This window comes from Bacillus sp. 0909A, assembly GCF_036765115.1.
Lineage (GTDB): Bacteria > Bacillota > Bacilli > Bacillales > Bacillaceae > Bacillus > Bacillus mojavensis.
Genome location: NZ_JBAIZU010000001.1, coordinates 571,241 through 956,605 on the forward strand (window position 1 = coordinate 571,241; position 385,365 = coordinate 956,605).

414 protein-coding genes, 1 tRNA gene, 2 other RNA genes, 9 pseudogenes and 4 riboswitches (1 of these 430 running past the window's edge) are annotated in these 385,365 nt (G+C 42.5%); of the genes and pseudogenes, 328 read left to right on the forward strand and 98 right to left on the reverse strand.

The genetic code is table 11. From position 1 onward, the window contains the following. From V6D42_RS03065 to spo0A, 8 genes are all read left to right on the forward strand, one after another. Positions 1–56: the final stretch of an exodeoxyribonuclease VII small subunit gene (locus V6D42_RS03065; RefSeq protein WP_010334887.1), read on the forward strand. Its footprint begins 199 nt before the window's first position; the window shows 56 of its 255 coding nt (coding positions 200–255); its start codon lies beyond the left edge, outside the window; its stop codon occupies positions 54–56. Continuing rightward, complete coding sequence (locus V6D42_RS03070) at positions 46–936, forward strand: polyprenyl synthetase family protein (protein ID WP_010334886.1); 891 nt, start codon at positions 46–48, stop codon at positions 934–936. The genes V6D42_RS03065 and V6D42_RS03070 overlap by 11 nt, the downstream gene beginning before the upstream one ends. Before the next feature lie 178 nt (positions 937–1,114). Next, positions 1,115–3,016 (forward strand): 1-deoxy-D-xylulose-5-phosphate synthase, encoded by a 1,902-nt coding sequence (dxs, locus tag V6D42_RS03075; RefSeq protein ID WP_284559274.1) that lies wholly within the window; start codon positions 1,115–1,117, stop codon positions 3,014–3,016. After that, positions 3,013–3,858 (forward strand): TlyA family RNA methyltransferase, encoded by an 846-nt coding sequence (locus V6D42_RS03080; protein ID WP_333512331.1) that lies wholly within the window; start codon positions 3,013–3,015, stop codon positions 3,856–3,858. The genes dxs and V6D42_RS03080 overlap by 4 nt, the downstream gene beginning before the upstream one ends. A gap of 96 nt (positions 3,859–3,954) precedes the next feature. After that, entirely contained in the window at positions 3,955–4,404 is a 450-nt protein-coding gene (gene argR / locus V6D42_RS03085) for an arginine repressor ArgR (RefSeq protein WP_010334883.1), read from the forward strand. Between the two features lie 35 nt (positions 4,405–4,439). Continuing rightward, a complete protein-coding gene (gene recN, locus V6D42_RS03090) occupies positions 4,440–6,170 on the forward strand; it encodes a DNA repair protein RecN (RefSeq protein WP_333512332.1) in 1,731 nt (576 codons plus the stop codon). A 359-nt stretch (positions 6,171–6,529) separates the two neighbouring features. After that, a complete protein-coding gene (spoIVB, locus tag V6D42_RS03095) occupies positions 6,530–7,807 on the forward strand; it encodes a SpoIVB peptidase (RefSeq protein ID WP_333512333.1) in 1,278 nt (425 codons plus the stop codon). A 275-nt stretch (positions 7,808–8,082) separates the two neighbouring features. Beyond that, the gene (gene spo0A / locus V6D42_RS03100; RefSeq protein WP_333512334.1) at positions 8,083–8,886 is read left to right on the forward strand and encodes a sporulation transcription factor Spo0A; all 804 of its coding nucleotides are present in this window, start codon (positions 8,083–8,085) and stop codon (positions 8,884–8,886) included. A gap of 580 nt (positions 8,887–9,466) precedes the next feature. Here the strand turns inward: spo0A and V6D42_RS03105 are convergent. Together V6D42_RS03105 and V6D42_RS03110 are read right to left on the reverse strand one after the other, a co-directional pair. Continuing rightward, positions 9,467–10,585 (reverse strand): NADH-dependent flavin oxidoreductase, encoded by a 1,119-nt coding sequence (locus V6D42_RS03105; RefSeq protein ID WP_333512335.1) that lies wholly within the window; start codon positions 10,583–10,585, stop codon positions 9,467–9,469. A gap of 72 nt (positions 10,586–10,657) precedes the next feature. Beyond that, positions 10,658–10,792: a hypothetical protein gene (locus V6D42_RS03110; RefSeq protein WP_333512336.1), complete on the reverse strand. Its 135-nt coding sequence runs from the start codon at positions 10,790–10,792 to the stop codon at positions 10,658–10,660. Between the two features lie 328 nt (positions 10,793–11,120). Between V6D42_RS03110 and V6D42_RS03115 the strand changes: the two genes are divergently transcribed. The 9 genes from V6D42_RS03115 to prpB all read left to right on the forward strand — a co-directional run bounded on the left by V6D42_RS03115 (position 11,121) and on the right by prpB (position 19,765). Next, positions 11,121–11,414 (forward strand): hypothetical protein, encoded by a 294-nt coding sequence (locus V6D42_RS03115; protein WP_333512337.1) that lies wholly within the window; start codon positions 11,121–11,123, stop codon positions 11,412–11,414. 22 nt (positions 11,415–11,436) lie between these two features. Further along, a complete protein-coding gene (locus V6D42_RS03120) occupies positions 11,437–12,057 on the forward strand; it encodes an N-acetylmuramoyl-L-alanine amidase family protein (protein WP_333512338.1) in 621 nt (206 codons plus the stop codon). A gap of 89 nt (positions 12,058–12,146) precedes the next feature. Further along, a complete protein-coding gene (locus tag V6D42_RS03125; protein WP_333512339.1) occupies positions 12,147–12,890 on the forward strand; it encodes a glycerophosphodiester phosphodiesterase in 744 nt (247 codons plus the stop codon). Positions 12,891–13,012: 122 nt separating this feature from the next. Beyond that, positions 13,013–14,194: an acetyl-CoA C-acetyltransferase gene (locus V6D42_RS03130; protein ID WP_333512340.1), complete on the forward strand. Its 1,182-nt coding sequence runs from the start codon at positions 13,013–13,015 to the stop codon at positions 14,192–14,194. 25 nt (positions 14,195–14,219) lie between these two features. After that, positions 14,220–15,086, forward strand: a complete 867-nt coding sequence (locus V6D42_RS03135; RefSeq protein WP_333512341.1) for a 3-hydroxybutyryl-CoA dehydrogenase — start codon at positions 14,220–14,222, stop codon at positions 15,084–15,086. A gap of 28 nt (positions 15,087–15,114) precedes the next feature. Further along, positions 15,115–16,254, forward strand: a complete 1,140-nt coding sequence (locus tag V6D42_RS03140; RefSeq protein WP_333512342.1) for an acyl-CoA dehydrogenase — start codon at positions 15,115–15,117, stop codon at positions 16,252–16,254. Between the two features lie 31 nt (positions 16,255–16,285). Next, positions 16,286–17,410, forward strand: a complete 1,125-nt coding sequence (mmgD, locus tag V6D42_RS03145; protein WP_326202967.1) for a citrate synthase — start codon at positions 16,286–16,288, stop codon at positions 17,408–17,410. A 14-nt stretch (positions 17,411–17,424) separates the two neighbouring features. Beyond that, complete coding sequence (locus V6D42_RS03150) at positions 17,425–18,843, forward strand: bifunctional 2-methylcitrate dehydratase/aconitate hydratase (RefSeq protein ID WP_326202965.1); 1,419 nt, start codon at positions 17,425–17,427, stop codon at positions 18,841–18,843. 16 nt (positions 18,844–18,859) lie between these two features. After that, positions 18,860–19,765, forward strand: coding sequence for a methylisocitrate lyase (prpB, locus tag V6D42_RS03155; protein WP_333512343.1), 906 nt, complete (start codon positions 18,860–18,862; stop codon positions 19,763–19,765). Between the two features lie 35 nt (positions 19,766–19,800). On the opposite strand, the gene V6D42_RS03160 is transcribed toward prpB, so the two are convergent. Beyond that, the gene (locus tag V6D42_RS03160; RefSeq protein ID WP_010334868.1) at positions 19,801–20,043 is read right to left on the reverse strand and encodes a DUF2627 domain-containing protein; all 243 of its coding nucleotides are present in this window, start codon (positions 20,041–20,043) and stop codon (positions 19,801–19,803) included. 151 nt (positions 20,044–20,194) lie between these two features. On the opposite strand from V6D42_RS03160, the gene V6D42_RS03165 reads away from it, so the two are divergent. The 8 genes from V6D42_RS03165 (at position 20,195) to V6D42_RS03200 (ending at position 30,250) form a co-directional block, all read left to right on the forward strand. Further along, positions 20,195–22,273 carry a sigma 54-interacting transcriptional regulator gene (locus V6D42_RS03165; RefSeq protein ID WP_333512344.1) on the forward strand — a complete coding sequence of 693 codons (2,079 nt, stop codon included), beginning with the start codon at positions 20,195–20,197 and terminating at the stop codon, positions 22,271–22,273. A gap of 124 nt (positions 22,274–22,397) precedes the next feature. Then, positions 22,398–23,297, forward strand: a complete 900-nt coding sequence (gene yqiS / locus V6D42_RS03170) for a phosphate butyryltransferase (RefSeq protein ID WP_333512345.1) — start codon at positions 22,398–22,400, stop codon at positions 23,295–23,297. An 11-nt stretch (positions 23,298–23,308) separates the two neighbouring features. Then, positions 23,309–24,403 carry a branched-chain amino acid dehydrogenase gene (gene bcd / locus V6D42_RS03175; protein WP_024121987.1) on the forward strand — a complete coding sequence of 365 codons (1,095 nt, stop codon included), beginning with the start codon at positions 23,309–23,311 and terminating at the stop codon, positions 24,401–24,403. Positions 24,404–24,426: 23 nt separating this feature from the next. After that, complete coding sequence (buk, locus tag V6D42_RS03180; protein ID WP_326332421.1) at positions 24,427–25,512, forward strand: butyrate kinase; 1,086 nt, start codon at positions 24,427–24,429, stop codon at positions 25,510–25,512. Between the two features lie 15 nt (positions 25,513–25,527). Further along, entirely contained in the window at positions 25,528–26,952 is a 1,425-nt protein-coding gene (lpdA, locus tag V6D42_RS03185) for a dihydrolipoyl dehydrogenase (protein WP_333512346.1), read from the forward strand. Positions 26,953–26,973: 21 nt separating this feature from the next. Then, a complete protein-coding gene (gene bfmBAA / locus V6D42_RS03190; protein WP_024121984.1) occupies positions 26,974–27,966 on the forward strand; it encodes a 3-methyl-2-oxobutanoate dehydrogenase subunit alpha in 993 nt (330 codons plus the stop codon). Positions 27,967–27,979: 13 nt separating this feature from the next. Beyond that, positions 27,980–28,963 (forward strand): 3-methyl-2-oxobutanoate dehydrogenase subunit beta, encoded by a 984-nt coding sequence (gene bfmBAB / locus V6D42_RS03195; RefSeq protein ID WP_333512347.1) that lies wholly within the window; start codon positions 27,980–27,982, stop codon positions 28,961–28,963. A gap of 21 nt (positions 28,964–28,984) precedes the next feature. Then, complete coding sequence (locus tag V6D42_RS03200) at positions 28,985–30,250, forward strand: dihydrolipoamide acetyltransferase family protein (protein ID WP_333512348.1); 1,266 nt, start codon at positions 28,985–28,987, stop codon at positions 30,248–30,250. Positions 30,251–30,308: 58 nt separating this feature from the next. Here V6D42_RS03200 and V6D42_RS03205 read toward each other — a convergent pair whose 3' ends face one another. The 3 genes from V6D42_RS03205 to V6D42_RS03215 form a co-directional block, all read right to left on the reverse strand. Beyond that, entirely contained in the window at positions 30,309–31,145 is an 837-nt protein-coding gene (locus V6D42_RS03205) for a MerR family transcriptional regulator (protein ID WP_333512349.1), read from the reverse strand. Between the two features lie 69 nt (positions 31,146–31,214). Then, entirely contained in the window at positions 31,215–32,387 is a 1,173-nt protein-coding gene (bmr, locus tag V6D42_RS03210) for a multidrug efflux MFS transporter Bmr (RefSeq protein WP_333512350.1), read from the reverse strand. Between the two features lie 122 nt (positions 32,388–32,509). Further along, positions 32,510–33,403 (reverse strand): YegS/Rv2252/BmrU family lipid kinase, encoded by an 894-nt coding sequence (locus tag V6D42_RS03215; RefSeq protein ID WP_333512351.1) that lies wholly within the window; start codon positions 33,401–33,403, stop codon positions 32,510–32,512. 161 nt (positions 33,404–33,564) lie between these two features. On the opposite strand from V6D42_RS03215, the gene brxB reads away from it, so the two are divergent. The 6 genes from brxB (at position 33,565) to V6D42_RS03245 (ending at position 38,113) form a co-directional block, all read left to right on the forward strand. Continuing rightward, complete coding sequence (brxB, locus tag V6D42_RS03220; RefSeq protein WP_024121978.1) at positions 33,565–34,002, forward strand: bacilliredoxin BrxB; 438 nt, start codon at positions 33,565–33,567, stop codon at positions 34,000–34,002. 266 nt (positions 34,003–34,268) lie between these two features. After that, a complete protein-coding gene (gene artP, locus V6D42_RS03225; protein ID WP_010334857.1) occupies positions 34,269–35,036 on the forward strand; it encodes an arginine ABC transporter substrate-binding protein ArtP in 768 nt (255 codons plus the stop codon). Between the two features lie 80 nt (positions 35,037–35,116). After that, positions 35,117–35,776 carry an arginine ABC transporter permease ArtQ gene (gene artQ / locus V6D42_RS03230; RefSeq protein WP_014664528.1) on the forward strand — a complete coding sequence of 220 codons (660 nt, stop codon included), beginning with the start codon at positions 35,117–35,119 and terminating at the stop codon, positions 35,774–35,776. Next, a complete protein-coding gene (artR, locus tag V6D42_RS03235) occupies positions 35,769–36,491 on the forward strand; it encodes an arginine ABC transporter ATP-binding protein ArtR (RefSeq protein ID WP_333512352.1) in 723 nt (240 codons plus the stop codon). Before artQ ends, artR begins: the two co-directional genes overlap by 8 nt. A gap of 71 nt (positions 36,492–36,562) precedes the next feature. Then, positions 36,563–37,531, forward strand: a complete 969-nt coding sequence (locus tag V6D42_RS03240; protein ID WP_333512353.1) for an aromatic acid exporter family protein — start codon at positions 36,563–36,565, stop codon at positions 37,529–37,531. A gap of 51 nt (positions 37,532–37,582) precedes the next feature. Beyond that, positions 37,583–38,113: a L,D-transpeptidase gene (locus V6D42_RS03245; protein WP_333512354.1), complete on the forward strand. Its 531-nt coding sequence runs from the start codon at positions 37,583–37,585 to the stop codon at positions 38,111–38,113. A gap of 19 nt (positions 38,114–38,132) precedes the next feature. Here the strand turns inward: V6D42_RS03245 and prli42 are convergent, their stop codons facing one another. Then, positions 38,133–38,225: a stressosome-associated protein Prli42 gene (gene prli42 / locus V6D42_RS03250; protein ID WP_003226489.1), complete on the reverse strand. Its 93-nt coding sequence runs from the start codon at positions 38,223–38,225 to the stop codon at positions 38,133–38,135. Between the two features lie 89 nt (positions 38,226–38,314). On the opposite strand from prli42, the gene mce reads away from it, so the two are divergent. The 3 genes from mce to V6D42_RS03265 are packed head-to-tail and all read left to right on the forward strand — an operon-like array spanning position 38,315 to position 41,386. After that, positions 38,315–38,737 carry a methylmalonyl-CoA epimerase gene (gene mce / locus V6D42_RS03255; RefSeq protein WP_333512355.1) on the forward strand — a complete coding sequence of 141 codons (423 nt, stop codon included), beginning with the start codon at positions 38,315–38,317 and terminating at the stop codon, positions 38,735–38,737. After that, the gene (locus tag V6D42_RS03260; RefSeq protein WP_333512577.1) at positions 38,730–40,253 is read left to right on the forward strand and encodes an acyl-CoA carboxylase subunit beta; all 1,524 of its coding nucleotides are present in this window, start codon (positions 38,730–38,732) and stop codon (positions 40,251–40,253) included. Before mce ends, V6D42_RS03260 begins: the two co-directional genes overlap by 8 nt. 17 nt (positions 40,254–40,270) lie before the next feature. Further along, positions 40,271–41,386 carry a tripeptidase T gene (locus tag V6D42_RS03265; protein WP_024121972.1) on the forward strand — a complete coding sequence of 372 codons (1,116 nt, stop codon included), beginning with the start codon at positions 40,271–40,273 and terminating at the stop codon, positions 41,384–41,386. 49 nt (positions 41,387–41,435) lie between these two features. Here the strand turns inward: V6D42_RS03265 and V6D42_RS03270 are convergent, their stop codons facing one another. The 3 genes from V6D42_RS03270 to mifM all read right to left on the reverse strand — a co-directional run bounded on the left by V6D42_RS03270 (position 41,436) and on the right by mifM (position 43,435). Continuing rightward, positions 41,436–42,164: a YqjF family protein gene (locus V6D42_RS03270; RefSeq protein ID WP_333512356.1), complete on the reverse strand. Its 729-nt coding sequence runs from the start codon at positions 42,162–42,164 to the stop codon at positions 41,436–41,438. Between the two features lie 126 nt (positions 42,165–42,290). Next, the gene (locus V6D42_RS03275; RefSeq protein ID WP_268449525.1) at positions 42,291–43,118 is read right to left on the reverse strand and encodes a membrane protein insertase YidC; all 828 of its coding nucleotides are present in this window, start codon (positions 43,116–43,118) and stop codon (positions 42,291–42,293) included. Between the two features lie 29 nt (positions 43,119–43,147). After that, positions 43,148–43,435, reverse strand: coding sequence for a membrane protein insertion/folding monitor MifM (gene mifM / locus V6D42_RS03280; RefSeq protein ID WP_081638334.1), 288 nt, complete (start codon positions 43,433–43,435; stop codon positions 43,148–43,150). A gap of 72 nt (positions 43,436–43,507) precedes the next feature. Between mifM and V6D42_RS03285 the strand changes: the two genes are divergently transcribed. The 3 genes from V6D42_RS03285 to V6D42_RS03295 all read left to right on the forward strand — a co-directional run bounded on the left by V6D42_RS03285 (position 43,508) and on the right by V6D42_RS03295 (position 47,019). Beyond that, the gene (locus V6D42_RS03285) at positions 43,508–44,752 is read left to right on the forward strand and encodes a DNA polymerase IV (RefSeq protein ID WP_333512357.1); all 1,245 of its coding nucleotides are present in this window, start codon (positions 43,508–43,510) and stop codon (positions 44,750–44,752) included. Between the two features lie 109 nt (positions 44,753–44,861). Next, entirely contained in the window at positions 44,862–46,271 is a 1,410-nt protein-coding gene (gene gndA, locus V6D42_RS03290) for an NADP-dependent phosphogluconate dehydrogenase (protein WP_268449524.1), read from the forward strand. 67 nt (positions 46,272–46,338) lie between these two features. Beyond that, the gene (locus V6D42_RS03295; protein ID WP_333512358.1) at positions 46,339–47,019 is read left to right on the forward strand and encodes a DUF3885 domain-containing protein; all 681 of its coding nucleotides are present in this window, start codon (positions 46,339–46,341) and stop codon (positions 47,017–47,019) included. 32 nt (positions 47,020–47,051) lie between these two features. Here the strand turns inward: V6D42_RS03295 and zwf are convergent, their stop codons facing one another. Continuing rightward, positions 47,052–48,521: a glucose-6-phosphate dehydrogenase gene (zwf, locus tag V6D42_RS03300; protein ID WP_010334843.1), complete on the reverse strand. Its 1,470-nt coding sequence runs from the start codon at positions 48,519–48,521 to the stop codon at positions 47,052–47,054. Positions 48,522–48,745: 224 nt separating this feature from the next. On the opposite strand from zwf, the gene rnz reads away from it, so the two are divergent. Then, positions 48,746–49,669, forward strand: coding sequence for a ribonuclease Z (gene rnz, locus V6D42_RS03305; protein ID WP_333512359.1), 924 nt, complete (start codon positions 48,746–48,748; stop codon positions 49,667–49,669). 74 nt (positions 49,670–49,743) lie between these two features. Continuing rightward, complete coding sequence (gene rpmG, locus V6D42_RS03310; protein WP_003226511.1) at positions 49,744–49,893, forward strand: 50S ribosomal protein L33; 150 nt, start codon at positions 49,744–49,746, stop codon at positions 49,891–49,893. Positions 49,894–49,926: 33 nt separating this feature from the next. Here the strand turns inward: rpmG and V6D42_RS03315 are convergent, their stop codons facing one another. After that, on the reverse strand, positions 49,927–50,697 hold the full coding sequence (locus tag V6D42_RS03315) for an alpha/beta fold hydrolase (RefSeq protein WP_333512360.1): 771 nt from the start codon (positions 50,695–50,697) through the stop codon (positions 49,927–49,929). A 119-nt stretch (positions 50,698–50,816) separates the two neighbouring features. After that, on the reverse strand, positions 50,817–51,833 hold the full coding sequence (namA, locus tag V6D42_RS03320) for an NADPH dehydrogenase NamA (protein ID WP_106020066.1): 1,017 nt from the start codon (positions 51,831–51,833) through the stop codon (positions 50,817–50,819). A gap of 170 nt (positions 51,834–52,003) precedes the next feature. Here namA and V6D42_RS03325 point away from each other — a divergent pair, with 170 nt between their 5' ends. After that, complete coding sequence (locus tag V6D42_RS03325; protein ID WP_333512361.1) at positions 52,004–53,635, forward strand: M20/M25/M40 family metallo-hydrolase; 1,632 nt, start codon at positions 52,004–52,006, stop codon at positions 53,633–53,635. Positions 53,636–53,681: 46 nt separating this feature from the next. Here V6D42_RS03325 and proC (V6D42_RS03330) read toward each other — a convergent pair whose 3' ends face one another. After that, complete coding sequence (gene proC / locus V6D42_RS03330; RefSeq protein WP_333512362.1) at positions 53,682–54,518, reverse strand: pyrroline-5-carboxylate reductase; 837 nt, start codon at positions 54,516–54,518, stop codon at positions 53,682–53,684. Positions 54,519–54,920: 402 nt separating this feature from the next. Here proC (V6D42_RS03330) and V6D42_RS03335 point away from each other — a divergent pair, with 402 nt between their 5' ends. The 5 genes from V6D42_RS03335 (at position 54,921) to V6D42_RS03355 (ending at position 59,545) form a co-directional block, all read left to right on the forward strand. Further along, positions 54,921–55,880, forward strand: a complete 960-nt coding sequence (locus V6D42_RS03335) for an MBL fold metallo-hydrolase (protein ID WP_333512363.1) — start codon at positions 54,921–54,923, stop codon at positions 55,878–55,880. Between the two features lie 5 nt (positions 55,881–55,885). Continuing rightward, a complete protein-coding gene (locus tag V6D42_RS03340; RefSeq protein ID WP_333512364.1) occupies positions 55,886–56,665 on the forward strand; it encodes an SDR family oxidoreductase in 780 nt (259 codons plus the stop codon). A 92-nt stretch (positions 56,666–56,757) separates the two neighbouring features. Continuing rightward, positions 56,758–58,110, forward strand: coding sequence for a D-serine ammonia-lyase (dsdA, locus tag V6D42_RS03345; protein WP_333512365.1), 1,353 nt, complete (start codon positions 56,758–56,760; stop codon positions 58,108–58,110). A gap of 83 nt (positions 58,111–58,193) precedes the next feature. After that, positions 58,194–59,153, forward strand: a complete 960-nt coding sequence (gene coaA, locus V6D42_RS03350) for a type I pantothenate kinase (RefSeq protein WP_024121956.1) — start codon at positions 58,194–58,196, stop codon at positions 59,151–59,153. 5 nt (positions 59,154–59,158) lie between these two features. After that, complete coding sequence (locus V6D42_RS03355) at positions 59,159–59,545, forward strand: VOC family protein (protein WP_333512578.1); 387 nt, start codon at positions 59,159–59,161, stop codon at positions 59,543–59,545. Here the strand turns inward: V6D42_RS03355 and V6D42_RS03360 are convergent. The 3 genes from V6D42_RS03360 to V6D42_RS03370 all read right to left on the reverse strand — a co-directional run bounded on the left by V6D42_RS03360 (position 59,542) and on the right by V6D42_RS03370 (position 61,711). Then, positions 59,542–59,703, reverse strand: a complete 162-nt coding sequence (locus tag V6D42_RS03360; protein WP_333512366.1) for a hypothetical protein — start codon at positions 59,701–59,703, stop codon at positions 59,542–59,544. The two genes, V6D42_RS03355 and V6D42_RS03360, sit on opposite strands and share 4 nt — an antisense overlap. A 54-nt stretch (positions 59,704–59,757) precedes the next feature. Further along, positions 59,758–60,987: an MDR family MFS transporter gene (locus tag V6D42_RS03365; RefSeq protein WP_333512367.1), complete on the reverse strand. Its 1,230-nt coding sequence runs from the start codon at positions 60,985–60,987 to the stop codon at positions 59,758–59,760. A 517-nt stretch (positions 60,988–61,504) separates the two neighbouring features. Next, positions 61,505–61,711, reverse strand: coding sequence for a YqzH family protein (locus V6D42_RS03370; protein ID WP_010334838.1), 207 nt, complete (start codon positions 61,709–61,711; stop codon positions 61,505–61,507). Between the two features lie 167 nt (positions 61,712–61,878). Between V6D42_RS03370 and V6D42_RS03375 the strand changes: the two genes are divergently transcribed. From V6D42_RS03375 to V6D42_RS03405, 7 genes and pseudogenes are all read left to right on the forward strand, one after another. Further along, a complete protein-coding gene (locus tag V6D42_RS03375; protein WP_333512368.1) occupies positions 61,879–63,117 on the forward strand; it encodes a DNA polymerase IV in 1,239 nt (412 codons plus the stop codon). After that, entirely contained in the window at positions 63,114–63,452 is a 339-nt protein-coding gene (locus tag V6D42_RS03380) for a YolD-like family protein (protein ID WP_333512369.1), read from the forward strand. Before V6D42_RS03375 ends, V6D42_RS03380 begins: the two co-directional genes overlap by 4 nt. A gap of 189 nt (positions 63,453–63,641) precedes the next feature. Then, a complete protein-coding gene (locus V6D42_RS03385; RefSeq protein ID WP_333512370.1) occupies positions 63,642–64,112 on the forward strand; it encodes a GNAT family N-acetyltransferase in 471 nt (156 codons plus the stop codon). Positions 64,113–64,124: 12 nt separating this feature from the next. Further along, positions 64,125–64,482: pseudogene (locus V6D42_RS03390) on the forward strand (antibiotic biosynthesis monooxygenase family protein). Further along, complete coding sequence (locus V6D42_RS03395; RefSeq protein ID WP_333512371.1) at positions 64,460–65,491, forward strand: bifunctional GNAT family N-acetyltransferase/GrpB family protein; 1,032 nt, start codon at positions 64,460–64,462, stop codon at positions 65,489–65,491. Before V6D42_RS03390 ends, V6D42_RS03395 begins: the two are co-directional and overlap by 23 nt. Continuing rightward, positions 65,488–65,811 (forward strand): iron-sulfur cluster biosynthesis family protein, encoded by a 324-nt coding sequence (locus V6D42_RS03400; protein WP_024121945.1) that lies wholly within the window; start codon positions 65,488–65,490, stop codon positions 65,809–65,811. The genes V6D42_RS03395 and V6D42_RS03400 overlap by 4 nt, the downstream gene beginning before the upstream one ends. A gap of 13 nt (positions 65,812–65,824) precedes the next feature. Then, complete coding sequence (locus tag V6D42_RS03405; RefSeq protein WP_010334822.1) at positions 65,825–66,064, forward strand: YqkC family protein; 240 nt, start codon at positions 65,825–65,827, stop codon at positions 66,062–66,064. 33 nt (positions 66,065–66,097) lie between these two features. Here the strand turns inward: V6D42_RS03405 and V6D42_RS03410 are convergent, their stop codons facing one another. Beyond that, positions 66,098–67,003, reverse strand: a complete 906-nt coding sequence (locus V6D42_RS03410; protein ID WP_333512372.1) for an alpha/beta hydrolase — start codon at positions 67,001–67,003, stop codon at positions 66,098–66,100. A gap of 171 nt (positions 67,004–67,174) precedes the next feature. Between V6D42_RS03410 and V6D42_RS03415 the strand changes: the two genes are divergently transcribed. After that, positions 67,175–67,399, forward strand: coding sequence for a YqkE family protein (locus V6D42_RS03415; protein WP_010334821.1), 225 nt, complete (start codon positions 67,175–67,177; stop codon positions 67,397–67,399). A gap of 29 nt (positions 67,400–67,428) precedes the next feature. Here the strand turns inward: V6D42_RS03415 and V6D42_RS03420 are convergent, their stop codons facing one another. Then, positions 67,429–68,349, reverse strand: coding sequence for an aldo/keto reductase (locus V6D42_RS03420; protein ID WP_333512373.1), 921 nt, complete (start codon positions 68,347–68,349; stop codon positions 67,429–67,431). Positions 68,350–68,411: 62 nt separating this feature from the next. After that, entirely contained in the window at positions 68,412–68,534 is a 123-nt protein-coding gene (mciZ, locus tag V6D42_RS03425) for a Z-ring formation inhibitor MciZ (RefSeq protein ID WP_010334819.1), read from the reverse strand. Between the two features lie 73 nt (positions 68,535–68,607). Between mciZ and nudF the strand changes: the two genes are divergently transcribed. Beyond that, the gene (nudF, locus tag V6D42_RS03430) at positions 68,608–69,165 is read left to right on the forward strand and encodes an ADP-ribose pyrophosphatase (protein WP_326202917.1); all 558 of its coding nucleotides are present in this window, start codon (positions 68,608–68,610) and stop codon (positions 69,163–69,165) included. After that, complete coding sequence (locus V6D42_RS03435; RefSeq protein WP_333512374.1) at positions 69,162–70,325, forward strand: TIGR00375 family protein; 1,164 nt, start codon at positions 69,162–69,164, stop codon at positions 70,323–70,325. The genes nudF and V6D42_RS03435 overlap by 4 nt, the downstream gene beginning before the upstream one ends. A 7-nt stretch (positions 70,326–70,332) precedes the next feature. On the opposite strand, the gene V6D42_RS03440 is transcribed toward V6D42_RS03435, so the two are convergent. After that, complete coding sequence (locus V6D42_RS03440; RefSeq protein ID WP_229146985.1) at positions 70,333–70,677, reverse strand: helix-turn-helix domain-containing protein; 345 nt, start codon at positions 70,675–70,677, stop codon at positions 70,333–70,335. A 182-nt stretch (positions 70,678–70,859) separates the two neighbouring features. Between V6D42_RS03440 and ansA the strand changes: the two genes are divergently transcribed. From ansA to lysA, 23 genes are all read left to right on the forward strand, one after another. After that, positions 70,860–71,849, forward strand: a complete 990-nt coding sequence (gene ansA / locus V6D42_RS03445) for an asparaginase (protein WP_229146986.1) — start codon at positions 70,860–70,862, stop codon at positions 71,847–71,849. Positions 71,850–71,895: 46 nt separating this feature from the next. Next, the gene (gene aspA / locus V6D42_RS03450; RefSeq protein WP_010334814.1) at positions 71,896–73,323 is read left to right on the forward strand and encodes an aspartate ammonia-lyase; all 1,428 of its coding nucleotides are present in this window, start codon (positions 71,896–71,898) and stop codon (positions 73,321–73,323) included. Positions 73,324–73,464: 141 nt separating this feature from the next. Further along, positions 73,465–74,871 carry a malate-H+/Na+-lactate antiporter MleN gene (gene mleN, locus V6D42_RS03455; RefSeq protein ID WP_333512375.1) on the forward strand — a complete coding sequence of 469 codons (1,407 nt, stop codon included), beginning with the start codon at positions 73,465–73,467 and terminating at the stop codon, positions 74,869–74,871. 15 nt (positions 74,872–74,886) lie between these two features. After that, entirely contained in the window at positions 74,887–76,209 is a 1,323-nt protein-coding gene (locus V6D42_RS03460) for an NAD-dependent malic enzyme (protein WP_326202910.1), read from the forward strand. A 102-nt stretch (positions 76,210–76,311) separates the two neighbouring features. After that, the gene (locus V6D42_RS03465; protein WP_168748162.1) at positions 76,312–76,533 is read left to right on the forward strand and encodes a hypothetical protein; all 222 of its coding nucleotides are present in this window, start codon (positions 76,312–76,314) and stop codon (positions 76,531–76,533) included. 97 nt (positions 76,534–76,630) lie between these two features. Continuing rightward, positions 76,631–77,275 carry a stage II sporulation protein M gene (gene spoIIM / locus V6D42_RS03470; RefSeq protein WP_010334810.1) on the forward strand — a complete coding sequence of 215 codons (645 nt, stop codon included), beginning with the start codon at positions 76,631–76,633 and terminating at the stop codon, positions 77,273–77,275. Between the two features lie 112 nt (positions 77,276–77,387). Continuing rightward, positions 77,388–77,837, forward strand: coding sequence for a ferric iron uptake transcriptional regulator (gene fur, locus V6D42_RS03475; RefSeq protein ID WP_198098380.1), 450 nt, complete (start codon positions 77,388–77,390; stop codon positions 77,835–77,837). A 124-nt stretch (positions 77,838–77,961) separates the two neighbouring features. Next, positions 77,962–78,189: a YqzK family protein gene (locus V6D42_RS03480; protein ID WP_010334808.1), complete on the forward strand. Its 228-nt coding sequence runs from the start codon at positions 77,962–77,964 to the stop codon at positions 78,187–78,189. A gap of 7 nt (positions 78,190–78,196) precedes the next feature. Further along, positions 78,197–79,087, forward strand: a complete 891-nt coding sequence (gene xerD, locus V6D42_RS03485) for a site-specific tyrosine recombinase XerD (protein ID WP_333512376.1) — start codon at positions 78,197–78,199, stop codon at positions 79,085–79,087. Between the two features lie 160 nt (positions 79,088–79,247). After that, positions 79,248–80,432 carry a phosphopentomutase gene (gene deoB / locus V6D42_RS03490; protein ID WP_333512377.1) on the forward strand — a complete coding sequence of 395 codons (1,185 nt, stop codon included), beginning with the start codon at positions 79,248–79,250 and terminating at the stop codon, positions 80,430–80,432. A 12-nt stretch (positions 80,433–80,444) separates the two neighbouring features. Beyond that, positions 80,445–81,260, forward strand: a complete 816-nt coding sequence (locus tag V6D42_RS03495; RefSeq protein WP_029441353.1) for a purine nucleoside phosphorylase I, inosine and guanosine-specific — start codon at positions 80,445–80,447, stop codon at positions 81,258–81,260. 155 nt (positions 81,261–81,415) lie between these two features. Further along, entirely contained in the window at positions 81,416–82,585 is a 1,170-nt protein-coding gene (locus V6D42_RS03500; RefSeq protein ID WP_333512378.1) for a D-alanyl-D-alanine carboxypeptidase family protein, read from the forward strand. 95 nt (positions 82,586–82,680) lie between these two features. Then, positions 82,681–83,034 carry an anti-sigma F factor antagonist gene (spoIIAA, locus tag V6D42_RS03505; RefSeq protein ID WP_333512379.1) on the forward strand — a complete coding sequence of 118 codons (354 nt, stop codon included), beginning with the start codon at positions 82,681–82,683 and terminating at the stop codon, positions 83,032–83,034. Next, entirely contained in the window at positions 83,031–83,471 is a 441-nt protein-coding gene (spoIIAB, locus tag V6D42_RS03510; protein ID WP_010334803.1) for an anti-sigma F factor, read from the forward strand. Before spoIIAA ends, spoIIAB begins: the two co-directional genes overlap by 4 nt. Positions 83,472–83,482: 11 nt before the next feature. Further along, entirely contained in the window at positions 83,483–84,250 is a 768-nt protein-coding gene (gene sigF / locus V6D42_RS03515; RefSeq protein ID WP_010334802.1) for an RNA polymerase sporulation sigma factor SigF, read from the forward strand. A gap of 127 nt (positions 84,251–84,377) precedes the next feature. Beyond that, positions 84,378–84,998: a stage V sporulation protein SpoVAA gene (gene spoVAA, locus V6D42_RS03520; protein ID WP_229147001.1), complete on the forward strand. Its 621-nt coding sequence runs from the start codon at positions 84,378–84,380 to the stop codon at positions 84,996–84,998. Further along, positions 84,988–85,413 (forward strand): stage V sporulation protein SpoVAB, encoded by a 426-nt coding sequence (spoVAB, locus tag V6D42_RS03525; protein ID WP_010334800.1) that lies wholly within the window; start codon positions 84,988–84,990, stop codon positions 85,411–85,413. Before spoVAA ends, spoVAB begins: the two co-directional genes overlap by 11 nt. Before the next feature lie 12 nt (positions 85,414–85,425). Continuing rightward, positions 85,426–85,878: a stage V sporulation protein AC gene (gene spoVAC, locus V6D42_RS03530; RefSeq protein WP_010334799.1), complete on the forward strand. Its 453-nt coding sequence runs from the start codon at positions 85,426–85,428 to the stop codon at positions 85,876–85,878. Between the two features lie 12 nt (positions 85,879–85,890). After that, positions 85,891–86,907, forward strand: a complete 1,017-nt coding sequence (gene spoVAD, locus V6D42_RS03535) for a stage V sporulation protein AD (protein ID WP_010334798.1) — start codon at positions 85,891–85,893, stop codon at positions 86,905–86,907. Continuing rightward, positions 86,908–87,258, forward strand: coding sequence for a stage V sporulation protein AE (gene spoVAE / locus V6D42_RS03540; protein WP_003230467.1), 351 nt, complete (start codon positions 86,908–86,910; stop codon positions 87,256–87,258). Between the two features lie 7 nt (positions 87,259–87,265). Then, positions 87,266–87,883 carry a stage V sporulation protein AE gene (locus V6D42_RS03545; RefSeq protein ID WP_333512380.1) on the forward strand — a complete coding sequence of 206 codons (618 nt, stop codon included), beginning with the start codon at positions 87,266–87,268 and terminating at the stop codon, positions 87,881–87,883. Next, positions 87,828–89,315: a spore germination protein SpoVAF gene (gene spoVAF, locus V6D42_RS03550; RefSeq protein ID WP_010334796.1), complete on the forward strand. Its 1,488-nt coding sequence runs from the start codon at positions 87,828–87,830 to the stop codon at positions 89,313–89,315. The genes V6D42_RS03545 and spoVAF overlap by 56 nt, the downstream gene beginning before the upstream one ends. A 106-nt stretch (positions 89,316–89,421) precedes the next feature. Next, positions 89,422–90,741, forward strand: coding sequence for a diaminopimelate decarboxylase (gene lysA / locus V6D42_RS03555; protein ID WP_333512579.1), 1,320 nt, complete (start codon positions 89,422–89,424; stop codon positions 90,739–90,741). Positions 90,742–90,767: 26 nt separating this feature from the next. Here the strand turns inward: lysA and V6D42_RS03560 are convergent, their stop codons facing one another. Beyond that, positions 90,768–91,640 (reverse strand): DUF1002 domain-containing protein, encoded by an 873-nt coding sequence (locus V6D42_RS03560; protein WP_326129891.1) that lies wholly within the window; start codon positions 91,638–91,640, stop codon positions 90,768–90,770. Positions 91,641–91,899: 259 nt separating this feature from the next. On the opposite strand from V6D42_RS03560, the gene V6D42_RS03565 reads away from it, so the two are divergent. The 9 genes from V6D42_RS03565 (at position 91,900) to ribT (ending at position 98,527) form a co-directional block, all read left to right on the forward strand. Next, positions 91,900–92,331 carry a peptidylprolyl isomerase gene (locus V6D42_RS03565; protein WP_003223931.1) on the forward strand — a complete coding sequence of 144 codons (432 nt, stop codon included), beginning with the start codon at positions 91,900–91,902 and terminating at the stop codon, positions 92,329–92,331. Between the two features lie 367 nt (positions 92,332–92,698). After that, complete coding sequence (locus tag V6D42_RS03570; RefSeq protein WP_333512381.1) at positions 92,699–92,905, forward strand: zinc ribbon domain-containing protein; 207 nt, start codon at positions 92,699–92,701, stop codon at positions 92,903–92,905. A 155-nt stretch (positions 92,906–93,060) separates the two neighbouring features. Then, entirely contained in the window at positions 93,061–93,615 is a 555-nt protein-coding gene (sipS, locus tag V6D42_RS03575) for a signal peptidase I sipS (protein ID WP_333512382.1), read from the forward strand. A 238-nt stretch (positions 93,616–93,853) separates the two neighbouring features. Next, complete coding sequence (locus tag V6D42_RS03580) at positions 93,854–94,198, forward strand: hypothetical protein (protein WP_333512383.1); 345 nt, start codon at positions 93,854–93,856, stop codon at positions 94,196–94,198. 118 nt (positions 94,199–94,316) lie between these two features. After that, positions 94,317–94,462: riboswitch (FMN riboswitch) on the forward strand. Positions 94,463–94,590: 128 nt separating this feature from the next. Next, the gene (gene ribD, locus V6D42_RS03585) at positions 94,591–95,676 is read left to right on the forward strand and encodes a bifunctional diaminohydroxyphosphoribosylaminopyrimidine deaminase/5-amino-6-(5-phosphoribosylamino)uracil reductase RibD (RefSeq protein ID WP_333512384.1); all 1,086 of its coding nucleotides are present in this window, start codon (positions 94,591–94,593) and stop codon (positions 95,674–95,676) included. Positions 95,677–95,686: 10 nt separating this feature from the next. After that, positions 95,687–96,334, forward strand: a complete 648-nt coding sequence (ribE, locus tag V6D42_RS03590) for a riboflavin synthase subunit alpha (protein ID WP_333512385.1) — start codon at positions 95,687–95,689, stop codon at positions 96,332–96,334. A 14-nt stretch (positions 96,335–96,348) separates the two neighbouring features. Further along, entirely contained in the window at positions 96,349–97,545 is a 1,197-nt protein-coding gene (locus tag V6D42_RS03595) for a bifunctional 3,4-dihydroxy-2-butanone-4-phosphate synthase/GTP cyclohydrolase II (protein WP_168748151.1), read from the forward strand. 32 nt (positions 97,546–97,577) lie between these two features. Further along, complete coding sequence (gene ribH, locus V6D42_RS03600) at positions 97,578–98,042, forward strand: 6,7-dimethyl-8-ribityllumazine synthase (RefSeq protein WP_003223915.1); 465 nt, start codon at positions 97,578–97,580, stop codon at positions 98,040–98,042. Between the two features lie 110 nt (positions 98,043–98,152). Next, positions 98,153–98,527 carry a GNAT family N-acetyltransferase RibT gene (ribT, locus tag V6D42_RS03605; protein WP_003223910.1) on the forward strand — a complete coding sequence of 125 codons (375 nt, stop codon included), beginning with the start codon at positions 98,153–98,155 and terminating at the stop codon, positions 98,525–98,527. A gap of 13 nt (positions 98,528–98,540) precedes the next feature. On the opposite strand, the gene V6D42_RS03610 is transcribed toward ribT, so the two are convergent. Continuing rightward, positions 98,541–99,065: a DUF309 domain-containing protein gene (locus V6D42_RS03610; RefSeq protein ID WP_333512386.1), complete on the reverse strand. Its 525-nt coding sequence runs from the start codon at positions 99,063–99,065 to the stop codon at positions 98,541–98,543. Positions 99,066–99,152: 87 nt separating this feature from the next. After that, positions 99,153–99,242: a YjcZ family sporulation protein gene (locus V6D42_RS03615; RefSeq protein WP_032731254.1), complete on the reverse strand. Its 90-nt coding sequence runs from the start codon at positions 99,240–99,242 to the stop codon at positions 99,153–99,155. A 215-nt stretch (positions 99,243–99,457) separates the two neighbouring features. Here V6D42_RS03615 and scpA point away from each other — a divergent pair, with 215 nt between their 5' ends. From scpA to aroD, 15 genes are all read left to right on the forward strand, one after another. Then, positions 99,458–100,213, forward strand: coding sequence for a segregation/condensation protein A (gene scpA / locus V6D42_RS03620; protein ID WP_326129896.1), 756 nt, complete (start codon positions 99,458–99,460; stop codon positions 100,211–100,213). Beyond that, the gene (scpB, locus tag V6D42_RS03625) at positions 100,203–100,796 is read left to right on the forward strand and encodes an SMC-Scp complex subunit ScpB (protein WP_333512387.1); all 594 of its coding nucleotides are present in this window, start codon (positions 100,203–100,205) and stop codon (positions 100,794–100,796) included. The genes scpA and scpB overlap by 11 nt, the downstream gene beginning before the upstream one ends. A gap of 57 nt (positions 100,797–100,853) precedes the next feature. After that, positions 100,854–101,393, forward strand: a complete 540-nt coding sequence (locus V6D42_RS03630) for a YpuI family protein (protein WP_010334784.1) — start codon at positions 100,854–100,856, stop codon at positions 101,391–101,393. Between the two features lie 120 nt (positions 101,394–101,513). After that, the gene (locus V6D42_RS03635) at positions 101,514–102,662 is read left to right on the forward strand and encodes a D-alanyl-D-alanine carboxypeptidase family protein (RefSeq protein ID WP_333512388.1); all 1,149 of its coding nucleotides are present in this window, start codon (positions 101,514–101,516) and stop codon (positions 102,660–102,662) included. Next, a complete protein-coding gene (spmA, locus tag V6D42_RS03640) occupies positions 102,650–103,240 on the forward strand; it encodes a spore maturation protein SpmA (protein WP_333512389.1) in 591 nt (196 codons plus the stop codon). The genes V6D42_RS03635 and spmA overlap by 13 nt, the downstream gene beginning before the upstream one ends. A 4-nt stretch (positions 103,241–103,244) precedes the next feature. Continuing rightward, on the forward strand, positions 103,245–103,781 hold the full coding sequence (gene spmB / locus V6D42_RS03645) for a spore maturation protein SpmB (RefSeq protein WP_010334782.1): 537 nt from the start codon (positions 103,245–103,247) through the stop codon (positions 103,779–103,781). 91 nt (positions 103,782–103,872) lie between these two features. Next, entirely contained in the window at positions 103,873–104,607 is a 735-nt protein-coding gene (rluB, locus tag V6D42_RS03650; protein WP_010334781.1) for a 23S rRNA pseudouridine(2605) synthase RluB, read from the forward strand. 93 nt (positions 104,608–104,700) lie between these two features. Further along, a complete protein-coding gene (gene resA / locus V6D42_RS03655) occupies positions 104,701–105,240 on the forward strand; it encodes a thiol-disulfide oxidoreductase ResA (RefSeq protein ID WP_010334780.1) in 540 nt (179 codons plus the stop codon). After that, entirely contained in the window at positions 105,237–106,865 is a 1,629-nt protein-coding gene (gene resB / locus V6D42_RS03660) for a cytochrome c biogenesis protein ResB (protein WP_168748148.1), read from the forward strand. Before resA ends, resB begins: the two co-directional genes overlap by 4 nt. A gap of 19 nt (positions 106,866–106,884) precedes the next feature. Then, on the forward strand, positions 106,885–108,060 hold the full coding sequence (ccsB, locus tag V6D42_RS03665) for a c-type cytochrome biogenesis protein CcsB (protein WP_333512390.1): 1,176 nt from the start codon (positions 106,885–106,887) through the stop codon (positions 108,058–108,060). A gap of 82 nt (positions 108,061–108,142) precedes the next feature. Then, entirely contained in the window at positions 108,143–108,865 is a 723-nt protein-coding gene (gene resD / locus V6D42_RS03670; RefSeq protein WP_010334777.1) for a DNA-binding response regulator ResD, read from the forward strand. Then, a complete protein-coding gene (gene resE, locus V6D42_RS03675; protein WP_333512391.1) occupies positions 108,862–110,628 on the forward strand; it encodes a sensor histidine kinase ResE in 1,767 nt (588 codons plus the stop codon). The genes resD and resE overlap by 4 nt, the downstream gene beginning before the upstream one ends. A 190-nt stretch (positions 110,629–110,818) precedes the next feature. Continuing rightward, positions 110,819–111,403, forward strand: coding sequence for an RNA polymerase sigma factor SigX (sigX, locus tag V6D42_RS03680; RefSeq protein WP_268445971.1), 585 nt, complete (start codon positions 110,819–110,821; stop codon positions 111,401–111,403). Next, the gene (locus V6D42_RS03685) at positions 111,339–112,436 is read left to right on the forward strand and encodes a sigma-X negative effector (protein ID WP_333512392.1); all 1,098 of its coding nucleotides are present in this window, start codon (positions 111,339–111,341) and stop codon (positions 112,434–112,436) included. The genes sigX and V6D42_RS03685 overlap by 65 nt, the downstream gene beginning before the upstream one ends. Before the next feature lie 102 nt (positions 112,437–112,538). Then, complete coding sequence (aroD, locus tag V6D42_RS03690; protein WP_333512393.1) at positions 112,539–113,300, forward strand: type I 3-dehydroquinate dehydratase; 762 nt, start codon at positions 112,539–112,541, stop codon at positions 113,298–113,300. 53 nt (positions 113,301–113,353) lie between these two features. Here aroD and serA read toward each other — a convergent pair whose 3' ends face one another. Then, positions 113,354–114,931 carry a phosphoglycerate dehydrogenase gene (gene serA / locus V6D42_RS03695; RefSeq protein WP_333512394.1) on the reverse strand — a complete coding sequence of 526 codons (1,578 nt, stop codon included), beginning with the start codon at positions 114,929–114,931 and terminating at the stop codon, positions 113,354–113,356. A 206-nt stretch (positions 114,932–115,137) separates the two neighbouring features. Continuing rightward, a riboswitch (FMN riboswitch) is annotated at positions 115,138–115,272 on the forward strand. 155 nt (positions 115,273–115,427) lie between these two features. Here serA and fmnP point away from each other — a divergent pair. After that, positions 115,428–116,000 carry a riboflavin transporter FmnP gene (gene fmnP, locus V6D42_RS03700; RefSeq protein WP_229147036.1) on the forward strand — a complete coding sequence of 191 codons (573 nt, stop codon included), beginning with the start codon at positions 115,428–115,430 and terminating at the stop codon, positions 115,998–116,000. 39 nt (positions 116,001–116,039) lie between these two features. Here the strand turns inward: fmnP and V6D42_RS03705 are convergent, their stop codons facing one another. After that, positions 116,040–116,288 carry a ferredoxin gene (locus V6D42_RS03705; RefSeq protein WP_003225461.1) on the reverse strand — a complete coding sequence of 83 codons (249 nt, stop codon included), beginning with the start codon at positions 116,286–116,288 and terminating at the stop codon, positions 116,040–116,042. A 265-nt stretch (positions 116,289–116,553) separates the two neighbouring features. On the opposite strand from V6D42_RS03705, the gene V6D42_RS03710 reads away from it, so the two are divergent. From V6D42_RS03710 to fni, 17 genes are all read left to right on the forward strand, one after another. Then, positions 116,554–117,612, forward strand: a complete 1,059-nt coding sequence (locus tag V6D42_RS03710) for a helix-turn-helix domain-containing protein (protein ID WP_333512395.1) — start codon at positions 116,554–116,556, stop codon at positions 117,610–117,612. Continuing rightward, entirely contained in the window at positions 117,605–119,095 is a 1,491-nt protein-coding gene (locus tag V6D42_RS03715; protein ID WP_333512396.1) for a RecQ family ATP-dependent DNA helicase, read from the forward strand. Before V6D42_RS03710 ends, V6D42_RS03715 begins: the two co-directional genes overlap by 8 nt. A 14-nt stretch (positions 119,096–119,109) precedes the next feature. Continuing rightward, positions 119,110–119,691, forward strand: coding sequence for a CPBP family intramembrane glutamic endopeptidase (locus V6D42_RS03720; protein ID WP_333512397.1), 582 nt, complete (start codon positions 119,110–119,112; stop codon positions 119,689–119,691). Beyond that, positions 119,675–120,415, forward strand: coding sequence for a LysM peptidoglycan-binding domain-containing protein (locus V6D42_RS03725; RefSeq protein WP_333512398.1), 741 nt, complete (start codon positions 119,675–119,677; stop codon positions 120,413–120,415). The genes V6D42_RS03720 and V6D42_RS03725 overlap by 17 nt, the downstream gene beginning before the upstream one ends. Positions 120,416–120,479: 64 nt before the next feature. Next, positions 120,480–120,923 (forward strand): YpbF family protein, encoded by a 444-nt coding sequence (locus V6D42_RS03730; RefSeq protein WP_333512399.1) that lies wholly within the window; start codon positions 120,480–120,482, stop codon positions 120,921–120,923. Positions 120,924–121,008: 85 nt separating this feature from the next. Further along, positions 121,009–121,788 carry a metallophosphoesterase gene (locus V6D42_RS03735; protein ID WP_333512400.1) on the forward strand — a complete coding sequence of 260 codons (780 nt, stop codon included), beginning with the start codon at positions 121,009–121,011 and terminating at the stop codon, positions 121,786–121,788. 151 nt (positions 121,789–121,939) lie between these two features. Continuing rightward, on the forward strand, positions 121,940–122,524 hold the full coding sequence (locus V6D42_RS03740) for a genetic competence negative regulator (RefSeq protein WP_188323102.1): 585 nt from the start codon (positions 121,940–121,942) through the stop codon (positions 122,522–122,524). Between the two features lie 156 nt (positions 122,525–122,680). Beyond that, complete coding sequence (gudB, locus tag V6D42_RS03745; RefSeq protein WP_010334764.1) at positions 122,681–123,955, forward strand: NAD-specific glutamate dehydrogenase; 1,275 nt, start codon at positions 122,681–122,683, stop codon at positions 123,953–123,955. A gap of 109 nt (positions 123,956–124,064) precedes the next feature. Next, a complete protein-coding gene (locus tag V6D42_RS03750) occupies positions 124,065–125,039 on the forward strand; it encodes a YpdA family putative bacillithiol disulfide reductase (RefSeq protein WP_333512580.1) in 975 nt (324 codons plus the stop codon). A 120-nt stretch (positions 125,040–125,159) separates the two neighbouring features. Then, the gene (prsW, locus tag V6D42_RS03755) at positions 125,160–125,816 is read left to right on the forward strand and encodes a glutamic-type intramembrane protease PrsW (RefSeq protein ID WP_229147044.1); all 657 of its coding nucleotides are present in this window, start codon (positions 125,160–125,162) and stop codon (positions 125,814–125,816) included. Positions 125,817–125,960: 144 nt separating this feature from the next. After that, positions 125,961–126,872, forward strand: a complete 912-nt coding sequence (gene sleB / locus V6D42_RS03760; protein WP_333512401.1) for a spore cortex-lytic enzyme — start codon at positions 125,961–125,963, stop codon at positions 126,870–126,872. Between the two features lie 36 nt (positions 126,873–126,908). Next, a complete protein-coding gene (ypeB, locus tag V6D42_RS03765; RefSeq protein WP_029441349.1) occupies positions 126,909–128,261 on the forward strand; it encodes a germination protein YpeB in 1,353 nt (450 codons plus the stop codon). A gap of 93 nt (positions 128,262–128,354) precedes the next feature. Beyond that, a complete protein-coding gene (locus V6D42_RS03770; RefSeq protein WP_333512402.1) occupies positions 128,355–129,011 on the forward strand; it encodes a flagellar brake protein in 657 nt (218 codons plus the stop codon). Between the two features lie 44 nt (positions 129,012–129,055). Further along, entirely contained in the window at positions 129,056–129,232 is a 177-nt protein-coding gene (locus V6D42_RS03775; RefSeq protein ID WP_010334758.1) for a YpfB family protein, read from the forward strand. Between the two features lie 78 nt (positions 129,233–129,310). Next, the gene (gene cmk, locus V6D42_RS03780; RefSeq protein ID WP_010334757.1) at positions 129,311–129,985 is read left to right on the forward strand and encodes a (d)CMP kinase; all 675 of its coding nucleotides are present in this window, start codon (positions 129,311–129,313) and stop codon (positions 129,983–129,985) included. Positions 129,986–130,221: 236 nt separating this feature from the next. After that, positions 130,222–131,370 carry a 30S ribosomal protein S1 gene (rpsA, locus tag V6D42_RS03785; RefSeq protein WP_333512403.1) on the forward strand — a complete coding sequence of 383 codons (1,149 nt, stop codon included), beginning with the start codon at positions 130,222–130,224 and terminating at the stop codon, positions 131,368–131,370. A 12-nt stretch (positions 131,371–131,382) separates the two neighbouring features. Continuing rightward, positions 131,383–132,432 (forward strand): type 2 isopentenyl-diphosphate Delta-isomerase, encoded by a 1,050-nt coding sequence (fni, locus tag V6D42_RS03790; RefSeq protein WP_333512404.1) that lies wholly within the window; start codon positions 131,383–131,385, stop codon positions 132,430–132,432. Positions 132,433–132,481: 49 nt separating this feature from the next. Here fni and V6D42_RS03795 read toward each other — a convergent pair whose 3' ends face one another. Then, positions 132,482–132,613 (reverse strand): YpzI family protein, encoded by a 132-nt coding sequence (locus V6D42_RS03795; protein WP_333512405.1) that lies wholly within the window; start codon positions 132,611–132,613, stop codon positions 132,482–132,484. A 77-nt stretch (positions 132,614–132,690) separates the two neighbouring features. Here V6D42_RS03795 and V6D42_RS03800 point away from each other — a divergent pair, with 77 nt between their 5' ends. The 36 genes from V6D42_RS03800 to ypjB all read left to right on the forward strand — a co-directional run bounded on the left by V6D42_RS03800 (position 132,691) and on the right by ypjB (position 164,502). Beyond that, complete coding sequence (locus V6D42_RS03800; protein WP_333512406.1) at positions 132,691–133,293, forward strand: YphA family membrane protein; 603 nt, start codon at positions 132,691–132,693, stop codon at positions 133,291–133,293. After that, complete coding sequence (locus tag V6D42_RS03805) at positions 133,290–134,183, forward strand: YIEGIA family protein (RefSeq protein WP_010334752.1); 894 nt, start codon at positions 133,290–133,292, stop codon at positions 134,181–134,183. The genes V6D42_RS03800 and V6D42_RS03805 overlap by 4 nt, the downstream gene beginning before the upstream one ends. Next, positions 134,180–134,374 carry a capping complex subunit for YIEGIA gene (locus V6D42_RS03810; protein ID WP_010334751.1) on the forward strand — a complete coding sequence of 65 codons (195 nt, stop codon included), beginning with the start codon at positions 134,180–134,182 and terminating at the stop codon, positions 134,372–134,374. Before V6D42_RS03805 ends, V6D42_RS03810 begins: the two co-directional genes overlap by 4 nt. A gap of 151 nt (positions 134,375–134,525) precedes the next feature. After that, positions 134,526–135,836: a ribosome biogenesis GTPase Der gene (gene der, locus V6D42_RS03815; RefSeq protein ID WP_010334750.1), complete on the forward strand. Its 1,311-nt coding sequence runs from the start codon at positions 134,526–134,528 to the stop codon at positions 135,834–135,836. Between the two features lie 17 nt (positions 135,837–135,853). Next, on the forward strand, positions 135,854–136,891 hold the full coding sequence (locus tag V6D42_RS03820) for an NAD(P)H-dependent glycerol-3-phosphate dehydrogenase (RefSeq protein ID WP_333512407.1): 1,038 nt from the start codon (positions 135,854–135,856) through the stop codon (positions 136,889–136,891). Positions 136,892–137,227: 336 nt separating this feature from the next. Beyond that, the gene (locus V6D42_RS03825; protein WP_333512408.1) at positions 137,228–137,431 is read left to right on the forward strand and encodes a DUF2768 domain-containing protein; all 204 of its coding nucleotides are present in this window, start codon (positions 137,228–137,230) and stop codon (positions 137,429–137,431) included. A 21-nt stretch (positions 137,432–137,452) separates the two neighbouring features. Beyond that, complete coding sequence (locus V6D42_RS03830; RefSeq protein ID WP_333512409.1) at positions 137,453–138,187, forward strand: hypothetical protein; 735 nt, start codon at positions 137,453–137,455, stop codon at positions 138,185–138,187. Between the two features lie 182 nt (positions 138,188–138,369). Then, positions 138,370–139,848, forward strand: coding sequence for a stage IV sporulation protein A (spoIVA, locus tag V6D42_RS03835; RefSeq protein WP_010334746.1), 1,479 nt, complete (start codon positions 138,370–138,372; stop codon positions 139,846–139,848). A 370-nt stretch (positions 139,849–140,218) separates the two neighbouring features. Then, entirely contained in the window at positions 140,219–140,497 is a 279-nt protein-coding gene (hbs, locus tag V6D42_RS03840; protein WP_003153447.1) for a non-specific DNA-binding protein Hbs, read from the forward strand. A gap of 174 nt (positions 140,498–140,671) precedes the next feature. Further along, the gene (gene folE, locus V6D42_RS03845) at positions 140,672–141,244 is read left to right on the forward strand and encodes a GTP cyclohydrolase I FolE (protein ID WP_010334745.1); all 573 of its coding nucleotides are present in this window, start codon (positions 140,672–140,674) and stop codon (positions 141,242–141,244) included. A gap of 21 nt (positions 141,245–141,265) precedes the next feature. Next, on the forward strand, positions 141,266–141,493 hold the full coding sequence (gene mtrB, locus V6D42_RS03850; RefSeq protein WP_024121871.1) for a trp RNA-binding attenuation protein MtrB: 228 nt from the start codon (positions 141,266–141,268) through the stop codon (positions 141,491–141,493). A 166-nt stretch (positions 141,494–141,659) separates the two neighbouring features. Beyond that, positions 141,660–142,415 carry a heptaprenyl diphosphate synthase component 1 gene (hepS, locus tag V6D42_RS03855; protein WP_168748135.1) on the forward strand — a complete coding sequence of 252 codons (756 nt, stop codon included), beginning with the start codon at positions 141,660–141,662 and terminating at the stop codon, positions 142,413–142,415. A gap of 5 nt (positions 142,416–142,420) precedes the next feature. Next, a complete protein-coding gene (menG, locus tag V6D42_RS03860; RefSeq protein ID WP_333512410.1) occupies positions 142,421–143,122 on the forward strand; it encodes a demethylmenaquinone methyltransferase in 702 nt (233 codons plus the stop codon). Positions 143,123–143,146: 24 nt separating this feature from the next. Next, a complete protein-coding gene (hepT, locus tag V6D42_RS03865) occupies positions 143,147–144,109 on the forward strand; it encodes a heptaprenyl diphosphate synthase component II (protein WP_333512411.1) in 963 nt (320 codons plus the stop codon). A gap of 115 nt (positions 144,110–144,224) precedes the next feature. Beyond that, positions 144,225–144,674 (forward strand): nucleoside-diphosphate kinase, encoded by a 450-nt coding sequence (gene ndk / locus V6D42_RS03870; RefSeq protein ID WP_333512412.1) that lies wholly within the window; start codon positions 144,225–144,227, stop codon positions 144,672–144,674. Positions 144,675–144,899: 225 nt separating this feature from the next. Then, positions 144,900–145,670 (forward strand): protein-glutamate O-methyltransferase CheR, encoded by a 771-nt coding sequence (gene cheR / locus V6D42_RS03875; RefSeq protein ID WP_333512413.1) that lies wholly within the window; start codon positions 144,900–144,902, stop codon positions 145,668–145,670. 74 nt (positions 145,671–145,744) lie between these two features. Beyond that, a complete protein-coding gene (gene aroC, locus V6D42_RS03880) occupies positions 145,745–146,917 on the forward strand; it encodes a chorismate synthase (RefSeq protein ID WP_168748133.1) in 1,173 nt (390 codons plus the stop codon). Further along, on the forward strand, positions 146,917–148,005 hold the full coding sequence (gene aroB, locus V6D42_RS03885; RefSeq protein WP_333512414.1) for a 3-dehydroquinate synthase: 1,089 nt from the start codon (positions 146,917–146,919) through the stop codon (positions 148,003–148,005). Before aroC ends, aroB begins: the two co-directional genes overlap by 1 nt. After that, positions 148,002–148,385 carry a chorismate mutase gene (gene aroH, locus V6D42_RS03890; RefSeq protein ID WP_333512415.1) on the forward strand — a complete coding sequence of 128 codons (384 nt, stop codon included), beginning with the start codon at positions 148,002–148,004 and terminating at the stop codon, positions 148,383–148,385. The genes aroB and aroH overlap by 4 nt, the downstream gene beginning before the upstream one ends. Before the next feature lie 217 nt (positions 148,386–148,602). Then, positions 148,603–150,150: an anthranilate synthase component I gene (gene trpE, locus V6D42_RS03895; protein WP_333512416.1), complete on the forward strand. Its 1,548-nt coding sequence runs from the start codon at positions 148,603–148,605 to the stop codon at positions 150,148–150,150. After that, positions 150,122–151,138: an anthranilate phosphoribosyltransferase gene (trpD, locus tag V6D42_RS03900; RefSeq protein WP_333512417.1), complete on the forward strand. Its 1,017-nt coding sequence runs from the start codon at positions 150,122–150,124 to the stop codon at positions 151,136–151,138. The genes trpE and trpD overlap by 29 nt, the downstream gene beginning before the upstream one ends. Then, positions 151,131–151,883, forward strand: a complete 753-nt coding sequence (trpC, locus tag V6D42_RS03905; protein ID WP_333512418.1) for an indole-3-glycerol phosphate synthase TrpC — start codon at positions 151,131–151,133, stop codon at positions 151,881–151,883. The genes trpD and trpC overlap by 8 nt, the downstream gene beginning before the upstream one ends. 4 nt (positions 151,884–151,887) lie before the next feature. Continuing rightward, a complete protein-coding gene (locus tag V6D42_RS03910) occupies positions 151,888–152,541 on the forward strand; it encodes a phosphoribosylanthranilate isomerase (protein WP_333512419.1) in 654 nt (217 codons plus the stop codon). Next, complete coding sequence (gene trpB, locus V6D42_RS03915; RefSeq protein WP_333512420.1) at positions 152,522–153,724, forward strand: tryptophan synthase subunit beta; 1,203 nt, start codon at positions 152,522–152,524, stop codon at positions 153,722–153,724. Before V6D42_RS03910 ends, trpB begins: the two co-directional genes overlap by 20 nt. Beyond that, complete coding sequence (gene trpA, locus V6D42_RS03920) at positions 153,717–154,520, forward strand: tryptophan synthase subunit alpha (protein ID WP_333512421.1); 804 nt, start codon at positions 153,717–153,719, stop codon at positions 154,518–154,520. Before trpB ends, trpA begins: the two co-directional genes overlap by 8 nt. Before the next feature lie 11 nt (positions 154,521–154,531). Further along, positions 154,532–155,614: a histidinol-phosphate transaminase gene (hisC, locus tag V6D42_RS03925; RefSeq protein WP_333512422.1), complete on the forward strand. Its 1,083-nt coding sequence runs from the start codon at positions 154,532–154,534 to the stop codon at positions 155,612–155,614. A 48-nt stretch (positions 155,615–155,662) separates the two neighbouring features. Beyond that, a complete protein-coding gene (locus tag V6D42_RS03930) occupies positions 155,663–156,778 on the forward strand; it encodes a prephenate dehydrogenase (RefSeq protein WP_333512423.1) in 1,116 nt (371 codons plus the stop codon). 11 nt (positions 156,779–156,789) lie between these two features. Further along, a complete protein-coding gene (gene aroA, locus V6D42_RS03935) occupies positions 156,790–158,076 on the forward strand; it encodes a 3-phosphoshikimate 1-carboxyvinyltransferase (protein ID WP_333512424.1) in 1,287 nt (428 codons plus the stop codon). Positions 158,077–158,427: 351 nt separating this feature from the next. Then, positions 158,428–159,699 carry a tetratricopeptide repeat protein gene (locus V6D42_RS03940; protein WP_333512425.1) on the forward strand — a complete coding sequence of 424 codons (1,272 nt, stop codon included), beginning with the start codon at positions 158,428–158,430 and terminating at the stop codon, positions 159,697–159,699. 69 nt (positions 159,700–159,768) lie between these two features. Then, on the forward strand, positions 159,769–160,308 hold the full coding sequence (locus V6D42_RS03945) for a ReoY family proteolytic degradation factor (RefSeq protein WP_003225551.1): 540 nt from the start codon (positions 159,769–159,771) through the stop codon (positions 160,306–160,308). A gap of 58 nt (positions 160,309–160,366) precedes the next feature. Further along, a complete protein-coding gene (locus V6D42_RS03950) occupies positions 160,367–160,813 on the forward strand; it encodes a YpiF family protein (protein WP_333512426.1) in 447 nt (148 codons plus the stop codon). Positions 160,814–160,954: 141 nt separating this feature from the next. Beyond that, entirely contained in the window at positions 160,955–161,458 is a 504-nt protein-coding gene (locus V6D42_RS03955; protein WP_010334725.1) for a ubiquinol-cytochrome c reductase iron-sulfur subunit, read from the forward strand. Position 161,459: 1 nt separating this feature from the next. Further along, the gene (qcrB, locus tag V6D42_RS03960) at positions 161,460–162,134 is read left to right on the forward strand and encodes a menaquinol-cytochrome c reductase cytochrome b subunit (protein WP_003225560.1); all 675 of its coding nucleotides are present in this window, start codon (positions 161,460–161,462) and stop codon (positions 162,132–162,134) included. Between the two features lie 32 nt (positions 162,135–162,166). Continuing rightward, positions 162,167–162,934, forward strand: a complete 768-nt coding sequence (locus V6D42_RS03965; RefSeq protein ID WP_010334724.1) for a menaquinol-cytochrome c reductase cytochrome b/c subunit — start codon at positions 162,167–162,169, stop codon at positions 162,932–162,934. 111 nt (positions 162,935–163,045) lie between these two features. Continuing rightward, positions 163,046–163,639, forward strand: coding sequence for a DUF1405 domain-containing protein (locus V6D42_RS03970; RefSeq protein ID WP_333512427.1), 594 nt, complete (start codon positions 163,046–163,048; stop codon positions 163,637–163,639). 68 nt (positions 163,640–163,707) lie between these two features. Beyond that, positions 163,708–164,502: a sporulation protein YpjB gene (ypjB, locus tag V6D42_RS03975; protein ID WP_333512428.1), complete on the forward strand. Its 795-nt coding sequence runs from the start codon at positions 163,708–163,710 to the stop codon at positions 164,500–164,502. Between the two features lie 43 nt (positions 164,503–164,545). On the opposite strand, the gene V6D42_RS03980 is transcribed toward ypjB, so the two are convergent. Beyond that, a complete protein-coding gene (locus V6D42_RS03980; RefSeq protein ID WP_333512429.1) occupies positions 164,546–165,418 on the reverse strand; it encodes a YitT family protein in 873 nt (290 codons plus the stop codon). Between the two features lie 139 nt (positions 165,419–165,557). On the opposite strand from V6D42_RS03980, the gene V6D42_RS03985 reads away from it, so the two are divergent. The 18 genes from V6D42_RS03985 to V6D42_RS04070 all read left to right on the forward strand — a co-directional run bounded on the left by V6D42_RS03985 (position 165,558) and on the right by V6D42_RS04070 (position 181,785). Continuing rightward, positions 165,558–165,893, forward strand: a complete 336-nt coding sequence (locus V6D42_RS03985; protein WP_004398044.1) for a nucleotide pyrophosphohydrolase — start codon at positions 165,558–165,560, stop codon at positions 165,891–165,893. A gap of 11 nt (positions 165,894–165,904) precedes the next feature. After that, positions 165,905–166,708 carry a 4-hydroxy-tetrahydrodipicolinate reductase gene (gene dapB, locus V6D42_RS03990; RefSeq protein WP_168748117.1) on the forward strand — a complete coding sequence of 268 codons (804 nt, stop codon included), beginning with the start codon at positions 165,905–165,907 and terminating at the stop codon, positions 166,706–166,708. A gap of 15 nt (positions 166,709–166,723) precedes the next feature. Beyond that, positions 166,724–167,137, forward strand: coding sequence for a methylglyoxal synthase (mgsA, locus tag V6D42_RS03995; protein ID WP_322008677.1), 414 nt, complete (start codon positions 166,724–166,726; stop codon positions 167,135–167,137). Next, positions 167,130–167,840 carry a bacillithiol biosynthesis deacetylase BshB1 gene (gene bshB1 / locus V6D42_RS04000; protein WP_029441339.1) on the forward strand — a complete coding sequence of 237 codons (711 nt, stop codon included), beginning with the start codon at positions 167,130–167,132 and terminating at the stop codon, positions 167,838–167,840. The genes mgsA and bshB1 overlap by 8 nt, the downstream gene beginning before the upstream one ends. After that, complete coding sequence (gene bshA, locus V6D42_RS04005) at positions 167,837–168,970, forward strand: N-acetyl-alpha-D-glucosaminyl L-malate synthase BshA (RefSeq protein WP_333512430.1); 1,134 nt, start codon at positions 167,837–167,839, stop codon at positions 168,968–168,970. The genes bshB1 and bshA overlap by 4 nt, the downstream gene beginning before the upstream one ends. A gap of 4 nt (positions 168,971–168,974) precedes the next feature. Further along, entirely contained in the window at positions 168,975–170,168 is a 1,194-nt protein-coding gene (locus V6D42_RS04010; RefSeq protein WP_333512431.1) for a CCA tRNA nucleotidyltransferase, read from the forward strand. After that, a complete protein-coding gene (locus tag V6D42_RS04015) occupies positions 170,153–171,136 on the forward strand; it encodes a biotin--[acetyl-CoA-carboxylase] ligase (protein ID WP_168748113.1) in 984 nt (327 codons plus the stop codon). The genes V6D42_RS04010 and V6D42_RS04015 overlap by 16 nt, the downstream gene beginning before the upstream one ends. 240 nt (positions 171,137–171,376) lie before the next feature. Then, on the forward strand, positions 171,377–172,210 hold the full coding sequence (gene panB, locus V6D42_RS04020; protein WP_333512432.1) for a 3-methyl-2-oxobutanoate hydroxymethyltransferase: 834 nt from the start codon (positions 171,377–171,379) through the stop codon (positions 172,208–172,210). Between the two features lies 1 nt (position 172,211). Then, a complete protein-coding gene (panC, locus tag V6D42_RS04025) occupies positions 172,212–173,072 on the forward strand; it encodes a pantoate--beta-alanine ligase (protein WP_229147097.1) in 861 nt (286 codons plus the stop codon). A gap of 2 nt (positions 173,073–173,074) precedes the next feature. Then, positions 173,075–173,458, forward strand: a complete 384-nt coding sequence (gene panD / locus V6D42_RS04030) for an aspartate 1-decarboxylase (protein WP_333512581.1) — start codon at positions 173,075–173,077, stop codon at positions 173,456–173,458. Positions 173,459–173,583: 125 nt separating this feature from the next. Then, the gene (gene dinG, locus V6D42_RS04035) at positions 173,584–176,379 is read left to right on the forward strand and encodes an ATP-dependent DNA helicase DinG (protein ID WP_333512433.1); all 2,796 of its coding nucleotides are present in this window, start codon (positions 173,584–173,586) and stop codon (positions 176,377–176,379) included. A gap of 141 nt (positions 176,380–176,520) precedes the next feature. Continuing rightward, positions 176,521–176,691, forward strand: a complete 171-nt coding sequence (locus V6D42_RS04040) for a YpmA family protein (protein WP_003225588.1) — start codon at positions 176,521–176,523, stop codon at positions 176,689–176,691. An 8-nt stretch (positions 176,692–176,699) separates the two neighbouring features. Next, complete coding sequence (gene tseB / locus V6D42_RS04045; protein ID WP_010334712.1) at positions 176,700–177,185, forward strand: cell wall elongation/penicillin-binding protein regulator TseB; 486 nt, start codon at positions 176,700–176,702, stop codon at positions 177,183–177,185. A gap of 22 nt (positions 177,186–177,207) precedes the next feature. Beyond that, entirely contained in the window at positions 177,208–178,389 is a 1,182-nt protein-coding gene (gene aspB / locus V6D42_RS04050; RefSeq protein WP_010334711.1) for an aspartate transaminase AspB, read from the forward strand. Positions 178,390–178,529: 140 nt separating this feature from the next. Continuing rightward, a complete protein-coding gene (asnS, locus tag V6D42_RS04055) occupies positions 178,530–179,822 on the forward strand; it encodes an asparagine--tRNA ligase (RefSeq protein WP_229147101.1) in 1,293 nt (430 codons plus the stop codon). 95 nt (positions 179,823–179,917) lie between these two features. Continuing rightward, positions 179,918–180,616: a DNA replication protein DnaD gene (dnaD, locus tag V6D42_RS04060; RefSeq protein WP_333512434.1), complete on the forward strand. Its 699-nt coding sequence runs from the start codon at positions 179,918–179,920 to the stop codon at positions 180,614–180,616. A gap of 18 nt (positions 180,617–180,634) precedes the next feature. Continuing rightward, positions 180,635–181,294 carry an endonuclease III gene (nth, locus tag V6D42_RS04065; protein ID WP_010334708.1) on the forward strand — a complete coding sequence of 220 codons (660 nt, stop codon included), beginning with the start codon at positions 180,635–180,637 and terminating at the stop codon, positions 181,292–181,294. Further along, positions 181,291–181,785, forward strand: coding sequence for a YpoC family protein (locus V6D42_RS04070; RefSeq protein ID WP_229147106.1), 495 nt, complete (start codon positions 181,291–181,293; stop codon positions 181,783–181,785). Before nth ends, V6D42_RS04070 begins: the two co-directional genes overlap by 4 nt. Before the next feature lie 73 nt (positions 181,786–181,858). Here V6D42_RS04070 and V6D42_RS04075 read toward each other — a convergent pair whose 3' ends face one another. Together V6D42_RS04075 and recU are read right to left on the reverse strand one after the other, a co-directional pair. Further along, positions 181,859–184,600: a PBP1A family penicillin-binding protein gene (locus tag V6D42_RS04075; RefSeq protein WP_333512435.1), complete on the reverse strand. Its 2,742-nt coding sequence runs from the start codon at positions 184,598–184,600 to the stop codon at positions 181,859–181,861. Between the two features lie 21 nt (positions 184,601–184,621). Beyond that, entirely contained in the window at positions 184,622–185,242 is a 621-nt protein-coding gene (gene recU, locus V6D42_RS04080; protein WP_333512436.1) for a Holliday junction resolvase RecU, read from the reverse strand. 40 nt (positions 185,243–185,282) lie between these two features. On the opposite strand from recU, the gene V6D42_RS04085 reads away from it, so the two are divergent. Continuing rightward, positions 185,283–186,245, forward strand: a complete 963-nt coding sequence (locus V6D42_RS04085; RefSeq protein WP_333512437.1) for a DUF2515 domain-containing protein — start codon at positions 185,283–185,285, stop codon at positions 186,243–186,245. 25 nt (positions 186,246–186,270) lie between these two features. Here V6D42_RS04085 and sspM read toward each other — a convergent pair whose 3' ends face one another. Then, on the reverse strand, positions 186,271–186,375 hold the full coding sequence (gene sspM / locus V6D42_RS04090) for an acid-soluble spore protein SspM (RefSeq protein ID WP_010334703.1): 105 nt from the start codon (positions 186,373–186,375) through the stop codon (positions 186,271–186,273). 197 nt (positions 186,376–186,572) lie between these two features. Between sspM and V6D42_RS04095 the strand changes: the two genes are divergently transcribed. Both V6D42_RS04095 and V6D42_RS04100 read left to right on the forward strand, forming a co-directional pair. Continuing rightward, a complete protein-coding gene (locus V6D42_RS04095; protein ID WP_333512438.1) occupies positions 186,573–186,818 on the forward strand; it encodes a DUF5446 family protein in 246 nt (81 codons plus the stop codon). A gap of 45 nt (positions 186,819–186,863) precedes the next feature. Continuing rightward, positions 186,864–187,235, forward strand: coding sequence for a YppE family protein (locus V6D42_RS04100; protein WP_333512439.1), 372 nt, complete (start codon positions 186,864–186,866; stop codon positions 187,233–187,235). Between the two features lie 35 nt (positions 187,236–187,270). Here the strand turns inward: V6D42_RS04100 and V6D42_RS04105 are convergent, their stop codons facing one another. Then, positions 187,271–187,459 carry a YppF family protein gene (locus V6D42_RS04105; protein ID WP_010334700.1) on the reverse strand — a complete coding sequence of 63 codons (189 nt, stop codon included), beginning with the start codon at positions 187,457–187,459 and terminating at the stop codon, positions 187,271–187,273. Positions 187,460–187,646: 187 nt separating this feature from the next. On the opposite strand from V6D42_RS04105, the gene V6D42_RS04110 reads away from it, so the two are divergent. Further along, complete coding sequence (locus V6D42_RS04110; RefSeq protein ID WP_326196007.1) at positions 187,647–188,021, forward strand: YppG family protein; 375 nt, start codon at positions 187,647–187,649, stop codon at positions 188,019–188,021. 21 nt (positions 188,022–188,042) lie between these two features. On the opposite strand, the gene V6D42_RS04115 is transcribed toward V6D42_RS04110, so the two are convergent. Beyond that, complete coding sequence (locus V6D42_RS04115; protein WP_333512440.1) at positions 188,043–188,462, reverse strand: Hsp20/alpha crystallin family protein; 420 nt, start codon at positions 188,460–188,462, stop codon at positions 188,043–188,045. 136 nt (positions 188,463–188,598) lie between these two features. Here V6D42_RS04115 and V6D42_RS04120 point away from each other — a divergent pair, with 136 nt between their 5' ends. The 9 genes from V6D42_RS04120 (at position 188,599) to V6D42_RS04160 (ending at position 195,968) form a co-directional block, all read left to right on the forward strand. Beyond that, complete coding sequence (locus V6D42_RS04120) at positions 188,599–189,105, forward strand: PTS sugar transporter subunit IIA (protein WP_333512441.1); 507 nt, start codon at positions 188,599–188,601, stop codon at positions 189,103–189,105. A 104-nt stretch (positions 189,106–189,209) separates the two neighbouring features. Beyond that, positions 189,210–191,459, forward strand: coding sequence for an ATP-dependent helicase MrfA (mrfA, locus tag V6D42_RS04125; protein ID WP_333512442.1), 2,250 nt, complete (start codon positions 189,210–189,212; stop codon positions 191,457–191,459). A 16-nt stretch (positions 191,460–191,475) separates the two neighbouring features. After that, the gene (locus tag V6D42_RS04130; protein WP_333512443.1) at positions 191,476–192,717 is read left to right on the forward strand and encodes a ribonuclease H-like domain-containing protein; all 1,242 of its coding nucleotides are present in this window, start codon (positions 191,476–191,478) and stop codon (positions 192,715–192,717) included. A gap of 100 nt (positions 192,718–192,817) precedes the next feature. After that, a complete protein-coding gene (locus V6D42_RS04135) occupies positions 192,818–192,946 on the forward strand; it encodes a hypothetical protein (RefSeq protein WP_003230707.1) in 129 nt (42 codons plus the stop codon). A gap of 84 nt (positions 192,947–193,030) precedes the next feature. Further along, complete coding sequence (gene cotD / locus V6D42_RS04140) at positions 193,031–193,258, forward strand: spore coat protein CotD (RefSeq protein ID WP_010334694.1); 228 nt, start codon at positions 193,031–193,033, stop codon at positions 193,256–193,258. Positions 193,259–193,345: 87 nt separating this feature from the next. Next, positions 193,346–193,891, forward strand: coding sequence for a DUF1273 domain-containing protein (locus V6D42_RS04145; RefSeq protein WP_326330185.1), 546 nt, complete (start codon positions 193,346–193,348; stop codon positions 193,889–193,891). A 78-nt stretch (positions 193,892–193,969) separates the two neighbouring features. Beyond that, complete coding sequence (gpsB, locus tag V6D42_RS04150; protein WP_010334692.1) at positions 193,970–194,266, forward strand: cell division regulator GpsB; 297 nt, start codon at positions 193,970–193,972, stop codon at positions 194,264–194,266. A 66-nt stretch (positions 194,267–194,332) separates the two neighbouring features. Then, an RNA gene (gene rnpB, locus V6D42_RS04155) (RNase P RNA component class B) lies at positions 194,333–194,714 on the forward strand. A gap of 96 nt (positions 194,715–194,810) precedes the next feature. After that, entirely contained in the window at positions 194,811–195,968 is a 1,158-nt protein-coding gene (locus V6D42_RS04160; RefSeq protein ID WP_168748100.1) for a THUMP domain-containing class I SAM-dependent RNA methyltransferase, read from the forward strand. A 52-nt stretch (positions 195,969–196,020) separates the two neighbouring features. Here V6D42_RS04160 and V6D42_RS04165 read toward each other — a convergent pair whose 3' ends face one another. Then, positions 196,021–196,173: a YpzG family protein gene (locus V6D42_RS04165; RefSeq protein WP_003153548.1), complete on the reverse strand. Its 153-nt coding sequence runs from the start codon at positions 196,171–196,173 to the stop codon at positions 196,021–196,023. Positions 196,174–196,334: 161 nt separating this feature from the next. Here V6D42_RS04165 and V6D42_RS04170 point away from each other — a divergent pair, with 161 nt between their 5' ends. Together V6D42_RS04170 and V6D42_RS04175 are read left to right on the forward strand one after the other, a co-directional pair. Continuing rightward, a complete protein-coding gene (locus V6D42_RS04170) occupies positions 196,335–196,532 on the forward strand; it encodes a hypothetical protein (RefSeq protein ID WP_026014731.1) in 198 nt (65 codons plus the stop codon). A 102-nt stretch (positions 196,533–196,634) separates the two neighbouring features. Then, positions 196,635–198,560: an ATP-dependent DNA helicase gene (locus V6D42_RS04175; RefSeq protein ID WP_333512444.1), complete on the forward strand. Its 1,926-nt coding sequence runs from the start codon at positions 196,635–196,637 to the stop codon at positions 198,558–198,560. A 45-nt stretch (positions 198,561–198,605) separates the two neighbouring features. Here V6D42_RS04175 and kduD read toward each other — a convergent pair whose 3' ends face one another. Next, complete coding sequence (gene kduD / locus V6D42_RS04180) at positions 198,606–199,370, reverse strand: 2-dehydro-3-deoxy-D-gluconate 5-dehydrogenase KduD (protein WP_333512445.1); 765 nt, start codon at positions 199,368–199,370, stop codon at positions 198,606–198,608. Between the two features lies 1 nt (position 199,371). Further along, positions 199,372–200,199 carry a 5-dehydro-4-deoxy-D-glucuronate isomerase gene (kduI, locus tag V6D42_RS04185; RefSeq protein WP_326196011.1) on the reverse strand — a complete coding sequence of 276 codons (828 nt, stop codon included), beginning with the start codon at positions 200,197–200,199 and terminating at the stop codon, positions 199,372–199,374. A 222-nt stretch (positions 200,200–200,421) separates the two neighbouring features. On the opposite strand from kduI, the gene V6D42_RS04190 reads away from it, so the two are divergent. From V6D42_RS04190 to V6D42_RS04255, 14 genes are all read left to right on the forward strand, one after another. Beyond that, the gene (locus V6D42_RS04190) at positions 200,422–201,441 is read left to right on the forward strand and encodes a LacI family DNA-binding transcriptional regulator (RefSeq protein WP_333512446.1); all 1,020 of its coding nucleotides are present in this window, start codon (positions 200,422–200,424) and stop codon (positions 201,439–201,441) included. Between the two features lie 34 nt (positions 201,442–201,475). Then, the gene (kdgK, locus tag V6D42_RS04195; protein ID WP_333512447.1) at positions 201,476–202,450 is read left to right on the forward strand and encodes a 2-dehydro-3-deoxygluconokinase; all 975 of its coding nucleotides are present in this window, start codon (positions 201,476–201,478) and stop codon (positions 202,448–202,450) included. 1 nt (position 202,451) lies between these two features. Beyond that, entirely contained in the window at positions 202,452–203,042 is a 591-nt protein-coding gene (gene eda / locus V6D42_RS04200; RefSeq protein ID WP_333512448.1) for a bifunctional 4-hydroxy-2-oxoglutarate aldolase/2-dehydro-3-deoxy-phosphogluconate aldolase, read from the forward strand. A 49-nt stretch (positions 203,043–203,091) separates the two neighbouring features. Next, positions 203,092–204,084 carry a 2-keto-3-deoxygluconate transporter gene (kdgT, locus tag V6D42_RS04205; protein ID WP_333512449.1) on the forward strand — a complete coding sequence of 331 codons (993 nt, stop codon included), beginning with the start codon at positions 203,092–203,094 and terminating at the stop codon, positions 204,082–204,084. A gap of 112 nt (positions 204,085–204,196) precedes the next feature. Then, positions 204,197–205,702: a carboxypeptidase M32 gene (locus V6D42_RS04210; RefSeq protein WP_333512450.1), complete on the forward strand. Its 1,506-nt coding sequence runs from the start codon at positions 204,197–204,199 to the stop codon at positions 205,700–205,702. 144 nt (positions 205,703–205,846) lie between these two features. After that, a riboswitch (purine riboswitch) is annotated at positions 205,847–205,946 on the forward strand. A gap of 92 nt (positions 205,947–206,038) precedes the next feature. Beyond that, entirely contained in the window at positions 206,039–206,623 is a 585-nt protein-coding gene (xpt, locus tag V6D42_RS04215; protein WP_333512451.1) for a xanthine phosphoribosyltransferase, read from the forward strand. After that, positions 206,620–207,936: a xanthine permease PbuX gene (pbuX, locus tag V6D42_RS04220; protein WP_333512452.1), complete on the forward strand. Its 1,317-nt coding sequence runs from the start codon at positions 206,620–206,622 to the stop codon at positions 207,934–207,936. The genes xpt and pbuX overlap by 4 nt, the downstream gene beginning before the upstream one ends. Before the next feature lie 72 nt (positions 207,937–208,008). Next, positions 208,009–209,106 carry a type III polyketide synthase gene (locus V6D42_RS04225; RefSeq protein ID WP_333512453.1) on the forward strand — a complete coding sequence of 366 codons (1,098 nt, stop codon included), beginning with the start codon at positions 208,009–208,011 and terminating at the stop codon, positions 209,104–209,106. A gap of 3 nt (positions 209,107–209,109) precedes the next feature. Then, positions 209,110–209,616 carry an isoprenylcysteine carboxyl methyltransferase family protein gene (locus V6D42_RS04230; RefSeq protein WP_333512454.1) on the forward strand — a complete coding sequence of 169 codons (507 nt, stop codon included), beginning with the start codon at positions 209,110–209,112 and terminating at the stop codon, positions 209,614–209,616. Positions 209,617–209,686: 70 nt separating this feature from the next. Further along, entirely contained in the window at positions 209,687–209,776 is a 90-nt protein-coding gene (gene fbpC / locus V6D42_RS04235; protein ID WP_333512455.1) for a Fur-regulated basic protein FbpC, read from the forward strand. Between the two features lie 176 nt (positions 209,777–209,952). Then, the gene (locus tag V6D42_RS04240) at positions 209,953–213,534 is read left to right on the forward strand and encodes a dynamin family protein (protein WP_333512456.1); all 3,582 of its coding nucleotides are present in this window, start codon (positions 209,953–209,955) and stop codon (positions 213,532–213,534) included. 64 nt (positions 213,535–213,598) lie between these two features. Beyond that, positions 213,599–213,856 (forward strand): YpbS family protein, encoded by a 258-nt coding sequence (locus tag V6D42_RS04245; protein WP_257987562.1) that lies wholly within the window; start codon positions 213,599–213,601, stop codon positions 213,854–213,856. A 74-nt stretch (positions 213,857–213,930) separates the two neighbouring features. Further along, complete coding sequence (locus tag V6D42_RS04250; RefSeq protein ID WP_003230761.1) at positions 213,931–214,077, forward strand: hypothetical protein; 147 nt, start codon at positions 213,931–213,933, stop codon at positions 214,075–214,077. A 102-nt stretch (positions 214,078–214,179) separates the two neighbouring features. Beyond that, complete coding sequence (locus V6D42_RS04255; protein WP_333512457.1) at positions 214,180–215,067, forward strand: 5'-3' exonuclease; 888 nt, start codon at positions 214,180–214,182, stop codon at positions 215,065–215,067. Between the two features lie 8 nt (positions 215,068–215,075). On the opposite strand, the gene sspL is transcribed toward V6D42_RS04255, so the two are convergent. The 3 genes from sspL to V6D42_RS04270 are packed head-to-tail and all read right to left on the reverse strand — an operon-like array spanning position 215,076 to position 216,333. Beyond that, a complete protein-coding gene (gene sspL / locus V6D42_RS04260; protein WP_010334670.1) occupies positions 215,076–215,204 on the reverse strand; it encodes a small, acid-soluble spore protein L in 129 nt (42 codons plus the stop codon). Between the two features lie 41 nt (positions 215,205–215,245). Next, positions 215,246–215,644, reverse strand: a complete 399-nt coding sequence (locus V6D42_RS04265) for an RNase H family protein (RefSeq protein WP_333512458.1) — start codon at positions 215,642–215,644, stop codon at positions 215,246–215,248. Beyond that, the gene (locus V6D42_RS04270) at positions 215,644–216,333 is read right to left on the reverse strand and encodes a queuosine precursor transporter (protein WP_024121804.1); all 690 of its coding nucleotides are present in this window, start codon (positions 216,331–216,333) and stop codon (positions 215,644–215,646) included. The genes V6D42_RS04265 and V6D42_RS04270 overlap by 1 nt, the downstream gene beginning before the upstream one ends. An 82-nt stretch (positions 216,334–216,415) precedes the next feature. Here V6D42_RS04270 and V6D42_RS04275 point away from each other — a divergent pair, with 82 nt between their 5' ends. Both V6D42_RS04275 and V6D42_RS04280 read left to right on the forward strand, forming a co-directional pair. Further along, positions 216,416–217,096: a ribonuclease H family protein gene (locus tag V6D42_RS04275; protein ID WP_333512459.1), complete on the forward strand. Its 681-nt coding sequence runs from the start codon at positions 216,416–216,418 to the stop codon at positions 217,094–217,096. Next, positions 217,089–217,271 (forward strand): zinc-finger domain-containing protein, encoded by a 183-nt coding sequence (locus V6D42_RS04280; protein ID WP_010334665.1) that lies wholly within the window; start codon positions 217,089–217,091, stop codon positions 217,269–217,271. Before V6D42_RS04275 ends, V6D42_RS04280 begins: the two co-directional genes overlap by 8 nt. 26 nt (positions 217,272–217,297) lie before the next feature. Here V6D42_RS04280 and V6D42_RS04285 read toward each other — a convergent pair whose 3' ends face one another. Continuing rightward, a complete protein-coding gene (locus V6D42_RS04285; RefSeq protein WP_044155453.1) occupies positions 217,298–217,567 on the reverse strand; it encodes a DUF2564 family protein in 270 nt (89 codons plus the stop codon). 157 nt (positions 217,568–217,724) lie between these two features. On the opposite strand from V6D42_RS04285, the gene degR reads away from it, so the two are divergent. Further along, the gene (gene degR / locus V6D42_RS04290; RefSeq protein WP_010334663.1) at positions 217,725–217,907 is read left to right on the forward strand and encodes a transcriptional regulator DegR; all 183 of its coding nucleotides are present in this window, start codon (positions 217,725–217,727) and stop codon (positions 217,905–217,907) included. A gap of 43 nt (positions 217,908–217,950) precedes the next feature. Here the strand turns inward: degR and cspD are convergent, their stop codons facing one another. The 4 genes from cspD to metA form a co-directional block, all read right to left on the reverse strand. Next, complete coding sequence (gene cspD, locus V6D42_RS04295) at positions 217,951–218,151, reverse strand: cold-shock protein CspD (RefSeq protein ID WP_003230776.1); 201 nt, start codon at positions 218,149–218,151, stop codon at positions 217,951–217,953. A 15-nt stretch (positions 218,152–218,166) separates the two neighbouring features. Further along, entirely contained in the window at positions 218,167–218,322 is a 156-nt protein-coding gene (locus tag V6D42_RS04300; RefSeq protein WP_157722699.1) for a hypothetical protein, read from the reverse strand. Between the two features lie 76 nt (positions 218,323–218,398). Next, the gene (locus V6D42_RS04305) at positions 218,399–219,547 is read right to left on the reverse strand and encodes a diglucosyl diacylglycerol synthase (protein ID WP_333512460.1); all 1,149 of its coding nucleotides are present in this window, start codon (positions 219,545–219,547) and stop codon (positions 218,399–218,401) included. Positions 219,548–219,777: 230 nt separating this feature from the next. Further along, on the reverse strand, positions 219,778–220,683 hold the full coding sequence (gene metA, locus V6D42_RS04310) for a homoserine O-acetyltransferase MetA (protein WP_010334661.1): 906 nt from the start codon (positions 220,681–220,683) through the stop codon (positions 219,778–219,780). Between the two features lie 380 nt (positions 220,684–221,063). On the opposite strand from metA, the gene V6D42_RS04315 reads away from it, so the two are divergent. From V6D42_RS04315 to V6D42_RS04365, 11 genes are all read left to right on the forward strand, one after another. Then, positions 221,064–221,546, forward strand: a complete 483-nt coding sequence (locus tag V6D42_RS04315) for a glutathione peroxidase (RefSeq protein WP_010334659.1) — start codon at positions 221,064–221,066, stop codon at positions 221,544–221,546. 31 nt (positions 221,547–221,577) lie between these two features. Then, positions 221,578–222,183: an HD domain-containing protein gene (locus V6D42_RS04320; protein ID WP_333512582.1), complete on the forward strand. Its 606-nt coding sequence runs from the start codon at positions 221,578–221,580 to the stop codon at positions 222,181–222,183. A 59-nt stretch (positions 222,184–222,242) separates the two neighbouring features. Beyond that, positions 222,243–223,373 carry a conserved virulence factor C family protein gene (locus V6D42_RS04325; protein WP_333512461.1) on the forward strand — a complete coding sequence of 377 codons (1,131 nt, stop codon included), beginning with the start codon at positions 222,243–222,245 and terminating at the stop codon, positions 223,371–223,373. A gap of 291 nt (positions 223,374–223,664) precedes the next feature. Further along, a complete protein-coding gene (ilvD, locus tag V6D42_RS04330; protein ID WP_333512462.1) occupies positions 223,665–225,341 on the forward strand; it encodes a dihydroxy-acid dehydratase in 1,677 nt (558 codons plus the stop codon). A gap of 104 nt (positions 225,342–225,445) precedes the next feature. Next, on the forward strand, positions 225,446–225,880 hold the full coding sequence (brxA, locus tag V6D42_RS04335) for a bacilliredoxin BrxA (protein ID WP_257987565.1): 435 nt from the start codon (positions 225,446–225,448) through the stop codon (positions 225,878–225,880). A gap of 39 nt (positions 225,881–225,919) precedes the next feature. Then, complete coding sequence (locus V6D42_RS04340) at positions 225,920–226,705, forward strand: class I SAM-dependent methyltransferase (RefSeq protein ID WP_333512463.1); 786 nt, start codon at positions 225,920–225,922, stop codon at positions 226,703–226,705. Between the two features lie 259 nt (positions 226,706–226,964). Beyond that, positions 226,965–227,579: a YpjP family protein gene (locus V6D42_RS04345; protein ID WP_101864405.1), complete on the forward strand. Its 615-nt coding sequence runs from the start codon at positions 226,965–226,967 to the stop codon at positions 227,577–227,579. 17 nt (positions 227,580–227,596) lie between these two features. Continuing rightward, entirely contained in the window at positions 227,597–228,130 is a 534-nt protein-coding gene (locus V6D42_RS04350) for a phosphatidylglycerophosphatase A family protein (RefSeq protein ID WP_003230797.1), read from the forward strand. Positions 228,131–228,215: 85 nt separating this feature from the next. Further along, a complete protein-coding gene (locus V6D42_RS04355; RefSeq protein ID WP_010334650.1) occupies positions 228,216–229,010 on the forward strand; it encodes a thymidylate synthase in 795 nt (264 codons plus the stop codon). Further along, complete coding sequence (dfrA, locus tag V6D42_RS04360) at positions 229,007–229,516, forward strand: dihydrofolate reductase DfrA (RefSeq protein WP_326231562.1); 510 nt, start codon at positions 229,007–229,009, stop codon at positions 229,514–229,516. Before V6D42_RS04355 ends, dfrA begins: the two co-directional genes overlap by 4 nt. Continuing rightward, on the forward strand, positions 229,517–230,137 hold the full coding sequence (locus V6D42_RS04365) for a 1-acyl-sn-glycerol-3-phosphate acyltransferase (RefSeq protein ID WP_333512464.1): 621 nt from the start codon (positions 229,517–229,519) through the stop codon (positions 230,135–230,137). It abuts the gene before it with no gap. A 32-nt stretch (positions 230,138–230,169) separates the two neighbouring features. On the opposite strand, the gene trhA is transcribed toward V6D42_RS04365, so the two are convergent. Both trhA and V6D42_RS04375 read right to left on the reverse strand, forming a co-directional pair. After that, positions 230,170–230,811 carry a PAQR family membrane homeostasis protein TrhA gene (trhA, locus tag V6D42_RS04370; RefSeq protein WP_010334646.1) on the reverse strand — a complete coding sequence of 214 codons (642 nt, stop codon included), beginning with the start codon at positions 230,809–230,811 and terminating at the stop codon, positions 230,170–230,172. A 23-nt stretch (positions 230,812–230,834) separates the two neighbouring features. Next, entirely contained in the window at positions 230,835–231,839 is a 1,005-nt protein-coding gene (locus V6D42_RS04375; RefSeq protein WP_333512465.1) for a sigma 54-interacting transcriptional regulator, read from the reverse strand. A gap of 223 nt (positions 231,840–232,062) precedes the next feature. Between V6D42_RS04375 and ilvA the strand changes: the two genes are divergently transcribed. From ilvA to V6D42_RS04410, 7 genes are all read left to right on the forward strand, one after another. After that, the gene (ilvA, locus tag V6D42_RS04380) at positions 232,063–233,331 is read left to right on the forward strand and encodes a threonine ammonia-lyase IlvA (RefSeq protein WP_333512466.1); all 1,269 of its coding nucleotides are present in this window, start codon (positions 232,063–232,065) and stop codon (positions 233,329–233,331) included. Between the two features lie 90 nt (positions 233,332–233,421). Beyond that, positions 233,422–233,673 (forward strand): DUF2535 family protein, encoded by a 252-nt coding sequence (locus V6D42_RS04385; RefSeq protein WP_333512467.1) that lies wholly within the window; start codon positions 233,422–233,424, stop codon positions 233,671–233,673. 157 nt (positions 233,674–233,830) lie between these two features. Beyond that, positions 233,831–234,412, forward strand: a complete 582-nt coding sequence (locus tag V6D42_RS04390) for an SCO family protein (RefSeq protein WP_326227340.1) — start codon at positions 233,831–233,833, stop codon at positions 234,410–234,412. A gap of 77 nt (positions 234,413–234,489) precedes the next feature. Further along, positions 234,490–235,257 carry an SGNH/GDSL hydrolase family protein gene (locus tag V6D42_RS04395; RefSeq protein WP_333512468.1) on the forward strand — a complete coding sequence of 256 codons (768 nt, stop codon included), beginning with the start codon at positions 234,490–234,492 and terminating at the stop codon, positions 235,255–235,257. A gap of 9 nt (positions 235,258–235,266) precedes the next feature. After that, positions 235,267–235,830, forward strand: a complete 564-nt coding sequence (locus tag V6D42_RS04400) for a YpmS family protein (protein ID WP_326193552.1) — start codon at positions 235,267–235,269, stop codon at positions 235,828–235,830. A gap of 11 nt (positions 235,831–235,841) precedes the next feature. Beyond that, positions 235,842–236,036, forward strand: coding sequence for a protein YpmT (gene ypmT, locus V6D42_RS04405; RefSeq protein ID WP_044155479.1), 195 nt, complete (start codon positions 235,842–235,844; stop codon positions 236,034–236,036). A gap of 72 nt (positions 236,037–236,108) precedes the next feature. After that, a complete protein-coding gene (locus V6D42_RS04410; RefSeq protein ID WP_333512469.1) occupies positions 236,109–237,446 on the forward strand; it encodes an MATE family efflux transporter in 1,338 nt (445 codons plus the stop codon). A 49-nt stretch (positions 237,447–237,495) separates the two neighbouring features. Here V6D42_RS04410 and V6D42_RS04415 read toward each other — a convergent pair whose 3' ends face one another. After that, positions 237,496–237,921: a MarR family transcriptional regulator gene (locus V6D42_RS04415; RefSeq protein WP_024121778.1), complete on the reverse strand. Its 426-nt coding sequence runs from the start codon at positions 237,919–237,921 to the stop codon at positions 237,496–237,498. 133 nt (positions 237,922–238,054) lie between these two features. Between V6D42_RS04415 and msrA the strand changes: the two genes are divergently transcribed. Together msrA and msrB are read left to right on the forward strand one after the other, a co-directional pair. Further along, positions 238,055–238,588, forward strand: a complete 534-nt coding sequence (msrA, locus tag V6D42_RS04420) for a peptide-methionine (S)-S-oxide reductase MsrA (protein WP_333512470.1) — start codon at positions 238,055–238,057, stop codon at positions 238,586–238,588. Continuing rightward, a complete protein-coding gene (gene msrB, locus V6D42_RS04425; protein WP_333512471.1) occupies positions 238,589–239,023 on the forward strand; it encodes a peptide-methionine (R)-S-oxide reductase MsrB in 435 nt (144 codons plus the stop codon). Positions 239,024–239,046: 23 nt separating this feature from the next. Here msrB and V6D42_RS04430 read toward each other — a convergent pair whose 3' ends face one another. After that, positions 239,047–239,217 carry a hypothetical protein gene (locus tag V6D42_RS04430; protein ID WP_333512472.1) on the reverse strand — a complete coding sequence of 57 codons (171 nt, stop codon included), beginning with the start codon at positions 239,215–239,217 and terminating at the stop codon, positions 239,047–239,049. A 359-nt stretch (positions 239,218–239,576) separates the two neighbouring features. Between V6D42_RS04430 and V6D42_RS04435 the strand changes: the two genes are divergently transcribed. Continuing rightward, on the forward strand, positions 239,577–240,725 hold the full coding sequence (locus tag V6D42_RS04435) for a phytase (RefSeq protein WP_333512473.1): 1,149 nt from the start codon (positions 239,577–239,579) through the stop codon (positions 240,723–240,725). Positions 240,726–240,792: 67 nt separating this feature from the next. Here the strand turns inward: V6D42_RS04435 and V6D42_RS04440 are convergent, their stop codons facing one another. Further along, positions 240,793–241,746 (reverse strand): CgeB family protein, encoded by a 954-nt coding sequence (locus V6D42_RS04440; RefSeq protein ID WP_229147174.1) that lies wholly within the window; start codon positions 241,744–241,746, stop codon positions 240,793–240,795. A 6-nt stretch (positions 241,747–241,752) separates the two neighbouring features. After that, complete coding sequence (gene cgeA / locus V6D42_RS04445) at positions 241,753–242,154, reverse strand: spore crust protein CgeA (protein WP_229147179.1); 402 nt, start codon at positions 242,152–242,154, stop codon at positions 241,753–241,755. Positions 242,155–242,362: 208 nt separating this feature from the next. On the opposite strand from cgeA, the gene cgeC reads away from it, so the two are divergent. The 13 genes from cgeC to V6D42_RS04510 all read left to right on the forward strand — a co-directional run bounded on the left by cgeC (position 242,363) and on the right by V6D42_RS04510 (position 252,813). Further along, positions 242,363–242,668 (forward strand): spore maturation protein CgeC, encoded by a 306-nt coding sequence (gene cgeC, locus V6D42_RS04450; RefSeq protein ID WP_229147180.1) that lies wholly within the window; start codon positions 242,363–242,365, stop codon positions 242,666–242,668. Between the two features lie 65 nt (positions 242,669–242,733). After that, complete coding sequence (locus V6D42_RS04455; RefSeq protein WP_333512474.1) at positions 242,734–244,014, forward strand: glycosyltransferase family 2 protein; 1,281 nt, start codon at positions 242,734–242,736, stop codon at positions 244,012–244,014. A gap of 28 nt (positions 244,015–244,042) precedes the next feature. Then, positions 244,043–244,822, forward strand: a complete 780-nt coding sequence (locus V6D42_RS04460) for a GNAT family N-acetyltransferase (RefSeq protein ID WP_333512475.1) — start codon at positions 244,043–244,045, stop codon at positions 244,820–244,822. Positions 244,823–244,901: 79 nt separating this feature from the next. Continuing rightward, positions 244,902–245,018: a YjcZ family sporulation protein gene (locus V6D42_RS04465; RefSeq protein WP_010334627.1), complete on the forward strand. Its 117-nt coding sequence runs from the start codon at positions 244,902–244,904 to the stop codon at positions 245,016–245,018. A 133-nt stretch (positions 245,019–245,151) separates the two neighbouring features. Continuing rightward, the gene (locus tag V6D42_RS04470; RefSeq protein WP_333512476.1) at positions 245,152–246,474 is read left to right on the forward strand and encodes an aspartate aminotransferase family protein; all 1,323 of its coding nucleotides are present in this window, start codon (positions 245,152–245,154) and stop codon (positions 246,472–246,474) included. Between the two features lie 18 nt (positions 246,475–246,492). Further along, a complete protein-coding gene (locus V6D42_RS04475) occupies positions 246,493–247,182 on the forward strand; it encodes a CoA transferase subunit A (protein ID WP_333512477.1) in 690 nt (229 codons plus the stop codon). Beyond that, the gene (locus V6D42_RS04480; protein WP_333512478.1) at positions 247,167–247,820 is read left to right on the forward strand and encodes a 3-oxoacid CoA-transferase subunit B; all 654 of its coding nucleotides are present in this window, start codon (positions 247,167–247,169) and stop codon (positions 247,818–247,820) included. The genes V6D42_RS04475 and V6D42_RS04480 overlap by 16 nt, the downstream gene beginning before the upstream one ends. 9 nt (positions 247,821–247,829) lie before the next feature. Continuing rightward, a complete protein-coding gene (locus V6D42_RS04485) occupies positions 247,830–249,140 on the forward strand; it encodes a peptidase (protein WP_333512479.1) in 1,311 nt (436 codons plus the stop codon). Continuing rightward, positions 249,118–249,945: a putative beta-lysine N-acetyltransferase gene (gene ablB, locus V6D42_RS04490; protein ID WP_333512480.1), complete on the forward strand. Its 828-nt coding sequence runs from the start codon at positions 249,118–249,120 to the stop codon at positions 249,943–249,945. The genes V6D42_RS04485 and ablB overlap by 23 nt, the downstream gene beginning before the upstream one ends. Before the next feature lie 32 nt (positions 249,946–249,977). Continuing rightward, entirely contained in the window at positions 249,978–251,393 is a 1,416-nt protein-coding gene (gene ablA, locus V6D42_RS04495) for a lysine 2,3-aminomutase (RefSeq protein ID WP_333512481.1), read from the forward strand. After that, positions 251,390–251,668, forward strand: coding sequence for a YokU family protein (locus V6D42_RS04500; protein WP_268448818.1), 279 nt, complete (start codon positions 251,390–251,392; stop codon positions 251,666–251,668). The genes ablA and V6D42_RS04500 overlap by 4 nt, the downstream gene beginning before the upstream one ends. Before the next feature lie 86 nt (positions 251,669–251,754). Beyond that, on the forward strand, positions 251,755–251,979 hold the full coding sequence (locus V6D42_RS04505) for a YozE family protein (RefSeq protein WP_010334616.1): 225 nt from the start codon (positions 251,755–251,757) through the stop codon (positions 251,977–251,979). A gap of 153 nt (positions 251,980–252,132) precedes the next feature. After that, positions 252,133–252,813, forward strand: a complete 681-nt coding sequence (locus V6D42_RS04510; RefSeq protein WP_010334614.1) for a hypothetical protein — start codon at positions 252,133–252,135, stop codon at positions 252,811–252,813. On the opposite strand, the gene V6D42_RS04515 is transcribed toward V6D42_RS04510, so the two are convergent. Continuing rightward, positions 252,810–252,953: a hypothetical protein gene (locus V6D42_RS04515; RefSeq protein WP_010334613.1), complete on the reverse strand. Its 144-nt coding sequence runs from the start codon at positions 252,951–252,953 to the stop codon at positions 252,810–252,812. The two genes, V6D42_RS04510 and V6D42_RS04515, sit on opposite strands and share 4 nt — an antisense overlap. A 121-nt stretch (positions 252,954–253,074) precedes the next feature. Here V6D42_RS04515 and V6D42_RS04520 point away from each other — a divergent pair, with 121 nt between their 5' ends. The 3 genes from V6D42_RS04520 (at position 253,075) to yodL (ending at position 254,313) form a co-directional block, all read left to right on the forward strand. Beyond that, positions 253,075–253,251: a YozD family protein gene (locus tag V6D42_RS04520; RefSeq protein WP_010334612.1), complete on the forward strand. Its 177-nt coding sequence runs from the start codon at positions 253,075–253,077 to the stop codon at positions 253,249–253,251. 76 nt (positions 253,252–253,327) lie between these two features. Further along, on the forward strand, positions 253,328–253,939 hold the full coding sequence (locus tag V6D42_RS04525) for a phosphatase PAP2 family protein (protein ID WP_333512482.1): 612 nt from the start codon (positions 253,328–253,330) through the stop codon (positions 253,937–253,939). A gap of 59 nt (positions 253,940–253,998) precedes the next feature. Continuing rightward, on the forward strand, positions 253,999–254,313 hold the full coding sequence (gene yodL, locus V6D42_RS04530; protein WP_333512483.1) for a shape determination protein YodL: 315 nt from the start codon (positions 253,999–254,001) through the stop codon (positions 254,311–254,313). Between the two features lie 37 nt (positions 254,314–254,350). Here the strand turns inward: yodL and V6D42_RS04535 are convergent, their stop codons facing one another. Next, entirely contained in the window at positions 254,351–254,476 is a 126-nt protein-coding gene (locus tag V6D42_RS04535; protein WP_003241588.1) for a hypothetical protein, read from the reverse strand. 202 nt (positions 254,477–254,678) lie between these two features. Here V6D42_RS04535 and deoD point away from each other — a divergent pair, with 202 nt between their 5' ends. Beyond that, positions 254,679–255,380, forward strand: a complete 702-nt coding sequence (gene deoD, locus V6D42_RS04540; RefSeq protein ID WP_010334610.1) for a purine-nucleoside phosphorylase — start codon at positions 254,679–254,681, stop codon at positions 255,378–255,380. A gap of 83 nt (positions 255,381–255,463) precedes the next feature. Beyond that, the gene (locus V6D42_RS04545; protein WP_268446093.1) at positions 255,464–256,285 is read left to right on the forward strand and encodes a M15 family metallopeptidase; all 822 of its coding nucleotides are present in this window, start codon (positions 255,464–255,466) and stop codon (positions 256,283–256,285) included. A gap of 41 nt (positions 256,286–256,326) precedes the next feature. On the opposite strand, the gene V6D42_RS04550 is transcribed toward V6D42_RS04545, so the two are convergent. Together V6D42_RS04550 and V6D42_RS04555 are read right to left on the reverse strand one after the other, a co-directional pair. After that, on the reverse strand, positions 256,327–256,587 hold the full coding sequence (locus V6D42_RS04550) for a hypothetical protein (RefSeq protein WP_229147209.1): 261 nt from the start codon (positions 256,585–256,587) through the stop codon (positions 256,327–256,329). Positions 256,588–256,673: 86 nt separating this feature from the next. Continuing rightward, positions 256,674–257,375, reverse strand: a complete 702-nt coding sequence (locus V6D42_RS04555; RefSeq protein WP_333512484.1) for a class I SAM-dependent methyltransferase — start codon at positions 257,373–257,375, stop codon at positions 256,674–256,676. Positions 257,376–257,528: 153 nt separating this feature from the next. Here V6D42_RS04555 and ctpA point away from each other — a divergent pair, with 153 nt between their 5' ends. Further along, entirely contained in the window at positions 257,529–258,929 is a 1,401-nt protein-coding gene (ctpA, locus tag V6D42_RS04560; RefSeq protein ID WP_333512485.1) for a carboxy-terminal processing protease CtpA, read from the forward strand. 33 nt (positions 258,930–258,962) lie between these two features. Here ctpA and V6D42_RS04565 read toward each other — a convergent pair whose 3' ends face one another. Further along, positions 258,963–260,453 (reverse strand): sodium:solute symporter family protein, encoded by a 1,491-nt coding sequence (locus tag V6D42_RS04565; RefSeq protein WP_333512583.1) that lies wholly within the window; start codon positions 260,451–260,453, stop codon positions 258,963–258,965. Further along, on the reverse strand, positions 260,453–260,653 hold the full coding sequence (locus tag V6D42_RS04570) for a DUF3311 domain-containing protein (protein ID WP_333512486.1): 201 nt from the start codon (positions 260,651–260,653) through the stop codon (positions 260,453–260,455). The genes V6D42_RS04565 and V6D42_RS04570 overlap by 1 nt, the downstream gene beginning before the upstream one ends. 184 nt (positions 260,654–260,837) lie before the next feature. On the opposite strand from V6D42_RS04570, the gene V6D42_RS04575 reads away from it, so the two are divergent. After that, positions 260,838–261,749, forward strand: a complete 912-nt coding sequence (locus V6D42_RS04575; RefSeq protein ID WP_333512487.1) for a ring-cleaving dioxygenase — start codon at positions 260,838–260,840, stop codon at positions 261,747–261,749. A gap of 11 nt (positions 261,750–261,760) precedes the next feature. Then, complete coding sequence (locus V6D42_RS04580; RefSeq protein ID WP_333512488.1) at positions 261,761–262,363, forward strand: alpha/beta hydrolase; 603 nt, start codon at positions 261,761–261,763, stop codon at positions 262,361–262,363. Between the two features lie 45 nt (positions 262,364–262,408). Here the strand turns inward: V6D42_RS04580 and V6D42_RS04585 are convergent, their stop codons facing one another. Next, positions 262,409–263,017: a nitroreductase family protein gene (locus V6D42_RS04585; RefSeq protein WP_010334602.1), complete on the reverse strand. Its 609-nt coding sequence runs from the start codon at positions 263,015–263,017 to the stop codon at positions 262,409–262,411. A gap of 129 nt (positions 263,018–263,146) precedes the next feature. Here V6D42_RS04585 and yodB point away from each other — a divergent pair, with 129 nt between their 5' ends. Next, the gene (gene yodB, locus V6D42_RS04590; protein ID WP_333512489.1) at positions 263,147–263,485 is read left to right on the forward strand and encodes a transcriptional regulator YodB; all 339 of its coding nucleotides are present in this window, start codon (positions 263,147–263,149) and stop codon (positions 263,483–263,485) included. 525 nt (positions 263,486–264,010) lie between these two features. Here the strand turns inward: yodB and V6D42_RS04595 are convergent. Further along, positions 264,011–264,400 carry a tautomerase family protein gene (locus V6D42_RS04595; RefSeq protein ID WP_268446035.1) on the reverse strand — a complete coding sequence of 130 codons (390 nt, stop codon included), beginning with the start codon at positions 264,398–264,400 and terminating at the stop codon, positions 264,011–264,013. Between the two features lie 331 nt (positions 264,401–264,731). Here V6D42_RS04595 and V6D42_RS04600 point away from each other — a divergent pair. Together V6D42_RS04600 and V6D42_RS04605 are read left to right on the forward strand one after the other, a co-directional pair. Then, positions 264,732–264,897, forward strand: a pseudogene (locus V6D42_RS04600) (GntT/GntP/DsdX family permease); the annotation flags it as partial. Positions 264,898–265,040: 143 nt separating this feature from the next. Beyond that, on the forward strand, positions 265,041–265,271 hold the full coding sequence (locus V6D42_RS04605) for a hypothetical protein (protein ID WP_268451236.1): 231 nt from the start codon (positions 265,041–265,043) through the stop codon (positions 265,269–265,271). Positions 265,272–265,303: 32 nt separating this feature from the next. Here the strand turns inward: V6D42_RS04605 and V6D42_RS04610 are convergent, their stop codons facing one another. Beyond that, complete coding sequence (locus tag V6D42_RS04610; RefSeq protein WP_333512490.1) at positions 265,304–265,759, reverse strand: Hsp20/alpha crystallin family protein; 456 nt, start codon at positions 265,757–265,759, stop codon at positions 265,304–265,306. 99 nt (positions 265,760–265,858) lie between these two features. Here V6D42_RS04610 and rarD point away from each other — a divergent pair, with 99 nt between their 5' ends. The 4 genes from rarD (at position 265,859) to bshB2 (ending at position 268,140) form a co-directional block, all read left to right on the forward strand. Further along, positions 265,859–266,755 (forward strand): EamA family transporter RarD, encoded by an 897-nt coding sequence (rarD, locus tag V6D42_RS04615; RefSeq protein WP_333512491.1) that lies wholly within the window; start codon positions 265,859–265,861, stop codon positions 266,753–266,755. Positions 266,756–266,829: 74 nt separating this feature from the next. Beyond that, a complete protein-coding gene (locus tag V6D42_RS04620; RefSeq protein ID WP_333512492.1) occupies positions 266,830–267,108 on the forward strand; it encodes a hypothetical protein in 279 nt (92 codons plus the stop codon). After that, a complete protein-coding gene (locus tag V6D42_RS04625) occupies positions 267,105–267,455 on the forward strand; it encodes a YojF family protein (protein ID WP_010334594.1) in 351 nt (116 codons plus the stop codon). Before V6D42_RS04620 ends, V6D42_RS04625 begins: the two co-directional genes overlap by 4 nt. Before the next feature lie 19 nt (positions 267,456–267,474). Beyond that, positions 267,475–268,140 (forward strand): bacillithiol biosynthesis deacetylase BshB2, encoded by a 666-nt coding sequence (bshB2, locus tag V6D42_RS04630; protein WP_010334592.1) that lies wholly within the window; start codon positions 267,475–267,477, stop codon positions 268,138–268,140. 27 nt (positions 268,141–268,167) lie between these two features. On the opposite strand, the gene V6D42_RS04635 is transcribed toward bshB2, so the two are convergent. Together V6D42_RS04635 and V6D42_RS04640 are read right to left on the reverse strand one after the other, a co-directional pair. Continuing rightward, a complete protein-coding gene (locus V6D42_RS04635; protein WP_333512493.1) occupies positions 268,168–269,016 on the reverse strand; it encodes an STAS domain-containing protein in 849 nt (282 codons plus the stop codon). Between the two features lie 14 nt (positions 269,017–269,030). Beyond that, positions 269,031–270,389 carry an MATE family efflux transporter gene (locus tag V6D42_RS04640; protein WP_333512494.1) on the reverse strand — a complete coding sequence of 453 codons (1,359 nt, stop codon included), beginning with the start codon at positions 270,387–270,389 and terminating at the stop codon, positions 269,031–269,033. 275 nt (positions 270,390–270,664) lie between these two features. On the opposite strand from V6D42_RS04640, the gene cdaS reads away from it, so the two are divergent. From cdaS to odhB, 8 genes are all read left to right on the forward strand, one after another. Beyond that, entirely contained in the window at positions 270,665–271,279 is a 615-nt protein-coding gene (cdaS, locus tag V6D42_RS04645; protein ID WP_326193519.1) for a sporulation-specific diadenylate cyclase CdaS, read from the forward strand. 244 nt (positions 271,280–271,523) lie between these two features. Further along, the gene (locus V6D42_RS04650) at positions 271,524–272,741 is read left to right on the forward strand and encodes a macrolide family glycosyltransferase (protein WP_333512495.1); all 1,218 of its coding nucleotides are present in this window, start codon (positions 271,524–271,526) and stop codon (positions 272,739–272,741) included. A gap of 397 nt (positions 272,742–273,138) precedes the next feature. After that, positions 273,139–274,374: a C40 family peptidase gene (locus V6D42_RS04655; RefSeq protein ID WP_333512496.1), complete on the forward strand. Its 1,236-nt coding sequence runs from the start codon at positions 273,139–273,141 to the stop codon at positions 274,372–274,374. Positions 274,375–274,517: 143 nt separating this feature from the next. Next, positions 274,518–275,108 (forward strand): superoxide dismutase family protein, encoded by a 591-nt coding sequence (locus V6D42_RS04660; RefSeq protein ID WP_333512497.1) that lies wholly within the window; start codon positions 274,518–274,520, stop codon positions 275,106–275,108. Between the two features lie 86 nt (positions 275,109–275,194). Beyond that, a complete protein-coding gene (locus V6D42_RS04665) occupies positions 275,195–276,085 on the forward strand; it encodes an AAA family ATPase (protein WP_010334584.1) in 891 nt (296 codons plus the stop codon). A 10-nt stretch (positions 276,086–276,095) separates the two neighbouring features. Then, positions 276,096–278,012, forward strand: coding sequence for a vWA domain-containing protein (locus V6D42_RS04670; RefSeq protein WP_333512498.1), 1,917 nt, complete (start codon positions 276,096–276,098; stop codon positions 278,010–278,012). Between the two features lie 228 nt (positions 278,013–278,240). Then, a complete protein-coding gene (sucA, locus tag V6D42_RS04675; RefSeq protein WP_333512499.1) occupies positions 278,241–281,075 on the forward strand; it encodes a 2-oxoglutarate dehydrogenase E1 component in 2,835 nt (944 codons plus the stop codon). 15 nt (positions 281,076–281,090) lie between these two features. Continuing rightward, on the forward strand, positions 281,091–282,347 hold the full coding sequence (odhB, locus tag V6D42_RS04680; protein WP_010334582.1) for a 2-oxoglutarate dehydrogenase complex dihydrolipoyllysine-residue succinyltransferase: 1,257 nt from the start codon (positions 281,091–281,093) through the stop codon (positions 282,345–282,347). Positions 282,348–282,403: 56 nt separating this feature from the next. On the opposite strand, the gene V6D42_RS04685 is transcribed toward odhB, so the two are convergent. Next, positions 282,404–283,369: a bile acid:sodium symporter family protein gene (locus tag V6D42_RS04685; protein WP_333512500.1), complete on the reverse strand. Its 966-nt coding sequence runs from the start codon at positions 283,367–283,369 to the stop codon at positions 282,404–282,406. A 240-nt stretch (positions 283,370–283,609) separates the two neighbouring features. Here V6D42_RS04685 and V6D42_RS04690 point away from each other — a divergent pair, with 240 nt between their 5' ends. Further along, positions 283,610–284,947 carry a sodium-dependent transporter gene (locus V6D42_RS04690; protein ID WP_333512501.1) on the forward strand — a complete coding sequence of 446 codons (1,338 nt, stop codon included), beginning with the start codon at positions 283,610–283,612 and terminating at the stop codon, positions 284,945–284,947. A gap of 31 nt (positions 284,948–284,978) precedes the next feature. Here V6D42_RS04690 and V6D42_RS04695 read toward each other — a convergent pair whose 3' ends face one another. The 3 genes from V6D42_RS04695 to dhaS form a co-directional block, all read right to left on the reverse strand. Further along, a complete protein-coding gene (locus tag V6D42_RS04695) occupies positions 284,979–285,824 on the reverse strand; it encodes a superoxide dismutase (protein WP_333512502.1) in 846 nt (281 codons plus the stop codon). Next, positions 285,814–287,712: a terpene cyclase/mutase family protein gene (locus V6D42_RS04700; protein ID WP_333512503.1), complete on the reverse strand. Its 1,899-nt coding sequence runs from the start codon at positions 287,710–287,712 to the stop codon at positions 285,814–285,816. The genes V6D42_RS04695 and V6D42_RS04700 overlap by 11 nt, the downstream gene beginning before the upstream one ends. A gap of 99 nt (positions 287,713–287,811) precedes the next feature. Beyond that, entirely contained in the window at positions 287,812–289,299 is a 1,488-nt protein-coding gene (gene dhaS, locus V6D42_RS04705; RefSeq protein ID WP_333512504.1) for an aldehyde dehydrogenase DhaS, read from the reverse strand. Between the two features lie 228 nt (positions 289,300–289,527). Between dhaS and V6D42_RS04710 the strand changes: the two genes are divergently transcribed. From V6D42_RS04710 to V6D42_RS04750, 9 genes are all read left to right on the forward strand, one after another. Then, positions 289,528–289,731 carry a DUF6501 family protein gene (locus V6D42_RS04710; protein WP_010334577.1) on the forward strand — a complete coding sequence of 68 codons (204 nt, stop codon included), beginning with the start codon at positions 289,528–289,530 and terminating at the stop codon, positions 289,729–289,731. 415 nt (positions 289,732–290,146) lie between these two features. Further along, positions 290,147–290,491, forward strand: coding sequence for a PH domain-containing protein (locus tag V6D42_RS04715; protein WP_229147240.1), 345 nt, complete (start codon positions 290,147–290,149; stop codon positions 290,489–290,491). A 123-nt stretch (positions 290,492–290,614) separates the two neighbouring features. Further along, positions 290,615–291,106 (forward strand): TraR/DksA family transcriptional regulator, encoded by a 492-nt coding sequence (locus V6D42_RS04720; RefSeq protein ID WP_333512505.1) that lies wholly within the window; start codon positions 290,615–290,617, stop codon positions 291,104–291,106. A 150-nt stretch (positions 291,107–291,256) separates the two neighbouring features. Beyond that, positions 291,257–291,883, forward strand: coding sequence for an FMN-dependent NADH-azoreductase AzoJ (gene azoJ, locus V6D42_RS04725; RefSeq protein WP_326130043.1), 627 nt, complete (start codon positions 291,257–291,259; stop codon positions 291,881–291,883). Positions 291,884–292,114: 231 nt separating this feature from the next. Next, positions 292,115–292,301: non-coding RNA, 6S RNA (gene ssrS, locus V6D42_RS04730), on the forward strand. 143 nt (positions 292,302–292,444) lie between these two features. After that, the gene (gene recQ / locus V6D42_RS04735) at positions 292,445–294,232 is read left to right on the forward strand and encodes a DNA helicase RecQ (protein WP_333512506.1); all 1,788 of its coding nucleotides are present in this window, start codon (positions 292,445–292,447) and stop codon (positions 294,230–294,232) included. 236 nt (positions 294,233–294,468) lie between these two features. Next, on the forward strand, positions 294,469–295,332 hold the full coding sequence (locus V6D42_RS04740) for a LysM peptidoglycan-binding and 3D domain-containing protein (protein WP_229147245.1): 864 nt from the start codon (positions 294,469–294,471) through the stop codon (positions 295,330–295,332). 349 nt (positions 295,333–295,681) lie between these two features. Then, entirely contained in the window at positions 295,682–295,834 is a 153-nt protein-coding gene (locus V6D42_RS04745; RefSeq protein WP_333512507.1) for a hypothetical protein, read from the forward strand. Beyond that, positions 295,831–296,004: a hypothetical protein gene (locus V6D42_RS04750; RefSeq protein ID WP_229147249.1), complete on the forward strand. Its 174-nt coding sequence runs from the start codon at positions 295,831–295,833 to the stop codon at positions 296,002–296,004. Before V6D42_RS04745 ends, V6D42_RS04750 begins: the two co-directional genes overlap by 4 nt. A gap of 723 nt (positions 296,005–296,727) precedes the next feature. On the opposite strand, the pseudogene V6D42_RS04755 reads toward V6D42_RS04750, so the two are convergent. The 6 genes and pseudogenes from V6D42_RS04755 to V6D42_RS04780 form a co-directional block, all read right to left on the reverse strand. Further along, positions 296,728–296,959: pseudogene (locus V6D42_RS04755) on the reverse strand (hypothetical protein); the annotation flags it as partial. Between the two features lie 60 nt (positions 296,960–297,019). Next, a complete protein-coding gene (gene desR / locus V6D42_RS04760; RefSeq protein ID WP_333512508.1) occupies positions 297,020–297,619 on the reverse strand; it encodes a two-component system response regulator DesR in 600 nt (199 codons plus the stop codon). Positions 297,620–297,637: 18 nt separating this feature from the next. Further along, entirely contained in the window at positions 297,638–298,750 is a 1,113-nt protein-coding gene (locus V6D42_RS04765) for a sensor histidine kinase (protein WP_333512509.1), read from the reverse strand. A gap of 119 nt (positions 298,751–298,869) precedes the next feature. Continuing rightward, a complete protein-coding gene (desE, locus tag V6D42_RS04770) occupies positions 298,870–299,928 on the reverse strand; it encodes a fatty acid desaturase DesE (RefSeq protein WP_333512510.1) in 1,059 nt (352 codons plus the stop codon). 156 nt (positions 299,929–300,084) lie between these two features. Then, on the reverse strand, positions 300,085–301,062 hold the full coding sequence (locus V6D42_RS04775) for a S66 family peptidase (protein ID WP_333512511.1): 978 nt from the start codon (positions 301,060–301,062) through the stop codon (positions 300,085–300,087). 64 nt (positions 301,063–301,126) lie between these two features. Next, the gene (locus V6D42_RS04780) at positions 301,127–301,624 is read right to left on the reverse strand and encodes a hypothetical protein (RefSeq protein ID WP_333512512.1); all 498 of its coding nucleotides are present in this window, start codon (positions 301,622–301,624) and stop codon (positions 301,127–301,129) included. A gap of 170 nt (positions 301,625–301,794) precedes the next feature. On the opposite strand from V6D42_RS04780, the gene V6D42_RS04785 reads away from it, so the two are divergent. Continuing rightward, a complete protein-coding gene (locus tag V6D42_RS04785; RefSeq protein ID WP_333512513.1) occupies positions 301,795–302,577 on the forward strand; it encodes a VLRF1 family aeRF1-type release factor in 783 nt (260 codons plus the stop codon). A gap of 137 nt (positions 302,578–302,714) precedes the next feature. Continuing rightward, entirely contained in the window at positions 302,715–303,251 is a 537-nt protein-coding gene (locus tag V6D42_RS04790; protein ID WP_003231280.1) for a DUF420 domain-containing protein, read from the forward strand. A 92-nt stretch (positions 303,252–303,343) separates the two neighbouring features. Here the strand turns inward: V6D42_RS04790 and V6D42_RS04795 are convergent, their stop codons facing one another. Next, positions 303,344–304,018: a lysozyme family protein gene (locus V6D42_RS04795; protein WP_024121708.1), complete on the reverse strand. Its 675-nt coding sequence runs from the start codon at positions 304,016–304,018 to the stop codon at positions 303,344–303,346. A 191-nt stretch (positions 304,019–304,209) separates the two neighbouring features. Here V6D42_RS04795 and czrA point away from each other — a divergent pair, with 191 nt between their 5' ends. Further along, positions 304,210–304,542, forward strand: coding sequence for a Zn(II)-responsive metalloregulatory transcriptional repressor CzrA (gene czrA / locus V6D42_RS04800; RefSeq protein WP_333512514.1), 333 nt, complete (start codon positions 304,210–304,212; stop codon positions 304,540–304,542). A 30-nt stretch (positions 304,543–304,572) separates the two neighbouring features. Here czrA and V6D42_RS04805 read toward each other — a convergent pair whose 3' ends face one another. Continuing rightward, positions 304,573–305,115: a kinase gene (locus V6D42_RS04805; RefSeq protein WP_333512515.1), complete on the reverse strand. Its 543-nt coding sequence runs from the start codon at positions 305,113–305,115 to the stop codon at positions 304,573–304,575. 205 nt (positions 305,116–305,320) lie between these two features. On the opposite strand from V6D42_RS04805, the gene V6D42_RS04810 reads away from it, so the two are divergent. From V6D42_RS04810 to V6D42_RS04865, 12 genes and pseudogenes are all read left to right on the forward strand, one after another. Further along, on the forward strand, positions 305,321–306,259 hold the full coding sequence (locus V6D42_RS04810) for a helix-turn-helix transcriptional regulator (protein ID WP_333512516.1): 939 nt from the start codon (positions 305,321–305,323) through the stop codon (positions 306,257–306,259). A gap of 53 nt (positions 306,260–306,312) precedes the next feature. Next, positions 306,313–306,798 (forward strand): GyrI-like domain-containing protein, encoded by a 486-nt coding sequence (locus V6D42_RS04815; protein WP_333512517.1) that lies wholly within the window; start codon positions 306,313–306,315, stop codon positions 306,796–306,798. 76 nt (positions 306,799–306,874) lie between these two features. Next, positions 306,875–307,579 carry an MBL fold metallo-hydrolase gene (locus V6D42_RS04820; RefSeq protein ID WP_333512518.1) on the forward strand — a complete coding sequence of 235 codons (705 nt, stop codon included), beginning with the start codon at positions 306,875–306,877 and terminating at the stop codon, positions 307,577–307,579. 2 nt (positions 307,580–307,581) lie between these two features. Next, complete coding sequence (locus V6D42_RS04825; protein WP_333512519.1) at positions 307,582–308,157, forward strand: TetR/AcrR family transcriptional regulator; 576 nt, start codon at positions 307,582–307,584, stop codon at positions 308,155–308,157. 78 nt (positions 308,158–308,235) lie between these two features. Beyond that, positions 308,236–308,966, forward strand: a pseudogene (locus tag V6D42_RS04830) (GNAT family N-acetyltransferase). Next, on the forward strand, positions 308,966–309,688 hold the full coding sequence (locus tag V6D42_RS04835; protein WP_333512520.1) for a helix-turn-helix domain-containing protein: 723 nt from the start codon (positions 308,966–308,968) through the stop codon (positions 309,686–309,688). Before V6D42_RS04830 ends, V6D42_RS04835 begins: the two are co-directional and overlap by 1 nt. Before the next feature lie 62 nt (positions 309,689–309,750). Then, positions 309,751–310,083 carry a chaperone CsaA gene (gene csaA, locus V6D42_RS04840; protein ID WP_010334556.1) on the forward strand — a complete coding sequence of 111 codons (333 nt, stop codon included), beginning with the start codon at positions 309,751–309,753 and terminating at the stop codon, positions 310,081–310,083. Positions 310,084–311,020: 937 nt separating this feature from the next. After that, positions 311,021–311,506 (forward strand): hypothetical protein, encoded by a 486-nt coding sequence (locus V6D42_RS04845; protein WP_333512521.1) that lies wholly within the window; start codon positions 311,021–311,023, stop codon positions 311,504–311,506. 278 nt (positions 311,507–311,784) lie between these two features. Then, positions 311,785–312,039, forward strand: coding sequence for a SunI/YnzG family protein (locus V6D42_RS04850; RefSeq protein ID WP_333512522.1), 255 nt, complete (start codon positions 311,785–311,787; stop codon positions 312,037–312,039). Between the two features lie 67 nt (positions 312,040–312,106). Continuing rightward, positions 312,107–312,664, forward strand: coding sequence for an SMI1/KNR4 family protein (locus V6D42_RS04855; RefSeq protein ID WP_333512523.1), 558 nt, complete (start codon positions 312,107–312,109; stop codon positions 312,662–312,664). A gap of 94 nt (positions 312,665–312,758) precedes the next feature. Next, the gene (locus tag V6D42_RS04860) at positions 312,759–314,645 is read left to right on the forward strand and encodes a T7SS effector LXG polymorphic toxin (protein WP_333512524.1); all 1,887 of its coding nucleotides are present in this window, start codon (positions 312,759–312,761) and stop codon (positions 314,643–314,645) included. Positions 314,646–314,657: 12 nt separating this feature from the next. Continuing rightward, on the forward strand, positions 314,658–315,116 hold the full coding sequence (locus V6D42_RS04865) for a YrhA family protein (protein WP_333512525.1): 459 nt from the start codon (positions 314,658–314,660) through the stop codon (positions 315,114–315,116). Between the two features lie 307 nt (positions 315,117–315,423). Here V6D42_RS04865 and bsrG read toward each other — a convergent pair. Next, a pseudogene (gene bsrG, locus V6D42_RS04870) lies at positions 315,424–315,539 on the reverse strand (type I toxin-antitoxin system toxin BsrG). 227 nt (positions 315,540–315,766) lie between these two features. On the opposite strand from bsrG, the gene V6D42_RS04875 reads away from it, so the two are divergent. The 3 genes and pseudogenes from V6D42_RS04875 to V6D42_RS04885 form a co-directional block, all read left to right on the forward strand. Beyond that, on the forward strand, positions 315,767–316,234 hold the full coding sequence (locus V6D42_RS04875; RefSeq protein WP_333512526.1) for a DUF4879 domain-containing protein: 468 nt from the start codon (positions 315,767–315,769) through the stop codon (positions 316,232–316,234). Positions 316,235–316,239: 5 nt separating this feature from the next. Next, positions 316,240–316,599, forward strand: coding sequence for a hypothetical protein (locus tag V6D42_RS04880; protein ID WP_010334537.1), 360 nt, complete (start codon positions 316,240–316,242; stop codon positions 316,597–316,599). A gap of 67 nt (positions 316,600–316,666) precedes the next feature. Beyond that, positions 316,667–316,921 (forward strand): annotated as a pseudogene (locus V6D42_RS04885) (UV damage repair protein UvrX); the annotation flags it as partial. 166 nt (positions 316,922–317,087) lie between these two features. Here the strand turns inward: V6D42_RS04885 and V6D42_RS04890 are convergent. The 4 genes from V6D42_RS04890 to V6D42_RS20310 form a co-directional block, all read right to left on the reverse strand. Further along, positions 317,088–318,248, reverse strand: a complete 1,161-nt coding sequence (locus V6D42_RS04890) for a Rap family tetratricopeptide repeat protein (RefSeq protein WP_333512527.1) — start codon at positions 318,246–318,248, stop codon at positions 317,088–317,090. Positions 318,249–318,404: 156 nt separating this feature from the next. Then, entirely contained in the window at positions 318,405–318,524 is a 120-nt protein-coding gene (locus V6D42_RS04895; RefSeq protein ID WP_333512528.1) for a phage holin, read from the reverse strand. Positions 318,525–319,339: 815 nt separating this feature from the next. After that, the gene (locus tag V6D42_RS04900; RefSeq protein ID WP_333512529.1) at positions 319,340–319,714 is read right to left on the reverse strand and encodes a YoqO family protein; all 375 of its coding nucleotides are present in this window, start codon (positions 319,712–319,714) and stop codon (positions 319,340–319,342) included. Between the two features lie 477 nt (positions 319,715–320,191). Then, positions 320,192–320,470 carry an ATP-dependent DNA ligase gene (locus V6D42_RS20310; RefSeq protein ID WP_411803444.1) on the reverse strand — a complete coding sequence of 93 codons (279 nt, stop codon included), beginning with the start codon at positions 320,468–320,470 and terminating at the stop codon, positions 320,192–320,194. Positions 320,471–320,829: 359 nt separating this feature from the next. On the opposite strand from V6D42_RS20310, the gene V6D42_RS04915 reads away from it, so the two are divergent. After that, a complete protein-coding gene (locus V6D42_RS04915; RefSeq protein ID WP_326202644.1) occupies positions 320,830–321,471 on the forward strand; it encodes a glycoside hydrolase family 11 protein in 642 nt (213 codons plus the stop codon). A gap of 794 nt (positions 321,472–322,265) precedes the next feature. On the opposite strand, the gene V6D42_RS04920 is transcribed toward V6D42_RS04915, so the two are convergent. Together V6D42_RS04920 and V6D42_RS04925 are read right to left on the reverse strand one after the other, a co-directional pair. Further along, entirely contained in the window at positions 322,266–322,505 is a 240-nt protein-coding gene (locus tag V6D42_RS04920) for a hypothetical protein (protein WP_326202642.1), read from the reverse strand. Positions 322,506–322,686: 181 nt separating this feature from the next. After that, the gene (locus V6D42_RS04925; protein ID WP_326202640.1) at positions 322,687–323,190 is read right to left on the reverse strand and encodes a DinB family protein; all 504 of its coding nucleotides are present in this window, start codon (positions 323,188–323,190) and stop codon (positions 322,687–322,689) included. 310 nt (positions 323,191–323,500) lie between these two features. On the opposite strand from V6D42_RS04925, the gene V6D42_RS04930 reads away from it, so the two are divergent. Both V6D42_RS04930 and V6D42_RS04935 read left to right on the forward strand, forming a co-directional pair. Beyond that, on the forward strand, positions 323,501–324,121 hold the full coding sequence (locus tag V6D42_RS04930) for a lytic polysaccharide monooxygenase auxiliary activity family 9 protein (protein WP_333512584.1): 621 nt from the start codon (positions 323,501–323,503) through the stop codon (positions 324,119–324,121). Positions 324,122–324,604: 483 nt separating this feature from the next. Further along, positions 324,605–325,000, forward strand: coding sequence for a UPF0715 family protein (locus V6D42_RS04935; RefSeq protein WP_333512530.1), 396 nt, complete (start codon positions 324,605–324,607; stop codon positions 324,998–325,000). 12 nt (positions 325,001–325,012) lie between these two features. Here the strand turns inward: V6D42_RS04935 and V6D42_RS04940 are convergent, their stop codons facing one another. After that, positions 325,013–325,243, reverse strand: coding sequence for a hypothetical protein (locus V6D42_RS04940; protein ID WP_333512531.1), 231 nt, complete (start codon positions 325,241–325,243; stop codon positions 325,013–325,015). A 541-nt stretch (positions 325,244–325,784) separates the two neighbouring features. Here V6D42_RS04940 and V6D42_RS04945 point away from each other — a divergent pair. The 3 genes from V6D42_RS04945 to xynB all read left to right on the forward strand — a co-directional run bounded on the left by V6D42_RS04945 (position 325,785) and on the right by xynB (position 329,736). Next, positions 325,785–326,066, forward strand: coding sequence for a permease (locus V6D42_RS04945; RefSeq protein WP_333512532.1), 282 nt, complete (start codon positions 325,785–325,787; stop codon positions 326,064–326,066). A gap of 635 nt (positions 326,067–326,701) precedes the next feature. Next, complete coding sequence (locus V6D42_RS04950) at positions 326,702–328,093, forward strand: MFS transporter (protein ID WP_326202634.1); 1,392 nt, start codon at positions 326,702–326,704, stop codon at positions 328,091–328,093. Between the two features lie 41 nt (positions 328,094–328,134). Next, positions 328,135–329,736, forward strand: coding sequence for a xylan 1,4-beta-xylosidase (gene xynB / locus V6D42_RS04955; protein WP_333512533.1), 1,602 nt, complete (start codon positions 328,135–328,137; stop codon positions 329,734–329,736). Positions 329,737–329,838: 102 nt separating this feature from the next. Here the strand turns inward: xynB and xylR are convergent, their stop codons facing one another. Continuing rightward, positions 329,839–330,993, reverse strand: a complete 1,155-nt coding sequence (gene xylR / locus V6D42_RS04960) for a transcriptional repressor XylR (RefSeq protein ID WP_333512534.1) — start codon at positions 330,991–330,993, stop codon at positions 329,839–329,841. Positions 330,994–331,253: 260 nt separating this feature from the next. On the opposite strand from xylR, the gene xylA reads away from it, so the two are divergent. Beyond that, positions 331,254–332,591: a xylose isomerase gene (gene xylA / locus V6D42_RS04965; protein WP_333512535.1), complete on the forward strand. Its 1,338-nt coding sequence runs from the start codon at positions 331,254–331,256 to the stop codon at positions 332,589–332,591. 158 nt (positions 332,592–332,749) lie between these two features. Then, entirely contained in the window at positions 332,750–334,252 is a 1,503-nt protein-coding gene (gene xylB / locus V6D42_RS04970) for a xylulokinase (RefSeq protein WP_333512536.1), read from the forward strand. A 348-nt stretch (positions 334,253–334,600) separates the two neighbouring features. Here the strand turns inward: xylB and V6D42_RS04975 are convergent, their stop codons facing one another. Both V6D42_RS04975 and V6D42_RS04980 read right to left on the reverse strand, forming a co-directional pair. After that, positions 334,601–336,040, reverse strand: a complete 1,440-nt coding sequence (locus V6D42_RS04975) for a flavin monoamine oxidase family protein (RefSeq protein WP_333512537.1) — start codon at positions 336,038–336,040, stop codon at positions 334,601–334,603. 78 nt (positions 336,041–336,118) lie between these two features. Continuing rightward, complete coding sequence (locus V6D42_RS04980) at positions 336,119–336,730, reverse strand: thermonuclease family protein (protein ID WP_326202622.1); 612 nt, start codon at positions 336,728–336,730, stop codon at positions 336,119–336,121. A 532-nt stretch (positions 336,731–337,262) separates the two neighbouring features. Between V6D42_RS04980 and V6D42_RS04985 the strand changes: the two genes are divergently transcribed. The 4 genes and pseudogenes from V6D42_RS04985 (at position 337,263) to V6D42_RS05000 (ending at position 341,019) form a co-directional block, all read left to right on the forward strand. Beyond that, positions 337,263–338,678: a sugar porter family MFS transporter gene (locus V6D42_RS04985; RefSeq protein ID WP_326202620.1), complete on the forward strand. Its 1,416-nt coding sequence runs from the start codon at positions 337,263–337,265 to the stop codon at positions 338,676–338,678. A 350-nt stretch (positions 338,679–339,028) separates the two neighbouring features. After that, a pseudogene (locus tag V6D42_RS04990) lies at positions 339,029–339,573 on the forward strand (delta-aminolevulinic acid dehydratase). Between the two features lie 191 nt (positions 339,574–339,764). Then, positions 339,765–340,244, forward strand: a pseudogene (locus V6D42_RS04995) (hypothetical protein). A 295-nt stretch (positions 340,245–340,539) separates the two neighbouring features. After that, complete coding sequence (locus tag V6D42_RS05000) at positions 340,540–341,019, forward strand: DUF4944 domain-containing protein (protein WP_333512538.1); 480 nt, start codon at positions 340,540–340,542, stop codon at positions 341,017–341,019. A 153-nt stretch (positions 341,020–341,172) separates the two neighbouring features. Here the strand turns inward: V6D42_RS05000 and V6D42_RS05005 are convergent, their stop codons facing one another. After that, entirely contained in the window at positions 341,173–341,529 is a 357-nt protein-coding gene (locus V6D42_RS05005; protein WP_333512539.1) for a YoqO family protein, read from the reverse strand. Between the two features lie 283 nt (positions 341,530–341,812). Here V6D42_RS05005 and V6D42_RS05010 point away from each other — a divergent pair, with 283 nt between their 5' ends. Further along, positions 341,813–342,169 carry a DUF3221 domain-containing protein gene (locus V6D42_RS05010; RefSeq protein ID WP_326202612.1) on the forward strand — a complete coding sequence of 119 codons (357 nt, stop codon included), beginning with the start codon at positions 341,813–341,815 and terminating at the stop codon, positions 342,167–342,169. Between the two features lie 112 nt (positions 342,170–342,281). Here the strand turns inward: V6D42_RS05010 and V6D42_RS05015 are convergent, their stop codons facing one another. Both V6D42_RS05015 and V6D42_RS05020 read right to left on the reverse strand, forming a co-directional pair. Continuing rightward, on the reverse strand, positions 342,282–342,827 hold the full coding sequence (locus V6D42_RS05015; protein WP_333512540.1) for a hypothetical protein: 546 nt from the start codon (positions 342,825–342,827) through the stop codon (positions 342,282–342,284). Positions 342,828–343,065: 238 nt separating this feature from the next. Next, entirely contained in the window at positions 343,066–343,659 is a 594-nt protein-coding gene (locus tag V6D42_RS05020; RefSeq protein ID WP_333512541.1) for a VanZ family protein, read from the reverse strand. A gap of 947 nt (positions 343,660–344,606) precedes the next feature. Between V6D42_RS05020 and V6D42_RS05025 the strand changes: the two are divergent. Further along, positions 344,607–345,379: pseudogene (locus V6D42_RS05025) on the forward strand (acetoin reductase). A gap of 280 nt (positions 345,380–345,659) precedes the next feature. On the opposite strand, the gene V6D42_RS05030 reads toward V6D42_RS05025, so the two are convergent. Continuing rightward, the gene (locus V6D42_RS05030) at positions 345,660–346,670 is read right to left on the reverse strand and encodes a polysaccharide lyase family 1 protein (protein ID WP_442893192.1); all 1,011 of its coding nucleotides are present in this window, start codon (positions 346,668–346,670) and stop codon (positions 345,660–345,662) included. 194 nt (positions 346,671–346,864) lie between these two features. Between V6D42_RS05030 and V6D42_RS05035 the strand changes: the two genes are divergently transcribed. Continuing rightward, on the forward strand, positions 346,865–347,536 hold the full coding sequence (locus V6D42_RS05035) for a YoaK family protein (protein WP_333512543.1): 672 nt from the start codon (positions 346,865–346,867) through the stop codon (positions 347,534–347,536). A 261-nt stretch (positions 347,537–347,797) separates the two neighbouring features. After that, positions 347,798–348,496 carry an expansin EXLX1 family cellulose-binding protein gene (locus tag V6D42_RS05040; protein WP_333512544.1) on the forward strand — a complete coding sequence of 233 codons (699 nt, stop codon included), beginning with the start codon at positions 347,798–347,800 and terminating at the stop codon, positions 348,494–348,496. 336 nt (positions 348,497–348,832) lie between these two features. Here the strand turns inward: V6D42_RS05040 and V6D42_RS05045 are convergent, their stop codons facing one another. Then, positions 348,833–349,129 (reverse strand): hypothetical protein, encoded by a 297-nt coding sequence (locus V6D42_RS05045; protein WP_333512545.1) that lies wholly within the window; start codon positions 349,127–349,129, stop codon positions 348,833–348,835. A 110-nt stretch (positions 349,130–349,239) separates the two neighbouring features. Then, positions 349,240–351,282 (reverse strand): molybdopterin oxidoreductase family protein, encoded by a 2,043-nt coding sequence (locus V6D42_RS05050; RefSeq protein WP_333512546.1) that lies wholly within the window; start codon positions 351,280–351,282, stop codon positions 349,240–349,242. A 148-nt stretch (positions 351,283–351,430) separates the two neighbouring features. Further along, positions 351,431–351,522, forward strand: a riboswitch (SAM riboswitch). A 97-nt stretch (positions 351,523–351,619) separates the two neighbouring features. On the opposite strand from V6D42_RS05050, the gene V6D42_RS05055 reads away from it, so the two are divergent. The 7 genes from V6D42_RS05055 to V6D42_RS05085 all read left to right on the forward strand — a co-directional run bounded on the left by V6D42_RS05055 (position 351,620) and on the right by V6D42_RS05085 (position 359,167). Further along, positions 351,620–352,642, forward strand: coding sequence for a 2-hydroxyacid dehydrogenase (locus V6D42_RS05055; RefSeq protein ID WP_106021701.1), 1,023 nt, complete (start codon positions 351,620–351,622; stop codon positions 352,640–352,642). An 18-nt stretch (positions 352,643–352,660) separates the two neighbouring features. Next, positions 352,661–354,139, forward strand: a complete 1,479-nt coding sequence (locus V6D42_RS05060; RefSeq protein WP_333512547.1) for an FGGY-family carbohydrate kinase — start codon at positions 352,661–352,663, stop codon at positions 354,137–354,139. 93 nt (positions 354,140–354,232) lie between these two features. Beyond that, positions 354,233–355,477 (forward strand): MFS transporter, encoded by a 1,245-nt coding sequence (locus tag V6D42_RS05065; protein WP_333512548.1) that lies wholly within the window; start codon positions 354,233–354,235, stop codon positions 355,475–355,477. Between the two features lie 447 nt (positions 355,478–355,924). Continuing rightward, positions 355,925–356,476, forward strand: a complete 552-nt coding sequence (locus V6D42_RS05070; RefSeq protein ID WP_333512549.1) for a MarR family winged helix-turn-helix transcriptional regulator — start codon at positions 355,925–355,927, stop codon at positions 356,474–356,476. 12 nt (positions 356,477–356,488) lie between these two features. Then, positions 356,489–357,427, forward strand: coding sequence for an ABC transporter ATP-binding protein (locus V6D42_RS05075; protein ID WP_333512550.1), 939 nt, complete (start codon positions 356,489–356,491; stop codon positions 357,425–357,427). A 10-nt stretch (positions 357,428–357,437) separates the two neighbouring features. Beyond that, positions 357,438–358,184, forward strand: a complete 747-nt coding sequence (locus tag V6D42_RS05080; RefSeq protein WP_333512551.1) for an ABC transporter permease — start codon at positions 357,438–357,440, stop codon at positions 358,182–358,184. After that, positions 358,178–359,167: an ABC transporter permease gene (locus tag V6D42_RS05085; protein ID WP_333512552.1), complete on the forward strand. Its 990-nt coding sequence runs from the start codon at positions 358,178–358,180 to the stop codon at positions 359,165–359,167. The genes V6D42_RS05080 and V6D42_RS05085 overlap by 7 nt, the downstream gene beginning before the upstream one ends. Positions 359,168–359,379: 212 nt before the next feature. On the opposite strand, the gene V6D42_RS05090 is transcribed toward V6D42_RS05085, so the two are convergent. The 3 genes from V6D42_RS05090 to V6D42_RS05100 all read right to left on the reverse strand — a co-directional run bounded on the left by V6D42_RS05090 (position 359,380) and on the right by V6D42_RS05100 (position 361,104). Then, positions 359,380–359,907 carry a GNAT family N-acetyltransferase gene (locus tag V6D42_RS05090; protein WP_333512553.1) on the reverse strand — a complete coding sequence of 176 codons (528 nt, stop codon included), beginning with the start codon at positions 359,905–359,907 and terminating at the stop codon, positions 359,380–359,382. 57 nt (positions 359,908–359,964) lie between these two features. Then, entirely contained in the window at positions 359,965–360,729 is a 765-nt protein-coding gene (locus tag V6D42_RS05095; RefSeq protein ID WP_333512554.1) for a hypothetical protein, read from the reverse strand. A 69-nt stretch (positions 360,730–360,798) separates the two neighbouring features. Then, positions 360,799–361,104 (reverse strand): DUF948 domain-containing protein, encoded by a 306-nt coding sequence (locus V6D42_RS05100; protein ID WP_333512555.1) that lies wholly within the window; start codon positions 361,102–361,104, stop codon positions 360,799–360,801. A gap of 149 nt (positions 361,105–361,253) precedes the next feature. On the opposite strand from V6D42_RS05100, the gene V6D42_RS05105 reads away from it, so the two are divergent. Continuing rightward, the gene (locus tag V6D42_RS05105) at positions 361,254–361,970 is read left to right on the forward strand and encodes a 3-ketoacyl-ACP reductase (RefSeq protein WP_333512556.1); all 717 of its coding nucleotides are present in this window, start codon (positions 361,254–361,256) and stop codon (positions 361,968–361,970) included. A gap of 30 nt (positions 361,971–362,000) precedes the next feature. Here the strand turns inward: V6D42_RS05105 and V6D42_RS05110 are convergent, their stop codons facing one another. After that, a complete protein-coding gene (locus V6D42_RS05110; protein WP_333512557.1) occupies positions 362,001–363,218 on the reverse strand; it encodes a cytochrome P450 in 1,218 nt (405 codons plus the stop codon). Positions 363,219–363,519: 301 nt separating this feature from the next. Between V6D42_RS05110 and rtp the strand changes: the two genes are divergently transcribed. The 3 genes from rtp (at position 363,520) to proB (ending at position 366,044) form a co-directional block, all read left to right on the forward strand. Then, positions 363,520–363,888: a replication termination protein gene (gene rtp, locus V6D42_RS05115; RefSeq protein WP_010334473.1), complete on the forward strand. Its 369-nt coding sequence runs from the start codon at positions 363,520–363,522 to the stop codon at positions 363,886–363,888. 146 nt (positions 363,889–364,034) lie between these two features. After that, positions 364,035–364,913 (forward strand): pyrroline-5-carboxylate reductase, encoded by an 879-nt coding sequence (gene proC, locus V6D42_RS05120; protein WP_168749441.1) that lies wholly within the window; start codon positions 364,035–364,037, stop codon positions 364,911–364,913. 15 nt (positions 364,914–364,928) lie between these two features. Beyond that, the gene (proB, locus tag V6D42_RS05125) at positions 364,929–366,044 is read left to right on the forward strand and encodes a glutamate 5-kinase (protein WP_333512558.1); all 1,116 of its coding nucleotides are present in this window, start codon (positions 364,929–364,931) and stop codon (positions 366,042–366,044) included. 57 nt (positions 366,045–366,101) lie between these two features. On the opposite strand, the gene gltC is transcribed toward proB, so the two are convergent. After that, entirely contained in the window at positions 366,102–367,004 is a 903-nt protein-coding gene (gene gltC, locus V6D42_RS05130) for a glutamate biosynthesis transcriptional regulator GltC (protein WP_333512559.1), read from the reverse strand. Between the two features lie 146 nt (positions 367,005–367,150). Here gltC and gltB point away from each other — a divergent pair, with 146 nt between their 5' ends. Beyond that, on the forward strand, positions 367,151–371,713 hold the full coding sequence (gene gltB / locus V6D42_RS05135) for a glutamate synthase large subunit (RefSeq protein WP_333512560.1): 4,563 nt from the start codon (positions 367,151–367,153) through the stop codon (positions 371,711–371,713). Between the two features lie 16 nt (positions 371,714–371,729). Then, positions 371,730–373,211 carry a glutamate synthase small subunit gene (gene gltD / locus V6D42_RS05140; RefSeq protein ID WP_268449356.1) on the forward strand — a complete coding sequence of 494 codons (1,482 nt, stop codon included), beginning with the start codon at positions 371,730–371,732 and terminating at the stop codon, positions 373,209–373,211. Between the two features lie 56 nt (positions 373,212–373,267). On the opposite strand, the gene V6D42_RS05145 is transcribed toward gltD, so the two are convergent. Continuing rightward, complete coding sequence (locus tag V6D42_RS05145) at positions 373,268–374,257, reverse strand: zinc-binding dehydrogenase (protein ID WP_333512561.1); 990 nt, start codon at positions 374,255–374,257, stop codon at positions 373,268–373,270. Positions 374,258–374,384: 127 nt separating this feature from the next. Between V6D42_RS05145 and V6D42_RS05150 the strand changes: the two genes are divergently transcribed. Further along, positions 374,385–375,254 carry a LysR family transcriptional regulator gene (locus V6D42_RS05150; RefSeq protein ID WP_333512562.1) on the forward strand — a complete coding sequence of 290 codons (870 nt, stop codon included), beginning with the start codon at positions 374,385–374,387 and terminating at the stop codon, positions 375,252–375,254. Positions 375,255–375,516: 262 nt separating this feature from the next. Here the strand turns inward: V6D42_RS05150 and ggt are convergent, their stop codons facing one another. Continuing rightward, positions 375,517–377,280 carry a gamma-glutamyltransferase gene (gene ggt / locus V6D42_RS05155; protein ID WP_333512563.1) on the reverse strand — a complete coding sequence of 588 codons (1,764 nt, stop codon included), beginning with the start codon at positions 377,278–377,280 and terminating at the stop codon, positions 375,517–375,519. 190 nt (positions 377,281–377,470) lie between these two features. On the opposite strand from ggt, the gene V6D42_RS05160 reads away from it, so the two are divergent. From V6D42_RS05160 to V6D42_RS05170, 3 genes are all read left to right on the forward strand, one after another. After that, the gene (locus V6D42_RS05160) at positions 377,471–377,701 is read left to right on the forward strand and encodes an excisionase family DNA-binding protein (protein ID WP_326203303.1); all 231 of its coding nucleotides are present in this window, start codon (positions 377,471–377,473) and stop codon (positions 377,699–377,701) included. A gap of 315 nt (positions 377,702–378,016) precedes the next feature. Continuing rightward, positions 378,017–378,562, forward strand: a complete 546-nt coding sequence (locus V6D42_RS05165) for a site-specific integrase (protein ID WP_168747981.1) — start codon at positions 378,017–378,019, stop codon at positions 378,560–378,562. A 54-nt stretch (positions 378,563–378,616) separates the two neighbouring features. Continuing rightward, a tRNA-Arg gene (locus tag V6D42_RS05170) sits at positions 378,617–378,689 on the forward strand. A gap of 90 nt (positions 378,690–378,779) precedes the next feature. Here V6D42_RS05170 and V6D42_RS05175 read toward each other — a convergent pair. Further along, positions 378,780–379,325, reverse strand: coding sequence for an IseA DL-endopeptidase inhibitor family protein (locus V6D42_RS05175; RefSeq protein ID WP_268472527.1), 546 nt, complete (start codon positions 379,323–379,325; stop codon positions 378,780–378,782). A gap of 291 nt (positions 379,326–379,616) precedes the next feature. On the opposite strand from V6D42_RS05175, the gene V6D42_RS05180 reads away from it, so the two are divergent. The 4 genes from V6D42_RS05180 to V6D42_RS05195 all read left to right on the forward strand — a co-directional run. Next, entirely contained in the window at positions 379,617–381,008 is a 1,392-nt protein-coding gene (locus V6D42_RS05180; RefSeq protein ID WP_333512564.1) for an MATE family efflux transporter, read from the forward strand. 138 nt (positions 381,009–381,146) lie between these two features. Next, positions 381,147–382,121, forward strand: a complete 975-nt coding sequence (gene galM, locus V6D42_RS05185; RefSeq protein ID WP_333512565.1) for an aldose 1-epimerase — start codon at positions 381,147–381,149, stop codon at positions 382,119–382,121. Between the two features lie 25 nt (positions 382,122–382,146). Then, entirely contained in the window at positions 382,147–383,622 is a 1,476-nt protein-coding gene (gene dacB / locus V6D42_RS05190) for a D-alanyl-D-alanine carboxypeptidase/D-alanyl-D-alanine endopeptidase (RefSeq protein ID WP_333512566.1), read from the forward strand. Between the two features lie 377 nt (positions 383,623–383,999). After that, the coding region (locus tag V6D42_RS05195) for a condensation domain-containing protein (protein ID WP_333512567.1) at positions 384,000–385,365 on the forward strand (1,366 nt) is incomplete at its 3' end.

Here is a 385,365-nt window from a genome sequence, read left to right on the forward strand (position 1 = left end):
AAGACGGCGAACTGGCACCTTTTAGTGTTCAGGAGGAAGACGAAGGTGACAAATAAATTAGCTAGCTTTCTGGCGGAGCGTAAAAAAGCGGTTGAAGAACAGCTCTTTGTATATACAGAAAACCTTAATATCCCGGATTCATTAAAAAAATCTATGCTGTATTCCCTTGAGGCCGGAGGAAAGCGGCTGCGGCCTCTCATCGTGCTGGCGGTTTTGAATGCATACGGAAAAAGTGAAAAAGACGGTATCCCAGTCGGGTGCGCTGTTGAAATGATTCACACGTATTCCTTAATTCATGATGATCTGCCTTGCATGGACGATGATGATCTGCGCCGCGGAAAACCGACAAACCATAAAGTATTTGGTGAAGCCACGGCTGTTTTAGCGGGAGACGGGCTGCTTACGGAAAGCTTTAAGCTGATTACGTCCCATGTGTCAGACGAGGTATCTGCAGAGAAGCGACTTCGTCTTGTGAATGAACTGATTTCAGCGGCGGGAACCGAGGGCATGGTCGGGGGGCAGATCGCCGATATGGAAGCAGAAAACCGTCAGGTCACGCTTGAAGAACTTGAATCTATTCATGAACGGAAAACAGCCAAACTGCTCGGTTTTGGCGTCATCGCCGGCGCTATTTTGGCGGATGCGCCTGAGGAAGAAATTGAAACATTGCGCGCCTTCAGCAGCCACATTGGAATCGGTTTTCAAATCAGAGACGACATTTTAGATGTAGAAGGCAGTGAAGAGAAAATCGGCAAACGTGTCGGCTCGGATACAACGAACGAAAAATCAACGTATCCGTCACTTCTGTCACTGGAAGGGGCCAAAAAGAAATTGGACGGTCACATAGAAGAAGCAAAGCGCTTGATTGGCGGTCTCTCCCTTCAAAAAGACCTTTTGTATGAGCTATGTGATTTAATTGCGGCAAGAGACCACTAAAACGATCCTTATTTGAAGCGGCTGCACGAGATATGGTAAAATGTAAGCAGTTTCGATGAAAAAACAAAAGGAAGAGCGCGTTTGTCTTTTTTTATGCCTGAGAAATGATCTGAGTTCAGCTCGGCATTTAAGACATATATCAATGCAGAAATTCATGCTGAAAGTGAGTTGATCCGCTTTGGATCTTTTATCAATACAGGACCCGTCGTTTTTAAAAAACATGTCCATTGATGAATTAGAGAAATTAAGTGATGAAATCCGTCAGTTTCTGATTACGACTTTATCGGCTTCTGGCGGACACATTGGCCCTAATTTGGGTGTTGTTGAGCTTACCGTTGCATTGCATAAGGAATTTAACAGCCCGAAAGACAAGTTTTTGTGGGATGTAGGTCATCAGTCTTATGTCCATAAGCTGCTGACGGGCCGCGGAAAAGAATTTGAGACCCTTCGACAATATAAAGGGCTTTGCGGATTCCCGAAGCGGAGCGAAAGCGAACATGACGTATGGGAAACTGGGCACAGCTCAACTTCCTTGTCAGGTGCGATGGGGATGGCGGCCGCTCGCGATATTAAAGGAACGGATGAGTTTATCATTCCGATTATCGGTGACGGTGCGCTGACCGGCGGAATGGCGCTTGAAGCGCTGAACCATATCGGTGACGAGAAAAAAGACATGATTGTTATCCTCAACGATAATGAAATGAGTATCGCTCCGAACGTCGGCGCTATTCATTCCATGCTCGGACGTCTGCGAACAGCCGGGAAATACCAATGGGTGAAAGATGAGCTTGAATACCTGTTTAAGAAGATACCGGCTGTTGGGGGCAAGCTTGCCGCTACGGCAGAACGTGTCAAAGACAGCCTGAAGTATATGCTTGTCTCAGGCATGTTTTTCGAGGAACTCGGATTTACTTATTTAGGCCCGGTGGACGGACATTCTTATCATGAGCTGATTGAAAATCTTCAATACGCTAAAAAAACCAAAGGCCCTGTCCTGCTGCATGTGATCACCAAAAAAGGAAAAGGGTACAAACCTGCTGAAACCGATACGACCGGTACGTGGCATGGAACCGGCCCATATAAAATTAATACAGGTGACTTTGTAAAACCAAAAGCCGCAGCGCCTGCATGGAGCAGCCTTGTCAGCGGCACAGTACAACGAATGGCACGTGAGGACGGGCGAATTGTGGCGATAACACCGGCAATGCCTGTGGGTTCGAAGCTTGAAGGCTTTGCGCAGGAGTTTCCTGACCGAATGTTCGACGTCGGCATTGCAGAGCAGCATGCGGCTACAATGGCAGCCGCTATGGCATTACAAGGCATGAAGCCGTTTTTGGCTATCTATTCAACCTTCCTGCAGCGTGCATATGACCAGGTTGTTCATGACATCTGCCGTCAAAACGCCAATGTGTTTATTGGAATCGACCGCGCCGGATTAGTCGGTGCAGATGGAGAGACGCATCAAGGCGTATTTGATATCGCGTTTATGCGCCACATTCCAAATGTGGTCTTAATGATGCCAAAGGATGAAAATGAAGGGCAGCATATGGTTCATACAGCGCTGAGCTATGACGGCGGTCCGATCGCTATGCGTTTTCCGCGCGGAAACGGCCTCGGCGTCAAAATGGATGAACAGCTTAAAACGATTCCAATCGGCACGTGGGAGGTGCTGCGTCCGGGTAACGACGCGGTCATCTTAACATTTGGAACAACAATTGAAATGGCGCTTGAAGCTGCTGAAGAGCTGCAAAAAGAAGGCCTTTCCGTACGTGTCGTCAATGCGCGATTCATTAAGCCGATTGATGAAAAGATGATGAAGGACATACTAAATGAAGGCTTGCCGATTCTAACGATTGAAGAAGCGGTCTTAGAAGGCGGATTTGGAAGCGCGGTTTTAGAATTCGCTCATGACCAGGGGATGTACCATATGCCGATTGACAGAATGGGCATACCGGATCGATTTATAGAACATGGAAGCGTAACGGCGCTTCTTGAAGAAATAGGATTAACGAAACAGCAGGTGGCTGACCGAATTCGATTGCTGGCACCGCCCAAGACACATAAAGGAATTGGATCATGACGGCTAAGAAAGAACGATTAGATGTATTATTAGTGGAAAGAGGGCTTGCGGAAACGCGGGAAAAAGCGAAACGAGCCATTATGGCAGGAATTGTGTATTCGAATGAAAACCGCTTGGACAAGCCTGGTGAAAAAATTGACCGCGAGCTTCCGTTGACCATCAAAGGAAACCCGCTGAAATATGTGAGCAGAGGCGGCTTAAAGCTTGAAAAAGCATTGAAAGAATTTCCTGTCTCTGTTCAGGAGAAAGTTATGATTGATATCGGTTCCTCCACCGGCGGCTTTACGGACTGTGCTCTGCAAAACGGCGCAAAACAGTCTTACGCGGTGGATGTGGGCTACAATCAGCTTGCATGGAAGCTAAGACAGGACGAACGCGTCGTTGTGATGGAACGCACGAATTTTCGTTATGCGACTCCGGCAGACTTCACAAAGGGCATGCCGGAGTTTGCTACGATTGATGTATCCTTTATTTCACTTCGGCTGATCCTGCCAGTTTTAAAAACATTGCTTGTACCAGGCAGCGATTGTATTGCGCTTGTCAAGCCTCAGTTTGAAGCAGGCCGGGAATCCGTCGGCAAAAAAGGCATTGTCAGAGATCCGAAGGTGCATGAAGATGTTGTGCGGCGTATGGTCAGTTTTTCGGCTAGCGAGGGCTATATCTGCAAAGGCCTGTCATTTTCTCCAATTACGGGAGGAGACGGAAATATTGAATTTCTCCTTCATTTGCAGTGGCCGGGTGAAGGTCAAGAAGGCGCAGGCTTGCCTGAGGAGGAAATCAGCCGCATAGTGGAAGAAGCACATAGGACGTTAAAAGAAAAAAAAGCAGATGTACCGGAATAATAGGGCGCTATTATTCCTTTTTTCTGCATTCATGTACTTTTTGCGGAGAATCATATACCATATAAGAACAGATAAGCTGGAAATAGAGGTGCTTACATGAACAAAGGCCAGAGGCATATCAAAATCAGAGAAATCATTACAAGCAATGAAATCGAAACCCAAGATGAATTGGTTGACATGCTGAAGCAGGATGGATACAAGGTCACACAAGCCACGGTTTCGCGCGATATTAAAGAGCTTCACCTTGTGAAGGTGCCGACAAATAATGGCTCATATAAATACAGCCTACCGGCGGACCAGCGTTTCAATCCGCTGTCTAAGCTGAAACGGTCACTGATGGATGCTTTTGTGAAAATAGATTCAGCAAGCCATATGATTGTGCTGAAAACCATGCCGGGCAATGCCCAGGCAATCGGAGCGCTGATGGACAATCTGGACTGGGACGAAATTATGGGGACCATTTGCGGAGATGACACCATTTTAATTATTTGCCGGACTCCTGAAGATACCGACGGCGTAAAAAGCCGGCTCCTAGAGCTGCTGTAAAGGAAATCTAACAAAGATAAGAGGTGTAATGCTGTTTGTTAGCTGAATTATCGATTAAAAACTTTGCCATTATTGAGGAACTGACGGTTTCTTTTGAACGCGGGCTTACGGTTTTAACAGGAGAAACCGGAGCCGGCAAATCCATCATCATAGATGCCATTTCTCTTTTAGTCGGTGGCCGCGGCTCATCTGAATTTGTCAGGTATGGAGAAACAAAAGCCGAGCTTGAAGGGCTGTTTCAGTTAGACAGCGGCCATCCCGTTTTTGACGTTTGTGCTGAACAGGGGATTGACGTTTCAGATGAAATGATCGTCATGAGAAGGGATATCAGCACGAACGGGAAAAGCGTATGCCGGGTAAATGGCAAACTTGTAACGATTGCGTCGCTTAGAGAAATCGGCAGGCTTTTATTAGATATTCACGGGCAGCACGATAACCAGCTGTTAATGGAGGACGAAAATCATCTTCAGCTATTGGACAAGTTTGCGGGAGCCGAAGTGGAAAGCGCACTTCAAGCGTATCAGGAAGGTTATCAGCGCTACATGAAGCTGCTTAAAAAGTTGAAGCAGCTTTCTGAAAGTGAGCAGGAAATGGCGCACCGGCTTGATTTGATTCAATTTCAGCTTGAAGAAATTGAGTCAGCAAAGCTCGAACTGAACGAAGATGAGCAGCTGCAAGAAGAGCGCCAGCAAATTTCAAATTTCGAGAAAATATTTGAATCACTGCAAAATGCTTATAACGCGCTGCGCAGCGAGCAGGGCGGTCTGGACTGGGTCGGAATGGCGTCGTCTCAGCTTGAAGATTTATCCGATATTAACGAACCGCTGCAAAAACTTTCTGAGAGTGTTTCGAACTCTTACTATCTGCTAGAGGACGCTACATTTCAGATGAGAAATATGCTGGATGAGCTAGAATATGACCCGGAACGATTGAATTTTATTGAGGCGCGTCTTAATGAGATAAAGCAGCTAAAGCGGAAATACGGGGCAACCGTTGAGGATATTTTAGAATATGCTTCTAAAATTGAAGAAGAGATTGATCAAATTGAAAACAGAGACAGCCATCTTCAAAGCCTGAAGCAGGAGCTCGATTCGGTTGGTAAAGATGTTGCAGTAGAAGCGGCAAACGTTTCACGAATTCGAAAAACATGGGCGAAAAAGCTGGCTGACGAAATCCATCGTGAACTGAAAAGCTTATATATGGAAAAGTCGACTTTCGATACGGAGTTTAAGGTCAGAACAGCAACCCGCGGTGAGGAAGCGCCTGTCGTAAACGGACAGGCTGTTCAGCTCACTGAACAAGGGATTGATCTGGTGAAGTTTTTGATTTCCACCAATACGGGGGAGCCGCTGAAATCTCTTTCTAAAGTCGCTTCCGGCGGAGAGCTGTCAAGGGTCATGCTTGCCATTAAAAGCATTTTTTCCTCACAGCAGGACGTTACCTCGATTATATTTGACGAGGTAGATACAGGCGTAAGCGGCAGGGTCGCTCAGGCTATTGCTGAAAAGATTCACAAAGTATCGATGGGATCACAAGTGCTTTGCATTACGCACCTGCCTCAGGTGGCAGCCATGGCCGATACCCATCTTTACATTGCGAAAGAATTAAAAGACGGAAGAACGACGACGCGTGTAAAGCCGCTGACTAAACAAGAGAAGGTGGCGGAAATCGGGCGCATGATAGCAGGAGTCGAAGTCACAGACTTAACAAAACGCCATGCGAAAGAGCTGTTAAAACAAGCGGATCAAGTCAAAACAACTGGGTAAGCTGCGCAATATACGCAGCAGCTTCAGCGTGCTGACAAACCCTCAATCGTTGTCAAGTCTAAGCGTCGGTGCTCACGAATGACAGTACCCTCCCTTTCTAGACTTCAAGGGTTTTCAATCACGCTGAAAGGATGACAAAAGTTTAAAACTTTATTCGATTTTAAAACTTTTGTCAACAGTCTTAAGCTGCGCATATGCGCAGCTTATTTTTTTTGTATACTCATCCATTCGTTCATCAGTATATCCAATGTTTTTCTTTATATGACAGTTATAAATAAGGGCTGAGAAGGCAAAAGTAATGATGTAGCAGCAATTCATAAAGAAGGTGTGGGGTAGGAGCGAGGAGAGTGAAGTAGTGAATGCCGGATAACATCAGAAAAGCAATAGGTTTAATTCTCCTTGTTTCGTTATTAAGTGTAGGTTTATGCAAACCATTAAAAGAGTATTTACTGATTCCAACGCAAATGAGAGTATTTGAAACCCAAACACAAGCGATTGAAACGAGTTTATCTGTAAACGCCCAGGAAAAATCATCAGAAGCGTTTACAGTAGAGAAAGACCCGCATGAAATCAAAGTCACAGGCAAAAAATCAGGCCAGTCAGAATTAGTATATGATCTTGTCGGATTTCCAATCAAAAAAACAAAAGTGCAAGTTCTGCCGGATTTAAAAGTCATACCGGGCGGGCAATCGATCGGTGTCAAACTTCATTCCGTGGGAGTGCTTGTCGTCGGATTTCATCAAATTAACACAAGCGAAGGGAAAAAATCCCCTGGTGAATCGGCAGGTATTACAGCAGGCGACATTATTATTGAGATGAATGGACAGAAAATTGAAAAAATGAATGATGTTGCCCCGTTTATTCAAAAAGCGGGAAAAACCGGAGAGTCTCTTGATTTGCTGATCAAACGTGATAAACAGAAGATCAAAACAAAGCTGATTCCTCAAAAGGATGAAGCTGAAGGCAAATACCGAATCGGTTTATATATCAGGGATTCTGCCGCGGGTATCGGCACAATGACCTTTTATGAGCCGAAAACAAAAAAATACGGAGCGCTTGGCCACGTGATCTCCGATATGGATACGAAAAAACCAATTGTCGTGGAAGATGGAGAAATCGTCAAATCGACTGTGACATCAATTGAAAAAGGGACAGGCGGAAATCCTGGAGAAAAACTGGCGCGATTTTCCTCTGAACGCAAAACGATCGGGGACATTAACAGAAACAGCCCATTTGGTATCTTCGGCACGCTGCATCAGCCGATTAAAAACAAAATCTCAGACAAGGCGCTGCCGGTTGCTTTTTCAAATGAAGTGAAAAAAGGGCCTGCTGAAATCTTAACGGTCATTGATGATGATAAGGTAGAAAAATTTGATATCGAAATCGTCAGCACGACACCGCAAAAGTTTCCGGCTACAAAAGGAATGGTCTTAAAAATTACCGATCCAAGACTGCTCAAGGAAACAGGCGGCATTGTACAAGGCATGAGCGGAAGTCCAATCATTCAAAATGGAAAGGTCGTCGGGGCCGTCACCCATGTGTTTGTCAACGACCCGACAAGCGGCTACGGCGTGCATATTGAATGGATGCTGTCTGAAGCAGGAATCGATATTTACGGAAAAGAAAAAGCAAGCTAACTGCCGGAATTCCGGCAGTTTTTTTGCTTTTCTCCCTCTTCACTTCTCATCATACATACGTTAAAATGAACAAAAGAAGATTTTTCGACAAATTCACGTTTCCTTATTTGTCAAATTTCATTTTTAGTCGAAAAACAGAGAAAAACATAGAATAACGAAGATATGCCACTATTATTGTTAGTTATGATTTTTTTTAGAGGGTATATAGCGGTTTTGTCGAATGTAAACATGTAGCAAGGTGGAATCCTGTTAACTACATTTGGGGAGGAAGAAACGTGGAGAAAATTAAAGTTTGTGTTGCTGACGATAATCGAGAGCTGGTAAGCCTGTTGAGTGAATATATAGAAGGACAGGAAGACATGGAAGTCATCGGAGTTGCTTATAACGGACAGGAATGCCTGTCGCTATTTAAAGAAAAAGATCCTGATGTGCTCGTCTTGGATATTATTATGCCGCATTTGGACGGACTTGCTGTTTTAGAGCGCCTGAGAGAATCAGATCTGAAAAAACAACCTAACGTCATCATGCTGACAGCCTTCGGACAGGAAGATGTCACGAAAAAGGCCGTCGATTTAGGAGCTTCCTACTTTATTCTCAAACCGTTTGATATGGAAAACCTTGTCGGCCATATTCGCCAGGTCAGCGGAAATGCCAGCAGTGTGACGCATCGCGCGCCGTCATCACAAAGCAGCTATATACGCAGCAGCCAGCCTGAACCAAAAAGGAAAAATCTCGACGCGAGCATCACAAGCATTATCCATGAAATTGGCGTCCCTGCACATATTAAAGGATATCTCTATCTGCGTGAAGCGATCTCAATGGTGTATAACGACATCGAACTGCTCGGCAGTATTACAAAAGTCCTCTATCCGGACATCGCCAAAAAATTCAATACAACCGCTAGCCGTGTAGAAAGAGCGATCCGCCACGCGATTGAAGTGGCATGGAGCAGAGGGAATATTGATTCCATTTCCTCATTGTTCGGTTATACAGTCAGCATGACGAAGGCTAAGCCGACCAACTCAGAGTTCATTGCGATGGTTGCGGATAAGCTGAGATTAGAACATAAGGCTTCTTAAGCATGATCAGTAAAAGCACTTAAATCAAACGTCTTTTATTTATTGGTTTCCACTGATAAATAGGAGGCGTTTTATTTTTGGATAAATCTGTTATAATAAATGCGGAAGATTGATGAATATTTGTTTATACGCTTGGAGTGATCGAAAATGCGTGAAACGTACGGGCTGCTAATCGCTATATTTATTCTTTCGCTTTGTGTCAATTCAAACATCGTTGTGGAGTCACACAAAATAGGCATGCTGATTGACTTCATTTCATTTGCTGCTATGGTCGTATGTATATTCGTTGGTTGGACCATGAGAAACAGAAAGGCAAAAACGGATTGAAACCCTTTACGCTGGATGTTCGTAGGATAAAGAGCAATTGAAGGATAAAGGAGACATACGCATGAAAAAGAGAAAAAAGAAAAACAGAAAAAGTGACGGACTGCTGTTTGATTTTCTAACCGAAGGAATTGGTCAGCTTCTCATTTTGCCGTTTAAATATTTGCACAAACTATTCGATTGACGAAAAGGACCCTTTCCTAAGGGTCTTTTTTTATAAAAAAGACTGCCGAAATATTCCGGCAGTCACATCAAATTAATCTTTATAAGGAACCCATCCAGGTGTGTTCACAATCGCTTGCCATAGCGGCTCGGGCAAGTGATATTTTTCTTTGTCTGTGCCTTTTATCACAGTTTCAATTTGTTTTTCGCGTCCTTCTTTTACTTTTACAGCCCAATCAGGATCAACTAAAATTTCACGCCCCATCGCCACAAGCGGGATATCGTTTTCAATCACAGCAAGCGCGTCATCAGCAGAATGGATGGAACCAACAGCAATCAGCGGCACCTTGTGTCCGACACGTTCCTTCAATAAGTCCATACGTGTACGTGTTGGGTCTGCGCCGCGGCGCGCTTTGGAGTTGACGTCCATCAATGAAATATGGAGGTAATCCAGTTCTTTTTCTACTAAGGCATCAACTAGCGTGAAGGTTTCTGTCATTGTCAGTCCCGGTGTATCTGGCTCTTCCGGAGACAGACGGTAGCCGACTAAAAATGCACCCTTCGCGTGATCAGCAATTGCTTGTTTCACCTCATCCACAATAGCAAGCGGGAAGGCTAATCGTTTCTCGTCGCTTCCTCCCCAGCGGTCTGTGCGCTGATTTGTTTTTGGAGAATAAAACTGCTGAATCAAGTAGCCGTTTGCACCGTGAATTTCGACACCGTCAAATCCGGCTTCAATGGCACGTCTTGTCGCTTCTCCAAAAGCCTTCACAATGTTTTCAACCTTTGCCTCTGTCAATGCACGGGCAATTTGTTTACCGCTATCAGACACGTCACTTGGCGCGACAACATCCTGATTCGGTACAAGCTCAGGAGGACATTCAATTCCGCCGTGATGAATTTGCACAATCGCTTTTGACCCTTGTGCTTGAATGGCTTGCGCTAATCTTTTTAGCCCGGCAATATTTGAGTCGTCATGGATGGCTGGCTGTCCGGGAAATGCTTTTCCATCAGGCGTGACGTTTGCGCATGCTGTAATCACCATTCCCATTTCTTTTGAACGGGGGATGATGTAGTCCAGCTCCGCTTCAGAAATCGTGCCGTCCTCGTTGGAAGAATAATGGGTCATTGGAGCAACCGCGATCCGGTTGTCAATCGTAACGCCGCTTCGAAATGTAAATGGTTCAAAGAGAGGTTTGTACTTTGGATTCATAAAATCATCTTCTTTCGTTTGGATTCGCACATATTCTAGCCTATATGTAAAATTTGATGCAATCAATCTGCTTCACCGGCTGAATATCTTGATTGCCGAATGTGGTTTTCTTCGCTCTTTTTCGGGGCTCTTGTAGCCGCCTTTGATTTGATGGCCAATGGAGCAAGTGATGACCGCCGCGGCTAGCAGCAGAACGAATTTTTTCATGAGCTGTATCTTCTTTCTGTAAAGTAAATATTCTTTAAAAGCTTACGCCTGTCCAACTCTTCCGTCAAACCATCTGCTCACTGTACTCATCAATTTTTTAAAAATGAATAAAAAGTTGCTTCTTTTCCGCTAATTTTTTCTAAAATACAGCTCTTTTAGAGACATCTTCATAGACAGATCCGCTTGCTTTCTTTCTAACAACAGGAAATCAGCAGGTCAGATAGCCCTTTTGAAAATCATGGAAACGTCGTGCCGGCTTTCGAGCCAGCTTTACAAATCCGACATTCTGGTCAAAGATAAAAGCCAAACATCAGGAAGAGGTGATCATGTGAAACAAACTGGCCTATTTCTGTTAACTGTGCTGCTGCTTTCCGGATGCAGTATTGCAAGCGCAGGTGATTCAGTCCCAAAGTTTACAGAAGAGGGAAAATACATTGGTTCGGCTGATCCTCATACAATCGCCGTTTCCCTTAACGGAGACGAAACCATGATACAAGTTCCAAGGGACAAACGCGACGATTGTGAGAACCTGCCAGATCACACAAATGTCCAGGTGAAATATACAAAAAAAGAAAACGGAACCTTACAGCTGGAAGATATTCAGCTGCAAAAGAACTCGTAATGACAGACCGGAGGGAGAAATGTTGAGAATGTTATGGAGGAGTTTAGCGATATGCGGATTGGCTTTTATGCTCGCACCCTGTGCACAAGCGGCAGAGCCGATAGCAGGGAAAACGGTATATATTGATGCCGGTCATGGCGGCAAAGACAGCGGGGCAGTCGGAAACGGGCTGTTAGAGAAAAATATTAATGTGGCTGTCTCCGGTCATGTTGTGGACAAGCTGAAAGCGGAAGGAGCAAATCCTGTCGCTACAAGGACGGATGATCATTTTCTGACCCTGGAGGAAAGAGTGGCAAAAGCAAGTGCAAACCATGCTGATCTTTTTGTCAGTATTCATGTGAATTCGGGCGTTTCCTCTGCTTCAGGCACGGAAACGTACTTTCAGTCTGATTATGAAGCGGAAAACAGTCAGCGGCTGGCATCAGATATTCAGTCAGAGCTGGTATCATCCTTGCAAACAAGAGACAGGGGTGTGAAAGAATCAGATTTTTATGTCATTACATATTCAAAAATGCCGAGCGTGCTGGCTGAGCTTGGATTTATTACAAACAGCTCTGATGCGGACAAGCTTGGGAGTGAAGAATATCAAAAAAAAGCTGCTGACGCGATCGTCGCCGGAATCGATTCTTATTACGCACAGTAGTCAGAGTACAAAAACACTTCATTCTAGAGTGACAAGGCCTAAATCAGTATAATAGAGAAAACGGGCAACTTTAGGCTTGAGGTGAAACAATGACAAAGATTTTTGCCCATCGGGGGGCATCAGGTCATTATCCCGAAAATACAATGATTGCATTTGAAAAAGGGATTGAAAACGGAGCGGATGGAATTGAGCTTGATGTTCAGCTGACAAAAGACGGACATATTGTCGTTATTCATGATGAAAGGCTCGACCGGACGACATCCTTAAAAGGTTTCGTAAAGGACACGATGTACGATGTTTTGAAAACCGCTGATGCGGCTGCCGGTCATCAACAAACAGTCGGCGATGTAAGGGTGCCGCTGCTTGAAGACGTGCTCTCGTGGGCGGAAAAAAAGGATTTTCTGATTAACATTGAATTGAAAAATAGCGTGATCCGCTATGAAGGAATGGAAGAAAAAGTGCTTGAGGCAGTAAAGCGATTTAAAATAGAAGAAAGAACGATTCTGTCCACATTTAACCATGAAAGCTTAGCGTTATGCGGCCGGCTGGCACCCCATATTGAGCGGGCGGTACTGACCTCAGATGTGTTATATCAGGCTGATCAATATGTAAAATCCATTCCGGCAGCCGGCTACCACCCAAAGCTGCATAGCCCGGCGGTAACGGATGAAGTGCTGCAGCAAATGCGGAACAGCTCGATTAAGGTAAGGCCTTATACAGTCAATCGGCCAGACGATATGGAGCATCTGATGAAAATGGGAGCAGACGGCATTTTCACAGATTTTCCTGAGCGGGCTGCTGCCATCGCTAAGAAATTGAATAGAAGAAATTAGTTTTCAAGAAGGCTGCCGGTGCAGCCTTCTTTTTCATTCATTCATACCTGTTTCAAAGCATACATTCATAGAAGACACCCAGAAATGTAAGCGCTGTCTATCTTTTGATTTGAGGTGAAACCATGAGGAAAACAGTCATTGTAAGTGCCGCAAGAACCCCGTTTGGCAAATTTGGAGGTGCGTTAAAAGAAGTAAAAGCTGCTGAACTCGGGGGCGCTGCTATGAAAGAGGCGTTAAAGCGTGCCGGAGTCTCTGGAGATCAGGCGGAAGGCGCCATCATGGGTATGGTTGTCCAAGCCGGTGCGGGCCAGATACCTTCCCGGCAAGCTGCCCGTATAGCCGGACTCCCTTGGAGTGTGCCATCGGAAACACTGAATAAAGTTTGCGCCTCCGGCCTTCGCGCTGTCACTCTATGTGACCAAATGATTCGGGCGCGTGATGCGGACATTCTTGTTGCCGGAGGCATGGAGAGCATGAGCAATATTCCGTATGCTGTTCCCGCTGGCCGCTGGGGGGCACGGATGGGTAACGGGGAGCTGAGGGATTTAATGGTTTACGACGGATTAATGTGCGCTTTTGATGAAGTGCACATGGCCGTTCACGGAAATACGGCGGCCAAGGAATATGGCATTTCACGTAAAGAGCAGGATGAATGGGCCCTTCGAAGTCATAAGCGGTCGGCTGCTGCGGTCGATGAAGGAAAGTTTGATGAAGAAATTGTTCCTGTCAGCTGGCTTGGCAGGAAAGGAAAAACAAACATTGTTGACAAAGATGAAGCGATTCGCCGCGATACCACTCTCGATCAGCTTGCGAAACTTTCTCCGATTTATTCGAGTGACGGATCCATTACAGCCGGCAATGCGCCGGGAGTCAACGACGGAGCGGGAGCATTTGTATTAATGTCAGAGGAAAAAGCCGCTGAACTTGGAAAGCGTCCTCTTGCAACCATTCTTGGTTTTTCAACAGCCGGAATGCAAGCGCATGAGCTTGCGGCGGCTCCGGGATACGCAATAAAAAAGCTGCTGAAAAAGACCGGCTTTACATTACAGGATATTGACCTTTTTGAAGTGAATGAAGCATTTGCTTCTGTTGTATTAACATGTGAAAAAATCGTTGGGTTTGATCTTGAACAAGTAAACGTCAATGGCGGAGCAATTGCACTGGGCCACCCGATCGGTGCTAGCGGTGCGAGAATTTTGATGACACTTGTGTACGAATTAAAGCGCCGGGGAGGTGGACTGGGGATTGCTGCTATTTGCAGCGGAGCGGCTCAGGGAGACGCTGTCTTGGTTCAAGTTCATTAAAACATTGACGGAGAAGGGGATTTGAATGGAAATCAAACATATCATGGTAGCCGGCGCCGGACAGATGGGAAGCGGAATTGCCCAAACAGCGGCTGAAGCCGGCTTTTATGTGCGGCTGTATGATTTGAATCCTGAGGCAGCGGAAACGGGGTTTCAGCACATAAAAAAGCATTTGACCCGTGATGCTGAAAAAGGAAGAAAGACGGAAGCAGAAGTGAAGGCTGTTATCAGCCGTATTTCGATTTCTCCGGCGCTGGAGGAGGCGCAGCATGCGGATGTTGTGATTGAAGCAATTGCAGAAAGCATGCCGGCAAAAACTAAATTGTTCAAAAACCTTGATCATATTTGCCCGGCTCATACGCTTTTGGCCAGCAATACGTCCTCCTTGCCTATAACAGAAATTGCAGCCGTCACAAACCGTCCTGAACATGTCATTGGCATGCATTTTATGAACCCCGTCCCTGTGATGAAACTGGTTGAAGTCATTCGCGGCCTGGCGACATCAGATGAAACTGCGTTAGCCATTACGGCATTAGCGGAAAAAATGGGCAAAACGCCGGTCGAAGTCAATGATTTTCCCGGATTTGTCTCCAACCGTGTGCTTTTGCCAATGATTAATGAAGCCATCTATTGCCTTTATGAGGGGGTAGCTGAGCCAGACGCAATAGACCAGGTCATGAAACTTGGTATGAATCACCCGATGGGGCCGCTTAAATTAGCTGATTTTATCGGGCTGGATACATGTTTGTCGATTATGGAAGTCCTTCACTCCGGGCTTGGTGACTCCAAGTACCGCCCTTGCCCGCTGCTTCGTAAGTACGTCAAAGCAGGGTGGCTCGGCAAAAAGAGCGGACGCGGCTTTTATCATTACGGCGAGGAGAAGAATACCTGAAGTCAATTCCAACCCGGGGGTGGCCAAGTTGCATTTAACCCAAGAGCAAGTCATGATGCGAAAGATGGTGCGTGATTTTGCCCGAAAAGAAATTGCTCCTGCTGCGGAGGTCATGGAGAAAACAGATGAATTTCCATTTCAGCTAATGAAGAAAATGGGTGAACACGGCTTGATGGGAATACCAGTGCCGGAACAATATGGCGGCGCTGGAGCGGACGTTGTTTCTTATATTTTGGCCATTCATGAGATTTCTAAAATCAGCGCGGCGGTAGGTGTCATTCTTTCGGTTCATTCCTCAGTGGGCACAAATCCGATTTTGTACTTCGGAAACGAAGAGCAAAAAGTGAAATATGTACCGAAACTCGCCTCAGGAAACTATTTGGGTGCATTTGCGCTGACTGAGCCTTACTCTGGATCGGATGCCGGGAGCCTACGGACCACAGCAATCAAAAAGAACGGCAAATATATTTTAAACGGATCAAAAATCTTCATAACGAACGGGGGTGCCGCTGACCTCTATATTACGTTTGCTTTAACTGCCCCAGGCCAAAACAGGAACGGGATTTCGGCTTTTATCGTTGAAAAGAACACACCTGGTTTTACAGTCGGCAAAAAAGAAAGAAAGCTGGGGCTTCACGGTTCCAACACAACAGAGCTGATATTTGAAAATGCGGAAGTGCCGGAAGAGAATTTACTGGGCCAGGAGGGGGATGGATTTAAAATCGCGATGGCGAACCTGAATGTGGGGCGCATCGGCATTGCAGCACAAGCGCTGGGAATCGCAGAGGCTGCCCTGGAATATGCGGTTGCTTATGCGAAACAGCGTGTCCAATTCAACAGGCCTATCGCAGCCAATCAAGGCATATCGTTTAAGCTCGCCGATATGGCGACAAGAGCAGAGGCGGCAAGGCACCTTGTCTATCATGCGGCAGATCTCCATAACCGCGGCCTGGCCTGCGGAAAGGAAGCGTCCATGGCTAAACAATTTGCTTCCGATTCAGCAGTGAAAGCTGCACTTGAGGCAGTCCAGATTTATGGAGGATATGGTTATATGAAGGATTATCCGGTCGAACGGCTGCTTAGGGACGCAAAGGTAACACAAATTTATGAAGGCACAAATGAAATTCAAAGACTCATTATTTCCAAGCACCTGCTTGGCACAATCTGACAGATAATAACGCAAAGCGGAGGTTGAGGATATGGATGGTAAACAGCATTTTTCTCCAGGTCTTGACGGGGTCGTCGCGGCAGAAACGAATATTTCTTATCTTGACACACAGTATAGTCAGATATTGATTCGAGGCTATGAGTTAATAGATCTTTCAAAAACCAAAAGCTATCTTGAACTGGTGCATCTATTGCTGGAGGGGAGGCTGCCGGCTGACAATGAAACGGAAACGGTCAAAAGGAAGGTCAACAGCGCTTCAAACCTGCCGGCTGACATTGTCCGTCTGCTTGAGCTGCTGCCTGAACATACTCATCCGATGGATAGTCTGCGAACCGGGGTGTCAGCTCTTGCCGGCTACGACCGCAAAATTGACGATCGATCGCCTTCTGCAAACAAGGAGCGCGCCTATCAGCTTTTAGGAAAAATGCCTGCTCTCACAGCAAGCAGCTATAGAATGATAAATGAAGGAAAACCGATTTCCCCGCTTCAGCACCTATCCTACAGCGCGAATTTCTTATACATGATGACGGGAAAAATACCATCCGCATTGGAAGAGCGGATCTTTGACCGTTCACTTATCCTGTACAGCGAGCATGAGATGCCAAATTCAACCTTTACGGCCAGGGTGATCGCCTCAACACAATCAGATCTTTATGGCGCATTGACAGGAGCCGTAGCATCCTTGAAGGGAAATCTACATGGAGGCGCAAACGAAGCGGTCATGTATATGCTCTTAGAGGCAAAAACAACGCCTGATTTTGAACAAATCCTGTTATCAAAACTGAGAAAAAAAGAAAAAATCATGGGCTTCGGCCACCGGGTGTACATGAAAAAAATGGACCCGAGAGCGCTTATGATGAAAGAAGCGCTTCAGCAACTTTGCGATCAAGCCGGCGATCATCGCTTATACGAAATGTGTGAAGCGGGGGAGCAGCTGATGGAGCGGGAAAAAGGGCTTTATCCAAATTTAGATTATTATGCCGCCCCGGTGTATTGGATGCTTGGCATACCAATTCCATTGTATACGCCTGTTTTTTTCAGTGCGAGAACGGCAGGCTTATGCGCACATGTGATGGAACAGCATTCCAATAACCGCTTGTTCCGCCCTCGTGTCCGCTATACCGGCCCGCGATATGAGAACAAATCCAAATCATGAAAGGAATTGGTCGAATGTTGAAAACGGATCATGTTATTGAAGAAATAACAGACTATGTGCTTGAGAAAGAGATTACGAGTTCAGAAGCGTTTACAACGGCAGGTCACGTTTTGCTTGATACACTCGGCTGCGGGATTTTAGCGCTCCGCTATCCCGAATGCACCAAGCTGCTCGGCCCGATTGTTCCCGGAACCCTTGTGCCAAACGGAAGCAGAGTGCCGGGAACGTCATATGTTCTTGATCCTGTACGGGCAGCATTTAACATAGGGTGTATGATCCGCTGGCTTGATTACAACGATACGTGGCTTGCTGCGGAGTGGGGGCATCCGTCAGATAATTTGGGCGGCATTCTTGCGGCGGCTGATTATGTATCAAGAGTGAGGCTGTCTGAAGGAAAAGAGCCATTAACGGTCCGTGACATCCTTGAAGCGATGATTAAGGCTCACGAAATTCAAGGTGTGCTGGCGTTAGAAAACAGCTTAAACCGAGTCGGTCTAGATCATGTTTTGTTTGTCAAGGTGGCAACGACGGCTGTAGCCGCAAAGCTGCTGGGCGGTGGAAGGGAAGAAATCAATCATGCGCTTTCGAATGCTTGGATTGACAATGCAGCCTTGAGGACATACCGGCATGCACCTAATACAGGCTCGCGCAAATCGTGGGCCGCAGGAGATGCGACCAGCAGGGGCGTTCATCTCGCACTGATGGCGTTAAAAGGCGAAATGGGTTATCCGACAGCTTTGACCGCTCCGGGCTGGGGCTTTCAAGACGTATTATTCAATAAGAAAGAGATCAAGCTCGCCCGCCCGCTTGACGCTTATGTCATGGAAAATGTGCTGTTCAAAGTCTCTTATCCTGCGGAATTCCACGCCCAGACAGCGGCAGAGTGTGCCGTCATTCTTCATCCGCAGGTCAAAGACCGTATCGATGAAATTGACCGTGTTGTCATCAGAACGCATGAATCAGCTATTCGCATCATTGATAAAAAAGGCCCTCTGCATAATCCGGCGGATCGCGATCATTGTCTGCAGTACATCACAGCGATCGGTTTAATATTCGGTGATATCACTGCTCAGCATTATGAGGCAGATACGGCAAGTGATCCAAGAATAGATAAGCTTCGAGAAAAAATGGAAGTAACTGAAAACAAAGCATATACTGAAGATTACCTCAAACCAGATAAACGCTCCATTTCAAATGCCGTGCAGATTCATTTTAAAGACGGAACGAGTACAGAGAGGGTTGAATGTGAATTTCCGCTGGGGCATCGTTTTCGAAGAGATGAGGCTGTGCCAAAATTGTTAGAAAAGTTTTCTGCGAATCTCAAAACCCATTTTTCTGAGAAACAGCAAAACCATATTTATAAGAACTGCACCAGTTATGAAACATTGCAAACCATGCGTGTAAACGATTTTGTCGATATGTTCTGTATGTAAAAGGAGGACTCGCATCATGTCTTGGATCGTCAATAAGCAATCGTCACAAGAAGAGCTTGCTGAACGCTTCCGTAAACTGATGTGTGCGCCGGAAATATTGCAAATTCCCGGTGCGCATGACGGGATGGCCGCATTGCTTGCGAAGGAGGCCGGTTTTTCTGCCTTATACTTATCGGGTGCGGCTTATACGGCCAGCAGGGGGCTGCCTGATCTCGGAATTGTCACGTCGGCAGAAATGGCCGAACGGGCAAAAGATATTATCCGCGCAACAGACCTGCCTTTGCTCGTTGATATCGATACGGGCTTTGGCGGGGGATTAAACGCTGCCCGCACCGCCCGCGAGATGCTGGAGGCAAGAGTGGCAGCTGTGCAAATAGAGGATCAGCAGCTTCCGAAAAAATGCGGACATTTGAATGGCAAACAGCTTGTTCCGGCTCAGGAATTGGCGCAAAAAATAAAAGCCATCAAACAAGCGGCGCCATCACTTGTCATTGTCGCTCGTACAGATGCAAGGGCGCAGGAAGGACTTGCATCCGCAATAAAACGCGCTTCAGCTTACATTGAGGCGGGAGCGGATGCAATTTTCCCGGAAGCGCTTCAAACGGAAAATGAATTTCGCGAGTTTGCTGAACAGATCCCTGTCCCGCTTCTTGCCAATATGACGGAGTTTGGGAAAACGCCGTATTATCATGCTGATGAATTTGCTGCTATGGGGTTTCAGATGGTGATCTATCCTGTCACCACGCTCAGAGCTGCAGCAAAGGCTTATGAACGGATGTTTAGCCTGATAAGGGAGCGCGGGTCGCAAAAAGAAGGGCTTGATGATATGCAGACACGTAAGGAACTGTATGAAACGATTTCTTATTATGATTATGAAGCGCTGGACAAAACGATTGCCAAGACTGTCTTGCCTGATGAATAGTGCGAACAAAAAAGTCGGAGCACGCTCCGGCTTTTTTACATCTTTTGTTTTCTGAATCGCGGACTGACTTGATTGCGTTTTCTGTCTCTGTACAAGATGAACCCGGCCAGCACATACAGGCCGAAAACAAAAAAGATAAATCCTGATAAACCTTGGAGCCAAAGAGAAGAAAACGGCTTAACCGTATGGCCGAAAAGCATATCTCTCATCAGTTTAATGCCCATAGCGGAAATGGCGCCGGGGAGCACTAAAATCAAAAGCGCAAAAAGTCGGCTCATGTTCAGAAAACCCCTTTATGTTTCATTTCCTTTATTGTCCAGCGGAAAAAATATTTTGTCAAGAGAAGAAAACGTGGTAACATAGGGTTGTGCAAATTATTGCAACGGAAAAAACAGGTATGCAAATTTTTTCATACAAAGGGGTATCGGGATGCAGAAGGTACTGATCGTAGGTGCCGGTAAAAGGGGAACGGCGTTATTACAAATTCTCATTAAAACAGCCATCATAGACATTATTGCCGTGGTTGACAAAAACCCCGAAGCGCCGGGATTAAAAGAAGCAAAACATTATGGAATTGCCGTTTCATCTGATTGGAAACCATACATACAACAAAAGCCGGATATCGTCATTCATACAACGGGTGATCAAGCTGTACTTGACGAACTCCTTCAGGAAAAGCATGAGCAGACCATTGTTATGCCGGGAAAGATGGCTTATATTGTGTTTCAGCTCATGGAAGAAAAACAGCAGCTGATTCAAATGTTAAAAGAACAAACCTACAAACATGACAGGATCTTTAATTCCACTCATGACGGGATGATTTTTATTGATATCAATGAAGAGATCATTCTGTTTAATCATATGGCTGAAAAAATGGTAGGGAAAAAACGCGAGGAAGTCATTGGGCGCCCGATCAAAGAAGTCATCCCGAGCACTAAGATGCCTCGGATTTTAAAAACAAGAGAGCCTGAATACAATCAAAAGCAACTTTTGGGTGAAAATTTGCAAATTGTAACAACCAGGCTGCCGATCATTGATGAAGGCGGACGTCTGCTCGGAGCACTCTGTGTATTTAAGGATATTACAGATGCGGTCGAGCTGGCGGAGGAAGTGACAAATTTAAAACAGGTGCGCACGATGCTGGAGGCGATTATACAATCCTCTGATGAGGCGATTTCTGTCGTTGATGAAAATGGCATTGGCCTGTTGATCAATAAAGCATACACAAAAATGACGGGACTTTCTGAAAAAGAAGTCATCGGCAAGCCGGCGAGCACTGATATTTCTGAAGGAGAAAGCATGCATTTAAAGGTGCTTGAGACAAGACGCCCAGTGCGCGGCGTCAGAATGAAGGTCGGCCCGAATGAAAAAGAGGTCATCGTCAATGTAGCGCCGGTGATTGTGGATGGCATTTTAAAAGGAAGTGTCGGCGTGATCCATGACGTGTCAGAAATTAAAATGCTGACCGCAGAGCTTAACAGGGCCAGACAGATTATCCGCACGCTCGAAGCGAAATATACCTTCGACGACATTATCGGCAAAAGTGAGCAAATGCTGGTTGCGCTTGAGCAGGCGAAGCTCGGAGCGAAAACGCCGGCAACGATTTTGCTGCGCGGAGAATCGGGCACTGGAAAAGAACTGTTTGCCCATGCCATCCATAACGAAAGCGACAGGAAATACAATAAATTCATCCGCGTAAACTGCGCCGCTCTTTCAGAGAATCTTCTGGAATCGGAACTGTTTGGCTACGAGGAAGGCGCGTTTTCGGGAGCGAAGCGCGGCGGCAAGAAGGGCTTATTTGAAGAAGCCAATAACGGCAGTATTTTCTTAGACGAAATCGGCGAGCTGACGCAAAATATGCAGGCGAAACTGCTGCGCGTTCTTCAAGAAAAAGAGATCGTCAGAGTGGGAGGCACGAAAGCAATCCCTGTTAATGTGAGAATTATTGCAGCCACAAATGTAAATATCGAAAAAGCAATGGCGGATGGAACGTTCCGTGAAGATCTGTATTACCGTATTAATCGTTATCCCATCTCTATTCCCCCATTGCGTCAGCGGATTGAAGACATTAAAGCACTCAGTGAAAGGCTCATTCAAAAAATTAACCGGGATTACGGCCGGAATGTAAAGGGACTGACGCAGCAGGCTTTGCGGGCTTTGTCGGCTTACCATTGGCCGGGGAATGTCCGCGAGCTGGAAAATGTCCTTGGACGAGCAATGATTTTTCTGAAGCCGCACATGGAATGGATTGAAAAAGAGCATTTGCCTGTATTTGAAATAGAACAAAAAGAAAGCAGCGCAGAACAGGGAGCCGGTTTTGATTTTCCTGACATCGAAGGCGAAAAGCTGTCTACAGCCGTTGAAAAATTTGAGGCTCACTTGATTCAGCAAACGCTAGAAAAGCATCATTTTAACCGTACGAAAACAGCGAAAGCTCTCGGCGTCAGCATTCGAAATTTATATTACAAAATGGATAAATACGGCCTTGCAAATGAAGGCATGCAATAATTTGCAGAATAAGCGCAAACGTCTGCACGAATCTTTCTTCGCATCCATCATGACAGCATCGCACCGAGCTGGCATAGAACTTGCATAATAAAAAGCGGAGTCGAGACAAGAAAGGTGGTAACTGATGAAGCTGAAAGATTTGATCGGCAAAGCGTCGATGTACAAAAACAAGACCATTGCGGTTGCTCATGCTGAGGATGAGGAAGTGATCCGGGCTGTGAAACTGGCAGCTGAGCATTTGTCCGTCCGTTTTTTATTAGTGGGCGACAGCAAAAAACTGAACGACTTGACATCATCCATGCAAGGGCATCAAGTGGAAATCATTCATGCCAATACGCCGGAGGAATCAGCCAAGCTAGCGGTTCGCGCTGTTCATCAAAAAACGGCAGACGTATTAATGAAAGGGAATGTGCCGACGTCAGTTTTGCTTAAAGCGGTATTAAACAAACAGGAAGGGCTGCGGAAATCCCGTGTCCTTTCTCATGTGGCCGTGTTTGATATTCCCGGTTTTGAGAGACTGATGTTTGTGACAGATTCGGCTATGAACATCGCCCCTTCGCTGGAGGAGCTCCAGCAGATTCTTCAAAATGCTGTTCATGTCGCGCGTGCAGTAGGAAACAATATGCCAAAAGCGGCTGCCCTTGCAGCGGTAGAAACGGTAAATCCGAAAATGGAAGCGACGGTCAATGCAGCTGCTCTCGCCCAAATGTATAAAAGAGGGCAGATTAAAGGGTGCGTTGTAGATGGTCCGCTTGCCTTGGATAATGCAGTATCGCAAATCGCCGCGGCTCAAAAAAAGATTTCGGGAGACGTAGCGGGCAGCGCCGATATTCTTCTCGTTCCTTCGATTGAAGCGGGAAATATTTTATATAAATCATTGATTTATTTTGCGAAAGCACACGTGGCGGCTGTCATTACGGGAGCCAAAGCGCCGATTGCATTAACGAGCAGAGCGGATTCCGCTGAAAACAAACTGTATTCGATCGCGCTGGCATTATGCGCATCTGAAGAATACACACTTTAGGAGGAACTGATATGGAACTGTTTAAATATATGGAGCAATACGATTATGAGCAATTGGTTTTCTGCCAAGACGAACAATCAGGATTAAAAGCAATTATCGCAATTCATGATACGACGCTGGGACCTGCACTTGGCGGAACGAGAATGTGGACATATGAAAATGAAGAAGCTGCAATTGAGGACGCACTCAGACTTGCAAGAGGCATGACCTATAAAAACGCGGCGGCAGGCTTAAACCTGGGAGGCGGAAAAACGGTCATCATCGGCGATCCGCGCAAGGATAAAAATGAAGAAATGTTCCGCGCGTTCGGCCGCTATATTCAAGGGCTTAACGGCAGATATATTACGGCTGAGGATGTCGGCACAACGGTTGAGGATATGGATATCATTCATGATGAAACAGATTTTGTCACAGGTATTTCCCCTGCATTCGGCTCTTCAGGAAATCCGTCTCCTGTTACGGCTTACGGAGTGTATAAAGGCATGAAGGCTGCCGCTAAAGCTGCATTCGGCACAGACTCTCTTGAAGGAAAAACCATCGCTGTACAGGGTGTTGGCAACGTGGCTTACAATCTATGCCGCCACCTTCATGAAGAAGGAGCAAGCTTAATCGTTACGGATATCAACAAGCAATCAGTTGAACGTGCGGTACAAGATTTTGGTGCACGTGCAGTTGATCCAGAAGATATTTATTCACAAAACTGCGATATTTATGCGCCGTGTGCTCTTGGTGCAACCATCAATGACGATACTATTAAGCAGCTGAAAGCAAAAGTGATTGCAGGCGCGGCTAACAATCAGCTGAAAGAAACTCGCCACGGCGATCAAATTCACGAAATGGGCATTGTGTACGCACCGGACTACGTCATCAACGCGGGCGGCGTTATCAATGTGGCGGATGAGCTTTACGGCTATAATGCGGAACGTGCATTGAAAAAGGTTGAGGGCATTTACGCTAATATTGAACGTGTCCTTGACATTTCCCAGCGTGACGGCATTCCGACGTATTTAGCGGCTGACCGCTTGGCTGAAGAGCGAATTGAACGCAATCGCCGCTCAAGAAGCCAGTTTTTGCAAAACGGCCACCATATATTAAGCAGACGCTAAGAAATTGATCTGGAGGTTTTGAAATGCTACATGATGAAAAACGCATTCTCACCATTAATCCAGGCTCAACTTCGACGAAAATCGGTGTTTTTCATAATGAACGCAGTATTTTTGAAAAAACACTGAGACACAACATAGAAGAGCTGCAGCAGTTCGACCATATTATTGACCAGTATGAGTTTCGAAAAAAGCATATCCTCGAAACGCTTCATGAACAAGGCATTAATATCTCGAAATTTGATGCTGTCTGTGCCAGAGGCGGTCTTCTCCGCCCGATAGAAGGCGGGACATATGAAGTGAATGACGACATGATTGAGGATTTGAAAAGCGGTTATGCCGGACAGCATGCCTCCAATTTAGGAGGCATTATCGCAAGAGAAATTGCTGACGGTCTCAACATTCCATCTTATATTGTGGATCCTGTTGTAGTTGACGAAATGTCAGAGCTCGCTAAAATTTCAGGCATGCCTGAAATTGAACGGAAAAGCATTTTTCATGCTTTAAATCAAAAAGCTGTCGCCCGTAAGGCGGCAGCCTCTCTTGGCAAACGATATGAGCATATGAAAATGATTATTACTCACATGGGCGGCGGCATTACAATAGGGGTGCATGATCGGGGCCGGGTGGTGGATGTCAACAACGGCCTTCACGGAGAGGGGCCGTTCAGTCCTGAACGCGCAGGAACAGTGCCTGCGGGGGATCTCGTCAATTTATGCTTTTCAGGAAAATATACAAAAGAAGAAATGATGAAAAAACTGGTCGGAACCGGCGGGCTCTCCGGTTATCTCGGTACAAATGATGCTGTGAAAGTTGAACAAATGATTCAGGGGGGCGATGAAAAAGCCCGTTTAATTTTTGATGCCATGGCGTATCAGGTAGCGAAGGAAATCGGAGCAGCAAGCGCCGTATTAAAAGGCGAAGTCGAGGCCATTGTTCTGACAGGAGGTCTGGCTTACGGCAAAAGCTTTGTTTCCAGCATCAGCTCATACATAGATTGGATTTCGGACGTTTTGGTTTATCCGGGAGAAAACGAACTGCAATCTCTGGCCCAAGGGGCGCTCAGGGTATTGCAGGGCGAAGAGCAATCCAAACAATATCGCATTGAATAGACAGGAGTGAGTCAAATGGCAACTGAGTATGATGTAGTCATTCTGGGCGGCGGTACAGGCGGTTATGTCGCGGCGATCAGAGCGGCGCAGCTCGGCTTAAAAACAGCCGTTGTAGAAAAAGAAAAGCTTGGCGGAACATGCCTGCATAAAGGCTGTATTCCGAGTAAAGCGCTGCTTAGAAGCGCAGAAGTGTACCGGACAGCCCGTGAAGCCGATCAATTCGGAGTCGAAACGTCCGGCGTGTCCCTCAACTTTGAAAAGGTGCAGCACCGTAAGCAGGCGGTTGTTGATAAGCTTGCAGCGGGCGTCAATCATTTAATGAAAAAAGGAAAAATCGACGTGTACGACGGATATGGGCGCATCCTTGGACCGTCTATTTTCTCTCCGCTGCCGGGAACCATTTCTGTTGAACGGGGAAATGGCGAAGAAAATGACATGCTGATCCCGAAGCAGGTCATTATTGCTACAGGCTCAAGGCCGAGAATGCTTCCGGGTCTGGAAGCGGACGGAGAGTTTGTTCTAACCTCGGATGAAGCGCTCCAAATGGAGGAGCTTCCAAAATCGATGATCATCGTCGGCGGAGGAGTTATTGGAATCGAATGGGCATCCATGCTTCATGACTTTGGCGTAAATGTAACGGTTATCGAATATGCGGACCGGATATTGCCGACTGAAGACCAGGACATGTCAAAAGAAATGCAAAGCCTTCTTAAGAAAAAAGGAATTCAGTTTGTCACAGGAGCTAAAGTGCTGCCTGATACGTTGAAAAAATCGTCAGGTGACATCAGCATACAGGCGGAAAAAGACGGAGAAACCGCCACTTATACAGCGGAAAAAATGCTTGTTTCCATTGGCAGACAGGCAAATATCGAAGGCATCGGTTTGGAAAACACCGATGTTGTCACTGAAAATGGCGTCATCTCTGTTAACGGCAGCTGCCAAACGAAAGAATCTCATATTTATGCGATCGGGGATGTCATCGGGGGCCTTCAGCTTGCCCACGTGGCGTCACATGAAGGAATCCTTGCAGTGGAGCATATCGCCGGCCTTAATCCGCACCCGCTTGACCCGGCACTTGTACCGAAGTGCATCTATTCCAGCCCGGAAGCAGCTAGTGTGGGTTTAACGGAAGAAGAGGCAAAGGCGAAGGGATTCGATGTCAAAATAGGAAAGTTCCCATTTATGGCGATCGGAAAAGCACTTGTGTACGGGGAAAGCGATGGCTTCGTAAAAATCATAGCTGATCGTGCCACAGATGATATTCTCGGGGTGCATATGATAGGCCCGCATGTCACTGACATGATATCAGAGGCAGGTCTTGCAAAAGTGCTGGATGCGACGCCGTGGGAGGTCGGGCAAACGATCCACCCGCACCCGACGCTGTCTGAAGCGATTGGAGAAGCAGCGCTTGCTGCAGATGGCAAAGCCATTCATTTTTAAAAGCATAAAGGAGGCGCTTGAATGAGTACAAACCGACATCAAGCATTAGGGCTGACTGATCAGGAAGCCGTTGATATGTATAGAACCATGCTGTTAGCAAGAAAAATCGATGAAAGAATGTGGCTGTTAAACCGCTCTGGTAAAATCCCGTTTGTTATCTCTTGTCAAGGACAGGAAGCAGCACAAGTAGGAGCAGCTTTCGCCCTTGACCGTGAAACAGATTACGTGTTGCCTTACTATAGAGACATGGGTGTCGTGCTCGCGTTTGGCATGACCGCGAAGGACTTAATGATGTCCGGGTTTGCCAAAGCAGCAGATCCAAACTCAGGTGGCCGCCAAATGCCGGGGCATTTTGGTCAAAAGGAAAACCGGATCGTGACGGGGTCTTCTCCGGTAACAACGCAAGTGCCGCATGCGGTCGGCATAGCGCTAGCTGGACGCATGGAGAAAAAAGACATTGCGGCTTTTGTCACATTTGGAGAAGGATCTTCAAACCAAGGCGATTTCCATGAAGGGGCAAACTTTGCCGCTGTTCATAAGCTTCCGGTTATTTTTATGTGTGAAAACAACAAATACGCGATTTCGGTCCCTTACGATAAGCAAGTGGCCTGTGAAAATATTTCAGATCGTGCCGTAGGCTATGGAATGCCTGGTGTAACGGTGAATGGAAACGATCCGCTCGAAGTTTATCAAGCTGTGAAAGAAGCGCGTGAACGGGCGCGCAGAGGAGAAGGCCCTACCTTAATTGAGACGATTTCTTACCGCCTGACACCGCATTCCAGCGATGACGACGACAGCAGCTACAGAGGCCGTGAAGAAGTAGAGGAAGCGAAAAAAAGTGATCCCCTGTTTACTTATCAAGCTTACTTAAAGGAAATAGGCCTGCTGACTGAAGAGATAGAACAAACCATGCTGGACGAAATCATGGCAATCATAAACGAGGCGACAGATGAAGCAGAGAACGCTCCTTATGCAGCTCCTGAGTCAGCGCTCGATTATGTGTATGCGAAGTAGGGAGGAAGTACAAATGTCAGTAATGTCATATATTGATGCGATCAATTTGGCGATGAAAGAAGAAATGGAACGAGATTCACGTGTCTTCGTTCTTGGGGAAGATGTAGGAAAAAAAGGCGGTGTATTTAAAGCCACAGCTGGCCTGTACGAACAATTTGGAGAAGAGCGTGTCATGGATACGCCGCTTGCTGAATCAGCGATCGCCGGAGTCGGTATAGGAGCTGCTATGTACGGCATGAGGCCGATTGCCGAAATGCAGTTTGCTGATTTTATTATGCCGGCGGTAAACCAGATTATATCCGAGGCTGCTAAAGTCCGCTACCGCAGCAACAATGACTGGAGCTGCCCGATCGTTGTCAGAGCGCCGTACGGTGGCGGCGTGCACGGAGCGCTTTATCATTCTCAATCAGTCGAAGCAATTTTCGCCAATCAGCCTGGACTGAAAATTGTGATGCCTTCAACGCCGTATGACGCGAAAGGACTCTTAAAAGCCGCAATTCGTGATGAAGATCCGGTGCTGTTTTTTGAGCACAAACGCGCGTACCGTCTGATCAAAGGCGAGGTTCCGGCAGATGATTATGTACTTCCTATCGGCAAGGCTGATGTAAAAAGGGAAGGCGACGACATCACGGTGATCACATACGGGCTTTGTGTCCACTTTGCTTTACAGGCTGCAGAACGTCTCGAAAAAGACGGCATTTCTGTACATGTGGTGGATTTAAGAACGGTATACCCGCTTGATCAAGAAGCGATCATCGAAGCCGCATCCAAAACCGGAAAGGTCCTTTTGGTCACAGAAGATACAAAAGAGGGCAGTATCATGAGTGAGGTGGCTGCCATTATATCCGAGCATTGTCTGTTCGACTTAGACGCGCCGATCAAACGGCTTGCAGGTCCTGATATTCCGGCTATGCCTTATGCGCCGACAATGGAAAAATACTTTATGGTCAACCCTGATAAAGTAGAAGCGGCGATGAGAGAATTAGCGGAGTTTTAAAGACGTAAGGAGGATACGATCATGGCAATAGAACAAATGACGATGCCGCAGCTTGGCGAAAGCGTAACGGAGGGCACGATCAGCAAATGGCTCATCGCCCCTGGAGATAAAGTGAACAAATACGATCCGATTGCAGAAGTCATGACAGATAAGGTAAACGCAGAGGTTCCGTCCTCTTTTACCGGTACAATAACAGAGCTTGTGGGAGAAGAAGGCCAGACCCTGCAAGTCGGAGAAATTATTTGCAAAATCGAAACAGAAGGCGCAAAGCCGGCTGAACAAAAACAAGATCAGACCGAAGCGCCAACTGCCGGGCAAGCAGCTCCTGAAAACCGCACCGAAGCAGACAGTCAGGCCAATAAGAAACGTTTGTCTCCAGCCGTACTTCGTTTGGCCGGAGAGCATGGCATTGACCTTGAGCAAGTAACAGGAACGGGCGCCGGCGGAAGGATCACGAGAAAAGATATTCAGCGTATCATTGATTCAGGCGGCGTTTCAGAACAGACTCAGGAGCCAAAAGCAGCAGCTCCTGCACCAGCGCAAAAACAGGAGACGAAAGAAGACGTTTCTCATCCTGTTTCAGCAGCCGGAGATAAAGAAATTCCTGTCACAGCTGTTAGAAAAGCGATCGCTTCAAATATGAAACGAAGCAAAACAGAAATTCCTCACGCTTGGACGATGATGGAAGTCGATGTCACAAACATGGTGGCATACCGAAACAGTATAAAAGATTCCTTCAAAAAAACAGAAGGCTTTAATTTAACTTTTTTCGCCTTTTTCGTAAAAGCGGTCGCTCAGGCGTTAAAAGAATTCCCGCAAATGAACAGCATGTGGGCGGGGGACAAAATCATTCAGAAAAAAGATATCAATATTTCAATCGCGGTTGCCACGGAAGATTCTTTATTTGTTCCGGTGATCAAAAATGCTGATGAAAAAACGATTAAAGGCATTGCGAGAGAAATTACCGACCTTGCCAAAAAGGTAAGAGACGGAAAACTGTCAGCAGACGATATGCAGGGAGGAACGTTTACCGTCAACAATACAGGTTCGTTCGGATCTGTTCAGTCGATGGGAATCATCAATTATCCTCAGGCTGCGATTCTTCAAGTGGAATCGATCGTCAAACGCCCGGTTGTTATGGATCATGGCATGATTGCTGTCAGAGACATGGTCAATCTGTGCCTGTCTTTAGATCACAGAGTGCTTGATGGCCTCGTGTGCGGAAGATTCCTGGCACGTGTCAAAGAAATTTTAGAATCGATAGATGAGAAAACAACTGTCTACTAAACACAGAAAGAGCATTTTTTGAACGAAACTTCAAAAAATGCTCTTTTTCTATGTACCATTATTCTGCGATTCGGATTTTCATTTCAACCCGATATTCTTCTTGTTTTTTCGGAGAATAATGAATCGGTATGATTAACTCGTAAACATCACTGATAACCGTTAATTGACGGTCCGTGATATACTTGATCAGCTTTTGTAAGTTGAGAAAATAATGCTCTGGCGAGAAATTATAAGCGATACAAACATATTTGCCTTTTGGTATTGTTGTGATTTCCATATCCGGCGTAATCGCAGAAATTTGTTTATTCGTTAAGACAGGCGTGAAAATATGACGGTAAGTCATTTCATCAATGTTGTTGTATGGCTGAAACGAGAAAGTAGCACCGTAGCTATTGTTCGAAAAACCATCGGCTGATTCGATAAATGTTTTTAGTTTGCTGTATGAGGCGTTGAGCACGTTTTCAGGCCCAATTCCCTCTGCCTCTGTCTGTATAATCCGTATTTCTTCCTCATCTAGAACAAACACCTCACCAAGCGCAGGATATTTCATCTGCCGTTTCATTCGCTTTTTCACCAGAGAAATGGTCTGCTCCAATGTTGATAAAAAATCTAATTTCTCCCTGATTTGCTTTTCCTGCTCTGTATAAAAAGCAAATAGTTCCTCCATCTCTAATTCCTGTGCCTTTTTCATCTCTTCTAAAGGTGTGCCAATATATTTTAATGATTTGATCAAATCAAGATGATAGAGCTGGGAGTCTGTATAATAGCGGTAGTTCGTATCCGGGTCGACGTAGGCGGGTTTAAATAAATCAATCTTGTCGTAGTAACGAAGCGCTTTGATCGACACATTTGCCAGTTTTGAAACTTCTCCAATTGAGTAAAACGAGTCCTTCATGCCATCCCCCCTTATGATCAGTATAATGAAAAAGCGCATCCTTTGCAGTACACAAAGAATACGCTACTTTTACATGCTGGCTTTGATATGGGCAGGGGCTTTCCAGGCAATGGTCAGCGCAATGCCTATGGCTAATGCTACTGTTGCAAAATAGAATGGATAGTTTAAGTCAATATCGAATAGCATGCCCCCTATGATGGGGCCGAACACATTGCCGATGCTGGTAAACATTGAATTCATCCCGCCGGCAAATCCCTGTTCATTTCCCGCAATTTTTGACAGATAGGTTGTTACCGCCGGGCGCATAAGATCGAATCCGACAAATACAGTGAAGGTAACTAATAAAATCGCAGCATATGAATTTACGATGGTCAGCAAAAACACAAGACTTGTTGAGAGAATTAAGCTGTAGCGGATTAAACGGATTTCCCCAAACCACCTTGTGAAGCGGTCGAATAAGACGACTTGCGTGATGGCTCCGACAATTGCTCCCCCAGTAATCAAAATGGCAATGTCACTGGCCGTAAATCCGAATTTATGATCAACGAATAACGCAAATAAAGATTCAAATGATGCTAATCCAAAAGACGATATTAAAATGATGAGAAAAGCAATGAAATACATAGGTGCAAAAATCCGTTTGAATAATCCTGTATTTTGACCCTCTATTTTCTCATTCTCAGGATTTCGCTCCGGTTCCCGTAGCGTTAGCATCGATAAAATTGCTGCTATTAACGCAAAGGCTGCCGCAAAGTAGAAAGGCAGACGGGAATGGATTTCCGCTAAAAATCCGCCAATGCCGGGTCCGATAATAAAACCTGTCGAAATAGCGGCTGACATATAGCCGAGCGCTTTCGGCCGTGTTTTAACAGTAGTGATATCAGCGATAAAAGCCGTGACTCCGGGCATAATGAAGGCAGCACTGATACCGCCAAGCATACGGGATATAAATAAAATGTCAACTGATTTTCCGATGCCGAACAAAAACTCCGAAACACTAAAAAACAGCAGACCAATCACGATCATAATTTTACGTCCAAAGCGGTCAACCCAGCGTCCGGCGATTGGTGAAACAATAAGCTGTGTAACCGCGAAACACGCAACCATATAGCCGACTGCGGTACCGGATAAATGCAATTCATTCATAATCGCGGGCGTTACCGGAATCACAAGCCCGATCCCTAAAAAAGCAATGAATAAATTGGTTAATAATATAGCTAATGTGATGTTCTGTTTCCTCATGTAACTTCCCCTTTTTACGAAAGTGTATCCCTTATACTGTAAGACCTCCTCTTAGGGGAGAGTCAACGGATTTCTTTCTATGAAGCTGTTCGCTCTATATAAAGTCCTTTACCAGCGGACAGTTAAACATTGCGGGGAATAAGCATGTCAATGTGCTGTGGAAGGACTTGAATTACAGCGGGTGTATGTGTATACACTTCTCCATCTGTATCAGCCTTTTTGACGGTGTCTGTTTCAATTTCGACGCGAGAGGCCTGAACATAGGACAGCTCTCCGGTGAACCGCTCTATTGAACCCTGTTCCATATTCATCAGCTCGCGCAAAGCGGAGAGGTTGGTGCTGCGGCAAATGAGGATATCGAGTAATCCGTCACTTATACTGGCCTCCGGCAGGGGAATTCGATTCGTTCCGATGTATTGTCCGTTCATGACAAGCAGCATAACGGCTTCATCTTTTATCTCTTGCCCATCGATTGTCAATGAAATAGGAAAGGACTCAGCTGATGAGACGGTACGTAACGCGCTTGTAAAATAGCTGATTTTTCCTAATAACGCTTTTTCCGTTTCGTTAATTTGATTCGATGTTTCTGCGATCAGGCCGATCCCCCAGAAATTTAAAAAATAACGATCGTTCATCTGGCATACATCAACCTTGGATTTTTTTCCTGAGACGAGTGCTTCGGCTGCCTTTGCAAGATGTTGAGGAATGCCCAGCACTCTTGAAAAGTCATTGCACGTTCCGCCGGGCAAAATACCGATAGACGGCTTTTTTTCTAACGAACTGATGCCATTGATGCATTGATGGACTGTACCGTCGCCGCCGAGAATAAAGACAGTTTCGACAGAATCATCTATCGATCGGCAAAAATGATAAGCATCGTCTTTTTTCTTTGTCTGTTTAATGATGACCTCATCTAACGATTGTGATAAAACTGGCACAACAGCTCCTAATGCTTTTTCTATATTTTTGTTGCCGGCGTTTCCGTTATGAATAAGTAAAGCTTTCCGGTGGCTCATAAAAAACTGCTCCTTTATTTATACATCTGATTATATAATTCCCTTATCTTGTAAGGAGTAAACGAAAAGCAAAAAATCCTCCGATATAAGCGGTGGCATTTGCCGATAAGGCGGTTTCCTTGCTATCATAAGAACAGATGATGAAAAAGGAGAGGTCTTCATTGAACATGGACTTTAATTTATTTATGAATGATGTTGTCCGCCAAGCGAGACAAGAAATTACGGCTGCCGGATATACCGAGCTGAAAACAGCTGAAGAGGTGGACGAGGCACTTACGAAAAAAGGAACGACGCTTGTCATGGTCAACTCTGTCTGCGGATGCGCGGGCGGGATTGCAAGACCGGCTGCATACCATTCCGTTCATTATGACAAAAGACCTGACCAGCTCGTGACTGTGTTTGCGGGACAGGATAAAGAAGCGACGGCAAGAGCACGCGAATATTTCGAAGGATACCCGCCATCTTCTCCGTCATTTGCTATTTTAAAAGACGGAAAAATCATGAAAATGGTGGAGCGTCATGAAATTGAAGGCCATGAGCCGATGGCAGTTGTCTCAAAACTGCAGGAAGCCTTCGAGGAATATTGCGAAGAAGTATAAGATAAAACCCCGGATGCCCGAGCGGCACGGGGTTTTTTTGTGTATAAAATTCCAAGTCATGATGAATAAATATTAGAGTTTATTCAATGGACACACTATAAAAGATGTCCTTTTACTTAGTGATAGGAGAAGATTTTGCTGGAAAAATAAGCTTCGAGATAATTTTTAAAAATAGTATTGCATAAAAATAAGAAAGTGTTTAAAATACAAATTAACGAATAAATATTCAAATATGATAAAAGTAATGAATATGGGGGAAATGGATCATGAAAAAATGGCTCTTATTACTGGTAGCTGCGTGCATCACCTTTGCACTATCTGCTTGCGGCTCAAGCAATTCAGGTTCAGAAAGCGGGAAGAAAAAAATAATTATGGGAACTTCGGCGGATTACAAACCGTTTGAATATAAAGATGGCGATAACATTGTCGGTTTTGATGTAGATTTGGCAAAGGCCCTTGCAAAGAAAACCGGCTACGAAATTGAAGTGCAGGATATGGACTTCAACAGCTTAATTACAGCACTGAAATCAAAACAGGTTGATTTGGTTTTGTCAGGAATGACACCGACGCCTGATCGTAAAAAACAAGTTGATTTTTCTGATGTATATTACACAGCGAATCATATGATTGTCAGCAAAAAAGACAGCGGCATTAAGTCTTTAAAAGATCTGAAAGGGAAAACAGTCGGCGTTCAGCTTGGCTCCATTCAAGAAGAGAAGGGGAAAGAGCTTTCACCGGAATATAATTTTAAAACGGAAGACCGCAACAGAATTTCTGATTTGGTGCAGGAAATCAAATCTGACCGCTTTGACGCTGCGATTATCGAAGACATGGTGGCAGAAGGGTATTTCAAATCAAATGATGACCTGCAGGGCTTCGTAATTCCTGATGCGAAAGCGGAGGAAGCCGGTTCAGCGATTGCTTTCAGAAAAGACAGTGAACTGACGGACAAATTCAATAAAGCCCTCAAAGAAATGCAAGATAATGGAGAGCTCGATAAATTGAAGAAAAAGTGGTTCACTGGCGAGAAGTAAAAAAAGCGGCTCAACTTTTTCGTTGAGCCTTTTTATTGAATAGGAAATTCTTTTTCCTGTAAGAAAAGGAGACAAAGGCTATGAATTTGGATTTTTCAGCAACGATCCCCCAAATTCCTTTTATATTAGAAGGCTTAGCAATCACATTAAAAATTGTTGTTGTATCTGCTATTATCGGACTTATATTAGGGATTGTGCTAAGCTTATGCAAGATCAGCACGTTCCGCCCGCTGATCTGGATTGCTGATTTTTACACATCAGTTTTTCGCGGCACGCCTTTAGTGCTGCAGCTTATGATTGTTTATTTCGGGCTCCCGCAGCTGCTCGGCTTTCAAATTGACCAGTTTTGGGCGGCGGTTGTCGCATTGTCACTGAATTCCGCTGCTTATGTATCGGAAATTATCAGAGCGGGAATCAATGCCATTGATAAAGGACAAAAAGAGGCTGCTGTCGCACTGGGTGTTCCCTACGGCAAAATGATGAAGGATCTGCTTTTGCCGCAGGCCTTCAAAAATATATCACCTGCCATTGTAAATGAATTAATTACGTTAACAAAAGAATCGGCGATTGTTACCGTTATTGGTCTTGGTGATGTCATGAGACGCGCGTATCAAGCGGGCGCCGCCACGTACAATTACCTTGAGCCGCTCATTATCGCCGGATTGATTTATTATGTGCTTGTCCTTATTTTAACGTTTATCGGCAAGGCTGTAGAAAGGAAGCTGAAATCCAATGATTAAGGTTGAAAAGCTGTCAAAATCATTTGGGAAACAAGAAGTATTAAAAAACATTTCAACAAACATCGCTGAAGGTGAGGTTGTTGCCGTCATCGGCCCTTCAGGCTCAGGCAAATCCACATTTCTTCGCTGTTTGAATCTTTTGGAGAAGCCTAACGGCGGAACCATCACAATAAAAGACAAAGAGATTACGCAGCCGAAAACCAATACATTAAAGGTACGGGAAAACATTGGAATGGTATTTCAGCATTTTCATCTTTTTCCGCACAAAACGGTTCTCGAAAATATCATGTACGCGCCTGTAAATGTCAAGAAAGAATCAAAGCAGACTGCACAAGAAAAAGCCGAGGAACTGCTGCGTAAAGTCGGGTTGTTTGAAAAGCGAAATGACTATCCAAACCGTTTATCCGGCGGACAAAAGCAGCGTGTTGCCATCGCCCGTGCTTTGGCAATGAATCCGGAAATCATGCTGTTCGACGAGCCGACATCCGCGCTTGACCCTGAAATGGTCAAAGAAGTCCTCCAGGTCATGAAAGAACTGGTTGAAACCGGTATGACTATGGTGATTGTTACTCACGAAATGGGCTTTGCAAAAGAAGTGGCCGACCGCGTGTTATTTATGGATGAAGGGATGATTGTCGAGGACGGCAATCCGAAAGAATTTTTTCTTTCGCCAAAATCCAAAAGAGCGCAGGACTTTTTAGAAAAAATATTATAGAATATAGGGAAAAAGAAGAAGGCTTGTGCTTCTTCTTTTTTGTTGAAGAAACAAATAGAATGGAGTCCGACATGTTTAAAATTGGTTACCGCACAATAAAGACCGCACTTGGAACAGCTTTGGCTATTTATATAAGCCAGCTTTTACATCTGCAAAACTTCGCATCAGCAGGAATCATCACCATTTTGTGCATACAAATCACACAAAAACGGTCGCTTCAAGCGTCATGGGCCCGATTTGCAGCATGCTGTCTGGCAATTCTCTTTTCCTATCTCTTTTTCGAACTGATTGGCTATGATCCGTTTGTCATTGGATTGCTTTTGCTGATTTTCATCCCGACAACAGTTGTTTTAAAAATAAACGAAGGAATCGTCACCAGCTCAGTTATTATCCTTCATCTGTATATGTCCGGCGGCATTACGCCCCAATTCATCTGGAATGAAGTCCAGTTAATTACGGTCGGAATTGGCGTTGCTCTTTTAATGAATCTGTATATGCCGAGCCTTGACCGGAAGCTAATCGCCTATCGAAAAAAGATAGAGGACAATTTTGCTGTCATTTTCGCAGAAATCGAACGGTATTTGTTAACTGGTGAGCAAGATTGGACAGGAAAAGAAATTCCGGAAACACACCAGTTAATCACTGAAGCCAAAAACCTGGCGTACCGAGATGTACAAAACCATATTCTGCGCCACGAAAATCAGCACTATCATTATTTTAAAATGAGAGAAAAACAATTTGAAATCATCGAACGCCTTCTCCCTAAAGTGACATCGATTTCCATTACGGTGGATCAGGGAAAAATGATTGCCGAATTTCTTTGTGATCTGCGGGAAGCAATCCACCCGGGAAATACAGCCTACAAGTTTTTGAAAAGACTTGCTGATATGAGAAAAGAATTCGAGGAGATGCCGCTTCCTGCGACGAGAGAAGAATTTGAAGCAAGAGCCGCACTTTTTCATCTTCTGGGGGAAATGGAGCAATATTTGGTGATCAAAAGTTATTTCAAAGGAATCAAAGTAGAAAAATCGCTCGCTTAACTCGCATGAGCTCATCCTACATTGGTCAACCTAATGGAAAAGGAGGAGCTTATGCGTTTTTTCTTATGTTCAATATTTATGATTATTTCTCCGATATGGCCTCTTGGCGAAAATCCACTTCCAGGTGACCCATATGTCATCGTCAACAAGAAAACAAATGAGCTTGCTCTCATCATCGACAACAAAATTGAAGGCGTTTATCGTGTGGCAACCGGAAAGTCGGATGATTTGACGCCTGAGGGAGAATTTTCGATTACAGTAAAAGCGGTGAATCCTTATTACAGAAAGAAAAATATTGAAGGCGGAGCTTCTGAGAACCCGCTTGGGACAAGGTGGATTGGGTTTGATGCGAGAAGGACAGACGGCCGGATCTACGGAATTCACGGGACAAACCGGGAAGAATCTATCGGTCAATTTGTATCTAACGGCTGTATACGTATGCATAACGATGACGTTGTTCATCTGTTTCAAGAGATTCCGGTGGGGACGAGAGTGCTGATCACGAAAGACTCCCGGTCTTTTGAGGAGATAGCCATTGAGCATAAAGCCCTGATAAAAAAGCAGGTTGTTCCCGTTCAATAGGCCGCCTGCTTTTTTATCATTATAAAAACATAACGATTCCTGAGAGTACTGTTGAAAGAATAAAAACTCCCAAAATCACGATTAAAACGCTTTTCATCAGTTTTTGAGACATATTTTCACTCCTTAGACAATCTGATTATATTTTAACGTGTTTTGTATGGGCGGACAAGCGATATCTATTGCCGGAAAGCAGGGATGTAAATGACCGGACTTGACCATATTGGGATTGCCGTTTATTCCATAAACAAGGCCAGAGCTTTTTATGAAGATGTATTGGGATTACCGTTTCTTCATCAAGAAACGGTTGAAGAGCAAAAGGTGACCATTGCTCTTTTCCAAGCGGGAGGCGTTTATTTGGAACTGATCGAGCCGTTAACACCTGACAGCCCTGTCCGTACATTTTTAGATAAAAAAGGAGAGGGGCTGCACCATGTTGCGTTTCTATGCAGCGGCTTAACAGATCAGCTTCAAGCATTATCAAACCGGCAAATTGATGTAATAGACAGGAAGCCGAGACAGGGAGCAAACGGGAAACAGATCGCGTTTATTTCTCCGCGGGAAACAAACGGCGTGCTTGTCGAGCTCTGTGAACCGAAAGGAGATCAAGACATTGAACATGAATGAGCATATCGGTCATCTATACAATAGGCGCAAACAGGCGGAAGAAGGCGGGGGACATGCGAAGCAAGCTGAACAGCGGAAAAAGGGAAAGCTCACAGCGCGGGAAAGGATCGCCTATCTCTTGGATGAGGATAGTTTTATCGAATTATATCCCTTCATGGAGAGCCGAAGCTTAACAAGGGAGCAGCGTATACTGGGAGATGGAGTCGTGACGGGCTACGGTACGATTGACGGCCGCTCTGTATATGTGTTTGCGCAGGATTTTACCGTATTCGGCGGGGCGCTTGGCGAAACCCATGCGAAAAAAATTACCTCTCTTATGGATCTTGCAGCAAAAAATAAAGCCCCGATAATCGGGCTGAACGACTCAGGTGGTGCGAGAATTCAAGAGGGTGTGGTATCATTAGATGGATACGGTCACATATTTTACCGAAACGTCTTATATTCCGGAGTCATTCCGCAAATCTCGGTTATATTAGGGCCGTGCGCTGGAGGCGCTGTGTACTCTCCGGCACTTACTGATTTTATTTTTATGGCAGAACAGACGGGCCGAATGTTTATTACCGGCCCAAAGGTCATTGAAAAAGTAACAGGAGAACAGGTTGATGCGGAGAGCTTAGGGGGAGCGGGAATACATAATGCCGTCAGCGGAAATGCCCACTTTTCCGGAAAAACGGAAGAGGAGGTTCTGGCAGGAGTGAAAAAGCTGCTGTCTTATTTGCCGCTCGACAAACAGGTATCACCGCCTTCATCTGTGGATGAGGCCTCCAGCTCGTTAATAAACCGCCTCGTGCCGGCTGACAGCACAAAGCCGTATGATGTTCGGGCGGTGATTCAGGAATTGGCTGATCCACAGTCTTTTTTTGAGATTCAGCCGTATTTTGCGAAAAATATCGTCATCGGATTTGCAAAGCTCGGCCAAAAAACGATCGGAATTGTGGCAAACCAGCCGAAACATTTAGCAGGAAGCCTGACGATTGACGCGGCTGATAAAGCAGCGAGATTTATCCGGTTTTGTGACGCCTTTGACATCCCGCTTTTAACTGTCGAAGATGTACCGGGGTTTTTGCCTGGCATTCAGCAGGAGCATAACGGCATTATCAGGCACGGAGCCAAATTGCTGTTTGCTTATGCAGAAGCGACGGTTCCCAAAGTAACGCTCATCATCAGAAAAGCGTATGGCGGGTCGTATGTCGCCATGAACAGCAAATCCATCGGAGCGGATCTCGTGTTTGCTTGGCCAAATGCCGAAATCGCAGTGATGGGTGCTGAGGGGGCGGCATCTATTTTGTATGATAAAGATATTGAAGCGTCAGCTGACCCGCAAAAGACAAAACGCGAAAAAACAGCTGAATACAAAAAACAAAACGCCAGCCCTTACAAAGCGGCGGCATGCGGAATGGTCGATGACATCATTTTGCCGGAAGAATCAAGGAAAAGACTCATCCAAGCTTTTCACATGCTTGCACATAAGACTGAAGAGAGACCGAAAAAAAAGCACGGTAACATACCGCTTTAACATGGAGGGACTTACAAATGGTGAATGAAAAACGCCTGCTGGAAGAATTTTTAGAGCTTGTTCAAATCGATTCAGAAACGAAGCACGAAGCTGAAATCTGCAAAGTGCTGAAACAAAAATTTTCTGATTTAGGTGTAGACGTCAAAGAAGACGATACAATGGGTATCACTGGCCACGGTGCAGGAAACCTGATCTGCACATTAAAAGGAACGAAAAAGACAGATACAATTTATTTTACATCTCATATGGACACAGTCGTACCCGGAAACGGCGTAAAACCGGTTGTTGAGGATGGATATGTTAAAACAGACGGCACAACAATTTTAGGCGCCGATGACAAAGCCGGATTGGCTGCCATGTTTGAAGCAATTAAAGTGCTCAAAGAAGAAAACATTGAGCACGGCACGATTGAATTCATCATCACAGTAGGTGAAGAATCAGGTCTTATCGGGGCAAAGGCGCTTGACCGTTCCATGATAACAGCATCCTACGGTTATGCTCTTGATTCAGACGGAAAAGTCGGCAATATCATTGTTGCGGCACCGACTCAGGCGAAGGTAAGAGCGGCGATTTACGGTAAAACTGCACACGCTGGAGTTGAACCAGAAAAAGGGATATCAGCGATTACAATCGCAAGCAAGGCCATTTCAAAAATGCCTTTGGGCCGCATCGATGAAGAAACAACAGCAAACATCGGCCGATTTGAAGGCGGCACACAAACAAACATTGTGTGCGACGAAGTTCACATTCTCGCTGAAGCGCGTTCTTTAGTTCCTGAAAAAATGGAAGCGCAGGTTCAAAAAATGAAAGCTGCTTTTGAAGAGGCAGCGGCTGATATGGGCGGACGTGCAGAAGTCGAAATCGAAGTCATGTATCCAGGTTTTAAATATCAAGATGGCGACCAAGTCGTTGAAATCGCGAAAAAAGCGGCAGCGAAAATCGGACGCACGAGCGAGCTGCAAACGAGCGGCGGCGGAAGCGACGCAAACGTAATTGCAGGCCACGGCATCCCAACGGTCAATCTTGCTGTCGGGTATGAGCAAATTCATACGAAGAACGAAAAAATGCCGATTGAAGAGCTGGTGAAAACAGCAGAAATGGTTGTTGCCATTATTGAAGAAGCAGCAAAATAATGAAGAAAAACCCGAGTGCGGATCTGGCATTCGGGTTTTTTCCTGACAGTCAGCGCCATTGTCGAAGCGGCCAAAATAATACATCTTGTTTTTTGGCATAATGAAGCAGCGGTTCTGAGTCTGGTAAAGTGATTTCGTGAGCATCAGCCACTGTATTGGTTGAGAACTGGGCCTCGGCTCTTTGAAGAAGCCAAGGGTGATGGTGAATGTCCTCATAATAGAGCTTGTCACGATGGGTGGTATAGAGTCTGTATCGCTCCGTCAGCCAGTAATCAAGCGAATCCTCTTGCGCTGTAAAAGGCGCAGAGAGTGGCCGGTACGTGGCACCGAATTCTGCTTTTCCAGCGTCTCTCCGTTTGCTTTTATATTCCATAGCATCCCCATTTTTTTCGGCTTTCATATCGGCGTAAAAATAAGGCAAATGAAAGAAAGTCCGTGCACCTTGAACTGCGAGCCGATGATCAGCATCTAAGCTAAAGAAATAAATGCCCGGCTTGCCTTTATAGGTGACATAAGTGCGCAGGTTAAGCTCTGGAAAGGACTGGGCTCCAGGAATAGGTGGGAGAAAACGCGCGCGAAGGTTTGTGAGCATAAAGGGAAGCATGCTTACCCAAGCTTGTCCGTTATATGTATCTATGTCCAATATGGCCGGAATTTTAGCTCGAAGGGTAGAGTCATCAACAGGCCAATGAGCAAATAAGACATCATTCCATGTTTGTTTCATGATCCAGATTCCTTCAGGCACAGCAATATTTTTTTGTTGAGAGCGTTCTGTCATGACACCAGCTCCTTTCATTTGGATGTGAGTAAAGGTATTCCCGATTTTCTTCTTTTTAAACGAATGCAGGTTCTTGAAAGTGACGGAAATAAAAAACAACTCCGAACAAAAGTCGGAGTTGTTTTTTTATTTCACCGGTTCTGTAAGAGCGGCTGTTTTTTTCTGTTTATGGTGTGTCATCTGAAGTACGACGTTTTGCACTGTCAAGAACAGTCCGCTGGTGAACCAGTACAGCGGAAGGGCCGCAGGAACATTAAGCGAGAAAATCGTCATCATCACAGGGAAGATAAACACCATTAGTTTTGCAGATTGCTGCGCTGCAGGATTTTGCGGTACAGCGGAATATTTCGCGCTCAGCTTTTGTGCGACATAGGCTTGGACAAAATACATAATCCCTGCACTAAGGGACACGAGAATATCAGATTGCCCTAAGCTGAACCATAGAAACGAGTGTGATGCAATTTCAGGTGTTGAGCGAATCGCGTAATAAAACCCAATCATAATCGGAAACTGAATCAGCATTGGAAGACAGCCCATCGCAAGCGGGTTGATTTTATGCTCCTGATACAGCTTCATCATTTCCATTTGCAGTTCTTTCTGCTTTTCCGGGTCCTTTGTCTTTTTAATTTTGGCTTGAATGCTGTCTACTTGCGGTTTAATGACTGCCATTTTTTCTTGGAACACACGCTGTTTTTTAAACTGATTGACAAACAAAGGCAGTACCACCACGCGCACAATAATGGTTACCAGAATGATAGACAACCCGTATTCTCCGTGAAACAGTCCGGCAACGCCTTTCAGCAGCGAGGAAAACGGCTCGATTAAATAGTCGTGGAAAAAACCGACGTTACCGAGACCTCCCACCTGATTTGTTGCAGCAAAAGCTGCATTCCCAGAGCATAATACGATCAAAAAGGCCCCTACAGCCAAAAGTTTCTGATATGTTTTTAACAATTTGTTCTCCTCCTTTTTATAAATGCGGTTTATAAAAGAAGGGAACTGACGTCTTCATCATCATTTACAGGTGAATTCATGCGGAAGACTTTACGTATCCAAGTAGTAATGCGATGATATATAATAATAAGAAAGTCTGTTCGGTTTATTCGAAAGACCGTCTGATGTTCATCTGTTCGTTTTGATTTCCACTGCTCGCCGGCACGGCACTCTCGCAAGAGAAAAGCGATCCCGATGGCGGTCAGAGCCGGAAGAATAATTGTGAAAAAATCGACTAAGAATAAAACGTCATTTATCGACTCCACAAACATTGTCATCACATCCATTCAATACCTTCATTTTACTATATGTACAAGCCGTTGTCTAATGAACAGAAAGGAGATATGTTTATGCCGGGGAAGGGCCGAATTATTTTCCATATTGATATGAACAGTTTCTATGCATCGGTGGAAATGGCATATGACCCGGCTCTCCGAGGAAAGCCGGTTGCAGTTGCCGGAAACGTCAAAGAACGAAAAGGCATCGTCGTCACATGCAGCTACGAAGCAAGGGCGCACGGCGTGAAAACAACTATGCCGGTTTGGGAAGCAAAACGCAACTGTCCTAATCTCATCGTCCTTCCGCCGAACTTTGACCGCTACAGAAGCTCTTCAAGAGCGATGTTCAGCATCCTTCGTGAATATACAGATTTGGTGGAGCCTGTATCTATCGACGAAGGCTATATGGATATGACGGATACACCATACAGCCGCAATGCCTATGAGACGGCAAAAGAAATACAAAGCAGACTGCAGAAAGAGCTGCTGCTTCCGTCAAGCATCGGAATTGCCCCGAATAAATTTCTCGCTAAAATGGCATCCGATATGAAAAAACCGCTTGGGATCACCATCCTGAGAAAAAGAGAAGTGCCTGATATCCTTTGGCCTCTCCCAGTTGGAGAAATGCATGGCGTAGGTAAAAAGACGGCGGAAAAACTGAACGGGCTTAGTATTGTTACGATTGGAGATTTAGCGGCCGCTGACGAACACTCGCTAAAACGGCTGCTCGGCATCAACGGGCCCCGTCTCAAAAATAAAGCGAACGGCATTCACCATTCTCCTGTTGATCCGGAGCGCATTTATGAATTTAAAAGCGTAGGCAATTCATCCACACTTTCTCATGATTCTGCCGATGAGGATGAGCTGTTAGCTGTTTTTCGAAAACTGTCCGCATCCGTTAGCGACCGTTTGCAGCGTAAGGAAGTAATGGCTTCAAAGCTGTTTATTATGATCAGATATGCGGACTGGAAAACCATTACAAGAAGCATCACACTGAAGAATCCGATAGATCAAAAAAACGAGATATATAATGAAGCAGAACATCTCTTCTTGAAGCATTGGAACAAAAATCCAATCAGGCTGCTCGGCATTACCGGAACGGATTTGGTAGAAAAAGAGCAGGCCTATAAGCAACTCGATTTGTTCAGCTTTACAGAGGATGCGAAGGATGAACCGATTCAGCAGATGATGGAAAAACTGAATGAAAAGTACGGCTCCAAGCTGATCAGAAAAGGTGCAAAGGTTAAAAAAGACGAGAGCAAAACAAGCGGGACAAGCTTTAATAAAGATTTTTTTCAAGATGAAAAGAAAAGGTGAATGTCTTGAAATAAGGGGGTGAAGTATGGTAATTTCAATAGTATAAATATCATTTTATTTTAATGTAAATTTTAAAATGGTTAAACGTTTGCAGAAGGGACGTTAGAATATGTCAAAACAACAAATCGGAGTTATCGGACTTGCGGTAATGGGTAAAAATCTGGCTTTAAATATTGAAAGCCGAGGATTTTCTGTTTCTGTTTACAACAGATCAAGCAGCAAAACCGAGGAATTTTTGCAGGAGGCTGAAGGCAAAAACGTTGTCGGCACCTACAGCATTGAAGAATTTGTTCAATCCTTGGAAACACCGCGCAAAATTTTGTTAATGGTTAAAGCGGGAACTGCTACAGATGCGACAATTCAATCTCTTCTTCCTCACTTAGAGAAGGACGATATTTTAATTGACGGCGGAAATACATACTATAAAGATACACAGCGCCGAAACAAAGAGCTTGCTGAAAGCGGCATTCATTTTATCGGCACAGGCGTTTCAGGCGGAGAAGAAGGAGCGCTTAAAGGGCCTTCTATCATGCCTGGCGGGCAAAAAGAAGCTCATGAACTTGTGAAGCCGATTCTTGAAGCAATTTCTGCAAAAGTTGACGGTGAAGCGTGTACGACATATATCGGTCCGGACGGTGCCGGCCATTATGTAAAAATGGTGCACAATGGTATTGAATACGGGGATATGCAGCTGATCTCTGAATCTTATTTCATCCTGAAACAGGTACTCGGCCTTTCAGCTGATGAGCTTCATGAAGTATTTGCTGAATGGAATAAAGGTGAGCTTGACAGCTACCTGATCGAGATTACTGCTGATATCTTCACGAAAAAAGATGAAGAAACAGGCAAACCGCTTGTTGACGTGATTCTTGATAAAGCGGGTCAAAAAGGAACAGGAAAATGGACAAGCCAAAGTGCACTTGACTTAGGGGTTCCGCTTCCGATTATCACTGAATCTGTATTCGCACGTTTTATTTCAGCGATGAAGGATGAGCGTGTGAAAGCAAGCAACCTTCTTTCAGGACCTGAAGTGAAGCCTGTTACAGAAAATAAAGAAGAGCTGATCGAAGCCGTCAGAAAAGCGCTGTTCATGAGCAAAATCTGTTCTTACGCCCAAGGATTTGCCCAAATGAAAGCTGCTTCTGAAGAATACAACTGGGATCTCAATTACGGTGAAATCGCTATGATCTTCCGCGGCGGTTGCATTATCCGTGCGGCTTTCCTGCAGAAAATCAAAGAAGCTTACGACCGTGATCCTGAGCTTGACAACCTGCTGCTTGACAGCCACTTCAAGAACATTGCAGAAAGCTACCAAGGAGCGCTTCGCCAAGTGATTTCACTTGCAGTTGCTCAAGGTGTGCCGGTACCTTCATTCTCAAGCGCACTAGCTTATTATGACAGCTATCGCACAGCCGTGCTGCCTGCAAACTTGATCCAAGCGCAGCGTGACTACTTCGGCGCCCATACTTATGAACGCACAGACAAAGACGGTGTCTTCCATACGGAATGGATGAAATAATAATGTGAAAATCCCGCAGCCTGACAGCTGCGGGATTTTTTTGAAATAGAGTGCGGGGAACGAAAGGATGTATGTTTTGCCTGTAAATGAGTATGTACTTGAAAATTTTCCTGGTTTACGACTTACACCTCCTTTGTTTTATAACTGGCAGATCGGCATCCGGTTTGAAATAGGCGTAGGATATAATGTGAATGCTGCTTATCTACACAGCCCTTATATAGATAACGCATATAAGAGAGCTGTCACTTTATTTAAGTCTCTACATGCCGATGATGATGATATATTTGTTATAGCTGATGCTGTTGGTGGTTTTGGAGGAGGAAGGGGATATAAGAGTAAATTACATCTTTTCTCACGGTACATTCGAGAAAAAGCTGTGTTGAAAAAACTGCAGCACATTGCTGTCTCTTATACTTGTTCTGATGATGATGATAAAACGCATAGATTTTTTCTGAGGTGTAAAGCTGGTGATGTAAGATATATTCCAATGTTGAGAGCGATATGTAATCAAGATATGGGGATAAAACCAAGCATTTCTCAAGATATTTACTTTATCAATATAAAAAAGAGAACCATTTTTCATCTTTATGATGATCGAGGCTGCGATATTTTAGCTGCTGCAGCTGAAACAATACGGGATATGTATGAAACATATAACAGTTGGATATTAGATTACGACAGAGAGAAAATCAATCGTCATTTTGAGCCGCTTAGAGGCAGAGAGTTTAATACATCAATAAAAGGCTGAAAATGCTTTACAAGCACTTTCAGCCTTTTTCTTTATATATTCCACCAATGCAAGCCGTCTTTCGCCAAAAGATCATCTGATTCTTTTGGACCCATAGAACCTGCTTCGTAGTTTGGCGATAGGGTTTTGTTGGCTGCCCATGTTTCAGAAATGGAATCGACAAAGCTCCAAGAAAGGGCCACTTCATCCCAGTGTGCGAAGTTCGTCGCATCGCCAAGAAGACAGTCGTGAATCAATTTTTCATATGCTTCAGGAGTGTTCAGCTCGTCATTGCAATTGCTGCAGTAATCCAGTTTGATTGGCTGCGCGTGTGCTGCTCCTCCGAGTTTTTTAGCGTTTAAGTACAGTGTAATGCCTTCGTCAGGCTGAATATGAATGACGAGTAGGTTCGGATTCATGTTGTTTTCATTGCCGTAGTACAGGTTCATCGGAATGTCCTTAAATTGAACGACAATTTTTGTAGACTTTTCTTTCATTCGTTTCCCAGTACGAATGTAGAATGGAACACCAGCCCATCTGAAGTTGTCGATCAGAAGCTTTCCAGAAACAAAGGTTTCTGTATTTGAGTCAGGAGCGACGTTATCTTCATCTGTATAAGCAGGGACTGGCAGACCGTCAATTTCACCGGCTTGATATTGTCCGCGCACAAAATACTCATCCACTTCGTCTTTTGCAATAGGGCGGAGGGCTCTCAGCACCTTCACTTTCTCGCTGCGAATTTCTTCTGTGTTCAGTTTAATCGGCGGCTCCATTGCGAGAAGCGCAACCATTTGCATAATATGGTTTTGGACCATGTCGCGAAGGGCGCCTGATTTTTCATAATATCTAGCACGGTCTTCAACACCAAGTGATTCGCTTGATGTGATTTGGATATTTGAGATGTAGCGATTTGTCCATAGCGGTTCGAAAATCGCATTGGCAAATCGAATGACCTCAATATTTTGCACCATTTGTTTTCCTAAGTAGTGATCGATTCTGTAAATTTGATCTTCTGTAAATGCTTCACGAATTTCTTGATTTAATGCTTGCGCGCTCGGCAAGTCATGGCCAAATGGCTTTTCAATCACAAGGCGGGACCAGCCTGTAGTTGCTGTAACACCTTCTGATTTTAATGTCTTTGCAATTGTTCCAAAAAATTCAGGAGCCATTGCCAAGTAGAACATTCTGTTGTTCGGGATTTGATATGTATCTTCCAGCTGGTTGAGCAGTACGTTAAGCTCTTGATAAGAACCAGGGTTTGTCACGTCAAACGGGTGATAATAGAAATGAGACGTGAAGTCATCTATATGTTTATCAGCAGCTGAGGAAATAGATGTTTTGACGGTTTGGCGAAGATCCTCATTGGACCAAGGTCTTCTTCCGACTCCTACAACTGCAAACTCTTCTCCAATTTGTCCATTTTTATATAAACGGTGAATGGACGGATAAAGTTTTCGTTTTGCCAAATCTCCCGTTGCACCGAATATGACAATTACTGCTTTTGGTTGTTGGTTTGTTTTCACTAAAAGTACCTCACTTTATTCGAAGCTTTATTTTAGTACCCCGTATATTTCCTTCATTTTAAATCTAAAATTCAACGAAAGCAAACATTTAAGCCCCTTTTTTTACAGAATGGCGCAAAAATATTTCTAGAACGAAAGGATTGCCCGAATCAGAGGCGAGATTCACATTTTACGCCTGATCCTGTATTCTTGTAGGTAACTAGTTCTAGTAGGAGGAAGGAAATGTGGAATTACTTTTTTTAGGGACGGGAGCCGGAATTCCCGCTAAGTCGAGAAACGTGACATCGATCGCATTAAAGCTGCTTGAAGAAAGGCGATCTGTATGGCTGTTTGACTGCGGGGAAGCCACACAGCATCAAATTTTACATACATCAATTAAACCTCGAAAAATAGAAAAAATCTTCATTACTCACATGCACGGCGATCATGTATACGGTCTTCCAGGGCTTCTTGGCAGCCGTTCTTTTCAGGGCGGTGAGGACGAGCTGACGGTTTACGGACCGAAAGGCATCAAAGCGTTTATTGAAACAAGTCTTGCCGTCACGAAAACTCACCTAACATATCCGCTTGTGATACAAGAGATTGAAGAGGGAGCCGTATTTGAGGACGATCAGTTTATCGTCACAGCTGTATCCGCGATTCATGGTGTAGAAGCCTTCGGGTACCGCGTACAAGAAAAAGATGTGCCTGGTTCTTTAAAGGCGGCGTTATTAAAGGAAATGAGTATTCCGCCTGGACCTGTATATTCGAAAATAAAAAAAGGTGAAATCGTGACGCTTGAAGACGGACGCACCATAAATGGGGAGGATTTTCTGGAGCCTCCTAAAAAGGGGAGAGCTGTCGTGTTTTCCGGGGATACGAGAGTGAGCGATAAGATAAAAGAGCTTGCGCGGGACTGTGATGTGCTAGTGCATGAAGCCACCTTTGCTAAGGATGATGTAAAGCTTGCTTTTGATTATTTTCACAGTACAACAGAACAAGCAGCTGTAACAGCAAAAGAAGCTGGGGCGAAGCAGCTCATCTTAACTCATATCAGCGCAAGATATCAGGGAGAGGCATCTCTGGAGCTTCAGAAAGAAGCGGCAGCTGTTTTTCCGAACAGCATCACGGCTTATGATTTCTTAGAGGTACAAGTTCCAAGAGGCTGAGAAGGTGTTTGACAATCTGTTATTAAGCTGTATAATAAAACGTAATCATTACGCTTTATAAGGAGATGTTAAACATGAGAGTAAATGTTACTTTGGCTTGCACTGAAACAGGGGACAGAAACTACATCACAACCAAAAATAAACGCACAAATCCTGATCGTTTAGAGCTGAAAAAATATTCACCGCGGTTAAAAAAATATACCCTTCATCGCGAAACAAAATAATAAAAAACCCGGCTGCTGAGCCGGGTTTTTTGTTTAATTGACTGCCTGGTACAGCGGTGCGGCCTGCTGGCAGGCCGCACACCATACATCATAAATCGCCAGATGGACGATATGAGGTTCATCATGATGAATGTTATGTGAGCTGTTTTTTGCTTGTATCCAGCCGCTTTGATCGGATAGGGCCAAAATGCTGCTATGCAGGTTTCTCCAGTCCACTTCAGCAGAGGCGAATTTCTCAGTGCGTTCACCTGATGACAGGACAATAAGCGGCATGTTTCCTAAATGGACTTGCTGCTGTTTGACCTGCTGCAGGCTTTTCAAAAATTCAGCATATGTCTCCTCGAGCATCATCTGCTTTCTGTATGCTGTATGCATTTCTTCAGGAATAAATGTAAAGCTGCCAGTGCCGTCATCTCCTAAAGCGGGATCAAGGAGCACCATGCCGATAATATCCTCTCGGTTTTTACAGGCCCATAAACTGCTGATAACCGATCCGTATGAATGGGAAACAACCAGATAAGGAGGTCTTATACCTGCTGCCTTAAGCAAGCTTTCTAATTCTCTCACTTTTTGGTTGGCTGTTCGTTCTGCCTTGCTTTGTCCGCTTTTCCCAATACCCGCTCTATCATATGTGAATATGCCAAATTCGCCATCAATGTCCGCTGTTAATGGTTTCCACGTCTCTGAAGAAGTGCCGTAGCCGGCTTCAAAAACAATGGTTACACCGCTAAATCCTTTTCGGTGTTTTGTATGAAATTCACAACCGTCAACCATATAGGTCCTTTCGATCCATGCTGCATTCATTGGAGTCATCTCCTCTAATTGGTTCTAATAGGGAGACGGAGAACGTCAGCTGATCGTTTCTCCAAAAATAAAAAAAGAGATATCCGGCGGCGGAGCCGCGGATATCTCGAATCTCAAGATTACCAGCCTCTTTCGTATTGAACAGGGGCTTGAATATCTGTATTGAGCTGTTTTGCGGCAGTTCTTGCAAAGTAAGGATCGCGTAATAGCTCTCTGCCGATAAAGATGAGGTCTGCACGGTTATTTTGAAGAATTTCTTCAGCCATTGAACCATTTGTAATCATTCCGACAGCACCAGTCGCCATATCAGCCTGTTCGCGGATTTTCTCGGCAAAGCTGACCTGATAGCCAGGGAATACGTTAATGTCTGCATGAACAAGGGCACCTGAGCTGCAGTCAATTAAGTCAACGCCCTGCTCCTTCATCCATTTTGCAAAACCGATATGATCAGCGATGTCTAAGCCTTTGTCTGTATAGTCAGAAGCCGATACACGGACAAATAAAGGACCATCCCACACTTGATTGACTTCATCAATGATTTCTCTTAAGAAACGGTACCGGTTTTCTGGTGAGCCGCCGTATTCATCTGTGCGATGGTTAGAAAGCGGAGATAAAAATTCATGAATTAAGTACCCGTGTGCCGCATGAATCTCAATCACATCAAAGCCTGCTTCTTTTGCACGGGCTGCTGCTTGTTTGAACTCCTGCACGGTCTCTTTCACTTTTTCAGTTGTCATTTCAACCGGTGTGCTGGATTGCTCGTCAAACGCAATCGCAGACGGAGCGAAAATATCTCCTTCAAGCTCTGCTTTACGTCCTGCGTGGGCAAGCTGAATTCCGATTTTTGAGCCTTGCGCTTTTACCTGCTCAGTCAGCTTTGCAAAACCTTCGATATGCTCGTCGCTCCATATCCCTAAATCTTGGTCTGTGATGCGTCCTTGAGGATTAACCGCTGATGCTTCTACAATAATCAATCCGACCTGGCCGACTGCGCGTGTTATGTAGTGAGCCATGTGGAACGGCTGTAATTTTCCGTCCTTTTCGTGAGAAGAGTACATGCACATTGGTGACATCACAATGCGGTTTTTTAACGTTACATCTTTAATCGTAATAGGTGTGAATAATTTTCTGGCCATTTCTTTCGCCTCCCGTAAGGTTTTTAGAGGTTGATTATAACAAGTCATTTCTTTCCCGTCATATAAACTGCTCAAACGATCCGATTTTGTCAAACATTTCTGTATAATAGACAAGGGATCATGTTATTTTTTAGGATCGAAGCGTTTTTATACATAGGAGGGCGGAAATGATGAATTGGCAGACTAAGGATAATTTGCTTACCCTTTTAACTTCGCTTGTCCAGTACAAAAGTGTCACTGGTTCGAAAGGGGAAGCCGCACTTGCGGAATATCTTTATTATCTTTTAAAGGACAAGCCTTATTTTCAAAATAACCCTGATCATGTCACACTCCATCCAATGGAAGACGGCAGAACGTTTCTGACGGCGCTTGTCAAAAAGAAAGGTGTCAAACAGACAGTGCTATTGCTGAGCCATTTTGATGTCGTGGACATAGAGGACTACGGCGAATTCAAGCATATGGCCTGTAAGCCGGCTGAGCTTTTAAACTCCTTTTTGGAGAAAAAAGAGTTGCTTCCTGAACACGTGAGAACAGACGCGGAAAGCGGCGACTGGCTGTTTGGAAGAGGCACGATGGATATGAAAGCGGGGCTTGCTGTTCAGCTGTCGATGCTTGAGCGGGCAATGAATGGTCATTTTGATGGGAATGTCCTTTTGATTACGGTTCCTGACGAGGAAGTGAATTCAAGAGGTATGATCGAAGCCGTTCCTGCACTGAAAGAAATCGAGCATAAATATCATCTTACATACACTGCTTGTTTGAATAGCGAACCGATGTTTGAAAAATTTCCGGGCGACCAGCGGCAATATGTGTATACGGGAAGCATTGGCAAGGTTCTCGCAGGATTTTTCTGCAAAGGGATAGAAACGCATGTTGGAGAGCCGTTTTCCGGTTTAAATGCAAATTTAATGGTTTCCGAGATCAATCGTCTGCTGGAGCTGAACGTGAATTACTGCGAAATGGCTGACGGGGAAGTCACCCCGCCGCCGGTAAATTTAATGCAAAAGGACTTGAAAGAGGCATATTCCGTCCAAACACCGCATACAGCCGTTACGTTATTTAATGTGCTGACAATGGAGCGCTCCGCGAGTGAGCTGCATGACATGCTGAAAAAAACCGCAGAGCAGGCGGCAGAGGAGGTTTCAAACCATATTCAGCAGAAAACACGTGATTTTCAGAAGTTTGAGCCATTTCATCTCATTGAACGAACTGTCACTGTTTTTACGTTTGATGAGCTTCTTGCACGTGCGAAAAGTCGTGTCGGAAGCTCGGAAACAGAACGGGTGCTGAATTTCACCTATGCAAACAGGGGAGATCTTGGAGACAGGGATTTTTCGACTAAAATTGTATCAGAGCTCGCTGCGCTGTGTAAGGAAGATGCGCCGCTCATTGTTCTCTTTTATAGCCCTCCGTTTTATCCGGCAGTGTCATCAAAAAACGATCAGGTAATCAAGAATACTGCCGGCAAGCTCATTCAATATGCAGCTGATAGGTACGGCATTGCTTTACGGGAGGTTCAGTATTTCCCAGGGCTCTCGGATTTGAGCTATCTTCAGCTGGAAAAACAGGATGTTGGTGCATACACAAGCAATATGCCGCTCTTTAACAGGGGTTATTCACTTCCAAGCAGGGACGATAAGGCGCTGTATGTTCCAGTATTAAATGTCGGCCCGTCTGGAAAAGACCCGCATAAATGGACGGAACGACTGTATGTGCCTTATTCCTTTGAGGTGCTTCCCGACTTGCTTTCCTTTACAATCTCTGCATTATTAAAACAATCAGAAGCTGCCAGCGAGTCTTAGGATAAAAGAAAACAGAAAGCGCATTTCTTCTGTCTTATGTTTTTCTCTAAAAATGCTTCTCTAAGGCAGCTCCGGCAAATTGCTCTTTGATTTCAGCGCTTCGTTTGGCCGTTTCTTCAATACAATGAATGATTGCTTCTTCAAAGCGGGCCTCCGTTAAAGCGCGAAGGCCTGCCTCTGTTGTTCCCCCAGGGCTCGTAATCTCCTTGCGCAGCTGCGCCGGCTGTTTTCCGCTTTGGCGAAGCATATCTGTCGCGCCTGCCATTGTCTGCAGGATCAGTTTTTTTGCGGTTTCCTCATCTAAACCGACCTTTTGCGCCGCTTTTTCCATCGCTTCAATATAGCGATACAGGTAAGCGGGGCCACTGCCTGCTATCGCGGTAACGGCATCAAGGTGCTGCTCCTCAACCAATGTGGCCTCACCGATTGTTTCTAGCAATGCTTTAGCCGCCGTGATATCGTCTTGGCTTGCTTCAGCGCTTACGGAAAATCCGGTTGCTGATTTTCTGATGGCAGCGGAAGTATTCGGCATCACCCGTATGACAGCAAGCTTTCTGCCGAAATAATGCTGAATGGTTTCGATGGTAAGGCCTGCAAGCACAGAGATGACAAGCTGATCCTTCATATAAGGACGAATGCTGTCAATGCTCTCTGCCGCATCCTTAGGCTTAAAAGCGAGAACGACGATATCAGTTTGTGTGAAAAATTCGCTCTTATCCCTGCATGGTCGCACGCCGTACAATTCCTTTAATTCATTGAGTCTTTCTTCATTTGACCTGTTTGTAATATAAATATTTTCAGGTTTTGTAATGCCGCTTTGCAAAAAGCCGTTGATCATAGCTTCAGCCATGGACCCGGCGCCGACAAATCCTATCTTTTTCATGGGTATCCTCCTTCTATCAGAACAACAAAAAACCTTTTCATCACGTAAAGGACGAAAAGGTTCGCGGTACCACCCTCATTAGCACAACTTGTGCCCAGCTCAAATCCCGTAACGCGGGAAACGTTTAGGTTTTCCTAACCGCTCTGAGGGCAGGTTCTACAAACAAGCGGGCCGCGATACCTTTCAGCCTGGGGATATCGCTCTCTCTGGCCATTGCCTGTATACTATTCCTCGTCATAGCGTTCCAATGGTTCTCATTTTAGTTGTTGTTCATTATGCAATGGGGGACAAGCTAATGTCAATAGCTTTTTCAAAAAGGGCAGTTCTCATACGGCAATAATGACACAAGACCGAGAAAAAGCTAAAATATGAGTAATGAATGAAGACAAGGAGCAAAAAAGAATGACAACTGCAGATATCATTCTGATTCGCGTCCCGACACCGTTTGCCGTCGGTGATGTCATCGTTTACTTAGTAAAAGGTGATGCGCTGACACTAATCGATTGTGGACCGAAAACCAAAGAGGCGGCTGCAGCCCTAAAAGAGCAGCTTGCCGCTGTACATATAGAAATGTCAGATATAGAGCAGATCGTGCTGACTCACCATCACGCGGATCATGCAGGGTTGCTTGATGTTTTTTCTGATGACATTAAAGTGATTGGACATCCGTTTAACGAACCATATATCAGCAGAGATAAGGCATTTATGGAGTGGCAAAAACATTTTTTTCAAAAGCTGCTGCCTGAGTTAGGCGTTCCATTTGATGATGTGAAAGCAGAAAGGCTTATCCGGTCGGCGTACGCATTTTCCTGTACAAGATCCTTGACCCAAACGGTGACGGAAGGGATGAAAATTGACGGGATGGAGGACTGGACTGTTCTGGAGATGCCCGGACATGCAGAGTCGCATATTGTTCTCTTTCATGAAAAGACCGGAAGAATGCTTGGCGGTGATGTGCTGCTGGCGAACAGCTCGTCTAACCCGATTCTTGAAGCGCCAAAAACGGGAAAAAAAAGAACGAAGCCTTTATTGGATTATCAGCGGTCGCTGCGGAGGCTGTCTGAACTTGCCCCGAACACAGTGTTTCCCGGTCATGGCGAGACGATTAGCAATGTACGAGCGCTGATCAAGAAGCGGTTTGACAAGCAGAGCAGCCGGACCAAGGATGTGCGTCACATGCTGTCGGAAAAACCGCTCACCGCTTTTCAGGTCTGTCAGCAGCTCTTTCCTGCCGTTTATGAAAAAGAGTTGTTTTTAACGATGTCAGAAACGGTTGGACATCTTGATATATTGGCGGCCGAAGCAGGCATCACGTCATATTGGGATGGAAATACCGCATATTTTAGAGCAATAGAGAGGTGAACAGGGTGAAAAATATAGCTGGCAAGCGTATTTGGATTACAGGTGCTTCAGGAGGGCTTGGAGAAAGAATCGCTTATTTATGTGCGGCTGAAGGAGCCCATGTTTTGCTGTCGGCAAGACGTGAGGATCGTTTGAAGGAAATCAAAAGAAAAATGACCGAGGAATGGAGCGGACAGTGTGATATTTTTCCTCTGGATGTCTCCCGTCTTGAAGATATCACCCTGGTCCGTGATCAGATCGGTCCGGTTGATGTGCTGATCAATAATGCTGGCTTTGGTATTTTTGAAACGGTTTTAGATTCGACCCTAGATGAAATGAAATCAATGTTTGATGTCAATGTTTTCGGTCTGATTGCCTGTACAAAAGCTGTTCTTCCGCATATGCTTGAGCAAAAAAGCGGACATATCATTAATATTGCCTCTCAAGCAGGGAAAATTGCTACGCCGAAATCCAGCCTTTATTCAGCGACAAAACATGCTGTGCTCGGCTATTCAAACGCTTTGCGTATGGAACTGGCGGGCACGGGCGTCTATGTGACGACAGTCAATCCAGGGCCGATTCAGACTGACTTTTTTTCTATCGCTGATAAAAGCGGTGACTATGCCAAAAATGTCGGACGCTGGATGCTTGACCCAGATGATGTGGCAGCGCAAATCACGTCTGCCATTATGACGAACAAACGTGAAATCAATCTTCCTCGTTTGATGAATGCCGGCACAAAGCTATATCAGGTGTTTCCAGCACTTGTGGAAAAGCTGGCTGGACGGGTGCTCATGAAAAAATAAGCATGGAACTGCCTGTGTGAGACGCCTTTTGGTGTGTTTGCAGGCAGTTTTTTATAAAGATATATAGTTGTTAAAGGAAGGAGAAATAGCTGATGTCAATAAATCAAGAAACTCTGCGTGACCTGATAAAAGATCCATTTATTCAGAAACTGATTGATGCCCGACCGGTATTCTGGGCTAATCCCAGCAAGAAAGAGGGGATGGTATTACAAGCGGCTGGGTGGGAATGTGAAATAGACGAGGCGGACAAAAGACTTCGGCGCTTTGCTCCTTATATTGCAGAGGCATTTCCGGAAACAAAAGCTGCCGAAGGGATGATTGAATCGCCGCTTTTTGAAATACGCCATATGAAAAAGAAGCTGGAGGAAGTGTATGGCGAAACGTTTCCGGGGAGATGGCTTTTAAAGTGCGATCATGAGCTTCCGATATCGGGATCGATTAAAGCCCGTGGCGGTATTTATGAAGTGCTGAAGCATGCGGAGGAGCTGGCGCTTCAAGAAGGAATGCTTAAGGAAACAGATGATTATCGCGTCTTGCACGAAGAGCGGTTTACTTCATTTTTCTCCCGCTATTCCATTGCTGTCGGCTCAACAGGAAATCTTGGTTTAAGCATTGGCATCATTGGCGCCAAACTAGGCTTTCGCGTGACGGTGCATATGTCCTCCGACGCTAAACAGTGGAAGAAGGATTTACTTCGTAAAAAGGGTGTCACTGTAATTGAGTACGAATCAGATTACAGTGAAGCGGTTAAAGAAGGACGGCGGCAGGCGGAACAAGACCCATTCTGTTATTTTATTGATGATGAACATTCCCGTCATCTGTTCCTAGGATATGCGGCAGCGGCCAGTCGTTTAAAAACGCAGCTCAGCTTTATGAATATCGAGCCTGGTCCTGAAACACCGCTGTTTGTGTATTTGCCTTGCGGAGTCGGCGGAGGGCCGGGCGGTGTGGCATTTGGACTGAAGCTCCTGTACGGAAATCATGTCCATGTATTTTTCGGGGAGCCAACCCATTCACCGTCTATGCTCTTAGGTCTATATTCAGGCCTGCATGATCAGATCTCTGTACAGGATATCGGCTTGGATAATGTAACGGCTGCTGACGGGCTTGCCGTTGGGCGCCCGTCAGGATTTGTCGGCAATCTGATAGAACCTTTGCTGAGCGGCTGTTATACTACCGAAGACGAAACGCTGTATGCCTTGCTTCATTTGCTGGCTTTATCTGAAAATAAGCATTTAGAGCCGTCAGCGCTTGCCGGCATGTTCGGACCTGTTCAGCTGTTTTTAGCGGAAACCGGGAAACACTACATGTCTGAAAATGATCTGCGGCACAGCATGAAAAATGCCGTACATGTCGTCTGGGGAACGGGAGGCAGTATGGTTCCGAAAGAAGAAATGGCTGCATATAACCGTATCGGTGCTGACTTGTTAAAAAAGATAAATTAAAAAAATAAGCAGACAGTAGGAATGTTTTCCGTTACAATCTTTGTAAGCGTTTGTTTAAAGCTACAGAGAGTCAGGTGTAAACAGTGAAAAATAAAGAGCTTAATTTACATACTTTATATACACAGCACAGCCGGCAGTCTTGGTCAGGATTTGGAGGCCATTTATCGATTGCTGTTTCTGAAGAAGAGGCAAAAGCTGTTGAAGGGCTGAATGATCATTTATCCGTAGAAGAAGTGGAGACGATCTATATTCCGCTTGTTCGTCTGCTTCATTTGCATGTCAAGTCCGCTGCCGAACGAAATAAGCATGTGAATGTTTTCTTGAAGCACCCTCATTCAGCCAAAATTCCGTTTATCATTGGTATTGCCGGCAGTGTCGCAGTCGGGAAAAGCACGACAGCGCGGATTTTGCAGAAGCTGCTTTCACGTTTGCCGGATCGGCCCAAGGTCAGTCTGATCACGACAGACGGCTTTTTATTTCCTACAGCTGAGCTGAAGAAGAAAAACTTGCTGTCAAGAAAAGGATTTCCTGAAAGCTATGATGTGAAAGCGCTTCTCGAATTTTTGAATGACGTAAAGTCAGGAAAAGAAAGAGTAAAGGCCCCGGTCTATTCTCATTTAACCTATGACCGTGAGGAAGGTGTGTTTGAGGTTGTAGAACAGGCTGATATCGTGATCATCGAAGGAATTAATGTTCTTCAGTCGCCGACCTTGGAGGATGACCGGGAAAACCCCCGCATCTTTGTTTCCGATTTCTTTGATTTTTCAATTTACGTAGATGCGGACGAAAGCCGGATTCTTACCTGGTATTTAGAGCGTTTCCGCCTTCTTAGGGAAACGGCCTTTCAAAATCCGGACTCGTATTTTCATAAATTTAAAGACCTGTCTGACCAGGAGGCTGACGAGATGGCCACCTCGATTTGGGAGAGTGTCAACCGCCCTAATTTATATGAAAATATTTTGCCGACTAAATTCAGGTCAGATTTAATATTGCGAAAGGGAGACCGGCATAAGGTAGAAGAAGTGTTAGTGAGAAGGGTGTGATCATGATGCACCATATTGAGCTGTATGTCTCCGATTTGGAAGCGTCTAAGCGGTTTTGGGGATGGTTTTTAGCAGAGCTTGGCTATGAAGAGTTTCAAAAGTGGAGTTCCGGCATCAGCTGGAAGAAAGATCACTTTTACCTTGTGATTGTTCAGGTAAAAGAAGAATATCTAGAGCCGAAATATCACAGGTGCCGTGTCGGGCTGAACCATCTCGCGTTTCATGCCGAATCCAGGCTACAAGTCGACCTGATGACTGAAAAATTGATGGCAAAAGGCTATCGTGTGCTGTACCGAGATCGGCATCCTTTTGCCGGGGGAGACGGGCATTATGCAGTCTATTGTGAGGACCCTGACCGGATCAAGGTAGAGCTCGTTGCCCCAAGCGGTTAATCGTTTTGGTCTTCGGACATGCTGTTAAGCTTTTTTTCGATTCGGTCCAGCTGTGCTTTACGGTTTTTCGCATATTTAGAGCCGATTATAGCCGCCGAGATAATAGCGGCAATCATGAAAAACACGATCAGCTGAAAGATGAAATCACCTATATTCATATTTTCATCACCTCGTTTTTGCGGGAGAGAGCGATTCTCTCCCGTCTTCTTGTGTTAAAGCGGCTTCCCCAGTCCGGGTTGCTGCTCAGTGATTCCCGCTTTCATCCTCCGATAGGCAAACGCTAAAAACGGCAGGCCAAGCAGGGTAATGCCGCTAAGGACAGAAAAAATGGAACTTGGATGCCCGGCGCCAAATGTATCGATACATAAGCCGCCTGCCCAAGGGCCAATCACATTCCCAAACTGCGAAAAGCCGATCGCTCCGAAATACGTTCCTTTTAATCCGGGTTTTGCAATCTGGTCTACAAACAAATCCATCATACAGAATAAGAGCACTTCTCCAATTGTAAATGCAACCACAATGATAACAAGTGAAGAAACGCCGTGTGACATGGTAAGGATCATCATGCTGGCGCTGATCATGATATTGCCGAGCATCAGGGAGCAAAGCGGTGAAAACCGTTTACCAAGGTGGACGATGGGAAACTGTGTTGCCAAAACAACAATTGCGTTTAATGTCAGCATCAAGCCGTACAATTTTGTCCCATTTTCGATAAAAGGATTTTGCGCCATATATTGCGGGAATGTAGAGCTGAACTGCGAATAGCCGAAGGTGCATAGTGTAATGCCGATAAGAGCAACTGTAAAAAGACGATCCTTTTGCGTTACCATAAACGCTTCCCGAACGTTCATATTTCTGGATTGTTCTAATGTCGCGGGTGGATGCTTTTTAAATTGGATGGCAAGGATCACACCGTACATCCCATAAATCACCGCGGGCACCAAAAAAGGAGCGGTAGATTGTGATGAACCGAAGTACAGACCGAGCACAGGGCCGAAGACAACGCCGATATTAATGGCTGCATACCGTAAATTAAAAACCAGTAATCTTGTTTTTTCTGCTGTCATATCTGACAGCAAAGCTTTTGAAGCAGGTTCAAACAGTGATTTACAAAGTCCGTTTAACGCATTTACCACAAAAAATACCCAGAGGTGAGAAGCGGCCGCAAACCCTGCAAACACCAGCATCCAGCCGAAAATGGATACAAGCATCATGTTCTTTCTGCCGAATTTGTCCGAGATATATCCGCCATAAAAGCTTGCAATGATGCCGACTGATGAGCTCGCCGCAATGACAAGCCCCGCATAGGATGCTGATGCGCCTTGGACAGCTGTTAAATAAATTGCTAAAAACGGAATGCTCATCGATGTTGCCATTCTGCCGAAAATGGTTCCGATAATAATTGTCCAGCTGATTGGGTGGATATTTTTCCATGTCTTCATGTTTATTGTTCTCTCCTGTTAGTAAGATCTTTTTCTATCATACATGAAAAAATTTCCTTATCCAACGGAGGATTAAATATTTTTACTTACCGGTTTATATGGGAGTGTTATGTGTGCGCAGGATTGACCTTTGTTTTTGATGGATCATGTTTCACGTTGACAATGGCGTTTAGCCGTTGAAGAGGAAGTTGAAGTACTCGGATCTTTTTGTCCGGTGCTTATATCTGACCATGAAGTGTAATTCTCATTGAGCAGAAATGCCTGTCCAGTTTAAAGACATGAGGAATGCGGGAGAGCAATCGGATTTCGTTTAAAGACGTTGACTCATCAGGCTGTAGCTCATATCGGCAGGGTTCCTGAAATGCTGGGTGAGACCGGGCATCAGATTAAAGACTATGCTGATGGGTCTGAGCGTCCGTATATGAGAAGGGGCGCTTCCCCTTGATATCAGTCGCGTCCCTTCTGGCCATACTAAAACAGATACACGAAAATTCTCCAACAATGAAGGTGCATGATACTAAGAAAACAGCCCTTGGTTTGTGACGTAGTCATAAATGATATCCTCTATATGCGCATGCAGGTCCTCGTCTGGATCTTCATTTTGTCTTTCCTCTAAGGCAGCTTTCAGGCTTTGTTTTTCATACGGGCTTAACGGATCAATGGCAACATTTCGGCCGTATTGGCGCAATGCCTGTCCCAACATTTTTTCGACAAATTTCTCCATATTGACTCTCCTATCTTTATGGCTCGCTTTCATTCTACTAAATGTTTTTCTTCTCTCAAACCCTTGCATCATATTTTCTGTCAGACAAGAATCATTTACCAGTATAAACCGAACGTATTTTCGCATATAATAGCAGAAGCGAACATAAGTTCTTTTTAGAGGTGTGTATGATGAAAGAAAAAGTGATTTTTCTCGTTGACATGCAATCGTTTTATGCATCTGTAGAGAAAGCGGAAAATCCACATTTGAAAAACCAGCCGGTGATTGTTTCGGGTGATCCGGAAAGGAGGGGCGGAGTTGTATTGGCTGCATGCCCGCTGGCGAAGCAAAAAGGGGTAGCCAATGCCTCACGCCTGTGGGAAGCGCAGGAAAAATGCCCTGAAGCGATTGTGCTTCGGCCTCGTATGCAGCGGTATATTGATGTATCACTGCAAATCACCGCCATTTTAGAGGAATATACAGATCTTGTGGAGCCCTATTCCATTGACGAGCAGTTCATGGATATCACAGGCAGCCAGAAGCTGTTTGGAGCGCCCGAGGAAATTGCCAAAAGCATTCAAGACAGAATTATGCGGGAGGTCGGCATTTATGCCCGGGTCGGAATCGGCCCTAATAAAGCGCTCGCCAAGATCGCGTGTGACAATTTTGCCAAAAAGAATAAGAACGGTATTTTTACGTTAACGAAAGAAAATATGAAAACCGAGATGTGGCCGCTTCCGGTAGGGAGTATGTTTGGCGTTGGGAGCCGAATGAAACATCATTTAAATCGAATGGGCATCAGCACGATCGGCGGGCTTGCGGTTTTTCCGCTCGAGCTTTTAAAAAAGAAATGGGGCATTAACGGACACGTGCTGTGGATGACGGCGAACGGAATCGACTATTCTCCTGTGTCAACGGCATCGCTGGACGGACAAAAAGCGATTGGCCACAGAATGACACTCCCGAGAGACTATGAACACTTTGACAAAGAAATAAAAGTCGTTCTGCTGGAGCTAAGTGAAGAGGTGTGCAGGCGAAGCCGAAACGCCGGGATGATGGGGCAGACGGTTTCGGTGAGCTGCAGGGGGGCTGACTTTGATTTGCCGACCGGCTTCAACCGGCAAGTGAAGCTGGCAGAACCGACCAATTCTACGCAGGATGTGTACCAGGCTGTATGCAGACTGTTTCTCAAGTTTTGGGACGGGAAGCCTGTCCGCCGCCTCGGGGTCAACCTCTCTCAGCTTTCATCTGATGAAGTATGGCAGCTCAATTTATTTCAGGATTATGCAAAGAAGATGAGCCTCGGCTATGTGATGGACGGGATTAAAAGCCGGTTCGGCGACACGGCGATCATCAGGGCGGCCTCACTGACAGCTGCAGGCCAGGCGTATGAACGCGCGGCTAAAATAGGAGGGCATTATAAATGAATGAGCATTTAAAAAGAGGCAATCTGCTGTGGGAAGGAAGCCGGATGTTTCTGCCTGAACATAAACAAAGCCTGCTTGAGAGAAAACGCCATAAACAGAAGCTGCAAAAGCCGATCCTTGATTCGGATAAGCTGGAGGAGATGAACCAAACGCTTTGCACTGCGATGGAATTTACTCAGGATATCACTGTCAGCTGCTTTCAGGATGGCGAAATTGTCACCTGCAGCGGGAAAATCTGCCGCTATGAGGAGTTTGAAAAGACAGTGTGGATCAAAGGAGACGCCGGCAAGCTCTGTAAGCTAAGACTTGATCAGGTGCTTGATATTTTTCTGTGAATGTTCTCCCTCCCGGCGGCTGGAGGGGGAGAACTAGATATGAAAAATAGCAAACGTGTTCCCTCAGCAGTCTGAAAACGTATGATACAGAAAAGAAGGCATTTACAATTCCAGTCAGGCAAAATATAATTTTTATATTGTGAGATAAAAAAAAGACATTCGTTTTGCCAGACGGAGGGAGAAATCGTAATGGATATTCGAACAATCACGTCTTCAGATTTTGAAATGGTAACGTCTGTGATGAATGAATGGTGGGGCGGCAGGCAGCTGAAAGAAAAACTCCCGCGATTATTTTTTGAACATTTTCAGGACACCAGCTTTATTACACATGAACAAAACAGCATGACTGGATTTTTAATCGGATTTCAATCGCAATCAGATCCTGTAACGGCATACATCCATTTTTCCGGTGTGCATCCGGATTTCAGAAAAATGCAAATTGGAAAACAATTATACGATGTGTTTATTGAAACGGTTAAGCAGAGGGGATGCACCCGGGTAAAGTGCGTCACATCCCCGGTAAATAAGGTGTCAATCGCATATCATACAAGACTGGGGTTTGAGATTGAAAAAGGCAGCAAAACAGTAAATGGCATCTCAGTATTTGCAAATTACGATGGACCGGGCCAAGACAGGGTGCTTTTTGTGAAAAACATTTGAGGAGGAACCGCTATGGATTTTTTGTCAAAAACACCTGAGACTCCTTATTATGCTGTTATCTTTTCTTCTGTCAAAAGTGAAAATGACGAAGCATATGGAGAAACAGCAGAGCGGATGGTTTCGCTTGCGGCGAGCCAGCCGGGATTTTTAGGTGTGGAAAGCGTTCGCGAAGCGGATGGAACTGGCATCACAGTTTCCTATTGGGAGAGTATGGACGCAATCAATCATTGGAGGCATCACACCGAACACCAAGCAGCGAAAGAAAAAGGAAAAAGCGTGTGGTATGAATCGTATGCGGTCCGCGTCGCCAAAGTCGAAAAGCAGCGGCTGTTTTCAGGAGAAAACAAATGATTGCATTTCTTCAGCATAAGGAAGAGGCTGTATCACGTGAGATTATTGACGTTCAAAAGCCAGCTTATGTAAAAGAAGCGGAGCTTATCGGTTTTGACGGAATCCCTGCTTTACACGAAAAAGCTGAGGATATCAGAGCCTCTCAGGAGCGATTTGCGGGATTCCGGGAAGACGGGAAACTGCTCGGCGTCATTTCATACGAGAAGTTTATGCACGAGCTGACCATTTGCAGACTTGTTGTGCATCCCGACGGTTTCAGAAAAGGCATCGGACGAGCACTCGTGCAATTTGTTATTGATCAGAACGAAGACGCTGAAAAAATCGAGGTAGTAACAGCCGAGAAAAACAACCCGGCCGTGTCGCTGTATACGCAGGCAGGATTTGAAAAGACGAAAACCGTCAAAGCGTCAGAGGGGCTTTTTCTGTCAGTCTTTCATCTCTATCCGAAAAGAAAAGTTGAAGTCGCTCACTACAATGAAGAATGGGCAAGACTGTTCAGTGAGGAAAAAGATCGTCTGAAGCTTGTGCTCGGCCCGGAGATCATTGACGTGTATCATGTCGGAAGCACATCGATACCAAATATGGCGGCAAAGCCGGTCATTGATATCCTGATTGCAGTAAAGGATATCGCGGCCGTAAACCAATATGATTCGAAAATGACGGAGCTCGGCTATACGCCAAAAGGAGAAAACGGCATTATTGGCAGACGCTATTTCCAAAAGGGCGGAAATATGCGTACCCATCATGTCCATATCTATGAGGGAGGGCATCCTGCTATTGAAAGGCATTTGATGTTCAGAGATTATCTCACAGCTCATCCGGAAACAGCGAAGGAATACGCCGCGCTCAAAAAACAGCTGGCGGCCCAGTATCCGGACAATATCAAGCGGTACATACAGGGAAAAACCGATTGGATCAAGGCTGCAGAAGAAAAAGCGAAGCGGTGGAAAAAAGGCAGAAACAATGCGAACGGACGCGTGGTGTGCTACAATAGCGAAAATGAAAAAAACGGGGGTTTCACCTTATGAACATTCATGTGACAGATGCAGCAAAACAGGCACTGCAGCAGGCGCTTGACGCCAACCCGGGAAAAAAGGCGCAGCTCCGTTATGACGCTGAAGGATGCGGCTGCGCAGTAAGCGGTGTACCGACCATCTGGGTGACAGAGGAATTAGCGGGACAGTGTGAGCAGCTGGAAACGAACGGCATTCCGCTATATATCCAGTCGTCGCAAAAAGTGTTTTTTGACGATCAAATGACAATCGATTACAATGAGAAAGCCAAAACGCTGGCGCTGAAAAGTCCGGCTCAAATGCTCAGTCCAAGAATGAGCATATTAGTAAAGTAGGGAGACACGAAACGTGGAACAAAAGCTGAAGTCAATTAAGAATACAGCACAGAATAAAACGTGGGTATCCTTTCTGAACAAAAACCATCCCTACACCCTGCTGCACTGGTCAATCGGAGGAGCGGAATCCGTCAAGAAGGATGTTTGGCTTTTGCAGGATGAAATGACATTTGAAGCGCAGGAGTTTACTACGATAGACCTTGCGATTGAATGGATCAGTGAACATATGGATGGCATCACCGACGTTTTATGATGGAAAAGCGAAAGGCTAGGGGCCTTTCGCTTTTTACGTTATTTTGTCTAAAAAGGCTTGCACGTTTTTTCGATACGTGCCCCGATTTTTTGTATACGACATGGCGTGTTCTCCAGCTTCAGCAATATAGAGTTCCTTTGGACCGGGCTTTTTTTTATAAAGCCGCTCGGTTGCAGAAACAGGAATATAATCATCGTGCCTGCTGTGAATAAAGAGAACCGGCTTTTCGATCGTATCGATGACAGCAAGCGGGGATACATCGCGTGCGCGGTAGCCGTCCCTGAACCGCAAAAAGGAGTCGGCAATGGGGAGGATCGGCCAGGAAGGCAGCCGGTATTCCGCTTTTAGACGATACGCAAGCTGTTCCTCAAAGCTTGCAAACGGGCAATCGGCAATATAAAAATCAGCGCCATCGTCAGGATGTGCCCCTGCATACAGCAGGGCAGTCACTGCTCCCATTGATTCACCGTGGATTCCGACCAATCCGCGTTTACCGATTTTGTCTTTGACCCATTTGACGATCTCGTTTAAATCATCCTTTTCATAAAAACCATAGCTTGTAGTCTTTCCGCCGCTTTGTCCGTGCCGGCGATGATCGTAAATCACCACATTCCAGCCGAGATCAAGAAATAAATCCATATATTTGAGAGAGTTCAATATATTCACGGTCACGCCGTGGCAGATGATCATTGTTTTTGAGGTATCGTGTGGTGCAACATAGTAGCCTCTTATGTCATATCCGTAAGCCGATGGAATCACAAAAGCCGTTTTCTCCATGCGTTCAAACGATTCAAATACATCATGCCCGTCATCTGTTTCTCTTTTCTTTATCTCTTCGTCGGTTTTTTTCTTTATGAACATAATGATATTTGTAAAACAAATACCGATAGCAGCTACAGCTGCCAAGACAGCGCCGACAGCTAAAAGGAATCTTTTCAAAAGACACAGCACCTTTCAACTCTATTATGAATAACCTTCTAGCATCATTATACCTAAACACTGCTGAGCCGTCAGAAAAATATGACAGCGTTTTTATGAAGAGAGTCTTCTTGTTCAGCCTGAATCTCCATGATAAACTGGCTTCAAAACAAAAACACGGGGGAAGCGAGCATGAAAAAACAAAAATCTGCTGACAAACACCAGTTAAAGGACGATCTTCAATCCGATATAAAAGAAAAGCTGATGCAGATGAAAAGCCAATTGAAGGATGAGGATGAGAAGAGACAGGAAAGAAAGAAAGCGGAACAGATCAGAAAGAAAAAGGAGATCGAAAAAAACAAAAGCTTTGAACAGCTCCTTAATGAAAGCCAGCTCGATTGGCATCAATACAAATAAACCAGCACCCGGTCAGGTGCTGGTTTCCTTTATGAACGGTGCGCTTCGTAAACGTCTTGTTTCGTATAGAATTGGAGCGCTTTGATTTCCTGCTCGCTTAAACGCCGCGCGTTTGCAGCCTGAACGTTTTCCTTCAGTTGCGTTAACTTGCTGGCACCGGTGATTACTGAGGCCACTGCCGGCTGCGCTAAAAGATACTGCAGCGACATTTCCGTCATGGTGAGGTCTGGAGCAACGCCGGACATTGACTTACGGGCCTCTGCCAATTCTTCATAGGAATATGATAAGTACCCGTTTTGTTTCATGGTCTCCGAAGCTTGTTCAAGCGGTTTCTCAGTCAGCAGCCCTTTAGCGACCGGCCCCCTTGCCACGACACTGATCTGATGTTCCTCTAAAAGCGGGAGCCATTCCTCCGGCCGTCTGTCAAACAGGCTGAATTGCATCATAATGCTGACGATATTTGATTTTTTCACATATTCTTTAATGACGTTCGGGCGAATAGAAGAAATTCCATAATAACGAATGACACCTTCTTGTTTTAATTCTTCAAATGCCTCAATCGTTTCGTCAATGTTGTCTTCTATTGTGCCACCGTGAAGCTGATACAGATCAATATAATCCGTTTTCAGACGTGCTAAGCTCTTTTTCACTGCCTCTTTTATGTAAGCTTTTGAAGGGTCCCAATACCAGCCGTCATTTTTGTCACTCCACCGGTTTCCGGCTTTTGTGGCCAAAATGATGTCCTGGCGTCTGTTTTGAATCGCTTTGCCGACGATTTCTTCATTGCGGCCGCGATCATACAAATCAGCTGTGTCTAAATAGTTGATGCCAAGCTCAATGGCTTCATCAAGGATCGACAGCGCTTTATTTGTTTCGGTTCCAAGGGACATACAGCCAAGTCCGACTTCGCTTATTTCTAAATCAGATGAACCTAGTTTGCGCTTTCTCATGTGCACACTCCTTTTTTAGGCTTTGTAATGACCGTAATATAAAGGAGCGGAGTTTTCAACTTTTACGGCTCGGAAATCCAATCTTTCACATACCTGAATGTGCGCCCGTATTCCTTGAGCTTCGCCCGCACCTCCCAGGCTTTCCCCACTAAAACGACGCCCTTTTGCATACGGTATACTTTCATAATGGAGCCCCCTTTTCCCTAGTATGATAAAATGTATGGGGCATGATATAGAGACAGAACGGGAGATGAAGAAATGAAACACTTAGAAGAAAAAACAATTGCTAAAGAACAGATTTTTTCGGGTAAAGTTATTGATCTTTATGTAGAGGACGTCGAGCTCCCTAACGGAAAAACGAGTAAACGCGAAATTGTAAAACACCCTGGTGCGGTAGCGGTGCTGGCTGTCACAGACGAAGGGAAAATCATAATGGTGAAACAATTCCGGAAGCCCCTGGAACGGACGATCGTTGAAATACCGGCCGGAAAGCTGGAAAAAGGAGAAGAGCCGGAGTATACGGCGCTTCGGGAGCTGGAAGAAGAAACAGGATACACAGCGAAAAAGCTGACTAAAATGACAGCATTCTATACATCGCCCGGCTTTGCTGATGAAATAGTCCACGTTTTTCTTGCGGAAGAGCTGGCTGTGCTTGAAGAAAAACGGGAACTAGATGAGGACGAGTTTGTTGAAGTGATGGAGGTGACGCTTGAAGACGCACTAAAGCTTGTTGAGTCGCGCGAGGTTTACGACGCGAAGACAGCCTATGCGATTCAATATCTTCAGCTGAAAGAAGCGCTGCAAGCATCAAAATGAAAAAGATTTACGCGGATTTACACATCCATATCGGTCGGACCTATACAGGAAGGGCTGTCAAAATAACAGGTGCAAAAACGCTGACGCTGGACCGGATTCTGGTTGAGGCCAGTGAATATAAAGGGATTGAACTTCTCGGAATTATTGACTGCCATTCCCCGGAAGTCATAATAGAGCTTGAGGAAGGCATTGCTTCAGGCAGGTATCACGAGCTTGAGGGCGGCGGAGTCCGTTATCGCAGCACAACTCTTTTATTGGGAAGCGAGCTGGAGATTTACGATGAAGCATGCAGCGGGCCGATTCATGTGCTTGCTTTTATGCCGACACTTACTGATATGAAACAATTTTCAGCCTGGCTTTCAGAACGGATGAAAAACATTCATTTAAGTTCACAGCGGATATACGAAACAGGCTTGAATCTTCAAAAAAAAGTAAAAGAAATGGGCGGATTGTTTATCCCCGCCCATATTTTCACGCCCCACAAAAGCTTGTACGGAAAAGGCGTTAAGTCAACTTTAACTGAGGTTTTTGATTCTTCTATGATAGATGCTGTCGAGCTTGGTTTAAGCTGTGACACGCCTATGGCTTCACGGGTATCTGAATTGAATAAATATTCATTTTTAACAAATTCTGATGCGCATTCCTTAGGGAAGATCGGCAGAGAATATAATGAACTATATGTGGCCTCAGCTGATTTTTCTGAGTTCGCTCTCGCATTAAAGGGACAGGATAACAGGAAAATTACCGCAAATTACGGATTAGATCCGCTGTTGGGGAAGTATTATCAAACGGCTTGTGAAGTATGCGGAGAGCGTACTGAGAGCGGGGCAACGGCGTGCGCGGAATGCGGAAGTGCCAGATTGACAAAGGGTGTCAGCGAAAGGCTGTGCGAGCTGAGTGATCAGTCTGGAACGGGCATAGCGCGTCCTAGATATGTCCACCAGATTCCGCTGCAATTTGTGCCGGGTGTCGGACCGAAAACCCTGGACAAGCTAAAAACGGCCTTTGGTACAGAAATGGCTGTTCTTCATGAGACTTCAGAGGAAGATCTGGCTCGGGTTGTTCCGCCGAAAACCGCCGCTCTTATTGTGAAAGCGAGGTCAGGAAAGCTTGAACTGAAAGCCGGAGGAGGAGGAACCTACGGGAAAGTTAAGTCTTAAGTGAAAATTAACTCAGTTCCTCCTGAACTTTTCTCTTTGTCCGGATAAAGGTGATCAGCTGTATTATTTCGTCTTCAGACAGCGGCTTGCCGTCAACAGCAATGTCAAGGCTGCTCCACGTGGTCAATTCAATGGTCTGAGGAGCAGTTTGCTTTTGCTTTGTGCGGCCTAAGAGATCATCGCAGGTTGTATCAAAAAGGTCTGCCAGCATTGCCAGGGCCTCAAGCGAAGGGCGGCGGTAGCCTGACTCGTATCCCGCGTATGTGCTTTTTGCGATACCCAGGAGGTCAGCCGTATATTGAAGCGACCAATTTTTCTTTTTTCTCAATTCAGTTAAACGATCTAAATTCATGGACTTCCGCTCCTTTTTCAACTTGAGCTGATTATATCATATAGGTATTCGGAAGTGTACGCGAATTGAATAATAATGTCTTGCGTATTTTATTTTCCGTGTCTATAATTGCATTAAAAGTATGCGAAAAGCGAATGCCTTCTCGCAAACCCATCTTTAGATATAGTGAAGAGGTGTATGGTATGAAAAAATTATTGATGTTGACAACTGGGGGAACGATCGCTTCAGTTGAAGGGGAAAACGGGCTTGCCCCGGGGGTGAAGGCTGACGAGTTGTTAAGTTACGTATCAAAACTTGATAACGATTACACGATGGAAACCCAATCGCTTATGAATATAGACAGCACCAATATGCAGCCTGAATACTGGGTGGAGATAGCGGAAGCTGTTAAGCAAAATTATGATGCCTATGACGGGTTTGTTATTACTCATGGTACAGATACAATGGCCTATACATCTGCCGCATTATCTTATATGTTGCAGCATGCTAAAAAGCCGATTGTAATTACAGGCTCGCAAATTCCAATTACCTTTCAAAAAACAGACGCCAAAAAAAATATTACAGATGCCATTCGCTTTGCCTGTGAAGGCGTAGGTGGGGTTTACGTTGTGTTTGACGGCAGAGTCATCCAGGGAACACGTGCGATCAAGTTAAGAACGAAAAGCTATGACGCGTTTGAAAGCATCAATTATCCATATATCGCTTTTATTACAGAAGACGGGATTGAATACAACAAACAAGTAACGGAACCTGAGAACGACGCCTTCACAGTTGACACTTCACTATGCACAGATGTTTGTCTGCTCAAGCTGCATCCGGGCTTAAAGCCGGAAATGCTGGACGCTCTGAAAAGCATGTACAAAGGAATTGTCATCGAAAGTTATGGCAGTGGAGGCGTACCGTTTGAAGGCAGAGACATTTTGTCCAAAGTTAATGAACTGATTGACAGCGGCATTGTTGTCGTCATTACGACTCAATGCTTGGAAGAAGGCGAAGATATGAGCATTTACGAAGTCGGCCGCAGAGTCAATCAGGACTTAATTATCCGCTCTAGAAACATGAATACAGAAGCAATCGTTCCGAAATTAATGTGGGCACTGGGCCAATCCTCAGATTTGCCGATCGTGAAAAGAATTATGGAAACACCGATTGCCGATGACGTTGTCCTGTAAATTTCGCTAAAACCATAACCATTATAGAGAAAGTAGGTTAAAGATTATGTTAAACGGCCAAAAAGAATACCGGGTGGAAAAAGATTTCCTTGGAGAAAAACAAATTGAAGCAGATGTCTATTACGGCATCCAAACGCTGCGTGCTTCAGAAAACTTTCCGATTACGGGATATAAAATCCATGAAGAAATGATTAACGCGCTGGCAATTGTAAAAAAAGCTGCCGCACTTGCAAACATGGATGTAAAACGGCTGTATGAAGGAATTGGCCAAGCTATCGTACAAGCCGCTGACGAGATTCTGGAAGGCAAGTGGCACGACCAGTTTATCGTCGATCCGATTCAAGGCGGCGCTGGTACATCCATGAACATGAATGCGAACGAGGTCATCGGAAATCGCGCGCTTGAAATCATGGGTCATAAAAAGGGAGAATACATCCACTTAAGCCCGAACACACACGTTAATATGTCACAATCAACAAACGATGTATTTCCGACAGCCATTCATATTTCCACACTGAATCTGCTGGAAAAACTGCTGAAGACGATGGAAGACATGCATGGTGTGTTTAAACAAAAAGCCCAGGAATTTGATTCTGTTATTAAGATGGGACGGACTCACCTTCAAGATGCTGTTCCGATTCGCCTCGGCCAGGAATTTGAAGCATACAGCCGTGTTCTTGAGCGTGATATTAAACGGATTAAACAATCCCGGCAGCACCTGTATGAAGTCAACATGGGCGCTACTGCAGTCGGCACAGGACTGAACGCCGATCCTGAATATATCAAACAAGTTGTTAAACATCTTGCTGATATTAGCGGACTGCCTCTTGTCGGCGCTGACCATCTTGTCGATGCAACGCAAAATACAGACGCTTACACAGAGGTTTCTGCATCATTAAAAGTCTGCATGATGAACATGTCGAAGATCGCAAACGACCTTCGTTTAATGGCATCGGGACCGCGCGCCGGACTTGCGGAAATTTCTCTGCCTGCCCGCCAGCCGGGATCATCCATCATGCCGGGTAAAGTTAATCCGGTTATGGCGGAGCTCATTAACCAAATTGCGTTCCAGGTGATTGGAAACGATAATACCATCTGCCTAGCTTCAGAAGCAGGCCAGCTTGAATTAAACGTTATGGAGCCAGTGCTTGTCTTTAATCTGCTGCAATCGATCAGCATCATGAACAATGGTTTCCGTTCCTTCACTGACTATTGCTTGAAAGGCATTGAAGCTAATGAAAAACGCTTGAAGCAATACGTAGAAAAAAGCGCTGGAGTTATTACCGCTGTGAATCCGCATCTTGGTTATGAAGCGGCTGCCCGAATCGCCAGGGAAGCGATTATGACAGGCCAATCCGTCCGTGATCTTTGCCTTCAGCATGATGTGCTGACAGAAGAAGAATTGGATATCATTTTAAATCCATACGAGATGACAAAGCCAGGAATTGCTGGAAAAGAGCTATTAGAAAAATAAAATTTAAACAAAATGCAGCTTATTCATCTCTGAATTGCCGGGTGAATAAGCTGTTTACAAGCATAGGGATGAGGAAGTATAGTATACGTGTTGCACTATTTATTGAAAGCGTTTTAGCTTTTTCATTAAGGGGGACTTCTTTTGAAGGATGTAAGATTGCCAACACTATTTGAAATTATTATCGTACTAGGAGTATTTTTAGCACTTGTTATGTCGTTTACAGTCTTTTTAGACTTGCCGATACAGCTTGCACTGTTTATTTCCTGGTTTATTGCAATGATTCTAGGAGTCAGACTGGGTTATTCTTATAAAGACTTGCAGAATGCGATTCTTAGCGGAATATCAAACGGTCTCGAAGCCGTTCTGATTCTCGTTTCAGTCGGAGCACTCATCGGAACATGGATCGCCGGAGGCGTGGTGCCGACGTTGATTTATTATGGATTAGAATTTATTCACCCTAGTATCTTTTTACTGGCAACGTTAATTATTTGTTCTATTATGTCTGTGGCAACGGGAACGTCATGGGGAACAGTTGGAACAGCCGGCATCGCCATGATTGCAATTGGTGAAGGCCTTGGAATCCCGCTTCCTCTTGTAGCAGGAGCCATTCTTTCCGGAGCTTACTTCGGGGACAAGCTGTCACCTTTGTCTGACAGTACAGTCCTGGCTTCTTCATTATCAAAAGTAGATGTATTGGCTCACGTCAGAGCGATGCTTTATTTATCAATACCAGCATATGTAATTACGGCTATTCTCTTTACAGCTGTTGGATTTATGTACGGCGGGAAAAATATTGACCTCGACAAAGTTGAATTTTTGAAATCTTCTTTGCAGAATACATTTGACATTCATATTTGGATGCTGGTTCCGGCTGTTGTCGTTATCGTCTTATTAGCGATGAAAAAGCCGTCTATGCCGGTTATTGTAATTGGTGCATTGCTTGGCGCTGTCTGGGCTGCTGTTTTCCAAGGCATGAATTTCGCGGATGCGATTGCAACAGCGTACAACGGCTTCTCTATTAAAACAGATGTTGAATTTTTAAACGGCCTCTTAAACCGCGGAGGCATCGTAGGCATGCTCGGTTCTCTCGTCGTGATTATTTTTGGCCTAGGCTTTGGTGGGTTGCTTGAGAAGCTAGGTGTGTTAAAAGTCATTGTTTCATTGTTTGAAAAAAAATTGACATCAGCAGGCAATGTGACATTATCTACGCTGATTGTAGCATTTTTGGCAAACATCTTCGGGTGTGCCATGTATGTATCTCTTATTTTGACACCGAAGATTATGGAAGACAGCTATGACCGCTTGCATCTGGACAGAAGAGTTCTATCCCGTAATTCAGAGGTCGGAGGAACTTTGACTTCGGGTATGGTACCTTGGTCTGATAACGGCATTTACATGGCCGGGATTTTAGGAGTTTCTACCTTCTCTTATCTGCCGTTTATGTGGCTCAGTTTTGTCGCAATAGGTCTTGCCATTATCTACGGTTATACAGGAAAATGTATATGGTATACGAAAAATGAAACAGCTCAAGCTGAAAAACTAGGCTAAGAGGAGGATCACTGAATGATAGCAAAACACATGATTCGGACACTGATGATAGAAACGCCTTCGGTTCCCGGAAATCTTGGAAGAGTGGCTACAGCAATCGGCCTTCTGGGCGGAGACATTGGTGATGTGGAGACGGTAAAAGTCGGACCCAATTACACGATGCGCAATATTACTGTACAAGTGGAAAATGAAGAACAGCTTCAGGAAGTGATCATGGCTGTGCAGGCTCTTGGCGAAGGGATCAGACTTCACACGGTGTCTGATGAAGTCCTGTCTGCCCATGAAGGCGGAAAAATCCAAATGAAAAGCAAAATGCCAATTCGTTCGCTGGCAGAGCTCGGGCGCGTCTATACTCCTGGGGTAGCAGACGTCTGCAGACTGATCGAGAAAGAACCTGAAAAGGCTGATATCTACACGACAATCAGCAACTCGGTCGCAATTGTAACCGATGGAACAGCGATTCTCGGTCTTGGAAACATCGGCTCTGTGGCGGGAATGCCTGTTATGGAAGGAAAGGCAGCGTTGTTTGATCAGCTTGCAGGGATTAGCGGTATCCCGATCTTGCTGGATACAAGTGATCCTGAAGAAATCATCAATACGGTAAAACATATTTCACCAGGATTTAACGGCATCCTGCTTGAGGATATCGGGTCACCGCATTGCTTCGAAATTGAAGATCGCCTAAAAGAGGAACTCAGTATCCCTGTCATGCACGATGATCAGCATGGAACAGCTGTCGTTACGCTGGCAGCTGCCATTTCGGCATGTAAAAGCGCGGGCGTTGACTTAAAAGAAGCAAAAGTGGGGCAGATCGGCCTCGGCGCAGCGGGCGTAGCCATCTGCCGGATGTTTATGGCTTACGGCGTCAAAGCTGTATGTGGTACAGACAAATCAGAGGCAGCGATGAGTCGTCTTGAGCAATACGGCGGACAGACAGCTGCCAGCATTGAAGAGTTAATGGAAACATGTGATATTGTCATTGCCACAACAGGAGTTCCTGGTTTAATTAAACCTGAATTCGTAAGATCTGGCCAGGTCATATTGGCATTATCCAATCCGAAGCCGGAAATTGAGCCTGAGGCTGCTTTACAGGCCGGCGCGGCGTATGCAGCTGACGGGCGTTCTGTGAATAATGTGCTTGGCTTCCCGGGTATATTCAGAGGGGCACTGAATGCCAAAAGCAAGGAGATCAATCACGATATGCTTGTGGCGGCAGCAGAGGCCATTGCAGCCTGCACAAAGCCAGGCGATGTGGTTCCACAGCCGCTGGATTCAAAGGTCCATCACGAAGTGACAGCCGCCGTTGAACGCGCCGCTCTTACAGCGGTCAAACATTAAAATGAAACAGCACCTGGCATGACAGGTGCTGTTTTTTTAAAACATTTTAATAACATCTTCCATTTGCGATAATGAATCAAAATGAAACAGGGAGTGATCAACATGGCAAAAAGCCGAGCGAAAAGAAAACGGGAGCATTTGCTTAGAAACAGTGGACGGGACGCCTTATTATCAAGAGGCAGTTCTCCATCCTTCAGCACTCATGAAAGAATGACAAAAAGCAAACAAGACATATTGAATAAAAGAAAGCATAAACACAAAAATCCTTATGATCAAAATGCATTTGATGATAGGGATTTTTTTATGTCCGAAACAGCCGCCTAGCAATCTCTATCGTTTCTTTTTGAAAAAGAGCATGTTTTTCCGTTTCTTTCATACAATCTATTAAATCAAATCAATAGAGCGGGCGGGAGGAAACGATATGCGGAAAATTTCTTATAAGGACATGTTTCTCGGACATGTAAAGGATCATCTCTCACTTTATATATTTGTGTCTGTCCTGTTTTTCATGGGTGTGATTTTTGGCGCTATCATTGTCAACAGCATGACGATCAGCCAGAAAGAAGATTTATATTATTATTTAAGCCAATTTTTTGGACAGCTATCAGACGGAAAACAGGCTAGCTCATCCGATATGTTTTGGCAAAGTATTTTTCATAATGTAAAGTATTTAGGGCTGATGTGGATTTTAGGAATTTCTGTGATTGGCATGCCTATCATTTTCATTATGATTTTTCTAAAAGGAATTGTCGTCGGATTTACTGTGGGGTTTCTCGTCAACCAGATGGGAATCAGCGGTTTTTTCTTATCCTTTGTCTCGGTTTTGCCGCAAAATGTGCTGCTTATTCCGGCTTACCTCATTATGGGCACCTGTGCGATTGCCTTTTCTTTAAAGCTGATCAGGCAGCTGTTTGTCAAACGAAGTCTGCATGATGCGCCGATCCAGTGGTTCGGGCGATATGCCATTGTTCTCCTGATCATTTTATTTTTAGCGCTGATCTCGTCTCTCTTTGAAGCATACATGTCGCCAGTTTTGATGGAAAAGCTGACATCGCGACTTTTTTAAAAACATTATTAAAAGAAAATCATTTTATTTATCAGTTTATAATAATTATAGTTGGAACTCCGCGCTTATTTTGTTATAATGAGTCATGGAATGCGGCGTAGGAGGGAAAGACATGGAAAACCGTATTGATCGAATTAAGAAACAGTTGCACTCATCCAGCTACAAACTTACGCCTCAGCGTGAAGCGACAGTAAGAGTGCTGCTTGAAAACGAAGAAGACCATTTAAGCGCAGAAGATGTATACCTCCTCGTAAAAGAGAAATCTCCTGAGATCGGTCTCGCAACAGTATACCGTACGCTTGAATTACTAACTGAATTAAAAGTCGTTGATAAAATTAACTTTGGAGACGGCGTATCCCGTTACGATCTTCGTAAGGAGGGTGCAGCTCACTTTCATCACCACTTGGTGTGCATGGAGTGCGGAGCCGTTGATGAAATTGAAGAAGATTTGCTTGAAGACGTAGAAGAAGTCATTGAACGTGATTGGAAATTTAAGATTAAAGATCATAGATTGACGTTTCACGGCATTTGCCACCGCTGCAACGGAAACGAAACGGAATAGTCGATGCCGGGCTCGAACCTTTTCTCTTGGGGAAAGGGTTTTTTGCTGTTTCGACGTATAAATCCTTTCTGGTTTGGCATATGGTTTAAATAACAGGAACCATAGAGAAAGGATCGATTGGGACATGGGAAGATTCCTAAAAACGGCTGTTGACACATTGAAGGTTTTTATACTGTTCACAGGTTTTACCGCTCTCTTCTATTATGCTATGATATGGGTAAATCAAGAGTATGAAAACTATCATCGGTACGATAAACCGGAAGGCTCTGCTGTAAAAGTTGTTGAAATGGATGCAGAAGAAAAAGGCGGATGGTTCGACCGGTTAATCTTTTTTTACCAAAACGGGGAGTAGATCTAGAGTGAAAGATCAAATAAAGGATTTCATCCACTACGTCATGGTAGAGAGAGGGCTTTCTCAAAATACGGTCGTATCCTATGAGCGTGACTTGAAAAGCTATTCTCTTTATTTAACAGAAACCCTTCATGTCAACAATTGGAACGATGCGACCCGTATACATATTATCCAATATTTGAAGCACTTGAAGGAGTCGGGGAAATCCGGAAAGACTTCAGCGCGGCATTTAGCATCGATTCGCTCTTTTCATCAATTTTTGCTTAGGGAAAAGGTGACGGACAAAGACCCTTCCGTACATATCGAAACACAAAAAACGGAACGGGTGCTTCCAAAGGTGCTGGCGCTGAACGAGGTTGAGCGGCTATTGGACACGCCTAAGCTTACGAGCCCTATGGGCTATCGGGATAAAGCAATGCTGGAGCTCCTTTATGCCACAGGTATCCGAGTCAGTGAAATGATTGAATTGAAAACGACGGATGTCCATTTGTCAATGGGATTTGTCCGTTGCTTCGGAAAAGGGAGGAAAGAGCGGATTGTGCCGATCGGTGAAACCGCTGCTTCTGCTATTGAAGAATATATGACGAAAGCCCGCGGGAAACTGCTAAAGAACAAAGTGTCTGACGCTCTCTTTTTAAATCATCACGGAAAGCAGATCAGCCGCCAGGGGTTTTGGAAAAATCTGAAGAAAATCGCGCTCGAAGCCGGAATCAAAAAAGAGCTCACCCCGCATACACTCAGGCATTCCTTTGCAACGCATTTGCTTGAAAACGGGGCTGATTTAAGAGCGGTGCAGGAAATGCTGGGCCATGCGGATATATCTACCACGCAAATCTATACGCATGTGACGAAAACAAGGCTGAAGGATGTGTACAAGCAGTACCATCCGCGTGCCTAGCCGCAGCAGGCTGCGGCTTTTTTCTTTAGGACCGACAGAAAATAATGAAGTTTCTCATTATTTTCAAATGCATTGTCAACGGGAATGAAAACGGTTTATACTTGAGTTGTCAGACCTCTAGGAGATACAATAGACGTATAGAAAAAAAGGAGGCTTTAGGATGCCTGCATACAAATATAATCGTGTGTTTTTAATCGTAATGGATTCAGTCGGAATTGGCGAAGCGCCAGATGCCGCCGACTTTAATGACGTAGGCGCCAATACGCTCGGGCATATTGCTGAGCACATGAACGGACTACATATGCCGAATATGGCAAAACTCGGCCTTGGTCTTATTGGTGATATCAAGGGCGTTGAAAAAACAGAACAGCCGCTCGCGTACTATGGAAAAATGCAAGAAGCGTCAAACGGCAAAGATACAATGACAGGCCATTGGGAGATCATGGGCTTATACATTGATAAACCGTTTAAAGTGTTCCCGGAAGGCTTTCCTGATGAGCTGCTTCAGGAGCTGGAAAAAAGATCGGGCCGCAAAATTATCGGAAACAAGCCGGCTTCTGGCACAGCTATTTTGGATGAACTCGGTGAAGAGCATATGGAGACAGGCGCTTTAATTGTGTACACTTCAGCTGACTCTGTACTGCAAATTGCCGCTCACGAAGAAGTCGTTCCGCTTGAAGAACTGTACAGCATTTGTGAAACGGCGAGAGAACTGACGCTTGATCCGAAATATATGGTAGGCCGCATAATCGCACGGCCGTTCGTGGGCGAGCCGGGACATTTCAAACGGACGCCAAACCGCCACGACTATGCGCTTAAGCCGTTTGACCGCACTGTAATGAATGAATTGAAAGACAGCGGCTTAGATGTCATTTCAATCGGAAAAATCTCTGATATTTATGATGGTGAAGGAATTACGTCTTCCCGCAGAACGGTATCCAATATGGACGGAATGGACAAAGTGGTTGACACGCTCGGAGAAGACTTTACGGGTCTGAGCTTTGCAAACCTTGTTGATTTTGACGCCTTATACGGCCATCGCCGTGATCCGGAAGGCTACGGACGAGCGCTTGAAGAATTTGATGCTCGTCTTCCGGAAGTATTCGAAAAAATGAAAGAAGATGATCTGCTAATCATTACAGCCGACCACGGCAATGATCCGATTCATCACGGAACAGACCATACACGCGAGTATGTGCCGATTCTTGCATACAGCAAAAAACATAAGAAAGCGCAAATACTGCCGCTTGCAGATACATTTGCTGATATCGGTGCAACCATCGCGGATAATTTCCAAACAAAAAAACCGAAATATGGTAAAAGCTTTTTATCTTTATTACAATAGGGGGACTGTTTCTTGAAAGACAGAATCGAACGCGCAGCCGCTTTTATTAAGCAAAACTTGCCTGAATCACCAAAGATCGGCCTTATTCTAGGCTCAGGTCTTGGTATTTTGGCTGATGAAATCGAAAATCCTGTTAAGTTAAAATATGAGGATATCCCGGAATTCCCGGTATCAACGGTTGAGGGACACGCCGGACAGCTAGTGCTTGGCACACTTGAGGGAGTTAGTGTCATCGCCATGCAGGGCCGCTTTCATTTCTATGAAGGCTATTCAATGGAAAAAGTCACTTTTCCTGTTCGCGTCATGAAAGCGCTTGGTGTTGAGGCTTTGATCGTGACAAATGCGGCAGGGGGCGTAAACACTGAGTTCCGTGCGGGAGACTTAATGATCATTACAGACCACATCAACTTTATGGGGACAAACCCATTAATCGGGCCAAACGAAGCAGACTTCGGCGCCAGATTTCCTGATATGTCGTCAGCCTATGATAAAGATCTTTCCAGCCTGGCTGAAAAAATGGCGAAAGACCTTAACATTCCAATTCAAAAAGGTGTGTATACTGCTGTGACAGGTCCTTCCTACGAAACACCGGCAGAAGTGCGCTTTTTAAGAACGATGGGCTCTGATGCAGTCGGCATGTCTACCGTACCGGAAGTAATTGTGGCAAACCATGCGGGTCTCCGTGTACTCGGCATTTCCTGCATTTCAAACGCAGCAGCCGGAATTTTGGATCAGCCTTTATCTCACGATGAAGTCATGGAAGTGACAGAAAAGGTGAAAGCCGGATTCTTGCAGCTTGTGAAAGCGGTAGTTGCTAAGTACGAATAAAAATGAAGTCCAAAAAAGATAAGAAGACAGCTGTTTCTAATTGAAACAGCTGTTTTTTTATGTCGAAAAAGTCCCGAAACATTTTCCAACAGTGGTGTATAAAACCATTCAGCTTGGAAAAAATAAAAAGGATTATGAAATGGAGGGCTTTTGAGATGAAACGTCTTTTATCCACTTTGTTGATTGGTATGATGCTGCTTACTTTTGCACCGTCCGCATTTGCAAAACAAGACGGAAAACATACATCGGAGCTTGCTCATGAAGCCAAGTCTGCGGTGCTGATAGAACGTGATACTGGTAAAGTGCTTTACAACAAGAACAGCCGTGAGAGACTGGCGCCTGCAAGTATGACAAAAATTATGACGATGCTTTTAATCATGGAAGCCTTAGACGAAGGAAAAATCAAAATGAGTGATAAGGTCCGTACGAGCGAACATGCGGCTTCAATGGGCGGATCACAGATTTTTCTTGAACCCGGGGAAGAAATGACTGTTAAAGAAATGCTTAAGGGAATTGCGATCGCATCTGGAAATGACGCATCTGTAGCGATGGCAGAATTTATTTCAGGCTCCGAGGATGAATTTGTGAAAAAAATGAACAAAAAAGCGAAAGAGCTGGGATTAAAAGATACATCCTTTAAAAACCCGACCGGCTTGACCGAGGAAGGGCATTACAGCTCGGCTTATGACATGGCAATTATGGCTAAGGAATTATTGAAATATGAATCAATCACCAAGTTTACAGGTACGTATGAGGATTATTTACGTGAAAACACAGATAAAAAGTTTTGGTTAGTGAATACAAATCGGCTTATCAAATTTTATCCTGGTGTAGATGGCGTAAAAACCGGCTATACAGGAGAAGCGAAATACTGCCTGACTGCTTCGGCTAAAAAAGGGAACATGCGGGCGATTGCCGTTGTATTCGGGGCAAGCACGCCAAAGGAAAGAAATGCGCAAGTTACAAAGATGCTTGATTATGCTTTTAGCCAATATGAGACACATCCTTTATACAAGCGAAATGAAACGGTAGCAAAAGCAAAGGTCAAAAAAGGGAAACAAAAAGTGATAGAACTCACCACTTCTGAGCCGATTTCCGTATTGACGAAAAAAGGCGAGGATATGAAACATGTGAAAAAAGAAATTAAAATGAACAACAATGTAAGCGCTCCGGTTCAAAAAGGCCAAGAGCTTGGCACGCTGGTGCTGAAAAAGGATGGAAACGTGCTTGCAGAAAGTCCTGTCGTTGCTAAAGATGATATGGAAAAAGCCGGATACTTAACGTTTTTAAAAAGGGCGATGGGAGATTGGACAAAATTTAAGTAATTATGCCGAATGATCACTAGTTTTGTCATGGTGAAGGAATTCATTCCCCCGAAATCGAAACACTCATTATCCGATCATATCAAGGAGGAATGAGCATGAGCCTTGGAATTGACATGCATGTCAAAGAATCAGTGCTTTGTATTCGATTAACAGGCGAACTCGATCACCATACGGCTGAAACGCTGAAACAAAAAGTAACGGAATCATTGGAAAAGGATGATATTCGTCATATCGTGCTGAATCTGGAGGACCTTTCCTTTATGGACAGCTCGGGGCTTGGCGTTATTTTAGGCAGATACAAACAAATTAAGCAAATTGGCGGGGAAATGGTCGTTTGCACCATCTCTCCGGCAGTGAAACGGCTGTTTGATATGTCTGGCCTGTTTAAAATTATTCGCTTTGAACAATCTGAGCAGCAGGCACTGCTCACACTAGGGGTGGCATCATGAAAAATGAAATGCACCTTGAATTTTCCGCCCTCAGCCAAAATGAATCGTTTGCGCGTGTGACAGTTGCTTCATTTATCGCACAGCTTGACCCGACCATGGATGAACTCACCGAGATCAAAACTGTGGTGTCAGAAGCGGTGACGAACGCCATCATCCATGGTTATGAAGAAAATGGCGATGGAAAAGTATATATTTCGGTGACGCTGGAAGATCATGTCGTATATATGACCATCCGTGATGAAGGGCTCGGCATTACAGATCTGGAAGAAGCCCGCCAGCCTTTATTCACGACAAAGCCTGAGCTGGAGCGTTCTGGAATGGGCTTTACCATTATGGAAAACTTCATGGATGATGTCAGTATCGATTCATCACCCGAAATGGGGACGACGATTCGCTTAACAAAGCACTTATCAAAAAGCAAAGCGCTTTGTAATTAAGGAGATTTGTTATGGATGTGGAGGTTAAGAAAAACGGTAAGAACGCTCAGCTGAAGGACCATGAAGTAAAAGAATTAATCAAACAGAGCCAAGATGGCGACCAGCAGGCAAGAGACCTCCTCATAGAAAAAAACATGCGTCTTGTTTGGTCTGTCGTACAGCGGTTTTTAAACAGAGGATATGAGCCTGATGACCTCTTTCAGATTGGCTGCATCGGGCTGTTAAAATCTGTTGATAAATTTGATTTAACCTATGATGTGCGGTTCTCGACATATGCAGTGCCAATGATTATCGGCGAAATCCAGCGTTTTATCCGTGATGACGGAACTGTCAAGGTGTCAAGATCATTAAAAGAGCTTGGCAACAAAATCCGCCGAGCGAAAGATGAACTTTCAAAAACACTGGGCAGGGTGCCGACCGTACAGGAAATCGCCGAACATTTGGAAATTGAAGCTGAAGATGTCGTGCTTGCCCAAGAGGCAGTAAGAGCTCCGTCTTCGATTCATGAGACAGTTTATGAAAATGACGGAGATCCAATTACCCTTCTTGACCAAATCGCTGATCACTCAGAAGAGAAATGGTTTGACAAAATTGCGCTGAAAGAGGCTATAAGCGATTTAGAAGAAAGAGAAAAATTGATCGTCTATCTTCGGTATTATAAAGATCAGACGCAATCAGAAGTTGCTGAGCGGCTGGGGATATCCCAGGTGCAGGTATCCAGGCTTGAAAAGAAAATATTAAAGCAGATCAAGGTTCAAATGGATCATACGGAAAGCTAGTCTGTCACTGCAGGCTGGCTTTTTGTTTTGCGAAAGTGTGGTAATTTATGGTCTTTTCAAGCGGATGAATGAGAACAAAATCGAACCACATACTACATATATAACCACCGAAAGATGGTGATCAATGATGGAACGACGACTATTTATCAGGCTTCGCCACCGAGTTTTGGCACATCCGGGGGATATTATAACGGTCGGGGATGCCGCGCAAATAGAAGGGCAGCATCAGCTGAAAAAGAAACTCTCGGCTATGCCGCTTTATCAGGTGAGCGAAAAAGATAAAAATATCGTAATTCTGGATATCATAAAAGTGCTCAAAGCCATTCATCAGCAGGATCCCACACTTGATGTTCAAACTGTGGGCGGAGCTGAAACCATTGTTGAAATTCAATATCAGAAACGGCACATATCAACTGTTCTTTTTATTGGTGTCTGGCTGCTGCTGTTTATCGGATCGTGCCTTGCCATCATGAATTTCCATGAGGATGTCAGCATGGGGGATGTTCATATTGCGCTGTATGAAATCATAACCGGAGAGCGGAATGACTATCCATATTTACTTCAAATCCCTTACAGCATCGGTTTGGGACTGGGGATGATCGTGTTTTTTAACCACATTTTTAAAAAGCGCCTTAATGAAGAGCCCAGCCCGCTGGAGGTTGAAATGTTTAACTATCAGCTTGATCTCGATCAATATGTGGCCATGCATGAAAATGAAGAAACAATAAAGGACCTGCATGATCGTTAGTGTATTGTTCATCATTTTTGTCGGGCTCGGCGGAGGCATCACGGTCGGGGCAGGTTTCGTGGCTTTTTTAACCGTGATGGGAATCATTCCGCGTCTGATGCAGCTCACCAAAACGATGAGATTTGTTCAAGCTTATGAAGCGGCTGTTATTCTCGGTGCGGTTTGCGGGGGATGGGAAACACTGCATATGCACCATCTCTTTTTATCAAAATGGCTTGCCGTACCAGTCGGGCTGTTGGCCGGAGTATTTGTCGGGATGCTTGCAGCCGCGTTGACAGAAGTGTTAAATGTCCTGCCGATCTTGGCTAAACGAATCGGCCTCAGAAGTAAAATCATTATTCTATTAATGGCCATTGTCATTGGAAAAATCGCGGGATCTTTATTTCATTGGCTGTATTTTATTCATCATCCATAAGGAGGTTTCAATATGACAAACATAAAAGAAAACTACAAATCAAAAGTAAAAACATATCAGCCAAAGCCGCCTTACGTATGGAACTGTGTAAAAGCCTTTCTTGTAGGCGGTTTGATTTGCATGATCGGGCAAGGTCTGCAGAATTTTTATATCCATTTTTTTAATTTTAACGAAAAAACGGCAGGAAACCCTACAGCAGCGACGCTGATTCTATTGTCAGCATTGCTTACCGGCTTAGGTATTTATGACAGAATCGGCCAGTTTGCAGGCGCAGGATCAGCTGTACCTGTCACCGGCTTTGCCAACAGTATGGCAAGCGCGGCTCTTGAGTATAAAAGCGAAGGTTTAGTATTGGGAGTAGCGACAAACATGTTTAAACTGGCGGGAAACGTCATCGTATTCGGTGTTGTGGCTGCTTACATCGTCGGAATGATTCGGTTTGCTTTTGAGAAACTGATGTCATAGGAGGAGAAAGAAATGAAATTAACAGGAAAGCAAACCTGGGTGTTTGAGCATCCCTTATTTGTCAATGCAGCGGGAACAGCAGTAGGGCCTAAGGAAAAAGACGGTCCGCTCGGGTCTTTATATGATAAAACCTATGACGACATGCACTGTAATCAAAAAAGCTGGGAAATGGCTGAAAGGCAGCTAATGGAGGACGCCATTAATACGGCGCTGCAAAAAAACAATTTGAAAAAAGATGATATTGATCTTTTGCTTGCAGGCGATCTGTTGAATCAAAATGTCACAGCCAACTATGTGGCAAGGCATCTAAAAATTCCGTTTCTTTGCATGTTTGGCGCATGCTCAACATCAATGGAAACAGTTGCTGTTGCATCTGCCTTAGTCGACGGCGGATTTGCAAATCGGGCGATTGCTGCTACAAGCAGTCACAATGCCACGGCCGAAAGACAGTTCCGCTATCCGACGGAATACGGCGGGCAAAAACCGGATACTGCGACATCTACTGTAACTGGAAGCGGTGCGGTTGTCATCAGTCAAACACCAAGCGATATTCAAATTACAAGTGCAACTGTAGGGAAGGTGGCTGACTTAGGTATTACCGACCCGTTTGATATGGGATCAGCCATGGCTCCTGCTGCTGCTGATACCATTAAACAGCACTTTCAAGACATGAACCGCACAGCAGACGACTACGATCTGATCCTGACAGGAGACCTTTCCGGCGTCGGATCTCCTATTGTGAAAGATATCTTGAAAGAAGAGGGATATCCGGTCGGCACTAAACATGATGATTGCGGGCTTCTAATTTATACACCTGACCAGCAGGTGTTTGCCGGAGGAAGCGGATGCGCTTGTTCCGCGGTTGTAACCTACTCACATATTTTCAAGCAGCTACAAGAAGGAAAATTAAACCGTGTTTTCGTAGTAGCAACCGGGGCGCTGTTAAGTCCGACCATGATCCAGCAAAAACAAACCATTCCGACCATCGCACACGGGGTTGTATTTGAACGCGCAGGAGGTGCATCTTAAGTGGACTATCTTTTGGCTTTTGTTTGCGGAGGCGCTATTTGTATTGTCGGGCAGCTGCTGCTGGACATATTTAAATTGACGCCTGCCCACGTTATGACATCCTTTGTCGTCATCGGGGCGATTTTAGATGGATTTGGCATTTACGATAAATTTATTGAGTTTGCTGGAGGAGGCGCCACGGTTCCGATTGTCAGCTTTGGACACAGCCTTCTGCACGGTGCCATGCACCAAGCGCATATACACGGATTTATCGGAATCGGTATGGGGATATTCGAGCTGACATCTGCCGGTATCTCAGCAGCCATTCTATTCGCCTTTATCGTTGCTGTTATTTTTAAACCGAAAGGATAATGCCTAGATGACGACAAAACGCAAGGTCATTCTGGTAACAGACGGAGATGTGTATGCCGCTAAAACAATTGAATACGCCGCAAGAAGAGTTGGAGGGAGATGTATTTCTCAATCAAAAGGCAATCCCTCCACCCGCAGCGGTGCCGAGCTTGTCAGGCTGATTACATCAGCGCCGTATGACCCTGTATTTGTCATGTTTGACGACTCCGGCCTTCAAGGAGAGGGACCGGGAGAAACCGCTCTGACCTATGTGGCCACCCATCCGGCAATTGAAGTGCTCGGTGTGATTGCGGTAGCGTCTAAAACCCATCAGGCTGAGTGGACCAGGGTTGACGTAAGCATTGACCGCAATGGAGAGATAACAGAATACGGCGTGGATAAAATCGGAGAGAGGGAATTTGATGAACACAGAATGAACGGGGATACGGTTTATTGCCTTGATAAACTTGATCTGCCGCTTATCGTCGGTATCGGGGATATTGGCAAAATGGGCAGGAAAGACGATATCTCGAAAGGGTCGCCAATCACCATGAAAGCGGTCGAGTTTATTTTAGAAAGGAGCGGGTATCATGCCGGACAAAAAGGAAGAGAAAATCCGGGTTTACCGGAATCCAGACAAAAATGAAGCTTATTTTAAAAATCGCGTCGGAATGGGTATCAGCTATGATGTAGGTGTACGCAAGCTTACCATTTTAGACAGAGAAGTTCAGCTGTACTATTTGAATGGATTATGTGACACTGCCTTTATCATTCACTTAATGAGAGAGCTTGTTGCGATTAACAACCGGACAGGAAAAGAGGACCCTGAAGAGCTGGTCGATATCGTTGAAAACAGGCTGCTCAACGCTCAGGTCGAAAAAGTAAAAACGCTGGATGAAACCACGGACCAAGTGCTGTCCGGGTTAGTCGCAGTCATTGTCGAAGATGCAGGATTTGCTTTTATCATAGATGTCAGAAGCTATCCGGGAAGAAATCCGGAAGAACCGGATACGGAAAAGGTCGTCAGGGGGGCCAGAGACGGATTTGTTGAAAATATCGTCGTCAATACAGCGCTTCTCAGAAGACGGATCAGGGACGAACGCCTTCGTGTCAAAATGACAAAGGTTGGCGAGCGTTCAAAAACGGATTTGAGCATTTGTTATATAGAAGACATTGCAGATCCGGATCTGGTTGATATCGTGGAAAAAGAAATTGCCGCCATTGATGTAGACGGATTAACAATGGCAGACAAAACAGTCGAAGAGTTTATTATCAAACAAAGCTACAACCCGTTTCCGCTCGTCCGTTATACAGAAAGGCCCGATGTGGCGGCCAATCATGTACTTGAAGGCCATGTCGTGATTATAGTAGATACATCGCCGAGTGTAATTATAACGCCGACAACCTTATTCCATCATGTTCAGCATGCTGAGGAATACAGACAGGCTCCTTCTGTGGGAACCTTCTTAAGATGGGTGCGATTTTTCGGCATTCTTGCTTCTACTTTATTTCTTCCCATCTGGTTCCTCTTTGTTCTTCAACCGGAACTGCTGCCAGAGAATCTAAAATTTATCGGATTGAATAAAGATATGCACATCCCGATCATTCTGCAGATTTTCTTAGCTGATTTAGGAATTGAGTTTCTCAGAATGGCGGCTATTCACACACCAACCGCTTTATCTACCGCAATGGGATTAATTGCCGCGGTTCTAATCGGGCAAATTGCCATTGATGTGGGGCTGTTCTCTCCTGAAGTCATACTGTATGTCTCGCTTGCCGCTATCGGAACCTTTACAACACCAAGCTATGAATTAAGTCTGGCAAATAAAATGGCCCGTCTTACACTTATGATATTAGTGGCGCTCTTTCATGTAAAAGGGCTCGTTATAGGATTTACTGTACTAATTATTGCCATGGCCAGCATAAAATCCCTTCAAACTCCATACTTATGGCCGCTCATTCCGTTTAACGGAAAGGCGCTGTGGCAGGTGCTGATTCGCACGGCGAAACCTGGTGCGAATGTAAGACCAAGCATTGTTCACCCAAGAAATCGCTTAAGGCAGCCTACCAATTCATAATCGCATTGAAACTGGCTGAAGAGTATGATAATGTATGTCTTAATTATGAAAGGACGGTCCATAAAGCTGTCCTTTTCACCCATAAGCGGAGAAAGAGGGAATGACATTGTTCTTACACGGCACTAGCAGACAAAATCAACATGGGCATTTGGAAATTGGAGGTGTGGACGCTCTCTATTTAGCTGAAACATACGGCACGCCTCTTTACGTATATGATGTGGCTTTAATACGTGAGCGTGCTAAAAGCTTTAAGCAGGCATTTACAACTGCAGGGCTGACAGCGCAGGTCGCGTATGCGAGCAAGGCATTCTCTTCTGTTGCGATGATTCAGCTTGCTGAGGAAGAAGGGCTTTCCTTAGATGTCGTGTCTGGAGGAGAACTTTACACAGCTGTTGCAGCGGGATTCCCGGCGGAGCGCATCCACTTTCACGGAAATAACAAAAGCAGGGAAGAACTGAGAATGGCACTTGAACACCGTATCGGCTGCATTGTGGTTGATAATTTCTATGAAATCTCGCTTCTTGAAGACCTGTGCAAAGAAACTGGCTACTCAATCGATGTTCTCCTGCGGATCACCCCCGGGGTAGAAGCACATACGCATGACTACATTACAACGGGACAGGAAGATTCAAAGTTTGGTTTTGACCTTCATAACGGACAAACTGAACAGGCGATTGAACAGGTTTTACAGTCAGAACACATTCAACTGTTGGGGGTTCATTGCCATATCGGTTCACAAATTTTTGATACAGCCGGTTTCGTGCTAGCGGCAGAAAAAATCTTCAAGAAACTTGACGAATGGAGAGAATCTTACTCATTTGTTTCAAAGGTACTGAACCTTGGGGGCGGTTTTGGCATTCGTTACACGGAAGAAGATGAACCGCTTCATCCCACTGAATATGTAGAAAAAATTATCGAAGCTGTCAAAACTAATGCAGCCCGCTATGGATTTGACATACCGGAAATTTGGATCGAACCGGGCCGCTCGCTTGTAGGAGACGCAGGGACAACACTTTATACAGTCGGTTCCCAAAAAGAAGTGCCGGGTGTCCGGCAGTATGTAGCTGTTGACGGAGGAATGAACGACAATATCCGTCCGGCTCTTTATCAGGCAAAATATGAAGCCGTTACAGCTAACCGTATCGGAGAAGCGCACGATAAAACGGTATCGATTGCCGGCAAATGCTGTGAAAGCGGAGATATGCTCATTTGGGATATTGACCTGCCGGAAGTAAAAGAAGGAGATCTGCTGGCTGTTTTTTGTACAGGTGCGTATGGCTACAGCATGGCCAATAATTATAATAGAATTCCAAGGCCGGCCGTTGTATTTGTAGAAAACGGAGAGGCACATTTAGTCGTAAAACGAGAAACGTACGAGGATGTTGTGAAACTGGATCTGCCATTTAAAACGAGTGTGAAGCAATAAAAAAGCGCCGGAAATTCGGCGCTTTTTTATTTGAATATAGAAACAATCGCATTCCAGATGGAAACGAAGAAATCAATGACTTTCTGGATAAAGTTCTTGCCTTCATCCGAGTCTAAAAATTTACTAATCTTATCTTTCGCTTTATCAAGCTGGTCACCGACCTGTCCCCAGTCGATATCAACATTTTTCATTTTATTGAACAAGGATACAAGCTGATCCTTTTGGCTGTCTGTCAGTGTGACGTTTAAATCGGAAGCCGCATCATCTACTTTTTTCTCAATATCGGCTTTATTGTCAGGCACACCGTTTTTAGCAAACTCTTCTTTTATTTTTGCAATCAGCGCAGCCGCATTTTCGTCACCGATCTTGTCACCAAGCTCTGAGGTCGTCACAAGCTCTTGGTTGGCGACTTGCTTAACGTCTTCAGAAATCGCTTCGTCAGAAGAAACTTCATATGCTTTAATCAAGCCTGTCAAAGCCGCAGTACCGGACACTTCAAACGGAGCGGTAACATAAACCTTCGCGTCCTTAACGCCGGCTGTCATCAAGGCATTGAGGTACATTTCATCCGTAATGCCGCTGATATTATGTGTCTCAACATTCAATCCAGAGCCTTTTTTGGCAATGGTAATAGACGATGACGAAATCGCTCTTGAGCCAATTTGCGCGCTCGGTATATATTTTCCTAAATATTCGTGTTCTTCCTTATTGGTCACGGTTACGGTTGTGGCATTATCAGGGACATTCATTTCATCAAGCACTTTTTGCTTATTTGATTCTGACAAATCTGCGCCAAGCGTCACGATGACATCTCCGACTGCGGCATCCGCGAGACTGACTTTCGGAATCGTCAGCAGCAAAACGGCCGCTGCCAGCATTCCAATCCATATTTTTTTCAAAGCAGTTGACCTCCTTCATTTCACAAGCAACAGTTAAAAGCTGCTTTGCGAGGACCTGAATCATGATGAAAAATACAGTTCCGATAGGTTAGACGGAAATAGAGAGGTTCAGGTTTCATTTTTATTTTGGAGAAAAGCCGGGAGAGTCGTTTTCCCAAAAAAGGTGTGGTATAATAGCCGCGACAAGGAGAGACAAGCCATAATAGATGATACATAAATCTCTCCTTTGAAAATTAAAACAAAGAAAGTGGGCATACAATTGAAAACAGGTTACTTTTTATTAGAAGACGGCAACAAAATTGAATTTGAACTTTATCCGGAAGCAGCACCGGGTACAGTTGCAAACTTTGAAAAGCTTGCAAACGAAGGATTTTACGACGGCCTTACATTCCACCGAGTCATTCCAGGCTTCGTCAGCCAAGGCGGATGCCCGCACGGTACTGGCACAGGCGGTCCCGGATACACAATCAAATGTGAAACAGAAGGAAACCCGCACACACATGAAGCGGGCGCACTCTCTATGGCACACGCAGGAAAAGATACTGGCGGCAGCCAATTTTTCATCGTCCATGAGCCACAGCCTCATTTAAACGGTGTTCACACAGTATTCGGCAAAGTAACAAGCGGTTTAGAATTCGCGAAAAACATGTCTAACGGTGACGTGATGAAAGAAGTTCGCGTAGAAGGCTAATAGGCAGACAGCAAGCTCCCCGATATGAGGGAGCTTTTTCTTTTCGCTTACAGCCTGATCTGGTTGTGACAGGAAACAAACAGACGTTTTCAAGGGTACCGGGATTACAAGGTAGATATAGAAGGCATTGAGAGATTTGAGTTGAATCCTATAGCTATGTTTCGATTGATTGTAAATCATAACTGTGTTCAATCACCAAAACACTGATTTTGATACGCTCAAATAGGTAGAGCATTCCTTGTCGTTCAGATATCACCCATGGGGAAAATTTAAACAAATTTTAAAGTTGACATGTTTCATCCCAAAAGGCACTTGTAGTAAAATGAAATAATATCAATGTTATTTTTTTGAAAAGGGGCTACGTTTGATGAACAACAAGGGCTGTATAAAATGCGGAAGCACTGAAGCTGGCCAAAAAGAAATTGCCACAAACGGAACCGGATTGTCAAAGTTGTTTGATGTGCAGCATAACCGTTTTCTCGTTGTCTACTGCAAGAAATGCGGATATTCGGAGTTTTATAATAAAGAAACTTCAACTGCCGGCAATATATTGGATTTGTTCTTTGGAGGCTGATTGATTCTTCTTCCGATTTCATAAGGAAATGGGAACAAATTGATTTTGGCAGGAGAATGAATAGATGTGAAAATTCGCTTCAATGGTCCTAATGGGATTTCTTATCAATTCGTGATAACATAAATTGAAGACCGTTGTTTATTGGAGGAAATCAGTTGAAATCGGAAAACGTTTCTAGGAAAAAATCAATATTTGAATGGGCCAAAGCGATTATTATCGCAGTTGTTCTGGCATTACTCATCCGCAATTTTATTTTTGCGCCGTATGTCGTTGATGGTGAGTCCATGGAGCCTACCCTTCATGACCATGAAAGGGTTTTTGTCAATATGACAGTCAAGTACATAGGCGAGTTTAAGAGAGGGGATATCATCGTGCTAAACGGGGATGATGTCCACTATGTCAAGCGGTTGATCGGCCTGCCCGGGGACACAGTCGAAATGAAAAACGACCAGCTTTATATCAATGGAAAAAAAGTGGCTGAGCCTTATTTGAAGGCAAATAAAAAGCAAGCAAAAGAAAAAGGATATGACCACCTAACTGATGATTTCGGCCCGATCAAAGTGCCTGATAACAAGTATTTTGTTATGGGGGATAACCGCCGAAATTCAATGGACAGCCGAAACGGGCTTGGACTCTTTACGAAAAAACAAATTGCGGGTACGTCAAAGTTTGTTTTCTTCCCATTTAGCGACATTCGTAAAACCAACTAAGTATAAGCAGTTTCCTGAAAAGGAACTGCTTTTTTTATTCTTTTTCTCATGCATCCCCTAAAACCAGAACATAAATTCGTATATCTATAGAAAAGAAATTTTTGAAGAAATGTGAAACATATTCCCGTTATGCATCGTTATATTAATAATTTACGAGAATTTACGGTTTTTTATTCATGAAAAAAAGGAATAACTCATATGAATGAATAGATTCATATTGGCTGGAGGTTTTTTTAAAATGGGAAGAATAAAAACCAAGATTACCATTCTGTTAGTACTTCTGGTTTTACTTGCAGGGGGTTATATGTACATAAATGATGTGGAACTGAAGGACGTTCCGACAGCGATTGGACAAACCTTGTCCTCCGAAGAAGAAGAGTATACAATCCAAGAATATCAAGTGACAAAAATTGACGGAACAGAATATCATGGAGAAGCAGATAACGGCACGAAGATCATCTTCAACGGAAAAAAATTAAATCAAGATTTGTCTGATATAAAAGAAGGCGATAAGATCAAGGCGTACTTCAGCAAAACAAAGCGGATCGACGGTTTAATCAAGGTTGCAAAAATAAATGATTAACTAAAAAACACCTTTCGAACGATGGGTGTTTTTTCGATTTCTCAAATTGTAAGTTTATTTCATTGCGTACTTAAGAAAGGACCGCTATAATAGCCATTAAGGACAAATGAATAAAGATTGTATCCTTCGGGGCAGGGTGGAAATCCCGACCGGCGGTAGTAAAGCGACATGCGCTTTAGAGCCCGTGACCCGTGTGCATATGTACGCGGTGGATTCAGTTTAAGCTGAAGCCGACAGTGAAAGTCTGGATGGGAGAAGGATGAAGAACCGCTATGCAAAATGTATCAACATGCATAGTGTTATTTCCTATTGCGTAAAATACCTAAAGCCCCGAATTTTTCTAAATTCGGGGCTTTTTTGACGGTAAATGAATAAAGAAGGGAGGGAAACAGATGGAAGAGTATTATATGAAACTGGCGTTAGATCTTGCGAAGCAGGGTGAAGGACAGACCGAATCGAATCCGCTCGTGGGCGCTGTTGTGGTGAAAGACGGACAGATTGTCGGGATGGGCGCGCATTTAAAATACGGCGAAGCTCACGCAGAAGTCCATGCTATCCATATGGCAGGCGCACATGCAAAAGGCGCTGATATTTATGTCACCCTTGAACCATGCAGCCATTACGGAAAAACACCGCCTTGTGCCGAACTGATTATCAAGTCCGGGATAAAGAGAGTATTTGTCGCAATGAGAGATCCTAACCCGCTTGTGGCCGGACGGGGAATCAGCATGATAGAAGAAGCCGGCATCGAAGTAAAGGAAGGCATTCTAGCAGATCAGGCGGAACAGCTGAATGAAAAATTTCTGCATTTTATGAGGACAGGCCTCCCTTACGTCACATTAAAAGCTGCCGCAAGCCTAGACGGAAAGACAGCGACCAGTACGGGTGACAGCAAATGGATCACATCAGAAGCTGCAAGACAGGATGCTCAGCAATACAGGAAATCACATCAAAGCATTTTGGTCGGAGCAGGCACTGTGAAAGCTGACAATCCAAGCTTAACCTGCAGGCTGCCGGATGTTTCAAAACAGCCGGTCAGGGTGATACTTGATAACGAACTTTCGATTCCCGATGACGCAAATGTGATTTGCGATCAGGCAGCGCCGACTTGGATTTTCACAACAACACATGCTGATGAGGACAAGAAAAAACGGTTTTCCGCTTGTGGAGTGAAAATATTTACTCTGGAAACAGAACGTATACAAATTCCCGATGTGCTGAAAATCCTTGCAGAAGAAGGCATCATGTCGGTGTATGTGGAAGGCGGGTCAGCTGTTCACGGAAGCTTCGTCAAAGCAGGCTGTTTTCAAGAAATCATCTTCTATTTTGCCCCTAAATTAATCGGAGGAACGCTTGCTCCCAGCTTAATCTCCGGTGAAGGTTTTCAATCAATGAAAGATGTCCCCTTATTACAATTCACAGATATAACCCAAATTGGCCGTGATATCAAACTGACGGCAAAACCGAAAAACGAGTAGGATGGTGACCATGTTTACAGGAATTATAGAAGAAACAGGCACAATCGAATCCATGAGAAAAGCAGGCTCCTCTATGGCCTTAACAATTAAATGCTCAAAAATATTAGAGGATGTTCACTTGGGCGACAGCATTGCAGTGAATGGCATTTGTCTGACTGTTACTGATTTCACGAAAAGCCAATTCACGGTTGATGTCATGCCTGAAACAGTCAAAGCAACGTCGCTGAACGATTTATCAAAAGGCAGCAAAGTGAATTTGGAAAGAGCGATGGCGGCAAACGGGCGATTTGGAGGCCATTTCGTTTCAGGACATGTTGACGGAACCGCAGAAATCACCCGTATTGAAGAAAAAAGCAACGCAGTTTACTATGATTTGAAAATGGATCCGTCATTAACAAAAACGTTGGTTCTAAAGGGATCTATTACAGTTGACGGTGTGAGCTTAACCATTTTCGGGCTGACAGATGATACGGTGACAATTTCTTTAATACCGCACACCATCAGCGAAACGATTTTTTCCGAAAAAACGATCGGCTCCAAAGTGAATATCGAATGCGATATGATCGGAAAATATATGTATCGATTTTTGCATAAAGCCAATGAAAATAAGAACCAACAAACCATAACAAAAGCCTTCTTAAGCGAAAACGGCTTTTAGAGAGGAAGATTAGCATGTTTCATCCGATAGAAGAGGCATTAGACGCTTTAAAAAAAGGCGAAGTCATCATTGTTGTTGATGATGAAGACAGAGAAAATGAAGGAGACTTTGTGGCTCTTGCGGAGCATGCGACTCCTGAAGTGATTAACTTTATGGCGACGCACGGAAGAGGGCTGATTTGCACGCCTCTCAGTGAGGAAATCGCTGACAGGCTCGATCTTCATCCTATGGTTGAGCACAATACAGATTCCCACCACACTGCTTTTACAGTAAGCATTGACCACCGTAAGACAAAAACGGGAATCAGCGCACAGGAAAGATCATTTACTGTCAAAGCTTTGCTGGACAGCGGTTCAGTGCCAGCAGATTTTCAGCGTCCGGGGCACATTTTTCCCCTGATTGCGAAAAAGGGAGGTGTTCTGAAAAGAGCGGGCCATACAGAAGCGGCAGTCGATCTTGCTGAAGCTTGCGGTTCTCAGGGAGCAGGCGTCATTTGCGAAATTATGAATGAAGACGGAACGATGGCAAGGGTACCTGAGCTGATAGAAATTGCGAAAAAGCATCAATTAAAAATGATCACCATTAAAGATTTAATTGAGTACCGCTACAACTTGACAACACTTGTAGAGCGGGAAGTCGATATTACCTTGCCTACTGATTTTGGCACATTTAAGGTGTACGGATACACAAATGAGATCGACGGAAAAGAGCATGTCGCATTTGTGATGGGAGATGTGCCGTTTAATGAAGAACCAGTATTGGTCCGGGTTCATTCAGAGTGTCTCACAGGTGATGTGTTTGGGTCTCATCGCTGTGACTGCGGCCCGCAGCTTCACGCTGCGCTGACGCAAATTGCCGCAGAAGGCCGGGGAGTGCTTTTGTATCTCCGCCAAGAAGGCCGGGGCATCGGTCTGATCAATAAGTTAAAAGCCTATAAGCTTCAGGAAGAAGGATATGACACCGTAGAAGCTAATGAAGCGCTTGGCTTTTTGCCTGATTTGCGCAATTACGGCATTGGTGCTCAAATTTTACGCGATCTCGGCGTGCGGAATATGAAGCTTTTGACGAATAATCCGCGGAAAATTGCCGGACTTGAAGGTTACGGGCTCAGTATTACAGAAAGAGTGCCGCTTCAAATGGAGGCCAAAGAGCATAACAAAAAATATTTGCAAACAAAGATGAACAAACTAGGTCATTTACTTCATTTCTAATAACAAAAATCACAAAAAAGGATGGGAATCATATGAATATCATACAAGGAAATTTAGTTGGTACAGGTCTTAAAATCGGAATCGTCGTAGGTAGATTTAATGATTTTATTACAAGCAAGCTGCTGAGCGGTGCAGAAGATGCTTTGCTCAGACACGGCGTGGATACAAACGATATTGATGTGGCTTGGGTTCCGGGCGCATTTGAAATTCCTTTCGCCGCTAAAAAAATGGCGGAAACAAAAAAATATGACGCCATTATTACACTCGGCACTGTCATCAGAGGCGCAACGACTCATTATGATTATGTCTGCAACGAAGCCGCAAAAGGCATCGCGCAAGCAGCGAACACAACAGGCGTACCAGTGATCTTTGGAATTGTCACTACGGAAAACATTGAGCAGGCCATTGAACGGGCTGGAACAAAAGCGGGCAACAAGGGCGTAGATTGTGCTGTTTCTGCCATAGAAATGGCAAATTTAAACCGTTCATTTGAATAATTTGCTGAAAACAGTTTAAAAATATGGCGAAAATGATATAATGTGAGAAAACGGATCACCTATACTTTTCCGTTTGATAGAACTGGACATTAGGATATAGAGGGGTTTTTATGTTAATTCGTTATAAAAAATCGTTTGAAAAGATTGCGATGGGACTTCTTTCATTTATGCCGAATGAAAAAGATCTTAAGCAGCTTCAGCAGACAATTAAGGACTACGAAACGGATACAGACCGCCAGCTCTTTCTTTGGAAAGAGGACGAGGATATCGTCGGAGCAATCGGAGTTGAAAAAAAGGATTCCGAGGTTGAAATCCGGCATATCAGTGTGAATCCTTCTCATCGCCATCAAGGAATCGGAAAACAGATGATGGATGCTTTAAAGCATTTATTCAAAACGCAGGTACTGGTTCCGAATGAATTAACGCAGAGCTTTTTCGAACGCTGTCAAGGTCAGCAGGATCAAGACATTTCATACAATAATTAAGCAGAGGCTGTTATCAGCCTCTGCTTTTTTTTCTTCGCTCAATTTCTTTCTCGCGTTCACGGATGACATCAGTCCGATCCCGCAAACGATGTTTATGAATAAGAAATCTATCGGTGAGTGTGCTGGGCTGCCCCCATGTGTAAGCTTTTCGCTTGCATTCAATGCGGCATGCTTCCTCCAGCCTCTCATCTTTAATTGGCAGCATGATGCTTTTATAGGAAGATCCCAGTTCAATTTGTTCGTAAACCGACTGTATAAGCTCCAGTAAACGGGTATGATCAAGCCCCAAATCTTCCACCGCTTGTTTTTCCGCTTGAAGAATCCGTATGCTGTTTGCCAGCAATTTTTTGGCTCCGGCTGTATTCTGTCTTCTATGATGATACAAAGCAACAGCAAGCTGGATAAAGCCGACCCAATGTATTTTTCGTTTGTTCGGAGGATCTTCCTTCCAATATTCTTCTAGTATTTCATGGCATTCAAAATAATCTCGTGTTGCGTGAAATTCAACGAGATAATCGATATAAGCTTTCGGGTACAAGATGCTTCCTCCTTTTAATCCGCCTTTAGTGTAACACAGGACAGATGAAAGGAAAAAACAGCGCATTGGATCCGCTCTTTTTTAGTTCTAGCAAATCCAAGCAGCACCTACGATAATTAACAGAATAAACAAAACGACAATTAAAGCAAAACTGCCGCTGAAGCACTTTTCTCCCATGAACATTCAGCCTCCTTTGTTATGGTCTACGCGAGCATCCTATGTACACCTGCCCTTTTTTGTGTAGGCGGATATCTTGTTATTTTGAATATTCAGCACAAATCTCTTGAAGTACAGGAAATGAAATAGTATTGGACGAGAGCTTTTTGGTGGCTTATACTAAAGGGTAGCCAGTTTATCCGGCAATGAGAGTGATACTTGAAAATGGTGAGATGATGGAAGAATATCAAGTAAAAATTGATACGTTTGAAGGCCCATTGGACCTGCTGCTTCATTTAATCAATCGTCTTGAAATTGACATATATGATATACCCGTGGCGAAGATTACTGAACAATATTTATTATATGTACATACGATGCGTGTGCTTGAGCTTGATATCGCCAGCGAGTATTTGGTGATGGCTGCAACACTGCTCAGTATCAAAAGCAGAATGCTGCTCCCGAAGCAAGAGGAAGAGCTGTTTGAGGATGAATTGCTTGAGGAAGAAGATCCCCGGGAGGAACTGATTGAAAAGCTGATTGAGTATAGAAAATATAAAGACGCGGCGAAGGAATTAAAGGAACGGGAAGAAGAAAGACAAAAATCATTTACGAAACCGCCGAGTGATTTGAGCGAATATGCAAAAGAAGTGAAACAATCGGAGCAAAAGCTGTCAGTCACGGTATACGATATGATTGGCGCTTTTCAAAAAGTGCTGAAGCGAAAAAAAATAACAAGGCCGATGGAAACAACAATTACAAGACAGGAAATACCAATCGAAGACAGAATGAATGAAATCGTCCACAGCCTGAAATCAAAAGGGAAAAGAATCAACTTTATGGATCTTTTTTCATATGAGCAAAAAGAACATTTAGTTGTCACGTTCCTGGCAGTTTTAGAACTGATGAAAAATCAGCTGATTTTGATTGAGCAGGAGCGGAATTTTTCAGATATTTACATTATGGGGAGTGAATCCATTCATGGGGCTTGATATCGTGAATTGGAAAGCTATAGTGGAAGCCCTTCTATATGCGGCAGGCGATGAAGGACTGACCAAAAAACAGCTGTTAACAGTGCTTGAAATAGAAGAGCCTGAACTGAACACCATTATGGCGGATGTGGCAGACGAATACCGACATGATACAAGAGGTATTGAACTTATTGAATATGCAGATACGTACATGCTTTCCACCAAAAAGGACTTTGCGCCGTACTTGAAAAAACTGATCGAAGTACCGTCGAAAGGCCTTTCCCAAGCATCTTTGGAGGTGCTGGCGATTGTTTCATATAAACAGCCGATCACAAGAGCGGAAATTGAAGATATCAGAGGTGTGAAATCAGAAAGAATTTTACACAGCCTTGTCGCCAAGGCGCTGCTGTGTGAAGTCGGGCGCGCTGACGGTCCGGGACGGGCCATTTTATACGGCACGACGCCGACTTTTCTTGAGCAATTCGGCTTAAAAACGCTGGAAGAGCTTCCGCCGCTGCCTGAGAATGCGGAAGATGACGTTCTTCAAGAAGAAGCGGATTTATTCTTTGAAAACTTTAACCAAACCTTTGAAGATATAAAATAGAGAAATAATGAATCGCGTTTTTTCATCAACATAAGATATAAGGAAGAAGTAGCTATCATGAAAGAAGCAAAATGTGAGAGACAAAGACATGAGGGGAAGATACCAAACGAAATGGGACATTCGATTGTGCGAGTGCAGACTCAAAAAACAGGCGAATTCTTATCAATGGTTGTCAATACCGTTAATGATTATTTAAATCAAACCACGCTGGCGTCTATGCAGGCTGAATTGCCTGTTGAAGAGGCTTATTGCTGTGATGTGCTGAGCACGCTGAGAAGAATGACAGTATTTTGTGAAGGAGGCGCTGAAGCATGCCGCCGCCTCCTTATACAAGAGCCTTTTCAGGAAACCAGAGCGGAAAAAACACTTTACAATGTATATCATCAATGCATTGAAGAGTTCTTTATGCCAAAGAAAGACACCTGGTGTGAAAACAGCCGGGCGTCATATACCGGAGTCAGCGCAATTGAGTTCTACCATGCTGTTCCGCAGTCTCTGGAGCAATTATTATTGCCGCTGAGCGCAGCGTTTCTGAAGATGAGGGAAGAATTGGCTCATTACGAAGCGTCCGGATCTAGCATGGCATCAATCAGATAACACTTACTCTCCTTTTACGGGAGAGTTTTTTTATGTTTGCAGGCCAAGACACAATTGTTATTCATAACTGATGGACATGCGCATAAACTTGTACAAACCACCACAAGGACGTGAACAAACATGCGCATTTTTAAAAAAGCTGTATTAATCGTCATTATTTCTTTTCTATTTGCAAATGTAAATGTGAACACAGCCCATGCAGCTATAAATGTCAGTGCGAAGAGCGCGATTGTCATTGACGGCACATCAGGAAGAGTGTTATTTGCCAAGGACGAGCATGAAAAAAGGCGAATTGCCAGTATTACAAAGATCATGACCGCTGTTCTCGCCATTGAATCAGGAAAAATGGAAGAAACCGTGACTGTTTCTGCAAATGCGGTCAGAACAGAGGGCTCGGCCATTTATTTAACCGAAGGGCAAAAAGTAAAATTAAAGGACCTTGTGTATGGCCTGATGCTGAGATCCGGGAACGATGCTGCTGTTGCGATCGCTGAGTATGTCGGGGGAAGCCTCGATGGATTTGTCTATATGATGAACCAAAAAGCAGAGCAAATCGGTATGGAGAATACCCGTTTTCAAAACCCGCACGGATTGGACGACCATGAAAATCACTACTCATCAGCGTATGACATGGCTATTTTAACGAAATACGCCATGAAGCTCAAAGACTATCAAACCATCTCCGGTACAAAAGTATACAAAGCAGAAACAATGGAAAGCGTGTGGAAAAACAAAAATAAATTGCTGACGATGCTGTATCCATACAGTACAGGGGGGAAAACAGGCTATACCAAGCTTGCAAAACGCACACTGGTTTCAACCGCTTCAAAGGACGGCGTTGATCTGATAGCCGTGACCATTAATGACCCTGACGATTGGGATGATCATATGAATATGTTTAACTATGTATTTAAGCATTTTCAAACATATTTAATCGCAAAAAAAGGAGACATTCCGAAGCTCAAAGGTACATTTTATGAGTCCAAAGCTTTCATCAAACGAGACATCACCTATTTGCTTACCGAAGAAGAAAAAGAAGATGTCAAAATTAACACTACGCTGCTCAAACCGAAAAAAGCCTGGGAAAAGGATGCTTCAAAAATTCCGGATATTGTAGGACATATGAAAGTCATGTTCAATGATGAAACCATTGCAAAAGTGCCGATCTATTACGAAAACGAACGAAATCAAAAACCGAAAAAAAAGTTTTTTGAAACATTTAAATCAATTTTTCTGAATGCGGCTGGCGGGGCAAAATGGTCAATATAATCTGGGTCAGCTTAACTGTGATCGGGCTAGTATTTGCGATGTGCAATGGAACGCTGCAGGATGTAAATGAGGCGGTGTTTAAAGGAGCCAAAGAAGCCGTCACAATCTCATTTGGACTTATGAGCGTGCTTGTTTTTTGGCTGGGTTTAATGAAAATAGCTGAACAGTCAGGATTGCTGGATATTTTCAGCCGTATGTGCAGACCTTTTATTTCTAAGCTGTTCCCTGACATACCGCCGGATCATCCCGCAATGGGCTACATTTTATCAAATCTCATGGCGAATTTCTTCGGCCTGGGGAATGCGGCCACACCTCTTGGCATTAAAGCAATGGAGCAAATGAAAAAACTGAATGGAAATCGTTCGGAAGCGAGCCGTTCCATGATCACTTTTTTGGCTGTTAATACTTCCTGCATTACTCTCATCCCGACAACGGTTATCGCCGTGAGAATGGCCTATTCCTCCAAAACGCCGACAGATGTCGTCGGACCGAGCATTTTGGCGACACTCATTTCTGGAATCGGCGCCATTATTATTGACCGGTATTTTTATTACCGCCGTAAAAAGAAGGAGAGGTAAGCCGATGGAAATTATCAACTGGCTGTCTTTAGCCATGATCCCTATCATTATTGCCGGCATTCTTCTTTATGGAACAATCAAAAAGGTGCCGACATATGAATCCTTTGTTGAAGGCGGAAAAGAAGGAATTGAGATCGCATTTTCGATTATCCCTTACTTAGTCGGGATGCTTGTTGCAATTACCGTTTTCAGATCATCAGGCGCGCTTGACTTTTTTATGGATCTTTTAAAGCCGGCCTTTTCGGCCATCGGCATACCGGCTGAGGTGGTTCCGCTTGCGCTGATCCGTCCGATCTCCGGTACGGCTGCTCTGGGAATGACGACCGATTTAATTGCAGTTTATGGACCGGACTCCTTTATTGGCAGGCTGGCATCGGTGATGCAGGGGTCAACGGATACAACACTTTATGTGCTGACTGTGTATTTCGGAGCGGTCGGCATTAAAAAAATGGGTGATGCGTTAAAGGTAGGACTTCTTGCTGATTTAATCGGTGTAGTTGCATCTATCATCATCGTTACGTTATTATTTGGGAGCGCCTGAAAATGGCGTTTTTTTAGATAAAGCATGCGAAATCTGAAAAAGCTTGTTTGTTTAGGTTGAAAAAAGTAAGATAATACTTGAGGTGAAAGACATGGAAAGACTGCAAAAAGTAATTGCTCACGCCGGAGTTGCATCGCGCAGAAAGGCAGAAGAGCTGATTAAAGAAGGAAAAGTAAAGGTGAACGGCAAAGTAATAACAGAGCTTGGTGTTAAAGTAACCGGTTCTGATCAGATTGAAGTAAACGGTTTGAAGGTGGAACGTGAAGAGCCTGTTTATTTTCTTCTATATAAACCAAGAGGCGTGATTTCCGCAGCGGAAGATGACAAAGGGCGCAAAGTCGTGACTGACTTTTTAAGAGAAGTGCCGCAGCGCATTTATCCGGTCGGACGTCTGGATTACGATACTAGCGGTCTTTTGCTTTTAACCAATGACGGCGAGTTTGCCAACAAGCTGATGCATCCTAAATATGAAATAAACAAAACATATGTAGCAAAGGTAAAAGGCATACCGTCTAAAGAGCTGATCAGAAAGCTGGAGCGCGGCATTATGCTGGAAGAAGGCAAAACAGCGCCTGCCAAAGCGAAGCTGCTTTCATTGGATAAGAGAAAACAAACAAGCATTATACAGCTGACCATCCATGAAGGACGGAACAGGCAAGTGCGCCGCATGTTTGAAGCGATTGGACATGAAGTAATCAAGCTGAAGCGGGAAGAATACGCATTTTTAAATCTGAGAGGCTTAAATACGGGAGACGCAAGAGAGCTCACGCCGCATGAAGTCAAAAGACTCAGAGCGCTAGCGGAACACGGTAAAAACGCTTTCTAAGTTTCACATAACCTTCAAAAAGTTAGAAATGTGAAATGAATGTGCAATGATATAATTGAATGGATCTGCAATAGGGGAAGGGGGCAGTGGACAATGAAGAAAAAAAGGCGTTTATTCATTCGGACAGGCATCCTTCTCATTTTGATCTGCGCGCTGGCCTATACAATATACAATGCTGTATTTGCCGACAAAGAGAGCATATCTGAAGGATCCGAGGCACCGAATTTTGTCCTTGAAGATACGAATGGGGAACGTATTGAACTGAGTGACTTAAAAGGAAAAGGTGTTTTTTTGAATTTCTGGGGCACCTGGTGTGAGCCGTGCAAAAAAGAATTTCCTTATATGGCGAACCAATACAAATATTTTCAAGACCAAGGCGTTGAAATTGTCGCGGTGAATGTTGGGGAGTCAAAGATAGCAGTACATAATTTTATGAAATCCTACGGAGTGAATTTTCCGGTTGTCCTGGATACAGATCGTCAGGTGCTTGATGCCTATGGCGTATCTCCGCTTCCGACAACCTTTTTAATCAATCCGGAAGGAAAAGTTGTCAAGGTGGTGACCGGCACTATGACAGAAAGCATGATCCATGACTATATGAATCTGATAAAACCCGGAGCGACCTCGGGATGAAACAGGTAAAATGTGAATGCGGACATATCAACCCGGTCGGAACCGTTTTATGTGAATCATGCGGCAGGGCGCTTCAGGAAACACAGCCCCCGCTTGCCGATATGAGATACGATGGAAGTGCTAGACGCTCACAAACCTATAACAAAACGATCATTGATAAAATATGGAACTTCTTTTCTTCGGTTAAGGTCGGAATATGGCTTATCGTCATAACCCTTGCAGCATCAGCATTCGGGACTATTTTTCCTCAAGAAGCCTATTTGCCCCCCGGTGCTCAGGCTGATACATATTATAAAGAACAATACGGCACGTTCGGCCAGCTTTATTATTTACTCGGGCTCCATCATTTATATGGATCTTGGTGGTATTTGCTGCTGATTGCCTCTATCGGCATTTCTCTTGTCATCTGCAGCCTTGACCGCGTGATTCCCCTGTACAGAGCATTGAAAAATCAGGGTGTCAGGAGAAGCCCTGTTTTCTTAAAAAGGCAGAGGCTGTTCAGTAAAACCGAGACCGAGCTCAACAAGGAAGAAAAAGAAAAGATTGTCACTCTCTTAAAGAAAAAGCGTTATAGAATCAGAGAAAAAGAGGGCAGCATTCTGGCGGAAAAAGGACGTTTTTCCCGCTGGGGTCCGTATGTTAATCACATAGGATTAATCATTTTCCTGATTGGCGCAATGCTAAGATTTGTGCCGGGCATGTACATCGATGAAACGCTCTGGGTCAGAGAAGGCGAAACTGCGGCAATTCCAGGCACAGACGGAAGATATTATTTGAAAAACAATCAATTCAGCGTAGAGACTTATAACAGCGAGACAGAAAAAAAGGTGTTCGCTGATGCCATTGACAGAGTCGGAAGCGGAAAGGTCGCGAAAAACTTTCAAACAGACGCAGTTCTCTATAAACGGGAAGGCAAAATTGTCTATGGAGAGAAGCCGAAGCTGAAAAAAGTAAAAGAAGAAGATATTCGTGTGAATCAGCCGCTGCGCTTTGATTCGTTTTCTGTTTATCAGGTGGATTATAAAGAGAATCAGCTTGATCAGATGGTGTTTCAGCTGATTGACAAAAAATCAAAAAAATCCTTTGGGAGCTTAAAGATCAACCTATTGGATCCAGATTCGGTTTATGATCTTGGCAACGGTTACAAAGTTGAGGTCGCCAGCTACCTTCCTGACTTCTATTTTAATCAGGACGGAGAGCCGAGCACAAAAACAAAAATCCCAAACAATCCGGCTTTTGTTTTTAATATCATAACGCCAGATAAGCCAAAAGGCGAAAAAAGCTTTGTGGCCATTCAAGAAACAATTGAAGGATCGGGCAGTAATAAGTACAAGTTAAAATTTGACCATGTCGAAACGAAAAACATAACCGGTCTGACAGTCAGAAAAGATCTGACGCTTTGGGTGCTTGCCATCGGCGGAGCCATTTTTATGATTGGCGTCATTCAAGGCATGTACTGGCAACACCGCAGAATCTGGCTGCATACACAGGATGGTGCAGTCATGGTTGCCGGCCATACCAATAAAAACTGGTACGGACTAAAGCAGGATTTAACATTTGTTTTAGCCGAAACGGGGCTGACTGAACCAGCAGACCAAAAAGAATTAATGAAAACACAGAAATAGGCGAAAAGGGAGTGGTGTCATGGCAGAGCTGAGCGGAAATTTTCTTTATGCGGCCTTTCTCGTGTATTTAATCGCGGTCCCAATTTTCGGAGGGGCCATACGCGGAAGGAAAAATAAAAAAGACAGGGCAAACCGGTGGGCGACGATCGGGATTACCCTTTCGATTATCGGTTTTCTCTGCCACCTGGGCTATTTTATGACAAGGTGGGCTGCCAGCGGCCATGCGCCTGTCAGCAATATGTTTGAATTTACAACAGCCTTTGGCATGATGCTTGTGCTTGCGTTTATTATCCTTTATTTTATCTATCAATTGCCTTCATTAGGTCTGTTTACACTATCGATCGCTTTATTGCTAATTGCTTACGCCAGCATGTTTCCGACGGACATTTCGCCTTTAATTCCGTCATTGCAGAGCAATTGGCTGTATATTCACGTAACCACGGCCGCGCTGGGGCAAGCGATACTCGCCATCAGTTTTGTCGCAGGTGTCATTTTTCTATTGAAGCATGTTGACCAGACAAAACCAAGTAAAAAAACCTTTTGGCTTGAAGCTATCATGTTTATTATGGTGACGGCAGTTGCCTTTATTGTGATAACATCTGTGTTTCGTTTTGCCGGCTATGAAGCTGAGTTTAACTGGGTGGATAAGAATAAGGAAAAAAGCGTGATGGTCTATGAAATGCCCGCACTTGTAGGCCCGCATGAGGGTAAGCTTATCACCGAGGGGAAAATGCAGCCTATTGCAGAGCTTCCGGCCCTTTTCTCAGGCAGAAAGGTAAACACGGTGATTTGGTCATTTGGAGCTGGACTCCTTTTGTATGGGGCGCTTCGCCTGATCGTCAGAAAAAGAATCAGTGCTTGTTTACATCCTCTGGTGAAAAACGTGAATCTTGATCTGGTGGATGAGGTTGGCTACAGGGCCGTTTCCATCGGTTTTCCGATTTTTACACTCGGCGCACTGATCTTTGCTATGATTTGGGCTCAGCTTGCTTGGACGAGATTTTGGGGCTGGGACCCGAAGGAAGTATGGGCGCTGATCACGTTTTTGTTTTACGCCGCATATTTGCATCTAAGGCTGTCAAGAGGATGGCACGGAGAGAAATCAGCATGGCTGGCCGTCATTGGTTTTGCCATCATTATGTTCAATTTAATATTCGTGAATCTTGTGCTAGCCGGACTTCATTCTTATGCATAGTCGATAACAAAGCGATACAGTTCTCAAACGTTCTCACGATTTGATAAAATGAAAGTAACAGAAGGAAAGCAGGGGGAAAACGATGGACCAAACCAATGAAACCAAAATATTAGTAGTTGATGACGAAGCCAGAATTCGCCGCCTTTTAAAAATGTATCTTGAACGTGAAAATTATGTGATTGAAGAAGCGGAAAATGGTGATGAAGCTATTGCCAAAGGCCTCGAAACTAATTATGACTTAATTTTGCTTGACCTTATGATGCCTGGCACAGACGGAATTGAGGTCTGCCGACAAATTCGCGAAAAGAAAGCTACACCAATTATCATGCTGACCGCTAAAGGAGAAGAAGCAAACCGGGTGCAGGGGTTTGAATCGGGAACAGATGACTACATTGTCAAACCCTTTAGTCCGAGAGAAGTTGTTCTGCGGGTAAAAGCGCTTCTGAGAAGGGCATCTCAAAACTCTTATTTCAATGCGAATACGCCGACGAAAAACGTGCTGGTGTTTTCTCATCTGTCAATCGATCATGATGCCCATCGGGTAACTGCAGACGGAACTGAAGTGAGCTTAACACCGAAAGAGTATGAGCTCCTTTACTTCTTAGCGAAAACGCCTGACAAAGTGTATGATCGGGAAAAGCTTCTCAAGGAAGTGTGGCAGTATGAATTTTTTGGCGATCTGCGTACAGTAGACACACACGTCAAACGTCTCCGTGAAAAACTCAATAAAGTATCACCGGGAGCTGCCAAAAAAATCGTCACTGTATGGGGCGTCGGTTATAAATTCGAGGTAGGCGCTGAATGAAATTTTGGAAAAGCGTAGTAGGCAAGCTGTGGGCTACGATCCTTTCGCTTGTCCTGATCGTATTATTTATTTTAACGGTTCTTTTACTCGAATTTATCGAAAATTATCATGTGGAAGAAGCCGAAAATGATTTAACCCAGCTTGCAAATAAAGTCGCAGTCATCTTAGAAAAACACGAGGATCAGGCGCTGGCAAGGTCAATCACTTGGGAGCTTGCTGATAACTTAACAAGCATTGCAATTATACAGGATGAGAAAAAGTACTGGTATTCGCCAAACGATAAAAATCGGCTTTCATCTATCACGCTTGAACAAATACAGCAGGACAAGGATTTACATCAGGCTCTGGACAACCATAAAAAAGTCAGTAAACGAACGGGCCTGAGTGGCAGAGACACGGATAATGAACGCCTAATTGTGGGTGTTCCGTATGAAAAAGACGGAAAAAAAGGCATGGTCTTTTTATCTCAGTCTTTGCTTGCCGTCAAAGATACAACAAAACACACGACCCGTTATATATTTCTTGCCGCAGGCATTGCAATTGTGCTGACCACATTTTTTGCTTTCTTTTTATCAAGCAGGGTCACGTATCCGCTTCGAAAAATGAGAGAGGGCGCACAGGATTTGGCAAAGGGCAAGTTTGACACGAAAATCCCGATTTTAACCCAGGATGAAATCGGTGAGCTGGCAACCGCCTTTAATCAAATGGGACGGCAGCTTAACTTTCATATCAATGCGCTCAACCAAGAAAAAGAACAGCTTTCAAACATATTAAGCAGTATGGCTGACGGAGTGATTACCATCAATATCGACGGCACGATTCTCGTGACAAACCCGCCGGCTGAACGTTTTCTGCAGGCTTGGTATTATGAGCAGAATATGAATATTAAAGAAGGCGACAATCTTCCGCCAGAAGCAAAAGAACTGTTCCAAAACGCTGTCAGCACTGAAAAAGAACAAATGATTGAAATGACGCTGCAGGGCAGATCATGGGTGCTGCTGATGTCGCCGCTGTATGCCGAATCTCATGTCAGAGGCGCGGTTGCCGTTCTTCGAGATATGACCGAAGAACGCCGCCTTGATAAATTGCGTGAGGACTTTATCGCAAATGTCAGCCATGAATTAAGAACGCCGATCTCCATGCTTCAAGGGTACAGTGAAGCCATTGTCGATGACATTGCGAGCTCCGAAGAAGACCGAAAAGAGATTGCTCAAATTATATATGACGAGTCGCTGCGGATGGGCCGTCTTGTCAACGATTTGCTTGATTTAGCCCGAATGGAATCAGGCCATACTGGATTGCATTATGAACAAATCAATCTTAATGAATTTATAGAAAAGATCATGCGTAAATTTTCCGGCGTTGCCAAAGAAAAAAATATTTCTTTGCATCAGGACATTTCTCTCACTGAAGAGGAATTGATGTTTGATGAAGATAAGATGGAGCAGGTGTTTACTAATTTAATTGATAACGCGCTGCGTCATACTCAATCAGGCGGCAATGTGTCCATCTCCGTTCATACCGTTAAGGATGGAGTAAAAATAGACGTCAAAGATTCAGGCTCCGGGATACCGGAAGAGGATCTGCCATTCATTTTTGAGCGATTCTATAAAGCAGATAAAGCACGGACAAGGGGCAGAGCAGGAACCGGACTGGGACTGGCTATTGTAAAAAATATTGTAGAAGCTCACAACGGTACCATTACAGTGCACAGCCGGATGGACAAAGGAACGACGTTTACGTTTTATATTCCGACAAAATGATAAAGTCGAGTCTGAATTTGCCGAAGAATCTTGTTCCATAAGAAACACCCGCTGACCTAAGCGGGTGTTTTCTTAATAAAATTTAAGGATATGTTAATATAAATTCCCTTCCAAATTCCAGTTTCTCGTAATATAGTTGTAATGTAACTTTTAAGCTATTATTACGACTAAAGGAACGGAGGGGTTTCCTATGGAAGAAACCTTTCAAGTGTTATATAAAACATACCATCAAGATTTATACCAATTTTTATTTTATATGGTAAAGGATAAAAGCCAGGCTGAAGACCTTCTTCAAGAGGTTTATATTCGTGTATTAAATTCATATCATACGTTTGAAGGAAGAAGCAGTGAAAAAACATGGCTTTTGTCGATTGCACGCCATGTGGCGATAGACTGGTTCCGTAAGCAGCAGACAATCAGACAGCGTGTACTCGGCACATTTGATTGGGATACACAGGATGTCAGAGATCAGCAATTGCTTCCGGACGAACTCGCGGTTCAACATGAAAATGTCCGGGAAATTTATGCTGCGCTTGATCAATGTACGATCGATCAAAGAGCTGTGATTATCTTACGGTTTATACAGGGATATTCAATACAGGAAACAGCCAATGCTCTGCGCTTCTCGGAAAGCAAAGTAAAAACGACCCAACACAGAGGGCTCAAGGTACTTCGGAAACATATGGAGCTTTTGAGGGAGGAGCTAATGGATGATGAAGTCAGATTGGAACGAAGAACAGATAAAGGAGTTGTTAAGTCAACTGCCGGCAGTTAAAGACCATCGTTCTCCGCAAGACATATACAAGCGGCTGTCGATGGTAAAACGGAAGAAAAAGCCCCCTGTAAAATGGATTGGCCCCGTATGTGCAGCAGCTGCTGCAGTTTATATCGCTTTCATTATTTCTCCTCATTTCTTTGATCAGGCAGAGCCTCAAAAAGAAGCGGTTAAAGAAAACGCTATAACGAAAACTGAGACAGCAGACAGTCAAAAAGCTGCACCGTTGCTGGATCATACTTCGTTTGTTGTTTCTGAAAAGGAACAGAGCAATTATATAACTGTAGCGTTTGCCGATGCCGATACGTCCACAATCGTACCCATCAGCATTAAAAAAACAAACTCAAACCAAAACATACAGGATGTCCTGTTTGCCAGTGACCAATCAGGCTATCTTGATCACGCCGTCACCATTCCATCCTTGATGGATGAAGTGAAAGTAACGGAGAAACAGAAAGAACTAAGAATACAAGTTAACGAGAACATTGAGGTTGATTCTCTAAAAGACGCTAAACTATTAAAAAAATTGCTGAAAGAAACAATGAAATGGAGCCCATATGAGAGAGTCAAGTTTTCAACCGATCAAAACGGGGCTGGTGCAAAAGTTGGCTCCTATGGCACTTTGACTGAAATTCCTGTTCACACACAGACGAACAAAGCTTACTATTTGTATCACAATGAAGACGGACAAGACTTTCTTGTTCCCACTGAAAAAACGTTTCAAACAATAAAAGAAGCGTTTAAGGAAATGGAAACAAACAGTAAACCGGATACAGAACCTGTTATTCACGCAGGTGATATCAAATCAATAACAGAAAAACATAAACATTTATATATTCACTTCTCAAAAAACTCGGCAGTCGAGGATTCAATCACCGGTATTTTAATGCTTGAGGGACTTCTTTTAACAGCAAAGGAATTTGGATTTACAAAAGTGACTTTTACAGAAACTAGATCAAATAAAATTGGAAAATATGATGTTTCAGATCCCATACCGGTACCCGCTGCCCCCAATCCGATTTCTTTAAACTGAAAAAGCCTTTGGGCTTTTTTGTTTTTAGATATAATAGGAATTTTCACAAAATAAGTGTAAGTGTATAATAGAATAAGTGAGGTTTGAAAGGATTTGAGATAAGTGAACACGCTAACAATTAAAGGAGTTTCCATCGGTGAAGGGATGCCGAAAATCATCGTTCCGCTGATGGATAAAACAGAAAAGCAAATTTTAAAAGAAGCAGAAGCTGTAAAATTACTGGATCCAGATATTGTCGAGTGGCGAGTCGATGGATTTGAAAAAGCAGACGACAGTGAAGCAGTCATAAAGATGATCTCAAAGCTGCGAGAGTCTTTGAGAGACAAGCTGTTTCTATTTACATTCAGATCGCATAAAGAAGGCGGGAGCACAGAAATGGATGTAAGTTCCTATATCGCTTTGCTGGAAACGGCTATCCGCACAAAAGATATAGACCTTATCGATATTGAACTATTTTCAGGAGAGGCGAACGTGAAAGCGCTAGTATCTTTAGCGGGAGAAAACGGTGTCCATGTAATTATGTCTAATCATGACTTTCAGAAAACACCTGCAAAGGACGAGATCATTTCTCGGCTTCGAAAAATGCAGGAGTTAGGAGCGCATATTCCGAAAATAGCTGTAATGCCGAAGGATACAGGTGATCTTTTAACCTTGCTTGATGCGACATATACCATGAAGACAAAATATGCGGACCGCCCGATGATCACAATGTCAATGGCGGGTACAGGATTGGTCAGCAGGCTGAGCGGTGAAATATTTGGATCAGCTTGCACATTCGGCGCAGGAGAAGAGGCTTCAGCACCTGGGCAAATACCAGTATCCGAGCTGAGAAACGTGTTAGAAGTACTGCACAAACATACATAAACAGAAACCGTTAAAAGCAAAAAAACTCAAGCTGCAAAGCTTGAGTTTTTTCATTATGGAAGATCAATAAGTTTTACAGACACAATATCAGGAACATCTGTTAGTTCTTTCACAATTTTATCTTCTAAATGTCTGTCAAAAGAAAGCATCATGATGGCTTCTCCGCCTTTTTCTTTACGGCCAACCTGCATGGTTGCAATATTAATATCGTTATCTCCGAGAATGCGTCCCACTCGGCCGATGACCCCCGTCGTATCCTGATGCTGGATATAAACCAGGTGGCCTGTTGGATAAAAGTCGATATTAAACCCGTTGATTTCGACAATGCGTTCTCCGAAATGAGGGATATAGGTAGCTGTAACGGTAAAGGTGCTGCGGTCTCCTGTCACTTTTACGCTAATGCAATTATCGTATCCAGATTCAGAAGTGGAAATCTTTTCACTAAAGCTAATGCCGCGTTCTTTTGCGACACCGCCCGCATTTACTTCGTTAACTGTTGAGTCAACGCGTGGTTTTAAGAAGCCTGACAGAAGGCTTTTTGTAATAAACGATGTTTCAAGTTTAGCAATTGTGCCTTCATATTGAATCGCGACATCCTGTACCGGCTCTTTCATGCATTGTGATACGAGGCTGCCGATTTTTCCTGCGATTTGGTGGTACGGCTTAATTTTAGCGAATTCATCTTTTGTCATGGCAGGCAGGTTAATGGCTGACATAACAGGAAGACCTTTTGCGAACTGCAGTACTTCTTCTGATACTTGCGCTGCAACATTCAGCTGCGCTTCTTTTGTCGATGCCCCTAGGTGAGGAGTGGCAATCACCAACGGGTGGTCGACGAGTTTATTATCAACCGGCGGTTCAACTTCAAAAACGTCAAGCGCCGCACCGGCAACATGGCCGCTTTCTAAAGCTTCAAGAAGAGCTGCCTCATCGATAATGCCGCCACGTGCACAGTTAATTAAGCGAACACCTTTTTTCGTTTTTGCAATCGTTTCTTTGTTTAATAAGCCTTTTGTTTCTTTTGTTAACGGCGTGTGCACAGTGATGATATCTGCGCTTTCCAAAACTTCTTCGAACGTACGGCTGTTGACACCGATTTTTTTCGCTCTTTCTTCTGTTAAGAAAGGATCAAAAACGTGCACGGTCATACCGAAGGCTCTCGCACGCTGTGCAATTTCGCTTCCGATTCTGCCTAATCCTACAATTCCAAGTGTTTTGCCGTAAAGTTCCGAACCGACATATGCTGTGCGGTTCCATTCTCTGGATTTTACAGAGATATTGGCCTGAGGGATGTGTCTCATTAAAGACGAGATCATCGCGAATGTGTGCTCAGCTGTGGAAATTGTGTTTCCGTTTGGCGCATTAATAACAATAACCCCATGTTTCGTCGCTTCGTCAATGTCAATATTATCCACACCGACACCGGCTCTTCCGACGATTTTCAAAGAAGTCATTTTTTGGAAAAGGCCTTCTGTTACTTTTGTCGCGCTTCGCACCAATAGAGCATCAAAGGTATGTAATTCATCCTCTGCATCTGCTACGTTTTTTTGGACGATTTCAATAAAGTCTGATTCAATAAGTGGCTGTAGGCCGTCGTTGCTCATTTTGTCTGAGACCAATACTCGAAACATCGTAAGATTTCCTCCTAAATTGACAAACTAAATATCTGATAATTTAACATATTCTCAATAGAGTGTCAATGTGTATTGACGCAGTAAAGGATAAAAGGAAAGTGAGGAATTGACCAGTTTTAGAGACTTTTGGCGATATTTTTAATTTGAAGCAATTATCTATACAACCAATCATTTATCGTTTATAATGGAACCAAATTCATATGATCAATCTTCGGGGCAGGGTGAAATTCCCTACCGGCGGTGATGAGCAATGGCTCTAAGCCCGCGAGCTGTTTTTGACAGCAGGATTCGGTGTGATTCCGAAGCCGACAGTATAGTCTGGATGGGAGAAGATGGAGGTTCAGCAGCGTTTTGAAAGAAAGGTTTTCAAACGTTTCTTTACCAAGCCAATTTTTAAAACCCCGCTTTTATATCATAGAGCGGTTTTTTTATTGGCTGGAAAAAGAACCTTTCCGCTTTTCGAGTAAGATGTGGTCGAAAAGGAGAGAGCAAATTGAAAGTAAAAAAATTAGTCGTGATCAGCATGCTGAGCAGCATTGCATTTGTATTGATGCTGTTAAATTTTCCGTTTCCGGGGCTTCCTGATTATTTAAAAATTGATTTCAGTGATGTCCCTGCCATTATTGCGATTCTTATATACGGACCTTTAGCGGGTATTGCCGTTGAAGCGATAAAAAATGTTCTTCAATATATCATTCAGGGGAGCATGGCTGGAGTGCCTGTAGGACAAATTGCAAATTTCATTGCCGGAACACTCTTTATATTGCCGACTGCTTTCTTATTTAAAAAGCTGAACTCAGCAAAAGGCCTGACAGTGAGTCTTCTGCTTGGAACTGCAGCTATGACGGTGCTGATGAGCATTCTCAATTATGTTCTGATTCTTCCGGCCTACACATGGTTTTTACACTCCCCGGCATTGTCCGACAGTGCGCTGAAAACAGCGGTTGTAGCTGGTATCCTGCCGTTTAACCTCATAAAAGGCATTGTCATTACGATTGTGTTCACACTTATCTTTATCAAGCTTAAACCGTGGATTGAACAGCAAAGAAGCGCGCATATTCATTAAATAAAAAAAGCTCCCGCAGGGGAGCTTTTTCGATTACTTCTATTCAAATTTAAGCGGGTCGCCCTCAAATGGCTCATCCGCCACTTTGATGGAATCAGTAGGGCATCCTTCAAAAGCGTCAATCATATCTTCTTCCAGTACTTCAGGAACTTCGACAACGCCTTTATTTTCGTCAAGCGTTACGAACGCGATGCCTTCATCATCGTAATCGTAAATGTCTGGTGCAGCCGCTCCGCAAGCGCCGCATGCAATGCATGTATCTTTGTCTACGATTGTGTACTTTGCCATGAATAAAACCTCCCAGATTGTTCTTGGTGGAACAAATGGATCAATCTTTATATTTAATCAATTTAACACCTATTCCTCTTACTTATTGTAATGATGTTGATGCCACATTTCAACAGAAAAATGATTGAGAATGCTTATCACATAAGGGGTTATCTACATAACATCCCCCCTAATGATGACTTTAAACGTCGATTTATGTTTAAAATCTGTTAAAATAAAAAGAGCAAACCAACGATTTTTGTCAGGTAGAATGTGGGTGGATAGGTTGTCATTAGATTACTTTGATATTATGGTTCTCGATTGCCTTTCTAAAATAAACGGGGAACGGACAGGAAGTGCCGTTTTTCACCTATTTAAAGGAAAAAGATCGTCACAAACCATTCAAGATGCCGGCTTATTTCAGACTGCAAGATATTTTGGAATGGCTCCGCAATGTTCAAGAAGCGACATATCAGGATCACTTCGCAAGCTTGAACAGCAGTCATTTCTGGAACCAATGTCAGAATCAGATACATACAGAGTGACTATAAGAGGCGAAAGCATGTTGAGGCAGGCGCTGAGTGAACGGCCTTGGCCAGCCCATTGCCACGGCGCTTATTTTCAGCAGGCCGCAAGCGTGCTCTGGAAAAGACTTTCCCTTCTCGTACAGGTATTGTCAAATAAGCAGCACAGCAGCAGACAGTATATTCCCGTCACAAAAGATCATAAGACGCTTCACTGGGTCAAGCGATACATGCATATGCAGAAGGATCATGAAAAACTGGCAAGGGGCTTGCAGGAAATGCTGGAGGATCATTTGCAAAGGCTTGACGAGAAAGCCGCTCTTATCTTTGTCTACTCATTAACTTCATATAATAGGATCGGTTATACGAGCAGGCAGCTTGCTGACAATCTGAAAGAAGACGAGTGGTACGTGTATGTCTTGTTTTGGGCTGCGGTACATTATTTTATTCATTCCTTGCCGCAATGTGAAGATTCTATACTAAAGGATCTTCTTTCAGATGTGCATCTGGAGAATGCACTGACTGAGTCTACGAGAAAAACATGGCAGATGGTCAGAAAAGGGATACCGATTCAGCGAATTGCTGAAATCAGAAAGCTGAAAACTGCCACAATTGAAGATCATATCGTCGAAATTTCTCTTCATGAGCAGACTTTTGTGATTGATGAATATATTTCGGCTGAGGATCAGCTCCACATTGCTGAGTTCGCCAAACGCATGCGGACAAACAAGATTAAACAAATTCGAGAAGGCCTAGAGCAGCGGTTCAGCTACTTTCAAATCAGGCTGGCATTGGCAAAGCAGGTGAAACAGTATGACTAAGTTACAGCAAGTGTTATATCAGTTTTTTGGTTTTCATTCCTTTAAAAAAGGACAGGAGGACATCATCAGAAGCGTTCTCAGCGGAAAGGATACCATTGCAATGCTTCCGACAGGGGGAGGGAAGTCTCTTTGCTACCAGTTGCCCGGTTACATGCTTGACGGTATGATATTAATCGTTTCTCCTTTGCTTTCTTTAATGGAGGATCAGGTGCAGCAGCTGAAAGCGCGGGGAGAAAAACGGGCTGCCGCTTTGAATAGTATGCTCGGCAGGCAGGAAAGACAATTCGTTTTAGAGCATATCCATCGGTACAAATTTTTGTATCTGTCACCCGAAGCTTTGCAGTCGTCATATGTTTTGGAAAAATTAAAGAGCGTTCCGATCAGTCTCTTCGTTATTGATGAAGCGCATTGTATATCGGAGTGGGGACATGATTTTAGGCCGGATTATTCAAAGCTTGGACAGCTGAGAAAAACACTTGGGCATCCGCCGGTGCTTGCTCTGACGGCTACGGCGACGAAAGATACGCTGCATGATGTCATGAATTTGCTTGAACTGCATCATGCCGAACGGCATCTTAACTCGGTTAACCGGCCGAATATTGCACTCAAAGTTGAAAATACTGCGGATACTGCCGAAAAAATAGATAGGGTCATTCAGCTGGTTGAAAACCTGCAAGGTCCGGGAATTGTCTATTGTCCGACAAGGAAATGGGCAGAGGAATTAGCGGAGGAAATAAAAAACAAAACAAGCAGCAGGGTTGATTATTACCATGGGGGTATGGATTCTGGCGACAGAATGTTAATTCAGCAGCAATTTATCAATAACCAGCTTGATGTCATTTGCTGTACAAATGCGTTTGGAATGGGTGTTGATAAATCAGATATCAAATATGTCATACATTTTTATCTCCCGCAGACGGCTGAAGCTTTTATGCAGGAAATCGGCAGAGCAGGGCGTGACGGAAAACCGAGTGTCAGCATTTTGCTCAGAGCGCCTGGAGATTTCGAATTGCAAGAGCAGATTATCCAAATGGAGAGTCTTGCGGATGGAGAAATTGCCAATGTTATTCGCGTGCTGGAAGAAACGGAAGAACGGGATGAAAGAAAACTGCGCGAATTATTCATGCAATATGGTATCACAGAGACGCAGTCGCGCATGATCATCCATCTCTTTATGCAGGGGAAAACATCAATTGATCTGATCAAGCGGGAAATCACGTATCGCATGGAGCTGAAACTTGAAAAAATGCGCCACGTGGCAGCTTTGCTTCATCGTGATGGCTGCTTAAGACAATCGTTGTTAGCCTATTTTGATGAAACATACGAGCCCGATAAAGGAAGCATGCCATGCTGTTCACATTGCGGTTTTGATCTCTCGCTGTATGAACAAAAAGAGGAGCGCGTCCAAATAGCACCATTAGACGACTGGAGATCGGAATTGCACCGTATATTCAGTCTAGAGACTGTAGGTGAGCCGAACTGAAACAGCAAAGGGATTTGATCCAGCATCTGTCTGACCGTGATATACTAAAGCAGTTATACATGACACAGCTTCTGGTCATCATGGTGTCCGCTGCTGCCGTTTTGTTCTTTTTTCAGGATATAAGTGATTTTTTCAGCCTCTGGCATATTAGAGATGCAAGAATCATTTGGTATGGTGTTTCTCTTGCAGTTATTGTCGTTTTAGCCGACATGGCAATCATGAAATGGTGTCCGTCTCATTTATATGATGACGGCGGAATCAATAAAAAATTATTCAGTAAAAGGCCAATCCCTCATATTATATTTTTAACGCTTCTAATTTCTTTCGCTGAAGAAATGTTATTTAGGGGAGTGCTGCAGACCCATATTGGTTTATGGGCGGCCAGTCTTGTTTTTGCTGTTCTTCATTTTCGGTATTTGACAAAATGGCTGCTATTCATCATGGTGACGGCAATCAGCTTTTTGCTTGGACTGATTTATGAATGGACCGGTAATTTATTTGTTCCGGTAACGGCGCATTTTATTATTGATGCCGTGTTTGCCTGTCAGATTCGTTTTGAACATGTTAGGAGGGATACACATGACGAACATGTCTAGAGTTGAGAGAAGAAAAGCTCAGAATCTTTATGAAGACCATAATGCCGCATTGGCAGACGACCTTTTCAAAGAGGATGAAGAAAGCCTTCCGACAAGACAATCTGTAAAAAATCAAAGAGAGAAGAAAAAAAAGCAAGGCAAAACAAGAACGCCGTTATTTACCACTCTCGCGGTACTGTTTGTATTTGTGCCGGTTATCGTCTTTGTCGCCTTATTTTATCTAATGAAAAGCCATCCAGGAAATCCCGATGATTATGAAGATGTATTTATAGACAGCAGTCAGAGTAAATACGAGGTGGTCCAAAAACCAGAGGCCAAAAAAGAAACGCAAGAGACAGTTCTGCGCGAAGAGTCAAAAAAAAAATCTGAAAACAAAAAGACAGAGAAACAAACAGAAGCAACAACTGATAAGAAGCAGCCTGCTGTAGCGGAAAAAGAGGACACAGCAAACAAACAGGAAGCAAAAAGCGCGGCTGCTTCCCCTTCCCCAGAAAAAACAGTCCAAAAAGAGCAGGAACAAATACCGCAGCAGTCTGAACCAGTTCAAGAAACCGAGGCGGAACATATTGTGAAGCACACCGTTCAAAAGAAAGAAACGCTGTACCGCATTTCCATGAAATATTATAAAAGCAGATCAGGAGAAGAAAAGATCCGTGCCTATAATCATTTGAACGGAAATGACGTTTATACCGGGCAAATTTTGGACATCCCTTTGACTTATTAGCGGGCATCTTTTTGCTCGCAGACTCATATATTGTAGCAATGAATAGGGACAAGGTGTGAAGCGTATGGAATCCTTATGGAACCAGCTGGACCGATTTACGGATGCGCCGACCAAACAGATGCTACAGGCGTTGGTAAAACGAAAACAAAAATACGAAAACTATGCTGCGCAATGCCGCAGGTGGCGGTGGACCTCACTCATTTGCCTGGGCTTATTATGTCTTTTAATGATGATCAAAAGCCCGGCGCCTCAGCTCATTCTTCAAGAAATACTCAGCCATACCTTTTATTTATTTTGGATGATGGCAACTGCTTTTGCATACTGCACTTCATATTATTTTAAGAAAAAAGAAGAAAAAGCCGAGGGTGATTTCCATAAACTGAGATGTGAAATTATTCAGAAAAGTACTGATCTCTGGCCGCAGCCTGATAAATGGAAGGCGCGAGAATCTGTTTTTCAATTGATGAAGCACCAATATGATATTAATCTATATTTTGAAAGTAAATAAAATGGGGCGTTTTCTCAAACGATAGAAACGTCTTTTTTTTATTGTCCGTCTTATTATTAAGTTCTAAAAGAATGGAGAGTTTTTTATGAAGCGATCAATGAAAATTGCGGGTGCATTAGCGATTGCGGCAGCGGCAATGACGGCAAAGATGTATTCAGTGGCAAAAGGCAATCATCTAAAAAACCATACATTTACGTTATCAAAAATGAAGGGGAAGCTGCCTCTAACGATTTTTTTTATATCTGATATTCACAAACGTATTGTTGATCACGGTCTTTTAGAGGAAGCGCAGGGCCATAAGCCGGAGCTGGTTATAATTGGCGGTGATTTAGCTGAAGGCGGGGTGTCCTGCGCGAGAATTGAGGAGAACGTCAGAAGGCTTGCGGGTTTGGGAGTCCCTGTCATGTTTGTATGGGGAAACAATGATTATGAGGTCAGTCAGCGTGAACTGTATACTATTTTTAAGGCGTACCGTATTATTACGCTTCGAAATGAATCGGTTCCTTTTACCTATAACGGACATACCATCAACATAGCCGGAGTGGATGACATCAGGATGGAGATGGATGATTACGAAGAAGCAATTAAAGAAATTGACGGGAACCAGTTGAACGTTCTGGTTTGTCATAACCCTGAGATTCATCAGCAAATCAATGAAAATGATGGTATTGATGTGATATTCAGCGGACATACCCATGGCGGTCAGATTCGATTTGGAAAATTCGGCCCTTATGAGCTTGGTACAACTGGTTTTGTTAAAAATGCTGCATACCTCATCAGCAACGGGTACGGCACAACAAAAGTGCCCCTTCGTTTAGGGGCGGAGCCTGAGGCACACATCGTGACACTTGCAGCACCTGAATGACATCCTTAAAGAGTGTGTCCATAAAAAACTGCATTGTGCTTGTCTTACTAGTGAACTCAGTGTAAACTGATAACAATTAAGAACCTATGACTCATCATCTCATATAATGTGTTATATGATTTGTGTGCAAGTAGAGGCAGGAGGGAACGTTATGCGGCTTGAGCGTCTGAATTACAATAAGATTAAAATCTTTTTGACCCTCGATGATTTGACCGATCGTGGATTAACAAAAGAAGACCTCTGGAAGGACTCATTTAAAGTCCACCAGTTATTTAAAGATATGATGAATGAAGCAAATACAGAGCTCGGCTTTGAAGCGAATGGACCGATTGCAGTGGAAGTGTATTCTCTCCAAGCACAAGGGATGGTTGTGATCGTAACAAAGAACCAAGAAGCGGATTCAGAAGAAGATGAGTATGATGATGATTACATCGAAATGCAAGTCAAGCTTGACGAAAGCGCGGACATCATATATCAATTCCATTCCTTTGAAGATATCATTCAGCTTTCTGAAAGCTTACAGCGGATCGGTATCACGGGAGGGACTGTCTATCACTATGAAGGACATTACTTTCTAAGCCTAGAAGACTTGGGATCACAGACTGCCGAGGGTGTTGTGGCGGTCCTGGCTGAATACGGCAATCCAACAACATTAACGATTTATCGCTTACAAGAGTATGGTAAGCTCATTATGGACGGAAATGCTGTAGAGACAATCCAAACTCATTTTTCATAAGAATGGAAGAAAAACTGCTGTTTTTTACAGCGGTTTTTTTTGTTAAAAAACATGGAAAAACATAACGTTTATCCTATGCATAGATCATATGAAGGTGTATACTATTCTCTGAAAGGGAGCATGTGAGAAACAGAAGATTCTAGGAGGTTAACTCAAATGGCAGCCGATCGAAACACCGGTCATACAGAAGAGGACAAACTTGATGTTTTAAAATCAACTCAAACCGTAATACATAAGGCTCTGGAAAAATTGGGATATCCTGAAGAAGTATACGAATTGTTAAAAGAGCCGATGAGATTATTAACGGTAAAAATACCAGTTCGTATGGACGACGGTTCAGTCAAAATTTTTACGGGTTATCGTGCCCAGCACAATGACTCTGTCGGTCCGACAAAAGGCGGGATACGTTTTCACCCCAACGTAACTGAAAAAGAGGTGAAGGCACTTTCCATTTGGATGAGTTTAAAATGCGGTATCATTGATCTTCCATATGGCGGTGGTAAAGGCGGAATTGTTTGTGATCCAAGGGATATGTCGTTTAGAGAGCTGGAGCGTCTAAGCAGGGGGTATGTCAGAGCTATCAGCCAAATTGTCGGTCCGACGAAAGACGTGCCGGCACCGGATGTATTTACAAACTCACAAATCATGGCTTGGATGATGGATGAGTATTCAAGAATTGATGAATTTAATTCGCCTGGGTTCATTACAGGCAAACCGCTTGTGCTTGGCGGATCTCACGGGAGAGAATCAGCGACAGCAAAAGGTGTAACCATCTGCATAAAAGAAGCGGCGAAGAAAAAAGGCATCGATATTGAAGGTGCGCGAGTCGTCGTTCAAGGCTTCGGAAACGCCGGAAGCTATTTGGCGAAATTTATGCATGATGCAGGGGCAAAGGTTGTCGGCATATCCGATGCTTACGGCGGACTGTATGACCCTGAAGGCCTGGATATTGATTACTTACTCGACCGCCGTGACAGTTTTGGCACAGTGACGAAGCTTTTCAACGATACCATTACGAACCAAGAGCTGCTGGAACTGGATTGTGATATTTTAGTTCCTGCCGCGATTGAAAACCAAATTACAGAAGAAAATGCCCATAATATACAGGCGAAAATCGTCGTTGAAGCAGCTAACGGGCCAACTACGCTTGAAGGAACAAAAATTCTTTCAGACCGTGACATTCTGCTTGTTCCCGATGTACTGGCAAGCGCGGGAGGCGTAACGGTTTCTTATTTTGAATGGGTTCAGAATAACCAGGGCTTCTACTGGAGCGAGGAAGAAGTAGAAGAGAAATTAGAAAAAATGATGGTAAAATCATTCAACAATATATATGAAATGGCCAACAACCGAAGAATCGACATGAGACTTGCCGCTTATATGGTAGGCGTGCGTAAAATGGCGGAAGCTTCGCGCTTTAGAGGCTGGATATAAGTTGATGATTTGCATAAAAAATAAAAATCTCCTATGATAAAATAGGAGATTTTTTTATTTGGAAATAGAAAAATGTGAATCGAATGCCCAATCGCAGGAGTTGACGGAAATGATTGAAGAAAAAGCAATAATTATTGGCGGAGGTCCTTGCGGATTATCTGCGGCCATTCACCTAAAACAAATTGGCATTGATGCCCTCGTCATTGAAAAAGGCAATGTCGTTAACAGTATTTACAATTATCCAACGCATCAAACCTTTTTCAGCTCAAGTGAAAAGCTTGAAATTGGTGACGTGGCATTTATTACCGAAAACAGAAAGCCTGTCAGAATTCAGGCTTTGTCGTACTATAGGGAAGTCGTGAAGCGGAAAAAGATCCGTGTGAATGCATTTGAAATGGTGCAAAAAGTGACAAAAGCAGAAAACAATACATTTGTTATCGAAACGTCAAAAGAGACGTATTCAACGCCATACTGCATCATTGCCACAGGCTATTATGATCATCCAAACTATATGAATGTACCCGGTGAGGACCTGCCGAAAGTATTCCATTATTTTAAAGAAGGACATCCGTATTTCGATAAAGACGTCGTCGTTATCGGCGGGAAAAATTCAAGTGTAGATGCTGCGCTTGAACTCGTAAAATCAGGAGCGCGTGTCACCGTTTTATATAGGGGCAATGAATACTCTTCAAGCATTAAGCCATGGATTCTGCCAGAATTCGAATCCTTAGTAAGAAACGGTACAATCCGAATGGAATTTGGCGCTCGTGTAGAAAAAATCACTGAAGATGAAGTCGTTTTCCGCTCCGGCCAGCAGGAGCTGATTACCATTAAAAACGACTTCGTATTTGCCATGACGGGATATCATCCTGATCATCAATTTTTGAAAAGAATCGGTGTGAAAATCGATGAGGAATCAGGGCGTCCGTTTTTTAATGAAGAAACGATGGAAACCAATGTAGAGGGCGTTTTTATTGCCGGGGTCATCGCTGCCGGAAACAATGCAAATGAAATATTTATTGAAAACGGAAGATTTCACGGCGGCCATATCGCAAAAGAAATTGCAAAAAGAGAAGATCAGTGAGAAGAGGAGAGCATATGAAGGATTCGTATGCTCTTTTTGTTTTTTTAAAATCAGACAGATGTAAATTCATACACAACATGGTAGGATAGACATAGGAATATAAAGGAAAGAGGTTGCCTGATGTTTGCAATCATCTCTGCAGGAATTGCTCCCGGCATCGCGCTGTTAAGTTATTTTTATTTAAAAGATCAGTATGATAATGAACCTGTACATATGGTGCTTCGCTCATTTTTTCTTGGGGTTGTTCTTGTATTTCCCACTATGTTTATCCAGTATGTACTTGAAAAGGAGAATGTGGGAGGCGGAAGCTTTTTTGTTTCTTTTTTGTCTTCTGGCTTTTTGGAGGAATCATTGAAATGGTTTATTTTAATGATCAGTGTTTATCCGCACGCCCACTTTGATGAGCATTATGACGGAATTGTATACGGTGCAAGTGTATCGCTCGGTTTTGCGACACTCGAAAATATTCTTTATTTAATCGGTCATGGTGTGGAGCATGCGTTTGTCAGAGCGCTGCTGCCCGTTTCATGCCATGCCTTAATTGGAGTGATTATGGGGTTTTACCTCGGAAAAGCGCGTTTCTCAGCTGATAAAGCACGTATGAAATGGCTTCTCCTTTCGTTGGTCCTGCCATCACTTTTACATGGATCGTATGACTTTATCCTGACAGCCCTCAGCAACTGGGTCTACTACATGCTTCCATTTATGTTATTTTTATGGTGGTTTGGTTTACGAAAAGCAAAAAAAGCCCGTTCTGTCAATATGATGCAGATATAGGAAAGCCGCACAGCCAAAGTGCGGCTTTTTGATTTGTTGAAATTTTTAAGCTGTGAGGGATAAGAAGGAAAGAGTGTATAAAAATAACCTCGTTACAGAAAATACGTTTACACTCAAAAATTTTGCTGTAGGAGGCTTGAAAAGATGAAGTCCAAAGGATCGATTATGGCATGTCTCATCTTATTTTCCTTTATAATTACGACGTTTATCAATACTGAAACAATTTCAGCCTTTTCTAATCAAGTCATTCAAAGAGGGGCAACAGGGGACGATGTGATCGAGCTGCAGGCGCGTCTTCAATATAACGGATATTATAATGGAAAAATTGATGGGGTTTATGGATGGGGGACATACTGGGCAGTGCGGAACTTTCAGGATCAATTCGGCTTAAAAGAGGTGGACGGCCTGGTCGGAGCCCAAACCAAACAGACCTTGATATCTAAGTCTAAATATTACCGTGAATATGTCATGGAGCAGCTTCAAAAAGGAAATACATTCACGCATTACGGAAAAATACCGCTGAAATACCAAACGAAACCGTCAAAAACAGCGACTCAAAAAGCAAGGCAGCAAGCAGAGACGCGACAGAAACAGCCTGCTGAAAAAATAACACAGCAGCCGCAAGCGAATAAACAGCAAAACAACACGCCTGCAAAAACAAAAAAACAGGATGCGGTTGCAGCTAACATGCCGGGCGGTTTTTCCAATAATGATATTCGGCTGCTTTCTCAAGCGGTTTACGGGGAAGCGCGTGGCGAGCCGTACGAGGGACAGGTTGCGATTGCAGCAGTTATCTTGAACCGTTTAAACAGTCCGTTATTTCCGAATTCAGTAGCGGGTGTTATTTTTGAACCGCTTGCTTTTACAGCGGTGGCTGACGGACAAATTTATATGCAGCCGAACGAAACAGCAAAAGAAGCAGTATTAGACGCCATCAATGGCTGGGACCCGTCCGAGGAAGCGCTGTATTATTTTAATCCGGATACAGCTACAAGCGCGTGGATTTGGGGACGCCCGCAGATTAAGAGAATCGGTAAACACATTTTCTGTGAGTAGCAGGACATAAGAAAGCATAAAAATGAGGTGTGATAAATGATCAGAGGTATTTTAATCGCAGTGCTCGGTATTGCAATTGTCGGTACTAGTTACTGGGGATACAAAGAGCACCAGGAAAAAGACGCTGTCCTTCTTCATGCTGAAAATAACTATCAGCGGGCGTTTCATGAGCTCACCTATCAGGTAGACCAGCTGCATGATAAAATTGGCGCAACGCTTGCCATGAACAGTAAAAAATCACTGTCCCCCGCATTGATAGATGTTTGGAGAATTACATCAGAAGCCCATAACAGTGTCAGTCAGCTGCCGCTTACATTAATGCCGTTTAACAAAACGGAAGAGCTGTTATCCAAGATCGGGGATTTCAGCTACAAAACGTCAATCAGAGATTTGGATCAAAAACCGCTTGATGAAAAAGAGTATACTTCGCTAAATAAGCTTTATCAGCAGTCAGAAGATATCCAAAATGAATTGCGCCACGTTCAGCACCTTGTCATGAGCAAGAATTTGCGCTGGATGGATGTAGAGATGGCGCTGGCCTCTGATGAAAAACAGAGTGATAACACGATCATCAACAGCTTTAAAACGGTTGAAAAAAATGTCGGATCCTTCTCCTCAGGAACAGATCTTGGCCCTAGCTTCACCAGCACCAAAAAAGAAGAGAAAGGTTTTGCCCATCTGAAGGGGAAAGAAATTTCTGCACAGGAAGCCAAACAAATTGCCCAACGCTTTGCACCAGATGACAATTATGCAATCAAAGTGATAAAGAGCGGGAAAAAAACAAACCGAGACGTCTACAGTATCAGTATGAAAGATCCTGATCATAAAGCAGCGATATATATGGATATTACAAAAAAAGGCGGACACCCGGTTTATTTAATCCAGAACAGAGAAGTGAAAGATCAAAAAATCAGCTTGAATGATGGTTCGAATCGAGCCCTTGCTTTTCTAAAGAAAAATGGATATGAAACAAAAGATCTGGAAATCGATGAAAGCGCGCAATACGATAAAATCGGTGTATTCTCATATGTTCCAATAGAAAATAATATCAGGATGTATCCAGAAGCCATCCGTATGAAAGTTGCCTTGGATGACGGCGAGGTTGTCGGCTTTTCAGCACGCGATTTCTTAACATCCCACAGAAAAAGAGACATACCAAAGCCGGTTATTTCTGAACAAGATGCAAAAGCAAAATTAAACAAAAATGTAGAAGTGAGAGAAACAAGGCTTGCTGTGATCACAAATGAATTAGGCCAGGAAGTATTGTGCTATGAAATGCTGGGTACGATTGAAAATGATACATTCAGAATGTATATAAATGCTAATGACGGAACGGAAGAGAAGGTTGAAAAACTAAAAAATGCCGAACCTATATATAAAGACCTATAAAAACTAGGAGGAAAGGACTAAAAGTCTTTTCCTTTTTTCCATTACATGATTTAATAAAAAAGTGAATATATTGAATGCGAAAGAGTGAAGTCAATGATAGAAATTGGGGATACTGTACACTTAGAATACATAGAAGAAAATCAATTAAAAATAGCAAAGAGCAAAGCTGTGAGCATAGAAAACGGAGAGCTCCTGATCGCATATCCAGTTGATGTACACACAGGAAGGACCGTGATGTTACATCACGATACTGAAGTAACGGTAGAGTTTGTCGGTAAAGACGAAGTGCCTTACCGCTTCTCAAGCCGCATGAAGGGAAAAGTGAAGGACAAGCTTCAAATGATCTGCCTAGAATTGCCTCCCCGTGAAAAAATGAAACGAATTCAGCGCCGGCAATATGTAAGAACTGACGCGGTATTGGATGTGCTGGTCGAGCCGGCAGATGAAAAAGACAAGTTTCATACACTCTCGTACAATATCAGCGCTGGCGGTATCGCATTGATTTTGACAGGCGGCTATTCTTTTCAGCACGGGGATGCGCTGCGCCTTTTCATCAGCCTTCAGGAAGAGGAGAAAATGCATCAAGTAGAGGCTGCCGCGGTTGTCAGACGCGTTTTTGATGATTCAAAAACCGGCAAACGTAAAATGACCTTGGAGTATTCGGAGATTTCAGCAGGTGACCAGCAGCTCCTTCTTCAGTATTGCATTCGCCGCCAGTTAAACAAGAGAAGGAAGGCACGATTGGAATAAACATCGGCAAACACTTCCATACTATTTGTAATGGAGGTGGGCCGATGAAGACCTTTGAACGGCTGCTGCTCAAATTATTGTTCATTCAGGCAGTGATTTTAGTTGGTATCCAGTTTCTTTTTCACTATCAGCATATTGAACCTTATGTCTCAAAAGTGATTCAATATGAAGGGGTTGATAAAATGGAGGTTAATGATTGGGTAGAAACCATCAAACATTAATTATTCAGGAATTTTTCACCCTTTTTCATAAAGTTCATGATACAATCCATAGAGGAGAAAAGAGCAAGGAGAGGAATTATGGAAAAGAAATTATCGATTGCGATCGACGGCCCGGCTGCTGCGGGGAAAAGCACCGTTGCCAAAATTGTGGCTGAGAAAAAATCGTACATATATATTGATACGGGAGCGATGTATCGGGCCATTACGTATGTGGCTTTACAAGAAAAAGTTGATTTGACAGATGAGGCAAAATTGGCTGAGCTGTTAAAGCAAACAGATATTGAGCTGATCACAACCAAAGAAGGACAAAAGGTGCTTGTCAACGGCACAGATGTGACTGAGGACATCAGAAAAGACGAAGTCAGCAATCAGGTCTCAATTGCTGCCAAGCACAGAAGCGTCAGGGAAGAAATGGTAAAACGCCAGCAGCAGCTCGGCGAAAAAGGCGGCGTTGTCATGGATGGACGTGATATCGGAACTCACGTACTCCCAAATGCTGAAGTGAAAATCTTTCTTTTGGCGTCTGTTGAAGAGAGAGCGAAGCGCCGTTATGAAGAAAATGTAAAAAAAGGCTACGATGTCAACTATGAAACATTAATTGAGGAAATTGCAAGAAGAGATAAACTCGATTCAGAGCGAGAAGTTTCTCCGCTTCGAAAAGCAGATGACGCGCTTGAAATCGACACGACTTCTCTCTCCATTCAGGAAGTTGCTGAAAAAATTCTTGATGTAGTGGAGCAAAAGTCCCGCTGATACCGGCGGAGGCCACTTTTTTTGAATTTTTCAACAAAGAAAGAATGTTATTGCTTGACAAACCTGTCCTTTTATTAGAAGTTAATACTAATAAAACTTTTTATTGATCATTCAAAATCTTTTTTGGATGATTCTTTAATACATATTCGGCTAAAAGCGAACATGTATGATACGTGTTCAGCTTTCAAACCGTTTTTAATTAAGCTGTGTAGGTTTGGACCAAGGAGGTTATTCAAATGACAGAGGAAATGAATCAAATTGATGTTCAAGTGCCAGAGGTTGGAGATGTAGTAAAAGGGATTGTGACAAAGGTAGAGGACAAGCATGTCGATGTTGAAATTATCAATGTCAAACAGTCCGGTATTATTCCAATCAGTGAATTATCAAGTCTTCATGTAGAGAAAGCATCGGATGTCGTAAAAGTAGACGATGAGCTTGACCTGAAAGTAACAAAAGTGGAAGACGATGCTTTGATTTTATCTAAACGTGCTGTTGATGCAGACCGCGCTTGGGAAGACCTTGAGAAAAAATTTGAAACAAAAGAAGTGTTTGAAGCTGAAGTAAAAGATGTCGTAAAAGGCGGTCTTGTCGTTGATATCGGCGTTCGAGGCTTTATTCCGGCATCACTTGTAGAAGCGCATTTTGTAGAAGATTTTACTGACTATAAAGGAAAAACACTGTCTCTGCTCGTAGTAGAGCTTGACCGTGATAAAAACCGTGTCATCCTTTCACACCGTGCGGTTGTTGAAAGTGAGCAAGCAAATCAAAAACAAGACCTTCTTCAGTCACTAGAGGTTGGAAGTGTACTCGATGGTAAAGTGCAACGTCTGACTGACTTTGGCGCGTTTGTTGATATCGGCGGTATCGACGGGCTTGTGCACATTTCACAGCTTTCCCACTCCCACGTTGAAAAGCCGTCTGATGTTGTGGAAGAGGGACAGGAAGTAAAAGTGAAAGTATTATCGGTTGACCGGGATAATGAGCGTATTTCTCTATCTATTAAAGAAACGCTGCCTGGACCTTGGAGCCAAGTTGGGGAGAAAGTTAAACCGGGTGATGTGCTTGAAGGAAAGGTTCAGCGCCTCGTGAGCTTCGGTGCGTTTGTTGAAATTCTTCCTGGCGTGGAGGGTCTCGTTCATATTTCTCAAATTTCTAATAAACACATCGGCACGCCGCATGAAGTTCTTGAAGAAGGACAGACTGTAAAAGTGAAGGTTCTTGATGTGAATGAAAATGAAGAGCGCATTTCATTAAGCATGCGTGAGCTTGAAGAAACGCCGAAAGCCGATCAAGAGGATTACCGCCAATATCAGGCGAAGGAAGAAACAAGCATGGGCTTCCAGCTTGGAGATCTAATCGGAGATAAGCTTAATAAACTAAAATAATTGGTGATAAACGTGACTCGAGCAGAACGGAAAAGAGAACACATCAATCATGCCCTGTCTACCGGCCAAAAGCGGGAGACGGGTCTTGATGATATTACGTTTGTTCATGTCAGTCTGCCCGATCTTGCATTAGAACAAGTAGATATTTCCACAAAAATCGGCGAACTTTCAAGCAGTTCGCCGATTTTTATCAATGCAATGACTGGCGGCGGCGGAGAACTTACATATGAAATTAATAAGGCGCTTGCTAGAGCAGCTCGAATAGCTGGTATCCCTCTGGCTGTCGGCTCGCAAATGTCGGCGTTAAAAGACCCGTCTGAACGCTATTCGTATGAAATCGTCCGAAAGGAAAATCCGAATGGGCTGATTTTTGCCAATCTCGGAAGCGAGGCGACAGCCCGTCAGGCGAAGGAAGCTGTCGAAATGATTGAGGCGGACGCGCTGCAGATTCACCTGAATGTCATTCAGGAAATTGTCATGCCAGAAGGCGACAGAAGCTTTAGCGGAGCTCTTTCCCGTATTGAACAAATCTGCAGCGAAGTCAAAGTGCCTGTCATAATAAAAGAAGTAGGCTTCGGAATGAGCAAAGAATCAGCAAAAAAGCTGTATGAGGCAGGTGCGGCAGCTGTTGATATCGGCGGTTACGGAGGGACAAATTTCTCGAAAATAGAAAACCTCCGAAGACAGCGGCAGATCACCTTTTTCAACTCATGGGGTATTTCAACAGCAGCGAGCCTGGCGGAAATCCGCTCTGAGTTTCCCGATAAACCAATGATGGCGTCTGGCGGCCTTCAAAATGCGCTTGATGCTGCGAAGGCGATAGCTCTTGGGGCTTCCTGTACAGGAATGGCAGGGCACTTCTTAAAGGCGCTGACTGAAAAAGGCGAAGAAGGGCTGCTAGAAGAGATTCAGCTGATCCTAGAAGAATTAAAAATGATTATGACTGTGCTCGGCACCAGAACAATTTCTGATTTACAAAAGGCTCCTCTTGTCATAAAAGGTGAGACTCATCACTGGCTGACAGAGAGAGGCATTCATACTTCCAATTACAATGTGCGTTGATAGTTGGATAAGGAAAGCCCAAAACCGTGTGAGTTTTGGGCTTTTTGTATTATGATTTACGCTTTTTAAATTTACCGTTTTGTTCAAGGCTGGTAGCTCCGTCATCGTGAATCGATTGGTCTCGGTCTGATTCCACTCTGCCAGAAGCCTTGAGTTTTTTCTCCTGTCTGTCTTTTCCCATGATCATTCTCCTTTACGTGAGGCGGCTTGTTTAAAAAAAGTGTTTAGACTCCATACTGGGAGTATGGAGGAAGCGATATGGAACAATTTTATTATTATTGGTCAATGTGGTTTTTGTGGGTACTGACAACCTTTATTTTTGGAAAGACGAAAAGGCGATTTGCCGTCTCATTATTTATTTTGACTAATATCATCTTAAGCATACATCACTTTACTTTATATTTTTCACTGAATGCGGCATACGTGATGTTTTTCGTTTGCGGGTGCGTCTATGCCGGATATTTCGGGATGTATAAACAATTTCGCTATATCATGGTGCACCTGACGCTTGTGTCCGGGTATGCGTTTGTGTATCTTTTTGCATTATATGATCCGGTTTGGTTCATCATAAAACCTGAGTGGGCCGTTGTTGTATTATGTGTGCTTTTGACTGCTTCTGTTGAAAGGGATTTTCAGAAGCAGCTTGCCTTATATGTCCTTGGAATGTGCCAAGGCGAACTAGTGTATTCTTTTGTCATTCAACAATTGGCAGGGCATACGGCTGTTGGAGGTTTTCAATGGCTCAACGCATGCTCTGCAGGGATGATATTGCTGTTTGGTATATCAAAATATGAACAGCTTGCCAGTCAAATTGGCCATAGAGGCAAAAGATCAAACAAAGGAGCTACTAAAATGTCATGAGCGATTACATCTATCCGATTATTGCGGGGGTCGTAGCAGGAGTCGCCACAAGGCTGTATATGCTGAAAACAGATTACCGCCAGTATCCAACCTATATTCATGGTAAAGTCATTCATATTGCACTTGGGCTTATTGCAGCAGGGTTAGGGGCAATTATTATGCCTGCGTTATTGCAGGAGGAGTTTACGGCCATCACGTTTTTGACTCTTGCAGCCACTCAATTCAGAGATGTCAGAAATATGGAGCGGAATACGCTAACACAAATGGATTCATACGAACTTGTTTCAAGAGGAAGCACTTATATTGAAGGAATCGCCATTGCGTTTGAAAGCAGAAATTATATCGTAATCTTTACTGCTCTATTGACAACATCGGCGTACGTGTTTTTCTCAATCTGGGTTGCTGTTATAACCGCTGTTGTTTGTTTTTTGTTGGCAATGAAATTTATGTCCGGCAGTGTATTGAAAGATATTGTGGATATCGAGTACATAGAGCCTCACTTTGAAGGGCCAGGTCTTTTTGTTGATAATATTTATATGATGAACATTGGACTTCCAGAGAAACAGGAGCTGATTTTAAAGCATGGCATGGGGTTTATTTTAACACCTAAAAATTTTAATTCAGCTGCAACCATTGCCAACCTGGGTCAGCGTCAGGCCATATTATTTGATGTTTCCAATGTGCTGGGAGTGTATCGTGACTCAGGGGAGCCGTCCCTGACGCCTATTGCGAAACGGGATCTTAATGATGGAAGAGTGGGTGTTTTTGTCCTGCCGCAAATTCATCACCCGGATACAGCTGTTCAGATTATCAGCAATGTTCCGACCTTGGAAAATGCAATCAGAATGCCTACGGAATTTATCAAAAAACAGGATAAGGTGATAGGATGAGTGAATCGCTGACGAAAGTGATTTTGTCTGTCATCACAACAAACCGGAACCGGGCTTCGGGAGGGACACCTATCTTTTTTTGTGATGACCAAAAAGAGATGGAACTTTTCGCTAAAAACCTTGAGGCGATCCTTGACGGAATTGCCCATAGAATTGGGGAAGATGTCTATTTGATCGTGAAACATTTTTAAATAGTTGTGATCCCAGTAAAAACTGATATAATAAATGAGTTAAGCCCTTCCTCTGAAGGGTTTCTTTTCATAAAAGTGAATGAGATGATTTAAATAACCGGTTGAGAATTTATGTAAAAATGAAAGCGGCTGGATCGAAAGGAAGGGTACTATGGGTAAACCTGTCGTAGCCATTGTCGGGAGACCGAATGTAGGAAAATCCACAATCTTTAATCGGATTGCGGGAGAAAGAATTTCAATAGTAGAAGATACCCCTGGTGTGACAAGGGATCGGATATACAGCTCCGCTGAATGGCTGAATTATGATTTTAATTTGATTGATACGGGCGGTATTGATATCGGTGATGAGCCGTTTCTAACACAGATACGCGAGCAGGCCGAAATCGCCATGGATGAAGCGGACGTCATTATTTTTATGGTGAATGGCCGTGAAGGTGTGACAGCTGCTGATGAAGAAGTAGCGAAAATTTTGTACCGCACGAAAAAGCCTGTTGTTTTAGCGGTAAATAAACTGGATAACACAGAAATGAGAGCGAATATTTATGATTTTTATTCGTTGGGCTTTGGTGAACCTTATCCGGTTTCAGGAACACACGGGCTGGGACTCGGTGATTTATTGGATGCTGCAGCGGAGCATTTCAAAAACATCCCTGAAACAAAATACGATGATGAAGTCGTTCAATTTTGCCTAATCGGACGCCCGAATGTAGGGAAGTCTTCTCTGGTAAACGCGATTCTTGGCGAAGATCGTGTCATTGTGAGCAACGTGGCGGGAACGACTAGAGATGCCGTTGATACAACATTTACTTATAACCAGCAGGATTTTGTCATTGTAGACACTGCCGGCATGAGGAAAAAAGGTAAAGTATATGAAACGACTGAAAAGTACAGCGTGCTGCGGGCGCTGAAAGCCATCGACCGCTCTGAAGTTGTTGCGGTGGTGCTTGACGGTGAGGAAGGCATTATCGAACAGGACAAGCGCATTGCGGGATACGCACATGAAGCAGGCAAGGCTGTCGTAATCGTAGTGAATAAATGGGATGCTGTTGATAAAGATGAGAGCACGATGAAAGAATTTGAACAAAATATCCGCGATCATTTTCAATTTCTTGACTATGCACCGATTCTGTTCATGTCAGCATTAACGACAAAACGAATTCATACGCTAATGCCTGCAATCATTAAAGCGAGTGAAAATCACTCACTTCGTGTCCAGACGAATGTCTTAAATGACATCATTATGGATGCTGTAGCAATGAACCCGACACCAACTCATAACGGGTCGCGCTTGAAAATTTATTATGCGACTCAAGTTGCGGTGAAGCCGCCGAGTTTTGTTGTGTTTGTAAACGATCCGGAACTGATGCATTTTTCATACGAACGATTTTTAGAAAACCGAATCAGAGACGCGTTCGGTTTTGAGGGTACACCAATCAAAATATTTGCAAGAGCTAGAAAATAAAAAGGTGTGAAGCAAATATGAAAAGAGTCACAATGCTTGGAGCGGGAAGCTGGGGAACGGCACTGGCTTTAGTGTTAGCTGATAACAACCATGATGTGAGAATGTGGGGGCATCGTGGGGAGCTGATCCAACAAATAAATGATCTGCACGAAAATAAGGATTATTTGCCGGATGTCAAGCTTCCTGAATCGATTCAGGCAACAACGGAAATCGGGGAGGCTGTTTCAGACGCAGATTTCATCATAGTTGCTGTTCCAACCAAAGCGATTCGGGAAGTGTTGAGACAGGCAGTGCCTTTTATGACCAAAAAAGCAGTCTTTGTTCATGTGAGTAAGGGGATAGAGCCGGATTCACTCCTGCGCATTTCTGAAATTATGGAAATTGAGCTCCCGAGTGATGTCAGAAAGGACATTGTTGTGCTCTCCGGGCCGAGCCATGCTGAAGAAGTGGGACTCCGGCATCCGACAACCGTCACTTCCTCTTCAAAGAGCATGCAGGCTGCAGAAGAGGTGCAGGATCTATTTATAAATCACAATTTTCGGGTGTACACAAATCCTGATATTATCGGTGTAGAAATCGGAGGCGCCCTAAAAAATATTATCGCCCTTGCTGCTGGCATCACAGACGGCTTAGGATACGGCGATAATGCCAAGGCTGCTTTGATTACGCGTGGTCTTGCTGAAATTGCGAGACTCGGCACAAAAATGGGCGGGAATCCGCTAACGTTTTCCGGTTTGACAGGTGTCGGCGACCTGATTGTTACGTGCACAAGTGTTCACTCCAGAAACTGGCGTGCCGGCAATTTACTCGGAAAAGGGTACAAGCTTGAGGACGTTCTTGAAGAAATGGGAATGGTCGTTGAGGGAGTGCGCACGACAAAAGCGGCTTACCAGCTTTCAGAAAAATATCAGGTGCAAATGCCGATTACAGAAGCCCTCCATGAAGTCCTATTTAATGGACAAAAGGTAGAAACCGCTGTTGAATCCTTAATGGCGAGAGGGAAAACCCACGAGATGGAGGACTTGGTGAATACATTTGATAACCAAGTAAAATAAAAGTGGCAACGGAATAAAAGTCCGCATATTCTAATTGCACGAAAGCCCGAAACACAGAAGAATACCCAGACCTTGGGATCTCCTGAAACATTTTGCCGATTTAGGCAAGAGAGGATGCATCTGTATGCAACGTCGCATACTATAGCATCGAAGTCCAAGAGAGTGTTTCTTAAACGTAGGTGAATATAGTCAACTTGACTGAAGCAAAGTCCCCCTCTTTGCTTCAGTTTTTTTATTCTATCAAAGGATGGAAAATCTGGTTGATCTTTTCAAGCCCTGTATATTAAAATAAAATATAACGCTTACAAAACAAATGTCGGAGGGGGCACGATTTATTTGAGTCTGGCATTGATCAAGATGTGGTTTGCTCTTGGTTCCATGGGGCTGATGTTTTTGGCCGTAGCATGCATCTATTTAAGCCGTTTTAAATGCCAAAACCGTTTTCTGAAGATTGCGGTTTCATCGTTTGCTTACATGTGTGTATTGATTTCAGGGATTATTGTATTTGTGGTGGTATTCAGCGGCCCTGTTAATGAATAAAGCTGTAAAAGGAAGTGCTGTATGGTTAAACTGAAGTGCGCTATGATTTTTGTAGCAGTGATTTTCTTATCAGGATGTTTATATCCACATGAGCGGAAAAGCAGTGTACAAGCCATTCCATATCAGGACCAATTAAAGCTGGTTCAATCTGCCGTTGATGAATTTCAAAAGGCAAACGGAGGACTGCTACCGATTCAAACAAAAGATATGTCTACACCGCTTTATCAAAAATATCCGATAGATTTTAACCGTTTAGCGCCGAGATATATGGCCGAACCTCCAAGCACGGCATATGAAAGCGGCGGAGACTATCAATACGTGCTTGTCGATGTAGAGGACAATCCGACTGTTAAACTGATTGATGTAAAGATGGCGGAAAAAATACGTGATATCAAATTGCGCGTTCAAATGTACCGCCAAGAACATAAATATCCGCCATATCAGGATGTATTAGCGCGGGACTTGTTTACACTTGATGGGAAAAAACTAGGGGAGGCTGACTCTCTTTCTGTCACAAGCCCAATCTCAGGAAATTCCCTGCCGCTTATGATTGACGGAGACGGAGAAATTTATGCTGACTATCGGACAGAGCTCGTTTCCTGTCTCAAAAAAAGCAAAAAAACGTTTAAACCCGGCACGGAAATACAGGACATGATATGGGAAGAGACGCCTTTCGTCCCCGCATTTTCAGTGAAATATACCGTTAATGACAAACAAGAACCTGTTTTTTTAGAAAATGATATAAAAAAGGAATGAACCTTTCTCCCTTGCATACAAATAGGGAGAAAGGTTTTCTTATACTTTAATAGATTAAGGATGGAAAATTTTCTAAAGATGTCATATTGAAATAGGACAACGTCATACACATATAGTGTCCTGTGTTTGATTGAAAAAGGTTAATAAAATTGATAAGGATAGGAAGTCCGGGAGGGGATCACTTGGAAAAGGTCGATATTTTCAAGGATATCGCTGAACGAACAGGAGGCGATATATACTTAGGAGTCGTTGGTGCTGTCCGTACAGGGAAATCCACGTTTATTAAGAAATTTATGGAGCTTGTGGTGCTCCCGAATATCAGCAATGAAGCAGACCGGGCACGTGCGCAGGATGAACTGCCGCAAAGCGCAGCCGGAAAAACGATTATGACTACAGAGCCTAAGTTTGTTCCGAATCAGGCGATGTCTGTTCATGTATCAGACGGACTCGATGTCAATATAAGATTAGTAGATTGTGTAGGCTACACAGTGCCGGGTGCAAAAGGATACGAGGATGAAAACGGCCCGCGGATGATTAATACGCCTTGGTACGAAGAACCAATCCCGTTCCATGAGGCTGCTGAAATCGGAACGCGGAAGGTGATTCAAGAGCATTCGACCATCGGAGTGGTCATTACGACAGACGGCACGATTGGTGATATCGCTAGAAGTGACTATATAGAGGCAGAAGAAAGAGTCATTGAAGAGCTGAAAGAAGTCGGAAAACCCTTTATTATGGTCATTAACTCAGTAAAACCGTATCACCCGGAAACAGAGGCGATGCGCCAGGATTTAAGCGAGAAATACGATATCCCTGTTTTGGCAATGAGTGTAGAGAGTATGCGGGAAAACGATGTACTCAATGTTCTCAGAGAGGCTCTTTATGAGTTTCCGGTGCTTGAAGTAAATGTCAATCTCCCAAGCTGGGTCATGGTGCTGAAAGAAAACCATTGGCTTCGCGAGAGCTATCAGGAGTCAGTAAAAGAAACTGTTAAGGATATAAAACGGCTCCGTGATGTCGACAGGGTTGTCGGTCAATTCAGCGAGTTTGAGTTCATTGAAAGTGCCGGATTAGCAGGGATTGAGCTCGGCCAAGGGGTTGCAGAAATTGATTTGTATGCGCCGGACCATTTATATGATCAAATCTTAAAAGAAGTGGTAGGCGTTGAAATCAGGGGCAGAGACCACTTGCTTGAGTTGATGCAGGATTTTGCCCATGCGAAAACGGAATATGACCAGGTGTCTGACGCCTTAAAAATGGTCAAACAGACGGGATACGGCATTGCAGCGCCTGCTTTAACTGACATGAGTCTGGATGAGCCGGAAATTATACGGCAAGGCTCCAGGTTTGGCGTGAGATTGAAGGCTGTCGCACCGTCAATCCATATGATCAAAGTGGATGTCGAAAGCGAATTCGCGCCGATTATCGGAACTGAAAAACAAAGCGAGGAACTGGTACGCTACTTAATGCAGGACTTTGAGGATGATCCGCTTTCAATTTGGAACTCTGACATTTTTGGTAGATCACTCAGCTCTATTGTGAGAGAAGGGATTCAGGCAAAGCTGTCACTGATGCCTGAAAACGCACGATACAAATTAAAAGAAACATTAGAAAGAATCATAAACGAAGGATCAGGCGGCTTAATCGCCATTATCCTGTAATGCGGGAAGACCTCTTTATAGAATAGGAGGTCTTTTTTCTTTGCTCTTAATATTGGAAAAGGATCAAGGAATAGGATGAAAAAAGGAAAAAAAGGAATATTTGTTCGGTAAATCACGTTAAATCCTTGACGAGCAAGGGATTGACGCTTTAAAATGCTTGATATGGCTTTTTATATGTGTTACTCTACATACAGAAATTCTTCACTCTGATGGACAAACCTTCCTTGGAGTGCAGTTTTTCTTAAAAGCCGTTTAATTGTCTTTCTCTTGCTTGTCTGATTTTTTTCTCAGGCAGGTTTAGAATCAGACTGAACTGTGAAGAAATGATAATAAACGAACTGAGTATTCCTTTTGGGAGGAGGTGAAAGGCATGAACAAAACAGAACTTATTAATGCGGTTGCGGAAGCAAGCGAATTGTCTAAAAAAGACGCGACAAAAGCAGTTGACTCTGTTTTTGATACGATCTTAGATGCACTTAAAAACGGTGATAAAATCCAACTGATCGGTTTTGGTAACTTCGAGGTGCGTGAACGTTCTGCACGTAAAGGACGCAACCCTCAAACAGGTGAAGAAATCGAAATTCCAGCAAGCAAAGTACCTGCTTTCAAACCAGGTAAAGCGCTTAAAGACGCAGTTGCCGGAAAATAATTGTGAATATAGATCGTGTATGCATCTAGCTTACATACACTATATTTCTTCACAGAAAAGCCCCTTCTTAAGGGGCTTTTCATTTTTTAGGAGCGTGTGCATTCACTTTGCTTTTAGCGGGGCATATGTGCTAGAATCGAAATTAAATGTATTCATTGGTGGAGGACACAGAACATGAAAGAAGTTAATAAAGAACAAATCGAACAAGCGGTTCGTCAAATTTTAGAAGCGATCGGAGAGGACCCAAACAGAGAAGGGCTTCTAGACACTCCGAAACGAGTCGCAAAGATGTATGCCGAAGTATTCTCCGGCTTGAATGAAGATCCTAAAGAACATTTCCAGACTATCTTCGGGGAAGACCATGAAGAGCTTGTTCTTGTAAAAGATATCGCGTTTCATTCTATGTGTGAGCATCACCTTGTTCCTTTTTACGGAAAAGCACATGTTGCATATATACCGCGGGGCGGAAAAGTCACAGGGCTCAGCAAATTGGCGCGTGCCGTTGAGGCAGTTGCAAAGCGCCCGCAGCTTCAGGAGCGCATCACTTCTACAATTGCAGAAAGCATCGTAGAAACGCTTGATCCACATGGCGTAATGGTTGTTGTTGAAGCGGAACATATGTGCATGACAATGCGGGGCGTAAGAAAGCCGGGCGCCAAAACAGTCACTTCAGCTGTCAGAGGCATTTTCAAAGATGATGCTGCTGCACGTTCAGAAGTATTGGAACATATTAAACGCCAGGACTAATAAAGATAGAGGGTGCTATAAATGAACGAAAAGCATTCAAGCGATTTTGTCGTCATTAAAGCAATTGAGGATGGAGTGAATGTGATCGGCCTGACAAGGGGAACGGACACTAAGTTTCATCATTCCGAAAAACTCGACAAGGGAGAAGTGATCATTGCTCAGTTTACAGAGCATACTTCTGCCATTAAAGTCAGAGGAGAGGCGCTCATTCAAACCGCATACGGAGAAATGAAAAGCGAAAAAAAATAAGCTGGCTGTCCCCGCTGTTTTCAAAGCAAATGCTCTCAAACAGCGGGCGGATACAGCCAATTTGTTTTTTTTATGCTATAATGATACCTGCGTAATCTTATGACAAAATAAAACTCATACATATGATTTAGAAATAAATGTGAATTCGGGGACAAGGGTGATATTTTTGCAAGACATCTACGGAACTTTAGCCAATCTAAACACGAAAATAAAACAAAAGCTGTCTCATCCCTATTTAGCGAAGCATATTTCTGCGCCTAAGATTGATGAGGATAAGCTTCTTCTTTTTCATGCATTATTTGAGGAAGCCGACATAAAACACAATGACAGAGAAAACTATATTGTAACAGCGATGCTTGTACAAAGCGCCCTTGATACCCATGATGAAGTAACGACAGCCAGAGTCATAAAACGAGACGAAAACAAGAACCGCCAATTGACTGTTCTTGCAGGCGATTATTTCAGCGGACTGTACTATTCATTACTCTCTGAAATGAAGGATATCTATATGATTAGAACGCTCGCTACAGCAATTAAAGAAATCAATGAACATAAAATTCGTCTGTATGATCGATCCATAAAAGACGAACACCATTTTTTTGAAAGTGTCGGCATCGTTGAATCTGCTTTATTCCATCGGGTGTCTGAACATTTCAATCTCCCGCGCTGGAAGAAGCTATCGAGTGATTTTTTTGTATATAAGCGGCTTATGAACGGAAATGATACATTTTTAGATGTGCTCGGCAGTGTTATACAGCTGGGGAAAACAAAAGAAGAGATGCTGGAAGAGTGTCTTAAAAAAGCAAAGAACAGCATTGAGTCACTTCTACCTCTAAGCTCACCTATTCAACATATTTTATTAAACCGCCTGAAAACAATCAGCCAAGATCAAACTTATCATCAGAAAGTGGAAGAAGGGTAACCATTATGCAGGACTCAAAAGAACAGCGGGTACACGGAGTATTTGAAAAAATATATAAAAACTACGACCAAATGAACTCTGTCATCAGTTTTCAGCAGCACAAAAAATGGCGTGATAAAACAATGCGCATTATGGGTGTCAAAGAAGGCGCCAAAGCTCTCGATGTTTGCTGCGGAACAGCCGACTGGACGATTGCTCTTGCAAAAGCAGCCGGTAAAACCGGTGAGATAAAGGGTTTGGATTTCAGCGAAAACATGCTGAGCGTCGGCAAACAGAAAGTAAAAGACGGCGGTTTCAGTCAAATCGAACTGCTGCACGGAAATGCAATGGAGCTCCCTTTTGATGATAATACATTTGATTATGTAACAATTGGTTTCGGACTGCGTAATGTACCTGATTATTTGACTGTACTGAAAGAAATGAGACGTGTGGTGAAGCCTGGCGGACAAGTGGTATGCCTGGAAACCTCACAGCCTGAAATGCTTGGATTTAAACAGGCTTATTTTATGTACTTTAAGTATATTATGCCGTTTTTCGGGAAGCTGTTTGCAAAAAGCTATAAAGAATATTCATGGCTCCAAGAGTCAGCCAGAGAATTCCCTGGTATGAAGGAACTGGCAGGCCTGTTTGAAGAGGCGGGTCTGAAAAATGTCAAATATCATTCGTTTACTGGCGGAGTCGCTGCCACGCATATCGGATGGAAATGAAAACACAGATGTTGGGTGAATGATATGAAATTTAAAATGGCCTACTCTTTTTTAAATGACGATATTGATGTAATTGAAAGGGAGCTTGAACAAACCGTACGCTCCGATTATCCGCTTTTGAGCGAGGCGGGTCTTCATCTATTGCAGGCAGGAGGCAAACGGATTCGGCCTGTCTTCGTTCTGCTTTCCGGCATGTTTGGCGATTACGATATCAATAAGATTAAATATGTGGCTGTCACTCTGGAAATGATTCATATGGCATCGTTGGTTCATGATGATGTTATTGACGATGCGGAGCTTCGCAGAGGAAAGCCGACGATCAAAGCAAAATGGGATAACCGGATTGCGATGTATACAGGCGATTATATGCTTGCCGGGTCTCTTGAAATGATGACGAGAATTAATGAGCCGAAAGCTCACCGGATTTTGTCGCAGACCATTGTTGAAGTGTGTCTTGGAGAGATTGAACAAATCAAAGACAAATACAACATGGAACAAAATCTCAGAACATACCTGCGGCGCATAAAAAGAAAAACTGCGCTTCTTATCGCTGTCAGCTGCCAGCTAGGGGCTATTGCGTCCGGAGCTGAAGAAAAGATTCATAAGGCGCTCTACTGGTTTGGATATTATGTCGGGATGTCTTATCAAATCATTGATGATATTCTTGATTTTACTTCAACTGAAGAAGAACTGGGTAAACCGGTTGGAGGCGATTTGCTTCAAGGAAATGTTACATTGCCTGTCCTATATGCATTAAAAAACCCAGCTTTAAAGAATCAGCTTAAGTTAATTAACAGCGAGACGACACAAGAACAGCTTGCGCCTATTATTGAAGGAATCAAAAAAACAGATGCAATTGAAGCATCAATGGCAGTAAGCGAGATGTATTTGCAAAAAGCTTTCCAAAAGCTTAACACGCTTCCGAGAGGGCGTGCGCGTTCTTCTCTTGCAGCCATCGCAAAATATATCGGCAAAAGAAAATTTTAAATTTTTGTAGATATTAAGAAATTTCTCCGCCCCGGATTGATTAATTATCTGAAAGATGTTACGATTTCGGTGTGCAATGTGAAAGCCTATACATACATATGATGGGGTGGAGAATGTGATGGAAAAGACTTTTATCATGGTGAAACCGGACGGTGTCCAACGGCAGCTGATCGGGGAGATTTTATCTAGATTCGAACGTAAGGGCTTACAACTAGCTGGCGCAAAGCTGATGAGAGTAACGGAACAAATGGCTGAGAAACACTACGCTGAACATCAAGGGAAGCCTTTCTTTGGAGAACTTGTTGAGTTTATTACTTCCGGACCTGTTTTTGCGATGGTGTGGGAAGGCGAAAATGTCGTTGAAGTGACCAGGCAGCTGATTGGAAAAACAAACCCTAAAGAAGCATTGCCAGGCACCATTCGCGGGGATTTCGGCATGTTTGTCGGAAAAAATATTATCCACGGCTCTGATTCTCTTGAAAGCGCTGAGCGTGAGATTCATATTTTCTTTACGGATGAAGAGTTAGTATCATATCAACAACTCATGACAGGCTGGATCTATTAATCATTGCTGAAAAAGCCGAAACTGGCATATACATACCGCTGGTTTCGGCTTTTTTGTAAAGGTTTACATTGACTTGAATATATAGCTAAACGGCATGGGGCCAACCATGTCTTTACCAATTATCTGAAATCAGCTGAAAAGCTGATTTTTTTATTTGAAACAATACAATTTCCTGATAAAACAAGCTATACTAGGACAAAAGACAGCGAGACTAGGAGAGAAGAGATGGATACATACAGCGTATTTACAACCAAATGGAAGCAATTAACCGGAGTTGATTTAACTTTATACAAAGAAGCGCAAATGAAGAGAAGGCTGACATCCCTTTATGAGAAAAAAGGTTTTCAAAGCTTTAAGGATTTTGCAGCGGCATTAGAAAAGGATCAAGTGCTTTTAAATGAAACGTTAGACAGAATGACGATTAATGTTTCAGAATTTTATCGTAATTATAAAAGATGGGAAGTTCTTGAAACGGCTATTTTGCCTTTAATCAAACATTCGCAGCCTTTAAAAATATGGAGCGCGGCATGCTCTACAGGGGAGGAGCCGTATACGCTCGCAATGATTTTAGATCAGCAGAAAGGGCTCCCGGGCTATCAGATTTTGGCCACTGATATAGATGATAAAGCATTGGAAAAAGCGAAAAAAGGCGTGTATCAGGAGCGGTCTTTGCAAGAAGTGCCGTCTTCTGTGAAGGATCGTTATTTTATTCAAAACACTGATAAGAGCTATGAAGTGAAACATGACATAAAGAAGAACATTAGGTTTCAAAAACATAATTTGCTTGCGGATCGCTACGAGCAAGACTTTGATTTAATTGTGTGCCGCAATGTTTTTATTTATTTTACAGAAAGCGCAAAGGAAGAGCTGTACTTAAAAATGGCACATAGCTTAAAAAAGAATGGGGTTCTCTTTGTCGGCAGCACAGAGCAGATTTTTAATCCTGAGAAATTCGGTCTTTCTCCCGCGGATACATTCTTTTATCAAAAAAGATAGACTGACTTTTTACCGAAAAATATGTTATAGTAGTTTTACTTAAAAGCGTTAATGCGATGAAGGGAGAAGAAGTCATGAGATATTTAACAGCCGGTGAATCACACGGCCCCCAATTGACAACTATTATTGAAGGTGTGCCTGCGGGGCTTTACATAACTGAGGAAGATATCAACTTTGAGCTTGCCAGACGCCAGAAAGGCCATGGCCGCGGACGCCGCATGCAGATCGAAAAGGACCAGGCGAAAATTATGAGCGGGGTGCGCCATGCCCGCACACTTGGTTCACCAATTGCTCTTGTGGTAGAAAATAACGATTGGAAACACTGGACTAAAATTATGGGTGCGGCTCCGATTACTGAAGAAGAAGAAAAGGAAATGAAACGCCAAATTTCCAGACCTAGACCGGGACACGCTGATTTAAACGGTGCGATTAAATATAACCACCGTGATATGAGAAATGTGCTTGAGCGCTCTTCAGCACGTGAAACGACCGTAAGAGTGGCAGCAGGCGCTGTCGCTAAAAAGATCCTTTCTGAACTTGGCATTAAGGTAGCGGGCCACGTATTACAGATCGGGGCAGTTAAGGCTGAAAAAACGGAATATACTTCAATTGATGACTTGAAGCGTGTGACTGAAGAGTCTCCTGTCAGATGCTACGATGAAGAAGCAGGCAAAAAAATGATGGATGCCATTGACGAAGCGAAGGCAAACGGAGATTCCATCGGCGGAATTGTGGAAGTGATTGTTGAAGGAATGCCGGTGGGCGTGGGCAGCTATGTTCATTATGACCGTAAACTGGACAGCAAGCTTGCTGCGGCAGTACTATCTATTAATGCATTTAAAGGTGTGGAATTCGGCATCGGTTTTGAAGCGGCCGGGAGAAATGGAAGCGAGGTTCATGACGAGATCATTTGGGACGAAGAAAAAGGATATACTCGTGCTACGAACAGACTTGGCGGATTGGAAGGCGGCATGACGACAGGAATGCCAATCGTTGTCCGCGGAGTCATGAAGCCGATTCCGACATTATATAAACCGCTGAAAAGTGTGGATATTGAAACGAAAGAACCGTTTTCTGCAAGCATTGAACGTTCAGACAGCTGCGCAGTGCCAGCGGCAAGTGTAGTGGCGGAAGCTGCTGTTGCATGGGAAATTGCCAACGCTGTTGTTGAACAATTCGGTCTTGACCAAATTGACCGCATTAGAGAAAACGTGGAGAATATGAGAAAACTGTCGAGGGAATTTTAATGAGAACACTGCATGTTCAAACCGCTTCCTCTTCGTATCCTGTATTTATCGGACAAGGAATCAGAAAAAAGGCTTGCGAACTATTAAACTCGCTAAACAGGCCATTCACACGCATTATGCTTGTTACCGATGAAGAAGTGGATCGCCTGTACGGTGATGAAATGCTTCATCTGCTGGAAGAAAAATGGCCTGTCAAAAAAGTGACGGTGCCGAGCGGAGAGCAGGCGAAATCAATGGATATGTATACGAAACTGCAGAGTGAAGCGATTCGATTTCATATGGATCGCTCCTCATGCATCATCGCTTTTGGAGGCGGTGTTGTAGGAGATCTTGCTGGATTTGTGGCTGCCACATTTATGCGCGGCATTGATTTCATTCAAATGCCTACAACGCTTTTGGCGCATGACAGCGCGGTCGGAGGAAAAGTAGCGGTAAACCATCCGCTTGGGAAAAATATGATCGGCGCATTTTATCAGCCAAAAGCCGTGCTCTACGATACGGACTTCCTCCGTTCCCTTCCGGAAAAAGAGCTTCGGTCTGGGATGGCAGAGGTGATTAAACATGCTTTTATTTATGACAGAGCATTCCTGAAAGACCTGCTGGACATTCACTCACTGAACGATATGACCAGCGAGCAACTGAATGATATGATTTTTAAAGGCATTTCGATTAAAGCGTCTGTCGTTCAGCAGGATGAAAAGGAAGAAGGAATCAGAGCCTTTCTTAACTTTGGGCATACGCTTGGCCACGCAGTTGAGGCGGAGTATGGCTACGGACAGATCACCCACGGGGATGCGGTAGCACTCGGTATGCAGTTTGCTTTATATATAAGTGAACAGGAAGCCGGCTGTGAAATGGACAGAAATCGTTTAGTCAGCTGGTTTAAGAACCTGGGCTATCCAAGCCGCATAAAAAAAGAAACGGCAACTTCCGTGCTATTAGACCGTATGATGAATGATAAAAAAACCCGCGGCGGTATGATCCAATTCATCGTTCTCAAAGAGTTAGGAAAAGTCGCCGACCATACGTTTTCGAGAGATGAACTTGAGAGCTGGCTGAACAAATGGCGAATGGAGGAGACATCATGATGATTCGTGGAATTCGCGGAGCAACTACAGTAGAACAGGACACTGAAGAAGAAATTTTACAAAAAACCAAACAGCTGTTAGAGAAAATGATAGAAGAAAACCAAACAAAGCCTGAAGATGTTGTTCAAATGCTTCTATCGGCGACACCTGACCTGCACTCTGTTTTTCCGGCAAAAGCTGTGCGCGAGCTTTCTGGCTGGCAGTATGTACCGGTGACATGCATGCAGGAAATGGATGTTACTGGCGGGCTGAAAAAATGTATAAGGGTCATGATGACTGTTCAGACTGATGTTCCTCAGAATCAAATCAGACATGTCTATTTGGAAAAAGCGGTCGTATTAAGACCCGATTTATCATTGACAAAAAATAATGAATTGTAATACGATAAGAACAGCTTAGAAATACACAAGAGTGTGTATAAAGCTTAGTGAATGAGTTGAGTTAGAGAATAGGGTAGCAGAGAATGAGTCTAGTTGAGCTGAGACATGTATGTTTATTCTACCCAAAAGAAGCCTTTCTTTTGGGTTTTATTTGTTATATCTTGATTTTTCCTCTCATGCCTTCTTCTCATTCTCCTTGCCATAAGGAGTGAGAGCAATGAATTTCCAATCAAACATTTCTGCATTTTTAGAGGACAGCATGTCCTACCGCACCATACCGATTGTGGAGACATTCACAGTTGACACACTAACACCTATCCAAATGATCGAGCAGCTGGACAGGAAGATCACTTACCTTCTAGAAAGCAAGGATGACACATCAAATTGGTCCAGATATTCGTTCATCGGCCTTCAGCCATTTCTCACGATCAAAGAACAGCAAAATGATTTTACTGCTCAAGATGAGAATGGCAGATCCCTTTACAATGGAAAAGAATTGAAAGAGGTCCTGGATTGGATGACTGCAGCATACAAAATCAAAACGCCAGAGCTTGCCATTCCCTTTGTCGGCGGAGCTGTCGGGTATTTAAGCTATGATATGATTCCCATAATTGAACCTTCTGTTCCTCGCCACAGAAAGGAAACGGAATTTGAAAAGTGTATGCTGTTTGTTTGCAGCACATTAATCGCTTATGATCATGAAACAAAAAACGTCCACTTTATTCAGTATGCCAGATTGAATGGACAAGAAACTGAAGCTGAAAAAATTGCTGTGTTCAATAAAAATCATCGAGAGCTCCAAGGCCTCATTGATAAGATGATGGATCAAAAAAACATCCAAGAACTGTTTCTTTCATCTGAATCATATAAGACACCTAGTTTCGATACAGTATCTTCAAACTACGAAAAAACAGCGTTTATGGCAGATGTAGAAAAGATCAAAGAATATATAAAAGCAGGCGACATCTTTCAAGGTGTTCTGTCACAAAAATTTGAGATTCCGATAACAGCAGATTCCTTCGAATTGTACAGAGTGCTGCGAATCGTCAATCCCTCGCCCTATATGTACTATATAAAACTCCCGGACAGAGAGATTGTCGGCAGCTCTCCAGAACGGTTAATCCACGTTCAAGACGGGCATTTGGAAATCCATCCGATTGCCGGAACAAGAAAAAGAGGCGCAGACAAAGAGGAAGATGAAAAACTCAAAATTGAGCTCATGAAAGATGAGAAAGAAAAAGCAGAGCATTATATGCTCGTTGATCTAGCTCGAAACGATATCGGCAGAGTGGCGGAGTATGGATCGGTTGCTGTGCCGGAGTTCACAAAGATCGTTTCATTTTCACATGTCATGCACATCATTTCAGTCGTCACAGGAAGGCTGAAAGAGGGCGTTCACCCTGTCGATGCGCTAATGTCGGCTTTTCCCGCGGGAACTTTAACCGGGGCCCCAAAAATCCGTGCCATGCAGCTTTTAAATGAATTGGAGCCGACACCGAGGGAGACATACGGCGGCTGCATCGCCTACATCGGATTTGACGGGAATATCGACTCCTGTATTACGATCCGCACCATGAGCGTGAAAAACGGCGTGGCATCGATACAGGCTGGAGCAGGTATTGTTGCTGATTCTGTGCCGGAAGCCGAATATGAGGAAAGCTGCAGCAAAGCGGGCGCGCTGCTGAAAACAATTCATATTGCTGAAGACATGTTTCGTAGCAAGGGGGATGAAGCGGATGAACCAATTTCTGCAAACGTGCGTTGACGGAAAGACACTTACTGCGGTTGAAGCAGAAGCGCTTATGAATATGATGATGACAGCAGAAATGACTGCTTCTGAAATGGGCGGTATATTGTCAATCCTGGCTCATCGGGGCGAAACTGCAGAAGAACTGGCGGGCTTTGTGAAGGCCATGCGGACACATGCCCTTACGGTAGACGGACTTCCTGATGTGGTTGACACATGCGGAACAGGCGGTGACGGCATCTCTACCTTTAACATTTCAACGGCATCGGCAATCGTTGCTTCAGCAGCAGGAGCTAAAATTGCTAAGCACGGCAATCGCTCCGTATCTTCTAAAAGCGGAAGCGCCGACGTTCTTGAAGAGCTTGGGATTCCAATCCAAACCACACCTGAAGAAGTCAGAGTCAGCATTGAAACAAATAACATGGGATTTCTCTTTGCGCCGCTTTATCATTCGTCCATGAAACATGTAGCGGGCACAAGGAAAGAGCTAGGATTCAGAACGATTTTTAATCTGCTCGGACCGCTCAGCAATCCTTTGCAGGCGAAGCGTCAGGTGATCGGTGTCTATTCTGCTGAAAAAGCGGGATTGATGGCAAGCGCACTGGAAATGTTTCAGCCAAAGCATGTACTATTCGCAGCAAGCCGTGACGGTTTAGATGAGCTTTCGGTTACATCACCGACCGATGTGATTGAAATAAAGGATGGAGAACGCCGGGAATATACAGTTTCACCCGAAGAGTTCGGCTTCAAAATTGGCAGACTTGAAGATATACAGGTCCAGTCACCGAAAGAAAGCGCTCATTTGATTCAGAATATTTTTGAAAATAAAAGCAACCAATCAGCTTTATATATTACAGCCTTTAATGCCGGCGCTGCGATATACACGGCGGGTATTGCCGAAACACTGAAAGAAGGAACGGAGCTTGCGTTAGAAACGATTACAAGCGGAGGTGCCGCAGCGCAGCTCGACAGACTGAAACAGAAAGAGGAAGAGATCTATGCTTGAAAACATCATCAATCAAAAAAAAGAAGAAGTCAAAACTCTTATCCTGCCAGAAGAACAGCCTTTTGAAAAACGGTCTTTTAAAGAGGCGCTGGCAGACGCGAACCGTTTTATCGGATTGATTGCTGAAGTCAAAAAAGCGTCGCCGTCAAAAGGGCTCATTAAAGAAGATTTTGTTCCGGAACGGATTGCGAGAGACTATGAAGCTGCGCAGGCAGACGCGCTTTCTGTTTTAACTGACTTTCCGTTTTTTCAAGGGAAAAACAGGTATTTATCAGACGTAAAGCGCGCTGTTTCGATTCCTGTGCTAAGAAAAGATTTTATTATTGATTCTATTCAAGTGGAGGAATCAAAGAGAATCGGAGCAGATGCCATATTGTTAATCGGCGAGGTGCTTGATCCCCTACAGCTTCACGAGTTGTATCTCGAAGCAAAGGTAAAGGAAATGGACGTGTTAGTTGAGGTTCATGATCAAACGACGCTTGAACAAATAGTAAAGGTATTCACCCCAGATATTCTCGGTATTAATAATCGAAACTTAAAAACGTTTGAAACTTCACTCGAACAGACGAAACAGATTGCATCCCTCGTTCCGAAAGAATGCTTGCTTGTCAGTGAAAGCGGCATTGGTACTTTAGAACATTTAACATTTGTCAAGGAACATGGAGCCCGAGCTGTTCTGATTGGTGAGTCATTGATGAGACAACATTCACAGCAAAAAGCAATCCATGCTTTGTATGGGGAGTGAAGAAATGAAAAAACCGGCATTAAAGTATTGCGGTATACGGTCACTGCAGGATCTGCGGCTTGCAGCGGATTCACAGGCAGATTATCTGGGCTTTATTTTTGCTGACAGTAAACGAAAAGTTTCCACTGCAGATGTGAAAAAGTGGCTGAGCCAGGTTCGCACCGGAAAACAGATTGTCGGCGTTTTTGTGAATGAAACGATGGGAACGATTGCCCATATAGCATACGAATTGCAACTAGACGTCATCCAGCTTCACGGTGATGAGACACCGAAGGATGCTGAAGCCCTTCGCCTCCTGACACATTGTGAAATATGGAAGGCGCTCCATCATAACTGCACAGCAATTCAGGATATGGACCGCTTTATCGATTGTGTAGACGGTTTTTTGATTGACTCATCTGTAAAAGGTGCAAGAGGCGGGACTGGAGTGGCTTTTGCTTGGGAGTGTGTGCCGGAATATCAGCAGAAAGCTGAACAAACGGGGAAACGGTGCTTCATCGCAGGCGGTGTGAATCCCGACACAATCGCAGACTTATTGAAATGGAAACCGGGCGGAGTCGATCTTGCCAGCGGAATAGAAAAGAACGGACAAAAAGATGTCAAACTGATTAGGCTCTTAGAAGAAAGGATGAAACAGTATGTATCCATATCCAAATGAAATAGGCAGATACGGCGATTTTGGCGGGAAATTTGTTCCGGAAACTCTTATGCAGCCGTTAGAAGAAATTGAAAAAGCATTTAAGGAAATAAAGGATGATCCCGCTTTTCGGGAAGAATATCATAAGCTGTTAGCGGAATATTCCGGCAGGCCGACCGCATTAACATATGCCGATCGAGTCACAGAGCATTTAGGCGGCGCTAAAATTTATTTGAAAAGAGAAGATTTAAACCATACAGGTTCTCATAAAATCAACAATGCTTTAGGCCAGGCGTTGCTTGCGAAAAAAATGGGCAAAGCGAAAATCATTGCAGAAACAGGTGCCGGGCAGCACGGGGTAGCCGCCGCGACAGTTGCTGCAAAGTTTGGTTTTTCCTGCATTGTATTTATGGGTGAGGAGGATGTCGCCCGCCAGTCTCTGAACGTATTCCGAATGAAGCTTCTTGGAGCAGAGGTTGTGCCGGTTACAAGCGGAAACGGGACACTGAAGGATGCGACAAATGAGGCCATCCGCTATTGGGTTCAGCATTGTCAGGATCATTTTTACATGATCGGTTCGGTTGTCGGACCACACCCTTATCCGCAAATTGTCAGGGAATTTCAAAAAATGATCGGAGAGGAAGCGAAGGATCAGCTGCAAAATATTGAGGGAACGCTGCCTGATAAAGTCGTTGCCTGCGTAGGCGGCGGAAGTAATGCGATAGGCATGTTTCAGGCATTTTTAGATGAAGATGTTGAACTGATCGGTGCTGAAGCGGCAGGGAAAGGAATTGATACCCCGCTTCATGCCGCTACCATTACGAAAGGAACCATAGGCGTGATTCACGGTTCGCTCACTTACCTCATTCAAGACGGGTACGGTCAAATTATTGAACCTTATTCAATTTCAGCAGGGCTTGACTATCCGGGAATTGGTCCGGAGCACGCCTATTTGCATAAAAGCGGCCGTGTCACATACGATAGCATAACTGATGAAGAAGCAGTAGATGCGTTAAAACTATTGTCAGAAAAAGAAGGTATCTTACCAGCGATCGAATCTGCTCATGCATTAGCGAAGGCATTCAAAATCGCAAAAGAGATGGACCGTGATCAAACTATCCTCGTCTGTTTATCAGGAAGAGGAGATAAGGATGTCAACACATTAATGAACGTATTGGAAGATGAGGTGAAAGCGGATGTTTAACATAGACCAGGACCAGTCGAAAAAACTGTTTATCCCGTTTATTACAGCAGGTGATCCGTTGCCAGAAGTTTCAATCGAACTGGCTAAGTCTCTCCAAAAAGCAGGAGCCACGGCACTTGAGATTGGTGTAGCATACTCAGATCCGCTGGCAGACGGCCCGGTGATTCAGCGAGCTTCAAAACGGGCGCTTGATAATGGGATGAATATTGTAAAGGCGATTGAATTAGGCGGAAAAATGAAAAAAAGTGGCGTCAATATTCCTATTATCCTCTTTACGTATTATAATCCTGTGTTACAATTGAACAAAGAATACTTTTTCGCTTTACTGCGGGAAAATCATATAGACGGCCTGCTTGTTCCGGATCTGCCTTTAGAAGAAAGCGCCAGCCTTCAAGCGGAATGCAAAACCCACGAGGTAACGTATATTTCTTTAGTTGCACCGACAAGCGAAAGCCGTTTGAAAACCATTATTGAACAAGCCGAGGGCTTCGTCTACTGTGTATCTTCGTTAGGTGTGACCGGTGTCCGAAATGAGTTCAATTCATCAGCTTATCCATTTATCCGGACAGTGAAGAATTTCAGCTCTGTGCCGGTTGCTGTAGGGTTTGGTATTTCCAGCCGCGAGCAGGTGGTCAAGATGAATGAAATCTGTGACGGTGTCGTAGTTGGAAGTGCGCTCGTCAAAAAAATAGAAGAATTAAAGGATCGGCTCATCAGCATTGAGACGAGAGATCGTGCAGTGCAGGAGTTTGAAGATTACGCGAAGATGTTTGGCGGTTTGTACAGTTTAAAATGAGGTGACTGGATTTGCGTATCAAAGAACATTTAAAACAACTGAAGCCTTATCAGCCGGGTAAACCAATTGAAGCAGTAAAAGCTGAATATGGTTTGGATAAAGTCGTGAAGCTTGCATCAAACGAAAATCCGTATGGCTGTTCGGAAGCTGCAAAAGAGGCGCTTCATCATGAAATTCAACAGCTTGCGTTATATCCTGATGGATATAGCGCCGCTTTGCGGACAAGGCTTAGTGAGCACCTCAATGTCAGCGAAACATCACTTATTTTCGGCAATGGTTCAGATGAAATCATCCAAATTTTATGCCGGGCTTTTTTAAACGACAAAACAAACACGATTGCAGCAGCCCCGACTTTTCCGCAATATAAGCATAATGCGGTGATTGAAGGTGCTGAAGTTCGTGAAATCGCCCTTCGTGCTGACGGCTCTCATGATTTAGACGGGATGCTTGAAGCGATTGACGAACAGACTCAAGTTGTTTGGATTTGCAGCCCGAACAATCCGACTGGCACTTATACAGCTGAAGGAGAATTGATTTCATTTCTGGAGCGTGTTCCTTCTCGTGTCCTCGTTGTTCTTGACGAAGCATATTATGAATATGTAACAGCTGAGGATTACCCGGAAAGCATACCGCTTTTGAATACGTATCCCAATCTTATGATATTGCGCACGTTTTCAAAGGCTTACGGTCTGGCGGCGCTTAGAGTTGGATACGGCATTGCTGACGAAAAATTGATCCGCCAAATAGAGCCGGCCAGAGAACCATTTAACACCAGCCGTCTTGGGCAGGCAGCAGCGATTGCAGCGCTTGATGATCAAGAATTTATCGCCTCTTGCACCGAGAAAAATCAAGCAGGCCTTCAGCAGTATTATGATTTTGCGAAAACCCACGGATTAAAGTGCTACCCTTCACAGACAAACTTTGTTTTAATAGACTTTAACCGCCCGTCTGATGAATTGTTTCAGGCATTGCTGCAAAAAGGTTATATAGTCCGATCAGGAAATGCATTAGGATTCCCGACTTCACTCCGGATTACGATCGGGACGAAAGAGCAAAACGAGGAAATTCTCGCAACTTTAGCTGAAATTTTATAAGAGGTGATCAAGTATCACCTCTTTAGTCTATGAATCAGGTGATGACGAATGAATCAAATCAAAGATACAATATTGTTCGCCGGTCTCGGATTGATAGGCGGTTCTATTGCGTTAGCCATCAAAAAAAAACATCCGGAAAAACGCATTATTGGGGTCGACATTTCAGATGAGCAGGTGGTGGCTGCTTTAAAATTAGGTGTGATAGATGAGAGTGCTGATTCGTTTATTGACGGCGCGAAAAAAGCTGCAACCATTATTATCGCCACACCCGTTGCGCAAACGCTGCTTATGCTTGATGAACTGGCTCATTCAGGAATTAAGCATCCGCTTTTGATTACTGACGTAGGAAGCACAAAGCAAAAAGTGGTTCATTACGCCGATCAAGTGCTGCCTGCCGGCTACCAATTTGTCGGAGGGCATCCGATGGCAGGCTCGCATAAATCAGGAGTTGCTGCCGCAAAGGAATTTTTGTTTGAAAATGCGTTTTATATTTTAACCCCAGGCCATAAAACGGCCAGACAAGCAGTCGATCAGTTAAAACATTTGCTGCAAGGGACGAATGCCCAATTTGTAGAAATGTCGCCTGAAGAGCATGATGGCGTTACGAGCGTGATCAGTCATTTTCCGCATATTGTTGCAGCCAGTCTTGTGCATCAGACCCATCACTCGGAAGAGCTATATCCGCTTGTAAAGCGGTTTGCAGCCGGCGGTTTTCGGGATATTACCCGGATTGCATCAAGCAGTCCTGCAATGTGGCGTGATATACTTTTACATAATAAAGATAAGATTTTAGATCGTTTTGATGAGTGGACTCGTGAAATTGAAACGATCCGGACATATGTAGAGCATGGGGATGCGGAAAAACTATTCAATTATTTTAAAACGGCAAAGGACTACCGTGACGGACTGCCTCTCCGGCAGAAGGGCGCAATACCGGCATTTTATGATTTATACGTAGACGTGCCGGATCATCCTGGTGTAATTTCTGAGATAACGGCTATACTTGCTGCGGAACGCATCAGTATAACGAATATCCGCATAATTGAAACGAGAGAAGATATTAACGGGATTTTAAGGATCAGTTTTCAATCCGATGATGACCGCAAACGGGCCGAACAGTGCATAGAAGCCCGGGCGGAATATGAAACTTTTTATGCTGATTGAGGTGGAGAACAATGAAAAGAGAAAAGGTACAGGCGTTAAACGGAGAAATACATATACCCGGTGATAAATCCATTTCTCACCGCTCTGTTATGTTTGGTGCGCTTGCGAAAGGCACAACAACTGTTAAAAATTTTCTGCCGGGTGCGGACTGTCTGAGCACCATCGATTGCTTTAGGAAGATGGGTGTTCAAATTGAGCGTAACGGCAGTGATGTAGTCATTCACGGGAAAGGGATTGATTCCCTGCGTGAGCCAGAAAGCCTGTTAGACGTCGGTAATTCAGGCACAACGATTCGTCTGATGCTCGGGATCCTTGCGGGCCGTCCTTTTTACAGCGCGGTAGCTGGGGATGAAAGCATTGCGAAGCGTCCAATGAAACGTGTAACAGAGCCCCTGAAACAAATGGGCGCTAAAATTGACGGCAGAGCCGGCGGAGAATTCACACCGCTATCAGTAAGCGGCGGTACATTAAAAGGCATTGACTATGTATCACCTGTGGCAAGCGCGCAAATTAAATCAGCTGTTTTGCTTGCCGGGTTGCAGGCTGAGGGGACTACCACCGTCACCGAGCCTCATAAATCCAGAGATCATACTGAACGGATGCTGTCTGCTTTCGGAGTGAAACTGGCAGAGGACAAGACAAGTGTTTCCATAAAAGGCGGCCAGCAGCTTACGGCTGCAGATATTTTTGTTCCCGGAGATATTTCTTCAGCGGCGTTTTTCCTTGCAGCTGGCGCAATGATTCCAAACAGCAGAATTATACTGAAAAACGTTGGGTTAAATCCGACTCGGACCGGTATCATCGACGTGCTTCAAAACATGGGGGCAAAGCTTGAAATTATACCATCTGTTGACGAAAGCGCAGAGTCCTATGGAGATTTGATCATTGAAACGTCATCTCTTAAAGCGGTTGAAATTGGCGGAGATATTATTCCGCGCTTGATTGATGAGATACCTATCATTGCGCTCCTAGCGACTCAGGCGGATGGAACAACAGTCATTAAGGATGCCGCAGAGCTTAAAGTGAAAGAAACGAACCGTATCGACACAGTTGTTTCAGAGCTTCGAAAGCTCGGTGCTGAGATTGAACCGACCGAAGACGGGATGAAGGTATACGGCAAACAAACTCTAAAAGGCGGCGCGAAAGTATCCAGTCATGGAGATCATCGGATCGGCATGATGCTGGGTATAGCTTCCTGTTTAACAGAAGAGCCGATTGAGATCGGACAGACCGACGCCATACATGTGTCATATCCAAACTTTTTTGATCATTTAAATAAGCTTTCAAACAAATCCTGAAGTTTATGCTTCAGGATTTGTTGTGCGAGTTGTTTATCAGTCATAAACTGAAGGAAAAAAACATAGCCTGTCTTATAGAGGAATATAAAAATTCAAAAGAGGGAGGGGGCTTTACTTACAAGTCGGCAGGTCAAGGGCTGCTTTACTGTAATAGAGGGCTATCTTCCTTTTTTTATTTGCTATCGCAGGATCTTTTGATAAACTAATAAGACTCAGAAATTCCTTGACGTACAGTGTAAGCATCTTATTTGCCGAGGGCTTTTCACCTGAATTATGATAGGATTAACCCCTGAACAAATAAGACTTTTATGTATGGTTGATGTTGTTAGGAAAAGAAAGGACCGGTCCGATTTGAATACATTAATTCAAGAAGCCATAAAATTAGTTGAAGCAGGAGAAACAGAAAAGGGACTCAACACCCTCTCGAAGGCCGAAAAACAGCTACATGATGAAGATAAAGCCATCGCAGCACAGCTTTATTACGAGTGGGGAAATGTAGAGAAAGCGATCTCACTGATCAGTGATTTGCATGATCTATACCCGAATGAAACAGAACTGACGAATTTTTATGCTGAACTTTTAATAGATATTGACGAAGAAGAAAAAGCGCTGGCTGTGCTGGAAACGATCCCGGAATCAGACCCATCATATCCGGAAAGCCTGCTGCTCATGGCTGATCTTTATCAGATGCAGGGGCTGTTCGAAGTAAGTGAGCAAAAGCTTTTACAGGCAAAGTCTATTCTTGAAAATGAACCAATCATTGATTTTGCGTTAGGCGAGCTTTACTTTACGCAAGGAGCCTATGCAAAAGCTGTTCAATATTTTAAAAGAACGGCTGGGGAGCAGAGTGAGATCGGAGGCGTTAATGTCCACCAAAGGCTGGCAGAATCGCTAAGTGCATCAGGAGATTTTGAGGAGGCCATTCCGTGGTATGAAAAAGCTGTAGATGAGAATCCTGACCCTAATACAATTTTCGGCTATGGATTTACAGCCTCACAGGCCGGACTGATCAAAACGGCTATTAAACAGCTGTCCGATTTAAAAGAGCTTGATCCATCCTATTCATCACTTTATATGCCGCTTTCAAAAAGCTATGAGGCTGAAGGGATGTATGAAGAGGCATTAAAAACAGCAAAAGAGGGTATCAGATATGATGAATATAACAAAGAGCTTTTCCTCTATGCCGCAAAGATGGCGTTAAAAATCGGGAAATCAGAAGACGGGAAACAACTTCTTCAGGAAGCGCTTGCTCTTGATCCTGGCTTCGTCGAAGCACTTCATACTCTTCTTGCTGTGTATCATAAGGAAGAGGATTATGAGAAAATTATTGATCTGATTCAAGAGGTGCGCGGCTACGGGGAAGAAGATCCGAAATACAACTGGTATCTGGCCAGTGCTTACACCGAATTAGAGCAGTATGAAGAAGCAAAACAATCCTTTGAAGCTGCTTTTCTTCACTATCGTGAGGACAGAGATTTCTTATACGAATACGCAACCTTTTTATTAGAAGAAGGCCTTCAACAAGAAGCGCTGCCGCTATTGAAAAAGGTACTCGAAATAGACGGAGCAAATGAAGAGCTGGAAGAAATAATCTTGCGGATCGAGGATGAATTTTCGAGATAAGCAGGAATTTTAACCGCTTATGTGGAACATATAAGTATAGATTATACGATCGATAGAGGAGGGAATTACATGCAGACCCCTGTTTCTGTCAATGAGAAAAAGGATTTTATCCGCTGGTTTTTAAACCATTATCAGCTAAAACGCAGAGAATGCGTATGGATCTTGAACTACTTAATGAGCCACGATTCTTTAATGGAAAAGGTTCATTTTGTGGAGCAGGCAGAATTTTGCCCGAGAGGCATTATAATGTCAACACATTGTGTTGAAGAAGTTCCGTTTCGGTTTTATAAAGAGAATGTCATGACAACCGACGCGGAAAAATCTTTTCATGATATTAGATTAAATAAACAGCAGGATTTGTTTATCCAGCTTAATTTCCGTTCAGCCTACAGTTCTCCTGAGTATGCGGCGGTGCTGGAGTCCAACCCTCACATTCCGAAGGATCTGTTTGAAAACAAAAAAGATCAGGGGCTGGCTGAACAAATCCTGGAGCACGCCATTTCTACATTCCAAAGAGAAAAATTATTAAAAGACATTGACGATGCGCTTGATCGTCATGATAAAGAAGCATTTGAACAATTATCGCGCCAATTGAATCAGCTCACATAACATGACCAGCCTTGCAGCGTAATGCAAGGCTTGTTGTCGTAAAAAGGGGAGAACGATGATGAGGTGGAAAATGCCTGATGCCAAGGACTACTTACAATCTAAAGATTACATTGATACCGCTGTCATACCATTAATTAACATTAAAATGGGGAGCCAATTAAAAATAGCGGCAGAGAGAGGCGAATTTACGCAGCTTCTTGCGGAAGAATTGGAAAGGCAGTTAAAAGGACGGGTATATTTATTGCCTGCTTATACATATGTTGATAGAAATGAAAATACCGTTCAAGGGCTGAAAGATTTACAGGAGGAGGTCAAATCAGATTTTCAGCATGTTCTACTGCTGACAGCTGATGATCATTGGAGAAGCGAAGAGTCATTAGGGAAAATTATTGTTGCGCCTTCTGTACCGTTAGAGCACTTAAATGATTCCCTAAAAAGAAAAATATTAGATGAACGCACAGCTGAAATTTTGAACGTTTTGTTACAGTTATGGAACGCTTCGTAAAAACACTTACATTTCCTCATAAACAATATTTTGGCTATATTGACCTTGCTGAGAGATTCATATATTATGAGGGTGTCTAGAGTTATGAAATATTTTCTATTTTAGTCAGTTTGCAGGGTTGACCTTGAGGGGGGAGAAGAGATGGGCGGAAGACATGATATATCGAGACGTCAATTTTTAAATTATACGCTAACAGGCGTAGGGGGGTTTATGGCGGCTAGTATGCTCATGCCTATGGTTCGCTTTGCACTCGACCCGGTATTAAAATCGACAGGAAAGCAGGACATGGTTCAGGTTGTCAGCGTAGATGAGCTGACGAAAGAGCCGCAGCGCTTTGATTTCAAAATTAATCAAGTCGATGCCTGGTATGAGTCGGAAGAATCGAGATCAGCTTGGGTTTTCAAAAATGGGGATGAGATTGTAGCACTTTCACCAATTTGTAAGCATTTGGGGTGTACGGTGAACTGGAACAGCGATCCTAAAAATCCGAATAAATTTTTCTGTCCTTGCCACTACGGACTCTATGAAAAAGACGGCACCAATGTCCCGGGCACGCCGCCGCTTGCGCCTCTTGATCATTACGAGCAAGAAGTTAAAGACGGCTTCCTGTATCTTGGAAAAGCAAAGCCTAAGGGGGAAGGGTGACATGCTGAACAAAATTTATGACTGGGTAGATGAACGGCTTGATATTACACCGATGTGGAGGGATATTGCCGATCACGAAGTGCCGGAACATGTGAATCCCGCCCATCATTTCTCTGCGTTTGTGTACTGCTTTGGGGGACTGACGTTTTTTGTAACCGTTATCCAAGTGTTGTCCGGGATGTTTTTAACGATGTATTATGTGCCTGATATTAAAAATGCTTGGGAATCGGTATATTATTTGCAAAATGAAGTCGCATTCGGCCAGATTGTCAGGGGGATGCACCATTGGGGCGCCAGCTTGGTCATTGTGATGATGTTTTTACATACGCTAAGGGTCTTTTTCCAAGGGGCGTATAAAAAGCCGCGGGAACTGAACTGGATAGTCGGTGTGTTAATCTTTTTTGTTATGCTCGGGCTTGGGTTTACAGGCTACTTGCTTCCTTGGGATATGAAGGCTCTGTTTGCCACAAAAGTTGGACTGCAGATCGCTGAAGCCACTCCTTTAATCGGGACGCAAGTCAAAACACTCCTGGCAGGGCATCCGGATATTGTAGGCGCCCAAACACTGACTAGGTTTTTTGCGATCCATGTATTCTTTCTTCCTGCCGCATTGTTTGGATTGATGGCCGCACACTTTATTATGATCCGCAAGCAGGGAATTTCAGGACCGCTTTAAACTTGATCTGCGAATAAAAGGGAGGGGATGACATGCACCGGGGCAAAGGGATGAAATTTGTAGGAGACTCAAGGATACCGGCTGAGAAAAAGCCGAATATACCGAAGGATTACTCAGAGTATCCCGGTAAAACAGAAGCCTTCTGGCCAAATTTCTTATTAAAGGAATGGATGGTCGGAGCTGTCTTTCTGATCGGTTTTCTTGTTTTGACGATAGTACACCAGCCGCCTTTGGAGCGGATGGCGGACCCGACTGATACAGGTTATATTCCGCTGCCGGACTGGTATTTTCTTTTCTTATATCAGCTTTTGAAATATGAATACGCCGCTGGGAGCTTTACGGTGGTCGGCGCTATGATTATGCCGGGGATCGCCTTTGGTGCTCTGCTTTTGGCGCCATTTCTCGACAGAGGAACGGAAAGAAGGCCTTGGAAGCGTCCTGTGGCTGTGGGGATGATGCTCTTGGCAATTTCCGCGGCTGTATTTTTGACTTGGCAGTCCGTAGCCACTCACGATTGGGCAAAGGCGGAGGAGCAGGGGAAAATCACAAAAGAAGCGGATATCGATACCAGTGCCGAAGGATATAAAATTTTTCAGGAGCAGGGCTGTATTTCATGTCACGGGGATAATCTTCAAGGCGGAGCGGCTGGGCCTTCATTGGTAGACACCGGACTGAAGCCGGAAGAAATCAAAAAGATCGCTGTTGAAGGAAAAGGCCAAATGCCGGCAGGTGTGTTCAAAGGAAATGATAAGCAGCTTGAAGAACTTGCGAAATTCATTTCCGAAACAACTGCAAAATAACGTATTGTGAATTGCGAAATGGAAGGATATACTTTTATTATCAAAAGCTGACCAGGCGTCAGCTTTTTTATATGGACATATTATTTTTACAGGACTGAGAGTTGATTTGATGTGAAATGGTTTCAATATGTATTAGGACAGCGAACGATGCTTATTCTTGTCTTAGCCATCAATTTTCTGGGGACGGTTTACGGCTACTATTGGTACTTGCCTCAGCTTTTGGAGACGCCGGCCCGCTTCCTCATCTTTGTTCCGGACAGTCCGACAGCAACGTTTTTCTTCTTGTTTGTGCTGCTGGCCTTTCTCATGAAGCGGAATGCTCCGCTTTTTGAAGCGCTTGCGTTAGTCACGCTCGTGAAATATGGCTTGTGGGCGGTCGTCATGAATATTCTCGTGCTGGCTGTAACGGGGGATTTGCCATGGGAAGGCTATATGCTGATTGCCTCGCATTTTGCTATGGCTGTCCAAGGAGTGCTGTACAGCCCGTATTTTCGGTTTTCATTATGGCATCTTGTTATTGCTGCGGTCTGGACGCTTCATAATGATGTCATTGATTACCTGTTTGGGATGATGCCTCAATACTCCATGCTTTCTGAATATATGACTGACATAGGGTATGGAACGTTTTGGCTGAGCATCTTTTCAATCGGGCTTGCCTTCTATCTTGTCATATCGAAAAAGCAAACAAAGCTTCCACTCACGTAAAGACAATCTTGGTCTATCCTTGTCCTTTCCTTCATATTCTGTAAGGAGAGAGAGTGGGAGGGACCTGCATGAAACGAAAGCTGACGATCTGTTTGTTGATTGCTCTTATTTTTTATAATGGGAATGCCAAGGCTGAAGAGCGGGGAAGCCTCAAGGAATTGAATGATTTATCCGATACGGTTTTTCAAATGACCCGCCAATCGAAATATGAAGAGGCGCTACAAGTCTTATCGTATTTTGAAAAAACATTAAAATCCGCTGAAAAACAGAAGCAAGACAGCATGTTAACCGGAGCCCAAATTCGCCAAATTACTTTGGGCTATAACGATATGGTACGGAGTTTAAAACAGGCTGATGCATCAGACACACAAAAGCTCAGAGCAGCCGCACAGTTCAGAATGCTGATGGATGCTGTTGACAATCAGTCTGATCCCCTTTGGGGGTCACTGGAGAAGCCGATTATGGAGGTCTTTGCCGCACTTAAGCAGGATGTCCAAAAAAATGAAAGTACGAGCTTTCATGAAAAGTGGAATGAATTTATCAGCTTGTATGATTTGATTTATCCAAGTCTTACAATCGATATATCAGAAGATCAGCTTGATACAGTCGGAAAACATATTGCAGTGATCGAGCAAGAGGGATTTCAGCAAATGACCGAGAGTACGAAGCTTGAAAGGCTATCCCTACTCCAGAACGACCTGAAGAGTGTATTTGACAGGGTGGAAGAGGATGATGCAGATCCGTCTTTGTTATGGGTGATGATCACTACAGGAGGTATCATCATTACTGCACTTACTTATGTCGGTTACAAAAAATACAGAGCGGAAAAAAAGAAACTGAAAAAACGGGATTATCCAAAATGAGTAAGAGGGGCGGCGGCAGCCGCCTTTTGTCATCCAAAAAACATTAGCGCGGGAGCGGATTTTTATTTTCATCAAGTGTAAATCCTTCTCCAAGCACATCGTGTACATCGCTGACCGCGACAAAGGCATGAGGATCAATGGAGTTAATCACACTTTTTAGCATGACCAGTTCATTTTTCGGCACTACACAATACAGTACGTCTAGATCCTCTTTCGTGTAGGATCCCTGTCCTTTCAAAATGGTAACACCCCGTTCCATTTCCTCAAGAATCTTCTTCTGAATCTGGTCGTTTTTCGATGAGATAATTGTTGCACCTTTAGCTGCATACCCGCCTTCCTGAGTAAAATCAATCAGTCTTGCCGCCACAAATACGGCAACCAATGTATACATGGCTTCTTTGTAAGAGAGATAGGTAAGCAATGATAAAATGATCACGCAAGCATCAAAAGCAAACATCGTTCTGCCCATTGGTATCCCAAAATACTTATTGATCAAACGGGCAATGATATCAACCCCGCCCGTCGTCCCGCCGTACTTAAAAATAATGCCTAAGCCGGCTCCAATGAATACGCCGGCAAATAAAGCGGCAAGCGCAAGATCATGCTGAAGGGGCATATGTATTTCATATCGCTGAAAAATGCTGAGGAATAAAGACAGTGCTACAGTACCGACTAGTGTGTATACAAACATCGTCCTGCCCAGCAAACGCCAGCCGATAAAAAAGATCGGGATATTCAAAACCAGGTTTGAAATAGAAGGACTAATATGGAAAAGGGCATAAAGCAATAGTGTAATACCCGTAAATCCACCCTCTGCCAGATTGTTTTGCATATTAAAATGAACCAGGCCAAATGAAAAAATTGCTGCACCGATTAAAATAAAAATTATGTTTTTTAATCTAATTTCTCCAAGCATCACACAAAACCCCTTTTCCTTCCATTAGATAGCGTTTATATTATAGTGGATGCAAAAGAAAACAGCAAACGTGCTTAAACATTTGTCAAACGTATCCGAATTAGCTAACATGTAAGAGGATGATAGGAGGTTTCGTGCAGTGAGTGATAAAACAATGAAAGATATACAGGCTGAGGTGGACCGCTATATCGGCCAATTTAAAGAAGGATATTTCAGCCCGCTTGCCATGATGGCAAGATTAACCGAAGAACTGGGCGAGCTAGCAAGAGAAGTCAATCATCGTTATGGAGAAAAACCAAAAAAAGCGACTGAAGATGATAAAAGCATGGAAGAGGAAATGGGCGATGTGCTGTTTGTATTGGTTTGTTTAGCCAATTCTCTTGATATTTCATTGGAGGAAGCCCACGACCGAGTCATGCATAAATTTAATACTAGAGATAAAGACCGCTGGACAAGAAAAGAAGAAGGAAAGTAGAGGAGATCAAGATGTCAAACGAAACAATTAAAGTAGTCATTGCAGGACCGCGGGGAAGAATGGGGCAAGAAGCTGTTAAATTGGCTGAAAAAACACCTCATTTTGACCTGGTCGGAGCAGTAGACCATACATACGATCAGCGCAAATTATCTGATGTGATGGCTGTGGAGTCTGATGCTCTTATTTACACAGATATCCATGCCTGCTTTACAGAAACAACACCAGATGTATTAATTGATTTAACAACACCCGAAATCGGCAAAGTACATACAAAAGTTGCATTAGAACACGGTGTCCGTCCTGTAGTGGGCACTACCGGTTTCTCTGAAGCTGATTTGAAAGAACTTACAACTCTTACAGAAGAAAAAGGGATCGGGGCTATCATCGCTCCAAACTTTGCATTGGGTGCGGTACTCATGATGAAATTCTCAAAAATGGCTGCCAACTACTTCGATGATGTTGAGATTATTGAGCTGCACCATGATCAGAAGCTTGACGCGCCAAGCGGAACGGCTCTCAAAACAGCGGAAATGATTTCTGAAGTTCGAAAAGAAAAACAGCAAGGGCATCCAGATGAAAAAGAAATCCTACCAGGAGCAAGAGGTGCGGAGCTAAACGGAATCCGTCTGCACAGTGTTCGTCTTCCAGGGTTGATCGCCCATCAGGAAGTGATGTTCGGCATGGACGGCCAAACGCTTCAGATCCGTCACGATTCTTATAACCGTGCTTCCTTCATGTCCGGTGTAAAACTGTCTGTAGAACAAGTCATGAAGATTGATCAGCTTGTGTACGGATTGGAGAATATCATTGATTAGACAGGGGGATAAATGATGAAAATTGCTTTGATCGCGCATGACAAGAAAAAACAGGATATGATCCAATTTACCACCGCTTATCAAGAGATTTTAAGTCATCATGATCTATATGCAACGGGAACAACGGGATTGAAAATTCAAGAGGCGACCGGCCTTAAAATTCAGCGTTTTCAATCCGGCCCTTTAGGTGGAGACCAGCAAATCGGCGCGTTAATTGCCGCTAACGCACTTGACCTGGTTATCTTTTTGCGCGACCCGCTGACCGCACAGCCGCATGAACCGGATGTCTCGGCATTAATCCGTTTATGTGATGTTTATTCGATTCCGCTTGCCACCAATATGGGAACTGCAGAAATTCTTGTTCGCACACTAGATGAAGGCGTTTTTGAATTCCGCAATCTTCTTCGGGGAGAAGAACCTCATGTATAATGCTGACGTTCTTGCTTTTGGCGCTCATAGTGATGATGTCGAGATCGGTATGGGCGGTACAATAGCAAAGTTTGTCAAACAGGGAAAAAAAGCTGTGATATGCGATTTGACTGAAGCTGAGTTATCATCGAACGGAACAGTCAGTTTGCGAAAAGAAGAAGCGGCCGAAGCAGCCCGTATATTAGGTGTGGACAAAAGAATTCAGTTGACGCTCCCTGACCGCGGGCTGATGAAGAGTGATGATGCGATTCGGGCGATTGTCACAATCATTAGAACCTGCCGGCCGAAAGCGGTGTTTATGCCATATAAAAAGGATCGTCATCCGGATCACGGCAATGCTGCAGCACTGGTTGAAGAAGCGATCTTTTCAGCAGGAATTCATAAATATAAGGATGAAAACAGCCTGCCTGCGCATAAAGTAAGTAAGGTCTACTATTATATGATAAATGGTTTTCATCAGCCTGATTTTGTTATTGATATCTCGGATACAATTGAGGATAAAAAGAAAAGCCTCAATGCCTACAAAAGCCAATTTGTACCGTCACAGAATTCTGTTTCAACACCATTGACGAATGGTTATATCGAGATCGTTGAAGCAAGAGAAAAGCTGTACGGCAAAGAAGCGGGTGTAGGGTACGCCGAGGGCTTCTTTTCCAATCGAATGCTGATGCTGGATCATGATGTGCTTGGGGGCGAACAATGAAAAAACTAAAAATAGGCATTACATGCTATCCGAGCGTCGGCGGCTCAGGTATCATTGCGACAGAACTCGGGAAACAGCTTGCTGAAAAGGGACATGAAATCCATTTTATAACATCAAGCATCCCGTTCAGATTAAATACATACCATCCTAATATTCACTTTCATGAAGTTGAAGTAAACCAATATGCCGTTTTTAAATATCCGCCGTATGATTTAACATTGGCAAGCAAGATCGCTGAGGTTGCAGAACGGGAGAATTTAGACATCATCCACGCGCACTACGCTCTGCCGCATGCGGTTTGCGCTTATCTCGCAAAGCAGATGCTGAAACGGAATATCGGCATCGTGACAACTTTGCATGGAACGGATATTACAGTATTAGGCTACGACCCCTCTTTAAAAGATCTTATCCGTTTTGCGATAGAGGCTTCAGACAGGGTGACAGCAGTCTCATCAGCCCTTGCTGCTGAAACGTACGATTTAATTAAGCCGAAGAAAAAAATAGAAACGATTTATAATTTCATAGATGAACGTGTCTATCTTAAGAAAAACACAGCGGCCATTAAAGAGAAACATGGCATACTGCCGAATGAAAAAGTCGTGATCCATGTGTCCAACTTCAGAAAGGTCAAACGTGTGCAGGATGTCATCCATGTGTTTCGCAATATAGCCGGCAAAACAAAAGCAAAACTGCTCTTAGTCGGAGACGGCCCTGAAAAATCAGTCGCCTGTGAGCTTGTCAGAAAATACGGGCTGGAAAAACAAGTGCTGATGCTTGGGAATCAAGACCGTGTAGAGGAGCTTTATTCAATCAGTGATTTGAAGCTGCTGCTGTCTGAAAAAGAGAGTTTCGGCCTTGTCCTGCTTGAAGCGATGGCATGCGGAGTACCTTGCATCGGAACGAATATTGGCGGTATCCCTGAAGTGATAAAAAACAATGTGAGCGGGTTTTTGGTGGATGTCGGCGATGTCGAAGCCGCTTCAGCCAAAGCGGTTCGCATTTTAGAAGACGAACAGCTGAGCAAGCAGTTTACCGAAGCGGCCATGGAAATGCTCAATAATGAATTTTCGTCACAAAAGATTGTCAGCCAGTATGAACAGATATATGCCGATTTAGCAGAACCGGAGTGATGACATGGAACAAGATTTTATCAAAGCACTTCCCGTGCTCCGCACATTAATTGAAGCAGGCCACCAAGCTTACTTTGTCGGAGGCGCAGTTCGTGACAGCTATATGAAACGAACAATTGGAGATGTCGATATTGCGACAGATGCGGCACCGGGCCAAGTAGAACAGCTTTTTAAGCGGACGGTTGATGTCGGCAAAGAGCATGGGACAATTATCGTGCTCTGGGAAGATGATACCTATGAAGTCACTACATTCCGGACTGAATCAGATTATGAAGATTACAGAAGGCCGTCAGAAGTACACTTTATTACATCATTAGAAGAGGATTTAAAACGCAGGGATTTAACGATTAATGCGATGGCTATGACAGCTGACGGCCAAGTTCTTGATTATTTTGGCGGAAAGAAAGACATTGATCAGCAGCTGATTCGAACGGTTGGAAAACCGGAAGACCGGTTTCAGGAGGATGCGCTTCGCATGCTGAGAGCGGTGCGATTTATGAGCCAGCTCGGATTTACGCTTTCGAAAGAAACAGAAGAAGCGATCATAAAAGAGAAAACACTTCTGTCACATGTATCAGTCGAACGGAAAACAATAGAGTTCGAGAAGCTTTTACTGGGAAAAGCGTCCCGAGAGGCCATTCAAATGCTTGTACATACGGGGCTTTATAAAGAACTGCCCGGTTTTTATCACAAACGAGAGAACCTGCTTACGTCGAGCGAGTTTCCGTTTTCTTTTCTCACTTCTCGTGAGGAACTGTGGGCAGCGCTTTTGATTGATCTTCAGATAGAATTGAAAGATGCGATGCTTTTCCTGAAAGCCTGGAAGCTCCCTGGAAAAGTGATGAAGGAAGCCGCTCACATTGCCGACACGTTTGGCCAGAGCCTTGACGCTATGTCTATGTACAAGGCTGGTGAAAAAGCGCTTTTATCCGCGGTCAAAATATCAATGCTCCGGCAAACCAAGCAGCTGAACGGTGAGAGACTGAAGGAAGTCCGAGAAGCTTATCAAAGCCTGCCCATCAAAAGCTTGAAGGATCTTGCCATCACAGGGCGGGATTTACTTGCACTGCGAAACCAGCCCGCTGGAAAATGGGTGTCTGAAGAATTACAGCGGATAGAGCAGGCTGTTGTAACGGGAAAGCTCTCCAATCAGAAGAAACACATAGAGGAGTGGCTGAAGACATGCGATCAACCTTAAGAAACGATCTTATAGAATTATTTTCTCAGGCCGGAAGCGAGTTTATTTCCGGCCAAAAAATCAGTGATGCTCTCGGATGTTCGAGAACAGCTGTATGGAAGCATATTGAGGAGCTTCGCAAAGAAGGCTATGAAGTGGAAGCTGTCAGAAGAAAAGGGTATCGGCTCATCAAAAAGCCTGGAAAACTCAGTGAAAGTGAAATTCGGTTTGGGCTAAAAACAGAAGTGATGGGGCAGCATCTTTTTTATCATGACGTCCTTTCATCCACTCAAAAAAAGGCTCATGAGCTTGCTAATGATAACGCGCCGGAGGGCACTCTCGTTGTCGCGGATAAACAAACAGCCGGCAGAGGGAGGATGTCAAGGGTGTGGCATTCTCAAGAAGGAACAGGCATCTGGATGAGTCTGATTTTGCGTCCAGACATTCCGCTTCAAAAAACACCGCAGCTTACGCTTCTTGCTGCGGTAGCTGTTGTGCAAGGAATAGAGGAGGCAACAGGTCTTCAAACGGATATTAAATGGCCTAATGATATATTAATACACGGAAAAAAAGCAGTTGGCATTTTAACTGAAATGCAGGCGGAAGAAGACCGTGTCCGTTCAGTCATTATAGGTACAGGCATAAACGTTAATCAAGAGGCCGACGATTTTCCCGAGGAACTTAAGGAAATCGCGACGAGCCTTAGCTTGGCAGCCGGGGAAAAAATAGATCGGGCGAGCGTTATGCAGCATATTTTGCTTTCTTTTGAAAAACGGTACCGCGACTATTTGACGCATGGTTTCACGCCAATTAAGCTTCTGTGGGAAAGCTATGCGCTTGGAATCGGCAGTGAATTAAGAGCAAGAACGCTAAACGGAACATTTTATGGGAAAGCCTTAGGAATAGACGAAGAGGGTGTTCTTCTTTTAGAAACGAAGGAAGGCATAAAAAAAATCTATTCGGCAGATATCGAAATGAGTTCATTGTAGTTGGTACAACCCTGTTGATTTTGATATACTTCCATTGGGCAGTATCGCCTGCGAACTGCACCTATTCATAAAAAATAGATAGACATTGCAGCAGTCTGCCTTGATCCAAAAAGGACTGGGACAGAGGGATGAAACTCGCCGAACTTTAGAAAGTGAAGAATCCTTCTCGTGTAGCGGAAGGTTTTTTGGCTTGGATAAGAAACGGCAGCTCATCTCCTCTAAAAATGAGGAGGAGAAAAAGTGAAAACAAAACTTGATTTCTTAAAAATGAAAGAGAATGAAGAACCGATTGTCATGCTGACGGCTTACGATTATCCGGCAGCCAAGCTTGCTGAACAAGCGGGAGTGGATATGATTTTAGTCGGCGATTCATTAGGAATGGTCGTGCTAGGCCTTGATTCAACTGTCGGCGTGACAGTTGCGGATATGATCCATCATACGAAAGCGGTCAAAAGAGGTGCGCCAAATACATTTATCGTAACCGACATGCCGTTTATGTCCTACCACTTGTCTAAAGAGGATACGCTGAAAAATGCCACAGCTATCGTTCAGGAAAGCGGAGCTGACGCGCTGAAGCTGGAGGGCGGTGAAGGGGTGTTTGAATCCATCCGCGCCTTGACGCTCGGTGGCATTCCTGTTGTGAGTCATTTAGGGCTGACACCTCAATCAGTCGGTGTATTAGGCGGATATAAAGTCCAGGGCAAAGATGAACAAAGCGCAAAGAAATTAATAGAAGACAGTATAAAATGTGAGGAAGCGGGAGCCATGATGCTTGTGCTTGAATGTGTGCCTGCAGAACTCACGGCAAAAATCGCAGAGACATTAACCATCCCTGTCATTGGAATTGGAGCTGGTGTAAAAGCGGACGGACAGGTTCTTGTTTATCATGATATTATCGGTCATGGTGTTGTTAGAACACCTAAATTTGTGAAACAATATACGCAAATTGACGGCACAATAGAAACAGCAATCAGTGGATATGTCCATGATGTAAGACGTCGTGCCTTCCCTGAACAAAAGCATTCCTTCCAGATGAATCAGTCAGTCTTGGAAGGCTTGTACGGAGGAAAATAAGATGAAGCAGATTACAGATATCTCACAGCTGAAAGAAATCATTACACAATATCATTCAGAAGGCAAAACAATCGGATTTGTTCCGACGATGGGATTTCTTCATGAAGGGCATTTAACCTTGGCAGACAAAGCCAGACAAGAAAATGACGCCGTCGTCATGAGTATTTTTGTAAATCCGACGCAATTCGGTCCCGGTGAGGATTTTGAAGCGTATCCGCGCGATCTGGAACGTGATGCCGCTCATGCGGAAAACATCGGCGTTGATATTCTTTTCACTCCTGATGCCCGTGACATGTATCCCGGTGAAAAAAATGTAACGATACATGTTGAGAGACGTACAGATGTTTTATGCGGGCGTTCAAGAGAAGGACATTTTGACGGAGTTGCCATCGTGCTCACGAAGCTGTTCAACCTTGTTAAACCGACACGCGCTTATTTTGGTTTAAAGGATGCACAGCAGGTGGCAGTTGTTGATGGTTTAATCAGTGATTTCTTCATGGATATTGAACTGGTTGCTGTAGATACGGTCAGAGAGAAAGACGGGTTAGCTAAAAGCTCCCGGAATGTGTATTTAACGGCTGAGGAAAGAAGAGAAGCACCTAAGCTTTACCAAGCCCTTCAGACGAGTGCCGAGCTGATCAGAGCAGGTGAGAGAAATCCTGAAGCGGTCATCAAAGCTGCAAAAGACATCATTGAAACGACAAGCGGCAACATTGATTATGTTGAGCTTTATTCCTATCCGGAGCTTGAGCCTGTGAACAAGGTGGAAGGAAAGATTATTCTGGCTGTAGCAGTTGCATTTTCAAAAGCGCGTTTAATAGACAATATCATTATTGATATTCGAGAAATGGAGAGAATATAATGATGTATCGCACGATGATGAGCGGAAAGCTTCATAGGGCAACGGTTACCGAAGCAAATCTTAACTATGTGGGCAGCATTACAATTGATGAAGATCTGATTGATGCGGTAGGAATGCTTCCTAATGAAAAAGTGCAAATTGTGAATAATAACAATGGAGCACGCCTGGAAACGTACATTATTCCCGGTCAGCGCGGGAGCGGAGTCATCTGTTTAAACGGAGCTGCTGCACGCCTTGTACAGAAAGGCGATAAGGTGATTATTATTTCCTACAAAATGATGTCTGATCAAGATGCGGCAAAACATCAGCCGAAAGTTGCCGTTTTGAATGACCAAAACAAAATTGAACAAATGCTTGGACAAGAACCTGCCAGCACCATTTTGTAGATAAACCGCCCCCTTTACCGGGGGTTTTCTTTTAAGATTTTCAGCGTAAAACGGTTTTGCCGCTCCATTTCCGTACAAAACGTGTTACACTTTTGTCGTATGCAAGAATTGAGGTGTCCATTTTAATGAAAAAGCAACGGTTCGTTGTTATAGATGTAGAAACAACAGGGAATTCGCCAAAAAAGGGCGATAAAATCATTCAAATTGCAGCGGTTGTAATTGAAAATGGACAAATTACTGAGCGGTTTTCAAAATATATTAATCCAAATAAATCAATTCCGGTTTTTATTGAACAGCTTACGGGAATCACAAATCAAATGGTAGAGGATCAGCCGCCGTTTGAAGCAGTGGCTGAAGAAGTGTTTCATTTGCTTGACGGCGCTTACTTTGTCGCACACAATATCCATTTTGACCTCGGGTTTGTGAAGCATGAGTTGCATAAAGCGGGTTTCCAGCTTCCAGATTGTGAAGTGCTGGATACTGTCGAGCTCTCCCGTATCGCATTTCCGGGATTTGAGGGATATAAGCTGACTGAATTAAGCGAAGAGCTTCAGCTGCGGCATGATCAGCCGCATCGAGCTGACAGCGACGCTGAAGTCACAGGACTTATTTTTTTGGAAATTCTTGAAAAGCTTAGGCGGCTTCCTTATCCGACATTAAAGCAGTTAAGAAGGCTGTCACAGCATTTTATCAGTGATCTGACGCATTTGTTAGATATGTTCATTTATGAAAACAGACATACAGATATGCCAGGCTATACGCGTTTTTCCTCTTTTTCTGTCAGAGAACCTGAACCAGAGATTGAACATCTCAAGGAAGATGAAGCATTTCTATTTGAGATTGAAAATTGGACAGCTGGAAATGAAAAAGCGCTCTCTGAGTTTATGCCCCATTACGAAAAAAGGGAAGGCCAGATGCTGATGATGAAAGAAGTGGCTGAGGCCTTTGCCAATCGTGAACATGCGCTGATTGAAGCTGCTCCGGGCATCGGAAAAACAATCGGCTACCTGATTCCGGCTGCACTTTTTGCTAAGAAGTCAAAAAAGCCAGTCGTCATCAGCACGTATTCAACTCTTCTTCAGCAGCAGATTTTGACGAAGGATTTGCCGATCATCAAAGATATGTTCCCTTTTTCGGTGACTGCGGCTATTTTAAAAGGGCAATCGCATTATTTGTGCCTTTATAAGTTTGAGCAGGTGCTTCATGAAGAAGACGATAACTATGATGCCGTTTTGACAAAAGCCCAGCTTCTTGTTTGGCTGACAGAGACAAACACGGGAGATGTAGCAGAACTGAATTTGCCGTCAGGCGGAAAGCTGCTGTGGGACAGATTGGCATACGACGATCAATCTTATAAACGGAATCAGAAGGATCAAGTGATCGGTTTTTATGAACGGGCCAAACAAAGTGCCATGCGGTCTGATCTGGTGATTACGAATCATTCTCTTCTGCTTACCGATGAGGCAAGCAGAAAAAAAAGACTCCCGGATAGCGGGACTTTTGTTATTGATGAAGCACACCATTTTGAACGTGCCGCAAGCGAACATTTAGGAAAAAGAGCAACTTACATAGAACTGCATACAAAATTGAGCAGAATCGGAACGCTGAAAGAGCAGGGACTGCTGAAAAAAATGAGACAGCTTTTTCAGCGCCACAGCCTTCCGGTGGATTCATTTTTTGAAGTGGAGGAGTGGCTCCAGCATATTCAGGCTGAAAGTGATGCTTTTTTCAGCTCTGTGCATTCTTTTGTCAAACGAAGAAAACCTAAAGAAGACTTAAACCGTCTTGTCTTTAACGTGAACAAAAAAACTCACGATAAAGGATGGCCCCTATTAACAGACGGAGCGGAAAGGCTCTGCTCTATGCTGGCGCATTTGCAGCAGCTTTTTGAGGCCCAAAAGGTTCTGATGGAAGAACATCTGACGTTCATGAAAAGCAAAAATGCTTTCTTGGCTGATGAATATAATAGAAGCATGAATGATTTGGGGGAGTACGCACAGACTCTCAATCAGCTGTTCTTTGGCTCAGATGACCATGAAGCGGTTTGGATTGAAATAGATGCTAAAGGTGCGAAAAATGCCGTAGCTATATATGCACAGCCGCTGGAACCGGGCGAGCTTCTTGCTGATCAGTTTTTTGCCCGGAAAAACAGTGTTGTTCTTACATCTGCAACTCTAACGATAGAAAATTCGTTCCAATTTATCATTGAGCGTTTGGGGTTAAGCGACTTTTTCCCCCGCACAATGAGGATCGCGTCTCCTTTTTTTTACGATGAGCGGATGCAGGTAATGATTCCAAAAGAAATAAAATCGATTCAAGATACGGGCCAGACTGAATTTATACAGGATACCGCACGCTATATCGAACTGATGGCAAAAGAACAACAGCCGAAAATCCTTGTGCTGTTTACGTCTCATGACATGCTGAAAAAAGTGCATCAGGAACTAAAGCCCGCCATGAGTGTTTCCGGCATTCAGCTTCTGGCTCAGGGCTTAACCGGCGGCAGTCCGGGAAAACTGATGAAAACGTTCAAAACAGCAAATCAGGCCATCTTGCTTGGAACGAATCATTTTTGGGAAGGCGTTGATTTCCCTGGCGATGAGCTGACGACAGTGATCATCGTAAGACTTCCTTTCCGGGCTCCGGATCATCCGCTGCACGCTGCAAAATGTGAGCTGGCGAGAAAAAAAGGGCGCAATCCGTTTCAAACGGTCTCACTGCCGGAAGCGGTGCTGACGTTCAGACAAGGAGTTGGACGCTTGCTCCGGACAGCTGGAGACAAAGGAACGATTGTCATATTAGACAGACGGGTCAAAACAGCTGGTTACGGGCGCCTGTTTCTTGATGCTCTGCCGACATCCGCAATATCTGAAGTGACTGACAGTGAGATTGAAGCTTATGTTTCCGGGAAAAGTGAATAAAAGCCGCATAAAGCGGCTTTCCGGTGTGGGAGTAGGACGTGTTTTATTTGTTAAAGCGGTTTTCCGCTCTGTGGTACTAGTATGGCGCGTCCTGAAAAGGAGTATGACTAACAATATTTGTTCAATTTGGAGGATGAAAAAATGGAAAGCAAAATCGAAATTCTTTCAACAATTAATGTAGAGCATTCGGATGACCTTTATAAAATTGTAGACACGCTGAATCGGACACTGAAAAGAGATAATCTGATGTTCGGTCTTGCACTTGATGAAGAAAACAAAAACCAAGCCGTTTTTACCATTTATCGTACGTAGGTGAGAAGATGAGAAAAAAAGCATTAATATTTACCGCCATATTTGGTATTATTTTTTTAGCAGTACTTCTTGTCTCGGCAAGCATTTATAAATCAGCCATGGCACAAAAGGAAAAGGGGCATGAAGCAGCAGCTGCTGAAGCGAAAAAAGAAACCGACCTCACCAGCGTTGATCAAGTCGAAACATTTGTCGGAAAAGAAAAATATTATATCGTAAAGGGAACCGACAAAAAAGGCATCAAATTATATGTGTGGGTTCCTGCTGATAAAAAAGCAAAAATTCTCTCAAAAGAAGCAAAAGAGGGGATCACCGAGGACAAAGCGGCGAAAATCATACAAGATGAAGGCCTGGTTTCAAAGCAAAAAGAGGTTCACCTGGCAAGAGAAGGGAACGTTCTGCTTTGGGAAGTAACGTACTTAGACAAAGAAGGACAATACAGTTTAAGTTATGTGGACTTTACAACTGGAAAGATTCTCAAAAATATCACGCCTTAAGACGAATTAGGGGGAGTTCAAGTTGAAACTGGCAAAAAGAGTATCCGCATTAACACCGTCTACAACACTGGCAATTACAGCGAAAGCGAAAGAATTGAAAGCGGCAGGCCATGATGTCATCGGCCTCGGAGCGGGTGAACCCGACTTCAATACACCGCAGCACATTATTGATGCAGCTGTACGCTCAATGAACGAAGGACATACGAAATATACGCCTTCAGGCGGCTTGGCTGAATTAAAGAACAGCATTGCAGAGAAATTTAAACGTGACCAGAATATTGAATACAAACCGTCTGAACTGATTGTCTGTACTGGTGCCAAACATGCACTGTATACCCTTTTCCAAGTGATTTTGGATGAAGGAGACGAAGTGATTATTCCAACGCCGTACTGGGTAAGCTATCCAGAACAGGTGAAACTTGCTGGCGGTCAGCCTGTTTATGTAGAAGGACTTGAGGAAAATCACTTTAAGATTTCTCCTGAGCAGCTGAAAAAAGCGATCACAGAAAAAACAAAAGCAATCGTTATTAATTCACCAAGCAATCCGACTGGCGTTATGTATACGGAAGAAGAGCTGGCTGCGCTTGGCGAAGTGTGCCTTGATCATGACATCCTGATCGTATCTGACGAAATTTATGAAAAACTTACATACGGCGGCAAGAAACACGTTTCCATCGCCCAGCTGTCTGACAGATTGAAAGAGCAAACGATCGTCATCAACGGCGTATCAAAATCACACAGCATGACAGGCTGGAGAATCGGTTATGCGGCTGGAGCAGAAGAGATCATCAAAGCGATGACAAACCTTGCAAGCCACAGCACGTCAAATCCGACATCTGTCGCACAATACGGAGCGATTGCCGCATACAACGGACCTTCTGAGCCAATGGAAGAGATGAGAAAAGCATTTGAGCATAGGTTAAACACGATTTATGATCAACTCGTTGAAATCCCGGGCTTCAGCTGCGTGAAGCCGGAAGGTGCTTTTTACTTATTTCCGAATGCAAAAAAAGCAGCTCAAACATGCGGTTTCAAAGATGTAGATGAATTTGTCAAGGCGCTTCTTGAAGAAGAAAAAGTCGCGATTGTTCCTGGCTCCGGATTCGGCTCTCCTGATAATGTCCGGTTGTCCTACGCAACATCCTTAGACCTTCTTGAAAAAGCGGTGGAACGAATCAAACGTTTTGTAGAAAAACATAGCTAACAGATCAGAAAGCGGCTGACAAAAAGCCGCTTTTTATCTGCATTGACCCGGTCAGTTAAGACCGGGTATAATAAAGTGATGATAAAAGAGTTCGCGGGGCAAAAGCTTCCGAATGTCTTCTTGTTTTGGAGGGAAATATTTTGAAAACAACAATCAACCAAGTGTACAAGCACGTAGGTGAGGAAGTAACGATCGGAGCTTGGGTAGCTAATAAGCGTTCAAGCGGGAAAATCGCGTTTTTACAGCTGAGAGACGGTACTGGTTTTATTCAAGGTGTCGTTGTAAAAGCGGAGGTTGAAGAAAGCATTTTCCAAACGGCTAAATCTGTGACGCAGGAAACGTCACTGTATATAAAAGGAATTGTCAAAGAGGACGAGCGTTCTCCGCTTGGTTATGAATTAGCTGTGACAGATATTGAAGTCATTCACGAAGCGACTGATTATCCAATTACGCCTAAGGAACACGGTACGGAATTTTTGATGGATCACAGACATTTATGGCTTCGTTCAAAGCGCCAGCATGCGATCATGAAAATCCGCAATGAAATCATTCGTGCGACTTACGAATTCTTTAATAACGAAGGCTTCGTAAAAGTAGATCCGCCGATTTTGACTGGAAGCGCGCCTGAAGGAACAACTGAGCTCTTTGCGACAAAATACTTCGATGAAGATGCTTACCTGTCTCAAAGCGGACAGCTGTACATGGAAGCTGCGGCGATGGCATTAGGAAAAGTATTCTCCTTCGGACCGACGTTCAGAGCAGAAAAATCGAAAACAAAACGTCACTTAATCGAATTCTGGATGATCGAACCGGAAATGGCGTTTGTAGAATTTGAAGAAAATCTTCAAGTACAGGAAAATTACGTGTCATTCATCGTGCAATCAGTTCTTAAGAATTGCAAAATTGAATTAAACACGCTAGGAAGAGACACGTCAAAACTTGAGCAAATCAAAGCGCCATTCCCAAGAATCACGTATGACGAAGCGATTGACTTTCTGAAAGAAAAAGGCTTTGACGATATCGAGTGGGGAGACGATTTTGGAGCACCTCATGAAACAGCGATTGCAGAGCACTATGACAAGCCTGTTTTCATCACTCGCTATCCGACGTCCTTAAAACCGTTCTATATGCAGCCGGCGTCTGACCGTGAAGATGTAGTGCTTTGCGCAGATCTGATCGCGCCTGAAGGCTACGGAGAAATTATCGGCGGTTCTGAACGGATTCACGATATGGAACTTTTGGAAGCGCGTCTTAAAGAACATGGCCTGGATTCTGACGCATATAAATGGTATGCTGAACTTAGAAAATATGGATCAGTTCCACATTCCGGATTCGGCCTTGGATTAGAGCGTACAGTCGCTTGGATCAGCGGAGCGCCTCACGTGCGTGAAACAATTCCGTTCCCAAGACTGTTGAACCGTCTGTATCCGTAATACATGTAAATGAAACAAGAAAAAAGAGTCTCCTGCAAGGGAGACTTTTTACAGTAAAGGGGAAAACACTATCCTTTACAGTAAGAGGTGTAACGATGAAAAAACAGCAATTTATTGATATGCAGGAGATGGGGATGTCGACGATCCCCAATCTTCTGCTGACCCATTATAAACAGCTTGGACTTAATGAAACAGAACTGATTCTGCTGTTGAAAATCAAAATGCATTTAGAAAAGGGATCTTATTTTCCCACACCGCATGAACTGCAGGAAGGCATGACGATTTCTGTTGAAGAATGCACAAACAGATTGCGTATGTTTATTCAAAAGGGATTTCTGTTTATTGAGGAAGGCGAAGACCAAAACGGAATCAAGTTTGAGAAATATTCACTCCAGCCTTTATGGGGCAAGCTCTATGAGTATATAGAACTTGCACAGAATCAAACACAAGAAAGAAGAGCAGAAGGGGAACAAAAAAGCCTTTATACGATTTTTGAAGAAGAGTTTGCTAGGCCATTATCTCCTTTAGAGTGTGAAACACTGGCCATTTGGCAGGATCAGGATCAGCATGATGCACAGCTGATTAAACACGCTTTAAAAGAGGCTGTATTATCAGGAAAACTCAGCTTTCGCTACATTGACCGGATTTTATTTGAATGGAAGAAAAACGGGCTGAAAACAGTGGAGCAGGCCAAAATCCACAGCCGAAAATTCCGGCGTGTTCAAACAAAACAGAATGAGCCGCAAAAAGAGTATAAGAGGCAGGTTCCTTTTTACAATTGGCTTGAACAATAAAGTGAAAAGGTGACAATCGTGTTAAATCTAAAACAAATTGAATTCTGTTTAGAGAAGATAGGCGACATGTTTCCCCACGCGGAGTGTGAACTTGTTCATTCCAATCCTTTTGAATTAGTGGTGGCAGTCGCATTATCTGCGCAATGTACAGACGCACTTGTAAACAGGGTGACCAAAACATTATTTCAAAAATATAAACGGCCGGAAGACTATTTATCTGTTTCTCTGGAAGAGCTCCAGCAGGATATCAAATCAATCGGTTTGTACCGTAATAAAGCAAAAAATATTCAAAAGCTGAGCAAAATGATTATTGAAGATTATGGCGGAGAAGTACCGAAGGACCGTGATGAGCTAGTGAAACTCCCAGGAGTTGGCCGGAAGACTGCCAATGTTGTCGTATCTGTTGCCTTTGGCGTACCAGCCATTGCAGTGGATACCCACGTCGAGAGGGTCAGCAAGCGTCTGGGCATCTGCCGGTGGAAGGATTCTGTGCTGGAAGTCGAAAAGACGCTGATGCGCAAGGTACCTAAAGAAGATTGGTCCGTTACTCATCATCGGCTCATATTCTTCGGAAGATATCATTGTAAGGCACAATCGCCGCGCTGTGCGGAATGTCCATTGCTTTCTCTGTGCAGAGAAGGGCAGAAGAGAGATAAAAAAGGGCTGGTGAAACGATGACGGCAGCGAATGAATTGTTAGCTTCTTATGAGCAATATTTGCGCAGTCTAGGCCACATTGACTTCACCGATATCAAGGAAGCATTAAGGGTCAATCCTTTGTATTTTGACTTCTCTGAGACCACGCAAGACATATTGCCGTGGGAAAACAGCGCCAAGTACGTTCCGTATCTATTTCAAGTGTGGGAAGAAACAAAAGAATCACTTCTCCCCGTATTTCAAACAAGAAAGTCCAGATGCGATCAAAACGACATGCTTAAAGGGATTGTATGTTTACTTGTTTCGTTTCATTGGACAGCGGGTGAGCGGGTAATGTCGCTGAATTGGTCAGAACTGACAAAAAAATCATTTCCGGCTAAGCCGATTAATTGGGCTGAACGAGTGGAGTTTATTCTGCTGAAGCCGACCCAATATCATTGCTTTATCCAGCTAGATGAACTTTTTACAGAAATGAAAAAGCATTTTTATAAGCATCACGCGATGAAACGATAAAACCTCCCCTAAAAAGGGAGGTTTTATTGTGCAGAAAAAAGCCATCACCTTTAAAAGGGTGATGGCTTTGTCTTTAATTCGTTTTTTCAGTTGATGATGAATTCGTTTGTGTATTGCCAGATGTATTTGTTTTGTTTTTATCTGTATCCGTTCCTGTTGAATCGTCTGTTGAGTCACCATCTGACGCATCTTCTTCTTTGCGGCCATTGTTATTGTTGCTGTTATCGTTAGATGGGTCTTGGTTGCTGTTGTCAGACGGGTTGGTGTTCGTGTTGTCTTGTTTTTTGTCTTGATCGTTTGTTGAATCATCTGTCTGATCTTGATCTTTCTGACTGTCATCTGTTTGAGAATCATCAGTTTGTGTATCATCCTGAGTCTTCTCATCATCTTGATTTTCACCATCCGTTTGCTGCTGGTCTTTTTTATCTTCATCCTCTTCGGCTTTCGGCACTTCATAGGATGTCGACGCTGAACTTTTGCCATCATCACTGACGGCTGTCACTTCGAATTTGTATACAGAGCCTGGCTGCACGCCCGAAATGACTGCCTCTTTTGCAGAGCTGTTTTGAATTTCAGAGTAGTTGCCGCCATCAACAGATTGCTTAACAGCAAAGGTCGCATCTCCGTCGTAATTCCAGCTTAATGTCAATGATTGATTATCTTTATCATATTTCACACTTAAACCAGACAGTTTTGCTGTTTCTTCTTTTTCTTCTTTCTCATATGTTTTAGAAACAGTAGTAGGAGTCGTACCTTTTACAAAATACTCTGTGAGCTTTTTATCGCTTGGCGTATTTGGCCCTGCCAGTTTTGCCGGGTTAGAGCCTTTTTCTACAGTGGCTTCCACTACGCTGTCAGGCTTCTCAAATGATCCGCTTCCGTCATCGACATCGGCAATAAGCTGGGCGAATATGCGCTTTGCAACTTTTTGTTCTTCAGCTGAAAGTGATTTCTTTCCAGCTTCGTTTTCTCCCATACCTGTCCAGACGGCTGCTGTATATTGCGGTGTGTAACCGACAAACCAAGAATCTCGGGCACCGCCGCTTGCGATATTGTACCTTTGGACTTCATTTTCATCAAAGTTGGTTGTTCCTGTTTTTCCAGCCACTTCCACTCCGGGTACTTGTGCAAGCTGTCCAGTACCTGTATTAACAGCTGTTTTCAGCATATCTGTAATCATAAACGCAGTATAATCACTCATTGCTGACTTTGATTTCGGTGTTAAGTCAAGCTTCGTACCATCGTTAAATTCAATAGACTTTACAAAATGTGGTGAATTATATGTTCCGTTATTTCCAAACGCGCTGTATGCGCCAGCCATTTTTAGAGGAGAAACACCATCGTCTCCACCAAAACCGCCAATTGAATAGGCCTCTGATACATTATCTTTTGTTAACCCAAGTCCAAGCCCATTTGCAAAGTCTACAGCAGTATCTTTACCAGCTGCCTGGAATGCTTTTAAAGCTGGTATATTTCTAGATTGTGCAAGGGCGTAACGTATAGACATAAGCCCTGGATATTTACGGTCCCAATCACGGATTGGTTTTCCATTAGAATACGTATAAGCTGAGTCATCAATTTGTTCGTACGTAGACCATTTTTTGTTTTCAATAACTGGACCGTAGTCTAAAATCGGTTTTATGGTCGAACCAGGCTGTGCCTTAGTTTGAGTTGCATAGTTAAAGCCTCCGACAGGCTGATTGCGTCCGGCACCAATCGCGCGGACTTCTCCGGTTTTTGTATCGAGAAGCGTTACACCGCCCTGCATGCCTTCAGTAAATCCGACAGTGTCTCCGTCCATTAATTCATTAAGTTTGTCTTGTGCTTTTGTATCTAGTGTTGTATAGATCTTTAATCCGTCAGCAGATGGATCGACATCAGATTTTTCATCTATTTCTTTCATGACTTCATCGACAAACGCACTGTATTTGTTTGAATTTGTTTTTTCATATTCCTTCTGTGAAACAACGCCTTCGTCTTTCATCGCCACTTTTTTGGCTTTAGTATATTCAGAATCAGAAATAAATCCTTGCTTTTTCATCAGGCTGAGTACAATGTTCCGTCTTTTTTCCGCTTTATCAGGGTTTTTAACCGGATTGTACGCTGTCGGACTCTGCGGCATACCCGCAAGTGTCGCAGCCTGTTCCACTGTCAATTTGCTTAAATCAGTGACGCCGAAAAATTCTTCCGCCGCTTTTCCGATTCCGTAGGCTCTAGGAGAAAAATAAATTCGGTTTAAATACATTTCTAAAATTTCATCTTTAGAATAATTACGTTCCAGCTGTATAGAAAGCCAGACTTCCTGCACCTTCCGTTTTAGCGTTTTCTGATGTGACAGAAGGGAGTTCTTGACGACCTGCTGGGTGATGGTACTTCCGCCTTCAGCTCCGAAGCCGTCTTTAAAGTTGGCGACTAAGGCGCCTCCGATACGGACAGGGTCAATCCCGTGGTGTTCGTAAAAACGTGCGTCCTCTGTCGCGATAAAGGCTTCTTTTACGACATCAGGTATTTCATCTATCGAGACGTAGGTACGCTTTTCGGCACCGACTTCTGCGACTTCTTTTCCGTTTTTATCATAAATTGTCGATGAATAAGGCGTCTTCAATTTGTTTTCGTCCAGTGATGGCGCATCAGAAACCATGACGGCAAATGTTACAGCACCGCCAACTACGCCTAAAACAAACAGAATGAGTAAAGTGAATAGCGTCTTTTTAAACAATCCGCCTTTTTTTCGTTTCTTGCCTTTTTTCGGTGAAGGGCTCGACTTGCTGTTCGCTTTACGTCGAGCTTCACGACTCGTAAATTGATCTGACATAACATCTCAACCTTTCGTTAATCAACCTTTCGCACTTGATGATGGCGAAAAATAAAGCTGCTCAATAATACTAATATAATCAATTCTTGGCGCGTATCCAAGAGAAATCGGATAAGCTGCTTCCTCTAACTCATCTTTTCGAATGGATTTTCTGCCGTTTTTTTCTTTTCTTTCCCAGAAATAAAACAGCTTATCGGCTTCTAAAAAATAAACCTGGCCGAAAGCGGATATAATAACAAAACAAATACCGTCTTGAGCCGTTACCTGCTTCATATGCTCAATTTGATGGTCATGAAAATTCTGCAGGGGGAAAGAGGTTGTGTTTTTTGTCTCTTTCGCCTCAAAGTCAATGTACCGCCCTTTGTAAATTCCGTTATAATCTGTTGTCGATGATTGTTTAAAATAGGCTTCTTTTATGACTGCAGCGCTTCTTTTTGGATAATGGACGTTTACAATTTGAACAGGTGTCGGCTTTTTGTGTATCACGGCAATTTGGTTTGTCAGATAATACTTATTCGTTTCGTTTAAGTCATCTTCGAGGGTCATTCCGCGATTACTGTAAGATGGCGCTCTTTTATGACTGCTTTGGGATGAAACCGGATGTTTCGGCTGAAACGTTTTTCCGTTAGGATACCGAATCACTTTCTCATCCTCCTTATTAAACTATTAGTGACGGAAGTGAATGAACGTGCAAGAACAACAGGCCATCAGAAAACTTCTTCGCCGGATTGAGCGGCAGACGGCAGTCAAAAACGCCGATAATATTTCAAGAACGAATGCTTATAAAGCATTCTATGACCGTCATCCGGAAATTAAATGGTCGCTCTTAGCTTCCTTCGTTTCACGCAATGCCGGCTGGTCAATGACTGATTTAAAGGGCAGTCTGTTTCAGCTTGGTCTGCGTGAGTCACAGCAAAGGTGGTTCTTTTTGGCCTATGAGAGAGCGAATTGGCTCATCTTTTCAGATGCTTATCCGCAACTTCTTTTGTACCACTGGTCTGTAAAAATCGGGAAGCCCCTGTTCAGCTATCTGCAATTGTTTGGCGTATCACAATTTATGACAAAAGAGTGGACCCGTTTTTGGCATGAACGAAACACGGAGCGGCTCATGTATGCTCTCATTATAAATGAACAAAACACTATCCAAACACCTATTATACAAAATCCTTCGTTCAAAAAGAACGTTTTTGGCACGATTCCTTTTTATTTAAGTGACTGGTTTCATTTTAACACCGTTATTTTTCCATCTTCAGACGGCATTCTTTACGGGGTGTCGGCCAAGCGTTTTTCTAAAACCGAGGAGAGGATTAAGCTCGGTAAACAGTTGTCACAATTGCTGTTCTGCCCGGAACTGTTTTCTTCTTTTTATGATTTTTTGCACACAGTGCCGCATACGGGCTCCCGTTTTGATATGGAAAAAATGATAGGAATTACAAAAAGAACATCTCCTATGCTGAGGACATGCTACCCTGAATTAACTCACTCATTAGACGGAAAGAAAACAGATTGGTTTCATGGAAAGATAAAGAAAGGCTTCTTTGCGCGTGAGGCATTGCCGCAGCAGATAGAATTGACTGACTGGTATGTAAACAAAAAACGTCAGCTGCATGCGCTTTTTGCAGTGGAGCATTGGCTGAAAAAATAAAAGAAGCAAGGAATTTCCTTGCTTCTTACGTAGAAGGACGGTTCGGGCCGCCTAGTTTTTTATCTAAAGAATCAACTGCTTTTGATTCAGTCTTTTTTTGCTGGCCGGCTTTTTTCGGTCTGGATTTCATACGGCACCTCCTCACAAGTATCGTGTGCATTAAGCGTGAGGATCATACAATTTTTGCGTGTCTTTTTGTCGAAAACTTCAGCTTTTCGTGGAATACCTGTTTGTTTGGCGATTTGCTTCTAGTTTTGTCATGGGGAAGGATTGCGCTGTACGAGCAAAGAATTTAACCGGGAGAGAAGAGTAAAGGGAGGAACACAAATGTCCGGTTACGTAAGCAAGACAGATATTCTCCGAATGCTTTCTGATATAGAAACTGAATTAAACTGTGCTGAACAGAGCCTTAGCCGTTCTATAGATGTATTCGAGGCTGAAATGCGTGAAACGGAGGACGAACGTTTAACTGTTCTGGAAGAAGAAATCATGGATCTTCATATATGTATAAACGAGCTGTACCGATCTCCTCAAGAGAGGTATGCTGTGGACAAGGTATATCGCATCGGCTGAATTTATGAGAAAAATCTGGTACGATAAGCTTTGAGGTGAAGGATGTTGCAACCACAAACACTGCTGAAACTTACCGAACAGATGATTGAAGCCGCTGAGAAAGGTGCTGCACGTTATCAGGAAGGGAAAGAACATAATCATTCGTACGATTTTTATGAAACGATTAAGCCTGCTGTCGAGGAAAATGATTCTCTGGCAGCTCACTGGGCGGAAGGGGCGCTTGAATTTATAAAAGCACGCCGCCCGAAATACGTGCATGCTGAGCAAATAGAGACTGCAAAGGATAATTTCCTGGAATTGATTCTTCAGTCATATGTTCATCATATTCATAAAAAGCGATTCAAAGACATCACTGAATCAGTCGTTTACACATTGCAGACAGTGAAGGATGAAATTGCAAGAGAAGACAGCCAATAAAGGCTGTCTTCATTTTTATTATAGGGGGCCGGGCGTTAATTCAGCTCATATGCCGGGCTTTCTGCTCCATTTGCTTCCAGAACCTTCATACTGTTACGAAAATCAGTTGCATTGAGGTGTCCTTGAATATAGAGGAACTTGGCAAAGTCCATCAGTTTATTCACACAGTCTGTTTCATATTTCTTCATTTCTGCAAAACGTTTGCTTAAGTATGATACGTTCATTATGGTGCATCCCCTCTCATCTGTATTGAAAATATGGTATCATAATGATTCGACTTTTTTCTGTTTTTAAAAAATTTAAACTTTCGACACAATTTGACAAACACGCTTAATGGCATCAGACACAAACAATAGAAATCATTCATACATATAGAGGAGAGAAATATGTTGAGTCTAGGGGGAATTCGCAATGGAAAGAAGACCTCAAAACAATCCTCGGCAATTGGGTTATTATTATCCTCAGCAAATGCAGGGATATTATCACCAGAATGCGCCTGTTCATTCTGAACCATACGTTCCGCAGCATTACGGACAACAGGAGTTTTATCAGCCGTATATTCCGCCTCAGTCTATGCCTATGCAGCCGCCTGTATTTCCTAATCCTTATCCTATCGCAAGACCGAATCAGCAGCAACCTTCACAGGTTCAAAGTATTATGTCACAATTCAAAAAAGCGAACGGGCAGTTTGACTTTAATAAAATGATGGATACAACAGGCCAAGTTATGAGTGCCATGAATCAAGTTGGCTCATTAATAAAGGGGTTTACCAGCTTTTTTAAATAAGAGAAGCATGAATGAATCAAATCATTCATGCTTATTTTTTGGGAAGAAAAGCGTCATTGTCTGCTCACTCCATGACGTTTCCATTTGTTCCTGATGCACTTCGTAAGGCAGCTGTACGGTTCTTGTCATGCTTGTTAATGTGGAGGCGTTTTGCTCCTTCTGTTTTTCCTGAAGCGTTACATGGAGGTACCGGGACTTAATGTCGATGAGAATCTCGCCGTCTCGAAACGTTGCTGGAATTGTGATATCGACATACAGACCCTCATCACTTTCTCTGACGTCTATCGTTGTCTGTACATCTTTGAAACTAGAGTCGATCAGGTTTTGGAAACCATGTAAAAGATTTGCTAATGCAGACGATTGAAACAGATGGTCCATTGCTTGATTGATGATCTCTTCTTTCTTAGACAATTCATTCTTTTCGTCATCTTTAAAATCCAAATGAGCCACCGCCTTTTTTAATCAGACTATGCGTTTGTGCCAGATGTTGTTATAAATTGAAGCGAAATTGAAAGTGTGGTTAAATAGGTGGTGAATGAAGGGATAACGGTTGATGAATTGGAAGGGAGATAACACATTGCTGAAAAAATTATTCGGAATGGGAAAATCAGAGGAAAAAAGTACGGAAGAGGTCATCTATTCTCCGGCAGATGGGACGGTAATGGATCTCACAGATGTGCCGGACCCTGTTTTTTCACAAAAAATGATGGGCGAAGGAATTGCAGTTGAACCCTCTAATGGTGAAATTGTATCACCTGTTGAAGGTGAAGTGATTCAGCTGTTTCATACAAAACACGCTGTGGGCATCCGGGCACGTTCGGGAATCGAGCTGTTAATTCACGTCGGTTTAGAAACCGTAAATATGAACGGAGAAGGATTTACCGCTCATATTAAAGAAGGTGACAAAGTAAAGGTCGGCGACCCGCTCATCACGTGTGATTTGGAGTTAATAAAAGAAAAAGCGAGCAGCACAGTCATCCCTATCGTTATTATGAATGGGGAAGCTGTGGAAACAATAGAGCCAGCAGGTGAAAAGGCTGCACACAAAGGCGAAACAAAGCTGCTCACCATAAAAGCGAAATAAGCAGGGCGGATGCCTTGCTTTTTTGTTGTCCGATTGTATAAAATTTGCACCTAGCCATGCAAACAAATATTCGGTAAACTGTACTTGACAAAGAGGTGTAAAGAATGAAAAAGAAATCACTGACTGAACTCATTTCTGAATTGAAAGGAAATGAAAACGTTGTGAACTGGCATGAAATTGAGCCTCGTGAAGCAAGGACAAGACCGATGCCTGAACGTATAGATGAGAGAATCAAGACAGCCCTTGCTAAAAGGGGAATTGATGCCTTATATACCCACCAATATTCCGCTTTTCAATTTGTACAAAAAGGTGAAAGTATTGTAACTGTAACGCCTACGGCATCCGGAAAAACATTATGCTACAACCTGCCTGTCCTGCAATCTATCGCCGAGGACGATACAAATCGGGCATTATATTTATTTCCTACTAAAGCGCTGGCCCAGGACCAAAAAAGTGAGCTCAATGAAATCATTGATGAGATGGGCATTGATATTAATAGTTTTACATATGACGGAGATACATCTCCAGCGATCAGACAAAAGGTCAGAAAAGCAGGGCACATTGTGATTACAAACCCTGATATGCTCCACTCGGCTATTCTTCCGCATCATACAAAATGGGTGAGTCTGTTTGAAAACCTTAAATATATTGTGATAGACGAGCTGCACACGTATCGCGGTGTATTTGGAAGCCATGTCGCAAATGTAATCCGCCGGCTGAAACGGATCTGCCGGTTTTATGGTAGTGACCCAATCTTTATTTGTACCTCAGCGACGATCGCGAATCCGAAGGAATTGGGAGAGCAGCTGACCGGAAACTCAATGAGGCTGGTCGATGACAACGGAGCGCCAAGTGGACGGAAGCACTTTGTGTTTTATAATCCGCCAATTGTTAATCAGCCGCTTAATATCAGAAAAAGCGCAACTGTAGAAGTAAACGAGCTGGCGAAAGAGTTCCTGAAGAACAAAGTGCAGACCATTGTATTTGCCAGAAGCAGAGTGCGGGTGGAAATTATTTTAAGCCATATTCAGGAACTGGTGAAAAAAAAGATCGGGGCAAAGTCTATCAGAGGCTATCGGGGAGGATATCTTCCAAAAGAACGAAGAGAAATTGAAAGAGGGCTGCGAGAAGGTGAAATTCTTGGGGTTGTCAGCACAAATGCGCTGGAGCTCGGGGTTGATATCGGTCAGTTGCAGGTCTGTATCATGACCGGTTATCCCGGAAGTGTGGCAAGTGCGTGGCAGCAGGCGGGAAGAGCCGGAAGAAGACACGGTGAGTCCTTGATTGTCATGGTGGCTAATTCAACACCGATTGACCAGTATATTGTGCGCCATCCTGAATACTTTTTTGACCGTTCGCCGGAATCGGCAAGAATCAACCCGGAGAATCTAATTATTTTAGTTGATCACTTAAAATGCGCTTCTTATGAGCTTCCTTTCAAAGTCGATGAAGAGTTTGGACCGCTGGACGTCAGTGATATTCTCGAGTACCTTCAGGAAGAAGGTGTTCTGCACCGCAATGGGGAACGTTATCACTGGGCAAACGAATCGTTTCCTGCTTCAAATATCAGTCTGCGTTCGGCTTCACAAGAAAATGTGGTCATTGTCGATCAGACGGATATTGCGAATGTGAGAATCATCGGTGAAATGGATCGGTTTAGTGCGATGACACTTCTTCATGATGAAGCGATCTATTTGCATGAAGGCGTGCAATTCCAAGTGGAAAAGCTTGATTGGGATCATAAAAAAGCTTATGTCAGAAGAGTTGATGTGGAGTATTACACAGATGCCAATCTGGCAGTCCAGCTGAAGGTGCTGGAAATTGACAAAACAAAAGAGAGGGGCCATACATCCTTACATTACGGCGATGTTACGGTAAATGCTTTGCCGACTATTTTTAAAAAGATTAAGATGACTACTTTTGAAAATATCGGTTCAGGCCCTATTCATTTACCGGAAGAAGAACTGCACACGAGTGCGGCTTGGCTTGAAATCAAAACCATTGATGAAGACATTGGAGAAAAGACACTCGAACAGCTGCTTCTCGGCATATCGAATGTTTTGCAGCATATTGTCCCTGTGTATATTATGTGTGACCGAAATGATGTCCATGTCGTTTCGCAAATCAAAGCTGCCCATACCGGTTTGCCAACGGTATTTTTGTATGACCATTATCCGGGCGGAATCGGCTTGGCAGAGGAAGTCTTTAAACGGTTTGCTGACATTAATGAAGCGGCTAAGCGGCTGATAAAACAATGTCCTTGTCATGATGGCTGTCCGTCTTGTATAGGTACTGAAATAGAAGGAATAAAAGCCAAGGAACGAATTTTGCAGCTATTGGATCAAATGTCGTAAGGAAAGGAGGTTAGGCATGTCGTTAAAAGGAAAACTTCAGCGTATGAAAAAGCATATGGTGCTGGAGGAAGCAGAACACAAGATAGAAGAGAATGGGCCTTCAGGCATTCGCTCTGATATACCGTTTCTTAAAGAGTGGGAGGCTTATGGCGTGAAGCCTTTCTTCTTTGAGGATGAATACTGTCTGATCAGGGAAGTGGAATATCCGCTCTCCCATCGGCACGGACATTACTGTTTTTCCGAGCTGGATGAAGTCATCGGACTATGGAACAAGAGCAGCCTCTCGCATACATTATCTGCAAAAGGATATGAAAACAATAGCCTCTTTTTCTTTGATACAGAAACAACAGGTCTTGGCGGGGGAGCCGGCAATACGATTTTTTTGCTCGGCCATGCAAGGGTATATAAAGATCGAGTGGCGGTCAAACAGCATCTTCTGCCGAAACCGGGGAATGAAGTCGCCTTGTATCAGAGCTTTTTAAGCGAGGTTGATATTACGTCACTTGTAACCTACAACGGAAAAGCTTTTGATTGGCCGCAGGTAAAAACAAGGCATACGTTGATTCGTGACAGGCTCCCGAAGCTTCCGGAATTCGGGCATTTTGACCTCTTGCATGGGGCAAGGCGTTTGTGGAAGCACAAAATGGAACGCGTGTCGCTTAGCTCAGTTGAAAAAGAAGAACTCGGCGTAAGCAGAAAAGAAGACACCCCGGGCTATTTGGCGCCGATGTTGTACTTTCATTTTATTAAGGCACAGGAACCGGATCTTTTAAAGGGTGTGCTGCACCATAATGAAATGGATGTGCTGTCGTTAATTTCACTGTACATTCATATGTCAAAGAAAATTCTTTCCGCTGCTGATGCGCCAAAAGAGCATGATGAAGCTTACGCAATGGCCAAATGGTTTATGGCCCATAAGGAAACAGACCAAGCAGTCAATCAGCTGGAAAGACTTAAAGAAAAGTCATTTGAAAATAAAGACAGAGCCCTTTTGGATTTATCATTGCTGTACAAAAAACAAAACCGCCTAGAAGACGCAGTCCTGCTTTGGGAGAAACTATCCCATTCTCAGCACCAAAAATGCAGGTACACTTCAGCGATAGAGCTTGCCAAATATTTTGAGCATAGAAAAAAGGAATTCGGGAAAGCTTTACATACAGCTGAACAATTACTTGCCGATGAGGCGTTCTTATCAGAAAAAGAAACGGAAAATCTGCGTGTGAGAATTGCCCGTTTGAAGAGGAAATATTCCTCGTAAATATTCCCCGGGAAAGCGCATAAGACGACTTCTTTCGCCATGAAATTTTTTTGCTGGATTCACAACGATTTTGTTGTAGAATACCGGCGAATCCTGTAAAATGACGTTAGTTATTTTTAAAGGGAGAGTTGGTATGTATAAGGGAGTTTTTTATTTGTTCTTCGTCGTTGTTTTTTTGATTGCTTTCGTATTTTCAAACTTTAAAGACAGCCTAATCGCACACTTTTAAAATAGGTCTTTGCATTAGAACATGTACCCCCTATTTTTCATAGCTTAGTATTGTAATAAAGTTTATGGAAAGGGGATTAAAATTATGCATCACTGCAGACCGCACATGATGGCGCCGATTGTCCATCCTACTCATTGCTGTGAACACCATACGTTTTCAAATACAATCGTGCCGCACATTCACCCACAGCACACAACAAACGTAAATCACCAGCATTTCCAGCACGTTCACTACTTTCCACACACTTTCTCAAATGTTGATCCGGCTACGCATCAGCATTTTCAAGCAGGAAAACCTTGCTGCGACTACTAGTATGAAAACGTGCAGCTTGATGGTGTAACAACGCAGCACATCAAATGGGGCCCAATGGGAGCCCCATTTTTTAAAGCAGGTGAAATGATGAAGGTATTAGCAATTACAGGATATAAACCGTTTGAACTGGGGATATTTAAACAGGATGACAAGGCGCTGTATTACATAAAAAAAGCCATTAAGAACCGGCTGATTGCTTTTTTGGATGAAGGATTAGAATGGATTTTAATTTCAGGGCAGCTCGGAACGGAACTCTGGTCGGCCGAAGCTGCATATGATTTGCAGGAAGAATACCCTGACTTAAAGGTTGCTGTTATCACACCATTTTACGAGCAGGAAAAGAACTGGAAAGAGCCGAATAAGGAACTGTATGAAGCTGTCTTGGCCCAGGCGGACTACGAGGCAAGCCTGACTCACCGTCCTTATGAAAGCCCGCTGCAATTTAAACAAAAAAATCAGTTCTTCATTGATAAGTCTGACGCGCTTATGCTTTTATATGACCCGGAAATGGATGGTTCCCCAAAGTATATGCTTGAGACAGCTGAAAAAAGACGCGAACAGGATGGCTATCCGATCTACTTTATCACCATGGATGATCTGAGAGTGACAGTAGAGGAAGACAGCTATTCATAACAAAGAAAGAGAAATTTGACAATCGTATAGATTTCTGAAAAAATATAAGATGATGATTCACGATACGAGGTGAAAAAGATGCTTGCTGATAAAGTAAAGCTTTCTGCGAAAGACATTTTAGAAAAAGAATTTAAAACAGGCGTTAGAGGTTACAAACAAGAAGACGTTGACAAATTTTTAGATATGATCATTAAGGATTATGAAACCTTCCATCAAGAAATTGAAGAACTGCAACAGGAAAATCTGCAGCTGAAAAAACAGCTTGAAGAAGCCAGCAAAAAACAGCCAGTGCAATCAAACACAACGAACTTTGATATCTTAAAACGGCTGTCTAACTTAGAAAAGCATGTTTTTGGCAGCAAGCTTTATGATTGATCTGCGCTAGTAATAAATGGCGCTTGTAAATTCCAATCAGTTGTTATATAATAATTCATGTTCTTAACGTTCGGGTAATCGCTGCAGATCTTGAATCTGTAGAGGAAAGTCCATGCTCGCACGGTGCTGAGATGCCCGTAGTGTTCGTGCCTAGCGAAGTCATAAGCTAGGGCAGCCTTGATAGGCTGACGGCAGGAAAAAAGCCTACGTCCTTTGGATATGGCTGAGTATCCTTGAAAGTGCCACAGTGACGAAGTCTCACTAGAAATGGTGAGAGTGGAACGCGGTAAACCCCTCGAGCGAGAAACCCAAATTTTGGTAGGGGAACCTTCTTGACGGAATTCAACGGAGAGAAGGACAGAATGCTTTCTGTAGATAGATGATTGCCGCCTGAGTACGAGGTGATGAGCCGATTGCAGTACGACGGAACAAAACATGGCTTACAGAACGTTAGATCACTTAAATTAAATGATGAAATCAAGCTCTCCCGTCTAAGGAGAGCTTTTATCTTGATGAGAAAAGTTTTAAAAGACAGGGTGATACGATGAAGAAGTATACACTAATTGCAACAGCGCCGATGGGAATTGAAGCTGTAGTTGCAAAAGAAGTTCGTGACTTAGGATATGAATGCAAGGTTGATAACGGAAAAATTATTTTTGAAGGTGATGCGCTTGCGATTTGCCGTGCGAATCTTTGGCTGAGAACGGCGGACCGCGTAAAGGTTCAAGTTGCTACATTTAAAGCGAAAACATTTGATGAGCTGTTTGAAAAAACGAAAGCGGTTAATTGGCGCTCATTTATACCGGAGAACGGGAAATTCCCTGTCATCGGTAAATCCGTTAAATCAACACTTGCAAGCGTTCCCGACTGTCAGCGGATCGTTAAAAAAGCGATTGTTGAAAAGCTCAAGCTGCAGTCCGGCAAAGCCAATGACTGGATTGAAGAAACAGGCGCCGAATATAAAGTGGAAATTTCTTTATTGAAAGATCAGGCGGTTATCACACTTGATACGTCAGGGACAGGCCTCCACAAACGGGGATACCGTGTGGATCAGGGAGGCGCACCCATTAAAGAAACGCTTGCTGCCGCTTTGGTGCAATTAACAAATTGGACTCCGGACCGTCCATTTGTCGATCCTTTTTGCGGTTCCGGAACGATCGCGATTGAAGCCGCATTAATCGGCCAAAATATTGCTCCGGGATTTAACCGCGATTTTGTCTCAGAGGATTGGGAGTGGATCGGTAAAGATCTGTGGGACAAAGCACGGCTTGAAGTCGAAGAAAAGGCAAACTATGATCAGCCGCTTACGATTTTCGCCAGTGACGTAGATCATCGCATGGTGCAAATTGCGAAAGAAAATGCGGAGGAAGCGGGACTGAGCGAATTAATCGAATTTAAACAATTGCAGGTAAAGGACTTCACTACAAAACTTGAGTTTGGCGTGATTGTCGGAAACCCGCCGTACGGAGAGCGTCTCGGAGAGAAAAAAGCTGTGGAACAGATGTACAAAGAAATGGGACAGGCGTTCGAACCGCTTGATACGTGGTCTGTGTATATGCTGACTTCAAATGAAAATTTTGAGGAAGCATATGGAAGAAAAGCGACGAAGAAACGAAAGCTCTTTAATGGATTTATTAAAACGGATTACTATCAGTATTGGTCTAAAGTGAGACCTCAGCGTAAAAAAACGGAACACGCATAAAAAGAAGACGCATTCAGAGCGTCTTCTTTCATCTTTCAGCCATATTCTATCGTTACCAACGGTGCGCTTTCGCGTTACTTCTTAATATAATGTTGGTTTGGGACATTTCGGTGTGACCGTTTACTTGAGACTTAGAACGTTTAGGCCGCGTCCAATTGTGATGAAACAGTTCAGAATGCTGATCTAATCGGTCTTTATAACTCATGTCAACATCACTCCCTGATAGAATATTGTTGATAAGACGGATAGTCCATGACGGATTATCGGTTGTAGTTTGTGCACATTTCAGTGATAACATGCGGAAAGCATGTATATAAAATGAAAAGTTCGCATACAATGATGATTATTTCAATTAGAGGTGATCTCATGCTGAACAGCGAACATTTTAATCTCATTCAAAGAGCGCTTGACGCAACCGCAAACGAGCTGAAGGAGCTCAGCAGAGCTGATGATGCGTCTCCGTCTGTGATTTCACATGCGCAAAATAATTTAGAAAAAGCGGTAGAACATATTCATTCAACAGACCATCCTTTTTTATCCTCGCATGTGATCAACCGAAAGTAATTCACAAAAAGCTTGGCACTGCCAAGTTTTTTTATTGTATTCAGCAGCGGGAAATGATAATATTGATGGTCTGAATGCCGAATAGTTGGGGGTTGGAACTGGGTGACAACATCACGTTTGCCTTTTTCTTTAACGAAAACAAAGAATTTTTATGAAGAATTGAACAATTGGATTGGTGACGTGTTTTACGATATTCTTCCCGAAAAAGGGTTTGATCTTCGAGATGAGCAGGTGTTCATGGCTTTTCAGCTGGAACGGGCGTTTAAAGAGAAAAAAGTCATGTTTGCCGAAGCCGGAGTTGGAACGGGGAAAACACTTGTTTACCTTCTTTTTGCGATCAGCTATGCAAGATATGTCGGAAAACCGGCCATTATCGCTTGTGCTGATGAAACGTTAATCGAACAGCTCGTGAAAAAAGAGGGAGACATTTCGAAACTGGCTGACCATTTGGATCTAAAGATTGATACAAGGCTATCGAAATCACATGAGCAGTATCTATGCTTGAAAAAGCTAGAAAAAACAATGCAGCGATCTGATGATGAAAAGTGGCTTGATCTTTATGAAGCTTTACCGTCATTTGTCCATGAGTCACAGGCCATGCAGCGGTTCTATCCGTATGGCGACCGAAAGCAATACGCAAACCTTTCAAATGAAGAATGGTCGCAAGTAAGCTACGACTCGTTTCAAGATTGCCTGACATGTGATATGAGACATAGATGCGGCTTGACGCTATCAAGAGATTATTATCGCAAGTCAACAGACTTGATCATTTGTTCCCATGATTTCTATATGGAACATGTATGGACGGAAGAATCGCGCAAGCGGGAGGGACAGCTGCCGCTGCTGCCTGATCATAGTGCGGTTGTATTTGATGAAGGGCATCTGTTAGAGTTTGCCGCGCAAAAAGCGTTAACCTACAGAGTCAAGCAATCAACTCTCGAATTATTTTTAGAACGTTTGCTTCAAAACGACATCAGAGAAGAATTTGCTGAATTGATAGAAGATGCACTTGCTGCAAACGACGAGTTTTTCTATGTTCTTTCCGAAGAATCAAGAGAAGTTGCCGGGTCGCACCGTTTGGAAATAAAGAATGATCAGCGTGTCAAAAAAGCGGCGGACGAGCTGTGCCGTTTGCTTGATAAAATTGGTGAAGCACTCGTATTTGAGTCAGAAATGTACACCATTGATCAATACGAGCTTTCAGTCGTTGAGGAATATGTAGAGCAAATGGCGTATTCACTATCTTTATATCAAAAGGATGCGATCAGCTGGCTGGAGCAAAAGGAAGCGGAATCCACTTTTGTCGTGATGCCGAGAACAGTAGCAGAAGTGCTTGGCGAGAAAGTGTTTTCAAAGAAAATTCCGTATATCTTTTCTTCTGCAACGCTGTCAGAAGGCGGTTCGTTTGACTACATTGCGGACAGTCTGGGAATTCACGATTACTTATCGTTAACGGTTGATTCTCCTTATGACTATGACGAACAAATGACCGTTACTCTTTATGGGAAAACAGAAATGAGCGCTGAACAAAAAACAGCTCAAACAATAGAGACAATTAAGCACTATAAAGGCAGAACGCTGGTGCTCTTCCCGTCTTTTGAGGAATTAAACGAGTTTAAGGAGCTCGCAGCTGCTTGGGAGCTGCCGTATCCGATTTACTTTGAAGGCGACGAGGAAATCAGCAGCTTAGTAGAGAAATTCCAAGGTGAAGAGGAGACAGTTTTATGTTCAGTTCACCTATGGGAAGGGCTTGATATTCCTGGTGATGCACTGAAGAATGTCACGATCTGGTCATTGCCGTTTCCGCCTCATGACCCTGTATTTACAGCAAAACGCAATAGCGCGAGAAAAGACCCATTTGAAGAGGTTGACCTTCCGTATATGCTGTTGCGAGTGCGACAGGGGATTGGCCGTCTGATTCGTTCAAATCAAGACAGCGGCTCGATTCATATTTATGCGGGCGGAGAAAATGAACGCATCATTGATGAGGTGAAAAAGGTTTTGCCTGTTGAACCGCATAGGATGTAATCGCGAAAAAGCTGATGATCTATGATCATCAGCTTTTTCTTTTGGTCAGCGGGCAAGCCAGCCGCCGTCTACTGCTAAAATATGTCCATTGATATAATCAGATGCGCGAGACGCCAGGAAAACAGCCGTCCCACCGATATCATCAGCTTTGCCCCAGCGGCCGGCTGGAATCCTTTTTAAAATGTCTTCATTTCGCTTTTCATCATCCCGGATAGGCTGTGTATTGGCAGTTGATATATAGCCAGGCGCTATCGCGTTAACTTGTACGCCGGATGCGGCCCATTCATTTGCAAACGATTTTGTTAAACCAGCAACGGCATGCTTGCTTGCTGTATAAGCCGGAACAAGAATACCGCCTTGAAAAGAGAGAAGAGAGGCAATATTGATAACCTTCCCATGGCCTCTTTTCAGCATGTGTTTGCCGGCAAGCTGTGTCAGGATAAACAAGCTGTTTAGGTTCACATTCAGCACGTTATGCCAATTTTCTTCAGCGAATGTGTCCGCTTTTTCCCGGTGAATAATGCCGGCGTTATTGACAAGGATGTCAATTTGCTGTGCTTCAAACAGTTCAGCCGCTGTATCCTTTATTGCATCAGGCTTGCTCATATCCAATGTAAAGGAAGTGAATGTACGGCCTTCTTGTTCCACAAGCTGCTGTGTTTCTGAGAGGCTGCTTTTATGTGATGTGCCGATAATATCAGCACCTGCGCCTGCCAGCGCTTTGGCGATTCCTTGGCCAATTCCCGTACCCGGTCCTGTCACCAGTGCCGTTTTTCCTTCTAATGAAAATGCCTCTTGCAGATAACTCATCTTATTTCAGCCCATCCATCGGCACAAGATCCATGTCCGTAAATGTGTAGTTTTCACCAGCCATTGCCCACACAAAACTGTAGTTAGATGTTCCTGCGCCAGAATGAATGGACCAGGCAGGAGAAAGGACAGCCTGTTCATTTCCGACAACAAGGTGGCGTGTTTCATCTGGCTGACCCATGAAGTGAAAGACCTTTGAATCCTTCTCAAGATCAAGATAGAGATAAGCCTCCATCCGGCGATCATGAACGTGTGCCGGCATGGTGTTCCAGTTATTGTTTTCGTCTAGCATTGTGATTCCCATCATCAGCTGACAGCTTTGAATGCCATCTTGATGAATGACTTTGTACAGGCTTCTAACATTTGATGCTGCTGCGTCGCCGAGCCGGTCCGGTGTCAGTTCAGAAAGAGCGGCTTTTTGCGTCGGATAGCTTTGATGCGCGCCCGAGGAGACGAAGTAAAACTTTGCTGTTTCTCCGTTCAGGCTTTTAAATGATACATCCCGATTGCCCATCCCGATATATAGAAAATCCTTTGTTTGAAGCACATATTCATCATCGCCGACTTTAACCGCACCAGGCTGGCCGACGTTAATAATACCGATTTCACGCCGTTCCAGAAAAAAGTCAGTTTTAAGAAAGTCTCCGGCATCAAGCTTCAGTTCGCTCTGTCCGGGTGCTGCACCGCCGATCACAACGCGGTCTTCATGGGAGTAATACATGGTCAGCTTATTTTCCGTAAATAACGTGTCCATTAAAAAATGACTGCGAAGCTCCTCGGTTGTAAAGCGTTTTACTTGTTCAGGGTGTACAGAATAACGGTTTTCCATTGGATTTCCCCCTTGGTTAGGATTTCGGCATCACTTGAATGAAAATATTTTGGTAACGGTTTCAAAGAAAATTTTAGGATAAATAGAGAAAAGAGTCAACGTAAATTTTGTGAATAAGCACATTATTAAAAAAATACTTTTCAATTTTTTAAAATATGGTATTCTTGTGTTGTAACGGTTTTGAAATCGGTTTCAAATATAAGACGATACAGGAGCACTTGAATGAAAAAGAAAACAGCAGGCCATATCACCATCAAAGACGTAGCTGAATTTGCAGGAGTATCAAAATCAACCGTTTCTCGTTATATCAACGGGAAAATTGACGCGATTTCTCCTGAAAAGGTAAAAAACATAAAAAAAGCAATCGCTGAATTGAATTATCGGCCGAGTAAGATGGCACAAGGTTTGAAAATAAAAAAAAGCAAATTAATCGGATTTGTTGTAGCCGACATTACAAATCCCTTTTCAGTCGCAGCATTTAGGGGCGTTGAAGAGGTTTGTGATCAATATGGCTACAGCATAATGGTGTGCAACACTGATAACAGTCCTGAAAAAGAACGGGAAATGCTGCTAAAGCTCGAAGCGCATTCTGTAGAAGGGCTGATTTTAAATGCAACGGGGGAAAACAAGGATATTTTATATTCCTTTGCCGAACATCAGGTTCCGACAGTATTAATTGACCGCAAATTGCTGGATCTAAAATTGGATACGGTAACGACTGACAACAGAAGGATAACAGAAGAGATTCTCCAGCAGATTTACAGCAAAGGGTACACAGATGTCGCACTGTTTACCGAACCGATTGCATCCATCAGCCCCCGGGCGGAGAGAGCGGCTGTTTATCAGGAGATTGCCGCGGTGCGAAATGTGGATGGAATTAGGCGAATGTATGAAATTGATGTCAAAGACAAGAAGCAGCTTGAGAAGGCACTGCGCTCTTTTATCAACGAGATGCCTGATCAAAGAAAAGCGATTCTTGCTTTAAATGGCTTGATTATGCTGAAGATTATCAGCTGTATGGAAGAAATAGGGCTGCGCATTCCCCAAGATATAGGGATTGCCGGATTCGATGATACGGAATGGTATAAACTCATCGGTCCGGGCATTACAACGATCGCCCAGCCGTCACATGATATGGGCAAGACGGCGATGGAACGCGTATTAAAAAGGATTGAAGGTGACAAGGGAGCGCCTCAAACCATCGAATTAGAGGCAAAAGTCATCATGAGAAAGTCACTTTAATCCAAGGTGCCCTCAACGAAGGGGAGGTTGGGAAATGAAGCTTGATGCAGTTACTTTCGGCGAATCGATGGCCATGTTTTATGCAAATGAGTATGGAGGCCTTCATGAAGCTTCCACATTCTCAAAAGGACTGGCCGGGGCAGAAAGCAATGTGGCTTGCGGTCTGGCCAGACTTGGCTTCCAAATGGGCTGGATGAGTAAAGTCGGCAATGATCAGCTCGGAACATTTATTCTTCAAGAGCTGAAAAAAGAGGGAGTGGATGTGTCTCACGTGATCCGGTCTCAGGATGGCAATCCAACCGGGCTGCTGCTGAAGTCCAAAGTGAAAGAAGGCGATCCTGAGGTAACGTATTACAGGAAGAACTCAGCTGCAAGCACTTTAACAGCTGCTGAATACCCAAGAGACTATTTTCAAAGCGCAGGCCATCTGCATGTTACCGGTATTCCCCCGGCTTTGTCTGCCGATATGAAAGACTTCACCTATTATGTGATGAAAGACATGAAACAGGCTGGAAAAACCATCTCATTAGATCCTAACCTAAGACCCGCTCTTTGGCCTGATCAAGCAACAATGGCACATACGATTAATGATTTGGCGGGGCTTTCGGATTGGTTCCTCCCTGGAATCGCAGAGGGAGAGCTATTGACTGGCGAAAAAACGCCTGAAGGCATTGCGGATTTTTATCTTGAAAAAGGTGTAAGCTTTGTCGCCGTTAAACTTGGAAAAGAAGGCGCTTACTTTAAATCAAAGGAAAGTGAAGGATATACAGAGGGCTGCCGGGTTGATCAGGTCGTTGACACAGTCGGTGCCGGAGACGGATTTGCTGTCGGCGTCATCAGTGGAATTCTTGATGGCTTGCCGTACAAGGATGCAGTGCAAAGGGGGAATGCGATCGGCGCATTGCAAGTTCAGGCACCGGGGGACATGGACGGTTTGCCGACAAGGGAAAAACTAGCCGCATTTTTATCTGCTCAAAGAACAGTTCACCATAAGAAAGGGGATTGTTAATATGGATGCCAATGTAGTAGAAAACCGTCTGAAAGAAGCCAGGCTGATTGCAGTCATTCGTTCAAAGGATAAACAGCAGGCCTGTCAGCAGATTGAGAGTTTAATCAATAAAGGGATTCGAGCGATCGAAGTCACTTATACGACACCTGGAGCTTCTGCTATTATAGAGTCCTACAGGAATCGGGATGATGTCTTAATCGGAGCGGGCACGGTCATCACTGCGCAGCAGGCGGGAGAAGCTGCGGAAGCAGGAGCACAATTTATTGTCAGTCCGGGTTTTTCAACAGATCTTGCTGAACACCTATCGTTTGTGAAGACGCATTATATCCCTGGCGTATTGACACCGAGCGAAATTATGGAAGCGCTGACATGCGGATTTACTACATTAAAGCTGTTTCCAAGCGGTGTATTCGGCATCCCTTTTATGAAAAATTTAGCGGGCCCTTTTCCTCAGGTTACTTTTATACCGACTGGCGGAATCCATCCGTCTGAGGTTCCGGAATGGCTCAAGGCAGGAGCTGGTGCCGTCGGAGTCGGAAGCCAGCTGGAAAGCTGTTCAAAAGAGGATTTACAGGCTGTTTTCCAAGTGTAGCTACATAAGGGGTATTGTTTTTCCATAACCGGAGGATGGGAGAATATATATGAAAATCAAAGCGACAATTGAACGGGTACCTGGCGGAATGATGATTATTCCGCTGTTTCTGGGAGCAGCGCTCAATACGTTTGCGCCTGGAACAGCAGAGTTCTTTGGAGGGTTTACCGGCGCGCTTATTACAGGAACCCTTCCGATACTAGGCGTTTTTATCTTTTGCGTTGGAGCGACGATTGATTTCCGTTCCTCAGGCTATATTGCAAGAAAAGGGATTACCTTATTATTGGGAAAGGTCGGGTTTGCGGCACTGCTTGGTGTGATTGCAGCTCAATTTATACCCGATGAAGGCATACAATCCGGGTTTTTTGCAGGTCTTTCTGTTCTAGCTATTGTTGCAGTGATGAATGAAACCAACGGCGGCCTCTATTTGGCGCTCATGAATCATATGGGCAGAAAAGAAGATGCCGGCGCATTCGCGTTTATCAGTACAGAATCTGGGCCTTTTATGACCATGGTTACGTTCGGTGTCACCGGACTGGCTGCTTTTCCTTGGGAAACGCTGGCAGCAACAGTCATTCCGTTTTTGCTCGGCTGCATTCTTGGAAATCTTGATCATGATCTCAGAGATTTATTCAGCAAGGTTGTGCCGGCAATCATTCCGTTTTTTGCATTTTCACTTGGCAACACTTTAAATTTTGGAATGCTGATTCAGTCAGGGCTATTAGGCATTTTGATCGGTGTATCTGTTGTCATCTTATCCGGCGGTTCCTTGTTTTTGCTTGATCGTTTCATTGCCCGGGGAGACGGTGTCGCGGGAGTGGCAGCTTCATCAACAGCGGGAGCGGCTGTCGCTGTGCCATACGCATTAGCGGAAGCGAATTCTGCGTTTGCCCCTGTAGCTGAATCTGCAACTGCAATCATTGCGACAAGCGTCATTGTCACCTCTTTGTTAACACCTCTGGCTACAGTTTGGGTGGATAAAAAAATGAATGCGAAAAAACGAAAAACACCGCCGCCCAAAAATCAAATGACAATACATTGAGTGATGAAGGCTGCCGTCAACTAGACCGGCAGCCTTTTATACAAACAATTTGACTTTCAAACACCCTTCCAGTAGCCTGTAATGGAACGGCTAGAATAGGGAGGGAATGGATATGGAGATACATACATACGAAAAGGAATTTTTTGATCTTTTAAAGAGAATCTCACATTATAGTGAAGCGGTCGCCTTAATGCATTGGGACTCCAGAACAGGCGCCCCGAAAAATGGCTCAGAGGACCGTGCTGAAAGCATCGGTCAGCTTTCAACAGATATATTCAATATTCAGACATCAGATCGAATGAAGGAGCTTATTGATGGGCTTTATGAACGGTTTGATGATTTGTCTGAAGATACGAAAAAGGCTGTAGAGCTGGCGAAAAAAGAGTATGAAGAAAACAAAAAAATTCCTGAAGCAGAATATAGGGAATATGTTATTCTTTGTTCTAAGGCTGAGACGGCGTGGGAGGAAGCGAAAGGAAAATCTGATTTCAGCTTGTTTGCCCCTTATTTGGAGGAACTGATCGAATACAATAAACGATTTATTGAATATTGGGGTTATGAAGAGCATCCTTATAATGCATTGCTTGATTTGTTTGAACCGGGTGTGACGGTCAAGGTGCTTGATCAGCTGTTTTCTGAACTGAAAGAAGCGATCATTCCTCTTATAAAACAAGTGTCAGCCTCAGGGAATAAGCCGAATACAAGCTTTATCAATGAAGTGTTCCCTAAGGAAAAACAAAAAGAACTCAGCCTTTATTTCCTGCAAGAGCTCGGCTACGATTTTGACGGCGGAAGGCTCGATGAAACCGTTCATCCATTTGCGACGACAATGAACCGCGGGGATGTTCGGGTGACGACGAGATACGATGAAAAAGATTTCCGGACGGCTATTTTTGGAACAATTCATGAATGCGGTCACGCGATCTACGAGCAAAATATTGACGAAGCGCTGAGCGGGACGAATTTATCAGATGGTGCTTCAATGGGAATCCATGAATCTCAATCACTATTTTACGAGAATTTTATTGGACGCAATAAGCATTTCTGGACACCATACTATCAGAAAATACAAGAAGCGTCTCCTGAACAGTTCCGCAATATATCGCTTGATGATTTTGTTAGGGCTGTCAACGAATCAAAACCTTCATTAATCAGAGTTGAAGCGGATGAATTGACGTATCCTTTGCATATTATTATTCGTTATGAAATAGAAAAAGCGATTTTCAGCAATGAAGTATCTGTGGAAGAACTGCCTACCCTTTGGAATCAAAAATATCAGGATTATTTAGGTATTACTCCTTCTGAGGATGCAGAGGGAATCCTGCAAGATGTTCACTGGGCGGGTGGAGATTTTGGCTACTTCCCATCGTATGCACTTGGTTATATGTATGCAGCGCAGCTGAAACATAAAATGCTCGATGATCTGCCTGAATTTGATACTCTCTTGGAAAGAGGGGAGTTTCATCCGATTAAACAATGGCTGACGGAAAAAGTCCACATTCACGGAAAACGGAAAAAGCCATTAGACATTATTAAAGAAGCAACAGGTGAAGAGCTGAATGTACGTTACCTGATTGATTATTTGCAAAATAAATACTCAAATCTGTATTTATCTTAATGAAAAAGCCTGGCGTCTCAAACGTCAGGCTAATTTATTATCGAAATATTCATAAAAAACGAATGATCTTTTCGAAAAAAGAATTAAAGTTCGGGAATTTTTATTTTTCATCTATGCAAGAGGTTGGAATCTTGATATAATTTGTAACAATATGATAGGAACACTCATATAATCGCGTGGATATGGCACGCAAGTTTCTACCGGGCACCGTAAATGTCCGACTATGAGTGAGCAATGAGACCGGATTTGTACGGTTTTTTGTTATTTCAGCATTGCTTGCTCTTAGTTTTTGAGCGGGTAATGCTTTTTTTATTATCTGAACGGAGGTATGACAGGATGGAAGCACTGAAACGAAAAATAGAAGATGAGGGCGTCGTTTTATCAGATCAGGTATTGAAAGTGGATGCTTTTTTAAATCATCAAATTGATCCGCTGCTCATGAAGAAAATCGGTGACGAGTTTGCCGCCAGATTTGAGAAAGACGGAGTAACAAAAATTGTTACAATTGAATCATCTGGAATTGCTCCGGCCGTAATGGCTGGTTTACAAATGGGTGTGCCAGTCGTATTCGCGAGAAAACATAAGTCTTTAACGCTCACTGACAATTTGCTGACATCGTCTGTATATTCCTTTACGAAGCAAACAGAAAGCCAAATCGCAGTATCAGGAAATCATCTGTCAGATCAGGATCACGTTTTGATTATCGATGACTTTTTGGCAAATGGACAAGCAGCACTTGGACTGGCATCGATCGTAAAGCAAGCTGGAGCTTCTGTCGCGGGACTTGGCATTGTCATTGAAAAATCTTTTCAGCCGGGAAGAGAAGAGCTTGTGAAGCTTGGCTATCGGGTGGAATCTTTGGCGAGAATTGATTCTTTAGCAGAAGGAAAAGTCTCTTTTGTACAGGAGGTTCGTTCATGAAAAACGGATTCGGCAAAACGCTGTCACTAGGGATCCAGCATGTGCTCGCCATGTACGCAGGCGCCATTGTCGTTCCCCTGATTGTGGGGAAGGCGATGGGGCTGACGGCGGAGCAGCTGACCTACTTGGTGTCGATTGATATTTTTATGTGCGGTGTAGCTACACTTCTTCAAGTTTGGAGCAATCGGTTTTTCGGCATCGGACTTCCAGTTGTGCTTGGCTGCACATTTACCGCTGTGTCACCAATGATTGCGATAGGCTCCGAATATGGGGTTTCCGCTGTTTATGGAAGTATTATCGCCTCAGGTATTCTTGTGATTCTCATTTCGTTTTTCTTTGGAAAGCTCGTCTCGTTTTTCCCGCCTGTTGTTACAGGTTCTGTCGTTACCATCATTGGTATTACACTTATGCCGGTGGCCATGAATAATATAGCCGGCGGGGAAGGCAGTCCGGACTTCGGTGATCTTTCTAATCTTGCTCTCGCTTTGATCGTTTTAAGCATCATCGTGCTTCTATACCGTTTTACAACAGGATTTATCAAGTCCATCTCCATTTTGATCGGGATTTTGATTGGGACATTTATCGCGTATTTTATGGGGAAAGTTCAATTTGATAATGTCTCAGACGCGGCCTTTGTTCAAATGATTCAGCCGTTTTATTTCGGCGCACCGTCTTTTCATGCGGCCCCTATCATTACAATGTCCATCGTCGCCATCGTCAGCCTTGTGGAGTCAACGGGCGTGTATTTTGCTTTAGGCGATCTGACCAACCGCCGTCTGTCAGAAAAGGACTTATCCAGAGGATATCGTGCAGAGGGACTGGCTGTTTTGCTGGGCGGTATATTTAACGCATTTCCTTACACTGCTTTTTCTCAAAATGTCGGACTTGTCCAGCTGACAGGAATCAAGAAAAATGCAGTGATTGTGGTGACTGGCATGCTTCTAATGACTTTTGGCCTGTTTCCCAAAATCGCTGCTTTTACGACAATCATTCCATCTGCCGTGTTAGGCGGAGCGATGGTTGCCATGTTTGGAATGGTCATTGCTTATGGCATCAAAATGCTCAGCCGAATTGATTTTGCAAAGCAGGAAAACCTGCTGATCGTTGCCTGCTCAGTTGGGCTAGGTCTCGGTGTGACAGTTGTGCCGGACATTTTTAAACAGCTTCCAAGTGCCTTAACGCTTCTCACAACAAACGGCATTGTTGCCGGCAGCTTTACAGCTGTTGTCTTGAATATGATATATAATAAGTTTTCGAAAACTGAAAAAACAGAACAGAAAGCTGATGTCAATCAGCAAAAAACAGCAGTGTAAACTCCGCTACGGCGGAGTTTTTTGCATATAAAAAAGAAAGTTGCGGCACAATGTATGCTAAGAGGTGATCATATGGCATTTGTTTTGTCGATCGGAACAAGTCTTCCTGAGAATGATGTGGATCAAGAAAAGGCGGCGGAGTTTGCCAGATATATGTTTCAGCATTCCTTTAAAGACATAGAACGGCTGTTAACCTCCTTTAAAAATGGGCAGATTGAGTCTAGACAATTTGTGAGACCGATTAAATGGTATAAAGAAGGGCACAGCTTCGAAGAAAAAAATCAAATTTATATAGAGGAAACACTCAGGCATAGCGTCAGGGCTGTTCAAACGTGTCTCGCAAATGCAGCCTATCTTCAAGAACCCATTCCTTATGAAAAAGTGGATGCTGTTTTTTTCGTCTCCAGCACGGGCCTTTCCACACCAAGCATCGAGGCGCGGCTGATGAATGAACTCCCGCTTTCTCCTTATACGAAGCGAATTCCGCTTTGGGGACTCGGCTGTGCAGGAGGGGCGAGCGGACTTGCGCGCGCTGCTGAGTACTGTAAAGCGTATCCGGAGGCTTTTGTTCTTGTCATTGCCGCTGAGCTGTGCAGTCTGACATTTCAGCCAGAAGATAAAACGAAAAGCAATTTGATCGGCACTTCACTGTTTGGCGACGGAATTGCAGCGGCATTATTATGCGGTGAGAAGGCGGATCGCCGGCTGACAAAGCTGCAGCTTTTGCCGAATATATCGGATTCGCAATCTGTATTGATGAAACAATCTGAAGATGTTATGGGCTGGGACTTTACCGACCATGGTTTCAAAGTCATTTTTTCAAGAGATATTCCGACTTTGGTTGAAAAATGGCTGAAAACAAATGTCCAGGATTTTTTGAATGGACATCAGCTTTCATTCAGCGATATTACGGTCTTTCTGGCTCATCCAGGAGGAAAAAAGGTCATTGATGCATACATTAACTGTCTTGAACTGTCACCTGAGCAGCTTGCGTCTTCGCAAACCATCCTGAAAAAACACGGAAATATGTCATCAGCCACCATTCTGTATGTGATCGACCACCACCTGCAGAACGGAAGCAAAAAGGAAGCAGAACGGGGGCTGATCGGTGCATTGGGGCCGGGATTTTCATCAGAATTGCTGCTGTTCAGCTGGGAAAAGGGGGCATAAATCATGTTTTGGATGTTGATCACTGTGCTCACTGCTCAAAGGATAGCAGAAATGGCTGTGGCAAGACGAAACGAACAAAAGGTGAAAAAACAAGGAGCGATAGAATGCGGAGAGGGACATTATCCGTATATCATCACCATACACATTCTTTTTTTTCTGTCTTTAATTACGGAAGTATTGCTGCTGCACAAACAGCCTTCAAGCTGGTGGTCAGGCATAGCAGCGGCTATATTGGCAGTACAGGCGATTCGATATTGGGCGCTTTGTTCCTTAGGCGCATACTGGAATACAAAAATTCTTGTTGTACCGGGTGTTGAACTTGTCAAGAAAGGGCCTTACAAATGGCTGAAGCACCCAAACTATACGGTTGTCGTATTAGAAATCATCCTGATCCCGCTCTTGTATCAAGCATATTTCACCATGAGTCTGTTTTCACTTATAAATGCCGTTATGCTGTTTGTCAGAATACGTGCAGAGGACCAGGCATTACGAGAATATGCAGCAAAATAGAGATTGAATATCATTCTCATCCATGTTAGAATGAAGATGAAAAAGATTCTCAATCAGGATGGTGAAGCAAATGACAATGCTGTTTTTGTTTGGGGCGGTTTGTACATATAGTGTATTAATTGGTTTTGTATTGAAAGGAATCTCTAATAAATCTGTTTAAAGAATCTGGAACTTGTAAAAGTTGCAGATTTTCTTTTATAGAAGCTGCCGTATTCGGCAGCTTTTTTCTGTTCTCTTAAAGAAATTTGGATCATTCTTGTGTAAAATGGAAGTGAGATGTATTCAGATCTTTCAAAAAAGATTCATAATTGAAACGGCACAAAGGGGTTCAGACTTATGACAGAACGCAGCAGACAAGAACTTTTGTACAAAACTGGGGTACTTTATGAACAAATGGTTGAAAACCAGGATGAAAAAAGAGCGGCAAAACTGGCTTCAGTTGTTGAGAAGGCCGCAGATGATGAAATTTATATCGCGTTTACAGGGCATTATTCAGCAGGGAAATCATCACTGTTAAATTTCTTGTTAATGGAAAATATTCTGCCGACAAGTCCAATTCCGACCAGCGCTAATCTTGTTGTGATCAGAAATGGAGAAAAGCGTGTTCGCCTTCATACAACAGACGGAGCGTGTGCGGAGCTGGAGGGTGCCTATCATAAAGACAAGGTGCAGCAATATTGCAAGGATGGGGAGCAGATTGAAACTGTAGAAATTTTTGACCGGTATACTGAAGTCGAACCAGGAGTTGCGTATATTGATACCCCCGGTATTGACTCAACAGATGAGGCTCATTTTTTATCGGCGGCATCTATTCTTCACCAGGCAGATGCGCTGTTCTACGTGGTTCACTATAACCATGTCCATTCTGAGGAAAATGTACTGTTTCTGAGGTCAATTAAAGATAGCATTCCGAATATATATTTTATCGTTAATCAAATTGACAGACATGATGAGACCGAGACACGCTTTGAAGATTACAAGGCGCAAGTGGAGGCGATGCTTTGTCAAGAAGGAATTCCAGAGGATGCACTCTTTTTCACGTCGGTGACGGAACCGAATCACCCATTCAATCAAATCGGTATCCTGCGAAAAAAGTTAAAAAGAATCGAACAGCAGTCAAAAAGACATTTGCCTTCCATTACTGAACAAAAAGTACAGAATTTATTGAGAGAGCACACAGAGATGCTTATGAAAGAGGATACGGAAAATCCAAGTTCTGGAGAACAGCTTGAAAAGCAAGCACGACTGGTCGATTCCCTGCAGTTTCAATTAGCCGAAGCAGCAAATAAACCAATTGAGGCAGAAAGCACGATGCAGAAGGAAGTCAATCGAATTTTAAAAAACGCTAATTTGACGCCTTTTGAAATGCGTGAATTGGCAGCAGCTTACTTAGAATCACGTGAACCCTCTTTTAAGACTGGGTTTTTCTTTTCAAAAGCAAAGACTGCACAGGAAAGAGAAAAAAGGAGAAATGAGTTTTTCTCTGATATACAAAAAAGAACGGAAGCGGAAGCGGATTGGCATATCATAGATATCTTACATAAGCTCGCCAAGGGATTTGGTATTCAATCAGCTGAAAGTGAAAAGCTGATCCAGGCTTATCGCACGCCGCTTCATGTTGATATCATTGAACGCGCAGTCAAACAAGGTGCAGCCTTTTCTTCTGAATATGTCTTGCAATATACAAAAGATTTGGCAGAGCTGATCCGTAAAGAGGCGAAAGTTGAAGCATCAGACATCATCAAGACACTTACCGCCACGGTAAAACAGAGCAGATCCATAGAACAGGAAACGATCAATAGCCGTCTCACACAAGAATCAGAAAAGCTGGCTTGTCTTCAAAAACAGGCCAGTCATGAACAACATGCCCGTGAGAAAGCCGGCCGCATGTGGGCGATCTGGGAAGAGGCGTCTGCAAGCCCAATAAACATAGATCCGGACTGGTTTAGAAAGAAGAAAAAAAAGGTCAAAGCTCCAGAACAGAAACAAAGCCAAGCACAGTTTATACAGCAGCAGACCCAAAAAATAGAAATAAAAAGCGGGAAAGAGCTGCCGCTTCAAGATCAGATAAAACGCTTTTACACACTGTCGGATCTATTGGGCGAATATCGTATGCTGTCAAAGCAAATCTCAGCTTTTCGTGAAAGGATTAAAAGGCTGGAAGGCCGAAAATTCACACTTGCTCTATTTGGCGGATTCAGTTCGGGAAAATCCTCATTTGCCAATGCGCTGGTTGGTGAAAGAGTGTTGCCGTCATCACCGACACCGACAACAGCAACGATTAACAAAATAACGAAACCAGTAAACGGCAAATCCCACAAAACAGCGGATGTCATTTTTAAGACGGAGGATGACATTACGGCTGAAATGATGCAGCTCACAGGAATGCAAGAGGAACCACAAGGACGGTCATTTGCGGAAAAATGGAGGAAGGCAATCAAAAAAGAGCGTCTGCAAGAAGAACAAATCAATATGATCAGTCATTTCCTGCTTGCCTATGAAAAATATCAGCAATATATTCAAGCCCAAAAGATATTAACGATTCCGCTCTCCGAGTTAAAACCGTATGTAACCGAGGAGACAACGGCTTGTGCTGTGAAGGAAGTGACCGTTTATTATAAATGCCCGCTGACTGAAAAAGGGATTACGATCGTCGATACACCTGGGGCCAGCAGTCTGAATAAACGGCATACAGAACTTGCGTTTCAATATATCAAGGATGCCGATGCGTTTTTTTACATGACCTATTATCAGCATTCGTTCTCGAAAGGAGACCGTTCATTTTTACGGAAGCTGGGACTCGTGAAAGAATCGCTCAGCATGGATAAAATGTTTTTTGTCATTAATGCCGCTGATCTAGCGAAAGATAAAGCAGAACTCGGAACAGTCACGGATTATGTCAGATCAGAGCTTTTAAAAGAAGGAATTCATGATCCGCAGCTCTTTTATGTGTCAAGTAAAGAAGAGCTCTTAGGAAAACCGAAAACGAATCATAATCAGTTCTCAAAAGTAAGGGAACAGTTAGACCAGTTTATTGAGGTCGATGTAAAGAAAGCAGCTGCGGCACAGCTTAGCTCAGAAGCAGACAAACTATGTGAGACGGTCGTACAGCTTCATCAATCTCAGCATCAGTCCAAAGAAGAAAAGGAAGCGCAAAAAAAGCGTCTTCTATTATCGTTTGAGCGGGCAGCTGCTGCTATCAAGGAACGCCGCCATTCAGAAACCATTATTGAGAAAGTAAAAAAGGATACAAGGGAACAGCTATATCACATTACACAGCGTTTGTCCTTTTTTGCGAATGATTTGTTAAAATCATCATTTCATCCAGGTCTTCAAAATGGAGACTGGAAAAAGAATATCGGTGCGGCGATGAAAACCGTATTACATGAATATCAATTTGAGTATATTCAGGAGATCAAAACGCTCGATATTCGAATGAGCGGTTTCATCGAACGGCATATCACTGAAGAGTGGCTGGAAAGCTGTCAAAACACATTGAAAGAAGACGGTTATTTCTCCATTTATGCGGATGATCAGCTTTCTAACAGCATACAGCTTAAAGAAGTTGAACCTGAGATTGATGAACGTGCATTTGAACAGGAACAAAAACAAATCAAATCTCCGAAGCAGTTTTTTGAACAGAAAGGAAAAGCAGGCTTCATTGAAGTGGTGCGGACGAAGCTTATGAAAATAACGGAGCTCTGGATCAAAAATGAAGAAGAGAGCCTTATATCTCATTATGCTGAATATGTCAGACGCCTGCAGTATGAAATGGCGGAAAAAGCATTGGCGCAAATAGAGGGCCAAAGAGATACGTATGTAGAAGGATACGCAGAAGGGGAACGTATGAAAGAGATTGAAGAAGCATATCAAGCATGTATAACTTGGCAGAGTTCAGGTGATACAATAAAAATGTAAAAATTCAGTTGGCTTGCATTTCAAGTCATGATAGACTAAATAGAAAAAGCGAGATGAACGATTGATGTCTGAGGTACATAAAGCAATTTCTGCACATTCTGCAAAACAGCACGAGCATATTAAAACATTTATGCAGCTTGAACACCTTCGTGAAATGGCGATTGAAGAAGCTGTTGTGAAATGCAAAAACGATGAGCCATTTTCAACAGATGCTATTAATGAAGTGACAGAAAAGATGAATCAGCTGGCCAAGAAAGGCATCGTACCGACTAGACGTCTGGTATCAAAAGAAATGGTCAAAGAATACGTCAGCCGCACATAAGCTGGATGATCCTGCCTCGAGTGCAGATCCTCCGTTACGCGCATACTATATGTATCCGACGTAAGGGGGGATTTATGTTGGGCAGAACAAAGCTGGGTAACAGAAATGCACAGGCCAATAACAATGCCAAAAAGAAAAACGGGTTTCAAACCCATTTCGACTCTTACGCAGGACGTGAAGCTGAAAAGCTGATTGCCAGCAATAAAAGACACAACGATTGATTGAACCATCCAAAACAGTATCTCTATACAAGAGATGCTGTTTTTTTATTTTCGCGTCACTTATGGTAAAATAGATCGACTGATAGAAAAAGGAGTTATCATATGAAAAATAAATTATTGCTTGTTGACGGCATGGCTCTTTTATTCAGAGCATTTTTCGCCACAGCCGTGCATCGCAACTTTATGATAAATGACAGCGGGGTTCCGACAAACGGCGTCAACGGATTTTTGAAGCATTTAATCACAGCCGTGAAAACATTTCAGCCTACACATGTTGTATGCTGCTGGGACATGGGCAGCAAAACGTACCGGAATGATCTGTTCCAGGATTATAAGGCAAACCGAAGCCAGCCGCCGGTTGAACTGATCCCCCAATTTGATCTGGCAAAGGAAGCGGCCGCTGAACTTGGCATCATGAATATTGGCCTTGCCGGATACGAAGCGGATGATTGCATTGGAACACTTGCAGCTATGTTTTCTGAAGAAGCCGATATTACGATTGTAACAGGCGACAGGGATTTACTTCAGCTGTTAACGGACAAAGTAAGCGTTGCGCTGCTTCAAAAAGGAATCGGCAATTATAAAGTGTATACAAAAGATGTATTTTACGAAGAAACAGGTGTCCTGCCCAAGGCTTTAATTGACATCAAAGGGCTGATGGGCGATTCCAGTGATAATTATCCCGGAGTAAAAGGCATTGGAGAAAAAACTGCGTATAAACTGATTCGTGAATATGAAACAATTGACCGCTTGCTGGAGAATCTGTCGCTTCTTCCAAAGGGACAGCAGGGGAAAATTCAGCAAGGTATAAGCGACCTGGAAATATCGAGAAAGCTTGCTGAAATTAACTGCTCGGTTCCGTTAGTCTGTACGCTGACAGAAGCCGTTTTTACATTGCAAATGGAGCAGGCGGCTGTCATGCTTCGCCGCCATCAAATCAAAGGAATTGAGCGTATGCTTGAAAAACTGAACGCTAGAGAGATCGTGTAAGATCACCTCTAGCGTTTTGTATTGCTTTTTTTAGCTCTTTCCTCAAGCTCTGTTTTGGGGTCATTATGTGTATTTCCTTCTAAATCGCCTTGCGGGGAAACACCGCCGGTCAGCCGGCCCTTATCTTTCTTTTTCATATTTGTTCACCTCATCAATAGGATGAACCATACTGCTTAATTTAATTCCTGTCATTCATCCGAATCGCTTCTTTTGCCAGCTGATCGGCTTTTTGGTTTTGCTTTCCCGGAATCCATTTGATGAAAAAAAGAGGGAAGGCCGATTTTAATCGGATGATTTCTTCCAAAAACGGCTGAAACGCTTTGTTTTTCACGATTTCTATATCGGCTGCGCGTTCCACGATATCTGAATCAGTTCGAAAGGAGACCGATTGATAACTGCGCGTTGCACACAGTTTCATGCCTTCAATTAACGCCAGAAATTCTGCTTCCTGATTGGTATGCATTCCGATTGGAATCGAGAAAGATTCTGCTTTTCCTTCATGTTTGATAAAAATGCCGATGCCAGAAGGCCCTGGATTACCGGCGCTCGCTCCGTCAACATATATTTCTGTAGGCATCATGTACTCCTTTCGTCACTCGGAATCATTTTTTTCGCCGCATAAGCATATGGCAGCGAAATCAGAGAAACCGCAAACTTAATCAAATATGTAGAAATAAAAATATGAAGCCAAACATCTGCCGGATATGTGCCAAAAAAAGCGACTCCGGTAAAAATAAATGTATCAAACAGCTGGCTGACTGCTGTACTGCCGCCGTTTCTCAGCCATAGAAGCCGATCGGAAGGAAATATCCTTCTAATTGCCGAATATACATAAACATCCAGTGTTTGGCTGAAGATAAAGGCAAGCAGACTTCCCAATGCAACTCTCGGGAGAAAACCGAAAATCGTTTCCAGCGCTGTTTGTGAAATATCGCTCGATGCGGGTTCGAAAAGCAAAACGCCCTGCATAACAAATGTCAGTGTCAGGAGAGTCGAAAACCCGAGCCATACAGCTTTTCTCGCTTCAGCTGGCCCATATTTTTCATTCAGCACATCTGTAGCAAAAAAGATTGTGCCGTACATCACATTCCCGAGCGTTGCTGTTAAGCCAAACAGTTCAACCGTTTTGACGACTTGAAGGTTGGCACAGACTGTTGCAAAGCCGATCCACACGAATAAACCCATTTTGCCAAATCCTTTATAAAATAAAAGAACAATGATAAAATGAATGATCGCAAAAAAGATCCAAAAAGAGTTATTAAACAAAATGAAGAAGCTTCCTTTCCGGGTTAAGAATGGTTTGATTATAGCACAAGCCCGGCAACTAATGAATGGTAAGGTGATTATATTGAATCTCAGACCGCACATGAAAATAGAAGCAAAAGGGACAGGACCTGTCTCGTTTTTGGGCGAAAACTGGCTGACTGTTCAGGAAGCACGTATGCTTGCGAGGGAACTCGGCCGTTTTCCTTATATGAAGGAACTTGAATTCGAAGATGAGAAGGGCGGCATCTGGACGCTGAAGGAGTTAGAAAAGCTGACTGAGGAGCTTGCGCATGAACCCGATGACATTACCGTTTATTTTGACGGCAGTTTCGATAAGGAAAGCCAGCTGGCCGGGCTTGGAATCGTCGTTTATTATACATTGGGAGGGACGCGCCACCGTTTAAGAAAAAATAAAAGCTTCCGTCTGAAAACCAATAACGAAGCTGAATATGCCGCTCTTTATGAAGCAATAAGAGAAGTAAGAGAGCTCGGAGCTAGCAGAAATTCAATCACGATCAGAGGGGACTCTCTTGTTGTGCTGAATCAGCTTGACGGCAGCTGGCCTTGCTATGATCCCTCCCATAATGAATGGCTTGATAAAATTGAAGCGCTACTAGAATCATTAAAGCTGAGTCCGACATACGAAACGATACAGCGCAAAGAAAATCAGGAAGCTGACGGCCTCGCAAAAAAAATCCTATCTCATCAATTCGTAGAAAGCCACACGAAATTAGACTGTAACGGAGATGACAATATTGGATAAGAAAGCTATATATAAGGAACTGACAGAACTGCATGATGAATATTGCAAGGACTGTTTTATTAAGAAGCAGTTTCGCAAGGAATTTGGCAAAACATATGCACATTCATTTTGTATCAATAAATGTACAGTGGGTGAAAAGCTTAAGTCATATGGAGATGTCTTAACCAAGCACTAAAAAATAAAACCGCAGAAGCTGCGGTTTTATTTTTGAAATTCATCCAGCTGATGCTGACAGGCATCTAACAGCTGCTGTTGCTGCTGTATAAATTCAGGATCATCAAGAGCTGCCAGTTCTTGAGACAGTGAAAGCTCTCTGGCGTCCTCGATGGCTTGGTATGCGGAATTGAGTACTGTTGAGCTTCGGCCTCTTGTAGCGGCACCGGTTGTTTTCTGCGCTGTTTCCACCGCTAGCTCCAGCTGCCGTTTATCGGTAAATCCAGTCTGATCCTCTTCATGGAATTCTGAGTTCACAAAAAAACACCTCCGCAACTATTTTGCAGAGTTTTTTTATAATTTATGTTCCAAAATAGAAAATAAAATAAAAAATAAGCCGATATAACTATTGAACCTGAATGAGTAGGTCTGTTTTACTATTTGAGGTATCTTGGTAGAGAAGGGGAACACAGCTATGGATGATAAAGACTTAAAATCAATCCTTCACAAAACATTTATAGAAATATACAATGATTTAGAAGAACTAGCGGATATTGCGAAAAAAGGAAAGCCATCAATGGAAAAGCATATTGAAGAGATTGAGCAGAGGTGCAAACAAAATATTTTAGCGATCGAAATTCAGATGAAAATCAAATAGGAGAGGCATCTGCCTCTCCTCTATTTGTCAACTTGTATTGAGTTTAGAGTTTTACAACATTAGAAGCTTGAGGTCCACGATTACCTTCGACAATTTCAAAAGAAACTTCTTGTCCTTCTTCTAATGATTTGTATCCATCTCCTTCGATAGCTGTGAAGTGAACAAATACATCGTCTCCGCCTTCTACTTCAATGAAGCCGAATCCTTTTTCGTTGTTGAACCATTTTACTTTACCGTTTTGCATATTGCTTAATTCCTCCTAGTACTGTAGCACCCATGTGCTAAAAAAAATTTTGTCATCATTTAACTTCGTTGCGTTGTTAAATGATGGTTCAACTATACACCATCTGGCAGCACGCGTCAAGTTGCGAAACTGCTTATTTTTCAAAAAAAGGGCACATTTCTCAAAAAAAATGTAACCGCTTTTACGAAAATGTGGATGTAAATAAAAAGAGCACACGATTTTTCGTGTGCCCCTGAAAGAACATCAGTTAAGAAAGCGCCTTAGCTTTTTGTTTGGTCGTCATCATTTCTGATTCCTTCAAAATATCCTCCAAAATCACTTCAGAGGAGTGTGCCAAATGAAGACTCTTAATGTTCTTCTTCATTCGCTGTAAGGTATCTTCATCTGAAAGAAGGGAGGTGACAGCCTCGAGAATTTCTTCATGCCGGTTCACGACAATGGCAGCCCCGCGGTCCTCAAAGAAAATTGCATTTTCTTTTTCTTGTCCGGGTACTGGTTTGTATAGAATAACAGGCACGCCGATAGCAGTTGCTTCTGTCAACGTAATGCCGCCTGGTTTTGTAATCATGCAATCTGTGACCCGAAAGAGCTCGTCAATTCGCTCAACATAGCCGAGAACCTTTAATTTATCTCCGTTTTCTGCTTCAAGTACGCTTAGGGATTCTTTTAAATCCGTATTTTTTCCGCATACGACAACCACTTGCACCTGATCATCCATGACAAGGTTTTCGCATAGCTCTTTTACGTTCTTTAATACACCGTGTGCGCCAGCCATGATGAGCAGCACTTTTTTGTCGGGCGAAAGATCGTATTTTTTATAAATCGGCTCAACCGGCAGAGATTCTTCAAATTGAGGCCTGATCGGGATACCCGTAATCTTTACGTTGCTGGGATGTGTGCCGATCTCAATCAGTTTTTCCTTCACATAATCTGTCGCTACATAATATTTATCCACATTTTCGTGAACCCAAATTTTATGAAGGCAAAAATCAGTCATGACGTTGAAGGTAGGAATAACCCTTCCTGTTCTCCGTCTGTATTCGGGTACGACGATCATCGGAAATGTATTAATAATGATATCGGGCTGATGTTCTTCCACCAGTTCGCCCAATCGTTTATTTCCCATTTTAAAGTAAATATTGAATTTGCGTTTATTATAGATTTTGTCAACTCCGTAATAAAACAAACGATAAAACTGTTTTCCGATTGAGAAGCTTTTTAAATAAAGGTACTGAGTTACCTCTGAAACAATCGGATTTGACTCTTGGTACAAATTAGAAACTGTTACATGCTGAAAGCCGAGACGTACACATTGTTCATAAAGCGTTTTGGCTACCTGTACATGTCCATTTCCGTAATTTGCAGTCAAAATTAATACTTTTTTATTGGTATTCAAGTAAATTCACCTCAATGTAATCAACAACAAGCAAGCTTCATGCATCGTAAGGAGTTATTGTCTATACATAAACATAACACAAATACATAATTGAATTATTAATGCAGTGAAAAAATTAAGCTAATTTTAAAAGATTCGGATTCCAGTATTTTAAATTTTTGTTATACGCATACTGAATCAGATGTATTTTATCATATTTTTTGCTCAGCGTATCACTTAAAAAAGAAAAATTAGTCCCATTCATAAGGAGTTTCTTGGTAAACATAATAATTAAGCCAGTTCATAAACAATAATGTCGCATGTGCTTTCCAGCGATTGACAGGCTCTTTGCTGTCTTCTGCGAAATAATGTTTCGGCGCCTCGACAGTCGAAAGGTTTCGTTCCAGATCTCTTTCATACTCTTGAAGAAGCGTATTTGTATCATATTCAGGGTGTCCTGTTAAAAAGACTTGTTTTTCGTCTTTGGACACAATTAAGCAAACCCCTGCTTCCTTTGATGCAGTTAGAATGTTTAACTCGGGCACTGCTTGCAGTTGTTCCATATTTATATCTGTATGCCGGGAATGCGGTACGTAGTATAGCTCGTCAAAACCTCTTACCAATCTTTCGTGCTTGGAAAGAACAGTATGTTCAAACACACCAAAGATTTTTTTCGGCATCTCAATTTTTTCCACGCCGTAATGATAGTACAAACCTGCCTGAGCACCCCAGCAAATATGCAAGGTTGACGTGACATTCGTTTTGCTCCATTCCATAATCTCCTTGAGCTCTTCCCAATAAGAAACATCTTCAAACGCCAAATGCTCAATCGGCGCACCTGTGATGATCATGCCGTCAAATTTCTTATGACGAATATTGGAGAATGTCGTGTAAAACTCATCAAGATGTTCCCTTGCTGTATTTTTCGGTGTATGTGTGCTTGGAATTAAAAATGTAAAATGGACCTGTAAAGGCGAATTCCCAAGCAGTCTGAGCAGCTGAGTTTCCGTTTGAATTTTTTTCGGCATTAAATTTAAAATAATGATTTTCTGCGGCCGGATATCCTGATGGAATGCTCTGCTTTCATCCATTACAAAGATATGTTCACTCTCAAGCACCTGTTTTGCCGGCAGGTGTGTAGGTATATTAATAGGCAACGTGCCACCTCCATCATTTCCCCGTTAATTTTCTTCATTATAGGAATTTTCTCGGCAATTTTCAATCTATCTATAAGGGTATGGAGGGGAACAGCAGAAAACACTATATAATAAACGCAAACATATGACCTTTGGTTTCACTGTAATGAGTTTTTTCAGGTGTCATGTGATACATACACTAATAGCTCCCTATTAAGAGATATTTCTTGTTCATAAACAAATGATCCTATGAGGGAAGAACATCCGTTGAGCGCGATGTCTGTACAAATGAACAGCTGGCCAATTGATAAAACTAGCTGTAAATAAGCTTCCGTTTTGTTTTGAAACAGGAAAAAAGGTAAAATAATCACAGCACTTAGGTTCAGTAGGAGGGAATTTCAATGTCTATATATAATATGAGGGTACGGACCATTACAGGTAAAGACATGACACTTCAGCCATTTGCCGGAAAGGTGTTGATCATTGTAAATACAGCCAGTAAATGCGGCTTTACTCCTCAATTTAAGCAGCTGCAGGAGCTGTATGATACATACCAGCCGGAGGGCCTGGAGATTTTAGGGTTCCCCTGCAATCAATTTATGAATCAGGAGCCTGACGATGAGGAAGGCATACAGGAATTTTGCAAAACAAATTACGGTGTTACGTTTCCCATGTTTTCAAAAGTGGAGGTGAACGGAAAAAATGCCCACCCGCTTTTCGTGTATTTGACAGAACATGCGAAAGGCATGCTCGGAACAAAGGCAATCAAATGGAATTTCACTAAATTTGTAGTGGACAGAAACGGAGAAATAGCCGGCCGCTATTCACCAAACACAAATCCGAAAGAGCTGGAAGACGTTATTGCGAAGTTATTAGGACATTAAAGAGGGTGTTTTGGTGCAGGATCGAAAACGGATGCAGTCAGAGCAAATCAGGACATGGGTCAAATCTGTTCTGAACGGGGAAAGCTCAGGTCATGATTGGCTTCATGTATCAAGAGTTGCAAAGCTTGCTTTATATATTGGGAAAAAGGAAAATGCGGATTTGTTCATCGTTGAAGCGGCAGCCTTGGTTCATGATTTGATTGATGTGAAGCTGCCTGACGTAGCCAGACTTTCAGTCAGCGAGGTGTATGAAAGGCTTGTTTCTTTAGGAGCCGGAAAAGAAGAGACTGAAAGAATTATTCACATTATTACAAGAATGTCCTTTCGGGACAGGGAAAAGTTCGGAAAAGAACCGCTTTCACTTGAGGGGAAAATTGTACAGGATGCTGACAGGCTGGATGCGATCGGAGCAGTAGGGATAGCAAGAGCGTTTATGTTTGCTGGAGCAAAGGAACATCGCCTTTATGGAAATAATAAGAGTGCCTATGCCCACTTTTTCGGCAAGCTGCTGCTCCTCAAAGATATGATGAATACAGATACCGCAAGAGTAATCGCTGACGAGAGGCATAAATTTATGCTTCATTTCGTCAGTCAATTAGAAAGAGAAATTCCCGGAATTGATATTGAAACATCGTAATAGAAGGCGCGGGGCGACTATGTTAGAATAAGTCACAGATAGGCTATAGGAGGACAATCATGAAGATAAAATCAATTGAACCGACGCCAAGCCCGAACACAATGAAGGTCATCTTAACGGAAGAGCTTCCGGCGGGCAAAAGCAATAATTATAAACCGGATCAGGCAGAAGGCGCCCCGCCTGTTGTCGTGGAAATCCTAAATATTGAAGGAGTTAAAGGGGTATATCACGTTGCCGACTTTCTTGCGGTTGAACGGAACGCCAGATATGACTGGAAAGACATTTTACCGCAAGTCCGGACGGCATTTGGAATGGAAAGCGCTGAGAGTGCAGAAAACCGCTCGGAACAAGAGTCATTTGGAGAAGTGAAAGTTTTTGTACAGATGTTCAGCGGTATTCCTATGCAAGTTAAATTGACAGATGGCGAGCGTGAAGAACGCTTCGGGCTTCCTGATCGTTTTCAGCAGGCGATATTAAAACTCAGAACTGAAGCGTCAAATGTTGTATTTGAACGAGTCTGGAAAGAACAAGGCGTCAGATTCGGCGATTTTACTGAAATCGGTCATGACGTGACAGAAGAGCTTCAGGCCGCTTACAGTGATGAAAGGCTGAAACGGCTGACGGATGCAGCGGCTCAAGGGAAAGGCGAAACGAAACAAACGGTACAGCGCAAAGCCTATAAAGTCACGCTCGACATGCTGGATGATGAGGATTGGAAACAGCGTTACGCACACTTGGAGCAGATGGATCCAAAACAAGAGGACATCCCCGTTTTGCAAAAAGCATTGGATGATCCAAAGGTATCTATTAGAAGGCAGGCTGTTGTGTATTTAGGAATGATTGAATCACCTGATGTTCTTCCTCTATTGTATAAGGCGCTTGAGGATAAGTCTGTATCGGTGAGAAGGACGGCTGGAGACTGCCTGTCTGATATCGGCGACCCTCAAGCCATCCCTGCGATGATAAAATCGTTAAGCGACTCAAGCAAGCTAGTCCGCTGGCGCGCCGCTATGTTCCTTTACGAAGTCGGTGATGAAAGCGCAATTGAAGCTTTGCGGGCTGCTGAAGATGATCCAGAATTTGAAGTCAGCCTTCAAGTGAAAATGGCGCTGGAACGAATTGAACATGGTGAAGAGGCAAAAGGTTCAGTCTGGAAGCAAATGACAGAAAGCAGAAGAAAAGGCGAATAAAAAAGAAGGAAAGGTGCAGATCATGCACCTTTTTAGTTTGAATTCACTTTTTATAAAAATTATTTCGAATATTGTTGAAAAAAAGTCGAAAACTATATATAGTAAGTAACAATATTAAAAAGTTGGAGGGTTCACATCGACAGAAAGCTATATAAATATAAAAACATGAATCAACAACCGAGGATAGGGCGGCCTGACATCATGCAATTTAGAAAAAACAGCCCACAAATAAACTGAAAATTGTTAAAATAATATTCAATCTAACAATTGAGACTATTTAGGAGGATCACCATGGCAGAATTACGCAGTAACATGATCACACAAGGAATCGATAGAGCACCGCACCGCAGTTTGCTTCGCGCAGCAGGTGTAAAAGAAGAGGATTTTGGCAAACCGTTTATTGCGGTTTGTAACTCATATATTGATATCGTTCCCGGTCATGTTCACTTGCAGGAGTTTGGGAAAATCGTAAAAGAAGCAATCAGAGAAGCCGGAGGCGTACCGTTTGAATTTAATACAATCGGTGTAGATGACGGAATTGCGATGGGGCATATCGGAATGAGATATTCGCTCCCGAGCCGCGAGATCATCGCTGACTCAGTGGAAACTGTCGTATCAGCGCACTGGTTTGACGGAATGGTCTGTATTCCGAACTGTGATAAAATCACGCCGGGAATGCTTATGGCGGCTGTGCGCATCAACATTCCGACCATTTTTGTCAGCGGGGGACCAATGGCTGCAGGAAGAACAAGCGACGGCCGCAAAATATCTCTATCTTCAGTATTTGAGGGAGTCGGTGCTTATCAAGCCGGAAAAATTGGCGAAAGCGAACTTCAAGAATTAGAACAGTTCGGCTGCCCGACATGCGGATCTTGCTCCGGAATGTTTACAGCAAACTCAATGAACTGTCTGTCAGAAGCACTTGGATTGGCTTTGCCTGGTAATGGAACCATTCTCGCGACATCCCCGGATCGAAAAGAGTTTGTCAGAAAATCAGCTAAGCAATTAATGGAAACCATTCGCAAAGACATTAAACCGAGAGATATCGTCACGGTAAAAGCGATTGACAATGCGTTTGCGCTTGACATGGCGCTCGGCGGTTCAACAAATACTGTACTTCATACGCTTGCCCTGGCAAATGAAGCTGGCGTTGAATACTCTTTGGAACGCATCAATGAAGTTGCAGAGCGCGTGCCGCATTTGGCCAAGCTGGCACCTGCATCTGATGTATTTATTGAAGATCTTCATGTAGCTGGAGGTGTGTCTGCAGCATTGAATGAGCTTTCCAAAAAAGAAGGAGCACTTCATTTGGACGCGCTGACAGTTACAGGTCAAACGCTCGGAGAAACCATTGCCGGTCATGAAGTGAAGGATTATAACGTCATTCATCCATTAGATCAGCCATTCACTGAAAAGGGCGGCCTTGCCGTATTATTCGGAAATCTGGCTCCGGACGGCGCTATCATCAAAACCGGCGGCGTACAGAACGGAATTACAAGACATGAAGGGCCAGCTGTCGTATTCGACTCTCAGGATGAGGCGCTAGACGGCATTATTAACCGGAAAGTAAAAGAAGGCGATGTCGTCATCATTCGTTACGAAGGGCCAAAGGGCGGGCCAGGTATGCCTGAAATGCTTGCACCTACATCACAGATTGTCGGAATGGGGCTTGGGCCGAAAGTAGCGTTGATTACAGACGGACGTTTTTCCGGGGCATCCCGAGGCCTTTCAATCGGACACGTATCACCAGAGGCAGCAGAAGGCGGACCGCTTGCCTTTGTTGAGAACGGCGATCATATCATCGTTGATATCGAAAAACGCATTCTGGACGTTCAAGTGCCGGAAGAAGAATGGGAAAAACGAAAAGCGAATTGGAAAGGCTTTGAGCCAAAAGTGAAAACCGGCTATTTAGCCCGTTATTCTAAACTTGTGACAAGTGCCAATACGGGCGGTATCATGAAAATCTAAACATCGGGATCACATTCTCTTGTTTTAAGATTGAACATTTGAAATCCGGCTCTCTCTATAGTATCCTTTACTTCAGATGAAGGATATTAGAGGGGGCTTTTTTTATGTCAATGGCTTATGAAGAATATATGCGCCAGCTTGTCGTTCCGATGCGCCGCGAGCTGACTGGGGCCGGTTTTGAAGAATTAACAACAGCAGAAGAAGTAGAAAATTTCATGGGGAAAGTAGAGGGCACAACTCTCGTAGTCGTTAACTCTGTTTGCGGCTGTGCGGCAGGTCTTGCGCGTCCTGCGGCAACCCAGGCAGTCCTGCAGAACGACAAAACACCTGACAATACAGTGACAGTATTTGCGGGCCAGGATAAAGAAGCCACTGCAAAAATGCGTGAGTATTTAACAGGCCAGGAGCCTTCTTCACCGTCAATGGCTCTTTTGAAAGGCAAAGAAGTCGTGCATTTTATTCCGCGCCATGAGATTGAAGGGCACGAAATGGAAGAAATCATGAAAAACTTAACTGATGCCTTTGATGCACACTGCTAAATGCCCGTTTACCGGGCATTTCCTTTTGGAGTATAGATCATGATTTCAACAAGCTATAGACCGTCAGACCACACGATAAAGATCGCAAAAATGCTTTCGGAAGAGCTGGGTATACAATATTGCAGCCGAAATAAACAAACGGTTGAAAATATGCTGAAGGCAGCTGAGCGTGATTTGCTCGTGATTGGAAAAGAGCGGTTCGAACTTTATACAAAACAAGGCGGTAAATTCTTTTTCCATCCAAATACAGCGATGTTCAGAGCTAAACGGTTGATTCGCGGCGAGCAAGAGCCAATGCTTCGGGCAGCTGGCTTAACGGCCGGAGATTCTTTTTTGGATTGCACGCTCGGGTTGGGTTCCGACGCCATTATTGCAAGTATGGCGGTTGGCGAAACCGGTTCGGTGATTGGGCTGGAAAAAAACAAGCTTGTGTCCGTTCTGGTGAATACGGGGCTCCATTCGTGGGAAACCGGTATAGAACAGCTTCAATCTGCCATGAGAAGAATACAAGTGAATCATGCGGATTGCTTTGACTATCTAAAGCAGCTGCCTGACAAATCAGTAGATGTCATTTATTTTGATCCGATGTTTCATGAGCCTGTAGAGTCATCTGATGGCATCGCGCCATTACGAGAGCTGGCTGAGAATTCTGCATTGGCCGATGGCTGCATCAAAGAAGCGGTGCGGGCAGCCAGAAAAAGCGTCGTACTCAAAGACCACTGGAAAAGCCCGCGCTTTGAACAATTTGGTTTTAACGTGTTGAAAAGAAAAACAGCGCTTTTTCACTACGGTGTTATTCAAATCGAGAGAGAAACAAGCCCGTGATGAACCTCACGGGCTTGTTTCTAATCGGTGACTTCCATAACGACAAAATATAATAATGTTAAAAGTGAAACCGTTGCAAACAAAGCGTCAATCATGTGGAAGGCCTCCTTTCACATTATATTGTAAGCGTTTTTACACACGCAGCAAAGCAACAAATCTCCTAAATTGTGTTAGAGCTTCATATAGTGCATGACTTGTAAGTTCGACCTATGATAAAATAAGAGAAACATGACAATAAAATAGAGAGGAATAAGCAGTCATGAACTTGTGGATGAGAAAGACCCTTGTGGTTTTATTTACCATCGTAACGTTTGGGCTCGTATCTCCTCCGGCTGCACTCATGGCAGACAAGCCTTCAGGACAGCCGAGCAGTCTTGAGCAGAATGATTACACCGCTTTTTATGATGAGCATGATTTGTACGATGATTATGAATCGGAAGACAGGCGAGACCCCGAATTACTTTTCCAATCGTACAAGGAACAGCTCCTTGACAGCGCTGAAAATCAGTCTTTTTTGAAATTTGGCAGCAAAATTGCTCCTGTCATTGAAGATGACTACCGGAAAGAGATTCTGCCGAAAATCGAAAATGTCATATGTGATTTTTTAGCGACATTGCAAGATGATGAAGCGTATCAAGATGTTGTGATTTCAAGCAAGCCTTCAGCGGGGAAAACGGAGAAAATCTTTCACGTTTACAATCGGACAACCGGAGAAGACCTTCTCAGGTTCCATGTGCGCAGAGACCACCCCCCACATGACGGCTACTGGTTTAATTTTCATTATCATACAGCAGAAGATGGATTTCAATCACACCATGAGCTTGGGAGCATTTATTGGGACCGCAACACACCTCCCAACTGGATGAGTGCCTAAAGGAGATGCCATTAGATATGAAAAAGTACACAATGAATGAAATGGTCGATATAACAAAGGATATGCTGAACAAACGGGGCGTTATGATAGAAGATATTGCGCGTATCGTTCAAAAACTTCAGGAAAAATACAATCCAAATCTCCCGCTTAGTGTATGTATGGAGAATGTAGAAAAAGTACTGAACAAGCGTGAAATTATCCATGCTGTATTAACAGGGCTGGCGCTTGATCAGCTTGCAGAGCAGAAACTTCTTCCTGAACCGCTGCAGCATCTTGTTGAAACAGATGAACCGCTCTACGGCATAGATGAAATTATCCCTCTTTCAATCGTTAATGTATACGGCTCGATCGGCTTGACCAACTTTGGTTATTTGGATAAAGAGAAGATCGGAATTATTAAGGAGCTTGATGAAAGCCCTGACGGCATCCATACGTTTTTGGATGATATTGTCGCAGCACTTGCAGCCGCAGCAGCGAGCAGAATTGCCCATACACATCAGGATCTGCAAGATGAAGAAAAAGAACAGGACGAAAAGCCTGTTGTCAGCTAATCTATAAAAAAAATCATTTCTGGGTTCAGAAATGATTTTTTATTGTGTTACACTACTATAAGACTACTTTTAAAGGATGAATGAAATGAAACAGTATAAAGAATTATGCCGGCATGTTTTAGATCATGGCGAAAAAAAGGGAGACCGTACAGGAACCGGAACAATCAGCACCTTCGGCTATCAAATGAGATTTAATTTGCAGGAAGGCTTCCCGATGCTGACCACAAAAAAACTTCACTTTAAATCAATTGCGCATGAGCTGCTTTGGTTTTTAAAGGGGGATACCAATGTACGCTATCTGCAGGAAAACGGAGTGCGTATTTGGAATGAGTGGGCCGATGAAAACGGCGAACTCGGACCTGTATATGGTTCACAATGGCGCTCATGGCGGGGAGCTGACGGAGAAACCATTGATCAAATTTCACGTCTTGTTGAAGATATTAAAACAAATCCGAACTCCAGACGTTTAATCGTCAGTGCCTGGAATGTTGGTGAAATCGATAAAATGGCCTTGCCTCCATGCCACTGCCTGTTCCAATTTTATGTGTCTGACGGCAAGCTGTCCTGCCAGCTTTATCAGCGCTCAGCCGATGTTTTCCTCGGTGTGCCGTTTAATATAGCTTCTTATGCGCTGCTTACAATGATGATCGCTCATGTAACAGGGCTTGAGCCGGGCGAGTTTATTCATACATTCGGAGATGTTCATATTTATCAAAATCACATTGAGCAGGTTAACTTGCAGCTGACCAGAGATGTCCGCCCGCTGCCGAAGCTTCGTTTTGCCAGAGAGGTTGATTCGATTTTCGGCTTTACGTTTGATGACTTTATCATTGAAGATTACAATCCGCATCCTCATATTAAAGGAGCGGTCAGCGTATGATTTCATTCATCTTCGCGATGGATGCCAATCGGCTTATCGGGAAGGACAATGATTTGCCGTGGCATTTGCCGAATGACCTTGCATACTTTAAAAAAGTAACCTCAGGACATTCAATCATTATGGGGCGAAAAACATATGAATCAATTGGACGACCGCTTCCAAATCGGAAAAATATTGTTGTGACATCTGCACACGATTCAGAATTTCCAGGCTGTACGGTTGTCAGTTCAATAGAGGACGTACTTCAGATTGCCTCAGATACTGAGGAATGCTTCGTGATCGGAGGCGCGCAGCTTTATACGGCGCTGTTTCCTTATGCGGACAGGCTGTATATGACAAAAATTCATCACCAGTTTGATGGAGACCGCTACTTTCCTGAATTTGATGAGAGCAAATGGAAGCTTGTTTCTTCTGAGCAAGGGACGAAGGACGAAAAAAATCCGTATGACTATGAATTTTTAGTGTATGAAAAAAAGAATGCATCATCTGAAGCGGGAGGATTTTAATTGATTCGCTACAGCTGCCTAGTGATTTACATTGTGTATATGCTGTTAAAAAATATAAAACAATTGTTTAATCAAAGAATGCTGGATCCGCGTCTGTCATACAAAAAACAGATGACACTCGTTTATGAGCAGCCAAAGGCGTTTTTTGAAGGCTGTATCGGTATTTCAGGATCTGTCATCACCATCCATCAGCCAGAGCCGATACCGAGCGGTCCTGTTTTGTATGTGCATTCTCGTTTGCGATTAGCTGAACTTGCTTTAATTGCCGGGTATATTGAGAAGCCTGCCGGTTTTATCGCAAGCCCCAAAGTGTTTCGTTTACCGATTATCGGACAATGGCTTGAACGGATGAATGTCATTCAAGAGAGCAGTTCAGAAAAGGTATATGAAGATACTTTGACCCAATTAGAAAAAGGCCAAAGCATGATTCTTTCGTTAGATGGTTGCATCGATCCATTGGAACTTGCCGCCCGCTGCAGCCTTCCGGTTGTAATAGTGGAAACGACAGGAACAGATGAAGTGCTGAAGGGATCGCTTTTTAAACGCTTAAAACCAGCAGATATAGAATTGTCATTTTCTAAAGCTTATATTCCGGCAAGTGAGAAGCAATTACGGGCCTAAAAAAGCGCAGTCATTGAGACTGCGCTTTTTCATTAGGATAAAAACGGCACTTTCACACAATAGAACAGCACGCAGAAAAACATCGCTGCGCTTCCGCCTAAAACAAAGCTGTGCCAAATGGCGTGATGGAAGGGAATCTTTCTCCAAATATAAAAGATCGTTCCGGCAGAATACAGCAGACCGCCAAGTAAAAGAAGGCTGAATCCAGCTCCTGTCAGTGAGGCGTATAAAGGTTTAACCGCGATGATCATCAGCCATCCCATTAATAAATACATCAAGGTAGATAAAATGATAAACCGTTTTACAAAGAAAATTTTAAACACGATTCCGCAAAGGGCAAGCGACCAAACGATAATCAGCAGGGTGAAGCCCAGTGTGCCCTTTAACGGTCCAAGCAGAAAAGGGGTGTAGGTTCCGGCAATCAACACGTAAATAGCGCTATGGTCAATAATCTCCAAAATATCTTTCGTCTTTTTGTGCTGAATGCTGTGAAGCAGGGTGGAGCTCAAATAAAGCAGCAGCATGGATACACCAAATATGGTAAAGCTGACGATATCCCATGCTGATCCGTAATTAGCCGCAAATATGATCAGGAACACTAATGCTGGTATGGATAAGAACACACCGATGCCGTGGGTGATGGCGTTGGCAATCTCTTCTTTTATTGTATACACGTACATTCTCCTCGCTTTCGCTGCTACATCATTTGTTTTTGCAGCGTTTCTAAAAAATTCAGCCCTTCTAACGTAATTTTTGTGCCCGCACGTCCGCGGCTTTTTGTCACATACTCTTTTTTCTCCAAATAATCCAGACGGCTTCTGACCTGCTGCGGCGTTAGTGAGGTTTGGCTGTTTTTGCTGCGTTCAGAAATGATCCGTCTGCTTGCCGGTTCGCCTTTTTCATTTAACACTTTTATGGTTTCCAAAATAAACAGAAATTCTGCTTTTTCCATTAAAGTCAGAAGCTTCGCTTTTTTCTTCGTCGTTTTTTCATTTAGTCCGTCCCGTATATAGGACGGAACGTCATGCGGATGAATGGTTCCTCCGCTGGATACTGCCGCCATATAATTTGTCGCGTTTTTTAATTCTCTTACATTCCCTTCAAATGGATGCTGTTTAAGCAGCGGAAAGACTGAAGGCTCAATTAATAATGGCTGCCCGGATTCTGAAAGGAAATACTGGGTCAAAAGGGAGATATCGCTTTTTCGCTCGGTCAGCACCGGCAATGTGAGCGTTAAAATATTCAGCCTGTAAAATAAGTCTTGCCTGAATGTATTTTTGGCAACCTCTGTTATCGGGGTGACAGAAGCACAGATGATTCTCGGTTTTTCCCCATCAGAGTCAAGTGCTTCTAGAAGCTTAGCTTGTACAGAAACCGGCATATTCCATATGTCATTAAGAAAAAGTGTGCCTCGGGCAGCTTTTTGAAACGCACCGGAGACTCCGTCAGTGCCAAAAAGCTCATATGCAAGGCTTTTTTCTGAATGGGTGCTGCAATTGATACTGATCAATGGTTCGCCATTTCTTGAAGAGCCTTGGTGTATAGCTTGTGCAAAATGATCCTTGCCTGTTCCGACTTTTCCTGTGATCAGGACAGGAAGCTCTGATAAGGCAAACTGCATGGCGACTCGTTTTGTTTCGAGAAAGAGTTGATGCTCTCCAATTAGATTATGAAAAGTGCAAGGTTGAGGTGCGGTAATCATTTATTGGCTCCTTTTGGTTCTAATTGGTTCCATTATAACATGCCTTTCAGCTAAAAACATCTTTTATCCTTTAGAACTTTGTTCTTATGCCTGCTGGATGCGGCCAACTTAGAATACGATTGATTTTTTTATTTACTAAATAAAAATAATTGTCTTATTATTTGAATATTCGTGTTATAATGGCATATTAAATAGGGATTTAAAACAAGAAAGGAATCTGTACATGAAACCGTTGCTTAAAGAAAACTCTCTCATCCAAGTGAAGGACATTTTAAAGGCTCATCAAAACGTGAAAGACGTTGTGACTCACACACTGCTGCAAAGGAATGACAGACTTTCTGAGAGATACGAATGCAATATTTATTTGAAGCGAGAAGACTTGCAGGTAGTCAGATCTTTTAAACTCAGAGGGGCTTATAACAAAATGAAGCAGCTCTCTGACGAGCAGACTAAAAACGGGGTCGTGTGCGCAAGCGCCGGAAACCACGCACAAGGTGTAGCATTTTCGTGTAAACACCTGGGCATTCATGGGAAAATTTTCATGCCTTCCACAACACCAAGACAAAAAGTGTCACAAGTGGAACTGTTCGGAAAAGGATTTATCGATATTATTTTGACAGGTGATACTTTTGATGACGCGTATAAAAACGCAGTTGAATGCTGTGAGCAGGAACACCGGACCTTTATCCATCCGTTTGATGATCCGGATGTAATGGCCGGCCAGGGAACTCTGGCAGTCGAAATTTTAAACGACATTGATACAGAACCGCATTTTCTATTTGCAAGTGTCGGTGGAGGCGGGCTTCTTGCAGGGGTCGGCACGTATATGAAAAACGTGTCTCCTGAGACAAAAGTGATCGCGGTTGAACCGGCGGGCGCTGCGTCTTATTTTGAATCTAACAAAGCTGGACATGTCGTCACGTTAGATAAAATTGATAAATTTGTGGACGGAGCGGCAGTAAAAAAAATCGGCGATGAAACCTTTCAAGCGCTAGAAACCGTAGTTGATGACATACTTCTCGTGCCTGAAGGGAAGGTATGCACAGCCATTCTTGAATTATATAATCAATGTGCGATTGTCGCTGAGCCGGCGGGTGCTCTTTCTGTTGCGGCACTGGATTTATATAAGGAAGAAATTAAAGGGAAAAACGTAGTATGTGTTGTCAGCGGCGGCAATAACGATATTGGAAGAATGCAGGAAATGAAGGAGCGGTCTATGATTTTTGAAGGACTTCAGCATTATTTTATCGTCAATTTTCCGCAAAGAGCTGGTGCACTCCGTGAATTTCTTGACGAAGTTCTTGGGCCGAATGATGACATTACACGATTTGAGTATACGAAGAAAAACAATAAGAGCAACGGCCCGGCTCTTGTTGGCATTGAGCTTCAAAACAAAGCTGACTATGGACCGCTGATTGAACGGATGAATAAAAAAGCGTTTCATTATTTAGAGGTAAATAAGGATCAAGATTTATTCCATCTGCTGATTTGATTTTTTCGGCACAACCGCGCAAAATGACAGACAGCCCGGCCGGCATTGTATATAATAGAAGAAAACAATCAAAAAATGAGGATTGATAGCTTGTTACTCAAAAGCCTAGAGTTCAAACGAAGCGACGGGATTCAGGTGAAAGTGACAGAAATACCTGTGTTAAAGGAAGATGAACATTATTTCTTTATGTTGAATCAGCATTTGCAGATTTACTTAAAAGAGGTGTTTTCATCAAATAGCAGGGCAAAAGTGTATTCTTTCCGACAATATATGAAGCGCCGGATGAAATGGACTGATTATCAGGCTGTTTTTTATCAAGAGGTGTTAAAACACAACGCGTGATACGCCGTTTATTCCTGTGTGTCCCCTTTGCTATGCCGCGCGCAGGCGTACGAAGGGGCATGCAGGAATTTTTTTTGCGGGTATAGAATGAAACAAGGGATGTAGGAAGGTGAACACGGCATTTAGTAAGCGCTTTAAGCTGGAAAGGGTGAACGGCATGAAGATGATCAAAGGGTTGGCGGCAGGACTGATTTTTTTGCTTTTGTGTGCCTGCGGAGGACATCAGATTAAGGATCCGCTTAATTACCAGGTGGAGCCTTTTACTTTTAAAAACCAAGATGGCAAAAATGTTTCTTTAGACAGTTTAAAAGGAGAGGTTTGGCTCGCAGACTTTATTTTTACCAATTGTGAGACCGTATGTCCCCCGATGACAGCTCATATGACAGATCTTCAAAAGAAATTAAAGGCTGAGAATATAGATGTGCGCATTGTATCCTTCAGTGTTGATCCTGAGAATGATAACCCGGAGCAGCTGAAAAAATTTGCGGCAAATTATCCTTTATCTTTTGATAACTGGGATTTTCTAACGGGATACAGTCAAAGTGACATCGAGACGTTTGCGTTTGAGAGCTTTAAAGCGATCGTGAAGAAACCTGAAGGACAGGACCAGGTCATTCATCAATCTTCTTTTTATTTAGTAGGCCCTGACGGTAAAGTGCTGAAAGATTACAATGGAGTAGAAAATACACCATACGATGACATCATCGCTGATGTGAAAACAGCCAGCAAACTCAAGTAATCTCGAAGACAAGGCATTTTCAAATCTCCTAAAACATGATACACTTTCCACTAGTAGAATGGGGAGGAGCAACAAGATTGAAACTGCGCATTTTTGCACTCATGGCCAGTTTGATTTTGCTTCTTACTGCGTGTACTAGCTTACGTACAGCATCTGAGGGAAAACAAAAAGCCCATGAACTGAAAACGAAAGAGCACATTGTCATTGCCGCTGTCGGAGATTCGCTTACAGAAGGTGTCGGAGATCCCGAGGGCAAGGGATATGTTGGCAAGGTGGCGGACTCTATCCGGTCAAATGAGCAAGTCAAAAAGGTAGACGTTAAAAATTATGCCGTCAAAGGGAATCGTACAGAAGATTTGTTAGAGAAACTAAAAGATAAAAACGTTCAAAAAGGCATAAAAGATGCAGATTATGTCTTTTTAACAATTGGCGGTAACGATCTAATGAAGGTCCTTCGCCAAAACTTCCTGCAATTAACCGTCGAACCGTTCCAGGAAGAGGAAAAGCCGTACGAAAAGCGTTTTAAAAAAATCATTTCAGAGATCCGGGCGCTGAATAATCACGCAGAACTGATTTATGTCAGCATGTATAATCCGTTTACATTTACTCTATCTGAATTACAGGAAATTAACGGGGTAGTCACAGATTGGAACAACATTGCTAAAAAAGAGCTAAAAAAAGATAAACATGCAAAAATCATTAATATAGAAGACTTGTTCAATCAAAAAAGTGACAGTAAACGAATTTCTGAGGAAGATGATTTTCATCCTAATGGAACGGGTTATTCCTTAATAGCAAAACGGGTCAATCAAGCAATTGAAAAAGAAGGATTACCGAAAGAGTAGGGTGAAATCATGAATAACTGGAAACGACTGTTTTTTATATTGCTTGCAATCAATATTGTATTAGCAGTAGGGGTTGTGACGCTGCTCATGCTGCCGGGCAAGCAAGCTCAGGTAGAGGATACCTCTAAAAGCGAGTACGGATTTCAAGTGACCAGCACAAAAGAATCTTTAGCTGCTTTTGTCAACTCATATTTAAACGAGAAAGCGTCAAACAAGCTTGATTACAAAGTGGATATTGATGACGATGTCCATGTAGCGGGGAAAATCAAAGCATTTTCCACGTCAATTGACGCGTTTATCGCATTTGAGCCGACCGTGAAAAAGAATGGCGATGTCGAGCTGAATGTAACGAAATTTTCCTTAGGGAAATTGAGTATTCCTATTAGCTTTGTGTTAAATTATATGGACAGCTTCTATGAACTTCCATCCTTTGTGCATGTTCATCCCGGCGATAAAAGCATTGAGGTCCGTCTGTCTGAAATGCCATTAACGAACGGTATGTATGTTAAAGCAAATAAAATTAATTTAGAACAAGATGAAATTGAATTTTCCTATTACCATCCTAAACAATAGAGGTGACTGAAATGAAGCGGATTTACCAGTATTTCAGTTTGTTATCATTTACGTTTTCCCTTTACTTCGGCTGGCTTGCTTATCATCATCTGGCCGCTGAAGATATGGATCAAATGTACTTGAACATTTCGTACTGCGCATTGTTTCTGAGTGTGATGGTGTTTACATTTGGCATGAAAGACCGAAAAAAAACCGATAAATCGTGAAAAAAAGAGACATGCTGCATCGTCTCTTTTTTCATGCGGCTGGACGAAAATATAAGAGAACAAGGAGAAGAAATGAAAGCATACGATTTTACGAAGGGAAACGTACTGAGGCAGCTAATCCTATTTTCGATGCCTATTATGCTGGGAAATGCTCTGCAGGTTTCTTTTCAATTCATAGACAGTTTATGGGTCGGCAATTTGCTGGGGGCAAAAGCGCTTGGCGCGGCCGCGGTATCAAGCACAATTGTATTAACCGTGCTGTCTTTTATTTTGGGACTTAATAATGCGACCTTAACCATTTTGTCTCAGCAAAAAGGAAAAGATGATGAGAAAGGAATGGCGTCGTACATAAATGCCTTTGTCGTTTTATTGACAGGCTTAAGCATCGGGTTCGGCGCAGCTGGTTTTTTCTTGTCAGAACCATTGCTGCGTCTTCTGCAAACGCCGGAATCCATGATTCCACTTGCCGAGATCTATTTGCAGATTCAATTTATCGGCATACTGTTTTTGTTTGGTTATAACTTTATCAGTACGGTTCTTCGGGCGCTTGGTGACAGCAAAACACCGCTACGGTTCATCGCTTTTGCCGTTGTGCTGAATGCTGTGCTGGCACCGCTCTTTATTTCTGTTTTCCGCATGGGGATTGCGGGAGCAGCTTATTCAACTGTTTTGTCACAGGGGATTGCGTTTCTATACGGTTTGTTTTATGTCATCAAACATCAGCTAGTTCCGTTTTCTATGCCAAGAGCTCCTAAGTGGGAAGAGACTGCATTGATTCTGAAACTCGGTATTCCCGCCGGTCTGCAGATGATGGTGATTACAGGCGGAATGATGGCGATCATGAGTGTCGTCAACTCATATGGAGAACATGTGGTCTCTGGATTTGGCGCGGTGCAGCGGCTGGACAGCATCATCACACTTCCGGCTATGGCGGCCGGTACGGCGGTCAACAGCATGGCTGGGCAGAATATCGGACTCGGAAACTATAAAAGAGTGGAATTGATTGCAAAGCTTGGAGTGATATCTGTTATTTCATGCATGATCGTCATTGCTATTATCATTTGGATATTTGGAAAATACTTAATGAGGTTATTTATTAGTGAGCCTGACGCGGTAGCGTTTGGTGAACAATATTTGCGGTGGATTGCGTTTTTCTATCCGTTTATCGGTATTAATTTTGTGCTGAACGGAATTGTCAGAGCCGCTGGGGCCATGTTGCAGGTCTTGATTTTAAATTTAATTTCTTTCTGGGTTTTGAGATATCCTTTCACGGCTCTGTTTTCAGCTTGGCTTGGACAGAAAGGGATCGGTCTCGGAATCGGTATGAGTTTCTTATTCAGCAGCTGTGTGGCGTTTCTGTACTACAGATACGGCCGCTGGAAAACGATGAAATTGTTTACTGATAGATAAGAAAGGCGCTTCGAAAAGCACATACCCTGATAGAGGGTATGTGCTTTTTTTACCGTTTTTTATCAAGTTTGCTGAAAAGCTCGATTAATGTGGCAAGTTCAGTATCAGTATAACAGTCAAAGCGTTTAAAGAAATATTCAGTTTTTTTCTCATTGAAATGCTGAACGATTTTTTCACCTGCTTCAGTGATGTGGATGCGGATGATCCGCCGGTCTTCCTTCGATCTGATTCTCGTAATCCATTCCTTTTCTACCAGCGCGTCAGTCACTGCTGTAATGTGGCTTGCTGATACTTCCAAAATGGGCGCAAATTCAGTCACTTTCTTAGGTCCCTGTTCACTTAAAATGCGCAAAATGGTAAATTCATTCCGCGACAGCTCTTTATCTAGAATGTCATTGATTTCATTGCGTATTTGTTTAAAAACTTTACGGAGTAAAGTTTCCATATCATACATCATTTGTGTTCTTACTTTCAAATTTGTGAACCCCCATTACATAATTGCTAATACTCAAAACCTATAGAATTTTATTGAAAAGCAGAATCATTTTCATTCTATTTTTACATGCTATAATATAATAATACCACGTATTAACAAAGGAGGCACCAGTATGTCTGAAAAAAAAGAACTCGCCACATTTGCAGGCGGCTGTTTTTGGTGTATGGTCAAACCTTTTGACGAACAGCCGGGAATCGAAAAAGTGGTGTCCGGGTATACAGGCGGCCATACTGAAAACCCTACCTATGAAGAAGTATGCAGCGAAACAACAGGGCATCGTGAAGCCGTACAAATCACGTTTGAGCCAGATGTCTTCCCTTATGAAAAGCTATTAGAGCTGTTCTGGCAGCAAATTGATCCGACAGATGCAGGCGGCCAGTTCGCTGATCGCGGCAGCTCTTACCGTGCAGCGATTTTTTATCATACTGAAAAACAAAAGGAGCTTGCTGAAGCATCAAAACAGCGGCTGTCGGAAAGCGGCATTTTTAAAGATCCTATCGTGACAGACATTTTAAAGGCTGAACCATTCTATGAAGCGGAAGATTACCATCAGCATTTTTATAAAAAGAATCCAGGGCATTATCAGCGTTACCGGACAGGCTCCGGAAGATCTGGATTTATCAGTGAGCATTGGGGGGCGAAATAAATGACGCTAAATAAAGAAGAAAGAATAAAATCATTAAACCGTATGCAATACGAGGTCACACAAAATAACGGAACGGAGCCGCCGTTTCAAAATGAGTATTGGGATCATAAGGAAGAAGGGCTTTATGTTGACATAGTGTCAGGAAAGCCTTTGTTTACGTCCAAGGATAAATTTGATTCCCATTGCGGCTGGCCAAGCTTTACAAAGCCGATTGAGGAAGAAGAAGTGGAAGAAAAACAGGATACGAGCCACGGAATGATTCGAACAGAAGTCAGAAGCCGAACAGCCGATTCCCATCTGGGACATGTATTTAATGACGGACCTGGGCCAAGCGGGCTCCGTTACTGCATCAATTCTGCGGCGCTGCGGTTTATTCCTAAGGGTAAGCTCAAAGAAGAGGGATATGAAAACTATCTGCACCTATTTGACAAATAAAGTGCAAGCAAAAACAAGCCTGTCTAATCGATAGACAGGCTTGTTTTATGCTTTTTTTCTATATGCAGATCTTTGATAATTTGGGCAACTCCGTCTTTTGTGATAACATCTCCCAGTACAATTGAAAGCCGCCGATCCTCCGCATACTTTTGACTCCTTATCATACTGTTTACAGTCGTCTTTGCTGAATACAAGGAATAAGCCCGCTCCGCCAGTGACTAAAACTTCTGGTTTATATTCTTATCTCTACCATGCATCATAGGTTCAACTTTTTAATCGAGTAATGAAAGCAACCAATAAGACAAAAATGCAGGGAATTTTTAAGAGAAGTTGAAGAGATGGGCTTAATCTAACTAAATAAACAGTGTACTAAATATTCTTATTATCTTTTTTCGCGCCTGATAAACAGGTCCCATTTCATCTTCTCACGTCGATATAAAAAAGCGTTCTTTTGAGTCAGAAACACTGCGTAAAAAAGGTTCAATTGCCTCACTATTTACCAACTTCATATATTTTACAATAAGAAAGAAGGTTTAAATAAGGGGGCTGAAAAATGAAGTATCCAAAAACCATTCTGTTTAGTGCTGCTGCGTGTTTGTTGCTTAGCCTATCTGCAAATTCGGTATCGGCTCATCATGCTGATGAAGTGAATCATTTCAAAGTGACGGCAAAGGGAGAGACTGAGCCGGTTGCTTCCGGAGATGACGCTGCAGATGATCCGTCCATTTGGGTTGATGCAAAGCATCCGGAAAAAAGCAAATTGATAACGACAAACAAGAAGTCCGGGTTAGTCGTGTATGATTTGGATGGCAAACAGATCAATTCTTACGAGTTTGGCAAGTTGAATAATGTCGATCTGCGCTATGATTTTCCCCTCAATGGCAAACAGATTGACATTGTCGCTGCTTCAAACCGGACAGAAGGAAAAAATTCGATTGAAGTTTACGCCATTGATGGGGAAAAAGGTGAATTGAAAAGCATCACAGATCCGAAACATCCCATTTCCACTGATATGTCTGAGGTTTACGGTTTCAGCCTGTATCACAGCCAAAAAACAGGGGCATTTTATGCGTTGGTGTCGGGAAAACAAGGAGAGTTCGAGCAATATGAAATGGCCGACAATGGAAAGGGATATGTAACAGGGAAAAAAGTGCGGCAATTTAAATTACATTCTCAAACTGAAGGTCTCGTCGCAGATGATGAGTACGGAAATCTTTATATAGCGGAGGAAGACACAGCAATTTGGAAATTTAATGCTGAACCATCTGGAGGATCGCAGGGCAAAGTCATTGATCGTGCGGATGGAAAGCATTTGACAGCTGATATTGAGGGACTGACCATCTATTATGCGCCGGACGGAAAAGGTTATCTCATCGCCTCAAGTCAAGGCAATAACAGCTATGCGGTGTATGAAAGGCAGGGAGGCAATCGGTATATTGCCAACTTTGAAGTTAAGGATGGCGAGAAAATAGACGGGACGAGTGATACTGACGGTATTGATGTTCTTGGTTTCGGGCTGGGGCCAAAATATCCGTATGGCCTTTTTGTAGCGCAGGACGGAGAAAATATAGAAAATGGACAAGCTGTCAATCAAAATTTCAAAATTGTATCATGGGAACAGATTTCTCAGCATCTTGGCGGAAAACCTGACCTGAATAAACAGGTGAATCCAAGACAGCTGAAGGACAGATCTGATGATTAAAGAAGCAGCCTATTATGCTGCTTTTTTATGTTCACGAAAAAATCGTTCATATGAAATGAACGATTTTTCAAGAAAGCGCCAGATGAATGGCTTTCAGTTTTTCGGGAAGCTCATCAAATGTATGAGCAGGAACCGTCTCTTTATAATTTAACGCCGCAGCTTTGTCTCGTTCCTCAGGATGATTGATATAGAAAGCGGCTTTTTCCTTAAAGTCGGTGATGCTGTGATAAGAAATAAAGGATGAAAAAGGATGTGCCGCGGGGAGATCCACTAGTTGAAATGCTTCGCATGCAGCGATATCAAAGGTGCGGTTATTAAAGCTTGCATTTTTAATGCGGCTTTTATTTTTGTTGAACGTAAAATGATACGGTCGATGTGGATTGATCACGATGTCTGCCCCGTTATAATAATGAACCGCCTGTTCAGGCGGAACCCATGTGCTGACTACATCTATATGCGGCTGTTTGAGTACCTTTTTAGGCAGGTATTTTCTCCATTCCTTTCCGATGACCCGAACGGTGTACGGGAGATATGCCGCTTCTTTCACAAGCTGAACCCGATTAGGGTAAGGATAGCCGATGATAAGCAATTGCGAATGAAAGGAATGTTCGGTGTCCATTTTTTTAAACAGCCGATGATTAACAGGAATCGGAACATAGTAGATATGCTGATAACCTAGCTCCTGATAGCAGAGAGCAGCATTTTGATCAATTGTTAAAACCGCGTCAGCGTACTTTATCACCTGAAGACTGATATCAATATAAAATGGGTCTTCTGTCAGCCAAACATATACGGGGATACCCTTACCCTTTAACCAGGTCAGCCAGTCGTGAGGAACGTGATCTCCAACCATCATGAGTGCGAAGTCCGGCTGAAACGTTTCAATGCTTGACAGCGCTTCTGTGTCTGGTGTATCTGCAGACATGAATTCTGTCTGAGCGCGCCGAAAGCAATCTTCAGCCCAGCGGTCAAAATAACTGTATATTCCTCCATATCCCGACTGGATATATAAAACGTTCATCAGAGGCTATGAGAAGAATGTAACGCTTTCTACTTTATCTACATCAATCAATGTTGTCGCTTGACCTGGCGGAGTTACAGAGCTTTCCTGTGTGACAAATACGATGCCGTGAACTTGATCAAAAGCAACAAAGACAACCGGTCCGATCATGTCACCGGAATCTGTCACAATGCTGATGGTGGTGCCAGGTGTAATTCTTGCAAAAATCCATCTTGCAGGCAGGGAAGGATCTAAAACAGATTCGGCAGTAACCGTTTCGCTTTCGTCCACTTTATTATCAATAGCGGCTTCAAGTAATTCTTTAAGGTTATTATCCATGTTTTCTCCTCCTTCTGTTGCATTTGTAAATAAAGGGCTTAAAAGGCTTTTAATAATATCCTTTTTTAACTGCGCATTTTCACTGCTCAACACACACACCTCCTATAAATTATTGAACTCACGTTTAATCATATTCTTTTGATTGGCAATTGGTATGAGTCGAATGCCGTACCTGATTTATTTTTCATATATTTAAGCAAAATGCTGATTTTTTTCTATGGATGGACAATGCCTATACCGCAATTGACAGCATGTTCATATTGTGAAACAGAGCATAAGGATAAAGGAGAGGGATTGTTTGGAGTTAGAAAACAAAGTGAACCGAGAAGAAAATGAAGACGATTTGCATTTGATTCTGCTTTTACTGATTCTGCTTATACGTCAAACAGCTTCAGACGGAAATCCATCTGATCTCAGACGCCAGCTTGTATTTGCTAAAGAGCTTGGTGTGCCAGTTTCAACAGTTAATCTGATCAATGGAGATACGCTTCAAAATGTTATCGTTAAAGAAGTCCTGAGTGATTTGGTTATTTTTCAGAACCCGTTAAATCAAACGAGATCAAATGTTGCCCTCTCAAGTATTGTAAGCTGGGGTTCTTTTTAAATGATGACAGAGGCTCTGCTTGCTGCGGAGCCGTTTTCATGTGTGACAATAGGAGGCTTGGAGAGATGGGGGACAAAGTTTCCATTATTTTAACGAGTTATAACAAACCTGATTATCTGCAAATGGCGATTGAGAGTGTCATCAATCAAACTCATAGCAATTGGGAGCTTTTTGTCATGGATGACCATTCAAATGAGGAAACGAATGCGGTGATTTACAAGTACCTTTATGACCACCGCATTCACTATAAAAACAGCTTCGTCCATCCTCAAAATCGATTAAAAACAACCCGTTATGCCACACTAATTAATGACGCACTACCCTATGCAACCGGCGACTATATTTCTTATCTCACCGATGATACCGTTTATCATCCAAATCGGCTGAGCCGTATGGTGCAGACATTTTTGTGTCATCCTGAAGCACAGGCAGTCTATTCCAAACAAAAAGTTGTTCATGTAAACGAAAGAGGAGAGGAAATGTCCCATTTTTACAGAAATGCCAATACGGTGCTTGATCAGGCCGCTTTTCAAGTCGACCATTGCTCTGTTATGCATCGCCGATTGCTGCTTGATCGAATCAAAAATAAATATGGAAGCTATTGGGATGATGATATGAAGCATTGGAATCACGGCGACTCAATTTTTTGGCTAAGAGTAAACACATTTGCCCCGTTCCTGCCGATAAATGAAGTATTAGATACAACGTATAAGACCCCGAATTCCTTTCAAAACGCTTATCAGTTTCTGCCCGCCGATTTGATTGACGGCACGTTTGTAAAAGGATCTGATCAACATGTGTATTTTCTAGATCAAGGTGTACGTCATCCTGTGGGAGAGAGATGGAGTTCAGTGTATCTAGATCGGACAGTTATTATCCCCGATCCGTATTTATTTCAATATCATATGGGAAAATGTTTAAACATTCCGAATTATGTTTTGGTAAAAGAAGCTGACCGGCCTGCAGTATTTTACATTGACGCCGGAGAAAAAAGACGGATAGAAAGTCAGCATGCTTTTCAATTTTATCAATTTAAAAGAAAAGATATTTTGACGATTGAAAAAGAAGTGCTCGAGGGCCTGCCGGAAGGACCGCCTATCACGCGGGAGAGATCTGGGGTAATCGCCAATCCGCCTGGACGAAGGCTGTATTTTATAGAACGAGAGCGGTTTCTATTTCTACATGGTGTTTTTCATCCAATCAGCGAGCAAGTGGTGAGGAAATTCTTTTTACAGCAGAAACCAATACCCGCTTCTTTCCGGAATATTCAACAATTTCCAATTGGAAAGCCGTTTTATCCGGTGTACGATGAGATTATAAAGAATTTAAATATTGCAATCGAGTAAATGTATAGGTCATAAAAAGGAGATATTCATGACAGGATATTTTTCAAAAACGGAGCATCAATATCTATCGTTAACGTCTCAATCGAAGTTGTTTGATCATTACAGTGTATATAAAGATCCCAATCTGCCGCAAATTTTTTCTCATAATTTTGTACAGCTTCATGATACGTTTCCATTGGAGCGTATACCGGACTTTTTGCCGTTCATACCGAAGCTGCTTGATGCGAATTATATCCATTTAAAAGCGTCTCCTCAGCATGTTTTTCCGCTCGTTTTGAAGCAGTCGCTTGTGAAAAGCGGTTTTGTGGTTGAAGATGAGCTGTTATACAGCATGAAGCTTGGAGACTGGAAGGGACAGACGGGACATCCTTTCACGGCATGGGGGACGGCAAAGAGTCTTAGTGACGGTTCTTCTATCATGAAAATTTATGACTCGCTTTATATAGGAGAGGCAATTGCAGAACAAAAATTAGAGAGAAAATATCCTTTTTACAAAGAGGGTACGATATTGCTTGTCGTTTGTTACAGCGATTCATCACAGAACATTCCGATTGGCTGCGGGGAACTTTTTATTGATTCGCAAGAGAAAACGGCTAAAATTGAAGAGGTGGCGATTTTGGATCAGTTTCAAAGAAGGGGCTACGGCAGTATTCTTGTGGGTGAGATGCTGTCCATTGCCAAATCTTTAGGAATGGACGATGCTTATTTAGTGGCCTCAAATTCTGACGGCGTCACTCATTTTTATGAAAAGCTCAAGTTTCAAAAATATGAGCGGGTGCACACTGTTTTTCATTATTTCCTTACATAGATGGGCATTTGCACAGACCGTTTGGGACTTGGCCCGCATACAATGCCGTATATCGTGATAAGAAAGGATGAAAAACAATATGCATGGATATCAGGGGTACGGTTACGGAGGATTTGGCTGCGGGACAAATACATTTGTATTAATTGTTGTCTTGTTCATTTTATTAATTATAGTCGGAGCCGCTTTTATTTGCTAGATGATGACATATCATAAGGGCCTTTCGGAATTCGGAAGGGCTCTTTTTTTTGTGCGAAAAAGTTTTATAGGGAACGTCATGCCGCTATTTAAACACTCATACAATATAGAAAAGGTGTTTTTGAGGTGGAAGCATGAGCAGTTATTTAATTAAGCCAGAGCTTAGTGCGGAATATCCGATTGTCAGTCATGCAAAGGGCACATATGTGTATGATCAGAACGGAAAAAAATATCTTGACGGCTCATCTGGTGCGGTGACATGCAATATCGGCCACGGGGTAGATGAAGTAACTGAGCAGCTGAAAGAACAGCTTGATAAGGTGTCTTTTGCTTACCGCTCGCAGTTTACGAGTGAGCCGGCTGAGCAATTAGCTGCTTTACTGTCCGAGCAGCTGCCGGGAGACTTGAATTGGTCTTTTTTTGTCAATAGCGGATCAGAAGCCATCGAAACGGCAATGAAAATCGCCATTCAATATTGGCAGGAAAAAAAGCAGACACAGAAATCCATCTTTCTCTCAAGATGGAGCAGTTACCACGGAATAACTTTGGGAGCGCTTTCATTATCGGGATTTTATGAACGAAGGTACCGGTTCACACATTTGCTTGAGCGTTATCCCGCTCTCTCAGCTCCGCATATATATCGGCTGAATCAAGAGGCAAAAAAAGATTTTGTTCAAACGGCCGCGGAGGAGCTAGAAACCGCTATAAAAAGAATCGGAAGTCAGTTTATTGCGGGCTTTGTGGCAGAACCTATTATTGGAGCCGCGGGAGCAGCGATTACTCCTCCTTCTGGATATTATGAGAGATTGAAAGAGGTGTGCCGCTCACACGGTGTGCTGTTTATTGCGGATGAAGTGATGACAGGGCTCGGGAGAACTGGAAGGATGCTTGCGACAGAGCATTGGCATACCGTTCCTGATATCGCTGTGCTTGGAAAGGGACTCGGTGCCGGGTACGCGCCTATTGCAGCTGCAGTTATATCTGATACGATCCTCCGAACGATCAAACAAGGATCGGGTGTTATTATGAGCGGTCACACCTACAGTGCTCATCCCTATTCAGCCAAAGCCGCTCTTGAGGTTTTGCGTTATGTTATCAGACACGGCTTGATCAAGCAGTCTGAAGAAAAGGGCTTCAAGCTGAAAAAGAAACTGGAAGAGATGATGCATCGGAGCGGCATCATTGGGGATGTCCGCGGCAAAGGACTGCTTTTAGGCGTTGAATTTGTGGCTGATAAAAAGACAAAGCGAGTGTTTCCGCAAGATCGGTCGATGACCCAGCGTATCATCAGCGAAGCAAAAAAACGCGGGCTCATTGTCTATCCTGCCAAGGCTGGAATCGACAGCGGGGAAGGAGATGCCGTAATCATCGCTCCTCCATTCACAATATCAGACGAAGAGATGGAAGAGCTTATATCAACTTTTTCGGAAACAGTTGCAGAAGTTGAAAAAAACTGAAAAGGGATTGAAATCAATATGTCACCATTTCAAAAAACAATCAGCATTGAATCGGCAATTGCAGACGTGTGTGATGGGTCGGTCCTTATGTTTGGCGGCTTCGGTGGAGTCGGCTCTCCGCCTTCTTTGATTGAAGCGATATTGGACAGCGGTGTAAAAGAATTAACTGTCATTTGCAATGATGCCGGATTCCCGGGAATTGGGATTGGACCGCTTATTGTCAATAAGAGAGTCAAGACGCTGATTGCATCACATATCGGTTCAAATCCTGTAGCCGGAAAACAGATGACAGACGGCATATTAGAGGTTCGATTTTCGCCTCAGGGCACGCTCGCAGAACGGATTCGCGCCGGTGGATCCGGTCTTGGCGGCATTTTGACCGATATCGGCATTGATAATCAAATGGTTTGTGAGAAAAAAGAGATTGTGTCTGTAGCGGGGAAGCAATACTTGGTTGAAGAAGCGCTGACGGCTGATTTTGCCTTCATCAATGCCTGCATTGCAGATGAATTCGGCAACTTAACGTATGACAAAACAGCGCGCAACATGAATCCGCTTATGGCAATGGCCGCCAAAAGAACCTTTGCCGAGGCTGAGACGATTGTGCCGATGGGAAATATGGCAGAAGAAATGATTGTAACGCCCGGGGTTTTTGTTGAGGGGGTTGTGAGAAGTGAAGGGGTGAGGTGGAAATGGGCTTGGGAGTAACAGAAAGAGAGCAGATCGCCAGACGGGCTGCTTCTGAAATCAAGCCAGGCATGATCGTGAATCTTGGTATCGGCATCCCTTCCTTGGTGCCGAACTTTTTGCCGACTGATATGCAGGTTATGCTGCAGGCGGAAAACGGTGTACTCGGAATTGGCGAAAGTCCCGAAAAAGGGAATGAGGATGAAAATTTATGCAACGCTGCGGGATTCCCTGTCCGTGCTGTAAAGGGAGCATCTTACTTTGATACAACAATGTCCTTTGCCATGATCAGAAGAGGCATGATTGACATTACGATTTTAGGCGCCCTGCAGGTAAGCCAGTCGGGAGACCTTGCGAATTGGCTTGTACCCGGTAAAAAGGTGCCAGGCATGGGCGGTGCGATGGAGCTCGCCCAAAAAGCGAAAAAAGTGGTTGTCGTCATGAGCCACACTGATCAAAAAGGGAGGCCCAAATTAACAGAAGCCTGCACCCTTCCGTTAACAGCAGCAGGCTGTGTAGATATGATCATTACTGAAAAAGCAGTTCTTACAGTTGGCCGGCACCATTTTATTTTAAAAGAACTGATGAATGGCTCAACAATTGACGAGGTGATCGGGTTGACCGACGCTGAAATAATAGTGGATATGCCTTTTTCTTAATAAGGGGGAGTGATGATGCAGGACATTGAAAGAAAAGTAATCGAATGGCTAGATCAGAATTCAGCCAAAGCCATTCGTCTTTTGAAAAGGCTGGTTGGAGAAAAAAGCACACTCGGCAAGGAATTTAACGCGCAGGCAGTAGTCCTTGAAAAGCTCCGGCAATTTCATATGGACATTGATGTGTGGGAGCCGAGCCTAAAGCAATTAAAACAGCATCCCTATTTTATATCAGACCGGACGGACTTTCATGAGAGCCCGAACATTGTCGCTAAAAAAGCGGGAGAGGGCGGGGGACGATCTCTAATATTAAACGGGCATATCGATGTTGTGCCAGAAGGAAATTTGAAGGAATGGAAGTATGAACCGTTTCAAGCTGCTGAAGTTAATGGTAAAATTTACGGCCGCGGCTCCACTGATATGAAGGGAGGCAATACGGCCCTTCTATTTGCATTAGAAGCTCTGCACGCCTGCGATGTCAAACTGAAAGGCGATGTATTGTTTCAGAGTGTTATAGATGAAGAGTGCGGCGGCGCCGGAACACTTTCTGCCATTATGAGAGGCTATCGTGCGGATGGGGCGTTAATTCCGGAACCGACCAATATGAAGCTTTTTATTAAACAGCAGGGCTCGATGTGGTTTCGGATCACGGTTAAAGGGTTAGCGGCACACGGAGGTACACGCTATGAAGGTGTCAGCGCCATTGAAAAAAGCATGCATGTCATTACAGCCATTCAAGAGCTTGAAAAAGTCCGCAACGCAAGAATCTCTGACCCGCTGTATGATCATATTCCAATCCCGGTTCCAATCAATATTGGCACCATCTCAGGCGGAACATGGCCGTCCTCGGTAGCAGACCGCGTCGTCATAGAAGGAAGATGCGGAATTGCTCCTCATGAAAAGCCTGAAGCCGTAAAAATTGAATTGGAAAACTGGCTGAAAGATTTACAATACCATGATGAATGGTTTAAACGCCATCCAATTCAAGTGGAATGGTTCGGGGCTCAATGGCTGCCGAATGATTTGCCGAATGACCATCCTTTACTATCAGTCTTGCAATCAGCCTATCAAAAAATGAAACAAACAGAGCCGATCATCGAAGCGTCGCCTTGGGGAACAGACGGCGGCCTATTGTATCATGCGGGAGATACTCCTGTTATCGTTTTTGGACCGGGAGAGACGAAAACGGCACATCAGGCAAATGAGTATATCGAGGTTGAAGCCATGTTAGAATCAGCTAAAATTATAGCTCTTTTTGTGATGAATTGGTGCGGGCTTCATACAGACGGGGAGGATGCTGATGATCAAAACGGTAAAAAATAACGGTGTCACGGCTGTCATAGACAATGACCGCTTTAATAAACGAATTAGAGTCATTCGTTATGAAGGCGCTATTCATGAAGCCTTGACTGATATTATGACAGCGGCTGAAGAGGAGGGTGCCGAAAAAATCATCGTGTACACCAAACAGCATGACGAGGCGGAGCTGGCTAAACAATTGTTTACGCCAGAGGGCTTTCTCGAAGGCTACTATCTCGGCCATCGCGCTTCCGTCATGGTCCGTTATCTCACAGAAAAACGAAGACAAACAGATACCTATTTAACCGAGCAGGAAATGATAGAGCTATTATATAAAACGAAGCCTCAGCCACAAATCGAAATCAGGTCTCCTTTTACAATGAGAAAAGCAGAAACAAACGATATGTATCAGTTATCTATGCTGTATAAAAAAGTATTCCGCACGTATCCGGCACCTGTGTTTGATCCCGCCTATATTGAAAAGACAATGAATGAGCATACGCTTTATTATGTCATGCTTGAAGATGACCGTCTGATCGGCGCGGCAAGCGCAGATATCAATCCTGAGCTGGGTCATGCCGAAATGACAGACTGCGCCGTGCTTCCGGATTATCGGGGCCGTTCGCTGACTAGTATTTTAATAGATGTATTAGAAAAGGAAATGATAAAGCAAGATATCTATCAAGTATTTTCACTCGCCCGCGCTGCGTCTTTCGGAATGAATGCTGTCCTGTATCATTCCGGGTATCAGTATGGCGGAAGGCTGATCAATAATTGTTATATAGGAGAAGGGCTCGAGAATATGAATATCTGGTGCAAGCGCCTGTAAGTCAAAAAGAAATGTACGAGGAGGAATTTCATTTGACACACAAATGGTATAAACCGAAACGGCATTGGAAGGAGATAGAGCTATGGAAGGATGTTCCGGAAGAAAAATGGAATGATTGGCTGTGGCAGCTGACCCATACTGTAAGAACCTTAGATGACTTGAAAAAAGTGATTAACCTGACCGAAGAAGAAGAAGAAGGCGTCAGAATTTCTACCAAAACGATCCCCTTGAATATCACACCCTACTATGCTTCCTTAATGGATCCCGACAACCCGAGATGCCCGATACGAATGCAGTCTGTGCCACTCTCTGAAGAGATGCACAAAACAAAATACGACCAGGAAGACCCGCTTCATGAGGATGAAGACTCTCCGGTACCCGGTCTGACACACCGTTATCCCGACCGAGTCCTGTTCCTTGTCACGAACCAATGCTCCATGTATTGCCGCTACTGCACAAGGAGGCGTTTTTCCGGTCAAATCGGAATGGGTGTCCCTAAAAAGCAGCTTGATGCCGCGATCGCCTACATTCGGGAGACACCCGAGATCAGGGACTGCCTGATTTCAGGCGGGGACGGGTTGCTGATCAATGATCAAATTTTAGAATACATTTTAAAAGAGCTGCGCAGTATTCCGCATCTGGAAATTATCAGAATCGGTACAAGAGCGCCTGTCGTTTTTCCCCAGCGAATCACCGATCAACTGTGCGATATTTTAAAGAAATATCATCCGGTTTGGCTGAACACCCATTTCAACACAAGCATCGAAATGACGGAGGAATCCGTTGAGGCTTGCGAAAAGCTGGTGAACGCAGGGGTGCCGGTCGGAAATCAGGCCGTCGTGTTAGCAGGCATTAATGATTCGGTAACAATTATGAAAAAGCTTATGCATGACTTGGTGAAAATCAGAGTCCGTCCCTATTATATATATCAATGTGATCTGTCAGAAGGCATCGGACATTTTAGAGCTCCAGTTTCAAAAGGGCTGGAGATTATTGAAGGGCTGCGAGGTCATACTTCAGGTTACGCGGTTCCTACCTTTGTCGTTGACGCACCAGGCGGCGGGGGGAAGATCGCCCTGCAGCCAAACTATGTTTTGTCGCAAAGCCCTGACAAAATCATCTTGAGAAATTTTGAAGGAGTCATTACCTCTTATCCGGAACCCGAAAATTATATCCCTAACCAGGCTGACGCCTATTTTGAGTCTGTTTTTCCTGAAACCGCTGACAAAAAAGAACCAATTGGACTGAGTGCCATTTTTGCTGACAAAGAGATTTCTTTTACACCGGATAATGTGGTCAGAATCAAAAGGAGAGAAGCATATACAGCGAATCCGGGGCATGAAACATTAAAGGACCGGCGGGAGAAAAGAGACCAGTTAAAGAAAAAGAAATTTTTAGCCCAGCAGAAAAAAGAAAAAGAGGTAGAAAGCGGAGGAGATTCTTCATGAAGTCATGCGAATGGTGCGGCGAGCCTGAGGCGCTGCCTGGCACGAATACAGTTTATTGGGAGCTTCCTGACGGCACAAGAGCCATAGAGCTGACAAACACCCCCGCGATGATTTGTTCTTCCTGCGGAATGGCCTACCAAGAGGATTCGACGATAAAGGATATTGAGGATCAGCTGTTTTTAATCAACACAAAAAAACTCCCTGAAAGTCTGACCTATCAACAGCTCATGGAAACCGAAAGGATATTAAAACGCAACTATTTTGATTTCTCCTGAATGATGTTTCGTTATTCTTTTGTTGTAATTTTACACTTGCACTGTATAATAGAACAACAAAAGACAGACACCAGGAGGGGAAACCCATGAAATCCTTTTATCACTATTTATTGAAATACAGACATCCGAAGCCGCAGGACAGCATCAGCGAGTTTGCCAATCAGGCGTATGAGGATCACAGCTTCCCAAAAACATCAACCGATTATCATGAAATCAGTTCCTATTTGGAGCTGAATGTTGATTATCTGGACACGATGGCGACGTTTGATGAAGCTTGGGAAAAATACGAGGCCGAGGTGCACGGCAAATAACCGCATGTTTGAATCCGCAGAGCCACTGCGGATTTTTTTCTGCACATACATATACCATAATTGGATATTTCCTATGGTTTTCATGCCCATGCGAATTGGTGAAACCCAGCATACGATAGCGTATCAGAAATGTTGCGGCGAGGGGGAGACACCATGAAGCAAAATAAACCGAAATTCCAAGTAGGGGATATCGTAGTCGTCATTATGTATGGGACAGTCGGCACAATTACAAAAGTACACCAAATCGATAAGCACTATCTTTATGAAGTAAACCACAATGAAGTCTTATATTTTGAATCATCCATTCAATTATATAAAGATTATGAAGGCGTCATTGTCGATATGGAAAAACTTGATATTGAATATGAATTCCTCATTGGAGATGTCGTTTATGTAAAAGATTATGGAAAAGAACTCTTTCGCATTATCGGCCACAGAACCGAAATTTGGAGGTATTTGGAAGATGGCTGGGAAGATATTATTTATGAGCTAACTCGTTTAAAGGATGGAGAGTGGCTTGAAACGGAGGAAGAGGATCTCACGCTGGTTCTTAGAAAGTATGAAATGGACCAGTTTGTGCATCAGCTTTTGTTTGTCCACTATGTCGGAGAAACTGCCCATGAGATCGGCGAAGATATTGTACCGTCTGCTCTTCTTCAGTTTGAAGGCGAAGATGAAGATCAAGATACCCTGCGCATCCTGGCTGTATCAATTGTTGATGAGCTTTTGGATATTTACAACGACTACAAAATTCTGTACGAAATGTTTAAAGATGAAGAGTATAAAGATATGATGATGTTTGTGCTGGAAAGTTTAAAAGAACATTTCAGTTAGTTTGTGAACAAGCGGATGATGACATATAAAAAATAAGGCAGACAGCCCCACATCATGACATGTGTCATACCTCTGAGCGTTTTTTCCATCACCATATCGAATCTTTCTCCGTCCAGTGCTTCCATCATTTTAGCGATCATAAGTCAGCCTCCTATGGCTTGTTTATTTTATTCAATGTATATGAATAAAAGAATTGTTTAGAACACCGGGTATAATTCATCCCGTTTTTTCATAAAACATAAAAAAGGAGGCGGTACGGTTATGAAAGAAATAGATCTTGTGATTGACACGGAAGAAATCGCTGAATTTTTTTACAGAGAGCTTGCAAGACGGGGCTACATACCGAGTGAAGATGAGCTGTTTGAAATCGCCGATATTACCTTTGATTATCTGATAGAAAAATGTATGATAGATGAAGAGCTGGATGAAGATTGTTAAGGCTTGAAACCGGAGCGGCCAGCTCCGGTTTTTTATTCGGCTGATATGAATGTTAAGAACTAAAGGAGGGAAAATCTTGTACAAGCCAGTCAGTCTGTTTCTTCTCTTTCTTTTTTTAGCCGCGCTTATTCATACAACTGCTGTACAATCAGCAGATGAAATGATCAGTAAGGCAGCCGCAACTATCCGTCAGCCTTGGCTGAATGATGTGATGATTTGGATGACTCATCTTGGTGCTACTTCCTTTTTACTGCCTCTTATCATAGTCATTGGGGCAGGGCTGTTTTTTTACAGAAGAATCTGGGCCGGTCTTTTGATGCTTTTCATATTCGGTGCGGATCGTCTGTTAAACAAAATATTAAAAGAGTGGATCGAACGGGCAAGGCCCGATTTTGAACCGCTCGTTCATGAGTCGTCCTTCAGCTTTCCGAGCGGCCACTCCATGAACGCTGCTTGTGTTTATCCTGTAATTGCCTACTTTTTAGTGAAACACCTCCCGTTTTTGTCAAAGCATAAAAAAGCGGTATACATAATCGCCGGTACTGTGGTTATTTTGGTTGGTGCCAGCAGAGTCTACCTCGGCGTGCATTTTTTAACTGACGTTTTAGGAGGCTTTAGTCTCGGCCTGCTGCTGTTTTTCCTCATGAAAGGTTTTGACGAAAAGTTTCATTCGTTTCGACAAAAGTAGAGAGAGGAAAAAGAGGGCGAAACGCCAATATGTTATAGAAATAAAAGGGAGGGATCTTGATGATGTTATCCGTGTTTAAAAAGAAGTCTTGTTCTTACGATGTGACAATATTTCAAACACCCCGGTTTGGTGAAAAAAAAGGCTACAGAGCCGTCTATCGAACTGAACTGAACGGGAGCAATCATCAAGACGTGCTAAAAAGAGCATTCTCTCTGTTTAATGTATTCGATACTGTTCCAAGTGATTATGATGCGAGATTTATGGCCACAGGGGATGTGATTTTGATTGATGAAGGCAGAAAAGGGAAAACCTATTATCAACTGCTTCCCGCCGGATGGAGGAAAATCAATCGTCTGATTGTGCAAACAACATAACGAAAGAAAACTGCGGACATCCGCAGTTTTCTGTTTTTTAAGGTTTTCGTTTGGCCGCAGAATACTCTTTTTCGTGCGCCTCTTCAGCCGCGATAACGTCTTTAGCAGGTATGTGATTGTTCTTTTTTTGTCCGGTAATTCGGTTGCGCTGTTTTTTACCCATGTTTCATCCCTCCTTTTGCCGTTAGGTTCTCATATCAGCAGCGCAATTATCCCGATTTTCTCTAATGGCGCCTAAAAATACCCCGGATCATTTTCTTTTTTCGGAACATTCCTTTATAATCAATGCTGAAGTTTGTCTCATCATGACATCCGTTGTAAAATGAACGGACTGCTTGTTAATTTTGGTTATAGGAGGATATGAGATGAGTGTACATATCGGTGCGGAAAAAGGACAAATTGCAGATACGGTGCTTTTGCCGGGAGACCCTCTCAGAGCAAAATTTATCGCTGAAACGTATCTTGAAAATGTGGAATGTTATAATGAAGTCAGAGGCATGTATGGATTTACAGGTACATATAAAGGCAAAAAAATCTCTGTGCAGGGCACGGGCATGGGTGTTCCGTCCATTTCAATTTACGTCAATGAATTAATTCAAAGCTATGATGTGCAAAATTTAATAAGAGTAGGCTCTTGCGGCGCCATCCGTAAAGATGTCAAAGTGCGTGACGTCATTTTGGCTATGACTTCTTCTACTGATTCACAAATGAACAGAGTCGCTTTTGGAAGTATCGATTTCGCGCCTAACGCAGATTTCGAGCTTTTGAAAAATGCCTATGACGCCGCTAAGGATAAAGGCGTACCGGTGACGGTAGGCAGTGTATTTACTGCTGACCAGTTCTACAATGACGATTCTCAAATTGAAAAGCTTGCCAACTACGGTGTGCTCGGCGTAGAGATGGAAACAACCGCTTTGTATACATTGGCAGCGAAGCATGGAAGAAAAGCGCTGTCGATCCTGACCGTGAGCGATCACGTATTAACAGGAGAAGAAACAACGGCGGAAGAGCGTCAAACCACTTTTCATGATATGATAGAAGTAGCTTTACATTCTGTATCACAATAAAATAAACCAAGAGGCGTGCTGGGTGCCGGCAGCCTCTTCTTTATGGATACGGAAACGATTGATAAAAGGAAGGTAATGTGATGATGAAAAAGCCCGGTAAATGGTTTTCACTGGCAGCCGCTTTGAGTGTGACGGCAATTGTCGGAGCCGGCTGCAGCATGTCAAACGGAGATGCTCAAAAGGATACGAAAACCACCGCAGAATCAAAACAGACAGAAGAAAAAACAGCTGACAGCAAAAAAACAAATACGCAGGACAGTGAGTTCTTATTGGAAAGCAAGTTTTTCAATAACATTAAAAAAGTGGACGGTTTGGAAACCATTCAAAATCCGAAAAATATCCTCGCCCTTGTCAATAAGCAATACGCACTGCCAGGAGACTATGAACCTAGCGATCTAGTTATCCCTGATGTCGAGTTTTCTTTTGAAGAAAAAATTCAAAAGCGATACATCAGAAAAGAAGCAGCAGACGCATTAAAAACGATGTTTGACGCCGCGAAAAAGGATGGCTATGAGCTGGCAGCCGTGTCAGGATACCGCTCGTATGACAGACAGCAGGCTATCTTTAAAAATGAAGTTAGCCTAAAAGGGGAAAAGAAAGCAAGAGAAGCAGTCGCATATCCTGGTGAAAGCGAGCATCAAACAGGGCTTGCAATGGATATTTCCAGCCGAAGCAATGGTTTTGAGCTAAATGAAGCGTTCGGCAGCACCGAAGACGGAAAATGGGTGCAGAACAATGCATATAAATACGGTTTTATCATTCGCTACCCTAAAAACAAAGAAGACATCACAAAGTACGAATACGAACCATGGCACTTGCGTTATGTAGGCAAAAAGGCTGCAAAGGTCATCCATGATCATGACTTAACGTTAGAAGAATACTTTGAAAAAGTGAAGAAGATATAAAATAAAAAACCCGCTTATCATTGGATAAGCGGGTTTTTCCATTAAAAAAAGAATAAACCGGCGAGCGCCACACCTGCAATCAACCCAAGGCCAATACCGTACGCGGCTCCATATCCATAGCCGTAGCCGCCCCAATATCCATAGCCAAATCCGCCTCTGGGGCCACCTGAAGTAACTGGAGCAATAAAGACTTTACTGTTGGTGACCCTTGTAATTCTGCCCACGTGGACTCTGCCGTTTCTTTCTGTAATTCTAGCAACTTTTCCTTGATGCTGGCGGCAAAGATGATAGTATTTTTCCAATACAATTCCCTCCTAATCCGTCTTTCTATCAGCTTATGAAAGATAGATAAAAAAGGTTGGACGAAAAGAGGGGGGGATGCGCCGTTTTACTTGTATGCGATAAAGATACAATGACCCATATACTCGCTGTATGCCTGCATGAGGTCATAGTGGGACTGAAGCGTATCGTAGTAGATAGGATCAATTGCATGCGATACATCCATTTCTGTAGTCGGTTCAAATTCCATATCTTCCGGCAAAAGGGTAATCGTTTCTGTTTTCTGAAATCCATGGGAACGAATCGATTCCATCCACTCCAATTCGTCATAAAGCTTTGTAAAACCGTAAAAGTCCATCATTTGCTTTTTTTCGCGCGGAGGCATCGGTTTTTTGAGCGCCGCTTCAATACCGATCAGCATTCCGCCCGGCTTCAATACTCTATTAAATTCTTGAAGGGAGGATGTCACATGGGAAAAACTGAGGACGGATTCGGACAGGACGCAGGAAAAGACCGCTGAAGAAAACGGGAGACGTTCCAGCTCTCCAAGATATGCAGGGATCGCCAGCCCTTCATTTGCAAATCTTTTTTTGGCCTTCTCAAGCATGACAGGGTCTTTATCAATGACTGTGACAGGATAAAGCAAATATCCTAAATAAGCCGCAGTTTGCCCCGTTCCGCATCCGGCATCAAGAATCGGCTGGTCAGGCGGAGGCGCGGCTTTTTGCAATACGGCTTTTGAAAAAGCAAGCCCGCCTGGATGTGCACCAGAGACACCGAATAAGGACAGCATTTCTAAATATCGGCTCAAAATAGTATCCTCCTTTTTCGTTATTATATGTCGTGAAAAGGCATAGGTTTATGAAACGCTAAAGAAGGGCACTATCTCTATATTTTCTGCTCCGAGTTGACGAATAGGAAATCGTCCATGATAATAATGTAAGAAGAAAAAGGTGGTGTTTAATTGAAACGGCAATTGAAACTGTTTTTTGTTGTGCTGATCACTGCGGTTGTCGCTTCGGCGCTGACTTTATTTATTACGGGCAATTCAAGCATTCTGGGCCAGAAATCAACAAGCACAGGAGACAGTAAGTTCGATAAATTAAATAAAGCGTATGAGCAAATCAAAAGTGATTATTACAAGGAAACAAATGATGACAAATTAGTAGATGGAGCAATTAAAGGAATGATTGAGTCTCTGGACGACCCTTACTCTACATATATGGATCAAGAGGAAGGGAAATCATTCGAAGAAAGCATTTCTGCATCCTTTGAAGGAATAGGAGCGCAAGTAGAGGAAAAAGACGGTGAAATCCTTATTGTTGCGCCAATCAAAGGATCACCTGCTGAAAAAGCCGGCGTCAAACCGAAGGATCAAATCCTGAAAGTAAACGGTAAAAGCGTAAAAGGCATGAATGTAAATGAAGCTGTCGCTTTAATCCGCGGCAAAAAGGGAACAAAAGTGAAACTTGACCTGAACAGAGCGGGAGTGGGAGAAATTGATCTTTCCATTCAGCGCGATACGATTCCTGTTGAGACTGTCTATTCTGAGATGAAAGACAACAGCATCGGTGAGATCCAAATCACTTCTTTCTCAGAAACAACTGCTAAAGAGCTGACAAATGCGATTGACAGTTTAGAGAAAAAAGGTGCCAAAGGCTATATTTTAGACTTGAGGGGCAACCCGGGCGGATTAATGGACCAGGCGATTACAATGAGCAATCTGTTTATTGATAAAGGGAAAAATATTATGCAGGTTGAGTACAAAAACGGCTCAAAAGAAGTCATGAAAGCAGAAAAAGAACGAAAAGTCACCAAGCCGACTGTCGTTTTAGTAAATGACGGAACAGCGAGCGCTGCAGAAATCATGGCCGCTGCCCTTCATGAATCATCAGGCATTCCGTTAATTGGAGAAACCACATTCGGAAAAGGCACAGTGCAAACCGCAAAAGAGTATGAGGATGGTTCAACAGTCAAACTGACAATGGCCAAATGGCTGACTGCTGACGGTGAATGGATCCATAAAAAAGGCATCAAACCGCAAGTGAAAGAAGAGCTTCCTGATTACGCCAAGCTCCCATATTTGGATGCTGATAAAACGTACAAATCGGGCAATACAGGCACGGAAGTCAAAGTCGCTCAGCAAATGCTGAAAGCACTTGGCTATCAGGTAAAGGTAAACAGTGCGTATGATCAAGATTTTGTATCAGTCATCAAACAGTTCCAGAAAAAAGAGAATCTGAAAGAAACAGGCGTGCTGACTGGCGATACTACAACAAAACTAATGACAGAACTTCAACAAAAGCTGTCAAATAATGATACGCAAATGAAAAAAGCAATTGAAACGCTGAAAAAAGAAATGTAAAAAGCCATACGCGGCTACCGCGTATGGCTTTTTTTAAGCACCCTTCTGGTTCGAATTCGGTTCAGTTTTTTTACCAAATAAACCTTCTTTGACTGGATTTGAACCTGCTCTTTTTACAAACAGCGGATTGAGAATGACTACAGCGATGATATTGGCGGACAATCCCCAGAAACCTTCATAAATGCCGTGTGCAGATTGCGTGATATACACAATAAACGTAACCGCAAGGCCGGCTAATAATCCGATCACTGTCGCCTCTCTCGTTTGGTTCTTCCAGAATAAGCTGACGGCAATCGCCGGGAAGATCTGCACCATGCCGGAAACGCCTAAAAGCTGAAGTGTCACTAAGGCAGTTGGGAACAGCATTCCAAATAGAAGAGCAAGACCGATCACGACAAACACCATGGAACGTGTAATAAGGGTCAGTTTGCTTTGTGACACATTTGGATGGATCAAGTCACGGTATAAGTTATTGGCAAATAAATTCGACGCTCCGATAGCCATGATCGAACAAGGGATCAATGATGCAAGGGCGATAGTGGCATAGGCAAAACCTTGTGCCACGCCGCCGTAAGACGTCTGAATCAGATGCAGCAGCGCCAGTCTTGGATTTGTATCTTCCGGCAGCACAAGAAAAGCGATAAAACCAAGGAAAATAACTAAGATTAAAACGATGTTATAAAGCGGCAAAAACATGCTGTTTTTTCTAACTGCATCGGCACTTTTCGCCGTAAATACACCTGTAGCGGCATGCGCCCACATAAAAAGTGCCAAGGCGGATACAATAGATGCTGTAATAAACCAAGGGATGCCTTTTGGGCCTTCTGTCGGTATCGTCAGCATTTGCGGCGCTTCCTTCACCAATGTATCAATCATCGGCGTCCAGCCGTTGAAATGTATAAGCGGGAGGGAAACGACCATAAACAGCATAATCACCCATACTAAAATATCTTTAATAATGGCTGTAAAAGTTGGTCCTTTAATCCCGCTGAAAAACGTGTAAAGAGCAACAAGGATGAATGAGATAATGACAACGAACTTTACGTTGATATAGCCGGTGCCCGCAACCTGAAGCGTATCTTGAATTCCGCTAAGCTGAAGACAGATATACGGGATAAGCATCAGGACCCCGACAATTGCAACGAGACTTGCCAACAGCTTACTGTCAAAACGTTCCCGCGCATAATCTGCGAGAGTTGTTAATTTGTGAATTTTCGCAACATTCCAAAGTTTTGGCAGGAAGAAATAGGCGATAAAATAAGCCAATACGGAGTAAGGAATAGCAAAAAACGCGACACTTCCGCCTGTGTAAGCCGTACTGGTCAAACCTAAGAAAGTATATGCCGTGTAAAGGTCAGCGCCTACTAAAAACCAAACGAGAAGGCCGCCAAAACGTCTGCCGCCGACAGACCATTCTTCCACCGTGGTTCGCGATGATTTGTCTCTCCCGGCGAGAAATCCGATACAGACAACAGTTAATACGATAATAGCCGTAATCATAAGTGCAGTGAAATTTCCTTGCATCATTCAATTCCTCCATCTTTTTTTTGCACCAGGTAAATGCCAAACGAACATACCGGCGTAATAATAATCCACAGCAGCAGCCAAAAGTGGAAAAAAGGAAGGCCGAAAATAATCGGTCCAATTCGATTCACAAACGGCAAAAGCGCAAGCTGAATGAATGGTAAAATAATGAGTATAACAATAAGTGCTTTTTTAACCATTTACTTTCCTCCTGAAACATGATAATGCTCACTATAATAGCAGTTGTAAGATAAGATCACAAGATAATTATTAGAAAAAAGTGATTTTTTCAATTATTTAATCAAATCACATGATTTGCATCCTGCACAATATAGGTTTAAAATAATAAATATCTCGAAATCAAGATAATTTAGGAGTGAAAAGATGAAAACAGAAGGATTGCATCATGTCACAGCATTTGCCAGAGATCCGCAAGAAAATTTGCGATTTTATACAGAAGTGCTCGGGCTTCGGTTAGTCAAAAAAACAGTGAATTTCGATGACCCGGGAACATATCATTTTTACTTTGGGAATCAAAATGGAGATCCCGGGACCATTATTACCTTTTTCCCGTTTCAAGGAAGCGGGCAGGGGACGGTAGGGAAAGGCCAAGCCGGCCGGATTTACTTTTCAGTCCCTAAAGGCTCTCTGGCTTTTTGGAAGGAACGCCTCCAAAATAATGGGCTGAATGCAGAGGAGAAAATGCTATGCGGGGAACAGGCGCTTATCTTTGATGATACGGAAGACCTTCCGCTAGCGATCATGGAAGACGGCGAAAGCGAAAAAAGCGAGTGGACACCTGACGGCATTTCGGAACGTGAAGCCATCACCGGGATGAAAGGCGTGCTGCTGTACTCCTATGATCCGCAGGCGACAATTCAATTGTTAGTGGAAAGCTTCGGATACAGCAAAGTGGCGGAAGAAGATCAGATCGTTAGACTGAAATCCGCAGCGGCTGTCGGAAACCTGATCGACGTTCATTTGCAGCCGGAAAAAAGAGGCGTCGGCGGTTATGGAACAGTTCATCATATAGCGTTTCGGACAACAAGTGAGGAGCAGGCCAATTGGCAGCCGGTGATTGCTGAAAAACATCTCCCTTCATCAGAAATTCTTGACAGGGAGTATTTCACATCAATTTATTTCAGGGAAAAAGGCGGCATCTTATTTGAGATTGCCACAGATGAACCAGGCTTTATGACAGATGAAACGTTTGATGAACTGGGGACATCATTAAAGCTGCCCGAATGGCTGGAGCAACACCGCCAACAAATTACAGATATTTTGCCTGAATTGTAGGAGGGGACATGATGAATTATATTTTTGAAAAAGGAACATCTGACAACGTCTTACTGCTGTTACATGGAACCGGAGGAAATGAGCATGATCTCCTTTCATTGGGACGTTTTATAGATCCTGATGCTCATTTGCTCGGTGTCAGGGGATCAGTGCTCGAAAATGGTATGCCGCGCTTTTTCAAACGACTCAGCGAAGGTGTATTTGATGAAAAGGATCTCGTTGAGCGGACAAAAGAATTAAAAGATTTTATCGACGAGGCGGCACAAACGCATCAATTTGACCGGAGCCGAGTGATTGCAGTCGGCTACTCAAACGGCGCAAATATCGCGGCAAGTCTGCTTTTTCATTATGCGGATGTTTTAAAGGGGGCTATCCTGCATCATCCTATGGTGCCGATCCGGGGGCTCAAGCTTCCTGATATGACAGGGCTTCCTGTTTTCATTGGGGCCGGGAAATATGATCCGCTCTGCACAAAGGAAGAATCGGAAGAGCTTCACCGCTGTTTGCTTGACAGCGGGGCATCTGCTTCAGTTTTTTGGCAGGATGGGGGCCATCAGCTCACACAGCATGAAGCTGAACAGGCTCGCCAATGGTACAAAGATACGTTTCAATAAAAAAACCTTAGTCCGTGTTTATCCGGACTAAGGTTTTTCTTAGATTTACAGCCAAGTTGAGACTTTTGTTAGAGGCAAGCGGTTGCTTTGATGTGCAGGTTTCACTGCTTTACCGATAGAAATAAGCATAACCGGAACATAGCGCTCGCTAATATCAAATTCCTTTTGGAATTGCTCCTTATTAAATCCTCCGATTGCGCAGGTGTCATAGCCTTTCGCTTTTGCGGCAATCATAAGCTGCATAGCAGCCAATGAAGCATTTAAGAAAGCAGAATCGCGTGCGAACTGTTCACTTTGGTAAGCACCGTTAATTTGACCCAGCAGCGTTTGTTTGATTTCATCCGTGATGAAACCTTGGTTTGCCAATTCAGCGTAAACATCTTCACCGTTTTCATTCGCTTTTAGATCGCCTAAAATGGCAACAACAGCAGATGATTCAACAATTTGTTTTTGGTTATAGGCTACAGGCAGAAGAGCCGCTTTTGATTCATCGCTGTGGAATACTGTAAAATGCCAGTGCTGCAGGTTCCATGCAGAAGGCGCTTTAGTCGCGAGCTCCAAAAGTTCAGTCAGTTCCTCTTTAGAGATCGGGGCATTCGTATCATATTCCTTAACAGATGCCCGTGCTTGCAAAATGTCCAGAGTATCAGTCATAATGTTTCCTCCTTCGGATAAACGTGGTATGATAATAGAAAAGTTAGAAGCTTACTAAATGTAACTTGAAAGATCATTTTAATGGATCAGTGAATACTTGTCAAACAATAGATGAAGGGATGAAGACTAGTGGGAAATACAATGTGCCCTAAAATGGAGTCAGCTTTCTCATTGCTGGGAAAACGATGGAACGGTCTGATCATCCATGTACTAATGGATGGGCCGAAACGATTTAAAGAGATAACGGAAACCATACCGATGATCAGCCAAAAAATGCTGGCAGAGCGTCTTAAAGAGCTAGAGCAAAACGAAATTGTTGAACGCCGGGTTCTTCCCGAGACACCGGTAAAAGTGATCTATACGCTGACTGAAAAAGGAACAGCGCTGCAATCTGTATTTCAAGAAATGCAAGCGTGGGCCGATCAATTTTGTGAGCCTGGTGTTACAGTATGTGAAGAAGAGAAATAATGGAAGGGAACAGAAAAGGGTTTCTTTCAGTGAGAAAGTCATGTAAGTGGGTCATTCCGTTTACATGACTTTTTATTTTAGGCCATGATGTGTATCAGCTTTTATTTTACAGGATAAAAAGAGATGTTAGGATGAATTCAACATACATAATTAGGAAAGCATCCTTCCGTGAAAAAGTTACTAACAGCTATCTTGTTGTTATTGGGAATCATTATTTATCTTATTGTTCAAATCAGCAAACCGAACTCTGTCTGCCTGAATTTTACATATACAATCAAAACCCTGTCAGCTTTCATTGGAATTACATAGGCATTGAAACTGGATATAAAAAGGGAGACCCTAATTCTATCCACCAAATCTGGATCACTCCGTTATATTTCGTTTTGCTGGCTGTTTTCATTCTGGTTATTTCAGCTTTTTTGAAAAAGAAATAATAAAAGAGAGGTCTTGAATAAGGATCTCTCTTTTTTATTTCATTGACTGGCCATTTGCTAAGTGTAAGGCAGATGAATACGTTTCACCATTTTATAACTTGCCATTCAAAAACTGTGCTTCGCCGAGCCCGAAACTCCAATCAGCATCACCGTTTTCTGTAATGGAAACCATTAGGTCTTCCGGGGAAATACCGCATTCTGTTTCTAGTTTTTCAGCCAGCAAGGCATATAATTTTTCTTTTTGGCTCTTTGTTCTTGTTTTACTTGTAATGCTGATGACGATCAAATCCTTGCTTCTATGAAACCCTAGTCCGGTATCGTGAATCACGAGCTCATTCTCGGGATGCTGGTGGACAATTTGATATCGGTCACTCTCCGGCACGCCAAATGCTTCTACCATTGCTTGATGAGCAGTGTCTAATAGTGCTTGTAATGCTTTTTGATCACGGCCTTCTATCAGATCGAAACGTAATAATGGCATTTGAATACCTCCTTTTGAGACACAGATTTTATCAGCCTGTTAACACATTGTTTTGTTATCGGAGCCAATTGATAGCTAAAAATTGCTGGCTTGATAAAAAACATAACACATAACCAATAATTGATCAATATATAACCATAATATTATCTAATAGCCTATGAAATCATAAATATTATTGACATTAATTGATTGGGAGATTAGTATGAAAATACTAGTTTATCAAAAGATGACAATCATATCACCAATGATTCTATTTTGGCAGAAATGAAAACGTTTTCTAATGAACATCCTGTGATATGTCAGAAAACAAAAAATGCAATGGAGGTTAGTCATGCCGATTTTTATCGTTACTGCCGGCGTTCTTATTTTTTCTGATCATTAAAATGAAATTACATACGTTTGTATCTCTTATTGTCGTTTCATTTCTAGTGGCAATCGGCCTGGGGATGGATCTAAGCAAAATCGTACCTTCTATAGAAGCGGGAATCGGCGGTCAGGGCTGGGCTGTGTTTTATTGGCTGGATTATTTTTGTAACAATGCTTTATCAATAAAATTAATCTCACAATAGCCTCTAGCCCAATCGTTTTTCTTCCTGGATGAATACCTTACATATAGGCAGACATAAAGGAGGAAAAAGTCATGTACCCTCAACACTCGTATCATCGCGGGAACCCAGGTCCGGCCGGATACCCGGAACGAAACCCTTTTTTGTTTGGCGCTCCTTTAGTCGGCGGTTTATTAGGCGGTTTTCTTGGGAGTGCTCTTTTTAATTATCCGCGTCCCTATGCGTATCCGCCTGTTCCCTACGGTTACGGAGGTGCACCATACGGTCCAGTGCCGTATGGCGGAGGTTATCCCGGTTTCTATTAGCAAAAACGGCCTGCGCAGAAGCAGGCCGTTTTTTATCGCATTATTTCTACCTCGGACATATTGTAGTCCTGCTGTTTATAAAACATGACTTCCAAATGGCCGTCTTTATAAACGGCTTTCGTTCCTTTCCGCTTGACAAGACAGGGAAGATTTACTTTTTTAGGATGGGTCGAACCTGGGAAATGTTCAATCAGTAATCTATGAGATGTATGTTTAATTTTGAGCTGTTCCAGCTGGCTTTCGGTTACTGAAACCTTTACAAACACATGGTCTGCTGTTTCGAATATATCTATATCAGGTTCGGTGCGCTGTGTTTTTTCTTTAGTCGGGAGGGGATCGCGAAATGGAAATTGAGCCGCGGAATTACTTCCGAACACACTTTCCATTACACTGTTTACATAATGCTCAACCTCTTTTGGATCAGCCTTTTTTAATGCTTCCTTGGAAAATTGATTGTGGAAAGGAAAGTATTTGTTCCACTCAAACATCTTCGTCACACCCTTTCTTCACGGACAAAATAGTATATGCCTGCTCGATCTTTCACGTGATATAATATAAGATGCTCTAAAGAAAGGCAGGGACAAAATATGCATCATTCAGAAACAAAAAAAGGCGTTCTTTACACAGCCGTTTCCTTTACCATGTGGGGGCTGTTTCCGCTCTATTGGAAGCTTCTTGAACAGCTGCCTGCACTTGATATTTTAGCTCACCGTATCATTTGGTCTTTTGTTTTTATGTGTATCGTGCTATTTTTCTTTCGTCAATGGAAAACGGGGTGGCTCGAGCTGCGGTCTTTAAAAAAGAACGGAGGCATACTATCCTTATTTCTCGCTTCAATCCTTATTTCGATTAACTGGTTTGTATACATATGGGCTGTCAATCATGGATTTCTGCTTGAAGCAAGTCTTGGCTACTACATAAATCCGCTTGTGTCAGTTCTTCTCGGCATTTTGTTTTTAAAGGAAAAGCTGAACCGCCTTCAATTGGTTGCCGTTTCGATTGCGGCAGCAGGTGTAATTATTTCTGCGTTTCAATACGGATCCATTCCGTATATCGCGCTGCTGCTCGCATTCAGCTTCGGCTTATACGGGTTTACCAAAAAAAGAACAAGCCTTTCAAGCGCTATCGGTTTAACGCTGGAGACATTCATGATTATGCCGATTGCATTGGGGTATTTGCTGTTTAGCGGCCATATTCAGCCTGCGGGTGCAGAAAGCGGCGGGGCATGGGTGCTTCTCTTTTTTGCCGGTGTGTTTACCGCGCTGCCGCTTTTATTGTTTGCTGAAGGTGCGAAGCGGCTGCCGCTGTATCAAGTCGGTATATTACAATATATTGCACCGACCATCACCTTGCTGATCGGGCTGTTCGTTTATCATGAGCCATTTTCAAGCTCGAAGGCATTTACTTTTGCCTGTATATGGGCTGCATTGGTCTTGTTTACGTTTTCACAAGTAAAATGGAAACGGGCATCAAAAAGCCATTGAGCCTTTGGCTTTTCAGTTTGACTATATATTATGTATAATCATTTCATGTATGTAAGACATAAAGGAGCAGGACGATGGACAATGATATAGAAATAGGAAAAGCATACGCCTCGCTATGGAACAGCCGCTCTTTCTCAAATGAAGATGAAGAAGCGATTATAGAGGCAATTGATCTTGAGCTTTTGGATAAGAGAACACATCCGAGACTCCGTAAATCTATGCTGGAAAAATATTATGCCGCTATACAGCGCATTGTGAATTCACAGCTGGAACCGGCTGTCAAATATCAACTGGTCAAATTACATACAGAACGCGTACAGTATTTAAAAGAAGAAAGAGGGGAGCAATTATGAAAGCAATCATAAAAGAAGATGTGCAAGCATCTTTAGAACGATATGCGGACCGCCCTGTATATATCCATTTAGAAACCACAACCGGTTCTTACTCGGCACATTTAAATGAAAAAAACATGACGGTTGTTGCTTATATACGCAATGCAAAAGTAACCTATCATCAAGCTAAAATCAAAGGGAGCGGGCCTTACCGGGTCGGCTTAAAAACAGAAGAAGGCTGGATTTATGCTGAAGGCCTGACTGAGTACACAGTTGATGAAGAAAACCGCTTATTAATGGCAGGACACTTGCCAGGCGGGAAACTTGCTATTTCACTTCAAATCAGTGAAAAACCGTTCACAGTTTAAAGAAAAGGGTGAAAAAATAATGAAAGAACACGTGCTTGTAATCCTGCCTCACCCTGATGACGAATCATACGGTGTGGCGGGTCTGATTGCTTTAAACAGAAAAAAAGAGGTGCCCGTTACATATGCTTGCGCTACGTTAGGCGAAATGGGCAGAAATATGGGAGATCCATTTTTCGCTAATCGGGAAACCCTGCCATTATTAAGAAAACAAGAGCTTATCAATGCCTGCAAAGCAATGGATATCAATGACCTGCGGATGCTCGGGCTTCGTGACAAAACGCTTGAGTTTGAAGACGATGAATATTTAGCTGATATCATGGAAGAAATCATAGATGATGTGAAACCAAGCTTAATTGTCACATTTTATCCGGGACATGGCGTGCATCCAGATCATGATGCATGCGGGGAAGCGGTCATCCGGGCATTGTACCGCAAAAAGAAAGAAGACCGTCCGCGCACACTATGTATGGCTATTACACGCAATAGAGAAGAGGTGCTTGGCGAAGCAGACGTCGTACTTGATATCAAAGAAGTAGCAGATATTAAAATGAACGCGTTAAGAGCTCATCGCACCCAGACGGAAGGTATGCTCCGAGAGCTTGAGGAAAAACTGAAAAACAATGAACCTGTTATGGCAACATGGTTTGAAGAAGAAGTGTATTGGACATATCAATGGAATGATTAAAAAAAAGGTATAAGGTCTATAGGGACCTTATACCTTTTTTAATTTCAAGTCGGATGCAATTGCTGACGCAAGGGTAGATCTCAGTGAGATGTCCTCAAAAGACAAACCGAGCTGAACCGCTGTTTGCGCAATTTCCGGTCGGATCCCCGACAATGTGGATGAAACGCCAATCAAACGCAACGCCTCAATCAGACTGAAAAGCTGGTGGGCAACCATGGTATCAATGACCGCTACCCCGGATAAGTCAATGTAAAGCTGCGTCACCTTTTTCTTCGCACATTGATTCAAGGTATTTTCCATAATTAATTTAGCACGGACGGTATCAATATCACCGATTAACGGAAGCAGTCCCACACTGTGGAACAGCACGATCACCGGTGCGCTCAATTCAGTGATCATATCCTTTTGGGCCTGAAGCTGAAGGCTTGTGTTTTTGTACATTTCTTCTATAAAAATATGAATCACAAGATCAAACGCCTTAATAAGAGTGTGGTACAAATCCTCGGCTTCTTCGCTTTTCACGGTATCCTGATTGATATGAACAAATTCCTTCACATAGGAAACAAACAAGTCTCTTACTCTGACAAACTCACGGATAATATAGTGGATCGGCGTTTTTAAATGCTCTTGATCCTGAGTGACTTCAAAAGCCCAGGTTTTTAGAATGGGCAAGTATACCTCTTCTTCATCTATAAAGATACGGCTGATCTTATAATTGAAAGCAAGGTTCTGGCTCTTTAAATTTTTAATGACGGCCGGGTCTGTTGATGCGTAGATTGAGTTTGGGTCAGTTTCCTCGATTGTTTCATACCATGCTGAACTTATGTCTTCCGCATGCTGAGACAGATACTCATATAATTTCTGATTTTGTGCCATGCATATCACCTCTTTTAAAATTCCTGTTTCAATAAATAACGTTTTTGCAGTTTAACCAGTCTGAAAAACAGACCGACTGCTCCTGCCGCTAGCCCTGCAATTAACCCGATCCAATAACCGAACGCGCCAAGTCCTGTAAACGTGCCGACCGCATAACCGACAGGAAGACCGATAACCCAATAAGAAATAAAAGCCGCTGCAAGTGTATAATTGACATCTTTATATCCTCTGAGGGCGCCCTGAATAGGTGCTGCCACAGCGTCGGAAAGCTGAAAAAACAGCGCGTAAATTAAAAAGTGCTGCGTGAGCCGGAGGACATCCGGATCAGAAGTGTACATGCCTGCGATTTGCTCTCTGAACAAAAGGATACAGGCAGCTGTTAACAAAGAAAAGCCTACCGCCATCATAATGCCGATAAAGCTGTAAGAGCGAGCGTCTTTAAAACGAGCTGCTCCGGCCTCAAACCCGACAACTATCGTTAAAGCCATGGACACGCTGAGCGGCAGCATATATAAAAGTGACGCAAAGTTCATGGCGGCTTGATGGGACGCGATGGTCACTGTGTTAAAATGGCTCATCAGCAAAGTGACAGCCGCGAAGATGCTCGTTTCAAAAAACACGGCAAACCCGATAGGCAATCCGATTTTCAGCATATTTTTGCAAGCTTCCCAAGAGAACTTATACATGGTAAGGAAAATGCCATATCCAGAAAACGGCGCTGCTTTACGAATGATGATAAAACTGATGATACAGATGCACCAATACGTAAGCGCGGATGCAAGCCCGGCGCCGACTCCGCCAAGTGCAGGCATGCCGAATTTTCCGAAAATAAATACGTAGTTTAACACAAAATTTATCGGCAGTGAACATAGTGTAATCATCATGGTGACTCGTGTTTTTCCTAATGAATCAATGAACGATCTCAAAACGGTGTAAACAAATAAAGGAAAAATCCCCAAAGATAAAAAACCTAAAAAGTGCTTCGCAATGTCATGTACGTGAGCCTCAAGGTTCAATCGGGATAGAACAGGATCAACTATTCCATATCCAGCCGCTAAAACGGCGATGCTAAGAAGCGCGGCCACATATACTGCCTGTAAGACAGTAAAGGGAATTTGTTTGGTATTCTCGGCGCCTAATAGCTGCGCGACGATTGGGGTGACTGCCATTAATATCCCTGCCAGTCCAGTATAGACAGGCGTCCAAAGACTTGATCCAATGGCCACACCGGCTAAATCGGCGGCGCTGACTTTCCCTGACATTACCGTATCTAAAAAGGTTATGAGAGAAAGGCCCGCCTGAGTGATTAAAATCGGAATTAAAATGTGCAAAAGCTGTTTTACCTTTTGTCCGGCGTTTTTTGTTTCTTTCATACATTGATCCCCGTTTCTTTATCATAACGAGAGAAATTATAACATTTTATGTATAAAAAGCAATGAACGCCTGGCCTATTCTTTTTTTGTCGGTTTCGTTTTTCTAAACATTTGGGCATAAATAAAAGAAAGCGAAATAACGCCTAAAAAGGTGCAGATATACTGAATGATTCTTTCCATTTCCATTCTTTACATACCTCCTTTACCAATAGAATGTACATCAATAAGATAAGCATGCGTGCAAAGTTGAAAATATGAAAAGGAGATGAAGGCCCATGCATTACGAACAGATGACAGAAAGTGTATTCACGGCAAAGATACAATCGCATTTAGAACAGATATTAGGGGATGCTTCTCTTATTTTGAAAACGCTTCATGAAAAAGATCAATGCCTCCTTTGTGAATTGGATGACTTAGGTCGTATTTTTCAGAATATGCACGGCATCGCCTCATCCTTTTATTTGCAATCATACATTGAACAATTTACACCGTCATTTGTGGAACTGGCCAAGGCGATTAAAAATTTATCGGAAAATAAGCATGGCGCGTTAATTGTCATTGAAAGGACAGACTCGGTTGACAAGTTTATTCAAAAAGGAACATCGCTTCATGCAGAAATCAGTGCTTCATTAATTGAAAGCATCTTTTTTCCGGGAAATCCTCTTCATGACGGCGCTTTATTAGTGAGGGAAAATACACTTGTCTCAGCAGGAAACGTTCTCCCGCTGACGACACAAGAAGTGGATATTCATCTGGGAACCAGGCACCGGGCAGCTTTGGGGATGTCTGGATATACAGATGCGCTTGTACTGGTTGTTTCTGAGGAAACAGGCAAGATGTCGTTTGCGAAGGATGGGGTGTTATACCCGCTCATCTCACCGAGAACTTAAAAATAAACAAAAGGACCCGAACTGCTTTTGTCTCATGAGACAAAATGACTGAAATAGAACCCTTTTTTAAAAGCATTCATGCCATACTGAATGCTTTTTTTCTTGAAAATAGAAAGTCGGGAAATGTAACCTGGGATAAAAGTTATATAAGATTAATATTAATTAAGTTAAATACTTTACCTAATTTTGTATTTATAGTACTGTATAAAATATTACATAAATTTTAATGAAAGGGCGTGTCCGCATGGCTAATGTATTAATGATCGGCTTTCCGGGAGAGGGCCATATTAATCCGTCTATCGGTGTAATGAAGGAACTGAAATCAAGAGGAGAAAACATTACTTACTATGCAGTAAAGGAATATGAAGAAAAAATCACCGCGCTTGATATTGAATTTCGTGAATATAACGATTTTAGAGAAGATTATTTCGGAAAAAACGCAACTGGTAATGAGGAAAGAGATTTTACCGAAATGATATGTGCCTTTTTAAAAGGGTGTAAGGACATCGCCACCCATATTTATAATGAAGTCAAAAACGAATCATATGATTATGTCATATATGATCACCATTTCTTGGCCGGTAAAATCATTGCCAATCTGCTGAAGCTGCCGAGATTTTCATTATGTACGACTTTTGCGATGAATGAGGATTTTTTAAAGGAAATGATGGGTACATTCAATAGCAGACCATTTGAAGACTCACCTTATTACGAATCCTATCAGCAGCTCGCAGTAACCTTAAATTCCGAGTTTCAAGCGGAAATTACCAAGCCGTTTGACGTTTTTTCGTCCGATGGAGATTTGACGATCGTCTTTACGTCTAGAGAATTTCAGCCAATGGCAGAGCAATTCGGAGAAAACTATGTTTTTGTTGGTCCTTCAATTGCAAAAAGAGCCAAAAGCAATGACTTTCCATTCGATCAAATGAACAATGAAAACGTGCTGTTTATTTCTATGGGAACTATTTTTAATAATCAAAAAGAGTTTTTCAATCAATGTCTTGAGGTATGCAAAGACTTTGACGGAAAAGTTGTGCTGTCCATTGGGAAGCATGTTAAACAAAGTGAGTTAAACGATATTCCGCATAATTTTATTGTGCGCCCGTATGTGCCTCAGCTTGAAATCCTGAAAAGAGCCAGTTTGTTTGTCACCCACGGCGGAATGAACAGCACAAGCGAAGGCTTGTATTTTGAAACACCGCTCATTGTCATTCCGATGGGAGCCGATCAATTCGCTGTCGGAAAACAAGTGGAGCAAGTAGGTGCGGGGAAAGTGCTGAAAAAAGAACAGTTGTCTGAAAGCCTTCTGAAAGAAACCATTCAAGAAGTGATCAACAATCCTATCTATGCCAAGAAAGCAAAAGCAATTGGTCAGTCACTGAAAGCGGCAGGCGGTGCTGAAAAAGCTGCCGTCAGCATTCTTGAATATGTTAAACAAAATACTCAATCAGCTAATGCATAATGGATTCAGCCTGTTCATTTGAAATGGACAGGCTTTTAACTGTTTAGAAAAGCTGGGCAGTGTTGCAATCAGAAGAAGGGATTTGACACTTTGATAGAGAATTGAAAGAAAAACAGACAGGAAAGGAGGAAAATCTGCTTCTTTCATCAACATAAACCAATCATTTTACCCCCGCTTAAATAGTCCCTTAGACTTTCGATAAATATATCCAAATTATGTAAAATATTAGGTGTTTATCTAGAGGTTTAAGGTCGAACGAAGCTACATTTGCTGCCGGATCTATAAAAATTTGTTTATAACGCTAAAAAAGTGACGATATAACGTATGTGTGCCATTTTTGGAAACAGAATACTAATTATTTCTGTTTGTGTCATAAAAAGTTTAGGAGGTTGCATGAATGAAAAAGAAGATCGTAGCCAGTTTAGCTGTTTCCGCAGTTGTTGGGTCATCGATGGCAGCAGCACCCGCGGATGCAAAAACGATAAAGGTGAAAAGCGGTGACTCTCTTTGGAAACTTTCGCGCCAGTATCATACAAGTATTTCTGCATTGAAATCCGAGAACAAATTGAAATCGTCAATGCTTTATGTCGGACAAAGTCTTAAAGTTCCAGAAAGCAGCAAAAAAAGCAAAACATCCTCATCAAACTCAAACAAAACGTCAACATACACCGTGGCATATGGTGATTCTTTATGGATGATTGCCAAAAATCATAAAATGAGTGTTTCAGAGCTTAAAAGCTTAAACAGCCTGAGCAGTGATTTGATTCGTCCCGGCCAAAAACTGAGAATTAAAGGGACAAGCAGTTCAAACGGTTCGAATGGACCGAAAAAAAGCAACGATTCAAATTCTACAGGTCCATCAAAAAGTACATATACTGTAAAGCTTGGTGATTCTCTGTGGAAAATCGCAAACAGTTTAAATATGACGGTGGCCGAATTGAAAACCTTAAATGGCTTAACATCAGATACACTTTACCCTAAGCAAGTATTGAAAATAAAAAAAGGCAGCTCATCCAATAGCGGTAGCAGCGGTTCCAAAAAGCCGTCAAACTCAAATACTTCAAAAACAACTACATACAAAGTGAAATCAGGTGATTCGTTATGGAAGATTGCGAATCAGCTGGGCGTCACTGTGCAAAGTATTCGTGATAGAAACAATTTGTCTAGCGATGTTCTGCGAATCGGACAGATTCTCACGATTTCAGGAACGACTAAATCAAATAATTCCAATAAGAATGTCCCGAAAGACAAATCAGGATCAAACGTTCAAATAGGAACAAAGATTGACAGAATGATAACGGAGGCAAAAAAATATGTCGGTGTTCCGTATCGCTGGGGAGGAAATACGCCTTCCGGTTTCGATTGCAGCGGCTATATTTATTACCTCATTAATAAAGTATCATCTATTTCAAGGCTGAGCACGGCAGGGTACTGGAATGTGATGCAAAAGGTCAGCCAGCCGTCAGTCGGTGACTTTGTTTTCTTTACTACGTATAAATCCGGACCGTCTCACATGGGGATCTACTTAGGCGGCGGCAATTTTATTCATGCAAGCTCCGACGGTGTGGGCATTTCCAATCTCAGCAATTCGTATTGGAAACAGCGCTACTTGGGAGCACGTAGCTATTTTTAAACTTTGAGCATGGACATTAGACAGACAGGGCGTTTGGGCAGGACGTCCTGCTACCCTAATGTAAAAGCCTTTTAAAAGGCTTTTTTTAGTTTATATCGGAATATGATTGACCACACTGTTAGAAAAAACAAGGGGGAGACAGCATGAATCGTTTCTTGCTCCTTATCGTGGTGGCGGCATTGGGTCTTGCGGGATGCAGTCAGGAAACACCTCCTGACCATCCGCGGCGGGTACCGGATAAAAAGGTGATAGAAACGTCAGCGTTTAGTCATCAGATCCAGCTGGTCAATAGAGAAGGCAAAAAAGTGGGGTTTATTGAAATAAAAGAATCAGAAGACGAAGGGCTCGATTTTCACATCTCAGCACACAGCCTGACACCCGGGGCTTCACTCGGTTTTCATATTTATGAAAAAGGATCATGTGTCAGGCCGGATTTTGAATCTGCGGGCGGACCCTTTAATCCGCTGAACAAAGAACACGGCTTCAATAATCCGATGGGACATCATGCCGGAGATCTTCCGAATCTTGAAGTCGGCGCTGACGGGAAAGTAGATGTTATTATGAATGCGCCTGAAACCTCTTTAGAAAAAGGAAGTAAATTGAATATTCTCGACCAGGATGGCAGCGCGTTTGTTATTCATGAACAGGCTGACGACTATCTGACGAATCCGAGCGGAAATTCAGGAGCGCGAATTGTGTGCGGAGCGCTTTCTGGCAATAACGAGAAACAGTAATATAGCGGGAGCCCTTTGTATTGAGCATACAGGGGCTTTTTTAGTATACTCGTTAATGGAATACGAATAGGAAAGGAAACCTGTCTATGACATCTCAATTGCAGCACTTAACATTGCCGGAAGATATACAAAATAAGCTTTTATCATATAAAAGCCAGCCGATTTCTCCAGAATTTCAATCGCTTATTGGGACATCAGGCTATGAGGCGGAGGATGAAGCCATTTTATTCGATGCCATTATCGCATTGGCGATGGGGAAAAATATCCTGTTAAAAGGACCTACAGGCTCAGGTAAAACTAAGCTGGCGGAAACATTGTCCAGTTATTTTCATAAACCAATGCACAGTGTCAACTGCTCAGTTGATCTGGATGCTGAAGCACTGGTTGGCTATAAAACCATTGAAAATCAATCTGGCCAGGCAACGATCGAGTTTGTCTCGGGGCCTGTGACAACGGCCATGAATGAAGGCCACTTTCTTTATATAGACGAAATCAATATGGCAAAGCCGGAAACCCTGCCCATCTTAAATGGTGTATTGGACTATAGAAAAATGATGACAAATCCGTTTACAGGAGAAGTCGTTCGTGCAAAAGAAGGGTTTGGAGTCATTGCTGCCATCAATGAAGGCTACGTTGGAACCGTACCGCTGAATGAAGCGCTTAAAAACCGTTTTGTCATTATTGATGTGCCTTATATTAAAGGCGAGCTGCTGAAACAAGTACTCATGTCTCAGTCTGCTCTTCATGATGAGAAATTGATTGACCGGTTTATCACGCTGTCTTCTGATCTGATCGTTCAGGCCAATAACGGGCAGGTGTCTGAAGAAGCGGCATCTATCAGAGCTTTAATTGATACGTGTGATTTAGCCGCTTATATTCCGCCGCTACGTGCCATCGAACGGGGAATTGTAGAAAAGCTTGACGATGACCGTGAAAAGGCGGCGGTCCGAAATATCGCAGAAACTCTGTTTGAATGAGGGATGTGCGATGAAATTTATCAAATTTAATGACAGCACAATTGACTCGTTTTTATTTATGATGCTGACCGATTTGGCCAAAACGCTCACCAAAAGTGAGGCGGTGGAAGTGGAGTATGGCGTTCAGTCCTACTACAACCCATTTGAAAAAAAAATCTACATGAGCCACTTTTGGAAGGACAGATCAGCTGAAGATATGGAAGCAGGTCTCAAAAGCGATGTCTACCTTCGATCGGTCGGAACAAAATACAGCTCGCTGCAAGAGTTTACGAACTTTTTGGATAGTATCCATCGGCATCTTACATTCAAAAGCTTTGCCAAACAGCTGTTTATGCTGCTTGAGGACATCCGAATTGAAGAATGTATCAAATACGAGCGTCCCGGCACAAAACATGTATTTGCAAAACGAAAAGACATGTACAGAAAACATTTCTCCACACAGCTGACTTTAAATTTAGAACGAAGCATTTTTACGGATGCACTCTTTTGCGCCATGTATACCAAGCTGACGGCGGAATCGCCTCTGGAAACCATCCCGTCTATGCGTGATGATATTGATCTGATGCGTCCGTTTATTGAACAGCAGCTCTTGCGTGTGTATGAAGCTGACTCTACACGCCACGTTCTGAAAATTGTCGAAGACATCATGGACGGACTTGAAGAAGTTCTTGATAAAGACATGCTGAATACCTACTTCTTTTTGCCTGAGTTAGATTACGCTAAAGCTGCAGAGCAGCCGTTATTTGAAGAAGAGAAAAAAGCGCCGAAGCTGAGTGATGACGTAACGCTTCCGAAAAAATCAGACGGCGATGAAGATATTCACGATGAAGAAATGCCGACTTGGCACCGAGAAACAGAAGCGCCGTCTAAAAGCTTCCTTCAATTTGATATTGAACACGGCGCAAAATCCGATTTAGGAAAAGATGCTTCTCGTGAAGGGGACGATGGAGACCAAGCTCTCGGCTCCGTTCAAGGTTCAGCCAGACAGACAAAACGAAAAGACTATTCCAAACTGGAAGCGCTAGAGTCCAAAAAAGACCAGCCGAACGGCGCGGGTCTTGCCGACGGAAAGGAAAATAAATTCGCGTTTGCGATTTATAAAGAACCGCAGTCTGCAACAAAAGATGAAGAGCTTTCTTATAAACAGCAGGCAAAATCGATCGAATCGTATCAGAAGCGTTTGAAACAGATGATTCAAAAAACGCTTGAACACAAAAAAACGCTGCCAAGGACTGACCTCCACGCGGGCCGTCTAAACAATAAGCTTCTCCGGTATTTTACGGAGCGGAATCCGCGTCTTTTTTACAAAAAACAAGAGCCTTCTTCAGAAATTGACGCTGTTTTTACATTACTGGTCGACTGTTCAGCCAGTATGTTCGACAAAATGGATGAAACGAAGCGGGGTATCGTATTGTTTCACGAAGCCTTGAAATCAGTAGCAGTTCCGCATCAAATTGTCGGTTTCTGGGAGGATACAAACGATGCGACCGAAACGAGTCAGCCGAACTATTTTAATACGGTAATACCATTTCAATCATCCTTAAGACAGGCGGCGGGACCGGCGATTATGCAGCTTGAACCTGAGGAGGACAACCGTGACGGCTATGCGATCAGGCAAATGACGAAAAAAATGCTGCAGCGGAGCGAGGCGCAAAAATTCTTAATCGTGTTCTCTGACGGAGAGCCGGCCGCATTTGGTTATGAGCAAAATGGGATTGTCGATACAAGTGAAGCGGTTATAGAAGCTCGAAAAAGGGGAATAGAAGTCATAAATGTTTTTCTCTCCAACTCAGAAATTGAAGAATCACAAATGAAAACGATACAGGATATGTACGGGAAGTTCAGTATATTTGTCCCGGATGTCGATCAGCTTCCGGATGTACTGTATCCGCTTCTTAAAAAACTGCTCCATAAAAGCATAGGATAACCCTATATTCTATGCTTTTTGGCGTTTCTTTTTGTAAATGATTAAATTTTTTGTTTTTTATAAAGGTTTTTTACTATTTTGTGAACAATCAAGGTAGAATCAAATTGCAAACAGTGGTAAAATATCGTTGGAAGCGTTTTTATTACATAATTTTGGACACAGCGTTCGAAAGTTATTTTAAGATAGTGAATGAATCACTTGATTATCTAGGTTGGGGGTAATATTCAAATGTTTCAAAATAATATGAAACAACGAATGAATTGGGAAGATTTTTACGGTCCGAACCTCGGCTATGCGCTGGAGCTTTACGATCAGTACACCCAGGATCCGAACAGCATTGATCCGGATCTGAAGGACATGTTTGATGAACTAGGAGCTCCTCCAAGCGATATAAAAGAGGCATCGGGAACAAAAGAAAAGGGACGTGTTACAGCCGATCTGATACAAAAGATCGCATCAGCAATCAGACTTGCAGAAGATATACGAACCTATGGCCATTTGAACGCTTCCGTCAATCCGCTCAGAAAGGATGGGAAAAAGAGCGAGCTCTTTCCACTATCCGATTACGGGCTAACAGAAGAGGAAATAAAAGAAATACCTGCGTCGGTCATTTGTAAAGACGCTCCTAAAAACATTACGAACGGTTTAGAAGCCATTCAGTATTTACGAAATACGTATAAAAGAACCATCTCATTTGAATTTGATCATGTACACGACTTTAAAGAGCGAGAGTGGCTGACTCAAAAGATTGAATCCGGTGAATTGTTCCAAAAGAACTCAGCCGACAAGCTGTCAGCTGTGCTTGAGAGACTGACGGAAGTAGAGGGATTTGAGCAATTTTTACACCGGACCTTCGTCGGGCAGAAGCGTTTTTCAATTGAGGGTCTGGACGCTCTTGTTCCAGTGCTTGATGACATTATCGCACAATCTGTCAAATCAGGTACAACGAGCGTTAACATCGGTATGGCGCACAGGGGCCGCCTGAATGTGCTGGCACATGTGCTGGGCAAACCGTATGAAATCATATTCTCAGAGTTCCAGCACGCGCCGAACAAAGATCTAGTCCCGTCTGAAGGATCAATCGGCATCAGCTACGGATGGACGGGGGATGTCAAGTATCACCTGGGAGCGAACCGCGAGCTTCAAGACGCTGAAACGAAGTCGGCGCGTATTACGCTGGCGAATAACCCGAGCCACTTGGAATTTATCAATCCGATCGTTGAAGGCAGCACAAGAGCGGCGCAGGAAACAAGAACACAAAGCGGATACCCGGTTCAGGATGAAACAAAATCACTTGCGATTTTAATTCATGGAGACGCTGCATTCCCTGGGGAAGGAATTGTCGCTGAAACATTGAATTTAAGCTCTTTAAAAGGGTATCAAGTAGGCGGTGCGATTCATATTATCGCCAATAACATGATCGGATTCACAACAGAAAGCGCTGAATCAAGATCAACAAACTATGCCAGTGACCTGGCGAAGGGCTATGAAATACCGATTGTTCACGTAAATGCGGACGATCCTGAAGCCTGTCTTTCAGCTGTTAAGTTTGCGGTAGAATACCGAAAAACGTTCAACAAGGACTTTCTGATTGACTTAATCGGGTACAGACGTTACGGACACAACGAAATGGATGAGCCGTCAACTACTCAGCCGATGCTGTATGACGCTGTAAGAAAGCATCCGACTGTCAAACATATTTTCGCGGAAAAGCTCATTAAAGATGGGGTGCTGACCGAGGAAGTTGTTCAAAACATTGAAAAGTCGGTAACGAAACGCATAGAAGACGCTTATCAAAAAGTGCCGGCTAAAAAGGAACCTATCGCTTGTGAAATAGAACTTCCGGAGCCTGTTTCAAACGGTTTTCCGGATGTAGACACATCTATTGATTTTGATGTGCTCCGCAAGCTGAATGGCGAATTGGTCAATTGGCCGGAGTCGTTTAATGTATTCGGTAAGCTAAAACGCATATTAGAAAGACGGGCCAAGGCGTTTGATGATGACAGAAAAGTGGAATGGTCATTGGCTGAATCTCTCGCGTTTGCTTCCATTCTGAAAGACGGAACACCGATTCGATTAACAGGACAGGATTCTGAGCGCGGAACGTTTGCCCAAAGAAACCTTGTACTTCACGACAGTGAGACAGGCAAAGAATTTGTGCCGTTACACCATTTGTCAGATTGCGACACATCATTTGCCGTTCATAACAGCCCGCTGTCTGAAGGATCGGTTCTCGGCTTTGAATACGGCTATAACGTGCATTCACCGGAAACACTTGTCCTGTGGGAAGCGCAGTATGGAGATTTCGCCAATGCTGCTCAAGTGTACTTTGACCAATTTATTTCTGCCGGACGCGCAAAATGGGGCCAAAAATCCGGATTAGTGATGCTGCTCCCGCACGGTTACGAGGGACAGGGCCCTGAGCATTCAAGCGGTAGAATCGAGCGGTTCCTGCAGCTAGCTGCTGAGAACAACTGGACGGTTGCCAACCTGACAAGCGCCGCTCAATATTTTCATATATTAAGAAGACAGGCTAAAATGCTGCTGCGTGAGGAAATTCGTCCGCTTGTCATCATGACGCCGAAGAGCCTTCTGCGCAATCCGAATACCGTTTCTGAAGTGCAGGAGCTCAGCGAAAGCCGCTTCCAGCCTGTTTACGAACAGTCAGGACTTTCTCATGAATATGAAAAAGTGACGCGGCTCGTATTATCCAGCGGTAAAGTATCTATAGACATCAGTGATCATTTCAACAAGTTAGAAGACGGGAAAGAGTGGCTTCACATTGCGAGAATTGAACAGCTGTATCCATTCCCTGCAAAAGGAGTCAAAGAATTATTTGCAAAGCTTCCGAATCTTAAAGAAATCGTTTGGGTTCAGGAAGAGCCGCAGAACATGGGGGCTTGGAGCTACATCAGCCCTTATTTGACAGAACTTGCACCAGAAGGAGTAAGCGTTCAATATATTGGACGAAGAAGACGATCCAGTCCTGCAGAGGGAGATCCGACAGTTCATAAAAAAGAACAGGAACGTATTGTATCTGATAGCTTGACTCGCAAAAACTAAGGGGGAAATGAAAAAATGGCGGAAATTAAGGTACCTGAATTAGCAGAATCAATCTCAGAAGGAACAATAGCCCAATGGTTAAAGCAGCCCGGTGATTATGTAGAACAGGGTGAATATCTGCTTGAACTTGAAACGGATAAAGTAAATGTTGAATTGACAGCAGAAGAATCGGGTGTTCTTCAAGAGGTATTGAAAGATTCGGGTGATACCGTCCAAGTTGGAGAAATTATCGGTACCATTACAGAAGGCGCGGGTGAAAGTTCTGCCCCTGCTCCTTCAGAGAAGGCTGAAAGCAAAGAAAGTGAAAAAGAAGAAAAGCAAGCTGAACCAGCGGCGCAAGAAGTGAGCCAGGAAGCGCAAACGGAAGCAAAATCAAGAACAATCGCATCTCCTTCTGCCCGTAAGCTGGCGAGAGAGAAAGGGATTGACCTGTCTCAGGTTCCAACTGGCGACCCGCTTGGAAGAGTGCGCAAACAGGATGTTGAGGCGTATGAAAAACCAGCGGCGAAACCAGCTCCTCAGCAGCAAAAACAACAGCCGCAGGCTCAAAAAACACAGCAAAGCTTTGACAAACCTGTTGAAGTGCAAAAAATGTCACGCCGCAGACAGACGATTGCAAAACGTCTAGTCGAAGTTCAGCAAACATCTGCGATGCTGACTACATTTAATGAAGTTGACATGACGGCTGTTATGAATCTCAGAAAACGTCGCAAAGACCAATTCTTTGAGCAAAATGAAGTGAAGTTGGGCTTTATGTCTTTCTTTACAAAAGCTGTTGTAGCGGCATTGAAAAAATATCCGCTCTTGAATGCAGAAATTCAAGGCGATGAGCTGATTGTTAAAAAATTCTATGATATCGGAATCGCTGTCGCAGCTGAAGAAGGACTTGTCGTTCCAGTTGTACGGGATGCAGACCGTCTGACATTTGCAGGCATTGAAAAAGAAATCGGCGAGCTTGCGAAAAAAGCGAGAAACAATAAATTAACCCTTGGTGAGCTGCAAGGAGGCTCATTTACAATTACAAACGGAGGGACTTTCGGTTCACTCATGTCGACACCGATTTTAAACAGCCCTCAAGTTGGTATTCTGGGTATGCATAAGATTCAACTGCGCCCTGTCGCGATTGATGAAGAACGTTTTGAAAACCGTCCGATGATGTATATTGCTTTATCTTATGATCACCGAATCGTAGATGGTAAAGAAGCAGTTGGATTCCTTGTCACTATTAAGAACTTACTAGAAGATCCTGAACAGCTTTTGTTAGAGGGATAAAACAAAAAGGTACATCACGGCTAAACGTGATGTACCTTTTTATATATAATAGAATGTTAAAGAGTCAGTTCTGTGCTGTTTGAATCTTCTTTTTGATTCTTACCTTTTTTAGACCAATATGTAGCGAGCAGAGAGCCTGAAAGGTTGTGCCATACACTGAAAATTGCGCTAGGAACAGCGGATAGCGGTGAAAAATGTGCCGTAGCAAGTGCTGCGCCAAGCCCTGAGTTTTGCATGCCGACTTCAATTGCAACCGCTTTTTGAGATGCATAATCCATTTTTAACAGCTTTGCACAAAGAAACCCGAGTAAATATCCAATGCCATTATGCAGGATAACTACTGAAAAAATAAGCCATCCTGATTGAAGCAGGTTTTCCCGATTGCCGCTTACAACAGCTGACACAATCGCAACAATACCGATGACTGAAACAAGCGGCAGGACATGAACGGCTTTTGCGACCTGTTTTTTGAAAAACATTTTGACGATTAGGCCTGCAATGATTGGAAACAATACAGCCTGCAAAATCGAAATCAATAATGAGCCAGGCGAGACAGGCAGCCATTCCTTGGCAAACAGCATAATCAATACCGGCGTCAAAACAGGTGCCAACAAGGTGGAAATTGCAGTGACAGCAACAGACAGGGCCGTATTGCCTTTTGCTAAAAATGTCATGACATTAGAGGCAGTTCCACCCGGGCAGCAGCCAACGAGAATAACGCCTACCGCGATCTCCGAGGGGAGATGCAAGCCATAGGCTAATCCGAAAGCAACAAGCGGCATAATTGTATATTGGGCAATCACTCCGATAATGACGTACAAAGGTTTTCTGATCAGCTCTTTAAAATCATCGGTTTGCAGTGTTAGCCCCATTCCAAACATGATAATGCCAAGAAAAATCGTAATATAAGAACTGATCCAAGAAAATAATAATGGAAACGAAAATCCGAGTACAGCAAAAACAATAACCCAGATGCCGAAGGTTTGTCCCGCGAAATGACTAATCTTTCTGATGTTTTCCATACAAACACTCCTCATACACTGATCAAGAACTTCAGCAGAAATCCTTACAGATTTTTTGGTATCCCCCTATTATAATTAATTTTCTGAATAATTCAATATTAATAAATTGACTGTGTTCTGATATATCCATATAAGTAGATGATAAATATATTATGTAAACTAATCAAAATATTCTTGACTATATAGGTAGATATTCTTACAATGAACCTTTAAACTGTTTTGAAAAATAGGAGTGATAGGGTGAAGGAAGCTAATCAATGGTCTTCGAAGCTGGGCTTTATTTTAGCAGCGGCTGGATCGGCTATCGGTCTCGGTGCGATATGGAAATTCCCATATGTCGCAGGCACCAGCGGAGGAGGCGCGTTTTTATTTATTTTCATTTTATTTACAATATTAATCGGACTGCCATTATTGCTCGGTGAATTCATCATAGGCAGAAAAACACAGCAAGATGCCGTCCAATCCTATAAATCTCTTGCTCCTGGGTCTAAATGGCATTGGATAGGCTATTTGGGCATGGCGACGTGCTTTATTCTGTTATCATTCTACAGCGTTGTCGGCGGATGGATTTTAAATTACATTTTTAAAGGCTTTACCGGGGGTTTATCGCATACTTCAGGGTTTGATACGCTGTTTGCGAATACCATTTCAAATCCATATTTGGCTGTAGGAGGCCAGCTGCTGTTTATGCTGGTCACAATTTTGGTTGTCGCAAAGGGTGTAAGTAGCGGAATTGAAAAAGCAAGCCAAATTTTAATGCCAGCGCTATTTATATTATTTATTATTTTAATGGTGCGTTCAGTTACACTTCATGGAGCGATGGAAGGCCTTACGTTTTTCCTGACACCTGATCTCTCCGCTATTGACGCCAATACAATATTATATGCGATGGGCCAGTCCTTCTTCTTATTAAGTGTCGGTGTATCTGTGATGGTAACGTATAGTGCCTATCTAGAAAAACAAGAAAATCTGGTGCAGTCTGCTGTATCTGTTACGGTTTTGAATGTTCTTGTCGCCATTATGGCGGGAATCGCAATCTTTCCAGCTGTTTTTTCATTCGGCCTCAAACCGGATCAAGGACCTGTCCTGTTATTTAATGTGCTGCCGACTGTATTTAATCAAATGCCGTTTGGAATTGTCTTTTTATTAGCATTTTTAATTCTATTTTTATTTGCGGCACTGACATCCGCCTTTTCAATGCTTGAAATTTTGGTCGCTGTGCTTTCTAAAGGCGATGTGAGTAAAAGAAAACGATTTGCCTGGATCGGCGGGATGGCTATCTTTCTGGTCGGCGTACCGTCTGCATTATCATACGGTATTTTAAGTGATATCACCATTTTTCACATGAACATTTTTGACGCAGCTGATTTTCTGGTCAGCAATATTTTAATGCCGTTAGGAGCGTTATTGATTTCTATCTTTGTACCGTTAAAAATACCGAAAGAAGACTTGTTTAACGAGCTGAAAAGCGGCTCAAACCTCAAGCGAAAGTGGTTTGCGGTTTGGCTTCTGCTGATACGTTATCTTTCACCTGTTGCAATCATTATCGTATTTTTACATGTATTAGGTATTTTTTAAAAAATGAAGCCCCCTGGAAAAGGGGGCTTTTTTAATAGAGTTTCCATACGACTTCTTTTGCCTGTTCAAAACGTTTTTCGGCTTCACGCCAATCGACTACATTCCACCAATGATCAACATAGCTTCCGCGGTCATTTTTATATTGCAAATAGTAAGCATGTTCCCATACATCAAGCGGTAAAAGAGGGATTACATCCCACTGGCTGAAGAGCTGGTGCTTCTCTGCGGCTAAAATCTCCAGCCGCCCGGAACGAGGGGACCAGACAAGAATGGCCCACCCGACACCCTCCACTTTTTTTGCAGCTTGTGTAAAATGCTCCTTAAAGGCCGAATAGCTTCCAAATGAAAGATCGATCATTTGAAACAATGCTCCAGTAGGACGTCTTTTTCCGTTTGGATGCATAGAAAACCAAAAAATACTGTGCAAATAATGGCCAGCTCCATGAAATGCCAGCTCTCTTTCCCAATGAGTGATCAAGTCATAGTTCTTTGTAGCTCTGGCATTCTTAAGCGCCAATTCTGCCTTATTCAGTCCGTCAACATAGCTTTGGTGGTGCTTTGTATGATGAAGCACCATAATATCACGTGAAATATAAGGTTCTAAAGCAGAGTACTTGTACGGAAGCTTTGGGAGAACATGTTTTCCTATAGGAACGAAGGTACGTCTTTCACCTGTTTCTTCTGATTGTGTAATATCACGATAGAGTGTGGCGGCCTGTTGATACCACTGTTCTTCTGTCGTCTGGTCATCCTCCAGCGCTTCAATCATCCTTTCGATTTGATTCTCAAATTGATCAAGCTGTCCTCGTTTTTGAATCTGATCTTTCAAGGCTTCACACCAATTGAACATCTCGGTTTGATAAGATTCACGTTTCATTTGCTGTCTCCTTTTCAATAGAATTCAAATATTTGCCGACAGCCAGCAAAGGGAACACATATGGATAACTGTGGTAACGAATATAAAACTGCTTTGGCAGCCCGATTCCCACTGGATAAGTCAAGCTCCTACCGTCATGAGAACTGCTGTCCATGAGGTAGTTCATTCCTTTCACAATTGCTGGATGACTGGGTTTTTCATATAGCAATAAAGCATCTAAAGCCCAGGCAGTTTGTATAATGGTTCCTTCTTTAAGCGGCACATAGGTTTTGATCTCCGCGCTTTTGCAGGATTCACCCCAGCTGCCGTCATCATTTTGTATGGTTTTGAGCCACCGGATTGCCTTTTGTATCGAAGGGTGGGTTCGAACAACTCCGCAGGCGTGCATGCCGGTTAAGGCAGCCCATGTGCCATAAATGTAGCAAACACCCCATCGTCCGTACCAAGATCCATTATATTCCTGGTTTTCAAAAAGCCAATTCACAGCACGCTGAATGTGGTGATGTTTTACTGAAAAACCGGCTTTTTCACCTAAAAAGTGCAGCACACGCCCGGTAAGGTCGGCGGTTGAGGGATCAACAGCCGCATCCTCGGCGGATTCAAGCGGGAGGTGGCGGATAAGAGGGTGGTTCACATTTTTTTCAAAGGCGGAAAACCCTCCATCATTGTTCTGCATCGATAAAAGCCACGCCACGCCTCGCTCCCAAGAAAAAGGAGAGAAGCTGCGGGGAATTGCTTTTAAGACGGCTGCAGTGTCGTCACAATCAGGGTTATTCGTGTTGATATTTGAAAACCCCCAGCCGCCTGGAGATACGTTGGGATTGTTGACAGACCAATCTGCTATCTTGGTATGCTGCCGCTTTTGTAAAAAAGAAACGGCTTTTGTAATTGTACCGTCTGTTTCGGCAGCGCCGTTTTGCTGAAGCGCATAAGTGATTAATGCAGTATCCCAAACAGTAGAAGTGGAATTTTCTAAATAAGGAATGCCGCCGCATTCAGTCACCAATGCTTTGATGCCATTAATTGCCCTTCGGATGACCGGTGAATGGCGTGACACACCAAGTGACAGAAGGCTGTATACCATAAATATTGTGGCGCTTGCATAACTGTACAGTGTGCCGTCTTCTTCAATTCGGTCAAGCATATATGTTTTAGCTGTGTGTAAGCCAAGCTCCTGAAGAGCAAAGGGGGCACGAAAAAGCCGCTTCCAATGAGTCAGAACAGAAGAGAGGTCTCTCTCCTCGAAAGCATCAGAACGGAGCCAAGTCAAAGGGTTTTTTGTCATGTGCGGGTCGAGGTGGCGGAGAGATTGAATATTGCGGTTTTTTAGTGTGAATCGCTGATTGAGTGTGACAGCCATCGGCGCAAAGTGAATACGGGCATACGTGCTGAACTGATAGAAATGAACCGGGAATGTTGGGGGAATTGCTAAAAGCGACAATGGTACATATAAAGCGGGCCAAGGGTAAAGGCCGTTTGCTGCAAGCATCCATTTTGTCATGAAATGAATATTCCTCAAGCCGCCATGTGATGTAATGAATTGTTCAGCTTTTTTCATGTGCGGATCAGTTCGATGGTAGCATCCTGAAGCCAGCATTCCGACATAACCTTGGACGGCAGCTGTTATATTGCCGCCTGTTTCGTCAGGGAAATTGTTAAACGTTCCGTCTGGCTGCTGACTTTCGCGAATGCCGGCTGCGAGCGCCGAAATGAGTTCTTTTTCATTTTCACCTTCATCAAGTGAGGTGAGGAGCAGAATAAAAAAAGAATTCGTCATGGTTGGCCCTTCAAAGCAAAATGTCCAAGAACCGTCACCATTTTGCCTATCTTTCAGCTCTGAAATCGTGTTTTGCTGATAGCGCCTCACCTTCTCCTGAAGTGTGCTCATCACGCTCAACTCCTTCAGAAAGATATATATTCATCAGCTTTTGTTGCCATTACTGAAAGAAAAAAACTGCTGGCTGGCAGCAGTTTTTTTAAAAGTTTTTTAGTCTTCAAGATTAATCCATACACTCTTGACTTCTGTGTAGTTATCTAGAGCATATGAGCCCATTTCTCTTCCGAGTCCGGATTGTTTATAACCGCCAAACGGCGAAGCTGCGTCAAACACATTATAGCAGTTTACCCAGACAGTCCCGGCTTGTAGGCGATCTGCAATATAATGGGCTTGTTTTACATTCTCAGTCCATAGGCCGGCAGCAAGTCCGTATTCAGAATGGTTGGCTCGTTCAATGACTTCATCCACTGTTTCATACGGAATCGCCGTCAGGACTGGTCCAAAGATTTCTTCTTTGGCGATTGTCATACCGTCTTCAACATTCGCAAACACAGTCGGCGCGACAAAGTATCCTTCTTCATAAGGGCAGCTTCCGCCAGTGACAGCTTTTGCTCCTTCCTCTTTCCCTTTTTGAATATAAGAAAGAACGCGTTCATGCTGCTCCTTGCTCACGAGCGGGCCGATTTGGGTATCTTTATGAAGTCCGGCTCCTTGGCGGAGTGATTCAGCATAAGACACCATCTCATTGACAACTTCATCATACTGGTCTTTATGAATAAAGACGCGTGAGCCCGCACAGCAGACTTGGCCTTGGTTAAACATGACACCGTTTAAAGCGCCTGGAATGGCTTTTTTCAGATTGGCATCCGGTAGCAGGATATTAGGTGATTTTCCGCCCAGTTCCAGGGTGACACGCTTAATGCTTTTTGCCGCCGTGGCCATGATTTTCTTTCCGATTTCTGTTGATCCGGTAAAGGCAATTTTGTCAACCGCTTCATGGTTGGTAAGTGCTTCTCCAGCATCCTCACCGAATCCCGGAATGATATTGATGACCCCGTCAGGGAAACCGGCTTTATCAATTAACTCAGCCAAATAAAGAGCTGAGAGCGGGGTTTGCTCAGCAGGCTTAAGCACAATTGTACAGCCGGTTGCAAGAGCCGCACCCATTTTCCACATCGCCATAAGGAGCGGGAAATTCCATGGGATGATTTGGCCGACGACGCCGACAGGCTCATGGCGTGTATAATTAAAATAGGAGCCGGAAACAGGGATTGTCTGCCCTGTTATTTTTGTGCACCAGCCGGCGTAATAGCGCATATGCTCAATAGCCAGCGGGATATCTCCATTTGTTGTTTCGTTTATTGGCTTTCCGTTATCAAGGGTTTCAAGCTGAGCAAGCTCAGTTTTATGCTCTTCCATTAAATCTGCCAGCTTATACATCAGTCTGCTTCTCGATGCTGGAGACATTGTTCTCCACTCGCCTTGATCGAAGGCTTTGCGGGCAGCTTTAACGGCTTTGTCCACATCTTCTGCCCGGGCTTCATACAGCGACATTAAGGTTTCGCCTGTCGCCGGGTTGGGCGTGTCAAAGGTTGCCCCTGAGGCACTCGGAACAAACTTCCCATCAATATAAAGCTTTTTCGTTCCCTGTAAAAATGTCTCCAGCCTTTTACTCACTTGCATCGTTAAAGAACTCATTCGTAACAAACCTCCAGTCATTTTTATGGTCTGTTCTGAGATTCTTGGTGATAGAATGGATATTGCTTCATTGAAGAGCGGGAATTAGCTGTGATCGTTACTATGGAAGTAAGCGTATACAAACATTCTATACTAGAAAACATGGCAAAATCAATGAATAACCGATATTGCAATTTACAAAAGAAAAAAGCTACAATAGGCTTATAGACAAGTAAAGGAGATTTCATCATGATACATAAAAATTGGCTTGAAAAAGAAACCGTTAAAAAAGTAAAATGTGTTCAAACAAACGCAAAAAAATACATTGTAAATCGTGTATTAACACCAGGGAAAGAATATGAAGTGAAGAATGAGACAGAGGAATTTCTGTTTGTCGTCGATAATACAAATAAAATTGGCGGATACTATAAAGAATATTTTGAAGAGGTATAATCACCGATTGAATTTCTGCTGGAATAAGAAACAGAAGAGGTCACATCAATTTCAGACTCTAATTATAGATGGCACAATTGAAGATACAGATCGTTTGCAAAGAACCGCAGCTAAGCTGCGGTTCTTCTTTGAGTTAAAAAGGAAAAATAAAACAGATGCACAACAGAAACGTTAAAAAACTCATTTTTCAAAAAATATTTGCGGAAAATGAAACTTTTTTCTCTATTGTTGCGTACTACATGATGACAGCAATACAAAAAACAAGAAACAAATCAAAAATGTGAAAAATGTAATCTGTTCGTAATGGTTTAAATGTCTTCTATGTCGTATTCTTATATAGGGATAAAGGACTTATTTTATTTAATGTAATCTCGTCATAAGAAAAATAGATAAATGCAGAAAGAGGGGTTCTTCATTGGGTATTTTTTCTGTTAGCAGATCAACTGACGCAAAGAAGCTTGAAGCTTTGCTCGTTGAAGGGGAAAGAATAGAATCGATTTATAAGCTCCGGGTTGACCAAATTTGCTTTACAAATAAACGTATTATTTTCTTTGATAATAAGGTGTTTTCTAAAAAGAAGGTTCGTGTATTTCTTCCATATAAAACGATTGAAAGCTTTGCCATCCAAGAAGCGGGAATGTTTGATCCCGACACCGGACTTTTATTAATGACAAGAAGCAAAACCTTTGAATTAGAATTTGCGAAAGATACCGATTTAAGCGAAGTGCAAGCGGTACTGACGAAGTATTTATGCAACTGAATAAACTAACTGAGGCCAGCCGTCTCTAAAGAATGGTTTGGCTTTTTTTTGTGCCGTAAAAACGCCTTTTTTGGTTTGTTAGTATTCAAAACTGGGAACAGAGAAAAAAAGGAGAGGATACACATGGCACTGACTAAAGAACAAACTCAGCATCTCTACCATAAATTGCTTAATATGCAAAAAGAATTGTCTGGTGAAAAAAAGAAAACACAATCAATGACTGAAGAAGTAGGAGAGCTGTCTAATGGGGTTGATAACCATATGGCTGACCACGGAACGCTTGTAACAGACCGCATGACAGACCAAACGGTAAAAGAAATAGACCGGGAGCTTTTGGAGGAAGTTAATCACGCTTTACAAAAAATAAAAGACGGAACGTACGGAATTTGTGAAAAAACAGGTCAAGAAATCCCATACGAAAGATTGGAAGCTGTTCCGTACGCAAGAATGACAGTGGAAGCCCAAGCTGATATAGAGGACGATTTGGAAACGGATGCTCCGTCATTTGAAAGGGAGTTTCACCAACAAGTTAAAGATCTATCTAATAAAGAAACAATTGATCAAAAAAGTTCTCAAACGTATGAGATTTTAGACCGCGAGCAGGATTCAAATTGAAAATGGCAAGCAAGTATACCGATATAAGGTGTACTTGCTTTTTTTTATAAAAAAATCTCATATTCGAAATAAAGTGATTGACTTTGCGTAAAAAAGAAAGTAACATACTATTTGTAAGTTAATATAAAAAGTTTACCGGGAGGAATACAAATGTCTACAGTTTTATTTGTAAAATCAAGTGACCGTACAGCTGAAGAAGGTGTTTCAGTTAAACTATACGAAGCATTTTTAGCTGCATATAAAGAAAACAACCCTAATGATGAAGTGATTGAATTAGATCTTCATAAAGAAAACCTTCCTTACCTTGGAAGAGATATGATTAACGGAACATTTAAAGCAGGCCAAGGTATGGAAATGACTGAGGAAGAAAAAAAACAAGCTGCAACAGCTGACAAATATCTGAACCAATTTGTAAAAGCTGATAAAGTGGTGTTCGCATTCCCGCTTTGGAACTTCACAGTGCCAGCAGTGCTTCATACTTATGTGGATTACCTGTCTCGCGCAGGCGTTACATTCAAATACACACAAGAAGGACCAGTTGGTTTAATGGGCGGCAAAAAAGTTGCACTTCTTAACGCGCGCGGCGGCGTTTATTCAGAAGGACCAATGGCTTCACTAGAAATGTCCTTAAACTTCATGAAAACAGTTCTTGGTTTCTGGGGTGTTCAAGACTTGCACACAGTTGTCATCGAGGGACATAATGCAGCGCCTGATAAAGCACAAGAAATTGTTGAAAAAGGCTTGCAAGAAGCGAAAGAGCTTGCTGCTAAGTTTTAATGAATGAAGACTCCTATCCGTGAGATAGGAGTTTTTTTGCGTACATATTATATAGAAGAAAGTGATCACTTCTTGCCGCTAAAAAATGATGTTTTTTTATTGTAATATATTTTTTTGTTTGTCGAATCATTAGATATATTAGCGAAAAAACAGTTTTATGAATGAAAAAAAGTTTTTCTGAAAAATTGATTTGCCCCCTTGATAAAATATGTCCAATGGTGTACTATATAAAAGAAGCTACTTTGTACGTATTGTTAATTAAGTTTTAACCTTTAAGCTGTAATAGGGAGTTTTATATCGAAGCCGGAATGTCATGCCTCCATTGCAGAGGACGACAGGAACGTTTCTGCAAACACCCACTTTGAGGAGTGGTGGTTTAAAACTTTCTTACTTGCATACGGCAAGATGTAGCGAAGGCCATTTCCTTTATGGAAATGGCTTTTTATTTTATCTAAAAAAGGATTTTTATATCGAAAATTCAATTTCCATTCGGGAAGAAATGCAGGTCTATTTTTTGTGATATGATGGGAGAAATTGAAGGAAAAGCGAGGGTTAGACGTTATGTTACATAAAGCCCAATCTCTGTTGGCGCATTATTTCGGTTATGAAAAGCTGCGCAGAGGGCAGGAGGAAGCCATCCGTTCGGTGACAGAAGCGAGACAAAACACGGTCTGCATCATGCCGACGGGCGGGGGAAAATCAATTTGCTATCAAATTCCGGCACTGATGTTTGAAGGAACAACGATTGTCATTTCGCCGTTAATATCATTAATGAAGGATCAGGTTGATGCTCTTGAAGAAGCGGGAATCAAAGCCGCTTACATCAACAGTTCGCAAACCAATCAAGAAATATATGAAAGGCTGAACGGCCTGAAAGAAGGGGCCTATAAGCTTTTTTACATTACACCAGAGCGGTTAACCTCAACAGAATTTATACGTATTTTGCAAAGCATCGACGTTCCTTTAGTAGCAATAGATGAAGCGCACTGTATTTCTCAATGGGGCCACGATTTCAGGCCAAGCTACAGAAACATAGAAATTCTGTTTCACGAGTTAAATGACAAACCTGTCATCATGGCATTAACGGCAACCGCAACACCTGAGGTACATGATGATATATGCCGTCAGCTGCATATTCAAAAAGAAAACACGGTGTATACCGGTTTCTCCCGTGACAACCTGACTTTGAAAGTCGCAAAAGGGGAAAACAAAGATCGTTTTATTGATGAGTATGTAAAAAGGAACAAACATGAAGCAGGAATCGTCTATACCGCGACAAGAAAAGAAGCAGATCGGATTTATGAGCGGTTAAAACGAAATCAAATTAGCGCAGGGCGGTATCACGGGGGCTTACAGGACGAAGTCAGAAAAGAACAGCAGGAAAGGTTTCTGAACGATGAGCTGCAGGTCATGGTTGCCACATCTGCTTTCGGGATGGGCATCGATAAATCAAATATCAGGTTTGTTCTTCATGCACAGATACCGAAAGATATGGAAAGCTACTATCAGGAGGCGGGACGAGCTGGACGGGATGGCCTCGACAGTGAATGTGTGCTTTTATTTTCTCCGCAAGATATTATGGTGCAGCGTTTTTTAATCGAGCAATCGGAAAATGAAGAGAAGCAAAAGCAGGACTTGAAAAAACTTCGACAAATGGTTGACTACTGCCATACAGAAGATTGTCTGCAGCGATTTATTCTGATGTATTTCGGAGAAAAGGAACCTGACGCCTGCGGACAGTGCGGAAACTGTACAGATACAAGAACAGCCCATGACGTGACGAGAGAAGCGCAGATGGTCTTATCGTGTATCATTCGTATGAATGAACGTTTTGGGAAGACGATGGTTGCCCAGGTGCTCGCTGGATCAAAAAATAAAAAAGTGCTCGAAAACGGTTTTAGTAGCCTTTCAACATACGGAATATTAAAGCACCAATCAGTTAGTGAAATCAGCGACTTTATTGAATTTCTGATTGCTGACGACTTTATTAGGATGTCAGATGGAACATTTCCGACTCTATTTGTTAGCGGCAAAGGAAGAAATGTGCTGAGAAGCGAATTAGCAGTAACGAGAAAAGAAGCATTAAAAGCAGAAGCCATTACGGAAAATGACGAGCTGTTCGAACGGCTTCGCACCTTACGCAAGCAAATTGCAGCAGAGCAGGGTGTTCCGCCTTTTGTCGTTTTTTCTGATCAGACGCTGAAAGATATGTCAGGAAAACAGCCTGTAAATGATGAAGAACTTTTGTCTATAAAAGGAGTCGGAGAACAAAAAAGAGCAAAATATGGCCGGCTTTTTTTAGAAGAAATACAAGCTTATGTAAAGGTGACAGACCCAAAAAAAGCATAAATCAACCTTTTTTTCTTTGAAAAACACATTTTCTTTTCTTTTTTTTGACTCAAACTTAAAAGACTTGAAAAGCCTATTATATCAAGGGTTCAGTAAGACTTTCCAACAGAGAGAAATCCTTCATGTAAAGGAACTGTAATCTAAATCATATCTTTTTGTTATTGATTTGACATTTACATGTGTTACGATATCACCTGTTAGCCGCCAATAAAAAGCTAACAAGGGAGGATTTACTTATGAAGAAGACGATTATGTCCTTTGTAGCAGTTGCAGCACTTTCAACAACTGCATTCGGAGCTCACGCTTCTGCAAAAGAAATCACGGTGCAAAAGGGTGATACGCTCTGGGGGATCTCTCAGAAAAACGGAGTGAACCTGAAGGACCTAAAAGAATGGAACAAGTTAACTTCTGATACAATCATTACGGGAGAAAAACTGACCATTTCTTCAGAAGAAACAACCACATCTGGGCAATATACAATTAAAGCGGGAGATACGCTTTCTAAGATTGCTCAAAAATTCGGTACGACAGTTAACAACCTGAAAGGTTGGAATAACTTAAGCTCTGACATGATCTATGCTGGATCTACACTTTCAGTAAAAGGTCAGGCAACAGCAGCAAACACAGTGACTGAGAATGCGCAAACAAGCGCACCTCAAACTGAAACAAAACAAGAGGCTGTGCAAAAAGAGCAACCTAAACAAGAAGCTGTTCAACAGCAACCTAAACAAGAAACAAAGGCTGCAGCAGAAACTTCTGTTAAAACAGAAGAAAAGGCTGTTGAATCTAATACAAATCAACAAGAAGCGACAAAAGAACTAACAGTTACTGCTACTGCTTACTCTGCTAACGACGGCGGCATTTCCGGCGTTACAGCAACAGGCATTGACTTAAACAAGAACCCGAATGCTAAAGTTATTGCGGTTGATCCAAACGTGATTCCGCTAGGTTCTAAAGTCTATGTTGAAGGTTATGGAGAAGCAACAGCAGCAGACACTGGCGGCGCAATAAAAGGAAATAAAATTGACGTATTTGTACCAAACAAAAGTGATGCACATAATTGGGGCGTCAGAACAGTAAGTGTAAAAGTGTTAAATTAATAGAATAGATGAAGATAAAGGACATGTAGCTCTAAGCTCGTGTCCTTTTTTTGTTTTTAGAGACGTAAAACATAATATGCCGATAAAAAAATTGTGCTCCTTCTGCAATGATAAATAGAAGGTAAACGGCCCCTATCATCTTTATCTTTGCAGAAGGAGCTGCTGGCTTTTGCTTTGAAGATTGTATCGTTTCTTATCATGAATACCTGCATATTTTTATGGCGAAGGATAAGGGGCTCAGCTTGCTTCCTCTAACCGTTATTCCTTAGGGGGAGAAGCCTTACTGCTTTATTATTGGGAAGCTCGCTTTTATTAACGAATGTATCAACCGAGCAGATGGTGGGGTTAAATGGACAAAGCTAAGCTACGCGACCTCTATGACAGAATGTCTTCGGAAGCTTGTGCGCCGCTGGCGTTAATTTCTCTGGCATTTGTCTTTTGGCCAGGTTACTTAACATCAAGAATCATGACGATACCTGATTTTTTTGGAGCAGCGATTTGATTAAAGAACAACAGATCGTTTCTGAGCTTTTGATCATAGGTTACACTGTATCATTCCTGCCGAAGTGCTGTATTCAGGGGATCTTGTTTTTGGCATCAGCACGTTCATTGCGGTTTAAAGTGAAAAAACTGTTTTTAAATGAGAAGGCTGCTAAAGGAAAGATCCCTTAAATCAGATAATTACATCTAAATACGTATAGCCATGGACATGAGCCGTTTCCTAGACTTGGGATAACGGCTTATTTTGTGATTGGTGGACGAGGAAATGGAAGAGGGCTTTGTCTGCGCTGTTCTCCCAAAACAATGAAATATCTTGCCTGTATTCCTAACATACTAACTGTTCATATAGGAAATCGTGGTTGTCGTTTTTCGTGATCAGTTCAGCTTCCGTGTCATTAGGTTTAATGTCTGATGCAGGTTACGGAATAATGTTTGGTGATGTTGATGCGAGGATACGCAAATGTTGTACTGGTTCGCTGTTGGAGTTTTACACCTATCGTGCCGAGAGATATGGTTTTATGTCTTCTGAAGACGTGGAGACAGACTTACGGAGTCTAAAGTTGAAGAAATAGCTGGCACCAATGAGGTGTGTTCATATGGCTTACAAAATTTAAAATGAATCTTCCCCTATAATACATTAGAACGTGCTGGGAAGAGAAAATTTATTGCTGCACAAGGCGGGTGCCACATGGACCAACTTAAACAGATAGATTGACGGCTCTCATGAAAAGGCAGAATTTAATAAGAAAATAGATTCTGAAACCGACCTGACTCTTGTGTAAGTGAAAATTCAGCATTAAGCACAGCAGACTGGCAGCAACTGTGAGGACAATACAAAAAATCACGATTCTCATGCTTCTTTAGAGAATAGTGATTTTGAAACTTCTACCTAGATTATTTGATTTGGATTGCCGAAGCTTTGTTGTCCCAATCTGGAGCCCTATTGGCAGTTTTGCGATACCAATCAGAATGTCTAAATTGTTGAAGTGTGCTCCCAGAGCGTCGTTGAATAGCTTGAAGAAGGCGAAGCCGTACTTAAGGAGGAAATTCTGTCATTCCAGGTGGAAGGCAAGTTTTTTAACCCGTCTCTCCAATAAGTATACTGATTATACTCATAGAAATCGGTGCAGCGTGGGGCGCGGCAGATTAACAAAAGAGGATCTTGGACATATGTCAAGATCCTCTTTTACTTAAACCAGCCTTTTTCCTTTGAACGCGTAATGGCTTCTATTCGGTTTTTCACTTCAAGCTTTTCTAGAATCATGGAGATATAATTTCGCACAGTCCCGCTTTTAATGCTGAGTTCTTGGGCGATTTCTTTTGTGTTTTTTCCGTCAGCCACAAGTTCGAGCACTTCTTTTTCTCTATCTGTGAGAGGGTTGGCCTCGCTATACATATCCTCCATCAGCTCAGGTGCGTAGATACGCTTTCCATTCATGACGCTTCGGATGGCGCTCGCGAGCTCTTCGCTCGGACTGTCCTTTAACAAATAGCCTTTAACGCCGGCTTTAATGGCTCTCTGAAAGTAGCCGGGGCGGGCAAAAGTGGTTAAGATAATAATTTTGCAGCCTGTATTCTTTAATTCCTCAGCTGCTTCAAGTCCTGTCTTTCCGGGCATTTCAATGTCCATAATGCATACATCGGGCTGGTGTTTTTTTGCAAACTCGACAGCATCCTGTCCGGTTGTTCCTTTGCCGACGACTTTCATATCGTCTTCTAAGTTTAATAGTGATCCTAAAGCACCCAGCAGCATCTGCTGATCTTCTGCAATAAATATACTAATCATGTAAGCCATCCTTTTTGTTTATTTTGAGTTATTAGGAATTTTCATGGTAAGCTTGGTTCCGTTTTTGGTGTTGATGTGAAGGCTCCCGTTTGCAAATTCAAGACGCTCTCTCATACCAAGTAAGCCATGTCCTTTTGAAAAGCACGTGTCTCCTCCTTGAAATGTTCCATCGTCTGACACTGTAATAACAACTTCCTTCCAGAGCTCCTGGATTTCAATCCGGCATGTTTTAGCCTGACTGTGTTTGACAACATTTGTGACAGCTTCCTTTAAGCACATGCTCAAAATGTTTTCATTAAGCAATGAGATATTTTCGGGCATTTTCTCATCTTCGTAGATAAATGTAATGTCAGCAGCTTCGAGAATTTGTTTGATGTTTATGATTTCATCCTTGAGCCGGATGCCTTTCATAGAGGATACAATTTTTCTTACTTCATTTAAAGAAGTCCTCGCTGTTTGCTGAACGCTTTTCAGCTCACGCGCTGCTTGTTCGGGATCTTTGTATATTAATTTTCTCGCCAAGTCGCTTTTTAAACCGATAAGTGAAAGCTTTTGACCAAGCGTATCGTGGAGATCGCGGGCAATCCGCTGCCTTTCTTCTAATTTTACCAAATCGGCAATCCGTTCATTTGCAAATTCGAGTTTTTCTTCCAGCTGTTCGCGCTCCTTGCGGCTTTTGATACTGAACGGCAATAAAATCGCACTGATGAGGGTGATGACGACAAAAGGAATTTGTGTCAGAAAGAATTCCTTTTTTAACACAAGACTGAAATTCGCTGCGACAGCTGCGCTTATTAAATGTACGTAATATAAAATGTGGAAAGGGACGCGTTCTTTTATGTTTCCGATAAAATACGCGATAAAAAAAGCAAAATAAATATAACTGAACAGCGTAATGGAGGCGGTTGAAATGCCGATTAACAGAAACGCCCACAAATAAATGGCCCAGCCTTTTGAGACAAAAGCAAATCGATAAACCGAAAAAAATAAAAGCGTCAAAATAATTCCGACGATAATAACAAATGTAGAAGATGATTTAAATATAAAGTAGAAGGGCAGGATGAAAAATATCGTCCATATATATGGCGTGATCCCGCTTAGTTTTTGAAATGTAAAATGCTTTTTGATCATGATATAACCTCATTTTCAGCTTTTCATCTTAAATGTAACTTTACCATTGTAAAAGCCAGAATGCATCACCGAACAATAAAAAGGAAGTCTTCTTGTTGTATAAGAAGACCTCCTAATTGTCAGGCGTTCTCCCGCAGCTTCTGTTTTTCTGTTGAATCAGGCGGAAGGCGGAATGATATTTGTTTTATACCCCGAAATGATACAAATTGTTTTTTGTCTTCATCCCAAAGGCGGAAGGCGAGTGATTGCAGGCTTGTTTTTAAGGTAATTGTCGGTACGTTTTTTAATGGTTCGTGATGTTCATGAGCAACTTCAAGCTTATAGTTGGGCACCTTTGGGCTCAAATGGTGAACGTGGTGGTAACCGATGTTGCCTGTCAGCCATTGAAGGAGTTTCGGGAGTTTATAAAATGAACTGCCTTCCACAGCGGCCTGAACGTAGCTCCAGTTTTCATCTGCTTCAAAATAAGAGTCTTCAAATGTATGCTGTACATAAAACAGCCACACGCCGATTGAACCTGAGATCAGAAAGATAGGGCCTTGCACGAGCAAAAACGACTGCCAGCCAAAGATGAGACAGCAAACAGCAGCCAATGACACAATTGCCAAGTTTGTAAGGTACGTGTTCACACGCTCCTTACGTCTTGCGCCTTTTTTGTTAAAACGGTTGGTGATCAGAAAAACATAAATTGGTCCTAGAATAAACATGATAAACGGATTTCTATAAAGTCTGTATGCAAGTTTTGTGCGTCTAGATGCGGCTATATATTCGTTTACCGTTAACAGCCAGATGTCACCTGTTCCGCGTTTATCCAGATTGCTGCTGGTCGCGTGATGAATCGAATGGCTGTGCTGCCATTGAAGGTAAGGGAATAAAGTCAGAACACCTGTCAGAAAACCGAGAATATGGTTATAGCGCTTTTGTTTGAAAAATGATTGATGGCAGCAGTCATGAAAGATAATGAAAATTCTTGTCAAAAACCCTGAGGCAACCACTGCTAATGCTAAAGTAAGAAGATAGGAGACATTGAGGCTGAAATAAGCAAGAAACCAAAGTCCGAAGAAAGGGATAAACGTGTTTAAAAGCTGAATCAGACTGTTTTTTGTTTCGGGCTGAGCAAAAGCAGCGACTTGCTTTGTCAGCAGTTTTTGTTTGTGTTTAAGGGTTGGTTCAGTCATAGTAAAGGATCCTCTCATTGTGTGTCTCGCTTAAGTATACGAAAGAGAAGGATGTCTTTGTAGTAGCACACATCATACATCATATATGACATTTGTCATGTGGACTGAGATGACGTGCAGATGTGAAAACAGCTTGTAAATGATTTTACAAGCTGTTTAATGTTTGTCAATCCATATTCGTGATGTACCCGAAACAGCTTCAAGCCTGCATGTTCCTCCAATAGGGAACGTGGCAATTGGAGAGGTGTGCCCGGCATTTATGTTTGCGATGACGGGGAGGCCAGATAATTCTTTTTTTGTACCAATTATCGCTTTTACGTGATCTATTGATACGTTAGATGCTTTTTGGAACCTGCCGATCAATATCCCTTTTACATTTGAAAAAGAAGGGAGGTGGATGAGAGATTGTAAATCGCGGTCAAACATGTTTGCGTCTGACATATAATCATCTTCAATCAGTAAAATTGTGTTTTCTGTTTCAGGAAAATACTCCGTTCCCTGTAGCAAATTAAGTGTACACAGGTTGCCGCCAATCAATGTGCCTTCCGCATAGCCATCCTGGATCACAATAGGACCGGAATGAGGGTGAAAGTGCCTGTTTTCTTGATCTAAAAACCATTGATCATCGCTCCACTCTTGTGATGGCAGAATTTCAAAGGGTTCATTCGAAGAGCAGCAAGCCAGAAAATAATCTTTTATATATTCCAATCCTTTTTTCATTGCAAATGTAGAAAAGTGGGGGCCAGAATATGTAACGAGGCCCGTTTTTTGATAAATAGCATTGGCGAGAGCCGTAATATCGGAATAGCCGCAAAGAATTTTGGGATTCTGTTTGATTTTCTCGTAATCAAGATAACGCAGCAGCTGATTGCTGTTGAATCCGCCGAGTGTCGTTAAAATAGCTTTGACGCCGGGATCGAAAAAGGCGCTGTGCAGATCACTTACTCTTGATTCAATAGAGGATGACTGGAATTCGTTTAATTCCTCTGCGTGTTCAGCAATGGTCACACGAAAACCCAATTGTTCTAATGTCGTTTTTGCGTGCAACTTTGCTTCATTTGTTAATATGGACATGCTGGTAGCGGGAGACACGATTCGAATTTCGTCTCCCGATTTCAGTTTGGGTGCAAACACTTTAGGTCCTCCTAAGCGGTTTTACACCATTACAGCATATTTCGGCACATTCTTCCAGATTTTTTTAGAAATCTGTCCATTTAATGCTTCCTGATTGTGTATCGGAGTCAATACACACTTCAAATTGATGTTTTTCATAAAAATGTATGAGCCTGTCCACATGATTCCAATCCCGTTTGGCTATGTCGCCGGTAACTTTCGGGATATTGCTGTCTCTGGCAATATCCTTTAAATATTTCATACAAATAGAACCGAAACCGTAATTCGGAGGTCCTTTAATATCTCCAATATGAATGGCATCGTCCTGATAGGATGCTACAAGTGAAAAGCAGCTTTCCCCTCTATAAGCTGTTTCACAATCCGTGAGCATAATTTTGCATGTTTGGCCATCATCAATCGAGGAAACAATCATCCAATCTTCATCTTTCGATTGATCAATACCAAGCACTCTGGCATCTTTCGATAGATCCTTTATATTTTCCTGCATGCGATAAAGTTGAAATTCTAAATGATTCAGCTCTTCTTCAAGCTCTTGGCGGTTTTTTTCCTTAATGGTAATCAAAATCAAACCCCTTTCAAAAAATAGTTAGAAACACAGTAACCAATTGTAGTAGATAGAAGAGGCGTTTGTAAATGATAAATCCATAATTGCTAGAATTTAGCGTAAGTAAGGTTTGATCGGTTTTAAGAGAGGAAAAAGAAAAGTAACCCGTTGCAAAAGGAGGAATATGAATGCCGATTGATTCATTGATTAAGAAATTGCGTTATGTCCAATTGGAACCCCCGGACAAAATTCTTTCGTTATATCTCAACACAGATATGAGGGATCCAGAGCAACAGGGGGGAGAATGGAAAATTACCCTTAAGTCAGGGTTCGGGAGATTAAAAGAATATCTGGCAGCAAGTGACCCGGAGGAAGAAAAGTGTCTGAATGCAATCACGGACAAAATCTATCACCACCTTAACGGAATAGGAAAAAACATGCCGCGCAGCCTTGTATTTTTTGTTTCAAATAGCGGGATATGGGAAGCAATCAAGCTACAGATTCCTGTTGAAACAACATTTTTCTGGGAGGAGACAGCTGTACTTGATCAGCTGGAAAATTTACGCAAAACGTATCCAAGTACAGCTTTTATTTTAACGCAGCAAAATGAAGTGAAAATTATAGAAACCGTTTTAGGCAAAATTGAAGCGGTCGAACATTATGAATATGACGCAATCAATGAGTCATGGGAGAGCAGCCAGTCTTCTAAAACCAAATCGGCATCGTTAGAAGAGGAACAACTGAAGAATCATGTAACGGAGAATCAAACGAGACTGTACAAGCGGCTGGCGGCCAATCTCGACCAGAAAGCCGCGGCAAAAAAATGGGAGCGAATGATCATTGCCGGTGATAAAAAAACAGCTGACATCCTCGATCAGCATATGAACAAACCCATTCATTCAAAAATCCAAAAGAATTTGCTGAATGAAAATGAACATAAGGTCGTTGATCATTTAATGCAAGAGGCATAAACCAAAAGGCTGGTGCTTTTTAAGCACCGGCCTTCTGAAGTGTGTCTAATTTCTGACGAAGCCATCGAAAACGTTGACATCTCCGTTGAATTTGCATACGATTTGGATAGCCAGTACAAATTAGGAGAGGTCACCAAATGAATCAAACAGAAAATAAACCGAAAAATTATACTGGAATTGTCCTTACGCTGACAGTTCTGATTAACGGTTTGATCGCAGTGCTGTTTTTTATGCCTAAATTAGATCAGTTCAGCCATGCGAATATTCACATTTTGCCAATGCTGAATGCGATATTCAACAGCTTTACGTTTATCTTCTTGTTGGCGGCATTGATTATGATTAAACAAAAAAACATTAAGGCGCATAAACGCTTTATTTTAGCTGCTTTTACGACAACATTATTGTTTTTGATTTGCTATGTCACATACCATTCGATTGCGGAGAATACGCTGTATGGCGGAGAAGGTATTATGCGTCCGATTTATTTCTTTATATTAATTACGCATATCTGCCTTTCTGCAATCATCGTGCCGCTTGCGCTGTTTACGCTGATCAGAGGCTTCAGCATGCAGGTGGAGCGCCATAAAAAAATTGCCAGATGGACAATGCCGCTGTGGCTGTATGTCAGCCTTACAGGTGTTATTGTATATTTGATGATATCACCGTATTATTAAAAGCCATACTCAGTATGGCTTTTTTGAGGTTTGTAAACATGACAAAAGCCCAAATATCGTTTTGGGCTTTGTTAGTAAATTGACAGGCTCCTTTAATGAGCCGTTGATTCCATGGTTTCAAGTGTTGCGACTTGTAAAGATTTTTCAACCGTTTTCGTTTTTTCTTTTACTTTTTCCGCGTACGTGTAATCACCGTAGCAATACGGATAACGGAAATTGTTTTCATTTCCTCCGCAAGTATAGAGCCCGGGATTTTTTTCGACTTGCTGCTCGGAGTATTGTTTTGCCAATTCCTCAGTATGCGTTCCTCCATGTTCAGCTACAAAATCAATATAACCTGCCCCCATGTTGTAGCTTTGAATAATCGTATCCAAATCCACACCTTTTTCTTTACCGGTTTTGTACATGAGGGTAAATTGCTTGATGCCTTGTTTAATACTGAGTTGAGGGTCTGTTATCTCATTACGCTTTAACCCCAGAGATTCAGAGGACTGCATCGGATCATTGCCTTTTCCTTTTGACTCCTGATACATCATGCCGAGTATCAGCGATGTGTAATTGGAGAGTCCCCGGTTTTCAAGCTCGTCCTCAACCAGCGGTTTATAATCAGTTAAACGTTCGAGGACAATTGTTTTCGTGTCAATCGGAAGTTTTTTGATTAAATCGCGGTTGAACAAAAGCAGAACCAATAAAAAAGAGGCCATGACAAAGACAGAAATCATCATAAAACCCGCAGCAGCGAAACAGCCTTTTCTCTTTTTCTTCACTGTGTTTCACCCTCAATGTTTGCAGCAGTATGACTTTTTTATTATGACATAGAACGTATACCAGACCAAGTAAAAACCTGATTTGAAACATAAATTTAAACTGTGAGGTTGAATTGAAACAAGAAGAGACAGGTTTGCATGAAAGGTCATTTGTTATAAGATAAAACTATGAAATAAGAAAGGTGAGACACATGACTGAATTTCGAGAAGCGGACCGTGAAAATGAAACGGTGACCGATTTGGACGAAGAAACTTTATTCCTAGTCGCACAAACCTTCAAAGCGCTTTCTGATCCTACCAGAATCAGGATTCTCCATTTGCTTTCTCAGGGTGAACATGCTGTGAACGGGATCGCTGAGAAACTGAATTTACTGCAATCAACAGTATCCCATCAGCTCAGGTTTTTAAAAAATCTCCGGCTCGTGAAATCGCGCAGAGAAGGAACATCAATCTACTATTCTCCCGAGGATGAGCATGTTTTAGATGTGCTTCAGCAAATGATCCACCATACAAGACACGATTAAAAAAGACATCCTTGCTGCCGCATGTCGCGATTAAGCAAGGATGTCTTTTTCTTTACTGTGCCCATTTTGCTCCAGCCCGTTTCTGCTGATTTTGATGACAATAGAGGAAAAACCGATATAATAGACGGCGATCAGAAAACAGACGCCAATCGTGAAAGGATCAGTTCCGATAGACTGGCTGTAAGATCCCAGGCTGTGAAAATCAGGCGCAGCAAGGTACAGCTCTGTTACACGATAAAGAAATCTTGATAGAAATAGGGTTAGCAGAATAAGCTCTACCCAAATATGAGTCCGGAAATAAATTTTTCCTCTGCGTTTTTCAAAGGAGAGATTTTTCCTAGCGAAAAAAACCAGCAGACATCCGCCGAGAATACCGATAATGAAATATCCATACAAAGATGGATGAATGAGGCTGAAGATGGTGAGACCGAATGCAAACATTGAAAAAAGAACCAAACGAGTAAAAAGCCAGCGAGGCTTCAGCGGCTGATATCCGATGGAGCGCTTGATTTTTTTATACAGAAAAAAGACGATAATCATGACAGGATAAACGCTTTGAAGTGTAAGATGCATGATGTGAATCCCCTCCGTTGAGAAGTGTATGCTTATCCGTTTTGAAATAGTAGTCTAAATAAACAATGACCATAAAAAAAGAAGGGGAGGCCCCTGTTTTCATAATATATGCACGATGCCTTTAGGCTGCATAATAGATATGCCCAAGCCTCATAAAATGGTATGATAATATTGGAAAATAAAAGCAGGAGACAAGGTGCGAAAAATGAAACTGGAACGTATGTTAGCGATGGTGATGTTATTAATCAGCAAAAAACAAGTGCAGGCTGCTGATCTAGCTGATTTATTTGAAGTATCAGTCAGAACGATTTACCGAGATATTGATACGATCAGCAGAGCGGGTATTCCGATTGTAACCTCACAAGGCGCCGGGGGCGGTATCAGTGTGATGGAAACGTATCGGCTTGAAAGAGAGTGGCTGAAAGAAGAGGAGCTATTTGCTATTGCTTCCGCTTTGCAGAGCATCTCATCCATGTATGAACCCGCTTCTCACAGCGCGGCTTATCAAAAAATAAAACATCTCATACCAGACCAGGCCGCAGAGGCATTTAAGCGTGAAACGGAAAAATGGTTTATTGACATGACGGCATGGGGACAAACAGAGGACCAAAAGGCGCTTCGAGAAAACATCAGTGATGCAATCGATCGGTCGTCAACCATATCATTTACATATACAAATGCAAACGGGGAAACACTTCTCCGTGAAACAGAGCCTTACACGCTGGTATGCAAGGCAGGCCGCTGGTATTTATACGCCTACTGTCTGGTTAGAAACGATTTCCGCTTTTTTAAATTAAGCCGCATAAAAGATATGACTGTTTTACATCAATCATTTATGAGAAAAGACATACAGCTGGAGACTCTGCCTTGGGATATGAATTGGTATCGAAAGGATCGTTTAACTGAGCTGGTCATTCTTGTTCAGCCCGGGGCGCGTCAGCGTATAAGTGAATGCTTTGGAAATGATATCCTTCAATTTGATGAAAATGAAGCCTGCCGAGCGGTGATATCCCTGCCCGAGGATCAATGGCTGATTGGTTTCTTGCTGCAATTTGGCAAGGATATTGAGGTCCTGGAACCTCTTCATATCCGGGAAAAGGTAAAAGAAACGATTTTTCACATGCAAAAAATATATGAAACCTGACACAATGCTGTCAGGTTTCTTCTTTTATAATCTAGGTAAAAAGGAGGTATCATATGAACTATTCACATGTTACATATTTAGAACAAAAGCGTTTTTCAGGACTGTCCCAAAGAACAAGCAATGCACTGGAAATGACAGAAAAAAGACAAATCCCGCTCTTATGGAATCGATTTTGGCAGCAGGATACGAGCGTGTTACTCCCGCCTCATAAAAAGGATCAGAGCATTATCGCTTTATACTCTCATTACGAACAGCAGGAGAATGGGTTTTACACATTTTCTGTCGGCGCTTTTACCGAGCATAGCGACATGCTTCCGGAACCGTATGAAGATATATATTTACCGGCTTCCGATTATGCTGTTTTTACTTCAAAAATCGGCCCTATTGAAGACGTTGTACTCGAGACGTGGAAGGAAATTTGGACTTGGGACAAGCGGCATTTGCGTACGTTTTCGGGAGACTTCGAACAGTATGATCGAAGTGCGCTTTCACCGCAGCGGGCGCAGGTGAAAATATTTGTCGCCATAAAATCAGCATAACACTCTTGAAAAACTAATGGTATTAGTTAATAATAAAACTAACACCATTAGTTTTTTATTCAGGAGGAGTTATCATATGAGAATGATTCAGAATCAAACTGTGCGGCAGCTGACGTTTTATCCGGCATTATTTCCGGTCAATTGTTATCTTATAGAGGAAGAAAATGAAGTAACCTTAATTGATACTGGTCTTCCGAACAGCTATAAAGGGATTATCCAAGCAGTGAATCAGCTGGGAAAACCACTGCAACATATTTTACTGACTCATGCGCACGGTGATCATATCGGTTCGTTGGATGTACTGTCCCAAGCTTTTCCTGATGCAAAGGTTGTCATCTCCGAGCGTGATTCATTCTTGTTAAAAGGTGATGTTTCTTTGCGGAAAGATGAACCGCAGACGCCTATAAAAGGAGGAATTCCAAAAAATATCAAAACAAAGCCTGACGTTTTGCTGGCGGGTGGCGAAACAATCGGTTCTCTCCTTGCGATTTCAACCCCGGGTCATACCCCGGGAAGCATGTCGTTTCTAGACACAAGAAACGGAATTGTAATAGCTGGGGATGCATTTCAATTACGTGGGGGGATAGCCGTTTCCGGCCAAATGAGATGGACATTTCCTTTTCCTGCCTTCGCCACTTGGAATAAGGAGGCTGCTGTAAGAAGCGCAGAACGGCTCGTTGACAAGGCGCCGAGCTGTCTTGCGGTCGGACATGGACATTTCCTTGCTTCACCTGAACAGTCGATGAAATTAGCCATTCAAAAAGCAAAGAAAGGGGTTTGAACATGTCACCGAGAGCAGGTTTACATCAAAAGATGATTATAGAGGCGGCGGCAGAGATTGCTGATCAGGAAGGAATAAACGGCGTGACGCTAGCAGCACTCTCTAAAAAAATGAATGTACGGCCCCCGTCTCTGTATAATCACATAAGCGGGCTGCAGGGAATCAGAACAGAGCTTGCCGTTAGCGGTTTGACAAAACTTTTTGATCAGATGGCTGATTCCGTCAAAGAACAGAAGGGGGAGTCCGCCTTGCTATCTTTAGGTGATGCATATGTTGGGTTTGCAGTTGAAAATCCGGGTTATTATGAAGCGACTTTGCTTAAAATTCAAGATGAAAGAGCTGAAAGCCTGTCAAACCAGATTGTCCGGCTTGTCGCAAAACTGCTTATTGACAGCGGTTATGCAAACGAAAAGACTGTGATTCATGCAACAAGAGGGCTGCGAAGCTTGCTGCACGGATTCGCGACTTTAATCGGAAAAGAAGCGTTTGAACTAAAGGAAGACATTTCAGACAGCTTAGCATTTTCAATTCGATTATTTTTATCGGGTCTGTCGATAAACAATAAAAATATTATGTAAACCAAATAATACATGTCTTATATCTCTGAATATTGTATAATATATCTTGCAGTATAGATAAGGGAGAGGCAAGAGGCTATGCATGAAATTTACAACATTGAGCAATTAGCGGCAGCATCATGGCCGTCTTATTTTCAAAAGAAAATGGGAAATGGCTTCTTAGAGCGAATTTTGGCGTAACCAAACGTGCGAACAGCGTATGGACATCGGCGGATATGCCAGAAGGAGATTACCAAAAAGAGATCGAGCATTTTTATAAAAGTTTAGGCCTGCCTGTTTGTATTCAAATCAGTGACGCATCACCGGAAGGACTGGATGATGCATTGGCAGACAGCGGATATGAAAAGATAGATGAATGTTTTCAAATGACAGCATCATGCTGTGATATGTTAGATCGTACGTTTACAACAGCCGATTTGGGAGCAGGAGTCATGTCTTTATGGGTTGATAATTTTATCCAATTGGAAGAATTTTCACAAGAACGGCATTGCGGCTATACAAGCAATTTCAAACGAATGCAGCCGTGTAAAACCTTTTTCACTATGTATACCAAGGCAGCCTGACAGCAGTGGGCACGGCCTCCGTTATCGATGGCTATGGCGGACTCAGCAATGTTGTTGTAGCAAAGGAACATAGAGGAAAAGGGGCAGGGACTCAAGTCATCAGGGCTCTGACTGAATGGTCAATGAGCTAAGTATATGTACTTGCAAGTGATGAAAGAAAACTCAGCCGCCGTTTCTTTGTATGAAAAAATCGGGTTCTCGCCTATATCGGAACACCATTACCGGATCAAAAAGGAGGATGGCTGATGAATTCGCTTCAAGAGATTATCTGTGAAAAACGGACATATACACGTCTTTATTCCTCACATAAGCACGCGTACAGCCAATTTCTTTTTCCCCTTGAAGGGAATATCGATCTTGAAACAGAGGAGCGCCAGGTTAAATTAAAGCCGGATCATTTTTTATATATTCCGCCAGAGTGCGAGCATCGGTTCCGCTCTATTGGCAGAAATGAATGTCTTGTGCTGGATGTGCCGCTTCATGCGATGAAAATTGAGGAGTATCATGCAGCCGCAGGGGTTGAAGCTGCAATCGATCCTTTTTGGTCATCGATCAGGCACTTATTAATAGAGGAAGCAAATACACGCTCAGCACATACGCTCCATCTGCTTGTTCAATACATAAAAGAAAAACTGCAAACCCATACTCATGCTTCAATCGCATACATCCATAGCCATTTGTCTGAGCCGCTGACAATACAAAAGCTGGCGAAAATTGAACATTATCACCCAGCTTACTATTCAAGCTGGTTCAAGAAACAGACTGGAAAATCCCCTCAAGCCTATATAGCTGACCTCCGTCTCGGGGAAGCGAAACGGATGCTGATTGAGAAAAATGAAACACTGACTGTTGTGAGCCAATCGCTCGGCTTTCAGAACCTTTCTTCTTTTACAAGATGGTTTGCAAAAAGTACAGGTGTATCGCCCCGAATATACCGGAACACCTTTCATTCGGATAAAAAAATATGAGCTTTTGGTTAAACAATTAACAAGTGTCTCTTTTAAAATAGTAAGAAAAAGGAGATATAATGATGGCTGTAATTGAGGATTTTGAAAAATTGGATATCAGAACTGGGACCATTATCAAAGCAGAAGAATTTCCTGAAGCAAGAGTCCCGGCGATTAAACTGTTTATTGATTTTGGAGAAGAGATTGGCGTCAAACAATCAAGCGCGCAAATCACAAAGCGCTATCGCCCAGAAGAACTGACCAACTCACAGATTATCGCTGTCGTGAACTTTCCGCCGCGCCGAATCGCAGGTTTTAAATCCGAAGTGTTAGTCCTCGGCGGCATTCCCGGCCAAGGTGACGTCGTCCTGCTTCAACCGGGACAACCGTTACCAAACGGAACAAAAATCGGATAACGCAAAAAAGACGTTTGCCTAAGAGGCAAACGTCTTTGCGTATTGAGGCGATGCACCACACGCCACATTCGTGTGTACCGCAAAGGGCATGTACATCGGCTTACACAATTCAGCTCATCGCTATATGAATATAGCATGGTGGGGAAGGAATTGCAAGGGTTACTTTGCGTTATTGTGATTAAATTTGTTGTAAAAACCTGGCTTATTTTGATGGAACTAATCGTAAAGTCTCAATCATAACGGTATCATTATTTTATTGTGTGAATAGAGATATGGATTTAAGCATCAAAACCATGGAGTGTAACTTGGTGTAGTTTCTGAGATGGATTCTGCATGGCTAGTTAGTGGAGCGACTGTTGAGAATAGGAGCCCGAGTATTAGTGTAGATAGAACTGTTTTTTCACCTAACAATCATTCTTTCTAGTTTTTTAATAGTGATGACTATAGGTTATGTATAATTATAACACAATATACATATTATAGAGGTGGAATTATGAAATTTGATGACAAAAAGAGTCTATTAAATACTATAGGGAACATATTTATAGTTCTTGTACTTATCTCTTTATTTGTTTATGCATTCTCTAATGAATCAATTGAATGGTATGTTAAGATCGCTTCTATTGTGATGTTAACTGTCTCTTATATGTGCTACGCTTTCATTTCATGGCAGGAAAAATGGTTCGTTTTAACTTTGATTATCTCCTGGCTTGTGATTATTTTTTGGGCATTCTAAATTAATTTGGGTTGCCGCTTAACATTTTCATCTTTATGGAACCTAGAATTCTAACAGCAGGAGATACGAAGCCATAAGCCGAATTTGAATACATCTCGAATAGAAAGTGCCCTGTATATGTATCATCGTTGGTGCCACTTTGGTTAGAGGGTTCCCCTTTGGTTTTTTGTTTCGCTTTTGAAATGACAGGAGGACAACGCTGTGTGGAAAGCTTTAAGACAGTTACTCAAGAAACAGAAAGATCACAGTCAAATAGACGAACGTTATTTACAGATTCCAGAAAAGGATTTAAATCTTGAATTGAAACAAAAGGTAATTGAATTGGAGAGATTAGGGGAAGCACTATCCGAAAAACTGCAAAATAAGTATACAGATCCTTTTGAAATTCAGGGTAAACAAAACCTTAGCATCCAAATTTGTAGGGACATAGATGGTGACATATTGAGTGATTTAACAGCTGAGAGGTGTTTTGAAAAAGAATACCGTTCACAAATAACATTTAACTATAGAGCTACGAAAGCCTACAATGAAGATTTGGACTGTTATACAATTGAATTATGGTATTTCTACGGCGGTTATAAAGGAACCGGTTGTGGAACATTATTCGATTTAAATAAAAATGACTTAGAAATAGAAATTGAAGAGACACTACTATTTTTACTCAATGATAAACAATCCGAGAAATAAAAAAAGAGAGCCGCAAAGGTCTTTCATTCATCTTTCAAATGCAAAGTTGTCAAGACCCCTGCCCATTTTAGATTGGTAAGTAGGGTGAAAGCTCCTTCTTCAACTTCATTTTCCTTTTAGAATGTTTGTTTCTTTATTTATATTGGTAGACCATCAATAATTATAATCCTGTATCCAATTATTGAGAATTTAATTTTTCCATAATATTATCAAGCCCAGTTTAATACGCAGGGTATGTTAAAATTTTGCTGATTCATAATCAAAAGGGGAATGAGATTATGCTAGGGATTAAAGTTGAGAAATCAAACGAAAACTTAATTATTCATTGGCAACTTTCCAAAGTTGAAATTCCAATAAGAGAAATCAACGATGTATTCCTTGATCCATATTACGGGGGAGAGGAGAAACGTGCAGTAAGGATAGGGTTTCCTTATGGCTCTACGGATAGGGTAGTGATTAAAACAGCTAATAGCACTTATATTTTGTTCACCACTAATGCAGCTATGATTATGAATAAAATTGTTAATGCTTAAAATATTTAAACTTCATTCATCATGTATTCGCAATGATAAATAGGTATTTACATATGGGGTGAGTTATATGACTAACTTTGTTCATAAGACTGTAAACGGTTTGAAAAGTCTCTTAGATGAAAAAGGAGCCATTACATTGTTTTGTTCTGAAGGAGATACCATGGAATGCCTTGTTACTTTTTCACCGGACAAAGCAACCCTTAACGAGATTCAAAGCTTTGAAGCTAAACACCAGCTTACCCTTCCAGAGGATTATCAAAAGTTTATTACACTGCATAACGGTGCGAAAATTTTTGAGGTTCTTGCTGATGGGGAGAATATAGGTGGAGGACTTCAGCTATTTAGCCTTGAAGAGATTGAAGAGGAACTAAAATATGAGGAATTGTTTGATGGTATCAATGGTATCCCAATTGGCTACTTATTGGAAGAATGCCATTTAATGATCGATAAAGATAAAATTAATCAAGGTGATCCTAACTATCTCTATATATTTGAAAGTGGTTTAGAATATAATCCATTAAATTTAAACTTTGAAATATTTTTAGACCGGTATATATTGGCTAATGGGGAACCTTTTTGGGATTGGCGCTACTATACCGCAGAAAATTATTATAGAACAAGATAGTGTGATGTATAGGACAGTCATTTTGGCTGTCTTTTTCTGTTATTCAAATAGTTTTATTGTGGTAAAATTTACATAGGTTAGGAAGGAGAATGATATGAAGGTATTTGAGGCTGATTCATTACTCTCTGAAGCGGATAAAAGAACCAAAGAGTATAAGGAACTAAGGTCGCAAATGGTTAAGCTAAGAAAAGCGTTTAAGGACGTAGCTGATTTAGATGACAGTGAGTTTGCCGGCAAAGGTGCCGACAACATTAAAGCATTTTATCAAGATCATGCGGGTGTGGCTGACAATTGGATTGATTTAATTGACATGAAAATTGCTTTCTTAAGTAGCGTTTCTGCAAAACTTGAAGATACAAAGATGTCAGATGCTTATATAGAAGAATCTTTTTTAGAACATGAACTTGTAAATGCATACACAAAATCAAAATCCATTATGTCTGAACAGAAAAAAGCAATGAAAGACATTCTGAATGACATCAATGATATTCTTCCCCTTGAAATATTCTCAACAGAAGACTTCAAAGACAAACTTTCTTCTGCAGATGACAAACGTGAAAAAACAATCAATAAGCTAAACAACCTTGATGAGGATTTAAAAACAGAATACGCTGAAACAGAACCAAACGAACAATTTATTCAGCAAGACTTTAAAAAGCTGCAGGAATCAACAGGCAAAGGAAAAAACGCCACTCCGATTCACTACAATGCCAAAGCATATAGGGAAAGTGACATACATAAGAAAAAAGGCGATATTGAGAAGCATTCTGAAGCTTATTTAAGCGTGAAGAAGGAGGAAGCAAAAGAACGAGAAATTAAGGAATTGAAACAGAAACTTAATGATGGTGTGTCTGGTCCTGATGAGTATTTAGAGATTGCTAAGAAAGTAGGCTACGAGAATCTGGAGCCATCTCAAGTACAGCTTGCAGTGCAAATTGAACAAGCAAAGCAGTTAGAAGAAGCAGGAGAGATCACCTGGGATATTATTAAAGGAGTAAGTGTAGCTGCATATGATGTCGTTAAGGATACTGTAGTTGGTGCTAAAGACTTAGCAGCTGGTACCTGGGAATTTTCACAGCTTTCAGAAGAGCAAAAGCTTTTAAAAATGACTGGTGCCATAATTGAAACACCGGCTTATGCTAAAATTATATGGAAAGATTTATCTGATTCATGGAATGATAAGATGGTCAATGGTGATGCCTATTCAAGAGCACACTTTATTACTTATGCTGTTGGAAGCCTTGTTGGATTAAAAGGTGGGGGCTCTATCCTTAAAGGGTCAAGTAAGTTAGCTACAACTGGAGCAGCCAAGGTTGATAAACTCTTAGGGGCTGGAGAAAAAGCAGTTACTAATAACGTAAAGACTGGAATTGATAAAGGAAAAACCTTCATTAATTCTATTTCATTAAATAATAATCGATTGGCGTATGCAGGTATCCTACAGGATATAGAGAATACTCATAATGTAAAAAATACATCAATATTAAAAGAAGCGATAGATGAGAAAAACAGTGTGCTATATAAATCGGCTGGTAGCGATGATTTTATAGGAACTCTAAAAGGTGAAAAGGTTCTATTAAAAGGTGTTAAAGTTAAGGAAATTAGCTACACAAAGAGAAGTTCAGAAGAAACAGCAAAACTTAGAAGAAAGTTCAATAGTTCTATAAAAAAACAATTCTTAAAAGGTCTATCAAATGATTCCAATAAAGTTAAGAAACTTAAGAAGGCTGGCTTAACAGATAAGGATATTGCCCGAATGAAGGATGGGTTGAATCCAAAAGGATATCAAGTTCACCATAAACTTCCTCTAGATGACGGTGGCACAAACGACATGGATAACTTGATTTTGATTAAAAATGACCCTTATCATAAAGCAATAACTAATGAGCAAAATTCGTTAACAAAAGGTTTGACACCGGGGGAAACAAAGAAGATTAATTGGCCTATTCCTAATGGTGAGATATATCCAAGTGAGAAGTAAGGGGGCAGTTTTATGTGGGTAAATTTATTAGAGGAAATTCGAAAAACTGAAGCAAAGTATGGAGATGAATTAAATTCTCCTGTTACAGATCAAGAAATAAGGAATTTTGAAGAAGCAGTATTAGGTAAGTTCCCTGTAAATGAGATTCCTTCAGGATATAAAAAATTCCTTCAAACTGTGAATGGATTAGATTTTAATGGCTTGGTAATCTATGGATTGGATCAAGAATTACTGAGAGAAGAAAATGATGAAGAAGTTTATGGTTTTATTGAAACAAATGAACAGTGGCACGAAAATGATGAGCAGAAAAAATATCTGTTTTTTGGTGATTCAGATACAGCTTGGTATTGTTTAGATGTAAATGAGAATGAATACTTAGAGCTTGATAAACCCTCTGGAACGCCGATGAACAAATTTGATGATTTTAACGCCATGCTAGCTGATGCATTGAAAGTTAGTTTAGACAACTAAACAAAAGTATTGCTATAGCGCAATAGAAGACTTGAGTTGCACATCCTCAATCTAAATAAAATAATGGTTTTATCCACCAAGCAATAGTATTGCAAATACCATTTTTATATGGTTATAATTAGGGTAATGATACAATTATATAATTATTTTTTGCATTTTGTTTAATGAAATGCATAAAATAAAAAAGGCCAAGGTGCTACCAACACCCCGGCTATGTACAAAAAGCTGCCCATCAAAGGGCTTGCTCTGATGCAGAAATAAACTTAGATAGACCTAACCCTTTAAGGTTTCCAGTCTCAAGGGAGTTCTATTTTTTCTTCTGGCTTGACGTTACAATCATCATTATATTGAAGATCAACAAGACGGTATTAATATTAACCCGCCAAAATTGATCATTATTATTAATGATTCGTAAACAGTCATTTCCCCCCCTTCATAGGGGATGAGCAAGACTCCCTTGAGTGAGCAAACATTATGTACGGGAAATATTATATTATACATAAATGCCCTTGTCGTTAAAAAATCTCAATAAATTGACAACGTGAAAAGAACTTGTTTAATGCAGGTTCTTTTTTAATTTCAAATATTAAACAATTCTCTTCAAATGACGATATTTAACATGTAAACTTGTACCAAGGAGGATTTAGGAAATGAAGAAGAGAATTACATATGTACTGCTTGTTCTTCTAGCAGTAGTAGCTTTCGCTTTCACTGATTCATCAAAAGCAAAAGCAGCAGAAGCATTACCACTCTACTATCTACAAATTACAGGGATTACATCAGACGGAAACGATTTTGCTTGGGATAACATCACTTTTAGTCAAACCAAAGCTCCAAGTGTTTTAAAAGGTGATAAACTTCACGTTAGGGCTCGTTTTATGGGGTATACAAAGTTAACAGTTATCACGGGTAAAGATGGAAAAAATCTGTTATATGATGGTACAGCTAGGATGTATAAATCCGATGCCATTCTTGGTCAGAATAAGGTGGTTATAGGGTGGGATAAATATTTTGACATTCCAATGGACGCACTTCAAGATAACTCTATACAGATTAAAGCATTAAGCTCAGGCACCACATTTGTTTACAGCCAAAAAATTGATTTTGAAAGAGAGTGAACCAGGTGATTAGCACTTCAAATTATGATGTAACTAAAGATCCAAAGTTCTTAGCATTTTGCAGCTTGGCTACAGAAGGATACGGGGGAAATAACTCAGCTCCTAGTAGATCCATTGGTTTTAGTGAATTCTGTGAAAAACTTGAGAAAAATGAAGTAGTTAAACCCGAGAACAAAAAAAGCTCACTTGACCTAAATAAGTCACTAGACTATTGGAAATCAAGATTTAATCCAGGAGGCAATCTCTCTGCATTAGATTCACAGGTATTAGATATTATCAAAAAAGCTTACAACTTAGGCATGGTTAACAAAAATAATATGCTGTTGAGAAACGAAGCAATTAATGCTTATAAAAATTCAATTTAAATATGAAACAATGCCCAGCTTAGTGCTGGGTATTTTATTTATTGAGGGTTATTTTCGGCAAATACTTTTGATGCTCTTTAATAAGTTTTACTCGGGGAAAACAGTGAGAAGTATCTCAGTTACATTATCAAATATAGAGGATGATGTTAATCAGCAGTTGAGTTTATTTGAAGTGGATAATGAAAAGAGAAGGAAACTCGGGTTTGTGATGGATGGGATCAGAAGTAAATACGGCTCTAAAGCAATTCTAAGAGCAGTTTCTTATACACCTGCAGGGACAGCGCTTCACAGAGCTGGGCTTACTGGGGGACATAAATCATGAGAATAGAGGGGAACTCCCTCCCTCTATTCTCCTTACTTAGTTATTAGTATTTACGTTTCGGCTCTTTCAGCAACCTTGAACGTATCGTCTTGTTGTTGGAGAAAGGAAGCACCCACTGTTCCGGCAACACCGAATAATAAAACTGCGCAGATAATTAGTTTTGTTTTCATATTGCTTCTCCCCTTTTAATTTGTCTTCTTGCTTCATTTGCCAAACGATAAAATTCAATTGCACCCCAAGCTTCTTTTTTTGCTGTAAGAAAATCAGCTACAACAACTCCATAGCTTTCCATATCAGGGTACATGCCTCTTTCTCTGAAGAACTGGAATGCTTCTCTTACTAAATTTAAATCCGAATCCAAGAAAAGACCTTTAACCATTTTCAGCTTTTCAATTACTACTTCATTGTTGTACTGTTCTGCTATCTGCTTTGATTGTTCATAAAACGCTTGAGCATTTTTAGTATCGTTTTGCCTTCCTTTTAAGAAGGAGATAACAAACAATGTTTTAGCTGCATAATCATGGTTTTCTGGCTCAATGATTTGGAGCGACTTATTAAAGTGAAAAAATGCTTTATCAAGTTCTTCCATTTGATTATAACATAATCCAATATTAAACAGTGCTGAACGTATCAAATGTCCTCGATTCTTCTCATTTTTATTCAGCTCTTCTGCTTCTTGGTAAGCTTTATATGCTCTTTTTAACGCCTCATCAAACTTCATGCTGTCCAGCAAATTGCCAAATATGACGAATTGACAACGTACTTTTTGTACCCCGTATGTAGAGTTTCCATTAACATCAGGTTGCTTTTTAAAAATATTATAGGCTCTCATGGCATAATTCATTGAAAAATAAGTCTGTTTCATGTGGTAATACACTTCTGACAATTTAAAATAAAATTCAGCTTTTTCAACTTCAATATCTTCGCTATCGATTGAGTCCAAATGTTTCTCTGCTTGTCTATAGTGATTAAGAGAGAACGTCAATTCTTTTTGTCTAAAATAGAACATACCCATGAAAAAATAATAGTAATATTCGAGCATTCCTGTTAAGTTTTCATGACCTTCATATTCTTTTAACTCACCATAATTTTTCTCAATGTCTTTTATTGCGTTAGGATACATATACGCTAACATTAATTTATGTCTAAATTCGAGTAGAGAGTAGTATAGCAAGACATCTTGATTCTCTTCCATAATCTTTATTTCTTGCATAACTTCTTTTCGCATTTCCTCAGCTCTACCGACCCAATTCTTTTTAATTGCCACATACCAATGATTCATTTTTGTCGCTACTAAGTCATAGGGAATGACTTTTTCAGTCTTCAAGTTTCAAACCCCTTTCTGTCCTTTTTATTATATAGTTGCACTGGAGGAAAGAAATGTAAAGGAATTTGTATGAAAATTACAAATAAATTGATTATAAGCGTGAAACTTGAAAAAACGAAAAAAATACCCTCCTCAACTAAGAGAAGGGTAGGTGTTTTATCTCGGTGAATCATAATCCATTGCTTGTTCACTATCAGAAATACCTTGAGTTGTTGGGTCAACAATGATATCCATTGCAGTTAAAAAAGTTAGAAGGGCATTAAATTTCTCTGTCAATTCGTCACCAAATACAGTCAGGTCGTATATCGTACACGAATAATATGCTTATCGTAAAAAGTTATAATGAGCTAAAAAAGACAGTAAACATAAGGATTTTTGATACTTTAATTAGTGAATAGGGGGTAAACGATCGTAAAACATAAGCGGGAGTAGGGGAAAGTGGTTGTTTTAAGGAGATATTGATGAAAAAGGGAAAATTTTAAGAAGGAAAAACGTTGATACTAAAGGCTTTTACGATAGCGATTACGATGTGAAAAAAGGGAGATTTAATGTGAAATTGAGAAAATGTAAATTTGGGAAGGGTGTGGAAATGGAAGTGCTATGGGCACGTTTGTTCCTCTGTTTTTACCATTAGATGTAAATATACCCTCATATACTGGTAGTGGAATCCCTATATAATAGCTCTTATACCTGCATTTCAGTTACATATAATGGTTCCGCTCGAATGTTTTGTGATTGCATATTTAAAAGTGAAGGTTTAAAAAAAGCACAATATTTTCTAGTTTGAATTGAGATAACTCTGTTTTTGATCGTTATCGTAACAGGAAAAATTAATACGAACACTTATTATATCCTTAATAAGAAAGATGTTCTGAGTGAAGTACTACATATTTAATTTTATCTTTTTAATGGAAATGGAACATCCATCGTTTTTTTATTTGGCCATATTTTGATCCCTCAATGATCTCGACTGATTAACCGTTTTATGCAATATAAGATATGGCAAGTAATTGTTATTATTCAGCGTAACAGAAGAGAAGGAATTAGGGAAAGCATTTGATTTCATAAATAAGAGACCACAAGGCATTGAGTTAAAACTCTTTACCATGAGGCGTTTTCCTTAACCGATTCGCAATAAGCTTCATTAAATTCACTGCAATAGATACCAATACAATGATCAAAGCGAGCTCAAGTAAGATGATAAGTCCAATATTTACATTGTGGCTATTAAAGTAATCACCGGTTAAGGAAAGGAGTTGATAAGTACCTAGCATTAGAGTTATAAAGATTGCTCCTAACACAATTAGAGATTTTTTAGAGAAATCCTTAGCATGTTCAAAATTATAAATTATTAAGAATACAAATAGACAAGCCATAGCAATCTCATGAGTCAACGAATCACTTGCTGAAAACCCTTGCACAATTAAGGAAACAATTAACCCAATTATTCCGATTCTTTTATTCAAGATGTCACCTGCTTTTATGATCTATGTGTCAGCTTACCAATTAAAGGGGAGTTTCTCAAGATGATACTCTTTAAACTTAACTTAAAATCATTATGTTATTTAGATTTCAAGGAGCTGAAAAATGAACTCTCTTTTATATGGCATTCATATGGATGCTTTCATTAATAAAGGTGAAATGAAACTTTGAATAAAACATTTATTTAATAGGGAGTAACTAATTAATCTATGTACTAAATTTTCATTCAACTTTAAAGGGCTTGGCAGTAAGGAGTTATGTAACGGAGAGATTAAATTCTCATATTCATCAGATTCAGACTTTACTTGTTTCATAGAGTGGAACTTACTTCGTTCTTCATGTGGCATGAATTCCATAAACCCAGCTGCAGTTCCATCAGGGTAAGACAGAAGGAATGTTATATCCTTCTTGGTGTAGTCGGTTATGAGTACTTCAGTGTAATCGTCATTTATCACTTTGAGCTAATTATGAGAATGTTTATTAATTTCATAAGGGGAGTCAGCTTTCTTGAGCACGATTCCCTCTAAGTTTTTTTCTTTGGCCAAGGCAAAGTAAGCTAGTGTCCGTTTCCTTGAATTTCTTCGATAACAAAGACATTTGGATGTCAGTTCAAGTGAATTCAGAACTGTCTTACGCTCAGTGAGTGGCTTAGCTGCTATTGACTGACAGTCTTTATAGATAAAATCGAAGACACAGTAACCAATTTTATGAGCTAATTTTTTGGACACGAAACGTTCCATTACAGCAAAGGCACCACCTGGGGCAGCTAAAATGACTTCACAATCTCTAATGTTTATCTCCTTTATATGAAATGGTTCAAATGGGGATTAATCGCAGATATTACTCCATCAGATTTAGAAACAAGAATTGCGATGCTACGAAAAAAGGATTAGGTTATGGTGAAACAAGGTTACTTATAATGTAATTTTTGGGTCCTTGTAATTAAATTACAAATATTTGTAATATCTACTCGTAAAATCATGGTATTATACTGAAGGGGACGATCAAAAGCTTTGGGGGGTAGTAATTTAGAATGTTTTAAATAGATACGAGTGCTGCCTCATGTCAAAGTCAGAAAAAATATTATAGGGGGTAACATATGTTTAGGTTTAAAAAGAATATCTTAGTTGGGTTAACGGCAGCTTTCATGAGTATTAGCCTGTTTTCGGCAACCGCCTCTGCAGCTAGCACAGACTACTGGCAAAATTGGACTGATGGGGGCGGTATGGTAAACGCTGTCAATGGGTCTGGCGGGAATTACAGTGTGAATTGGTCTAATACCGGAAATTTCGTTGTTGGTAAAGGTTGGACTACAGGTTCGCCATTTAGGACGATAAACTATAATGCCGGAGTTTGGGCGCCGAATGGCAATGCATATTTGACTTTATATGGTTGGACGAGAGCACCTCTCATAGAATATTATGTAGTGGATTCATGGGGTACTTATAGACCTACTGGAACGTATAAAGGTACGGTTTACAGTGATGGGGGTACATATGACGTGTACACAACTACACGTTATGATGCACCTTCCATTGATGGCGATAAAACTACTTTTACGCAGTACTGGAGTGTTCGCCAGTCGAAGAGACCAACTGGAAGCAACGCTACAATCACTTTCAGCAATCACGTTAACGCATGGAAGAGATATGGGATGAATCTGGGTAGTAATTGGTCTTACCAAGTCTTAGCGACAGAGGGATATCAAAGTAGTGGAAGTTCTAACGTAACAGTGTGGTAACAGATCATCTTTAATCAGGGGTAGCTAACGGGCTGCTGATCGTTCCTTGAGAATTTTTAGAATCATTGTGATTGTGGGTTACTAAGAGGCGACCGTCTTTTAGTTGGAATCCCAATATATGCATCGAGTACGGTAAATGAATTAAAATCATTAGTAATGGTTAAAGGTCGTTTTCTACTAGGCGAACGGCCTTGGCATTGCTGGTAGGGTATTCTCCATCAGGTTTTATAACTTTCCCTATAAGTTTAATGGAATAGTATTAAAATGAGAATGCTTTCAATTTTTTGCTCTTGCTCTCAACAGACACCTTCATATAATCCTTCTTCATCAAATATAACCCTTAAGCAAATCAAAAATATCTCGGTAGTTGAACCAGATCCTCAAAACGTTATTCTCGTTAAAGATGGGACTGTTAAGAACAAAAAGTCTAACTTTTATAAAAAGTTATCGAGCTTTTATATCGGCATAAATGAGTTAACTTAAAAAGAGAGGACAGGAGCAACCCCTCACAATTCAAAAACGATAAATTGCAGGTAGAAATGGTAAGTTGGATATGCCACTGTAATAAATTCAGAATCCAAGGAGGGTTAAAACCCTACTACAATATAATCAAGAATAAGAAAGACTATCATAATAAGGGTGAGTACAATAATTTAAATATGAAGTATCTTGTCAGGCACTAGGGTTTGCATTGGTCACCGTATTTTGCTGGATCTGATAGCTTTATCATTACAGATAGTGGTGACCCAAAGGTAGCTGAAAGTTTAAACAAAAATCCTCCCTTTATGGGAGGATTAAATCGATATATTTACTAATGTATAAACCAACGCAACGATGAACAAGAAATATGAAATATAAGAAATTGCTTTTGACGAACTTGCTTTATGTTTTTGGAAAGTATATATAAGTGCAAAGCCCAAAAAGAAAACAGTCACAAACCAAGAAGTGTATGGAGGAAAGATTGCGACCAACAACACCATCAGCGTTGAAAAAATAAATGAAGAGTAATGAGTACCTTTTTGATCATGATTCATAGAAGTCACCTATAAATTTTTACCCATTTTAATGTGTATCAAAACAATTAAAAAAGAAATAAGAAAAATGCCAGACATTATTTCTGATGTGAACAAAAGAAAAGAGCATGTTTTGAAAAAAATTGATCAACACATGCTTTTATATACTGTAATGGGTTAACTTCTTGATAAAAAAGTTTGCTTACATTTGCGGGGGTTCCAAACCAAATGTTGTCCATTCCTCTTTTGCTGGACCATAAATACCCGGAACAGTTAATCCTGCTTGTCTCATAAGAACAGTCATTTGTCCCCGGTGGTGATTTTGATGTTGAATCAAAAACATCAAAAGTGAACCATTTGGCAATTGTTGACCAATAAAGTTGATACGTTCTTGAAGTGTATGATCAGTCCATTGGTTTTTTAATGCCTGTACAAATGCATTACTGGCTTGATGATAGCTGTCTGCTATAAACTGAGCCGAAGTAGGAACAGGGTAATCATCAGCAGGGGCATGAAACGTTAAGTCTGTGTTTGAGGTAATGATGCGAATGGCTGCAACAGTATGCCAAGCAATACGGCCTAAAGTCCAATTTTGTGAAGTGATTTCTTGTTTAAGTGATTCATCAGTTAGATTATTTAGCAGTTTCTGTGTAGCATCGGCTTCGAACTCCCATGATTTCAAAAAATGGTTTAAGGTTTGAAACACAAAAATCCTCCTTAAGATTTTTTTGTTTTCTTTTAACAGTTTCATTATACCTGCCCGTTTAGGTAAAAAGAACAAAACTTTAGACAAGAATGATTTAAATAAATTGGTGAATCACTTTAAGAAGATACAGAACACATATATCGAGCCACATGGTTAAATGATGCTGCATAGATATGTGTTTTGGAGTTGCCAAAGTAGAGATTGAAGAGTGTTTGCCATCAAAAATAAAGAAGGAGATTACCTGACATATAATGAATTATTATATCAGGAAAGAGAAAAATGTTGCAGCAAAGGGAGGAATGAGTTGGTAATGAAGGGTTTTATCAAAGGTGCTGTTCTAACTGCTGTTCTAGGTGTTGGTGTTACTTTATTTGCAGGTGATGTATCTGCGCACGGGTATATAAAAGAACCTGCCAGTAGAGCGTACATGGGGTCATTAGAAAAACAAATAATTGGTTGGACGGCAGCTGCACAAAAATATGGTTCCGTAATTGATAGTCCTCAATCGGTAGAAGGACCAAAAGGGTTTCCATCCGCGGGTCCACCAGATGGGAAAATTGCATCTGCAAATGGAGGCTCTGGTCAAATTGACTTTGGGCTAGACAGGCAGACTGCAGATCACTGGGTAAAACAAAACATACATGGGGGCCTAAACACCTTTACTTGGCACTATACTGCTCCTCACGCAACATCAAAGTGGCACTATTATATAACCAAGAAAGATTGGAATCCAAACAAACCATTAACAAGAGATGAGTTTGAATTAATTGGAACAGTAGATCACGATGGTTCAAAGGCAGATACTAATCTTTCTCATAAGATTTATGTACCAACTGATCGCAGTGGTTATCATGTCATTCTAGGGGTGTGGGACGTTGCGGATACCTCTAATGCCTTTTATAATGTAATTGATGTAAACCTAATGCAATGATGTTAACCTCCAACGACAAAACTTAATCCCAATGGACAAGAATATGAGGCTTCAACAGAAAATTGCCACCGCTTCTGGCACAGTGTTTACCGCTGAGGTTTTAATAGCTGCCAATAGTTATGACTATACCTGTAAAAGCGGTGAGTATATCCGATAAGCCATCACCAGCTTTTACTGTAACAACGCAGAAAACTAATGGAACCGGGAGGACACAGAGTGTTTGAGTGTGGAAGTTTCAGAATCATATGCGGTGAAGCTACTAAGAGGAGGCTATACTATGGCCGATCGGTTAGATGTTCGTGCATCTGCCGATCTTTTTTTAAACTTTAATAGTTGTTTACTCAATACATAGATTACTAAGAACTTTGTTATTCGGAGTCTAATTTTAAAATAACGTGAAAATCGATGAAGATTTTGAACAATTGGATAACTGGTTAAAACTCTTTTATGAAAAGGATACATAGTATGGTAGGGGGTGCTGAATTGAGCCTCAATCAAAAGACGTTAAACAGTTATGTTTATACTCTGGTATTCTCAAGTTTGTCATATGGTCTAGTCTTTGGCTTGTATATGTTTGTTTATTCAGATTTTATGCCGATCGCATTAATCACAATAGGCATCATTGCATTCTACTCTTTTATCACTTACTTAATCTTTGCTTTTCCTTTACAATTATGGCTAAGAAGAAATCCCAGAAAGTTCAGTTTGATCCATTTTTTAATTTACACTGCAGTAGCTTTTTTAGCTGTGTTCATGTTCTGGTTTGTTGATTATCCGCCTAGTGCTCTTACAGTGTTCAGGAGCTTAAATTATTACATAATGAGCATTGTTGCTGCGTTAATTTATTGGTTCTGGGATTCCATATGCCTGCGGAATTAGTTTATCTACTATTTAAAACATGTATTTCACAACGTTCACAACAAGTATAAAAGCCGCTGATCCGAACAACAAATACGCAGACCTTGTTTGTTTCTTTGAAAGTGTCTCCACTCCCATTAGAACAAAGAGAAGTGCAACCAATACTTGGAGAGAAAACAAGAGGAATGCACTTTGATGATATAAAGAATACACGCATAGGATTAAAGCTACACATGAGATCAAAATTTTTGAAGCTTTAAGCAAAGAACCACTCCTAGGAAGTTTTATTAAACCATAACACGGTATGAGCTTTTAGTGGGAGAGGCAAAGGGGTCATGATAAAAGAAGTGTTTTATTTAAAATTGGGGGATTTAACTTGAACATTTTTATTTGGATTGCCATGTTTATCGCTATTTTTGGCGGCTCTTATGCAGGTTACAAAAGGAATAAAAAGAAAGAACAGGAAAAGTAAATGATATAAGTTTATGGAAATGGACTGTGAGATTCTTAAGGAGTATTGAGTTAAATGCTCTTTTCCATTCTACATCTCCGGCATTCACGTAAGAATACAGCGCTCTTTACAAAGGCTTTTGAATAAACCTAATCGCCTTTGTTGAGGTAATTAGTATTTATTTGTATTGGAATAGAGTGGGAAGCGGATGGTGAGTCAAAAAGCATGGCAGCTGAGAGGGTTTGTAGAGTGGTCTGCTATACTTGTAGACCTGTATCAAAAGCGATTTAATAATGGAACGGATTTAAAAAGGGGTGAAAAGCCATCAAAACATTAGTTGTGTTATCCAGTTTTATGGGGATTGTGTTATCAATAATTGGACAAATATTTGGAATCCTAACTGATTTCTTTATTCCAGGCATTGCTCGGTTTATAGGGGTTTTAGCGGGTATGCTCGTGTTACTTAGTTTGAAGTCAAGAAATACAGAAATGCAGGCTTTTATAGTAGGTTCATGCACAGCGTTAGGAATAATGGGAGCAGGGATTTTATATGTTCCAGCTGCGATGATCAATGTCATAATTGGTTTCAAGCTAAACAAAAAGTTAAAAGAAGAGAACGTAAAGGAGCAGATCTGAATAGACTGCTTTTTTTAGGGCTACCATGGAAAATTGCAGGAATAAAATAATCATTTTTATTCAGAGTGAGGTTTAGATTCAAAATTTTACAGGCTTCTTAGATATTAAACAAAATGGTATGAGGTACGATTATTACTTTGTCGGTTTTTTTGAAGAGAATCATCAGGATATTTGAGAAACTGAGTGTATAAAAAAAGAAGGCAATCATCAACATTTGCTGAAGGGGATTTAAATTTTCTGAAAAAGCATTGAAAAAGTGAATAGGATTATATAATATGAAGTCAAGTTAGTTTGTCCAATCAACAAACTAATGAAGGGAGCTTTATTAGTTCTATAAGAAAACTAAATATAAAGGGGGAATAAGAGGCTAGATCCAATTGGAGGCTAAACAATATATAACACGAAAGAGTGAATCTTTAAATTCTTACCCAAGTATACGAGATATGACGAAAAAATGAATTTATTGCTTGCTGATACAGACCATTTTGTACGATGAAAAATGCTTTTTGAAATTAAACCATTTTGTGATTTTTTGAAAGCGCTTTAATAAAACACTTTCCGGCCGATGTGATTGAGAAATTTTTAAACCATTTCATACGGTTCCTTATTTAAGGATCGAATAGGGAGGAAAAGTCATGATCAGTGAAAATTTAAGGAAGATTAGCATGACTGAAAAAGTTGGTTATGCTTCTGGAGATTTTGCATGTAATTTAATTTATGCAACGGTGTCTACTTATCTTTTGTTCTTCTATACCGATGTATTTGGTTTATCGGCTGCAGCAGCCGGCACCATGTTCTTAGTGGTTAGAATCATTGACGCTCTCGCTGATCCTTTTATTGGAACAATAGTAGACAGAACAAATAGCAAATTTGGACGCTTTCGACCGTATCTTTTATTTGGAGCTTTCCCATTTGTAGTACTTGCAATACTCTGTTTTACAACTCCAGATTTCTCAGATATGGGGAAATTAATATATGCCTATATGACCTATGTTGGCTTGTCGCTTACATACACAACCATAAACGTTCCATATGGTGCGTTAACTTCTGCAATGACCAGAAATAATCAAGAAGTTGTTAGTATAACATCTGTTCGTATGTTATTTGCGAATCTTGGGGGACTTGTCGTTGCATTTTTTGTTCCCTTATTGGCTGCTTATTTAAGCGATACTTCCGGCAATGAATCTCTTGGCTGGCAGCTAACCATGGGTATTTTGGGAATGATAGGCGGGTGCCTTTTAATCTTTTGTTTTAAAAGCACAAAAGAGCGTGTCACTCTTCAAAAGTCTGAGGAGAAAATTAAATTATCGGATATATTTGAGCAATTTCATGTGAATCGTCCACTTGTTGTATTAAGCATTTTCTTTATTATTATTTTTGGAGTGAATTCAATAAGTAATTCAGTTGGCATCTATTATGTGACATATAACTTAGGAAGAGAGGATTTAGTGAAGTGGTACGGTCTGATTGGAAGTTTGCCTGCTTTGGTCATTTTACCGTTTATTCCAAGGCTTCACCAATTATTGGGGAAGAAAAAACTACTAAACTATGCATTATTACTGAATATTATCGGCCTCTTAGCTTTACTATTTGTTCCGTCAAGTAATGTATATCTTATCCTCTTCTTTCGATTAATTGCTGCTGCTGGAAGTCTCACCGCCGGGGGATATATGTGGGCGCTCATTCCTGAAACAATAGAATATGGAGAGTATAGGACTGGGAAAAGAATGGGTGGGCTCATTTATGCTATTATCGGATTTTTCTTTAAATTCGGTATGGCACTGGGAGGGATTGTTCCTGGATTGGTTCTAGATAGGTTTGGATATGTGGCAAATCAAACACAAACCCCGGAGGCATTAACGGGAATTTTAATTACAGCAACAATCATTCCAGTATTCTTGCTGGTTCTAGCCATGATTGATATTAATTTCTATAATTTAGATGAAGAGAAATACAAAAAAATGGTACGAGAATTAGAGAATAGAGATAAAGTTTATTTGGATAATATGGAGGAATTCAAGGCTTAAAAATTGATGTGTCAAAAGAAAATGGCTGAGGAGGAGTTCAAATGAAGATTATTAATCCAGTACTTAAAGGATTCAATCCCGATCCAAGTATTTGTAAGGTAGGAGAGGATTATTATATCGCTGTCTCTACATTTGAGTGGTTTCCAGGTGTCCAGATACACCATTCAAAAGATTTAGTGAATTGGCGTTTGGTCGCACATCCGTTACAGAGAGTTTCACAATTAGACATGAAAGGAAACCCTAATTCAGGCGGGGTTTGGGCGCCATGTTTAAGTTATAGTGACGGAAAGTTTTGGCTGATCTATACGGATGTTAAGGTAGTAGAGGGCGCTTGGAAAGATTGTCATAATTATTTAGTTACTTGTGAAACGGTTAATGGTGATTGGGGGGACCCAATCAAATTAAATAGCTCAGGATTTGATGCTTCTTTGTTCCATGATACGGATGGAAAAAAATATTTATTAAATATGTTATGGGATCAGCGTATTGACCGGCATTCATTTGGAGGAATTGTCATACAGGAATATTCTGATGAGGAGAAAAAATTAATTGGTAAACCGAAAGTTATTTTTAAAGGAACCGATCGAAAACTAACAGAAGCTCCGCACCTTTATCATATCGGGAACTATTATTATTTATTAACTGCAGAAGGAGGAACACGGTTTGAACACGCTGCAACAATGGCCCGCTCTACAAATATTGAAGGTCCATATGAAGTTCATCCCGATAATCCAATCTTAACGTCATGGCATGATCCTGGAAATCCATTGCAAAAATGTGGTCATGCATCCATTGTTCAAACACATACAGGTGAGTGGTATTTAGCTCATTTAACGGGACGTCCTATTCATCCTGACGATGATTCCATTTATCAGCAGAGAGGATATTGTCCTTTAGGCAGAGAAACTGCTATTCAAAAACTCTATTGGAGAGATGAATGGCCTTATGTAGTAGGTGGAAAAGAAGGAAGCTTGGAGGTAGAAGCACCTTCTATACCAGAAACAATGTTTGAAGCAACATACCCGGAAGTTGATGAATTTGAGGATTCAACATTAAATATAAATTTTCAAACGTTAAGGATTCCTTTTACGAATGAATTAGGTTCATTGACTCAGGTACCAAATCATTTACGATTATACGGTCATGAATCATTAACCTCGACATTTACTCAGGCATTTGTAGCCAGACGTTGGCAAAGTCTCCATTTTGAAGCGGAAACTGCTGTAGAGTTTTATCCGGAGAATTTTCAACAAGCCGCTGGATTGGTGAACTATTACAATACAGAGAACTGGACGGCTCTTCAAGTCACGCATGATGAAGAACTTGGCCGTATTCTAGAATTAACAATATGTGATAACTTTTCTTTTTCACAACCATTAAAAAATAAAATTGCTATTCCTCGTGAAGTAAAGTATGTATATTTAAGAGTAAATATTGAAAAGGAAAAGTATTATTATTTCTATTCTTTTAACAAAGAAGATTGGCACAAAATTGACATTGCATTGGAATCGAAAAAATTATCTGATGACTACATCCGTGGGGGAGGGTTCTTCACAGGAGCCTTTGTAGGGATGCAATGTCAAGATACCAGTGGTAATCATATTCCGGCCGACTTTAGATATTTTCGCTATAAAGAAAAATAATTTTTGCATGAAAAAAGGAGACTTCTATTTAGAACTCCTTTTTTCATATTAGAAGGTCTAAAGATAAGCTAGAACATAGGGATTTGACATTTTAATCATAAATTACATTGTAATCATATCTAGAAAATGATCAATAACAATGGAGGACATTCCTAATGCTGGCGCATTTTTTCCTAAGAAAGAAGGTAATAATTCATAGCTATTGTCTAATTGGGAATAAACCCTGGATGACACTTCGCTTCTAATTGAATTTAGTACCATAGGATGCGATTCAATTATGCTGTTTCTTAAAATGATGGCTTGTGGGTTGAATGTATTTAGAATATTGGTAAGGCCTATTCCTAAATAAAATCCAAAAGTCTGTAATGCATTTAAAGTGCCGATATCATTCAGATGGGCGAGGTCTATAATCTCTTGATAGGACACTTTTTTCTCTTTAGTCTGAAGAGATTTTAATAAAGCCTTCTCTGAAGCATACAATTCCCAGCAGCCTCGGTTTCCGCAACTGCATTTAGGACCATTAAAGTCTATTGTCATATGTCCCATTTCTCCTGAGAATCCGCTTACCCCTCTATATAAATCATTGTTGATAATAACACCGATCCCTATCCCTGTATTGACACTTGCATAAATAATGTTATCGTGATTTTTTGCAGCACCAAATACTTTTTCTCCATATGCCCCAGCATTCGCCTCATTTTCAATAAAAACGGGCACATTGAACTTCTCTTGTATGAAAGATTTTAAGTCAATATCTCTCCAGTTGGAGTTCGGAGTGAACACAATTTTTTGATTTTTATCAATGAGTCCAGGCACGCATATGCCTATACCAATAAGCCCGTACGGAGATTGTGGCATATGCGTAATAAAGTGATGAATCATATCAATTAAAATATCTTTGGTTATTTCTGGAGAACTCGATTCCAAATGGTGGTGTTGATCAAGAACGATCGTTCCTTCAAGATCTGTTAAAATGCCATTAATATAATCCACACCAACATCTATTCCTACGGAGTATCCCGCCTTTTTATTAAAAACAAGCATGACAGGTCTTCTTCCGCCACTTGATTGTCCCTGACCGATTTCAAATACAAGATTTTCTTTCATCAGCGTGTTTACCTGTGATGAAACAGTTGATTTATTTAATCCAGTCATTTCAGATAATTTTGCTCTGGAAATAGGTGAATTCTTAAGAATTTCTTTTAATAATAACTTTTGATTTACTTTTTTGACAAAGGTTTGATCAGCGATAACCACTTAATTCACTCCATTTGTATAATCTTTAAATTAAGTTGAAATTTATTGTTTCCACTAGGAGACATCGTACATTGCTTATCTTACCTTTATTATATCTAATGTGTTCAAAAAAAACTAAAAATAATATTGAAAATATTGAGGAGGTTATATAAGATTAAAATAAGTTAGTTTGTTCGAACAACAAACTAATATAAAACTTATATACAATACGAAATGTGAAATGCACCTGTTTTAAAAAAGATTTTTAAGGGGGAAATAAGATGGCTCAAACTCATTCTAGTTCAGTCAACTATTTTGGAAGCGTAAACAAAGTGGTTTATGAAGGGAAAGATTCCACTAATCCTTTAGCATTTAAATATTATAATTCTGGAGAAGTAATCGGCGGAAAAACGATGAAAGAGCATTTGCGATTTTCTATTGCCTATTGGCACACATTTACCGCTGACGGCACAGACGTTTTTGGGGCAGCTACGATGCAAAGACCGTGGGATCACTATAAAGGAATGGATCTGGCGAAGGCGAGAGTAGAAGCAGCTTTTGAGATGTTTGAAAAACTGGATGCACCATTTTTTGCTTTTCATGACCGAGATGTTGCACCAGAAGGAAATACGTTAAAAGAAACAAATCAAAATTTAGATATCATCGTGGGCATGATTAAAGATTACATGAGCAATAGCAACGTTAAGCTATTATGGAATACTGCAAACATGTTTACGAATCCCCGTTTCGTCCATGGTGCCGCAACTTCCTGCAATGCAGATGTGTTTGCGTATGCTGCAGCACAAGTAAAAAAAGGGTTAGAAACAGCAAAAGAGCTTGGCGCCGAGAACTATGTATTTTGGGGCGGCCGTGAAGGATATGACACATTGTTAAATACCGATTTAAAATTGGAGCTTGATAATTTGGCGAGATTCATGCATATGGCAGTGGATTATGCGAAGGAAATCGGATATACAGGACAGTTTTTGATTGAACCAAAACCAAAAGAGCCGACCACTCATCAATATGATACAGATGCAGCAACAACCATTGCCTTTTTAAAGCAATATGGCTTAGACAATCATTTTAAATTAAATCTCGAAGCCAATCATGCCACATTAGCCGGGCATACATTTGAACATGAATTACGGATGGCAAGAGTACACGGTCTTCTAGGCTCTGTTGACGCGAATCAGGGTGATCCTCTTTTAGGCTGGGATACAGATGAATTTCCAACAGATTTATATTCTACGACATTAGCAATGTACGAAATCCTGCAAAATGGCGGCCTTGGAAGCGGCGGATTAAACTTCGACGCGAAGGTTAGAAGATCTTCTTTTGAGCCTGATGATCTAATATATTCCCATGTTGCCGGGATGGATGCATTTGCAAGAGGATTGAGAGTAGCCCATAAATTGATCGAAGATCGTGTGTTTGACGATGTGATTCAACATCGTTATCGCAGCTTTACTGAAGGAATTGGTCTTGAAATTACAGAAGGAAGAGCTAATTTCCATACTCTTGAGCAATATGCGCTTAATAATAAATTAATTCAAAACGAATCAGGAAGACAGGAGCGATTAAAAGCTATATTGAACCAATACATTTTAGAAGTATAACAGATAAAGAGAATCATGATAAAAAGGTATGATAGCCAAGTTACCTGAGACTGCCCGTCATGATTCCTTACCTTTTGCTTATTGTTATGACGGGTACTTTCTATAATTGGGTTTTATTTTGAGTGAATGGTTTTTTTATAAGGGTAAGGGGTGAAAAAATGAAGTATGTCATTGGAGTAGATCTTGGAACGAGTGCTGTTAAAACAATTTTAGTCAATCAAAACGGCAAGGTTTGTGCAGAAACGTCGAAGAGTTATCTGCTCATTCAAGAGAAGGCAGGGTATAGTGAGCAAAATCCCGAAGACTGGGTGCAGCAAACAATTGAAGCCTTGGCTGAATTGGTGTCCATATCCAACGTTCAAGCCAAGGATATTGACGGGATAAGCTATTCAGGACAAATGCATGGGTTAGTCCTGCTTGACCAAGACTTAAAGGTGTTGCGTCATGCAATTCTTTGGAATGATACCCGAACGACGCCTCAATGTATTTGGATGACTGAGAATTTTGGCGATTATCTGCTTGACATCACAAAAAACCGAGTTTTAGAAGGGTTTACATTACCTAAAATTTTATGGGTGAAGGAACATGAACCTGAACTTTTTAAAAAAACGGCTGTTTTTTTGCTTCCGAAAGATTATGTGAGATTTCGTATGACTGGTGCTCTTCACACCGAATACTCTGATGCAGCAGGAACGTTGCTTTTACATATTACTCGCAAGGAGTGGAGCAATGATATTTGCAATCGATTTGGTATTTCTGCAGATATTTGTCCTCCGCTTGTTGAATCTCATGATTGTGTAGGATCGCTGCTTCCGCACGTTGCGGCGGAGACAGGGCTATTGGAAAAAACAAAAGTGTACGCCGGGGGAGCTGATAATGCTTGCGGTGCTATTGGAGCGGGTATTCTTTCTTCCGAAAAAACACTATGCAGTATTGGGACGTCAGGGGTCATACTTTCCCACGAAGAAGACAAAGAAAGAGACTTTAAAGGAAAAGTGCACTTTTTTAATCATGGAAAAAAGGATTCTTTTTATACAATGGGAGTCACACTCGCTGCAGGGTACAGCTTGGACTGGTTTAAAAGAACATTTGCACCAAACGAATCGTTTGAGCAATTATTGCAGGGAGTGGAATCTATTCCGATAGGAGCCAATGGACTGCTATACACTCCTTATTTGGTTGGTGAGAGAACGCCACATGCTGATTCTTCTATTCGGGGAAGCTTGATCGGAATGGATGGAGCCCACAAAAGAGAGCATTTTTTGAGGGCAATAATGGAAGGCATCACATTCTCTTTACATGAATCAATTGAGCTATTCCGCGAAGCGGGAAAATCAGTAAATACTGTTGTTTCTATTGGTGGGGGAGCTAAAAATGAAACGTGGCTGCAAATGCAAGCTGATATTTTCAATGCGAGCGTGATTAAGTTAGAAAATGAACAAGGCCCAGCCATGGGGGCTGCTATGCTAGCTGCCTTTGGAAGTGGGTGGTTTGAATCCCTTGAAGAATGTGCAGAGCAGTTTATTCAAAAGGCTTCTACATTTTATCCCAAGGAACAAAATGTTCAAAAATATAAAACGCTATTCGATTTATATAAGAAAATTTATACTCACACTAAGGATCTCAATACAGCTTTGAAGAGCTTTCGAACAAACGATTAGTGAGGGTCGTTAAGCGTTTATTTTTCCAGGAGATCAATGAAAGACAATTAACGACTCATCATGATCATAGGCCCCCCTTTAATCACATAACTACAGCTGCATCATAGAAGTTGGGTTTATATATCTGTTAACGAATTGGTAACAGTCCAAACTCTTGATTTCGATCAAATCGGAAGTATTGTGTCTACGCACAAAAACCCCTCACAGTCCTGTGAAGGGTTTTTAAAAATTAGCTATACTATCCTAATTTCTGTTCTCAAGTATTTAACGACATCAATGTCCATCATTAAAAAGCAATATCAAATCTATCTAAAGGAGTCGCTAAAAGGGATATAAAAAACGGAGGATCTAAGTGATACGATTTACTTCATACGCCGTTCGTATTCCGGATTCAATCGCTCCTTGCATCCATCCATGAGTAAGTGAGGCGTGTTCTCCAGCGAAATGTATCTTCCCTTCAGGGGTAGGGATATATGGATACAGCTGTAATTCCTGTCCTGGTTCGAAAGCTGTGAACCCTCCAGCTGAATAAGGGTTGAGGGTCCAGCTAAAAGAAGCGCCGGTCACAAATTCTGACCACACTATATCACCATATATTTCTGATAAATTCATTAAAGTATAGCGGAGGCGCTCTCCCTCTGAAAGACTGTCCCATATCAGCGCCTCATCCGCCCATGTGTAGCTCGCTACAATGACAGCATGACCATTCGAGCCAATGTCAATGCTGGGATAATATGAAAATCTTATCGGAAGATCAGTGATCGATTTGCCGCCGCGCTGCCCAGCTTTTTCCCAAAAACGGCTCTTAAACTCTATTCCGATTTTTGTTGCGGCAATATAGTTGAGTTCACGAATGGCCCGCCGTTTATAATAAGAAAATGAATCATATGGTTCAACTTGGACAAAACGCAATGTTGAAAATGGGATGGTTATGATAGCGAGATCGCCTGTTACTTCCAAATGGTTTGCTGTCTGTTGATGAATGCAGTTGATCGTAACATTGTTATGATTTTGAGATATTTTCACCATTTTATGATGGAAGACAATATGTTCATTTAATTGGGGAAGAAATGCTTGAGGAAGCCGATCCATGCCGCCTGTTATTTCATAGAAGCGAGTTGGCGACGTATAGAAGATGGATTCCCGTAACACTTCAACAAGGGACATACCCATATATGCTTCCATATCCAACAGTACGCCGATCATATCGATTGCACCGTATGAAAAATAAGTATTCAAGTATGAGGCTAACGAATGGTTCCTGTACTGTGTTTCAACAATCCGCCAATTTCTCGCGGGATCTACAGAAATAAAATTGAGGATAGGCTGCAATACAGAAAGCATCAGCTCTTCGGCCGTTTTTCCTTGTTCATTTTCTGCAACTGGGTATCTTAAGATACCCGGATTGCTTTCAAAATGATGAAGACGTGTTTGAATGCCATTGGCGTAAATGATGTCCAGTGGAGTTCTGTTCAAAAATACATTAGTTGGCAGGCTGAATTTTTTTATATATTCCAAGGTTAGCGTATGGATCTCCGGAATGCGCATTGGTCCAACATTGAAATACAGCCCGGTACTGAAGGGAGATCGCAACGTGCAAACTCTGCCCCCGACTCTATCACTCGCTTCCAGAATCGTCACTTTATGTCCTGCGTTCTTCAGTAAAGATGCAGAAACAAGCCCAGCCAACCCGGCGCCAACGACAATAATGTGCTTTGGGTATTGTGATGTGCGAAGACCATTTCTAATAATCGCAATCATGTCTTCGTTCTTTAGTAGAGAATTCATTTATGTAGGCACCCTCTTTTTTGATTTATTGCATTATATTCATTCAAAAGGGTGTCTATCACGAACTATATCCTTTTTTCACTTGTGTTTTTCAGTTGAGTGCTGCTTAACACAGCCTTTAAATCCTCTGGTATTCACATAATCGTTTTTACTCCAAATAGAACGTTTTTTCGTTTGTGCTTCCTGTTCATCTTTTCTAAACTGGTCTATGTATTTCGTATTTGGCTCATAAACATATGCTACCCTGGCTAATCCTTCTTTTAACAGTGTTTCTTGAACAGACTTGCCATCGACATAAACGTAAGCTAACAGCCTTCCGAATTTATCTCTGCGCTCTCCTTTATCAAATTCTAATTGCAGCTTGCCGCCACTAACCAATTCTTTGTTTCGTTTAGATGCATCCTCGCCATATGGCTGAACACATGAATTTGGCTTTTTAGTCTCTGGAGTATCAATAAGCAAGTAGCGAACCGTGTCAATATTGCCGTTATAGCTAACTTTGATCGTATCTCCGTCAACAGGCCTTTCTAACACAGCATCCACCAAGCCTTTTTTTGCTTCAGGTTGAGAATTCTTGGCAACTGGCTGTTTAAGATCTGAATTGCTTTTTTCAGCTGTATCATTTAATCCGCAGGCTGCCAAAGAAAAACTCAAAGCTAATAAACTAAAGCATAACATTGCTTTCTTCAATTCCATTTCTCCTTCTTCTGTTTCTATCTCAATCAACCATCATTCATTATAATGATATCGCTATTTATTGTGAATGTATTTTTCTTAACACGTTTATATTTGAGTACAAGCTCATGATCAATATTCAAATATCACAACAAGATTTCAAAAACGTAACCATTAATAGGCGTTTTATCTGGGAAATTCTACGATTGCTAAAAACTCAGAAGTTTTATAATTGACTGAAAGCGCTTTTAAAATTATGATAATATCAAATCTAACTAGGAAGTAACAAAAATATAACAATGAAATAACAATAAAGTGGATATGTTTCTCACGAAATGAATGAAATCGATTTCAATTAAGTTGGTTCTTGCGAAAAGCCTCGACCGCATTGAGTTTTTTCAATCTTCAGATTGATAAGGTCTCGGGAAATAAAAAACCTGGCTGAAATGAGTATTGCTCTTTTAAAAGAGAAAGGGTCAATCCAGCACATTCGGTTGACAAGAATGAGAAACATATAAAGCATTCTTCATAAAGGTGGGGAAAGGGTATGAAAGAACAACGAAATCCCAGGTCGTATTTACAGTTGATAATGATCTCAGCAACATTTGGCGGGCTTCTCTTTGGATATGACACTGGAGTTATAAATGGAGCCTTACCTTTTATGGCAAGATCTGATCAACTTAACTTAACACCGGTCACAGAAGGGCTTGTTACAAGTATGCTTCTATTAGGAGCAGCGTTTGGTGCATTGCTGTGCGGCAAATTGGCTGACCGCTATGGCCGACGTAAAATGATTCTTAATCTATCCTTTTTATTCTTTCTGGCATCGCTTGGAACAGCATTTGCCCCGAATGTTTTAACGATGGTTATCTTTCGGTTTTTTCTGGGACTGGCTGTCGGTGGGGCATCTTCAATGGTACCGGCCTTTTTAGCAGAAATGGCGCCGTATGAGAAAAGAGGGCGTATGGTAACGCAAAATGAACTGATGATCGTCGGCGGGCAATTTTTAGCCTACGTTTTTAACGCGATTCTTGGTGTTGCAATGGCTGATACAGGGCATGTTTGGAGATACATGCTTGTCCTTTGTGCCATACCGGCTCTCATATTATTTGCAAGTATGCTCATGGTTCCGGAGAGTCCGAGGTGGCTAACTTCTAAAGGTAAAAAAAGCGAGGCGCTGCGCGTCCTTAAACTCATACGTGACGAGAAAAGGGCAGAAGCAGAATTTAAGGAAATACAAGCAGCGGCAGTTAAAGATTCAAATGTAAAGAAGGCATCGATCAAAGAGTTTTCTACACCGTGGCTGCGCCGTCTTTTATTGATTGGAATCGGTGTTGCCATTGTTAATCAAATCACAGGTGTCAATTCAATTATGTATTACGGCACTCAAATCCTGCAAGAGTCCGGTTTTGGTACAAAGGCAGCTTTAATCGCTAATATTGGGAATGGATTGATATCAGTCATTGCCGTTATCATCGGCATTTGGCTGGTTGGCAGGGTGAACCGGCGCCCGATATTGATGATTGGTTTATCAGGAACGACCACAGCGCTTTTATTCATTGCCATATTCTCAATCGTGCTTGATGGATCAGCAGCACTCCCGTATATCGTGCTATCTTTGACCGTTTTATTTCTAGCCTTTATGCAGGGCTGTGTCGGACCAGTAACATGGCTGGTCATTGCAGAAATATTCCCGCAAAGATTAAGGGGGCTTGGTACTGGCATCAGTGTATTTTTCCTTTGGATTTTAAACTTTATCATCGGTTTTGCTTTTCCAATCATGCTTAGCTCAGCAGGCTTATCCTTTACTTTCTTTATATTTGTCGCTTTGGGTATATTGGCAATCGGTTTTGTATACAAATTCATGCCGGAAACTAAGGGACGAACACTTGAGGAACTAGAAGAGCATTTCCGTTCAATAGATGGACATTATGACTCTGAAAAATCAATTCATGAAGCGTGATAGCTGTACTAAAATGATATTGTAAACTCATTAGGTTAATTAAGAAAGCAATTCTGCATCAGAAGTCTCCTAATGAAGTAGGAGAAATATTGGATATGGAATTGTGGGAGAAAGCAAACTTTTTTAAGTCAGCGATTACGTGAAGGCCACCATTCGTATTGGCTAAGGAAATGATGGGATAACATTGGATGTGCATATGGCATGCCCTGATCTGCTCAAACAAAAAGATTTGTAATGATGATTTGTTGAAGTCTAATCGTTTGGGAAATAACGGAATTTTTTGGTATCACATTTTAATCTGCCTGAAGCTAGAATGTAGGCCACTAATAACTTTGGGGAGGCTATTTGATTTGAGTCAGTCAAGCATCCGCATTACTTTAGTGGCAGGGCCACATTGTGAGTTAGAATCATTTGCATTACGTTCCGCACTTGAATATTATGGTGCAAAAGTACACATGCATTGGGGTGGACGACCTAATGATTTAGTTAGCGTGCTTTCGGGCGAGAACCGAGGAGAAACCGACTATATGATTTTAAGTTTTCATGGAGAAGATGGAAAATCATATTGCCGGAATTGGGACAAAACGTTTATGAAAAAAACGAGCCGCGTTCATGTTATTTCGGTCCTGAAGAAGTTCGGGCGTATGCAGATTTACGAGGGGTGCATGTGTTAGCAACTGGATGCACATTAGGTGACAAAAGGCTTGCAGAAGCGTTTAGACAATGCAAAAGCTCTTCTTACATAGCCCCTGGCGACTATATAGATGGAAACGCTTCGCTTATTTTCGTCCTCACATTCATATATGAACAAATGACAAATATGTAATCTCTAAAGGCGGCATTTCAAAAGGCTGCTTCGATCGACAAAGAAACAAGCTTGTTTCAATTGTATTGAATCTAAACCATATACATAGCTATTATATTGCTATGTTGCAGAAAGTCCTGCTTAGATTCACACAGATTAATGAAATGAAATAGCATTTCAATTGTAATTGAAGCCCTTCAATCAATGAGGGCTTTTTATTATACGTCATACCGGACACCTATATTGGGGAAGCTAATGAAAAAGAAAGAAGGAGATACGAAGTGAAGAAGCACTTTCTATCCTTATGTGTTTTAATATTTGCATTGATTTTTATTCAAACAAAGACTCAAGCCCTGACATTTAAAGAGTTGCCAATTAAACAAAAAACAGAGCAATAGTCAGTCGAAATAAGCGAAGCAAAAAATGCAAAGGAATTAGCGAGTCCAAAAAAGGGGGAATATCACGTCTATTCAATGGACATCAAAAACATAGGGGAAGCCGCAGCTACAGTGGATGTACAATTGTATAGAAATGATCCTGACTCAACCACGAGGTTTTCACTTTTTGGCTGTCCCAACGAGAAATGTGTGAGAAAGAAGGAGAATTTAATAAGCTTAGCCGAAAGTTTAAACGATGGTATCCCGCTGAAGTTTACACATTTTATGGTGGCTGAAAAGGCATCTGAATTAGAGGTTGTTATTATTTGGACACAAAAAGGAAAAGAAGGACGACAATTAAAACAAACCTTTACATTTAGTTAGAAGAGGTTAATTAGACATAGACAATATAGTGACCTACATAGGAGCTTGAGCATTAAAGCTGTTTGAATGTTGTTTCCATTTGGGTTAATACGCAGATAATCAACACCTGATCAGTCTTAAGGCAGATATAGCTGCGTTGCGAATTTTATTAGCTGAGAACCACCAAGAAAGTCTAATATAGCTGCAAAATTGAAAAGATAATTATTGGGCTGCTTGAACAGCAGCTCTTTTTCATTTTCAAGTAACATTTTGATCATTTATTCTACTAATTAAAATGAAGAAAGCGAGGGAAGACATGAGAAGCAAGAATAAAATCAAAAAAATACTAATCATTACAGCTCCATTATTGATTTGTTTAGTAACGTTCTTTGCGATGATAGCAGGAGACAAAGTGAAATATGAGGGAAGCAGCAGGAACGAATTGTGGGTTTCTACCATTGAAAAATCAGATAAAACTTCGATTGGGCCTAATTACTTCTTGAATTTATATTGGCAGGGGAATAAGAAAGAAGCGAAAAGAACCATTGTTGAAAAAATCACATTGTACATAGATGGTAAAAAGTATGATGACAGAGGGAATTATGATTTATCAGAGTACACAGGTGAAGAAATGCCTGGCGGAGGACAAATGGAAGACCACATTGCTACGTTTGATTTTATGCCTGAAGATGAAGTAATCGGACATGATGTAGTTGTTAAGGTGGAGTGGAAGACTGGTAAGGAGAAACATACAGATCAAATGAGATTACAAGAGAAACCATGGTATAAAAGATAAATCTGCAATGGCGAGTTTAGGGATGAAACGTCCAACATATAGGTCTGCTTTCAAAAACATCTGATTGATAAGTACATGTCAGGATAAAGGCATGTTTTTATCCAAGTAAAATAAAAACATGCAAGTTTAGCTCCTTCCCTGTACATAATATGCTTACATTTCTTTTAAATGCTCGTAAAGCAATCTAAAGCAAACAGTACCAGATATCAAAGGGACTGCAAACAAAATAATCACTGCTATGATCTCCCAGCCGTTAAAGAAATCGTGGTTTTTAATGAATACCTGTCCTTCTAAAATGATAAAAACTATGATTCCTGTTAATACTAAAAAGCATGAAAACAGAATGATCCTTGCTTTTGTTTTTAGCTTTTTAAACTCATCTTTAAAATAAATGAAAACGAGAACGAAAGAGCAAAAGGATGCTGCAGTGCTTATTACATCCATATTTTTCATGACTTTCTCAATGATGACACATAAGATGAAAAGAAAAAATGCTAAGTTTTTAGACAAAAAATCGCTCCTTATTTTATGGCTACCCAAAAAGTTTACAAGTTTTTCACAAAAGGCACAAATGCGATGTCAGCAAATGAGTTTATTGGTCAACTAAATAGTTAATTTCATCTTATTGTACCATGTACTAAATATTCAATTGTTTTTTATGTGCGGGCACTAGGGAATGATGTGTAACGGAAAGGTATAGCTGAATTGAAGGGAGTTACCGTGTACATCTGTTCTGTAAATCTATAAATTTGTCCTATCGTTATAAAAATATACACCAAAAAGGGAGAGATAAATGCATAAAATTGGGATACTGGTCTTAGCGTTCTTTGCTTTTATTTCAGGCTGCAATGATAAGGAAGAAAATAAAATAAAAACGCCAAAGATGCAGAACCTTGTTGGTTTTATCCTTATTAAGGATGAAAAGTCAGCGATATTTCTTGAGGGCAAACATACTCCTGATAAAGAAGACTTTCAATTGTCTCAAGATAGACTAATAAAAAAATATAAAAGTCATGTTGTGATATTGGGATTAAGTCAAATTGAAAACAAAGAAGACCTTGTGACAGGTAAAAAAATGAAGGTGTGGTTCAACACTCTTAAAGAATCTGATCCTCCAAAAGCAACAATTAAAAAATTTAAAAGGTTATAACAGTTGGCATCCCTCTCGTATGATCATTTCAAAAATAAATATAGTATGAAAAACAGCACTCACACGGGGACGTAGTGCTATTTTAACGTTTGCAGAACATTGCATAAGAGGGTTATTTCCAGGCTGACAAATATTTCTTTCGATATTTGCTATCTTTCTCGAGCTCAATTAATTCCATTGCTATTTCCCTAATGTACTCATCTTTGTCTTCATCGTATAATTTTTTTAATCCTACAATCATATCGTAGCGAATCAATGTATAATGTTTTTCGTTTATTCCATTTTTAAAGCGATCAATAATATGAGTAAGCACCATTTCTTTTTGTTTTGGCCCAGCTAAGCCAACCTTCCAGATTGATTGTAAACTATGCCGAGCAGTAACAAATTTTGAATCCTTGGTCACTTCCCATAATGCTGGAAAGTCGCGTAGCATCCGTTTATCCGGATCACTGATTGCTAAACCAGCAAGAAACTGTGCTGCTCTCGCTCGCCTGTGGTTATCCGTATCGGTCAGCCATCCTATTAATTGGTCCCACACTTCATAAGCCCAGTCTACTTTCTCTTTTGTGGCGTTAATAATATTCTGAAAGGCTTCTAATTGCAGGCTTTTGTCCTCTGCTTCTAGATGTTCAAAATGAGATTTCATTATTCTGTCCATTTTCGTATCACCTTAAAATGATTAGTTATGTTGATTATATCCCTACACGTGCGATCTTCCAATAAACATCATACCTCGCACTCATGAATGCTTTTTGATTCTGTAATCAATTGACACCTTTTTCCATTATATCTTTCTAATTCGATTTCAACAAAAAGCCCGTTAATGATATGTATAGCACAATTCTGTCTTCATATTGTGTAATTGAGGGAGTTACATGTCTTCATCAGAAAGTGATTCAATGTTTATGAAAGAATCGGAATTTTTTATATAACGACGGAAGAATACAAAACAGCCCGTATCCTAGTGCAGTACCTGACGTATTAAGGATTAAATCATCAACGTCAAAACTTCTATATGCGTTTCCTAAATACATTGAAATCGAAAGTTGCGTTAGTTCTATAAACAATGAGATAAAAAATCCACTTAATAAAATTCTTTTTAGGTTTCTTAACTTTTCAAATAAAAGAGGGAACAATAAGCCAACTGGCAGCAGTAAAATCAGATTTCCACCAAGAGATCTTATCACATAAAACTGCAAGCCCAGATGATAAATATCTACAACGAAGCAAAACGGGATAAAGTTATTTCCATACAAAAATGGATGATAGGAATCGTTCCTTAAGTTCGCAATTAAATCGCGATCTATAGGTAAAGGAAATATTGTAACACTTATCAGTTCAAAGAAGTAAACAATGAAACAAAAAATAACAAGGTGCTTATAAATGGCCATTCGTTCTTTCTTATATATCAATCGCTTATTAATTCTATAAAGAATAAAGCAAATATAAAGTACAAACATGAATATCAAGAGAAAAGTTGAGTCAAGCATAAATACACCACAATTTCTTTTTTGATCTATTTTAACATAATTAGGAAAGAGATTGAGATTACATTAAAAGAAGACTTTTATCTAGAATGGAATGTAGTTTATTGTATAAAGGAGAGTTCTTTTAAAGAAAGCCTAATTTCGTATGGACAAACGACATTTTGCTGTGAGGCAAATACAATACAGTAAACCAGAGGAATGAGTGGAGGGTTCGATGTGTTTAGACAATATCCAGTTTGGTATACTCAAACGCCTTACGATCTGATTTATCATGTGCCTCAACATCTAACAATCTCTTATGATCCACAACGATGTTATCAACGTTGCATGTATCAAACTGGCGGTAACTATGAGTTATGTGACAGATTATGTTATGGAGAAATACAAGTGTAAAAGAGGGGACTTTCTCCTCTTTAAAACCACATAATAAAAACCACCATTAAGAATCTGATAATAAAAAAAGGATTTGAATAGGGATCACTCTATTTGAATGATGAAAAAGTGAACCAGGTCGATGAGCTCCTCTTCATCATTTAAAAACGACTTCATCACGCATTCTTTGGAGTCAAGACCTAATGGCATTTACACCATACAAAATTCAATGGTATGTATGTTAAGAAAGAGAAACTACATTGAGAAGTATGACCATAACAATGACATAATAGCTCTTGGCAACCGCTTTAATGTATTCTAATACAATGTAGTACAGCGCATGATGACTAAAGAAAACGAATAAGAGCTCGGTGTACATATTTTTACTAATGGTGTTGTATGTTACACACGCCATATAGATAATCTGAATTATGGATCAATCCTAAAGTGATTTCAACTTGAATTAACTATATAATACAAGCTATCTTTTGAGACAGCAGTTTAAACGGTGTGGAGAAACACTGATTTGTTAAATTAAATATATCGTCACTATACCTCATTTCGAAAGGGGAATATTTATGACCAAGGTAGCAATAGTTACTGGTTCCGCAGGCGGTTTAGGAAGAGGGATAGCAGAGAGGTTGTGCAAGGATGGTTTTAGTGTCGTTCTGCATGACATTAACGAGGAACTGCTGCATGCAACTGTTTCAGACTTCAAAGAAAATGGCTTTCATGTTATCGGAGTGAAAGGGGATGTATCCAAGCGTGATGACCAATTCAATTTAGTTAAAGCAGCGGCAGAAACATTTGGTCGTTTGGATGTGTTTGTAAACAATGCTGGCATTGAGGCAGTTTCTCCATTTTTAGAAATAACAGAAGACCAACTGAATCAATTGTTCAAGGTTAATGTCAATGGCGTTGTGTTTGGCACTCAAGCAGCTGCCGACCAATTCATTAAGCAAGAAACAAAAGGCAAAATCATTAACGCATGCAGTATAGCAGGGCACGAATCATTTGAAATGCTTGGAACATATTCCGCGACGAAGCATGCTGTGAAATCTTTTACTCATTCAGCTGCTAAAGAGTTAGCCAAATATAAAATAACAGTAAACGCATATTGTCCTGGTGTTGCAAAAACAAAAATGTGGGATCGCATTGATGAAGAAATGGTTAAACATAGCGATGATTTGTACCAGGAGAAGCATTTGAAAAATTCTGTTCTGACATTGCTCTCAAAAGATATCAAACACCTGAAGATGTGGCCAATTTAGTCTCATTTCTAGCTTCAGATGATGCAGATTACATTACCGGTCAAGCTATTTTAACTGATGGCGGCCTGGTTTATAGATGATAGAACAAAAAAATCCATTTAGGAAATGGTTTCTTTTTGTTTGAGATGAATCAATAATGACTCATGTTGTATAATGAGAAAAGCATTTGAGAGGTCCATGTATTCATGTAAGAAAATTGAATGAACATTTTGGCGAAAAAATATTTGGTACGTGAGAGCATGTTAACTTGTTCAGAAAACAAGCGACATTATGGCGCATGTGTGAGTTTTAGACACAAGCAAGACACACAATATATAGACATAAAGAGAGGCTTGGCGTTTTACGCAAGCCCTCTTTGTGTCAATAGCCAAAAACCAATGTTGTACTTTGTGATCCGGCATATTTTGTGACAAATTCTTTTGTGTACTGCGGAGTTTGAACCCGGTAGCTGTAATTGGAGCCTGGATTCCACGTTGTCAACGGAGAGGATTGCCTGTTCAAGGACGGATAGCTTCCTGTATCCTTAAAGTATCCGGTTCCCTTGTCATCAAGGATTCCTCCTTTTTCGCTGCCTTTTCCAAAATAATTGTATTCAGAGTATATTTTTGCCTTTGTCGCGATGGTAATCGCTTGGTTAAAATTGTTGCTGTAATTGTTTTTGACATGAAAGTAGCCATACCTCATCAGCCCAGGGCCTCTTACATACAAATTCTCAAAATAGTTGTTGGCGATGGTCATGTGCGGATAGCCGTCATATTGGTGCTGGGAATCATCAGGATATCCTAAAATTAAACCGTACTTATGATTTGCGAATTTTGAGTTGCTGATGGTGATATAATCAGCTGATTTACCGATATACAACAGCTTGTCCAGGTCACTTCCGTTAGCACTATAGCTGTGTCCTGAAAATGTCACATGGTCGATCCAATAGTTGAAGCCTGAATCTAGATAAAGCTGTATATCGTTATTTCCGTTAATCTGCGGGCTGTGTTCAAAGGTCAGATTTTGAAAGATGACGTTTCCGGATGAAGATGATGTTGTTAAATAAATATTTTTCAGCGTTTTTTTAGCGTAAGAACCTACAAGTGTTTTATTTGAACCAATGGTTACCGTTGTTTTTGAAGAAGCGGTTAGATCATTTTGAAGCACTAAAATTTTAGGTGTTGACCCGCTCAGATGGGTTTTTAAGTCACTTAGACTTTGGATATAGACGATCTGACCGTTTTTTCCGCCGGTTGTGCTCGCTTTAGAGACTCCTTTTTCATTTTTTGCATTTCCGGCAAAGCCTAAGATGCCATTCGTCGAAGTATTTGGAAAATCGACGGCGCCTAAAGCTTTTTCAGGCAAGAGAAGCAATAATAAACTTAACATGGCAAATAATAAATAAAATCGTTTCAAAGCCACTCAGCTTCCTTTCAAATTTAAATAAATTGCATATGGATTATTATTACAGTTGGACAAAAGGAAGAATAGAGTCTATATTCCTGATCAAAACCGGGATTTTATATGTTTTTTGATGCAAATAAAAGTTACAGTTGGAACCACACGAAAGGACTGATACACCATTGACTGCTGCAGCATATCGAAACACCTTGCTTTCTCTTCTTTGTTTAACAGCGGGAATCGTGGATGTGATCGGGTATTTAAGCCTAGGACACGTCTTCACTGCTAATATGACGGGAAATATCGTTTTATTGGGATTAGCGATCGGAAAATCTCTTCAAGTCACTGTTTTTCATTCTATAACTGCGCTAATCGGCTTTATCGTGGGAGTGATTGTGTCCACGATCATTGTTGGAAAGGCAGAGAAAACATTTTGGCCATCCCCTATAACAAAAGCTCTGGCAATTGAGGCTTTCATTTTATTTGTTTTTGCTTGTCTTTCAATATCTTCTGCTTTCGTTCCCGTGTACATCCTTATTATCCTTTTGAGTATTGCCATGGGGATACAAACAATAGCAGCTAAACAACTGGGGATTGCAGGCATTTCTTCAACTGTTTTAACCGGAACATTGGCTTCCCTTTTAGAGGATCTTTCCGGCCGGTTGTTTTTCTCCAAACAGAATAAAACATTCTTAAGAGATGCTGTGTTAAGGGCGCTGGCCATCATATTATATTGTGTCGGGGCTATTATTGTAGCTTTGGCAGAGCCGCATTTTCATTACATCATTATTTGGGTACCGATTGTGCTCATTTTAGGTATTATACTTACTGCTCTGACCAAGTTGCAAAAGTAAAGTGAAATTCTCCCGCTTGCGATTTGAAGCGGGGATGGGAATTTTTTGAGCTTATACACTATGAATGAGACAAGAATTTTGGTTCATATGTGCATCAGAACATAAGGATTACATTGTCATATAAAGCGCATCCTTTGATAGATATACAATAGTGAATTAGACATAAATGAATCTATGAATCTATTTCCTCTTTTAATCCATATTGAATGAGTATTACAATGATAATGATTCTCATTTAAAGCTTGGATTAGGAGGATGTCTATGAAAAAGAAGATGAGTGCTGTTATTAGCGTGGTTATGCTGATGATCCTTTGCTTTTGCCCGCAAGCTTCGGCAGCCTATAACGACTTGCACGAAGGCTATGCAACCTATACCGGATCAGGCTATTCAGGAGGGGCTTTCCTTCTTGACCCAATCCCATCTGACATGGAGATTACGGCAATTAACCCAAAGGACCTTAATTACGGCGGTGTGAAAGCTGCTCTTGCCGGCTCTTATCTTGAAGTGGAAGGGCCAAAGGGGAAGACGGTCGTCTATGTTACCGATCTATACCCTGAGGGCGCCCCAGGAGCCCTTGATCTTTCACCAAATGCATTCAGCAAAATCGGTGCTATGAAAGATGGAAAAATTAAAATCAAATGGCGTGTGGTCAAAGCGCCAATCACTGGCAATTTCACATACCGGATTAAAGAAGGCAGCAGCCAGTGGTGGGCAGCAATTCAAGTCAGAAATCACAAGTATCCCGTTATGAAAATGGAATACTACAAAGACGGAAAGTGGATCAACATGGAGAAAACGGACTATAATCATTTCCTCAGCACCAATTTAGGAACGGGTTCTCTTAAAGTCAGAATCACTGACATTCGCGGAAAAGTTGTAAAAGACACGATTCTAAAGCTTCCTGAAAACGGAACATCTGGGGCGTACACAGTTCCTGGGCATGTTCAGTTTCCTGAATAAAACAGGTTATATGGAAAATTCAAAAACAAATAAATTCTGAAAAGCAGGTTACCGATCCTGCTTTTTATTTTTATGGAAACTGAACATCATAGTTCGTTTTATTGGACTAATAGCCGTTACCTGTACAATAATTAAAGCGCTTTCTGTATTGGGTCATACGAAGAAACAATCAAGTTGGGCATGAATTTGAATTGTGGTTTGACCGGTTTATCCATGCCCGAGGAGCGAAGTTTTGGTGCTGGCCAATCTATACTGCTGAGAATTATTACTGGCTGGAAGACAGCTGAATGGGGAAGAGCGGTGCCTGAAAGAACCGCTCTCCTGTAAAAACTCGTATTAATCTTTCGCTTGGTGTTCCTCTCCTAATGTTAATAGCCATTCTCTTAAGATATGTTTTTGCACATATCTTTTTCCGTTTATTTCAATATGAGGGAGGTCTGTGAGATCCTTCGCTAAGTGTTTCGCCTCCGCTTGGGTTATGCCTAAAAAATGCCCGATGTAAAAGTGAATATCTCGTTCTTTAATCAGCATGATGTCATTTTTTTCGTTAGCTTTTGGGTTGTTAATATGCTTTAATCCTTCTCCGATAAAATATCCAGCCAATGCAATACCGATTCCTAAAAAAACGTCCATGTGTCTGCCTCCATTATGTAATCGTCATGTTATACGGTCAATCCATATCATTGGTTTCATTTTTTTGATTGTGTACACAAAAAACCGCCAGAGCAAGCTCTGGACGGTTTCTATGCTTTCTCAATCTGCACTCGGCCTGAGAAAAAAGTGGCGCCTCCGCCCATATCAGACAAGCGGTCTGGGGTTAGGGCGTTAACAAGCTGATTTTTGCCTGGTTCATCTGCCCATAATCCTTGACTAACGACAACACCGGGCAGCACTTGTTCTCCGACTGCGGCGGTTAGTTCACACTCACCTCGGCTGTTCCAAATCCGTACAGCTTCACCATCAGTGATGCCATGTTCTTCGGCATCTATCGTGTTGATAAAGAGTTTCGGTGTTTTTTCAAGTTTGACGTGCTTTGCATTGTTGGAAAACGTTGAATTTAAGAAATTATGATTTGGCCCCGGAACATACATAAACGGGAATTCTTGATCCGGCGTAAGCGGCGTATGTGTCGGTAACGGCGGGAAACCGGCTTGTTTCATTTTTTCTGAATATAATTCTATTTTTCCGCTCGGTGTCGGCAATTTACCAGGGAACAGCGGCATTTCACGCTTCGCCTTCATAAACGAACGTTCAGTGAGTGATTCATAACGAATCTCTGCCAAATAAGGATTATTTGGATGGTGAAGCGCCTGGCGGATTAAGTCTTCATCTGAATCTTTCAGCTCCTGATCCGTAAATCCCATTGCCTCAGCCAATAACCGGAATACCTCGGTATTAGACTTACTTTCTCCATATTTCTCAATCACCGGCTGCTGAAGCTGAATGTAATGGTGCCAGTATGAGGTGTAAAAATCAGTATTTTCAAAAGCAGATGTAGCAGGTAGTACAATGTCTGCATATTTGGCTGTTTCTGTTAAAAACAAATCATGAACCACGGTGAACAAGTCATCCCGCAGGAGGCCTTGTCTGACCTTGTTCGCTTCTGGCGCCACAACGGCTGGGTTCGTCCCATAAATAAAGAGGGAGCGAACAGGAGGGTCTGTTTCCAGAAGGACTCTGCCCAGCTGGTTCATATTAAACGATCTCGGTGTGCGGCCTTTCAGTAAATCAGGACGTTGAAGCGCGTTGGTGTTATATTCTAAAATTCCGCTGTTATGCTTGATGGCGCCGCCTCCTGTATGCATCCATTGACCAGTAATCGCCGGAAGACAGGCAATCGTTCTAACAATCATCCCACCGTTATCGTGATGCTGAAGGCCGTTTCCGATTCTGATAAAGGAAGGGGAGGTTTCACCATACATTTTTGCCAGCTGATAGATATCGTCGGTACTGACACCAGTAATCAGCGATACCTTTTCTGGATGATACGGTTTCACATGCTCGCGCAATTCTTCATAGCCGACTGTATATTCTGATAGAAACGCTTCATCGTGAAGGTTTTCTTTAAATAATATGTGCATGATTCCAAGGGCGAGCGCGCTGTCGGTACCGGGTTTTATAGGAATAAACCAATCTGCGAGACGTCCTGTCTGATTTTTATGCACATCAATCACAACAATTTTTGCGCCTTTTTTCCGTGCTTTTTGTGCGATTGTAATTTGATGCATGTTTGTGCTGACTGCGTTAATTCCCCAAAAGATAAACAGTTTTGTATGAATCGTTTCTTCAGGATCGATTCCAGCACTCACACCCATGGTATATTTATAGCCTTCTGAACCGGCTTTGCTGCAAATCGTCCGCTCAAGATGGCTTGAGCCCAGGCGGTAAAAGAAGCGGCGGTCCATTCCTTCAGCCGTTAATTTTCCCATATTGCCGTAAAAGCTGTAAGGCAGTATGCTTTCAGCTCCTTCTTCATCAATCAGCTGTTTCCAGCGGGATGTGATGGTGTCAATCGCTTCTTCCCAAGAAATTGGTTTAAACTCTGCCTCGCCCTTCACACCTGTTCGTTTCAGCGGAGTCGTCAGCCGCTTTTCATCATAGATGCGTTCAGCCATATTTCGTACTTTGTTGCATATATTTCCGGCTGTCACGGGGTGATCAGGATCACCCTGCACTTTCACAATTTTCCCGTCTTTTTTATGTACCAGCAATCCGCACTGGTCCGGGCAGTCCAGTGAGCAAACGGATTTAAAAATGCCGTTTTGTTGAGTGGCGAACGATTTCATAGCCCAGTTCCTCTCCCTAGTTAGATATATTGTAAGAATTATAACATTTCGAATGATAACGTCAATTCTGAAAAAAAGACATTGACATCAATCTGGGTCTTCTTTATGATTAACGTATTCTCAATTCTGAAAATTACATACAAAACATTTTCTATCAAGAGAGGTGGAGGGACTGGCCCTATGAAACCTCGGCAACATTATTGTGCCAATTCCAGCAAGCGTCAGCTTGAAAGATAGGAAAGTAAGGTTTATACCGGCTTCTGTCTGTGGCAGAGTGCGCCTATACATGAATCTCTTTCCATCTTTGGAGAGAGATTTTTTTGTGTGAAAAATAACGATGAAAAGGATGTTTTGCATCATGACGGTTTTGATTACAGCACCGTACAACGAAGAAGGACGAAAAGAGCTTGAAGAATTGTTCGGTTCCGTTGTTTATCAGTCTTGGAAAGAAAACGGCCGGGCATACAGGGAAGATGAATTGATTCAGCTATTAAAAGGATCAAATGCGACGGGTTTGATTACTGAGCTTGATCAGGTGACAGAAAACGTGTTTGCATCAATGCCGGAACTTTCATTTGTGGGAGTATGCAGGGGAATGCCTTCCAATGTTGATGTGGCAGCAGCGTCAAACAGAGACATTCCGGTTTTCTATACACCTGGGCGCAACGCACAAGCTGTTGCTGAAATGTTTATTGGAAATGTGATTTCATTTCTCCGGCACACGAATACCTCTAATCAATGGCTAAAGGATGGAAAATGGAACAGCGATTATTTGCAGGCGTATGCCAAATTCAAAGGTAATGAAATAACAGGAAAAACCGTGGGTATGGTCGGATTCGGAGCGGTTGGGCAAAGAATTGCAAAACTGCTGACTGCGTTTGACTGCAAGGTTTTGTATTACGATCCATACGTACAGCACGATTATCCGCAATATGAAAAAGTATCTCTGGAGAAGGTATTTTCAGATAGTGATATCGTTTCTGTTCATCTGCCGCGTACAGATGATACGCTTGGCCTCATTGATCGGCCGTATTTTGACTTGATGAAAGAGAGCGCCATTTTCGTGAATACATCAAGAGCTGTCGTGGTAAACCGAGAGGATCTTTTATCTGTACTGAAAGAAAGTAAAATCAGGGGTGCGATATTAGACGTTTTTTATCATGAGCCGCCAGAGCAATCGGATTATGAATTTATTTCATTGCCTAATGTTCTGGCAACACCGCATTTAGCAGGAGCAACATTTGAAGTAGAGGATCATCACGTTACCATTCTGAACGAAGCGCTTAAAAAGTGGAGGGATGAAAAAACTCTCAATATTCCGACTTTATATAACAAAAACGATCTTAAAGCAGAGGTGTAAGAAAAGGAGGGCATCAGGATGACGAAACAAAAAGGTTATCTCGTATTTGACATTGGCACTGGCAATGCAAGAGTTGCGGTCGTAAGTGTGTCGGGAAGCGTTCAAACGGTTGAACGGGAGGACATTGTATATACGACCGAGCCGCTTTACCCGGACAGCCGCTATTTTTCTCCACAGGCGCTGTGGAATCAAATCATGAATCTGGCTAAACGTGCGATGTCTCGTTCTCATCATATTGAAATTATTGGTCTCACTTCAACAAGTCAAAGACAGGGGATCGTGCTATTTGATCAAAATGGTGAGTCTTTCCTCGGTCTGCCCAACATTGACAATCGGGGCAGGGAGTGGGAGGAAAACATACCGAATCAGGAAGAAGTATACAGCCGAACCGGCCGTCTGCCGACTGCGCTTTTTTCAGCGCTCAAGCTTTATGGTTTAAAGCACCGCCAGCCCTCCTTTTGGGAAAAAACTGCAAGCTTTACAAGCATCAGTGATTGGGTAACGTATCAGTTGAGCGGAGTATTGACATATGAACCGTCACAGGCGACGGAAACGCTGCTGTTTGATGTAAAACAAAATACATGGTCAGAAGAGATGTGCAATATATTCGGTTTCTCGCCATCTATTCTTCCGCCTCTAGTAAGAGCGGGAACAGTCATTGGATCGATAACAGATGAGTATGCGGCAGAATTGGGACTATCACATCATGCGAAGGTTATAGCGGGTGGGGGAGATACACAGCTTGCAGTCAAAAGCACTGGTGCTGCTCTCGGAGACGCAGTCATTGTATCAGGTACGACAACACCGATTACCAAAATTATTGGTGAAATTCATGAGGACAGACAAAATAAAGCCTGGCTGAACTGCCACACAGACCAAGGACAGTGGCTTGCGGAGACAAATCCCGGGGTAACAGGTCTGAATTTTCAAAAATTAAAGGATATTTTCTATCCGAATGAACCGTACGATGTGATGGAAGAAGAGATTGCTGCAATAGCTAAGGAAGATCATGCATGTGTATCTTCCCTCGGTTCGTATTTATCGGCAGAAAAAAACGCCCTGACGAAAGGCGGCTTTCTCTTTGATGTACCGCTTTCAGCCCATTTAAGCAGAGCGCATTTTGTACGCGCGGCCTTACAGGAGATTGCATGTTCAATCAAATGGAACTTTGACATTTTAACAGAGATCACTCCGTTTGATCGTGACTATGTGTGGGGATGCGGAGGCGGATTACAAAGCAGAGCATTTACACAATATATCGCCAATCTTCTTCAGAAAAAAATTTATGTCAAAGAAGGGTACAGTCAGGCATCAGTCGTTGGTGCTGCGGTGGTTTGCAATGAGGCCTATAGATTGACCGAAGAAATGTCTGGAAGTGTTCGGGTGATAAAACCGCAGGATTGCCGGATAGAAATGACTTTATACGAGGAGTGGAAGCAGGTCCAACGCTTCTTTTCAGGGTTAGAGCCGTCATCGGGAAACAAGGTATTAGTATAAGGCGGAATTTGCTGCTAATTGAGGAATTATACATTTTCTTACTTTAATGAGGTAATACGGTAATTGAGATAAGCACCTAAGGAGGATACAGATATGTTAGATCAAATTGGTATACCAAAGCGGCTGGCATGGGGGTTTTTAGGGGTTGTGTTGTTTATGATGGGAGACGGTCTTGAACAAGGATGGCTCAGTCCTTTTCTGATTGAAAATGGGCTCACCGTTCAGCAATCCGCTTCGATTTTTAGTATATACGGCATTTCACTGGCCATCGCTTCATGGTTTTCAGGTGTATGTCTGGAAGCATTTGGCGCAAAGCGGACGATGTTTATGGGGTTGTTGTTTTATGTGATCGGTACAGCGGCTTTTATCGTCTTCGGATTTGAACAGCTAAATCTGCCTGTCATGTATGTGACTTACTTTATTAAAGGCTTAGGATACCCGCTTTTTGCTTATTCCTTCTTGACATGGGTCATCTACAGAACACCGCAGAACAGGCTCAGCACAGCTGTCGGCTGGTTTTGGATTGCGTATTGTCTGGGCATGTTTGTTTTCGGTGCTTGGTATTCAAGTTATGCCATTAAAACGTTTGGTTATTTAAATACGCTGTGGAGTTCTATTTTCTGGGTATGCCTCGGTGCAGTCTTCTCGTTGTTTATTAATAAAGACCGGTTTGAAAAAAAGAAAAGAAAAAGATCAGAAACGGCGGAGGAGCTTTTAAAAGGGGTTACCATTCTTGTTACCAATCCGAGGGTGCTGACAGGAGGAATGATTAGAATCATCAACAGCATCGGCACATATGGTTTCCCTGTGTTTTTGCCGATGCACATGGCTCAGCACGGCATTTCAACTCATGTGTGGCTGCAGATTTGGGGAACGATTTTTCTGGGCAACATTGTATTTAACCTCATTTTTGGAATTGTCGGTGATAAATTCGGATGGAAAAACACCGTCATTTGGTTTGGAGGAGTCGGCTGCGGCATTTTCACTGTTTTATTATACTATGCGCCTGTTTTTTCAGGCGGGAATATGGCGGTTGTGAGCATCATCGGCTTTATCTGGGGCGGCTTGCTGGCAGGCTACGTGCCGATTGGTGCGATCGTGCCGACAGTTGCCGGAAAAGACAAAGGAGCCGCCATGTCCGTTTTGAACCTCGCAGCCGGCTTATCGGCATTTGTCGGACCTGCTTTAGCTTGGATGTTCATCGGACTCGTCGGTGCACAAGGCGTTGTCTGGATTTTTGCGGTGCTTTATCTTGCAAGTGCAGTCATGACGAAATGTATTAAGATACCTGAAGAAAAAGAAGGACAGAAAGAAACTTCCCCTCAATATGCATCCTGATGAAAAGCGCCCTTGGAATAGGGCGCTTTTTTCAGCAATGGTTTTAGTACAGAGTGCTCCGGAATGTTTGGTCTGAAACATCACCAGTCCGCCCATAAAGAATGATAGTTTTTGCGATCACTTCTACGTTTATATCGCTTCTTAATTCTACTGATTGTATGTCTTTTTTCTTCAAATGTATCTTTGTAGGTTCGTGTTCAACCATTGTAGTAATGTCGCAGCATTTAATGGTTTTCTGTATTTCTCTTCAATTAGATCTTCAAAAAAGCGGATTCCAATGCTTTTTCCTTATCAAATTTACGTTACCGAACCATGATATACCTTTTTTCATATTGATCAATATGATATTGTCGTATGATTTGCAATAAAATAGACAATATGTTGACAAAATGACAAAAAGTGCTATGATGATAAAGACAACAAATTGTCTTTTTGAGGAGGGTTATAATGAATTTTTCTAAAGAACTAAAAGATTTATTTTTAATGCAGCAGTCTTACGCTACACTTTTTTCTGTTTTAAACAAAATTCAATCACGAGGTGATGAGTACTATGAAAGCTTAACGACTAGGCAATTTATGACAATGGTCTCCATACTGCATTTACCGGAAGAAGAAACCACTTTCAACAACATTGCCAAAAAATTAGGTACGTCGAAACAGAACATAAACAGGCTGGTCAGCAGTATTGAAAAAAGAGGATATGCCGTTACTGTGCCAAGTAAACGTGACAAGCGCGCGGTTAATGTGAAAATTACCGATTCTGGGAAACGCGTTTTAGAGGAATGCGGTGAAAAAGCTGTGTACTTTATGGCAGATATTTTTCAAGGATTTTCGACGGAAGAATTAGAGACATTGTGGAATTTATTGAAAAAGCTATACAGTTTTGATGGAGAAGAGCAGGATGGTTTCGAAGAAGACGCTCGGGACTTTGAAATTGAACAAGAACGTGATGATCTGAAAATAAAAGTTCTTCAGGAATTCGCAAAACGGAGAATGTAAAAGGAGATACGTATGAACAGCGTGGCATCAATTGAAAATTTGAAAAAGCAGTACGCGAACAAAGCTGCGGTAGACGGCATTTCATTTGAGGTAAAGGAGGGTGAAGTTCTGGGGCTTCTAGGCCCAAATGGAGCAGGAAAAAGCACAACGATTCATATTTTATCCGGAGTAATGTCGGCCACTTCCGGAAATGTTACGATATTGGGCCATAATGTAAAAAATGGCGCAAAAAAAATGAAGATGGGCATCGGAATTGTCCCTCAGGATATCGCCATCTATGAGGATATATCCGCTGAGAAAAATGTTCGCTTTTTTGCCAGTCTATACTCTCTTAAAGGAGAAGATCTGAAAGCCCGGGTTAAGGAGGCTTTGGAGCTCGTACAGCTATATGATCGTAAAGATGATAAGCCTAAGACTTTTTCAGGTGGGATGAAAAGAAGATTAAACATTGCCTGTGCTATTGCCCATCAGCCGAAACTGATTATTATGGATGAACCGACTGTTGGAATAGATCCTCAATCCAGAAACCACATTCTGGAGTCTATTAAAGTGCTGAAAGAAAAAGGAGCAAGCATCATTTACTCAACACATTATATGGAAGAGGCGGAGGCTATTGCTGATCGGATTATGATTATGAATGAAGGAAAAATGATTGCTAACGGGACGAAAGAGGAATTATACAAAAAAGTAAATAAAGAAATGACTTATTCTTTTCAGCTGGCGAATGCAGATAAATTAAACAAAACCATTCTAAAGGATATCGAAGGGGTTATAAAAGTGCTCTTTATAGAGGATGAATTGAAAGTTACAGTCCGAAAGAACCAAGATCCCCTAGGTGAAATCATAGCAGAATTAAGTGTTCAAGGATGCAGCATTCTGCATATGAGCAGTCAAGAGGCATCCTTAGAAACGGTATTTTTAGAGCTGACGGGAAGAAATTTAAGAGATTAGGAGAGGCATCATGAATTTAGTGAAAGTAATGTCATTTGATTTTAGGAATATTTTAAGGAATCCGGTTCTCATTTTAGCCAATACGATTTTTCCTTTCATTCTTATTCTGATCATGGGCTTTGTCACAAAAAATAGCTTTGGGGCAGGCCGTATCAGTTCCTATGATTATTACGGGGTGAATATGATGATTTTCTCAGCGGCTCTGATCGCGATGACCGCGTCCAACACATTTATGGAAGAAAAGGTGAAGAGAGGGAACATTCGCCTTGTATACGCACCCGTTTCAAAGACAAGTATTTATCTTTCAAAATTACTATCAACTTACATATTCAGTGTGATTTTGTACACCATGAATGTATGGACGGCTCAAACGATTTTTAAATTGAACTTTGGCGGTGAAGACCTTCCGTATATCTTGCTTTTACTGCATGTCTTTTTGTTCTTTGGCTGCTGTTTCGGCACCATGTTTTGCTGCATTTTCAAAAATGAAGAACGGGCGAATAGCATCATGCAAATTCCAGTTGCTTTTTTTGTTTTTTTAGGAGGCGTTTTTTTCGGGATTCATAGATTTGGAGATACCGTAAATGAAATTTCCGTATTTTCTCCGGTTAAATGGGTAGCGGAATGCTCATTTCGCCTCATTTATGATCATAATTTCAGTATTTTGCTGCCTGTGGTATCCATTCTTCTCTTGGCTTCAGTCGTTTGTATTGCCGTTTCCCATGTTGTTTTTAAGCCGGAGGGATATGTATGCTGAATCTATTCCGAAATAGGTGGGAACGAATACTGGCCAAGAAAGCCATTATTATCATTGCAGTAATCATCATTCCGCTGATGGTTGGAGCAGCCATTCTTTTTTCCGGTAAACCGGTCTTAAAAGAAACCATTGCATTTGTTACGGAGCAGGATGAGATGAAAAATCTCCCCAAAGATCCTGCCTTTCGAGTGGTTATGGTCCATCAAAAGCCGAGGTTCTCTGATCTTGTGTTAGGAAAATATGCAGCAGTTGTAGAAAAAAATCATCAAGACTATAAGGTAACCACTTTGAAAAGTAAAGCTGATGAAAAAATGATTCGGGAGCTTTTTGAGACTGGGAAAATGCCGATCAGCTATAAAGGAGAGGATAAAATAAGGACTGAAAGGGGGACAGGTACAAATATTTTAGGATTTATCGTGATGCTTGTTTTTATGCAAGGTGTCGCGCTTACTGCCTTGTATCCTGAAGATCGGATGCTTAAAACCTTTAGGCGGATTTTAGTGTCACCTGTAAACGAGAACAAATATCTGATTGTTCAGTTTACCTTTACATTTTTATGTCTATATATACCAACCTATCTGGCCATTGTGATGACTACATTATTATTTCATGTGGATATTGGCTTTCGCTTGGACATTTTTGCTGAACTGCTGGCTGTACTCGCAGTGCTTGCAGCGTCATTCGCTATTTTTATGGCTTCAGTTATGGATCGAAACCTAAGCTTGGTGACGAGCGGAATCAGTGTGGTTACGTCTGTATTGTCAGGCTGCTTTGTTTCTTTTACGCCTAATCTTCCCGTCTTAGATGTACTCTGTACCATTTTGCCGCAAAAAGCATTCATGACCTTAATCCATGGAATAGAAATGGGGCAGACAGTGCGGGAATTCAAAATTCAGCTTTTTTATATCTTTCTTTGCTCGGCATTATTTTATGTCTTTGGAGGCTTTATTTCAAGAAGCAGGACAAAAAAAGGGATTTATTAATGGATGTCACTAGATGTATAGAGCGCTGCGAATCTTTTTTATATGACAAGGCTTCGTCTTCGTCAATACCGCGATGAATGTAGTCTTTTTGATTGCCGTTGCTGTAAGTATTTTCAGCTATGATATTTTGGAAGGAACCCATAAGAGGGAAAGGCAGACGAGAGATTAGTAGGGAAGAGTAGCAAGAGAATGTCTTATCATTCTCTTGCTTTTCATGATTTTATAATAGAATAAACATTTGTATCATAAGGTACACCGCTTTGGTACATATATTGTCTTAATACGCCTTCTTTTTCAAATCCCATTTTTAACAGCAAACGATTTGACGCTTCATTTTCCCTAAAAACAACTGCACCGATTCGCGTTAGTCCAAGGATGCCAAAGCCGTAAGACACAATTTCTAATGTGGCTTCTGACGCATAGCCATTTCGCCAATTTGCCGGGCTGATTTCATAACCGATTTCTGCACGTTTATGCTTGGGAGCCAAAGCATGAAATCCAATCGTACCGATGAGTTCTTTGGTGTCTTTTCTTTCAATTCCCCACCGTATTCCTCGCTTTTCTTGATAATTGTCGGCAAACTGATGAATCATTGTTTTTGCCTGATCTATACTTTCAAAGGGATCAAGTCCGTAGTAGCGTGTGACGTCATGGTTTGAAAAACAAGAAAAAATGGCTTCCGCATCTTTCTCTGTCATCTCTCTTAGAATAAGTCTGTCGGTTTCTAATACAGGAAACACCAAATCCCTCCCTAATGATGTATGTAGGTTTATCATATCCCTTTTATTTCCTCTTTTCTATATAGAAAGTGAATTTGTTGAAACAAAGGATCGAATTTGTTTTTCTAAATCCTCTTTGTTTTTCTTAAATTGTTTTATTCGATGACCGTTCGCGCCCGATGGGTGAGGGAAGCCATGAAGGCAGGTCAGCTGCCAGTTGCTGTTTTGCCTGATCAGCGTTTCACAGACTGTTTCGGCTGCTTTGCCTAGCGGGATAAGAAGAACAGGGCCCGATAGCTTTTCAAGTTCAGCGGGGAAATACTTATATGCATAAGTGCTTAGCATAGATGAGCGGGGGATAACCGGACTATGTCCTGTATAGTTTTTCTGCTGAATGAAAACAGGGTATTTGATAACAGAAGTGGTGTGAAGCATATGGCGCAAGTCGCCGAAAAGCTGTGCGGCGCTTTGAATGCCTAAAACCTGTGGCAGTCCGCATTGATCCAGCATCGTGATCAGGTTATGTCTCATAGTTCCAGAAAGTCCTGCCGCTTTTTTGGTGTCTAAAGCCATCTGTTCTAGAGAACGGCCTTTGTGCAAGCTTTCGATGGCTGTTTCATAAGCTGTTTTCATTTGTGAAAAACCTGGCGTTATGCCTGAAATCACAATCGAAGCAGCTTGATTGATATATTCATTGTGAGGTGAATAGTACATTTCTAGCGCGTTTTCTTGGTTTATGCGAAATGGGGGAGTAAACAAATCTGTTTTCGAAAGCGGTCTTGATACCGGAAGAGTATGTAGTTTCTCTGCAAATGCTGCCAAACCGCTGTGGTTTCCAATCATGGGCTTAACCTCCCTAAAATTGATATCCCATTGTCCATTTTAAACGTAACAACGGGATATCATTCATATTTAACCTCTATTCAATTGTCCAGCATGCCACACCTCTTTAACTGCTTGAGGCGCTTCTTTCACTTCAGCAGCAGTCTGCTGCAACGCAGTTTTTTTCATTTCAACATCGTATTGAATCATTTTTTGCTTTTGAGACAGCTGCTGTGCTTCCATTTTTACCACTTCAACTTGTTTTTGCATTGATTGCGTAACTGCGGTGAGTTCCTTCATGGTGGGATCTATTTTTTTCTTGTTTTGAATCACATTTATCCCTAAGTAAATGATTGAAATGGCTATTACTGCAATACTGATATAAACGATAACCATATGTTCACCCCTTTTCTAATGTCATACCCTATTTCGCCTATTATAATCAGGTGAAATGTTATCTGCGCAGTTCATATAATTTGCGTATTGGTTTTCATGTGCTTATAATGTGTTATCGTACATATGTAAACAAAGAAAGGGTGCTTCAATTGCAAAGTTTACAAAATAAAACGGCTCTTATCACAGGCGGAGGCAGAGGGATTGGACGCGCTACAGCTCTTGCGCTTGCGAAAGAAGGCGTAAATATCGGTTTAATCGGACGCACTGCCGCTAATGTTGAGAACGTCGCAGAAGAAGTAAAAGCACTTGGTGTGAAAGCTGCATTTGCCGCTGCGGATGTAAAGGATGCGGCACAGGTTGATCAAGCTGTGGCTTCTATTAAAGAGGAGCTTGGCGAGATTGATATTCTTATTAACAATGCCGGAATCAGCAAATTTGGCGGATTCTTAGATCTATCCGCTAATGAGTGGGAAAATATCATTCAAGTGAACCTAATGGGTGTATACCATGTTACTCGTGCGGTGCTTCCTGAAATGATTGAACGCAAAGCTGGTGACATTATTAATATTTCTTCTACAGCCGGCCAAAGAGGAGCAGCTGTCACAAGCGCATACAGCGCATCTAAATTTGCCGTTCTTGGGTTAACGGAATCTCTCATGCAAGAAGTGAGAAAGCATAATATCAGAGTGAGCGCGTTAACGCCGAGCACTGTCGCAAGTGATATGTCGATTGAACTGAACCTGACAGACGGTAATCCTGAAAAGGTTATGCAGCCTGAGGATCTTGCTGAATATATGGTGGCTCAATTGAAATTAGATCCGCGTATTTTCATTAAATCTGCAGGATTGTGGTCAACAAATCCGTAAAACGAAAGCCTGTCTAGTGACAGGCTTTTTTTATTTGAATTCAATCCGCACAGGTAAATGTTTAACCCCAAACACGAAAGGACTTGGTACCGCTTCAAGTTTCTGTTCATCATCAGCTTTTTCAATATAAGCTGACATAGACAAGAGGGAGGAAAGAGCGATTTTTGCTTCGAGTCTGGCCAACGGTGCCCCGAGGCAAAAGTGAATTCCGAACCCAAAGCTGAGATGGGGATAGGAGGGGCGGTTAATGATAAAACGATCAGGTTCAGAAAATTTAGCTTCATCCCGATTGGCTGACGCGACCCAGCTGATAACGGAAGATCCTTTCTTTATCAATGCTCCGCCAAGCGTTATATCTTCTGCTGCAACTCGTCCGATGGCTTGAACAGGCGGATAATAGCGGAGCGTTTCTTCTATTACATTGGGGACATAGTCTGTATTTTGTCTTAACTGTCGTTGCATGGCTGTGTCTTCCGTGATATAGCGAACAGCATTTGCGATCAAGTTAGTAGTCGTTTCGTTTCCCGCGACAAGAAGAAGAATGCAAAAACCGAGCAGCTGCTCTTCTGTTAGATATTCTCCATCCACCTCTGACTGCAAAAGCATTGTAATCAAATCTTCTTTTGGGTGAGCTCGTCGTTTTAATAGAATGTCTCTAAAATAGTTGCTTAAGAATGCGTGGCCGTCCCGGCGTTTTTGAACCATGTCATCAACAGCTTTGTCTGAACTGTCCTTCGCTCCGGATACGAGTACGTCGGAGTATGTTTTGATGATGTACCGGTCTTCAATCGGTGCTCCAAGCATTTCAGCAATGATAATAACAGGAAGGGGGCCTGCTATATCATCTATCATATCGATTGTGTCTTTTTGCCGCGCCTCCTGTAAGAGGAATGCTGTAACGTCTTTTATGCGGGTTTCGATTTGTTTCACTGCCTTTGGAGTAAACGACTTGTTGACGAGTGCGCGTAATTTGGTATGTTTCGGAGGGTCCATTGTTAAAATGCTTTCTGCCTGTATGCCGCGTTTAGATGAAAAAAGTTTGGGATTTTTCAGGACGAATTGAACGTCATCATATTTAAAAACATCCCAGCAATCACGCTGTTTGTCATAGCGGACAGGAGACAATTTCCGAAGCTTCTTATAAATGGGGAAGGGAAAAAGACGGTCTTTTTCAAATTGTAATTCTTTCATGGGGATTAAGTTGGCGTAACGTTCATCTTTGGCAGGACGAGCTGCTTGCTTTGTCATTTTATCATCTCCTTTATCCATACGTTATCAAAGGCTGTTTTTCAATTCAACGGACATATATTGAAGAAAATGTGAATCGGACAATAGTTTTAAATTGAAGATAATAGTGAAAACAAGTTATAATGAACAAAACAAACTATGTACCGAATGTTCATTATATATTTTATTCTCTCTAGCCATATAAACATCAAACACAAAATAACTTGATTAACCAAGCCATTAATAGAAAGAAGGATAACAATAGAAAAAATTGAATATTTAGTACATAGTATTCTCAGTTTACAGAGAAGGAGTGCAGACGATGAAAGAAGAAAAAAGAAGTTCCACTGGATTTTTGGTCAAACAGCGCGCATTTTTGAAACTTTATATGATTACCATGACTGAGCAGAAAAGACTCTACGGATTAAAGCTTCTAGAAGTGCTTCGATCAGAATTTAAAGAGATTGGTTTTAAACCAAACCATACAGAGGTTTACCGGTCTTTGCATGAGCTCCTTGATGATGGGATATTAAAACAAATCAAAGTAAAAAAAGAAGGGGCTAAGCTTCAAGAAGTTGTCCTCTATCAATTTAAAGATTATGAGGCAGCCAAGCTGTATAAAAAACAGCTGAAAGTGGAGCTGGATCGCTGCAAAAAACTGATTGAAAAAGCACTGTCAGATAATTTTTAACATAGAAAAAACCCGGTATAGCCACGAGTATCGGGTGTTTTCTGTTTTTCATTATACATATTTGTCGAAATGAAACAATACAAATCAATAGTGACCTTCAAACTTGACATCATTTCCTCACGTGGTAACATTTTAAACGTGTGAAAATACGAACAAAAAAGCGAACAAAGGAGATGTTACCGATCTTTGATCAAAAAAAGGTAGCTTTTATTGGAGCCGGATCTATGGCGGAAGGAATGATATCAGGTATCGTTCGTGCCAAAAAAATCCCTAAGCAAAACATCTGCGTTACAAACCGCAGCAATACGGAGCGATTAGCTGAGCTTGAACTTCAATATGGAATCAAAGGCGTGGCGCCGGATCACTTATGTATTGAAGACATGGATGTGCTCATTTTGGCGATGAAGCCGAAAGATGCCGAACACGCTCTGTCATCATTAAAAACACGTATCCAACCCCATCAATTAATATTGTCGGTGCTAGCCGGCATAACCACCTCTTATATTGAACAATCATTGCATAATCAACAGCCGGTTGTCAGAGTAATGCCTAACACATCAAGTATGATCGGCGCTTCTGCAACTGCCATCGCGCTTGGCAGGCATGTGACAGATGATTTAGAAAAACTGACGGCGGCTTTGCTCGGCTGTATGGGTGAAGTGTATACAATCCAGGAAAATCAAATGGACATTTTCACGGGAATTGCCGGCAGCGGCCCTGCTTATTTTTATTATTTAATGGAATTCATCGAAAAGACGGGCGAAGAAGCGGGACTCGATAAACAATTATCACGAAGCATCGGTGCACAGACACTCTTAGGTGCTGCAAAAATGCTGATGGAAACAGGAGAACAGCCTGAGGTGCTGAGAGACAATATCACCTCGCCAAATGGAACGACTGCTGCCGGATTGCAGGCTTTGAAGAAGAGCGGCGGCGGAGAAGCTATTTCTCAAGCCATTAAACATGCAGCTAAGCGTTCAAAGGAAATTAGCGATGATCTTGAAAAAACAGCGGCACCGCTATAAAACAGGAGTGATAAAGTGACGTCTGAAACAGAAATGAAAAGAGTTGTCGTGAAGATCGGCAGCAGTTCATTAACAAGTCTTCATGGGGAAATCAGCATTCGGAAACTGGAAGCTTTAGTGGACCAGGTCGCCAAACTAAAAGACGCCGGGTATGAAGTCATCCTGGTTTCTTCCGGCGCAGTAGCTGCAGGATATCGCAAGCTCGGATTTCTTCAACGGCCAGAAAATCTGCCTGAAAAACAAGCGTCTGCTTCAATCGGTCAAGGATTGCTGATGGAGGCTTATTCAAAGCTGTTTTTGGCGCACGGTTACGTGGCTTCCCAGATTTTAATTACGAGAAGTGACTTTTCTGATGAATACCGATATCACAATGTTCGGAACACAATGAATGTACTGCTTGAACGCGGTATTATCCCGATAATTAACGAAAATGACACAGTGACCGTCAATCGGCTTAAGTTTGGCGATAATGATACACTCGCAGCGAAAGTCGCCGGATTAATCGATGCGGACCTGCTTGTGATTTTATCGGATATCGACGGTTTATATGACGGCAATCCGCGAAATAATCCAAAAGCGAAAAGGGTGCAGCGGGTCAGTGAGATTACACCGGAAATTGAAGCGTGCGCAGGCGATACAGACAGCGATGTCGGCACCGGAGGCATGAGATCCAAACTGGATGCGTTTAAAATTGTGATGGCATCTGGCATTAAAGGATTTCTTGGCCAGGCAGACACCGCCGATATATTATATCAAGCTGTTCATGGAGAGGCGGAAGGTACCTATTTTGAAGCTGAGGGAACGCTTCCGTTGAATCAAAAAGAGCAGTGGATCGCTTTTAATTCCGGACCAGAAGGTGAAATTGTGTTATCAGATGACTGTTCCGGCCAAATAGCTGACGGTCAATCGAGTATATACCCAGATGGTGTAAGGGAGATTAAAGGAAAATTTAAAAGCGGCGCTGTTGTCCGCCTGACTGATTCTCATGGTGAAGACATCGGCCTCGGGATCGTCAATTATTCTTCCGCGCAGCTTGAGACACCCGAAAAAAATAAAGGTATGAAAAACAAAGCTGTGATTGACCCGGAAGCGTTTGTATGCCATTTGGATTTATCTTTGCCTGTATATTAAATAGAAGACATACACGAAAAAAACCCGAACTTCCGCACAGAAGCTCGGGTTCTTTTTTTATTGATACTGTTCCAATTTCGAGAAAAACTGTATGACAAACTCATAAAAATCCTGCGCTGACGGTGCAAGCTCTCTGTTTTTCGGCTTAATAATTCCGACAGTCCGTTTAACTTGAGGAAACTCAATTGGAATTTTCACAGTAAATCGGGGTGTCGTTTCAGCAAAAGTGCTCTCTGGCAGGAGGGTGACACCCATACCTGCGGACACCAATCCTTTGATAGCGTCCAAATCCTCACCCTCCGTAGAGACAAGAGGGGCAAACCCGGCCTGTTTGCAAGAGTCGATCGCCATTTTTCTGAGCACAAATCCTTCCGGAAACAACACAAATTGATCGTTGCGCAAATCGATTAAATGCACCGTTTTTAGTTTGGCAAGCGGATGATTTAAAGGTACAAGCGCGTAAATTTTTTCTGTGAATAAGATATTTCCTGCTATATCTGGAAAATTCGTCGGCACAGGGCCTAATAACGCTAAATCGATATCGCGGTTTCTGACAGCTTCAATCAGAAACTTATAAGAGCCTTGGCGCAGCAAAAACTCGACGTGCGGATATTCTTCTTTAAATGCCGAAACGACAGTCGGCAGAAGCTGACTGGCGAGGCTTGTAGGAAAACCAATTTTTACTGTTCCGCGATGCGGGTCAAGGTACTCATCAATTTGTTCTTTTGCATAATCGATGGCTTTCATCGCTGTTTTGACATGAATTAAAAATTCTTTTCCAATCGGAGTGAGTTTGATATTTCTCCCTTCACGCTCAAATAAAGTGACATTTAATTCTTCTTCAAGGTTTGCAATTTGTCTGCTGATGGCTGATTGGGCCACATGCAGATAATCAGCGGCTTCTGAAACGTGTTCTCGCTCAGCAACCTCCATAAAATAGCGCAGTTGGCGCAGCTCCATGTATGTTTCACATCCATCTATCTCATTTTGAGATTCTTTTGATCTAAATTATATATTGTTTATATCGTTTTGAAAACCTACAATAATATTAGAGTTGTTAGATTTTATGACCGGTATTATCGGAAACTGATCGGGGGAGAGGAATTATGACTTACAATCAAATGCCAAAAGCTCAAGGTCTCTACCGTCCTGAATTTGAACATGATGCGTGCGGAATCGGCCTATATGCGCACTTAAAAGGCAAGGCGACACATGACATCGTCAAACAGGGGCTGCAGATGCTTTGCCAGCTCGACCACAGAGGAGGCCAAGGCAGTGATCCGGATACGGGAGACGGCGCCGGCTTACTGGTTCAAATCCCTGATGCTTTCTTTAAGAAAGAGTGCAAAGACATCAATCTGCCGGAAAAAGGACGTTACGGGGTAGGAATGGTCTTTTTCTCGCAGAAGGAAGATGAAAGAAAAAAAATCGAAAAGCAAATCAATGCACTGATTGAACAGGAAGGCCAAGTTGTGCTTGGATGGAGAACTGTACCTGTAAATGTCGGAAAAATCGGAACAGTAGCACGAAAAAGCTGTCCTTTTGTCCGTCAAGTATTCATTGGCGCAAGTTCTGACCTGGAGGACGATTTGTCCTTTGAGCGAAAATTGTATGTCATTCGTAAACAGGCTGAAAACTGGGGAGTAACGGAAGGTCTAGATTTTTATTTTGCCAGTCTTTCAAGCCAAACTATTGTTTATAAAGGCCTTTTAACACCTGAACAGGTTGATGCGTTTTATTCCGATCTGCAAGATGAGACATTCGTATCTGCTTTTGCGCTAGTTCATTCACGCTTCAGCACGAATACCTTCCCTACATGGGAAAGAGCACACCCAAACCGCTATTTGGTTCACAATGGTGAGATTAACACCCTTCGAGGAAATATCAACTGGATGAGAGCACGTGAACAGCAATTTGTGTCTGAAAGCTTTGGTGAGGATCTCAATAAAATTCTTCCGATTCTGAATGCTGACGGCAGTGACTCTTCCATTTTGGATAACGCATTTGAGTTTTTCGTTATGGCGGGACGCAAGCCGACACATACGGCGATGATGCTGATTCCTGAGCCATGGACAGAAAATACGCACATGTCTAAAGAAAAAAGAGCGTTCTACGAGTACCACAGTTCATTAATGGAGCCTTGGGACGGCCCGACTGCCATTTCATTTACTGACGGAAAACAAATCGGTGCAATCCTTGACCGTAATGGTTTACGTCCGGCTCGTTATTATGTGACAAAGGATGATTATATTATTTTCTCATCTGAAGTCGGCGTTATTGAAGTTGAACAGGAAAATGTTTTATATAAAAACCGCCTTGAACCAGGAAAAATGCTTTTAATTGACCTGGAAAAAGGCCGCATCATTTCTGATGAAGAAATAAAGACACAAATCGCAACTGAATATCCATACCAAAAATGGCTTGAGGAAGAGCTCGTGCAAGTGAATCCTGATCCGGAAACAAGAGAGGAAGAGCAGTTCGCGGATCTTCTAACGCGTCAGAAAGCGTTTGGATACACATATGAGGATATTCAAAAATATTTAATTCCTGTTATTAAAGAAGGAAAAGATCCTCTCGGCTCAATGGGGAACGATTCGCCGCTTGCTGTTTTGTCTGATCGACCGCAATCGCTGTTTAACTACTTTAAGCAGTTGTTTGCACAGGTTACCAACCCGCCGATTGACGCGATTCGCGAGCAGCTCGTGACTTCAACAATGACTTGGCTCGGAGCAGAAGGCGATCTCCTTCATCCAAATGAACGAAACGTCCGCCGAATCAAACTGTATACACCCGTGTTATCAAATGAGCAGTTTTATGCACTGAAAACAATCGTCCATCCAGATTTAAGAAGCCAAAAAATTAATGTGTTGTTTTCAGAAGATCTTGAACGCGGGTTAAAAGACATGTTCACCCAAGCTGAGAAAGCAATCAGCCAAGGCGTAAGTCTTTTAATTTTGTCGGATAGAGCAATGAGTGAGCAGTTAACGCCAATTCCTCCGTTGTTAGCAGTCAGCGCACTGCACCAGCATTTAATCCGAAAAGGATTGCGCACGAAAGTCAGCATTATCGTTGAATCGGGAGAAGCACGTGAAGTTCATCACTTTGCAGCTCTAATCGGCTATGGTGCTGATGCTGTTAATCCTTATCTGGCATATGCAACCTACAAGCAGGAGATTGACGAAGGCCGTTTGGATATCAGCTATGAAGAAGCGGTCAGCAAATATGGAAAAAGCATTACCGAAGGTGTCGTAAAAGTGATGTCGAAGATGGGAATTTCTACTGTACAGAGCTACAGGGGCGCCCAAATCTTTGAAGCGGTAGGAATCAGCCGTGACGTAATTGACCGTTATTTTACGGGAACAGCATCACAGCTCGGCGGCATTGACTTAAATACCATTGCGGAAGAGGCTCAGCGACGCCACCAGGAAGCGTATCAAGATGATTACAGCAAAACGCTTGAACCGGGAAGTGACTTCCAATGGAGAAACGGCGGAGAGCATCATGCGTTTAACCCGAAAACGATTCATACCTTGCAGTGGGCGTGCCGCAGAAATGATTACAATCTGTTTAAACAGTATACGAAAGCGGCAGATGAAGAACGAATCGGATTCCTGCGAAACCTGTTCTCATTTGATGAAGACCGCAAGCCTCTAAAAGTGGAGGAAGTAGAATCTGCTGAATCGATTGTCAAACGTTTTAAAACAGGTGCGATGTCATTTGGATCATTAAGCAAGGAAGCCCACGAAGCATTAGCGATTGCGATGAACCGCTTGGGCGGAAAAAGCAACAGCGGTGAAGGCGGAGAAGATCCAAAACGCTTTGTGCCGGATGAAAACGGCGATGACAGAAGAAGTGCGATTAAACAAATTGCATCCGGACGATTTGGTGTAAAAAGTCATTACTTAGTCAACGCCGATGAGCTGCAGATTAAAATGGCGCAAGGCGCAAAACCGGGAGAAGGCGGACAGCTGCCGGGCAATAAAGTGTATCCTTGGGTTGCCGATGTCCGCGGATCAACACCTGGGGTCGGATTGATTTCACCACCTCCGCACCATGACATTTACTCAATCGAGGATTTAGCCCAGCTGATTCACGATTTGAAAAATGCGAACCGTGATGCAAGAATCAGCGTGAAGCTGGTCTCGAAAGCGGGTGTCGGAACGATCGCTGCGGGTGTTGCTAAAGCAACTGCAGATGTCATTGTGATCAGCGGTTATGACGGAGGTACAGGTGCTTCACCTAAAACAAGCATTAAACATACAGGGTTACCGTGGGAGCTGGGCCTTGCAGAAGCGCACCAAACCTTAATGCTGAACGGACTCCGCGATCGAGTTGTATTAGAAACAGACGGAAAGCTTATGACAGGCCGGGACGTTGTCATGGCCGCATTGCTCGGCGCCGAAGAATTCGGTTTCGCAACTGCTCCATTAGTTGTTCTCGGCTGTGTTATGATGCGCGCCTGCCATTTGGATACATGTCCTGTCGGGGTAGCGACTCAAAATCCTGAACTTCGCAAAAAGTTCATGGGAGATCCTGATCATATTGTGAACTACATGCTGTTTATTGCTGAAGAAGTCCGTGAATACATGGCTGCATTAGGTTTTAAAACGTTCGATGAAATGATCGGCCGCACTGACGCACTTAACGTGAGTGAGCGGGCAAAGGCGCATTGGAAAGCGAGCCAGCTTGATTTGTCCACACTTCTTTATCAGCCGGAAGGCGTACGGACATTCCAAACACCGCAAAACCATAAAATTGATCAATCGCTCGATATCGCAACGATTCTTCCTGCTGTAAAAGATGCCATTGAATCTGGGAAAGAAGCTGATATTTCAGTCGAAATCAATAACACAAACCGTGTAGCAGGCACTGTAACAGGCAGTGAAATTTCGAAACGTTACGGTGAAGAAGGACTTCCGGAAGATACGATTAAGCTGCAATTCACAGGGTCAGCCGGCCAAAGCTTTGGAGCGTTCGTTCCTAAAGGCATGACGCTTTATTTAGACGGAGATTCAAATGACTACGTCGGAAAAGGTCTGTCTGGCGGAAAAATCATTGTCAAATCACCGGAAGGATTCAACTCCGCATCACATGAAAATGTGATTATCGGCAACGTGGCATTCTATGGTGCGACGAGCGGAGAAGCATATATTAACGGCCGTGCAGGTGAACGCTTTGCCGTTCGGAACAGCGGTGTGAATGTTGTTGTTGAAGGCATCGGTGATCACGGCTGTGAATACATGACAGGCGGAAGTGTTGTCGTACTGGGTGATGTCGGCAAAAACTTCGCGGCTGGTATGTCCGGCGGAATCGCGTATGTATTGGCCGAAGATGTAAAAGCATTTAAACGCAAATGCAACCTTGAAATGATTTTGTTTGAGTCATTAGAGGATGAAAAAGAAATTCAACAAGTTAAAGCAATGCTTGAACAGCATGCTGCGTATACAAACAGCCAAAAAGCTGCAGACCTGCTTGAACAGTGGGAAGACAGTGTGAAAAAATTCATTAAAGTGATTCCGAAAAACTATAAACAAATGCTTGCGAGCATCGAAGAGCAAAAAGCTGCGGGCTTTTCTGAGGAAGAAGCCGTTATGTACGCGTTTGAAGCCAATACGAAACCAAAGCAGAAAACAGCGCCGGCGGGACAAAAACAAGCGGTAGTGCAGTAAGGAAGGGGAGAGGAACATGGGGAAACCAACTGGATTTATGGAAATCAAACGAGAAAAACCAGCTGAGCGAGACCCTCTCACTCGCTTAAAGGACTGGAAGGAATATTCTGCTCCTTTTTCAGAAGAAGCGTCGAAACGGCAGGGGGCGCGGTGTATGGATTGCGGTACACCGTTTTGCCAGATCGGTGCTGACATTAACGGATTTACATCCGGCTGTCCAATTTACAACTTAATTCCTGAATGGAACGACCTTGTCTACAGAGGCAGATGGAAAGAAGCATTAGAAAGGCTTTTAAAAACAAACAACTTTCCTGAATTCACAGGGCGGGTTTGTCCCGCTCCTTGTGAAGGCTCATGTACACTAGCGATTTCCGACCCGGCCGTATCGATTAAAAATATTGAACGGACCATTATCGATAAAGGGTTTGAGAATGGCTGGATTCAGCCTAGAATTCCGAAAAAACGAACAGGCAAAAAAGTTGCCGTCGTTGGGTCGGGCCCAGCCGGACTGGCGAGTGCTGACCAGCTGAACCAGGCTGGACATTCTGTCACTGTATTTGAACGCGCAGACAGAGCGGGCGGACTGTTAACTTACGGCATTCCAAACATGAAACTTGAAAAAGGAATTGTCGACCGCCGCATTAAGCTGCTGACGCAAGAAGGAATCGATTTTGTTACAAATACGGAAATTGGCGTTGATATAACGGCTGATGAGCTGAAAGAGCAATTTGATGCCGTCATCCTTTGCACAGGTGCTCAAAAACAGCGCGATCTATTAATCGAGGGACGCGAATCAAAAGGTGTTCACTACGCGATGGATTACTTGACGCTTGCTACAAAAAGCTACTTAGATTCTAACTTTAAAGACAAGCGATTCATTGATGCGAAGGGGAAGGATGTTATCGTGATCGGAGGCGGAGACACAGGAGCTGACTGTGTGGCTACCGCTTTGCGCCAAAAAGCCAAAAGCGTGCACCAATTCGGCAAACACCCGAAACTACCTCCGGCTCGCACGAATGATAATATGTGGCCTGAACAGCCGCACGTCTTTACGCTTGAATATGCGTATGAAGAAGCAGAAGCAAAATTCGGAAGAGATCCGAGAGAATATTCGATCCAAACAAAAAAATTGGTTGCCGATAAAAACGGCAAATTGAAAGAGCTCCATACGATTCAAATGGAGAAAGTGAAAAATGAGCATGGAAAATACGAATTCCGCGAATTGCCTGGAACCGAAAAAGTATGGCCTGCTCAGCTCGTCTTTATCGCTATCGGCTTTGAAGGCACAGAACAGCCGCTTTTAAAACAATTTGGTGTTGATTCTAATAACAACAAAATCAGCGCAGCATATGGGGATTATAAAACAAATATCGATGGTGTTTTCGCCGCAGGGGATGCAAGAAGAGGGCAAAGTTTAATCGTATGGGCGATTAATGAAGGCCGTGAAGTGGCGCGTGAAGTTGATCGGTATTTGATGGGGAGTTCCGTTCTACCGTAAATAAAGGGGATTATATAAAAAAAAGAAACCGGACTGTTTGTCAGCCGGTTTCTTTTTTAATCTATTGTGATCCCGATGTTCCCAAATTGGCTGCCTTCCTGCATTCTGGTATATGCTTCATGTGCTTGTTCTATAGGATATGTCCGGTCAAGCACGGGCCGAAGTTTATGTTTTTCCATAAAATGCAGCATTTCATGAAATTCATCACTGCTTCCCATTGACGTTCCCAATATATTGATTTGCGGAAAGAATAAAGAACGCAGTGGAAAACTGAGATAATCACCCGAACTTGCACCAAAGCTGACAATACGGCCGTTCGGTTTCACATGATCAAAGTATTCTGAAAAGAGGGCCGGCCCTATGCTGTCGAGAATGACATCAGCTTTTTGTCCTTGAAGATGTTCAGACCAATTGCTGTAACTGTCAAAAGCATGGTCAGCTCCTATTTGTATTGCTCTTTTTCTTTTCTCCTGACTTCGAGAAGTCACGCTTACAGTTGCTCCAATTGCTTTAGCCATTAATAGCGCGTAGGTTGCAACGCCGCTTCCAATTCCGGGTATCAAAATATGCTCGCCTTTTTTTAATTGGGCCTTTGTAAAAAGTGCTCGATATGCGGTCAGAGCTGATAATGGCAAAACGCCTGCTTCCTCCCAGGATAGATAAGAAGGTTTTTTCACTGCGTTTTGTGAAGGAATGATCACATATTCAGCAAGTGTTCCGTTTGAAGGGCCTCCCAAAATATCCGGAACAGGAGGTACATCATCTGTTCCTTCCCAATTCAATGTCGGTAAAATCACCACTTCTGTTTGAACAGCCAGATCATTTACACCTTCACCGACCCCTTCAATAATGCCCGCACCGTCAGAGCCCAGAATAAACTCAGGATCTTGTTTGGTTTTATTTTTCATGAGAAACAGGTCCCGATGATTTAATCCTGCCGTTTTCAACTTTACTCTCACTTCTCCATATCCGGGATTTTGAGAAGGGATGTCCTGATACACTAACCCCCGAAGTCCGCGTTTTCCGTTATGAACAACTGCTTTCATGCCGTCTGCCTCCTAATTCCTCGTAATCTATGACCTTCACATATTTTACACAGCGGTTTTCTTCAAGTAAAATGAACAAAAATGATTGTCGGTATCACTTTTAATCATAGCAAGAAGGTGACAGCGTGTGGAAAGTGGAGAATTAAAGATATTCCGGGCTGTTGCCCGTGAAGGAAGTATATCAAAAGCAGCCCTGCAGCTGAATTATGTTCAATCTAATGTAACAGCAAGAATCCATAAGCTTGAAACAGATCTGAATATCAAGCTATTTCACCGGACAAATCGTGGAATGAAGTTAACGGCTGCGGGGGAAGACCTATTACAATACGCAGATCAAGTGTTATCATTATTAGACCAAGCTGAGAAATCAGCACAATTAAATCAGCATCCGAAAGGGCCGTTGCGGCTTGGAGCATTGGAAACAACAGCGGTCACTCACCTGCCTGAACATGCAGCTTCATTCCTCAGACGTTTTCCTGAAGTTGATTTATCAGTGAACACAGGTGATACGCACAGCTTGGTTCGGCAAGTTCTAGATCATAAGGTGGATGGCGCTTTTGTGTACGGTCCTGTTGAATACACGGATATCAAACAAATTCCTGTGTCCCGTGAAGAATTGGTGTTAATTTCACCAGAGGAAGGGGCGATAGAGGACATGCTTCGGCTGCCAATGCTCTTTTTTGGAACCGGCTGCTCTCATCGCGATAGGGTCAAAAGATTACTAGAGGAAGCAGGTATTCAACAGCAAAAAATCATAGAATTTGGCACATTGGAAGCCGTTATCAGAGGTGTTTCCGCTGGTTTAGGAACGGCGCTGCTGCCAAAGTGGGCCATTGCCTGCTCTGTCCATCGCCAAAGGGTGTACATTCACCAGCTTCCCGCGTCATATCAGGATATGACGATCGTGTTTATTTACAGAAAAGACTTTTTTATGACCAGTGCATTTCAGAAGTTTATTGCAGAATTGAATGAGACCGAATTTATCCCATCAGTCTAATCAAAAAGAGAAGATTCAGAGGGATGCTTGGATAGATTTTTGTTTTCGTAAGCTGGAGACTATTTTCAAAAAATAAAAAAGCTTTAAGGACTTTGAATTGATCAGCTGATAAACCTTTATGCAATTCGATTTGTTGTCTGGCACTGTCTGGATGTTATATTGAACGGTATTCGTACCTTAAAGAGTTTACGAGGATCGCGAGCATGATTAATCGTCCATAGAAAAAACTGTACTCGGCAAAAATGAGTACAGTTTTTGTTTTTTATTTATGTTTCAAATTAATTCCGATCGCTGCGCCGTTTCTGCTTGAATCAGCTACTCCTTTGAAGGTGCCGTTTTCACGGTCGATAAAAATGCTTTGCACGTTTCCGATGTCCACTGGACTTGTGCCGAATTTATGGCCCATGTCTTTTAATTTGCTGAGTACATTCTCTGGAACTCCATCTTCGTATCTGTAGGAGCTCATACTGTTTGTGTAAATTCTCGGCTCTTCAACCGCTGCTTTTAATTCCATTCCATATTCTATATTATAGAGGATGGTTTGCAGTACGGAAGAAATAATCGTTGCCCCTCCAGGAGATCCGACGGTCAGAACTGGTTTGTCATCTTTAAACAAAATCGTCGGAGTCATGCTGCTTAAAGGCCGCTTGTTCGGCTGAACTTCGTTGGCTCCGCCTGGAACCGCATCAAAATCTGTTAGTTCATTGTTTAAAATGACCCCGTAATCAGGAACCATAATGCCTGTTCCAAACAGCTGTTCAATTGTTGTGGTATAGGAAACAACATTCCCCCAGCGGTCCGCGACGGTAAAGTGTGTCGTTTGGCCGTCTACTTTATCATTCGGCTGTTCGACTTGCTTATAGTTTGCGGTTCCTTCTTCGTATTTCCAAGGATCACCGGCTTTTGGTTTTTTGTTGACTTCATCTAAACTGATTAATTGCTGGCGCTCTTTTATATAGTCGGGGTGAAGCAAACCTTTGAGAGGTACATTTACAAATTCGGGATCGCCTGCATAAGCCGCACGGTCAGCGTAAGACAAATGCATGGTTTCAGCGAGCAGATGGTATTTTTCCCATGAGCGGATATCATATTGTGAAAGGTTAAAATCGTCGAGAATGTTCAGCATTTGCAGTAAGAAAACGCCGCCAGAGCTTGGAGGAGGAGTCGTTGCAATTTGATAGCCTTGATATTCTCCCCAAATCGGTTCGTCGATTGTAATGTCGTAATTTTCTAAATCTTTTTTGGTCATTGATCCCCCGAAATCCTGAACAGTATCAGAAAGGGCTTTGGCGAATTTGCCTTCATAAAAGGCGTCTATGCCTTTCGAACGAATGAGCTTAAAGGTTTTGGCCAGATCTTTTTGAATGAGAGTATCACCTTCTTTAAGCGGCTCGCCATTCGGCAGAAATACATCCTTTGCGGCAGTCCGTGATAATTTTTCCTGATAATCAGAAATCGCATTTGCTAACACTGAATCAATCGGAAAGCCTTTATCAGCGAGTTTAATAGAGGGGGAAATTAATTGTTTCATCGAACGGGTTCCCCATTTATCCAAAGCTTTTTCCAGCCCTTTCAGAGTACCCGGAACACCAACGGCAGTACCTTTTGTGACACGTTCGGAGAAAGGTATCGTCTTGCCGTTTTCATCGAGAAACATATCCGGAGTTGCGCCTGCGGGAGCGCGTTCGCGGCTGTCGATGATCGTCGTATCTTTTGTTTTTCCGTCATACACCATCATAAAACCGCCGCCGCCAATGCCTGACATCATCGGTTCTGTGACATTAAGCGCAAACTGAATGGCAACCGCCGCGTCAATGGCATTTCCGCCTTTTTTCAAGACGTCAGCCCCGATCTCTGAAGCGAGAGGATGCGCAGTTGCAACCATTCCGTCTTTGCCTACATCTACTTGCTTGTACTCGTCATAGCCTTTGGGCGGCTTTTTAGCTTCCGCGTGAAATGGAGCACTTCCAGCGACTAACAGAACACTAAGCAGGGCTGCTAAACAGACGTTCCATGTTTTTTTCATGTTCTCCCTCCTATTAAGCTGTTATGTTACAATCTTAGCGTAAAAAAAATACAGCGGTTTCACAAGTGACAAATGGTATATTATCTATAGCATTCAGCCATATTTCTGTGTGAAATTGATTATATTGGGGTGAGTCATGTGCTATAGTAGAACCATCGATTGGATCATTGAAACAGAAAGGACCCCCGATATGTATCTAACCATTAAAGAAACAGCCGAATATACAAATCTTTCAGAGGATTATATTAAAAATTTGGTACTGGAAGGAAAAATACGCGCCGTGCATGACGGTGATCAATTTTTAATTTATAAAGGACAATTCAAAACACATCTTGAACAGTTGGAAAATTATAAAGCGCTCGTGCAGGAAATATTAAATGAGCCGATTCCGGAAGATATCGATGTGAAGGATGAAGACTAGGACGCAATTTCAAATTGTGTCTTTTTTTGTATGTTTTTTTAAGAGCATTACAAAAAGCGAAGCGTCAGATTTCGTTTTAAGCGCTTTTTTAGGAAGGGGTAGAGTAATTTGTCTAAACGATCAAAAAAGCTTCATACAAGGCTGAAAACGTCTTTTAAGAGGATAGGATATTTCAAGAGGTCTTCTTCCTGCTTATGTAACACTATGTATATTATGTTACATAAATGCCTCCGGACTTTGACATTCAACGTTTTTCCGATATAATAGTAACATAGACCTCAAAACGTTACATAACGGTTTTTAAGGAGTTTTTTGATGCATATTGTACAGCCGATCCGCAGTTTAGAGAAAATTCAAGATGTAAAACAGTATTTACGCAGCAAAAACAAGCGTGATTATTTTTTGTTTATTTTCGGCATTAACAGTGCGCTCCGAATTTCTGATATTTTGCCGCTTCAAGTGAAAGACGTCAGAAATAAAGATCATTTATGGGCGACTGAAAGCAAAACTAAAAAGAAAAGGAAGGTGCTCATTTTAGAATCTTTAAAAGCAGAAATACACGAGTATACGAAAGATATGAAAGAAAATGAATACCTATTTAAATCTGTCCGAACCAGAAAGCCAATTTCACGCATTCAGGCATACAGAATTTTAAGAGAGGCAGCAGAAGTGTGCGGACTTGAGGAAATAGGGACCCATACGCTCCGGAAAACATTTGGCTATCACTTCTACCAGCGGACAAAAGATATCGCTGAGCTGCAGAGGATTCTTAATCATTCATCACCCTCAATTACAATGCGTTATATTGGAATCGATGAAGATACAACAAGAGCTGCTTATAAGGTATTTGGAGGGCTGTAAATCAAAAGGCTTGAAAATCGTGACAATCGGAGCTACTATATAGATATTAAAAAAGCTCTAGTAGCACAGCGGATAGTGCAGCAGTTTCCTAAACTGAAGGTCGGGAGTTCGAATCTCTCCTAGAGCGTAATAAAAACAAAAGGGCAATGGTGGTTGATACGTCCATTGTCTTTTTTATTCTCAATATAAAAAACGCCCGGAAAACGGGCGTTTTTTCTTATATAACTGCGTCAAAGCGATTTACTTTCCACTTTTTGTTCTCTTTTACAAATGTCACTTTCCGTTTTGCTGATGGTGATCCGTCCAAGGTAGGAACGGTAAATTCATATGTGACTGTGCCGCCTTTTTTAGAAATGAGTTTAGCGGTTGATTTTTTCCAATTTAAGAGGTTGTCTCCGTCACCGATCGGAACAGCCAGTTTTCCTTTTGATACAGTGAAATGATAGTCTTTAAAGCCTTTTTCAATCGCTGCTTTTGAGAAAATAGGTGTTAAGTAATTCACAGCTTTTTCTTTTGTGCCAAGGTCACTGCACATGTATACGTACTGAAGATTTTGATGCTCAAATGTGCCTGATGGGCAAACTGCTTTCTTCGCTTTTGGATTGTGTCCGCTCATTGTATTCCAAAAATGCTCTCTAGCTGTGAGTGCCAGCTGCAATGCTTGTTTTTGTGATAAATCCCCAGATGTGTTTTTCGCAAATGCATTTGTGTTTAATGACAGAATAAGTGCAATAGTCGTTAGAAACAGAAGATATTTTTTCACTGTGGCTCTCTCCTTTAAAATCTCTTTCTCTTATGTTACAAATGTTACAATAGTTACGTTTAGATTACAATACTTTTGCATAAATTATTTTTTTATTCTTTCATCTCCACCAAAAGACTATGCTGTATCGTGCTAGCTTATTCTTGATGCTTCAAATATGTGTAAAAATAGGAGAATCGGGAAGGGTTTCATAAGTACTGTGGAGAATAGTTACATGTTGCGTGTCGTGTTCATTTCAAAAGAAACGGGAGCACGTTAGTGAAACGAGTTTAAATAAAGGAGTCATTACATATGGAAACATTACAAGAAAATCCCGTATCTAAGAAGAAGAGCAATCCATCTGTTTGGCGGTCAATGTCACTATTTTTAGTGCCGCTCCTTCTGAGCAATGTGCTGCAATCAATCGGCCAGTTAGTCGGGATGGTCGCTGTGGGCAGATGGCTTGGCGTAGATGCGCTTGCAGCTGTTTCATCCTTTTTCCCGCTGTTTTTTCTTCTCATTTCATTTACGATCGGCATCGGTTCCGGCAGTTCCATTCTTATCGGGCAAGCCTATGGGGCAAAAAATGAGGAACGTTTAAAGGCCGTTGTCGGAACAACGCTGACATTCACCTTTTTATTAGGAATTGTGTTAGCTGTGATCGGCAGTATATTCACCTTAGATATTCTGCGTCTCATGGGAACCCCAGAAAATGTAATTGATGTAAGTGTTAGGTATGCGCGTATCTTATTTTACGCAATGCCATTTATGTTTTTATATTTTGCCTATACCACATTCTTGCGGGGAACAGGCGATTCTAAGACACCGTTTTATACATTGATTGTAAGCACAGTCATCAATATAGCACTTTTACCGATCTTCATTCTCGGCATGTTTGGTTTGCCGAAGCTGGGCATTTACGGCTCTGCTTACGCAACCGTTATTTCTACAATTGTGACCTTTATCGTATTATTGGTGTATCTGCGGAAAACGAAACATCCGCTGCAATTTGATAAGACAGTGCGGCGTTATTTGAAAATGGATAAGGAACTGCTGGCGCTTCTGCTGCGTCTTGGAATTCCGTCAAGCATCAACATGATTCTCGTGTCGCTATCGGAAATAGCGGTCATTTCATTCGTCAATCATTATGGCTCTGATGCGACAGCAGCATATGGCGTGGTCAACCAGGTAGCCAGCTATGTGCAAATGCCGGCTGTCAGTCTGGGTATCGCGGTATCTATTTTCGCTGCTCAATCTATTGGAGCGAATGAGTTTGACCGGTTAAAGCAAGTAATCCGAGTCGGCATTTGGCTGAATTATATCATTGGCGGTGTGTTGATTGTCCTTATCTATCTTTTTGCACATCAGATTTTAGCGTTATTTTTGACCGAGAAAGATACACTTCATATTGCACACAGGCTTTTAATGATTACATTATGGAGCTATTTGCTGTTTGGAAATGCACAAATTATTTCTGCGACGATGCGTGCAAGTGGAACGGTTTTATGGCCGACCCTCATCAGTATTTTTGCCATCTGGGGAATCGAGGTGCCGGTTGCGTTTGTTCTGTCCCACTACACCAAGCTTGAAATACTCGGCGTCTGGGTTGGCTATCCGGCTGCGTTTGCCGTCAGCTTGCTTTTGATTTATGGGTATTATCAATTCATTTGGAAAAAGAAGCAGATCACACGTCTGATTCAATAAACTCCTAAAACACTGTTCATTTTGAGCAGTGTTTTTTGTTTACGTAAAGACTAAAGGGAAAACATAAAGCGAAGGAAATATTGCGCACAGAATTGAATGTATTATATAAGCATTGAACTAAAGAGAGGTTGAGTACATATGACAAATTATATTGAAAAGATGACGTATTTAGGAACACCAGCTGTCAAAGCGGGTAATGAGCATTTGGAAATGATAGTTGTGCCTGAGTGGGGAAGCAACGTCATTTCTCTCGTAGACAAAGAAACAAAGCTGCACCTTTTACGTGAACCGGAAACAACCGATAGCTTTCATGACACACCTACATTGTATGGAATCCCTATTTTGTTTCCGCCTAACCGCATAAGTGACGGAACGTTCAGCTTCCGGGGCAGAACCTATCATTTTGATATCAATGAAAAAGATAAACACCATCACCTTCACGGCTTTCTCTATGATAAAAAGTGGGACATCATTACGATGAAACAAACAGACGAAGAAGTGATTATAGAAACTGAAATTGATCTATCGGACATTCCCCATGTTTATAAACAATTTCCGCATCATGCCGTTGTACGGATGAGGTACATTTTAAATGGTAACACTCTTCATAAGCATGCAACGATCATGAATAAAGGGGAGGACGCATTTCCTTGGGGGCTTGGTTACCATACGACATTCGTTTTCCCGGAAGAGAGCTCTTTATTTTCTCTCACAGCTGATCAGCAATGGGAATTGGATGAACGTTTATTGCCGACCGGAAAGCTGGTAGATATACCGAATCAGGAAGCTTTACACGAAGGAATGCTCTTGCGGCAGCAGCTTGATGATGTCTATTTATCTTCTTATCAGAAGAGAGGGGGAGAAAATCAGGCTGTCATTTACCATCAGCATGTACATCTGAATATGATCTACAAGGCGGATGAACAATTTAAGCATTGGGTTGTGTATAATGCTGATGCAACACAAGGGTATTTGTGCCCAGAGCCTTATACATGGGTGACAAACGCAGTTAATCTTGATCTCCCTTCGTCACTCACTGGCTTACAAGTGTTAGAGCCCGGTGAAGAAACGACAGTCAAAAGCAGCATCACGATTGAACGTAATCATCAATAGCCATCAGGAGAGGCGGGATAAGAAAATGGGAAAAAGCATGAAGCTTTATTTTGTGATATTGCTGCTTTTCACCTTTGCTTCCGTTCCATATATGCACCATGCTGCACAAGCGGCTGAAGAACAGGATACACTTGCCGGGCAGATTGAAAACATTTTAGCCAATGAACCTGCTTTAAAAGGCGCAACGGCCGGCATTACCATCCGTTCTGCCGAAACAGGCGACGTCATATACGACCATTTAGGGGATGTCCGGATGAGACCCGCCTCTTCTCTGAAGCTTTTTACAGCCGCCGCGGCACTTTCTGTTCTCGGTGAGGATTATTCTTTCACGACAGAAGTGCGGACAGACGGCCGCCTCAAAGGTCAAAAACTGAATGGCAACCTTTATCTGAAAGGAAAAGGAGATCCAACACTTTTACCATCGGATTTTGATCAAATGGCCGAAAAGCTGAAAAAATCCGGTATTAAGGTCATTAAAGGCAATCTTATCGGCGATGACTCATGGTATGATCATATCCGCTATTCGCCAGATTTGCCATGGAGTGATGAATACACTTATTATGGCGCCCAAATTTCCGCACTAACAGCGTCTCCAAATGAGGACTATGATGCAGGCACTGTGATCGTAGAAGCAAGTCCGGGAAAGAAAGAAGGACAAAAGCCAGCAATATCAATTTCACCAAAAACGGATTATGTTGCAATTGAGAATGAGGCGCAAACAGTTGAGGCGGGAAAAAAGAAAGAGCTTTCTATCGAAAGAGAACACGGAACCAATACTATTTCAATTAAAGGGAGCATACCAGTTGATGCAAGCAAGACAAAAGAGTGGATTTCCGTCTGGGAGCCGACTGGATATGCTTTGGATTTATTTAAGCAAGCCCTCAAAAAACAAGGCATTACAGTAAAAGGGAAAATCAAAATGGGCACAGCGCCCGACTCTTCTGCCGTACTGGCCACTCATTACTCAATGCCTTTGTCAAAGCTATTTCTTCCATTTATGAAATTAAGCAATAACGGACATGCCGAGGTACTTGTCAAAGAGATGGGGAAAGTGGAAAAAGGAGAGGGCAGCTGGGAAAAGGGTCTTGAAGTGCTAAACAGTACGCTTCCGAATTTCAGCGTTGATCCCAAAACACTTATTTTGAGAGACGGTTCCGGGGTTTCTCATATCGATGCCGTATCATCAAACCAAATCACAAAGCTGTTATATGACATCCAAGGTGAAAAGTGGTTTCAAACGTATCTACATGCTCTGCCAGAAGCGGGCAACAGTGACAGGATGATAGGCGGAACGCTAAGAAACCGCATGAAAGACACCCCAGCACAGGGAAAGATAAAGGCAAAGACCGGATCGTTAAGCACTGTCAGCTCTCTGACTGGCTACGCAGAAACAAAGAGCGGAAAAACGCTGGTTTTCTCTATTCTTCTAAACGGTTTGATTGATGAATCGGATGGAAAAGACATTGAAGATCAAATTGCTGTTATTTTGGCAAATCAATAAAAAACTTGTTTTCCATGAAAACAGGTTTTTTATATGTTTTTACATTATTCCGTTTATCTATGTGACACTGAGGTGGAGAACGATTTAACACTAGCCATATAAAATCAAAAGAATGAAGAAAAATTCTAGTGATGAAATACTATTAAAAAAAGCTACTTTTATAACTTTACATTCCGAATCCACATAAAATTAATCAAGAAAAATAAATAATTAATACTATATTCAAAAAAATGTTATAAAAATTTTATATTTTTTATTGTACTTTAAAAAAATTCGGTTAATATAATGCATATATGGATGATATAGACATATAATTTCTTTTTATTGTAATTATTTCAGTTTCTTATCCTCTTATAATGAGAATTGGAGGGAATTCGTTGAAAGAATATACTTATGGTTTAACTCATGCCCAAAGGAGAGTTTGGTTTACTGAATTGTTAGAGCCTGGTACAAGCATCTGTAATCTGACCGCCTGTGTAAAATTCAGGGGTGATGTTGATCTTGATGCTCTTCAGTCGGCTCTGAACCTTTCAATCTCCCGTAATGATGCAATCAGGTTCCAGCTGACAGAAGGAATTGAATCAGAGTCAGAGCCTCGTCTGTATCTTGCAGAAAACAAAGAATTATCACTTGAATTAATAGATTTTACAAATGCTGAAATGACAGAAACAGAGCAATGGATTCATAATCAAGCCAGAATTCCGTTTACGCTGCTTGACTCGCCTCTGTATCAATTTTATCTCCTTAGAATCCACCCTCATGAGATTTGGCTATATGCGAAATTCCATCACATTATCATGGACGGCATCTCTTTAAATTTGATGGGAAATCAAATTATTGATCTTTATCAAAAAATCAAAAAAGGGGAGCCTATTCCCGATGAGCAAGAGCCTTCCTATATTAGCTACATAGAAAAAGAGAGGCAGTACTTACAATCTTCACGTTTTGAAAAAGACCATTTGTTTTGGACGCAAACCTACCAACAGCCGCCGGTATACCACTCACTAACCGGACAGAGCACTTCACAAAAGCAGAGTACCTCAGCATCGAGAGATACTATCACACTTTCACCTTACCTAGCACATACCATCCAAGCTTTTTGCGAAGAACAGAAAATCAGTATGATTTCCTTATTTATGGCTTCATTTTACATATGCATCAGCCGCATCACCTCTAAAACGGACCTTGCAATTGGAACCTACTATGGAAACAGGGGGTCAAAGGCGGAGAAAGAAATGCTTGGCATGTTTGTCAGCTCCCTTCCAATCAGAAAAACGGTTGATTCTGACGCCGATTTTCTTTCCTTTGTGCGCAGTGTCGGTAGAGAACAGCTTTCAGTCATGCGCCATCAAAGATTTCCTTATAATTTGCTGGTGAATGAATTAAGAAAAGAACACAAGGATTTACACAACCTGATTGGTATATCTATGCAGTACCATCCCCTTCAATGGAAAAAAGCGGATGATTTGAACTATGAGACGGCGCTTTATTTCAGCGGATACACCGCGAACGAGCTTTCTGTTCAAATACAGGAGCGGATAGACACTGGAGCCATTCAATTAAATTTCGACTATCAACATATATTATTTTCTCTTGAGGACATTAAACGGATTCAGCACCACCTGCTTACGTTGCTGGAAAACGCGCTTCAAAATCCGCATCGTACTATAAAAGAATTAGATATGGCAGAAAAACGCGAGAAAGAAAAAATTTTATATGAATTTAACAGAACGAAAGCTGTTT

What these genes read in the sequence shown, in the direction of transcription:
- V6D42_RS03080 (WP_333512331.1), top strand. Translation starts at nt 3,013, where the DNA reads ATGACGGCTAAGAAAGAACGATTAGATGTATTATTAGTGGAAAGAGGG.
- argR (WP_010334883.1), top strand. Translation starts at nt 3,955, where the DNA reads ATGAACAAAGGCCAGAGGCATATCAAAATCAGAGAAATCATTACAAGC.
- spoIVB (WP_333512333.1), top strand. Translation starts at nt 6,530, where the DNA reads ATGCCGGATAACATCAGAAAAGCAATAGGTTTAATTCTCCTTGTTTCG.
- V6D42_RS03105 (WP_333512335.1), bottom strand. Translation starts at nt 10,585, where the DNA reads ATGAATCCAAAGTACAAACCTCTCTTTGAACCATTTACATTTCGAAGC.
- V6D42_RS03110 (WP_333512336.1), bottom strand. Translation starts at nt 10,792, where the DNA reads ATGAAAAAATTCGTTCTGCTGCTAGCCGCGGCGGTCATCACTTGCTCC.
- V6D42_RS03125 (WP_333512339.1), top strand. Translation starts at nt 12,147, where the DNA reads ATGACAAAGATTTTTGCCCATCGGGGGGCATCAGGTCATTATCCCGAA.
- V6D42_RS03130 (WP_333512340.1), top strand. Translation starts at nt 13,013, where the DNA reads ATGAGGAAAACAGTCATTGTAAGTGCCGCAAGAACCCCGTTTGGCAAA.
- V6D42_RS03135 (WP_333512341.1), top strand. Translation starts at nt 14,220, where the DNA reads ATGGAAATCAAACATATCATGGTAGCCGGCGCCGGACAGATGGGAAGC.
- mmgD (WP_326202967.1), top strand. Translation starts at nt 16,286, where the DNA reads ATGGATGGTAAACAGCATTTTTCTCCAGGTCTTGACGGGGTCGTCGCG.
- V6D42_RS03150 (WP_326202965.1), top strand. Translation starts at nt 17,425, where the DNA reads ATGTTGAAAACGGATCATGTTATTGAAGAAATAACAGACTATGTGCTT.
- prpB (WP_333512343.1), top strand. Translation starts at nt 18,860, where the DNA reads ATGTCTTGGATCGTCAATAAGCAATCGTCACAAGAAGAGCTTGCTGAA.
- V6D42_RS03160 (WP_010334868.1), bottom strand. Translation starts at nt 20,043, where the DNA reads ATGAGCCGACTTTTTGCGCTTTTGATTTTAGTGCTCCCCGGCGCCATT.
- V6D42_RS03165 (WP_333512344.1), top strand. Translation starts at nt 20,195, where the DNA reads ATGCAGAAGGTACTGATCGTAGGTGCCGGTAAAAGGGGAACGGCGTTA.
- yqiS (WP_333512345.1), top strand. Translation starts at nt 22,398, where the DNA reads ATGAAGCTGAAAGATTTGATCGGCAAAGCGTCGATGTACAAAAACAAG.
- bcd (WP_024121987.1), top strand. Translation starts at nt 23,309, where the DNA reads ATGGAACTGTTTAAATATATGGAGCAATACGATTATGAGCAATTGGTT.
- buk (WP_326332421.1), top strand. Translation starts at nt 24,427, where the DNA reads ATGCTACATGATGAAAAACGCATTCTCACCATTAATCCAGGCTCAACT.
- lpdA (WP_333512346.1), top strand. Translation starts at nt 25,528, where the DNA reads ATGGCAACTGAGTATGATGTAGTCATTCTGGGCGGCGGTACAGGCGGT.
- bfmBAA (WP_024121984.1), top strand. Translation starts at nt 26,974, where the DNA reads ATGAGTACAAACCGACATCAAGCATTAGGGCTGACTGATCAGGAAGCC.
- bfmBAB (WP_333512347.1), top strand. Translation starts at nt 27,980, where the DNA reads ATGTCAGTAATGTCATATATTGATGCGATCAATTTGGCGATGAAAGAA.
- V6D42_RS03200 (WP_333512348.1), top strand. Translation starts at nt 28,985, where the DNA reads ATGGCAATAGAACAAATGACGATGCCGCAGCTTGGCGAAAGCGTAACG.
- V6D42_RS03205 (WP_333512349.1), bottom strand. Translation starts at nt 31,145, where the DNA reads ATGAAGGACTCGTTTTACTCAATTGGAGAAGTTTCAAAACTGGCAAAT.
- bmr (WP_333512350.1), bottom strand. Translation starts at nt 32,387, where the DNA reads ATGAGGAAACAGAACATCACATTAGCTATATTATTAACCAATTTATTC.
- V6D42_RS03215 (WP_333512351.1), bottom strand. Translation starts at nt 33,403, where the DNA reads ATGAGCCACCGGAAAGCTTTACTTATTCATAACGGAAACGCCGGCAAC.
- artP (WP_010334857.1), top strand. Translation starts at nt 34,269, where the DNA reads ATGAAAAAATGGCTCTTATTACTGGTAGCTGCGTGCATCACCTTTGCA.
- artQ (WP_014664528.1), top strand. Translation starts at nt 35,117, where the DNA reads ATGAATTTGGATTTTTCAGCAACGATCCCCCAAATTCCTTTTATATTA.
- artR (WP_333512352.1), top strand. Translation starts at nt 35,769, where the DNA reads ATGATTAAGGTTGAAAAGCTGTCAAAATCATTTGGGAAACAAGAAGTA.
- V6D42_RS03240 (WP_333512353.1), top strand. Translation starts at nt 36,563, where the DNA reads ATGTTTAAAATTGGTTACCGCACAATAAAGACCGCACTTGGAACAGCT.
- V6D42_RS03245 (WP_333512354.1), top strand. Translation starts at nt 37,583, where the DNA reads ATGCGTTTTTTCTTATGTTCAATATTTATGATTATTTCTCCGATATGG.
- prli42 (WP_003226489.1), bottom strand. Translation starts at nt 38,225, where the DNA reads ATGTCTCAAAAACTGATGAAAAGCGTTTTAATCGTGATTTTGGGAGTT.
- mce (WP_333512355.1), top strand. Translation starts at nt 38,315, where the DNA reads ATGACCGGACTTGACCATATTGGGATTGCCGTTTATTCCATAAACAAG.
- V6D42_RS03260 (WP_333512577.1), top strand. Translation starts at nt 38,730, where the DNA reads ATGAATGAGCATATCGGTCATCTATACAATAGGCGCAAACAGGCGGAA.
- V6D42_RS03265 (WP_024121972.1), top strand. Translation starts at nt 40,271, where the DNA reads ATGGTGAATGAAAAACGCCTGCTGGAAGAATTTTTAGAGCTTGTTCAA.
- V6D42_RS03270 (WP_333512356.1), bottom strand. Translation starts at nt 42,164, where the DNA reads ATGACAGAACGCTCTCAACAAAAAAATATTGCTGTGCCTGAAGGAATC.
- mifM (WP_081638334.1), bottom strand. Translation starts at nt 43,435, where the DNA reads ATGACAATGTTTGTGGAGTCGATAAATGACGTTTTATTCTTAGTCGAT.
- V6D42_RS03285 (WP_333512357.1), top strand. Translation starts at nt 43,508, where the DNA reads ATGCCGGGGAAGGGCCGAATTATTTTCCATATTGATATGAACAGTTTC.
- gndA (WP_268449524.1), top strand. Translation starts at nt 44,862, where the DNA reads ATGTCAAAACAACAAATCGGAGTTATCGGACTTGCGGTAATGGGTAAA.
- V6D42_RS03295 (WP_333512358.1), top strand. Translation starts at nt 46,339, where the DNA reads ATGTATGTTTTGCCTGTAAATGAGTATGTACTTGAAAATTTTCCTGGT.
- rpmG (WP_003226511.1), top strand. Translation starts at nt 49,744, where the DNA reads ATGAGAGTAAATGTTACTTTGGCTTGCACTGAAACAGGGGACAGAAAC.
- V6D42_RS03315 (WP_333512360.1), bottom strand. Translation starts at nt 50,697, where the DNA reads ATGAATGCAGCATGGATCGAAAGGACCTATATGGTTGACGGTTGTGAA.
- namA (WP_106020066.1), bottom strand. Translation starts at nt 51,833, where the DNA reads ATGGCCAGAAAATTATTCACACCTATTACGATTAAAGATGTAACGTTA.
- V6D42_RS03325 (WP_333512361.1), top strand. Translation starts at nt 52,004, where the DNA reads ATGAATTGGCAGACTAAGGATAATTTGCTTACCCTTTTAACTTCGCTT.
- proC (WP_333512362.1), bottom strand. Translation starts at nt 54,518, where the DNA reads ATGAAAAAGATAGGATTTGTCGGCGCCGGGTCCATGGCTGAAGCTATG.
- V6D42_RS03335 (WP_333512363.1), top strand. Translation starts at nt 54,921, where the DNA reads ATGACAACTGCAGATATCATTCTGATTCGCGTCCCGACACCGTTTGCC.
- dsdA (WP_333512365.1), top strand. Translation starts at nt 56,758, where the DNA reads ATGTCAATAAATCAAGAAACTCTGCGTGACCTGATAAAAGATCCATTT.
- V6D42_RS03355 (WP_333512578.1), top strand. Translation starts at nt 59,159, where the DNA reads ATGCACCATATTGAGCTGTATGTCTCCGATTTGGAAGCGTCTAAGCGG.
- V6D42_RS03360 (WP_333512366.1), bottom strand. Translation starts at nt 59,703, where the DNA reads ATGAATATAGGTGATTTCATCTTTCAGCTGATCGTGTTTTTCATGATT.
- V6D42_RS03365 (WP_333512367.1), bottom strand. Translation starts at nt 60,987, where the DNA reads ATGAAGACATGGAAAAATATCCACCCAATCAGCTGGACAATTATTATC.
- V6D42_RS03370 (WP_010334838.1), bottom strand. Translation starts at nt 61,711, where the DNA reads ATGGAGAAATTTGTCGAAAAAATGTTGGGACAGGCATTGCGCCAATAC.
- V6D42_RS03375 (WP_333512368.1), top strand. Translation starts at nt 61,879, where the DNA reads ATGATGAAAGAAAAAGTGATTTTTCTCGTTGACATGCAATCGTTTTAT.
- V6D42_RS03380 (WP_333512369.1), top strand. Translation starts at nt 63,114, where the DNA reads ATGAATGAGCATTTAAAAAGAGGCAATCTGCTGTGGGAAGGAAGCCGG.
- V6D42_RS03385 (WP_333512370.1), top strand. Translation starts at nt 63,642, where the DNA reads ATGGATATTCGAACAATCACGTCTTCAGATTTTGAAATGGTAACGTCT.
- V6D42_RS03395 (WP_333512371.1), top strand. Translation starts at nt 64,460, where the DNA reads ATGATTGCATTTCTTCAGCATAAGGAAGAGGCTGTATCACGTGAGATT.
- V6D42_RS03400 (WP_024121945.1), top strand. Translation starts at nt 65,488, where the DNA reads ATGAACATTCATGTGACAGATGCAGCAAAACAGGCACTGCAGCAGGCG.
- V6D42_RS03415 (WP_010334821.1), top strand. Translation starts at nt 67,175, where the DNA reads ATGAAAAAACAAAAATCTGCTGACAAACACCAGTTAAAGGACGATCTT.
- V6D42_RS03420 (WP_333512373.1), bottom strand. Translation starts at nt 68,349, where the DNA reads ATGAGAAAGCGCAAACTAGGTTCATCTGATTTAGAAATAAGCGAAGTC.
- mciZ (WP_010334819.1), bottom strand. Translation starts at nt 68,534, where the DNA reads ATGAAAGTATACCGTATGCAAAAGGGCGTCGTTTTAGTGGGGAAAGCC.
- nudF (WP_326202917.1), top strand. Translation starts at nt 68,608, where the DNA reads ATGAAACACTTAGAAGAAAAAACAATTGCTAAAGAACAGATTTTTTCG.
- V6D42_RS03435 (WP_333512374.1), top strand. Translation starts at nt 69,162, where the DNA reads ATGAAAAAGATTTACGCGGATTTACACATCCATATCGGTCGGACCTAT.
- V6D42_RS03440 (WP_229146985.1), bottom strand. Translation starts at nt 70,677, where the DNA reads ATGAATTTAGATCGTTTAACTGAATTGAGAAAAAAGAAAAATTGGTCG.
- ansA (WP_229146986.1), top strand. Translation starts at nt 70,860, where the DNA reads ATGAAAAAATTATTGATGTTGACAACTGGGGGAACGATCGCTTCAGTT.
- aspA (WP_010334814.1), top strand. Translation starts at nt 71,896, where the DNA reads ATGTTAAACGGCCAAAAAGAATACCGGGTGGAAAAAGATTTCCTTGGA.
- V6D42_RS03460 (WP_326202910.1), top strand. Translation starts at nt 74,887, where the DNA reads ATGATAGCAAAACACATGATTCGGACACTGATGATAGAAACGCCTTCG.
- V6D42_RS03465 (WP_168748162.1), top strand. Translation starts at nt 76,312, where the DNA reads ATGGCAAAAAGCCGAGCGAAAAGAAAACGGGAGCATTTGCTTAGAAAC.
- spoIIM (WP_010334810.1), top strand. Translation starts at nt 76,631, where the DNA reads ATGCGGAAAATTTCTTATAAGGACATGTTTCTCGGACATGTAAAGGAT.
- fur (WP_198098380.1), top strand. Translation starts at nt 77,388, where the DNA reads ATGGAAAACCGTATTGATCGAATTAAGAAACAGTTGCACTCATCCAGC.
- V6D42_RS03480 (WP_010334808.1), top strand. Translation starts at nt 77,962, where the DNA reads ATGGGAAGATTCCTAAAAACGGCTGTTGACACATTGAAGGTTTTTATA.
- deoB (WP_333512377.1), top strand. Translation starts at nt 79,248, where the DNA reads ATGCCTGCATACAAATATAATCGTGTGTTTTTAATCGTAATGGATTCA.
- V6D42_RS03500 (WP_333512378.1), top strand. Translation starts at nt 81,416, where the DNA reads ATGAAACGTCTTTTATCCACTTTGTTGATTGGTATGATGCTGCTTACT.
- spoIIAA (WP_333512379.1), top strand. Translation starts at nt 82,681, where the DNA reads ATGAGCCTTGGAATTGACATGCATGTCAAAGAATCAGTGCTTTGTATT.
- spoIIAB (WP_010334803.1), top strand. Translation starts at nt 83,031, where the DNA reads ATGAAAAATGAAATGCACCTTGAATTTTCCGCCCTCAGCCAAAATGAA.
- sigF (WP_010334802.1), top strand. Translation starts at nt 83,483, where the DNA reads ATGGATGTGGAGGTTAAGAAAAACGGTAAGAACGCTCAGCTGAAGGAC.
- spoVAA (WP_229147001.1), top strand. Translation starts at nt 84,378, where the DNA reads ATGGAACGACGACTATTTATCAGGCTTCGCCACCGAGTTTTGGCACAT.
- spoVAB (WP_010334800.1), top strand. Translation starts at nt 84,988, where the DNA reads ATGATCGTTAGTGTATTGTTCATCATTTTTGTCGGGCTCGGCGGAGGC.
- spoVAC (WP_010334799.1), top strand. Translation starts at nt 85,426, where the DNA reads ATGACAAACATAAAAGAAAACTACAAATCAAAAGTAAAAACATATCAG.
- spoVAD (WP_010334798.1), top strand. Translation starts at nt 85,891, where the DNA reads ATGAAATTAACAGGAAAGCAAACCTGGGTGTTTGAGCATCCCTTATTT.
- V6D42_RS03545 (WP_333512380.1), top strand. Translation starts at nt 87,266, where the DNA reads ATGACGACAAAACGCAAGGTCATTCTGGTAACAGACGGAGATGTGTAT.
- spoVAF (WP_010334796.1), top strand. Translation starts at nt 87,828, where the DNA reads ATGCCGGACAAAAAGGAAGAGAAAATCCGGGTTTACCGGAATCCAGAC.
- V6D42_RS03570 (WP_333512381.1), top strand. Translation starts at nt 92,699, where the DNA reads ATGAACAACAAGGGCTGTATAAAATGCGGAAGCACTGAAGCTGGCCAA.
- V6D42_RS03580 (WP_333512383.1), top strand. Translation starts at nt 93,854, where the DNA reads ATGGGAAGAATAAAAACCAAGATTACCATTCTGTTAGTACTTCTGGTT.
- ribD (WP_333512384.1), top strand. Translation starts at nt 94,591, where the DNA reads ATGGAAGAGTATTATATGAAACTGGCGTTAGATCTTGCGAAGCAGGGT.
- ribE (WP_333512385.1), top strand. Translation starts at nt 95,687, where the DNA reads ATGTTTACAGGAATTATAGAAGAAACAGGCACAATCGAATCCATGAGA.
- V6D42_RS03595 (WP_168748151.1), top strand. Translation starts at nt 96,349, where the DNA reads ATGTTTCATCCGATAGAAGAGGCATTAGACGCTTTAAAAAAAGGCGAA.
- ribH (WP_003223915.1), top strand. Translation starts at nt 97,578, where the DNA reads ATGAATATCATACAAGGAAATTTAGTTGGTACAGGTCTTAAAATCGGA.
- ribT (WP_003223910.1), top strand. Translation starts at nt 98,153, where the DNA reads ATGTTAATTCGTTATAAAAAATCGTTTGAAAAGATTGCGATGGGACTT.
- V6D42_RS03615 (WP_032731254.1), bottom strand. Translation starts at nt 99,242, where the DNA reads ATGGGAGAAAAGTGCTTCAGCGGCAGTTTTGCTTTAATTGTCGTTTTG.
- scpA (WP_326129896.1), top strand. Translation starts at nt 99,458, where the DNA reads ATGGAAGAATATCAAGTAAAAATTGATACGTTTGAAGGCCCATTGGAC.
- scpB (WP_333512387.1), top strand. Translation starts at nt 100,203, where the DNA reads ATGGGGCTTGATATCGTGAATTGGAAAGCTATAGTGGAAGCCCTTCTA.
- V6D42_RS03630 (WP_010334784.1), top strand. Translation starts at nt 100,854, where the DNA reads ATGAAAGAAGCAAAATGTGAGAGACAAAGACATGAGGGGAAGATACCA.
- V6D42_RS03635 (WP_333512388.1), top strand. Translation starts at nt 101,514, where the DNA reads ATGCGCATTTTTAAAAAAGCTGTATTAATCGTCATTATTTCTTTTCTA.
- spmA (WP_333512389.1), top strand. Translation starts at nt 102,650, where the DNA reads ATGGTCAATATAATCTGGGTCAGCTTAACTGTGATCGGGCTAGTATTT.
- spmB (WP_010334782.1), top strand. Translation starts at nt 103,245, where the DNA reads ATGGAAATTATCAACTGGCTGTCTTTAGCCATGATCCCTATCATTATT.
- rluB (WP_010334781.1), top strand. Translation starts at nt 103,873, where the DNA reads ATGGAAAGACTGCAAAAAGTAATTGCTCACGCCGGAGTTGCATCGCGC.
- resA (WP_010334780.1), top strand. Translation starts at nt 104,701, where the DNA reads ATGAAGAAAAAAAGGCGTTTATTCATTCGGACAGGCATCCTTCTCATT.
- resB (WP_168748148.1), top strand. Translation starts at nt 105,237, where the DNA reads ATGAAACAGGTAAAATGTGAATGCGGACATATCAACCCGGTCGGAACC.
- ccsB (WP_333512390.1), top strand. Translation starts at nt 106,885, where the DNA reads ATGGCAGAGCTGAGCGGAAATTTTCTTTATGCGGCCTTTCTCGTGTAT.
- resD (WP_010334777.1), top strand. Translation starts at nt 108,143, where the DNA reads ATGGACCAAACCAATGAAACCAAAATATTAGTAGTTGATGACGAAGCC.
- resE (WP_333512391.1), top strand. Translation starts at nt 108,862, where the DNA reads ATGAAATTTTGGAAAAGCGTAGTAGGCAAGCTGTGGGCTACGATCCTT.
- sigX (WP_268445971.1), top strand. Translation starts at nt 110,819, where the DNA reads ATGGAAGAAACCTTTCAAGTGTTATATAAAACATACCATCAAGATTTA.
- V6D42_RS03685 (WP_333512392.1), top strand. Translation starts at nt 111,339, where the DNA reads ATGATGAAGTCAGATTGGAACGAAGAACAGATAAAGGAGTTGTTAAGT.
- serA (WP_333512394.1), bottom strand. Translation starts at nt 114,931, where the DNA reads ATGTTTCGAGTATTGGTCTCAGACAAAATGAGCAACGACGGCCTACAG.
- V6D42_RS03705 (WP_003225461.1), bottom strand. Translation starts at nt 116,288, where the DNA reads ATGGCAAAGTACACAATCGTAGACAAAGATACATGCATTGCATGCGGC.
- V6D42_RS03715 (WP_333512396.1), top strand. Translation starts at nt 117,605, where the DNA reads ATGACTAAGTTACAGCAAGTGTTATATCAGTTTTTTGGTTTTCATTCC.
- V6D42_RS03725 (WP_333512398.1), top strand. Translation starts at nt 119,675, where the DNA reads ATGACGAACATGTCTAGAGTTGAGAGAAGAAAAGCTCAGAATCTTTAT.
- V6D42_RS03730 (WP_333512399.1), top strand. Translation starts at nt 120,480, where the DNA reads ATGGAATCCTTATGGAACCAGCTGGACCGATTTACGGATGCGCCGACC.
- V6D42_RS03735 (WP_333512400.1), top strand. Translation starts at nt 121,009, where the DNA reads ATGAAGCGATCAATGAAAATTGCGGGTGCATTAGCGATTGCGGCAGCG.
- V6D42_RS03740 (WP_188323102.1), top strand. Translation starts at nt 121,940, where the DNA reads ATGCGGCTTGAGCGTCTGAATTACAATAAGATTAAAATCTTTTTGACC.
- gudB (WP_010334764.1), top strand. Translation starts at nt 122,681, where the DNA reads ATGGCAGCCGATCGAAACACCGGTCATACAGAAGAGGACAAACTTGAT.
- V6D42_RS03750 (WP_333512580.1), top strand. Translation starts at nt 124,065, where the DNA reads ATGATTGAAGAAAAAGCAATAATTATTGGCGGAGGTCCTTGCGGATTA.
- prsW (WP_229147044.1), top strand. Translation starts at nt 125,160, where the DNA reads ATGTTTGCAATCATCTCTGCAGGAATTGCTCCCGGCATCGCGCTGTTA.
- sleB (WP_333512401.1), top strand. Translation starts at nt 125,961, where the DNA reads ATGAAGTCCAAAGGATCGATTATGGCATGTCTCATCTTATTTTCCTTT.
- ypeB (WP_029441349.1), top strand. Translation starts at nt 126,909, where the DNA reads ATGATCAGAGGTATTTTAATCGCAGTGCTCGGTATTGCAATTGTCGGT.
- V6D42_RS03770 (WP_333512402.1), top strand. Translation starts at nt 128,355, where the DNA reads ATGATAGAAATTGGGGATACTGTACACTTAGAATACATAGAAGAAAAT.
- V6D42_RS03775 (WP_010334758.1), top strand. Translation starts at nt 129,056, where the DNA reads ATGAAGACCTTTGAACGGCTGCTGCTCAAATTATTGTTCATTCAGGCA.
- cmk (WP_010334757.1), top strand. Translation starts at nt 129,311, where the DNA reads ATGGAAAAGAAATTATCGATTGCGATCGACGGCCCGGCTGCTGCGGGG.
- rpsA (WP_333512403.1), top strand. Translation starts at nt 130,222, where the DNA reads ATGACAGAGGAAATGAATCAAATTGATGTTCAAGTGCCAGAGGTTGGA.
- V6D42_RS03795 (WP_333512405.1), bottom strand. Translation starts at nt 132,613, where the DNA reads ATGGGAAAAGACAGACAGGAGAAAAAACTCAAGGCTTCTGGCAGAGTG.
- V6D42_RS03800 (WP_333512406.1), top strand. Translation starts at nt 132,691, where the DNA reads ATGGAACAATTTTATTATTATTGGTCAATGTGGTTTTTGTGGGTACTG.
- V6D42_RS03805 (WP_010334752.1), top strand. Translation starts at nt 133,290, where the DNA reads ATGAGCGATTACATCTATCCGATTATTGCGGGGGTCGTAGCAGGAGTC.
- V6D42_RS03810 (WP_010334751.1), top strand. Translation starts at nt 134,180, where the DNA reads ATGAGTGAATCGCTGACGAAAGTGATTTTGTCTGTCATCACAACAAAC.
- der (WP_010334750.1), top strand. Translation starts at nt 134,526, where the DNA reads ATGGGTAAACCTGTCGTAGCCATTGTCGGGAGACCGAATGTAGGAAAA.
- V6D42_RS03820 (WP_333512407.1), top strand. Translation starts at nt 135,854, where the DNA reads ATGAAAAGAGTCACAATGCTTGGAGCGGGAAGCTGGGGAACGGCACTG.
- V6D42_RS03830 (WP_333512409.1), top strand. Translation starts at nt 137,453, where the DNA reads ATGGTTAAACTGAAGTGCGCTATGATTTTTGTAGCAGTGATTTTCTTA.
- hbs (WP_003153447.1), top strand. Translation starts at nt 140,219, where the DNA reads ATGAACAAAACAGAACTTATTAATGCGGTTGCGGAAGCAAGCGAATTG.
- folE (WP_010334745.1), top strand. Translation starts at nt 140,672, where the DNA reads ATGAAAGAAGTTAATAAAGAACAAATCGAACAAGCGGTTCGTCAAATT.
- mtrB (WP_024121871.1), top strand. Translation starts at nt 141,266, where the DNA reads ATGAACGAAAAGCATTCAAGCGATTTTGTCGTCATTAAAGCAATTGAG.
- menG (WP_333512410.1), top strand. Translation starts at nt 142,421, where the DNA reads ATGCAGGACTCAAAAGAACAGCGGGTACACGGAGTATTTGAAAAAATA.
- hepT (WP_333512411.1), top strand. Translation starts at nt 143,147, where the DNA reads ATGAAATTTAAAATGGCCTACTCTTTTTTAAATGACGATATTGATGTA.
- cheR (WP_333512413.1), top strand. Translation starts at nt 144,900, where the DNA reads ATGGATACATACAGCGTATTTACAACCAAATGGAAGCAATTAACCGGA.
- aroC (WP_168748133.1), top strand. Translation starts at nt 145,745, where the DNA reads ATGAGATATTTAACAGCCGGTGAATCACACGGCCCCCAATTGACAACT.
- aroB (WP_333512414.1), top strand. Translation starts at nt 146,917, where the DNA reads ATGAGAACACTGCATGTTCAAACCGCTTCCTCTTCGTATCCTGTATTT.
- aroH (WP_333512415.1), top strand. Translation starts at nt 148,002, where the DNA reads ATGATGATTCGTGGAATTCGCGGAGCAACTACAGTAGAACAGGACACT.
- trpE (WP_333512416.1), top strand. Translation starts at nt 148,603, where the DNA reads ATGAATTTCCAATCAAACATTTCTGCATTTTTAGAGGACAGCATGTCC.
- trpD (WP_333512417.1), top strand. Translation starts at nt 150,122, where the DNA reads ATGAACCAATTTCTGCAAACGTGCGTTGACGGAAAGACACTTACTGCG.
- trpC (WP_333512418.1), top strand. Translation starts at nt 151,131, where the DNA reads ATGCTTGAAAACATCATCAATCAAAAAAAAGAAGAAGTCAAAACTCTT.
- V6D42_RS03910 (WP_333512419.1), top strand. Translation starts at nt 151,888, where the DNA reads ATGAAAAAACCGGCATTAAAGTATTGCGGTATACGGTCACTGCAGGAT.
- trpB (WP_333512420.1), top strand. Translation starts at nt 152,522, where the DNA reads ATGTATCCATATCCAAATGAAATAGGCAGATACGGCGATTTTGGCGGG.
- trpA (WP_333512421.1), top strand. Translation starts at nt 153,717, where the DNA reads ATGTTTAACATAGACCAGGACCAGTCGAAAAAACTGTTTATCCCGTTT.
- V6D42_RS03930 (WP_333512423.1), top strand. Translation starts at nt 155,663, where the DNA reads ATGAATCAAATCAAAGATACAATATTGTTCGCCGGTCTCGGATTGATA.
- aroA (WP_333512424.1), top strand. Translation starts at nt 156,790, where the DNA reads ATGAAAAGAGAAAAGGTACAGGCGTTAAACGGAGAAATACATATACCC.
- V6D42_RS03945 (WP_003225551.1), top strand. Translation starts at nt 159,769, where the DNA reads ATGCAGACCCCTGTTTCTGTCAATGAGAAAAAGGATTTTATCCGCTGG.
- V6D42_RS03950 (WP_333512426.1), top strand. Translation starts at nt 160,367, where the DNA reads ATGAGGTGGAAAATGCCTGATGCCAAGGACTACTTACAATCTAAAGAT.
- V6D42_RS03955 (WP_010334725.1), top strand. Translation starts at nt 160,955, where the DNA reads ATGGGCGGAAGACATGATATATCGAGACGTCAATTTTTAAATTATACG.
- qcrB (WP_003225560.1), top strand. Translation starts at nt 161,460, where the DNA reads ATGCTGAACAAAATTTATGACTGGGTAGATGAACGGCTTGATATTACA.
- V6D42_RS03965 (WP_010334724.1), top strand. Translation starts at nt 162,167, where the DNA reads ATGCACCGGGGCAAAGGGATGAAATTTGTAGGAGACTCAAGGATACCG.
- ypjB (WP_333512428.1), top strand. Translation starts at nt 163,708, where the DNA reads ATGAAACGAAAGCTGACGATCTGTTTGTTGATTGCTCTTATTTTTTAT.
- V6D42_RS03980 (WP_333512429.1), bottom strand. Translation starts at nt 165,418, where the DNA reads ATGCTTGGAGAAATTAGATTAAAAAACATAATTTTTATTTTAATCGGT.
- dapB (WP_168748117.1), top strand. Translation starts at nt 165,905, where the DNA reads ATGTCAAACGAAACAATTAAAGTAGTCATTGCAGGACCGCGGGGAAGA.
- mgsA (WP_322008677.1), top strand. Translation starts at nt 166,724, where the DNA reads ATGAAAATTGCTTTGATCGCGCATGACAAGAAAAAACAGGATATGATC.
- bshB1 (WP_029441339.1), top strand. Translation starts at nt 167,130, where the DNA reads ATGTATAATGCTGACGTTCTTGCTTTTGGCGCTCATAGTGATGATGTC.
- bshA (WP_333512430.1), top strand. Translation starts at nt 167,837, where the DNA reads ATGAAAAAACTAAAAATAGGCATTACATGCTATCCGAGCGTCGGCGGC.
- V6D42_RS04010 (WP_333512431.1), top strand. Translation starts at nt 168,975, where the DNA reads ATGGAACAAGATTTTATCAAAGCACTTCCCGTGCTCCGCACATTAATT.
- V6D42_RS04015 (WP_168748113.1), top strand. Translation starts at nt 170,153, where the DNA reads ATGCGATCAACCTTAAGAAACGATCTTATAGAATTATTTTCTCAGGCC.
- panC (WP_229147097.1), top strand. Translation starts at nt 172,212, where the DNA reads ATGAAGCAGATTACAGATATCTCACAGCTGAAAGAAATCATTACACAA.
- panD (WP_333512581.1), top strand. Translation starts at nt 173,075, where the DNA reads ATGTATCGCACGATGATGAGCGGAAAGCTTCATAGGGCAACGGTTACC.
- dinG (WP_333512433.1), top strand. Translation starts at nt 173,584, where the DNA reads ATGAAAAAGCAACGGTTCGTTGTTATAGATGTAGAAACAACAGGGAAT.
- V6D42_RS04040 (WP_003225588.1), top strand. Translation starts at nt 176,521, where the DNA reads ATGGAAAGCAAAATCGAAATTCTTTCAACAATTAATGTAGAGCATTCG.
- tseB (WP_010334712.1), top strand. Translation starts at nt 176,700, where the DNA reads ATGAGAAAAAAAGCATTAATATTTACCGCCATATTTGGTATTATTTTT.
- dnaD (WP_333512434.1), top strand. Translation starts at nt 179,918, where the DNA reads ATGAAAAAACAGCAATTTATTGATATGCAGGAGATGGGGATGTCGACG.
- V6D42_RS04070 (WP_229147106.1), top strand. Translation starts at nt 181,291, where the DNA reads ATGACGGCAGCGAATGAATTGTTAGCTTCTTATGAGCAATATTTGCGC.
- V6D42_RS04075 (WP_333512435.1), bottom strand. Translation starts at nt 184,600, where the DNA reads ATGTCAGATCAATTTACGAGTCGTGAAGCTCGACGTAAAGCGAACAGC.
- V6D42_RS04085 (WP_333512437.1), top strand. Translation starts at nt 185,283, where the DNA reads ATGAACGTGCAAGAACAACAGGCCATCAGAAAACTTCTTCGCCGGATT.
- sspM (WP_010334703.1), bottom strand. Translation starts at nt 186,375, where the DNA reads ATGAAATCCAGACCGAAAAAAGCCGGCCAGCAAAAAAAGACTGAATCA.
- V6D42_RS04095 (WP_333512438.1), top strand. Translation starts at nt 186,573, where the DNA reads ATGTCCGGTTACGTAAGCAAGACAGATATTCTCCGAATGCTTTCTGAT.
- V6D42_RS04105 (WP_010334700.1), bottom strand. Translation starts at nt 187,459, where the DNA reads ATGAACGTATCATACTTAAGCAAACGTTTTGCAGAAATGAAGAAATAT.
- V6D42_RS04110 (WP_326196007.1), top strand. Translation starts at nt 187,647, where the DNA reads ATGGAAAGAAGACCTCAAAACAATCCTCGGCAATTGGGTTATTATTAT.
- mrfA (WP_333512442.1), top strand. Translation starts at nt 189,210, where the DNA reads ATGAAAAAGAAATCACTGACTGAACTCATTTCTGAATTGAAAGGAAAT.
- V6D42_RS04130 (WP_333512443.1), top strand. Translation starts at nt 191,476, where the DNA reads ATGTCGTTAAAAGGAAAACTTCAGCGTATGAAAAAGCATATGGTGCTG.
- V6D42_RS04135 (WP_003230707.1), top strand. Translation starts at nt 192,818, where the DNA reads ATGACGTTAGTTATTTTTAAAGGGAGAGTTGGTATGTATAAGGGAGTT.
- cotD (WP_010334694.1), top strand. Translation starts at nt 193,031, where the DNA reads ATGCATCACTGCAGACCGCACATGATGGCGCCGATTGTCCATCCTACT.
- V6D42_RS04145 (WP_326330185.1), top strand. Translation starts at nt 193,346, where the DNA reads ATGAAGGTATTAGCAATTACAGGATATAAACCGTTTGAACTGGGGATA.
- gpsB (WP_010334692.1), top strand. Translation starts at nt 193,970, where the DNA reads ATGCTTGCTGATAAAGTAAAGCTTTCTGCGAAAGACATTTTAGAAAAA.
- V6D42_RS04160 (WP_168748100.1), top strand. Translation starts at nt 194,811, where the DNA reads ATGAAGAAGTATACACTAATTGCAACAGCGCCGATGGGAATTGAAGCT.
- V6D42_RS04165 (WP_003153548.1), bottom strand. Translation starts at nt 196,173, where the DNA reads ATGAGTTATAAAGACCGATTAGATCAGCATTCTGAACTGTTTCATCAC.
- V6D42_RS04170 (WP_026014731.1), top strand. Translation starts at nt 196,335, where the DNA reads ATGCTGAACAGCGAACATTTTAATCTCATTCAAAGAGCGCTTGACGCA.
- kduD (WP_333512445.1), bottom strand. Translation starts at nt 199,370, where the DNA reads ATGAGTTATCTGCAAGAGGCATTTTCATTAGAAGGAAAAACGGCACTG.
- kduI (WP_326196011.1), bottom strand. Translation starts at nt 200,199, where the DNA reads ATGGAAAACCGTTATTCTGTACACCCTGAACAAGTAAAACGCTTTACA.
- V6D42_RS04190 (WP_333512446.1), top strand. Translation starts at nt 200,422, where the DNA reads ATGAAAAAGAAAACAGCAGGCCATATCACCATCAAAGACGTAGCTGAA.
- kdgK (WP_333512447.1), top strand. Translation starts at nt 201,476, where the DNA reads ATGAAGCTTGATGCAGTTACTTTCGGCGAATCGATGGCCATGTTTTAT.
- eda (WP_333512448.1), top strand. Translation starts at nt 202,452, where the DNA reads ATGGATGCCAATGTAGTAGAAAACCGTCTGAAAGAAGCCAGGCTGATT.
- kdgT (WP_333512449.1), top strand. Translation starts at nt 203,092, where the DNA reads ATGAAAATCAAAGCGACAATTGAACGGGTACCTGGCGGAATGATGATT.
- V6D42_RS04210 (WP_333512450.1), top strand. Translation starts at nt 204,197, where the DNA reads ATGGAGATACATACATACGAAAAGGAATTTTTTGATCTTTTAAAGAGA.
- xpt (WP_333512451.1), top strand. Translation starts at nt 206,039, where the DNA reads ATGGAAGCACTGAAACGAAAAATAGAAGATGAGGGCGTCGTTTTATCA.
- pbuX (WP_333512452.1), top strand. Translation starts at nt 206,620, where the DNA reads ATGAAAAACGGATTCGGCAAAACGCTGTCACTAGGGATCCAGCATGTG.
- V6D42_RS04225 (WP_333512453.1), top strand. Translation starts at nt 208,009, where the DNA reads ATGGCATTTGTTTTGTCGATCGGAACAAGTCTTCCTGAGAATGATGTG.
- V6D42_RS04230 (WP_333512454.1), top strand. Translation starts at nt 209,110, where the DNA reads ATGTTTTGGATGTTGATCACTGTGCTCACTGCTCAAAGGATAGCAGAA.
- fbpC (WP_333512455.1), top strand. Translation starts at nt 209,687, where the DNA reads ATGACAATGCTGTTTTTGTTTGGGGCGGTTTGTACATATAGTGTATTA.
- V6D42_RS04240 (WP_333512456.1), top strand. Translation starts at nt 209,953, where the DNA reads ATGACAGAACGCAGCAGACAAGAACTTTTGTACAAAACTGGGGTACTT.
- V6D42_RS04245 (WP_257987562.1), top strand. Translation starts at nt 213,599, where the DNA reads ATGTCTGAGGTACATAAAGCAATTTCTGCACATTCTGCAAAACAGCAC.
- V6D42_RS04250 (WP_003230761.1), top strand. Translation starts at nt 213,931, where the DNA reads ATGTTGGGCAGAACAAAGCTGGGTAACAGAAATGCACAGGCCAATAAC.
- V6D42_RS04255 (WP_333512457.1), top strand. Translation starts at nt 214,180, where the DNA reads ATGAAAAATAAATTATTGCTTGTTGACGGCATGGCTCTTTTATTCAGA.
- sspL (WP_010334670.1), bottom strand. Translation starts at nt 215,204, where the DNA reads ATGAAAAAGAAAGATAAGGGCCGGCTGACCGGCGGTGTTTCCCCGCAA.
- V6D42_RS04265 (WP_333512458.1), bottom strand. Translation starts at nt 215,644, where the DNA reads ATGCCTACAGAAATATATGTTGACGGAGCGAGCGCCGGTAATCCAGGG.
- degR (WP_010334663.1), top strand. Translation starts at nt 217,725, where the DNA reads ATGGATGATAAAGACTTAAAATCAATCCTTCACAAAACATTTATAGAA.
- cspD (WP_003230776.1), bottom strand. Translation starts at nt 218,151, where the DNA reads ATGCAAAACGGTAAAGTAAAATGGTTCAACAACGAAAAAGGATTCGGC.
- V6D42_RS04315 (WP_010334659.1), top strand. Translation starts at nt 221,064, where the DNA reads ATGTCTATATATAATATGAGGGTACGGACCATTACAGGTAAAGACATG.
- V6D42_RS04320 (WP_333512582.1), top strand. Translation starts at nt 221,578, where the DNA reads ATGCAGTCAGAGCAAATCAGGACATGGGTCAAATCTGTTCTGAACGGG.
- V6D42_RS04325 (WP_333512461.1), top strand. Translation starts at nt 222,243, where the DNA reads ATGAAGATAAAATCAATTGAACCGACGCCAAGCCCGAACACAATGAAG.
- ilvD (WP_333512462.1), top strand. Translation starts at nt 223,665, where the DNA reads ATGGCAGAATTACGCAGTAACATGATCACACAAGGAATCGATAGAGCA.
- brxA (WP_257987565.1), top strand. Translation starts at nt 225,446, where the DNA reads ATGTCAATGGCTTATGAAGAATATATGCGCCAGCTTGTCGTTCCGATG.
- V6D42_RS04340 (WP_333512463.1), top strand. Translation starts at nt 225,920, where the DNA reads ATGATTTCAACAAGCTATAGACCGTCAGACCACACGATAAAGATCGCA.
- V6D42_RS04345 (WP_101864405.1), top strand. Translation starts at nt 226,965, where the DNA reads ATGAACTTGTGGATGAGAAAGACCCTTGTGGTTTTATTTACCATCGTA.
- V6D42_RS04350 (WP_003230797.1), top strand. Translation starts at nt 227,597, where the DNA reads ATGAAAAAGTACACAATGAATGAAATGGTCGATATAACAAAGGATATG.
- V6D42_RS04355 (WP_010334650.1), top strand. Translation starts at nt 228,216, where the DNA reads ATGAAACAGTATAAAGAATTATGCCGGCATGTTTTAGATCATGGCGAA.
- dfrA (WP_326231562.1), top strand. Translation starts at nt 229,007, where the DNA reads ATGATTTCATTCATCTTCGCGATGGATGCCAATCGGCTTATCGGGAAG.
- V6D42_RS04375 (WP_333512465.1), bottom strand. Translation starts at nt 231,839, where the DNA reads ATGATTACCGCACCTCAACCTTGCACTTTTCATAATCTAATTGGAGAG.
- ilvA (WP_333512466.1), top strand. Translation starts at nt 232,063, where the DNA reads ATGAAACCGTTGCTTAAAGAAAACTCTCTCATCCAAGTGAAGGACATT.
- V6D42_RS04390 (WP_326227340.1), top strand. Translation starts at nt 233,831, where the DNA reads ATGAAGATGATCAAAGGGTTGGCGGCAGGACTGATTTTTTTGCTTTTG.
- V6D42_RS04400 (WP_326193552.1), top strand. Translation starts at nt 235,267, where the DNA reads ATGAATAACTGGAAACGACTGTTTTTTATATTGCTTGCAATCAATATT.
- ypmT (WP_044155479.1), top strand. Translation starts at nt 235,842, where the DNA reads ATGAAGCGGATTTACCAGTATTTCAGTTTGTTATCATTTACGTTTTCC.
- V6D42_RS04410 (WP_333512469.1), top strand. Translation starts at nt 236,109, where the DNA reads ATGAAAGCATACGATTTTACGAAGGGAAACGTACTGAGGCAGCTAATC.
- msrA (WP_333512470.1), top strand. Translation starts at nt 238,055, where the DNA reads ATGTCTGAAAAAAAAGAACTCGCCACATTTGCAGGCGGCTGTTTTTGG.
- msrB (WP_333512471.1), top strand. Translation starts at nt 238,589, where the DNA reads ATGACGCTAAATAAAGAAGAAAGAATAAAATCATTAAACCGTATGCAA.
- V6D42_RS04435 (WP_333512473.1), top strand. Translation starts at nt 239,577, where the DNA reads ATGAAGTATCCAAAAACCATTCTGTTTAGTGCTGCTGCGTGTTTGTTG.
- V6D42_RS04440 (WP_229147174.1), bottom strand. Translation starts at nt 241,746, where the DNA reads ATGAACGTTTTATATATCCAGTCGGGATATGGAGGAATATACAGTTAT.
- V6D42_RS04455 (WP_333512474.1), top strand. Translation starts at nt 242,734, where the DNA reads ATGGGGGACAAAGTTTCCATTATTTTAACGAGTTATAACAAACCTGAT.
- V6D42_RS04460 (WP_333512475.1), top strand. Translation starts at nt 244,043, where the DNA reads ATGACAGGATATTTTTCAAAAACGGAGCATCAATATCTATCGTTAACG.
- V6D42_RS04465 (WP_010334627.1), top strand. Translation starts at nt 244,902, where the DNA reads ATGCATGGATATCAGGGGTACGGTTACGGAGGATTTGGCTGCGGGACA.
- V6D42_RS04470 (WP_333512476.1), top strand. Translation starts at nt 245,152, where the DNA reads ATGAGCAGTTATTTAATTAAGCCAGAGCTTAGTGCGGAATATCCGATT.
- V6D42_RS04475 (WP_333512477.1), top strand. Translation starts at nt 246,493, where the DNA reads ATGTCACCATTTCAAAAAACAATCAGCATTGAATCGGCAATTGCAGAC.
- V6D42_RS04480 (WP_333512478.1), top strand. Translation starts at nt 247,167, where the DNA reads ATGGGCTTGGGAGTAACAGAAAGAGAGCAGATCGCCAGACGGGCTGCT.
- ablB (WP_333512480.1), top strand. Translation starts at nt 249,118, where the DNA reads ATGATCAAAACGGTAAAAAATAACGGTGTCACGGCTGTCATAGACAAT.
- V6D42_RS04500 (WP_268448818.1), top strand. Translation starts at nt 251,390, where the DNA reads ATGAAGTCATGCGAATGGTGCGGCGAGCCTGAGGCGCTGCCTGGCACG.
- V6D42_RS04505 (WP_010334616.1), top strand. Translation starts at nt 251,755, where the DNA reads ATGAAATCCTTTTATCACTATTTATTGAAATACAGACATCCGAAGCCG.
- V6D42_RS04510 (WP_010334614.1), top strand. Translation starts at nt 252,133, where the DNA reads ATGAAGCAAAATAAACCGAAATTCCAAGTAGGGGATATCGTAGTCGTC.
- V6D42_RS04515 (WP_010334613.1), bottom strand. Translation starts at nt 252,953, where the DNA reads ATGATCGCTAAAATGATGGAAGCACTGGACGGAGAAAGATTCGATATG.
- V6D42_RS04520 (WP_010334612.1), top strand. Translation starts at nt 253,075, where the DNA reads ATGAAAGAAATAGATCTTGTGATTGACACGGAAGAAATCGCTGAATTT.
- yodL (WP_333512483.1), top strand. Translation starts at nt 253,999, where the DNA reads ATGATGTTATCCGTGTTTAAAAAGAAGTCTTGTTCTTACGATGTGACA.
- V6D42_RS04535 (WP_003241588.1), bottom strand. Translation starts at nt 254,476, where the DNA reads ATGGGTAAAAAACAGCGCAACCGAATTACCGGACAAAAAAAGAACAAT.
- deoD (WP_010334610.1), top strand. Translation starts at nt 254,679, where the DNA reads ATGAGTGTACATATCGGTGCGGAAAAAGGACAAATTGCAGATACGGTG.
- V6D42_RS04545 (WP_268446093.1), top strand. Translation starts at nt 255,464, where the DNA reads ATGAAAAAGCCCGGTAAATGGTTTTCACTGGCAGCCGCTTTGAGTGTG.
- V6D42_RS04565 (WP_333512583.1), bottom strand. Translation starts at nt 260,453, where the DNA reads ATGCAAGGAAATTTCACTGCACTTATGATTACGGCTATTATCGTATTA.
- V6D42_RS04570 (WP_333512486.1), bottom strand. Translation starts at nt 260,653, where the DNA reads ATGGTTAAAAAAGCACTTATTGTTATACTCATTATTTTACCATTCATT.
- V6D42_RS04575 (WP_333512487.1), top strand. Translation starts at nt 260,838, where the DNA reads ATGAAAACAGAAGGATTGCATCATGTCACAGCATTTGCCAGAGATCCG.
- V6D42_RS04580 (WP_333512488.1), top strand. Translation starts at nt 261,761, where the DNA reads ATGAATTATATTTTTGAAAAAGGAACATCTGACAACGTCTTACTGCTG.
- V6D42_RS04585 (WP_010334602.1), bottom strand. Translation starts at nt 263,017, where the DNA reads ATGACTGATACTCTGGACATTTTGCAAGCACGGGCATCTGTTAAGGAA.
- V6D42_RS04595 (WP_268446035.1), bottom strand. Translation starts at nt 264,400, where the DNA reads ATGCCATTATTACGTTTCGATCTGATAGAAGGCCGTGATCAAAAAGCA.
- V6D42_RS04605 (WP_268451236.1), top strand. Translation starts at nt 265,041, where the DNA reads ATGTACCCTCAACACTCGTATCATCGCGGGAACCCAGGTCCGGCCGGA.
- V6D42_RS04610 (WP_333512490.1), bottom strand. Translation starts at nt 265,759, where the DNA reads ATGTTTGAGTGGAACAAATACTTTCCTTTCCACAATCAATTTTCCAAG.
- rarD (WP_333512491.1), top strand. Translation starts at nt 265,859, where the DNA reads ATGCATCATTCAGAAACAAAAAAAGGCGTTCTTTACACAGCCGTTTCC.
- V6D42_RS04620 (WP_333512492.1), top strand. Translation starts at nt 266,830, where the DNA reads ATGGACAATGATATAGAAATAGGAAAAGCATACGCCTCGCTATGGAAC.
- V6D42_RS04625 (WP_010334594.1), top strand. Translation starts at nt 267,105, where the DNA reads ATGAAAGCAATCATAAAAGAAGATGTGCAAGCATCTTTAGAACGATAT.
- bshB2 (WP_010334592.1), top strand. Translation starts at nt 267,475, where the DNA reads ATGAAAGAACACGTGCTTGTAATCCTGCCTCACCCTGATGACGAATCA.
- V6D42_RS04635 (WP_333512493.1), bottom strand. Translation starts at nt 269,016, where the DNA reads ATGGCACAAAATCAGAAATTATATGAGTATCTGTCTCAGCATGCGGAA.
- V6D42_RS04640 (WP_333512494.1), bottom strand. Translation starts at nt 270,389, where the DNA reads ATGAAAGAAACAAAAAACGCCGGACAAAAGGTAAAACAGCTTTTGCAC.
- cdaS (WP_326193519.1), top strand. Translation starts at nt 270,665, where the DNA reads ATGCATTACGAACAGATGACAGAAAGTGTATTCACGGCAAAGATACAA.
- V6D42_RS04650 (WP_333512495.1), top strand. Translation starts at nt 271,524, where the DNA reads ATGGCTAATGTATTAATGATCGGCTTTCCGGGAGAGGGCCATATTAAT.
- V6D42_RS04655 (WP_333512496.1), top strand. Translation starts at nt 273,139, where the DNA reads ATGAAAAAGAAGATCGTAGCCAGTTTAGCTGTTTCCGCAGTTGTTGGG.
- V6D42_RS04660 (WP_333512497.1), top strand. Translation starts at nt 274,518, where the DNA reads ATGAATCGTTTCTTGCTCCTTATCGTGGTGGCGGCATTGGGTCTTGCG.
- V6D42_RS04665 (WP_010334584.1), top strand. Translation starts at nt 275,195, where the DNA reads ATGACATCTCAATTGCAGCACTTAACATTGCCGGAAGATATACAAAAT.
- V6D42_RS04670 (WP_333512498.1), top strand. Translation starts at nt 276,096, where the DNA reads ATGAAATTTATCAAATTTAATGACAGCACAATTGACTCGTTTTTATTT.
- sucA (WP_333512499.1), top strand. Translation starts at nt 278,241, where the DNA reads ATGTTTCAAAATAATATGAAACAACGAATGAATTGGGAAGATTTTTAC.
- odhB (WP_010334582.1), top strand. Translation starts at nt 281,091, where the DNA reads ATGGCGGAAATTAAGGTACCTGAATTAGCAGAATCAATCTCAGAAGGA.
- V6D42_RS04685 (WP_333512500.1), bottom strand. Translation starts at nt 283,369, where the DNA reads ATGGAAAACATCAGAAAGATTAGTCATTTCGCGGGACAAACCTTCGGC.
- V6D42_RS04695 (WP_333512502.1), bottom strand. Translation starts at nt 285,824, where the DNA reads ATGAAACGTGAATCTTATCAAACCGAGATGTTCAATTGGTGTGAAGCC.
- V6D42_RS04700 (WP_333512503.1), bottom strand. Translation starts at nt 287,712, where the DNA reads ATGAGCACACTTCAGGAGAAGGTGAGGCGCTATCAGCAAAACACGATT.
- dhaS (WP_333512504.1), bottom strand. Translation starts at nt 289,299, where the DNA reads ATGAGTTCTTTAACGATGCAAGTGAGTAAAAGGCTGGAGACATTTTTA.
- V6D42_RS04710 (WP_010334577.1), top strand. Translation starts at nt 289,528, where the DNA reads ATGATACATAAAAATTGGCTTGAAAAAGAAACCGTTAAAAAAGTAAAA.
- V6D42_RS04720 (WP_333512505.1), top strand. Translation starts at nt 290,615, where the DNA reads ATGGCACTGACTAAAGAACAAACTCAGCATCTCTACCATAAATTGCTT.
- azoJ (WP_326130043.1), top strand. Translation starts at nt 291,257, where the DNA reads ATGTCTACAGTTTTATTTGTAAAATCAAGTGACCGTACAGCTGAAGAA.
- recQ (WP_333512506.1), top strand. Translation starts at nt 292,445, where the DNA reads ATGTTACATAAAGCCCAATCTCTGTTGGCGCATTATTTCGGTTATGAA.
- V6D42_RS04740 (WP_229147245.1), top strand. Translation starts at nt 294,469, where the DNA reads ATGAAGAAGACGATTATGTCCTTTGTAGCAGTTGCAGCACTTTCAACA.
- V6D42_RS04745 (WP_333512507.1), top strand. Translation starts at nt 295,682, where the DNA reads ATGGACAAAGCTAAGCTACGCGACCTCTATGACAGAATGTCTTCGGAA.
- desR (WP_333512508.1), bottom strand. Translation starts at nt 297,619, where the DNA reads ATGATTAGTATATTTATTGCAGAAGATCAGCAGATGCTGCTGGGTGCT.
- V6D42_RS04765 (WP_333512509.1), bottom strand. Translation starts at nt 298,750, where the DNA reads ATGATCAAAAAGCATTTTACATTTCAAAAACTAAGCGGGATCACGCCA.
- desE (WP_333512510.1), bottom strand. Translation starts at nt 299,928, where the DNA reads ATGACTGAACCAACCCTTAAACACAAACAAAAACTGCTGACAAAGCAA.
- V6D42_RS04785 (WP_333512513.1), top strand. Translation starts at nt 301,795, where the DNA reads ATGCCGATTGATTCATTGATTAAGAAATTGCGTTATGTCCAATTGGAA.
- V6D42_RS04790 (WP_003231280.1), top strand. Translation starts at nt 302,715, where the DNA reads ATGAATCAAACAGAAAATAAACCGAAAAATTATACTGGAATTGTCCTT.
- czrA (WP_333512514.1), top strand. Translation starts at nt 304,210, where the DNA reads ATGACTGAATTTCGAGAAGCGGACCGTGAAAATGAAACGGTGACCGAT.
- V6D42_RS04805 (WP_333512515.1), bottom strand. Translation starts at nt 305,115, where the DNA reads ATGCATCTTACACTTCAAAGCGTTTATCCTGTCATGATTATCGTCTTT.
- V6D42_RS04810 (WP_333512516.1), top strand. Translation starts at nt 305,321, where the DNA reads ATGAAACTGGAACGTATGTTAGCGATGGTGATGTTATTAATCAGCAAA.
- V6D42_RS04815 (WP_333512517.1), top strand. Translation starts at nt 306,313, where the DNA reads ATGAACTATTCACATGTTACATATTTAGAACAAAAGCGTTTTTCAGGA.
- V6D42_RS04820 (WP_333512518.1), top strand. Translation starts at nt 306,875, where the DNA reads ATGAGAATGATTCAGAATCAAACTGTGCGGCAGCTGACGTTTTATCCG.
- V6D42_RS04825 (WP_333512519.1), top strand. Translation starts at nt 307,582, where the DNA reads ATGTCACCGAGAGCAGGTTTACATCAAAAGATGATTATAGAGGCGGCG.
- V6D42_RS04835 (WP_333512520.1), top strand. Translation starts at nt 308,966, where the DNA reads ATGAATTCGCTTCAAGAGATTATCTGTGAAAAACGGACATATACACGT.
- csaA (WP_010334556.1), top strand. Translation starts at nt 309,751, where the DNA reads ATGGCTGTAATTGAGGATTTTGAAAAATTGGATATCAGAACTGGGACC.
- V6D42_RS04850 (WP_333512522.1), top strand. Translation starts at nt 311,785, where the DNA reads ATGCTAGGGATTAAAGTTGAGAAATCAAACGAAAACTTAATTATTCAT.
- V6D42_RS04855 (WP_333512523.1), top strand. Translation starts at nt 312,107, where the DNA reads ATGACTAACTTTGTTCATAAGACTGTAAACGGTTTGAAAAGTCTCTTA.
- V6D42_RS04860 (WP_333512524.1), top strand. Translation starts at nt 312,759, where the DNA reads ATGAAGGTATTTGAGGCTGATTCATTACTCTCTGAAGCGGATAAAAGA.
- V6D42_RS04865 (WP_333512525.1), top strand. Translation starts at nt 314,658, where the DNA reads ATGTGGGTAAATTTATTAGAGGAAATTCGAAAAACTGAAGCAAAGTAT.
- V6D42_RS04875 (WP_333512526.1), top strand. Translation starts at nt 315,767, where the DNA reads ATGAAGAAGAGAATTACATATGTACTGCTTGTTCTTCTAGCAGTAGTA.
- V6D42_RS20310 (WP_411803444.1), bottom strand. Translation starts at nt 320,470, where the DNA reads ATGGAACGTTTCGTGTCCAAAAAATTAGCTCATAAAATTGGTTACTGT.
- V6D42_RS04915 (WP_326202644.1), top strand. Translation starts at nt 320,830, where the DNA reads ATGTTTAGGTTTAAAAAGAATATCTTAGTTGGGTTAACGGCAGCTTTC.
- V6D42_RS04920 (WP_326202642.1), bottom strand. Translation starts at nt 322,505, where the DNA reads ATGAATCATGATCAAAAAGGTACTCATTACTCTTCATTTATTTTTTCA.
- V6D42_RS04930 (WP_333512584.1), top strand. Translation starts at nt 323,501, where the DNA reads ATGAAGGGTTTTATCAAAGGTGCTGTTCTAACTGCTGTTCTAGGTGTT.
- V6D42_RS04945 (WP_333512532.1), top strand. Translation starts at nt 325,785, where the DNA reads ATGGGGATTGTGTTATCAATAATTGGACAAATATTTGGAATCCTAACT.
- V6D42_RS04950 (WP_326202634.1), top strand. Translation starts at nt 326,702, where the DNA reads ATGATCAGTGAAAATTTAAGGAAGATTAGCATGACTGAAAAAGTTGGT.
- xynB (WP_333512533.1), top strand. Translation starts at nt 328,135, where the DNA reads ATGAAGATTATTAATCCAGTACTTAAAGGATTCAATCCCGATCCAAGT.
- xylA (WP_333512535.1), top strand. Translation starts at nt 331,254, where the DNA reads ATGGCTCAAACTCATTCTAGTTCAGTCAACTATTTTGGAAGCGTAAAC.
- xylB (WP_333512536.1), top strand. Translation starts at nt 332,750, where the DNA reads ATGAAGTATGTCATTGGAGTAGATCTTGGAACGAGTGCTGTTAAAACA.
- V6D42_RS04975 (WP_333512537.1), bottom strand. Translation starts at nt 336,040, where the DNA reads ATGAATTCTCTACTAAAGAACGAAGACATGATTGCGATTATTAGAAAT.
- V6D42_RS04985 (WP_326202620.1), top strand. Translation starts at nt 337,263, where the DNA reads ATGAAAGAACAACGAAATCCCAGGTCGTATTTACAGTTGATAATGATC.
- V6D42_RS05000 (WP_333512538.1), top strand. Translation starts at nt 340,540, where the DNA reads ATGAGAAGCAAGAATAAAATCAAAAAAATACTAATCATTACAGCTCCA.
- V6D42_RS05010 (WP_326202612.1), top strand. Translation starts at nt 341,813, where the DNA reads ATGCATAAAATTGGGATACTGGTCTTAGCGTTCTTTGCTTTTATTTCA.
- V6D42_RS05015 (WP_333512540.1), bottom strand. Translation starts at nt 342,827, where the DNA reads ATGGACAGAATAATGAAATCTCATTTTGAACATCTAGAAGCAGAGGAC.
- V6D42_RS05020 (WP_333512541.1), bottom strand. Translation starts at nt 343,659, where the DNA reads ATGCTTGACTCAACTTTTCTCTTGATATTCATGTTTGTACTTTATATT.
- V6D42_RS05030 (WP_442893192.1), bottom strand. Translation starts at nt 346,670, where the DNA reads ATGTTAAGTTTATTATTGCTTCTCTTGCCTGAAAAAGCTTTAGGCGCC.
- V6D42_RS05040 (WP_333512544.1), top strand. Translation starts at nt 347,798, where the DNA reads ATGAAAAAGAAGATGAGTGCTGTTATTAGCGTGGTTATGCTGATGATC.
- V6D42_RS05045 (WP_333512545.1), bottom strand. Translation starts at nt 349,129, where the DNA reads ATGGACGTTTTTTTAGGAATCGGTATTGCATTGGCTGGATATTTTATC.
- V6D42_RS05050 (WP_333512546.1), bottom strand. Translation starts at nt 351,282, where the DNA reads ATGAAATCGTTCGCCACTCAACAAAACGGCATTTTTAAATCCGTTTGC.
- V6D42_RS05055 (WP_106021701.1), top strand. Translation starts at nt 351,620, where the DNA reads ATGAAAAGGATGTTTTGCATCATGACGGTTTTGATTACAGCACCGTAC.
- V6D42_RS05060 (WP_333512547.1), top strand. Translation starts at nt 352,661, where the DNA reads ATGACGAAACAAAAAGGTTATCTCGTATTTGACATTGGCACTGGCAAT.
- V6D42_RS05065 (WP_333512548.1), top strand. Translation starts at nt 354,233, where the DNA reads ATGTTAGATCAAATTGGTATACCAAAGCGGCTGGCATGGGGGTTTTTA.
- V6D42_RS05070 (WP_333512549.1), top strand. Translation starts at nt 355,925, where the DNA reads ATGAATTTTTCTAAAGAACTAAAAGATTTATTTTTAATGCAGCAGTCT.
- V6D42_RS05075 (WP_333512550.1), top strand. Translation starts at nt 356,489, where the DNA reads ATGAACAGCGTGGCATCAATTGAAAATTTGAAAAAGCAGTACGCGAAC.
- V6D42_RS05080 (WP_333512551.1), top strand. Translation starts at nt 357,438, where the DNA reads ATGAATTTAGTGAAAGTAATGTCATTTGATTTTAGGAATATTTTAAGG.
- V6D42_RS05085 (WP_333512552.1), top strand. Translation starts at nt 358,178, where the DNA reads ATGCTGAATCTATTCCGAAATAGGTGGGAACGAATACTGGCCAAGAAA.
- V6D42_RS05095 (WP_333512554.1), bottom strand. Translation starts at nt 360,729, where the DNA reads ATGATTGGAAACCACAGCGGTTTGGCAGCATTTGCAGAGAAACTACAT.
- V6D42_RS05100 (WP_333512555.1), bottom strand. Translation starts at nt 361,104, where the DNA reads ATGGTTATCGTTTATATCAGTATTGCAGTAATAGCCATTTCAATCATT.
- V6D42_RS05110 (WP_333512557.1), bottom strand. Translation starts at nt 363,218, where the DNA reads ATGACAAAGCAAGCAGCTCGTCCTGCCAAAGATGAACGTTACGCCAAC.
- rtp (WP_010334473.1), top strand. Translation starts at nt 363,520, where the DNA reads ATGAAAGAAGAAAAAAGAAGTTCCACTGGATTTTTGGTCAAACAGCGC.
- gltC (WP_333512559.1), bottom strand. Translation starts at nt 367,004, where the DNA reads ATGGAGCTGCGCCAACTGCGCTATTTTATGGAGGTTGCTGAGCGAGAA.
- gltB (WP_333512560.1), top strand. Translation starts at nt 367,151, where the DNA reads ATGACTTACAATCAAATGCCAAAAGCTCAAGGTCTCTACCGTCCTGAA.
- gltD (WP_268449356.1), top strand. Translation starts at nt 371,730, where the DNA reads ATGGGGAAACCAACTGGATTTATGGAAATCAAACGAGAAAAACCAGCT.
- V6D42_RS05145 (WP_333512561.1), bottom strand. Translation starts at nt 374,257, where the DNA reads ATGAAAGCAGTTGTTCATAACGGAAAACGCGGACTTCGGGGGTTAGTG.
- ggt (WP_333512563.1), bottom strand. Translation starts at nt 377,280, where the DNA reads ATGAAAAAAACATGGAACGTCTGTTTAGCAGCCCTGCTTAGTGTTCTG.
- V6D42_RS05160 (WP_326203303.1), top strand. Translation starts at nt 377,471, where the DNA reads ATGTATCTAACCATTAAAGAAACAGCCGAATATACAAATCTTTCAGAG.
- V6D42_RS05165 (WP_168747981.1), top strand. Translation starts at nt 378,017, where the DNA reads ATGCATATTGTACAGCCGATCCGCAGTTTAGAGAAAATTCAAGATGTA.
- V6D42_RS05180 (WP_333512564.1), top strand. Translation starts at nt 379,617, where the DNA reads ATGGAAACATTACAAGAAAATCCCGTATCTAAGAAGAAGAGCAATCCA.
- galM (WP_333512565.1), top strand. Translation starts at nt 381,147, where the DNA reads ATGACAAATTATATTGAAAAGATGACGTATTTAGGAACACCAGCTGTC.
- dacB (WP_333512566.1), top strand. Translation starts at nt 382,147, where the DNA reads ATGGGAAAAAGCATGAAGCTTTATTTTGTGATATTGCTGCTTTTCACC.